Source organism: Acinetobacter sp. C26M, from assembly GCF_023702675.1.
GTDB lineage: Bacteria > Pseudomonadota > Gammaproteobacteria > Pseudomonadales > Moraxellaceae > Acinetobacter.
Window position 1 is genome coordinate 2,304,704 of record NZ_CP098478.1, and the last position, 461,373, is coordinate 2,766,076.

420 protein-coding genes, 11 tRNA genes, 1 other RNA gene and 8 pseudogenes (2 of these 440 only partly in view) are annotated in these 461,373 nt (G+C 39.4%); 165 read left to right on the forward strand and 275 right to left on the reverse strand.

From position 1 onward, the window contains the following. The 4 genes from NDN11_RS10555 to NDN11_RS10570 form a co-directional block, all read right to left on the reverse strand. Positions 1 to 123, reverse strand: the 5' portion of a protein-coding gene (locus NDN11_RS10555; protein ID WP_004807774.1) for a cold-shock protein. It extends 90 nt beyond the left edge of the window; only the first 123 of its 213 coding nucleotides appear in the window; the start codon lies at positions 121 to 123; its stop codon lies off the left edge, out of view. A 460-nt stretch (positions 124 to 583) separates the two neighbouring features. Next, positions 584 to 793, reverse strand: coding sequence for a cold-shock protein (locus NDN11_RS10560; protein ID WP_004653101.1), 210 nt, complete (start codon positions 791 to 793; stop codon positions 584 to 586). A gap of 110 nt (positions 794 to 903) precedes the next feature. Further along, positions 904 to 1,137: a hypothetical protein gene (locus tag NDN11_RS10565; RefSeq protein WP_004807776.1), complete on the reverse strand. Its 234-nt coding sequence runs from the start codon at positions 1,135 to 1,137 to the stop codon at positions 904 to 906. Positions 1,138 to 1,318: 181 nt separating this feature from the next. Continuing rightward, positions 1,319 to 1,395 (reverse strand) — tRNA-Met (locus NDN11_RS10570). A 297-nt stretch (positions 1,396 to 1,692) separates the two neighbouring features. Between NDN11_RS10570 and ruvC the strand changes: the two genes are divergently transcribed. Beyond that, a complete protein-coding gene (gene ruvC, locus NDN11_RS10575) occupies positions 1,693 to 2,238 on the forward strand; it encodes a crossover junction endodeoxyribonuclease RuvC (RefSeq protein WP_167247642.1) in 546 nt (181 codons plus the stop codon). On the opposite strand, the gene NDN11_RS10580 is transcribed toward ruvC, so the two are convergent. Beyond that, positions 2,235 to 3,728 (reverse strand): NAD(P)H-hydrate dehydratase, encoded by a 1,494-nt coding sequence (locus NDN11_RS10580; protein ID WP_251109591.1) that lies wholly within the window; start codon positions 3,726 to 3,728, stop codon positions 2,235 to 2,237. The genes ruvC and NDN11_RS10580 overlap by 4 nt on opposite strands. A gap of 24 nt (positions 3,729 to 3,752) precedes the next feature. Here NDN11_RS10580 and queG point away from each other — a divergent pair, with 24 nt between their 5' ends. Together queG and bioB (NDN11_RS10590) are read left to right on the forward strand one after the other, a co-directional pair. Beyond that, positions 3,753 to 4,877 carry a tRNA epoxyqueuosine(34) reductase QueG gene (gene queG / locus NDN11_RS10585; RefSeq protein ID WP_167247646.1) on the forward strand — a complete coding sequence of 375 codons (1,125 nt, stop codon included), beginning with the start codon at positions 3,753 to 3,755 and terminating at the stop codon, positions 4,875 to 4,877. Positions 4,878 to 4,968: 91 nt separating this feature from the next. Continuing rightward, on the forward strand, positions 4,969 to 5,958 hold the full coding sequence (bioB, locus tag NDN11_RS10590; protein ID WP_251109592.1) for a biotin synthase BioB: 990 nt from the start codon (positions 4,969 to 4,971) through the stop codon (positions 5,956 to 5,958). Between the two features lie 44 nt (positions 5,959 to 6,002). Here the strand turns inward: bioB (NDN11_RS10590) and NDN11_RS10595 are convergent, their stop codons facing one another. Both NDN11_RS10595 and NDN11_RS10600 read right to left on the reverse strand, forming a co-directional pair. Beyond that, on the reverse strand, positions 6,003 to 6,215 hold the full coding sequence (locus NDN11_RS10595; protein WP_167247650.1) for a hypothetical protein: 213 nt from the start codon (positions 6,213 to 6,215) through the stop codon (positions 6,003 to 6,005). 132 nt (positions 6,216 to 6,347) lie between these two features. Then, entirely contained in the window at positions 6,348 to 6,695 is a 348-nt protein-coding gene (locus NDN11_RS10600) for a hypothetical protein (protein WP_167247652.1), read from the reverse strand. A 489-nt stretch (positions 6,696 to 7,184) separates the two neighbouring features. On the opposite strand from NDN11_RS10600, the gene NDN11_RS10605 reads away from it, so the two are divergent. From NDN11_RS10605 to NDN11_RS10645, 9 genes are all read left to right on the forward strand, one after another. Beyond that, on the forward strand, positions 7,185 to 7,718 hold the full coding sequence (locus tag NDN11_RS10605; protein ID WP_251109593.1) for a fimbrial protein: 534 nt from the start codon (positions 7,185 to 7,187) through the stop codon (positions 7,716 to 7,718). Positions 7,719 to 7,798: 80 nt separating this feature from the next. Beyond that, the gene (locus tag NDN11_RS10610; RefSeq protein WP_167247656.1) at positions 7,799 to 8,530 is read left to right on the forward strand and encodes a fimbrial biogenesis chaperone; all 732 of its coding nucleotides are present in this window, start codon (positions 7,799 to 7,801) and stop codon (positions 8,528 to 8,530) included. A gap of 66 nt (positions 8,531 to 8,596) precedes the next feature. Further along, positions 8,597 to 11,170 carry a fimbria/pilus outer membrane usher protein gene (locus NDN11_RS10615; protein WP_502801319.1) on the forward strand — a complete coding sequence of 858 codons (2,574 nt, stop codon included), beginning with the start codon at positions 8,597 to 8,599 and terminating at the stop codon, positions 11,168 to 11,170. Beyond that, positions 11,167 to 12,195 (forward strand): fimbrial protein, encoded by a 1,029-nt coding sequence (locus NDN11_RS10620; RefSeq protein ID WP_251109594.1) that lies wholly within the window; start codon positions 11,167 to 11,169, stop codon positions 12,193 to 12,195. The genes NDN11_RS10615 and NDN11_RS10620 overlap by 4 nt, the downstream gene beginning before the upstream one ends. A gap of 136 nt (positions 12,196 to 12,331) precedes the next feature. Next, the gene (locus NDN11_RS10625; protein WP_251109595.1) at positions 12,332 to 13,312 is read left to right on the forward strand and encodes a DUF4882 family protein; all 981 of its coding nucleotides are present in this window, start codon (positions 12,332 to 12,334) and stop codon (positions 13,310 to 13,312) included. A gap of 358 nt (positions 13,313 to 13,670) precedes the next feature. After that, entirely contained in the window at positions 13,671 to 13,964 is a 294-nt protein-coding gene (locus tag NDN11_RS10630; RefSeq protein ID WP_167247662.1) for a type 1 fimbrial protein, read from the forward strand. Between the two features lie 292 nt (positions 13,965 to 14,256). Then, positions 14,257 to 17,283 carry a LodA/GoxA family CTQ-dependent oxidase gene (locus NDN11_RS10635; RefSeq protein ID WP_251109596.1) on the forward strand — a complete coding sequence of 1,009 codons (3,027 nt, stop codon included), beginning with the start codon at positions 14,257 to 14,259 and terminating at the stop codon, positions 17,281 to 17,283. Continuing rightward, positions 17,284 to 18,408: an FAD-dependent monooxygenase gene (locus NDN11_RS10640; RefSeq protein ID WP_251109597.1), complete on the forward strand. Its 1,125-nt coding sequence runs from the start codon at positions 17,284 to 17,286 to the stop codon at positions 18,406 to 18,408. A 100-nt stretch (positions 18,409 to 18,508) separates the two neighbouring features. Next, a complete protein-coding gene (locus NDN11_RS10645; RefSeq protein ID WP_251109598.1) occupies positions 18,509 to 19,660 on the forward strand; it encodes a catalase family protein in 1,152 nt (383 codons plus the stop codon). 26 nt (positions 19,661 to 19,686) lie between these two features. On the opposite strand, the gene NDN11_RS10650 is transcribed toward NDN11_RS10645, so the two are convergent. After that, positions 19,687 to 20,085, reverse strand: coding sequence for a hypothetical protein (locus NDN11_RS10650; protein ID WP_251111533.1), 399 nt, complete (start codon positions 20,083 to 20,085; stop codon positions 19,687 to 19,689). Positions 20,086 to 20,609: 524 nt separating this feature from the next. Between NDN11_RS10650 and NDN11_RS10655 the strand changes: the two genes are divergently transcribed. Both NDN11_RS10655 and NDN11_RS10660 read left to right on the forward strand, forming a co-directional pair. After that, a complete protein-coding gene (locus NDN11_RS10655) occupies positions 20,610 to 22,169 on the forward strand; it encodes a toxin-antitoxin system YwqK family antitoxin (RefSeq protein WP_251109599.1) in 1,560 nt (519 codons plus the stop codon). Further along, positions 22,162 to 22,875, forward strand: coding sequence for a hypothetical protein (locus tag NDN11_RS10660; protein WP_251109600.1), 714 nt, complete (start codon positions 22,162 to 22,164; stop codon positions 22,873 to 22,875). Before NDN11_RS10655 ends, NDN11_RS10660 begins: the two co-directional genes overlap by 8 nt. Before the next feature lie 257 nt (positions 22,876 to 23,132). On the opposite strand, the gene NDN11_RS10665 is transcribed toward NDN11_RS10660, so the two are convergent. After that, positions 23,133 to 23,209, reverse strand: a tRNA-Ile gene (locus tag NDN11_RS10665). Positions 23,210 to 23,370: 161 nt separating this feature from the next. Between NDN11_RS10665 and NDN11_RS10670 the strand changes: the two genes are divergently transcribed. Then, entirely contained in the window at positions 23,371 to 24,603 is a 1,233-nt protein-coding gene (locus NDN11_RS10670) for a site-specific integrase (protein WP_251109601.1), read from the forward strand. 79 nt (positions 24,604 to 24,682) lie between these two features. Here the strand turns inward: NDN11_RS10670 and NDN11_RS10675 are convergent, their stop codons facing one another. The 16 genes and pseudogenes from NDN11_RS10675 to NDN11_RS10745 form a co-directional block, all read right to left on the reverse strand. Then, a complete protein-coding gene (locus NDN11_RS10675; RefSeq protein ID WP_251109602.1) occupies positions 24,683 to 26,131 on the reverse strand; it encodes a hypothetical protein in 1,449 nt (482 codons plus the stop codon). After that, positions 26,070 to 26,303 (reverse strand): putative phage tail protein, encoded by a 234-nt coding sequence (locus tag NDN11_RS10680; protein ID WP_251109603.1) that lies wholly within the window; start codon positions 26,301 to 26,303, stop codon positions 26,070 to 26,072. Before NDN11_RS10680 ends, NDN11_RS10675 begins: the two co-directional genes overlap by 62 nt. Positions 26,304 to 26,807: 504 nt before the next feature. After that, complete coding sequence (locus NDN11_RS10685; RefSeq protein ID WP_251109604.1) at positions 26,808 to 28,508, reverse strand: putative phage tail protein; 1,701 nt, start codon at positions 28,506 to 28,508, stop codon at positions 26,808 to 26,810. A gap of 152 nt (positions 28,509 to 28,660) precedes the next feature. Then, a pseudogene (locus NDN11_RS10690) lies at positions 28,661 to 28,877 on the reverse strand (hypothetical protein); the annotation flags it as partial. Positions 28,878 to 28,946: 69 nt separating this feature from the next. Further along, positions 28,947 to 29,447 carry a DUF6714 family protein gene (locus tag NDN11_RS10695; RefSeq protein ID WP_251109605.1) on the reverse strand — a complete coding sequence of 167 codons (501 nt, stop codon included), beginning with the start codon at positions 29,445 to 29,447 and terminating at the stop codon, positions 28,947 to 28,949. Positions 29,448 to 29,490: 43 nt separating this feature from the next. Beyond that, complete coding sequence (locus tag NDN11_RS10700; RefSeq protein WP_251109606.1) at positions 29,491 to 30,495, reverse strand: hypothetical protein; 1,005 nt, start codon at positions 30,493 to 30,495, stop codon at positions 29,491 to 29,493. A gap of 369 nt (positions 30,496 to 30,864) precedes the next feature. Continuing rightward, complete coding sequence (locus tag NDN11_RS10705; RefSeq protein WP_251109607.1) at positions 30,865 to 31,368, reverse strand: hypothetical protein; 504 nt, start codon at positions 31,366 to 31,368, stop codon at positions 30,865 to 30,867. 551 nt (positions 31,369 to 31,919) lie between these two features. Then, positions 31,920 to 32,447, reverse strand: coding sequence for a hypothetical protein (locus NDN11_RS10710; protein ID WP_251109608.1), 528 nt, complete (start codon positions 32,445 to 32,447; stop codon positions 31,920 to 31,922). Between the two features lie 264 nt (positions 32,448 to 32,711). Next, positions 32,712 to 33,530, reverse strand: a complete 819-nt coding sequence (locus tag NDN11_RS10715) for a DUF4882 family protein (protein ID WP_251109609.1) — start codon at positions 33,528 to 33,530, stop codon at positions 32,712 to 32,714. Between the two features lie 170 nt (positions 33,531 to 33,700). Further along, entirely contained in the window at positions 33,701 to 33,811 is a 111-nt protein-coding gene (locus NDN11_RS18275) for a hypothetical protein (RefSeq protein WP_502801320.1), read from the reverse strand. Between the two features lie 479 nt (positions 33,812 to 34,290). After that, positions 34,291 to 34,452: pseudogene (locus tag NDN11_RS10720) on the reverse strand (major capsid protein); the annotation flags it as partial. After that, positions 34,426 to 34,788: pseudogene (locus NDN11_RS10725) on the reverse strand (hypothetical protein); the annotation flags it as partial. The pseudogenes NDN11_RS10725 and NDN11_RS10720, both read right to left, overlap by 27 nt. 149 nt (positions 34,789 to 34,937) lie before the next feature. Then, positions 34,938 to 35,483: a cysteine hydrolase family protein gene (locus tag NDN11_RS10730; RefSeq protein WP_251109610.1), complete on the reverse strand. Its 546-nt coding sequence runs from the start codon at positions 35,481 to 35,483 to the stop codon at positions 34,938 to 34,940. 426 nt (positions 35,484 to 35,909) lie between these two features. Continuing rightward, positions 35,910 to 36,359 carry an NUDIX domain-containing protein gene (locus tag NDN11_RS10735; protein ID WP_251109611.1) on the reverse strand — a complete coding sequence of 150 codons (450 nt, stop codon included), beginning with the start codon at positions 36,357 to 36,359 and terminating at the stop codon, positions 35,910 to 35,912. Positions 36,360 to 36,393: 34 nt separating this feature from the next. Beyond that, on the reverse strand, positions 36,394 to 37,155 hold the full coding sequence (locus NDN11_RS10740; protein WP_251109612.1) for a hypothetical protein: 762 nt from the start codon (positions 37,153 to 37,155) through the stop codon (positions 36,394 to 36,396). Positions 37,156 to 37,549: 394 nt separating this feature from the next. After that, a complete protein-coding gene (locus NDN11_RS10745) occupies positions 37,550 to 37,756 on the reverse strand; it encodes a hypothetical protein (protein WP_251109613.1) in 207 nt (68 codons plus the stop codon). 165 nt (positions 37,757 to 37,921) lie between these two features. Between NDN11_RS10745 and NDN11_RS10750 the strand changes: the two genes are divergently transcribed. Further along, positions 37,922 to 38,467 (forward strand): 1-acyl-sn-glycerol-3-phosphate acyltransferase, encoded by a 546-nt coding sequence (locus tag NDN11_RS10750; protein WP_502801321.1) that lies wholly within the window; start codon positions 37,922 to 37,924, stop codon positions 38,465 to 38,467. A gap of 141 nt (positions 38,468 to 38,608) precedes the next feature. Next, on the forward strand, positions 38,609 to 39,358 hold the full coding sequence (locus NDN11_RS10755; protein ID WP_167247796.1) for a YebC/PmpR family DNA-binding transcriptional regulator: 750 nt from the start codon (positions 38,609 to 38,611) through the stop codon (positions 39,356 to 39,358). A 43-nt stretch (positions 39,359 to 39,401) separates the two neighbouring features. On the opposite strand, the gene NDN11_RS10760 is transcribed toward NDN11_RS10755, so the two are convergent. Both NDN11_RS10760 and NDN11_RS10765 read right to left on the reverse strand, forming a co-directional pair. Continuing rightward, complete coding sequence (locus tag NDN11_RS10760; protein WP_004661600.1) at positions 39,402 to 39,872, reverse strand: Lrp/AsnC family transcriptional regulator; 471 nt, start codon at positions 39,870 to 39,872, stop codon at positions 39,402 to 39,404. 460 nt (positions 39,873 to 40,332) lie between these two features. Continuing rightward, complete coding sequence (locus tag NDN11_RS10765) at positions 40,333 to 41,103, reverse strand: glutathione S-transferase family protein (RefSeq protein WP_167247797.1); 771 nt, start codon at positions 41,101 to 41,103, stop codon at positions 40,333 to 40,335. A 359-nt stretch (positions 41,104 to 41,462) separates the two neighbouring features. Between NDN11_RS10765 and NDN11_RS10770 the strand changes: the two genes are divergently transcribed. From NDN11_RS10770 to ychF, 7 genes are all read left to right on the forward strand, one after another. Continuing rightward, entirely contained in the window at positions 41,463 to 42,674 is a 1,212-nt protein-coding gene (locus tag NDN11_RS10770) for an SfnB family sulfur acquisition oxidoreductase (RefSeq protein ID WP_251109614.1), read from the forward strand. 13 nt (positions 42,675 to 42,687) lie between these two features. Then, complete coding sequence (locus NDN11_RS10775; protein WP_251111535.1) at positions 42,688 to 43,911, forward strand: SfnB family sulfur acquisition oxidoreductase; 1,224 nt, start codon at positions 42,688 to 42,690, stop codon at positions 43,909 to 43,911. Next, entirely contained in the window at positions 43,911 to 45,323 is a 1,413-nt protein-coding gene (locus tag NDN11_RS10780; protein ID WP_167247799.1) for an LLM class flavin-dependent oxidoreductase, read from the forward strand. The genes NDN11_RS10775 and NDN11_RS10780 overlap by 1 nt, the downstream gene beginning before the upstream one ends. Positions 45,324 to 45,350: 27 nt before the next feature. Next, positions 45,351 to 46,181 carry a MetQ/NlpA family ABC transporter substrate-binding protein gene (locus NDN11_RS10785; RefSeq protein WP_251109615.1) on the forward strand — a complete coding sequence of 277 codons (831 nt, stop codon included), beginning with the start codon at positions 45,351 to 45,353 and terminating at the stop codon, positions 46,179 to 46,181. Between the two features lie 11 nt (positions 46,182 to 46,192). Beyond that, a complete protein-coding gene (locus NDN11_RS10790; RefSeq protein WP_251109616.1) occupies positions 46,193 to 47,263 on the forward strand; it encodes a methionine ABC transporter ATP-binding protein in 1,071 nt (356 codons plus the stop codon). After that, on the forward strand, positions 47,244 to 47,903 hold the full coding sequence (locus tag NDN11_RS10795) for a methionine ABC transporter permease (RefSeq protein ID WP_004962596.1): 660 nt from the start codon (positions 47,244 to 47,246) through the stop codon (positions 47,901 to 47,903). The genes NDN11_RS10790 and NDN11_RS10795 overlap by 20 nt, the downstream gene beginning before the upstream one ends. Positions 47,904 to 48,002: 99 nt before the next feature. Continuing rightward, positions 48,003 to 49,094: a redox-regulated ATPase YchF gene (gene ychF, locus NDN11_RS10800; protein ID WP_005189415.1), complete on the forward strand. Its 1,092-nt coding sequence runs from the start codon at positions 48,003 to 48,005 to the stop codon at positions 49,092 to 49,094. 51 nt (positions 49,095 to 49,145) lie between these two features. On the opposite strand, the gene NDN11_RS10805 is transcribed toward ychF, so the two are convergent. Next, complete coding sequence (locus NDN11_RS10805; protein ID WP_251109617.1) at positions 49,146 to 50,093, reverse strand: GlxA family transcriptional regulator; 948 nt, start codon at positions 50,091 to 50,093, stop codon at positions 49,146 to 49,148. A 102-nt stretch (positions 50,094 to 50,195) separates the two neighbouring features. Between NDN11_RS10805 and NDN11_RS10810 the strand changes: the two genes are divergently transcribed. Further along, complete coding sequence (locus NDN11_RS10810) at positions 50,196 to 50,975, forward strand: alpha/beta fold hydrolase (protein WP_251109618.1); 780 nt, start codon at positions 50,196 to 50,198, stop codon at positions 50,973 to 50,975. A gap of 102 nt (positions 50,976 to 51,077) precedes the next feature. On the opposite strand, the gene NDN11_RS10815 is transcribed toward NDN11_RS10810, so the two are convergent. Continuing rightward, a complete protein-coding gene (locus tag NDN11_RS10815) occupies positions 51,078 to 51,611 on the reverse strand; it encodes an Mpo1 family 2-hydroxy fatty acid dioxygenase (RefSeq protein WP_251109619.1) in 534 nt (177 codons plus the stop codon). Positions 51,612 to 51,718: 107 nt separating this feature from the next. Between NDN11_RS10815 and NDN11_RS10820 the strand changes: the two genes are divergently transcribed. Next, on the forward strand, positions 51,719 to 52,423 hold the full coding sequence (locus NDN11_RS10820) for a Crp/Fnr family transcriptional regulator (RefSeq protein WP_251109620.1): 705 nt from the start codon (positions 51,719 to 51,721) through the stop codon (positions 52,421 to 52,423). Between the two features lie 203 nt (positions 52,424 to 52,626). After that, positions 52,627 to 52,944 (forward strand): hypothetical protein, encoded by a 318-nt coding sequence (locus NDN11_RS10825; protein ID WP_101235898.1) that lies wholly within the window; start codon positions 52,627 to 52,629, stop codon positions 52,942 to 52,944. Positions 52,945 to 53,008: 64 nt separating this feature from the next. On the opposite strand, the gene NDN11_RS10830 is transcribed toward NDN11_RS10825, so the two are convergent. Beyond that, entirely contained in the window at positions 53,009 to 53,473 is a 465-nt protein-coding gene (locus tag NDN11_RS10830) for a hypothetical protein (RefSeq protein WP_251109621.1), read from the reverse strand. Positions 53,474 to 53,660: 187 nt separating this feature from the next. On the opposite strand from NDN11_RS10830, the gene NDN11_RS10835 reads away from it, so the two are divergent. The 4 genes from NDN11_RS10835 (at position 53,661) to dapC (ending at position 59,317) form a co-directional block, all read left to right on the forward strand. After that, on the forward strand, positions 53,661 to 54,050 hold the full coding sequence (locus NDN11_RS10835; protein WP_167247809.1) for a tautomerase family protein: 390 nt from the start codon (positions 53,661 to 53,663) through the stop codon (positions 54,048 to 54,050). Between the two features lie 120 nt (positions 54,051 to 54,170). Further along, positions 54,171 to 55,388, forward strand: coding sequence for a formate-dependent phosphoribosylglycinamide formyltransferase (purT, locus tag NDN11_RS10840; protein WP_251111536.1), 1,218 nt, complete (start codon positions 54,171 to 54,173; stop codon positions 55,386 to 55,388). A 70-nt stretch (positions 55,389 to 55,458) separates the two neighbouring features. Next, entirely contained in the window at positions 55,459 to 58,122 is a 2,664-nt protein-coding gene (gene glnD / locus NDN11_RS10845) for a [protein-PII] uridylyltransferase (RefSeq protein ID WP_167247811.1), read from the forward strand. A 25-nt stretch (positions 58,123 to 58,147) separates the two neighbouring features. Next, positions 58,148 to 59,317 (forward strand): succinyldiaminopimelate transaminase, encoded by a 1,170-nt coding sequence (gene dapC / locus NDN11_RS10850; protein ID WP_251109622.1) that lies wholly within the window; start codon positions 58,148 to 58,150, stop codon positions 59,315 to 59,317. 45 nt (positions 59,318 to 59,362) lie between these two features. On the opposite strand, the gene NDN11_RS10855 is transcribed toward dapC, so the two are convergent. Both NDN11_RS10855 and NDN11_RS10860 read right to left on the reverse strand, forming a co-directional pair. Further along, positions 59,363 to 61,582 (reverse strand): TonB-dependent receptor, encoded by a 2,220-nt coding sequence (locus NDN11_RS10855; RefSeq protein WP_251109623.1) that lies wholly within the window; start codon positions 61,580 to 61,582, stop codon positions 59,363 to 59,365. Between the two features lie 189 nt (positions 61,583 to 61,771). After that, complete coding sequence (locus tag NDN11_RS10860; RefSeq protein WP_251111537.1) at positions 61,772 to 62,389, reverse strand: LysE family translocator; 618 nt, start codon at positions 62,387 to 62,389, stop codon at positions 61,772 to 61,774. A gap of 152 nt (positions 62,390 to 62,541) precedes the next feature. Here NDN11_RS10860 and NDN11_RS10865 point away from each other — a divergent pair, with 152 nt between their 5' ends. From NDN11_RS10865 to NDN11_RS10875, 3 genes are all read left to right on the forward strand, one after another. Beyond that, on the forward strand, positions 62,542 to 62,994 hold the full coding sequence (locus tag NDN11_RS10865; RefSeq protein ID WP_004653055.1) for an Lrp/AsnC family transcriptional regulator: 453 nt from the start codon (positions 62,542 to 62,544) through the stop codon (positions 62,992 to 62,994). Positions 62,995 to 63,177: 183 nt separating this feature from the next. After that, positions 63,178 to 64,368 (forward strand): efflux RND transporter periplasmic adaptor subunit, encoded by a 1,191-nt coding sequence (locus NDN11_RS10870; protein WP_251109624.1) that lies wholly within the window; start codon positions 63,178 to 63,180, stop codon positions 64,366 to 64,368. Between the two features lies 1 nt (position 64,369). Then, positions 64,370 to 67,522, forward strand: a complete 3,153-nt coding sequence (locus NDN11_RS10875; RefSeq protein ID WP_251109625.1) for an efflux RND transporter permease subunit — start codon at positions 64,370 to 64,372, stop codon at positions 67,520 to 67,522. A 38-nt stretch (positions 67,523 to 67,560) separates the two neighbouring features. On the opposite strand, the gene NDN11_RS10880 is transcribed toward NDN11_RS10875, so the two are convergent. From NDN11_RS10880 to msrB, 4 genes are all read right to left on the reverse strand, one after another. Beyond that, complete coding sequence (locus NDN11_RS10880) at positions 67,561 to 68,184, reverse strand: LysE family translocator (RefSeq protein ID WP_251109626.1); 624 nt, start codon at positions 68,182 to 68,184, stop codon at positions 67,561 to 67,563. Positions 68,185 to 68,256: 72 nt separating this feature from the next. Beyond that, the gene (locus NDN11_RS10885) at positions 68,257 to 69,060 is read right to left on the reverse strand and encodes an AraC family transcriptional regulator (RefSeq protein ID WP_251109627.1); all 804 of its coding nucleotides are present in this window, start codon (positions 69,058 to 69,060) and stop codon (positions 68,257 to 68,259) included. 72 nt (positions 69,061 to 69,132) lie between these two features. Next, positions 69,133 to 69,618, reverse strand: a complete 486-nt coding sequence (locus tag NDN11_RS10890; RefSeq protein ID WP_167247818.1) for a glutathione peroxidase — start codon at positions 69,616 to 69,618, stop codon at positions 69,133 to 69,135. Next, the gene (msrB, locus tag NDN11_RS10895) at positions 69,615 to 70,034 is read right to left on the reverse strand and encodes a peptide-methionine (R)-S-oxide reductase MsrB (RefSeq protein WP_167247871.1); all 420 of its coding nucleotides are present in this window, start codon (positions 70,032 to 70,034) and stop codon (positions 69,615 to 69,617) included. Before msrB ends, NDN11_RS10890 begins: the two co-directional genes overlap by 4 nt. A gap of 240 nt (positions 70,035 to 70,274) precedes the next feature. Here msrB and NDN11_RS10900 point away from each other — a divergent pair, with 240 nt between their 5' ends. Beyond that, on the forward strand, positions 70,275 to 71,705 hold the full coding sequence (locus tag NDN11_RS10900) for a pyridoxal phosphate-dependent aminotransferase (RefSeq protein ID WP_167247819.1): 1,431 nt from the start codon (positions 70,275 to 70,277) through the stop codon (positions 71,703 to 71,705). A gap of 37 nt (positions 71,706 to 71,742) precedes the next feature. On the opposite strand, the gene NDN11_RS10905 is transcribed toward NDN11_RS10900, so the two are convergent. Then, positions 71,743 to 72,639: a tetratricopeptide repeat protein gene (locus NDN11_RS10905; protein WP_251109628.1), complete on the reverse strand. Its 897-nt coding sequence runs from the start codon at positions 72,637 to 72,639 to the stop codon at positions 71,743 to 71,745. Positions 72,640 to 72,854: 215 nt separating this feature from the next. Here NDN11_RS10905 and dnaE point away from each other — a divergent pair, with 215 nt between their 5' ends. From dnaE to NDN11_RS10930, 5 genes are all read left to right on the forward strand, one after another. Continuing rightward, positions 72,855 to 76,418: a DNA polymerase III subunit alpha gene (gene dnaE, locus NDN11_RS10910; RefSeq protein ID WP_251109629.1), complete on the forward strand. Its 3,564-nt coding sequence runs from the start codon at positions 72,855 to 72,857 to the stop codon at positions 76,416 to 76,418. A 13-nt stretch (positions 76,419 to 76,431) separates the two neighbouring features. Next, positions 76,432 to 77,271 (forward strand): RNA methyltransferase, encoded by an 840-nt coding sequence (locus tag NDN11_RS10915; RefSeq protein WP_251109630.1) that lies wholly within the window; start codon positions 76,432 to 76,434, stop codon positions 77,269 to 77,271. After that, the gene (gene cysE / locus NDN11_RS10920) at positions 77,264 to 78,076 is read left to right on the forward strand and encodes a serine O-acetyltransferase (protein ID WP_251109631.1); all 813 of its coding nucleotides are present in this window, start codon (positions 77,264 to 77,266) and stop codon (positions 78,074 to 78,076) included. The genes NDN11_RS10915 and cysE overlap by 8 nt, the downstream gene beginning before the upstream one ends. Before the next feature lie 113 nt (positions 78,077 to 78,189). After that, on the forward strand, positions 78,190 to 79,089 hold the full coding sequence (locus tag NDN11_RS10925; protein WP_167247823.1) for an ABUW_2363 family tetratricopeptide repeat lipoprotein: 900 nt from the start codon (positions 78,190 to 78,192) through the stop codon (positions 79,087 to 79,089). 124 nt (positions 79,090 to 79,213) lie between these two features. Beyond that, positions 79,214 to 81,232, forward strand: a complete 2,019-nt coding sequence (locus NDN11_RS10930) for an alpha/beta fold hydrolase (RefSeq protein WP_167247824.1) — start codon at positions 79,214 to 79,216, stop codon at positions 81,230 to 81,232. A 49-nt stretch (positions 81,233 to 81,281) separates the two neighbouring features. Here the strand turns inward: NDN11_RS10930 and ahpF are convergent, their stop codons facing one another. The 18 genes from ahpF to NDN11_RS11020 form a co-directional block, all read right to left on the reverse strand. After that, on the reverse strand, positions 81,282 to 82,847 hold the full coding sequence (ahpF, locus tag NDN11_RS10935) for an alkyl hydroperoxide reductase subunit F (RefSeq protein ID WP_251109632.1): 1,566 nt from the start codon (positions 82,845 to 82,847) through the stop codon (positions 81,282 to 81,284). Between the two features lie 127 nt (positions 82,848 to 82,974). Further along, positions 82,975 to 83,892, reverse strand: a complete 918-nt coding sequence (locus NDN11_RS10940; RefSeq protein ID WP_251109633.1) for a hypothetical protein — start codon at positions 83,890 to 83,892, stop codon at positions 82,975 to 82,977. 28 nt (positions 83,893 to 83,920) lie between these two features. Then, on the reverse strand, positions 83,921 to 85,051 hold the full coding sequence (locus NDN11_RS10945) for a toxic anion resistance protein (protein ID WP_251109634.1): 1,131 nt from the start codon (positions 85,049 to 85,051) through the stop codon (positions 83,921 to 83,923). A 12-nt stretch (positions 85,052 to 85,063) separates the two neighbouring features. Continuing rightward, positions 85,064 to 85,840 carry a tellurium resistance protein gene (locus tag NDN11_RS10950; protein WP_167249502.1) on the reverse strand — a complete coding sequence of 259 codons (777 nt, stop codon included), beginning with the start codon at positions 85,838 to 85,840 and terminating at the stop codon, positions 85,064 to 85,066. 171 nt (positions 85,841 to 86,011) lie between these two features. Further along, on the reverse strand, positions 86,012 to 87,004 hold the full coding sequence (locus tag NDN11_RS10955) for a putative solute-binding protein (RefSeq protein ID WP_167249500.1): 993 nt from the start codon (positions 87,002 to 87,004) through the stop codon (positions 86,012 to 86,014). A gap of 158 nt (positions 87,005 to 87,162) precedes the next feature. Further along, entirely contained in the window at positions 87,163 to 87,594 is a 432-nt protein-coding gene (locus tag NDN11_RS10960) for a PaaI family thioesterase (RefSeq protein WP_251109635.1), read from the reverse strand. Between the two features lie 63 nt (positions 87,595 to 87,657). Next, positions 87,658 to 88,641, reverse strand: a complete 984-nt coding sequence (locus tag NDN11_RS10965) for a fatty acid desaturase family protein (protein WP_251109636.1) — start codon at positions 88,639 to 88,641, stop codon at positions 87,658 to 87,660. Between the two features lie 122 nt (positions 88,642 to 88,763). Beyond that, positions 88,764 to 89,561, reverse strand: coding sequence for a PaaX family transcriptional regulator C-terminal domain-containing protein (locus NDN11_RS10970; protein ID WP_251109637.1), 798 nt, complete (start codon positions 89,559 to 89,561; stop codon positions 88,764 to 88,766). Between the two features lie 102 nt (positions 89,562 to 89,663). Further along, complete coding sequence (locus NDN11_RS10975; protein ID WP_167249492.1) at positions 89,664 to 90,464, reverse strand: undecaprenyl-diphosphate phosphatase; 801 nt, start codon at positions 90,462 to 90,464, stop codon at positions 89,664 to 89,666. Between the two features lie 129 nt (positions 90,465 to 90,593). Next, positions 90,594 to 92,483, reverse strand: a complete 1,890-nt coding sequence (locus tag NDN11_RS10980; protein ID WP_251109638.1) for a M48 family metalloprotease — start codon at positions 92,481 to 92,483, stop codon at positions 90,594 to 90,596. Between the two features lie 102 nt (positions 92,484 to 92,585). Next, positions 92,586 to 94,124 (reverse strand): amidophosphoribosyltransferase, encoded by a 1,539-nt coding sequence (purF, locus tag NDN11_RS10985; RefSeq protein WP_167249488.1) that lies wholly within the window; start codon positions 94,122 to 94,124, stop codon positions 92,586 to 92,588. Between the two features lie 24 nt (positions 94,125 to 94,148). Continuing rightward, entirely contained in the window at positions 94,149 to 94,742 is a 594-nt protein-coding gene (locus NDN11_RS10990) for a CvpA family protein (protein ID WP_251109639.1), read from the reverse strand. Between the two features lies 1 nt (position 94,743). Further along, positions 94,744 to 95,751 carry a quinone-dependent dihydroorotate dehydrogenase gene (locus NDN11_RS10995; protein ID WP_251111538.1) on the reverse strand — a complete coding sequence of 336 codons (1,008 nt, stop codon included), beginning with the start codon at positions 95,749 to 95,751 and terminating at the stop codon, positions 94,744 to 94,746. Positions 95,752 to 95,841: 90 nt separating this feature from the next. After that, a complete protein-coding gene (locus tag NDN11_RS11000; RefSeq protein WP_251109640.1) occupies positions 95,842 to 96,321 on the reverse strand; it encodes a type II secretion system protein M in 480 nt (159 codons plus the stop codon). Further along, positions 96,321 to 97,460 carry a type II secretion system protein GspL gene (gene gspL, locus NDN11_RS11005; protein WP_251109641.1) on the reverse strand — a complete coding sequence of 380 codons (1,140 nt, stop codon included), beginning with the start codon at positions 97,458 to 97,460 and terminating at the stop codon, positions 96,321 to 96,323. Before gspL ends, NDN11_RS11000 begins: the two co-directional genes overlap by 1 nt. Positions 97,461 to 97,500: 40 nt before the next feature. After that, complete coding sequence (locus NDN11_RS11010; protein ID WP_016163358.1) at positions 97,501 to 97,956, reverse strand: SixA phosphatase family protein; 456 nt, start codon at positions 97,954 to 97,956, stop codon at positions 97,501 to 97,503. A 57-nt stretch (positions 97,957 to 98,013) separates the two neighbouring features. Then, complete coding sequence (locus NDN11_RS11015) at positions 98,014 to 99,087, reverse strand: NAD(P)H-dependent glycerol-3-phosphate dehydrogenase (protein WP_016163357.1); 1,074 nt, start codon at positions 99,085 to 99,087, stop codon at positions 98,014 to 98,016. Between the two features lie 47 nt (positions 99,088 to 99,134). Continuing rightward, on the reverse strand, positions 99,135 to 99,713 hold the full coding sequence (locus NDN11_RS11020; protein ID WP_251109642.1) for a nitroreductase family protein: 579 nt from the start codon (positions 99,711 to 99,713) through the stop codon (positions 99,135 to 99,137). Between the two features lie 254 nt (positions 99,714 to 99,967). Here NDN11_RS11020 and NDN11_RS11025 point away from each other — a divergent pair, with 254 nt between their 5' ends. Then, positions 99,968 to 100,351: a hypothetical protein gene (locus NDN11_RS11025; protein ID WP_005189541.1), complete on the forward strand. Its 384-nt coding sequence runs from the start codon at positions 99,968 to 99,970 to the stop codon at positions 100,349 to 100,351. A 48-nt stretch (positions 100,352 to 100,399) separates the two neighbouring features. Here NDN11_RS11025 and NDN11_RS11030 read toward each other — a convergent pair whose 3' ends face one another. Together NDN11_RS11030 and NDN11_RS11035 are read right to left on the reverse strand one after the other, a co-directional pair. Then, positions 100,400 to 100,645, reverse strand: a complete 246-nt coding sequence (locus tag NDN11_RS11030) for a hypothetical protein (RefSeq protein ID WP_251109643.1) — start codon at positions 100,643 to 100,645, stop codon at positions 100,400 to 100,402. Positions 100,646 to 100,800: 155 nt separating this feature from the next. Then, positions 100,801 to 101,988, reverse strand: a complete 1,188-nt coding sequence (locus NDN11_RS11035; protein ID WP_251109644.1) for a phosphoglycerate kinase — start codon at positions 101,986 to 101,988, stop codon at positions 100,801 to 100,803. Positions 101,989 to 102,127: 139 nt separating this feature from the next. Between NDN11_RS11035 and NDN11_RS11040 the strand changes: the two genes are divergently transcribed. Continuing rightward, positions 102,128 to 102,511, forward strand: coding sequence for a DUF2237 family protein (locus tag NDN11_RS11040; protein WP_004653014.1), 384 nt, complete (start codon positions 102,128 to 102,130; stop codon positions 102,509 to 102,511). Next, on the forward strand, positions 102,511 to 103,104 hold the full coding sequence (locus NDN11_RS11045; protein WP_251109645.1) for a Maf family protein: 594 nt from the start codon (positions 102,511 to 102,513) through the stop codon (positions 103,102 to 103,104). Before NDN11_RS11040 ends, NDN11_RS11045 begins: the two co-directional genes overlap by 1 nt. A gap of 97 nt (positions 103,105 to 103,201) precedes the next feature. Here the strand turns inward: NDN11_RS11045 and NDN11_RS11050 are convergent, their stop codons facing one another. Both NDN11_RS11050 and NDN11_RS11055 read right to left on the reverse strand, forming a co-directional pair. Then, positions 103,202 to 103,630: a hypothetical protein gene (locus NDN11_RS11050; RefSeq protein WP_251109646.1), complete on the reverse strand. Its 429-nt coding sequence runs from the start codon at positions 103,628 to 103,630 to the stop codon at positions 103,202 to 103,204. Positions 103,631 to 103,798: 168 nt separating this feature from the next. Next, positions 103,799 to 105,289, reverse strand: coding sequence for an MFS transporter (locus tag NDN11_RS11055; RefSeq protein ID WP_251109647.1), 1,491 nt, complete (start codon positions 105,287 to 105,289; stop codon positions 103,799 to 103,801). Between the two features lie 126 nt (positions 105,290 to 105,415). On the opposite strand from NDN11_RS11055, the gene NDN11_RS11060 reads away from it, so the two are divergent. Together NDN11_RS11060 and NDN11_RS11065 are read left to right on the forward strand one after the other, a co-directional pair. Beyond that, positions 105,416 to 106,006 (forward strand): TetR family transcriptional regulator, encoded by a 591-nt coding sequence (locus NDN11_RS11060; protein WP_251109648.1) that lies wholly within the window; start codon positions 105,416 to 105,418, stop codon positions 106,004 to 106,006. A 7-nt stretch (positions 106,007 to 106,013) separates the two neighbouring features. Then, a complete protein-coding gene (locus tag NDN11_RS11065) occupies positions 106,014 to 106,532 on the forward strand; it encodes a GNAT family N-acetyltransferase (RefSeq protein ID WP_251109649.1) in 519 nt (172 codons plus the stop codon). Here the strand turns inward: NDN11_RS11065 and NDN11_RS11070 are convergent. The 3 genes from NDN11_RS11070 to NDN11_RS11080 form a co-directional block, all read right to left on the reverse strand. After that, on the reverse strand, positions 106,529 to 107,782 hold the full coding sequence (locus NDN11_RS11070; RefSeq protein ID WP_251109650.1) for a serine hydrolase domain-containing protein: 1,254 nt from the start codon (positions 107,780 to 107,782) through the stop codon (positions 106,529 to 106,531). The two genes, NDN11_RS11065 and NDN11_RS11070, sit on opposite strands and share 4 nt — an antisense overlap. Positions 107,783 to 107,864: 82 nt before the next feature. Beyond that, a complete protein-coding gene (locus NDN11_RS11075) occupies positions 107,865 to 108,719 on the reverse strand; it encodes a MaoC family dehydratase (RefSeq protein ID WP_251109651.1) in 855 nt (284 codons plus the stop codon). A 158-nt stretch (positions 108,720 to 108,877) separates the two neighbouring features. Then, positions 108,878 to 110,269 (reverse strand): 3-oxoacyl-ACP reductase, encoded by a 1,392-nt coding sequence (locus NDN11_RS11080; RefSeq protein ID WP_241288046.1) that lies wholly within the window; start codon positions 110,267 to 110,269, stop codon positions 108,878 to 108,880. Positions 110,270 to 110,492: 223 nt separating this feature from the next. Between NDN11_RS11080 and NDN11_RS11085 the strand changes: the two genes are divergently transcribed. Then, entirely contained in the window at positions 110,493 to 112,028 is a 1,536-nt protein-coding gene (locus tag NDN11_RS11085; RefSeq protein WP_167249462.1) for an acetyl-CoA C-acetyltransferase, read from the forward strand. Between the two features lie 88 nt (positions 112,029 to 112,116). Here NDN11_RS11085 and NDN11_RS11090 read toward each other — a convergent pair whose 3' ends face one another. From NDN11_RS11090 to NDN11_RS11105, 4 genes are all read right to left on the reverse strand, one after another. Next, a complete protein-coding gene (locus tag NDN11_RS11090; protein WP_251109652.1) occupies positions 112,117 to 112,470 on the reverse strand; it encodes a hypothetical protein in 354 nt (117 codons plus the stop codon). A 120-nt stretch (positions 112,471 to 112,590) separates the two neighbouring features. Further along, a complete protein-coding gene (locus NDN11_RS11095) occupies positions 112,591 to 113,379 on the reverse strand; it encodes a glutathione S-transferase N-terminal domain-containing protein (RefSeq protein ID WP_251109653.1) in 789 nt (262 codons plus the stop codon). Between the two features lie 12 nt (positions 113,380 to 113,391). Next, complete coding sequence (rraA, locus tag NDN11_RS11100; RefSeq protein WP_251109654.1) at positions 113,392 to 113,904, reverse strand: ribonuclease E activity regulator RraA; 513 nt, start codon at positions 113,902 to 113,904, stop codon at positions 113,392 to 113,394. Between the two features lie 12 nt (positions 113,905 to 113,916). Beyond that, positions 113,917 to 114,582 carry a Rossmann-fold NAD(P)-binding domain-containing protein gene (locus tag NDN11_RS11105; RefSeq protein WP_167249453.1) on the reverse strand — a complete coding sequence of 222 codons (666 nt, stop codon included), beginning with the start codon at positions 114,580 to 114,582 and terminating at the stop codon, positions 113,917 to 113,919. Positions 114,583 to 114,795: 213 nt separating this feature from the next. Between NDN11_RS11105 and rpsT the strand changes: the two genes are divergently transcribed. Beyond that, on the forward strand, positions 114,796 to 115,062 hold the full coding sequence (gene rpsT, locus NDN11_RS11110; RefSeq protein WP_004807943.1) for a 30S ribosomal protein S20: 267 nt from the start codon (positions 114,796 to 114,798) through the stop codon (positions 115,060 to 115,062). Between the two features lie 48 nt (positions 115,063 to 115,110). On the opposite strand, the gene NDN11_RS11115 is transcribed toward rpsT, so the two are convergent. The 4 genes from NDN11_RS11115 to NDN11_RS11130 form a co-directional block, all read right to left on the reverse strand. Further along, entirely contained in the window at positions 115,111 to 116,379 is a 1,269-nt protein-coding gene (locus NDN11_RS11115; protein WP_251109655.1) for a hypothetical protein, read from the reverse strand. A gap of 184 nt (positions 116,380 to 116,563) precedes the next feature. Beyond that, positions 116,564 to 119,434: a M66 family metalloprotease gene (locus NDN11_RS11120; protein ID WP_251109656.1), complete on the reverse strand. Its 2,871-nt coding sequence runs from the start codon at positions 119,432 to 119,434 to the stop codon at positions 116,564 to 116,566. Positions 119,435 to 119,632: 198 nt separating this feature from the next. Beyond that, complete coding sequence (locus NDN11_RS11125; protein ID WP_167249447.1) at positions 119,633 to 120,364, reverse strand: histidine phosphatase family protein; 732 nt, start codon at positions 120,362 to 120,364, stop codon at positions 119,633 to 119,635. A 51-nt stretch (positions 120,365 to 120,415) separates the two neighbouring features. Further along, positions 120,416 to 121,273, reverse strand: coding sequence for a 3'(2'),5'-bisphosphate nucleotidase CysQ family protein (locus tag NDN11_RS11130; protein ID WP_251109657.1), 858 nt, complete (start codon positions 121,271 to 121,273; stop codon positions 120,416 to 120,418). Positions 121,274 to 121,284: 11 nt separating this feature from the next. On the opposite strand from NDN11_RS11130, the gene NDN11_RS11135 reads away from it, so the two are divergent. The 4 genes from NDN11_RS11135 to NDN11_RS11150 all read left to right on the forward strand — a co-directional run bounded on the left by NDN11_RS11135 (position 121,285) and on the right by NDN11_RS11150 (position 124,143). Then, positions 121,285 to 121,986: an HAD-IA family hydrolase gene (locus NDN11_RS11135; protein WP_251109658.1), complete on the forward strand. Its 702-nt coding sequence runs from the start codon at positions 121,285 to 121,287 to the stop codon at positions 121,984 to 121,986. Then, a complete protein-coding gene (locus NDN11_RS11140) occupies positions 121,970 to 122,398 on the forward strand; it encodes an RNA-binding S4 domain-containing protein (protein WP_167249441.1) in 429 nt (142 codons plus the stop codon). The genes NDN11_RS11135 and NDN11_RS11140 overlap by 17 nt, the downstream gene beginning before the upstream one ends. A gap of 169 nt (positions 122,399 to 122,567) precedes the next feature. Next, positions 122,568 to 123,614, forward strand: coding sequence for a recombinase RecA (gene recA / locus NDN11_RS11145; RefSeq protein ID WP_167249439.1), 1,047 nt, complete (start codon positions 122,568 to 122,570; stop codon positions 123,612 to 123,614). Positions 123,615 to 123,660: 46 nt separating this feature from the next. Continuing rightward, the gene (locus tag NDN11_RS11150) at positions 123,661 to 124,143 is read left to right on the forward strand and encodes a regulatory protein RecX (RefSeq protein ID WP_167249437.1); all 483 of its coding nucleotides are present in this window, start codon (positions 123,661 to 123,663) and stop codon (positions 124,141 to 124,143) included. A 10-nt stretch (positions 124,144 to 124,153) separates the two neighbouring features. Here NDN11_RS11150 and ffs read toward each other — a convergent pair. Further along, positions 124,154 to 124,250: signal recognition particle sRNA small type (gene ffs, locus NDN11_RS11155), an RNA gene on the reverse strand. Positions 124,251 to 124,573: 323 nt separating this feature from the next. On the opposite strand from ffs, the gene NDN11_RS11160 reads away from it, so the two are divergent. After that, complete coding sequence (locus NDN11_RS11160; RefSeq protein WP_251109659.1) at positions 124,574 to 125,437, forward strand: YbgF trimerization domain-containing protein; 864 nt, start codon at positions 124,574 to 124,576, stop codon at positions 125,435 to 125,437. A gap of 61 nt (positions 125,438 to 125,498) precedes the next feature. On the opposite strand, the gene NDN11_RS11165 is transcribed toward NDN11_RS11160, so the two are convergent. The 3 genes from NDN11_RS11165 to NDN11_RS11175 all read right to left on the reverse strand — a co-directional run bounded on the left by NDN11_RS11165 (position 125,499) and on the right by NDN11_RS11175 (position 128,406). Next, the gene (locus tag NDN11_RS11165; RefSeq protein WP_167249433.1) at positions 125,499 to 127,370 is read right to left on the reverse strand and encodes a SurA N-terminal domain-containing protein; all 1,872 of its coding nucleotides are present in this window, start codon (positions 127,368 to 127,370) and stop codon (positions 125,499 to 125,501) included. Positions 127,371 to 127,509: 139 nt separating this feature from the next. Continuing rightward, the gene (hbs, locus tag NDN11_RS11170) at positions 127,510 to 127,782 is read right to left on the reverse strand and encodes a non-specific DNA-binding protein Hbs (protein ID WP_004639426.1); all 273 of its coding nucleotides are present in this window, start codon (positions 127,780 to 127,782) and stop codon (positions 127,510 to 127,512) included. Between the two features lie 168 nt (positions 127,783 to 127,950). Beyond that, positions 127,951 to 128,406 (reverse strand): phasin family protein, encoded by a 456-nt coding sequence (locus tag NDN11_RS11175; RefSeq protein WP_004807968.1) that lies wholly within the window; start codon positions 128,404 to 128,406, stop codon positions 127,951 to 127,953. A gap of 208 nt (positions 128,407 to 128,614) precedes the next feature. On the opposite strand from NDN11_RS11175, the gene NDN11_RS11180 reads away from it, so the two are divergent. The 8 genes from NDN11_RS11180 to fdx all read left to right on the forward strand — a co-directional run bounded on the left by NDN11_RS11180 (position 128,615) and on the right by fdx (position 134,734). After that, the gene (locus tag NDN11_RS11180) at positions 128,615 to 129,262 is read left to right on the forward strand and encodes a hypothetical protein (protein ID WP_251109660.1); all 648 of its coding nucleotides are present in this window, start codon (positions 128,615 to 128,617) and stop codon (positions 129,260 to 129,262) included. A 107-nt stretch (positions 129,263 to 129,369) separates the two neighbouring features. Then, positions 129,370 to 129,843 carry an Rrf2 family transcriptional regulator gene (locus NDN11_RS11185; protein ID WP_004807972.1) on the forward strand — a complete coding sequence of 158 codons (474 nt, stop codon included), beginning with the start codon at positions 129,370 to 129,372 and terminating at the stop codon, positions 129,841 to 129,843. Between the two features lies 1 nt (position 129,844). Continuing rightward, positions 129,845 to 131,062, forward strand: a complete 1,218-nt coding sequence (locus NDN11_RS11190) for an IscS subfamily cysteine desulfurase (RefSeq protein ID WP_167249429.1) — start codon at positions 129,845 to 129,847, stop codon at positions 131,060 to 131,062. A 79-nt stretch (positions 131,063 to 131,141) separates the two neighbouring features. After that, complete coding sequence (gene iscU, locus NDN11_RS11195) at positions 131,142 to 131,528, forward strand: Fe-S cluster assembly scaffold IscU (protein ID WP_004652980.1); 387 nt, start codon at positions 131,142 to 131,144, stop codon at positions 131,526 to 131,528. A 29-nt stretch (positions 131,529 to 131,557) separates the two neighbouring features. Then, positions 131,558 to 131,878, forward strand: coding sequence for an iron-sulfur cluster assembly protein IscA (gene iscA, locus NDN11_RS11200; RefSeq protein WP_004807977.1), 321 nt, complete (start codon positions 131,558 to 131,560; stop codon positions 131,876 to 131,878). An 83-nt stretch (positions 131,879 to 131,961) separates the two neighbouring features. Further along, the gene (hscB, locus tag NDN11_RS11205; RefSeq protein ID WP_005202854.1) at positions 131,962 to 132,480 is read left to right on the forward strand and encodes a Fe-S protein assembly co-chaperone HscB; all 519 of its coding nucleotides are present in this window, start codon (positions 131,962 to 131,964) and stop codon (positions 132,478 to 132,480) included. Positions 132,481 to 132,518: 38 nt separating this feature from the next. Continuing rightward, positions 132,519 to 134,378 carry a Fe-S protein assembly chaperone HscA gene (hscA, locus tag NDN11_RS11210; protein WP_251109661.1) on the forward strand — a complete coding sequence of 620 codons (1,860 nt, stop codon included), beginning with the start codon at positions 132,519 to 132,521 and terminating at the stop codon, positions 134,376 to 134,378. 17 nt (positions 134,379 to 134,395) lie between these two features. Next, positions 134,396 to 134,734 carry an ISC system 2Fe-2S type ferredoxin gene (gene fdx / locus NDN11_RS11215; protein ID WP_005152126.1) on the forward strand — a complete coding sequence of 113 codons (339 nt, stop codon included), beginning with the start codon at positions 134,396 to 134,398 and terminating at the stop codon, positions 134,732 to 134,734. A 36-nt stretch (positions 134,735 to 134,770) separates the two neighbouring features. Here the strand turns inward: fdx and NDN11_RS11220 are convergent, their stop codons facing one another. From NDN11_RS11220 to aceI, 6 genes are all read right to left on the reverse strand, one after another. Continuing rightward, positions 134,771 to 135,613: a hypothetical protein gene (locus NDN11_RS11220; protein WP_251109662.1), complete on the reverse strand. Its 843-nt coding sequence runs from the start codon at positions 135,611 to 135,613 to the stop codon at positions 134,771 to 134,773. Positions 135,614 to 135,738: 125 nt separating this feature from the next. After that, positions 135,739 to 137,175, reverse strand: coding sequence for an adenylate/guanylate cyclase domain-containing protein (locus NDN11_RS11225; RefSeq protein ID WP_251109663.1), 1,437 nt, complete (start codon positions 137,173 to 137,175; stop codon positions 135,739 to 135,741). A gap of 51 nt (positions 137,176 to 137,226) precedes the next feature. Further along, positions 137,227 to 137,661 carry an HIT domain-containing protein gene (locus tag NDN11_RS11230; RefSeq protein ID WP_032857985.1) on the reverse strand — a complete coding sequence of 145 codons (435 nt, stop codon included), beginning with the start codon at positions 137,659 to 137,661 and terminating at the stop codon, positions 137,227 to 137,229. Between the two features lie 198 nt (positions 137,662 to 137,859). Next, positions 137,860 to 141,318 (reverse strand): transcription-repair coupling factor, encoded by a 3,459-nt coding sequence (gene mfd / locus NDN11_RS11235; RefSeq protein ID WP_251109664.1) that lies wholly within the window; start codon positions 141,316 to 141,318, stop codon positions 137,860 to 137,862. Between the two features lie 166 nt (positions 141,319 to 141,484). Continuing rightward, the gene (locus NDN11_RS11240; protein ID WP_167249420.1) at positions 141,485 to 141,880 is read right to left on the reverse strand and encodes a tautomerase family protein; all 396 of its coding nucleotides are present in this window, start codon (positions 141,878 to 141,880) and stop codon (positions 141,485 to 141,487) included. 198 nt (positions 141,881 to 142,078) lie between these two features. Then, positions 142,079 to 142,507, reverse strand: coding sequence for a chlorhexidine efflux PACE transporter AceI (aceI, locus tag NDN11_RS11245; RefSeq protein WP_251109665.1), 429 nt, complete (start codon positions 142,505 to 142,507; stop codon positions 142,079 to 142,081). Between the two features lie 88 nt (positions 142,508 to 142,595). Between aceI and aceR the strand changes: the two genes are divergently transcribed. The 4 genes from aceR to NDN11_RS11265 all read left to right on the forward strand — a co-directional run bounded on the left by aceR (position 142,596) and on the right by NDN11_RS11265 (position 146,600). Next, a complete protein-coding gene (gene aceR / locus NDN11_RS11250) occupies positions 142,596 to 143,486 on the forward strand; it encodes an HTH-type transcriptional regulator AceR (RefSeq protein WP_167249417.1) in 891 nt (296 codons plus the stop codon). Positions 143,487 to 143,600: 114 nt separating this feature from the next. Then, positions 143,601 to 144,590 (forward strand): transaldolase, encoded by a 990-nt coding sequence (tal, locus tag NDN11_RS11255; RefSeq protein ID WP_251109666.1) that lies wholly within the window; start codon positions 143,601 to 143,603, stop codon positions 144,588 to 144,590. A 72-nt stretch (positions 144,591 to 144,662) separates the two neighbouring features. Beyond that, entirely contained in the window at positions 144,663 to 145,313 is a 651-nt protein-coding gene (gene leuE, locus NDN11_RS11260) for a leucine efflux protein LeuE (protein ID WP_167249413.1), read from the forward strand. Positions 145,314 to 145,421: 108 nt separating this feature from the next. Beyond that, complete coding sequence (locus NDN11_RS11265; protein WP_251109667.1) at positions 145,422 to 146,600, forward strand: benzoate/H(+) symporter BenE family transporter; 1,179 nt, start codon at positions 145,422 to 145,424, stop codon at positions 146,598 to 146,600. A 43-nt stretch (positions 146,601 to 146,643) separates the two neighbouring features. Here the strand turns inward: NDN11_RS11265 and NDN11_RS11270 are convergent, their stop codons facing one another. The 6 genes from NDN11_RS11270 to pepN form a co-directional block, all read right to left on the reverse strand. Then, positions 146,644 to 148,476, reverse strand: coding sequence for a monovalent cation:proton antiporter-2 (CPA2) family protein (locus tag NDN11_RS11270; protein ID WP_251109668.1), 1,833 nt, complete (start codon positions 148,474 to 148,476; stop codon positions 146,644 to 146,646). A gap of 114 nt (positions 148,477 to 148,590) precedes the next feature. Next, the gene (locus NDN11_RS11275) at positions 148,591 to 149,310 is read right to left on the reverse strand and encodes an MgtC/SapB family protein (protein WP_167249407.1); all 720 of its coding nucleotides are present in this window, start codon (positions 149,308 to 149,310) and stop codon (positions 148,591 to 148,593) included. A gap of 56 nt (positions 149,311 to 149,366) precedes the next feature. Beyond that, positions 149,367 to 150,062 carry a PA4824 family protein gene (locus NDN11_RS11280; RefSeq protein WP_251109669.1) on the reverse strand — a complete coding sequence of 232 codons (696 nt, stop codon included), beginning with the start codon at positions 150,060 to 150,062 and terminating at the stop codon, positions 149,367 to 149,369. Positions 150,063 to 150,371: 309 nt separating this feature from the next. After that, on the reverse strand, positions 150,372 to 150,809 hold the full coding sequence (locus NDN11_RS11285) for an RDD family protein (protein ID WP_251109670.1): 438 nt from the start codon (positions 150,807 to 150,809) through the stop codon (positions 150,372 to 150,374). A 66-nt stretch (positions 150,810 to 150,875) separates the two neighbouring features. Next, positions 150,876 to 151,562 (reverse strand): dienelactone hydrolase family protein, encoded by a 687-nt coding sequence (locus NDN11_RS11290; protein WP_251109671.1) that lies wholly within the window; start codon positions 151,560 to 151,562, stop codon positions 150,876 to 150,878. Between the two features lie 110 nt (positions 151,563 to 151,672). Further along, positions 151,673 to 154,279 (reverse strand): aminopeptidase N, encoded by a 2,607-nt coding sequence (gene pepN, locus NDN11_RS11295; protein WP_251109672.1) that lies wholly within the window; start codon positions 154,277 to 154,279, stop codon positions 151,673 to 151,675. A gap of 346 nt (positions 154,280 to 154,625) precedes the next feature. Between pepN and NDN11_RS11300 the strand changes: the two genes are divergently transcribed. Then, on the forward strand, positions 154,626 to 154,883 hold the full coding sequence (locus tag NDN11_RS11300) for a hypothetical protein (RefSeq protein ID WP_167249397.1): 258 nt from the start codon (positions 154,626 to 154,628) through the stop codon (positions 154,881 to 154,883). 61 nt (positions 154,884 to 154,944) lie between these two features. On the opposite strand, the gene NDN11_RS11305 is transcribed toward NDN11_RS11300, so the two are convergent. From NDN11_RS11305 to NDN11_RS11315, 3 genes are all read right to left on the reverse strand, one after another. After that, complete coding sequence (locus tag NDN11_RS11305) at positions 154,945 to 155,418, reverse strand: DUF2147 domain-containing protein (RefSeq protein ID WP_251109673.1); 474 nt, start codon at positions 155,416 to 155,418, stop codon at positions 154,945 to 154,947. A gap of 217 nt (positions 155,419 to 155,635) precedes the next feature. Continuing rightward, positions 155,636 to 156,112: a DUF2147 domain-containing protein gene (locus NDN11_RS11310; protein ID WP_167249393.1), complete on the reverse strand. Its 477-nt coding sequence runs from the start codon at positions 156,110 to 156,112 to the stop codon at positions 155,636 to 155,638. A 143-nt stretch (positions 156,113 to 156,255) separates the two neighbouring features. Next, complete coding sequence (locus tag NDN11_RS11315) at positions 156,256 to 156,729, reverse strand: DUF2147 domain-containing protein (protein WP_251109674.1); 474 nt, start codon at positions 156,727 to 156,729, stop codon at positions 156,256 to 156,258. 230 nt (positions 156,730 to 156,959) lie between these two features. Here NDN11_RS11315 and NDN11_RS11320 point away from each other — a divergent pair, with 230 nt between their 5' ends. Then, positions 156,960 to 158,120: a hypothetical protein gene (locus NDN11_RS11320; protein ID WP_251109675.1), complete on the forward strand. Its 1,161-nt coding sequence runs from the start codon at positions 156,960 to 156,962 to the stop codon at positions 158,118 to 158,120. A gap of 23 nt (positions 158,121 to 158,143) precedes the next feature. Then, a complete protein-coding gene (gene thiM, locus NDN11_RS11325) occupies positions 158,144 to 158,959 on the forward strand; it encodes a hydroxyethylthiazole kinase (RefSeq protein ID WP_251109676.1) in 816 nt (271 codons plus the stop codon). 90 nt (positions 158,960 to 159,049) lie between these two features. On the opposite strand, the gene NDN11_RS11330 is transcribed toward thiM, so the two are convergent. Genes NDN11_RS11330 through NDN11_RS11340 form a run of 3 tightly spaced genes read right to left on the reverse strand, consistent with a single transcriptional unit; the run spans position 159,050 to position 161,392 of the window. Beyond that, positions 159,050 to 160,219, reverse strand: coding sequence for a cyanate transporter (locus NDN11_RS11330; RefSeq protein ID WP_251111539.1), 1,170 nt, complete (start codon positions 160,217 to 160,219; stop codon positions 159,050 to 159,052). A 23-nt stretch (positions 160,220 to 160,242) separates the two neighbouring features. Continuing rightward, positions 160,243 to 160,704 (reverse strand): nucleoside deaminase, encoded by a 462-nt coding sequence (locus tag NDN11_RS11335; RefSeq protein ID WP_251109677.1) that lies wholly within the window; start codon positions 160,702 to 160,704, stop codon positions 160,243 to 160,245. A gap of 1 nt (position 160,705) precedes the next feature. Continuing rightward, positions 160,706 to 161,392, reverse strand: coding sequence for an ankyrin repeat domain-containing protein (locus NDN11_RS11340; protein WP_251109678.1), 687 nt, complete (start codon positions 161,390 to 161,392; stop codon positions 160,706 to 160,708). A 177-nt stretch (positions 161,393 to 161,569) separates the two neighbouring features. On the opposite strand from NDN11_RS11340, the gene NDN11_RS11345 reads away from it, so the two are divergent. Beyond that, the gene (locus NDN11_RS11345; RefSeq protein WP_251109679.1) at positions 161,570 to 162,433 is read left to right on the forward strand and encodes a LysR family transcriptional regulator; all 864 of its coding nucleotides are present in this window, start codon (positions 161,570 to 161,572) and stop codon (positions 162,431 to 162,433) included. Positions 162,434 to 162,472: 39 nt separating this feature from the next. On the opposite strand, the gene NDN11_RS11350 is transcribed toward NDN11_RS11345, so the two are convergent. The 14 genes from NDN11_RS11350 to NDN11_RS11415 all read right to left on the reverse strand — a co-directional run bounded on the left by NDN11_RS11350 (position 162,473) and on the right by NDN11_RS11415 (position 175,956). Next, positions 162,473 to 163,666, reverse strand: coding sequence for a hypothetical protein (locus NDN11_RS11350; RefSeq protein WP_251109680.1), 1,194 nt, complete (start codon positions 163,664 to 163,666; stop codon positions 162,473 to 162,475). Positions 163,667 to 163,813: 147 nt separating this feature from the next. Next, positions 163,814 to 165,454, reverse strand: a complete 1,641-nt coding sequence (locus tag NDN11_RS11355) for a thiamine pyrophosphate-binding protein (RefSeq protein WP_251109681.1) — start codon at positions 165,452 to 165,454, stop codon at positions 163,814 to 163,816. A 38-nt stretch (positions 165,455 to 165,492) separates the two neighbouring features. Next, on the reverse strand, positions 165,493 to 166,959 hold the full coding sequence (locus NDN11_RS11360; protein ID WP_005295293.1) for an aldehyde dehydrogenase: 1,467 nt from the start codon (positions 166,957 to 166,959) through the stop codon (positions 165,493 to 165,495). Between the two features lie 12 nt (positions 166,960 to 166,971). Continuing rightward, positions 166,972 to 167,763 (reverse strand): aspartate dehydrogenase, encoded by a 792-nt coding sequence (locus NDN11_RS11365; RefSeq protein ID WP_251109682.1) that lies wholly within the window; start codon positions 167,761 to 167,763, stop codon positions 166,972 to 166,974. A 9-nt stretch (positions 167,764 to 167,772) separates the two neighbouring features. Further along, entirely contained in the window at positions 167,773 to 168,567 is a 795-nt protein-coding gene (locus NDN11_RS11370; RefSeq protein ID WP_167249365.1) for an SDR family oxidoreductase, read from the reverse strand. A gap of 22 nt (positions 168,568 to 168,589) precedes the next feature. Further along, positions 168,590 to 169,405 carry an alpha/beta fold hydrolase gene (locus NDN11_RS11375; protein ID WP_251109683.1) on the reverse strand — a complete coding sequence of 272 codons (816 nt, stop codon included), beginning with the start codon at positions 169,403 to 169,405 and terminating at the stop codon, positions 168,590 to 168,592. A gap of 33 nt (positions 169,406 to 169,438) precedes the next feature. Beyond that, positions 169,439 to 169,960: a cupin domain-containing protein gene (locus NDN11_RS11380; protein ID WP_004652930.1), complete on the reverse strand. Its 522-nt coding sequence runs from the start codon at positions 169,958 to 169,960 to the stop codon at positions 169,439 to 169,441. Positions 169,961 to 169,994: 34 nt separating this feature from the next. Then, positions 169,995 to 171,218, reverse strand: coding sequence for an MFS transporter (locus NDN11_RS11385; protein WP_251109684.1), 1,224 nt, complete (start codon positions 171,216 to 171,218; stop codon positions 169,995 to 169,997). 83 nt (positions 171,219 to 171,301) lie between these two features. After that, positions 171,302 to 172,513, reverse strand: coding sequence for an NAD(P)/FAD-dependent oxidoreductase (locus NDN11_RS11390; RefSeq protein WP_251109685.1), 1,212 nt, complete (start codon positions 172,511 to 172,513; stop codon positions 171,302 to 171,304). Between the two features lie 26 nt (positions 172,514 to 172,539). Continuing rightward, positions 172,540 to 173,472: a VOC family protein gene (locus NDN11_RS11395; protein ID WP_251109686.1), complete on the reverse strand. Its 933-nt coding sequence runs from the start codon at positions 173,470 to 173,472 to the stop codon at positions 172,540 to 172,542. 11 nt (positions 173,473 to 173,483) lie between these two features. Next, on the reverse strand, positions 173,484 to 174,248 hold the full coding sequence (locus tag NDN11_RS11400) for an SDR family oxidoreductase (protein ID WP_251109687.1): 765 nt from the start codon (positions 174,246 to 174,248) through the stop codon (positions 173,484 to 173,486). After that, positions 174,241 to 175,308 (reverse strand): Rieske 2Fe-2S domain-containing protein, encoded by a 1,068-nt coding sequence (locus NDN11_RS11405; RefSeq protein WP_167249353.1) that lies wholly within the window; start codon positions 175,306 to 175,308, stop codon positions 174,241 to 174,243. Before NDN11_RS11405 ends, NDN11_RS11400 begins: the two co-directional genes overlap by 8 nt. A gap of 17 nt (positions 175,309 to 175,325) precedes the next feature. Further along, complete coding sequence (locus NDN11_RS11410) at positions 175,326 to 175,625, reverse strand: recombinase-like helix-turn-helix domain-containing protein (RefSeq protein ID WP_167249351.1); 300 nt, start codon at positions 175,623 to 175,625, stop codon at positions 175,326 to 175,328. A gap of 25 nt (positions 175,626 to 175,650) precedes the next feature. Further along, positions 175,651 to 175,956 (reverse strand): non-heme iron oxygenase ferredoxin subunit, encoded by a 306-nt coding sequence (locus NDN11_RS11415; protein ID WP_167249349.1) that lies wholly within the window; start codon positions 175,954 to 175,956, stop codon positions 175,651 to 175,653. Between the two features lie 266 nt (positions 175,957 to 176,222). On the opposite strand from NDN11_RS11415, the gene NDN11_RS11420 reads away from it, so the two are divergent. Further along, positions 176,223 to 177,035: an IclR family transcriptional regulator gene (locus NDN11_RS11420; protein ID WP_167249347.1), complete on the forward strand. Its 813-nt coding sequence runs from the start codon at positions 176,223 to 176,225 to the stop codon at positions 177,033 to 177,035. A 54-nt stretch (positions 177,036 to 177,089) separates the two neighbouring features. On the opposite strand, the gene NDN11_RS11425 is transcribed toward NDN11_RS11420, so the two are convergent. Together NDN11_RS11425 and NDN11_RS11430 are read right to left on the reverse strand one after the other, a co-directional pair. Further along, complete coding sequence (locus NDN11_RS11425) at positions 177,090 to 177,899, reverse strand: SDR family NAD(P)-dependent oxidoreductase (protein WP_251109688.1); 810 nt, start codon at positions 177,897 to 177,899, stop codon at positions 177,090 to 177,092. Positions 177,900 to 178,502: 603 nt separating this feature from the next. After that, on the reverse strand, positions 178,503 to 178,778 hold the full coding sequence (locus NDN11_RS11430) for a hypothetical protein (protein ID WP_167249343.1): 276 nt from the start codon (positions 178,776 to 178,778) through the stop codon (positions 178,503 to 178,505). Positions 178,779 to 179,136: 358 nt separating this feature from the next. On the opposite strand from NDN11_RS11430, the pseudogene NDN11_RS11435 reads away from it, so the two are divergent. Continuing rightward, a pseudogene (locus tag NDN11_RS11435) lies at positions 179,137 to 179,409 on the forward strand (MocR-like pyridoxine biosynthesis transcription factor PdxR); the annotation flags it as partial. A gap of 99 nt (positions 179,410 to 179,508) precedes the next feature. On the opposite strand, the gene NDN11_RS11440 reads toward NDN11_RS11435, so the two are convergent. Beyond that, the gene (locus NDN11_RS11440; protein ID WP_251109689.1) at positions 179,509 to 179,976 is read right to left on the reverse strand and encodes an Lrp/AsnC family transcriptional regulator; all 468 of its coding nucleotides are present in this window, start codon (positions 179,974 to 179,976) and stop codon (positions 179,509 to 179,511) included. Positions 179,977 to 180,096: 120 nt separating this feature from the next. Here NDN11_RS11440 and NDN11_RS11445 point away from each other — a divergent pair, with 120 nt between their 5' ends. Then, entirely contained in the window at positions 180,097 to 180,957 is an 861-nt protein-coding gene (locus NDN11_RS11445; RefSeq protein WP_251109690.1) for an EamA family transporter, read from the forward strand. 190 nt (positions 180,958 to 181,147) lie between these two features. Here the strand turns inward: NDN11_RS11445 and NDN11_RS11450 are convergent, their stop codons facing one another. The 6 genes from NDN11_RS11450 to NDN11_RS11475 form a co-directional block, all read right to left on the reverse strand. Next, on the reverse strand, positions 181,148 to 182,515 hold the full coding sequence (locus tag NDN11_RS11450) for an MFS transporter (protein ID WP_251109691.1): 1,368 nt from the start codon (positions 182,513 to 182,515) through the stop codon (positions 181,148 to 181,150). Between the two features lie 90 nt (positions 182,516 to 182,605). Further along, positions 182,606 to 183,892 carry a DcaP family trimeric outer membrane transporter gene (locus NDN11_RS11455; protein ID WP_251109692.1) on the reverse strand — a complete coding sequence of 429 codons (1,287 nt, stop codon included), beginning with the start codon at positions 183,890 to 183,892 and terminating at the stop codon, positions 182,606 to 182,608. A gap of 250 nt (positions 183,893 to 184,142) precedes the next feature. After that, positions 184,143 to 184,883, reverse strand: coding sequence for a class I SAM-dependent methyltransferase (locus tag NDN11_RS11460; protein WP_251109693.1), 741 nt, complete (start codon positions 184,881 to 184,883; stop codon positions 184,143 to 184,145). A gap of 21 nt (positions 184,884 to 184,904) precedes the next feature. After that, entirely contained in the window at positions 184,905 to 185,897 is a 993-nt protein-coding gene (gene bioB / locus NDN11_RS11465) for a biotin synthase BioB (protein WP_251109694.1), read from the reverse strand. 84 nt (positions 185,898 to 185,981) lie between these two features. After that, positions 185,982 to 187,676 (reverse strand): AMP-binding protein, encoded by a 1,695-nt coding sequence (locus tag NDN11_RS11470; protein WP_251109695.1) that lies wholly within the window; start codon positions 187,674 to 187,676, stop codon positions 185,982 to 185,984. Between the two features lie 113 nt (positions 187,677 to 187,789). After that, a complete protein-coding gene (locus NDN11_RS11475; protein WP_251109696.1) occupies positions 187,790 to 188,407 on the reverse strand; it encodes a TetR/AcrR family transcriptional regulator in 618 nt (205 codons plus the stop codon). A 148-nt stretch (positions 188,408 to 188,555) separates the two neighbouring features. Between NDN11_RS11475 and NDN11_RS11480 the strand changes: the two genes are divergently transcribed. The 5 genes and pseudogenes from NDN11_RS11480 (at position 188,556) to NDN11_RS11500 (ending at position 195,070) form a co-directional block, all read left to right on the forward strand. Then, on the forward strand, positions 188,556 to 189,728 hold the full coding sequence (locus NDN11_RS11480) for an isovaleryl-CoA dehydrogenase (protein WP_016163257.1): 1,173 nt from the start codon (positions 188,556 to 188,558) through the stop codon (positions 189,726 to 189,728). Between the two features lie 24 nt (positions 189,729 to 189,752). Then, positions 189,753 to 191,354: a carboxyl transferase domain-containing protein gene (locus tag NDN11_RS11485; RefSeq protein WP_251109697.1), complete on the forward strand. Its 1,602-nt coding sequence runs from the start codon at positions 189,753 to 189,755 to the stop codon at positions 191,352 to 191,354. Positions 191,355 to 191,363: 9 nt separating this feature from the next. Next, positions 191,364 to 192,198: pseudogene (locus NDN11_RS11490) on the forward strand (enoyl-CoA hydratase/isomerase family protein). After that, a complete protein-coding gene (locus tag NDN11_RS11495; RefSeq protein WP_251109699.1) occupies positions 192,180 to 194,171 on the forward strand; it encodes an acetyl/propionyl/methylcrotonyl-CoA carboxylase subunit alpha in 1,992 nt (663 codons plus the stop codon). Before NDN11_RS11490 ends, NDN11_RS11495 begins: the two are co-directional and overlap by 19 nt. Next, positions 194,168 to 195,070 (forward strand): hydroxymethylglutaryl-CoA lyase, encoded by a 903-nt coding sequence (locus NDN11_RS11500; protein WP_251109700.1) that lies wholly within the window; start codon positions 194,168 to 194,170, stop codon positions 195,068 to 195,070. Before NDN11_RS11495 ends, NDN11_RS11500 begins: the two co-directional genes overlap by 4 nt. 430 nt (positions 195,071 to 195,500) lie before the next feature. Here NDN11_RS11500 and NDN11_RS11505 read toward each other — a convergent pair whose 3' ends face one another. After that, entirely contained in the window at positions 195,501 to 196,442 is a 942-nt protein-coding gene (locus NDN11_RS11505) for a LysR family transcriptional regulator (RefSeq protein WP_251111540.1), read from the reverse strand. 202 nt (positions 196,443 to 196,644) lie between these two features. On the opposite strand from NDN11_RS11505, the gene NDN11_RS11510 reads away from it, so the two are divergent. After that, a complete protein-coding gene (locus tag NDN11_RS11510) occupies positions 196,645 to 200,112 on the forward strand; it encodes an indolepyruvate ferredoxin oxidoreductase family protein (RefSeq protein ID WP_251109701.1) in 3,468 nt (1,155 codons plus the stop codon). Between the two features lie 57 nt (positions 200,113 to 200,169). Here the strand turns inward: NDN11_RS11510 and NDN11_RS11515 are convergent, their stop codons facing one another. Together NDN11_RS11515 and NDN11_RS11520 are read right to left on the reverse strand one after the other, a co-directional pair. Next, on the reverse strand, positions 200,170 to 201,318 hold the full coding sequence (locus NDN11_RS11515; protein WP_251109702.1) for a winged helix-turn-helix domain-containing protein: 1,149 nt from the start codon (positions 201,316 to 201,318) through the stop codon (positions 200,170 to 200,172). A gap of 99 nt (positions 201,319 to 201,417) precedes the next feature. Continuing rightward, positions 201,418 to 202,194: an AraC family transcriptional regulator gene (locus tag NDN11_RS11520; RefSeq protein ID WP_251109703.1), complete on the reverse strand. Its 777-nt coding sequence runs from the start codon at positions 202,192 to 202,194 to the stop codon at positions 201,418 to 201,420. A gap of 150 nt (positions 202,195 to 202,344) precedes the next feature. Between NDN11_RS11520 and NDN11_RS11525 the strand changes: the two genes are divergently transcribed. The 5 genes from NDN11_RS11525 (at position 202,345) to NDN11_RS11545 (ending at position 206,812) form a co-directional block, all read left to right on the forward strand. Continuing rightward, positions 202,345 to 203,568, forward strand: a complete 1,224-nt coding sequence (locus NDN11_RS11525) for an MFS transporter (RefSeq protein WP_251109704.1) — start codon at positions 202,345 to 202,347, stop codon at positions 203,566 to 203,568. 313 nt (positions 203,569 to 203,881) lie between these two features. Beyond that, positions 203,882 to 205,069 carry a TCR/Tet family MFS transporter gene (locus NDN11_RS11530; RefSeq protein ID WP_251109705.1) on the forward strand — a complete coding sequence of 396 codons (1,188 nt, stop codon included), beginning with the start codon at positions 203,882 to 203,884 and terminating at the stop codon, positions 205,067 to 205,069. 118 nt (positions 205,070 to 205,187) lie between these two features. After that, complete coding sequence (locus NDN11_RS11535; protein ID WP_251109706.1) at positions 205,188 to 205,562, forward strand: copper resistance CopC family protein; 375 nt, start codon at positions 205,188 to 205,190, stop codon at positions 205,560 to 205,562. Positions 205,563 to 205,639: 77 nt separating this feature from the next. Next, positions 205,640 to 206,518: a CopD family protein gene (locus tag NDN11_RS11540; protein ID WP_251109707.1), complete on the forward strand. Its 879-nt coding sequence runs from the start codon at positions 205,640 to 205,642 to the stop codon at positions 206,516 to 206,518. Positions 206,519 to 206,530: 12 nt separating this feature from the next. Continuing rightward, entirely contained in the window at positions 206,531 to 206,812 is a 282-nt protein-coding gene (locus tag NDN11_RS11545; protein ID WP_167249304.1) for a hypothetical protein, read from the forward strand. 49 nt (positions 206,813 to 206,861) lie between these two features. Here the strand turns inward: NDN11_RS11545 and NDN11_RS11550 are convergent, their stop codons facing one another. Continuing rightward, positions 206,862 to 208,085 (reverse strand): MFS transporter, encoded by a 1,224-nt coding sequence (locus NDN11_RS11550; protein WP_251109708.1) that lies wholly within the window; start codon positions 208,083 to 208,085, stop codon positions 206,862 to 206,864. A 97-nt stretch (positions 208,086 to 208,182) separates the two neighbouring features. On the opposite strand from NDN11_RS11550, the gene NDN11_RS11555 reads away from it, so the two are divergent. Further along, the gene (locus NDN11_RS11555) at positions 208,183 to 208,632 is read left to right on the forward strand and encodes a winged helix-turn-helix transcriptional regulator (RefSeq protein ID WP_251109709.1); all 450 of its coding nucleotides are present in this window, start codon (positions 208,183 to 208,185) and stop codon (positions 208,630 to 208,632) included. A 126-nt stretch (positions 208,633 to 208,758) separates the two neighbouring features. Then, positions 208,759 to 209,538 (forward strand): TorF family putative porin, encoded by a 780-nt coding sequence (locus tag NDN11_RS11560; protein ID WP_251109710.1) that lies wholly within the window; start codon positions 208,759 to 208,761, stop codon positions 209,536 to 209,538. Between the two features lie 96 nt (positions 209,539 to 209,634). Here NDN11_RS11560 and NDN11_RS11565 read toward each other — a convergent pair whose 3' ends face one another. The 10 genes from NDN11_RS11565 to NDN11_RS11605 all read right to left on the reverse strand — a co-directional run bounded on the left by NDN11_RS11565 (position 209,635) and on the right by NDN11_RS11605 (position 216,786). Continuing rightward, positions 209,635 to 210,081 (reverse strand): VOC family protein, encoded by a 447-nt coding sequence (locus tag NDN11_RS11565; protein ID WP_251109711.1) that lies wholly within the window; start codon positions 210,079 to 210,081, stop codon positions 209,635 to 209,637. Positions 210,082 to 210,222: 141 nt separating this feature from the next. Next, positions 210,223 to 211,089, reverse strand: a complete 867-nt coding sequence (locus NDN11_RS11570; RefSeq protein WP_251109712.1) for a cysteine ABC transporter substrate-binding protein — start codon at positions 211,087 to 211,089, stop codon at positions 210,223 to 210,225. Positions 211,090 to 211,121: 32 nt separating this feature from the next. Then, positions 211,122 to 211,973 carry a transporter substrate-binding domain-containing protein gene (locus NDN11_RS11575; protein ID WP_502801374.1) on the reverse strand — a complete coding sequence of 284 codons (852 nt, stop codon included), beginning with the start codon at positions 211,971 to 211,973 and terminating at the stop codon, positions 211,122 to 211,124. Positions 211,974 to 212,042: 69 nt separating this feature from the next. Further along, a complete protein-coding gene (locus NDN11_RS11580; protein WP_251109714.1) occupies positions 212,043 to 212,774 on the reverse strand; it encodes an amino acid ABC transporter ATP-binding protein in 732 nt (243 codons plus the stop codon). Beyond that, positions 212,771 to 213,442, reverse strand: coding sequence for an amino acid ABC transporter permease (locus tag NDN11_RS11585; protein ID WP_251109715.1), 672 nt, complete (start codon positions 213,440 to 213,442; stop codon positions 212,771 to 212,773). The genes NDN11_RS11580 and NDN11_RS11585 overlap by 4 nt, the downstream gene beginning before the upstream one ends. Then, the gene (locus tag NDN11_RS11590; RefSeq protein WP_216076277.1) at positions 213,432 to 214,091 is read right to left on the reverse strand and encodes an amino acid ABC transporter permease; all 660 of its coding nucleotides are present in this window, start codon (positions 214,089 to 214,091) and stop codon (positions 213,432 to 213,434) included. The genes NDN11_RS11585 and NDN11_RS11590 overlap by 11 nt, the downstream gene beginning before the upstream one ends. Positions 214,092 to 214,295: 204 nt before the next feature. Then, a complete protein-coding gene (locus NDN11_RS11595; RefSeq protein WP_251109716.1) occupies positions 214,296 to 215,018 on the reverse strand; it encodes a hypothetical protein in 723 nt (240 codons plus the stop codon). A gap of 173 nt (positions 215,019 to 215,191) precedes the next feature. Beyond that, on the reverse strand, positions 215,192 to 215,320 hold the full coding sequence (locus tag NDN11_RS18215; protein WP_285292125.1) for a hypothetical protein: 129 nt from the start codon (positions 215,318 to 215,320) through the stop codon (positions 215,192 to 215,194). 268 nt (positions 215,321 to 215,588) lie between these two features. After that, complete coding sequence (locus NDN11_RS11600; RefSeq protein WP_251109717.1) at positions 215,589 to 215,933, reverse strand: DUF192 domain-containing protein; 345 nt, start codon at positions 215,931 to 215,933, stop codon at positions 215,589 to 215,591. Continuing rightward, complete coding sequence (locus tag NDN11_RS11605; protein WP_251109718.1) at positions 215,920 to 216,786, reverse strand: type II secretion system F family protein; 867 nt, start codon at positions 216,784 to 216,786, stop codon at positions 215,920 to 215,922. The genes NDN11_RS11600 and NDN11_RS11605 overlap by 14 nt, the downstream gene beginning before the upstream one ends. Before the next feature lie 93 nt (positions 216,787 to 216,879). Between NDN11_RS11605 and NDN11_RS11610 the strand changes: the two genes are divergently transcribed. From NDN11_RS11610 to xseB, 4 genes are all read left to right on the forward strand, one after another. Next, positions 216,880 to 217,026, forward strand: coding sequence for a hypothetical protein (locus NDN11_RS11610; RefSeq protein WP_251109719.1), 147 nt, complete (start codon positions 216,880 to 216,882; stop codon positions 217,024 to 217,026). Positions 217,027 to 217,211: 185 nt separating this feature from the next. Continuing rightward, a complete protein-coding gene (locus NDN11_RS11615; RefSeq protein WP_251109720.1) occupies positions 217,212 to 218,570 on the forward strand; it encodes an amino acid permease in 1,359 nt (452 codons plus the stop codon). Between the two features lie 155 nt (positions 218,571 to 218,725). Continuing rightward, positions 218,726 to 219,985 (forward strand): exodeoxyribonuclease VII large subunit, encoded by a 1,260-nt coding sequence (xseA, locus tag NDN11_RS11620; RefSeq protein ID WP_251109721.1) that lies wholly within the window; start codon positions 218,726 to 218,728, stop codon positions 219,983 to 219,985. Continuing rightward, on the forward strand, positions 219,978 to 220,175 hold the full coding sequence (gene xseB, locus NDN11_RS11625; RefSeq protein ID WP_167249282.1) for an exodeoxyribonuclease VII small subunit: 198 nt from the start codon (positions 219,978 to 219,980) through the stop codon (positions 220,173 to 220,175). Before xseA ends, xseB begins: the two co-directional genes overlap by 8 nt. 212 nt (positions 220,176 to 220,387) lie before the next feature. Here xseB and NDN11_RS11630 read toward each other — a convergent pair whose 3' ends face one another. The 5 genes from NDN11_RS11630 to NDN11_RS11650 all read right to left on the reverse strand — a co-directional run bounded on the left by NDN11_RS11630 (position 220,388) and on the right by NDN11_RS11650 (position 226,296). Further along, entirely contained in the window at positions 220,388 to 221,008 is a 621-nt protein-coding gene (locus NDN11_RS11630; protein WP_251109722.1) for a thiol:disulfide interchange protein DsbA/DsbL, read from the reverse strand. 245 nt (positions 221,009 to 221,253) lie between these two features. Continuing rightward, positions 221,254 to 222,915 (reverse strand): phosphoethanolamine transferase, encoded by a 1,662-nt coding sequence (locus tag NDN11_RS11635; RefSeq protein ID WP_251109723.1) that lies wholly within the window; start codon positions 222,913 to 222,915, stop codon positions 221,254 to 221,256. Between the two features lie 541 nt (positions 222,916 to 223,456). Beyond that, positions 223,457 to 225,334, reverse strand: a complete 1,878-nt coding sequence (locus NDN11_RS11640; RefSeq protein WP_251109724.1) for a potassium transporter Kup — start codon at positions 225,332 to 225,334, stop codon at positions 223,457 to 223,459. Between the two features lie 38 nt (positions 225,335 to 225,372). Continuing rightward, positions 225,373 to 225,582, reverse strand: coding sequence for a hypothetical protein (locus NDN11_RS11645; RefSeq protein WP_023270098.1), 210 nt, complete (start codon positions 225,580 to 225,582; stop codon positions 225,373 to 225,375). 159 nt (positions 225,583 to 225,741) lie between these two features. Beyond that, entirely contained in the window at positions 225,742 to 226,296 is a 555-nt protein-coding gene (locus NDN11_RS11650) for a TetR/AcrR family transcriptional regulator (protein WP_251109725.1), read from the reverse strand. 101 nt (positions 226,297 to 226,397) lie between these two features. Here NDN11_RS11650 and NDN11_RS11655 point away from each other — a divergent pair, with 101 nt between their 5' ends. Continuing rightward, complete coding sequence (locus tag NDN11_RS11655) at positions 226,398 to 226,928, forward strand: dihydrofolate reductase family protein (RefSeq protein WP_251109726.1); 531 nt, start codon at positions 226,398 to 226,400, stop codon at positions 226,926 to 226,928. 260 nt (positions 226,929 to 227,188) lie between these two features. Here NDN11_RS11655 and fliP read toward each other — a convergent pair whose 3' ends face one another. Genes fliP through NDN11_RS11775 form a run of 24 tightly spaced genes read right to left on the reverse strand, consistent with a single transcriptional unit; the run spans position 227,189 to position 244,826 of the window. Then, on the reverse strand, positions 227,189 to 227,920 hold the full coding sequence (gene fliP / locus NDN11_RS11660; protein ID WP_251109727.1) for a flagellar type III secretion system pore protein FliP: 732 nt from the start codon (positions 227,918 to 227,920) through the stop codon (positions 227,189 to 227,191). After that, positions 227,910 to 228,230, reverse strand: a complete 321-nt coding sequence (locus NDN11_RS11665; RefSeq protein WP_251109728.1) for a hypothetical protein — start codon at positions 228,228 to 228,230, stop codon at positions 227,910 to 227,912. Before NDN11_RS11665 ends, fliP begins: the two co-directional genes overlap by 11 nt. Before the next feature lie 3 nt (positions 228,231 to 228,233). Then, positions 228,234 to 228,548 carry a FliM/FliN family flagellar motor switch protein gene (locus NDN11_RS11670; RefSeq protein WP_251109729.1) on the reverse strand — a complete coding sequence of 105 codons (315 nt, stop codon included), beginning with the start codon at positions 228,546 to 228,548 and terminating at the stop codon, positions 228,234 to 228,236. Next, on the reverse strand, positions 228,545 to 229,288 hold the full coding sequence (locus tag NDN11_RS11675) for a FliM/FliN family flagellar motor C-terminal domain-containing protein (RefSeq protein ID WP_251109730.1): 744 nt from the start codon (positions 229,286 to 229,288) through the stop codon (positions 228,545 to 228,547). Before NDN11_RS11675 ends, NDN11_RS11670 begins: the two co-directional genes overlap by 4 nt. A gap of 3 nt (positions 229,289 to 229,291) precedes the next feature. Then, positions 229,292 to 230,446 carry a flagellar hook-basal body complex protein gene (locus tag NDN11_RS11680; protein WP_251109731.1) on the reverse strand — a complete coding sequence of 385 codons (1,155 nt, stop codon included), beginning with the start codon at positions 230,444 to 230,446 and terminating at the stop codon, positions 229,292 to 229,294. A 5-nt stretch (positions 230,447 to 230,451) separates the two neighbouring features. Beyond that, positions 230,452 to 230,865 (reverse strand): flagellar hook capping FlgD N-terminal domain-containing protein, encoded by a 414-nt coding sequence (locus tag NDN11_RS11685; RefSeq protein ID WP_005187082.1) that lies wholly within the window; start codon positions 230,863 to 230,865, stop codon positions 230,452 to 230,454. A gap of 10 nt (positions 230,866 to 230,875) precedes the next feature. Next, complete coding sequence (locus NDN11_RS11690; protein ID WP_251109732.1) at positions 230,876 to 231,523, reverse strand: hypothetical protein; 648 nt, start codon at positions 231,521 to 231,523, stop codon at positions 230,876 to 230,878. 6 nt (positions 231,524 to 231,529) lie between these two features. Next, positions 231,530 to 231,934, reverse strand: a complete 405-nt coding sequence (locus NDN11_RS11695; protein WP_005187077.1) for a hypothetical protein — start codon at positions 231,932 to 231,934, stop codon at positions 231,530 to 231,532. Positions 231,935 to 231,936: 2 nt separating this feature from the next. Continuing rightward, complete coding sequence (locus tag NDN11_RS11700) at positions 231,937 to 233,283, reverse strand: FliI/YscN family ATPase (RefSeq protein ID WP_251109733.1); 1,347 nt, start codon at positions 233,281 to 233,283, stop codon at positions 231,937 to 231,939. Beyond that, complete coding sequence (locus NDN11_RS11705; RefSeq protein WP_251109734.1) at positions 233,276 to 233,989, reverse strand: FliH/SctL family protein; 714 nt, start codon at positions 233,987 to 233,989, stop codon at positions 233,276 to 233,278. The genes NDN11_RS11700 and NDN11_RS11705 overlap by 8 nt, the downstream gene beginning before the upstream one ends. Continuing rightward, positions 233,973 to 234,407: a hypothetical protein gene (locus NDN11_RS11710; RefSeq protein WP_251109735.1), complete on the reverse strand. Its 435-nt coding sequence runs from the start codon at positions 234,405 to 234,407 to the stop codon at positions 233,973 to 233,975. The genes NDN11_RS11705 and NDN11_RS11710 overlap by 17 nt, the downstream gene beginning before the upstream one ends. Beyond that, on the reverse strand, positions 234,394 to 235,743 hold the full coding sequence (gene fliF / locus NDN11_RS11715) for a flagellar basal-body MS-ring/collar protein FliF (protein ID WP_251109736.1): 1,350 nt from the start codon (positions 235,741 to 235,743) through the stop codon (positions 234,394 to 234,396). The genes NDN11_RS11710 and fliF overlap by 14 nt, the downstream gene beginning before the upstream one ends. A gap of 25 nt (positions 235,744 to 235,768) precedes the next feature. Then, entirely contained in the window at positions 235,769 to 236,065 is a 297-nt protein-coding gene (fliE, locus tag NDN11_RS11720) for a flagellar hook-basal body complex protein FliE (protein ID WP_005187054.1), read from the reverse strand. Positions 236,066 to 236,069: 4 nt separating this feature from the next. Beyond that, the gene (locus tag NDN11_RS11725) at positions 236,070 to 236,471 is read right to left on the reverse strand and encodes a flagellar basal body rod protein FlgC (protein ID WP_005187051.1); all 402 of its coding nucleotides are present in this window, start codon (positions 236,469 to 236,471) and stop codon (positions 236,070 to 236,072) included. Then, the gene (locus NDN11_RS11730; RefSeq protein WP_251109737.1) at positions 236,471 to 236,815 is read right to left on the reverse strand and encodes a flagellar basal body protein; all 345 of its coding nucleotides are present in this window, start codon (positions 236,813 to 236,815) and stop codon (positions 236,471 to 236,473) included. The genes NDN11_RS11725 and NDN11_RS11730 overlap by 1 nt, the downstream gene beginning before the upstream one ends. A gap of 12 nt (positions 236,816 to 236,827) precedes the next feature. After that, positions 236,828 to 237,931, reverse strand: a complete 1,104-nt coding sequence (locus NDN11_RS11735; protein ID WP_251109738.1) for a flagellar basal body P-ring protein FlgI — start codon at positions 237,929 to 237,931, stop codon at positions 236,828 to 236,830. Further along, positions 237,928 to 238,500: a flagellar basal body L-ring protein FlgH gene (locus tag NDN11_RS11740; RefSeq protein WP_251109739.1), complete on the reverse strand. Its 573-nt coding sequence runs from the start codon at positions 238,498 to 238,500 to the stop codon at positions 237,928 to 237,930. Before NDN11_RS11740 ends, NDN11_RS11735 begins: the two co-directional genes overlap by 4 nt. Further along, entirely contained in the window at positions 238,493 to 239,176 is a 684-nt protein-coding gene (locus NDN11_RS11745; RefSeq protein ID WP_251109740.1) for a flagella basal body P-ring formation protein FlgA, read from the reverse strand. The genes NDN11_RS11740 and NDN11_RS11745 overlap by 8 nt, the downstream gene beginning before the upstream one ends. A 1-nt stretch (position 239,177) precedes the next feature. Beyond that, complete coding sequence (locus tag NDN11_RS11750) at positions 239,178 to 239,933, reverse strand: flagellar hook-basal body protein (RefSeq protein WP_251109741.1); 756 nt, start codon at positions 239,931 to 239,933, stop codon at positions 239,178 to 239,180. 1 nt (position 239,934) lies between these two features. Beyond that, positions 239,935 to 240,657 (reverse strand): flagellar hook-basal body complex protein, encoded by a 723-nt coding sequence (locus tag NDN11_RS11755; protein WP_251109742.1) that lies wholly within the window; start codon positions 240,655 to 240,657, stop codon positions 239,935 to 239,937. Further along, positions 240,654 to 242,729, reverse strand: coding sequence for a flagellar biosynthesis protein FlhA (locus NDN11_RS11760; RefSeq protein ID WP_251109743.1), 2,076 nt, complete (start codon positions 242,727 to 242,729; stop codon positions 240,654 to 240,656). Before NDN11_RS11760 ends, NDN11_RS11755 begins: the two co-directional genes overlap by 4 nt. A 3-nt stretch (positions 242,730 to 242,732) precedes the next feature. Beyond that, positions 242,733 to 243,806: an EscU/YscU/HrcU family type III secretion system export apparatus switch protein gene (locus NDN11_RS11765; RefSeq protein WP_251109744.1), complete on the reverse strand. Its 1,074-nt coding sequence runs from the start codon at positions 243,804 to 243,806 to the stop codon at positions 242,733 to 242,735. A gap of 18 nt (positions 243,807 to 243,824) precedes the next feature. Further along, positions 243,825 to 244,556, reverse strand: a complete 732-nt coding sequence (locus tag NDN11_RS11770; protein ID WP_005187023.1) for a flagellar biosynthetic protein FliR — start codon at positions 244,554 to 244,556, stop codon at positions 243,825 to 243,827. Between the two features lie 6 nt (positions 244,557 to 244,562). Continuing rightward, the gene (locus NDN11_RS11775; protein ID WP_005187020.1) at positions 244,563 to 244,826 is read right to left on the reverse strand and encodes a flagellar biosynthetic protein FliQ; all 264 of its coding nucleotides are present in this window, start codon (positions 244,824 to 244,826) and stop codon (positions 244,563 to 244,565) included. 137 nt (positions 244,827 to 244,963) lie between these two features. Here NDN11_RS11775 and NDN11_RS11780 point away from each other — a divergent pair, with 137 nt between their 5' ends. Both NDN11_RS11780 and NDN11_RS11785 read left to right on the forward strand, forming a co-directional pair. Continuing rightward, on the forward strand, positions 244,964 to 246,151 hold the full coding sequence (locus NDN11_RS11780) for a tetratricopeptide repeat protein (RefSeq protein WP_251109745.1): 1,188 nt from the start codon (positions 244,964 to 244,966) through the stop codon (positions 246,149 to 246,151). Between the two features lie 13 nt (positions 246,152 to 246,164). Beyond that, complete coding sequence (locus tag NDN11_RS11785) at positions 246,165 to 246,821, forward strand: tetratricopeptide repeat protein (protein WP_251109746.1); 657 nt, start codon at positions 246,165 to 246,167, stop codon at positions 246,819 to 246,821. Between the two features lie 146 nt (positions 246,822 to 246,967). Here the strand turns inward: NDN11_RS11785 and NDN11_RS11790 are convergent, their stop codons facing one another. The 5 genes from NDN11_RS11790 to NDN11_RS11810 all read right to left on the reverse strand — a co-directional run bounded on the left by NDN11_RS11790 (position 246,968) and on the right by NDN11_RS11810 (position 266,812). After that, positions 246,968 to 247,504 carry an SMI1/KNR4 family protein gene (locus NDN11_RS11790; RefSeq protein ID WP_251109747.1) on the reverse strand — a complete coding sequence of 179 codons (537 nt, stop codon included), beginning with the start codon at positions 247,502 to 247,504 and terminating at the stop codon, positions 246,968 to 246,970. Continuing rightward, complete coding sequence (locus tag NDN11_RS11795; RefSeq protein WP_251109748.1) at positions 247,501 to 263,082, reverse strand: DNA/RNA non-specific endonuclease; 15,582 nt, start codon at positions 263,080 to 263,082, stop codon at positions 247,501 to 247,503. The genes NDN11_RS11790 and NDN11_RS11795 overlap by 4 nt, the downstream gene beginning before the upstream one ends. 294 nt (positions 263,083 to 263,376) lie before the next feature. After that, positions 263,377 to 263,466: transfer RNA gene (locus NDN11_RS11800), tRNA-Ser, on the reverse strand. Between the two features lie 85 nt (positions 263,467 to 263,551). Continuing rightward, positions 263,552 to 265,582, reverse strand: coding sequence for an NADPH-dependent 2,4-dienoyl-CoA reductase (locus tag NDN11_RS11805; protein WP_167249232.1), 2,031 nt, complete (start codon positions 265,580 to 265,582; stop codon positions 263,552 to 263,554). Between the two features lie 312 nt (positions 265,583 to 265,894). After that, positions 265,895 to 266,812 carry a DMT family transporter gene (locus tag NDN11_RS11810; RefSeq protein WP_251109749.1) on the reverse strand — a complete coding sequence of 306 codons (918 nt, stop codon included), beginning with the start codon at positions 266,810 to 266,812 and terminating at the stop codon, positions 265,895 to 265,897. 165 nt (positions 266,813 to 266,977) lie between these two features. Between NDN11_RS11810 and NDN11_RS11815 the strand changes: the two genes are divergently transcribed. Further along, entirely contained in the window at positions 266,978 to 267,829 is an 852-nt protein-coding gene (locus NDN11_RS11815) for a LysR family transcriptional regulator (protein WP_251109750.1), read from the forward strand. Positions 267,830 to 267,842: 13 nt separating this feature from the next. On the opposite strand, the gene NDN11_RS11820 is transcribed toward NDN11_RS11815, so the two are convergent. Further along, positions 267,843 to 268,190, reverse strand: a complete 348-nt coding sequence (locus NDN11_RS11820; protein WP_251109751.1) for a hypothetical protein — start codon at positions 268,188 to 268,190, stop codon at positions 267,843 to 267,845. A gap of 220 nt (positions 268,191 to 268,410) precedes the next feature. Between NDN11_RS11820 and argG the strand changes: the two genes are divergently transcribed. Beyond that, complete coding sequence (argG, locus tag NDN11_RS11825) at positions 268,411 to 269,754, forward strand: argininosuccinate synthase (RefSeq protein WP_005295454.1); 1,344 nt, start codon at positions 268,411 to 268,413, stop codon at positions 269,752 to 269,754. A gap of 194 nt (positions 269,755 to 269,948) precedes the next feature. Continuing rightward, entirely contained in the window at positions 269,949 to 270,632 is a 684-nt protein-coding gene (locus tag NDN11_RS11830; protein ID WP_251109752.1) for a pirin family protein, read from the forward strand. 46 nt (positions 270,633 to 270,678) lie between these two features. Here the strand turns inward: NDN11_RS11830 and NDN11_RS11835 are convergent, their stop codons facing one another. From NDN11_RS11835 to efp, 11 genes are all read right to left on the reverse strand, one after another. Beyond that, positions 270,679 to 270,912 carry a hypothetical protein gene (locus NDN11_RS11835; protein ID WP_251109753.1) on the reverse strand — a complete coding sequence of 78 codons (234 nt, stop codon included), beginning with the start codon at positions 270,910 to 270,912 and terminating at the stop codon, positions 270,679 to 270,681. Between the two features lie 323 nt (positions 270,913 to 271,235). Continuing rightward, positions 271,236 to 273,017: a hypothetical protein gene (locus NDN11_RS11840; protein WP_251109754.1), complete on the reverse strand. Its 1,782-nt coding sequence runs from the start codon at positions 273,015 to 273,017 to the stop codon at positions 271,236 to 271,238. A gap of 57 nt (positions 273,018 to 273,074) precedes the next feature. Further along, positions 273,075 to 274,814, reverse strand: coding sequence for a putative phage tail protein (locus NDN11_RS11845; protein ID WP_251109755.1), 1,740 nt, complete (start codon positions 274,812 to 274,814; stop codon positions 273,075 to 273,077). Positions 274,815 to 274,974: 160 nt separating this feature from the next. Further along, complete coding sequence (locus tag NDN11_RS11850) at positions 274,975 to 276,630, reverse strand: hypothetical protein (protein WP_251109756.1); 1,656 nt, start codon at positions 276,628 to 276,630, stop codon at positions 274,975 to 274,977. Positions 276,631 to 276,826: 196 nt separating this feature from the next. After that, positions 276,827 to 276,903, reverse strand: a tRNA-Val gene (locus tag NDN11_RS11855). Positions 276,904 to 276,938: 35 nt separating this feature from the next. Continuing rightward, on the reverse strand, positions 276,939 to 278,924 hold the full coding sequence (locus tag NDN11_RS11860) for a transglutaminase TgpA family protein (protein WP_251109757.1): 1,986 nt from the start codon (positions 278,922 to 278,924) through the stop codon (positions 276,939 to 276,941). 2 nt (positions 278,925 to 278,926) lie between these two features. Further along, positions 278,927 to 279,844, reverse strand: a complete 918-nt coding sequence (locus NDN11_RS11865) for a DUF58 domain-containing protein (RefSeq protein ID WP_251109758.1) — start codon at positions 279,842 to 279,844, stop codon at positions 278,927 to 278,929. A gap of 13 nt (positions 279,845 to 279,857) precedes the next feature. After that, positions 279,858 to 280,817, reverse strand: a complete 960-nt coding sequence (locus NDN11_RS11870; protein ID WP_251109759.1) for an AAA family ATPase — start codon at positions 280,815 to 280,817, stop codon at positions 279,858 to 279,860. Positions 280,818 to 280,895: 78 nt separating this feature from the next. After that, positions 280,896 to 281,198 carry a YbdD/YjiX family protein gene (locus tag NDN11_RS11875; protein ID WP_004770453.1) on the reverse strand — a complete coding sequence of 101 codons (303 nt, stop codon included), beginning with the start codon at positions 281,196 to 281,198 and terminating at the stop codon, positions 280,896 to 280,898. Positions 281,199 to 281,200: 2 nt separating this feature from the next. Then, complete coding sequence (locus tag NDN11_RS11880; RefSeq protein WP_167249215.1) at positions 281,201 to 283,303, reverse strand: carbon starvation CstA family protein; 2,103 nt, start codon at positions 283,301 to 283,303, stop codon at positions 281,201 to 281,203. A gap of 358 nt (positions 283,304 to 283,661) precedes the next feature. Continuing rightward, positions 283,662 to 284,231: an elongation factor P gene (efp, locus tag NDN11_RS11885; RefSeq protein WP_004808248.1), complete on the reverse strand. Its 570-nt coding sequence runs from the start codon at positions 284,229 to 284,231 to the stop codon at positions 283,662 to 283,664. Positions 284,232 to 284,320: 89 nt separating this feature from the next. Between efp and epmB the strand changes: the two genes are divergently transcribed. The 3 genes from epmB to NDN11_RS11900 are packed head-to-tail and all read left to right on the forward strand — an operon-like array spanning position 284,321 to position 289,180. Then, on the forward strand, positions 284,321 to 285,337 hold the full coding sequence (epmB, locus tag NDN11_RS11890; protein WP_167249213.1) for an EF-P beta-lysylation protein EpmB: 1,017 nt from the start codon (positions 284,321 to 284,323) through the stop codon (positions 285,335 to 285,337). 13 nt (positions 285,338 to 285,350) lie between these two features. Continuing rightward, complete coding sequence (locus tag NDN11_RS11895; RefSeq protein WP_167249211.1) at positions 285,351 to 287,105, forward strand: cyclic-di-GMP receptor FimW-related protein; 1,755 nt, start codon at positions 285,351 to 285,353, stop codon at positions 287,103 to 287,105. Then, positions 287,087 to 289,180, forward strand: a complete 2,094-nt coding sequence (locus tag NDN11_RS11900; protein ID WP_251109760.1) for an EAL domain-containing protein — start codon at positions 287,087 to 287,089, stop codon at positions 289,178 to 289,180. Before NDN11_RS11895 ends, NDN11_RS11900 begins: the two co-directional genes overlap by 19 nt. 89 nt (positions 289,181 to 289,269) lie before the next feature. On the opposite strand, the gene rpmE is transcribed toward NDN11_RS11900, so the two are convergent. From rpmE to NDN11_RS11920, 4 genes are all read right to left on the reverse strand, one after another. After that, positions 289,270 to 289,494 carry a 50S ribosomal protein L31 gene (gene rpmE, locus NDN11_RS11905; RefSeq protein WP_004808257.1) on the reverse strand — a complete coding sequence of 75 codons (225 nt, stop codon included), beginning with the start codon at positions 289,492 to 289,494 and terminating at the stop codon, positions 289,270 to 289,272. A gap of 199 nt (positions 289,495 to 289,693) precedes the next feature. Next, positions 289,694 to 290,662: a bile acid:sodium symporter family protein gene (locus tag NDN11_RS11910; protein WP_251109761.1), complete on the reverse strand. Its 969-nt coding sequence runs from the start codon at positions 290,660 to 290,662 to the stop codon at positions 289,694 to 289,696. A gap of 136 nt (positions 290,663 to 290,798) precedes the next feature. Then, complete coding sequence (gene gloA, locus NDN11_RS11915; RefSeq protein WP_167249205.1) at positions 290,799 to 291,200, reverse strand: lactoylglutathione lyase; 402 nt, start codon at positions 291,198 to 291,200, stop codon at positions 290,799 to 290,801. Between the two features lie 2 nt (positions 291,201 to 291,202). Then, positions 291,203 to 293,377, reverse strand: coding sequence for an AmpG family muropeptide MFS transporter (locus NDN11_RS11920; protein ID WP_251109762.1), 2,175 nt, complete (start codon positions 293,375 to 293,377; stop codon positions 291,203 to 291,205). 186 nt (positions 293,378 to 293,563) lie between these two features. Between NDN11_RS11920 and NDN11_RS11925 the strand changes: the two genes are divergently transcribed. Continuing rightward, positions 293,564 to 296,194 (forward strand): Lon protease family protein, encoded by a 2,631-nt coding sequence (locus NDN11_RS11925; protein WP_251109763.1) that lies wholly within the window; start codon positions 293,564 to 293,566, stop codon positions 296,192 to 296,194. 42 nt (positions 296,195 to 296,236) lie between these two features. On the opposite strand, the gene NDN11_RS11930 is transcribed toward NDN11_RS11925, so the two are convergent. The 3 genes from NDN11_RS11930 to surE all read right to left on the reverse strand — a co-directional run bounded on the left by NDN11_RS11930 (position 296,237) and on the right by surE (position 299,018). Then, positions 296,237 to 297,166: a LysR family transcriptional regulator gene (locus NDN11_RS11930; protein WP_004808267.1), complete on the reverse strand. Its 930-nt coding sequence runs from the start codon at positions 297,164 to 297,166 to the stop codon at positions 296,237 to 296,239. Positions 297,167 to 297,303: 137 nt separating this feature from the next. Further along, the gene (locus tag NDN11_RS11935; RefSeq protein ID WP_167249199.1) at positions 297,304 to 298,128 is read right to left on the reverse strand and encodes a peptidoglycan DD-metalloendopeptidase family protein; all 825 of its coding nucleotides are present in this window, start codon (positions 298,126 to 298,128) and stop codon (positions 297,304 to 297,306) included. 119 nt (positions 298,129 to 298,247) lie between these two features. After that, positions 298,248 to 299,018 (reverse strand): 5'/3'-nucleotidase SurE, encoded by a 771-nt coding sequence (gene surE, locus NDN11_RS11940; protein ID WP_167249197.1) that lies wholly within the window; start codon positions 299,016 to 299,018, stop codon positions 298,248 to 298,250. Between the two features lie 317 nt (positions 299,019 to 299,335). Here surE and NDN11_RS11945 point away from each other — a divergent pair, with 317 nt between their 5' ends. Further along, positions 299,336 to 299,710, forward strand: a complete 375-nt coding sequence (locus NDN11_RS11945; protein ID WP_251109764.1) for an MCR_0457 family protein — start codon at positions 299,336 to 299,338, stop codon at positions 299,708 to 299,710. Positions 299,711 to 299,802: 92 nt separating this feature from the next. On the opposite strand, the gene NDN11_RS11950 is transcribed toward NDN11_RS11945, so the two are convergent. After that, on the reverse strand, positions 299,803 to 300,009 hold the full coding sequence (locus NDN11_RS11950; RefSeq protein WP_251111572.1) for a hypothetical protein: 207 nt from the start codon (positions 300,007 to 300,009) through the stop codon (positions 299,803 to 299,805). A 254-nt stretch (positions 300,010 to 300,263) separates the two neighbouring features. On the opposite strand from NDN11_RS11950, the gene NDN11_RS11955 reads away from it, so the two are divergent. The 8 genes from NDN11_RS11955 to purB all read left to right on the forward strand — a co-directional run bounded on the left by NDN11_RS11955 (position 300,264) and on the right by purB (position 307,318). Continuing rightward, entirely contained in the window at positions 300,264 to 300,668 is a 405-nt protein-coding gene (locus NDN11_RS11955) for an MCR_0457 family protein (protein WP_167249193.1), read from the forward strand. Positions 300,669 to 300,795: 127 nt separating this feature from the next. Next, positions 300,796 to 301,944, forward strand: coding sequence for a D-alanyl-D-alanine carboxypeptidase PBP5/6 (dacC, locus tag NDN11_RS11960; protein WP_167249191.1), 1,149 nt, complete (start codon positions 300,796 to 300,798; stop codon positions 301,942 to 301,944). 93 nt (positions 301,945 to 302,037) lie between these two features. After that, a complete protein-coding gene (locus tag NDN11_RS11965; protein ID WP_251109765.1) occupies positions 302,038 to 302,580 on the forward strand; it encodes a gamma carbonic anhydrase family protein in 543 nt (180 codons plus the stop codon). Between the two features lie 61 nt (positions 302,581 to 302,641). Further along, positions 302,642 to 303,412, forward strand: coding sequence for a DUF4262 domain-containing protein (locus NDN11_RS11970; protein ID WP_251109766.1), 771 nt, complete (start codon positions 302,642 to 302,644; stop codon positions 303,410 to 303,412). Between the two features lie 85 nt (positions 303,413 to 303,497). Further along, a complete protein-coding gene (locus NDN11_RS11975; RefSeq protein ID WP_032865053.1) occupies positions 303,498 to 303,986 on the forward strand; it encodes an NUDIX hydrolase in 489 nt (162 codons plus the stop codon). A 4-nt stretch (positions 303,987 to 303,990) separates the two neighbouring features. Then, a complete protein-coding gene (mnmA, locus tag NDN11_RS11980) occupies positions 303,991 to 305,124 on the forward strand; it encodes a tRNA 2-thiouridine(34) synthase MnmA (RefSeq protein WP_251109767.1) in 1,134 nt (377 codons plus the stop codon). Between the two features lie 18 nt (positions 305,125 to 305,142). Then, positions 305,143 to 305,874 (forward strand): high frequency lysogenization protein HflD, encoded by a 732-nt coding sequence (gene hflD / locus NDN11_RS11985; RefSeq protein ID WP_167249178.1) that lies wholly within the window; start codon positions 305,143 to 305,145, stop codon positions 305,872 to 305,874. Positions 305,875 to 305,929: 55 nt separating this feature from the next. Further along, positions 305,930 to 307,318, forward strand: coding sequence for an adenylosuccinate lyase (gene purB / locus NDN11_RS11990; RefSeq protein ID WP_251109768.1), 1,389 nt, complete (start codon positions 305,930 to 305,932; stop codon positions 307,316 to 307,318). A 65-nt stretch (positions 307,319 to 307,383) separates the two neighbouring features. Here purB and NDN11_RS11995 read toward each other — a convergent pair whose 3' ends face one another. The 13 genes and pseudogenes from NDN11_RS11995 to NDN11_RS12055 form a co-directional block, all read right to left on the reverse strand. Then, the gene (locus tag NDN11_RS11995; RefSeq protein ID WP_251109769.1) at positions 307,384 to 308,202 is read right to left on the reverse strand and encodes a DUF7738 domain-containing protein; all 819 of its coding nucleotides are present in this window, start codon (positions 308,200 to 308,202) and stop codon (positions 307,384 to 307,386) included. 70 nt (positions 308,203 to 308,272) lie between these two features. Continuing rightward, positions 308,273 to 309,091, reverse strand: a complete 819-nt coding sequence (locus NDN11_RS12000; protein WP_251109770.1) for a DUF7738 domain-containing protein — start codon at positions 309,089 to 309,091, stop codon at positions 308,273 to 308,275. 16 nt (positions 309,092 to 309,107) lie between these two features. After that, positions 309,108 to 309,878, reverse strand: a complete 771-nt coding sequence (locus NDN11_RS12005) for a DUF7738 domain-containing protein (RefSeq protein ID WP_251109771.1) — start codon at positions 309,876 to 309,878, stop codon at positions 309,108 to 309,110. Continuing rightward, positions 309,875 to 311,788 carry an HET-C-related protein gene (locus NDN11_RS12010; protein WP_502801375.1) on the reverse strand — a complete coding sequence of 638 codons (1,914 nt, stop codon included), beginning with the start codon at positions 311,786 to 311,788 and terminating at the stop codon, positions 309,875 to 309,877. Before NDN11_RS12010 ends, NDN11_RS12005 begins: the two co-directional genes overlap by 4 nt. A 737-nt stretch (positions 311,789 to 312,525) precedes the next feature. Further along, positions 312,526 to 315,073: pseudogene (locus NDN11_RS12015) on the reverse strand (type VI secretion system Vgr family protein); the annotation flags it as partial. Between the two features lie 245 nt (positions 315,074 to 315,318). Beyond that, positions 315,319 to 316,770 (reverse strand): amino acid permease, encoded by a 1,452-nt coding sequence (locus NDN11_RS12020; protein ID WP_251109772.1) that lies wholly within the window; start codon positions 316,768 to 316,770, stop codon positions 315,319 to 315,321. A 451-nt stretch (positions 316,771 to 317,221) separates the two neighbouring features. Continuing rightward, a complete protein-coding gene (astA, locus tag NDN11_RS12025) occupies positions 317,222 to 318,265 on the reverse strand; it encodes an arginine N-succinyltransferase (protein WP_251109773.1) in 1,044 nt (347 codons plus the stop codon). 571 nt (positions 318,266 to 318,836) lie between these two features. Then, positions 318,837 to 318,910, reverse strand: a tRNA-Trp gene (locus tag NDN11_RS12030). Between the two features lie 67 nt (positions 318,911 to 318,977). Next, positions 318,978 to 319,062: transfer RNA gene (locus NDN11_RS12035), tRNA-Leu, on the reverse strand. Positions 319,063 to 319,209: 147 nt separating this feature from the next. Beyond that, positions 319,210 to 319,283: transfer RNA gene (locus NDN11_RS12040), tRNA-Trp, on the reverse strand. A gap of 68 nt (positions 319,284 to 319,351) precedes the next feature. Continuing rightward, a tRNA-Leu gene (locus tag NDN11_RS12045) sits at positions 319,352 to 319,436 on the reverse strand. A gap of 106 nt (positions 319,437 to 319,542) precedes the next feature. Continuing rightward, positions 319,543 to 320,361, reverse strand: a complete 819-nt coding sequence (locus NDN11_RS12050) for a protein kinase domain-containing protein (protein ID WP_251109774.1) — start codon at positions 320,359 to 320,361, stop codon at positions 319,543 to 319,545. Then, on the reverse strand, positions 320,336 to 321,844 hold the full coding sequence (locus NDN11_RS12055) for a DUF3336 domain-containing protein (protein WP_251109775.1): 1,509 nt from the start codon (positions 321,842 to 321,844) through the stop codon (positions 320,336 to 320,338). Before NDN11_RS12055 ends, NDN11_RS12050 begins: the two co-directional genes overlap by 26 nt. 174 nt (positions 321,845 to 322,018) lie before the next feature. On the opposite strand from NDN11_RS12055, the gene NDN11_RS12060 reads away from it, so the two are divergent. Both NDN11_RS12060 and NDN11_RS12065 read left to right on the forward strand, forming a co-directional pair. Then, positions 322,019 to 322,909, forward strand: a complete 891-nt coding sequence (locus tag NDN11_RS12060; protein ID WP_004808306.1) for an ATP-binding protein — start codon at positions 322,019 to 322,021, stop codon at positions 322,907 to 322,909. A 101-nt stretch (positions 322,910 to 323,010) separates the two neighbouring features. Continuing rightward, positions 323,011 to 324,111 (forward strand): DUF6670 family protein, encoded by a 1,101-nt coding sequence (locus NDN11_RS12065; protein WP_251109776.1) that lies wholly within the window; start codon positions 323,011 to 323,013, stop codon positions 324,109 to 324,111. A gap of 72 nt (positions 324,112 to 324,183) precedes the next feature. Here NDN11_RS12065 and NDN11_RS12070 read toward each other — a convergent pair whose 3' ends face one another. Then, complete coding sequence (locus NDN11_RS12070; RefSeq protein ID WP_167249155.1) at positions 324,184 to 324,744, reverse strand: TetR/AcrR family transcriptional regulator; 561 nt, start codon at positions 324,742 to 324,744, stop codon at positions 324,184 to 324,186. A gap of 91 nt (positions 324,745 to 324,835) precedes the next feature. Here NDN11_RS12070 and NDN11_RS12075 point away from each other — a divergent pair, with 91 nt between their 5' ends. From NDN11_RS12075 to NDN11_RS12090, 4 genes are all read left to right on the forward strand, one after another. Further along, positions 324,836 to 325,378 carry an HPP family protein gene (locus NDN11_RS12075; protein WP_251109777.1) on the forward strand — a complete coding sequence of 181 codons (543 nt, stop codon included), beginning with the start codon at positions 324,836 to 324,838 and terminating at the stop codon, positions 325,376 to 325,378. 144 nt (positions 325,379 to 325,522) lie between these two features. After that, positions 325,523 to 326,101, forward strand: a complete 579-nt coding sequence (locus tag NDN11_RS12080) for a TetR/AcrR family transcriptional regulator (protein ID WP_251109778.1) — start codon at positions 325,523 to 325,525, stop codon at positions 326,099 to 326,101. After that, complete coding sequence (locus NDN11_RS12085; RefSeq protein WP_251109779.1) at positions 326,098 to 327,015, forward strand: DMT family transporter; 918 nt, start codon at positions 326,098 to 326,100, stop codon at positions 327,013 to 327,015. Before NDN11_RS12080 ends, NDN11_RS12085 begins: the two co-directional genes overlap by 4 nt. A gap of 24 nt (positions 327,016 to 327,039) precedes the next feature. Further along, positions 327,040 to 327,447 (forward strand): hypothetical protein, encoded by a 408-nt coding sequence (locus NDN11_RS12090; protein WP_167249146.1) that lies wholly within the window; start codon positions 327,040 to 327,042, stop codon positions 327,445 to 327,447. A gap of 113 nt (positions 327,448 to 327,560) precedes the next feature. Here the strand turns inward: NDN11_RS12090 and NDN11_RS12095 are convergent, their stop codons facing one another. Genes NDN11_RS12095 through tsaD form a run of 4 tightly spaced genes read right to left on the reverse strand, consistent with a single transcriptional unit; the run spans position 327,561 to position 330,320 of the window. After that, positions 327,561 to 328,064, reverse strand: coding sequence for a hypothetical protein (locus NDN11_RS12095; protein ID WP_171551984.1), 504 nt, complete (start codon positions 328,062 to 328,064; stop codon positions 327,561 to 327,563). Positions 328,065 to 328,085: 21 nt separating this feature from the next. After that, positions 328,086 to 328,859, reverse strand: coding sequence for a tRNA(His) guanylyltransferase Thg1 family protein (locus NDN11_RS12100; RefSeq protein WP_251109780.1), 774 nt, complete (start codon positions 328,857 to 328,859; stop codon positions 328,086 to 328,088). Beyond that, positions 328,859 to 329,311, reverse strand: coding sequence for an AAA family ATPase (locus NDN11_RS12105; RefSeq protein WP_167249141.1), 453 nt, complete (start codon positions 329,309 to 329,311; stop codon positions 328,859 to 328,861). The genes NDN11_RS12100 and NDN11_RS12105 overlap by 1 nt, the downstream gene beginning before the upstream one ends. 1 nt (position 329,312) lies before the next feature. Continuing rightward, a complete protein-coding gene (tsaD, locus tag NDN11_RS12110; RefSeq protein WP_251109781.1) occupies positions 329,313 to 330,320 on the reverse strand; it encodes a tRNA (adenosine(37)-N6)-threonylcarbamoyltransferase complex transferase subunit TsaD in 1,008 nt (335 codons plus the stop codon). Positions 330,321 to 330,465: 145 nt separating this feature from the next. Here tsaD and rpsU point away from each other — a divergent pair, with 145 nt between their 5' ends. Then, positions 330,466 to 330,681, forward strand: coding sequence for a 30S ribosomal protein S21 (rpsU, locus tag NDN11_RS12115; protein ID WP_004652785.1), 216 nt, complete (start codon positions 330,466 to 330,468; stop codon positions 330,679 to 330,681). A 29-nt stretch (positions 330,682 to 330,710) separates the two neighbouring features. Continuing rightward, positions 330,711 to 331,157, forward strand: coding sequence for a GatB/YqeY domain-containing protein (locus NDN11_RS12120; protein WP_004808327.1), 447 nt, complete (start codon positions 330,711 to 330,713; stop codon positions 331,155 to 331,157). Between the two features lie 74 nt (positions 331,158 to 331,231). On the opposite strand, the gene NDN11_RS12125 is transcribed toward NDN11_RS12120, so the two are convergent. The 7 genes from NDN11_RS12125 to NDN11_RS12155 form a co-directional block, all read right to left on the reverse strand. Then, positions 331,232 to 331,591 carry a hypothetical protein gene (locus NDN11_RS12125; protein ID WP_251109782.1) on the reverse strand — a complete coding sequence of 120 codons (360 nt, stop codon included), beginning with the start codon at positions 331,589 to 331,591 and terminating at the stop codon, positions 331,232 to 331,234. A 39-nt stretch (positions 331,592 to 331,630) separates the two neighbouring features. Then, positions 331,631 to 331,996 carry a GFA family protein gene (locus NDN11_RS12130; RefSeq protein ID WP_167249133.1) on the reverse strand — a complete coding sequence of 122 codons (366 nt, stop codon included), beginning with the start codon at positions 331,994 to 331,996 and terminating at the stop codon, positions 331,631 to 331,633. 62 nt (positions 331,997 to 332,058) lie between these two features. Beyond that, positions 332,059 to 332,553, reverse strand: coding sequence for a GNAT family N-acetyltransferase (locus NDN11_RS12135; protein WP_167249131.1), 495 nt, complete (start codon positions 332,551 to 332,553; stop codon positions 332,059 to 332,061). Between the two features lie 60 nt (positions 332,554 to 332,613). Further along, a complete protein-coding gene (locus NDN11_RS12140; RefSeq protein WP_502801377.1) occupies positions 332,614 to 334,026 on the reverse strand; it encodes a M48 family metalloprotease in 1,413 nt (470 codons plus the stop codon). Positions 334,027 to 334,181: 155 nt separating this feature from the next. Then, positions 334,182 to 334,769, reverse strand: a complete 588-nt coding sequence (locus NDN11_RS12145) for a 1-acyl-sn-glycerol-3-phosphate acyltransferase (protein WP_167249127.1) — start codon at positions 334,767 to 334,769, stop codon at positions 334,182 to 334,184. Between the two features lie 111 nt (positions 334,770 to 334,880). After that, positions 334,881 to 335,846 carry a 2-hydroxyacid dehydrogenase gene (locus NDN11_RS12150; protein ID WP_251109784.1) on the reverse strand — a complete coding sequence of 322 codons (966 nt, stop codon included), beginning with the start codon at positions 335,844 to 335,846 and terminating at the stop codon, positions 334,881 to 334,883. A gap of 16 nt (positions 335,847 to 335,862) precedes the next feature. Further along, positions 335,863 to 336,510 carry a hypothetical protein gene (locus NDN11_RS12155; RefSeq protein ID WP_251109785.1) on the reverse strand — a complete coding sequence of 216 codons (648 nt, stop codon included), beginning with the start codon at positions 336,508 to 336,510 and terminating at the stop codon, positions 335,863 to 335,865. Positions 336,511 to 336,791: 281 nt separating this feature from the next. Between NDN11_RS12155 and NDN11_RS12160 the strand changes: the two genes are divergently transcribed. Both NDN11_RS12160 and NDN11_RS12165 read left to right on the forward strand, forming a co-directional pair. Further along, on the forward strand, positions 336,792 to 337,892 hold the full coding sequence (locus NDN11_RS12160; protein WP_251109786.1) for an MBL fold metallo-hydrolase: 1,101 nt from the start codon (positions 336,792 to 336,794) through the stop codon (positions 337,890 to 337,892). A gap of 224 nt (positions 337,893 to 338,116) precedes the next feature. Then, positions 338,117 to 338,752, forward strand: a complete 636-nt coding sequence (locus NDN11_RS12165; RefSeq protein WP_251109787.1) for an SDR family oxidoreductase — start codon at positions 338,117 to 338,119, stop codon at positions 338,750 to 338,752. Between the two features lie 74 nt (positions 338,753 to 338,826). Here NDN11_RS12165 and NDN11_RS12170 read toward each other — a convergent pair whose 3' ends face one another. Continuing rightward, positions 338,827 to 339,423 (reverse strand): FMN-dependent NADH-azoreductase, encoded by a 597-nt coding sequence (locus NDN11_RS12170; RefSeq protein WP_251109788.1) that lies wholly within the window; start codon positions 339,421 to 339,423, stop codon positions 338,827 to 338,829. A gap of 98 nt (positions 339,424 to 339,521) precedes the next feature. Here NDN11_RS12170 and NDN11_RS12175 point away from each other — a divergent pair, with 98 nt between their 5' ends. Continuing rightward, positions 339,522 to 340,442 (forward strand): LysR family transcriptional regulator, encoded by a 921-nt coding sequence (locus NDN11_RS12175; protein ID WP_251109789.1) that lies wholly within the window; start codon positions 339,522 to 339,524, stop codon positions 340,440 to 340,442. A 63-nt stretch (positions 340,443 to 340,505) separates the two neighbouring features. On the opposite strand, the gene NDN11_RS12180 is transcribed toward NDN11_RS12175, so the two are convergent. The 9 genes from NDN11_RS12180 to NDN11_RS12220 form a co-directional block, all read right to left on the reverse strand. Further along, positions 340,506 to 341,258 carry an SDR family NAD(P)-dependent oxidoreductase gene (locus tag NDN11_RS12180; RefSeq protein WP_251109790.1) on the reverse strand — a complete coding sequence of 251 codons (753 nt, stop codon included), beginning with the start codon at positions 341,256 to 341,258 and terminating at the stop codon, positions 340,506 to 340,508. Between the two features lie 20 nt (positions 341,259 to 341,278). Beyond that, positions 341,279 to 342,109, reverse strand: coding sequence for an SDR family NAD(P)-dependent oxidoreductase (locus NDN11_RS12185; protein ID WP_251109791.1), 831 nt, complete (start codon positions 342,107 to 342,109; stop codon positions 341,279 to 341,281). A gap of 76 nt (positions 342,110 to 342,185) precedes the next feature. Continuing rightward, positions 342,186 to 343,103, reverse strand: a complete 918-nt coding sequence (locus NDN11_RS12190; protein ID WP_251109792.1) for an alpha/beta hydrolase — start codon at positions 343,101 to 343,103, stop codon at positions 342,186 to 342,188. A gap of 39 nt (positions 343,104 to 343,142) precedes the next feature. Then, positions 343,143 to 344,069: an alpha/beta hydrolase gene (locus NDN11_RS12195; RefSeq protein ID WP_251109793.1), complete on the reverse strand. Its 927-nt coding sequence runs from the start codon at positions 344,067 to 344,069 to the stop codon at positions 343,143 to 343,145. Between the two features lie 243 nt (positions 344,070 to 344,312). Then, positions 344,313 to 345,209: an AraC family transcriptional regulator gene (locus NDN11_RS12200; RefSeq protein ID WP_251109794.1), complete on the reverse strand. Its 897-nt coding sequence runs from the start codon at positions 345,207 to 345,209 to the stop codon at positions 344,313 to 344,315. Positions 345,210 to 345,242: 33 nt separating this feature from the next. After that, positions 345,243 to 346,391 carry an NADH-dependent flavin oxidoreductase gene (locus tag NDN11_RS12205; RefSeq protein ID WP_251109795.1) on the reverse strand — a complete coding sequence of 383 codons (1,149 nt, stop codon included), beginning with the start codon at positions 346,389 to 346,391 and terminating at the stop codon, positions 345,243 to 345,245. Between the two features lie 117 nt (positions 346,392 to 346,508). Then, the gene (locus NDN11_RS12210; RefSeq protein ID WP_251109796.1) at positions 346,509 to 347,417 is read right to left on the reverse strand and encodes an AraC family transcriptional regulator; all 909 of its coding nucleotides are present in this window, start codon (positions 347,415 to 347,417) and stop codon (positions 346,509 to 346,511) included. Between the two features lie 177 nt (positions 347,418 to 347,594). After that, entirely contained in the window at positions 347,595 to 348,893 is a 1,299-nt protein-coding gene (locus NDN11_RS12215; RefSeq protein WP_251109797.1) for a Y-family DNA polymerase, read from the reverse strand. Positions 348,894 to 348,897: 4 nt separating this feature from the next. After that, positions 348,898 to 349,509 (reverse strand): LexA family protein, encoded by a 612-nt coding sequence (locus tag NDN11_RS12220; RefSeq protein WP_167249097.1) that lies wholly within the window; start codon positions 349,507 to 349,509, stop codon positions 348,898 to 348,900. 291 nt (positions 349,510 to 349,800) lie between these two features. Between NDN11_RS12220 and NDN11_RS12225 the strand changes: the two genes are divergently transcribed. After that, positions 349,801 to 350,031, forward strand: coding sequence for a hypothetical protein (locus NDN11_RS12225; RefSeq protein WP_167249095.1), 231 nt, complete (start codon positions 349,801 to 349,803; stop codon positions 350,029 to 350,031). Between the two features lie 197 nt (positions 350,032 to 350,228). On the opposite strand, the gene NDN11_RS12230 is transcribed toward NDN11_RS12225, so the two are convergent. Further along, positions 350,229 to 350,456: a hypothetical protein gene (locus NDN11_RS12230; RefSeq protein ID WP_167249093.1), complete on the reverse strand. Its 228-nt coding sequence runs from the start codon at positions 350,454 to 350,456 to the stop codon at positions 350,229 to 350,231. A 285-nt stretch (positions 350,457 to 350,741) separates the two neighbouring features. Beyond that, a complete protein-coding gene (locus NDN11_RS12235) occupies positions 350,742 to 351,068 on the reverse strand; it encodes a hypothetical protein (protein ID WP_167249091.1) in 327 nt (108 codons plus the stop codon). A 348-nt stretch (positions 351,069 to 351,416) separates the two neighbouring features. Between NDN11_RS12235 and NDN11_RS18280 the strand changes: the two are divergent. Further along, a pseudogene (locus tag NDN11_RS18280) lies at positions 351,417 to 351,561 on the forward strand (LysR family transcriptional regulator); the annotation flags it as partial. A gap of 165 nt (positions 351,562 to 351,726) precedes the next feature. Here the strand turns inward: NDN11_RS18280 and NDN11_RS12240 are convergent. Then, on the reverse strand, positions 351,727 to 352,014 hold the full coding sequence (locus NDN11_RS12240) for a hypothetical protein (RefSeq protein WP_167249089.1): 288 nt from the start codon (positions 352,012 to 352,014) through the stop codon (positions 351,727 to 351,729). Positions 352,015 to 352,296: 282 nt separating this feature from the next. On the opposite strand from NDN11_RS12240, the gene NDN11_RS12245 reads away from it, so the two are divergent. Next, on the forward strand, positions 352,297 to 353,442 hold the full coding sequence (locus NDN11_RS12245) for an acetyltransferase domain-containing protein (RefSeq protein WP_251109798.1): 1,146 nt from the start codon (positions 352,297 to 352,299) through the stop codon (positions 353,440 to 353,442). Positions 353,443 to 353,541: 99 nt separating this feature from the next. Here the strand turns inward: NDN11_RS12245 and NDN11_RS12250 are convergent, their stop codons facing one another. The 10 genes from NDN11_RS12250 to NDN11_RS12295 form a co-directional block, all read right to left on the reverse strand. Continuing rightward, positions 353,542 to 355,878, reverse strand: coding sequence for a TonB-dependent hemoglobin/transferrin/lactoferrin family receptor (locus NDN11_RS12250; protein WP_251109799.1), 2,337 nt, complete (start codon positions 355,876 to 355,878; stop codon positions 353,542 to 353,544). Between the two features lie 551 nt (positions 355,879 to 356,429). Beyond that, positions 356,430 to 357,446: an AraC family transcriptional regulator gene (locus NDN11_RS12255; RefSeq protein ID WP_167249083.1), complete on the reverse strand. Its 1,017-nt coding sequence runs from the start codon at positions 357,444 to 357,446 to the stop codon at positions 356,430 to 356,432. 1,272 nt (positions 357,447 to 358,718) lie between these two features. Next, on the reverse strand, positions 358,719 to 360,440 hold the full coding sequence (locus NDN11_RS12260) for an acetyl/propionyl/methylcrotonyl-CoA carboxylase subunit alpha (RefSeq protein WP_251111542.1): 1,722 nt from the start codon (positions 360,438 to 360,440) through the stop codon (positions 358,719 to 358,721). Continuing rightward, the gene (locus NDN11_RS12265; RefSeq protein ID WP_251109800.1) at positions 360,440 to 362,023 is read right to left on the reverse strand and encodes a 5-oxoprolinase subunit B/C family protein; all 1,584 of its coding nucleotides are present in this window, start codon (positions 362,021 to 362,023) and stop codon (positions 360,440 to 360,442) included. Before NDN11_RS12265 ends, NDN11_RS12260 begins: the two co-directional genes overlap by 1 nt. Before the next feature lie 33 nt (positions 362,024 to 362,056). Beyond that, the gene (locus NDN11_RS12270; RefSeq protein ID WP_251109801.1) at positions 362,057 to 362,872 is read right to left on the reverse strand and encodes a putative hydro-lyase; all 816 of its coding nucleotides are present in this window, start codon (positions 362,870 to 362,872) and stop codon (positions 362,057 to 362,059) included. Positions 362,873 to 362,874: 2 nt separating this feature from the next. Next, positions 362,875 to 363,639, reverse strand: coding sequence for a LamB/YcsF family protein (locus NDN11_RS12275; RefSeq protein ID WP_251109802.1), 765 nt, complete (start codon positions 363,637 to 363,639; stop codon positions 362,875 to 362,877). 35 nt (positions 363,640 to 363,674) lie between these two features. Next, on the reverse strand, positions 363,675 to 364,928 hold the full coding sequence (locus NDN11_RS12280; RefSeq protein ID WP_251109803.1) for an NRAMP family divalent metal transporter: 1,254 nt from the start codon (positions 364,926 to 364,928) through the stop codon (positions 363,675 to 363,677). A 344-nt stretch (positions 364,929 to 365,272) separates the two neighbouring features. Then, entirely contained in the window at positions 365,273 to 366,184 is a 912-nt protein-coding gene (mumR, locus tag NDN11_RS12285; RefSeq protein WP_005183446.1) for a LysR family transcriptional regulator MumR, read from the reverse strand. A gap of 107 nt (positions 366,185 to 366,291) precedes the next feature. Next, the gene (locus NDN11_RS12290; RefSeq protein ID WP_251109804.1) at positions 366,292 to 367,236 is read right to left on the reverse strand and encodes a DUF4424 family protein; all 945 of its coding nucleotides are present in this window, start codon (positions 367,234 to 367,236) and stop codon (positions 366,292 to 366,294) included. A 198-nt stretch (positions 367,237 to 367,434) separates the two neighbouring features. Next, positions 367,435 to 368,961 carry a TerC family protein gene (locus NDN11_RS12295; RefSeq protein WP_251109805.1) on the reverse strand — a complete coding sequence of 509 codons (1,527 nt, stop codon included), beginning with the start codon at positions 368,959 to 368,961 and terminating at the stop codon, positions 367,435 to 367,437. Between the two features lie 669 nt (positions 368,962 to 369,630). On the opposite strand from NDN11_RS12295, the gene mutS reads away from it, so the two are divergent. The 5 genes from mutS (at position 369,631) to NDN11_RS12320 (ending at position 375,243) form a co-directional block, all read left to right on the forward strand. After that, complete coding sequence (gene mutS, locus NDN11_RS12300; protein ID WP_251109806.1) at positions 369,631 to 372,270, forward strand: DNA mismatch repair protein MutS; 2,640 nt, start codon at positions 369,631 to 369,633, stop codon at positions 372,268 to 372,270. A gap of 134 nt (positions 372,271 to 372,404) precedes the next feature. Continuing rightward, positions 372,405 to 372,941 (forward strand): GNAT family N-acetyltransferase, encoded by a 537-nt coding sequence (locus tag NDN11_RS12305; protein ID WP_251111543.1) that lies wholly within the window; start codon positions 372,405 to 372,407, stop codon positions 372,939 to 372,941. 328 nt (positions 372,942 to 373,269) lie between these two features. Beyond that, a complete protein-coding gene (fdxA, locus tag NDN11_RS12310; protein WP_004652744.1) occupies positions 373,270 to 373,599 on the forward strand; it encodes a ferredoxin FdxA in 330 nt (109 codons plus the stop codon). A gap of 124 nt (positions 373,600 to 373,723) precedes the next feature. After that, the gene (locus NDN11_RS12315; protein ID WP_216076276.1) at positions 373,724 to 374,437 is read left to right on the forward strand and encodes a D-Ala-D-Ala carboxypeptidase family metallohydrolase; all 714 of its coding nucleotides are present in this window, start codon (positions 373,724 to 373,726) and stop codon (positions 374,435 to 374,437) included. Between the two features lie 137 nt (positions 374,438 to 374,574). Beyond that, positions 374,575 to 375,243 (forward strand): O-methyltransferase, encoded by a 669-nt coding sequence (locus NDN11_RS12320; RefSeq protein ID WP_005183472.1) that lies wholly within the window; start codon positions 374,575 to 374,577, stop codon positions 375,241 to 375,243. A 119-nt stretch (positions 375,244 to 375,362) separates the two neighbouring features. Here NDN11_RS12320 and NDN11_RS12325 read toward each other — a convergent pair whose 3' ends face one another. From NDN11_RS12325 to NDN11_RS12380, 12 genes are all read right to left on the reverse strand, one after another. Further along, entirely contained in the window at positions 375,363 to 376,205 is an 843-nt protein-coding gene (locus NDN11_RS12325) for a universal stress protein (RefSeq protein ID WP_167249065.1), read from the reverse strand. A 106-nt stretch (positions 376,206 to 376,311) separates the two neighbouring features. Then, positions 376,312 to 376,929, reverse strand: coding sequence for an acyltransferase (locus NDN11_RS12330; protein ID WP_251109807.1), 618 nt, complete (start codon positions 376,927 to 376,929; stop codon positions 376,312 to 376,314). Next, positions 376,919 to 377,521 (reverse strand): IMPACT family protein, encoded by a 603-nt coding sequence (locus NDN11_RS12335; protein ID WP_167249061.1) that lies wholly within the window; start codon positions 377,519 to 377,521, stop codon positions 376,919 to 376,921. The genes NDN11_RS12330 and NDN11_RS12335 overlap by 11 nt, the downstream gene beginning before the upstream one ends. A gap of 92 nt (positions 377,522 to 377,613) precedes the next feature. Further along, the gene (locus tag NDN11_RS12340; RefSeq protein ID WP_167249059.1) at positions 377,614 to 378,804 is read right to left on the reverse strand and encodes an HlyD family type I secretion periplasmic adaptor subunit; all 1,191 of its coding nucleotides are present in this window, start codon (positions 378,802 to 378,804) and stop codon (positions 377,614 to 377,616) included. 17 nt (positions 378,805 to 378,821) lie between these two features. Further along, positions 378,822 to 380,945: a type I secretion system permease/ATPase gene (locus NDN11_RS12345; protein WP_167249515.1), complete on the reverse strand. Its 2,124-nt coding sequence runs from the start codon at positions 380,943 to 380,945 to the stop codon at positions 378,822 to 378,824. Further along, the gene (locus tag NDN11_RS12350) at positions 380,945 to 382,435 is read right to left on the reverse strand and encodes a TolC family protein (protein ID WP_251109808.1); all 1,491 of its coding nucleotides are present in this window, start codon (positions 382,433 to 382,435) and stop codon (positions 380,945 to 380,947) included. The genes NDN11_RS12345 and NDN11_RS12350 overlap by 1 nt, the downstream gene beginning before the upstream one ends. A gap of 334 nt (positions 382,436 to 382,769) precedes the next feature. After that, positions 382,770 to 383,516, reverse strand: coding sequence for an LPS export ABC transporter ATP-binding protein (gene lptB / locus NDN11_RS12355; protein ID WP_167249055.1), 747 nt, complete (start codon positions 383,514 to 383,516; stop codon positions 382,770 to 382,772). Next, positions 383,516 to 384,064 (reverse strand): lipopolysaccharide transport periplasmic protein LptA, encoded by a 549-nt coding sequence (gene lptA / locus NDN11_RS12360; RefSeq protein WP_251109809.1) that lies wholly within the window; start codon positions 384,062 to 384,064, stop codon positions 383,516 to 383,518. Before lptA ends, lptB begins: the two co-directional genes overlap by 1 nt. Further along, the gene (lptC, locus tag NDN11_RS12365; protein ID WP_167249051.1) at positions 384,048 to 384,599 is read right to left on the reverse strand and encodes an LPS export ABC transporter periplasmic protein LptC; all 552 of its coding nucleotides are present in this window, start codon (positions 384,597 to 384,599) and stop codon (positions 384,048 to 384,050) included. Before lptC ends, lptA begins: the two co-directional genes overlap by 17 nt. Positions 384,600 to 384,638: 39 nt before the next feature. Next, positions 384,639 to 385,178: a KdsC family phosphatase gene (locus NDN11_RS12370; RefSeq protein WP_016163100.1), complete on the reverse strand. Its 540-nt coding sequence runs from the start codon at positions 385,176 to 385,178 to the stop codon at positions 384,639 to 384,641. Positions 385,179 to 385,181: 3 nt separating this feature from the next. After that, entirely contained in the window at positions 385,182 to 386,159 is a 978-nt protein-coding gene (locus NDN11_RS12375) for a KpsF/GutQ family sugar-phosphate isomerase (protein ID WP_167249050.1), read from the reverse strand. Between the two features lie 223 nt (positions 386,160 to 386,382). Beyond that, positions 386,383 to 387,030: a hypothetical protein gene (locus tag NDN11_RS12380; RefSeq protein ID WP_251109810.1), complete on the reverse strand. Its 648-nt coding sequence runs from the start codon at positions 387,028 to 387,030 to the stop codon at positions 386,383 to 386,385. Positions 387,031 to 387,302: 272 nt separating this feature from the next. Here NDN11_RS12380 and cysS point away from each other — a divergent pair, with 272 nt between their 5' ends. From cysS to NDN11_RS12400, 4 genes are all read left to right on the forward strand, one after another. Further along, on the forward strand, positions 387,303 to 388,724 hold the full coding sequence (gene cysS / locus NDN11_RS12385) for a cysteine--tRNA ligase (protein WP_251109811.1): 1,422 nt from the start codon (positions 387,303 to 387,305) through the stop codon (positions 388,722 to 388,724). A gap of 62 nt (positions 388,725 to 388,786) precedes the next feature. After that, a tRNA-Gly gene (locus tag NDN11_RS12390) sits at positions 388,787 to 388,862 on the forward strand. Between the two features lie 131 nt (positions 388,863 to 388,993). Then, a complete protein-coding gene (gene ykgO / locus NDN11_RS12395; RefSeq protein WP_005183685.1) occupies positions 388,994 to 389,119 on the forward strand; it encodes a type B 50S ribosomal protein L36 in 126 nt (41 codons plus the stop codon). A 108-nt stretch (positions 389,120 to 389,227) separates the two neighbouring features. Beyond that, positions 389,228 to 389,704 (forward strand): copper resistance protein NlpE, encoded by a 477-nt coding sequence (locus NDN11_RS12400; RefSeq protein WP_251109812.1) that lies wholly within the window; start codon positions 389,228 to 389,230, stop codon positions 389,702 to 389,704. A 95-nt stretch (positions 389,705 to 389,799) separates the two neighbouring features. On the opposite strand, the gene tsf is transcribed toward NDN11_RS12400, so the two are convergent. Continuing rightward, positions 389,800 to 390,675, reverse strand: a complete 876-nt coding sequence (tsf, locus tag NDN11_RS12405; RefSeq protein ID WP_167249042.1) for a translation elongation factor Ts — start codon at positions 390,673 to 390,675, stop codon at positions 389,800 to 389,802. A 138-nt stretch (positions 390,676 to 390,813) separates the two neighbouring features. Continuing rightward, a complete protein-coding gene (gene rpsB / locus NDN11_RS12410) occupies positions 390,814 to 391,566 on the reverse strand; it encodes a 30S ribosomal protein S2 (protein WP_004652723.1) in 753 nt (250 codons plus the stop codon). A 214-nt stretch (positions 391,567 to 391,780) separates the two neighbouring features. Here rpsB and map point away from each other — a divergent pair, with 214 nt between their 5' ends. The 4 genes from map (at position 391,781) to NDN11_RS12430 (ending at position 396,879) form a co-directional block, all read left to right on the forward strand. Next, on the forward strand, positions 391,781 to 392,605 hold the full coding sequence (gene map / locus NDN11_RS12415) for a type I methionyl aminopeptidase (RefSeq protein WP_005202497.1): 825 nt from the start codon (positions 391,781 to 391,783) through the stop codon (positions 392,603 to 392,605). 205 nt (positions 392,606 to 392,810) lie between these two features. Next, the gene (locus NDN11_RS12420) at positions 392,811 to 393,932 is read left to right on the forward strand and encodes an OmpW/AlkL family protein (protein WP_251109813.1); all 1,122 of its coding nucleotides are present in this window, start codon (positions 392,811 to 392,813) and stop codon (positions 393,930 to 393,932) included. Positions 393,933 to 394,313: 381 nt separating this feature from the next. Continuing rightward, complete coding sequence (locus NDN11_RS12425) at positions 394,314 to 395,660, forward strand: MFS transporter (RefSeq protein WP_251109814.1); 1,347 nt, start codon at positions 394,314 to 394,316, stop codon at positions 395,658 to 395,660. 82 nt (positions 395,661 to 395,742) lie between these two features. Beyond that, positions 395,743 to 396,879: a porin gene (locus NDN11_RS12430; RefSeq protein WP_251109815.1), complete on the forward strand. Its 1,137-nt coding sequence runs from the start codon at positions 395,743 to 395,745 to the stop codon at positions 396,877 to 396,879. A 92-nt stretch (positions 396,880 to 396,971) separates the two neighbouring features. Here NDN11_RS12430 and NDN11_RS12435 read toward each other — a convergent pair whose 3' ends face one another. Then, a complete protein-coding gene (locus NDN11_RS12435) occupies positions 396,972 to 397,565 on the reverse strand; it encodes a TetR/AcrR family transcriptional regulator (RefSeq protein WP_167249034.1) in 594 nt (197 codons plus the stop codon). A gap of 175 nt (positions 397,566 to 397,740) precedes the next feature. Between NDN11_RS12435 and NDN11_RS12440 the strand changes: the two genes are divergently transcribed. Beyond that, positions 397,741 to 398,955, forward strand: coding sequence for an MFS transporter (locus NDN11_RS12440; protein WP_251109816.1), 1,215 nt, complete (start codon positions 397,741 to 397,743; stop codon positions 398,953 to 398,955). 329 nt (positions 398,956 to 399,284) lie between these two features. On the opposite strand, the gene NDN11_RS12445 is transcribed toward NDN11_RS12440, so the two are convergent. Further along, entirely contained in the window at positions 399,285 to 400,469 is a 1,185-nt protein-coding gene (locus NDN11_RS12445) for a trypsin-like peptidase domain-containing protein (protein ID WP_251109817.1), read from the reverse strand. Positions 400,470 to 400,656: 187 nt separating this feature from the next. On the opposite strand from NDN11_RS12445, the gene NDN11_RS12450 reads away from it, so the two are divergent. From NDN11_RS12450 to sodB, 3 genes are all read left to right on the forward strand, one after another. After that, a complete protein-coding gene (locus NDN11_RS12450; protein ID WP_251109818.1) occupies positions 400,657 to 401,415 on the forward strand; it encodes a Nif3-like dinuclear metal center hexameric protein in 759 nt (252 codons plus the stop codon). Between the two features lie 350 nt (positions 401,416 to 401,765). Beyond that, positions 401,766 to 402,389 carry a superoxide dismutase gene (locus tag NDN11_RS12455; protein WP_167249019.1) on the forward strand — a complete coding sequence of 208 codons (624 nt, stop codon included), beginning with the start codon at positions 401,766 to 401,768 and terminating at the stop codon, positions 402,387 to 402,389. A 227-nt stretch (positions 402,390 to 402,616) separates the two neighbouring features. Continuing rightward, positions 402,617 to 403,243, forward strand: coding sequence for a superoxide dismutase SodB (sodB, locus tag NDN11_RS12460; protein ID WP_004652711.1), 627 nt, complete (start codon positions 402,617 to 402,619; stop codon positions 403,241 to 403,243). Positions 403,244 to 403,557: 314 nt separating this feature from the next. Here the strand turns inward: sodB and NDN11_RS12465 are convergent, their stop codons facing one another. Further along, positions 403,558 to 405,162 carry an isocitrate lyase gene (locus tag NDN11_RS12465; RefSeq protein WP_251109819.1) on the reverse strand — a complete coding sequence of 535 codons (1,605 nt, stop codon included), beginning with the start codon at positions 405,160 to 405,162 and terminating at the stop codon, positions 403,558 to 403,560. A 530-nt stretch (positions 405,163 to 405,692) separates the two neighbouring features. Between NDN11_RS12465 and NDN11_RS12470 the strand changes: the two genes are divergently transcribed. Both NDN11_RS12470 and paeA read left to right on the forward strand, forming a co-directional pair. Next, positions 405,693 to 406,694 (forward strand): LysR family transcriptional regulator, encoded by a 1,002-nt coding sequence (locus NDN11_RS12470; RefSeq protein WP_004808464.1) that lies wholly within the window; start codon positions 405,693 to 405,695, stop codon positions 406,692 to 406,694. A gap of 201 nt (positions 406,695 to 406,895) precedes the next feature. Beyond that, positions 406,896 to 408,224 (forward strand): polyamine export protein PaeA, encoded by a 1,329-nt coding sequence (gene paeA / locus NDN11_RS12475; protein WP_167249015.1) that lies wholly within the window; start codon positions 406,896 to 406,898, stop codon positions 408,222 to 408,224. A gap of 37 nt (positions 408,225 to 408,261) precedes the next feature. On the opposite strand, the gene NDN11_RS12480 is transcribed toward paeA, so the two are convergent. Both NDN11_RS12480 and NDN11_RS12485 read right to left on the reverse strand, forming a co-directional pair. Then, complete coding sequence (locus NDN11_RS12480) at positions 408,262 to 408,525, reverse strand: ribosomal protein L7/L12 (RefSeq protein ID WP_251109820.1); 264 nt, start codon at positions 408,523 to 408,525, stop codon at positions 408,262 to 408,264. Positions 408,526 to 408,591: 66 nt separating this feature from the next. Then, positions 408,592 to 409,107: a hypothetical protein gene (locus NDN11_RS12485; RefSeq protein WP_251109821.1), complete on the reverse strand. Its 516-nt coding sequence runs from the start codon at positions 409,105 to 409,107 to the stop codon at positions 408,592 to 408,594. A 205-nt stretch (positions 409,108 to 409,312) separates the two neighbouring features. Here NDN11_RS12485 and NDN11_RS12490 point away from each other — a divergent pair, with 205 nt between their 5' ends. Together NDN11_RS12490 and NDN11_RS12495 are read left to right on the forward strand one after the other, a co-directional pair. After that, positions 409,313 to 409,870: a DUF2239 family protein gene (locus NDN11_RS12490; protein WP_251109822.1), complete on the forward strand. Its 558-nt coding sequence runs from the start codon at positions 409,313 to 409,315 to the stop codon at positions 409,868 to 409,870. 146 nt (positions 409,871 to 410,016) lie between these two features. After that, positions 410,017 to 410,916, forward strand: a complete 900-nt coding sequence (locus NDN11_RS12495) for a DMT family transporter (RefSeq protein ID WP_251109823.1) — start codon at positions 410,017 to 410,019, stop codon at positions 410,914 to 410,916. A gap of 174 nt (positions 410,917 to 411,090) precedes the next feature. Here NDN11_RS12495 and cysN read toward each other — a convergent pair whose 3' ends face one another. From cysN to NDN11_RS12510, 3 genes are all read right to left on the reverse strand, one after another. After that, a complete protein-coding gene (gene cysN / locus NDN11_RS12500) occupies positions 411,091 to 412,704 on the reverse strand; it encodes a sulfate adenylyltransferase subunit CysN (protein WP_251109824.1) in 1,614 nt (537 codons plus the stop codon). Between the two features lie 83 nt (positions 412,705 to 412,787). Further along, positions 412,788 to 413,696, reverse strand: a complete 909-nt coding sequence (cysD, locus tag NDN11_RS12505) for a sulfate adenylyltransferase subunit CysD (protein ID WP_167249003.1) — start codon at positions 413,694 to 413,696, stop codon at positions 412,788 to 412,790. 325 nt (positions 413,697 to 414,021) lie between these two features. After that, positions 414,022 to 415,467, reverse strand: coding sequence for a capsule assembly Wzi family protein (locus NDN11_RS12510; protein ID WP_251109825.1), 1,446 nt, complete (start codon positions 415,465 to 415,467; stop codon positions 414,022 to 414,024). Between the two features lie 167 nt (positions 415,468 to 415,634). On the opposite strand from NDN11_RS12510, the gene NDN11_RS12515 reads away from it, so the two are divergent. Next, positions 415,635 to 416,129, forward strand: coding sequence for a DUF2059 domain-containing protein (locus NDN11_RS12515; protein ID WP_251109826.1), 495 nt, complete (start codon positions 415,635 to 415,637; stop codon positions 416,127 to 416,129). 55 nt (positions 416,130 to 416,184) lie between these two features. On the opposite strand, the gene lysS is transcribed toward NDN11_RS12515, so the two are convergent. Both lysS and NDN11_RS12525 read right to left on the reverse strand, forming a co-directional pair. Continuing rightward, positions 416,185 to 417,711 (reverse strand): lysine--tRNA ligase, encoded by a 1,527-nt coding sequence (gene lysS, locus NDN11_RS12520; RefSeq protein WP_005183758.1) that lies wholly within the window; start codon positions 417,709 to 417,711, stop codon positions 416,185 to 416,187. Between the two features lie 159 nt (positions 417,712 to 417,870). After that, positions 417,871 to 418,308, reverse strand: coding sequence for an SRPBCC family protein (locus tag NDN11_RS12525; protein ID WP_167248997.1), 438 nt, complete (start codon positions 418,306 to 418,308; stop codon positions 417,871 to 417,873). 348 nt (positions 418,309 to 418,656) lie between these two features. Between NDN11_RS12525 and rubA the strand changes: the two genes are divergently transcribed. The 4 genes from rubA to oxyR all read left to right on the forward strand — a co-directional run bounded on the left by rubA (position 418,657) and on the right by oxyR (position 422,027). Beyond that, positions 418,657 to 418,821, forward strand: coding sequence for a rubredoxin RubA (rubA, locus tag NDN11_RS12530; protein ID WP_000760495.1), 165 nt, complete (start codon positions 418,657 to 418,659; stop codon positions 418,819 to 418,821). An 83-nt stretch (positions 418,822 to 418,904) separates the two neighbouring features. Then, complete coding sequence (gene rubB / locus NDN11_RS12535) at positions 418,905 to 420,086, forward strand: rubredoxin reductase RubB (protein ID WP_167248994.1); 1,182 nt, start codon at positions 418,905 to 418,907, stop codon at positions 420,084 to 420,086. An 84-nt stretch (positions 420,087 to 420,170) separates the two neighbouring features. After that, complete coding sequence (gene estB, locus NDN11_RS12540) at positions 420,171 to 421,115, forward strand: esterase EstB (RefSeq protein WP_167248992.1); 945 nt, start codon at positions 420,171 to 420,173, stop codon at positions 421,113 to 421,115. A gap of 6 nt (positions 421,116 to 421,121) precedes the next feature. Next, a complete protein-coding gene (gene oxyR / locus NDN11_RS12545; RefSeq protein WP_167248990.1) occupies positions 421,122 to 422,027 on the forward strand; it encodes a LysR family transcriptional regulator OxyR in 906 nt (301 codons plus the stop codon). Between the two features lie 59 nt (positions 422,028 to 422,086). Here the strand turns inward: oxyR and dusB are convergent, their stop codons facing one another. Continuing rightward, a complete protein-coding gene (gene dusB / locus NDN11_RS12550) occupies positions 422,087 to 423,109 on the reverse strand; it encodes a tRNA dihydrouridine synthase DusB (RefSeq protein WP_005202464.1) in 1,023 nt (340 codons plus the stop codon). A gap of 82 nt (positions 423,110 to 423,191) precedes the next feature. On the opposite strand from dusB, the gene NDN11_RS12555 reads away from it, so the two are divergent. Together NDN11_RS12555 and NDN11_RS12560 are read left to right on the forward strand one after the other, a co-directional pair. Next, complete coding sequence (locus NDN11_RS12555; RefSeq protein ID WP_005213508.1) at positions 423,192 to 424,400, forward strand: DUF1615 family protein; 1,209 nt, start codon at positions 423,192 to 423,194, stop codon at positions 424,398 to 424,400. Further along, complete coding sequence (locus tag NDN11_RS12560; RefSeq protein WP_251109827.1) at positions 424,367 to 425,041, forward strand: HAD-IB family hydrolase; 675 nt, start codon at positions 424,367 to 424,369, stop codon at positions 425,039 to 425,041. The genes NDN11_RS12555 and NDN11_RS12560 overlap by 34 nt, the downstream gene beginning before the upstream one ends. A 26-nt stretch (positions 425,042 to 425,067) precedes the next feature. Here the strand turns inward: NDN11_RS12560 and proB are convergent, their stop codons facing one another. Beyond that, on the reverse strand, positions 425,068 to 426,201 hold the full coding sequence (gene proB, locus NDN11_RS12565; RefSeq protein WP_005145416.1) for a glutamate 5-kinase: 1,134 nt from the start codon (positions 426,199 to 426,201) through the stop codon (positions 425,068 to 425,070). Between the two features lie 15 nt (positions 426,202 to 426,216). Continuing rightward, a complete protein-coding gene (cgtA, locus tag NDN11_RS12570; RefSeq protein WP_251109828.1) occupies positions 426,217 to 427,434 on the reverse strand; it encodes an Obg family GTPase CgtA in 1,218 nt (405 codons plus the stop codon). Between the two features lie 183 nt (positions 427,435 to 427,617). Here cgtA and NDN11_RS12575 point away from each other — a divergent pair, with 183 nt between their 5' ends. After that, positions 427,618 to 428,709 carry a hypothetical protein gene (locus NDN11_RS12575; RefSeq protein WP_251109829.1) on the forward strand — a complete coding sequence of 364 codons (1,092 nt, stop codon included), beginning with the start codon at positions 427,618 to 427,620 and terminating at the stop codon, positions 428,707 to 428,709. Between the two features lie 46 nt (positions 428,710 to 428,755). Here the strand turns inward: NDN11_RS12575 and NDN11_RS12580 are convergent, their stop codons facing one another. From NDN11_RS12580 to NDN11_RS12590, 3 genes are all read right to left on the reverse strand, one after another. Beyond that, entirely contained in the window at positions 428,756 to 429,436 is a 681-nt protein-coding gene (locus tag NDN11_RS12580; RefSeq protein WP_251109830.1) for a hypothetical protein, read from the reverse strand. Next, on the reverse strand, positions 429,436 to 430,179 hold the full coding sequence (locus NDN11_RS12585; RefSeq protein WP_251109831.1) for an MFS transporter: 744 nt from the start codon (positions 430,177 to 430,179) through the stop codon (positions 429,436 to 429,438). Before NDN11_RS12585 ends, NDN11_RS12580 begins: the two co-directional genes overlap by 1 nt. Before the next feature lie 135 nt (positions 430,180 to 430,314). After that, positions 430,315 to 431,772 (reverse strand): glyceraldehyde-3-phosphate dehydrogenase, encoded by a 1,458-nt coding sequence (locus tag NDN11_RS12590; protein ID WP_004808502.1) that lies wholly within the window; start codon positions 431,770 to 431,772, stop codon positions 430,315 to 430,317. Between the two features lie 404 nt (positions 431,773 to 432,176). Between NDN11_RS12590 and NDN11_RS12595 the strand changes: the two genes are divergently transcribed. Further along, positions 432,177 to 432,422, forward strand: coding sequence for a hypothetical protein (locus tag NDN11_RS12595; RefSeq protein ID WP_251119279.1), 246 nt, complete (start codon positions 432,177 to 432,179; stop codon positions 432,420 to 432,422). 19 nt (positions 432,423 to 432,441) lie between these two features. On the opposite strand, the gene rarD is transcribed toward NDN11_RS12595, so the two are convergent. The 3 genes from rarD to uvrB form a co-directional block, all read right to left on the reverse strand. After that, a complete protein-coding gene (rarD, locus tag NDN11_RS12600; RefSeq protein WP_251109832.1) occupies positions 432,442 to 433,386 on the reverse strand; it encodes an EamA family transporter RarD in 945 nt (314 codons plus the stop codon). 106 nt (positions 433,387 to 433,492) lie between these two features. After that, complete coding sequence (locus NDN11_RS12605; protein ID WP_251109833.1) at positions 433,493 to 434,077, reverse strand: lipocalin family protein; 585 nt, start codon at positions 434,075 to 434,077, stop codon at positions 433,493 to 433,495. A 121-nt stretch (positions 434,078 to 434,198) separates the two neighbouring features. After that, a complete protein-coding gene (uvrB, locus tag NDN11_RS12610) occupies positions 434,199 to 436,223 on the reverse strand; it encodes an excinuclease ABC subunit UvrB (protein WP_167248974.1) in 2,025 nt (674 codons plus the stop codon). 435 nt (positions 436,224 to 436,658) lie between these two features. Here uvrB and NDN11_RS12615 point away from each other — a divergent pair, with 435 nt between their 5' ends. Continuing rightward, entirely contained in the window at positions 436,659 to 437,453 is a 795-nt protein-coding gene (locus tag NDN11_RS12615; RefSeq protein ID WP_251109834.1) for an A1S_2505 family phage non-structural protein, read from the forward strand. 36 nt (positions 437,454 to 437,489) lie between these two features. Here NDN11_RS12615 and NDN11_RS12620 read toward each other — a convergent pair whose 3' ends face one another. Next, positions 437,490 to 437,669, reverse strand: a complete 180-nt coding sequence (locus tag NDN11_RS12620; protein WP_004652676.1) for a hypothetical protein — start codon at positions 437,667 to 437,669, stop codon at positions 437,490 to 437,492. Positions 437,670 to 437,883: 214 nt separating this feature from the next. On the opposite strand from NDN11_RS12620, the gene NDN11_RS12625 reads away from it, so the two are divergent. Further along, entirely contained in the window at positions 437,884 to 439,119 is a 1,236-nt protein-coding gene (locus tag NDN11_RS12625; protein ID WP_251109835.1) for a pyridoxal phosphate-dependent aminotransferase, read from the forward strand. A gap of 95 nt (positions 439,120 to 439,214) precedes the next feature. Here NDN11_RS12625 and NDN11_RS12630 read toward each other — a convergent pair whose 3' ends face one another. Continuing rightward, on the reverse strand, positions 439,215 to 439,634 hold the full coding sequence (locus tag NDN11_RS12630) for a GFA family protein (protein ID WP_005202438.1): 420 nt from the start codon (positions 439,632 to 439,634) through the stop codon (positions 439,215 to 439,217). 183 nt (positions 439,635 to 439,817) lie between these two features. Here NDN11_RS12630 and NDN11_RS12635 point away from each other — a divergent pair, with 183 nt between their 5' ends. Next, entirely contained in the window at positions 439,818 to 440,255 is a 438-nt protein-coding gene (locus NDN11_RS12635; protein ID WP_251109836.1) for a PaaI family thioesterase, read from the forward strand. 36 nt (positions 440,256 to 440,291) lie between these two features. Here the strand turns inward: NDN11_RS12635 and NDN11_RS12640 are convergent, their stop codons facing one another. Beyond that, complete coding sequence (locus tag NDN11_RS12640; RefSeq protein ID WP_251109837.1) at positions 440,292 to 440,723, reverse strand: hypothetical protein; 432 nt, start codon at positions 440,721 to 440,723, stop codon at positions 440,292 to 440,294. 236 nt (positions 440,724 to 440,959) lie between these two features. Between NDN11_RS12640 and NDN11_RS12645 the strand changes: the two genes are divergently transcribed. The 3 genes from NDN11_RS12645 (at position 440,960) to NDN11_RS12655 (ending at position 441,791) form a co-directional block, all read left to right on the forward strand. Beyond that, a tRNA-Asn gene (locus NDN11_RS12645) sits at positions 440,960 to 441,035 on the forward strand. A 181-nt stretch (positions 441,036 to 441,216) separates the two neighbouring features. Then, positions 441,217 to 441,292, forward strand: a tRNA-Asn gene (locus NDN11_RS12650). 58 nt (positions 441,293 to 441,350) lie between these two features. Then, positions 441,351 to 441,791, forward strand: coding sequence for a DUF2726 domain-containing protein (locus tag NDN11_RS12655; protein ID WP_251109838.1), 441 nt, complete (start codon positions 441,351 to 441,353; stop codon positions 441,789 to 441,791). Positions 441,792 to 441,810: 19 nt separating this feature from the next. On the opposite strand, the gene NDN11_RS12660 is transcribed toward NDN11_RS12655, so the two are convergent. The 5 genes from NDN11_RS12660 to glnA all read right to left on the reverse strand — a co-directional run bounded on the left by NDN11_RS12660 (position 441,811) and on the right by glnA (position 446,739). Next, positions 441,811 to 442,017 (reverse strand): hypothetical protein, encoded by a 207-nt coding sequence (locus NDN11_RS12660; RefSeq protein ID WP_251109839.1) that lies wholly within the window; start codon positions 442,015 to 442,017, stop codon positions 441,811 to 441,813. A gap of 111 nt (positions 442,018 to 442,128) precedes the next feature. Next, positions 442,129 to 443,433, reverse strand: a complete 1,305-nt coding sequence (locus NDN11_RS12665; RefSeq protein ID WP_167248959.1) for an alpha/beta hydrolase — start codon at positions 443,431 to 443,433, stop codon at positions 442,129 to 442,131. Positions 443,434 to 443,542: 109 nt separating this feature from the next. After that, on the reverse strand, positions 443,543 to 444,424 hold the full coding sequence (gene ubiA / locus NDN11_RS12670; RefSeq protein ID WP_251109840.1) for a 4-hydroxybenzoate octaprenyltransferase: 882 nt from the start codon (positions 444,422 to 444,424) through the stop codon (positions 443,543 to 443,545). A gap of 15 nt (positions 444,425 to 444,439) precedes the next feature. Beyond that, on the reverse strand, positions 444,440 to 444,931 hold the full coding sequence (locus NDN11_RS12675) for a chorismate--pyruvate lyase family protein (RefSeq protein WP_167248955.1): 492 nt from the start codon (positions 444,929 to 444,931) through the stop codon (positions 444,440 to 444,442). A 392-nt stretch (positions 444,932 to 445,323) separates the two neighbouring features. After that, a complete protein-coding gene (gene glnA, locus NDN11_RS12680; protein ID WP_171057879.1) occupies positions 445,324 to 446,739 on the reverse strand; it encodes a type I glutamate--ammonia ligase in 1,416 nt (471 codons plus the stop codon). A gap of 624 nt (positions 446,740 to 447,363) precedes the next feature. Between glnA and NDN11_RS12685 the strand changes: the two genes are divergently transcribed. Both NDN11_RS12685 and NDN11_RS12690 read left to right on the forward strand, forming a co-directional pair. Then, positions 447,364 to 447,948, forward strand: coding sequence for an anthranilate synthase component II (locus NDN11_RS12685; protein ID WP_251109841.1), 585 nt, complete (start codon positions 447,364 to 447,366; stop codon positions 447,946 to 447,948). A gap of 353 nt (positions 447,949 to 448,301) precedes the next feature. After that, a complete protein-coding gene (locus NDN11_RS12690) occupies positions 448,302 to 449,666 on the forward strand; it encodes an L-cystine transporter (protein WP_251109842.1) in 1,365 nt (454 codons plus the stop codon). A gap of 58 nt (positions 449,667 to 449,724) precedes the next feature. Here the strand turns inward: NDN11_RS12690 and NDN11_RS12695 are convergent. Further along, positions 449,725 to 452,497: pseudogene (locus NDN11_RS12695) on the reverse strand (M1 family metallopeptidase). Between the two features lie 7 nt (positions 452,498 to 452,504). Next, the gene (locus tag NDN11_RS12700) at positions 452,505 to 455,237 is read right to left on the reverse strand and encodes a TonB-dependent receptor plug domain-containing protein (protein ID WP_251109843.1); all 2,733 of its coding nucleotides are present in this window, start codon (positions 455,235 to 455,237) and stop codon (positions 452,505 to 452,507) included. Between the two features lie 369 nt (positions 455,238 to 455,606). Here NDN11_RS12700 and trpD point away from each other — a divergent pair, with 369 nt between their 5' ends. From trpD to NDN11_RS12730, 6 genes are all read left to right on the forward strand, one after another. Beyond that, the gene (gene trpD / locus NDN11_RS12705; protein ID WP_251111544.1) at positions 455,607 to 456,656 is read left to right on the forward strand and encodes an anthranilate phosphoribosyltransferase; all 1,050 of its coding nucleotides are present in this window, start codon (positions 455,607 to 455,609) and stop codon (positions 456,654 to 456,656) included. Positions 456,657 to 456,665: 9 nt separating this feature from the next. Next, positions 456,666 to 457,472 (forward strand): indole-3-glycerol phosphate synthase TrpC, encoded by an 807-nt coding sequence (trpC, locus tag NDN11_RS12710; protein ID WP_251109844.1) that lies wholly within the window; start codon positions 456,666 to 456,668, stop codon positions 457,470 to 457,472. A gap of 146 nt (positions 457,473 to 457,618) precedes the next feature. Further along, positions 457,619 to 458,101 carry a hypothetical protein gene (locus NDN11_RS12715; RefSeq protein WP_251109845.1) on the forward strand — a complete coding sequence of 161 codons (483 nt, stop codon included), beginning with the start codon at positions 457,619 to 457,621 and terminating at the stop codon, positions 458,099 to 458,101. Positions 458,102 to 458,247: 146 nt separating this feature from the next. After that, positions 458,248 to 458,937, forward strand: coding sequence for a Smr/MutS family protein (locus NDN11_RS12720; RefSeq protein WP_251109846.1), 690 nt, complete (start codon positions 458,248 to 458,250; stop codon positions 458,935 to 458,937). A 91-nt stretch (positions 458,938 to 459,028) separates the two neighbouring features. Next, the gene (gene folE, locus NDN11_RS12725) at positions 459,029 to 459,577 is read left to right on the forward strand and encodes a GTP cyclohydrolase I FolE (RefSeq protein ID WP_005202404.1); all 549 of its coding nucleotides are present in this window, start codon (positions 459,029 to 459,031) and stop codon (positions 459,575 to 459,577) included. Positions 459,578 to 459,592: 15 nt separating this feature from the next. Next, positions 459,593 to 459,955: a cupin domain-containing protein gene (locus NDN11_RS12730; RefSeq protein WP_251109847.1), complete on the forward strand. Its 363-nt coding sequence runs from the start codon at positions 459,593 to 459,595 to the stop codon at positions 459,953 to 459,955. Between the two features lie 43 nt (positions 459,956 to 459,998). On the opposite strand, the gene NDN11_RS12735 is transcribed toward NDN11_RS12730, so the two are convergent. Next, on the reverse strand, positions 459,999 to 461,373 hold the 3' portion of the coding sequence (locus NDN11_RS12735) for an Lnb N-terminal periplasmic domain-containing protein (RefSeq protein WP_251109848.1). 506 nt of this gene lie beyond the right edge of the window; only the last 1,375 of its 1,881 coding nucleotides appear in the window; its start codon lies beyond the right edge, outside the window — the gene reads right to left on this strand; its stop codon occupies positions 459,999 to 460,001.

Sequence of the window (461,373 nt, forward strand, 5' to 3'; positions counted from 1 at the left end):
GAAACCACTGCTTTGGATTTCGCTGAAATGAGCAAAAACGTCTTGTCCAGAGTCTGCATGAATAAAGCCAAAACCCTTAGTTTCGTTGAACCACTTAACTGTACCAGTCACAGTATTAGACATATATTTAAACCTATTTTAAAAAATTTGGGGCGCTTAACAGCGAGCAACTTGGAATCATAAACTCTGAGAGGAAATCTGATAAAACGAAAGGTTTATCAACAACTATATGAGATGCAAGATTTTCTGAATCAACAGCGTTATTCTTCTAGTTAGCTTTCACTATACACGACTTTACATTTTTCACGCAATCTCTATCTATCGATCCGACTTCCTACTTCTTTTTTCCACATGTTATTTTGGATCAAGAACAAATAGAAAATAAAAAAATTTAATTATTTTCAAATACTTAAAATTAAATATTCTCATCTAAATTCTAAATTATGATTTTTATATAAATTTTTAACATATTATTTCATTTCCTTTTGCTCACAAATATTCGCCATCCCTCTAAGTTCCGATTATTATTAGTCACAAAAAAAAGCCCACTGTTGTGAGCTTTTTTTTCACTGGTCTAAAGTAATTAGATAACAGTAATTAGAGTTGCTTGTGGTCCTTTTTTACCTTGACCAAGAACAAACGAAACGCGTTGGCCTTCATTCAATACTTTGAAGCCCTTGCTTTGGATTTCGCTGAAATGAGCAAAAACATCTTCGCCAGAGTCAGCTTGAATGAAACCAAAACCCTTAGTTTCGTTGAACCACTTAACAGTACCAGTAACTGTATCAGACATACCTTTAAACCTTTTAAACTTTGTTCATTTATGAATTAAATCAAAATTTTTACATCGTGATTTAATACAATCTATCCTTATTGAATAGATACTACAAGTATGTGAACCATTTATGTCAATCGATAAAGTTGATTAACATCTGTATAAAAGCTTTTCCCGTCCAAATTAAAGTCAATTTCTTGACCTGATTCCAACAGGATCTTCTTTCCTACTTCTACCCACTTAAAGCCATTCAGCGTGTTTTGCTGACGCTTTAAAGGGATGATTCTCACACAAATTTCATTGCCATTGCTGGCTTTGGCTACACGCCATTCATTAATAATTTTCAACACAAAATCACTCATTTCTGAGCTCAAGTGATCGATTTTGATTTACTATAACACTAGACAGATGAGAGAGGATAGCTACATTTCTAGAATCTAATAATTTTTAGCTTTACTTTGGGTTATTTCAGCTAACTGAATTGTTACTTATTCTTTCTAAGCAACAATCTTAAATACATCACAGAGCATAATTAAATTTGATTGGTAGCGGGGGCTGGATTTGAACCAACGACCTTCGGGTTATGAGCCCGACGAGCTACCAGACTGCTCCACCCCGCATCAATGGAGTGACTTTATACGCCCATCTCCCCAACAATGCAAATGTTTTTTAGAAAAAACCCTGATTTTGCTTACCAATGCCTAAATTAAGTACAAAATGATCTTTTTTACAGCTATTCACTCATCTTCAACGGATCACTCCTAGCTCGTTTAAAACTTTTAAATATTTAAAAGCAATGTTCCTGATTGTTCAACAAATAAACTATTTTCTTATAATTCAAAATACTACAAAAAAATTATGCAGTAAAAATCCTGATATGTAACAATATTGACTGTCTTTTATTTTTATAGTGCTTCATGTCATTAATTATTGGTATTGATCCTGGCTCACGCTTAACAGGTTACGGAATTATCGAAAAAGATGGCAACAAATTGCGTTTTGTTGATGCAGGGACAATTCGTACTGAAACACAAGGCATGCCTGAACGCTTAAAGCGAATTTTTGCTGGTGTCGAACGTATTGTTAAATTTCATGGCCCAACGGAAGCGGCTGTGGAACAAGTATTTATGGCACAGAACCCAGACTCTGCATTAAAACTTGGTCAAGCCCGTGGTGCAGCGATTGCAGCATTGGTGAATCAGGATTTACAAGTCGCTGAATATACTGCCCGTCAGATTAAACAGTCTGTCGTTGGTTATGGCGCTGCAGATAAAGAACAAGTTCAAATGATGGTGATGCGTTTACTCAATTTGACTATTAAGCCACAAGCCGATGCTGCTGATGCGCTTGCAGCAGCAATTTGTCATGCCCATGCTTCAGGTAGTATGAGCAAAATGGCTGTCTTAAATGCTTTAGGTGGTATGGCGCGTGGGCGTAGTCGTTCAAGCACCAGACGCCGTTAGGTTGAGTGATTTACTACGGTATAAATCATTTTCCCCATTTCATAGGCCTGTAAACCTCTAGTCCCTTTTTCAGCAAGCAAATCACCCGCCTGAGCATGTAGGCTGACAATCTCATGCAAAGCTATCTGTTGATGAAATTGAGCTTTTAGACTGGCAATCATACCTGCCAACACATCCCCCATACCGCCTGTGCCCATTCCAGCATTACCCTGCGCACAGATAAATAATTGTGTTTCTAAAATTAGACTACCTGCACCTTTTAATACCCATTGCCCTGCATATTTTTGTTGTAACTGTTGAATGGCAGCAATTCGGTCTTGTTCAATATCCGCGGCAGTGCACCCTAACAATGTTGCTGCCTCGCCTGGGTGAGGTGTTGCATAGAGATGTTGGTTTAATTGTTGTGGATATTTAGCCAGAAACCAAAGTGCATCTGCATCAAGTACAACGTCTAAATGTGGGATTTGGTTGAGTAAACTGAACCATTGCAAATATATCTGCTCTGACCATTCATCTCGCCCTAGACCCATCCCAATACAAACTGTATCCACTTGTGCTAATAGCTGTTGAATCGCTTCTTGGTCTAAGCTATTAATATCACGCACCATAATATTAGGTGCACGCGCCAAAATGGCTTGATGATGTTTACCATGACAGATCACACTGACTTTTCCAGCACCTGCATAAAATGCCGCTTCAGCAGACATGATCACTGCGCCTCCCATATCTGCATGGCCACCAACGACTAATACATGCCCATAGCTACCCTTATGTCCAAATGCTTGCCGTTTTGGTAATACAATTTTTTCAGGTGACAAATATGCAAGTGGTTTTAATTCTGCATCAGTCGGGATCAGGCTAACTAAATGTAGCTTCCCCACATATTCTTTGCCTTGACCTGTAAACAAACCTGCTTTATAGCCTAAAATCGTAAAGGTCAGATCAGCTTGTACTGCACAGGGCAAAGTTTGTCCTGTATTGGCCTGTAACCCACTGGGGATATCGATTGCTACTTTTAAGCCCGTTTGTAGATTATAAAGCTGAATAATTTCCTGCCATTTTGAGTCTAGCGCTCGGTTTAAGCCAATACCAAATAAGGCATCAATATGACAGTCGAAAGTTGGAATTTCTTGGTGAACTGCCTTTTCTGACAATAAATAATCAATCGTTTGAATATCGACTTGATGGGACTGTGCATAATCAAATGCTTGTTGTAAGTCGGGTGATTGACCAAGCTCTGTCGCAAATACAGTGATGCTAAATCCTTGTTGCTTTAAAAAAGCAGCAACATAGTATCCATCCCCAGCGTTATTACCTTGCCCGCACCAAACTGCGATCTTTTGAATTTTATTTTGCTGAAATTGTTGATGTAACTGTTGTGTGATTGTCCAAGCGGCTTGCTGCATAAGCCCTAAAGATGAATTTTGCTGAGCAAACCAACGTTGCTCCCATGCTTGTATACTCTGGCTATGGTAAACTACAGCTTGCATGATTTTCCCCTTTATTATTGGTTTATGGCTTCAAGCACATTATCTCAAATACAGTCGCAGAAAATGCCTGATAAAATCGAGCTACAACAGCTTGATCCGCAAGCACTGAAAGACTGGATCAAAGCACAGGCTTTAGACTTAGGCTTTGCTGATTGTGTCATTGCCAAACCAGATGCTCAAGATCAAATGCCACGTTTTAAGGAATATTTAGAACGCGGTTATCATGCAGATATGCACTATTTAGAAGAAAACCTTGAAAAGCGTGCTGATCCAACATTGCTCGTTCCAGGTACAAAAAGCATTATATGTGTGCGTATGAACTATCTTGTGGCATCACCCAAGCCCCGTTATGTACCATTTGAACCAAATTCTGCCATTATTGCGCGCTATGCCCGAGGCCGTGACTACCATAAAGTCATGCGTGGGCGTCTAAAAACGTTAGCGACTCGTATTAAAGAAAAAGTTGGTGATTTTGAATCACGTCCCTTTGCCGACTCTGCCCCAATTTTTGAAAAATCGCTGGCAGAAAGTGCCGGTATGGGATGGACAGGTAAACATACTTTACTTATTCACAAAAAATCAGGTTCTTTTTTTGTTTTGGGTGAACTGTTTACGTCACTTGAACTCCCCTTTGATCAACCTGCCAGCGCACATTGCGGCTCATGTACAGCTTGTATCGACATTTGTCCAACACAAGCGATTGTTGAACCTTATATGCTGGATGCCAGAAAGTGTATTGCGTATTTAACTATTGAATATAAAGGGATCATTCCTGAAGAATTACGCTCGGGTATCGGCAACCGAATTTTTGGCTGTGATGACTGCCAGTTGATTTGCCCTTGGAATAGCTTTGCTAAAAAAGCGTCTATTCCAGACTTTGACCCAAGACATAGCTTAGATGACATCAGCTTGTTAGAGATTTGGCAATGGGATGAAGCAACTTTCTTAGCAAATACCGAAGGCAGCCCAATCCGCCGTACAGGCTATCAATCATTTAAACGCAATATTGCAATCGGTCTGGGAAATGCTCCATACTCGGCTGAGATCGTGACGCAATTGCAAGATGCAAAAACTGCGCACGATGAGGTCGTCAATGTACATATTGATTGGGCAATTCAACAGCAATTGCTGCAGATAAACGTACACTAAATAGAAAAATGATGTTTTTTGCCCTTTGGCTTTGGCACGATTTCTGTATGATGAATCTCAATGTCTGTAATCAATCATCATGGATATAACAATGACTTTACGTAATGACTGGACTCGTGATGAAATCCAAGCTTTATATGACCAACCTTTTTTAGACTTAGTATTTGAAGCACAAGGCGTTCATCGTCAGCATTTCCAAGCAAATAGCATTCAGGTGAGTACCCTACTTTCAATTAAAACAGGTAAATGCCCAGAAGACTGTAAATATTGCTCACAATCTGCTCGTTACGATTCTAAGTTAGAAGCAGAAAAGCGTATTGCCGTTGATAAAGTCATTCGTGAAGCACTTGCAGCAAAAGAATCTGGTTCTTCACGTTTCTGTATGGGTGCTGCTTGGCGTAACCCACATGAACGTGATATGCCTTATGTCCTTGAAATGGTTCGTGAAGTCAAAGCCCTAGGCTTAGAAACTTGTATGACTTTGGGTATGCTCAACCAATCTCAAGCAGAACGCTTAAAAGATGCAGGTCTAGACTATTACAACCACAACCTAGACACTTCACGTGAATACTATTCGCATATCATTAGTACACGTACTTTTGACGACCGTCTGGATACGCTCGATCATGTTCGTCAAGCAGGTATGAAAGTTTGTAGTGGCGGTATTGTTGGCTTAGGTGAAAGCCGTAATGACCGTATTGGTCTATTACATGAGCTTGCGACCATGCCAGTACATCCAGAATCCGTGCCAATTAACATGCTGGTTCCAATTGAAGGCACACCTTTGGCTAATGTTGAAAAACTTGATGTTACTGAGTGGATCCGTACCATTGCTGTAGCACGTATCATCATGCCGCATAGTTATATTCGCCTTTCAGCTGGTCGTGAATCATTAAGTGATTCTGACCAAGCGCTTGCATTTATGGCCGGTGCAAACTCACTCTTCTCTGGGGAAAAACTACTTACAACACCGAATGCGGGTGAAGGTAAAGATCAAGTTCTATTTGCTAAATTAGGTTTAACCGCAGAAAAACCTAAGCCAAGCATTGCCGAACTATCAGTAGATGCCATGAGTGCATAAACAAAAAAAGCCTTGTCATTTGACAAGGCTTTTTTTAGATATGATTAAATTGATGTCACCAAAATGCCATATTTAGCATTTAAAAACATTCCAACACGGATGATGTCAACACCTGCTGCATGCGTGACTGACAATTCTTGACTATGCACATCAAAATGAAATGAATCAAAAATATCTTGATGTTGCATTAACCATGCAATCGTATCAGCAATACGCTCATCAACAGTATATGTTTCTGATTTAAAGTCCTTATTCATAGCACTATGTTATATCTTCACTTGATCTTTCAATCATAGCGGATAGATCAGGTTCGTGCAGCTTGTTAAAAAAACACTTAGTAAAGGACATTACTCACTAAGTGTATTAACTTGAAATACGTTTTTAATTACTTAAGCCGCTTGTGGACTCAAAATACTTTGACCTGCCTTTAAGCTTGCTACAGCTTTGGCATTAAATTCTAAAGTCAATACATGGTTATCTAGATGGACATGATAAGACTGAATCAATGACTGCTGCCCCTCATCTGTTTCAAGCACATATTCATCTGCAATATTTAAAATACCTTCTAAATTGGTTGTACTAGAGGCACGATCATGGCTGAATAAATCATAGATCGTCTGCAGATTAAAGCTTGTTTGCTGTTCCGTAGCATGGCTTTTTAAATAACTTTCTAGGAATAAAACAAACTTGTGAGCGAAGAAATAGTAGTTTGGTTTGTGGGTATAAAGCATGTTCATTGAAAGCTCCTTTACGGTGTTTTTTTCATCTAATCATGACTAAAAAACTAAGGATTAAACCTTAAAAGATTCTTAAAAGAACTTTGAGCTTTTTGTTAATAAACTTAATAATCACTCTAAAAACTTGATTATTCATCTAAATTATTTTTTTATTTTTGCAATACAGATCACAAAAAAATCTAGATTCCTTCATTTTTTGATCAAAAAATGACCAAATAGACCTTTTTTATGAAAGGAAAAAACAATCAGTCTTAAGCAATATTAAACAAACAAGCTAAAAAAGCTGTTTTTACTAAAAATAAAAATACCTTATATCAACAACTTATTTATGATCGGAATTTTAGATCATAGCACACCATAAAAATGTGATGCAGTTTGCATTTCAAAAACCTAGTGATATATATTTCGCACATTACTTGTTCAGCGCAAAAATCCAACTGAGAAGTAATTTTAATTCAAACTTTTAGCCGATGTGTTCGAGAAATTATTATGAAAAAACTTGCTTTGATCGCTGCTCTTTCAGTTGTAGGTATTGCTAATGCTCAAGCTGCTGACGGAACGATTACAATTAATGGTCTAGTAACAGACAAAACTTGTGACATCGTGACTCCAGCTGGTAAAGACTTTACAGTAACACTTCCAACTGTTTCTAAACAAACTCTTGCTAACGCAGGTGATGTTGCTGGTCGTACTCCATTCCAAATCAAACTAGCAAACTGTTCAGAAGGTAAAGTTGCAACTTACTTCGAACCAGGTGCTACTGTTGATTTCAATACTGGCCGTTTACTTAATCAAAACGCTGGTGGTGCTAAAAACGTTGATGTTCAATTGTTAGGTAGCAACAACCAATTTATTCCAGTACGTTCAGCAGGTAGCAACGGTGCTCAATCTAACTCTCAATGGGTAGACGTTGTAGATGGCGGTACTGCTGACCTTAACTACTATGCTGAATACTACGCAACTGGCGCATCTACTGCTGGTGAAGTAAACACTTCTATTCAGTACACTATTATTTATCAATAATCCATTGATAAACTATGCGAATTTCTAGGCTTCTAGAAATTCGCAGTTGTACACTTCACGCAATCATAGAGAAAATTTAAATGGCACTGAACGGTTACAATTTTTTGCTAGGTTTAACGATGTCGTCGGCTTTAATCGCAAGTCATACTCATGCGGAAATTATTTTGCATGGTACTCGCGTTATTTATCCATCTGATGCTCGTGAAGTGACTTTGCAAGTCAGTAACAATGGTTCTAAGCCTTCGCTTGTTCAAGCGTGGATTGATGAAGGTGATGCTAAAAGTACACCCGACCAGTCTAAAGTTCCATTTATGATTACGCCACCTATTTCGCGTGTTGACCCAACGAAGAGCCAATCTCTCCGTATTACTGCATTACCCAATGCAGCTCAATTAAATCAAAAACAAGAAACTGTTTTTTGGTTGAATGTTTTGGATATTCCGCCAAGACCAACTGCAAACAGTAAAGATGCTATTCCTGATAATTTTTTACAACTTGCAATCCGTTCACGTATTAAGTTTTTCTATCGTCCAGCCAGCATTAAAGCTGATGCGAATCTCGCTGGTGAAAAATTACAATGGGCAAAAAGCGGACAAACTCTAATTGTAAAAAACCCTACGCCATTTTACGTCACTATGACTGCGGTGTACCAACAAAATGCAGGAAAGCCAGTTGACCTTCTATCGAAAGGTCTAATGCTCTCACCTTTTTCAGAGGACAAAATCCAATTGAAAACTGGGGGTACTGAAAAGCTTAGCTATGTGAGCATAAACGATTACGGTGGTCGTATCGAACATCAGATCAAGCTTTAATAACAAACAAATTTATTTCCAATCAATAAATGATTTTGTACCTATCATTGAATAGGCGAACCGATTATGTCAAAGAAAAATGCAACAGCTAAATTCTTGAAGCGTCGTATCTGTTATTACCTTACATCTGGGGTAGTAACAATCACGATGCCTATGGCTGTTTACGCAGTAGAACAGACAGCAGAAAAAGCTGCACCTATGGAAGCAGAATTCGACTCTGTTTTTTTAATCGGTGACGCACAAAAAGTAGATATCTCTCGTTTTAAATATGGGAACCCCGTTTTGCCTGGGGAATATAACGTTGACGTTTATATCAATGGCAACTGGTTTGGCAAAAGGAGAATGATGTTTCGTTCAGCAGAACAAAACCAAAATGCCTTTACCTGTTTCACCTCAAGCTCATTACTTGAATATGGCGTAAAACAAGAAGTTCTAATTAATCGCACAGAATCTGCTGCACCGAATAGTTGTTACAAAATCGAAGAATGGATCGAAAATGCATTTTATGATTTCGATACCTCACGCCTGCGTGTCGATATTTCGATTCCACAAATTGCATTACAAAAAAATGCCCAAGGCTATGTTGATCCAAGTATTTGGGATCGTGGTGTCAATGCTGGATTTTTATCATATAGCGGTAGTGCCTATAAAACCTTTAACAGCTTAAATGACAATAAAGAAACTACCAATGCCTTTATGGCAATTACTGCTGGTGCAAACATTGCAGGCTGGCAACTGCGTCACAACGGTCAGTGGCAATGGCAAGATGGTGTTCAAAGCGAGCTAAACCCGAATAACAAAAAGAAATCGAGCTACGAGTCTACAAGTACTTACTTACAGCGTGCTTTTCCTCAGTATCGCGGAGTTTTGACCTTAGGTGATAGCTTTACCAACGGTGAGTTATTTGACTCATTCGGTTACCGTGGTTTAGATTTTTCTAGCGATGACCGCATGCTACCAAATAGTATGCTCGGCTATGCACCACGTATTCGCGGTAATGCAAAAACCAATGCTAAAGTAGAAGTTCGTCAACAAGGTCAGTTGATTTATCAAACTACAGTTGCACCAGGTAGCTTTGAAATTAATGATCTCTACCCTACAGGTTTTGGTGGAGAGCTTGAAGTTTCGATTATTGAATCAAATGGTGAAATTCAGAAGCTTGCTGTTCCTTATGCATCTGTTGTGCAAATGCTACGTCCTGGACTCAGCCGTTACTCAGTCACAGCTGGTGAATTTCGCGACCGTGATATTGATTTAACACCTTGGGTAACGCAAGGTAAATACCAACGCGGTCTGAATAACTATTTGACGGGTTATACAGGTTTTCAATTGGCTGAAGACTACAGTGCCTTGTTACTAGGTGCTGCTGTTGCAACACCTATTGGTGCCGTATCATTCGATATTACCCAATCAAATACTGACTTTGATAAGCAAGGTTCACAGTCTGGACAAAGTTTCCGTCTAAGTTATAGCAAACTGATTTCACCGACTAATACCAACTTAACTTTAGCAGCATACCGTTATTCGACTGAAAATTATTATAGATTACGTGATGCCCTGCTCATTCGTGATCTTGAAGATAAAGGTGTAAATACCTTTGCTGTAGGCAAGCAACGTAGTGAATTCCAAATTACCTTGAACCAAGGTTTACCTGAAGGTTGGGGTAATATTTATATGGTGGGTTCTTGGAACGATTACTGGAATCGTAATGAGACCAGTCGTCAATACCAAGTGGGTTATAGCAATAACTATCATGGCTTAACCTATGGTCTTTCTGCAACCAATCGTCAGATCGAATACGGTTCAAGCAACCAGACACGCGATACTGAATATTTGATGACACTTTCTTTCCCAATGAATTTCAGAAAGAGCTCTGTCAATGTTAATGCTACCGCTTCTGAAAACAGTCGCACCGTTGGTATGAGTGGTATGGTAGGTGATCGTTTCAACTACGGTGCTTCGGTATCTCATCAAGATAGACAGAACCCAAGCTTTAACGTTAACAGCCGTTATCGTACAAACTTTGCCACAGTTGGTGGTTCTTATAGTATCGCTGATTCCTATCAACAAGCGATGCTTAGTGTCAGCGGTAGCGTTGTTGCTCATTCAGAAGGCATTTTGTTTGGCCCAGAACAAGGGCAAACTATGGTACTGGTGTATGCACCAGATGCGGCAGGTGCCAAAGTCAACAACACCGTTGGCCTCAGTGTGAATAAGTCTGGTTATGCTGTGATTCCTTATGTAACACCATACCGTTTAAATGACATCACACTTGACCCGCAAGAAATGTCGACCAATGTTGAATTGGAAGAAACCAGCCAACGTATTGCGCCTTTTGCTGGTGCGATTGCAAAAGTTGATTTCTCGACCAAGAAAGGTTATGCCATCTACATCAACACCAAAACAGCAACAGGTGAAAGCTTACCATTTGCTGCACAAGTCTTTAATACTAAGGATGAATCTGTTGGTATCGTGGCGCAAGGCAGCATGGTGTATTTACGTACTCAAGAGCCAAAAGGTGATTTGTATGTAAAATGGGGAGATGAAGCCAATGAACAGTGCCACTTCAGTTATGATGTTACAGCACAAATTTCTAACGACCAGCAAAGCATGATCATGTCTGAGGCAGTATGCAAATGAAAAAATTACTCTTAAACAGTGTTTTGCTTACCGCAGGTCTCGGTGTTTATAGTGAAGCCAATGCAGCTTGTACCCCAGACACAAGTAATGGTAAAGAATTTAAAACAGTCGATATCTCAATGGCTGTAGGTCGTGTTGTTGTGAGACCAAGCGATGAGGTAGGTAAAATTTTGCGTAAAGCAACATTCCCTATTACACCTAATCGTTCAACTTATTGGTGTGATAGAAATGGAGGAACTTTAGAAGCAAATCTTTCTCAAAGTTATGCTCTGAGCCCTTTGAGGAATAATATCTATTCAACTAATATTGAAGGCATTGGGATTCGTCTGTACCGTGAAGCTGAAAATGCAACAAATTTCTCTGGCTACTATCCATACCGAGCGGCCACACAAAGAAGTACAAGTTATACTCTAGCAAATGGTTACTTTGTCGTTGAAATTGTTAAAACTGCAAACCAAACTGGATCTGGTGCTCTAGTACCTGGTCGGTATAGTGCCTATCATGCTAGCGGTTATGGAGTTATTCCTTGGCTAACTAGTACCGTGTATGGTAATGCAATTACTATTGCTTCTTCTTCTTGTGAATTACAAGGTAATATTAATAAAGTTGTTCAACTTCCTACTGTGATGAAATCAGGCTTTAGTGGTGTTGGTTCAACACAAGGGGAACAGGCTTTCGACTTAAATATCTTATGCAATGGTGGTAAAAACCCAACGGGATATGAGGAAAAGAACCAAGTCAGTTTAGATTTTGATTTTCCGCAAGATGGTACCAACAACCAAGTAATGTCCAATACAGCACCAAACTCAACCAAAGCCAATGGTGTTGGTGTACAACTGCTTTGGAAATATCAAAATAAAAATCAGGTGATCCGTAAAGGCGACAAGTTGAATGTTGGTTCAGTTAGCTCAAATCAAACAGTACAATATAATATTCCGTTGTCTGCTCGTTATTATCAAACAGCGACCAATGTCACTGCGGGTACTGTTCGTGCAATGGCAACCGTAACAATCCAATACGATTAAACTTTTTATAGGGCCTCTTCCCAAACGAGAGGTCTTTTTTTTATATAACGCAAAACAGAATAATTACAAGATATTGATTTTTAAAATTTTTTATTTTCAACAAGAAACCGTGAACAATAAACCAGAGGAACAATTAATGCAAAAACTTAGCATATTTGCACTTAGCCTAGCCTTGCTCGGCTGTGGTGAAAATCAGGATAATCCACAAAACAATACCAGTACTCAACCCTCAGCAGCAGCGGCCACCAGCTTTAGCTTACGTAGTTTTAGCCAACCACAAACGTGCCAATATAACTTCGATGCAACACAGCAAGATTATGATGCTTTATGGAACAATCAAAATTCAGACTATCTCGTCAATTTATTTCCTACAATCAATGGACAAAAGTTTAGCTTAACTGTTGCCCCTCCATATTCTTCAAATAGCGATCCTGAATACGGTACTTTTAATTACTTACAGTATTTAGCTACCAGTAAAGCAAAACTATATTCAGCAAAAGATTCTCCATATTTTCCACACTTGCAAGATGGTTTAGGAGATTTTAACTTACCAAAAACAGGAATTCTTGCACTGGAAATGCAGCTCGATATTCCTGCTGCTCCACTTAACGGCGGCTATTATGGAGAACCTGGTTCATCTTATATCTCAGATATTAATTTTAATGGAATAACAGAAAATGGCTATATCGTAAAATCTCTCTATTCTTTTGCAGCAGGTAGTGCTGATCCAGATTTTGGTGAAAATCCTCCATTTGTATTATTTAACCTCAGTTACCAAAAAAGCGACTATACAGAGTATAGTTCAGCAGCTTATTACTACAATAAATTGACAGAGTATCAAAGCAAATATCATCGATTAGGTATTTATATCAATCAAAATACCAAACAGGTCGGTTTTATTGTCAATGGGGTTGATCAGGGATATCAAGGAACGCTACCTGCCCCATTAAAAAATATAGGTTTTGATATACGCAGTTGGGTTGGTTCAGATCAAGATGGTACTTTCTCAGACAAACTCGAAGGACTAGAATTCTCTTCAGAACTGATCACTGACCGAAACTCTCTACAGTTCAACTATCCACAAGGTACAACAGACATCTGTGGTAATGCCATTTAGTCCATTCAAAACCCAAAAAGCCTAATCGTCGATTAGGCTTTTTGTTTGACAAAATTAGCAATAACATAATTTTCCCACAGTGGCACTAGATCTAAGTTCCATATTTGAATTTTGAAATATGCTGCAGTGATCACATAATGTATACCAGACAGGTTAGTTTTTTTAAATTCGCATTAAAATAAAAATATGTGACACAATTAACAAATTCAAATAAACACATTAATTATCAATTTAAAATCAAAATTTTAAATACATCACACTTTGAATAAGTATTTAATCAATCTTTAATTTTAATATTGCCTTAATAATAATATTTATGTTAATTAATACTTAATACATCATATAAAAGGCAATAAACATGTATAAAAATATCTATAAATCTGCCCTACTTTTATCATTAATGGCGTTTGCTTCGGTCAGTTATGCTGCAAGCACAATCCAATTGAATGGAAGTATTGTAGAGGATACTTGCTCACAGCAGCATAACAATAGTGACTGTCAGCAATTGAATCAAATCAGAGATAAGATTGATTCTCAATCAATTTCTTTCAGTGACTTAAGCCCTCATACACAAAAGAATACAACCGCTGACATTAGCTTCGAACAACTACCAGATAAAAAGAATGCCGTCATTATTGCAAGTTACTACTAGTTAATAAATTACACATTAATATGTGAACTAATTAGCATTTATTTATTGGTTCACATTGTTCCAATTATAAAAACACCTAATAAATCCTCAATTTTGTTTAGTTTTTATTAAAAAAATTCTTTACCCCTGCCATTTAGTTTTTATAATATATTTTTATAAGAAGAACTTAATTAAAAATAGATAATGAAATTATTTTATTTATTACTTTGCACACATATTGACCACCCTCGATATTTTCTATAATTTCATAATCGATGAAAATAAAAACACTTTAAAATAATAAGGACAAAAAATGGATCATTTAAAATCCGACTCACCAAACAATACGCCATGTGTTGATTGTACAAAAGACCCTATTGAATCTCTTAAAGCTATGTTTGTGGACATGGTACAAGCTGGAAGAATTCGCATAGGTCAATGCCCTGCCATGCGCCCCGTATTTCTTAAACCACACGGAATAGCAGCAGCTGAATTCATTATCCGTGATGATTTACCAGAAAAGCTCCGTGTCGGCTTGTTTTCAAATTTAGGTAAAAGTTACCCAACTTGGGTTCGCTTTTCATCCGACACCACACCAACAAATACAGACTTCAAATCTACCCTTGGTATCGGAATCAAGCTATTTGATGTTGAGGGGGCAAAAATACTCGGCAATCCTGATGCGAATACCTTTGATTTTCTGATGCAAAATTTTGATGCATTTTTTGTCGATACCGCACAAGATATGTGTGAATTTACCAAAGCTGGTGTAGTCGATGGCAATTATGATCCTTATCTAAAAGCTCATCCGAAAACCTCAGAATTGCTGGATGCAATGGCAAAACCCGTTGCCAGTGTTTTAGCTTCTGCATACTGGAGTGGCTTACCCTTTCAATTTGGTCAGAATGAATATGTAAAATATAAATTAGAACCCGCTTTTTATCTTGACCCACCGACTCAATCACCTAATGACCCCTCTTATCTGGCAAATGACTTAATCTCAAGATTAAAAAGCTCAGAAGCACGTTTTCGTTTCATGATCCAACTCAGAACAGATCCTGAGCGTATGCCGCTAGATGCAGCAACTGTCGTCTGGCCAGAAGATTTAAGCCCTCCAATTCATGTCGCAGACATTGTAATACCGATTCAAGATATTACTGCTCGAGGACAAGCCGAATACGGTGAAAACTTAGCAATGAATATTTGGCGCGTCACCGCTGAACACGCACCGGTCGGTTCTATCGCAGATGCTAGACGTGTTGTTTACGCGGCTTCAGCAGAGTTACGCCGTAATGTAAATGGTGTGCCTCTAGGTGAACCTGACACGCCTCGCCCTGTTATTTCACCTGCAGCATGTATTGATACCCGAATTGTCCGTGCAGCAATCCATCCAGCAATTGGGGTCGCTCGTGTAGGTGATAGTGAAAATGAGTTTTTTATTGGACCAGAGCTTGTCGATGCCCCTGCTGATCTCACCCAGCAACCTAATAGTTATCGTGACAAGACTGGTGCAATCAAGAGGCAAGCAGCGCGGTTCCGTCTCTATGGTTACAATGCTGCTGGTGACGTAGTTCGTGAGCTGAATCCTGACAATGCAGATATTGTCTGGACCGTTCATGTTGCCAACCGTAAAGCCGAATGGTTTCAGTTCCAATATGCTTTGGATATTCCAGAAGCTGTCAATGCTCCTGACAATGCGTTCACACTACGCAATCCCAAAGTCAAACCAGCCAATCGACATAAATTAGCCATTGATCCAGGTCCACGCAGTATTTTTGGTCGTAATGTTTCGGGTGGTGCTGAGCATCGTTTTGATACTGGAACATTCCAAGCAGCAGCAGATCAAGCTGTGACGGTGCCTTTAGGTGAAATTCAAACAGATGAAAATGGGCATTTATTATTTTTAGGTGGGCATGGTAAATCAGCATCTCCAACCCATGCACCTGTTTATGATCCAGAGAATCCACCAAGCTTTAATAATGCTGATGATTGGTATGATGACACATCCGATGGTCCAGTGACTGCAACAGTATCCATAAATGGAATAGAGATACCCGTTGAATCTGCGTGGGTTGTTGTTGCTCCCCCCAACTACGCACCAGATGTTGTGAGCTGGCGGACCATGTATGACCTTATGTGCGATGTCTACGTCAATGCAGGTTGGATGGTGATGCCTGAAAAGCCATCCTTTACTAAGGACATTTGGCCACTCCTGAAACGTCTAGGCGGTTTACAATGGGTAAATAAAGGTTTCGCAGCCTACTTTGGCAAAGGCTGCCCAATGGATTTTAATAACCCTGCACTGCTGGCTAAACTTTCATTCCAATCCAAAAATACAAATTTACCTGATCCATATAGTGAATTACGCCGTGCCATATTCCATAATTTCAGACCTTCCAAACCCAGTGTAGCTGAACCAGTACAATGGCCGCACGTCTGGCCTTGGATTTATGGCGATGCATTCGGAAGCTTTTCAGAAAATGGACCCGGCAATATGCTGACTATGACGGGTTTACAAGAAGGTTTACTCCGAAACTGGGTAGATGGAAATTTTATCGATGATTGGACGAATGAAGAAATTAAACTTCCTTCATCTCTCGATCAAGTTCCATTACAAGATCAACCTCATACATTAGATCAGGCGGCCTTGCATTATTGTCTGGCAGATACCTTCCACCCTGGTTGTGAAATGACATGGCCGATGCGTCATGCCAGCATGTATAGTTCGCCATTTAGAATCCGACTACGTTCAAGCACAAATCCTGAACCAGATTATGGCTCAACAATGACACCGATTAAAGTTCAGCAAGTTGATGGGCCCTTATATGCCCAAGTCGCAGGCAGCATTACCCGTTGGATGGCAGTTCCATGGCAAGGCGATACCGCATTTTGTCGCTCTGGATACGATCCAGATTTCGACCCATATTTACCAACATTTTGGGCAGCCCGTGTTCCAAACCACGTTCTCACAGAGCAAGACTATCAAAAAGTTATAGATCCTGATCTGTCTAGAGAAGAACGTATTGCCGCCTTCAATCAACGTCGAAGTTGGCTACGTGCTATCCAAAATGCTGATACTGCCGAAGTGATGAAGCGAATGATTGCCCAATTCAATGAGCTTGGCATTATTGAAGTTCGTGCAGGGGTAAAAGATGATCCTGATATTCCTGAATATATTTATGTTGAAACACTGATTGCGGGTCAATTAAAAACGGCTGCCGAACATGCAACTACTCTGTTAGATAGTAAAGTTGAGCCACTAACTGACTTAGAAAAAGCAGGTTGGGCAAGCCATGAGCAGTTATTAGCGTTCCGCTCTGTTCGTGTACAAAAACGCTAAATGGACAACTTAACTGTAGATGTATGTATAGCAGGTCGTGGACCTGCTGGCATCATAGCTGCAAGACAACTTGCTCTTGCTGGGTTATCTGTGATCATCATTGATAGCCCAAACCATAAAATACATAAATTTGGTGAAACACTGCCTGGATCAGCAATTCGTTTATTAACCAAACTCGGTCTTCAATCAATCATTGAGCGCTTACAAACAGAACAAGATACTTATGGCAACTATTCACCTCGTGTCGGTGGAAACATGTCTTTTTGGGGCAGCGAGTCCCCCATAATTTCTGATGCTCTACATGATCCCTATGGTTTTGGGCTTCGTATTGATCGGCAAAGATTCGATATGCTTTTAGCACAATATGCTCATGTTGAAGGAACAGTACAATTCAGTACAAATATTTTGGATTTAAAAAAAGATCGTAATATATGGAACATCCAGTTGGAATGTGGCAAATCCATTGCTGCTAAATGGATTGTTGATGCAACAGGCCGCAGCGCCAAAATCATACGTCTACTCGGCATACAGCGCCATCGTGGTGTACCATTAGTTGCGCTATATCGAACATTTAAACCTGCGAAAAGTATTTCTCTCAGTAAAACCATCATTTCATCACATAAAAATGGATGGTTATATGCAGGGAAAATTTCAGAACATAAATGGGTTCTTGGTTATCACACGATTCCTAAAACCGCAGCAGTACTTCACAACAGCCCTATTCACTGGAACGAAATCATTAAAACCAATACAGTAATACCAACGCTTTTTGGAGAATTAGAGTTTGAAAAAAATGTCTTTTGTCATGATGTTCGAAGTATTTGGTTAAAACAGAGTTTGGGGGATGGCTGGATTGCTTGCGGTGATGCATTATTGGCATTTGATCCTATTGCGGGGCAAGGTTTGTTTAATGCGATTTATACAGCAATAAAAGCCGCAGAAACGATTGTGCAATATGATCAAAATAAGGATGTCCATCAACACTATTTAACTGAAACTCATCAAATTATTAAAATCTATGAAAATCGGAGATATTCATTATATAAACAAGAACAAAGATGGCTAAATAGCCCTTTCTGGAAAGCGCATCAGATGAACACTGACCCAAATAGACCAAACAATTAACATACGCATAAAAACTGATGAGATCCACATATTTATCCTACTCAAGATCTTCTAATTCATAGCAATGTTGCTAAACTGATTGATGTTAAGGAGCAAATATATGTTAGGTCTGATGCCTGTAGTCCGTTTTGGTTTATTTTTCGCAATCAGCCCTATACTGATCAGTATTAGTGGATGCTCTTCTCATCCCCAAAAAACAAACACTCTAGGGAATACACATAGGATCCCTTCTCCAAGCATTGATACAGCATTAGGTGAAAAGTTACAGCCAAATGAAAGCATTTTGGCTGAACAAATATCTGAGCAAATTGGACAAAGTATCCGTAAACAATACACTGCAGGTCATGTGCTACGAGACGCACACCCTAAAGCTCATGGTTGTGTTCGAGCAGAATTCCATGTCTCAAAATCATTACCATCAAACTTAGCGAAGGGAATTTTTATTCCTGATAAAACATATTCAGCCTGGATTCGGTTCTCTAATGCTTCAGGGGATGCCACCCAAGCTGACAATAAAAAAGATGCTCGCGGAATGGCAATTAAAATCCTAGGTGTTACTGGGAAAAAGATCATGGAAAGTGATGATCAAGCAATGACTCAAGATTTTATTATGATTAACCATCCTGTGTTTTTTGTAGATAAACCTGATCGCTATTTATCCTTTATACAAAATATAAATAGCGGAAGTACGATCAAAAAATTGCGGATCCCTTTTGTGCTCGGTTTTCAGGGAACGATGAATGCTATTAAAGCGAGTAATTCAAATATTTCCAATCCAATTCAAACCAGATACTGGTCAATGGTGCCCTATCAATTGGGATTAGGCGCTGACCGTCAAGTTGTGAAATATTCAGCAAGACTATGTTCCCAAAACTTAACGGTAATACCAGACCAGCCAAGTCATGACTTCTTAAGAGAAGCACTTCGAAATAGCTTACAACAAGGTGATGCATGTATGGAGTTTCTGGTCCAACCGAGAACATCAAATAAAATGCTGGTAGAAGATTCAATGACAGAATGGAAAGAAGCTCAAGCCCCATTTTATCCAGTTGCAACGATTCATATACCACAACAGATTTTTGATACACCCGAGCAAAATAGGTTTTGCGAAAATCTTTCGTTTACCCCATGGCATTCACTGCCTGAGCATAGACCCTTAGGCGCTATCAATAGATTACGTAAAGTTATTTACGAGAATATTAGTACAATCCGGCATGAAATGAACGCTGTACCAAAACAAGAACCTCAATGAACTATTCTATTCAGATACGGTTTCACCTACTCAAAAATATTTACTTGCGTCTGCCCATCTATTGAGAATATACATTTACCTTTGAATTCTTGTGCATTCCCCAATTCATTTTCGGCGCAGAACTCTAAGTAAATATACACATCTCCACTTTTTTGGTTTATGTAGTAATTACCGCGTAAATTATCATTAAAACTGACCGTCTTTTTCTTTGTTACATTAGAAAGCACAAGTTTTTTGCACTTTTCAATCATTTCTTCCTTATTTAAGTTCATTTCAGACTTTCGGATATAAGCAGAGCTTTTACTCAAATCTCTTATATTTTTTCGATTATCATTCTCAATCATATAAGAATCAAATTCTGTAACAATATTAGAGTCTTTACTCTTATAGTCTTCAAAACTTTCACATCCTAATAAACTAAACATGATGATGAAAGCTAAGATATTTTTCACTTTAATAATCTATAAAATCAAAAAGTATAATATAGCAAAAATAATGAAATATGACAAAAAATTAATCTATCGTACTTTTCATATTTATAGACCAAACAAAAGTATAACAAACCTTATTTCCCACCTTAAATTAACACAATAAAAATTAAAAAAGTATTTTAATAAATCTATAGTTAAATTATAAAAATTTAAATTAATTCACTTCAATTTAAAATATGAACATACATAAAAGCAACTTAAAGGTCAAAATAGTATTTCTCTCTAATTTCAGCATAAACCTTAAATAAATTATATTGAAAATTCTAATAAAATAGTTAGCTTATAAAAATTATTAAATAAAGAATAAATTCCAAAATAAACGTCTTTTCTTATATTTTTTATAAGTCAATTTCTTTAAAATCACTAAGTAGATGTAAAATTTGTGCTATCCTTTATCAAATTAAAAAAACGTCATAAATTTTTCTTTAATACTTAATCAAAAAGCTTACGGAGGGCTTATGAATATCAATCAAATATCATTGTTGGCTGGATTTCTATTGATAATTACTATAGTTATTTTGGTAATTTGGTTCTATTACAATTCAAAACAAAAAGAAAAGCTTAGAGAAGAACTTTGGGAGAATGGAGCTATAAAGCATAAATATTTTTTCAGAAATGAAATAGGAAAATATGGAAAAGAAATATTCTTCTATCGTAATGGTAAAATAAACAAAAAAAGTCAATGGAAGAAAAATGAACTAAATGGCCTTACACTTGTTTTTTATAGTACAGGAGAAAAATATATAAAAACCAATTATAAGGATGGTAAACTTGAAGGAAAATATACGGTTTTCTATAAGAATGGGCAGATACTTAGAGAATACCTATACAAAAATGGCGTAAAAATATCAGAGGTAAACAACTCAAGAAAATTAGAGCCAAAATCTAAATTATCTCCAATTGAAGAATCATCTTTAGAAGCCAATGATATTAATGAAATATTTAAGCAAGCAAAATCTCATTATGAATCTATAAAGACGTTAGAAGAAACTAAAGATAATGATAAAAATGAAGCAGGTTTTTTATCGGGATTAAAGAAAGTAAGTAAAGTTGCAACAGGTATTCAGGGGTATCAAGATAGAGAAAGCACAAAGAATATTAAAGAATGCTGTGAACTGTATTATGAATCAGCACGAGAAGTCACTGAAAATAAAAGAAAAAAACTCAATTTGAATATTGAGGCGTTTGGGGAAAATCGCGTTGTAACTTTACATAAAACGATTGGCAGATTTTTAGGGTTACTTAAGGATATGCAACAAGAAAATAAAATAAAAGAATATGAAGTTTTAGGCGAAATTGGATTAGATGCTCAATCCATAGAAAAAATGGAAAAAATTGATATGGCTGCATCAAAAGCACTTAAAAGCACTGCAACTGTAGGAGCTTTAGGTACTGCAGCAGCAATGGGAACGCCAGCATTAGTAACAAGTGCAGTAACTGCTTTTGCCACAGCCTCGACTGGAACAGCAATTAGTTCTTTGAGTGGAGTAGCAGCAACGAATGCAACATTAGCTTGGTTAGGAGGAGGTTCAATAGCTGCAGGTGGTGGTGGTATGGCAGCAGGAGCTACCGTGTTAACGAGTATAACGGCTGGCGCGACGGCTGGTGTTGGATTATTAGCTGCTGGTCTTTTAGCTTCTACCCATTACTCACGAAAGCTCACTGAAGCAAAGGAATATCAAGCTTCTATAGAAGCAGAGATTGCTAATATAGAAAAGTTATGGGTGTTACTCGAAGGTATTAATAAGAGAACAACTGAGCTTAACTTTGTTACCTCTAAGCTAGAGGAAGTAATACTTTATCAGTTAGACTTTATGGAACCATTAACTATTAACTATGATATTTCTGATAGGTATTATAATAGTATTTTTCAAGAGTCGGGTTTATTAATTAAGTCAATGAGTGAGCTTGCAAATACACCTCTACTTGATGAAGATGGCTGTGCTTCAAGCGAGAGCGCTAAAATAATAGCTAATACATATAGAATACTAAATAAGGAGTTAACTAATAATGGCTAAAACAAAAGATTTTTTAGATGAACTTATATCTAACTTCAAGCAAAAGTCCAAAGAAACTTTGAATGAACTTTTAGAACAAAGTAAAGATACCGTAAAAACAACCACAAATAATTTAGTTGAAGAGAGCACAAAAAAATTTAAAGATGTCGCAAGCGAAAAACTTAGCGATGTAGCAAATAATTTTGTACGCAAAGATAATTCAGAAAAGGAAAACAACCTAGCTTTGGAAGAGATGAAAGCCATAAGTCCACAAAGTTTGAAAGATAATGGTGAAAAATTTGAAAAAAATCTGCATAAGGGATTACTCGGAGTTGCACAAGGTTTAGCAACTGCAAATCCTAAAGAAGCCTTAGAAGCAGTGAATAATTTTGTTTCTATAGCTGGTGAAGTTGCTAAATTTACTGAAGTACAAAAAACAGCAAGGAAACAAATCGAAGCTGAAAGAGACATTGCTGTAAAAAAAATTCAGGATCAAAAAGATATTATTTTGCATTATCTTGAGAAGTCTTTTGACGAAAGAAAGAAAAACTTTGAAAAATTATTTTGTATTGTAGATGAAGCAATTGCTAAAAATAATATGGAAGAATTGGCATTAGGTTTAAATAGTATAAACCAACTTGCTACATCCTCACCTTTTAAAGATCTGACTAGTGTAGAAGCTACGCAAGCAGCATTGGCTGACAAGAATCATACTTGGGATTTCTAATACGAGTATTTTATGAAGTACAATCTAGCCTTCAACATGTTATCTTCTATTTTACGCCTATATTATTGAAAATCCATTTTCATCATATATCGAGTTGAAGACATAAGTGATTGAAAGCGTAAAATATGAATAGCTTGAAATAGGTCCATCGGATTTTTGAACTGATGGACCTTAAAATAGACCGTTGGTCTAAACTGTTTTTCTTATTTTTCCCATTGAAAAACCCTCTAAACTCATGGTTTAGAGGGTTTGATATATGGTGGGCCCAGACAGACTTGAACTGTCGACCAACGGATTATGAGTCCGCTGCTCTAACCAACTGAGCTATAGGCCCTAAACTTTATAACTGCTTGTATTCTCTACAATTCAGCTTGATTCCAATATTAGCGAAAATCATTTTTAATTACAAGTTTTTTCTTGAGTAGACCTATAGTAGACCGCAGATAATATTGTAATATGATGCTAAATGTCGTGAAACCTAGCGGATTCTAGCTCATGTCTGCAAACAGAGTAAAGCTCACTAAGTCATTTATTGATCAACTCGAATTAATTCCTGCGATTTATCGTGATAGTGAATTAATTGGCTTTGCTGTGCGTGTTAACACCTCTTACAAAACTTATATCGTTGAGAAAAAGGTTAATGGCAGGTCTACTCGGTCTACTCTGGGTATACATGGTCAAATAACTCTGACTCAGGCAAGAGTATTGGCTCAAGAAGCCCTTTTAGACATGACAATGGGTATAAAGCCTATTGATAAGAAAAAAAAGAAGATTGCAGATGCTAAATTAATTTTTGATATTGAAAAATCACAACCTACTTTAAATGATGCTTATCTTGTCTATATCGGAGAACGCACTCTAAAGCCACGTACGCTAGATGATTATAGTGATGTGGTTAATGGCTATCTAAAAGACTGGAAGGACACGAAGCTCAAAGACATTACAAGAACCATGGTCCAAGAAAAACATAAGGATCTATCGGTTAACAGTAAAGCTCAGGCTAATATGTGTATGCGCGTCTTTAGAGCTATTTATAACTTTTCGATCGAGCACTATCTTGATGATGATGAACAACCTATCATCCCCCCCCTCAACCCTGTTAAAACTTTAACAGCTAAAAAATCATGGAATAAGATTCGCAGACGTAGCTCATATATAAATGAAGATAAATTGCCACATTGGATCAATGCTGTATTAAATTTTGAAGATCGTGGACAGCAACTTGAGACCAACAAAGACTTTCTCATCACGTTAATACTGACTGGCTTTAGACGAGAGGAATGTGAGTCTCTTGCTTGGTCAACTGTAGATTTAAAGTATGGGTACATCACCTCAATAGATCCAAAGAACAATGAACCCCATACCCTCCCTATGGGTGATTTCCTTTGGGAAATAATGAAGAAGCGTAGAAAGCAAGTTACATCAGAGTGGGTTTTCCCTTCTGCTAAATCTCAATCTGGCCACATTACCAATCTTTCTAAAGTTAGGGCCAAAATCAATAAAACCTGCGGCATACAGTTCACTTTCCACGATCTACGCCGTACTTATGGATCTATTGCCGAAAGCCTGGACTATGGGAAATATACAATTAAAAAGCTTCTGAATCATAAGAACGAAGACCAAAATGATGTCACTGCAGGTTATGTGCAAATTAGTGATAAGAAGCTTCGAGCAGCTATGAATGAGGTTGAAGATATTGTTTTAGGATCAAATAAAACTTTAAAATGATTTCGCTACAACTTTGAAACCAATGCTAGGGAATCCATTAATAGTTGCATTTCAGAGATGTTATTTACGTGATTTTTTATCAGTAGATACTTATAAAATTCTCAGCAGAACCAAACAAGTAGGTATCATAACATTCTATGGTAAATGATAAATTTCCTGCGCTAGAGCAGTTTGAAAATACGTTACCATTTGCAGAAATATCAAGACTGAGTGTTAATGTTTCAGATGTTGATAAAGATGTTATATTAGCAACCTTACTATAACTGCCTGAAAAAATAATATTGAACTTGCTGTTAATTGTTCCACTTGCTGTCTTTACATTAACTGTAAGTAATAATGAAATGCTTGATGTTGTGAATAATTTAAACAATCCTTGATATGCTTGAGCTGCAAAAGTTTGCTTTTTAATTATTCCTTCTTTTGTCTGATACACATCTTGAGCAGTGTAGACACGATCACTAACACCGCTATTTATAGAACGTAATGCGTTATTACCAAAAGCCTTTTTCGATCCATTTGATACAGGCTGCGTGTTGTTATAGGTGATAATACCTGCTTCGCCTAGAATCTCAGCATACATATTACCAACACCAACGATATCATTTAGATTTCCATTGCTTAGTGTTAATGTACCTTGCAACACTTCAAAAAAACCAACTTCCGACGTGAAATCACCGCCATAAATTGTGGCTGTCTTTAATCCATGAAACTCGACGTTTGAAAACTCAGATTTAACAATACACCCTCTGTTGTTTTCAGCACCAACCGCAGAAAATTCTATAGACTTGCAGTTGTAGAACTTGTAGCCAATTATAGCTGCCCCATCTGCTCGTGTACCATTATCTACGGCAATATTTGAACCAAACGTATACCAAAGTTGGTATAAATCAAAACCCTTAACCGGTTGATTATACGATGTATTAAATAAAACCCAACTATTTGAAAAATCAATGGATGTTCCTGTCATATTACCAGAACCATCAGATAACCATCTAAAGCCATAACACGAACCGATGACTTTAACACCCACCACAGAATTAAAACCATCATACACCTGAACCCCTGTACCAAAACCAAAGACTTTGTTTGTAAAGTTACAGAAGTAAAAGCGAGGTGCATAAACAGCAATACTGTCAGCAGATGGATTTCTTGCAGATAAGTTAATGTCTAGTTTGACATTAGTTGTGTATGCATTATTTGTATGCGTAAGAATCACGCAAGCGTCAACAGCATAAGAGTCTGTTATATTATTGCGACTTGGTGCCAAATTGCCACCAACACCCTTTTTATTTGTTGTTTTCACAATAACGCTATTTTCATTTGCTTTGAGTAGTGATTGATCTGTTTTTAAGTATATAACATCTGATACGGCACAATTTCCAGTGATTACACAATAATTCAATGCTGCAAGTGATCTATTCACTGCTTGAATATTATCTGTTCCAATTTTAGTATCAAAGCTATAATCACAAACACCACCAAAAATCTTCAACAGTGTAGTTTTCTTTGAAAGCTCTATTCCAACCATTTACAATTAAGCCATAATCGTTTTTCGTTGCATCAGCAGAGTAGTATGTAAATAACCCACCGCCAACACTTTTACTCACTATGTATGATTTCACGTACACTGTCTGCCCATTTACTGGTGTTTGGATTTCTGTTAACTCTACAATACTCTCTACTGTTGTTATAGCACCCATAATATTTCCTAATAATTGAATAAATGATCGTTATACTGACTCTTTTAATTTTTAACATTAGATTCTTGTGAAATAAATAATATTTAAATAGAACAATAAGTTTAGTTATTATTTAAAATATTTATTAGAAATTTAGATGATAAATTACGGCTAAACACACTGCTAGCAAACACTGATTGAGACATTAGTTTTAATCATATGCTCTGGGCTACAAAGTAAAAACAAAAAATGCAGGTATTAATAACCAATGAAATCACTGAGCGTCTGCATCGGTGGATTAATTTTTACTTTCCTTTAGATAATAAAAAAGCCCCTAGAAGGTCTTGGTTTGTTTTAAGTCATCTACCTACTGGTAATCACTCTTTTTTACATCATAAAAAGTTATTAATAACAATATTATGATATGTAGCAAATAAACTAAATTCATGTTCAGAAAGAACAAAACTGATGCTAAAAATGAAAATCATGAAATAAAAGAACCCTCCTATCATGGAGGGTTCTTACTTATGAAATTTGGTTTACTGTTGCACCTATCTTTTTGAAAAGATGCGTGGAAAAAGCTTGTGCATTTAAGTCGTTTGCAGTCCTAGTAATTAGATAATTAGGCACAAATTTAACAGTACCAGATCCCGCATTAAAGAAGACTGGTATCTCTCGACCAAATGGAACTTCCAATAAATTCAGAATGGTAGAAGCAGCTATATTTGAGCGTAATCCCCGCTGTGGGTGGACTTCGGCCATATTTATATTCACAGAGCCTGAAAAATCATGCCAATCTGTCTGATTTTCAGAAACAATACATGCCTCATTGAAGAACTTAAAAATTCTGTCATCTAAGTCGTATGTATTGCCAGCTGCCTTAAAACCAGATGGAATATAGGTAAACTGCAAATAACCATTGGTTTTTTTAACTGTATCTGCATCTTTAGCTATTGTACATCCAACTAGGCTCCCTACATTTATTGCTAGTCCGAAGAAATCAAGAGTATCTTGTTTCCTAAAATGAAGTAGACATTCTGTGCTGATATCAAGATGGTCAGCTACAATAGTTGGGGTTCTGGAATCTAGTTCAGTATAATTCCCACCAATTATTTTATTCCGGCTACGAGATCCAACAGATTTTAAAAACTTAATTCCTCCCTTGCTCACATCATCACTAGGATTAATCATATCGCAAAGTTTAAGATTAGATACCGTACAGCTAAAGTCCATAAAAAATGGGATGTTAGCAATACTTTTTCCTGTTAAATTCATTAGAACTTGGCTTGGAATTGGCACAAAAGTACAATTATTAAAGTTGACCCATTTTCCTTTTGATCTTATACACTCTACATCTGTATATCTATATTCGTTCTCTAGGCCTAGAGCATTATTATAATAACCAACTTCAAAATGGCAATGATCAAAATGTACTTGCCAAGCGACATCTGTATTTATAAGGTAGTTGGCATTTTCAAACCGGCAACCATGAAAATACACATAATTTGCATCAGCATCAAAGTGCAAAGAAGGGTTATCCGGTGTATTCTTGGATCTAACACAAGTTATATTATAAAAATGAATGTCTTGATTGTACCCTAACGACAGATTTCTACCTTTAAAATTATCACAAGTAATATTACTAACTGATGCATTCCATCCAATGTTATGAATCCTTAATCCAAAACCAGTTGCATCACCTAATAGCGTGAAATTAGAAATATTAAGACCAAATCGATAAGCTGTAGGAGATATTTTTATTGCATAATCATTTACTACGGAGGAGTTAATTACACAACCTCCATGTCTGTCACCTGTGTAATTTGCTGCCGAATAGCCAAAACCACCATCCCCGCTCATAACAATTGGAAAATCAATTAACCATTGTCGGGTTAATTTAAGCTTGCTATCGCCAAGATAAATAGCACGATTATTTTCTTTTGCATAAGCAGTAAGTAAATCAAGCCCGTTATTATCTGAGTCCACCCCATTTGCTATGCAACCAAACCATTCAGGACGTAATGATTGCTCAATAGATACTCGACACCACCCATTTATGACAACACCACCATCATTAATATTTGATTTCGATCCATCATATGTAAACAATCCACCACCAACATTTTTACTCAAAATGTATGATTTTACATGCACGGTCCGTCCATTAACTGGACTTTGAATTTGTTTTAATTCGGCAATACTTTCTACTGTTGTTATAGTACTCATAATTATTCCTAACAATTAAATTAATGGTCATTTTAATGACTCCTTTATTTTTAACACTAGTTTTTTGTGAAATATAGAGCGTTGAAATCAAATAATATATTTAGAATATGATAGAAAATTAAATCTGAACAAAACCATCCGAAAGCGGCTATTTATAGATTGCGATGTCTAACTATCTTTATCTTTTTCTTTTCTTGCTCAGAACTACCGAAGTAGAAACCAAAGGCCGTTGTCATTGCTCCAGCAATAAAACCTGATGCTGTATTGATCAAGTTGCTATTCTCACGTGGCATATCGACAAAAAATAATGCAATTACCAGGACAAACATTAGCCCCAGCAGCAAAGGCTAAATAAGCCCATGTCTGTTCATAAAAAAGCGCCTAAAGGCGCGGTAAATTCTTGGTGTGAAAAAAGCCCCTCGGGTCTTTTCTTTTGAGTTAACTATTTGCTCTTGAAAACTCTTTAATAAATTGTTTTTGATCATCACTGAAAACATGATTATCTTCGTCCCATCGTGTTTGTAATCTAAAAACAAAGCTATCCAGAAAAGCTTTATTTTCATCTGTTGTTAGATAGTGATAAATAGCAGCAGGTAAAAAAAATTTAAACCCGTTAGAGTCTAAGAAACTACATGAATCGCTAAAGTAATATAGATATTCATAACTAACATCTTCCCATGTTTTAATACCTTCTTCGGGCCTACTACGCGAACGAGCCGCTTCTAATCCAGCTTTTACGTAAAAAGTAGGCCAATCAAAACCAAATTCAAGGATTAGATCTTCTGCCGACATTTCTATTGCAGATAAATAATCATCATCAATTTGGTCAAAATATCTATAATGAGTATCATAAAAATCACATTCCAATAATAAATAAGAGCCATCCATATTATAAAGAGGAAATGTTTTTTTAAGATATTCCAGTGTGATTTTATTCATTATTAATTCTAGCAACATCTTTACCTTTTTATGATAATTTAAATTAGATACCCCTAATTAACTTAAGATTATCTAATGCCTTATTGAATTCTTCATTTCCAATATTAGATTGTTCAGCATAAAGTAAAAATTCCTTTAGTATTAAAACTTGATCTTTACTAAAACATTGCAATAACTCTGTAACATTCTCAGATGTATCGGCCCAAATTAAACGATTAAGCCATGATGTGAAACTGTTTGAATAAAATATCTCAGTATCACTTAAAAAGTATTTCATAATAGTAGGTGTGTAGAATAAATATGCCTGAGGTTTTAAATAGCTATACCCTGTCGAATAACAATTTAGATATAGAACGGGTATGTCTAAAGGATTGCTAAATCTGTTAGCCATCTTCCTTTTTTCTTTGATCGCTTGAATCGCTTCTTCCTGATCTACTGAAAGCCATCCACATGTTTCAAAAAAACGAATTTCCTGTTTCGCCCATTCTTCTTCAGTTAAATTAGAGTCTGGTTGAGTTTCATCAAAATACCAATAACTTGTATCAGCATAGTCTTCTTCAGCAAGAGTATAGTTATTGCCTAAAGTGATGTTTTTGAATTTTACCTCTATCTGCTCTAATAAAGTTTCTGCATTTATATGCTCTAACAGTTTAAGCCAATTCGTAGGCAAGAGCTGCTCATCTTTTTCTTCTACTATACCTGAAGTTTTAATACTCATATTCTCAGCAATCAAAATCAGTTCTATTGAAGGATCATTAAAAGTGAAAATGAACTTAAACTCTTCATTTCCAAAATCTTTTACAATACAATCAACAATATAAAATTGCCCACCACTCAAGTCGTTTGTAATACTAAATTTATGAATTGATGCTTTTTCAAAAACAACTAATGCTTTCTCCAATGAATACTTTTCATCTTCAAAAGTTGAAAAAATATGAACATAAAGGAGAACATTCAAACTGAATGTCTGTGGATCTACATCCAATAAGAAGCCATACAACCTAGCATCGTGTAAATTCCCTAATAAATGATAAACTTTCTTATCCATGGTTTGAACTAATCCCCATTATTTTCAAATAGTTTATTTTACTTTTTAGTGAAAAACTAGAAATTAAGCGGAATTCCCCCGAAAGGTGGCCTTGATTGGATTAAGTTTAATTTATGAATTGCTATCTACTTCGGCTCGGTAATGATCTTCCTACTCCACAAGAAACGTCAAGATTATTACAAGAAGCGGTATTGATGACATAGATGCTGTCAAAAATGATCTAATTATCCTTAGTAACCCTAAAGTAAGTGTTGTGGTTGAACCTCCTCACACTTCTGACTTAGGTGAGAAAAATACTGTTGAGTTTGAATATAGGAAGAATGACAAGAAATAAAAAATCCTCTAGGGCTTTTTTATTTGATTTCTAAATTAGGTGTTTAGTAATTTGTCTGTAATGGTATCCAGTGACTCAAAACCTTTAGATAACAAGTATTCGTCCAGATTCTCTATTACATTCCCTAAAGGATCAAAGAAATCTGTTCCACTTCTGTTTGACTCATTGTAATAACAAAGCTCACCATGAATATCAAACCATGACATTTTTGAGTAATAAGAATCATCCGAAGTTTCATAATTTGAAGAATTAATCTGCTTAAATTCACCACCATCTAGGCGGTGAAAATCTTGAGTACCTTTACTGGTTTCAGATCGAAAATATTCACGATAAGCAACAAGTTCATAATTCTCTCCTGCAAAAAGACAAGTACTCTGCACACCATTATTGAAAAGTTGAATCTCTTCAATCCTTTCAAAAATGAATTTCCCATCTTTGTTAAAAAAAGATGTTCTAAAGCAGTTACCTGTCGAATCTGAGAAATGCACCTTTTTTATAGGGTCATAATCTGTTGCTTCATTAATCGTTACGTCAATCATTTCTTTATCCTTTTGGAAGTGGTTGTATTGGAGGTTTCGCCACAGACTATTTCCTAACATAAGTTGATACATTAGCCCCTTCAATAACGGCTTGAGTTGCCAAAGTTTTAAGCTTGTCCTGAACTATATTGTACTGCTTAATATGACCATCCCAAGAGCCATAACTCCAATGTGCATTCTTAATACTTCTACAATTACTATATAAGTCATGCCGGTCTAATAATAGGTCGTTTTGCTTATCAATTTTATGTTCTCGGACACATGAGGAACATGAACCAATCCTGCTTGATCTGATAAGATCAACAATCCACTCTCTAAATAATCCCATTCCTCTTTATGATATAATTTTGAGTATTGAGAGTCTTCAACAATTATAACTATCACTCCTGTCATGTCCCCACTTAGTTCAACATAATCACCAAGTTCGATCATTTCCCCAGTTTGGTAATTCATAGCTAATTAGCTCTCTATATAAGTGGTTTAATTTTTTCTAAGCCACCTTTTTGGCGCCAAATTAGGTGGCAAAAAGCCTCAATGGGCTTTTTATTAAGTTAAGTTTTTTCTTTAATGATTTTCTTTAGATATTCATTTCTAATTTCAATATACTCTCTGGGTTTATAAGCTTGTAAGAAATCGTATAGTTCATCGTAATCAACCACTTCACCATTTGGCTTAACATATCTAAAATCAAATTTATCACTTGTTTCAAGTGTATAAACCAACTCACCAAAGTTGTTATGCCATTTCTGTTTCATATAATTATTATCTTCATTGATAATTTCAAAAAATATGCTATTCAACTTTTTAAGTTGCCCATCGATCATTTCAAAATCTTCAGCTCCGATTATCTTACCTGACGAATCTTTCAAATAATTTTTATAAGCTATTATTTCATAATAGGAATTAAATAAAGTTTCACTAGCAATTTGCTGTGAATCTGAGAATTCTTTTAACTCATCTAAAACTAATTTTTCCCCAAGGAAGTTGGCAACCCGAAAGCACCAGCCTTGTTCATCTGAAAAGTATATTGTCTTAATTGGTTGACCTTTGGACGGTTCAATAACTTCTAATTTAATCACGATAATTATCCTAGAGAATGTACGTCTGGCATCGGAGGTGGAGATTTTGCTTTCCACCGCCTAGCTCTTGGAGTTTCAGGACATGCCGCAAAAACCGCATTAAAATTGCTAATAAAATTAGTTTATTCATTTATTCCCCCTTACTTTCAAATATTTTATTTTACTTTTTCGTGAAAAACTAGAAATTTAAGGGAATAAAAAAGCGTCCTAAGATGCTCTTCTATCAAATAATTTGAAATTTTAAAAACACAATATGAGGATCAATTACCTAAGTCTATTCCCACAAATATCCTTTGTAGTTACAGGGTAGAAATACTTGAGCTGTGTTTTATCAGTTACTAAGCCACCAGAAATAGTTTTACCAATAGTGCCATCAATACTGTTTCCACCATTACTTTCACCTTGTAAGATGATACCTAAAGAGTCAATTTTACTGGTTAAAGTTCTTAGATACCCCTTATTTACTCCATTAAAAATTAAACCTATTTGTTTAGTATCCTGATTGAAGTACAAGCCATATCTAAAATTCGTTAGCTCATAAGGGAAGTTATAAACAAAGGGATAGTAAGTTGATGCTTCCTTATCAATAATCTCAATCTTAAATTGAAACCCTGTTGATGGTGATGCATTTGATAAAGTTGTAATAATGTGAACACTTTTGCGATTGTTAGAAGTTCCAACAATCATAGATCCTAAACTTAATTTAGAGTTTGAACTCAAGGTTGAATAAGGAAAACTGTTAATTTTATATTCAAATGCATACACGCCGCTATCTTGCAATACAACATCCCCTTGAAGGTCAGCTTCTTTTGAATTGTCTGCATTATTCCAAGCAACGATATCATTTATAAATTTTGAACTTCCAGCAACATATAATTTAGAATCATTTGAAGTATTGTTTCTAGCTAAAACTTTATAGCCATAACTCTGGCCATCTAATATTGGAAATTTTTCAGGAACTCTGCCCCCAAGAATATAGTTAGAAATTTCTGAAGGCGTAGCATCTAAATTATAAGCACAAAGTGGAAATGCACTTGTTAATGTAGGAATACTAAATAATGCCCCTAAAATTAGCTTTTTCACGTTATTTTCCTTTTTTATAATTGAGCATCCATTATAAACTTTTTTAAATAAAATTGTGTGAAATCAGATAAGTAAGGGTTAAAAAGCCTTAGTTATTTAAATATTTCTTGTATGAATTAAAGAAATCAAAAAACCACCCGAAGATAGCAAGTAAGAACTAATCATTAAAGTTAAGGATTAATAAAATAGAAATACAAAATAAGCGTGGCTAGCAAAAGGCTCGCAAGTGCTAGATAAGATCCTACTGTATTAAAGCTCTTAACAAATTTAACTACTTCCATATTTTTCAACCTTTTGGAATTTACAAGAATTGTCAGTTAATCTAAAAAATATGTGAACCACATCACGATAAAAGTACTATTTTGCCCGACCAACAGCATTTTTAGTCTTTAACTTTTTATAGGCTTCATCGATGAACAAATCATCCAAAGCAAAGATACAATCATTAAAGATATGTGGACAGGCGGATCATTATGCTTGGCATAAACGTTAATACTCTGCTGATCATCGATAACGGCATACCCTGTTCATATCGTCTAGATCTGCAAATCGTACTAAAAGCCAGTAAGATTGATTCAGCCGCATAGGAAGATTCAGGCGGCTCTTGAATTTAACCACCTAAGAATTTGATTTGTTCGATTTCGTGCGGCGATTTCGATGCGTACGTTTTTTGGTACTTGTAGAGTTCAATGACTTTCCCAGGATAATGGCCTTATCTTTATCTGCATCCTCTTGGATCTTCTGAGCTTCGGTTTTAATGAATATCCTGTCCCGCTGCAATGTTATTCACGGTTAAAGCCTGACTATCTAATAGGACTTCAGACTCACCGTCTAAGTCATTTCAGAATGGAATATTCACAGTAGAGCCGCCTTGGGTACCGAATGCCACCTCGACATCCAGTTCACCAACAATAGATGATTCGTTCCTGATAACGGTATAGCCCTTTTCCCAAGCCTGATCATATTTATCCAGGCTCCATGCGTTGAAAGCCAATTTGCCTTTACGACCACTAGACCACGGTCCACCAGAAATCTCTATTAAGATCCTTTGCTCAATAAGGTGAAAGTCATAACGCCAGTGTTTTGTAGATTTATACTGGAACAACTTTTCGTACTTAATCTCAAAGATCTGTAGAGCACGTTCCACAGCTTCAAAAGTGTCTAGGTAGGCTTAATTGGCTTTAGGCTACGGCGTATTTCTTGGCTTTGATTTATACTCACGCTTTCTTGTGAGTTCGAAATATTTTGGGGTGTCCATCAATCTCACCCATTAAAAAAACCACCGAGATGGTTTTTTTTATTTATTAGTAATCGTAAAAACTAGTATGTTAGCGGGGCTTTTATATATCGAATTAAACCCGGCTAACAAAGAACTTAATGAAATTCGTAATTTTATTTTGATCAAATTTAAGTTGCGTATTCCACTAGTGTTTTAACTTTAGCAAATGCATTTCTTAAAACTTGGTTATGATGACTGATCATTTGTTGTGCATTTAAAGATTCTGAATCAAATGTAGTATGTCCGTCAGAGACTAAAACCACATTATATCCATACTCTGAAGCAGCCCTAACAGTAGTATCAATACAATACTCAGTTTTCATTCCAGTAATTATGACTTCATTAACATCAAGTTTGTCTAATAATTCTTTTAAAAAAGTACCTTTAAAACAACTAGGATACTTTTTATCTATGACTAGATCCTTATGCGGATCTAAGTGCAATTCTTCGATCAATTGTGTATTTATACCATCTGGATCTAATGGTGTATCGCGTTCCCCAACATGACGTATGAAAATAATAGGCATTCCATTTGAGCGTTGATATTCAATAAGTTTAAGAATGTTAGAAAGTACGATTTGAGCATTGTGCGGAATGGACTGCCCTCTAAATAATCCATTTTGCATATCTATTACTAGTAATGCTGATTTTGATCTATAACTTTGTTTTTCCATAATCTTTCTCTTAGCATGCAATAATCAGCCGAGAAAAAATTAACCCAGCCGATATTGACTGGGTTTGGTTATCTTATTAAGTCACATCAATAAAAAATCACACACAGCCTTCTTTTGAGGTTGTGGTGGTGGTAATGTTAGTTTTACTTAATAAACTGCACATTAATTTTCACTTGATCATAACTTAAACAGATTTAAACCTATCATAGCTTTGTACAATAAACAAAGTTTTTTTAACTTTAGAAACCTGAATTCTATGTAGAAAGTCCTTCATTAATTCATGTGCGATTACCATTCACTCAAATTTCTTTATATTAGCCCTTTATTGGTTCAGGTGACGAACTACGCGCTACTCCACTCAGTTGTGTACATAAAAAACCAATCATTGGCAGGGTGAAACAAAACCTCCCGAAGGAGGTTTATTACTTATTGAGGATCAATTCTATCTTTTGCTGCAGTCAATCCTAATTTAAACCAGTCTGTATTGAACTTTGCACAGAAATTTTCATTTTCCCATGAATTTTTCGATATCAAGCTCAATAAGCTTTCAAAAGGCTCATCGTATGGATTAGTCACATCCGGTCTTTCAAAATCATCTACAAGAGTTTCAACACTATCAACATTAGCTATATAAAAATTGATTGTAAAACCAGAATCACTAATTTGAATTGCCTCCTCCTCTATTTGAGACTTGTTTAAATCAATACCTGTTTCTTCTTTCAGTTCCCGAATAACAGCATTAATAGGGTCAGTTTCAAATGAACCGCCAGGTAGATGATAACCCTGACGCTCCACTTTCTTAGAGCCCGACTTTCCACCTTGTCCTATGAGGATATTCTTCCCATCATAAACAATAAGATATGCTTTATTTGGCATAGATTTTCTCTTTTATTTATTAAATTATTAGGAGTTAAAGAGAAGTGACGTTTTTAGTAAATACGTCAAAGTTTTCATATCCAATTGTAGGCACAAATTCTACTTCTTTAATAGCGAGCGTTTCAAATTCAGCCAAAGCTCCCAATACAGGTTTTTTAGATGGGTTAAAAACATAATATAATTCTTGGCATTTCTTTATCACACCTGCCGCATCGATATCTTTATTTTCTGCCCTTACCGTATCTTGATAAACTGAAATAAAGTCGTTCAAAGATACTTTGCTCATATCCACTATAGATCTATAAAGTACAAAAGCACTAACCTTATCGCATTTTGATTTTATTGCTGATGCACTTACTGAACGAGACCAGCCAGCAAAATCTAGTCGAATCATTGAAACGCCTTCTAGAATCGCACAATACCTAAGAATTTTTTGCTCAGCTCCCACAGAAGATCCGAATAAAGTATTTACAAAGCCTGAAACTAGTGTGTTTACTGCTGATTTATTGTTCCCATCTATAAATCCATTAATAGATTCATTAATGACATTACTAATATTTTTAGCATCATCTGATGTATATGCTTTGGTCTGATAAATGAAGGATTGTATTGTTGATATAGGGAATGTTTTATCAGTACCTACACCCGCACCTAATAAATCAGTTTTTATTTTTTCTGAAAAATACTCAGCTTTGGCATCTGCAAGAGCCATTAAAGAATCCAAATGTGCACTACATTCTTCCTTTAACTGTCCTGAGATATCTTCCCCAATAATTGCTTTAGTTATTGCTGCCATTTTTATTATCCTCAATGATTTTTAGTAATTTTATTTGTCATTTTCGACTTATATAAAATTGCTTATTAAAAGCTAAATTACAAATCATTAATTGTATCTCAATATACAACCACCACTCACTTTATTAGAATTAATGAGTCACACCACACACTTTAAATATTTTGTCACCATTATATTAATCTTTTTTATAACTCAACGATAAATATCCCAATCAAAATAAATTTAAAGGATCTAATCATATAAATTAAAACAACTAATAGTTAATATTATTTATATATTTTATTTTAAATTGCTAAATAATAATTTACATTTAAAAATAAAATTGCTTTTAAGTTTTCCTTTAATTAAAATTACCCTGCAGGAGCAAGGACTTCCCGATGGTTGTATTTATACTTCACAGGGTTCCTGCCGTTGGGTCAGTAGTTTTACTCCCATTGACAGAATCAGGTAAATCGTAGACCTTACCCACATACTCAATATTCTTGTCGCATATATGCCATACAGCACCAATCATTGCTGCTAGATCTGCAACCTGCTTATAAGCCAAAGCATAGCCATCTGCAACATCACTTGCATCAAAAGTTTTATCTGGGGTTTTCATGATTAATCCATATCATATGTAGTGCAAGATTACGGATATTTGATTCATCACTCTGACTACGTAACTTCAACGTTTCAAGAAAGGTAACCGAATCATTAAAATGGATATGTATTTTCCTGAAAACTCGTATTACACTTCTGCCACTCAATGCCTATGATGATAAACATGAAAAAATTTTTAGGAAAATCTATTTTTAAAGCAACGGGTTGGGAATATAACGTTGACCCAAGTATTTTAGAAAAAAAACAAGTCATTATTGGCTTCGAGCATACCTCCAACTTAGATACCATTCTTTCTCTCGCTTTATTTGAAATTTTAGAGTTAAAGATTCATACCTTGATCAAGAAAGAATTATTCAAAGGTCCCTTAAAGCCAATCTTAGAACGCTTAGGTGGTATTCCTGTCGACCGTAAAGCCAACAAAGATATCGTGACACAAATGGTTGAGCTGTTTAATCAGAATGACAGCTTTAATCTCGTGATTGCGCCTGAAGCAACGCGTGCCAAGGATGGTGAAGAACGCAAACCCATTCGCACTGGTTTTTGGCATATCGCCAAAGCAGCCGATGTGCCAATCATTTTGATGTATGCCAATGCACGTACCAAGCAAGGCGGCATTCTAGGGAAAATTTATCCAAGCGATTTACAATCAGATCTGGAAAAGATCAAAGCGCTTTATGCGGAATACGACATAGACGTAAAAATTAGCTAATTGATCCCACCTATTTGGTCAATCTTTGACGCTTGATCAAGATTTTAAAGTTTGAATATGAGCGATGCTAGTTTTCAACAAAACCATCGCTATGCTAATATTCCAGCACTTTTTTTAAGTTTTATTTTTGGAGTTACTTCCATGGCGGGTCATTCTAAATGGGCCAATATTAAGCATCGTAAAGCTAAACAAGATGCAAGTCGCGGTAAAGTTTTTACTAAATACATCCGTGAGATCGTAACCGCAGCAAGATTAGGCGGTCCAGACGCAGCAAGTAACCCTCGTTTACGTGCTGTTGTTGAAAAAGCACTTTCAGTGAATATGACGCGCGATACCATCAACCGTGCAATCCAACGTGGTGCTGGTGGCGAAGACAATGATGATTTAAAAGAAGTAACCTACGAAGGTTATGGTGTTGGTGGTGTTGCAGTTATCGTTGAAACTATGACTGACAACTTAAACCGTACTGTTCCAGATGTTCGTCATTGCTTCTCTAAAACCAATGGTAACTTGGGGACCAATGGTTCAGTTGCATACTTGTTTACCAAGCGTGGCGAAATTTCTTTTGAGGATGTTTCTTTAGAAGACAAGGTGATGGATGTTGCTTTGGAAGCAGGTGCTGACGACATCGAGATAGATGAAGATAGTATCTTAGTCATTACCAGCCCTGAAAGCTTTGGTGATGTTCAAGATGCACTTACAGCAGCAGGTTTAAAATCTGACAATGCTGAAGTTGTAATGAGCCCATCAACTAAAGCTGAAATCACTGATATCGATCAGGCTAAACAAATCATGAAAATGATTGATATGCTTGAAGATCTTGATGATGTTCAAAACGTTTATACCAACGTTGAATTCTCTGAAGAAGTTTTAGCTCAGCTTGATGCTTAATTCTTTAAGATAATAAAAAAATGCATCTTTTAGATGCATTTTTTTATAGCTTATTCAAAAGTTTATAGCAGTTAAATACGTTATATTCTTTGATCACGAAGCTGGAATGAAGCGCAACCACGCTATCAATCTTACCAATACGGCGTAATAGAATTTCACTATAGTCATCCATATTACGTGCCACCAATTCCAAAATAAAATCTGCACTCTGCCCTGTCACTAAAAAGGCATTGGTCACTTCTGGAATATCTTCAATTTCTTGTAGGAATTTATCAAAAGTTTCACTGTCGTGTTTGCTCAAGGAAACCTGCAAAAGAATATGTAAGCTAAAACCGAGTTTATTAAAATTAATTTCTCGTTTGAGCTGTCCCATCACTTGGGATTCGATTAAGTTTTTTATCCTACGATGCACTGAACTGACCGAAAGATTTATGCGCTCTGATAATTCATTCAGATTGACATCTTCATGGGTCAAAATCTCAAGTATTTGCTTATCAAAACGATCCAATTCCATTCTACAGTTCTCACTCTTCGTCTACGTTGTTATCGGAACTGCTCACTCAGTAATTTTTAAGGGTCAAGGGAAAACATTCGTTTAACTTTTGACAATGCTGCATGGATAACGCAAACATGATTCCGATAAACTTTTGATTTATCTCTGTCTCAAAGCCGAAACAAGACCTTTTGAGCAACTGTTCAACTGATCTCCCAATAGTTAAACAACTCGTTTCGATCCCCATCACACCCTGAAACATAAGATAACAAAGCCTTTTTATAATTATTTCCCTCTTTTCAGTTTTTTTAAAGTAAATTTGGCAATAATTTCTAATATTTTCTGCTTAAAACGAATTTTCTTTTAAAAATTAATTTTATTTACCGATAATTTTTTACTTTCTTGGCTATTTTTCTCTTTTCTTTCCCATAAAAAAAGCCCCGATTATAATCAATCAGGGCTTTTCCACAAAAAAACTGATTTATAAACCACGCCAATCGACACGAGCATTACGCTCAGTGGCATAAATACGCTGAACGTATTGCCCAATCGGCAGATCTGATAAATAGTCATAATATTGCTTCAGTTCACCATCAAACTGTTCAATATCATCATTCTCGAGTTCCCAAGGCGTGCCTTTGATCACCAATAATGGTGCAAGAATAGAACAGACTGAAATATCCGCTAAACCAAGACGATCGCCAACCATATAACGTCCTTGATTATCAACCAAACGCTGATTCAGATCGCTAATCAACTCGGTCATACGCAACTTGGATTGAGCAACTTTTTCTGGGCTCAATTTATAGTTCGTCGAAACCAGACTTTTTAGTATTGGTTTAGAAATCTTCTCAAACTGACGTAAATAGCCTTGTTCACCCATCATGATTTCAAGCGGATGATCACCCACTGACAGTGCATGTGCCAATGACCAGCGACGAACATGTACACCAAGTTCATCAGTCAATTTGTCGATTTCTAAAGCTTGCTCACGTAACTGCTCATCACGTCTCAATAACGCATGTTCAGGATATGTCGTATCAAGATATAAAGCGATTTGTGTTGAATCAGCAACCCACCGCTTATCATCTTTCAGCATTGGCAATAAATATTGCCCAGACTTTAGATAAGTAAACGCACGATGGAAACCTGGAATTAAATTATGTGCCACATAGTCCAATTCCTTATGATCTAACAACCAGCGAGCTTTTTCACAATAGTGAGACAAAGGAAATTGGTATAAAACCCGCATAAACTCTCCAAATTTATTTTTCTATTCGATCAAACATAAGGTTTTCCCTACTTTAGAAGTAAAAGCTAATGAATACAATGTCCTTTTCGTTCGATCTTTTTTTAATTTTGGCGAAGTCGCTTTATAAATTTTCGTGGTGAGAATATTCCTTTCATTCATAGAAAATGAGTTTTTAGACTGTTTAATAAATTACCAATAACCACAAACCACTGTTTTATCTAAATATTTAATATTAATTTTTCTGTTATTTTTCTCATAAAAAATGCTTAGGAATTATTGTGATATATAAGCCATAACTGATGGTTTAGTTGAAAAGTAAAACTTTTGTAAAGTGTCTCTTATCTATTAGAGGTGCTCACATGTCCAGTAATCAATCAGTGATTCAAGTTCAAACACAACTGATTTCAAATGATCAGCAGGCCATCAATGCTGCCTATCAAGTTGCTGACTTTGCATTAGAAGATCGAAATAATCGAGATCAAAACCGTGTTTTACCCACCGAACAAATCATTCAGTTTAGCCAAAAAGGTCTGGGCGGAATCCGTGTACCACAACAATATGGTGGTGCTTTTGTCTCCAATAAAACCTTGGCCCATGTGTTTCGTATTCTAAGTAAAGCCGATGCCAATGTTGGACAAATTCCACAAAACCAATTCGGTCTTTTAAATTTTATTAATATCACCGGTTCAGATGCACAAAAGCAGTTTATCTACACTGAAATTCTTGCAGGTAAACGCATTGCCAATGGTGGACCTGAAAAAAATTCTAAAGACACCAAAGCCATTCTAACTGCTTTAAGATTGGAAAATGGGCAATACTTTTTAAATGGGGAAAAGTTTTACTCGACTGGAACTAGCTTTGCAGATTGGTTAGCGATTCGTGCCTTACACCCAGATGGCTATACCGTATTGGCGATCGTTGATCGACATGCGGCTGGTGTTGAAGTGATTAATGACTGGAATGGGTTTGGGCAACGTACTACAGCAAGTGGAACGGTAAGACTACACAACGTTGTCGTTGATCCTGCACTTTTTTTTGATGAGCGCATTATTGCTGACATCCCAAATGTTCGCGGTGCTTATTCTCAACTTTTACAAGTTGCGATTGATGTTGGCATTGCCGAAGCTGCTTTTGATGACACCTTATCCAGTATTCGTAAAGCACGTCCAATTGTTGATTCAGGCGTAGAAAAAGCCAGTGAAGAACATTACACCTTACAAGAAGTTGGCAAGCTCAATATCCTGCTGGATGCAGCCATTTTATTGCTGGATGATGCTGCCGAATATCTAGATGAACTGGATCAAATCGCTGAGATTTCTGCCGAGCAAGCTGCTCGTGCTTCTATTTTAGTGGCGGAAGCAAAGATCTATGCCAACGATGCTGCCCTGCATATCTCAGAAAAACTGCTCGAACTTGGTGGCAGCCGTGCCAGCCTGAGCCAGCATAATCTTGATCAGCATTGGCGTAATGCCCGTGTGCACACCCTACACGATCCTGTGCGTTGGAAATTCCATGCCATTGGTGAGTATTACCTCAATGGTACGCACCCTGCCCGCCATGCTTGGATTTAAGGAGCAAATCATTATGACCTCTTATCAAGAATTACAAGGTTTTGCCAAAACCAATTTTAAAGCAGCCCATATTATCCAAAGTGATGCCGAAGCCCTAGAAATTGCGACCCAGCTCAGTCAACAGTTTAAGCAAGCGGCAGTTGAACGCGATGCCAATCGAAACTTGCCATTTACTGAAATAGAAACCTACAGTCAGTCAGGTTTATGGGCGATTACTGTACCTAAGCAGTATGGTGGCGCAGAAGTTTCCAGCTTAACTGTTGCCAAAGTGATTGCGCTGTTTAGTGGTGCAGATGGTTCAATCGGTCAGATTCCACAAAACCATTTTTTTGCATTGGAGGTATTGCGCAATACAGGCACGGAAGCGCAAAAGAAACGCCTCTATCAAGAAGTGTTACAAGGTGCGCGTTTTGGTAATGCGCTGGCTGAATTTAAAACCCGCACTTCTGCACATAAACAAACTACCTTAATCCCAAGTGAAAACGGTTATCTGATTCAGGGAGAAAAGTTTTATTGCACAGGTAGCCTGTTTGCACATCGCATTCCAACCCTAGTGGTTGATGAAGAAGGTAATGAGTTTCTGGCTTTTGTACAAAGAGACAGTCAAGGTTTAGAACTGATTGATGACTGGTCTGGCTTTGGGCAACGTATCACGGGCAGCGGGACAGTCAAATTTAATCAGGTCTTTGTTGCCAAGGATGATGTGATTCCTTTTGATACTGCCTTCAAGCAGCTATCTTTGGTGGGACCATTTGCGCAAATCATGCATGCAGCGATTGAAGTCGGCATTGCCCGTGCAGCCTTTGAAGAAACCCTAGAGCGTGTACGTGTTGCCCGCCCTTGGATTGATGCCAATATTGATTCCGCCACACAGGACCCTTTAACTCTGTCTGAGCTCGGTCGTGTGGCAACCGATGTCAAAGCCAGCGAACTTTTACTTAAACAGGCAGCTCGATCTGTCGATGCTGCTAAACAGGATCTGAATGCGGAGAGCTTAGCCAAAGCCTCAATTGATGTCGCCAAAGTTCGTGCACATAGTACTGAAACAGCATTAAAGGCATCATCAAAACTGATTGAATTGGCGGGTAGTCGTGGCAGTCAACGTACAGATGGTCTTGATCGTCATTGGCGTAATGCGCGTGTACACACCTTGCATGATGCTGCACGCTGGAAATATTACTTCATCGGTAATTATGTGTTGAATGGCATTCTGCCTCCACGACGGGGGACTTTGTAATGAGTCAAACGTTTGCTAAAAAAATCTTGTTAAATGCCTTTGATATGAATTGTGTCGGTCATATCAATCATGGTTTATGGACGCATCCGCGGGATCAATCACATCGCTTTAATGAATTGAGCTATTGGACTGAACTGGCACAAACGTTAGAACAAGGTTTGTTTGATGGTTTATTTTTAGCTGATATTACAGGTGTTTATGATGTCTATCAAAATGGGATCGAGCTGACTTTAAAAGAATCAATTCAACTGCCGAGCCATGACCCTTCTACCCTGATTTCGGCAATGGCTTTGGTGACACAGAACTTAAGCTTTGGCGTGACCGTCAATCTCAGCTATGAGCAGCCCTACCAATTTGCACGGCGCTTTGCCAGTCTCGATCATTTAACTCAAGGTCGTTTGGGCTGGAATATTGTCACAGGCTATCTGGATAGTGCCGAACGCCTAATTGGGCAAAAAGGCTTAAAAGATCATGATGCACGTTATGATCAGGCCGAGGAATTTTTACAGCTTTGTTATAAATATTGGGAAGGTTCTTGGGAAAATGATGCCTTAAAGAAAGATAAACAACAGCGCGTTTTTACTGATCCAAATAAAGTCCACTCGATCAATCATCAAGGGCAATATTACCAAAGCCAAGGGGTATTTCAGGTTGCGCCTTCGGTTCAACGTACGCCAACACTCTTCCAAGCAGGTGCATCACCGAAAGGACTACAGTTTGCCACGCGTCATGCGGAATGTATTTTTATCGGTGGTGATCAACCTGAGAAGATTCGTCAGCAAGTTAATAAAATACGACTACAAGCAACACAGCAAGGTCGTGATGAAGATGCGATTAAAATCTTTGTCGGGATTACCGTTGTAGTCGCAGAAACACATGAACTTGCCCAGCAAAAACTGGCTGAATATCGTCAATATGCCAGCCCTGAAGCAGGTCTAGCGCATTATGCCAGTTCAGTCGGAATTGATCTTTCTAAGTTTGCAGATGATGAAGCGATTCCTTATCAAAAGAGCAATAGCATCGCTTCCGTCAATGAAAAGTTTAAAGAACAGCGTATCAGCAAAAATGACTTAAAAGCCCAACATGTGCTGGGTGGACGTTATCCCCTGATTGTAGGGAGTGGTATTGAAGTTGCAGAATATCTCATTGAACTACTTGATCAAACGGGTATTGATGGTTTTAACCTGACCCGTACGGTTGCACCTGAATCACACCATGATTTCATTCGACTGGTGATTCCTGAATTACAGCAACGTGGACGTTATAAAACTGAATATGCAACGGGTTCACTGCGAAACAAACTTTTTGCCCAAGGCGATCATTTAGCCGCAAGTCATCCTGCTAATCAGTTCCGATGTAGAACACATGACAACACAGATGATCTAAAAATAATTGAAGAAATTAGTGCTTAACATTTAAGAAAAGAATTGGAGAAATATATGGCTCAAACAGCCTCTAAAAAATGGCTCGGTATTGGCCTTGTCGTCGTCGTTGCGATTATTGCCTTATTGATCTGGAATAAACAAAGACAGAACCATAGCAGTGAACTGGTGATTGGAATTAGCCCCTCTTTTGCCCATCCACTGCAAGTCGCAGCCGATGAAGCCAAACAACAGGGTTTAAATGTCAAATTGGTCGAGTTTTCTGACTGGAATACGCCTAACATTACCTTAAATCATGGGGACATTGATGCGAACTTTTTCCAGCATCAACCTTTTTTGGATAATGCCATTAAAGAAACTGGCTTTAAATTAAAGTCCTTTGCTGCGGGTGCGGCTTCGCATGTTGGACTGTATTCAAAAAAATATAAAAGTTTTGATGCACTACCAAATGGTGCAACTGTTGCGATTCCGAATGATCCTGTCAATCAAGGGCGTGCTTTATTGCTATTGCAACAAGCCAAGTTGATTGAGCTGAAAGACAGTAACAATCATCTTTCTGCATTGAAAGACATTACAGCGAATCCGAAGAATCTGAAATTTACTGAAGTTGAAGGCCCTCAAACTGCACGTGCGATTGATGATGTTGATCTCGCTTTTGGTTATCCACATTACTTACGTTTAGCCAAAACGGCTGATCCTGAAAGTGCCTTATTGTTTGATGACAACACAAATAAACGTTATGCGATTTTATTTGTAGTGCGTGATGATTATCAGGACAAAGACAATAAACTGCAGAAATTTGTCGAGATTTATCAAAACTCACCTAAAGTCAAAGCTGCATTGGATAGCGATTTCGGTCCAACGTTGTGGTTCCCAGGTTGGAAATAAGGAGAACAATCATGGTGAGTTTTGGTTCACAGGTCGATTTTTCAGTCCCACATCTAAAAATACGTGGTTTAAATAAGTTTTATGATGTACAGGACCAACGCTTACATGCCTTAAAAGACATTAATATCGATATTCCCAAAGCACAAATTGTTGGGATTATCGGGAAAAGTGGCGCTGGTAAATCATCCCTACTCCGTACCTTAAACGGCTTAGAGTCGATTGATACAGGTAGTATTCTGATTCATCAACAAAATATCGCAGAATTGAGCCATGCCGAGTTGATTAAAACTCGGCAAAAAATCGGCATGATTTTTCAGCATTTTAATTTAATGTCAGCGAAAACTGTGTGGGAAAACGTGGCTTTACCGCTACGTATCGCAGATTATGACAAGGCTGAAATTGAGCAGCGTGTCAGTGATGTACTGACGCTGGTGGGATTAGAGGCAAAGCGAAATGATTACCCTGCTCAACTGTCTGGTGGGCAAAAACAACGTGTAGGAATCGCACGTGCCTTGGTTTCTCAGCCTGAAATCCTGCTCTGTGATGAAGCAACTTCCGCACTGGATCCTGAAAGTACCGCCAATATTCTGTCTCTATTAAAGCAAATCAACCAAGAGCTCGGTTTAACCATTGTTTTGATCACCCATGAAATGCAGGTCATACAAGAGATTTGCGATCAGGTGATTGTAATTGATCAAGGTGAAATTGTTGAAGCTGGGCAAGTCTGGTCGGTATTTTCCAATCCGCAACAACAGATCACACAGGAATTACTCAACTTTGAACAGGTGAATCTGCCCTTTGAGTTGAGCCAAACCATTCTGCCCCAAAGTACACATCAGATTTTAAAATTGAAATATGTCAGTGAATCGAAATCGGTGCCTGATTTATATGAAATACTGGATGGCTTTAATAGTCCAGTTCAGGTTTATCACAGTCAGATAGATACTATTCAGCAGCGTACCATCGGCTCATTAATCATCGGGATTCGCAATCTCGAGTTTGATCTAAACCACTCACAATCTGAAAAACATCCTGCAATAACACAACTTGAGGTGATCGGTTATGTACAATCAACTCATTGACCTATTACTAACAGGAACCACCGATACTTTAATTATGGTCGGTGTTTCCGCAATTCTTGCCTTCCTGATTGGTCTGCCGATTGCTTTAATTTTAGTGAGTACTGCTGATTTTGGTATTTATCCCTCCAAGAAAATCAATCAATCATTAGGTTGGATCATTAACATTACCCGATCTGTACCCTTCTTGATTTTAATGGTGGCTTTGATTCCATTTACCCGTTGGATTGTCGGGACCAGTTATGGCGTCTTGGCTGCAATTGTACCCTTAACCATCGCCGCTATTCCGTTCTTTGCCCGTATTGCAGAGGTCAGTCTACGTGAAGTCGATCAAGGGTTGATTGAAGCAGCACAAGCAATGGGCTGTAACCGCAAGCAGATTCTTTGGCATGTATTGCTTCCTGAAGCTTTGCCAGGGATTGTTGCAGGCTTTACCGTGACTATTGTGACCATGATCAGTTCTTCTGCCATTGCAGGTGCGATTGGTGCAGGTGGTTTGGGCGATATCGCCTATCGTTATGGCTATCAACGTTTTGATATGCAAGTGATGTTGGCGGTGATTTTAGTCCTGATTGTTTTGGTCATGCTGGTACAAACGACAGGCGATAATATTGCCAAACAGCTTGATAAACGCAAAGTTTAAGCTTGAAATAAAAATCCGCACTCGCCATGACCTGACTTTGTCATGGCTTTCATGTAAAATCAGCAGCAATTTTTAAATAACACATTTGTGAGTGGTTTCATGGGTTTTAATTGCGGTATTGTTGGTCTGCCAAACGTAGGTAAATCTACATTGTTCAATGCATTAACAAAGGCAGCGATTGCAGCTGAAAACTTTCCGTTCTGTACCATTGAACCGAATACAGGTATTGTCCCTGTTCCAGATCCACGCCTAGACAAACTTACAACGATTGTTAAACCGCAACGTGTTATTCCGACCACAATGGAATTTGTTGATATCGCAGGTTTAGTTGCGGGTGCATCAAAAGGTGAAGGCTTGGGTAACCAATTCCTTGCCAATATCCGTGAAACAGATGCGATTGCACACGTGGTGCGTTGTTTTGAAGATGAAAACGTGATTCATGTAAATGGTAAAATTGACCCATTAGATGACATCGCAACCATCAATACTGAACTTGCACTTGCTGACCTTGATACCGTTGCAAAAGCTTTGTTACGTTTAACTAAAGCAGCAAAAGGTGGCGATAAAGAAGCACTTGCAACTAAAGCAGTTTTAGAAAAAATTCAGCCTTTACTTGATGAAGGCAAACCAGCACGTGCGGCTGACCTTTCTGATGATGAACGTAAAGCAGTTCGCGGTTTCGGTTTAATGACACTGAAACCAACCATGTATATTGCCAACGTGGCAGAAGACGGTTTTGAAAACAACCCGCACCTTGAAGCAGTAAAAAAACTTGCTGCTGAAGAGAATGCCATTGTTGTACCACTTTGCAACCAGATCGAAGCTGAAATTTCATTATTAGAAGATGAAGATCGCGCTGAATTCTTGGAAGCGATGGGCATGGAAGAACCAGGCTTAAACGTGGTAATTCGTGCAGGTTATAGCTTACTTGGCTTACAAACTTACTTCACTGCTGGTGTACAAGAAGTTCGTGCTTGGACGGTTAAAGTCGGTGCGACTGCGCCACAAGCAGCTGGTGTGATTCACACTGACTTTGAAAAAGGCTTTATCCGTGCTGAATGTGTGGCTTATGATGATTTCATTCAATATAACGGTGAAAATGGCGCCAAAGAAGCAGGAAAATGGCGTTTAGAAGGTAAAACTTATGTTGTTCAAGACGGTGATGTATTACACTTCCGCTTTAACGTATAAATCAGTTTTTTGATTTCCAAACCGCCAGTAATGACCTTATTGGCGGTTTTTTTATTTAAGCCATTGGCTTGGGGTACAACCTGTTATTTTCTTAAATACACGAATAAAGAAACTGACATTTTCATAGCCCACCGCATAGGCGATCTGCTGTACATTCATCTCCGTGGTTAATAATAGTTTCTTGGCCTTATCTACTCTCACCTGCTGTAAATATTGATTGGGTGAAATCTGTGTCGCTAATTGAAAACGCCGTTTTAAATTCCGTTCACTAAAATTAAATTGCTTAGCCAAATCAGCAATACGATTTTCCTGAGGAAAGTTGATATCAAGCCAATCTTGCACCTGCAACACGGCTTCATCACGATGATTTCGAGAATCTGGCAGTACAGGATTCAGTTCTTGTGGAGCGTGCATTAATAAATGACTGGCACAGAGTTGTGCAAAATAATCCCCTTTCTGTTGCGCCACAATGCCAAGCAAAGCATCAAACGTTCCAAGCAATGTACCTGTCGTATAAATCTGCTCATTTTGCAAATAATTTCGATTGGCAGTAAAAGAGCTTAGAGGAAACAATCGTTTTAGTTCTCGTAGAAATGCCCAATGGGTCGCAAGCAGGACATGCTGCAATTGTTGAGTGGCCGCCAAAAAGTAAGCAGCTGTTGTGAGCGCTAGAATTGGTGTTTGTTGCTGTATTTGACTTTTAAGCCAGTCGATCAAGTCATCATTTTCTTCTTGGATCTGAATAAGCAGATTCCCTTCAAAACTGGGAAGAATGACTAAATCATAAGTTGTCTCCCTTCTAACTTTGTCATCGACTTCGATGCTTGGACCACTGGCACTTAGTTTGGCTAAACCATCTAAACTAAATATGTCAACTTGATAGCTTTCGGCTTGACCTTGTCGGATTGATAGTAAATTAACGACATGAAAGAAATCTTTCAACATCATCACACTCATGGCCCAGCACCCATCATAGACAATAATGGCGATTTTTTTCATTTTAATGGCACGATCAGACTATCCTTGTTCACGATTATAGCTATATCAGATCGTTAGTTTTTTATTATTCTTTGATCAATTCAGACACTTGGCCTCGCTTCAATGTCACTTTTACATATCACAGAACAAATACTTGCGATAAAGCATGCACATGTCTTTCTAAAAATATGGCAGCCACAATACACGGATAATAAAATTCCAATCCTGTTACTGCATGATTCGCTTGGCAGTGTGCAACTCTGGCGGGATTTCCCAGAACGACTCGCGGTCGCAACCCATCGAACCGTGATTGCCTATGATCGTTTGGGCTTTGGCAAATCTGATCCAATTCCCTCTAAGCTATCTCATCATTTTATTCAACAAGAAGCCCATGTGGTTACTGAACTTTTAAATCAACTTGAAATATCACAAGTGATTGCGATTGGTCATAGCGTCGGTGGTGGTATGGCGGTCAGTTTTGCAGCACAAAAACCTTCACGATGTACAGCAGTCATCACACTTGCAGCACAAGCCTATGTTGAACAGGAAACATTGGATGGTATTGCTTCAGCCAAACAAATGTTTCAACAACCTGAACAGATGCACCGCCTAGAAAAATATCATGCTGAAAAAGCGCAATGGGTTTTAGATGCTTGGACAGAGACATGGCTTTCAGCTGAGTTTCGAGATTGGTCGTTACAATCAGATTTACAGGCAGTCTCCGCTAAAATGCTGATCATACATGGCGAGCATGATGAATATGGTAGTGTAGAACAACCCAAACGATTGGCTGAATATACCCACGCTGAAACGAATATCCTCCCCCAGTGTGGACACTTCCCTCACCGAGAACATCCCGAATTAGTCATCGAAACGATTCAGAAATTTATTGCTCAACTTTAATCGTTTTCAAAAGCGTACTTATATCACTCGCTATAAGTGCTCTTTCATCCAAATAAAAAAGCCGACTCATCTTGATATCGGCTTTTACATCAAGCTAACAACTTAAGACACCGTCTGCGGCTTCATATCCATTTCAGCACGTTTGATTTGTGCTTCCTTTAAAATGCGCTGATGTAAGGGCTTGCGGAAACCCAGTAAGAAAACAAATTCAGCCAAAACAAATAAAGGTCCGATAGCTAAACCAATCAGATCATCAACAAAGGCTGGTTTTTTCTTTTCAAAATAATGGCCCACGAATTGGAATACCCAACCCACCACAAAGATACCAATGCTCGCACCTAGCCAACTCCACATTGCTAAAGCCGCAATTTTCACAGCCAATGGATAAGCCAAGACAAATAAAATCAGCATCAAAATACCAAATAACTTATCCAATGAAATATAATAAATCGTACTTAGGACAATAAGCAGCATGGCTAAAGTAATTGAAAAGCCAGAAATTTCTATACCAGCACGCGCTGTTAAGCACAGAATAGAAAATACAATTAAAGGAATACCCACAAAATGGGTCACAACATTATTTCGATCTAAGTGATAAGCCGCATATTGACTAAGTAGACGTTCCAAATTTGTCATTTCTCATTCCTCATATAATTCGTTTATGCTGTTAATCTATAAGAAATATTGCAGCGAAGTTGTCATGTAGCTGACAAATGGATTTATTTTTCACACAGGACCCCGCCGTGCTAGATTCGATTTACATCCAACATTTACAGCAAAACTCATGGTTTAGCCACTTAGCGGAGCCTTTTCAAAATTTTATTATTGAACATGGCAAGAAGCATATCATCGAGAAAAATGCAGCTGTTTTTAGTGCGCAAGATCAATTTGATGGGGTGTATGGCGTATTGGAAGGCTCAATTAGCTTGGGTTATATCGATGTCAATGGCAATGAAGCGATTGCTGCAATTGCGGAACCGATCATGTGGTTTGGCGAAATTTCCCTCATCGATCAGCAACCCCGCTCGCATGATGCCATTGCATTGAAGAAAAGCGTGGTGCTGCAAATACCAGCACAACCACTCAATGATTTCTTGCTGCAAAATCCGTATTACTGGTACTACTTTGCCCTGCTGACCAGTCAAAAACTACGCTATGTATTTTTAGAGCAAATTGCGATTCAAACCCAAAGCATTACCCAGCGCCTGGCGCAACGCTTGCTGTTCATTTTAGAGGGTTATGGCAATCGTTCGTTTATTCAGGATTTTAGTATTCAAATTTCACAAGACCAGTTAGCCAATATGTTGACGGTATCTCGGCAGACTGTAAATCAAGAGCTGAACCTGTTCGAAAAGCAAAGCGTCATTCAACTTGGTTTTAAGAAAATCGAAGTCATTGATTTAGATCGGCTTAGAAAATTGGCAACAGTCGGTCACCTAAAAACGTAAGTATACTATCTTGTATTTTAAATGGATAAGCACAGCATTTTTTGCAATATGCTTTGAAGCTTAAACATAAATTAAAAGATAAACTCTCACTATAAAATACTACTGATGCCCTAAAATATTTCACAAAATCAGTCTGCTTTCTTGTCTTCAACACGCATACATTAAAGCTAAGCACTATCGCTTACCCGATGCAGATGACAATCATGAGAAAAATTGCAACGATTTTAACAGCAGGCCTATTTACAGTACTCAGCGCTAGCGCATTTGCCTGCCCGAAAGGAACTCAAATCCAAGGTGGTACAGGACCAAATCACAAAGGTGGCAAATGTGTTGCAACAAGTGTGGTAAAAACCAAGAAAGAAGCAACCAAAACAACAGATACTGCAAAGCATGACATGACGAAAATGAAAGATACTGCCAAACACGATGCAATGAAAGCAACAACAGATACGAAAAAAGCGGCTAATACCACAGCAACCAAAGCTAAACAGGAAGCAGCAAAAACGGTCAAAACCTCATAAGCGTTTGATGACTTTAACCATAAAAAAGCGAGATAAAACATCTCGCTTTTTTATTTGTATTTGCTTACTTAGGTGAAGTATTACCTAGCGCAGGATTATCAATTGCATCCTTACATTGTGCTTTATCACGCTCATAATCAGCCTGCTTTTGAGTCGATGCACTGGCATTATCTTTTACATCGCGTGCCCACGTATCCAAACTGGTCAATGCCTTGCGACACAATGCATATTTACCTTCAGTCACGGAATCGGTCATTTTGACATTGATACGCCAATCTGTACTGAGCTGACGCAATGGTTTTCTGACTTTTTCTTCAATCTCACCAACTTGTTTATTATAAACAATCGGATCGATGTCATTAATCAACTTCCATGCTGTATTGGCATAGGTGGTGGCATCGTTGTTAAGTTTCGGCGCAGGTTTGATTTCTACCTTTTCTTTTGGCTCATTATTTGAGTTTCCGCAAGCAGCCAATAAAAATGCACTACACAACAGGATTGCGGTTACACGAGAGTTTGGATTAGACATAGCAAATCGCCGATGAAACATTTGGACATTATGCTAGTCAATTTGGGAATAATTCTCAATGCTTGTTACTTATTTACCCAGCAGAATGCTTTTTATTCTAAGCAATTGATTTTATGCTTTTGTTCAGCATACTGTCAGACTTGTCCATCTATAAAAAATTAAAACGTCAACAAGGAAGAAATCAACAATGTCACAAATCAAGATTTATGCCCTACAAACCACCATCGAGCAATTTAGGAGTCAACTTTCTGATGCCGTACATCAAGCGCTAATTGAAAGTTTAAACTATCCTATCGAAAAGAAATTTCAGCGTTTTATTGCGCTAACGGAAGAAGACTTTATCTATCCCAATGATCGTAGCCAGCATTATCTAATTATAGAAATTTCGATGTTTGAAGGCAGAAGCACTGAAGCAAAAAAACGTTTGATTCAAAGTATTTTCACTTATATTCAGCAACAATGTGGGATTTCAACACAAGATATTGAAATTACAATTTTTGAAACACCAAAATGCAATTGGGGAATCCGTGGTCAACATGCAGATGAATTACAACTGAATTATCAGGTGGATGTTTAAGCAGCCAAATCGCAGATGAAGTGCAATTTTCTGTCTAACAAAAAGCAGGTTTTTTGTGTCAGATTAGCTTAATTCCGTAAAAAGTTCTGCTATGCTTAAACGCAAATTACTCAGGATAGGATTATTCGCATGAGCGTCACTCTTGGAACTCCACTTCAATCTTCTGCATTTAAGGTTTTACTGTTAGGTTCTGGAGAGCTAGGTAAAGAAGTTGTGATTTCTTTACAACGCTTAGGTGTCGAAGTTCATGCTGCAGATCGTTATGATCACGCGCCAGCCATGCAAGTCGCACATTATGCTTATACCCTGAATATGGCTGATCCAGCCGAATTAAAACAACTGATTGAAAAGATCAAACCCAATTTAATTGTTCCTGAAATTGAAGCCATTGCCACAGAAGTTTTGGTTGAAATTGAACAAAGCCAAACTGCAACCGTGATTCCATCTGCAAAAGCAGTTAACCTCACCATGAATCGTGAAGGAATTCGTCGTCTAGCTGCTGAAGAACTCGGTCTGCCAACTTCTGCTTATCGCTTTGCCAATACCTTAGAAAGCTTCCGTGCTGCATGTGATGACATTGGTTATCCAAACTTTGTAAAACCTGTCATGTCTTCTTCAGGTAAAGGTCAGTCTCGTGTGAAGAGTTTTGATGAAGTGGATGCCGCTTGGGATTATGCAATGCAAGGCGGCCGCGTCAATCAAGGCACCGTGATTATTGAATCGCAAATCGACTTTGATTTTGAAATCACCCTGCTTACTGTTCGTGCTAAAAATCCAGAAACAGGCGAAATCGAAACACATTTCTGTGATCCAATCGGACACCGTCAAGATGCTGGTGACTATGTTGAAAGCTGGCAGCCTCAAGCCATGACACCTGCTGCGCTGGAAGAAGCAAAACGCATTGCCAATAAAGTCATTGTTGCTTTAGGCGGTTGTGGTATCTTCGGTGTAGAGCTGTTTATTAAAGGCGATAAAGTTTGGTTTAGTGAAGTTTCACCCCGCCCACATGATACAGGTCTGGTTACGTTAGCTTCACAATTCCAGAGTGAATTTGAATTACATGCCCGTGCCATTCTCGGTCTACCTGTCAATACAGCACGCCATAGTGTGGCTGCAAGTGCAGTGATTTATGCAGGTGTTGATGCTAAAAACTTGAGTTTCACTGGCTTGAATCTTGCTTTAGCAAATCCAAACACCGACTTACGTCTATTTGGCAAACCTGAGGGCTTTAAACGTCGCCGTATGGGCGTTGCAACTGCCCGTGCTGAAACAACGGATCTTGCACGTGAATTGGCACAGCACGCCGCAGACCAAGTGAGTGTACAAACCAACGCTTAAGATGATCTTAGGTGATTATCATCACAACTTCCCCTCTTTTTAGAGGGGCTTTGATAGAAGACCCAGCTTTATGATCAAGACCTCTCCTTTGTTGAACTACGTCACCAGTATTCATGATATTCAAGCCATTAACCAATGGCGTACGGATGTAGAAAAGCAATTACAGGAGAGCTATGAAAATGGTCAACCCATTCGTGAAGTGATTGGAGCGCGCTCAGACTCTATTGATGAAGCCCTGATCTTTCTTTGGAATCATGCAGGCTTAGATCAAACAGAATTGGGCTTATTTGCAGTAGGTGGTTATGGTCGCCATGAAATGCTGCCCTATTCAGATACTGATATCATGATTTTGTCTGAGGATGAAATTAGTGAAGAACAAGAAAAACTAATCTCGACCTTTATTTCATCTTTATGGGATGTCGGTAATTTCAAACCGGGTATCAGCGTTCGCACCATTCAAAACTGTGTTGAACAAGCCATTAATGATTTAACTGTTGCGACCACGTTGATTGAAGCTCGCCTCATTACAGGCAATCAGCAACTGGCAAAATGGCCACGCCGTATCGTTGCGCAAACATGGACAGATCAAACCTTCTATGATGCCAAAATGGCTGAACAAGCTAAACGCTATGCACAACACAACAATACCGAGAGTAATTTAGAACCTGATATTAAAAATGCCCCAGGTGGTATTCGCGATATCAACCAGATTGGCTGGATTGCCAAACGTCACTTCCGTGTCAATCGTATTTATGATTTGGTGCATTTGGGTTTTATCACTGAATTTGAACTGGGTGTACTCGAAGAGGCTGAAAGCTTTTTATGGGAAATCCGAACCCATTTACACCGTTTAGCCAAACGTGATGAAAACCGCTTATTGTTTGAATATCAACGTGATATCGCAGCAAAATTTGGCTATGTGCGTGAAGAAGGTCAGCCTGTTAATTTTGCTGTTGAACAGTTTATGAAGCGCTACTATCGTACCGCACAGCAAGTTTCAACCCTGAATGAAATGCTACTCGCCTATTTCAATGAATCGGTGATTACCCCACGTCTACCTGATTACGAACGCCACATTATTGATATTAATGAACGTTTTAAAATTGTCGATGGGAAATTGGCTGTTCAACATCACAAAGTATTTTCAGAAGAACCGATTGCCATCTTAGAATTGTTCTATCTATTGGCAAATCGCCCTGAAATTACCGGTATTCGTGCCCGTACCTTACGCCTACTGGTGCTTGCTGCAAAACGGATTGATCAGCGTTTCCGTGATAATCCAGAACATCAAGCCTTGTTTATGTCGATCATTCGCTCACCGCATTTATATGACACCATGGTGGCGATGAAGCGTTACGGTGTATTGGGCAATTACATTCCCGCTTTTGGACAGATTACAGGCTTGATGCAGTACGATCTGTTCCATATTTATACGGTCGATGCACATACCCTGTTATTACTTCGCAATTTAAGTCGCTTTAAAGAACCTGAATTTGCCAAAGAATTCCCTGTGGTCAGCTCTGTGTTCCAGCGTATTGCCCGCCATGACATCGTGTATATGGCTGCAATTTTCCATGATATTGCCAAAGGTCGTGGCGGTGATCATAGTGAGCTTGGGGCACTGGATGCGATTGAATTTTGCCGCACCCATGGCTTTACCGAGCGTGAGTGCAAACTGGTTGCGTGGCTGATTAACAATCACCTATTAATGTCCCTCACTGCACAGAAAAAAGATATTTCTGACCCCGATGAAGTCAAAGACTTTGCTGAAAAAGTCGGTGATATGGAGCATCTCGATTATCTCTACACCCTGACGGTTGCTGATATTAACGCAACCAATCCGAAGCTGTGGAATACTTGGCGTGCATCTTTGATGCGTCAGCTCTACACCTATGCACGTGATGTAATACGCTCTGGCTTAGGTCGTCCAGTTGACTATCAAATGCTGATTGAGGACACCAAGTTTGCTGCCAGTGAACTCTTGGTTAATGACTTCTCTTTGGCTGAAGTTGAGAAAGTCTGGCAAGAGTTGGGTGATGAATACTTTGTGAAAGAGTCAGCCAATGAAATTGCTTGGCATACCCAAGCAATTTTACAACACGGCGATAATCCAGAACCATTGGTTTTATTACGGGCACATCGTAATGCTGCTGATGATGCAGTTCAGATCTTTATCTATACGCGTGATCAACCGAACCTATTTGCAACAACGGTTGCCGTATTAGATCGTATGAATCTTGATGTTCAAGATGCACGAATTATTACAGCATCAACCTCGTTCAGTTTGGATACCTACTTGGTACTGGATCGCTTCGGTACATTACTAACCGATCCAGACCGCGAGCGTAAAGTGAAAGCTGCTTTAGTTGATGCATTGAGCCATTCGGATCAATATCCGGGGATCATGCAACGCCGTATTCCACGTCATTTACGTCATTTTGATGTGCAAAATACTGTCGATATTGTCTTAAACCCTACACTGCAGCAGCACATGGTTGAAATCTCAACCCTCGACCATCCAGGCCTGTTGGCGCGTATTGGTGGTTTGTTCATGTTGCAAGGTTTGGATATCCATTCTGCAAGAATTGCCACACTGGGCGAACGTGCGGAAGATATTTTCTTTGTCACTAAGAAAAATGGTGTCTTGCTCACCGATGAAGAAGTGAAAACTTTTGCGGAAAGCTTAAAAGCCGCATTAGATGAAGCATCGAATCAAATTTGTAATCCATCTTAAATTTATTGTTTGGTAACTGTTTAAAATGAACTCTAGCTTGTCGTTATTGCATCCCTATCCTTTTGAAAAGTTAAATCAACTTTTTAAAGATGTGCAACCTGCCAATTTACCGTTGATTCCTTTATCAATTGGTGAGCCTAAACATCCTGCACCAGAGTTCGTTAAACAAGCGATTATTGATAATTTTGCCCATCTATCGACCTACCCGAACAGTAAAGGTCTGCCTGAGTTGCGCCAAAGTATTGCACAATGGCTGACCAATCGCTTCAAGTTGAATCATATTAGTGCAGAAGATCATATCCTGCCTGTTTCTGGTACACGTGAGGGTATTTTCTCTTTTGTACAAGCTTTGATTAAGCGTGAAGATGCACCGTATGTGGTGATGCCAAATCCGTTTTATCAGATTTATGAAGGTGCAGCCCTACTTGCAGGTGCAAAACCTTATTTTATTAACTGTACTGAAGAAAATGGCTACTTAGGTGACTTCGATGCCGTCCCTGCGGAAGTATGGGAAAAAACCGCCTTACTGTTTGTGTGCACACCAGGTAATCCAACAGGAACGGTTCTATCAAAAGAACAGTTTAAAAAGTTAATTGCCCTGTCTGATCAATATGGTTTCGTGATTGCATCGGATGAATGTTATTCAGAACTTTGGTTTGATCAAGCGCCAATCGGTCTGTTAGAAGTTTGTGCCGAAATGGGTCGTGATGATTATAAAAATTGCATCGTGTTCCATTCACTTTCTAAACGTTCAAACTTACCGGGTATGCGTTCTGGTTTTGTTGCAGGTGATGCGGCTTTATTGAAACCTTATTTGCAATACCGTACTTATCACGGCGCTGCAATGCCTGTACAAAATCAATTGGCATCTATTGCCGCGTGGAATGATGAAGCACATGTTGAAGAAAACCGTCAGCAGTATCGTGCTAAGTTTGATTTATTCCAGTCTGAACTCGGTCATTTATTGCCTTTACAAAAACCAGATGCGGGCTTTTATTACTGGTTAAAAGTGGATAATGATGAAACTTTTGCCAAGATGTTAATGGAAAAAGCGCATATCAAGGTTTTACCTGGCCGTTATCTGTCTCGTGACACAGAACAAGGCAATCCTGGTGAAGGTCATGTCAGAATGGCACTGGTTGCAGATTTAGCGCAGTGTGAAGAAGTGGTCAAACGACTGAAAGCTGTTTTATAAATAAAAAAATCCCCGAATATTCGGGGATTTTTTTAAACCAATATATTAGAAATCAAAGCTTGCACTCATCATAAAGGTACGTGGCTGACCAGCATTTAAATAACCTGCATCATCATAGCCACCAACTGACCCCCAATAATTTTTATCAAATACATTATTGATTGTTAGGTTGAATACCGTTGGAACTTGATTAAGTTGAGTTTTATAACTCGCACCCAGATCAAAGCGAGTCCAATCATTTACTTTTAACGTATTTGCATTATTGGCATAGCTAGAACCTGTGTAAATTACGCGACCATTTACAGAAATATCTTGCTCGATCGGTAACTGCCAGTCTGCGCCAAGATTGGCTTGGAATTGAGGAACTCCAATCACGTCATTATTGTTATATAACCCATTTTCTGTATCTTTCTGTTTTGCATCTAACCATGTCACACCTCCCAATACTTTAAATGTATCAGTCAACTGGCCATAGGTTTGCAGTTCAACACCTTGATGTCGATTTTCACCTTGATTAGTAAAGGTATAGGTTTCATCAGCATTTTTAACAAGCATACCTCGTTGGCGGTTGGTATTGAAATAACTTAATGCCGCCCCTAGCTTTTCACCTTCATACTTTAATCCAACTTCTTTTTGCTTAGAGATATAAGGTGACAAAGCTTCACCAGTGTTCGTAATGATCGTTCCAGAACTAGACGTTGCTGATGAACCCTGTGAAAGCGCTTCAACATAATTAGCATATACAGCTAATTCAGGCATCAGCTTATAACTTAAACCTAACGCTGGTGTAACCTTATGATCATCATAAGCAGATTTAATGGCTTGAGTATCATAATTGTAATTTTCTTGTTTTAGCTGTTGATAACGCAATCCGAGCATAACTGATAAGCGCTCATCAAATGCTTTTAAATTATCACCAACAGCAATACTTCTTAAACGAGTACGTGCCGTTAGAGTAGGTTGATCTAACTGACCACCAGTTAGTGCTGAAGAAGAAATGGTAGGTTTATCATACTGCGTTGGTCTATAGATATTTCCAGCAAATGTATTTGAATAATCCATAACATAGGCATTTCGGCTATTCAGTTGGAAAGCTGAACCTGATAGTACAAGATTATGTTCAATCGCACCTGTATTCAACTTCGCACGTACACCGATTTCTCCAGTGTTGACCATATCTACACGTGCATTATCAAAACGATAGGAAGTGCCATCACCTGCTGCTGCATTGGTCAGTGTGAAATTAGCTAAACTATTATTTTCTTCACCATGACGAAAACCATAGGCTGCATAAGCCGTCACAGCATCACTTAAATCATATTCTGCACGGTAACTACCAAACACATCTTCTTCGTTGGAATAGGTCCACTTTTGCGCGTAATTACTTGAAGAGTCGATTGGCTTAGGTACATGACTTACACCACTTAAAGTAATATTTGGTCGTGTTGCATTTAAACGGTTATTGCTATATCCCATATCACCAGACAACCGTAAACGATCACCGCGATAATCCAATCCGATCGAGGCTAATCCTAACGATGCTTTTTCATCATCTATACTGGTATTACCACCACGATAAGCCGTATTTACACGTACCCCGAACTCTTGGTTTTCACCAAAACGACGAGAGATATCATTTGCAATCTGTCCCCCATTAAAATCTGTTCCCACAGTGACTCTGTTTAATGGTTCATTACCAGCACGCTTTGGTAATAGATTAATTGCACCACCAATACCACCACTACTTGGTGTTGCACCATTTAAAAATGCAGATGCCCCTTTAAGCAACTCAACACGTTCAAATAATTCTGTAGGGATATATTGACGAGGCAGAATCGAGTACAAACCATTATAGGCTGTATCATCCGAACCTAAAATAAAACCACGAATATAGTAAGATTCTTGGAAATTACCAAACCCTCTCGCGACTCTCACACTTGGGTCAGCTTGTAGAACATCCCCTACACTTTTAGCTTGTTTAGATTGTATATAGTCATTGGTATAGCTGGTCAGATTAAAAGGTGTATCCAGATTTTTTTGATTACCAAAAATCCCAACTCGACCACCGCTGGCAACTTGTCCACCAGCAAAAGCTTCCATTAGACCATCAGCCGAAGCATCCGCACTTGCAGTAATACGAATGGTATTTAATGTCACGGTTGCATCCGCTGTTTGCCCCTGTTGCACTTCATCAGCAAAAACAGCTGTTGTTCCCATTGAAGCACATGCCATCATCAGCACTAATGGTTTAAGTTGTCTACCCATGATCTTTATCAGCCGACTTAAAAAACCGCATAATAAATGAGAATTGATACGTTTTACACTATTTTTTACCTATATGTGCCACTGTACAATTTTATGATTTCTCAAACTCAAACCGTATTAAAATTAAGATCCTGAATTCAATAATGATAAATTTAAAGCTATATAAATAGGCAGAATGGAACATTTATTTTAAATTTGCCCAATAAATAGGATTGCTGCAATGAGCATCATCAGTCCGCCCGAAATACGGCTGACTGCTTTTACTGCACGCGGTCTGCTTCTAAGCAATTTCTTGGCTGCGATCCCCACAAGCATATACACCACAGCACAACTGATTAAGTGAATGAGCCCCAGCAAAATAATTTGTGCGGTTGGCGAAAATGCCATTTGCGGATGAATAAACGGTGGTAACAAGGCAAAAAATAACAGCAAAACTTTCGGGTTTAAGCCACTAATCCCCACGCCTTTAATCAACCATGAACCTGCTGAATCAAGTGATTGCGTTGTATCAGTCTCAGTTGAAATGCTCGCTGGATGTATAAATAGATTGATACCCATCCATAACAAATAACAAGCACCCATGATCGTCATCGCAGTGAGTAAAATCGGATAGTGTTGCACCAAAGCCCCCACACCTGCTGCAACACAGAGGATCGCCATGAAATGCCCAAGCACCAAGCCTGTGACTGCATTCAGGATAAATTTACCTTTGACTCCTGCAAGAATGGCATAAGCCCAATCTGCACCAGGCGTTAATACGAACAAGATCGAAACGCACCAAAAAGCAAAAATGACACTGAGTTCCATAAGCAAAGCCCTTCCCACATCGACAATACGATCTTTAATCGTTTTCTTTTTCACCATTTGGTGAAGATTGTTGAGAAAGGATATGCTTTAATGGTGAAAATGTTATTCCAAATACTTCTATATCTTCAAAGCCTGAAGGGAGATTCTTCTAAATGGATCGCATTGATAAGAAAATTATTGCTGAACTACAAGCAAATGGGCGATTATCTATCACAGAACTGGCAGAAAGAATCGGTTTAAGTCTGTCGCCTTGCCATCGTCGTGTTAAAGCATTGGAAGAAAGTGGTGTGATCAAAGGTTATCACGCTGATCTAGAAGCCTCAAAAATCGGCCTGAATTTCTCAGCGATTATCTTTGTCACTTTAAAAGATGGAGATAAAAAAGCACTTTCTAGCTTTGAAGAAAAAGTCATTGAAATTGGCAATGTGATTCAGGCACAACGTTTATTTGGAAATCCAGATTATTTACTGCATGTCGTTGCTAAAGACTTGGCCAGCTTCCAGAAACTCTATGACGACAGCTTGTCGGCCTTGCCCAATGTACAGCGTTTGACCTCAACCATTGTCATGAAAAATGTGGTCTCCAATCGCTTACTGCCACTCTAAAACAGTAATTCACCTTTTAGGCAGGATAAAAAGTGCGGAATTGATGCAATTCACACTTTTCCTCAGCTGAAAAGTCATAAACATAAGCGACTTTATTAATTTTTTTATCTGTCTATGGGCTATTGACCAACTGTTGAAATCTTCGTCTATACTTAGCCATCAAAACTTGATGACTATGGAAAGATGACTTCTCAAACTCCCAATAAAATAAAGAAAAAGGGTTGGCTCATTTTAGCAATTGCGATTGTACTTTTAATCATTGCAGTTGTGGTTTGGCAGAGTGGAACTGCTAAGAAATCAGTGAATCCTGAAAAAGCGAAAAATACGAATACTACCGAACAAAAAGCTGCACTGACCGTTACTGTTGTCTCTCCACAACAACAAAACTGGAAGCAGACTTTCACCGCAAATGGCAATATTGCTGCATGGCAAGAAGTGGTCATTGGTAGTGAGCTTTCAGGACAACGTCTCACCCGAGTGAATGTCAATGTCGGTGATGAAGTGCGTCGTGGTCAGGTCTTAGCTGAGATTAATAGCGAAACCATCCGTGCCGATTTGGCAGCAGCCAAAGCCAGTTATGCCGAAGCACAAGCAGTACTGGCAGATGCGATTACCAACAATAAACGTATCCAGCAACTAAAAAATACAGGTGCAATTTCAGCGCAAGAGTCTACTCAGTATCAAACCTCTCAAGCGACCGCTCAAGCGCGTCTAGACGCTGCCAAGGCACAAATTGAAAGTAACCAATTACGCTTAGCGCAGACTCAAGTGGTTTCACCTGACAATGGTGTGATTTCAGCCCGTACAGCAACAGTCGGATCTCTTGCACAAACAGGTCAAGAGCTGTTCCGCTTGATTCGAGACCATCGTTTAGAATGGCGCGCTGAAGTGACCACATCGGATCTATACAAGCTCAAACAAGGCATGACCGCACATATTGTTTCACCTGACCCTGCGCAACCTGCAGTAACTGGTAAAGTTAGAATGATTGCACCTGTGATTGATCCACAAACCCGCTATGGCTTGGTTTATGTGGATATTCCGACAACTCAGGCTGTGCGTATGGGCATGTTTGTAAAAGGTGAATTTGATTTAGGTCAGAAACTCGCATTGACGGTTCCTCAAACTGCCCTGCTATTACGTGATGGTTTTTCCTATGTCTTTATTGTCAATGACAAGAATCGTGTCACCCAACAGAAAGTAAATATTGGTCGTCGTTTGGGAGATCGTGTCGAGCTGTTAGATTTACCTGCAAACGTTAAAGTGGTTTCTTCGGGTACAGGTTTCTTGACTGATGGCGATCTGGTCAGTATCGCCAAAGATATTCCAGAGACACCACTTAGCAAACAACTTGTGACCACACAGGAGAAATGATATGAATTTCTCCGCTTGGTCAATCCGAAACCCAATTCCTGGCATTCTGTTATTTATTATGCTGGGTTTGGCAGGATTGCTCTGTTTTAAATGGATGAAGATCCAGCAGTTCCCAGACATTGAACTACCAATGGTCACTGTCACAGCAGCATTACCCGGGGCTGCGCCACCTCAGCTTGAAACCGAAGTCGCACGTAAAATTGAAAACTCGATTGCAACTCTGCAAGGTTTGAGAAATCAATACACCAACATTCAAGATGGTGTTGTCACTGTCACAGCGGAGTTTCAACTAGAAAAACCACTACAAGAAGCTGTGGATGATGTGCGCAATGCCGTATCACAAGTTCGTTCTGATCTACCAGCTGATCTACGAGATCCAATTGTCAGTAAGATCAATCTTTCAGGTTCACCAATCCTGACTTATACCATCCAATCTCCAAAAATGGATGAAGAAGCGCTGTCATGGTTCGTAGATTATGATATCGCCCGCGCGATGTTACAGGTTAAAGGCGTTGGTGCTGTCGCTCGTGTTGGTGGTGTCACACGTCAGGTTGAAGTCGAACTTGATCCTGAAAAACTGTTGGCGCTGAATGCAACTGCAACCGATATTACCCGTCAACTACGTTTGATTCAGCAAGATGCTTCTGGCGGTCAAACCAAAATCGGTGGCAGTGAACAATCCATCCGTACCATTGCGACAGTAAAAACAGCTGATGAAATTGGCGCAATGGATATTGCGCTCAGTGATGGTCGACATATTCGTTTGGATCAGGTTGCAACTGTTCGTGATGGTATGGCTGAACGGCGTTCCGCGGCACTATTGAATGGTCAGCCTGTGATTGGCTTCGAAATCACACGAAGTAAAGGGGCCAGTGAAGTCGATGTGGAAAAAGGTGTCGTCGTCGCATTAGATAAACTCAAAGCGGCACATCCCGATATTAAAATCAACGAAGCCTTTAACTTTGTAAAGCCTGTTGAGGATAACTATAAAGGCTCAATGTCGCTTCTATATGAAGGTGCGATCTTAGCGATCTTGGTGGTGTGGCTATTCTTACGTGACTGGCGTGCCACCATCATTGCTGCAACGGCCCTACCATTATCAATTTTACCTGCCTTAATTGGTATGTATTTCTTTGGTTTTACCCTCAATACCGTTACGCTTTTAGCCATGTCATTGGTGGTGGGTATTCTGGTCGATGATGCCATTGTTGAGATTGAAAATATCATCCGGCATTTACGCATGGGAAAAACGCCCTATGAGGCAGCTATGGAAGCAGCCGATGAAATTGGTCTGGCAGTGATTGCCACTACTTTCACATTGATTGCCGTATTCCTACCTACTGCTTTTATGAGTGGTATCGCAGGTAAATTTTTCGTTCAGTTTGGTTGGACGGCTGCTCTTGCGATCTTTGCCTCACTGCTTGTTGCACGGTTACTCACCCCAATGATGTCCGCCTATATTCTGAAACCATGGGTTGGTAAAGTTGAACAACAAGATGAATCAACAACAGCACACACTATCACCGATCAAGGTACAAGTAGTCTAGCCAAAGACCGTGCTAAAGATGGCAAAGTCATGCGTGGCTATATGCGTTTGGTGACATGGTGTCTCAATCATCGCTGGCTCACTCTCAGCGGTGCAATTGCCTTTTTTGTCGGTTCAGTCTTACTGATTCCGTTACTACCTACAGGTTTTGTCCCACCACCTGATACAGGACAAACGCAAGTTCGTTTGGAGCTTACCCCAGGCTCACAGTTTGGTGATACGCTTAAGACTGCCGAATATGCACGTACGCTGATTAAAGACCATCCTGAGATTAAAAGCATCTATACCACCATTGGAGGCGGTGCTGCGGGAACAGATCCTTTTGCTGGTGGCGCATCAAGTGAACCACGCAAAGCGACGCTCACGATTCAAACCACTGAACGTTCTGATCGTAGCGCCAGTCTACAAGATATTGAAGATCAACTGCGCCAACGCCTTGCCCCACTTCCGGGTGCACGTATTCAAGTTGGATTGGCAGGTAACAACAGTCAATACCAACTGGCTTTATCAGGTGATGATCCAGAGGCCTTAATGGCAACGGCACGTAGCCTTGAGCGTGAATTACGTACCATTCCAAATGTAGGCAGTATCACCTCGAGTGCAGCCTTGATCCGTCCTGAGTTAGTGATTCGCCCTGATTTTGCCAAAGCAGCTGATTTAGGTGTGACCACTTACGATATTGCTGAGACTTTACGAATCGCGACTGCTGGTGACTTTGATCAAAACCTGGCAAAACTCAATCTGTCTCAACGGCAAGTGCCTGTAGTGATTAAATTGCCACTGGCTGCCCGTCAAGATCAAGAGCTCATGAAACGCTTGATGGTCAAAGGCAGTCGAGGTCCTGTGATGCTCGGTACCATTGCCGATGTTAATATCGAAAGTGGACCATCACAAATTGACCGTTTCAACCGTTTACGTAACATTAACTTCAATATTGAATTGAATAATCAACCCTTGGGAGATATTGCTGCCAAAGTTGATCAACTACCGACGATGAAGAATTTACCACCTACGGTGAAGCGTACCAATATTGGTGATGCTGAAGTGATGCAGGAACTGTTCTCTAGCTTCGGTCTAGCAATGCTCACAGGGGTACTGTGTATCTATGTAGTTCTGGTATTGTTATTTAAAGACTTTTTACAGCCAATTACCATTCTGGTGGCCTTACCTTTATCTCTCGGTGGTGCATTCGTGATGCTGCTTTTAGCCAAAAGCAGTTTCTCAATGCCGAGCTTAATCGGTCTGATTATGTTGATGGGGATTGCCAGTAAGAACTCGATTCTACTGGTCGATTACGCGATTATCGCAAGGAATGAAAAGCATTATTCTCGCTTCAATGCCCTACTCGATGCCTGCCATAAACGGGCACGTCCGATCATCATGACCACACTGGCCATGGGTGCAGGGATGTTGCCAATTGCGCTCGGGATTGGTACCGACCCAAGCTTCCGTGCACCAATGGCAATCTCGGTCATTGGTGGTTTGATTACCAGTACCTTCTTATCGTTATTGGTGATCCCTGTGGTATACACCTTTATCGATGATATTAATCGCAAGATCCATAGCTTTAGGAAGACACCACATCAACCTGTTGAACCCACTCAATAAGCTTGAATAAAAAGACGGTCAAATGACCGTCTTTTTATTTAATACATAATCAGGATCAGCATAAACAACAAAAAACTGAATCCTGCCAAATAATATAAATGCTGTAGATGTCGATTTAACCAAGACAGATAAATGCTCGAACCGATCAATTGAACAATAGTGAGATTCCAGATCAACACTAACCCAACCATCCAAAGACACAGCAAAGTATTTTGAACAAAATTATATTGCGGATAAATCAAAATCACCAAGACGCTATAGAACATCAAATTTTTCGGGTTCAACACACTGGAAAGCAATCCCGACAAAAATGCCTTGAGGTAAGCATTCTTGTGCGGTAGATGAACGCATTGCTCAGCAAGTCCATTGACCCTCTGTGCTGATTGAGCCAAACGAAAGCATTGAAAAGCCAGATATGCAAAATAAATAATACCCAACCACTTCATGAGGATGAATAATTCGGTATTCACTTGACCAATAATAAATAGACTCAAATAGATGCTGATCAGTATGAGGGCATTCCCAAGTGCAACGCCTGCACAGGTGAATCGCGCAGCCTTTTTCTGGCTCTCTAACAAAGTTTTTAAAATTAAAAAGAAATCTGCGCCTGGGGTCAGTAATGCAATAAAATGTGTAATCGCAATGGTCAGAAAAAGCTCCATAGATGCTCTCCAAATAAATCGGAGTCATCTTAAAAAGCTATAGGGCTCAATTCTTGTATAAAATTGCGTGGGCTAAGATTTTTTATAATATTGCTTGGGCGTTATGCCTGTATGTTGCTTAAAAACGCGATGGAAATGGCTCTGATCGGTAAAATCGAGTTCGTATGCCAATTGAGCTAAATCACATTTTTCTCTCAGGCGTTGTCGAGCTTGGTTTACCTTATAATTCAACTGGTAAGCGTGTGGTGTTAAGCCAAAGTAATGTTTAAATAATCGTATCAATGCATAACGGCTCATGTTCATCTTTTCAGAAATGACTTGCAGAGACAGATTCTCAATATTGTCTTCAAGGCATTCCAACAAGTCGGGAAGATGCTTCTGAAAATAGTGAGAAGAATGTATCTTTTCCCAATGAAAATTTGGTATCAACATCTCAGCTAAAATCTTAACTAAATATTGTTCTTTTTCGAGTACCGAAATCTGTTCGCTAAATAAAAGCCGATTTAATGCTGTAAATGTGTCATAAACTTTTACGTCATGGACAATAGTTGGTTTTAACTGAGGGAAATGTATTGCTTGTCGGCCAGTCTCTAAAGCAATATCTTGGTGCAGTTCTTCAATCAGGGTCGCTAACCAAGCAGCATCTAAATGCATCATCTGGTAGCTCCATGCCTGATCAGGTAAAGGATTACAGGAATGTTGTACGTGAGCAGGAATAACAACAACACTACCCGATTGAATTAGCTGGTCTTGTGCAAAACTACTGGAAAAATGACTCTGTCCCGCATCAATCGCACCAATTGAAAAAGTAGGATGACTGTGAGATTTATAACAAATTCGACTTTGACATGCCTTACGCGTTTCAACATAAGGCATATCTGGATGACTCCAAAAATCAACTGTTGAGTCCAAAATAATTTAAACCTCAACCTCTAGTCTTATCATTCCTTATTTGGCCAAAGCTTTTTCAATATCAGCTTCTAAAGCCTCTGGCTTGGTCGTTGGTGCATAACGCTCCAAAACTTCTCCATTACGACCCACTAAGAACTTAGTAAAGTTCCATTTGATATTTCTGCTACCTAAAAGGCCTTTTGCTTCACGGGTCAAATAGCGGAAAATTACATGTGCTTCAGGCCCTTTCACATCTACCTTGGCAAACATGGGAAAAGTCACCCCATAATTACGTTGGCAATATGCCCCAATTTCCTTATTTGTCCCCGGATCTTGTCCTCCAAACTGATTACATGGAAAACCTAAAACTTCTAATCCTTGAGCATTATATTTTTCATAAAGTTTCTCAAGTCCTGCAAATTGTGGAGTAAAGCCACACTTACTTGCAGTATTTACAATCAGCATGACCTTGCCTTTATAATCAGCGAGCGCTTTTGTTTCTCCCTCTAACAATTCAGCTTCAAACTGATAAATGTTACTCATGGATAAGTTTCCTCGTCATTCTTTTCTTCTGTTTTAAGTTGTAATGATGCCGAATTCACGCAGTAACGCAGTCCTGTCGGCTGTGGGCCATCCTCAAACACATGGCCCAAATGTGCATCGCAATCATGGCAGACAATTTCCGTTCTGACCATACCATGCGACAAATCTTCATGTTCTTCTACAGCAACACTGTCGACGGGTCTAAAAAAGCTTGGCCAGCCACAGCCACTATCATATTTAGTTTCAGAAGAAAATAATTCCGCACCGCAACAACGACAAACATAAGTGCCGTGCTGTTTATTGTTCCAATATTGTCCTGTAAATGCGGGTTCTGTGCCCTTTTGACGAGTTATGCGGTATTCTTCAGGTGATAATTCTCTTTGCCATTCCCGGTCTGTTTTATTCACTTTTCCCATAACCTGCACCTTTTATTCTGATGTTAGAACTATCTTAATGATCAGGTTTTATATTTACGCCATTCGAAAAAAAAACTCTAGTCTCAGATCGTACAATTTAGTGAAATTTAAGCACTTAAATCAAAAATAGCAAAAAGAAAGCAAATAAAATTGATGTGGTAAGCAAATTTTAACAATATTGCCTTTTGCGTAAGCAAATAAGGTGTTATTCTAATTTCGCACGGTTGTATAGGACAAAAAATGTCTCAGAAAAAAAGTGTGGTTTTCCAAAATTTATTACCAACTATCAGACAATATCAACAATCAGGCTTTACGCATGAAAAAATTGTTGAATTACTGAGAGATCAACACGATCTAAATTTGGTAAGCGTTGAAACCTTTAAAAGTTATTTATACCGATATGCAAAAGTGAATCCAGCTATGTCAAAAAATACTGTTGTTCCCCAGTCTACTCATTCAAGCAGAGAAATTAAAAAATCATCTAAGCTTGAGCATGTTTGTTACGACATTCGTGGACCAGTATTACGCGCCGCCAATGAAATGGAAGAGCAAGGACATAAGATCATCAAGCTCAATATCGGCAACCCTGCACCATTTGGTTTTGAAGCTCCACAAGAAATTATCAACGACGTTGCTTTAAACCTTCCCAATGCAATTGGCTATACCGACTCAAAAGGGATTTTCCCTGCTCGTAAAGCCATTTGTCAGTATTACCAACAAAAAGGCATCTTTGATATGCACGTCAATGATGTGTATGTCGGCAATGGTGTTTCAGAGCTCATTGTGATGGCCATGCAAGGTCTACTCGATGATGGCGACGAAATGCTAGTACCTATGCCTGACTATCCGTTATGGACTGCTGCCGTAAACCTTTCAGGCGGTACTGCGATTCACTATAAATGTGATTCTGAAAACTACTGGTATCCAGATATTGCAGACATGGAAAGTAAAATCACAGCAAATACTCGCGGTATTGTGATTATTAATCCAAATAACCCAACAGGTTCTGTATATCCTCGTCATGTGCTAGAGCAAATTGTTGCCCTAGCGAAGAAACATGACTTAATTTTATTTGCTGATGAAATCTATGACAAAATCGTCTATGACGGCATTGAGCATGTGGCCGTTGCAGCATTGGCTGGCGATCAACTGTGTATTTCATTTAATGGCTTATCAAAAGCTTATCGTATTGCTGGTTATCGCGCTGGATGGATGGCGATCACGGGTAATAAAGCGCGTGCCGCAGACTATATTGAAGGCTTAGATATGCTGGCTTCAATGCGTTTGTGTGCTAATCATCAAGCGCAATATGCAATTCAAACCGCTTTAGGTGGCTATCAGTCAATTAACGACCTAATTCGCCCAGGTGGTCGTTTATACGAACAGCGTAATATTGCGTGGGAAATGTTGAATGAAATTCCTGGTGTAAGTTGTGTTAAGCCAGATGGCGCAATGTATTGCTTCCCGAAACTCGATCCAACAGTTTATCCAATTGAAGATGATGAAAAACTGATGTTGGATTTATTAAGAGCTGAAAAAGTTCTCTTGGTTCAAGGCACAGGTTTTAACTGGCCAACACCAGATCATTTCCGTGTGGTGTTCTTACCAGCTGAAAATGAACTACGTGAAGCAATCAATCGCTTAAGTCGGTTCTTAGCCAAAATGCGTTAATAAAAAAGCCCCCATTAATTCATGGGGGCTTTTTTATTTAAGAATCAGAATCCTGTAACTCATCCCACTGCGCTTCATATTCTTTCGATTTTTTTAGGTTTTTAGTCAAACCATAGCCACCTTTTTCATATAAACGAGCTAAATCCAGCAAGGCTTCGTCTTCACCCTGTGCCACTGCGAGTTCATAAAACTCTGCTGCTTTTTTATAATTCTTTGCAACACCTTTGGCCTCTTCATGGATATAAGCAATATTAGAAGAACCCAAACCATTTCCTGCACCAGAAGCCAAACTAAATAAACGCAAAGCCTCTTTATAATCTTGCTTCAACCCAGCCTTACCCTCTAAGTAGAAAATACCCAAGTTATTAATTGCAGAAGGCTCCTCTTGTTTCGCAGCCAACTGATAATAATGCAGTGCTTTTTTGAGATCTTGTGCTACACCTTCCTCACCATCATTATATAAATGGCCGAGTTCTGCTTGCGCCATATCCAAACCAGCATCAGCCGACTTGGTCATCCACTCCACTCCTTTTTTGGTATTTACCCCTACACCTTCGTCACCATAAAGATATAAATAACCTAAATAGTATTGTGCATAGAGCTGACCCTTTTGCGCCGCTTGGGTGTACCATTTCAAAGCAGTTAGGTTATCTTCTTCTACACCTTCGCCATAATCATACATATAACCGACTGAAAAAATCGCATCTGCATTACCCTTTGCTGCCGCTTTTTTAAACCACTCCAATGCTTTACCAAAATCTTGATCAACCTCATTTCCATAATAATAAGCATCACCCAAATTGTTCTGTGCAGTGGCATCCCCCGCTTTCGCTTGTTGTACAAGTTCTTGACTAAAAGACACATCATCTGCATGACTTAAGGTAAATAGGCTACTGGTCAATAATATTGAAAACACGATATTTTTTAATTTCATTATTTCGCTCACATTGCTACATTTTTATTCGATTACATTCTATCGGTAAAACACTTTGTGTAAACAGATATTTATATCTAGTGAAAAATCAAAAACTAATTTTTAACATTTTATAAAAATAACAAAGCAAACACACGGTTTGCCAAAATATTAAGCATGTCATTTTCGGTTTGCATGCTAAACTATGCGTTGCTTTAAAAAAGGATAGTCCTTCTATGCGGTTTGTTCATCTCGGTATCCACACAGAATTTTCGATCACGGAATCGATTGTTCGCATACCTGATTTGGTCAAGGCTGCCGTAACAGATGAAATGCCCGCACTGGCATTGACTGACTTATCCAACCTTCATGCTGCAGTCAAATTTTATGAATCATGCTTAAAAAAAGGCATTAAGCCTATTTTAGGTAGTGTCATTCGCTTGAATGATGCTGAACACCGTGCAACTTTATTGGCCATGAGCAGTACAGGTTGGCGTAATCTGACTGAAATTGTTTCACGCGGCTTTATTGAGGGACAGCAACTCAGTCTCCCATGCGTTCATAAAGAATGGATACTTGAGCAATCCGAAGACCTGATTGTCCTGCTTGGGCAACATAGTGATGTCGGCAAAATGTTGAGCTCTTCCAATCCACAAAAAGCTGAACCTTTATTAGAAGCATGGATTGAAAAATTTGGTAATCGCGTATATCTGGCTTTAACACGTACTGAACGCGTTGGAGAAGAAGATTTTATTCAGCAAGCGGTAAAACTTGCTGCAAAATATCAAATTGGTGTGGTTGCGCATAACGATGTGCACTTTGTTAAGCAAGATGATTTTGAAGCACACGAGGCTCGTGTTTGTATTGCCGATGGCTATGTTTTAGGTGATGACAAGCGTCCTAAAAACTATAGTACAGAACAGTATTTCAAAACTGGTGAGCAAATGTCTGAGCTATTCTCAGATATTCCAAGTGCCATTGAAAACACCTACCATATTGCAAGACGTTGTAATGTCGCATTGCAACTCGGTACATATTTCCTACCAGATTTCCCGATTCCAGATGGCTATACCATCGACACCTATTTCGAGCATTTATCTCGTACAGGCTTGGAAGAACGTTTAAACCATCTTTATCCAATTGAAGAACGTGATGACGATTGGGCTGAAATTCGTAAACCGTATGATGAACGAATCAAATACGAAGTTGATATTATTCTAAAAATGGGGTTCCCAGGCTACTTTCTGATCGTTATGGACTTCATCCAATGGGCAAAAAATAATGGTGTGCCTGTTGGTCCAGGACGTGGTTCAGGTGCAGGGTCACTGGTTGCCTATAGTTTAAAAATTACCGATCTTGACCCATTACGTTACGACTTACTCTTCGAACGTTTCTTGAACCCAGAACGTGTCTCGATGCCCGACTTTGACGTCGATTTCTGTATCGCAGGTCGTGACCGTGTCATTGAATATGTTGCACAAAACTATGGTCGCCAAGCAGTATCACAGATCGCTACCTTCGGTACCATGGCCGCGAAAGGTGCCATCCGAGATGTAGCGCGTGTCTTAGGTAAGTCTTATGGTCTTGCTGACCGTATTTCAAAAATGATTCCAACCAAACCGCTGGGTGTCGATTTGGCCACAGCGATTGACATGGAGCCACAGCTCAAAGATATCGTTACCAACCCATCGAATCCTGACAATGATGATGCGGCTGAAATCTGGGAAATGGCGCTCAAACTTGAAGGAATTACCCGTAATACGGGTAAACATGCCGGTGGTGTGGTTATTGCGCCTGGTAAAATTACCGATTATTCAGCGGTACTTTGTGATGCTGATGGTACTAACCGTGTTGCACAATACGATAAAGATGATGTTGAAGCGGCAGGTCTGGTTAAATTTGACTTCTTGGGCCTACGTAACTTAACCGTCATTGAAGATGCAATTCAAAATATTAATAAACGCATCAAATCTGAAACTCCACTGAATATTTCCAACGTCCCACTCGACGATAAAGATGCCTATTTGGTCTTCGCCGAAGCAAATACCACAGCGGTATTCCAGTTTGAATCCGTCGGTATGAAGAAGATGCTTAAGGAAGCACGACCGAGTAAGTTTGAAGAAATTATTGCCTTCGTTTCCTTGTATCGTCCGGGTCCAATGGACCTGATTCCTGACTTTATCCATCGTATGCATGGAGGTGAGTTTGAATATCTGCATCCATTGCTTGAAGGTGTACTGGAACCAACCTACGGGATCATGGTTTACCAAGAACAGGTAATGCAAGCCGCACAATTCTGTGCTGGCTATACCCTCGGTGGTGCGGACTTACTGCGTCGTGCCATGGGTAAAAAGAAACCTGAAGAAATGGTCAAGCAACGCCAGATCTTTACTGAAGGTGCCGCGAAAAAAGATATTGATGAAGCCACAGCCAACCATATCTTCGACTATATGGAAAAATTCGCAGGCTATGGCTTTAACAAATCCCATGCCGCGGCCTATGCCTTAGTTGCCTATCATACGGCTTGGTTAAAAGCCCATTACCCTGCTGAATTTATGGCGGCCGTTTTATCATCGGAAATGCAAAATACTGACAGCATTGTATTCTTGATTGATGATTGTCGGAATAACAAACTCGAAGTACTACCACCTTCAGTGAATATGTCTTTGTATCATTTCCATGCCAGCGATGAACAAACCATTGTATATGGTCTAGGCGCGATCAAAGGTGTTGGTGAACAAGCGATGCAATCGGTGATTGATTCACGTATAAATGAAGGCCCATATAAAGATTTATTCGACTTCTGCCATCGTATTGATTTGAAAAAAATCAATAAACGAACCTTAGAAGCCTTGATTCGTGCGGGTGCCCTTGACTGCTTAGGTATTGAACGTTCAAGCTTAATGGCACAATTGCCTGAAGCAGTACAAGCGGCTGATCAAGCGCGTAGCAACCGTGAAACTGGCATCATGGACTTATTCGGTGAAGTCGAAGAAGTCCAACGTAAGCCAGCTAAACCGGTAAAACCATGGTCAGATGAAGTTCGCTTAAAAGGTGAAAAAGATACACTTGGCTTGTACCTCACAGGTCACCCGATTGATGTGTATCGTCCAGAATTAAAGTCTTTTGTTCCAGCCAAACTAAATGAACTTACTCCGACACGCCGTGGTGTCACCACTGTTTTTGCGGGTTTAGTGGTTGATATTGCCAACTTCCCGAACCGTATTATGATCACCTTAGATGATGGTACCGCTCGTGTAGAAATCAGCTGTAACCATGAACGCTTCCAACGCTATAAAGACATTGTTCGCCCTGAACAAGTTGTGGTGATTGAAGGTGAAATCTATGAGCGCGAAGGCTTTGATCGCCCAATGGCGCGCTTGAGCAAAGCATTTAGCTTAAATGAAATTCGTCAAAAACGTGCGCAAAGCATTCAAATTCGCCTACCGCAAGACTTAATGACAAAATCTTTGGCCAAAGATTTACAAGCAATACTTTTACCTTATTGTAATGTCGATATGTGCCAACATATTGGTTTACACATCCAGCTTGATCAAAGTTTTGCCACAGCAGAGCTACATCTTGGTGCACAATGGAAAGTTGCACCGCTGGATGAATTGCTTGGAAAGTTACGTGATTACTTTGGTAAAGAAGCCATCTTCATTGAATACCAAGTGAAGTCTAAAGCGGCAAAAGTTGCCGAAGCACCTAAAGTCAGTGTGGTTGCTCCGCCACCTGAAAATATGTCAATGGATGAAGCGCTTGATCTCTATCAGGCTGAAGCCTCTCAATATTCTTAATTTTGGATAATATATGAACCTGTTTGACTCAAATAACGTGTCCAAACATTTGGATCATGTGCGTATTGTTATGGTCAATACCACCCTGCCAGCCAACATCGGTAGTGCTTTACGTGCAATGAAAACGATGGGTTTATCAAAACTTGTATTGGTCGCGCCTAAGACCTATCCGCATCCAGATATTGATGCTTTGGCAGCAGGTGCACAAGATTTAATTGAACAAATTGAAATTGTTGAAACTTTGCAACAAGCGATTCAAGATTGCCATATGGTGTTTGGAACCAGCGCACGAAGTCGCACCATTCCTTGGCCATTACTTGATGTTCGTCCTGCTGCCAAAGAAGCATTACATGCAGCGACCAAACAACAAAATATTGCGATCGTGTTTGGCCGTGAAGATCGCGGTCTCACCAATGAAGAACTCGCTTTGGCCAATTACCATTTAACCATCCCAGTGAATCCAGAATATGGTGTTCTCAATGTTGCACAGGCCATTCAGGTGGTCTGTTATGAGTTGAGAATGGCTGCGCTTGAGCAAAATAGTCAAGCACAAGAAACGCCAGCCGATCATATGCAACTTAAACAACAGCAAAGTATGGAATGGGATGAGCCTCTGGTTACGCAACAGCAGATGGAAGAATTTTATCCTCATCTTGAAAAAATGCTAGCTGAAATTGAGTTTCTTGACCCGAATAACCCCCGTTTACTCCCATTACGCTTGCGTCGTCTGTTTGGAAGGATACAATTAGATCGTATGGAGTATCATTTATTACGTGGGATTTTCAGTCGCGTACAAGCTCTAGCCAATGGTTCATGGAAAAAAACGAATACGGAGGATCATAATCATGATTAAACAGCTGAAAGAAGATATCGAAGCTGTATTTGCGCGTGATCCTGCAGCCCGCAATACTTTAGAAGTCCTGACCACTTACCCTGGTATCCACGCCTTAATCATGCACCGTATGGCTCATGAGTTGTGGAAAAAAGAATATAAAGGCACTGCTCGCCTACTTTCTTCTTTTAGCCGCTTTGCAACTGGCATTGAGATTCATCCAGGTGCAAAAATCGGCAAACGTTTTTTTATCGATCACGGCATGGGTGTGGTGATTGGTGAAACAGCTGAGATCGGAGATGATGTCACGCTTTATCATAGCGTTACTTTAGGTGGCACCACATGGAATAAAGGCAAACGACATCCAACTCTTGAAGATGGGGTTGTGGTCGGTGCTGGGGCAAAAATATTGGGACCATTTACAGTACACAAAGGCGCTAAAGTCGGTTCAAATGCGGTTGTGACGAAAGAAGTTCCTGAAGGTGTCACTGCCGTTGGTAACCCTGCCCGCTATATTTTTAAAGATAAAACGCAAATAGAATCAGATGAAGCAAGCCGTCGTGACTATGCCGAAAGCATCGGTTTCCAACCGTATGCCACCACGCAGGATCAATCTGATCCAATCTTGGAAGGTATTCGTGTTTTATTAGATCGTATGCAAAAAAATGAAAAACAGATGAATGTACTCTGCAAGCGATTGTCTGAACTTGACCCAAGTTTCAAACCACAGAACTCAAAATCTCAACCGTTGAGTAAAGAAGAACTTAAAATCATTGAAGAAGTTAGACGTGAGTGCGAAGCGCAGAACAAAACTTCGGCAACCTAATCAAATATATAAAAAATGTAACACGCTTCTCATTGCAAGTTGGTTTTGCTTTTCCTAGACTGGTGAAACCAACAATCTACTTCTCATTTAACTAAAATTAATGGATGTAAAGCATGAATTTTAAGCCTTTGGCATTACTTGTACTTTCAACTTCTTTTTTGACGGCCTGTGGTATTGCCCCAGTTAAAAAAGACAAGGCTTCTGAACCCTTTGTGTTCAAGGAACCAGATCCAACTCCTGCATTTTATGCTTTAAATCCAATTAAATATGATGCTCCGCCTAGCTTTGAAGTTGCAATCAAAGATGCGGCTGCTCAGCCTGTCACAAAAATGGTTGTGTCATTACAGAGTGATCCTTCAAAATCGACAACATTGGATATCAATAAACTGATTATTCCAACAATCGACAGCAAACAACGCAGCATGAAATATGCAGTTCTCGCTGGCGACAATGAAGTTGATGTGACTGAAATCGATGATTTCTTACAACTAGTTGAAGGTAAAGCACGTCACTACCCACCTCGTTTCTCTGAACGTCAAGAACGTAAAGGTTATGAAGTGAAGCTGAAAGAAACCACTCAAAAATTAGATGCTTTAGCTGAAAAGCCAAATGCTTCTTTAGATATCTTGACTCGTGCTTTTAAAGCAAGCGTAATGGCACGTAATTTAGACTTGGGTACCTCATATACTTCAAAATCTTTGACTTATGCCCAACGTATTCTTGCTATCAACCCAAGCGATGCAGAAACCAATTTCTGGTTTGGTTTTGGCCTGTCTGAAGGTGGCGGTCAGCGTGAAGCGATTCCATATTTAGATAAAGCCATGAAAGGTGGTGTACAAGAAGCTTATCTTTCTGCTGCAAATAACTATCTTTGGTTAGAGCAAAAGAAAAATGCGATTCAAACCTTAAAGAACTATAAAGTGAGCTATCCAGATGAAGCGGAAGTAACCGATCGCTTAATCAAAGAAGTTGAAACTGGAAAACGCTGGAATATGTGGCAAGTTTTAAACTAATTGTTTGCAAATTTTGCTCTAGAAAATAGACTGTCGTGTACAGTCTATTTTTTTATCAGTCATTGAAAAAACATTCTATTTTCGTATTATAGCTACAATCTTCCAGCGAACTTGCTGACATATCATGCTAGCATTTACACCGAATAAGCGTTTATTTCTTATCTCTCTCCTTAGCACCCTAGTGATGAGTGGCTGCCAAGTTGTCAGTATCAAACAACAAGCTCTCAATGTGACGATTGCTAACGAACGTAATAGTATTCTCACGCAAAAGAAGCTCAGCGAAGCGAGCCTGAATGTATTATCTATGTCAGGCAAAGAAGCCAAAATATGTATGCAGACACCAAATGAGTGTATTGCTGACTTACATAAAATCCCACAGATACAAGATGAACAATTGCTATCAACAGCTAGTGAATTATATCTATCTAAAGCACTTGCTATTTCAGATACTTCTGAATGTAAGGTCAGTAAACTGACGAAACATAAGCCAGAGCAAGAACAACAAGCGATCCAGAAAACTTATGAGCAATGTTTAGACCAAGAACTTGAAGCTTTGGATAAAAGTATCCGCTATAGCTATGCTTATTTATTTAAGACGGCTCGACAGCCGCAAGAACGGATTTTTGATAATAGACAAGTTCAGATTCGAGACTTCTACAATCAAGCCTTAACCAAACTGGTAAATGTACATAGTCTTAGAAATCCATCCAAGACCATAACCCCAACCATTCAGATTGGTAAAAGCACGTATACAATTGATATTCAATCCTATCAACGACTTCAAAATATGAAACTGGAAAAATTTATTTCTAGTTATAACATGAACTTTTCAGGCTTAAGAGCAATCAACCGTCGTGATGGTTTCGGCTCAGATTTCGTTGCTGTCTTCCCCTCAACAGATGCCACCCATGGTGAAAATAAATATATTCTTGATCCATTAAGTTATAGCTACCCAAATGGACTTAACCCCAATATTCATAAAGCACGTTATTTAGCTGCAACCATTATTGCACAACCTAAGAATGCAGCAGCAACAGTCAATGATGTTTTAAATAACCCAAACTTTGAAGTAAAGGTTTATGACCCATATAGCGTAGAGAAAGTTAGTATTGCAGGTAAAGAATATTCGCTTGCAGCCAATTTCTCTGCACCTTATGGGCTCTGGCTAGCTGAAAACAATCTAGGTGCAGCAGCCTATTTAACTTTAATTGATCGTGATCAGCATCTCACCATGCCACATTTATACATGCTCGAACCGTATAATCCAAACAAGAAAGTGATTGTATTGGTACATGGTCTTGCCAGCAGCCCTGAGGCATGGATTGCAGTGACCAATGATATTATGGGTGATGCGGTACTGCGTGAACACTATCAAGTTTGGCAAGTGTTTTATTCAACCAATATGCCAATTCTAGAAAGCCGTTTCCAGATCTACGCACTCTTAAAACAAGCCTTTGGTTCACTCAATAATAAAGACGCTGCAGCACAAGATGCAGTTTTAATTGGTCATAGTATGGGTGGAATTATTAGCCGACTTTTAGTCAGTAATGCTGATATTTCTAAACAAGCCCTGACCATGATGAATAGTCGTCAGCAAACTCGTTTACGTAAACACCCAGTGATTGGTGAACGACTTAAAATGCAACCGATAACCAATTTTGATCGGGCTATTTTCTTGGCAGCGCCACATCGTGGGACAGATTTTGCGGATCGTTGGTTTACACTGGCGGCACGTAAAATCATCAAATTGCCTGCAACCTTCTTGACCACTTTGGCGGACACACTCACCAGTGATGACATGGATCTAAAAGATTTTGTCAAAACCTTGACCAATGATGTGATTCAAAATGGTCCAAGTGATTTGAGTAAAAAGTCAAAGTTCATGGAATTAACTGCCTCTATTCCGCCAGAAAAAGGACTGGTTTTTCACTCCATTATGGGGAATATCACCAAAAGCGACGATCCAAATGTCATTACAGACGGTATCGTTCCTTATAAAAGCGCACATCTAGATGGCGCTGTTTCTGAGAAGATTTTTACTGGTGGTCACTCGATCCAAGAGACCCCTGAAGCAGTTTTGGAATTGCGTCGGATTTTGCGTGAACACCTTGTCGATCATGGTTTATATAAACCAAAGAACTAAACACAATAAAAAAGCCCCAATAATTTGGGGCTTTTTTAGATCAATTCATTTATACACCAGAACGGATCATATAATCAAAAGCAGACAGTGATGCTTTCGCGCCTTCACCTGTGGCAATAATGATCTGCTTGTATGGCACAGTCGTACAGTCACCCGCAGCAAAGACACCTTTAACATTGGTTTCATTGCGATCATTAATCACGATCTCACCACGATTGCTGAGTTCAACCGCACTGTTCTTTAAGAAATCAGTGTTTGGTAATAAACCAATTTGCACAAAGATCCCTGCAAGTTCAACGCTATGCTCTACATCAGTGGCACGATCTTTGTATTTCAATGCCGTTACTTGCGCACCATCACCGACCACTTCTGTACTGAGTGCATTCAAGATCACTGTCGTGTTCGGCAAGCTATTTAATTTGTCTTGCAATACTTGGTCTGCACGAAGTTTGGTATCAAACTCAACCAGAGTCACATGCTCTACAATCCCTGCAAGGTCAATTGCAGCTTCGACACCCGAGTTACCACCACCAATCACAGCAACGCGTTTGCCTTTGAATAATGGGCCATCACAGTGTGGACAGTACGCTACACCACGGGTACGGTATTCCGCTTCACCTGGTACATTCATTTCTCTCCAACGTGCACCTGTAGACAGGATGATGGTTTTCGATTCAAGTTTGGCACCATTCTCTAGTTCCACTTCAACCAAACCATTGGCCGTTTGATCTGCACCTGTGATCTTGCTGACACGTTGTAAGTTCATGATGTCGACACCGTATTCACGAACATGTGCTTCCATGTCTTGAGCAAATTGAGGACCCACGGTTTTTTGAACTGTGGTGAAGTTCTCAATGTCCATGGTATCCATTACCTGACCACCAAAGCGTTCAGCCACGATACCGGTTTTAATACCTTTACGTGCTGCATAAATTGCCGCTGTACCACCCGCAGGACCACCACCAATCACCAATACATCAAATGCATCTTTGGCATTGATTGCTGCTGCATCTTTCTCAGCTGAATTGCTATCCAACTTGGCAACGATTTCTTCCAAAGTCATACGACCTTGACCAATATGCTGGTTGTCTTGGAACACCATTGGCACAGCCAAGATTTTGCGCTCTTCAACTTCATCTTGGAAGAAAGCACCATCAATCATAGTTGCTGTGGTATTTGGGTTGTTGATCGCAATCAAGTTCAAAGCTTGAACCACATCTGGACAGTTATGGCAGCTCAACGATACAAACACATCAAAGTTCGCGCTTAAGTTTAAGCCTTTGATCTGAGTGAGTACTTCATCAGATACTTTAGGTGCATAGCCAGACACTTGTAATAATGCCAAGATCAAAGAAGTAAACTCATGTCCCATCGGTAAGCCAGCAAAGAACACACGTGGTTGTTCACCTGTTTTAGCCACACCGAAACTAGGACGGCGAGCGTTTGAACCGTCAAAACGCGCCGTAACTTGGTCAGAAAGTTCAGCAATTTCAGTCACGAGTTCTTTGATTTTTGCAGCTTTGTCCGAGTCATCTAAAGCAGCAACCAACTCGATTGGACTTTCTAAACGTTCTAAGTAAGCTTTTAATTGAGTTTTAATATTTTGATCTAACATGTATTTCTCCAAACGCTAAGACTTTTAAATCAGCTAAATTCATTCAATGAAGCTATAGTACGCAAAAGTACTGAATAGGTAAAACAGTATGTTTTTATAGATTTGATCGGATAAACCGAATAAAGATTTACAAGACATCAAGCTTTTGGGTAATTCGAACACGACGATTTTTCAGATGTTTGGCGAGTACATATAAAATTGTGCTTAATGTAACCGCCAATACGATCAAACCCCATAAAATCACATTCACAATCTGAGAAATACGTTCTGCCTGCTGCGCACGTACATCTAAAGGCTGCGTGATTGAGGTGATACTTTTACCGTACAGTTGCTGCTGCATCACCCATAATTGCTCTGGCTTAAAATCGTAGCTTTTAAATTGGGCTGGATTCATTTTTTCTGCACTGATCAATTGATTCACGTAAGCATTAGCGGTCTTGCGGTCAATCGGTTGATGCAATAAAGCGACTTGTGCTAATACGTAAGCCTTTTCAGTCGAAGAAATATTGGCCTGCTGTAAATCTTGTGCAATCTGGCTTTCACTGATATTGCTTTGATAGCTCATCCACTGCTGATAAGCCTGCTTGGTTTCATCTTTCCAATCATATTGGATATAACTTAAGCCTGACCAAAGCAACATAAATGCAATCACCCAAGCCAAGATACGTTGCGACCATGCCTGAAAACGTTGTTGAAAAAACTTAAACTTTTTCACCCAACTGAGCAACAAGAAAGCCCCGAAAAATGAAACAAAGACTTTTAGGAACAACCAGCCAAACCATGACAGTAAATTAAAGAAATAATCGGTAGGTTGTTTAAATGGAATAAGATCTTGAACATGATAAGGCAGATCTAAAGTCTGAAGATGTATGGAAAGATCAAAGAAACGATAGATAAATTCTTTTTGCAAAACCAGAGATGCAATTGCGACAACGACCAAAGTGCTGGTCAAAACAAACCAAATCATCAGATGTCGCTGACGCTTTTTTAAAACATCTAAACGTTGGTCAATGGGTTGTACACTAAAATCGTCTATGGGTGACAATGATCTTTCCTTTATCGACTAAAAAATATCAAGATTTAGGTGGATTCTGCCCACTGTTCTCTAACACTAAATGATTCAAATTCTCTTGCAAAGCACGTAACCGCGTTGTTGCTTCGGCACGCTTTTGCATCCCTTCTTTCTGAATCTGAATCACATCATTTACTGTTTTAATGAGGGTGTTTTGTACATGTTCAAGGGTCTCAACATCAATCACAGAACGCTGATTGGCTTTTGCAGTATCAACAGAGTTTTGATGCAATAACTCAGCATTACGACGTAATAATTCATTGGTGGTGTCATCAATGGCTTTGGCTAGCTGCACACTGTTTTTTTGCTCTTGCAACGAAATTGCCAAACTAATTTGATTTTTCCAAGCTGGTAATGTGATGTTTTTAATCGCGTAAAACTTATCTACCAACATTAAATTATTCGACTGGATAATCCGAATCATCGGCAGTGTTTGCATTGCAGACTGTTGTAAAACATGAAGATCACTAACTCTTTTTTCAAGATTATTTGCAACATGATTGAGATCATAAATCTGCTGTGTGGTTTGTTGATCTTGTTCCTGACTTGTCAGAGTCGTGATTTGCTGTTGAATATCCTGCTGCTTTAACTGGCCCGCTGCAATATAAACCCCCAGTTGTTTATATTCATCCTGCACCGCATCAAACATTTTATCCAATGTCCCAACACGTGCTTTCAAGCCTGATTGTGAGCTTTCAATTTCTTTAACTAGAACATCAATCTGCTCTTTGGTGGTATTAAAGTGCTGATCGAAATTTTGTTTAGCGTTCTTAAACTTACTCAACAAGCCACCCAAAAAACCTGAGCTTTTTGATTTATTCAAAATACTGGAAGTATTTAACTGTTGCGCGACTTGCACCACTTCATTGAGTTTTTGCCCTGTAGCATCCAAGTCCTTATTCTGTACCAAACTCAATAATTCATCCGTATAGGTTGAAGTCTTATTGGCAATATTTTTACCGTATTCAGCGACAGCTGTGGTACTGATTTCAGCCAGTTCTTTATGCGCGTCCATCACTTCAGCATAGTCATGCGGTTGCAAACCGAGCTCTTTTAAATTTAATTGTTCAAAGCGCTGTTCTGGCTTCAACTCAGTTTCGTGTGATGATTTGATCAATTCTGAATCGGACATAATATTCCCCTCTTATTTCTGTAATGATTTTTTCAAGTTTTGGATTAAATCTTCGCGGCTCTTGTCTAGCTGCTCAATCGTCGCACTAGACTTTGATTCACGGCTTTGTTTTAAATGATATTGCCAAGCTGGAATCAATACCTGTTGAGCCTCTTTGAAACGATCTAAAAGACTAAAAGATAAATGCTGTGACAGTTGCATCTGTTTGATTGCAATATCATTACTGCTCTGTAAAGTCTGTAAAGTATTGATTTTTTTTGATAGTCGCTCAACAAAATGATCCAGCACTTGCTGCTTACTAAACTGAGGGTATTCCATCAAGAATTGATCAGCTGCCTGAATATACGCAGCCATCTGCTCTCTTAAACCCAATGCCTGTTGTAAACGTGATTGTGATTTTTGGATCTCAATCTGTAAGCGTTGACTCAAATGATTCGCTTCATTGATCAAATGATCTAAATCTTTCAGATATTTGACTTGCCCTGCATCATATTCAATATCAATGCCCAGCCACTTTTGCAATGCATTAAAACGACGTGTGCCTAAAAACTTTTTGGATAAAGACAATTGCTGAATAATCTGGGTGATCACTTCACTGAGTTGCTGATTCAACTTAGGATCAACACCATTCAGTAAAACACCTTGTGCCTGAACCAAATGGTCTGCGTAATGACTTAAACGATGCGGATCGTTCAACAAAGGTAATAAATCATTACGCTTGATCGCTAAAATATGTTCTTGATTTGACTCAATTTGCGATAAGGGTGTTAAGTCGAGCGGTAGCGTCATATCTGTAGAAAATCGTGAGCACAAATAAATTTGAACTGCTTAGTTGTAGCATGTTCTTTGACTTTGTCATATCTAAATGTTGTTATGTTTTTTAAAATAAATTGTCACTTTAGCAACTAAAAACCCTCTAAATTACAATCAATAAAGAGGGTTCATAAGTTAAATCAAACTTTACTCATCATTGAGAGCACACTCAAAGTTATTCGGATTTTGTTTACAACGAACTTTTTTCAAGAAATTCATCATTTTGGGATCGTAGATTCCCGCTTTAGTCAGTGAAATACGTGCTTCACGCATCATTTTCATATAATTAACCTGTTCTTCAGACGGGATAATCATCCAGTATTTGGCCGGAATTTCTTTTTCGTATTTTGAAATAATATTAAAGGTCCGACCGAGTTGTCCTGCAACCCATTCACGAGATTTCTGACCAAACCCTTCAGGAAACTTATCTTTTCGAATAATAAAGTTTGCTGAAATCTGGGTCAGGGGAAATTTAACAATACCACCTTTATCACCAAGCCCCTTGTAAAGTTCAAAAGGCTTATAGGCAACAATGGGGGCAGGTACGATATCAATTTGATGGTTGTTAAATTTCGCGCCTGCATTGGTCACATCAACCGAAACGGCTTGTGCGCCTATTTGCGCAACTAGTCTTGGTTGAGCTTCATCATAAGCAAATACACCCACTTTCTTACCTGCTGCTTTCGCCAAAGTATTAATACTGCGATCAGTAACAAATAGATAAGCTGGACCAATGGTTCCAAGACCCGCAATTTCATAAGGGCCATTGATCATACTTTTTGCAGCTTGAGGCTTAGAGAGCAATTGATAAGCGAGAATTGCCGTTTTCAAATCAGTTAAAGCGCCAACAGCATCAAGTGAACCGACATATTTATTGAATTGTCGACCACGCAATCCACTGATAATCGCACCATCACACTGTCCAACTTTTAAATCTTCTGCTGCAACACGCTCATCGACATAAGCACGTAGGTCTATATCTGCGCCCCACTTCTTGGCTTCAAGTGCATAATCCCTTGCCAATGCAAAAGCATCACCTGATTTACCTACAGGATCAAATACACAGACCGTTTGCTTCGCCTGTGTTGTTACAGCGAATCCAAATAATGCTAAAGCAATAAAACCATTTTTAATTATCATCTCGTTCTTCCCAGATAAGATTTATTATGTATTTATCTCACCTGATTTAGCCACATGATCCTATGACGTGATTTATTTTTTTAATGGATTTGTAGTCAACCTTCCTGACTAAAATAAGCATTTTCAAAATAGTTTTATCGAAAATTTTAAGCATTGTATCAATCTAATTTTGCAGAAGAACTGGGTGGAAGTGCATAGGTCCCAATTACATGCGCAACAGGCTCTTCATCATCAAGCGAATATAGCCATACCTCGCCCGTAACTAATGTTTTACCGACTTTAATCAGCTTACACACAGCCCGAATATCACGATTGCCATTTGGTTTACGGAAAAAATTAATCGTCATATTGGTTGTTACAGCCATCACAACTAACCCCAAATGTCCCATAATAGCAATGTATAGCACATAATCAGCAATCAGCATTAAAGTTGGGCCAGAAACTGTTTGACCTGGTCTGAGATCCCCTGCATCCACTTGATATAGCAGTTGTGCTCCTCTGGGAGTAATGTCTTCAATCACACTCTTCTTGAGTGCCTGTGGAAACTCTTGCGCCAGAAATCCCATGATTTCTTCTTTGGTTGCAGCCATGCTCTCTCCAATTATAGATGTTGTAATGGCTCTAATTCAAAACAGAAAGCCAAAATCTATTGCTTAATCTGCTTTGTCCGACAGCTCATTCAACACTTGCCAATACGTCGGTGGTTCAGCAACATGTCCACGTTCACGTAGCATCTGATGCATTCTTGGTAATTTAAAATAAGGTACAGCAGCCATCAAATGATGCTCTTTATGATAGTTAACATTGATCGGTGCAACCAAAGCTCGCGCAAGGTAGCCTGCTTTGGTCGTACGCGTATTGGTTAAGGCACTATGGCTGGTCTCCATTCCTGCATGTTCTGCCATTGAACGAACTCTGAGGAATAAAGGAAATGGCGTTAAATATGCCACGACCCACAATGCATAAAGTTTAGGATGCCCCGCTGCCCACAATGCTGAAAATAAGGCCGCATTGGTTGCAATCGCACCGCCACTATTTTTTAGGAATGCTTTAGGATAATCGCTCCAGTGTTTGCCTTCCTGAGAAATCCAGCGACGATCATTTGATACCGTCCACTCCATTTTTCCAATATCCATCAACACTCGACCGACTGCAAACTTGAATCCAGTTACACCCGAAAGATCACGTACAAACTTACGCAGCAATGATTTTTTAGTGGTTGGAAAGCCTGTTACAAGTGATAAGTCTGGATCAGCTGGCATTGAAGTTTTACTGTGGTGGCGCATATGATGGGCACGATATTTATGTAGATCATTCCAAATCGGGCGCGCGCATAACCAGTCTGTCAACGTATCATTCAACCATTTGGTTTTAAATAAACTTTGATGGGAGGCATCATGCATGATAATCGCAAGTGCTAATTGTCGGCCTGCCAAGATCACCAATGCCGCAATACACATAAGTAATTTCCCCCAGCTAGGCAAATATTCCCATGTACTGGCAACTGCAGCAAATGTTCCACCAATCACAGCCCAGGTCGAAAGCACAGCCCAACTGCCATGCAAGTCTGATTTTTCAGTAAGTTCAGTAATTTCTTCTCGCGTGAATAGCTCACTAATTGCAACACGTGTATTCATATCCCTATCCTGTATGTGCTCTATTCTTATAAAACTACACAATCTATATTTTTATTTTAAATTAAGTAATATTTCTGTCAATCTATTAAAATTAAATTTAATGTAATATTTGTAATTATTTTTTAGTCGATTTGCCCTTCATAGAATTTACGCCAAGACTCTAAGCCCGTCTGATCTAATTGCTGCACACTCTCAGCAAACTGCTCGCGCAGTTGCACATCTACAAAACTCTCAGGCAATAATGGGTCATTCATCAATAAGGAAATTGTTTGACGACCTAATAGTAGCGACTCACGAGCAGCATCCTCTAAACTTAATTGAGCTGCGGTGGATAGCCATTGTTGAATCATTTGGCTATATTTTTGGTAATTCTGATTAAGTGTTTGTGTAGACCAAAGCTCGGCAATCGTAGTCAAAGTTTTGGCATCAAAATGGCTAATTTGGCAGATTTTTGCATTATTTTCTAAACCCGAAGCTTTTAATTCCGTAATCAATTGATCAAAACCTATCACTAAATTATCTGGGCGAATATAGATCCCCTGTTCTAATTCTTTAAAGCCAAAATGTTTCAAGGCTCTTTCACGACGATTCAAAGCAGTACGATCAACTCGCCCAAGTTCACCAGTAAAAACTGCCAGATATTGCTGATTCCATACTTTGGTTTGTTTAATGCCATGCTTACGATTCAGCATGACATTTGCCCATTCGTGCGATTGGACACTAAATTGGTACACGCCACGCTCAATCGCTTCGATCACGCCATCACTGGATAAACGCGTCACAGCAACACGAATGCTATTTTCACTAATATCAAAAAGTCGAGCTGCAATAATGATTTGTTTAATTGAAATCGCTCGACCTTGAAGTCCTAATAGCAAATCAATAATTAAGTCTCGAGCATTCATTTTCGCTATTGTCATTGTGCTATTAAACCAGATCTGAAGGATTTAAATTAAAGAAGAGGAATTTTAACTGAGAATCTCCCTTTTCGCAGTTGCCAAAAGGGAGATGTTTTTTATTTTTTATAGGAAGACAAATAATAGAATAATACCTAGCACAATACGGTACCAAGCAAATACGCGTAAGGTATGACGTTCCACAAACTTAACCAATGCACTCACAACCAATAAAGCAGAAATAAAAGCGGCTACAAAGCCAACAGCAATATTCAGCATATTATCTTGCGTTAACACATCTGCATTACGTGCTAAATCAAATACAGCTGCTCCTAACATGGTTGGCATTGCCAAGAAGAAAGAAAATTCTGTAGCAGCCTTACGAGACAAACCTGCAAACATCCCGCCTACAATCGTCGCACCTGAACGTGATGTCCCAGGAATCATGGCGACACACTGCGCGCAACCCACCAAGAATGCTTGTTTATAGGTAATCTTGGTCGCATCTGTCGTTTTATGATCAAAGTTCTTTGACTCAACCCAGAAGATAATCAGACCACCAACAATTAAAGCAACCGCAACCACTAGCGGGCTAAACAAGACGCTCTTAATGAAATCAACCGCGAAAATACCAATAACCACTGCTGGGATAAAAGCGAGTAAGACACTAAAAGCAAAGTGCCGTGCTTCCGCATCACCACTAAAGAAACCTTTGACCAAGTCAAAAATCTTTTGACGATATAACCAACACACAGCCAAAATCGCACCGAGCTGAATCACAACTTCAAAAACACGACCATCATCAGAGTGAAAGTCGATCATATGACCAAATAAAATCAAATGACCTGTACTTGAAATGGGTAGGAATTCGGTAAGACCCTCAATAAAGCCTAAAAATAAGGCTTTTAAAATTTCAATATGTTCCATAACTTACTCAAAAGCACGTAATACAAGAATAAAAATAAATGGCAAGCTTACCCTGAAATGTAAGCACTTTATGTGATTGTCACGTAACGGTTTAGCAAAAAAGATTCGGACAAAATTCCTGAATTTGTATTAAATAATCATCAGACTATTTTTCTTTTGCATCTGTTCAATTACTTCATGTGTATCAAAGCCCAAACGCCAGTATAAAAGCCCAAGAACATCTAATTCATCTTGGGTAATGATACGATCATTCCACAAACATCTTTCTGCAATCGACAAAATATTAAGGCGATCACGTAGCAACAAACCTGAGACATCATTTAAGATTTCCGCTAAATCCAGTGGCTCATCTGAAATATCGGCATAAATTTGCATTTCATCTTCAGTCAACAACATTTGTAAAATGCGCTCACGTACTTCAAGCTGATTTGGGCTATTGATCTGCTGTACATGTAGCAAGGCATCAATCAAATGTACAATCTGTGATTTCACATCTTCAAAAGCCGTAGGCAAATGTGCAGGCATTAAATTGAGCTCATGTTTCACACGCTCCAATAGCAATGCATCAAGCAAACCGACTTCACCGTCTTCTTGAATAATACATGCCAGCTTGGTTAAAAATTGACGTGCAATACTTGTTGGCATATGCCCAATATTTTTACAGGCATCATGGAAAATCTGCACATGAATACGTCCATCCAAATTCAATAAAGCATCGACAATCGCATGGCTCACTGGCGCTTCTTGTGGGATAAATTCACGGTACTGACGAATCATCAAAATCGCGACCATCACCTCACGTGAACCAGTCGCAGTTTGCATTGCCCGTTGAATTAATTCTGGACGTTTCTTATTCTTACGCACTTCTGGATTAAGTGGTTTGATTGCATCATTCAGTGCAAAACTAATTGGTGATAAACGCAATAAAGGCAATGGCTGTGGAGAACTCCACGGCATGGTTAGCTCTGCACTTTCTTCTTCTAAAGAACGGAACAAGCTGAACAAGGGACGATTACGCAGCTTTCTTAAATTTTCTAATTGTAGATCTTGCAACAAAGTTGGATTTAATTCATAAATTCGTTCTTTAATGCTTGGATGGATATTCATCCAACTCTGAGGGCTCAGCGAGTTAGCAAAACACATATGCGAAATCGACTCAGAATAGGCACTATGGATCTGCGAACCAGAGTGATGCACGTAAATCCGCAACAAGGTCTGAATATTGGCATTATTGTTCATCAAGCGCATGGTCTTGAGATCATTACGGAAAGTACGACCACTCAATGTCAAATATTTAATACAACGGGTAATTAGGATACCGAGGCTACCGATGAGCCAAATGACCCCACCAATCGCAACGAAAATAGTTTCAAACTTATTTCGATAAGTCGTTGCATAAGGGTTATAACCCGCCTGAGCTAGCTTACTCCCCCACTGGCTAAAAGTAGTTAAACCGCTATACAGAATTTTTAGCTTGGTATTTTCAACTGCTTCGCCAGATAAAATCTGATTAAATTCGTAACTGAGTAAACCATAAAGTTCAAGTTCATCCAGATTTTGTAATGCACCCCAAGTCAAAATGATCACGATATCCTGTGATCTAAACCCTGCGGTTAAAGCATTCACCCCAACTTCATCGGGGAGCACATAAACGGCTGGCGTATCGATATCAAAACTTTTTGCGACCTGCTCAACGACCTTTAATGCCGTACTTTCTTCTGGCGTACTTTCATCAAAAACCAAACGACGCGCTTTTAGCTGTTTTGCTAGCGAGTGACCACCTTCGCGCAGCACATAAAGTTCAGCACCTACCGACCAAAACAAGACTAAAATAAGTAAGCAGATAAAGTATGGGCTAAGAACATGCCACCAAATCGGCTGGGTATAATCAAAGAAATGAACGACCAAACCCAAAATTAAATTGAGAATAAAGACCGTCAGTAACATTGCAAGAAGACAGAAACTGACTGACCATGCAATATTCTTATTTTCAATTAAATAATGGCTCATTTCTTTCAATGTAAGTTTTCCTGATTACATTGTTTCAGTTAGGGTTTCCGTACCCACTATCATAAAATAAAAAAGCGGGAAATTCCCGCTTTTCTATAGATTAAGATGAGATTACTCTTCTTTAATCCCAGTTAAATCAACTGATGCTGCATCAATATTTACATCGATATAGCCATCTGATTTACTTTTTGCAGCGTCACTACGTTTTTGCTCAAGTGCATCAAGATATGCCTTATCAATACCACCAGCGACATAAACGCCATCAAACACAGAACAATCAAACTCAGTTAAATCTGGAACTTTGCTGGTACGCACTGCATTTTTCAAATCTTCCAAATCTTGAAAAATTAAACGGTCTGCACCAATATTTTCACGGATTTCTTCGACTGTACGACCTGATGCAATCAACTCTGCCTTGGCTGGCATATCAATACCATACACATTTGGATACTTCACCATTGGTGCAGCAGAAGCGAAGAATACTTTTTTCGCGCCTGAATCACGTGCCATCTGAATGATTTCATTACAGGTAGTACCGCGAACAATTGAGTCATCTACTAACAGAACGTTCTTATCTTTGAACTCAAGTTCAACAGGGTTTAACTTTTGACGTACTGATTTTTTACGTTGCTGCTGACCTGGCATAATAAAGGTACGTCCGATATAACGGTTTTTCATAAAACCTTCACGGAATTTCACACCTAAAATATTTGCCAGTTCTAATGCAGAAGTACGACTGGTATCTGGAATTGGGATCACCACATCAATATCGTGCTGCTCACCCCATTCTTTCAAAATCTTATAAGCCAGCTTCTCACCCATTTTTAAACGAGCTTTGTACACTGAAATCCCATCGATTGTTGCATCTGGACGCGCAAAGTAAACATATTCGAAAATACATGGACGATATTCAGGATTGGCCGCGCATTGCTTCGTAAACAATTGACCATTAGCATCAATAAAAATTGCTTCACCTGGTGCAATATCACGTTCAACTTTAAAACCAAGTGCCGTAATCGCCACGGATTCAGAAGCAATGATATATTCAACACCCTGTTCTGTTTCGCGAGAACCATAAACCAAAGGACGAATACCATTTGGATCACGGAAACCAACCAAACCATGGCCTGTGATCATTGCCACAACGCCATAAGCACCTTTGCAACGCTCATGTACACGAGATACGGTGTGGAAAATATCATCTGCGGTTGGATTTAAAGTACCGATCTTTTGTAACTCATGCGCAAATACGTTGAGCAAAACTTCAGAATCAGAATCAGTATTCATGTGACGTAAATCTGTCTTGAACAGGTCATCATGAATTTCAGCAGCGTTGGTCAAGTTACCATTGTGAGCAAGGGTAATACCATACGGTGAGTTCACATAAAACGGTTGCGCTTCAGCACTGCTTGATGAACCTGCAGTTGGGTAGCGAACATGTCCAATCCCGTAGTTCCCAAGCAATGCACGCATGTGACGCGTATGGAATACATCGCGTACCATACCGTTATCTTTGCGGAGGAATAAACGCCCTTGATGGCAGGTTACGATTCCTGCAGCATCTTGTCCTCGATGTTGCAGCATCGTTAAGGCATCAAATAACATTTGGTTCACTGGTGATTTACCGGCTATCCCAACAACTCCACACATAGCAACCTCGCGACAAGCTAGCGATTAATAAAAAGGATTTTTCGTCGAATGATCAGAACGCTCATTCACTGAAGCACGTTCTGATTCGTCCATTTCTGATGAAGGGCGATGTAATAACGCACCTTCAGATGTCATTTGATGTAAAGCTTGATTTGCCGCATCCTTGGATAATTCAGTAGCCAAAGGTGCGTAAGGTAATAAAATTTGTACGAATTTCGACTGTTTCCAGTGCGGTGAACTCTCAACCCAAGGTCCTAAACCTTGCATAGCAATCAGTACAATTAAGAGTCCTTTCAAAGAACCAAATGCACCACCCGCTAAACGATTTAATGGGCCCAATTTTAAACTTTTCAAGAGCCCATTCAGTAATGCAGACACTATCCACGTACACACCACTATGATCAATACGATAAAAGCAAAAGCTGCAATTTTTTGCACGACAGGATCTTGGCTTAGACTACTCATCGCAGGTGCCAAGATTACCGCATATTTTGCCCCAACGATCAATGCGAATATCCATCCGATCAAGTTCGCAAAGGCTTTGATAAATCCTTGTCGCAAACCGTTCAGCCCTCCAATGAGCAAAATGACCAGAATGATGATATCAAGTGTGTTCATTTCACACAGTCATCGCATTAACACAATCTTTCACAAGTGTTGGACCGGTATAAATAAGCCCACTATAAACTTGTACCAAGCTCGCTCCAGCTTGCTGTTTGGCAACTGCTTGTTCGCCAGACAAAATACCGCCCACACCAATCAGTGGAATTTGACCCGCCAACACTTTGGCAAATTGGCGTAGACATTCGGTACTCTTTTCAAATACGGGCGCACCTGACAAACCACCTGCCTCATTTCCATTTGGCAAGTTTTCAACACCTTCACGCCCAAGCGTGGTATTGGTCACGATCAAACCATCAATTTTGAATTGTAATAATTGTGCAGCAATAAATTGAATATCTTCTGGAGTTAAATCTGGTGCAACTTTAAGAACCAGAGGAACATAATGATTATATTGATCTGCCAGTTCAAGTTGACGATCTTTTAAGGTTTGCAATAATTCGGTAAGCGCATCACCACTTTGTAAACTACGTAAATTTTTGGTATTTGGCGATGAAATATTAACAGTAATATAAGAAGCGTAATTATAAACTTTTTCTAGGCAAATCAGATAATCAGATACTGCATCTTCAACAGGCGTATCTGCATTTTTGCCGATATTGATTCCCAAAACACCCTTAAACTTTGCAGCTTTTACATTTTCAATCAGTTTATCCACGCCATCATTATTAAACCCCATGCGGTTAATAATCGCTTTTGCCTGAGGAATACGGAATAAACGTGGTAGAGGATTACCAGCTTGTGGTCGTGGTGTAATGGTTCCAATTTCGATAAACCCGAAGCCCAGTGCAGCTAAAGCATCAATATGCGCACCATTTTTATCTAAACCAGCGGCAAGACCCACGGGATTTGGAAATTCAATTCCCATACATGTCACAGGTTTTGCTGCAACTTTCTGATGCATAAAGCCAATTTTGTGGGCTTTATCTAGCATAGAGAGCGTAAGTTCATGTGCACGCTCTGGCGCTAAAGTAAACAACAAAGGGCGAGCCAATGAATATAACATACCAATCACAGTCTACTGATTTTCAAGTAGCCGTATTATAGGCATAGGCTTAACAAAACACCATGCCTGACATAGGGTTATTTTTAGCGCTTATTGTACTGTTGCGGTTAATTTAATCTGATTATTATTTGAAACCATATCCATTTTTTGGATGCTGAGACCCATTTGAGACAACTGCATCAAAAAGTTAGCCAGTACAGCATAATTCTGATGTTCGGCCACCAGCTGAATCTGTTCTCCATTTTGCTGTGAAGAAACTGCCAAGCCTTGTTGCTGAGCTGTACGTTGGATTTTATCTGCAGCAGTTAAGCCAGGATCATTAGCGGGCTTCATCGTTGCAGCATTGCTCTGCATCCATACCGTGAGATCTTTCAAATCATTTAAACGCTTTTGTTGCTGCTCTGCCAAGGCGTGCATTTTCCACAAAGAAAATCCAATGACAGTCACTATCACAAAGATGGTCGTAAAAATCACCATTACACGTTCACGCACAGACAAACTTTGTAGATATTCATTAAGTGCTTCAATTTTTTGATCAAAGCTGTTTTGTAATTGAGTTAATGCTTTCATTATTTTATTTTCACCACCCCAATTGCTCCAACACTATCGGCTTGCACATTGCCTAACTCTGCTTGAAAACCTTGTTGATTTAATTGTTGTGCTAAGCCTTGTAAATCATCGGCAGATTTTGCTTTGAGAGACATTGCCAAAGTAGAGGCATCATAACTCACTTGTTGGGCAACAATTTGTTTTTGCATCAAAATTGGTCCAACGCGACTTAATAATGAAAGTGCTTGTGTATCGCCAAGTTGACTCATACGCAATTGACCTTCAAATGAGCTTTTAAGATTTTGCTCAGTCACTCGCCCACCTTCACCAAACCAAGATTTATACTGATCAATCGCTTGACTCGCAGTTTGATCAGCAACTTTTTTCAGCTTTGCCCAGCGCAAAGCATCATAACCAAGTTGCACGATAATTACTGCCAATAATACTGCTGCTGCCGCTTTCCAATAACCAGACCACTGTACTTCTGCATTTTTTGATTTTGGCAAAACATTAAATGGATGTTGTTTGGGTCTTAATAATTGTTCAAATTGATAACCAAATTCAGTCCGCTGATCTTTACTTGATGCAGTCGCGAGGCTATCCAATTGGTCGGCATTCAGATTGGCAAATTTATACTGTGTTTCTGCCGTCTGAAACTCCAAAAACAGTCCCAAATCATCAACAGAGTTACCTGTCCATGCATTTTCTCTCACCAATAAATGATCATACAGGTTGAGCAACACCACTTGATTCGGTTCTGGTTCAGGTAAAATCAAAAAGTCTGGTAAAAATGCTGCTATCTGGATCGGTAAAAGACTCAGCGCATGTTGCCATGTTTCAATTGAATATTGCGCGACACCTAAGATATTGAGCTGATCGTTGTGAAAGTGATGAACCACTTTCATTTGATCAATAGGTAAGGTCACAAACTCTTCCAAGAGGTATTTAACACCCTCTTGCCCCAATTGTTTGTAATGTGCTTTGGTCATTGGCTGTTGTAATAATTGCGCATTTCGACTTGGAAAATAAACCACAGCCTCTTTTCCATGATGCTCTTGCAAGTCCTGAATCAACTGTTCAAGACTCTGTGCCTGCAACCAATTTTCCCCTGCCGACCAATACCATGTTCCATTGGTTTCGGGCATCCATATATACAGCATCGGTGTTCAGTACCCTTATCCTATTGCGGATATATAAAAATTATAATGTTGGTGTAAAACGATTCTTTTGTGTCGACAAACCATTCGCGATCACAGCTTGATCATAAATACGTGCTTCTGCCAATGCAAATGGATTAAAGCCTTCATGTGTCAATTGTTCTTCAATATGTGCCACCACATTCATATGACACACCACTGCTATCGACTCATAAGGTAATTTGGATAACCACTCAATCGCATCCTTGGCATCATCATCTGGTTTAATCTTATCGCAAATTAACACAGGAATGCCGTGAAAATGCGCCTTGATATGGGCTAAAGTTTCTTGAGCACGTAATAAAGGACTCACCACAAAAATTTCAGGCTGAATCACATCTTTTAAGAAATGTCCTGTTTGTTCAGCTTGTTGATGCCCACGTGTTGTGAGTGGGCGTTGAATATCATTTCCATTGATGGCTGGAGATGCTTCACCGTGACGAACTAAAGTTAACTGCATAAAACGACCTTATTTTTTATAGCTGCATCATAACGCGAATAGATGACAGTTTTTTGATTAGACTTCATGATGAGGTAAAACAAATTCCACATCACTACGATGACCATTCTTCATTAAAGACAACGCAATGGTCATTGGTGGTGCACCTTCAAAAATCACTTCATATAGTGCGTTAGTAATTGGCATATATACATCCAACTCTTCTGCTTTGGTTCGCACCTGAACAATGGTATTAATCCCCTCCGCAGTCTGCCCCAGTTCCTTAGTCGCTTGATCTAATGTTTTCCCAGAACCTAATGCGAAACCAATTTGATAGTTACGACTTAATGGACTGTTACAAGTGGCGAATAAATCCCCGACACCAGACAATCCCAAAAAGGTTAATGGATTTGCACCCTGTTTCACTGCAAAACGGCTCATCTCTGCCAACGCACGCGTTAGAATCATACTTTTGGTATTTTCACCAATTTTATAAGCCCCACCCATACCCATCGCAACTGCATAAATATTTTTTAACGCACCACCCAATTCAACACCATGCACATCGTCGCTACCAAACACGCGGAATAAAGCACTATGTAAAGCGTGTTGCACCGCATAACGAACCAACTCTGACTCACTGGCAATTACAGTCCCAGATGGCATACCCGCCATGATTTCTTTGGCAAGATTTGGGCCAGATAGAACACCATACGGTACTTCTGGCAATTCTGTGCGAATAATATCGCTCATAAAACTAAAGGTTTTTGCTTCAATGCCTTTGGTCAATGAAACCACAGCCTGAGAAGTAATAAACGGCGCAATCTGTTTGAGTACGTCACGGAATGAATGACTTGGAATAGCCACCAAAATAATGTCACGATCCCGTACAGCAAGCTCTAGATCAGCCACTGCACGCAAAGCAGGTTCCAATGGATAATCAGGTAAATAGCGTTTATTGATATGCGTTTGATTAATTTCTTCAGCAACAGCAGCATCACGAATCCAAATCATGGTATCGCAACCATTTCTAGTGGCTAAATTTGCCATCGCTGTGCCAAAACTACCACCGCCCAATACCGTAATTCTTAATGCCGTTTTCTGATCTACGGCAACTGGCTCAACTAAATCACTAAAATTTAACTCTGTCATTTTTTATCCTGAAACGAATTTCTTTCTTTAATCATGCAAAACAAAGCTTAGGTTACTTGCCATACTTTTACAAAATCTTGACTGTCTATTTCTGCTCTTGGCGCAATCGCTTTCGCTGCTGTTCCGATATAAATAATTCCAGAAATGAGATCTTGTTGTTTTAATCCTAATTGCTGTTTCAACCAATTCGACTCAACCACTGCCCCAGAACGCCACATGGTTGCAAAGCCTTGCGCTTGTAATGACAACAAGAAGTTTTGAATCGCAGCACCTGTACTTAAAATCTGTTCAAAGTGCGGAACTTTAGGATGATCTTGAATCGTGGTTAAGGCTAAAACCAACAAAGGCGCACGAAACGGATGCTGTTTCACTCGATCAAGTTGTGCAGAATCAGTTTCACCTAAATCGGCTAAAGCTTTAGCTAAATTCTCACCGAATGCCGCACGTAGTTCAGGAGTCACAATCACAAAACGAGTTGGTTTTAAACGATGGTGATCAGGTGCAGTAAGTGCTGCTTGCACTGCTTTTTCGAGTTGTTCTGTATTTGGTGCAGGCTCAATCAGTTGCCCAATAGATTGACGTTGATGAATATTTTGATGAATTGTCTCTATATTTGAGTCCGTCATTGAAATGAATCTAACTAACACAAGGATGGCGCTAGATTAGCATAATCTGCATGATTTCCACTATGCTTAATTCATGCTTGTCACATACATCCACATTGAATTTCGTGAGTAAATAACCAATATCATCATCGCTAAACTCATCATTCATTTGAGAAAATTAACAGAGTCCCTGCATAAACTGTACAGAACCTGCAAAAGCAATCAGAAATTCTATGTTCAAATAATACAATTAAGCCGTAACTTGAGAACAAGCAATGAAAAAAACGTTAATCATGAGTTTAGTTGGTGGTTTAGCACTCGGTCTAACTGCATGTGCATCGACACCAACCAATACTTTGGCAATTCAAAAAGAAAATAATCAATACGAAGTAACAGGCATTGGTAAAACTAACCTGATTGCAAAAAACAATGCTGTAACTGCCGCTCAAAAAACTTGTACTCGTAATACAGCCCCAGTTGTTGTTGACGAAAAAACCGCATACCAAGGTGTACTAAAAGGTGTTGTCGATGAACAAACAGGCAAAATGGTCGAAGCTGCCGCTGGTGTAATCGGAACAATTACAGGTAAAAATGCTTCTCTTGCACGTGATGACGATTATCAGACCACGCTTACCTTCTACTGCAAAGCTAATTCATAAATACAAAAAAGCCGATGTTAAAACATCGGCTTTTATTTTCTAAATCACTTAGTGCGCTTCGCTCGCAGCAACCTCTGAAGCAGCAGCATGTTCTGCAACATCAGTATTATTTTCATCTAAATTTGGCTTATCAATCGCATCAATTGCGGCTTGTTGCTCTGGGGTTGTCTGTGTTGATACAGCAGAAGCTGCTTGATCTTGCTGTTCAGCATTTTTCGCTTCATCTTTCTTTGCACATGCAGTCAGCATGATTGGAGCAATAATTAGAGCGGCAAGGGTTAATTTAAATTTCATCACGGCTTTCCACAGTTACTTGGTTAAGTTGTGACAAGGATATTTCAGATATGTGACATTTTGATGACGACAACGTTGTGCAAAAGTAAAAAAGAGCCGATTTAAATCGACTCTTTTTTACTAATCTTCTTATAAATTAAAAGAATAAATTCAACTTAAGCGCGCTCAAGCAATACCGCAACCGCTGGTAAAGTTTTGCCTTCTACGAACTCTAAGAATGCACCGCCACCTGTTGAGATATAGCCAATTTGATCAGCAACTTGATATTTATCAATCGCAGCCAATGTGTCACCACCACCCGCAATCGAGAAACCAGCAGATTCAGCAATCGCCAATGAAAGTGTTTTGGTTCCTTCACCAAATTGATCTACTTCAAACACACCCACTGGGCCATTCCAAAGAATTGTTTTTGAAGATTTTAAGATGTCCGCAAATGCTTTAGCAGTTTCAGGACCAACATCCAAAATCATATCATTATCAGTTACATCAGCAACGTTCTTCACAACGGCTTGTGCACTTGCCAATGAACCAAGGAAATCTTCAAAGTTGATTTGGCTTGCATCTGCAACCACAACATCTGTAGGTAATGGAACACTGACTTTTGCAGCAATTTGTTTTGCAGTTTCAACTAAATCTGCTTCGTAAAGTGATTTACCCACATTAAAACCAGCTGCAGCCAAGAATGTATTGGCAATACCACCACCCACGATCAATTGATCACAGATTGTAGACAATGAAGTCAACACATCAAGTTTAGTTGATACTTTAGAGCCTGCAACAATTGCAACCATTGGTTTTTCTGGGGTTTGCATTGCACGGCCAAGTGCATCTAACTCTGCTGCCAATAAAGGACCCGCAGCTGCGATTGGTGCAAAACGTGCTGCACCTTCAGTTGATGCTTCTGCGCGGTGCGCTGTACCGAATGCATCCATAACAAATACATCGCATAATGCAGCGTATTTCTTCGCAAGTTCTTGGTTATTTTTCTTTTCGCCGTGGTTGAAACGAACGTTTTCAAGTAACACAACTTGACCCGCAGCCACTTCAACGCCATCTAAATAATCTGTGAATAATTTAACATCTTGACCCAAAGCTTTACTTAAATAAGCAGCAACCGGTGCAAGCGATTGTTCTGGTTTTGGCTCACCCTCTACAGGACGACCAAGATGAGAAAACACCATCACTGCTGCGCCTTTTTCTAAAGCAGCTTTAATTGTTGGCAATGCAGCACGTAAACGTGCATCACTGGTAATTTCCCCATTTTTTACAGGAACGTTTAAGTCTTCACGAATAAGGACACGTTTACCTGTTAAATCAAGATCAGTCATGCGCTGAAAATTCATGGATGGCTCTCTAGTTGATTTTAAAAACGGCATAATTTTAAATGATTCTCTGAAATAAAGGTGAGTTTTTTTGCAGAAAAGCTGCCGAAAGCTTCAGTTTTGATTATGATAATCACCGTCACTAAATCTTTCTATTATTATGTCAATTCATCCAGATCCAAAAATTAATCGTTTAAACGTGCTTGGCGAACCTTTAGCCAGTTGTTGTTATGACCCAATCACTGGGTATTTTCGTAATGGCTTTTGCCACACAGCGGTCACCGATTTAGGTCAGCATACGATGTGTGCACAAATGACTTCTGAGTTTCTAAATTTCTCACAAAAAGTCGGCAATGACCTCATTACACCATTGCCTGAAGTGGGCTTCCCAGGTCTTAAACCAGGTGACTTCTGGTGTATCTGTGTGACACGTTGGGTTGAAGCTTATCAAGCAGGACAAGCACCACCGATTAAGTTGAATGCTTGCCACAATGCCGTTCTGCATTATGTTCCCTTGAATATCCTTGTGGAATACGCGGTGTAATGAACCAACATGAATTGATTTTGGCATCCAGCAGTCAAACCCGTAAAGATCTGATGGATCGTTTAAGCTTGGATTATCGCTGTATCTCCCCTGATATTGATGAATCCGCATCAGGTGAACTACATGCCGATGATCTGGCTAAACGACTGGCGTATGAAAAAGCCCGTGTCATTGCGGAACAACATCCAGATGCGATTGTGATTGGTTCCGATCAAGTGGCTTGGCGTGAACATGCTCCGTATGACTTTATTGGTAAACCATTGAGCACTGAAAATGCCATTCAACAATTGCAGGCAAACTCAGGTCAGACTGTCTTTTTCAGTACCGCGCTCAGTGTTCAACATTTGCAATCTGGCTTTGAAACGACACTGGTTGAACATTACCAAGTTAAATTTCGCCAGCTGACATTGGCAGAAATTGAGCGTTATATTGCAATTGACCAACCCTTACATTGTGCGGGTAGTTTTAAATGTGAAAGCTTGGGGATTAGCTTATTTGAAAAAATGGTGGGTGATGATCAAACCACATTGATGGGTTTACCCATGATTCAACTGTGTAAGATCTTACGTCAGTTTGGAATAAGTGTGCCTTGATTATTTCATCAAAGATACTTATCTGATCCAAATTTTGCTTATGAAAGTTAACTTTTTGTAGTCTTTGAGAAATGATTAAGCATTAATATTACAAAGCTCAACCTTTGATTAACTCCCCCTTAAATAAGGGATTAACAAATGCCACCCCCTGACAAAGTATTGTATTGGTCTCAACAACAAGACTAGAAAATGTTTGCAATATATACTTTTTAGAGCTGATATCTTCTTCTAAAAACATATACCCCATAAACTCTACTGGTAAAACCTTTAAAAGTAAGTCAGCCAAGAACTTAGGGGCTTTAATTAATATCTCCTGTAAATTTAAATATCCTGTTTGTTGTAAAATTAAAGGCCATCCTTTTAAATCCTCAACAAATCCTTCATCTTGAGATTCATTATCAATAAACTCTTGATAAAATTTACTAAAGTTAATAATCACATCACTAAAGCTAAACTTTACTTCATATGCTATTGCATGCGATTCATTTACCACCCGACCAAATGAATGAGTATCAACACCTATCATTGAACAATCAATAATACTATTATTAATTTTACAGATTCTCATTTATTACTTATTCCAATATTTTTTTACTACTAGAATATACACTTAATCATGCAAAAAATTATAACAATTCAAGCGGAGTCTACCTAAAAAAACTCATCCAAACTCAGTTTGGATGAGGATAAAGCATTACTCCTCAACCACTGTGACTCGCTTTGGTAAAGCAAACCAAATAAAAATCGACAAGATCAAGAATAAGAGCGCTGCCACATTCAGCACTGAACGATGCGATTGGCTAAAGGCCTGTTTCGCAGCTGTGATGATATGTTCAGCAATTGCAGGTTGTAATTGCTTGGCAGCTTGAACCGCCTCTCCAATTGAACTGCTCACCTGTTCAATGATGTTAGACGGCACATCAGTTGGTATCACAATCGAGTTGGCATAGAACCATGACAACATCAGACCGAAAAAGGCAATGCCTAAACCAGCTCCCAACTCATACGCCATCCCCTCAATTGCCCCTGCTGCTGTCGCCTTACTTGGCGGTACTGAAGACATAATGGCAGAGGTTGAAGCCAATAAAGCAATTTCCACACTTAGGCCTAAAACAACCATCCAGCTCCAGACCTGCATCTTCGACTGCATAAAGTCAGTATTTGCTAAGCCCCATAAACTTAAAGCACTCATCAACATACCAAGCGATGCAACTGAGCGTAGACCGAAACGGTTGACCAGCATACTGGCAATTGGGCCACCTAAACTGATCGCAATCATAAATGGTAAAATAAATGCCCCAGCAGCCAATGGTGAAAGTTGGTAAACAAATTGCAACTCCTGAGAAATCAGTAACTCGAATCCGACCAAAGCCATCATTGATACAATTGCCATCACCACACCTGTTGCAATGACAGGATGTTTAAACAACTGGATATCAATCATAGGTGAGTTTGAAGTTAACTGCTTACGAATAAAGCCAACCAATAAACTGAAACCAACTGCGAATATCAAAACTGACCAGATACTAAAACCGTGCATCACAGTCTTAACCGCATAGATCATGCTCAGGATGGCAACCACCAATACAATGGCCTGTAACAAGTTAAGATTCTGCTTAGGTTGCCCTGCCTGCTTTGGAATCACAAAGACAGTTAAAGCAAGTACAGCAATCATAATCGGAACATTGATCAGGAACACTGAGCCCCAATGAAAGTGCTCGAGTAAGAAACCACCAAGCAAAGGGCCAAATGCAGCACCACCACCACCGACAGTTGCCCAAACACCTAAAGCAAAGTTGCGCTGTTTTTCATCAAGAAAAGTATTACGAACCGCAGATAAAGTAGCAGGCAAAATCATGGCAGCACCAACGGCCAATAAAGCGCGAGAACCAATTAATGCATATGCTGTAGAAGAAAAAGCAGCGGCCAATGATGCAAGGCCAAATAAGATACCACCGATGATCATGAGCTTTTTAAAGCCAATACGATCACCCAAGGCACCCATTGGCAAGATCAAACCTGCCATGACCAAGGAATAAATATCAATAATCCACAGCAACTCATTTGCAGATAATGAAAGTGACTCACTCAACGTCGGTGTCGCCACATGTAAAACGGTTGCATCAATTGATACAGGAAGATAAATCAGTACAACGATTGCAAGAATTAACCACTTGCGTGACATAAATGCCTCTAAATTGGACAATTGTTCAAGTTGGCGTTATTATAACCAAAATTGAACACTTGTCCAACTTTTAAAGTTGAGTTAATTTGTCTCTGATTTGTATGTACTCATAGGTGCTAAAAAAGAATGGCTTATTTAAACCGCGAACAACGTCGTGAAATGATTTTACAAGCTGCGATGCAGGTCGCATTAAACGAAGGTTTTTCTGCAATGACAGTTCGTCGTATCGCCATTGAAGCCCAAACATCTACAGGACAAGTACACCACCACTTTGCTTCCAGCTCGCATTTAAAAGCAGAAGCCTTTATCAAATTGATGCAACAACTAGACGAAATTGAAAATCAGGTCAGCACAGCCAACGCTTTGCAACGTCTTTCCCTGTTACTCGGTTGCGAAAATATTGAGCAAATCCAGCCTTATTTAAGATTATGGAATGAGGCTGAAGTTTTAATTGATCAAGATGAAGAAATAAAACGAGCCTATAATATAGCCATGCAAGACTGGCATCGTTCAATTGTACGGATGATTGATGAAGGCCAAACATTAGGTGAATTTCATTTTGAGACCAATAGCGATGACATCGCATGGCGACTAATTGCATTTGTCTGTGGTCTAGAAGGGATTTACAAACTGGGGTTGATTGGCTTAAATGAAAACGATTTTAAACGCCACACCGAAGCCATTATTCAAGCAGAACTATTTAAAAAATCAAAATGAGTAAACAATGAAACGAGCATTATTACAAACAGCAAGACTCGATTTATTTGTATTTCAAATGGATGATCTTGCTGATATCTATCCTTGTGTAACAACAACATTAACCCGTTATATGGCTTGGGAACCTGCTCAAAGCTTCACTGAGCAAGAAAAAATTGGTCAACAATGGTTATTGGCAGAAGCAAAAAATACCGACCGACATTTTGTGTTACGTCGTAAACAAGATCAGGCGTTTATTGGTCTTATCGGTGTGCATCGAATGCAGACCGCAACACCCGAACTAGGACTATGGATTCGGGAAGATTACCACAATCAAGGCTTTGCCAAAGAAGCGATTTTAGAAGTATTCCGTTGGGCTTCTACACATCTCTCTACCCAATATTTCTTATACCCTGTTGCAGTGGATAATCAGCCAAGTCGTAAACTGGCTGAATTTCTAGGTGGGACAGTGGCTGCGTATAAAACTGAAAGGAAATACGAGGCGGTGATTTACCACGTTCCACCCTATCAAACAAAGGCGAATTAAAACCAGCCTTTTCGACCTGTTCGTATTTCATCTGCACAGCGTAGCGTTTCTTGGCTTAAACCCCACAAACGATAATCCCCTGTTGCCGAAGTCACATTAAAATTATGGGTATAAGCAAAACTGAGTTCACGCTCAAAATCACACCATGCTCCTGAGCCATTAAAGCCGACATGTCCAAAACCATGCGGTGCACGTTTGCCCATAGTTAAAATACGGTGATAACCCAAACGCCAATGCATTGGAATCGGCATCACGCGATCACGTGCCTTGCTTTGTACCGTACTGAGTTGCTTAAACACTTCTGGACGAATCAATTGCTGACCCTGCCATTGGCCTTGATTGGCTAGCATTGCATAGACTTTGGCCAAACTATCGGCAGTAAATACCCCATTGGCTGCTGGAATTACCGCCTGTAATCCTTCATCACTATAGAAACTAAAATGACGCATGCCTTTTGGAATCATGGCATCTTGGAAATCTTGTGGATTTTGCCCAGAGAACTCCAATAAGCGTTCTGATAAGGATGCTTTACGTGGTTGACTGCTTTTCTTTTGCTGCGGTTTAGCTTGAGATGCCGTTTTCGGCTGTTCCAACAAACGCGCAACACGATTTAATTCCGATGTTGGTGTCCCAAAATACGCGCCATCCAATTCAAGCGGTTGTACTAGGTAACGCTGCATAAGCCAACTTAACGGCTGTTTAGCTGCTTTCTCAAGCACACCACCCAAAATCCACCCATAGGTCAAAGGCTGATAGGCAAAACTTTGTCCAGCAGCAAAACGTGGTGTCGCTGCTGCCATCACATCCAGCATATGCGACCAATCCAGCATTTCAGTCGCTGTTTCAATGGTATTGCGAATATCAAATAGACCACTTTGATGTGATAAAACATGACGTAACGTAATATTGGCTTTGCCATTCTGAGCAAATTCTGGCCAGTAATGTGCAATCGGTTGCTCGTAATCCAGCACCCCTTCACTCACCAAAATGTGCGCAAGTGTCGCGAGAATGCCTTTCCCTGTTGAATAGCACATGGCTAAAGTATTAGATTGCCAATCTTCTTCTTGAGATTTCTTCCCCGTATAAATATCAACAACTTTTTGACCTTGGAAATACACCACCAGTGCTGCACCGCCTTGCTGGCTACGTGCATCTTGTAGACGACTAAATTGGCTCGCCAAGTCAATGAAACGTTCATCAACACTACCGTGATAATTATGCGTATCGGCAAATAGAATTTCTTTAAACAAAGCTCAATTCCTTATGATATTTATGTTTCTTATAATATCCCTGTTGCGAACAACAGGGAGCATTTACACGACATGATCGTGATTAGAGTGCTTTCACTGTACCTGCGACATGCGGCTTTTTAGATTTCACATTACGAATCAAGAAATCTGTTTGTTTTGGCTCGGCTGCAGTTAAAAACTCCACCGTAGATGGTAAGAACATCGGTAGTTTAAACCAAACATCTGCCTCATAAGCCGCAGGTAATTCAATGCTAGCTAAGGCTTTTGCCTTGCTCCACATACCATGTGCAATCGCCTGTTTAAAGCCAAAAGCTTTTGCAGTTACAGCATGGATATGAATCAAGTTAAAATCACCCGAAATCACGGCATAACGACGACCTGTGTTTTCAGAAATATTCCATTCTGCTTTTGGCTGATAAGCAGGTTCTTTCACTTCTTTTGCTTTTTCAGTCACTTTTTTCTCAGTTTTTTGGCGTGATAAATAAGTGGTTAAACTTTCCATCACCACTTCACCACCGACTTTCGCAGTCGTGATGAAATCAAACTGTAAACCTTTGTCATGCGGTTTTAGCTCGCCAAACTTGCACGATAAAGTGATTTGCTCATTCACAGCAATTTTGCGAGTTTGCTTGATTTGGTTACGAATATGCACCAAGCCTAAGATTGGGAATGGAAATGCTTCACTGGTCATCATGTGCATTTGCAAACTTTGCGACAAAACTGCCAAATAGATTGCTGGCACGAAACCATCATTTTTAAAACCACAAATCTCGTTATAGCTTTCTAAATGTTTGCTATCAATCTTAAGTGTATCCACCACATACTCAACTTGTGGCAGAACCTTCTCACCTTTTGGCTTTTTAAAAATCAGACCTTGAATGACTTTTGGATAAGCTAAATAAGGTTTTGGCAACTGACTAAAATGACGTGTATTCATAATAAACCTTTTATATTTTAGGAATCCTCCTCAACCCTCCTTTCATAAAGGAGGGAGCTTCCACAAATTATATAGGTTTTAATTTTTAGGAATTCCCCTCTTTTTAAAGAGGGTGAGGAGTATTCGCTCCGCAAGGGAGATTTTATAGCTTGAAGTTCTTAAGCACCTAACAAGCTTTGACCGCAGACGCGAACAACGTTACCTGTTACTCCTGTTGAACCAGTTGATGCATACCATGCAATTGCTTCAGCCACATCTACAGGTAAACCACCTTGGTTCATCGAGTTCATACGACGACCTGCTTCACGAATCGCAAATGGAATTGCAGCAGTCATTTGCGTTTCAATGAAACCTGGTGCAACCGCATTAATGGTAATACCATTCTTTAATGTCGGTGCAGTAAATTTCACCAAACCAATCACACCTGCTTTTGACACAGCATAGTTGGTTTGACCGAGGTTACCCGCGATTCCACTGATTGATGATACACAAACGATACGACCATTTGCATTTAAACCATCATGAGAAAGTAAGTAATCGTTAACACGCTCGATTGCTGACAAGTTGATGTTGATGACTAGATCCCAAAGCTCTGGCTTCATGTTTGCCAAAGTTTTGTCACGGGTAATCCCTGCATTATGCACAATCACATCTAGACCACCTTGTTTTACAGCAGCCGTCTTGATTTTCTCGCCCGCATCAGCAGCAGTAATGTCGATTGCCAATACTGAACCACCGATTGAACCCGCAACACGCTCTAAATCAGCTTGTTGTTGTGGAACATCTAAGCAAATCACATGCGCACCATCACGCGCCAATACATGTGCAATCGCTTCACCAATACCACGACTCGCACCTGTGACCAACGCGGTTTTACCAGCAAGTGGTTTTGCCCAGTCCAAATCAACAACATCTGCTTTAGACACACGGATCACTTGACCAGATACATAAGCAGAACGTGGTGAAATCAAGAAACGTAAAGTTGATTCAAGGTTTGCTTCTGCGCCTTGGTCCACATAGACCACTTGTGCAGTAATACCCTTTTTGAATTCTTTACCAACAGACTTGATAAAACCTTCAAGTGCACGTTGTGCAATCGCTTGTTTTACTGTTTTCGCTGTTTCAGGTGTGGTACCAATCACGATCACACGTCCTGAACTTGAAATTTGACGCGCAATTGGATTGAAGAAGTCGTATAACGCTTTTAATTGTTCTGAATCTTGAATACCAGACGCATCAAATACAACGGCTTTAAACTTAGATTCTTTGTCATCTGCATTAAGAGGACGAAGGTTTAAACCTACTTTTGCAGCAGTTTGTTGTAATTCAACATTATTGCCCACATAGCTATCTGCATGAATATTGCTAAGAACTTGAGCAATCGCAGCAGAAATCGTGCTTGATGGTGCCGCGCCAAGCAATACTGCACCATTTACAACTGGTTGAGCACTTTCAAAACGATCTAGCGCAACTGGTGATGGTAAACCTAGATTTTTTACGACAAACTTACCTAAAGGTGATTGTGTAAATGCTTGGTACTGATCAGTCATGGTTATTATCTCTCATACAAATGAATTTGTTACAAACACATGAATCATGTTGGGATATGGCATGAAATCAATGTCTGATTGACTCATAGCAAATCATACTTGAGTTCATGTCTGGATGTCTTGACCTGAATGTGGTCTCAAGCGTCATTCTAGTCAATACAGCAGTATTAGAAATATGGTATGTTTGTAGCAAGAATATCGCAATTATGCTTGGAAAAGCCTTATGAGCAAAACAACTCAAGAAAATCCAGCAGTCGAGACTTCCGCTCAAGAGACTGTGTCAAATACATCAAAAGCAGCTTCAACTTCACGTAAAACTGCAAGCACAACATCTAAAGCGGCAACGACGACACCAAAAACTACGCGTGCCCGCTCTACAACACGTAGTGCAAGTACGACAAAAAGCACTGCTGCGTCTACAGCGACGAAGGCAGCTGCAGCTAAAACGACCAAACCTTCTGTTCAACAGGATAAAACCATGAGCCAAAACACTGTGCGCCGTGTTGCCATTATCGGCGGTAACCGTATTCCTTTCGCTCGCTCTAACGGCGCTTATTTCACAGCTTCCAACATCGACATGTTTACAGCTGCGTTAAACGGTTTGGTTGAGCGTTTCAACCTACAAGGTCAACGCCTAGGTGAAGTGGTTGCGGGTGCAGTATTAAAGCACAGCCGTGATTTCAACATGACTCGTGAGTGTGTTTTAAATACTCAACTTGCACCTGAAACTCCTGCATATGACATTCAACAAGCATGTGGCACTGGTCTACAAGCAGCATTTTTAGTTGCAAACAAAATTGCTTTAGGTCAAATCGAAGTAGGTATCGCAGGTGGTGTTGATACCACTTCTGATGCACCAATCGCTTTCGGTGACGGCTTACGTAAAGCCCTGCTTGAGCTTAACATTGCTAAAACAGGTAAAGACCGTTTAAAAGCTTTAGCAAAAATTAATGTTAAAGATCTTATGGATGCACCTAAAAATGGTGAGCCACGTACTGGTTTATCTATGGGTGACCATCAAGCAATCACTGCACTTGAGTGGGGTATTCCACGCGAAGAGCAAGATGCCTTAGCTGCTTCTTCTCACCAGAAAATGGCAAAAGCATACGAAGAAGGTTTCTTCGATGATTTAATTACGCCATTCTTGGGTTTAAGTCGTGACAACAACTTACGCGCTGACTCAACTGCTGAGAAATTAGCAAAATTGAAACCAGTCTTTGGTAAAGGCGAAGCTGCAACCATGACAGCGGGTAACTCTACCCCGTTGACTGATGGTGCTTCATGTGTACTTTTAGCGTCTGAAGAATGGGCTAAAGCAAATGGTCACGAAGTACTTGCTTACCTAACTTTCTCTGAAACTGCTGCAGTTGATTTCGTTGGTAAGAAAGAAGGCTTATTGATGGCACCTGCTTATGCAGTTCCACGTATGCTTGAGCGTGCTGGCCTTAAACTTCAAGATTTCGACTACTACGAAATCCATGAAGCATTTGCATCACAAGTTCTTTCTACTTTGAAAGCTTGGGAAGATGAAAAATTCTGTAAAGAGCGTTTAGGTTTAGATGCACCTTTAGGTTCAATTGATCGTAGCAAGCTAAACATCAAGGGTTCTTCTTTAGCTGCGGGTCACCCATTCGCTGCAACAGGTGGTCGTATCATCGCGACTGCTGCGAAAATCTTAAATGAAAAAGGTTCAGGTCGTATCCTCGTTTCGATCTGTGCTGCTGGCGGTCAAGGTGTAACAGCGATTATTGAAAAATAATAGTTCGTCTAAGCTACAGAAAAAGCTGAATCAAATGATTCAGCTTTTTTTATTTTTAATGCTTCTTCTAGTTAAACAACAGACGCATTTATCTCGCCCGTTTAAACTGCACATAATAGTCGTTTAACACTTTAATCGCTTGCTTCAATTCTTTTAGATTCTTTTCTGTATTTCCTAATCGCTCAACAAAACGTTGTGAATACAATTCCAAGTCAATCTTTTCATTGATTTGTGGTGCAATCCGAAATAGCTTTTCTAAATCATCAAATCGATCTAATTTTCGATTAGAAAAATATTCCAAACGAACGCTCAAGCCATTCAACACCACGCCATTTAGAATCGCACCGCGCTCTGCATCAAAGGCTAAAGCATGTTCTTTTAAAAATAACTGCTCAGGTGTCTCTTTAGAACTTTTGAATAGGTTGCTCAGCTGGCTTAACATCGATCAATCACATCACTCTACTTTTCACTGGTATTAAACCGCTAAAACGACCAATCAAGCAACACTCACATCACAGCCACCTATAAAAAAAGCATCTTCTGCAAGATGCTTTCTCAACATTTATTTTCCGTACTGCGTTTTTAAATATTCCACAATCTTGGCAGATTCAAACATTTTTACGCCTGTGTTCGGATCAACCAAATACGGAACTTGAATATCTCTCCCCATCACCTCTACAACCTTTTCACGTTTGCCATTAGGCAATGGAATATATTTTCCAGGTTTTAACCGTAAAGCTGCTGGCCCCATGTCCTGCCAACGTTCTTTTGAGACATTATGCAAAATATAAGGCAGTTCTAACTCAGTCAAAACCTCGCGTACCAAACGCGTATAAGGACTGGCCTCAAAGCTCCACAGCTCTAATAATTGCACTGGCGCAGGACGATCAACAATCTGCTGGTTAATCCAGACACCACGCGCTGCATTAGCAACCGTTGCTAAAGTAGAGACATAAGGGAGTTTTGGGTAATGACTAAATTTCTTCGGTGTCTGCCCCGTTTTACCATAATGCTTAAATAGATGATGAATAATCTGCTGTGACTCATATAACTGGTCACCTGTATTTTCATCAATCAAGAATGGAAATTGGCGTTTCCCACCCTTTGCTTTGACGATTTGGCGATACTTTTGACCGCCTTTAGGACATGGATAAATTTCTACGTCCAAATTCAACAAGGTGATCACTTCGCGGACACGGCGACAAAATGGAGAACCTTCAAATTCATAGAGCTTGAGTGCTTTTGCAGGTTGATTTGGAAATGGTGTGCCAGAGACGCCTCGCCCACCCTCAATTACACTTGCAAGCACAGATTGTAAAACCTTGAATTGATGATTCACCATTTTCAACATAACGCTATCCTTTTAGCAGTCGGCTAATTTTTCTTTTGCAATCACAATACCGTTGTTATCTGCATAAAGATAATCACCAGAATTGATCGTCACACTGCCAAAATACAATGTGATATCAACTTCACCTATGCCTTTACGATTACTTTTTTGCGGAATTGCAGCCAATGCATGTACGCCTAAATCCAATTCTGCAATCGCATCGACATCACGTACACAACCATAGATCACCACACCATTCCAATGATGCTTTACTGCAGATTCAGCAATCAAATCTCCCATCAAAGCACAACGCATTGAAGCGCCACCATCAACAACTAAGACTTTGCCAGTGCCATCAGTTGCCAACAGCTCTTTCACACGAGAGTTATCTTCAAAACACTTTACAGTGACCACTTGCCCACCAAAGGTCTTCCGTGCACCATAACTTTTAAAGAATTTACCATCGAGAGAAGGTATTACGACTTGTAGATCTTTTTCAGGATTATCATCTAACAAATCACAAGTTACGAAAGGGATCGTTGTCACTGAAATTCTCCATTATTTGCTTTGTTGTATGCTTAAATTGTCATAGAGTTTGAATGCAGCTGTCTGCGTTTGTGCTGCAAACAACATAGTATGCGCCAATTGCTCAGCCGTTACAGGTTTAAGTTTAAACGGTCTGGTCCATGCTTTTTCCACCAGCTTAAATGCCGTCTGTGCCAGATCTTCGAGCAAGCGCACGTCACTTCGTTTACCAATTAATAATGACGGTTGGAAGATCGATAGCTTATAAATTGACAGACTTTTAAGATAATTTTCTAGCTCACCTTTTACTTTATTATAGAAAACTGGTGAATTAGCATTCGCTCCCAACGCGCTCACGACTAATAAATGAATATTTTTGTCCTGAACTAAATCAGCAAAATGGGCATTAATTTCATAATCAATCGCATAAAATGCTTCTTTCGATCCTGCCTGTTTTATGGTGCTTCCCAAGCAGCTGAAAGCATGTGTATAAGTACTGACATCCTCATCATTGAGTAATAAGAAATCCTCTAAAACAAGCTGATTAACTTTACTGTAAGTTTTTAATGTATCTGAATTTTTTCTGACAACGACGGTAATCGCATTGAAGTCATCCGAATGTTGTAACTCATCAATGAGTGCTTGACCAACCAAACCCGTAGCACCGATGACGATTGCCTTTTTATCACCTATTTTCATTTTTATTTGTTCCAATCAATGACTAAGGCTAATGTAACGTTTTCTTGCACAGTTTTCACCTGTTAAATGTACTTAAAACTATCACAAGACTTGACTTCGCGGCTTAGTTTCCTCAAAATATGGCACTTGTTTACGGGCTGGTGAATGTTGCTAATGTTTTATTGGTTTTAACTTCAGCCCGCCCAGACCAACTTATTTTCAAGGAGTGCACGAGTGGCAAACTCTGCTCAAGCTAAAAAACGTGCTCGTCAAAACGTTAAAGCACGTAAACACAACGCAAGCTTACGTTCTATGGTTCGTACTTACATCAAACGTACTGTAAATGCGATCGCTGCTGGTGATTATGCTGTTGCTACAGAAGCTTACAAAACAGCTGTACCTGTAATCGACCGTATGGCTGATAAAGGCATCATCCACAAAAATAAAGCTGCTCGTCATAAGAGCCGCTTGAACGCTCAAGTTAAAGCATTAGCTAACTAATTTGATGCAAATAAAAAAGCCCGAATTTTTCGGGCTTTTTTATTGCCTTTAATTTTTCACATAAGGCTGTAAGCCTGTTCCTGCCTCTATCACGATCTTGAGCAGCTTCTGACATAATGTATAACTCTCCTCCAACAAGCCCAAATCGCTCGCTCGGGCATTGCTCTGCATCAACAAAGCCTTATGCTGTTGATAACGTTCTTGCAAATATAACTGATCTTGGCTTAATGCAATCATCATCAACTCAAAACGGAAATCTAAATCAATTTTAAGATCTACTGGCATATCACCATAAGCCCAAGCCTGTAATACCTCTAATCGACTTTGCCCCAAATTTGAAAAAATGAAATTGATATATGCATCTAAATTGGTAAAAAAATTCTGAATATCTGTTTGTGTATCCCAACGCCCCATCAACGCAAAACTCGGCTCTACATTATTTTTTTGCCCTGTATTTTTATGTACATCCATCGAACGCAGACGAAAAATCAAGCGTTCAGGCAAATGCTCTTGCAATTGATCAGGAATAAAACGATCAGTAAAATCCATCGCAAAAGACAGCATTGGACTAACTGTTAATTTCCTAAGCACCATTTTCAACTGATAGAAAATACCAAGCTGCTTTTGTGTTAGTAAAAAACAGCGATAGCCTGTATCCAACGCCAACTCTGGTCGGCCGATATTGCCCCAATTCGAAATAAAGTCATGCGCAACATTAAATACATCAAGCTTCAGATTTTGGGTATAACACTGTTGCTCAAACCAATGGCTAATCAATTGTTCCGCTTCAGGCATACTCTGCGGGATTTGAAAACTATTCCCGAGTTTCGGTAGCTCAGGCTCAGGTATCGACAACACCTGTTTAATTTGCAAAGGCTCTAACAAGTATGGCTGTAGCATATTGGAAACGGCATTTTCAGGCGACTGCAACTCCCCAATAGCCCAAACATTATAATTTGGCTCATAGAAGCCGATCCCTGTTTCATGCACTGCTTCATAAAAAACCCGGTATACCGCATCATTCTGTGCTTCATGTGCTAGCACATCAAGTTGCACACTGGCATACAAACCTTGAGAAAACCTCTCCCTAATCCCCTGTAACCACTGTTGCGTCTGTTCAGAAAAATAGGACTGATATTGTGGATCACAAATCTTATTGGAAAATAAATCCAACCATGCCTGCAAGGTTCTACCATGACTTGCAATGTTGCGATATTGTTGATGCAGCTCAAAGGCAACTTGATGTGAATCATCTTCTGAAGGGACTTTACCTGTAAAAACTTCAGGCTCCCATAAGTAAATCGTGTTTAATAACATCTTTTTATCCAATTATGCGTCAAGTTTCGCTTTTTATTTTCATATCATGACGAAAATTCATACATTTTAAAAGTACACTTTTATTATTTTTCCAACTTTCTAAGAATTTTTGCATCAAAAAATATGAAGTCCCAAAGGACTTCATATCATCAATTTATGACTTTGAGATAAAACACTCAAATCATTAAGGACTAGATTGTAAAACCTTACTCGCCAATACCAGATTCTTCGCAGACAAACCAGCAAGCACCAAGCTATTATTCATCACTGGAATGCTCCATTTTTGATTCGCACCACTGGTACAACGATAGCGAATTAAACGTGCACGATTATTGGTTAAATAGCCACCTTCCAAATCAAAACACTGATTAGATTGCTTAATCGCTTGTGCAGTAGCATCAAGCTCCCACACTTGACTACTTGCACTGCTACAAGGTGTCAGGTTGATAACATTGCCAGCTGTAGTCGTTAAGCACTGATCTATATATTGCTTATTATGGATTTTACCCAATGCATCATAAATCCATTTCTCGGAATCATCACCGACACAACCTGCTGAACCACTAATAAATGCATTTAAATCACCATTCGCCAACTTTTCAGCTTTTAAACAATTGGTTCTGTTTAATAAACTGGTACTTGATGCAAAATTCAAATCACCTTTAAGCTCTAACTTTTCAACAAAAGTACGGAATGCAGTTAATGCATCGGCATTTAAATTGGTCAAGTCCGAACGATATACATTAATCCAGCGATTGAGTCGATAAAGCTTAATTTGCTGCTGGGTATAACGCACCATTTCATTCTGAGCATCAGGCGATAGTTGATCTTTAAAGGTCCTATAAGAATCAAATAATAACTTTGCATCCGTCGAAAGATTTACAACTGGCTTGTTTTTATTCTCGACTAAAGCCTGCTCTAATTGAGGCAACTCAATCGCTCTAAGGGCTGAATATTCAGCCTCTTTCCCAATTTCAACTGCAGGTGTTAGAACCACTGTACTCGCAGGAATAGATGTACTTGAAAGTAGTACTGCCGCTTGATTGGCTTTTTTACAATACAAGTTCACTTGCTGCGGTGCCTCACTTTGCGCAAGGTTGACATGGAACTTATTGGCGTTACTATTTGAATTCATGCGCTGTGGCGCTAAAGCGATATTTTGACTCGTACTGGCAAACTGCACATTCAGCCAACAACTTGCGGTTACTGCACTTGGATTGGCTTGCGGTAGATCAAATACATTACCCCAGTTGCCCTTCGCAGCAGGATAAACTAAGCCAACCTGCGCTTCTGGATCATATCCACCCAAGATCGTATAGACTGGCACACCAAACATTTTTGGTTTCAAGTAATTACCATCCGCACGGTTATACCAAACATTACTTGAGTTTGGTGTTTTAGGCTGGGCAACTTCCATCATCCGAGTTGTGGCATTCCATTTTTTATAACCCGTTGGGGAAGTTGCATCCCAAACATAACGATCAAATGCAGGTTGAATTTTTAAATACGTACTATAACCAGTGTAATGGGTATATTTAGAAATGCTACTTGCCGTTGCACCACCAGACATTGCATCCCAGCCATAGGCATATTTATTCAAGAAGTTCGGTACACCATTTGCACCATCTCCTAAATTGGTCGTCGTCCAATTGAGATTACCGCGCATTTTATTTCTAAATGCGATATAGCCCCAACCACTATCTGCATGGTGTGCTGCCCAGAACATGTTATCCCCAACAGAACCTGGATAATGCCCCAACCCATAATGATGACCAATCTCATGACTAAACTCATTACCTACAGAGTCAATCAAAGTCAGCATACCATTACCGCCACTTAAGCCATGAGTTGCCTCACCGTTGCTATATTTACCGCGTGCATAATGCGCCACCACACTTTGCGTAATTTGCGGCTGTTCTTGGCTTGCCATTGAAGCACTGGTGATCCCCCAGTTGGCTAAATTAATCCCCACACCAAAGGTTGATTTAGCTGTATTTTCACGCATATCACCATTATAAACATCACCAGTGGTTGCACTTGCCGCATCATAGATTACGCCACTTGCGACCATGACTTTATTGAGCTTTAAATCCTCATATTTGGTCACGATCATACGTGCAGCAGGAATGGTCTGAAAATAATCTGTCCCCGCCTTTGCAGGTTCAAGCAACATATAGTGACCAGTTGACTTTGGTGGATCCGTTAACAAACCTAAACGGATATTTTGTACCACCAATTCCCCTGGTGCAGCCAAATCAATATTGTCCGCAGTTAAATCACCACTACGATTATTCAACAGATCTACCACGCGAAGATGCAGCCCGGCACGAATCTCACTCCATTTCAAAGCAACCGTCCACGCTCTTTTTGAGTAACTCACAGGTGGGCGTCCATCACTATTCGACTGGTCTGAGGCTGCAATTCTTGATGGCTCTTTCAATTTAACCGTTCTGAGTAGTTGATTGCCTTGATAAATCTCAACTTGTAGTTTCTGTAGATCCCCCATTTCGGCAAGTGGTGTCACCAATAACAATGCATCTTTTTCTGTCGTTAGACGTGGCATTGAGTCTTTTTCATTATTTTTAGGATTGACCACATGACTTTGAGCAAATTGCAGCATAGCAGCAAAATTTCCATTTAAATCATTACGTAATAGCCGTGGCAATCCAAGTTTATCGTAATCATAAAAACCCAGTACCGATTCATCTATTACGTTTTTACGAGGCTCTGGATACTTTTCCACTACCGGTGGAATAGACGGTGTTTCTGTATTCCCGCCTCCGCCTTGACTCGGAGTTTCTGTTGCCGTGTTGCCATTATTTGGTGTTTCAGGTTTTGCATTTCCCGAACCATTATTTGGAGTCTCTGGCGTTCCATCACCCGGTAACTCGTTGGTTCCATCGCCTGGTGTAGGATTAGCTCCACCTCCAGCACCATGATCATTTTTTGGCGGTTCAGTATTATTTGTTGTACCCGAATCAGCCCCACCACCGCCACATGCGACAAGCATGATCGACAGCAGGCAAACCGTTAAATGCTTAAGTTGTAATTGCATCACACTTCCCCAAGAAAAACTTGATAAATTATCGTTAATGAAAAATTAAGTTAATTGGTTAAAATTAATATAAATCATGCATTTATATATACTAACAGCTAAAGTAATTAAGGGGGATTAATTTTTTAAAAATAAAAAAAGAACTGCAACTTAGATAAAAAGTTCAGTTTATCTGCAAAAAATAGTTTATTTTTTATTCTATGTGTTTTTAAAATCTTGAATAGTCAATTCTTCGCGCTTACCACGCCAAATCCATTTTAACTTACTACTGTTAAAGTCCTCACCCTCAAACCATACAAACAAACCTTCCATCATGTCAGGCCAATCTGTTTGTTCAATTTGGTTTTTACCCGAGATCACCGCAACAATTGCAGCAAGAATCGTGTCATGACTCACAGCTAAACTTAAACCATTTTGTTGGGTCGGATGGGTATGATAAAGCAATTCCAATACATCAAATACACCCGTAATTGGATGTTTCATCCCAGGTAAAGCATTATTTACAAAGCTATTAATAAAACCTAATGCACCCTGTTTACGAAAATAAGGGGCTGCCTGCTGTATATCCAGAACAAAGCTGCCTGGTTCAACCAATAAACGCTGTTCAACAATTTCTATTTGGTGAGTATTAACAACTTTGCGCGTTTCATCAGCCCCTTCAATCATTAAAGCAGCAGTATCCACACAGCGCTGAATCGGGCTAGAAATACAATGCTGAATCGCTCGATCCGTATTTTGAATTAAATATTGCCCCCAAGCATAAGCCAGATCCCGCCCTTGTTCAGTCAATTGCAAATCATAGCCAGCCAAACCCTGACCATTTACCAATTCGCGCAAAGAATGACGTGTAAATAAGGTTACAGGTGTAGAAGCATCTGGAAGTAAATCAATTGCTTCAAACATGCTTTTGGGCAATAAATGTAGAGTCATATTCACATACAAGCTTTAATTTAACTCACTATAGCATGAGCCATATAACTCTCAATCTAAAATGCCAGAACGACTAAGCGCATCATATGCAATATTTTTGCAATGCTGATCTCGATAAGCGATAAAGCCACCATTTAAGACCGTTTCACGCTGATTATATAGAAATGGTTTTTGATCCAAGGTCATCAACCCACCACCAATGCTTTCAAGCAAAGCTTGCCCAGAACTAGTATCCCATTCTGATGTTGGGTGGAAACGCGGATAAATGTCAATTTCACCCTCAAGCATCATACAGAACTTATAAGCACTACCAGCTTCACGACGCTCAACTTCCCGATGCTGCAAAATTGGTTCTATAAAATTTTTATATTTAGGGTTTTTACTGTTATGGCTTAAACCAATTTGAAGTGGTGATGCCACATCATGTTCTTCGATCTGGTATTGAAACCATTCTTGTCGACTAAAGTTATATTTATAAGGCAATTTAGAGGTATAACCAATGTACATCACCTGCTCGCATGGCACTGCAATAATGGCGAAGGTTGTTTCATGACCATCAATCAAGCTCAAATTAATCGTAAATTCATCACGCTCATGGATAAACTCTTTAGTGCCATCAAGTGGATCAAGCATCCAACAACGCTGCCATTCAGCTCTCGCAGAATAATCACTCTCTTCTGACAATACTGGTAATTGCGGTGTCACGCTCGCTAAGTGCTTTAATAAAAAGTGATTTACTTTTAAGTCCGCCTGCGTTACAGGTGAATCATCACTTTTTTCCTGAATATTAAACTCGCAACCAGCACAATAACTTTGGTATTCTTCCAACAATATTTGACTTGCCTGTGCCATGATCGGAACAAGTTGTGAAATTAACTGATCTTGTGGGGCAAGCGTTTTAATAAACATAGACCAACCTTATGTCATATTCAGATTTACAGCAGCCAATCGCCATGTTTGACATGGATGGTACCTTACTCGATTTAGCCTTTGATGATTTTATTTGGAATCATTGTTTGCCTGAACGACACGCTCAAGTACATCAACGTACGCTGGAGCAAAGTAAACAAACATTGTTTCAATTCTACCAACAACATAAGCATACACTATCTTGGTATTCTTCGGCGTACTGGACGGCTAAAGTAGGTGTTGATGTTTTACAACTGCAATACGAACATCGTGAAAAAATTCGTGCACGTATCGGCTGCCACCAACTCTTACAGCAATTAACAGCTAGAGGTTATCGTTGCTGGTTACTGACCAATGCCGATCGCGCTGGTCTACAACTGAAACTTGAAAATGTTGAACTCAGCCCCTACTTTGAACTTATGGTCAGTAGTGAAGAGTTAGGGCATGCCAAAGAGGAAGTCGCTTTTTGGCAAAAGTTACAACAGTCACACCCATTCGATCCCGCACAAGCGGTATTTATCGATGATACGATTGCAGTACTTAAAGGTGCTGAAGATTTTGGTATTACCCAATTATTCAGCATCTTGCAGCCTTCCAGTAATAAACCAGCAAAAGCTGCAACCGAACTGCCATATCCTGCACTTGACCATTTAACCGAACTTTTTGATTATCTTGAAACCAACCAACAGGTAACAGATGCCAAAACAGCATGAAACAGACAGCATGGATGCCATGCGTATTGATAAATGGCTTTGGGCAGCACGTTTTTTTAAAACACGCTCGATAGCCAAAACCGCGATTGAAGGTGGCAAAGTTCATCACAACAATGATCGGGTGAAAGTGTCTAGAGATGTGCGTATTGGAATGGAATTGACCATTCAACAAGGTTTCGAGAAAAAAACCGTGGTTGTGAAAGCACTTTCTTCTGTACGTGGTGGTGCACCAGCCGCTCAACTGCTTTATGAAGAAACAACGGAAAGTATTGCGCGTAGAGAGTTGCATGCATCGCAACGAAAATTGCATAATCTAGCCCGACCAGATCATCGACCAAGTAAAAAAGATCGTCGTGATATCAATCGTTTTAAACAAGAAAATGTTCAGTCTTGGTCTTATCATGATGAATAGATTGGGTGGATTTTTTCTCATTTTGGATACGTCATCTTGTGTCGCACAGTCACAGATCAGATGTAGAATTAACAACTAGAATCTGCCACTATACTCAAGTCCCAACAAGTTGAGATTCAATACATCCACTTGGGTTAGTCGTTAAGAAATAAAGTTTTGAGGTTTTGAGATGGATGATAATAAAAGTAAGGCGTTACAAGCTGCATTAAGTCAAATTGAAAAGCAATTTGGCAAAAATACAGTGATGCGCTTAGGTGATAACACTGTACAAGCAGTTGAAGCTGTATCTACAGGTTCTTTAACACTTGATATCGCATTAGGGATTGGCGGATTACCTAAAGGCCGTATCATCGAAATTTACGGTCCTGAATCTTCAGGTAAAACGACCATGACACTGCAAGCAATTGCGCAATGTCAAAAAAATGGCGGTACATGTGCCTTTATCGATGCCGAACATGCATTAGATCCAGAATACGCACGTAAACTCGGTGTTGATATTGACAATCTATTGGTGTCACAACCAGATCACGGTGAACAAGCGCTCGAAATCGCTGACATGTTGGTTCGCTCAGGTGCAATTGATCTGATCGTTGTCGACTCTGTTGCAGCATTGACCCCGAAAGCCGAAATTGAAGGCGAAATGGGTGACTCACATATGGGCTTACAAGCACGATTAATGAGTCAGGCACTTCGTAAAATTACCGGTAATGCTAAGCGTTCAAACTGTATGGTGATCTTCATTAACCAAATCCGTATGAAGATTGGTGTGATGTTTGGTAGCCCTGAAACCACAACGGGTGGTAACGCACTTAAATTCTACGCTTCAGTACGTTTAGATATTCGTCGTATTGGTCAAGTAAAAGAAGGCGACGAAATCACAGGTAACGAAACGCGCGTTAAAGTTGTAAAAAACAAAATGGCGCCTCCGTTCAAAGAAGCTGTGTTCCAAATCATGTATGGTAAAGGGACTAACCAGCTCGGTGAATTGGTTGATCTCGCAGTTCAACAAGATATCGTACAAAAAGCAGGTGCTTGGTATTCATATCAAGGCAATAAAATTGGTCAAGGTAAGAATAACGTGATTCGTCACTTTGAAGAGAATTCACAAATGGCTCAGGAAATTGAAAAGCTGATTCGTGAACAACTTCTCACCAAGAACAAACCAGCCGAAAGTACAGACATTGAAGAAGAAGAACCAGATTTCTTAGAAAGCTAAGCTGAAACGCCCTTCGGGGCGTTTTTCTTTAATGAGGAAATAAAACGTGTTTAATTCTGAAAAAGCAGAAAAACCTAAAACTCTTACAGGCTCGAGATTACGCTCATATGCCTTTGCCCTACTGACCCGTCGTGACTATTCACAAGCTGAGTTAATCACCAAGCTCAATCTCTATGCAATCAATCCAGAAGAAGTTGCAAAGCTAGTTGAAGAATTAGCACAACACAATTATCAAAGTGACCAACGTGTGGCAGAACTAACGTTAGCCAGCCAGTTGAGAAAAGGCAAAGGCTTACAACGCATTAAACAAGCTTTGAAAGCGAAGCAGTTAGATACAGAACTAATTACTGAAGAGCTTCAAGAAGTAGATTGGCTCGAGCAAGCCTATCAGCTCAAACTGAAAAAATTTGGACAAGAAGTCGTGACTGATCCAAAAATCAAAGCAAAACAGATTCGATTTTTACAATATCGTGGTTTTGATATGGGGGTAATTATGAAAGCGATTGCTCGAACGAGCGAAGAGGAATAAATGGTGGCAGCCCCACCAGCATGACTTCGGCACATCATAGTTCTACTACCGTTGCTACCTTCCGGTCCTGGCGGGGTTCGTAGAGTACAATTGCGAAGCTACCAGCAGGGCTACCATTGCCTGACAAAGTATAGAGATTTTTACCTGAGTTGCAAGACTTGTTACTGTTTTTCAGTGAGTTTTTAATTCAACTGCCTAATTCATCATCAACTGCTATATATTTGTTATCTATTTATTTTCAACATGCACAAACATTAAACAACACCCCCGCATTTCTCTTCAAAAATGCTTGAAGATTGTAAATGCTTATTGCATTTAAATGAGTTGCTGTTTTAATGGCTAGATCAAAAATCTATATCTCGTGTGTTACAAGTAAAAGTGAAGACTTGTTCGACCACAGCTTTATTTTTCAACTTATGGATGAATTTTTATGCTAAAAAAGCATTCCGTACTTTTTATTGCCCTGCTCAGTAGTGCGCATTTATATGCCAATGTTCCAATTGAATCGCGCTCTTTAAGCCAACAGCAAGCCAATAACGTTGTTGCAGGCTCTCCAAGTCTAAACTGGGAAATCATGCAAAAGAACCAGAAGCTTGAAGAAGAAATTCGTAAGTTACGTGGTCAACTTGAAGAACATGATAATTCGATCGAACAATTGAAAAAAGAACTCACCAATCGCTATACTGATCTTGATCAGCGCTTAGAGTTACTTTCACAAAAAATTGATCCACCAGAAGATAACCCTGAAGCCCAAGATGCAACCGCTGCAACTGCAACAAACAATATAGAAGCCGCTGCACCTGCAATCGCACCAACGGCTCCAGTACAGCAACAACAAACAGCACCAGCAGCTAAAGCACAACAACCATCTGCTGTTCAACCACCAGCGAATACAGCAACAACAAGCAATACCACCAACCAAATCGAGTTAGAAAAAGCAGCCTATACCGTTGCGCTTGACGCCTATAAACAAGGTGGTGCAAAAAAAGCAATCCAACCAATGCAAAACTTCATTAAAAACCACCCCAATGGTATCTATGTTGGCAATGCATATTTTTGGTTAGCTGAATTTTATTTGGCTGTTGAGCCAGTAGACTATAAAGCAGCCAAGCAAAACTATAATATTGTAGCCACACGCTACCCTAATTCAGCTAAAGCATCACGTGCGGTTTATCAGCTATATAGTATTGCCAAAGAGGTAGATAAAAATACTGCTTTAGCAAATCAATATAGAAGCAAACTGCTCAGCCAATACCCACAATCTGAAGAAGCCAAATTTATTCAGAAAAAATAATTACAGCAGCCAATAAAAAAGCCGGTTGATATCAACTGGCTTTTTTATGCTTAGAACAAACTTATTTGATCTTTGCTTGTGATTTCAAGTATTCAGTATAGTCTTCCAAGACTTGCTGACCACGGAACTGCTGATAAAGCTTATTCAGCTCTTGCAACTGCTCTGCTGGCAAAGTGCTTGCAACACTGCTATTTACGTTTGATACCGCAACGATCACCAATTCGTTTGGTAATTTCGCTGTAGTTGCAGACCACAAACCTTCTTTGCTTGGTGCTGGGATACTAAATGCTGCACGTTCAATTGGACGTTTTAAACCTTGTGAACGGGCGAATGTGCCTGCATTTTCAAAAGTAACTTGAGATTTAGCAACCACCTGAGCAGCTGGCTGAGTTTTAAAGTCAGCAAGGATTGTTGCTATTTTCGCTTGAGCCGCTTTATACGCTTTTGCTTCAACTACTTTCGCTTTCACATCAGCAGTTGCTTCGTTTAACGGCTTTACGCCTGCTGCGTGATAATTGCGTACTTTAATCCAGATTGTATCGCCATTTGCCATTTGAATATTTGAAGATGCATTACGATCACCATTTTTCACATCATCATTAAACAATTTTGCTTTAACACTCAAATCACTTAAATATGGATTATCAGTTGTTAAAGTTACAGCATTAGCAGATTCGATACGCGCACCCTTCACTTCTTGCGCAACAACATCAAGTGAATCACCACCGACGACCATTTCATTTAAGTTATTCACTGTATCGCTGAATAAATTCGCAGCTTTCGATTTTTCAACCTCAGCCGTTAAACGTGCTTTTTCAGTCTCAAATGAAGGAATATTGGCAGCTGGTGCATTTGCTTCAATGATGTGATAACCATATTGAGTTTTTACAGGTTTAGAAATCTGACCATTTTTCAATGCAGTGACCGCATTATCAAAATCAGCTGAGAATACACCAGGTGCATAGGCTTCAACCAAACCACCATTCGCTTTAGAGCTTGGGTCTTCAGAGTACTGAGCTGCCGCTTGAGCAAATGATTCACCTGCTTGAATTTTTGCATAAACTTCATTTGCAAGCTTTTGCGCAGCTGCATCATCACGAGCATCCGTGGTAATTAAGATATGCTTAACTTCACGCTTTACATCTTTCTGCTGCTTATCAACAAATGCCGTATAAGCCTGCTGTAAATCAGCCTCTGTCACAGCAAGGTTAGCTTTAGGTAATAATGCTGGTGTGAGTACCACATAATCAACATCGACACTGGCAACTTGCTTAAACTCGTTTTTATGCTTGTTGTAGTAATCTGCAATTTCTTGATTCGATACTGTCACGCCTTTTTTATAATCATCTAACTTGATACTCGCAAGATGCAAAGTGCGTTGTTCAGTTTGTAGATTCGCTAACTGCTGTACATCAGATTTACTCACCAATGCATAATCCATCAATGAAGTTGAAATCATCTTCAATGCATGGTCTTGGCGTAAACTTGCAATCAATGCTTGGTTGGTCATCCCCACAGAACGTAAATAGTTTTCATATAATTTCTGCGAAAACTGTCCATTTTCTTGGAAGCTAGGCTGCTGAGCCAACATTTGCTCAAGTTGTACATCACTTAGGGTCATGCCTAATTTTTCAGCTTGTTGCTGCAATAAGCTACGTGCAATCAATGCATCTAATGCTTTTTCTTGAATAACAGGTAAATTTAAAAGTGATTCATCACCTTTGACCAAAGATAAATATTGGTCTTTATAATTTTTGGTTGCACTTTCTAATTCTTTATTAGAAATATCTTGACCGTTTACCGATTTCGCAACGTCTGCTTTATTGCTACCACTAAAATACCCTTCAATACCTACAAGTGCTAAAGGGGTCAAAAACAAAACGAGCAGGACTTTACCCAACCAACCCTTAATGAGAGTACGAAACGATTCCATAAGAATTCCAATATTTTATTTCGGGGCAATTTTAACTGAAAAACAAAGACGAATGAATGGAGAATAAAGATCAAATTAACTTTTTCATTCAATAAATAAAAAACGCACCCTAAATGGTGCGTTTATTGATTTAAAAAGATTACGCAACCGAATCTTTTAAACCCTTACCAGCTTTGAAGCTAGGTACTTTGCTTGCTTTGATTTGAAGCTCTTCACCAGTTTTAGGGTTACGACCTGTACGAGCAGCACGTTCTTTAACGCTGAAAGTACCGAAACCAACTAAAGTAACCGTATCACCTTTTTTAAGTGCTTCAGTGATTGACGCGATTGTCGCATCGAGTGCTTTACCAGCATCCGATTTAGACACTCCCCCTTTTTCAGCAATCGCATCAATTAATTCTGATTTATTCATGATAAAAAATATCCTCTTAATATCGTTTGTTAAGATCCAAGGCTATAGTTTAAAAGGCCATGACGCCTTTATAGCAATGCTTTGGGGGAGAACGCAATACTAGAAAGACCTTTTAATTAAAATAAATACTGAAATACGACATAAACAGACGAGTTACCTGCAATTTTTTTACTTTTTATTCAATTTGGCCTTCAGTTGATTATTTTCTTCGATCAAAGCATCCACTTTAATATGAAGCTGAACAAGGAGCTGTTCGATGTGCTGAAGATCCTTCGGCGTAACTAAGCCAATACGATTCAATGAATGATTCACACCCGTATCTAAAATTTTTTCAACCTTGTCTTTAGTATCCGTTACGGACTCTTTGGCTTTCTCTGTCACCTTACCTACAGTATTATCTGCGAAATCGACCGTTTTAGACTCCAGCTCTTCACCGACCTTGACCAGTGAGTCAAACAATTTATTCCCTTCTTCTTCTGCACGTGAAAAAGCACCCAAACCAGCAAGCCAGATTTGTTGTGTATATTTTTTGAAATCCAGTGCAGATTTTTTAGAACTCTTTGATTTTGGCTTAGTTTTTACTTCAGCTTCTTCGTTAGGATTTTCTATGTTTGAGTTATCCATTGACCATTACTCCTAAGCTCTTTACAAACAGTATGTCGTATTTAACCATAAAAATGTTTTTATAATATCAAAGTTAAGACTTGATCGTTTTAAAAAACTGTTCTACAAAGCAATAAAGTCATGTAAATTATTTTTAACAATTGAGTAAGGATACTCAAAGTTTACAGATTTTATTGTTTTAACGTTATTGGTAAGGAAAAAGAGATCTATGAGTGATACGCAACAAAGACATAAACATCCCCATTTGTTGCTAAACATTGTCATCATTGTTTTAGAAACTTTTTTCTCCTTCATCCTTACACACGATGCTGGCTTACGCTTGCAAGCACAAAAGCTAATCGATAAAAAAATTACGATCCGAATCAACAGCTACATTCCATTCTTTAACTTTTACATCCAATTTACCGAGAAAGGTCTTTTGTTCGATATGAAAGCCTTGGATCGCAACATCGATTTAGAGATTAATAGCACACTGATCGATCTAATTAAGATTTTTGTGTTTAACAATCAACGAAGCATTAGCAATATGCGAATTTTAGGAGATGCGACGCTTGCTGAAGAGTTTTTAGATTTACTCCCGCACCTCACTCTCTCTAACATTTTAGCGAACTGGAAACAGTGGCTAAATATCTTTAACGATGAAGCTGAAGCAGTTGCATCACAGCAACGCATTGCTCCCCTACTCGACAAAATCGACCAACAGCGTTCTGAAATCAACACCTTGCTGGTTGAAGTAAAGCAATATCAAAACCGTATTCATCGCCTGCAAAAACGCCAGCGCTTGATCAATATTAGCTTCGCGCTATTAAGCTTTATTTTTATAGCCTTTTTTGTTTATAATACGTGGATACAATAATTCCAATATATTTTACTTTTCACACTGATAATGACAATTTAAAACTTGACTATTTTAGTCGGAATTCATAAAATTTACACATCTAGTCTAACCATGTGTACCGAATCATGCGTCTTACAACTCGCGGTCGTTACGCAGTGACTGCTCTACTTGATTTAGCTTTGCAGCCAACTGAACAAACGATCACGCTTGCGGAAATAGCAGCACGCCAATCCATTTCAGTCGCTTATTTAGAACAGTTATTCGCAAAACTTAAACGTCATGGGTTAGTTTCAAGCGTTCGTGGTGCAAATGGTGGCTATCACCTTGCCCGCACTGCAAGTGAAATCACTGTGCTAGAAATTATCGAAGCTGTAAATGAAACTGTCGATGCAACCCGTTGTGACCATAAAGGCAACTGCCAAAATGGTGCAATGTGTCTAACACACGACTTATGGCAAGAACTCTCCCACCATATTGCCGATTATCTCGCAAAAATCACCCTTGCTGATTTAATTGCGCGTGACAACGTTCAAACTGTTGCTCTACGCCAAAATTCACCAAGCTTAGATTCAGCCCTTCTATCGGTTACAGGTATTTGACATGAAACGTCCAATTTATCTTGATTACGCAGCAACGACTCCTGTACTGCCTGAAGTTGCAGAACGCATGATGGAATGTTTAACGTTCGAAGGGACATTTGGTAACCCTGCGTCACGTTCACATGCCTATGGTTGGCAAGCAGAAGAAAAAGCCGAATATGCACGTGAGCAAGTTGCAAACCTCATCAAAGCAGATCCTCGTGAAATCGTTTGGACTTCAGGTGCGACTGAATCTGACAACTTAGCATTAAAAGGGATTGCTCAGTTCTACGGCTCGAAAGGCAAGCACATCATTACAAGTAAAATCGAACACAAAGCTGTGTTAGACCCTTGTCGTGAACTTGAAGAACAAGGTTTCGAAATTACATATTTAGAACCAGAACCACGTACAGGTTTAATTACACCTGAGATGGTTAAAGCCGCTTTACGTCCAGATACTATTCTTGTGTCACTGATGATGGTGAACAACGAAATTGGTACAGTGACAGATGTTGCTGCAATTGGTGAATTAACACGCGCCAACAAGACATTCTTCCATGTCGATGCTGCACAAGCTGCGGGTAAAGTTGAGATTGATCTTTCAACCATGAAAGTCGACTTAATGAGTTTCTCTGGTCATAAAGTTTATGGTCCTAAAGGCATTGGCGCACTTTTCGTTCGTCGTAGCCCACGTGTTCGCTTAAAAGCTCAAATGCACGGTGGTGGTCATGAGCGTGGTATGCGTTCTGGTACTTTAGCGACACATCAAATTGTTGGTATGGGTGAAGCTTTTGAAATTGCTGGCAAAACTATGCAAGCAGAGCAAGAGCGTATCCGTAAATTACGCGACAAGCTTTGGAATGGTTTACAAGACCTTGAACAAGTGTTCTTGAATGGCCACCCAACGCAAAACGTTGCAAACTATCTAAATGTCAGCTTCAACTTTGTTGAAGGTGAATCACTGATGATGGCACTGAAAGATGTTGCTGTTTCAAGCGGTTCAGCATGTACATCTGCAACTTTAGAGCCTTCATACGTTTTACGTGCTTTAGGTTTATCTGATGAGTTAGCGCACAGTTCAATCCGTTTCAGTTTTGGCAAATACACAACTGAAGCAGATATTGATCACGTGTTAACAATTACCAAAGCTGCAGTTGAGAAATTGCGTGAACTTTCTCCGCTTTGGGATATGTACAAAGAAGGTATCGACCTTTCAACAGTTGAATGGGCTGAACACTAATTCATTGAACCCTCAATTGAAAAACGTGTTTTTACCCTCATATTAATATTAGGCTGACCCCGAGGTTTGGAGAAGCAACATGGCTTATAGCGAAAAAGTAATTGATCATTACGAAAACCCTCGTAATGTTGGTGTTTTAGACAAAAATGCAGAAAACGTAGGTACAGGTATGGTCGGCGCACCAGCTTGTGGCGACGTGATGCGTTTACAGATTCAAGTCGATGACAATGGCGTAATTGAAGAAGCTCGCTTCAAAACTTACGGCTGTGGTTCTGCAATTGCATCAAGCTCTCTTGTAACCGAATGGTTAAAAGGTAAAACGCTTGATGAAGCTCAATCAATCAAGAATATTGATATCGCGACTGAGCTTGCACTTCCACCAGTGAAAGTACACTGCTCTGTATTGGCTGAAGATGCAATTAAAGCTGCGATTGAAGATTATCGCGGTAAAAAAGCGAAAGCTTAATTGATCACCGAAATAACATTGGAGTTTTCATGATCCATTTAACTGAAAATGCTGCGAGTCACATCAGCAATTACCTGCAAAATCGAGGTAAGGGTGAAGGCATTCGTATTGGTGTGAAAACTTCGGGTTGTTCTGGGTTGGCTTATGTACTTGAGTTTGTCGATGATGTCGACACCCATGACCAAGTATTTGAACAACTTGGTGTTAAAGTTTTTGTTGACCCTAAAAGCTTGGTTTATCTCAATGGTTTAGAGATGGACTATGTCAAAAATGGTCTTAACGAAGGCTTTGAATTTAACAACCCAAATCAAAAAGGTGAATGTGGTTGCGGTGAATCATTTACCGTTTAACTGGCAACACCCTCTTTCTTTTCGTCAAAACAGTGTGTTCCGCACTGTTTTAACGTATTTATCAATAGCGGAATTCATCTCCCATGAATCATTTTGAGTTGTTCCAATTACCCGAAGCACTCGATATAGATTTAGCAGCTTTAAAAAAACAGTTTTTAAGTTTGCAACAGCAATATCACCCAGATAAAGCCACTGACAAAGATCAAGCCTTGATCAAGTCAAGCGAAATCAACCAAGCATATAAAGTACTTTCACAAGTTGATAGTCGTGCTGCGTATCTGCTTGCCTTAAAAAAACAAGATCATCATCTGGATCAATCCATTAGTGATTTTGAATTTTTGCAATCTGCACTCGAAATGCGTGAACAACTAGATGAAGCAACATCTACAGAGCAATTAAATACTTTAAAAGTTGAAATTCAGCAATGGATCGATGGTCTAGTTCGCGAATTTAAAATTGATTTTGCTGACGAAGACTGGGCAGAAGCACGTGATACTGTTCGTAAATTACGTTTTTTCCAACGTGTTATGAATGATATTGATAAAGCTGAAGATCGCATGTTGGACGAAGAAGAAAGCTTCGACCTCGATGATGATTTTTAATCCGCTGTTACCGATTATTTTCAAGGGATACCGCACGCATGGCGCTTTTGCAAATTGCTGAACCAGGTCAAGCTACTGCCCCGCATCAACATCGTATTGCGATCGGCATTGACTTGGGGACAACCCACTCTCTAGTGGCGACAGTGCTATCGGGAAAACCGAAAGTTCTACAAGATGACAAAGACCGAGTGCTACTCCCGTCTATTGTTCATTATGCAAAGGATTCAACAACGTTTGGCTATGAAGCTAAACCGTTTATGCTGAGTGATCCTAAAAATACAGTTGTTTCAGTAAAACGCTTTATGGGGCGTTCGCAAGCAGATATCAAATTCCAACATCCATACACACTTGTGGGTGCAGAAAATGAAATGCCTGCATTTGAAACTGCGGCTGGTCGTAAAACCCCTGTTGAAATTTCTGCTGAAATTTTAAAACAGTTAAAAGATCGGGCTGAAGCAAGTCTGAGTAACCCTGTAAATGGTGCAGTGATTACCGTCCCTGCCTATTTTGATGAAGCACAACGTCAAGCCACACGCGATGCCGCTCAGCTTGCAGGCTTAAATGTTTTACGTTTACTGAATGAACCTACAGCGGCAGCTGTTGCTTATGGATTGGATCAAGACACCAATCTCAGCACAGACCGTAACTATGTGATTTACGACTTAGGGGGCGGTACATTTGACGTCTCTATCTTACGTTTTTCACAAGGTGTATTTGAAGTTCTTGCGACTGGTGGACACACGGCTCTTGGTGGCGATGACCTTGATCGATTAATCGTAAAATGGGCGAAAAAACAGCTCAACATCGATACGTTAAGTGATGAAGAATACGCTGTTTTCATCATGGCTGCACGTCAAGCCAAAGAGCATTTAACAGACCATGATTCTGCTGAATTAAAACTATTGGATGATCGTCTAACTTTAGATCGTTCAACTTTTGAATCAATTATTCAAGTTGCACTCGATAAAACCATGAGTGTCTGCAAACGTGTATTACGTGATGCTAAGCTTGAACTTGATGAAATTGAACATGTCGTTCTTGTTGGCGGTTCTACGCGCTCTTATGCAGTACAAAAAGCAGTTCGTGAATTATTCGAACGTGAACCACTTTGCACCATCAACCCAGATGAAGTGGTTGCGATTGGCGCATCAATTACTGCAAACCAGTTGATTAGTAATAGCCAAGATGGCTCATTATTACTTGATGTGACCCCACTCTCTCTTGGTCTTGAAACCATGGGTGGTTTGGTTGAACGTTTGATTTCACGCAATACAGCAATTCCTGTTGCACGCCGTCAAGAATTCACTACTTACCAAGATGGCCAAACCGCCATGTTGATTCATGTGGTTCAGGGTGAGCGTGATTTGGTTGAACATTGCCGTTCATTGGGTCGCTTTGTTTTACATGGCATTCCTCCAATGACTGCAGGTCAAGCACGTATTGAAGTAACGTTCCAAGTTGATGCTGATGGCTTACTCACAGTATCGGCTAAAGAAACAACTTCTGGTGTTCAAGCGCAAATCGATATTAAGCCATCTTACGGTCTATCATCAGCAGATACTGAACGCTTATTGGTTGAAGGTTTCCAATATGCTGAGGAAGATAAACATCTCCGTCACTTGCAAGAAACCAAAGTTGAAGCACAACGTGAGTTAGAAGCTTTAGAACAAGCTTTAAAAGCAGATACTGATTTACTCTCTCAGCAACAAGCACGTGACTTAATTCTTGCTGCTGAAGCGTTAAAAGCCCGTCTTAAAACAGACGAGCTGGCAGCGATTGAGCATGCTGTTCAACAGCTTAAAATTCATAGTGATGCCTTTGCTGCGCTTCGTATGAACCGACATATTGACCATGCCTTAAAAGGTACGAAACTTGAAGATTGGTCAAACTCAAACTAAAGGTATAGGTGATCAATATGCCACGTATTAAAGTTCTTCCTCATGCACAAATTTGCCCTGAAGGCGCAGAATTTGAAGTCGAACAAAACGCCAATTTATGCCAAAGTTTATTAAAACAAGGCATTAAAATTGAACATGCTTGTGACATGTCAGCGGCATGTACGACCTGCCATGTGGTTGTGCGTAAAGGTTTTGACAGCCTTGAAGAAATGAATGATGTAGAAGCAGACTTGCTTGACCGTGCTTGGGGCTTAGAGCCTGATTCTCGCCTGTCTTGCCAAGTAGAGATTGTTGATGAAGATTTAGAAATCGAAATTCCTAAATACACCATCAACCATGCTTCGGAAAATCATTAATTTTTCTAAAAAACTCCTCGTTAACGAGGAGTTTTTTTATATAAAAAGAAAAAATAGCCCCATTAAGATCGCTACACTAAAGAGCATAAAAAACCAGCTAAATTTAATTTTTGATGCCTGTTTAGTAGTGGGTTCTTGAATTAGAGGTGTTTGTTTCTCAAAAATCTGAGCCAATTGAGGTCGAAGTAAAATTTCTTCTAAATATTCATTATTTATAATCTTATTTAACACATCCTTTTCCACATCATACAAACCGCCACCATTACTATGCGCAGCCAAATCCAGCCATTTATCTTTAAAGAAATTATTTGGCCAAAAATAGGATGGTAAAAACATAATATAATTTGGGTTTTGTTCTGACACAATGATTGGAAAAACCTTCATTGCAAGAAGCCCACCTGGTAAATGCCGATACTCAAACCACATTGAAGACATCTTTAACGGTAAAGCCGCTAAACTTTGCGGAAAGGGATAATTAAATACTCGTGTAAATTCATTGGTCAAATGCGCAGCATAATTCTTTTGATCTAAGAAATCTGGAGTAGTTCCTTTTAAGGAAAATAACTGCTCTGCCGCTTCCACAAGTTGAACTGGTTGCATTTCCCCCGATGGATCAAATACAACCTCTCCAGCACACGATATCCACTCAGGTTCGAATAAATTCCTATTCGCTTGCACTAATGATGCCCAGACAATCTTGCCAGTCGTATATAACGTAGGCATTGCTTTGATTTGACCATAAAGTGGATCATCATACATCCACATAGATGGTGCTACCTGTAAATAAGGTCTTAATGGCTTTGGTAATTTTAAGATTAAATCCTTAATATCCAAATCATCCAGCATCGCCGTATTCAGGCTTTCTATCACTTGCTGCATTTTTATTTATTCTCTTTATTAGAATTAAGATATCGATAAAACTTTGATGCAATTCTTTTCAAGAAACCATACAACGGTTGTTTTAATAGAAATAACCGCCTGAATTAAAAAATCTAAGCCAAGGATTATCTGACTTCATCATCCAAAGTCAGTTTTGGGATACCCTGTGCATTGGTAATTTTTTGCTGGGTCTTGATCCGCTGAACCATATTTTCCAATATCTCTACCAGTTCAGGATATTCATAGTTCTGTACTTCTTCCAGATTTAAGACCAGATGGAAGCCTTTATAATCGAAATCGAACCATTTCTGCGTATCTGATTTCTTACCTGTGAATTTCTCCATCACTTGCCAAGTTTTAACAGGACCTTGAATACCTTTTAAATAAATTGGCACTTTAGGCACACATAAAAACTCATTCTTAATCAGCTGATGTGTGTCATCGGCAATCAGGATTTCATCAACTTCAGCCGCAGACTGCAAACGTGCCGCCAAATTTACATCACGACCAACAATGGTATAGGCCATACGATGAGAAGCACCATAGTTACCCACGTGGCAATAACCTGTACTGATGCCCATACGGATATGCAAAGCGGGATAACCCATTTTCTTCCAACGTTCACGTAACAATTTCATCTGTTGACGCATCGCAATTGCCATTTCTACGCAAGATTTTGCATCTTGCTCAACGCCTTGCGAGTTTGGATCACCAAAGAAAATAAGAATCGCATCACCCATAAACTTGTCGACTGTTGCTTCATACTGTTTTGCAATTTCAGTCATATGACTCAAATAATCATTCAGCAAGAAGGCTAAATCGTCTGGGATTAGGGTTTCAGAAAGCTCAGTAAAACCTTGAATATCCGAGAAGAAAATGGTTAGTTTTTTACGTTTATATTCAATTTTCGCCTCTGCCTCACCACGCATAATTGACTGCCATAACTGCAGTGGCGCATAACGGCTAAGCTGATTTGCAAAAGCGATATAACGCGTCATTTGATTATGGTAGTGCTGGCGTTGTTGGCCAAGAATATTCAAGCGACGATGCTGATAATAGTTACCAATCACAATAAACATCATCAAACCAAGCAAACTAACGACTGTTAATTCAGGATTGGTTGGTTCGAAATATTCTTCCGCGCCAAAAATCACAAAAGTACTGAAATAGAAAACAATGACGCCAATCAAACCAATTAAACAAGAGACTGGCAGAGAAATTTTGTTGTTCAATCCTACATAAAGCAATCCGAATAGAATCGTAAAGGTGGGAACTAAACTGAGATGCAATGCAGCGAGAATCAGCGCAATAATTACTGCCTCATTGCCAAAAAGAACATTTTTTTCTATTTTTTTATCAAATTTATATTGCAGCCATTTTTCTAAACGGGGACAAAGCAGAAAATAAATAAGTAATAAAGGTAGAAGATAGAGTTGATAGCTAGCACTAGTTGAGGTAAATGTATAAATTACCAAAATTAGTGACAGAATCGAATATCCCATCAAACGATGAAAATAAGCAAACTGTCTAGGTTCTTTATCAATCAACCTATCTAGTGGCACTCTATCCTCCTATTCTTATTATAGAATACTGTATTTATTCTATTTTCTGGATCAGTCCATACGCCAATCAAATGGCATATCACCCTGTCCACGCAATGCCAGCATTAACGTTTGACGCATATGTGCAAGTACTTCATTGCTATATGGTACAGCTGGTGTTCCCCACACTGGCTTAGGCCATGCAACATCATTTTGATAACGTACCACATGATGAAAATGAAGCTGAGGAACAACATTTCCTAAAGCAGCAACATTCATCTTGTCTGCACGGAACACACGCGAAAGTTGACTAGATAACCAGCTAGACTCACGTAAAAACTGTTCTTGGTCAGCTTGGCTTAATTCATATAATTCTGTTACGCCTGGTACACGTGGTACAAGGATCAACCAAGGAAATTGCATATCATTCATTAAACGACATGTTGAAAGCGGGAAGTCGCCTACAAAAAATGTATCTTGAGCAAGTTGTGGATGCAAACTAAACATATCTTTATAAATGATGCAGAATAATGATGATCAATACTATCACATCAGTTTTGATGTGAATATTATTAGTAACCTGTTTGATTACAAATAACAATGATTTTCCTCATTTATTGCGTGAACATCTGATCAAAAACATCAGTGCATCTCGCTAAAAACAGAACTTGCTCAATTAACAATCAAACCGAGATTATCAAAGGCTCAGTTCAACTCGCTTAATAGCTTATTTAATAAGTCGACAATGAACTGAATCCGTTTATCGTATTCAGCTAATTGCACCATGACTTTCAGACGTTGCCCACCTTCCATTCGATAGTAGGTTGGATTCTTCTGCATCAATTGAATGATACTGATGGCTTGAACAGGTGTATCTGGGGCAAATTCGATATAACCTCCATTACTATTGATGTCAATTTTGGTAATTCCCAATTGCTCTGCACGCAAGCGTAACTGATGCACACTAAATAATTGCTTCACAGGCTGTGGCGGAATACCAAAACGATCAATCAACTCCATACGAATATTGTCGAGCTTTTCTTGGCTATCTGTATTACTAATGCGCTTATAAAATAACAAACGTTGATGCACATCACCCAAGTACTCATCTGGGATCAGGGCTGGCATATGCAAGTTAATTTCGGCAGTTAATGATAATGGTGCATCAAAATTAGGAGTTTTACCTTTTTGAATGGCTTTGGTCGCTTTCTCAAGCATTTCCATATACAGACTATAACCAATCGCCTGCATTGAGCCACTTTGCTGCTCACCGAGTAGCTCACCAGCCCCACGAATCTCCAAATCTTCGGTTGCAAGCATGAAACCTGCACCAAGTGTTGAAGCGCGTTGAATGGCATCTAAACGTTTTTCCGCATCACCTTTGAGATGTTTAAGTGATGGAACCAGTAGATAGGCATAAGCTTGATGATGCGAACGCCCGACACGACCACGTAATTGATGCAGTTGTGCAAGTCCTAATTTATCGGCACGTTCGATGATGATTGTATTGGCATTAGGAACATCAATACCCGTTTCGATAATGGTTGAACACACCAGTACGTTATATTCTTTGTGATAGAACTGCTGCATCACCTGCTCAAGCTCACGTTCACGCATTTGCCCGTGTGCCACAGCCACCCGTGCTTCAGGGACTAAATTACGAATCGTTTCAGCGGCACGTTCAATGGTATCTACCTCATTGTGCAACAAGTACACCTGACCACCACGTAATAACTCACGCAGAATCGCTTCTTTGACCGAATCATCGGTATGTTCTTGTACAAAGGTTTTAACGGCTAAACGACGTGCTGGTGGTGTTGCAATAATTGATAGATCGCGCATCCCTGAGAATGCCATATTTAAAGTACGTGGAATTGGGGTCGCTGTTAAAGTCAACATATCGACATCGGCACGTAATGCCTTGATCCGTTCTTTATCACGAACACCAAAGCGATGTTCCTCATCGACAATCATTAATCCAAGATTCTTAAACTGGATATTTTCTTGCAGAATTTTATGCGTTCCAACCACAATATCGACTTTGCCTTCAGCAAGATCTTCAATGGTTTTTAAGTGGGTTTTATTACTGCCAAAGCGAGACAATACTTCAATGCGTACCGCGGTATCGGCAAAGCGATCTTTAAATGATTCATAATGCTGCTGTGCCAACAATGTCGTTGGCACCAGCACCGCTACTTGTTTGTTGTTTTGTACAGCAACAAATGCAGCACGCATTGCCACTTCAGTTTTACCAAAGCCAACATCACCACAAACCAAGCGGTCCATCGGTTTGGCAAGCTGCATATCATGGATAGTAGCTTCAATCGCATTGGCTTGGTCTAAAGTCTCTTCATAGGCAAAGCCACTGGAGAATTGCATATATCCAGTATGATCCAGTTCGAAAGCAAAACCAGGTTTGGATTGACGACGGGCCTGAATATGCAATAACTCTGCAGCAACATCATGGATTTGCTCCAAAGCTTTGCGTTTGGCTTTGCTCCAAGTATCTGTACCCAGTTTATGCAATGGTGCTAAATCTGGATCGCCGCCACTATAACGACTGATCAGATGTAAATTGGTTACAGGAACATATACTTTAGCGCCATCAGCATAATCGAGCTGTAAGAATTCATGATCCTGCTCATCAATTTCTAAGGTAATCAAACCCGCATAACGTCCAACACCATGATCGATATGCACTACAGGTGCACCTATACTTAACTCGGTTAAACTACGAACCAAGAACTCTTCAGATACTTCTTGCTGTCGCTTACGACGGCGCTGTACGACCCGATGCTCATAGAGCTGGTTTTCTGAAATAACCGAAAGTTGATTAGTCAGCAACAAACCGCGATCTAGCGGTGCACTGGTAATCGCAACCTGTAGCTGATCTTTTTGGAATTGGGTAAAACTCTCTACATTTTGGATTTCACCCAAAACGCCACGCAATGCATCTTTTAGCGTTTCACGACGCCCTGCACTTTCAGCAACCAACAAAACCGGATGCTTGGCTTGGTCGATATAATGCTTTACCGCTTCGAAAGGCTGTTCTTTTTTCGAATCAACTGCCAGCTTAGGCGGTTGTTCAGCTGCAATATTGAGTACACCTGCTTTGCTCTCGAAAACTTCTGCTGAAGCCAAAATTCGTGGGAATTGATTTAATGCCTGTAATACATGATTAGGCATTAAAAAAAGTTCTTCAGGTGCAAGAATTGGTTGATCAATGTTGTGGCGTCGGTCTTCATAACGACGTATTACTTCTTTCCAGAAGTTAATTAAATCATCTTCAATTTCATTATTTGTAATTACAACACAATTACTTGGTAAGTATGTCGTCAGCATACTCTGCGCTTCCATTACCTTCTTATCAAAGAATAATGGTAAATAAAACTCTAAACCTGGAGTTGCAATTCCTTCAAGTACATCTTGATAAATTGGATTTTTTTTAGGATTTGCAGTTGGGAAGCTTTCTGCATAACGATCTCTAAAGGTTGAACGCCCCTCTTTCAATGGGAATTCTTTTGCTGGTAATACCGTAAAGTTTTTTAAAGATTCTGTAGTCCTTTGTGTTTCAGGATCAAAGAATTTTAAGCTTTCAATTTCATCATCAAATAAATCAATTCGAATCGGTTCATCTTGCCCTGAAGCATAAATATCCATGATGCTACCGCGAACAGCAAATTCGCCATGATCATAAACCGTGTCAACTAAACGATAGCCTGCTTGAACCAATTGTTTTTTTTGTGCTTCTAAATCGAGTTTTTGACCAACCTTAATATCAAAATGTTCACCCACAACCCACGAATACGGTGCAACGCGCTGCGCCAAAGTACTGGCAGAAACCAGTAAAATGCCCTTTTGTGGCATATTAGATAAGATTGCCAAACGCTCAGAGACGATATCTTGATGTGGAGATAAACGGTCATAAGGCAAGATTTCCCAATCGGGGAAAATTACAGGTTTGATTCCGTAGAATTCCAGTTCGCTTTCCAACTGAGCAAGATGCTGATTATTTCTTGCAACAATGACGTATAGATTTGAACTTTGAGTGGCAATTTCTTTGAATAATAGTGCCGCTGACGATCCCAGTAAGGAACCGATCCAGCGTTTTTCACCCGCTTTGAATTGTTGTAGGTTTAATTGAGAAATTTCTTGTTGAAACATAGAGAAAATCATGCAATCTAAAAAGATAAGTTCCCTATTTTAGCATGATGTTTTTTAGATAAAGAAGAAATTCGCCCTTTGATCAATATGATTTAGTTTACTTAGGCTATTTTCCTATTTAAAGAAAAGAAAGCCCTGATAGAGCTTTCCTTTTTAAAACCTTGTTCTAAACATCAATTTTAAAACCTAAATTAACATCACAAGCCGCTTGCCCACCGCGTACACCAAAGTTTTCCGAAGGAAGCTCTCGCAGCATAATTTTAACATGGTCTTTGGGTATGCCAATTGGTTCAAGATTGTTCACGATCATTTTATATAGCTGTCGTTTTGCATCTAAGGAACGTCCAAGGAAAGCATCAATACTGATCAAGGTATAACATTCAGGTTTTGCTTTTTCTGGCGGACATTGAAAACGATGTGCTTGATGCACAATTAAACGTACATTTCGATCACTTGCCATGATTTTAAAAGCATCTCTGAGTGCGGAATGCACTGCCTCCATAATCTCTAGTTCTTCATCTATTGTGTATTGTTGCCTGACCTCTATAAGTACACTCGGCATGTTTTTATTCTCCTACGATCTAGCGTGATGAAATATTTGTATTTTCACTTTTATTTTTTCAAAACTTGCACTTCCGATATTAAATAAACTTCATCGTGCTGACTTTATAGATACTGTAATTAAATTGTGCTTATTTTATTAGCTCAATAAAAAAGCATTCTTCAGAATCCGCTGAAGAATGCTTTTGAACAACCTTGCTTAAAATGCAAGTTTTGCATTTGGGAAGTAACGCTCTTCCACCATGTCATAACACCACTGGAAGATAAAGGTATACACCAAAATACATAGCGTTAAGCCAATATCTAAAATAAATGCTTCAATAATTGTCATATTCATCATATATGCAATCATTGGTACAGTCGCAATGAGCAAACCACCTTCGAATCCAATCGCATGTAAAATACGTACAGGAATCGTTCTTTCCCAATTAAATTTACCTTCGATCTTTTCAAAATAATTATTAAAAACCATATTCCAGACGACAGAAACAGCAGCCATAAATACACCTAGAGTACCAGTCACTTCCATCGGCATACTAAAAATAAAACTTAATGCAATTGCGATGATGACCAATAAAATCACTTCATATACGATTGCATGAATGAGTCTTCTTTTGGAAATCAACATTTCTATAACACTCTCTTGTTTGGATATGCACCATTTTATTTTTATAATACTGATCAATCCAATTAGATTCTTTCAGTTTTTTTGACAGATGAATATTAACCAAGAACAACTCATCATGTTTCAAACCGTGATTGAAACAGGCTCCTTCTCTGCCGCAGCACGAAAATTGGGAAAAGTCCCCTCTGCTGTAAGTATGTCCATTGCCAATTTAGAAATCGACCTCAATCTCAATCTATTTGAGCGCATTGGCCGTGAGCCCGTTCCAACTGATGAAGCCAGAGCGCTCTATGAAAAGACGCAGCAGCTATTGATTGAAATGAATCAATGGAAGCAACATGCGCATGCATTGAGTACAGGTTTAGAATCAACTTTAAATATTGTGGTGGTTTCTGAACTGTTGCATACCAACTGGACAGACTACATCACCCTGCTAGAGCAACGTTTTCCGAGTCTCGCTATAAATATTTTTTCTGCACCACAAGAAGATGCTCTACAGATGTTGCTGGATCAATCTGCACAGCTTGCCTTGATGTTTGAGCGTGAGCAATTGGATAGCCGTGAACAATTTGTTGAACTCAAACGGGAAGCCCTCGTCCCTGTTATTGCGAAAAATCACCCCCTAGCAGCGCTTGATCAAGTGTCATTTGAGCAAATGGTGCAGACACGGCAAATTGTTGTAGCCAGTCGTGATCATACCATCAAACCTGAACTGCTTTATTCCAAAGACTATTGGCGAACAGATAATCATCACTCTGCAAGTATGATGATTGTTCGCAATTTGGGTTGGGGGGTATTGCCCTTACAAATGTTTAATGAAAACCCTGAACTTAAAAAGAAACTTAAGATTTTGGATCTTTATGATTTCACGCCTAAATTTGAGTACTACGTTGATTTGGTTTGGAGCCGAGAAAGTGACTTGGGTGCTGCGGCAAGGTTCTTAATAGAACACATCAGGAAACAACGTCAGCAAAATGAGTGAGCACAATTGACTTGATCGAATCATCTGTGAATAAAAAGCGGTACTTTGCTTTCACACAGATTGTGTTATAACAGAAGTTACCAATAATATTGTCTATGTAAGAACACGATATAAATGACTCAGACCGCATTACACCAATTAAAAAATTTAACAACTGTTGTTGCAGATAGTAGTGATCTGGAAGCGATTGAAAAATTCCGTCCATTAGATGCAACCACAAACCCCTCACTCATCACTGCTGCGGCTGAACAACCAGAAAGCAGAGAGCTGATTGAAGATGCTTATACCCAAGCTAAACAGGAAGGGTATCAAAGTGATGAACTAATTGAGCGCACAATCGATATTCTAACAGTGAAGTTTGGCGTCGAAATTTTAAAATTGATCAATGGCCGTATTTCGACAGAAGTTGATGCGTCTTTGTCCTATGATACTGAAGCAACCATTGCCAAAGCACGTGAGTTGTCTAAACTTTATCAGGGTTATGGCATTGAACAATCCCGTATCCTGATTAAGATCGCGTCGACTTGGGAAGGCATTCAAGCAGCAAAAGTGCTTGAAGCTGAAGGTATTCCATGTAATCTCACTTTATTATTTGGTCTACATCAAGCTCAGGCTTGTGCTGATGCAAAAATCACTCTTATCTCACCTTTCGTCGGTCGTATCTTAGATTGGTACAAAAAAGCTGAAGGTGTAGAGCAGTATCCGATTGCAAAAGATCCAGGCGTACTCTCTGTGAAAAAGATTTATAACTACTACAAGCAAAATGGCATCGCAACACAAGTGATGGGCGCAAGCTTCCGTAGTACAGCACAAGTGCTTGGTCTGGCGGGTTGTGACTTACTCACCATTGCCCCAAATCTATTGGCCCAGTTGGAACAAGATCAACAAGTTGTTGAAGCTCAACTCAGTGTTGAATCAGCCCAACAAGCTGAAAAAATAGAACGCTCTGCACAAACCAAAGAAAGTTTTAAAGCTGAACTTGAGCAAGATTTGATGGCTTTCCAATTATTGCAAGGCGGTATTGATGGTTTTATCAAGGCACGTGATCAACTCAGCTTATTGCTGCGCCAGTCTTTTGGAATTGATGCTGAAATCAAACCATAATTAGTCGATTTTTCACCTATAAAAACCGATTTTTGCTATATTAGCGAAAATCGGTTTTTTAATGAGTTCATCGTGTTCGGCATAACAGATTTAACCACATATATTATTGGTACAATCTTAATTGTGTTATTACCCGGTCCGAACTCGTTATATGTAATGTCCGTGGCATCACGTTATGGTATCCGTACGGGTTATGCCGCAGCTTGTGGGGTATTTACTGGGGATTCGATTTTAATTCTCTGTACAGTACTAGGTGCAGCTTCTTTACTCAAAGCTTTCCCAATCCTGTTTATTATTCTTAAATTAACAGGTGCTTGTTATCTCGCTTATTTGGGCTTTAAGTTATTACAAGGCGCTTACCAAACATGGAATAAACCACCTCACCATGCCGAACTAGCTGACCTACCTAAACTTGATCAAGTCCATCCATACCGTACTGCGCTCAGTATCAGCTTACTTAACCCTAAAGCAATCTTATTTTTCCTGTCTTTCTTTGTACAGTTTGTTGAACCTGACTACGCCTACCCAGCAATTAGCTTTTTAATGTTAGCGCTGATTGTCCAGATTGTAAGTTTTAGCTATTTAACCGCCCTTATTTTTTCGGGAGTGAAACTTGCTGGCTTCTTTAAACATAATTATAAATTGGCAGCGACGGGTATTTGTCTTGTTGGAATATTATTCTTTGGTTTCGGTTTAAGGCTAGCAACTTCAACGTTAAGCTAATTCAGTTTTTGATTGAACGATCAATTTATTCAATCATTTTAGAACTACGATTTCAGGCGCATTAACGATATACTTTTCAACAAATTTTAATCAAGTATAGATGCATAGATGCAACGTCTCATCCAAGATTTCTCGATTCCTGCCGTTTTTGCTGGCTTTATTACTTTCTTAATCGGAATTAGTGTTTCCGCCATCCTTGTCATCCAAGGTGCACAGTCTTTAGGTGCCAATACCGCGCAAATCAGTTCTTGGTTTTGGGCATTGGGACTTGCGATTGGTCTCTCGGGCTTGATTCTATCTTGGAAATATAAATATCCCGTTGCTACCGCATGGTCGACTCCGGGGATTGCACTGATCATTGCCTCGACAGGCCATTATGATTTGTATGAAGCGATTGGTGCCTTCCTTATTTGTGGTATTGCTATTGCCATTGTTGGCTTTTCAGGTATTTTCCAGAAGTTATTGGCACATATTCCACAAAGTTTAACCTGTGCCATGCTGGCAGGCATTTTATTAAAATTTGGTATTCAGATTTTTAGCAGCTTAGAAAGCCATCTTGGTTTTATCTTGAGTATGCTGGTGATCTATTTGGTTTCAAAACGCTTATTTCCACGATACAGCATTGTGCTGACCGTGATTTTAGGTGCAGCGATCTGCCCTTTGTTTATTGACTTTAAACTACAGGCAATTACATGGTCACTGACTCGACCGATCTGGATGCAACCCTCTTTTTCTTGGTCTGCTATTTTAGGTCTAGCTTTGCCACTGTTTGTCATCAATATGACTTCGCAGAACTTACCAGGGATTGCCATGATTAAAAGCTATGGCTATCACCCACATGTCAATCAATTGGTCGGCTGGACAGGTGTTGCTCATGCTGTTTTTGCGCCTTTCGGCTGTTTCTCAATAAACTTGGCTGCGATTAGTGCGGCAGTCAGCTTAGATGATCAAGTTCATCCTGACCCAAGCAAACGTTATATTGCAGGTATTAGCTGTGGTCTGTTCTATATTCTCATGGGACTTTTCGCAGCAACACTTGTCAGCTTGCTGATGTCATTCCCACAAATCTTTATTGTGGCACTTGCTGGAATCGCTTTATTTGCAACAATTAGCCATAACATTGCAGTTGCTTTTTCTAATGTTGAAGAACGTGAAGCTGCGCTACTCACCTTTTTATGTAGTGCTTCTGGTGTTCAATTTTGGGGAATTGGTTCAGCATTTTGGGGCCTGCTATTGGGTATCTTCGTGCTGATCTTATTTAGATTTAAAGCAAAAAATAAGCCTTAGTTAAACTAAGGCTTATTTGAATCTTCCGGAATAGAATTAGTTGTTACTTTTCTTCTAGGTCTTTCTGTGCATCCTCGTCATTTAAAATTCGACCAACCTGTTTAGGTCGAATCAATGGTGCCGTTGGGCGTGGATGAGCATGGGTATACTGCAAACCCACACCTGCATAGACATCATCCGCAGCGATCTCTGTTTCAAAACGCTCCTCATCACGCTCTCGAATCTCATCGCTAATAAGCCGTACATCATCTTCATCAACACCCAACTCTTGCAGAATCACCTCACCAAACTTGATCGCAGATTCGAAGGTTTCCCGAATCATATAATCCACTTTTTGTTTGACGAGGTAGAGCGAATGCTCACGGTCATATGAACGAACCAAAAGTTTTGCCAATGGGAATTCATGCGTAACCAATTCGACAATACGATTCGTGGTCTCTTTGCTATCCACACAAACCACAATGGCTTGAGCCGAAGATGCACCTGAAGCATGCAGAATGTCTAAACGACCACCGTCACCATAGTAGATTTTAAAACCAAACTTTTCCGCGTTTTGAATCATGTCGATGTCATTATCAATAATCGTAACATCAACACCTCGCGCCAGTAACAATTGACTGGTTACCTGCCCAAAACGACCAAAACCAATCATCAGCACACTACCACTCAAGCCTTCAGCAATATTGACATTTTCCAAGCTGATTTGATCTTTGCTTTCAGTAAAGCGTTTAAAAATGATACCCAGAATTGGGGTGAGTACCATCGATAGAACCACAATCGCAGTTAAATTCGACTTAATTGAATTATCAATCACTTGCGCACTAACTGCGGCTGCAAACAGTACAAAAGCGAACTCGCCACCTTGAGCCATCAGCAATGCCCGATCCAGAGCTTCAGTATGCGAACTTTTGGTGACACGTGCCACGATATAAATCAGCAAGGCCTTGGCAAACATCATTGCCAAAACCCCACTGATAATCAGTTGCCAGTTTTGTGCGACCACCGATAAATCCAATGACATTCCGACACCAAGGAAGAATAGCCCCAACAGTAATCCGCGGAATGGTTCAATATCGGCTTCGATTTGATGTCTAAAGGTTGATTCAGATAGCAATACACCTGCGAGGAAAGCACCCATCGCCATGGATAAACCACTGACCTGCATCAACAATGCTGCACCTAACACGACCAAAAGTGCAGCAGCCGTCATGACTTCTCTGGCTTTTGCCGCAGCGAGCAATCTAAATAACGGATTCAGTAACCAATACCCTGCTGCAATTAATCCAGCAATCGCAATTAAACCAAGGCCAATACTTTCTAAACGGGTAGAAGTTGTCTCTACCACATGGTTAGGTGCCATGAAAGCAACAATTGCCAATAACGGAACAATCAGCAGATCTTCAAACAATAAAATTGAGACAATCTTTTGTCCCTGTGGTTGAGCAATATCACCACGATCACCAAGTAGTTGCATGACAATCGCTGTTGAGGTCAATACAAAACCTGCCGCACCAATAAACGCAACTTGCCATGTAAATCCAAAGAGTAAACCAACTCCAGTCAGTGCTAAAGCACACGCAATAATTTGTAAAGTACCGAGTCCAAAGATTTCACGCCTCAAACTCCATAAATGTGAAGGTTGCATTTCCAAACCAATCACAAATAAGTACATCACAATCCCTAATTCAGCAATATGCAGAATCGAAGCAGAGTCATGAAAGAAGGCCAAACCAAAAGGGCCAATAATGAGACCCGCAATTAGATAGCCAAGTACTGAGCCCAAGCCAATACGTTTAAAAATTGGAACGGCAATTACAGCAGCAGCAAGCAAGACCACTGGCGCAATTAAACTGATTGAATGTGCTTCTGAACTCATACTGTTCTCATTGTTATCAAGCTGGCTTCATTTTATGTGAAACAATCGACATTTTATATATCATTAATAGGACAATGTATCCCAACTCCATGATATAGAAAATATTTCTAAGGTTTAATTTATCGCATTTTTGTCCCAAAATGCTTGCCGGATTTGTGGCATGGCATTTAAATGATTGATAATGTGTTGTGCTTCTTCTGCGTCGATGGACGTGGCAATCAAGGTCACCTCAATTTCTACCTCTTTTTCACCAAACGGTGTCACATCAATATCTTTAGCAGGATAATTATGATGCTTTAGAGTTAAATTAAGTTCATCCATCACCGCCTTACTCTGGCTGCGATCGCAAATAATATAGATAACATGTAAAACCTCAGTATCATCATCAATCGGACGACGATCAATTGCATGTACAATCGGTCTGAGCAAAGTATTCGCAGCTAGAATAAAAGCTGTCGCTAACACAGCTTCAATAATTAAGTCTGAACCAGCAGATGCTCCCACGGCGGCTGAACACCATAAAGTGGCAGCCGTGTTTAAACCATGAATATTACCTTCTTGGCGCATAATCACACCCGCACCCAAGAAACCAATGCCTGAAACCACATAAGCAATCACGCGAACTGCCCCTTCTGCACCGGTTAAATTGGTGGCAATATCGACAAAAATCGCAGCGCCAACGGCAACTAAAACATTGGTTCTTAATCCCGCTGTTCGCTGCCGATACTGACGTTCAAATCCAATCAATGCACCTAAAATAAATGCTGCCGAAAGACTGATCAATGTATCAGCGATATTTGATAAATCAATATTTTGTAAAAACTTTAATTGCATCTTACACCTATTTATTTTCAATCATTTTAATGGTGGCTAAAGTGAATTTAAGGCAATTATGATGATGGTGTAAAACTGAGCCCTACTCCAAACCAATGCTGTTTCAAGGAACTTAAACGGTCACCAAATGAGGCTTCTAAGGTCAAAACATTTGGGATAACACTGTACTGTACAGCGGTTTGAAAGAAAGGTGTATGACGATCTTGATTATAGGTTTCAAGCGTCAACCCTAAGCGTTCAGTCATGGCATAGGTAGATGCAACCCCCCAACGCAGCAAACGTTCATCTGCATGTTGATAACCGATATTACTATCCAGTTGTAAACGCTGTTCTAAAAAATGAAAGCTTACAGGCACATTTAAAAACCAGTCCAGATCACGACCATGATGTTTTACATCATCTCGTGATAGCAATAAACTACTGGCAACACCCCAATTATTTTCCATTGGCTTTAAAATGGTTTTGGCTTGAGCTGAAAAGCCATGAATCTGATCTTGATCTTTACTTGAATGATAACCTAACGATACTTCTAAATTTTGATTGAGGTTACATGCTGGAACAACTTGATAAGACCAAGTTCCGTCTTTGTTATAGCTATAAGTACTTTCTAGCTGACACTGTTGTGCCGCTGTAATAGAGACATCATCGGTGTTGATGAGTGGACCCGCCTTAGCCTTTTGGGTCAGTATTAATCCAGATAACACAAAGATGTTAAGAACAGCAAACCATTGAATGGAAGCGTGAAAAAACATAGGCTTCTCCCCATTTTTGGTGAGAAACTAAACAGGATGCAGTCAATATAATAAATTTTGTGGATACAGCAAAATTTTATAGGAGGGTTTAGATCATTTTAGCAAAGCTATCTCATTGCAAGATAGCCGACCTAAATGGCACGCTTGCTCAGTATTCGCTTTGGCTTAATCCTTTATTAAACCCGAACCTCGAACAACTTCCCATTTAGGATCTCCGTGAATAAACTCACGGGCATTATAGGACATGCGAATTGATTCACAAGCCCTATCGTATGAATTTTTTATTACATGATAAAATTTCGCTCTAAATTAAAGCTCTCTCACCACAACAGTTTTTGCCATTTTGTCGTGCCAGCCTTGCTTTTTAGAATCAAAAGCCACCCAGATTAAACCAATAAAAAATACTAATGTTGCTGGGATATAGCCAATGTAGCGAATGATAGCTTGCCCGACAGTCACATTTTCACCCGTTTTTTCATCCAACACTTTTAATCGAAGTAGACGTTTACCTGGTGTCCCTGCAAATTTAATCCAGCAGAAAATATAAAATACTGCGGCTAGAATTTGCCAAATCCAATCTGCCGTAGACATAAATTGGAATGATGAAAAACCATCAGAGGCAACTGTGGTATTGCCACCACCAAAAATCATGGTTAATGGAATCATGGCAACCATCACAATGATTGAATCAATAATCGCGGCACCGAAACGTATCCAGAAGCCCGCATATTCATATTGTTGAGACATATTTCCCCTCGCTTTTTTATTTCTATAAATGAATCTTGGTCAATAATACCTTGTTGTTCCAATGATTTATATTGTGTTTTGTTTTAATTCTCGCTCAAAAAAATCAACAGTCCGCTGCCACACGACTTGGGCTTCAGGCAAACCCCGACTAACACTGCGGAAACCATGCGGCATATTATAGGTATAAGCTTCAACCCGATCCCCCAATTGCTGAATCAGTTTATTACGCTTGGTCGCTGGGCAAAATGGATCTACGGTAGACCAATGTCCTTGTAGAATACGAACGTCATCCAGAGACTCTTTGTTTGGAACACCCGCACCTTGAATCCCCAGAGAATGATGATAAACCACAGGCGCTAGCATATCTTCGCGCTTGGCCATCTGAATCACATAACCACCCGTTAAGCACTGCCCTAACATACCTAAACGACCATTCGAGCGAGGATCTGCCTTTAAGGCATCTAACAAGACATGAATTTCTTGATTAACTTCACTGTCCGCTGCATTGATACGTCCTGCTTTGCTCACCATGGCACGAATACAGTACTTCACTGCGCCACCACTAAATAAATTAGGCACATAAACCAAATAGCCACGATCAGCCAAATCTTGTGCATCTTCTCGATAGACATCGAGGATACCAAATAGCTCGTGTAGCAATAATATAGCTGGTGCTTTTTCAGAGTTATGTTTAGGTGCATACACTTCAACTTCTATTTGACGTGTCGGTAATGTGATTGTTTTTATTTCCATTGCAGTCATCCGTTACATTCGAATGATTTCCATACTATTTCTGACAATACTAATTGTCAAATAAAAAAGGATGTCTGACGACATCCTTTTTTATTCACTAAATTTGTAGATTAAATACTGAGTAAACTGTTCAATGTTTCAGCTACATTTTTAGATTTTACTTTAGGTTGCAATGCCTTAAGTGCTTGTTGAACCTGACTACGCTGTGGTTCAGCTAAGGTGTACCAACGTGATAGCACTTGTAATAAACGCGAACCTAAAATTGGGTTTTTCTCATCCAGATAAGCTGCAAGCTCAATAAAATGATCAACACCAAAGCTCCACGTATTGACTGGATTTGCAGCCAGACCACCACTCACAGCACGGATACGGTTTGGTGTACCCAAATCATAATCCGCATGTTTGGTAAGATACTGAATGGTTTCCGCTGTCGCACATGGATTCGAAGCTTGGATGCTAAACCATTGATCTAAAGACAAGGCTTCATCTTTAAAGCGGTTATAGAAATCAGCCAATGCTGCTTGGGCTTGTGGTGCATCATTCCAGACCAAAACACGTAAGGCCCCTAAACGTTCAGACATATTACCTGTTTGTTGATATTGGCTATAAGCCAGATCAAAGACAGACTCATCACCTTGACGTGCCAACATATTCAAGGTGATATTTTTCAATGAACGCACGCCCATTGCCAAAGAAAACTCTTTTTGCTGGTCAGGATCTAAGGCTAAATAGGTCTCTTTCCAGAATGAACCTAGGTCACGCGCTAAACGATCCAGCACCGCTTCACGCTTTTCACGAATCAGTTCAGGTTCATAATCTTGATCAATACGGCTACCTAAATAGTTTTCGCTTGGTACATCAAATAAACGCGATGCCAATAACGGATCTTTATTCACTAAGTCTGGCAAGGTATTTTTAATTGCCTGAATATAGGTGTCCACCTTATGGTCTTCTAAAAGAATACGTTCCAATAAAGTTTGTGTCGCTTGCCATTGGTTAAAGCCATTGGTTTCGTGCTGAATCAAGAAGGCAAGATCATCATTGGAATAATCAAAAACTAAATTCACAGGGGCAGAAAAATTACGCAATAACGAAGCCACAGGTTGCTCTGTCACCCCTGTAAATTCAATTGTTGCTTCATCTTGATCAAATAAATACACACCATCTTTGACCTCATTCACAAACAGATCAGTACTGTGCAAGGTATATTGTTCACCGGTATTGGCATTAAATAATGCGAGAGCCACAGGAATTGGTACGGCTTTGAGGTTTGGATATTTTGGATGTGCTTTCAAGCTTTGTTTGAAGCTTAAACGATAAGTCTGTGCAGCAGCATCATATTCACCCGTAGCTTCTAACTTTGGTGTACCAGGTTGGTTATACCAAGTGAGGAAGTTAGAGAGATCAACACCTGAACCTGCGCTCAATGCCGCAACCCAATCTTCAACTGTGACCGCTTGCCCATCATGGCGTAGGAAATATTCATCAGTCCCTTGACGGTATTTTTCTTTACCTAATAACGTTGCCATCATGCGATTGATTTCAGCACCCTTCTCATACACTGTCGCGGTATAGAAGTTGTTGATTTCGACAAAATGGTCTGGACGTGGCGGATGAGACAATGGACCAGCATCTTCAGGGAATTGATGCGATTTCAATACCGCTACATCATCAATTCGTTGTACAGCTGCTGATTGTAAATCTTCAGAGAAAGATTGATCACGGAAAACCGTTAAGCCCTCTTTTAGACACAATTGGAACCAGTCACGACAGGTAATTCGGTTGCCTGTCCAGTTATGGAAATATTCATGAGCAATGACTGACTGTACTCGCATGATCGCAGCATCAGTGGTGTATTCCTCATCGGCAAGCACACAAGACGTATTAAAGATATTTAAACCTTTATTTTCCATTGCCCCCATGTTGAACTGACTGACCGCGACAATCATGTAGTTATCGAGATCGTAAGGACGACCATAGTGTTCTTCGTCCCAACGCATTGAATGCTTTAACGCCTCCATTGCGATGTGACATTTCGGAATATCTTTCTCGATTGCATAAATTTCTAAAGCAACATCACGACCTTCAGAAGTAGTATAACGATCCTTAAGTACCGCCAAATCACCAATCACACAGGCAAATAAATAGCTTGGTTTTTTGGTCGGATCTTGCCAGATCGCAAAATGACGACCTTCACCAGCCTCGCCTGTTTCCAATAAATTACCATTAGCAAGTAGAACAGGATATTTTTTATCGGCTTCGACACGCGTGGTAAATTCAGCCAATACATCAGGACGGTCAGGATAGAAGGTAATTTTACGGAAACCTTCGGGCTCATTCTGAGTTACGAATAAATCACCCGCCTTGTATAAACCTTCAAGCTGCGTATTTGACTCAGGGTGAATCACCACTTGAATTTGCAAAATGACCTGATCTGGTGCATCTGTGATCAGCAATTGCTCATCGTTTAAATCATATTGCGCTGCACTCAGGATTTGCCCATTCAGTTGAATCGACTTTAATTCAAGATCGCGCCCCAAAAGTACCAAAGCACTAGTCGTTTGACGTTTCATCACTAAGGTTGAGTCAACAATCGTATGATCATCATAGACTTGAATATCTAAGTTAATTGATTCAACCAAGAATGCTGGCTTTTGGTAGTCTTTTAAATAAATCGTTTGATCTGCTTGTACAGGGGGCTGAGCCGCAATATTCATCGGTATTCCTTATCTTTCATCATGTCGTTTAGATGGTCTTGTTGGCAAGACTTCTTGATTAGTCGATCATACGCCAACTTACAAAACCTGTCTTTAGAGCCACATACCAGTTTTAAGAATTTTATTGGGTTTACTTTTCACGTTTTCAAATTTATTTAGCAAATGGCATGCCGTTTAGACAAAATTACAACATAGTTTTCCATTCTTAAATAAATGCTACAGAATCGAATGGGTTTTATCGCTCAACTTACATTTTTTTCCCGAGTTTTACATTTTGTGCACGGTTATTGCTTAACCTAATATGCCAATGTAAGTAAATACAATAAAACACACGAGGGTAAAGACGATGGAATTAAAAGCACACCTATATCGTTTAGAAAATATCAAAGCGATCCATGACCTCGCTAAAGCTGGCGTGGATCATCATGTAATTTCAGTTTTTTTAACAGCAGAGGGAATTGAACTGACAACTTTAGAAGTGACCAATATTGTCAATACATACGATGCGCTTGGTAAAGAAAAGCTACCAAGCAAGAAAGTACAAGCACTTATTAATGCAAAAAAAATCGGTCAGGAGGACGAAAACTTGCCATGCCCTGTTTAACACTCACTTTAACCATAAAAAAACCTCGAAGCGAATTCGAGGTTTTTTTATAAATATTCGATTATGGTGTTGCGTTATCAGTACGTAGCCAAACGACAGTACGACCCAGTGCTGAAACGCCCATATAGCCGCGCATGCGTAAACGTTTACCTTCGCCAGTGACGACACCTTTACCTTTGTAGATACGACCTGAAGTTGGTTCTAATACACGCCCATCGATATAAGAGTCAGGTTTATTTGGATCTTCTTTAAAGCCTGATAAAATTTCTAGCCCAAGAATTGGCTTATTGGTATTCGGTGCTGCACATTTGGTGCAATTGGTGAGCGCAATACCATGTGAGTTTGGATAGCGATAAACAATCTTCCCATGATAACGGCCGTCATTTCCTTTACGGATTTCTACGATTGAGAGTTGTTCACCAGTACGCTCTTCGATACTTTTCCAGTAGCCTTCAATAGAAGCTGCGAAAGTCGTTGCGCTTGCACAAGCAATAGTGAGCCCCATGATTCCGTTCATGAGCATACGATTTAGCATATTAACCCCGTCTTAAAAAAGTAACCTATTCATCTTTATAGGTTTAATGCACGGAAATTATCACACTTTTACCCAAGTTACACTGTACGCTAGCGTTCATTTGTATAAGAAGTAGCTAATCTAGCTGCTTGATTTCACAGCATCTTGTACATTCTTTAGCTTAAATAAAAAAGCCCAAACGAGTCGTTTAGGCTTTCTTAAAAAAAACAACAACTATTTAAGGATTCGCACTGTCGGTACGAATCCAAACTTGGGTGCGTCCCAATGCAGAAATTCCCATATAACCACGCATACGCAGACGCTTTCCATCCGAACTCAGTTGCGCTTTTCCTTTATAGATATTACCTGTTTTAGGCTCTAGTACCCGACCATCAATATATTGATTTGGATTCTTAGGGTCTTCTTTCAATCCCCACGCAATTTGTAGCCCTTGAATCGGTTTATTTTTAAAAGGTTCAGGACATTTCACACAGTTGGTGAGTACCGTCCCGCCACCTAAAACGGGATAACGATAAACAATCGTTCCCGTATAGGTATTATCTGGTTTTTTCTTAATTTCTACGATTGAAAGCTGCTCGCCAGTACGATCATCAATACTTTTCCAAAATCCTTCAGGCGTAGAGGCAAAACTAAGCGTTGTGAATACAGTCAAAGAAATGCCCATGATTCCTTTCATGAGTGTGTTTTTTTGCATAATAAGCTCCGTAATGCAAAATCGATCCATCTATCCCTTCATTTTTATGCGAATGTATAGAAACAGTCAACACAAGCAAAAGATATTTAATTGTTTAAAATCAAATAAAATTTTAATCAATTCACACAATTAAAAATAAATGATTAAGGATTGGCACTGTCCTTGCGAATCCACACCACAGTCCGACCTAAAGCAGAAATTCCCACATAACCACGCATATGCAAACGTTTACCATCGGCCGTCAAACGTGCTTTACCTTTATACACTTTGCCAGTTTTGCTTTCGACTATTCGGCCATTGATAAAGCTATCGGGCTTTTTAGGGTCTTCAACCAGCCCTGTTAACACTTCTAAGCCCAGTCGTGGCTTTCCAGTATAGGGCGGCGGGCAATTCACACAATGTGTCACCACGGTACCTTGCGCATTAGGATAAATATAAACAATTTTGCCACGATAGGTATTGTCAGGGGCTTTTCTTATTTCAATGATGGTCAGTTGTTCTCCAGTTCGATCATCAATACTACGCCAATACCCTTCGATTGGATCTGCGTATGTGAAAATACTGCTCAAACACATCATTATGCCAATAACAGATTGTATCCAAATCCGATTATTCATGTTTTCCCCTTTGCTTTTACTTTGTTCAATTCATATTGAGTTATGCTTCTAATTGGCGCAGAAATTTACCATATTTTAAAAAACAGCAAAGTTATAGGATTATCTTTTATATAAAATTCAGTCAATTAAGTCTCATTTTGTTCTTAATTTTTATCTATATATAATCTTTGCATCACTCCTAGGATTGAGCATGTATAATTCTCTATTTAACGGTTATAGGCTTAATATCAATGGATTTACAGATTCTACAAAAACAGTTAGATGAAAGTAGCCATTGCCCCCTATGCCAAGCCTCTATGTTTTGGGTTGAGGCTGAACAATACAACCAAGAGTTTCAATTTCACGAATGCAGCCACTGCCAGCATCGTGTCTTTAAAAGTGATATCAAACTGAATTGTCACTGCGCCCAATGTACAGCCTTGCGGAAAAAACAGACCCAACAAACAATTTTGCAAGAGCAACGCAAATATAAAATCAAAGACGAAGTGATTTATAGCCTGAATCAACTTAGTTTTTTGCATAAATTATTCTTACTCAGCTTGCTAGACAGCTATGCACGTGAGGATGTACAACATGATGAGCTGATTCATTGGCAGAATATTAAATATCGAGAATTTACCCCCAACTACTTATTTCAGAACCATTTAGTTCAAGAATTACTTAAATTGGGAGTATTTAAGCCAAAAGATACGGCTTTGGAAACGGAACATTATTATTTGAATATCCGTCTGGATGGTTATTCAGACCCTAGCTTGTTTAGCATAACTCAGCAATTACGCCATTGGTTCTATGAAAACCTGAGTCAAGGTATTCCATTTAAAAGCACCGATGAAGTCAAAGATGCACTTTACCTTGTGCTCTATCAAGAAATTGTGCAGTTTATGCAGTTCTATTGTCGGACTTGGGGCATTCAAATTGCGGGCAATCGGCCATTTCAAGCCTTTTGCTACCGTTTAATGGAAGGTTTGGCTGTAGGTCAAATTTTTTATTTGATTCAAACCGCTTTAGAATATTTACATAAACAAAATGCTTTGCAGCCAAGAAATGATAAGTTTATCAATACCAACTTATTAAAAAAGACCTTGGAACAATATCGTGAGCGTGCTTTAGCTGAGCGATGGGAAACCACCACCTTACCAAGACCTTATACCATTCCATTCAGTAAAATGAGTGAAGTCCTGCTGTTTAAATTTTTGGGTTATGACGAAAGTATATTTATTCAGCCAGTTTGGAAATCTTGGCGAAAAATCGAACCTCGCTTAAGTTTCTACTCGGTTAAACGTTGTATGTACTGCGGCTCAAATGATTTGATCGTGGATTATGATGCGACAGATTATGTGTCATTGATTTGTCGCAGATGCAAGCATCAAGATCATTATTTCACTCGCTAAGATATCGATATTAAGGATGTGCCATGTCACACAAACAACAACTGATTGATCAAGTCATCGACGCTTGGCGTGCCTTACAACAACAAACACCGTTAGTGCAATGCATGACCAATAGCGTTGCCAACAATTATGTGGCGAATATCTTACTTGCAGCAGGCGCCTCGCCAGCCATGATTGATAACCCATTTGAAGCTGAAGACTTCACCAAAATCAGTGCTGCCTTAAGTATCAATATTGGAACACCGACGACAGAACAAACTCAAGCCATGTTAATTTCGGCTCAAACTGCCCAACAACATCTGGTACCTTGGGTACTCGACCCTGTCGGTTATGGTGCAGTGTTAAAGTGGCGTAGTGAAACGGTCAATCAACTATTAAAGTTTCAACCCAATATTATTCGTGGCAATGCTTCTGAAATCAGTACTTTAGCAGGCAGTCAGATTCAGTCTAAAGGCGTGGATAGTACTTTGAATAGCCATGATGTCTATACGCAAGCAAAAAGCCTATTGCAGCATACTGAATGCGTTGCTATTTCTGGTGAATCAGACTTTATCATCTCCAAACAACTCGACACTATAATTAAAGTCAATGGTGGCTGTTATTTACAACCAAAAATTACCGCAACAGGTTGTGCTTTAGGTGCATTAACCGCTGCCTATCATGCTGTCAGCAATCCGAGCATTGCTGCACTTGCCTCACATATCCATTTTGCCATAGCAGGTAAGCTTGCCTATGAGCATGCGCAAACGGTGGGGAGCTTTAATGTGGCATTTCTTGATTATGTGCATATGCTGGATGACAATTTAATCCAGCAATATGTGGATATTGAAATCCTTTAAGCTGCAATTCTGCAAAATAAAAAACACATCAAAAGATGTGTTTTTTATGATCAAACTCAATGACTACAATTTTCTTATTATTCTGTTCCACTAAGAATGGAGCACTTTATGATAATGCTGCGGATTGAGTCGAATCATCAATCCAGCAACAATCACCACCATAGTTAAATGCCAAATCCATCCTGCATTATAAGTTCCCGTTATGTCATGCAATACTGCAACCCACCAAGGTGCAATCGCAGCCAATAGAAATCCCCCACCCTGCATTAAGGCTGAAAGTTGTCCCGCATGTGCAGGATCAGGCAAATGGTCGAGTACCACGATCATCAACAAAGCAAAGCATCCGCCTAAACCCGCTCCTACGGTAATTGCCCAAAGGTAAGGCAAAGCATCTGCAAAAAAAGCCAAGCCTGAAAAACCAATCAGTTGCAAAATTAGAGTTAATCCCATCCAGATTCGACGATCTTTGTTTTTACGCGATAAATACGGTAAAACGAGCGCAGCACTGGCCTGACTAAGTGTTAGCGCAGCCATCAAATTCCCACTCGCAGTGGCAGTCCAACCATGTACTTGAAATGCAGGTGCAAGCCACGCAACAATCGAGCTATAGCCTCCATTAATCAAACCAAAACAGCAGATCAGCAACCATGTTCTTGGCTGTTTTAATAACAATATCACCGACGGCATTTTTTTATGCGGAGATACAGATTTGGTCAGGAAACAACTTGCGAATAACAACGCAAGGAATGCAGGTAACACAAAAATAGAAAGACCAACTTTCCAATCACCACTAATACTGGTCACCATCGGGGCAAGCACGGCTCCCAGTGCCCCACCACCCATCAGCATGGCTGAGTACAGCCCCATCATTGGGCTGAGATGATCACGAAACTCTCTTTTAATCAAACTTGGAAAAACCGCTTGAACAACAGCGACACCAAAACCAATGATGGCAGCGGTTAAAATTAGAACCCATCCATTTACAGCAACAAAACGTAAGCCACACCCCAAGCCAATCAGGATCAATGCCCCAACAATGGCACGACGTTCGCCAAGCAGCTTTTGTAGAACTGGACCAACAAAGGCAACGAGCCCCATAAGCAGCATCGGCACTAAAGTTAATAATGCAATACCTTGCAAACTCAAACCCGTACTTGTCCGAATTTGACTAGCAACAGGTCCAACACTGGTCATAAATGGACGAAGGTTCAATCCAACCAAGGCAACCGTTGTCACCAAAAATATTCGGTTATTTTGCATATTCATCTTTTCTATCACACTGCTTAGGTCATGGATTTCCAGTAAGCATATAAATCTGGTTTTTCTTCTATTCGGACTGGAATATAGCGAATATTCATCGACTGCTCTGCAAAGGGTTTAGCAAGATCAGCATAAATCGCTGCTGTTGATAACCCAAACGGTTCACCATCTTCATTCGAATGTGCATAGCTCACCGCCTGAATCCCAGCTAAACGCATGGCTGCCATACACATCGGACAAGGCTGCCCACTGGCAAATATGACACAGCCTTCAAGATTGGCTGTACCCAAACGTTGGCTTGCAGCACGGATTGCCAGTAACTCAGCATGTGCTGTAGGATCGTTGCTTTTTAAAATCTCATTCACACCTGTGGCAATAACTGTTCCATCTTTCACGACAACCGCAGCAAAAGGACGACCTCCTTGCTGACAATTTTGATAGGCCAATTCTATGGTCTGACGTAGAAAATCTGTTGCTTGTTCCATCTTAATGTTCCATAAATCTTGGTTTCGCACCTGCAGCTAATAATGCTTTCTCAATATGTGTATAGCCACGAGCATGTGCATGTTCAAGCGGTGTAATTCCATCACCATCAGCAATATTGACATTGGCTCCCGCTGCAATCAGTAAATCGACAATCTGCTGATACGGTTGAGTACCATTACCTAAAATGATCGCTTCCAATAGAGCCGTCCAGCCTAAGTTATTGATGTGATCAACATCGATACCCGCTGCGATCAGCCTACGTACAGTATCCACATGACCTCGTTCGGCGGCTGGAATCAACGCTGTACCACCATAGCGGTTGGTACTTTTTAGATCAGCGCCATGCTGCAAAGTCATATTCAATATTTTTAAATAGCCACGCGCGCCAGCATAAAGATAAGGACTGTCTTGAATGCGATCTTTGGCATTGACATCCGCACCTGCATCAATCAGAAATTGTGCAGCGTGAACATTGTTAGCACGTGTTGCGATCATTAAAGCGGTTGAGCCTGAAGCATCACGTGCATCAATCTGAATATTTTTAGCGATTAATTGTTGAATCTGTGCCACATCATTGCGCGCAGCAGCAGTATGTAAGGCATCTTCTTGCATAGGATCTCCCGAAGTTGCATGACTACATGCCGTCACCGCTAGTGTAAATACAGCTGACATTAATGATTTGTGCATATACAAACTCCAAGAATTCGTCCTGACAAATGAAAATGGATTGAATGAATAATTGCGCTTAGGATAATGAGATTTATTGATATTTAAAAATTAAATTAATTAATCAAATGTATTAAGATAATGAATAGTTAACTGATTCAAATCGCTTACCACACGTGTGTTCAAGGGTTGCTTTCTATGTTCGATCCACGCTTACTCCGAGCCTTCGTCACTATTTTCGAAGCTGGTAGCTTTACCTTAGCTGCTGAACGCTTGCATATGACCCAATCCACGGTCAGTCAGCAACTCGCCAGATTAGAAGAGTGTGTGGGCAAACAATTGATTGATCGAAATGCACGCCCCCTACAACTCACAAGCTCAGGTGAATATTTAATTAGTTATGCACGGCGGATTTTGGCCTTACAACAAGAGGCTGAAAATATTCTAGGTGATCCAGCAGGTACCATTCCGATTCGAATCGGCTTGCCAGAAGATATAATGAATACCGACATGGCTTTGGCGTTGAGCGCATTTAGTAAGGAAAATCGTACCGTCCGACTAGATGTGACAGCTGGATTAAGCCGTGATCTTATGGAACGCTATCGCAGTGGGCAGTTTGATATTGTGGTTGTCAAAGAAATGGCTGCAAGCTCTGACCACCATGCAACATTTCCAGAAGAAATCGCATGGTTTGAAAGCATCGATCACAGCAAACAATGGTCTGAACCGATCCCATTGGTGACCTTCCCACAAGGAGGACTGTACCGTGAGGAAATGTTTGAACGTATTGAGCGCGAACGCAAACATTGGTATATCGCATTTACCAGTAATAGCTTGGCAAGTGTATTGGTTGGTGTCCAAACAGGTTTAGGTTTATCGCTATTGCCTGTAGCAACAACTAAAGGTCATCGGGTTCGTGAATACCTTCCTTTAGGCAAGGCACCCAGCATGACTGTTTCAATCTATGCATGGGACAAAGAGGGTCTCATCTCAAAATTACTGCAACGTATGACTGCTGTACTGCAACAGCGTTTTGATCTGTCACAAACCGAGTCAAGTTAGCAGCGTTCAGCATGACAAAGATGAACGCTGTTGTGAAATTTAGAAACTAAAGCCAATATTTAAATTAATGCGGTATAACCATTGATCGCTATAGGGTGAAACCGTTGAGGTATAACCTGTCGCATTGGAAGCCCCGCCAATAATATTGGAGTTTTTACCCCAGGTATAATCAGCCCACACCATAAACGGCGAAGCAATAAACATCATCCCTGTGGTATTCATTTGTGAAGCCGACCAGTCATCACGTTTCTTGTCCATATAACTATAATCATTATAAAAACGGATGGCTTTGAGTTTGCCCATGTCCTGCACAGGCAAGGTATAAGCGAGGTTTAAACTGGCAACTGTGGCTTCCGAAGCAATGAAATAAGCAGGTGTAAAGCCATTATTCCCCATCAAGGTAACATCATTGCTGACACCCTCAGGGTTTTTAGCATCATATTGATAATGAATCACTGAGCTTTGTAGATTAAAGCGTTTGTAATTATTATCACTGTGCAAACCGACTGCATAATATTGGCCATTTTTATCGGTGGTTTTATTATGCAATTGTGCAATAGCTCCTGACACACCAAATTCTTGCTTACCAAAATCAGTTTCTAACTTACGTACAATACGTGTGTTAAATTGATGACGCTTTTCATTTTGATAGGCTTTTTGGGTGGGAAACGCATTATCGGCCAAATCATCATAGGTGGCACTTTCAGGTGAGTAACGCAGACTGGTATCTAGCATTTGCGGATAATAACCCAGTTTAATATCCCAATCCTTGTTATTAAAATTCCAGTTCAAACCTGGCGCAATGTTGTTGCCGTAGCCCAAGAAAAAAGGAATATGATAGGTCCAGCCATTTTGTGGATAAGGATAAATTGCAAAAGGTTTATACACCAGACCAGCTTCGATACTATTATTTTGATCAAGCTTATAGCCGACATAAGCTTTCTCAATCGAGCGTTTCTCTTGATCCTGAAACAGATAACTGGCATTAAAATAAGCGTCGTCAAATTTACCTTTTAGATCTACCCTGAAAATATCAAAATAAAGTTTACCAAAACCGCCATTGGGCCCTTCCCAATTTTCATAACGTTGGTTGAGTCGCACCACGCCACCGAGTTTTACCGAATCCGTTCCGTCTTCACTTTTCCATTCTAGTGCTGAGCTTTGTGCAAAAACATGGGATGTGGTACCCAAATAAAATACAGCAAGCATCGCGACCATTGATGTCTTTTTCATATTTACTTCCTTTGCTTTCATTCCAACGATCCTGTTGGCTAGTTTTTTGTTTTACCTATAAAACATAGTTTTTATCGTTTTATGAGCAAAAAAATTTGCTCATAAAACGGTCTTCACATCAGCACGGACTGCCAATGCTCAGGGGGATTAGTACAATTTTTTCTGTGGTGGACCAGCAAAGTTTAATGGCCCAATTGAATGCATATCCAGCTCGATCACACTTGGCCCTTGAAAATCAACAGCTTCTTGAATCACGGTCTTGAATTCATCGGCACTGCCCACTTTCCAACTTTTCACACCCATTGCTTCACCTAGAACCTTATAGTCGGGGGTATGCAATTCATTGAAATACTGGCGACCACCGAAGTAATTCTTTTGAATGCCACGCATCACGCCATAGCCACCGTCATTCATGATCATCAGCACCATATTGGTATTTTCCTGTGCCATGGTTGCGATTTCACCAATGCCTAACATCAAACCGCCATCACCGACCAAGCCAATGACTTTCTTGTCTGGATTGGCAATCGATGCACCAATCGCCGTTGCCAGACCTAGACCAATTGCACCTGCTAGAGAATGAATATTCTGGTTTGGTGCCTGTACTGGGAATAAACGGCTGCCCCATGTACTGCCAGACATAGTAATGTCGCGTACAAAAATACCGTCTTGTGGTAATGCGGCACGTAAGTGATCGCAGATTAAAGCGTATTGATCCAACTGGATACGAAGCGCATCAATCGCAGCCTGTTTTGCCTTCACCATCGCTGCATCATATTCCGTATCGACTTTTGAGATACCTTGCAAGCCCGTCAATACGCGTTGCAACACATCTTTGGCATCACCACAAATAAAGTTACGAACTTTGTAATTACGTTGTTGTGCTACAGGATTGGCATCAATCTGGATAATATTGTCAGGGAACTGCACTGAATAGGTCTTGGTTTCATTACTACGTAAACGCGAACCCACCACTACCAATAGATCAGCCTCTTTAAGTAACTGCTCAACGCCAGCCGAGTTATGGAATGCACCTAAACTACGAGGATGATCATCTGCCAACACGCCACGTGCATGTGTTGATGACACTACAGGAATCCCAAGATCAGCAATGGCTTTGACTTCCGCAACGCTATTCAAGGTACCGCCACCAATCCAGAATACAGGACGTTTGGCTTTCTTCAGTTCTTCAACGATTAAGTCGACTTCGACCTGTTCAGCTTGTGGTAATTCAAGGGCTTTTACTGGACCTAAGTTCAGCGGCAAATCGATTTCGGCTGCTTGCACATCAATCGGTAACTCAACACTGACTGGTCCCATCGGTACTGTAGTGGCTACACGAATCGCTTCACGAATCACACCCACTGCATTGTCAGGGCTGGTAATACGAAATGCTGCCTTGCTTGATGCACGTAAGAAGGTGAGCTGATCTTTGGTTTCATGAATAAAACTGGCATCACGATCCAAGTATTCACGCTCCACCTGTCCAGTTAAATGCAACACTGGACTGCCTGCATTCATTGCCTCGATCAGTGAACCGACTGCATTACCTGAACCCGCGCCAGTACTGGTAAGCGCCACACCGAGTCCTTTAAAGCGTGAGTGACCATCTGCCATCGTGACCGCGCCCGCTTCACCGCGTGCCGCTACAAAACGGATTTTTTCACGGCGACCCACTGCATCGGCAATTGGTAAGTTATGGATTGAGATCACCCCATACATACTGTCTACTTGATGTGCTTCTAAAACACGGGCGATGGCTTCGCCGACATTTACACGTTCTGTCATTTGTATATTCCTCAAAAACTGTTCATTCCATGAATGTATTAATTCGCCCAAGGATTTGGCTGCTCGCTTAATCCCATATAGATGCTTTTTTGTTGCATATAAGACAAAATGCCTAATCGACCTTTTTCACGCCCGATCCCACTTTCTTTAAAACCACCAAATGGTGCTGAAATAGAGAACTTCTTATAGGTATTGATCCAGACCGTACCGACTTCTAAAGCACGGGCGATTTGCCATGCCTTACGATAGTTTTCAGTCCAGATGCCTGCCGCAAGACCAAAACAACTGTCATTGGCTTGTGCAAGCAAGTCTTGTTCATCGTCATATTTCATCACCACCAGCACAGGGCCAAAAATCTCTTCCTGACAGGTTTGTGCTGAATTACTTAAACCCGTGATAATGGTTGGCAAGTAATAACTCCCTTTGGCAAACTCACCTTCGGTTAAAGCATGACCACCCACAAGGACTTGTCCACCTTCTTGTTTCGCGAGCTGTACATAGTCATCTACAGAAGCCAAATGCTTCGGGTTAATCAAAGAACCGAGATGTACACCCGCAGTTTCAGGATGTCCAACACGCAAGCCTTTGGTGATCTCAACCAAACGACTTAGAAATTGATCATAGATGCTGCTGTGCACGAATAGACGTGAGCCTGCAATACAGGCTTGTCCAGCCGAACTAAAGATGCCGTAAGCCACACCTTTCGCTGCCAATTCGATATCTGCATCTGGCAACACAATCGTTGGAGACTTTCCACCAAGCTCTAAAGATGTGGTGATCAGTTTGTCAGCTGCTAAATGTGCCAGATGACGACCAGTGGTCGTCCCACCCGTAAATGAAATCTTACGCACCAGAGGATGCTTCACGATCGCATCACCAATCACCGAACCTCGTCCGACCAATACACTGAGCAAACCTTTCGGTAGGCCTGCTTCTTCAAAGATTTTTGCAAGTTCCAACGCAATCAAAGAAGTGACTTCTGCTGGTTTTAGAATCACCGCATTACCACCCGCAAGTGCAGGTGCTAATTTCTGTACCTCACTGGCAATCGGTGAATTCCACGGGGTAATTGCAGCCACCACACCCACAGGTTCATGCACACTCATGGTCATAAAATCTGCGGCACGCTGCGTGGTCAACTCATCATTCAAGGTTTCACACGCTGCTGCCACATAGCGCGCTGTTGCTGCTGCACTCATGGTCAAGGCACGGGTTTCAGCCAACGGCTTGCCATTATCACGGGTTTGCAGCTTTGAAAGCTCATCCACACGCGCTTCAATAATGTCGGCCACTTTATATAAAATACGGGCACGTTCATGTGGCATGCTGTTGCGCCACTCCGCCTTACGCCAAGCCGCATCTGCCTTTTCAATGGCTTCATTGACATCGTCTAAACTCGCCGTTGAAATTTCCGCATTCACCGATTGATCTGCTGGAAATAAACTTTGAATCGTAGCACCTTTGCCTAATCGCCATTCACCAGCGATATAAATTTCCTTTACCATGATCAAATCCTTTTAAATCTGAATTGCTTCAACACTATTGCGGCAAGCGCGAATCACACTTAATGCAGCCAAGGTTGAGGTTTTCGGGTTACTCGCCAATGGCACACCCACCAACTCGATTGTCATTTCACCGAATACACCTTCTGCCACAATGGTGTGCTTGTTTTTGTTGATGCTCGGATCAACCGTCAGCTCAACCATGGTGTCATCCATACCCAATCCTGCCAGTGCAATCGTGGCTGCTACATTGGCATTGGCTGGAAACTTCAAAGCTGCTTCTCTGGCTGTACCACGGAAAAAAACCGTAGCTTCGCTAACCTGATCAAGGTCAACCAATTGTTCCGCATAACTGCCACGCCAGCTTTTTGGACTTTTGCAGCCCTTATAAGTAACCTTTTCCAGACCACCTTCTTTGGCCGCAGAGATACCATCAATCCCTGCAATTGCACCCGCTAAAAGGTGCAAATGCGCATCGTGTTGTTCTGCGGTTGATTTCAGTTGAATTAAAAATTCGTTATCCGCCAACGTGCCCACTGAAATCAGGCCAATGGTCCAGCCTTTTTCGAGAACTTTTTGCGCGTGTTCTTTCACCGCAGCCTGGCCTGCCACTTCAATCACGTAGTCAGGTGTCCCCTGACATTCATCAATTGAAGAAATCACCTGTACATCAGCAGCAACCTGCGCCTGTACTTTTTCGATACTGCGAGCAGGTACCACAATCCATTTAAGTTGCAGGTCTTGAGGCATGTGGGCATACACTTCTGCCGCCATCGCACCGAAACCAATCATCATCAACTGTTTCATGTGAACACCTTATAAATGTTTGTTAAATCCACCAGAGACATCGAGTGTCGAAGCTGTGGTATACGAAGCTAAAGGTGATGCCAAGAACACCAAGGCACGTGCTGGTTCTTCTGGCTTGCCTAGACGTTGCATTGGAATGCCACGGTTTTTGGCGATATTGCCTGTCCACTGTTCCCATGTTGCATTTGGATCAGAACGGGTTTCAAAACGGCGTTTCCATTGTGCTGATTCCACCATGCCCAAAAGAATTGAATTGACACGAACACCGTACTGGGTAAATTCATGTGCCAGTGAATGGGTTAGATTCAGCAATGCTGCACGTGCAGATGAAGTTGCGATCATGTGTGGTTCAGGTTGCAGTGCCAGCAAAGAATTGACATTGGTAATCGACCCGCATGCCGAATGTTTTAAATCGTTTAAAAATGCCCGTACTGGATGTAATACACTGAAATACTTCAGTTCAATTTCTTTCATCCAGTCTTCATCTTGGGTATTTTCAAAATTAGACACACGCCCCTGACCTGCGTTATTGATCAGCATGTCGACATTGCCCAGATTTTGGTTTACCTGTTGTGCAAAGCGTTTTACATCTTCTTTATCCAAAACATTGCAGATACTGGTGAAGATATTGGCATGCGGATATTTTTCTAAAATATATAGTTTTGATGAAGCTAGACGTTGCTCATCTCGACCGCACCATGCCACCTTGGCACCTTCTGCAACTAAAATTTCGACTGCAGCCAAACCAATGCCTGACGAGCCACCTGTGACAACTGCTACTTTTCCTTCAACTTGGAAGCTCATATCCATATCTCTCGTTTAAGTCTTAATGTGCCGATAGAACAATGTCGTTAAACTGTTCAGGTTGATCGACATAACTCAAATGACCTGCATCTGTAATGAGATGACATCGGCTCAATTGCATTTCTACAGCAAGCTCCTTGATCGCTTGTGCAGGTGTAATTCCATCCTTGTTACCCGCAATCACCACACACGGAACAGTCAGTTCTGTTAAATAATTTCGAATTTCGTCATAGGCCAACACATAAGATGCTCGGGTAAAACCATCTAATGTTAGTTGCCCCATCACCTCACTGACCAAAGCCAGTGCCTGAGGGTCTTGTTTATAAATCAAATGCGGTCCACGGCTGGCAGCCATGCCTGCATTGCCTAAGCTTTTCAACATATCTGGGCGTTTTTGATAGACCTGTGCTTTGGTATCTTCATCGGAACGTTGGTAGCCTTGTGCTACGTTGGCAAGCACTAAAGTCTGTACCCGTTCAGGATAAAGATGGGCAACCGCACTGGCCTGTAAGGCACCCAATGAATGACCAATTACAACGGCTTTTGCAATGTTCAATGCATCCATCAATCCCAATACTCGCTCCGCATAATCGGCTGCATTGGGTTGATCTGTGTTTAAACCATCGGATAAGCCATAACCAGGTGCATCCCAAGCAATCACATGGAAATGCTGACCAAGTGTCTCTAGCTGATTGATCCAAGAAGCAGAACCCGAGCTAATCCCATGCAATAAAATCAGCGGTTGGCCTTGACCTGCCTCACGATAGGCTTGCATCTGACCATTTACTGCAATAGTTTTGACTGGGTATATGGCTAAGCGCTCAATCAGTGTCATCATTTCATTCCTTTTATTTGGCTTAAATCATTCGAATTAACGTTTGATTTGCGACAATGGATGCTCAGGCGGATAGTTCGGAATAGTCGGTTTTCCTGCACCCAACATCACACACATCAAGGCATCTTCCTGACCTGGATTAAATAAGCCACGATAAATACCCGGTGGAATCGAAATCAGATCACGCTCTTTCAGTCTGGTCTCGAACTTTTCACCGTTATGTTCAATGAACAGGTCAATCTCGCCACGTAACATGAAAAACACTTCTTCTACATCGTGATGAATATGCAAAGGTCCTTCACACTGTGCAGGTAAAACCATGGTTGAGAAGGTAAAGTTTTCTGCTGGAACCGTATTACCATCATTGACTACACCAGTCGCACCAGTACCCATATAACGCATTTGTGCACGACGATATTTCGGGTCGTAGTCCGCTTGGAACTTCAAAGCATCGAAATCATATTTACGTGTTTCAAAGCGTGCGATTCGTGTATTCAACCAGTCTTGTAAATTTGTACCTTCAGGTTGTGTCCATGATTCGAATTGTTGAGTAGTCATGTTTTAACTCCTAGGCTTTTGTTCAATAGTTTGATTAATAACGTTTCAATAAAGGAAGCAAGAAGAACGATCCAATCACAGCGATGGCTGCCAGGAAGGTAATTCCTAAATTAAAACTATGTGTTTGCATCACGATATAACCGATCAGAACAGGTGCAATTGCACTGGCAAAATTCCCCATCCCGTTGAAAATTCCACCCGCAGTTGCACCAACATCGGCAGTTGTTACACGGGCAAGTAAAGCGAATACTGCTGCGACACCAAAGCCCCAAGCCATTGCGCTTAAAGACATTGCCGCGATCACGAGAATCGGGTCAGTCATAATGACCATGACATACATAAAGATGCCTGCCACCAATAAGCCACTGAAGACCTGAATCGCACGGCGACCTAACTTGTCCGAAAGGAAAGCACCAATCACTTCACCAATCAGCATGGCAATGAATGGCAAGCTGGAATAAACACCGAACTCTTTCAGGTTAAAGCCCTTGTCCTGAATCAAATAAGAAGGTACCCAGCTATTTAAACCCCATAGATAGGTCATCAAGGCAATATTGAAAATACACACCAACCAAAATGCGCGGTTCTGTAGTAGTACCTTGGTGTTATGAATGTGCCCTTTGAAATTGACGCGTTTGCTGGTCGATTCCAATTCAATGGTTTTCTTAAGTTGTAAATGACGTAAACCAAATGCAATCGCAAGTAATGCAATGACTGTTAAACCTGCCATCACAAAGAATGTGGTATGCCAATCATGCTTTGCCAAGACTGCTGCGGTAATTGGAAAACCAAGGAATGCACCGATCGGGGTTCCTAATAAGAACATGGTCGAAGCTCGTGCTTGCTGGTGGTCGGTATAGGTTTGCTTCACAATGGCATAGGCCAGTGCAAACAATGGTCCCTCAGCCAGACCAAGCAAAACGCGCAAGATCAACATGCCTGTATAGTTGGTGGTAAAACCCATACAAAACATGAGCAAACCCCATGATGCGACGCTCCAAAACAGCATTTTCTTCGGGTTAAAAATATCGCCCAAGAAGCTCAAAAATACCGAAGAGAAACCATAAGCCAACAAGAAGCTGGTCATCAGCCATCCGAGTTTTGCCTTGTCTTCCGCAATTCCCATGGCACCTTGGAAGTGCGGGTCAGCAAATAACACTGCGATACTAATTTTGTCGAAGAATGCCAGAACGACACATACCATCAGGACGAAAGCAGGAACCCAATGCTTTAATCCACTTTTCTCTTCATTACTCATACTTCATTCCTTCGATTGAGTCATGAACCGGATCTAGGGTCTGTTGACATTTCATAGATACTTGAGACAACAGACCCTAAGGTTTATGGTTTTAATTTCATTACATTAAATTCAGGGTCTGCTAATAGTTTTGGGTCTAACTCGGTATTGGACTGCATCCAACGCTTTGCCAGCTTGACCAGTTTTGAATCATTAATAGCAATCATGTTGAGTAAACGGTTTTGATCATCTAAGTACAAATAACTGCATTGATCATCTGCGCTTTTACGAACCACGATCTGCTCGGTTTTTTCAGCTTGATAGGTGCCTAATATCTGAATATTAAAGTGATACTGATCTGACCATAACCAAGGAATATCGGTATATTCGGTTTCAATACCTAACATCGATTTTGCTGCGGCGATCGCCTGATTCTGTGCATTGGCCCATGACTGGATGCAATAGCCAAGCCCGGGATGAATTGCAACATCACCTGCGGCATAAATATCCTGATCAGAAGTTTGACCAAAACCATTCACCACAATGCCATCCTTGACGTCCAAGCCCGCATTAACACCAAGCTCTTTGGCAATATCAGCACCAGCCCCAACCACGACACAGTCAAATAACTCACTCACATTGGGGTGATTGACCACTTCAACTTTTTGCTGACCCGCTTCAATCAAATGCAGATTCTTACTGTCCAAATGAATTTGGGTACCCTGCTGCTCATGCATGCTTTTTAGAAAAGCAGATACGTCAGGACTGACGCTACGTGCACATAGGCGATCACCATATTCAAAAACATGAACCTCTTTGCCTTGTTTACGTGCCGTCGCCGCAATTTCCAAACCAATCCAACCACCACCAATCACTGCTAACTTTTGCGAATGCTGTAAGATTTCCGCTAAACGCTCACAGTCCTGAACATTACGTAAAGTCACCACATTGGGAATAAACTGCCACGTATTCACAGGAACACGGGCGCGGCTACCTGTTGCGATCAACAATTTGTCATACGGTAAAACCTGACCACCTTCCAAAACTACCTGCTTCTGCTGGCGATCAACCTGAGTAGCAACTGCTGGCTTGTACCATTGGATATTAAAATCCTGCACCTGCTCTGGAGAAAACAGATGTAGGCTTTCATAAGTGGCTTCTTTTGAAAGCACTTGTTTTGACAAGGGTGGGCGTTCGTAAAACACACGATCTTCATTGGAGATCACATGAATTTCACCTAAATATCCATTTTGGCGCAAAGTACTGACTGCCCAACCCGCTGCTTGTCCTGCACCAACAATTACGATTCTGTCCATAGCTTATTCTCCCTGCTGATCTGTACTTATGCAGGTTTGACTTGACGACGAGTATGATCATCTAAACCACCTTCAATCGCCCATTCTGTAAAGAGTTCCAGACGATGTTCTTCGATGCGTGGCTGCCATTCTTCGGTGAGATAATCATCATTGGTGTAATACTCAAACGCACCACCGAGCGGTGAATTGACATACCAGAAGTAAGCTGAAGAAATCGGATGACGCCCTGGACCAATAAAGGTTGACCAATCAGAACGGTTCATATGCAATCCACCACCAATCACCTCATGGATATCACGCACCACGAATGCCACGTGATTGAGCCCAGCAGGTTTATTGGGTACTGAAAGCAAGAACAGGTCATGATGAAAGCCTTTACCACGACAGCGTAAGAATGCTCCACGATTGCGATAAGCATCAGATAAGAAGAAACCCAGTTTTTCGATATAGAACTGTTCCGTCTTTGCTAAATCTGGGGTAAAAAACACCACATGACCAATCGCAACAGGTTGTCCTTTTTCATATACAGGACTTGCTGCATTGACTCGTTGCACATTGCCGTATTGATTAATGCCTTCGGTTTGCAAAGCCGGCAGCTCTTGCGTAAAACTCTTTTGAAAACGGATGGTCATACCATTCGGATCTATGCACTGCACCATATCCGTAGTGGCTTGATAACCCTCTACATCATTCAGACGGAGTGCTAAATTTTCCAAATCTTGTGCCGCATCATCTAGCCCCCAAGTCACTTCACGTAGCGTTGAACCTGACTCGATTGCTTTAGGTAAGCGAACATCATCGCAATCAAATAAATAGATCTTGCTGCCATTTTGTGTCTGGTAAAGATCAGTCCCTTCAATATCCGACTGGCTTTGCTTGAGACCAAAATCTGCCAAGAACTTATTCGAAGCAGCTCTGTCTTCAACACCAAACTTTAAAATCTCAATCCCTGTAATCATGAGATCACTCCTTAATTAAAGACAAAACCACCATTTACTGGGATATTTTGTCCTGTCACAAACGAGGACAAATCCGACAATAAATAAAGGGCTGTTCCGTTCAAATCCTGTGGTAATTGCTGACGTTGAATCGCACGACCATTCACATATAAATCATGGCGTTCTTGTGGCACATAAGCAGTTGCTTCAACCAAAGTTAATCCTGGTGACAACGTGTTAATACAGATATTGAATGGCCCAAGTTCCCTTGCCATCGAACGCGTCATTGCAGTCAACGCGCCTTTGCTTGCCACATAGGCGATAAGATTCGGTGCACCCCATAAGGCGGTATCTGAAGCGACGTTGATGATCTTGCCTGTATGCGACTCCTTGAGATAAGGTACACATGCCTTGGTCACCAACCACGTGCCTTTCACATTAATGTTCATGACGCGATCCCACAGCTCCTCGTCATAATCCATCATGCTTTTACCACCCACATTGGTTGCAAGTGCAGCACAATTCACTAACCCATCGATCCCACCTAAATGCTCAGCAGCCTGTTGAACCGCCTGTTCAATTGAGTTCGCATTTGCAAGGTCAATGGTTACTGCATCAACTTTTAAGCCTTGTGCCTGTAAGGTAGTTGCCTCTTTTTGCACCAAATCAGACAAAATATCAGCCATCACCACATGCGCACCTGATTCTGCAATAGCCTGAGCAAAGTCTCGTCCCAAGCCTCTTGCCGCACCTGTGACAAGGACTTTTTTACCCTGCAACAATGCGACATTAACCATGAACTTCTTCCTGCATTTCAATACGGTTTGAGCTATTGAGTGCTGCAATTTTCTTTAACTGTTTTTCCGCTTCTTTTTTCATTAAGCGGCGTAAACGAGATAGACCGACATCATGCTGATAGAGGAATTCGTGTTGACGTGCGTTTGGTGCAAGATGTTCTAAAATAATCCGATCTTGCTCCAACACATCCCAGTGCAATTTTTCTAAATGGTTACGGTAAAGGAAACGCCAAACATTACGTTGCCAGCCACTAACTTTACGACAGCGCCAGAAGAACACACGGGTATTTTTCTCATCAATTGGCGTTGCATAACCAACAATCCAGAACTCGCCACCTGGGCCAAAATCCTTACGATACGGAATCGAAAGACGTAGCCAGCTTGCACCTGTATTGGCATATTCAACCCAGTCAAAATTGACACCGACTTGACCTTCTTTTTCAAAAATAAAGCCATTTGAAGTTGAACGGTGTTTCATTTCCGCAGTACGATCACCCTCTGCCATTGAGTGTGATGTGCAATGCAAATAACTACCGTGCATCGGGTCCATCACATTATCGATTGCGTACTGATGATTTACTTTCCAGTCCGCCTGACATAAAAATGAGCTCCACTCTTCACTTGCCAATTGTTCTGGAAAGTCAAGAGGTTTAGGTGTTTCATTGGCATCAATGCCAAACCACATAAAAATCGCACCATGTTGCTCAATCACTGGATAACTTTTTACACATGAGCTGCCTTTCATTGGACAATCATGTACCGCAGGCACATCTTCCACCACGCCATCATGACGGACTTCGACACCGTGATACCAGCAAGCCACACGATTGCCCAGATTCCAACCTAAAGAAAGACGTGCGCCACGATGCGGGCAGCGATCTTCTAAAGCATGCACCTGACCTTCCGCATCACGCCAAACCACGATATTTTCACCTAAACGGGTAATACCGACTGGATTCGCCGCGACTTCCCAGCTTGCTAACACTGGATGCCACTGATCACGTAAACCTAAATCTAAATATTCTTCTACACTCGGTGCCACTGATACTGCTGCGTTCATCACTATTCTTCCTTGAATTAATAACCTAAACGTTGCATTTCTTCTGAAAAAGTTTCAGAAGTCCAAAGCTCACCAGATTCACAACGGAAGCCTTGTTGATTTAAAGACTGCACTAAATCACCAAGTTCTGTTACACCTGCTGCAAAGGCTTTAATTAAGTACTGAACAAAATCTTGCTCATAGACCGTTGGCGCTTTATACCGTGTCTGCCAAACCAGAAGCTCAGCTTGACCTGGTATCTGAATATTGTTAATCCCTGCTTCAGTCGCTGGCGTGGCATGAATCCAGTTCGCTAGCTTCTTATTAAATGTTTCCATGAGATTCCATCCTTATAAATAAGACTTATAGTTGAATTTGAACGTCCTGCCCTTCAACACGTACTGGATAGGTACATAGGTCACGACATCCTGGTCCACTTTTCAACTCACCTGTTTGAATATCAAAAATGGCCTCATGTAACGGACATTCCACGGTTTGATCTTCAATAAAGCCTTCTGTTAATAAGGCAAAGGCATGTGGGCAAACATTCTCGATGGCAAAGTAATTATCATCGATGAAAAATACGCCAATTTTCTTACCATCGACTTCTATGGCTTTCGGCTCGTCTTCGGTAACGTCGTCTTGCTGACAAACTGAGATCCAACTCATCCTTGCATCCTCATTTGTTTTATATATAAAACAATATTTGATATAACAAACTTTAATAAAGAATACTCCTATGCTGTTTTTTATGTCAAACACTATATTTTGTTTAAATTCATATATTTGATATTTATTACACATTCTTTTACGTTTTACTTGGGAAATTTTGTTTTATATATAAAACTATCTTTTCATTATGCTTTACAGTTAGAATAGAATCCTAAGAAAATTAAATTTTTATGATTTGCGTTTTTTGTAGGAAAATTAAACTGATGAATTCAAGCATTGAAACAGACTCTCAAGAATCTGAACTCACAAAAAATGATGATCGCTATTTAGTCCCTGGCTTAGTGCGTGGCTTGGCAATTTTGCAAGCCTTTAATCAACAAACCCAAGAAATGACCATTACCGAGATTGCCGAAGTTCTCGATGTCAACCGGTCTAGTGCATTTCGACTTATCTATACTTTGGAGTCTTGTGGTTTTCTACGTAAAGCTTCACAAAAGACCTATGCACTCGATTCAAAAGTGATGGAACTTGGCTTTAATAGTTTGTCGAAACAGTCCTTATTAGATTTAGCCACACCATTGATGAAAGAACTGCGTGATCAAACCCAACTGGCGGTGCATTTATCCATCTTGGAAGGCACGTATATTGTCTTTATCAACAACATTCAATCGAATGGCACATTTACCAGCAATATTGGTTTAGGCACACGTTGGCCTGCACACGCCACCGTGATTGGACAAATGATGTTGGCCGATCTCAGCGAAACTGAAATTCGTGACCGTTATAAAAACTTTAATCAATGGGATACATTCTCAGAACTTACACCTAAAAACCTCAAGGAGCTGTTACAACGCCTCAGTTTTGTCAAAACACAACGCTCTATGGTCAGTTGGGGGCATTACAATCATGATATGGCGGCATGTGCTGCACCAATTTTTAAACAATCTACTCATAAAATGGCAGCTGTGTTATCTGTGAGTTGTCCTTTAGGCAGTTATGATGAACATTATTTTAGAAATGAAATTGCAGATACAGTGATTCAAAGTGCAGATAAGATTTCTCAATTTATCTATTAAGGGATAACAAAAAAGCAGCTTTTGCTGCTTTTTTAGATTTTCAGACTTCAATCATCAGGCTTGATCTGTCTTTAATTTATTTTTTAAACGTTTATCCATCGCATCAAACAAAGGACGTGACAAATTCATCATCCATGTGGGTACGGTATTCAATACAGCATTGGCAACCAAACCTGTTTTACTGCTGACACGATAGGATTTTTCTTGAATCGCTTTTACAATCCAACCTGCAGCAGCAGGTGTATCCAACATTTTCATGTGTTTGTAGATTGCGGTCTTGGATGACATTGGTGTTCTGACCATTGGAAAATACACAATACTGACGTCAATGCCTTTGCCTTTGAGTTCCATGGATAATGAACGGGAAAAGGACTCGAGTGCAGATTTACTGGCCAGATAAGCCGAGAACAACGGAATTGGCACTTGAGTAGACATGGTCGAGATATTGACAATATGCCCTGCACCATTGGCTAAGAAATGTGGCAATAAACCCAGCGTCAAATTCACTGCTGCAAAATAATTAATCTGCATGGTACGCGTATAGTCATGCAGACGATCAATCGATTCAAGAATCGGACGGCGAATGGAACGGGCTGCATTATTGACTAAAACATCCACTCGCTTATGATCTGATAAAATCTGAGTGATACAGCTTTGCGCTTGATCTAGCTGGGTCAAATCAGCTGGATAAATAGAAACTCGCCCACCTTGTGCCTGAATGCTACTTTGAATGCGTTGCAGCTCATCTAGCCGACGTGCAATGAGGCAAACTATAGCACCTGCTTGCGCCAGTTGTATGGCAGCTTGTTCTCCGATCCCACTTGAAGCACCTGTAATAATGATGGTTTTATCCTTTAAATCCATTGTTTTCTTCCTAAAATATTCTGTTTTGATCATCTAACCATTTTTAGACAACACAGTGGCTTAGTACCTTTTTTACGATTTTTTGAATAGCCAAATGACCTTGAATGCCCCTATTTGGCAGGCTTCAATCTGAACTTGATTCATAACTGTTGTAATAATCAGCCCACATTTTACTAGCATATGGAACTGTATGAATGTTATTTCTGTAAGCTTGGCTATTGAGCATTACAGTCAAAGGTGTACGGTAAATGTCTACGAGTATCAATTTTTCTGAGTGAAGCCTTCCTCAATAGTAACAGTGAGTAAGATTTTGAGAATTTTATATGCGACACCCTCTATCAAATAGATTTTATTTTTCTATTGAATATAGCTTAAACGAAAAAACTTAAATATTAATTAAATTAAAGATCATAATTTTCCAACTATGATTACAACCACTTTAAAGTGCACCATTACTTATTAAGATAAATATTATTAGTTTTTATTTTTATAAAATAATGAATTAATCTCAAAACAAATATAGACCACCAACAATATTTTTTATTTTAATTTTTATAAATTTTCACAATTACAACCCAACCAAAACTCCATTACATTAAACAATTAGCACTCACAAACCCCAAACATATTATACACAAAATACACTGGCGCATCTTCCGGATAAACATCAGTATCTTTAACTGTAAATAAAAGACCATTACTTAGTATCATCAGGACATCATCATTTCGGCTTACAACTGAACCCTTATATATTATTTCAGTTACTTTACCCATATTATCAGCTTCCTTTTGTATAAAGAAAACTTTCCGACCTAATTTAATATTGCTTGGAACAATTCGCTTATACAAACCACATTTCTTGCAAACCCACTTCTTCACTATCAACTCTCAAAACAAAAGAGTTATTATATTAAAAACTCAACCAACTGAGTGAACACAAAAAACCTAATAAATTAACAATATAGTCTTTATTCATATATCAAAAACGCTCCAAACTCCAAACCAAAATTAAGATGTGAACACACAAAGACAATCCATCAAATATAAAAATATCATATAGATTAAAATTTAATTATAAAAAATTAGTAGACATAATCAGGCCTAAATAAAAACCTCATAAACTATAATAATATCCCACCCATAACATCCTCAAGAATTTCAATAAAAACAATGTAAGTACTAAATTAAAAAAGCATCCGCACTATTTACTCCATTTTGCCGTTATATCCGAGATCTGTTTTTATATGAGTTTAATCATGATACTGGGCTGCATCTGGTGCTTAAATTAGCTGATCATGCCAATAGTGTTGCAATCTCTGCACTCGCACTTTCTCGCAGGGATCAATGTTCACCCATTGTCACAATATTATTCAGGTGTCGATACCCCCATTCAATCGGGTATATTGCTAGGATTTGCCTGTGTTCAAGAACAGGACATGACTTTTGCTTTTAGTATTTTAGGTCAATGCTCGATTGAAAATGATGTTTAGCTTTTCCCCAGAGCCGTTGATTGCAGTAGAACAGCACTTGGTTTAGAAGGTCTAGGCAACACCCCTTGTATGGATTCACACCTCAACCAAGTGAAACTGAATCAGCAGTTCAATCCGAATTAAAAACAAAGATCTAAACTGACTTTGACCCGATCTAAAACAATTAAAGTCCGATAGGTTTTTACATCCTGATTATCTGCAAAATGCTTTCTTACTGAAGCTTCAAAGTGAGATAAGTTATTGGAGATCATAATCATGATAAAAGACACACCACCATTGACGAAATAGCATTGCTGGATTTCTTCAACTGCCGCAAAGTATTGCTTTGCTCGATCCATTACGATTGAGCGATCTTCACTTAAACGGACCTCAATAATTGATGTCACTTTTTCCCCAAAACGCTTTGGATTCAGTACCGCACAATTTTTTTCAATGATCGACTCCTGTTCCATTCGAACAATACGCCGTTGTACCGATGCCTGAGACAATCCAATTTGTTCAGAAATCTGACGATGTGAGGTCTTATTGTCCTGCTGCAATATTCTTAAAATTGCATAGTCAAAATGATCGAGTGAAATTTCTGCCATGAATTAATTCCTCATCTTTCTTCGATAATAGAGTGAATTACTCATCCACTTCAATCAATAAGCACTATTTAATCATCATTCTAGAACTAAAATCTCATGATCAATCCATTGGTCACCAACATGATTCATTCTGTACACAATAAGCAAGAATTTGCCTTAGCCGCAGCATGCCTATCGCTTGCCTCGGTACAAATTGGGGCAGCGATTGCCAAAACTCTATTTCCGATCTTTGGTGCCGAAGGGGTTGCATTGATTCGTTTAAGTTTCTCAGCCTTATTGTTATGGATGATTTTCAAACCTTGGCGCAACGTCAACAGCCAGATGGATTGGAAAAATCTGATCATTTATGGACTGATTCTGAGTTTAATGAATCTTTTGATCTATAAGGCTTTTTCCCATTTATCGATTGGTATTGCTATTTCAATTGAAGTCTTGGGTCCACTCACCGTTGCCATTTTGATGTCAAAGCAGAGGCAGGATTTACTATGGGGTGCTTTGTCGTTTGTGGGGCTAATGCTGTTACCGCTAGGCAATGCCAATCAGAATTTTAGTTATATCGGCATGTTTTATGCGCTTGCCGCAGCATTCTGTTGGGGCATGTATATCATTTACGGTACGAAAGTCGCAAAAGGCGGCAGCAATACAGTGGCAATTGGCATGTTGGTCGCAACTTTATTTGCGCTGCCCTTTGGCATTTCTGATCTGAATCAGCTATTTCATTCTTATTGGATTTTACTGCTCTGTGTTTTAGTGTCGCTACTTTCCAGTACCATTCCATTCTTGTTAGATATTTTTGCAATGAAAAAACTAGAACCCAAAGTGTTTGGAATTTTACTAAGTGCCTCTCCTGCCGTCAGTGCCCTTGCAGGTTGGCTGATCTTGAATGAGCATCTTAATCCTTATCAAATTCTGGGTATTGCCATCATTATGCTCTCGTGTGCAGGTTGCTCCTATTTCTCTTATAAAAACAATAAGGACTAACCGTCAAAGCATAGCTCTTATCATGATATTGGATAAGTTTAGATGGAGCATTACTGCTCGATTACTTTTCTTGTTTCGGGTGACGATCAGTCCACAAAGCATCACCGTGAAGGTTGTACTCGAAGATAAAGTGGTTTCAAAGTCGATGAACTAGGCCCATCGACTTTGTTTTATAATTAATGATGTATTGCTATGCTTCGCCTGTTTCAGCGATATCTGTTGCTGGATTGACCGTACTCCTACTGCCACTATCCGACTCATGCCGTTTCAGCACCAACACCGCAAAAATCGCAATAATCGCTGGGATGGCAATCATGACAAAGTTCAACTTATGCGGTAAGCCTAAGGTCAGTAGCATCCCTGTTAAAATCGGTCCAACGATGGCACCAATTCTTCCAACCGCAGACGCACAACCAATGCCTGTCGAGCGCACACTCAATGGATAGTATTGCGCCACATAACTATAAAGTAAGATAGATGTACCAATGGTTGCAGCCCCTGCAATCGTCACCAAACCATATAAAATATAGGCTGGGGAGTTATAGCCTAGCCCGACCAAGGCAAATACCCCTGCTACAAACATAGTTAAAATCACAGGCTTTAAGTGGAATTTATCTGAAAGTATGCCACCAAAAATTGCCCCAATCATGGCCCCAACATTCAGTGCCAGCAAGAATAAAATACTTTTACCCAATGAATAGCCTGCTGCCAGCATCAATTTTGGCAACCAACTACTCAATGCATAGACCATCAACAAACACATAAAGAATAATAGCCAGAACATCAAGGTACTTAATGCACGACCGTGTTGAAATAAGGCTTTGGCAGAACTGCCTGTATCCAGATGATCCTCATTCAAGCATAAACGCGTCTCACTGCTGAATACCTGTTCTGGTGCAATTTTCTGAATAATGGCATGGGCTTGCTCGGTCTTGCCGCTTTTCACCAAAAAGGTCAATGACTCAGGTAAGAACTTCCATAAAATCGGTAGCAACAACAATGGAATACCGGCAATCAAGAACATGATTTGCCAACCTTGGCTTTCGACTAAATAACTGCCCAACAATGCCGAAATAATTCCACCAATGGCATAGCCACTAAACATACTGCCAACTAAAGTGCTGCGTATCCGTTTCGGTGCATATTCAGAGGTCAAAGCTACCAGATTCGGCATCACCCCACCAATGCCTAAACCCGCTAAAAACCGTAAAATACCAAACTCAAAAGGCGTCGATGCAAAAGCGCCCCAGAAAGTAAAACCGCTAAAAAAAGTCACGCAGATCAAGATCACTTTTTTGCGACCAATTTTATCTGCCAAAGCCCCGAATAGCATGGCACCAAACATCATGCCACATAAGGCAGTACTGGCCAGCATACCTGCCTGCACCGCAGTGAGTGACCACTCCTGCATCAATACAGGTAAAACCACACCATAAATAACTAGGTCATAACCGTCAAAAATAATAATCAGTAAGCACCAAAGCAAAATGCTCCAGTGAAAAGGGGTAAATTTTGCTTGGTCAATAATTGCATTGACATTCAACGTCGATGTTGCCATTTAATCATCTCCTCTATGAGATAAATTCTTGTTCATTTTTAAAACGACATACTGCACCCTAAAGAAAAAACAGATTATTCAAGGTCTTGATTAAAAATCGTAACTCGCCATCATATTGAAGCGGTTATCAATCCCGTTACGTCCATCAAAGGTTTCGCGCTCGCCATAGACATATTCCACCCCCAAGGTAATTGGTTTATACGGGTTGTACATGGCATTGATCCAGCCCTGCCAAAGCTCCTTGTTTTGAGTCGCATTATTTTTTTGAATTTCAGCGAAAGTATTTTCATCCTTGGCTTTCATATAACCATAACCCAAGGTGGAACGAAGCTTCGAATTAAACTGATGGGTCAAGCCTGCGGAAATGGTATCGAACTCATTGCTCTGAATATGATTTTTATCATCAATTACATAGCTATTATTGGTCCAAAGCAGGAAGCGACCATCACCTTTGACATGGTAATAGTCAGCTTTTAAGAAGGTTTGTGGCGTTAACTGATATTTACCACCGAATCCTACACCCCATGCCCATTCTTCGTCATTGCTGGTCTTTTTCTCGGCCATAAAAGTACGACCTGATAACAGTGAACCATTGGCAAATTTATGGTTCAATCTCCCAACTAAAGCAGGCAAACGCATTTCATTATCAGGGTCAGAGGTTGCGGTATATTTAGGGTCTTCAATCGCGACAGCAAAACTGGTGTTGGCTGATAAATTATCGCTATATCGAACCAGCGGAGAGCGTTGTAATGCACCACCCACATAGGTTCCAGCATCAATGGTTTCTGGATAATATTCAGGCGCAATAAAAGTGGACCAAGTCTGACCAATCAACCATTTATCAAAGGTTAAATAGGCATGACGAATACGGAATTGATCGCGTGTACTGCCACCAAAGAAATCCATTTCTAGCTTGCCGCCAACATCGCCTGCTGCCGTCGGTGTTTTAAAATTCAAACCTAAACGGGTGACGTTGACGGTTGAATGCAAGCGGTCTTTTTGCTGAGCTTCCTCGGCAGTATGTTCTAGTGGTACGCCACTGATATTGTTATACATGGTCGATGCACCTTTGGCCTGATACGAGGCATCAGCACGGATATAACCATATAAATTCACTTCAGCCCCACCTTTGCTGATGTTCAATTTTGGGGCTTGTGTTTCAGTTACTTGTGGCGAAGCAGCAACCGCGACTTGAGCCGTCGATTGAGAAGAAACAGGTTGCTTTACATATTGTTGCAGCATGGCGCGCAATTCTTGTACTTCTTGTCTAAGCTGTGCAATTTCAGCACTCTCAGTTCCCGAATAAGCAGAGGACATAGCCGTTAAAACTGCCGCAGCCAGCATGCTTTTTTGTACCGTTAAAATAAGCTTTTTCATTAGAATCAATTTCCTTTTCGACTGATCTTAAAACCCGTTTTAAGATCATTCTTTGTTTGTGTTGTTCCTTTGTCGTACCGATGTACCACATCACATTTTTTATTCTAAAAACTTCAAAGCATTGATTTATTTACTTTTCACCTCCTATTTAAATCACTAGCCACTATTTTTAAAGACAGCAGAAGCTAGCAGCGGCAATTTCAACCACTGTTAAAGACTTCCGTTAAAAGCTAAAAATTAAGTTGCAGTTTTAATGTTGAATTCCTTGTTGAGTGAAAACTGCCTTACCAGAATGTTCCGAGGTCAAGATATCCTCTTGTTTTTTCTGAGCAATCAGTCCTTGATAAGTTAAAACTTGGCTAAAGCAACGCGCCTGTTCAAAACCTGTGCACTGAAGTAGTTGCTGATAAGCGTCAAAAGAGAGCGTGAAAAAATCTTGCTCTAAACGTTCCATCATGGCTTGGCTCTGCTCGACACTCAGGCCATTGTTCTGACACAGCAGTGGCAAAGCTTTGAATTGTTGAGGAGCTTCACAGGCCATCAGGTCGTAGGTCATGAGCAATCCATCCACTTTTAATCGCTGCGATATTTCAGCAAAGAAACTCGGTTTAAGCGCATGCGGCACAAAATGCGCAACTAAAATTGACAAGGCCGCATCAAATTTTGGCTGTGTAGGTAATGCTGCTGTTTCGCCATGAACAAATTGCACCCGCTCGGACTGACCCAGTCCCTGAATCAAGGCTTGTGCTTTCTGCAACATACTCAAAGAAGGATCAACAGCCGTAAAGCACCAAGTTGGATGTCTGTTCAGTAGATATTCAAGCTCATAGCCTGTGCCACAACCGACAATTAAAATCTCTGCGTCTGCACTTAAAGCTGACTGTAAAATCGCATCGACTTGTTGATGCATCAGCTCATAACCTGGAATCAGACGACGAATATGATCGTCATAGCGTTCCACCACTTTTTGACTGTTAAAATCTTTCGCCATTTGATCCTCTACTTTTAAGTCTTAAACAGTCAGCATTGCATCAACAGATAACTGCTTTATAGAAGGTTTACTCGCTTCAATACTCAAACCCAATTTTTGAAATAAAGCGTGATCACGATTTTCGCCCGCATTGGCAGTGGTCAACAGTTTTTCACCCGAAAAAATAGAATTGGCACCTGCCATAAATGCTAGAGCTTGATCTGAATCGGTTAATGCTTCACGGCCTGCGGAGAGTCGAATATAACTTTTGGGCATAATTAATCGTGCCACAGCAATAGTCCGAATCCACTCAACAACATCCAGTTTTTCGACTTGAGCCAACGGTGTTCCTTCAATCGGTACCAGCATATTGATCGGTACAGACTCAGGATGTAGTGGCAACGTCGCTAACTCGTGTAAAAGACCAATCCGATCCTCGCGACTTTCACCTAAACCGACAATCCCACCACTACAGACTTTCAAGCCTGCCTGACGAACATGGTCTAAGGTATCCAGTCGATCATCAAAGGTTCGGGTACTAATAATGTGGGAATAATATTCCCGCGAGGTATCCAGATTATGGTTGTAATAATCCAGACCAGCATCTTTTAAACGCTCAGCCTGAGAAGCATTCAGCATGCCCAAAGTCATACAAGTTTCCAGTCCTAAAGCTTTAACCTCACGTACCATGTCCAGTACATAAGGCATATCGCGTTCATGTGGATTGCGCCATGCGGCACCCATACAAAAACGAGATGCACCTGAGGCTTTAGACTTTTGTGCCTCTTGAATGACTTTCTCGACGGCAATGCGTTTTTCTGCTTCCAGTTTTGAATCATAACGTGCCGATTGCGAACAATACTTACAATCTTCTGGGCATTTCCCAGTCTTAATAGAGAGCAAAGTACTAACCTGAATCGTATTCGCAGCAAAATACTGTCGGTGTAACTGTTGTGCCTGAAACAGCAAATCTAATAAAGGCTGCTCATATAAAGCCTGTATTTCTGCACGTGACCAATCATTTCTAATCTTCATTTATTGATCCTGACATCCTATATTTAGACAACCACGACATCAAAGCTCCTCCTCAGTCTCAATACACTGAGGAGGAATACAGTTTTAATCAAAAATTTCAGTAGTCAAATTCAGTTCTACCCGCATGATTTCCTGCAATTTAAATTTCTGTGCTTTGCCTGATGCGGTCATTGGGAACTCATCAAAAAACTTAACGTAACGTGGCACTTTATTATGTGAAATATGCTCTTTGCAGAAGCTGCGGATAGTGTCTTCATTGCTTTGATGATGTTCATGCAAAATAATGCAGGCGCAGAGTTCCTCACCATAACGCATGTCGGGTAGACCAATCACTTGCACATCACAGACATCGGGATGGGTATATAAAAAGTCTTCGATTTCTTTAGGAAACAGGTTTTCACCGCCGCGAATGACGACATCTTTAATCCGACCTTTGATTTTGACAAAGCCTTCACTGTCCATTTCAGCGATATCCCCAGTATGCATCCAGCCTGCTGTGTCGATGACTTCTTTGGTTTTTTCAGGCTCATCCCAATACCCCGCCATTACGGAATAACCACGTACACAAAGTTCACCCAGTGTTCCTTGTGGCACAATTTCGCCTTCTAAATCGACAATTTTAACTTCTAAATGTGGATGAACATGTCCCACTGTGCTAACGCGTTTATCAATTGAATCATCAATATAACTCTGCACACTGACTGGAGAGGTTTCGGTCATACCATAACAGATGGTGATTTCTGACATATGCATACGGTCAATCACACGCTGCATGATTTCTCTCGGACATGGACTACCTGCCATAATGCCCGTACGTAAACTGCTCAAATCAAATTCAGCAAATTGCTCATGTTCCAAAATGGCAATAAACATGGTCGGCACACCATAAGCTGCCGTACATTTTTCCTGCTCAATGGTTTTTAAGGTTTCCAATGGATTAAATACAGAAGCAGGATAAACCATGGTTGTACCATGCGTGATACAAGCCAGATTGCCCATCACCATGCCAAAACAATGGAATAAAGGGACTGAGATACAGACTCGATCTTGGGGGGTTAATCCAATCCCTTCACCGACAAAATAACCATTATTCAAAATATTATGATGCGTCAACATGGTCCCTTTCGGATTGCCTGTTGTGCCTGAGGTAAATTGGATGTTAATGGTTTCATCAAACTGCAACTGCTTGGCTAAGCGTTGTAACTCATCAAGCTGAGATTGATTCGGGGTTTCAAGTAAATCGCTAAAACGATGAATGCCTGTATGCTGCTGCTCATCAATTTTAATGACATATTTTAAATGCGGTAACCGAGCTGCGTTCAATACTTTATCAGGACTAGATGCCAGCTCTGGCGCAATCTTGCTCAGTAATTCTTGATAATCTGTGGTCTTGAATTGTGAGGCGATAACCAAGCCTTTGCAGGAGACTTTATTTAACACATATTCCAGTTCATGACTTTTATAGGCGGTATTTAAGTTCACCAAAATGATGCCTGCTTTAAATGCGGCAAATTGGGTCACGGTCCATTCCACGCAGTTGGGCGACCAGATCGCCAATCGATCCCCTTTTTTCAAACCCAGCTTGAGCAGACTACAGGCAAATGCATTCACTTCATGCTGTAGCGCTTTATAGCTTAAGCGTCGGTTCTGATGTGAACTGACAATCGCCTCTTGCTCAGCATATTGCTGGCAGACTTGATCAAATTTATCTCCAATCGTCATCCCCAACAGGGGCTGCGAACTGGTTCCAGAGGCATAGCTTAACCGTACATATTGCATTGAATCATTCTCCTTGATTCTTTTTTAATTCTGTTCTTACCTGATCTAATTGTTGTAACTGCAACTACTTTTCAAACTGCCTGTTATTGTGATGTTAAACCGTTTCGTCTGCCCTACTTTTTCTGTACTGCATCCACACAAAAGTCAGCAATCTGTTTGGAAAAATAGTCTTTATGCGCATGATCAAACTTGGTATTTTGCGCTGGATCCAACGGTTCGACCACCACATAGGTCATCGCCCCAACCACACACATGGCTGCTGTGTTTAAGTCATCCAAAACAAATTCACCACTTGCATTTCCATCCGCAAGGATTTTTTTAATACTTTGTTTAATCAACTGCTTTACCCGAAAACGCTCATGTTCAACAGTTGAATCCACTGGTTCAAACATAAGTGCATATGCCAGCTGCGGACTATTCAAGGCCCGTTTTACAAAGGTCGCGACTGCCTTATGCAATTTTTGTTGTGCTGTCAGATCACTTTCTGTGATGGCATCAATCACCAACAGCTCGGTATTGATGGCTTCTGACAAGACTTCAATTAACACCTGACTTTTATTGTCAAAGTAGCGATAAACCAGACCACTTGAGACCCCTGCTTGCTCAGCAATGGTTTGTATCTGTGCGTCTTTGAACCCTCCCTCTGAAATTAATTTTCTGGCTGAACTCAAAATCGATTTACGATTTTGCTCCATCCGCTCCTGCATTAAAGTTGATCGTTTATAGCTCATAAATTTTATTCTCTAACAAATAAAGTGAATTGTAAATCATTTTATGAATCACTATTCACTTTTTTAAAAATTCATTGTAAGGTAGTTCCTAAGCACACACAACAACGCTTAATGGAACAACAAATATAATCACTGGGATGACAACATAATGAACCTACGTAGCTTGAACTTTGGTCTGGATGAAACGTTAATTGCTCTACAAGATTCAGTTGCTGCATTTTGTGCAAAGGAAATTGCACCAATCGCTCAACAAGTCGATCAGGACAATGTCTTCCCTGCTCATCTTTGGAAAAAATTTGGTGACATGGGGCTGATGGGCTTAACCGTTTCTGAGGAATATGGTGGCACCAATCTAGGCTATCTGGCACATATCATCGTGTTGCAAGAAATTTCGCGCGCATCCGCATCTATTGGTCTTTCCTACGGTGCACATTCTAACTTGTGTATTAACCAGATCAACCGTAACGGCAGTGAGCAACAAAAGCAGAAATATTTACCCAAGCTGATTTCAGGTGACTTTGTCGGTGCCTTAGCGATGTCTGAACCCAATGCTGGTTCGGATGTGGTCAGTATGAAACTCCGTGCTGAACAAAAAGGCGATCATTTTGTTCTCAATGGTTCAAAAATGTGGATCACCAATGGCGGTGATGCTGATGTACTGGTTGTTTATGCCAAAACTGATCCACATGCGGGTGCCAAAGGCATGACTGCCTTCCTGATTGAAAAAGACATGCCCGGCTTTAGTCATGGTAAGCATTTAGACAAACTCGGGATGCGTGGCTCTAATACCTATCCGCTATTTTTTGACAATGTTGAAGTGCCTGCTGAAAACGTACTCGGTGGTGTTGGCAACGGTGCCAAAGTACTAATGAGTGGTCTGGACTATGAACGTGCGGTTTTAAGTGCTGGCCCTTTAGGCATTATGGATGCTTGTCTGGATGTGGTGATTCCCTACCTGCATGAACGTGAACAATTCGGTCAGGCCTTGGGTGAATTTCAATTGATGCAAGGCAAACTGGCGGATATGTATTCCACTTGGCTGGCTTGTAAAGCCTTGGTTTATGCGGTTGGTGCAGCCTGTGACAAAGCCGACCATGACCGTAGCTTACGTAAAGATGCAGCCAGTGCAATTTTATATGCAGCAGAAAAAGCCACTTGGATGGCAGGTGAAACCATTCAAACGCTCGGTGGTAATGGTTATATCAATGAATTTTCAGCTGGTCGTTTATGGCGTGACGCCAAACTTTATGAAATTGGTGCAGGAACTTCGGAAATTCGCCGCATGCTGATTGGCCGCGAACTGTTTAATGAAACCAAATAATAACCATAATTCAGGATGCAGCTTATGAACCAATTACACAGCAAAATTAATGTTCGAAGTGAAGACTTCAAAACCAATCAACACGCCATGCAAACATTGGTCAGCGATCTGAAACAAGTGGCACAAAAAGTCGCACTTGGTGGTGGTGAAAATGCGCGCCAAAAACATTTGGCCAGAGGCAAACTTTTACCACGCGACCGTATTGATCAACTGATTGACGTCGGCACTGCTTTTTTAGAAATTGGTCAATTGGCTGCTTACAAGGTGTATGAAGATGACATTCCTGCTGCGGGAGTGATTGCAGGGATTGGCCAAGTCAATGGTGTAACCTGCATGATCGTCGCCAATGATGCAACCGTCAAAGGTGGCACCTATTATCCATTGACAGTGAAAAAGCATTTACGTGCGCAGGAAATTGCTGAGCAAAATCACTTGCCGTGTATTTATCTCGTCGATTCAGGCGGTGCATTCTTGCCGATGCAAGATGAGGTGTTTCCTGATCGAGATCATTTCGGTCGTATTTTCTATAATCAGGCACGTATGTCGAGCCAAGGTATCGCCCAAATTGCGGTAGTGATGGGCAGCTGTACCGCTGGTGGTGCTTATGTCCCTGCCATGTCAGATGAAACGATTATTGTACGCAACCAAGGTACGATTTTCCTCGGTGGCCCGCCACTGGTCAAAGCCGCGACAGGCGAAGTGGTCAGCAGTGAAGATTTGGGTGGTGGTGATGTACATACCCGCCTGTCAGGGGTTGCCGATCATTTGGCGGAAAATGATGAACACGCGCTTGCGATTGCCCGTAACATTGTTGCCAATTTGAATAAGAAGCCCAACGAATTAAACAAACAGATTGATGAACCCCTGTTTGATGCCAACGAACTTTATGGGGTTGTGCCCAGTGATGCGCGTAAACCTTTCGATGTCCGTGAAGTGATTGCACGTATTGTCGATGGTTCACGTTTTGATGAGTTTAAAGCACGTTTTGGTTCAACCCTCATTACAGGTTTTGCATCACTTTACGGCATGCCTGTTGGCATCATAGCCAATAATGGGATTCTATTTTCCGAGTCAGCACAAAAAGGTGCACATTTTATCGAGCTGTGCACTCAGCGCAATATCCCATTGCTATTTATCCAAAACATCACTGGCTTTATGGTCGGTCGCCAATATGAAAATGAAGGCATTGCCAAAAATGGTGCCAAGTTGGTGATGGCAGTTGCCACAGCCAATGTACCGAAACTGACCCTGATTATTGGGGGTTCTTTTGGTGCTGGCAACTATGGTATGTGTGGCCGTGCTTACTCACCACGCTTTTTATGGACATGGCCGAACTCACGTATTTCTGTAATGGGTGGTGAACAGGCTGCCAGCGTATTATCAACCTTGAAGCGTGATCAGATTGAGCAAAAAGGTGCGCAGTGGACAGCACAAGAGGAAGATCAATTTAAACAACCGATTCGTGAACAATATGAGCACCAAGGGCATCCTTATTATGCTTCTGCCCGCCTCTGGGATGACGGTGTGATTGACCCTGCTCAAACCCGTCATGTGCTGGGGCTGAGTCTTGCTGCTGCGCTGAATGCACCAATTCAACCGACCAAGTTCGGCGTGTTCCGCATGTAAGAGGTGTCTATGAGCTATCAATTTTTACAACTGGAGCAACACGGTCAAGTGGCTTATGTATGGCTAAACCGACCTGAACTGCACAATGCCTTTAATACTACGGTGATTGAAGAATTACATGCCTGCTTTAACAGCTTAAATCAGCGTGATGATGTGCGTGTAGTGGTCTTGGCAGGACGTGGCAAAAGCTTCTCAGCAGGTGCCGACCTGAACTGGATGAAACAAGCTGGTCAAGCCTCTTCAACTGAAAACGAAGCCGATGCTTTAAAACTGGCACAGATGCTCAATGCACTCGCGACATTAAAGCAACCAACACTTGCGCGTGTGCATGGTATTGCCTTTGGTGGTGGCATGGGTTTGGCATCTGCCTGTGATATTTGTATTGCCAGTACTGACGCCAAATTTGCCACTTCGGAAGTTCGACTCGGTCTTGCGCCATCCACCATCAGTCCCTATGTAATTCGTGCCATTGGTGCTCGGCAGGCTTCTCGTTACTTCTTAACAGCTGAACGCATTTCAGCACCGAAAGCCAAACAGATTGGCTTGGCTCATGAAGTCGCAGATGCAGAAGACTTAGACCAAAAAGTTCAAGAGATTATCGATGCACTGTTACTCGGTGGACCACAGGCACAGGCTGCATCGAAACAGTTGATTCAGATGGTCAGCCACCAAACGATGAGTGATGATTTGCTCAAGCAAACAGCACAACATATTGCTCAAGTTCGTCAAGGCAGCGAAGCCAAAAAAGGACTGAATGCCTTTTTAAATAAACAACAACCTGCGTGGACTTCCACCTCCCAATAACAACAATTCAGGACGATCACAATGTTTGAAAAGATTTTAATTGCGAACCGTGGCGAGATTGCCTGCCGTGTGATTCGCACTGCAAAAAAACTCGGTATCGCAACGGTTGCGGTGTATTCAGATGCAGATGCCAATGCACAGCACGTTAAATTGGCGGATGAAGCGATTTATATTGGGCAATCCCCTGCCACACAAAGTTATTTACAGGTGGATCGTATTATTCAAGCAGCGATTGATACTGGCAGCCAAGCGATTCACCCTGGTTATGGTTTCTTGTCCGAAAATGATCAATTTGCCCTAGCTTGCCAGCAACACAATATTTGCTTTATTGGGCCACCTGTCGATGCGATTTTAGCCATGGGTCTCAAAGCCACCTCTAAAGCACTGATGGAAAAAGCAGGTGTGCCATTAACACCGGGTTATCACGGCACCAATCAAGAGGCTGAGTTTTTAAAACAGCAAGCCGATGCAATTGGCTATCCAGTACTGATCAAAGCCAGTGCTGGCGGTGGTGGTAAAGGCATGAGCTTGGTCGAACGTAGCGAGGATTTCTTGCAATCCTTAGCCTCATGTAAACGTGAAGCTAAATCCAGCTTTGGCAATGATGATGTCCTGATTGAACGTTATGTGATTCAACCGCGTCATATTGAAGTGCAAGTCTTTGGTGATACGCATGGCAATTATGTACACCTTTTTGAACGGGACTGTTCAGTACAACGTCGTCATCAAAAAGTACTGGAAGAAGCCCCTGCACCACAGATGCCAGCTGAGAAACTCGAAGCCATGCGTCAAGCGGCAATTGATGCTGCCCGTGCTGTGGATTATGTCGGTGCGGGTACAGTGGAGTTTATTGTAGAACAGGATGGTACAGCCTACTTCATGGAAATGAATACCCGTCTGCAAGTTGAACATCCAGTTACGGAAATGATTACCGGTGAAGATCTGGTGGAGTGGCAATTGCGTGTTGCAGATGGTGAGCCATTACCAAAGCTACAACATCAATTGCAGATTCAAGGTCATGCCCTTGAAGCACGAATTTATGCAGAAGAACCCGAAAAAGGCTTCTTACCTGCGATTGGCAAAATCGACTATCTACACTACCCAACGCAAAACCAATCTGTTCGTGTTGATAGTGGCATTGTTGAAGGTGATGAAATCACCACCTATTATGACCCAATGATTGCCAAATTGATCGTATGGGGCAAAAACCGTGAAGCGGCTTTGATTCAAATGCAACATGCACTCAGTCAATTCCATGTCGATGGCTTAGGGAACAACATTGCCTTTCTTGAAAAAATTGTACGCTGTGATTCATTTAAACAGGCCAAACTGGATACCAACCTAATTCAGCGTGAACATGATTTTTTGTTCTCTCCTGAACAGATTAAGCCTGAGTTGGTGGTCACGACTGCCTTTATCGAGTTTTTAAGCAAACTCGGCAATAATCACTCTAGCCAAAAACTGTTATGGCAAGCACAACCACTATGGCGTTTAAATATTGCCTTTAAACAAACCATCAAACTGAACTATCTAGATCAGAATATTCAAATCAAGATCAGTTCGGCAGAACACGGTTTTAATGCGGAATATAACGGCGGAAGTTATCAGATTTCTGGACAATTATTGGATGCACACACAGCGGTGATTCATCTCAATGGTACCCAGCAAAAACTGTCTTTCAACCAGAGTCCGCAAGGCATTACCCTGTTCCATACGGGACAAAGCCATAAATTTGCCTATATTCGCCAAGATTATCATCAAGACGATAGCCAAGCAGATCAAGGCCACCTCAAAGCACCCATGCCGGGTGTGGTAACACAGGTTCTGGTCGGTGCTAATCATAGTGTCAAAAAAGACGATATCCTGATGACACTTGAAGCCATGAAAATGGAATACACTATCCGTGCACCACAAGATGGCGTGATTGTTGATGCCTATTTCCAAGTCGGTGATCAGGTGAAAGCTGGCGATGAACTGGTGGAATTTCAGCCTTTACAGGAGGAAGTTGCATGAGTGAGTTTGTCAAAATCGTGGAAGTTGGACCCCGAGATGGTCTGCAAAACGAAAAACAGGCGTTGACCGTCGAACAACGGCTAAACTTCATTCATGATCTGATAAATGCAGGACTAAAATCAATTGAAGTCGGTTCCTGTGTCTCTGCTAAATGGGTACCGCAAATGGCACAAAGCGATGAGCTGTTTAAGCAGCTGCCACAAGGTACTGATCTGAATTTAAGCCTGCTCACCCCCAATATCAAAGGTTTTGAGGCTGCGCAAGCGGTAGGATGCAAGGAGGTTGCGGTATTTACCGCAGCTTCTGAAAGCTTTACCCGTAAAAATATTAACTGTTCAATTGATGAAAGCTTTGAAAAATTCGCTGATGTGCTACGTGCAGCCAAAGCGCAGCATATACGTGTCCGTGGTTATGTCTCTTGTATCGTGGATTGTCCTTATGAAGGTGCGATTGCACCTGAGCAAGTGCTAAAGGTGGTTAAACGACTCTATGACATGGGTTGCTATGAAGTCTCTTTGGGTGAGACCATCGGTACCGCCACACCTGATCGGGTTAAAAAAGTTTGGCAAGCCTGTCTGGCAGAAATTGATAGCAAGGTTTTGGCAGGTCATTTCCACAATACCTACGGCATGGCGATTGCCAATATTTATCAGTCCTTACAACAAGGCATTCGTGTGTTTGATTCATCACTTGCTGGACTGGGTGGCTGCCCTTATGCCAAAGGCGCTTCAGGCAATGTCTCGACCGAAGATCTGTTCTATTTGCTATCGCATATGGGCTTTGAAACAGGCATTAATTTAGAAAAACTGATGCAGGCCAGCCAAAATATTAGCCATGTCTTAAACCGAAAAAGCTTATCCAATTACAGCAATGCCTACTGGCAAACAAAGTGTGCTTAGTGATATCTAGATTCCGATTCACTTATCATTTGGCAACAAGCTTAATCAATGAAGCTTGCTCAGCTGATTAGGTCTCACCTTTTTCTCGTTCCATGTAGATATTGGGACGAGACTCGTCTATGCGATTTATTTCAATATGATAGAGCTCTTTCAATAGTCAAAAATAATCAATAATTGGTGTTGAAAGTCCCTTCTCCATTGGTGTTGGTGATGAGGACTATAAGTCCGCAAGAGGATGAGGGGGATTCTTATAAACCCTCTCCCTAGCCCTCTCCTTTAAAAAGGAGAGGGAACTTTCATTGCGAATTCAATACAGCTCAAAAATGACTTATACAAGAACTCTAATAATTATCTCTGTACAAAATGCCTCCTTTTAAAGAAGCATTTTTTATTTTAATCCTTGTTATTCTTTTTCTAACGCTCTCTCAGATTAGTTATAAAAATAATCCGTATCTTGCTGTATTTTTGGCGAAATATGCTGCTCGACCCACTCCAGCCATGCCCGTGTTTTTGCATCCACAAAATGACGCGATGGCAATAAGGTATAGACCCCGATATCAGGTGATCGCCAAGCAGGTAAAATACGACGCAGTCGCCCTGCCCGAATCGCATCAATCGATGAGAAGGTCGGTAATAAGGCAATGCCCATATCCTGCTGTACCACATCCAGCAACAATTCAGGGGTATCAGCAATCAACGGTCCATTAATATCAATCTGATAAGAGCAGCTGTTTTCACTGACCAAATGCCATTGTGGGGTAATTGAGGGATTGACCAAGCGTAAGCAGGCATGCTTTTGCAAATCATCCAAGGATTGAGGTTCCCCATATTTTTCTAAATATGCAGGTGATGCACATAGCACCGAAAAGATGGTACCAATTCGACGTGCCACAAACCGTGAATCTGCCAATGACTCGGTGAGATATAGACTGACATCAATGCCCTTACCTAACAAATCAGGCACATTTTGCGAAGTCCGATATTCAACCGTCAGGTCGGGATAGGTTTGACAGAAATCTGCCATCATTGGCGCCAGATAATGATGGCCAAAACTGGCCATACTCAACACCCGCAATCGCCCTTGTGGTCTAGCGGCCATGCCCATGGCTTGTGCTTCAGATTCCTCCACCATCGCCAGTACTTGGCGACACTGCTCGGCATAGGTTTCACCGATCTCGGTCAAGGCATGCTGGCGGGTTGATCGTTGTAGTAGTTTTGTACCTAAACGCCCTTCTAATTCGCTAATTAATCGCGAAACTTGCGCAGTTGTCAGTTCCATCTGTTCAGCGGCAGCCGTGAAACTCCCGCTATCAATCACTTTCAGGAAGGCATGCATTGCATGTAACAGTCCACCATCAAGATTTTTGCGCATAACGTAAATATCTTTTTCTAAATTACGCATTGTTGCACCAGTCTGGATCAACCACAATGACAAATATGTACATTGATTGAGCAGTTTTTTTTAGCGAACGCCGCTGATCAATCTTTTTAAAATATGTACTTACTCCAAATATTCAACCGGATGTTGAAAAAAGAAAGTAGTCAAAACTACACACAATTCTAAGGAGACATAAATGAATATAGCGACAAGAGTTACTCCAAAAATGATCGCTACTAAAGATGTATCACTGGACGATAAATATATCAGTGATCACGGTTCGGCCTATATGACAGGCATTCAGGCACTGGTTCGGTTACCTCTAGCACAGACTCGCCGTGATGAATTGAACGGGTTGCATACTGCCGGCTTCATTTCAGGTTATCGCGGTTCCCCTGTCGGGAATTATGATAATTTCCTTTGGCAAATTGGAGGCATACTTAAAGATCACCATGTCGTCTTTCAACCTGGTATCAATGAAGATCTTGCAGCGACTGCCATTTGGGGCACGCAACAAGCCAACCTTGCAGGTCAGGGTAAATATGATGGTGTGAGCGCATGGTGGTATGGTAAAGGCCCAGGTGTAGACCGCTCAGGCGATGTGCTCCGCCATGCCAACCTTGCAGGAACGGCCAAACACAGTGGCGTGGTTGCCCTGTTTGGTGATGACCATTCCTGTAAATCATCCACCGTTCCCCACCAATCCGAACATGTGATGATGGGTTGTGGTATTCCAATTTTCTATCCAACTTCGGTGCAACATATTCTCGATTTGGGCGTCCATGCGATTGCCATGTCACGTTTTGCTGGGGTTTGGACCTCAATGAAACTGGTCAGTGAAATTGTTGAAACCTCGGCTTCAGTCATTGTCGACCTAGATCGTGTCACACCTGTTTTACCTGAAATCGAGTTGCCTACCGACGGCATCCATATCCGCTGGCCAGATCATGGCATCCAACAAGAACAACGACTCTATCAATATCGCTTACCCGCGGTATTGGCCTATGCGCGTGCCAATCAACTGAATCAAATCACATGGCCATGTGAGCATGCCCGTATTGGCATTGCAGCCAGTGGTAAAGGCTATCTGGATACCATTGAAGCCTTGCGCATTCTCGGAATTGAAAATGAAACAGCGCAACAACTTGGTCTGCGGGTCTATCAAGTCGGTTTAATCTGGCCTTTGGAACCACAAGGTCTGCGTGAATTTGCTAATGGTTTACAAGAGCTGATTGTGGTTGAGGAAAAACGTCCAATTCTAGAAGCACAAATTAAAGATGAATTGTATTCCTTGCCTGATGAGCAACGTCCACATGTGATCGGCAAAGCGATCCATGGTAAAGGTGAATGGAGTACCTCATTTGAAGAAGCACCATTGATTGGGCATTACGAGTTCCAACCAGAACCGATTGCCAAAATGCTGGCAGCACGATTTTTACAGTTGGATTTGCCTGAAAGCTTAAGACAGCAAATCCAGAGTCGTGTCGATTTACTGCATAAAGCTGAGCAAGAATCACGCCGCGTACTGGATTTGGCCGAGCGTAAACCGTATTTCTGTAGCGGTTGTCCACACAATACCTCAACCGTCGTGCCAGAAGGCAGTCGTGCACTGGGCGGCATCGGTTGTCACTATATTGCAGTGTCACTGGATCGCGGCACCGAAACCTTCTCACAAATGGGCGGTGAAGGTGTGAGTTGGGCGGGTGCCTCGCACTTTACCAATGAAAAGCATATTTTTGCCAATCTTGGTGATGGTACCTATTTCCACTCAGGCTATTTGGCGATTCGACAAGCCATTGCTGCCAATATCAATATCACCTATAAAATCCTCTATAACGATGCGGTTGCCATGACCGGTGGTCAGCATGTCGATGGACATTTGAGTGTCGCACAACTTACCCGCCAGCTGGATGCAGAAGGCATTCAAAAACAGGTCATCGTAACGGATGAGCCAGAGTTGATTCATGCAGAAGAGCATCTTGCACCGCATGTCGAAATCCGTCATCGCAATGACCTCGATGCCGTGCAACGTGAGTTACGTGATATTTCTGGTGTGACCGCTTTAATCTATGTGCAAACCTGCGCCAGCGAAAAACGTCGTCGCCGTAAACGTGATGCTTACCCAGATCCTGCTGAACGCCTCTATATCAATAGTGATATCTGTGAAAGTTGTGGTGATTGTTCTAAAAAATCAAATTGCCTGTCGATTGAGCCTGTAGAAACCGCTTTGGGCACCAAACGTCAGATTAACCAAAGCAGCTGTAATAAAGATTTCACCTGTGTTGAAGGTTTCTGCCCAAGCTTTGTAACGGTACATACCCGTGATATGAAACGTCCCGCAAAATTTGAAGGTTTTGCGACAGGTTGGCCTGAACGTCCTTTGATTCCTCAACTGATTGATACACCAAATCGTATTATGGTCGGTGGCGTTGGCGGTACAGGTGTGGTCACCGTTGGGGCTTTACTGGGGATGGCTGCACATCTGGAAGGTAAAGCAACCCGTGTGATGGACATGGCTGGACTGGCGCAAAAAGGCGGTACGGTTTATTCCTATATTCAAATTGCCGCAGACGATGCACAAATTTCATCGACCAAAATCCCTGAACATCAATGTGACCTATTAATTGGTGCCGATGCAATTGTCGCGGGTAGCAACGCTGCGCTATCACGCTTAAAACAAGATGCGATGGTCATTGTCAATGAAGATGGTTCACCCACCTCTGACTTTATTAACAAACGTGACTGGTATGCACCGATTCATGATTTAATTGGTCGTCTGCGTGGTCGTGTTCACAAAGAAAATCTGCTCTCCTTACCTGCTGCTCGAATCGCAACACAGGTTTTAGGCGATGCCATCTATGCCAATCAATTGCTCTTAGGAATGGCATGGCAATCAGGACAAATTCCTCTATTACGTGAAAGTATTGAAAAAGCGATTCAACTGAATGGTACGGCAATTGATAAAAACCTTGAAGCCTTCCGTATTGGATGTCACCTTGCCAGTGATCCGAGCCTAATTACCCGTTTACTCGACAGCTTGCCAAAAAGTAATGCACCGCAAACACTGGCTGAACTGATCCATGATCGCACGATACGTTTGCAAGACTATTGGAATGAAGCCTATGCCAATCAATATCGTATGTTGTTGGAACAGGTTGCTAAATTACTACCTGAAGCACTGGCAAAAACCATAGCCACTCAACTGTATCGTGTTATGGCATATAAAGATGAATATGAAGTTGCACGTTTACTGACAGGCGCAAACTTTAAGAAGTCCATTGAATCGCAATTTGGTCGTGGTGTACGTTTATCCTATCATCTCGCTCCACCGACACTGGGGACCAATGTACGTAAACGTATCTTCGGTTATTGGATGCGTTTTCCGATGATGTTACTTGCTCGTTTACAATGGCTGCGCGAAAGTTTCTTTGATCCATTTGCACGTCAACAAGAACGTCAACATGAGCATGCATGGCGTGATCGCTACATCGCCTTTGTTGAAACCCTGATCTCATCACCGAACAGCTATAATCTGGCTGTTGCTGAACAGATAGCTGAACTACCTGCTGAAGTCCGTGGCTTTGGGCATATCAAAATGCAAGCCATGCAAGGCGCAAACCAACGCTGGGATGAACTTTCAAGCAAGCTTATCAATAAACCTTAATGATTCATTCAACCGCTGACTGAGCCGATCCAATACAAACGATCGCTCAGTCAGAGCTCATCCCAATTTGTTTCTATCCCAATCGAGTACCGTGCTTTGATTAAATTGAGCGAAACGATGCAATTCAAGCTCTAATGCCTGCAAAAATTCATCGCGATCCTGCATATTGGGATCTTCTAAATGCAAACTGATCACTTCTAATCTTTTTTCGCTGCGATGCACTTTACAATCGATGCGGCCCACCAAACGATCAGCATAAAGCAGTGGTAAGCAAAAATAACCATATTGCCGTTTCGCGGCTGGTACATAACATTCAATGCGGTAATCAAATCCAAACAAGCTACTTAAGCGCTCTCGGTGAATGACCAAATTATCGAATGGAGACAATATTTTTACCTCAGCAGCAATCGCTGGTTCATCCTCCAACACCGCACTGGCAACATAAACAGTTTGTCCATTCTCAAGTTTGAAAACTTGGAGCACACCAGCATCAATCTGCTCATCGAGTAATTTACGCATGATTTCACGTAAATCCTTATTGGTTTTCAAATGCAGCAGTTGCTTCCAGGTAAATACACCGTGCGCGCGTATAGTGGTCTTTAATAAATACTGCGCATATTCCTGTAATGTTGGCGTGCTTAAATCAATGCCCTGCGGTATGCAACGTTCAGTTAGATCATAAACTTTTTCCATACCATTACGTTCACAGATCATTAAATCGCCTTGCATAAACAACTGCTCAAGCGCCTTGCGACTTGGTCCAGCGTTCCACCAACCTGCTGATCCTTCCCGCTTACCTTTCTCCATATGTCTGAGCCGTATGCTGCCCTCTGCTTTCACCTGCACCAGAATCTCATCCATCAGTTTCTGATCACCCCTGAAATAACGGCTTTCTCCATTACGAATTGCATTCATTAATGGCATGGCATAGCGATAATCTTGCATTGGTAAATAAGAGGCTGCATGTGCCCAGTGTTCAAAAATCTGTTTCTCTTTTACCAGTTGATTTAGATGAGACAATTGATAATCCGGTACCCGACTCCACAGCACATGATGATGGGCACGCTCCACAACGGAAATGGTATCAATTTGCACATAACCGAGATGCTCAATGGCCTTCTGGGTTCCAGATATACCCCCACCAAAGCTATTATTTTTTTCTAAACCTTGCTGCGATAAAGCTAAGCGTTTTAATAATGAAATCATAATCTTATCATGTCTATTGTTTGCAGCCATCGAGATAAATCGATGCAGAATAAAAATTGTTAATACAGCTAAATTAGCACAGGAGTGTGGGTTTCTTAATTATTTTCCTTGTAAATAAAAACGTGGCGCAGCGCCCAAAGAACGTCTAAAAGCAGCAGTAAAAGCACTACTGCTGCTATAACCCAGTTCCATCGCTACACTGGTAATAGATTGCCCCAATTCCATTCGAGTCAACGCATTGAGTAAGCAGGCCTGTTGTCGCCAATTGCTAAAACTCATCCCCGTTTGTTGCCTAAAAATTCGGGTGAAATTACGACGACTCATCCCGACCTGTGCTGCAATTTTATCCAGATCAAAATCTAAGCTCGGTGCTTTTAATAATTGCAGGCATAGCGCAGCTAAACGAGGCTCTTGAGGTAAGGGGGCATTTAATGGCAGCTCTGGCATGAGTGCAATTTCTTCAATGATTAATCGCATTAAATAATCATCTCTTCCTCCAAAGTCATATTCAACGGGGAGATCAACTGCTGTCGACAATAGTTCATGTAATAAGGGTGAGACATTGATCACTGCGCAGTGCATCGGTAAATCTGCCTGCATTGCCGCTTCTGGAAGAATATAGGCACTGCGTGTTTTAGTGATTCCACCCATATGCACTTCATGGTCAATCCCAGCTGGAATCCAAAGCGCGCGTTTCGGTGGAACCACCCAGCTTCCCGTATGGGTGATCACCGTAAGTACGCCTGTAATGGCATATAGACATTGACCTCTGTTATGGCGATGACTCGGCAACAGATGACCATCTGGATAGTCATTGCCTGTTGCCATCACATTACGCGGTACATCCTGAAAATCATTGACCTGAATATTGCGCATTGCCCTCATCCCTGAAAATGGCCTGAACTCGATACTATCTGTCCCAAATATGATTGTGGGCCGATTTCTGTTCAGTTTAGGATAAACGCACTGAAAAACAAACCTCTTTCAGCATCACCATTTAAGCTGATACAACGTGTTGGAGCAATCATGGCAAGCAATACAGGCACTCTTGAAAATGCATTTCCACAAGCGCAATTCCCACCAAATGATCAACCCCAAAAGTTCGTATTACGCGTTGTCGGCGCAGTTGCGTTTGCCCATCTGCTAAATGATTCGATTCAAGCTGTGGTGACTGCAAGTTATCCAATGCTAAAAGCCGAGTTTTCATTAAGTTTTGCTGAAATTGGCTGGATTGCCTTGGTTTATCAGATTACGGCATCCTTGTTACAACCATGGATTGGTCTCTATACCGATAAACATCCAAAGCCCTATTTGCTGCCCGCAGGCATGGTTGCGACACTCATCGGTATAGGATTAATGGCACTTGCAGGTAGTTTTCAAAGTTTACTCTTTGCTGCCGCGTTGATTGGGGTTGGCTCATCGACCTTCCATCCTGAAGCCTCTCGTATCGCTCGTACAGCCTCAGGTGGGCGTTTTGGTACAGCCCAATCCATGTTTCAGGTTGGTGGTAATACGGGTTCTGCGATCGGTCCATTAATGGCTGCGGCTGTCATTATTCCCAATGGACAAGGGGCAATAGGCTTATTTGTTTTGGTTGCTGCCTTAGCCATATTTGTTTTATTACGTGTCACCAAATGGTTAGTCAAACAAGCACCTGTACAACGCGCTGCCAGTCAAAAGGCGATATCGAGCTTGACCCGTAAACAAGTGATTCAGGCCATGGCCGTGATCTGTGTTTTAATGTTTGCCAAATTTATCTATATCGCTGCCATTACCAATTATTTTACTTTCTATCTAATCGAACGCTTTAATGTTTCCATTCAAACCTCTCAGCTGTATCTATTTATATTTTTAGGTGCAGTAGCACTGGGTACTTTTGCTGGAGGTCCAGTTGGAGACCGGATTGGACGTAAAGCAGTTATTTGGGTGTCATTCTTGGGCATTGCCCCATTTGCGCTGATGTTGCCTTATGTCGGCTTAACTGGCACAGCAATATTGGTCATTATTATTGGTTTAGTGATGTCTTCAGCATTTTCTGCCTTGGTGGTCTATGCACAAGAAGCAGTACCTGGCCGTGTCGGAATGGTTGCTGGTCTGATGTTTGGTCTGATGTTTGGTATTGGTGGAATTGGCGCAGCAGGTCTTGGTCATTTAGCCGATACGCATGGGATTGTCTGGGTATATAAACTCTGCTCTTTCCTACCATTATTAGGTTTTATGACTGCATTTTTACCAAATACCAAAAAATAATTATTTCCTCAGCAGATATGCGATGTACAACTGCCAAAGCGTATCTGCTCAATATTTACACGATCTTGTACCCTTGCTATTTTTAGTGCTAAAATTTTCAACAAATGAGTGGATTGTTAAATCCATTCATTTCCATTGTTACGATAAAAAAACCGCGAAAAATTGATGTCTTTTTTGATTTATAAAAGAATGCATCAACACATATCCCTATCTTTAAGATTCGGTCAGCGTTCATCAGGGCTTGAGTTGTTATCAGGCATCGTTAACAGGTTCTCACAGTATTTCTGTGCCTGCTTTTTCGATAGGACGCTTTATGAATCGCTCTCTATTTATTATTTTTTCGACCATTGCTTTAGACGCAATCGGAATCGGGCTTATTTTTCCAATTTTACCCGCCTTACTTCAAGATATTACCCATAATCACCAAACTGCGCTGTACATCGGTCTGCTCGGTAGTCTCTATGCCGCTATGCAATTTATCTTTTCCCCCATTCTCGGTGCATTAAGTGATAAGTTTGGACGGCGCCCAATTCTGCTGCTATCACTGGCAGGTTCAGCCGTGAATTATCTGTTATTGACCTTTTCACATAGCATCATACTGCTATTGATCGGGCGAATCATTGCTGGCATGAGCAGTGCCAATATGTCTGTTGCTTCTGCTTATCTGGTAGATATCTCAAAACCTGAGCAACGCGCAAAATACTTTGGCTTAATCAGTGCGATGTTCGGTGCTGGTTTTATCATTGGGCCAGTCCTAGGTGGTTTGCTTGGTGAATATTGGCTCAGACTTCCCTTCCTCGTTGCAGCCATACTGACAGCACTTAATTTTTTAGTGGCTTACTGGGTCTTAGTTGAATCGAAAACAGCAGATCTCTCTAAAAAGTCTGTAGCAACACTCAATCCATTTAAAATCTTTGCTTCGCTTCGGTCGATCCCAAATGTGCTGCCCTTAATTGCCACCTTTTTTATCTTCAGTGCCACAGGTGAAGCATATTCAGTTTGCTGGGCTTTATGGGGACATGCCGCCTTTCAATGGAATGGCGTTTGGATTGGCCTTTCTTTGGGAATGTTTGGTTTATGCCAAATGTTGGTTCAGGCTTTTATTCCTCAACATGCCTCAAAATACTTCGGTAATCGAAATACGATCTTGATTGGTATCAGCTGTAGTTGTATCGCATTAGGGGTTATGGCCTTTGCTCAACAAGCTTGGATGATTTTTGCCATCATGCCAATTTTTGCCCTCGGCAGTATTGGTACACCCTCTTTACAAGCCTTAGCTTCACAAAAAGTATCGCCTGAACAGCAAGGCCAATTTCAAGGCATTATTACATCGACTATTAGTTTAGCTTCAATGTTTGCACCGTTATTGTTCTCAACCTTGTATTTACAATTCCAGTCCGACTGGCCAGGTGCAATCTGGTTAAGCGTGGTTATGATTTACATCGTATCCCTACCTATCGTGCTTCGTAGCATAAAGCTAAGTCTTTCAGCATCTAAATGACAAAAACGTAATTTGGTTGTCGCTCAGATGTCTCGATATATCTTTGATAATAAACGATGAAACCTGATGCTGCCTTGCACATCATCTCTAATACATCATGCTTCAAAGAGGACAAGAAATGCGTTTTTTCCAAGACAGTAAAACTGCTCTACGCAATATTCTAATCGGCACGACGATGGTAATTGCGACAACCACCACAGCCTTTGCTCACGTTAGTTTAATTAGTGCTACACCCGCAGCAAATACGACTGTTTCAACACAACCCAAAAAACTAAGTCTTAATTTTGGTGAAGAGGTCATGTTAATGAAAATTCAAGTTTTAGATGAACAGCGTCGAGAACTTCCATTGAATTACAAGGTTAGTCATGACCTGAAGAAAACATTTGATGTTGCTCTACCGACATTGAAACAAGGCAAATATAGCGTGTTATGGAGCACCATGGGTAAAGATGGACATAACATGAATGGTGAATATAGCTTCACCATGAAATAAACCTCAACTCATTAAAATAGATGAATAAATTGCCAACATAATCCGTTGGCAATTTATTTAGATAAGGAATAAAAATAATGTCTGAATATTGGATGTTTGCCGCTTGGTTCAACAAAATCAGTCTCTATCTAGGTACTGCCATGGTCATTGGCGGAGCCTTCTGTCACTTCCTATTAGCCCGTTATAACGCACTCAAAAGCAGCTTAATCCAATATATGACATTGGGTGCAGTTTTAGGATTGCTTTCAAGCGTATTGGCCTTTTTACTTTTAATTGGTAGCTTTTCTAATACAGGTCTACTGGGCATGTTTAATTGGACCTATATCAATATTATAATTAATACTGCTACAGGGCATACTCACTTCATTCGAATCTTCAGCTTTGCACTGATTCTGTTATTACTCATTTTTAAGCTCAATCAAAAAAACATTCGAGTTAATATCTTTGAAAAGATCTTTTGGGTGATTTCTATATTCCTAATCACTTATAGTTTTTCTCAATTGGGTCATGTCACGAACCTGACCTTTTTTGCTCAGATTTTATTGACAGTGCATGTCCTGTTAATGTCTGTTTGGATGGGATCTTTGTACCCATTATGGAGAACTAGCCACAGCATAAGTGGACTACCGTTAAAAGAGTCTATGCATTTATTTGGACGCATTGCGGCCTTTGTTGTGGCGATTTTAATTGCATGTGGTGTAAGCATTGCCTTACTCCTGTTTAAGGATATCAATGTTTTAATCGCTACACCCTACGGACAAGGTTTTATCATTAAACTTTTATTCGTTGTCAGTATTTTACTACTGGCTGCATTCAATAAATGGTACTTTACCCCTCGCTTGCAACAACCTAAATTTTCGAAACAGTTAGGTTATGCCATCCTGTTTGAAATGACACTCGGCTTGATGATTTTAATAACAACTGCCTACATTACGACAGTCGTTGGAATCGAGTAAGGGACAAAATATATGAAATATCATTTAGTATTTTGGTTCTTTGCTAGTCCACTACTTTGGGCCGTTGAACCCAATAATTACCAAAAAATGCATCGTTTAAATGAGCTAGAACTACGTAACATCACAGACCATCAACACGATCAAAAAGGGACTGCTAACCTTGCAAATCATCATGCCAAAACCAAACAACAGACCAAAGCGGACAGCACACAAAATAAAGCTTTAGCTCAACTGATCTTGCCCAGTCATCCACAATACAAATCTTCATTGATCCAACAAAATCGTTTTAAATAATCACCAAACACCATCAGTAAGAATAGATTGTGCCGAGTCACACTCTATTCTATTTAAGATTTCTCGTTCGCCACCAAAACAAGAATGCGATGAGACTTCCACAGGCACCCAGCAGGCAAACGCCATACCATCCTGCTTTGGCATAAACCATAGTGGTACTGATCGCCCCCAATCCACTGCCTGCGGCATAGAACAACATATACAGTCCAATTAAGCGGCTTTGATTGTCATGTCCAGTTTGTAAGATCATACTTTGATTGGTGACGTGTAATGCTTGTCCACCTAGATCAAGTAATAAAATACCGATGATTAATGCCACAATTGAATATTCAATTTGAGTGAATGCCAACCAAGATAACAAGATGACAACCAGCGCAAAAGCACTGGTTCTTTGCGCAAAGCCTTGATCTGCCCATTGACCAGCTTTTGTAGCCATTAATGCACCCAGTACACCAACCAAACCAAATGCACCAATCGCTGTATGGGAATATTGATAAGGAGGTGAACTCAACAATAATGCCAATGCACTCCAAAAAATATTAAATACTGCAAACATTAGCAATGCCAATATTCCGCGTATTTGTAATAGCTTATTTTGATAAAGCAAAGTCAACATCGACAAAATTAAGTGAGGATAACCCAGCGTATTTAGTGTATTGGATCGTACTGGTAGGGATTTCCAAAGTGGTAATGCAATCATTAACATCAGTGCTGCAGCACAAAAATATACACTCCTCCATCCCGCTAAATCGCTTATGCCCCCCGCAAAAACACGTGCTAACAGCAATCCAATAAACACGCCGCTTTGTGCAGTACCTACCACATAACCTCGTTCATGGGATTCAGCAACACTTGCAGCATAAGCAATCAATCCCTGCGTCATGGCAGTCCCTAACATACCAACAGCAAACATACTTGCAAATAATCCCAGAGTAGTTTGAGTGATACTCACAGCAGTTAATGCAAGCGCCAGTCCAAATAGCTGTAATAGCATTAAACCTCTGCGATCGACTCGATCCCCCAATGGAACTAACAACAATAAAGCGATCGCACAGCCAATTTGAGTTATGAGAATGACACTGCCAACAGCGGCATAACTGATTGCCAAATCCGTTGCAATAGCATCAAGCAATGGTTGTGCATAATAAACATTGGCGACACTAAGCCCACTCGCAATTGCAAACAACCACACCAAACTGATCGGTAATTTTTTTGACTGCATTAAAAGATGCTTTTCATTTTTGGATAAAGAGGACGCACAGGGAATATTCATATACGAATCCAAACTAGTTTCAAATTAAAACTAGTTGAACCATAAGCGATCTAGTTTTAAAATGCAACTAGTCTGATCTACCTGTTCCGAGAATGCGATGCCACAAGATAAAATTTCCCATTATGAGCCTTGCCCTGTTGCACGTTGTGTAGATGTAATCGGAGATCGTTGGTCACTACTGATTGTGAGAGATATTATGGATGGGAAACATCGCTTTGGTGATCTGCAACGTAGCCTAAACGTTGCGCGTAATATTTTGTCCAACAGACTACATAAATTAATTGATGCTGAAATTCTGGAATTGCAAGGTGCTTCAGATGGCACGGCCTATCAAGAATATATTTTGACAGATCAAGGTAAACAGTTGTTCCCTGTGATAGTTGCACTACGCCAATGGGGTGAACAACATCTATTTGGGAAACAAGAACCGCATTCAATTCTGATTGAAAAATCTACTCAAAAACCTGTGCCATTAATGAGACTCACCTCAAGCGAAGGAGATAGCTTAGACGCTGATACAACAGAAGTATTAAAAGTGAATCTATAGCGGCTATAAAATATGTGTTAAAAATTTATGCTTTGTTTACGCATAATTTACGATATTTTTATTATTTATCAATAAATTAAACCTAATATACATCACATCAAATTTAACTCATATGCTGAGGATGTTATGAAAGGTTTGCATCGATTATTGGTTTTGATTACAGCGTGCTCGTCAAATTATGCATTGGCATCAGATCAACCCACTACACCAAATTTCAATCTTAGTGTAAATGTCGCTTTGGCCAGTGAGTACCGCTGGCGTGGGCAAACCCAAACCAAAAACGATGCAGCGTTCCAAGGAAACTTTCTTTTAAACCATTCCTCTGGATTTTATGTCGCGGCTTTTGCATCAAATGTTGATTTTGGCGATGCAGCACACTTAGAACTCGATCCTTTTATTGGCTATACGACTCCGATTAGCTTAGGGAACTTCCGACCTACACTTGATATCGGTATGCTGCGTTATAATTATGTCGGCAAAAGTGACCTAAATTATAACGAATACTATCTCAAAATGATCATAAACAATATTTTAAGTGATAGTGATATCTTTAGCCCAAGTATTAGCTATACCGATCAATATGGCGGAAAAGCAACACGCCAGAACATCGGTCAAGATGTCAATAATTGGTATTTTAATCTTTTATACACCACACCGATTGCTCAAACTCACTTTGGGGCAGTTGCAAGCTTAGGCTACTCAAAAGCAAGCCAAGCAATATATGGTGGAGAGGTCAAAGATCATTTTATCGACTGGAAAATCGGAGCGAATTATAATTACAAACCGATGAACTTAGTTGCTGAGTTAGCTGCAATCGGAACAGATCTTGGTACTACAGGTTATTCGGAGACAAATAAAAAAGGCGTTAAAACAGCAGCCGTATTAAGCCTGACCAAGTCTTTTTAGAGTGAAAAATTTTTAGATGAAAAAATAGACAGTAAGCATCAATAAATATTGCGGCTTGCTGTCTAAGATTTTGGTTCTATTTTTGGCTCATTTATTCTAATTAGATTTACGCTGAAAGCCTTGTTGCTCCAATAATTGAGCCCGTGTTTCATAATCTACGACTTCAACGACTTGATGCAATAACCACATGTATCCAAACGGATCTTTAAACATGGCATTTTTAATGCCCATTTTAGGCATATCTTGCACCGCTTGAATCACCGCAGCACCTGCATCAACTGCTTGCGCTAAGGTTTGCTCGATATCAGTGACCGTAATATTAAACCAAATCGGAATATAGCTTTCTTGGGTAGGTGCAAGTAATTGGAAATCTGGGTTTTCATCCAGCATATGAAAATGAACGCCATGAATACTCATAATCACACTATTTTGTCCAAGCACAAAATCACCGACTTCAATTCTTTCGACCTCAAAAACCCGCTCATAAAACGCCAATGCAGTCATGGTGTCTTTCACAATAAAATCTATTTCTGTACTTTGCATCTGCTTTTTCTCTGTGTTTTTTTCATTCTAATCGGCAGTTTTTTTGACCACTGTCTATACTTTGTAATACACATCGGTTTATAGCTATAAAAAAGCCAAGCAAGATTCAACCTCGCTTGGCTCTTAGATCATAGAAAATGATTATTCAATAATTAAATCTTTAGCAGGAATACCATCACCATAAACAGGTTTTAAAGTCTTTTCATAAGCCTGATGGATCACGCCTTGTTTGGCTAATTTCTCTAGATCTTGATTTAACCAATCCAATAATTCTTTATTGCCCTTCTGTACCGCTGGTGCAATTAAATCCTGCTCGCCAAGATTGGTAATGCCAACGGTATAGTTTGGATTCTCTTTTGCCCAAGCTAAGACTAGAAGATTATCATGTGCCAACGCTACACCACGACCATCTTTTAAGGCATCAAACGTTTCAGTATTTTGCTCATACTTTTGCAGTTTAATTTCTGGATGTTGCTTACTAAAGAATGAGTCGGCTGTCGTACCCTTATTCACCAATAGAATTTGATCCTTTAATTGGGCAATATCAGTAATCGGCTTGTCTTTAGGAGACACCACACCCAACGCGACTTTTAAATACGGTTTAGCAAAATCCACCACTTGTTCACGTTCAGGTGTCACCGTGAAATTGGCAAAAATAATATCGACTTTATTGGCTTTGAGATATTCAACTCGATTGGCAGCTTCAGTCAGTACGAACTGAACTTTGTTTTCATCGCCCAATAAATCTTTGGCCACATGTTTGGCAATCTCAACATCAAAGCCCTGATTTTTACCTTGTGCATCCAGATAACCAAACGGTGGCTTGTCACTAAATACACCAATACGTACCACACCGTTTTTCTTGATCTGCTCAATACTGGAAACTTGCGTTGAGGGCTCAGCCGATTTCTCTGCTGACTGTGGATTTTTATTACACGCTGTCAGCCCTAAACTGATTATAGAAGCCAGCAGTAATTTTTGAATATTTGACAATGTTATTGTTTGCATACGTTCACCTTTTTTAGTGTTTTAAAAATCTGTTATTGCTTGGTGCTATCAACATCCAAAAAGATATTGGGATTCACTTTTTCACCATAAATCGGCTTCAAAGTTTGGTCATAAATATTCTGAACTTCACCTGTCGCCCTAAGCTGTTTGATTTCATCATTGAGCCAGTGCAGTAATTGGGTATTGCCCTTCTTCACGCCCGCTGCAATAAAATCTTGATTACCAATTTGTGGAATCCCCGCCACATAATTCGGATTCTTGGCTGCCCATGCCAGTGCGTAAGTGCTGTCTTGCGAAATGGCATCACCCCGACCATCGATCAATGCATTGAAAGCATCGGTATTTTGTCCAAATTTCAATAAATTAATTTTCGGATAGTTTTTACTGAAATAGATCTCCGAGCTTGAGCCCTTATTCACAATTAAAGTTTTGCCTTCGAGACTTTTAACATCGGTAATGGCTTTGGCTTTCGGTGAGACAATCCCTAAGGAGGCTTTTAAATAAGGCTCTGAAAAATCGACCACCTGTTGCCGTTCTGGCGTCACCGAAAAGCTGGCAAAAACCACATCAACTTTATCTGACTTTAAAAACTCAACCCGATTGGCAGCTTCTGCCACCACAAACTGAATTTTATTTTCATCACCCAGTAAATCTTGAGTGACACGCTTTGCCAAGGCCACATCAAAGCCCTGATTTTTGCCTGCGCTATCGACATAACCAAATGGTGGATTGTCTGCAAATACGCCAACCCGCAATACACCATTTTTCCGAATTTGTTCCAATGAAGTATCTTGTGCCGTAGCTTTGGCTTCAGTGGAAGCTGGTTGATTACAGCCCGTCAACACGCCTGCCATCAGTACACAGGTGATGCCCAGACCAAACATTTTTGTTTTTGAAGAATCGTGATGTTGCCTAATTGCTAAATTCAATTTCATAAACTCCTCATTTTCATTTTAATAATTCAAAATATTTAAAAAAGTTCTCGCACGTTCAGTCTGTGGATGCTGAAAAAATGCTTCAGGTGAGCTTTGTTCAATGATCTTGCCTTTATCCATAAAGATAATGCGATCCGCCACTTTGCGCGCGAAGCCCATTTCATGGGTCACAATCAGCATGGTCATGCCTTCCTGCGCCAGTTTCAGCACCACATCTAGGACTTCTCTTACCATTTCAGGGTCAAGGGCCGCAGTAATTTCATCCAGTAAAATCACTTTTGGTTGCATCACCAAAGCACGGACGATGGCAATCCGCTGCTTCTGACCGCCTGATAAATTGGAGGGATAGTCATATTTACGATCAAGTAAACCCACGCGCTGCAACAACTGATCTGCCAGTTGTTCCACTTCTGTGCGTTGGCGTTTTTGTGCTTTTAGAGGACCTAGCAAGATGTTATCAATCACATTCATATGCTTGAATAACTCATAGTTCTGGAACACCATCCCGATCTGTTGACGTACGCTATCCCATGACAAATCCTGCCCCAATACACCAACATCTTTCAGGTGAATCTCCCCCTCTTGGATGGGTTCTAACCCATTAATACAGCGCAACAAGGTACTTTTCCCACAACCTGATGGCCCTAAAATCACCACAACTTCGCCTTGTTGTACGTCCAAATCAATGCCATGCAAAATATGACTTTGTTTATAAAACTTATGTAAATGCTGTATCGATAACAAAGTCATGCGTTCTCCCACACTTTTTCTAAATGCGCTGCTAAAAGCGATAATGGATAACAAATCAGGAAATAAAGAATAAAGATGAAACCGTAAATCCACAGCGATGCGCTGGGTACAGTCAATAATGAGTTTTCAATAATCTGCTGCCCCACTTTCAGAACTTCTACCATCCCGATCAGTACGGCTAATGAACTGGTTTTAATCATGCGGGTAAACAGATTCAATGCACCGGGGGTCACTCGTTTTAAGCTTTGTGGGAAAATCACATAAGTTAAAGCTTGTAGATGATTCAAGCCCACTGCATAAGCTGAATCTCGTTGGTGCTGATCAATTGAGGTGATCGAAGCACGTACCAGATCACCCATTTCCGCAGTTCCCCATAAGGTAAATACAAAAATACAGACCCAAAATGATGACAACTGCCAGTTAAACCACGTTGCGAAACCAAAATAGAAAACAAACAATAAGACGAGGATTGGCACAATGCGTATAGTTTCCAAATAGAAACGGCACAGGATTTTAATCAGCATATTTTTTGAGGTCATGATCACCCCAAAAATTGTCCCCAAAATGGCGGATAAAAATACGGACAAAAATGCAATTTCGATGGTTTGCAACAAGCCATACAGTAAACGTTCGATATGGCTCGGTTGAAATAAATATTCAAGTCCCATGGCTCACCTTCCGACTGCGGTATTCCAAATAACTCGTTAAAGCTGATACAGGTAACAAGATAATCAGATAGGCCATGATTAATAGAAATAAAGCCTCTGTGGTTTTGTAATCCATCCCAATCAGGTCTTTGGTCACAAACAGGAGTTCCACCACTGCAATAGCACTCAAGATGGAGCTTTCTTTAATCAGAAATAAGCAGTTCGCACCAATGGCTGGGATAGACAGCGACAATGCCTGTGGAAATACCACATATTGAAAGACTTGCACGGCGTTTAAACCCACACTTCGAGCGGAATCAATCTGCCCTTGAGCAACTGACTGCAAGCCTGCACGAAAGGCTTCTGCCATATAGCTGCCACCTAAAAAAGTCAGACCAATCACGCCACAAGTAAATCCATCGAGTTTGATCCCGATCTTGGGCAAGCCGTAGTAGAGAAAGAATAGCTGAATGAGCAAGGGTGTATTGCGTGAAACCTCGATATAGACTTTGACAATTTTATTGAGTACTCGAACCTGATAAGTGCTAATCACACTACAGAGCAACCCTAATAAAATAGATAACACGATACCGATAGAGGAGATTTTTAAGGTCATGAGGGTTGCCGCATAGAACTGCGGCAGCACACTCTGTATATACTGCCAATCCAAAGAAAACATCCAAATGTAAAATTGATTCTTTTGATAAATACGTTGTTGTTATTTATCTTTGGATGAGTCTATGCTGATTGAAATTTCACATGAAATATTATTATTTGCTAAGCTTTGCTGAAATTTGGATGACGGGTTTTATCGCAACTCAGTTTATAAAAAATTCTGGGAATTTTCCCAGAATTAACAGATTTAACCATTAAATTAAAAACACAAATAGAACAAAAACATAAATAGACCACCTAATACCATTGCAATCCAAGATAACATCCTAGAGATAATCCTCTCTTGTTTTAAAAAAAATGGAGCCACCCATTTATCAACATCTATTTTTTGTAACCATGTGATATATCGGGGAAAAGTTAGCGTAAATATAAGTGAACTAATCACCACAATAACGAAATTTGGCCTTTTATAGAAATCAGAAATATTTACCTTAAAAAATAAAATCCAAAATATAATTTCCACTATGCAAAGCACGACACATAAATACACATTAAACTTAACTTTTGAATTAGACAAAAATAATGGTGTTAGTATCCAAAAAGGATATATAAAGCCCAGCATAAGTCTAAAACCATATAAGCCATGCTCAATATCAAAAAAATAATATCGAAAAAATATTAAAAAATAATAAGCAGCCAACAAAAAGTAAATTAAAACTCTAACTTTATCAAAATAAATATTATCTTTATTACGGATATACACTTGCTTCAATATACAAAAACCAAGTAAATATGCGATATAAAAATATGTTATATACCAAACAGCTAGAGCAACATTATCTATATTAAGCCCAGTATAGCTATATAATTCAATAGAAAGTCCTAAATAAAAACCAGAAAAAACAAAGATTAGCCCAAAAGTTGAAAAACCTTTTAAAATAATAGTGAAAGGAGAATGTTTTTCATTTAAATTCAAGTTCACAACAAAATCTCCTCACCATTAAATAAAACATAATTTCACAAGCATATTATATTATTTTTCTACAAATTATTTCCCAAATTACCAACCTAAAACTCCTTACCAATAAAAATTAAAATAAATATAACTTAATCAAGTCATAAATAATGCAGATTCAATTTCTCAGTCTCATCGACTTACCACCATACTGCTTTCTCTTTAACCATCATTTCTTCATCCACAGCACAGCTTTCTCCCCCTTCAGGAGAAGCATTATGTTCAGTGCTTAATTCATCACACTGATTTGGGCAACTATATGTTGCCATACTAACGTCACCTGCTACATATTTCACACTGCATTGCTGATCACCTTTAGATTTTCCCAGTATCCCAAACCAAGCTCAGTTACTTGATCAACCTCAGCATACGCAGCAGTGCGAATAAATAATAGGAATAAGCTGATTGCTATTAGCCTTTTTAATCCTGACCTCACATCAAATTGAACTGAATATCTATTTTTAAACTAGTGTTATCTAGTTTTATTACACTTTCACAATACAAAAAAATATAAAATATTTTATTTTAATCAGTTTATTAAAATCTGAATAATGACCTATTTCCATCAAGATCAAACTGACCTAAAGTTCCACCTAAAAATTCAACCACAGAACAAGCTTTTGCTGAGGCTGAAACCACTTTAAACGGTTTAACATCATAGTAAATATCAGTAATATAACCAAAGGCATCTATAAATATAATATCAATACTATAACGCATACCAATTGTATGAATTGATCGACAAGGTGTTATTAATAAACATTGTCTAGACATCAATTTTTTTCTAAATAAAAGACCACCAGCTCTAGCAAGAAAACTTTTAGCAACTAGAATTTCAAATTTTTCACTGCTCTGATTTAAATACATATTAGCCAAACGCATCCTTCATCATGATATAAAGTGGGAAACCAATAACAATAAATGTACATGGGAAAATAAAAGCGACTAACGGAAAAAGCATTTTTACAGGAGCTTCTAATGCCAATTTCTCGGCACGTAGGAAACGTTCAATTCGCCTCTGCTCTGCTTGACTGCGTAGGATTGGTCCAAGATTCATCCCCATATTTTCGGCTTGAATAATAGCCGATACCAAGTTTTGTATAGAGGGTTGATCTACACGCTGTGTCATATTTCGTAGAGCATCATTTTTTGGAATACCCTTACGTATATCAGCAAGTACTCTTGAAAATTCATTACGTGTTGGACTTTTAACTGCCTTAGTAACAGCTTGATCCAAAGCATTAACGAGAGTAAGCCCAGCTTCTACACATAAAACAATAAGATCTAAAAAAAATGGTATTTCTTTAAGAATAAGATTTTCTCTTTTTTTCTTTTGGCTTTTTAACCAAAGTACAGGATAAATCAATCCATAAAGTCCAAATGCAGCACTATATATGAGTTCTACACCAGAAAAATATAATATAACTAATGAGAGTAGTGTAAATACAAAACTAAAAACAATCTGTGAAGCTATAATTTCACTTGGTTTAAAGACATAATCATAACCAGCATAAATAATTTTTTTGCTCAGACTGTCTTCCATTTTTTTTGATATAAATGGCTTAATATAGAATGAGACGGCTTTTATCCCCCCCCATAGAATATAAAAAAGAAATGGAGGCTTATCCAAATATTCCCAGATCAGTGGGATGATAAGACAACCATACCAAACGTCCTCTACGTCAAATTCTCCCCAGATACAGTCATTGATGGAAACACCTTTACCCTTACTCATAAAAATGACCAAGCCTATGCCATCGTTTTAGACCACTCCCCACGAGTACGGATTACCAACAATACATTTAATGGTTTTAAAGTCCCAATTCTGATGGATCAATGGAGTTCAATCGTTGATGAAAAAGGTAATGAAATTAAACCTCAACAATTCACTGGTTATGGAAACGTTATCAACCCAAATAAATATGCTGGTGAAGTAACCATGAATCGAAAAGGTGAAATTATCATGGCAAAATGAATAAGATTTATGTTTGTCTATAACAAAAAAGCTATCTTAAAAACAACGCTTATCGCGATAAGGAAACAGTTAATGATTAGAGTAAATTCTGTACTTCATAAATCATACCCTAATCCTCTTTCCAAACTAGTCGATCTCCTCGCGATCCATTACAATCACTTCTTTTTTGTTCAGCGCAGCGTATTTTGAGTAATTCCTCTCCCCAATTAAAACGTGGACTAAAAAACCGCCATATCCAATTGATTGCGATGGGTGGTGCTGTGGGTACAGGTCTGTTTTTAGGCTCAGCTCAGGCAATCCAGTCCGCAGGCCCTTCGATTATTTTAGGCTATGCCATTGTCGGTTTGATCGCATTCCTTATCATGCGACAAATGGGTGAAATGATTGTAGAAGAACCTGTCGCGGGTTCGTTCAGCTATTTCTCACAAAAGTATTGGGGAAACTTTGCTGGCTTCTTATCGGGTTGGAATTACTGGGTGGTTTATATTTTAGTGGCAATGACTGAGCTGACAGCGATTGCCAAATATATCCACTATTGGTGGCCACATATACCTGCATGGATCTCGACTTTGTTCTTCTTCATTGTCGTCACCTGCTTAAATCTGGGTAATGTGAAGTTTTATGGTGAATCCGAATTCTGGTTAGCCATTATCAAAGTGGTTGCCGTTATTTCCATGATTGCCTTCGGTTTGTACCTATTACTGACTGCTGGTACTGATTCAACCGCAAGCTTTACCAATTTATGGCTACACGGCGGATTTTTTCCGCATGGCTTCTCAGGCTTATTTTATATGTTAGCCTTTTTAATGTTTGCCTTTGGCGGCATTGAATTGATTGGGATGACTGCCGCTGAAGCAGAGAATCCAGAAAAAAGTATTCCACAAGCCATTAATCAGGTGATTTTCCGAATTTTGGTTTTTTATGTGGCATCACTGGCGATCATCATGTCATTGATTCCTTGGAATCAACTTGATCTGGGTGGTTTGGACAAAAGCCCTTTCGTCATGATTTTCAGTCAATTGGGTATAAATTGGGCTGCACATTTACTTAATTTTATTATTTTGACCGCTGCACTCTCTGTTTATAACAGCGGAATGTATGCCAATAGTCGTATGCTGTTTGGACTTGCAGTACAAGGTAATGCACCTAAAATTTTTGCAAAAGTCACAAAACAAGGCGTACCTATGCCCGCAGTGATTTTTTCTTCAGTTTTGATTTTTGGCTGTGTATTACTGAACTATTTTGTTCCAGAACAAGCATTAAGCCACCTCATGTATATGGCTGTAGCAGCATTGGTTTTAAACTGGGCGATCATTAGTTTTACTCATTTAAAATTTAAACGCGCTGTTCTGCAAGAAGGCAAAACAGTCAAATTCCCAGCAATGTTTTCACCCTTCAGTAACTATTTGGTTCTCGCATTTATCGTGATGATTTTATATATCATGTGGACACAAGGCTTTAAGGAATCTGTGATTCTGATTCCTGTCTGGATCATGTTTATGTTCGGACTATTTAAAGTTTTGAAATGGAATAAATCACTTTAATATCTGAACCACTACACGCATCTACAGTAATCTGTAAAAATAAACTGTGGATGCGTATCACTCAGCACAAAATAAATAAAAACAATATAGGCCTGATTTGTTATCAGGTTGATCCATTTGCTACTATAGCAAGATCACTTTCATCATCTGATCCAATGTCTGAATCTCAACTTTCTCTAAGCGACTACCTCGCAACAGTACAGGAAATCATTCGCCTGACGTTTGATGAACCTGTATGGGTGAAAGCTGAGATTCGAAACCTCAATATCAAAGGTGGGCATTACTATCTAGAACTTGCTGAAAAAGAACAAGATACCGATAAAGTGATCGCAAGCTGTAAAGCCACAATTTGGAAATTCACTGCGGCTAAAATGGTGCTTAAATTTGAGCGCGAAAGTGGTATTGAACTATCAAAAGATTTAAATGTACTGATTAAAATCAGGGCGCGCTTTGACCCTCAATATGGTTTTTCGGTCAATATTGAAGATATAGATTCAAGCTTTACCTTGGGCGATATTGCGAAGCGCTATCAACAGATTCTTGCTCGATTAAGCAGTGAAGGATTGGTTCAGCTTAATAAACAACTCCCCACACCATTTGATATTGAAAATGTGTTGGTGATTGCACCAGAAAATGCAGCAGGTTTAGGTGATTTCAAAAAAGATGCCGATGCCTTACATCAAGCAGGCGTCTGCCATTTTGTTTATCACACCGCGACTTTCCAAGGTAATACCGCTGCACATAGTATTATGGAGTCTTTAAGCTCAGGTCTACGCCAATGGGCAAAAGATTATACGCGACCACCAGATCTAATTGTGATTATTCGCGGCGGTGGTGCAGTCAATGATTTAGCTTATTTAAATGATTATGATCTGGCTACCCTGCTATGTAAACGTAAAGTCCCGATTTGGGTCGGTATTGGTCATGAAAAAGACCGAACTATTTTGGATGAGATTGCACATCGTTCCTTTGATACACCCAGTAAAGTCATTGCAGGAATTCGGAATCTGATTGCAGAACGCTCGCAAGATGTTATAAGTCATCTTCAAACCATCAAACTATTATCCCAACATCAGATTACGGCCTATCAAAGTCAAAATGATCAGTTGATAAATATCATCAAAACACTGGCACAAAATCAAATCATGACCAGTCACATGCATCTTGATACCGTTAAATCAACGCTACAATATTTTGCAAAACAGCAGCTTAAAACGGCCTCGACCCAAATCGAAGCCTTACTGCGGGAAACATTACTGCAAAATCCAAAGCATGTTTTAGCCAAAGGCTATGCCATTGTGCGTAGTGAAAATAAAGCGATTCGTTCAGTCCAGCAAGTGGCAGCGACGGTCTCAATCGAAATGCAAGATGGTTATATCCATGCCAATGTAAGTGAGGTTACACATCATGAGTAAAAAAGAGTTAAGCTTTCAGGAAGGTTATCAACTGTTAAAAAAGAATGCGGAACTGTTAGAAGCACAAGACGAGCCTGATATTGATAATCTTATGAAGATTGTTGAAGAATCAATGAATGCATACAAAGCATGTAAATCACGTGTAGATGCCGTGCAACAAGCATTGAATGAAACCTTTAAAGAGAGTTAATTTTTAGTATAAAGAAGTCAGTTTGATCATGAATCGTATAAAACCATGACAAGACCGAAAAACGATGCTGCGCTGACTCAGCCTCTTTATTTTAATTTTTGAACAATCTCATTAACGAACAAGTGCTGTAGCAACAATACTGACAGCACCTTCATATGTTCTTGATTTATGAAACAGACTTTAAAGGTCTGCCATAGGTTTAAATACCAAAATCACTGCGCTTTACGTTCTTTATTCACCAAATATTCAACAACTTGAACAACTTTATTGTCTCCACCTTGAACAATATACTTGCCATTTACTACAACTGCTGGAACACCCGTAAGTTGATATTTTTGCGCCAATTGGTTTGATTCTGCAATTTTTGCTGTGATCGGAAAAGAATCATACGTGCTGTTAAATTTTGCCTCAGAAACGCCATATTGCGTAAAAAACTTGGCAAAGGCCTCTTTTTGTAAAACCTTTTCCTTGCCTGAGAAATTGATATGGAATAACGGTAGATGGGTACGTTTACGTACACCTAAAGCCTCACTCACATAATATGCACGCGCACCTTGTTCCCACATCGGGTTCATTGCCGCTGGCGTACGCAGAAAATAAACATCTTTAGGGATACTTTTCAACCAAGTTTGCATATGGGGTTCTAATTTAAAACAATAAGAGCATCCATACCAAAAAAACTCTCTCACTTCGATTGTATTGGCAGGTGCCGATGTTTTTACTGGATTTTGAACCACGGTATAATCTTTACCAGCAACAAAATCTGCAGCCATACTATGTGTTGAACATACAGCAAAAATTGCAGCCGCACCGGTTAAAATAAAAATTTTCATTAAATTTATAGCTCTTACAGTCACTTATAATCCAGTTAATATACGCATCAAAACAAATATTTTAATCAGAAATTAACCCGGATTTAATAATTACTCATTTAAAAAATCCCAAACACTTTTCAAAGTGAATGGGATAACGATATAAATATTTCACTGGAGGAATGTATATCGTGAAGCTGATATTTTTATCATAAAATCCATATCAAAATAAATACTACATCACAAAAATATACATATTCACCAGTTTAATTAACCTTACTCACAATATTCGAACAAGTCGCCAGCATATCCGTTTCAACATCAATAACTTTTGTTTTTATATCTAACAAACTCAACATGGTTGGAAATAAATTATCCTGACTCAATTCATTATTATTTTGTTTCGACAAACATTTTATCTGCTCAGGATTGGACTGTTTCCAGCGTGCAGAAAACCACATGATCATCGGAATATGCGTCTGCTGTTGAGGTGCTATCAGATAAGGTGCGCCATGTAAATACATACCACTTTCACCTGTGGACTCCCCATGATCAGACAAATACCATAAGCCAGTTTCATACTGTGTATTCTGTTTTAGCGTTTCAACCAGTTGGCTCAAGATATAATCGGTATATAACAAAGTATTGTCATAGGTATTTTGCAAAGCTTCACGGCTACATCCTTGAATGGCATTGGTATCACATGTGGGTCTAAAGACTTTAAATTGGGCTGGTACTCGCTTGTAATAGGCTGGGCCATGACTCCCTAATTGATGTAATACAAGCAAACGAGGTTGTGTATCCCCTTGAGGAATAGATTGTAGATAGGATTTCAAACTATCAATTAGGATCTCATCAAAACATTCCCCGCCTTTACACCACTTTTTCTGAATCGGTTCTGCAATCTTATACGTCTCAACCCGATCACAAACGCCCTTACAACCAGAATTATTTTCAATCCAAGTGACCTGATAACCAGCACGTTGCGCAATATCAAGCAAGCCCTCTCTACGGATGGCTAAGCGCTCATCATAGGATTTACGTGGCATTCCCGAAAACATACATGGAACAGAAACAGCCGTTGCCGTTCCGCACGAACTCACTTTAGAAAAATTCAATATGTCCTGTTGAGCCATTTCAGGATTGGTGAGTTTGTTGTATCCATTTAAAGAGAAATTTTCCGCTCTGGCTGTTTCACCCACAACAAGTACCATTAGCTTGGGTAATGCATTTTCACGCTGTAAAATCCTCGCATCTTCACCATAACTGATCAAAGCTTGATTCTTTTTGGGTGCCTTCTTTTTGTAATATGAAATAAAAGAGCTAATCATGTTTTGTGGCGAAATCATTCCTTTTAAACTACGATTTTCACGGAAAATTGCTGCAAAATCGACATAGAAAATAAACAGCATAACGATGACAATGGATAAAGAAACAACAGCAGTTAGAATTTTTTTGGTAAATTGAAATATAAATTGCTTAGTTTCAGGTCTAATCTTAACCATCGCAACAACAAAAATGGGGAGAATAATCAACCCAAATATCCAGACCAAAAGATACCAAGACCAAAGGTCTCGTGCTTCTGTAAAGTTAGTTTGCATCAAATTTTGGATTTGATCAGAGGTAATCCACACACCAAGTGAAGTCACGGTATAAGATGAAAATCCACCAATTAAAATAAGACAAATCGCAATGGGTTTTGCTGTCCAACGCCAATTAAAAATTTGAAATACAAAATTATATGTAAAAATCACCACCAATATAGAAGCAATTAGAAATAAAAAGCGTTCAAAACCTGAATAAGGGGTTAGGTCTTGAATTTTCATAAAGAATGAAAAATTTAAAAAAAGACCTAACCAGATTGCCAGTATAAAATTAAACCTTAATAGTGAAATATCTCTTCCAAATATTTTTTTAAGCCAAAGCATTTTAAAATCCCAAAAATAAGACCCCCACCCTTTAAAAAAACGAATAAGAATTAAAAACTAAAAACACATTAATCTACTTAAAAAATTATATCTCAAATTCAATCTATTTTTAGAATATGACAAAAATGTAATTTACGCGTCATAATAAGTTTAATTCAAACTTAACTTTTTAGAATGAATAAAAATTTTTATATCTCAATCAAGTTAACCATGATGAATAAATGTATGCAGAGCTGTATAAAAAGTCTAGACAGCAAAAATTGGCATAAAAAAACCACATCTGAGGATGTGGTAAAAGGTGTAGCTATGCTTGTACGGCTTTACTGTTCTTTTAGAGTAGAACGGTTTGCTTAAATGAAACTGAAATGAAAGCATCATTCTTGGACATTCTCATATTGAATATCATGCTATTCCGTTAGACCAGTTTTAGCCCCCATGATGATTGGAAAACGCAAGCAAGAAAAAGCCCTTGTCATCACAAGGGCTTTTTCCGTTTGGTTAAATTAATCACAATTAAACTAGAAGCTGAGAATACAATTTTTTAGATTTCGATCTGGCTACCCAGTTCCACCACTCGATTGGTCGGGATTTGATAAAAATCACTGACTGGGCTGGTATTACGTTGCATTGAAATAAATAAATGCTCCCGCCAAGGGGCCATGCCATCCCCCACACTATGCATAATACGTTCACGTGAGATAAAGAAGCTAATCTGCATCAAATCATATTCAAACTCAAGTTGCTCATAGGCTTGAGCCAATGCACGAGGTACATTCGGCTCATCTTTAAAACCATAGAAAATTTTAATACGATAAAACTGCTGATCTAGAGTTTCAACATGAATGCGTTCTTCTTGCGGGACAAAAGGAACATCTTCAATCACCACAGTCACCAAAATATTACGCTCATGTAAAACTTTATTGTGCTTAATATTGTGCAACATGGCATGTGGAACCACATTTGGCGTACCTGTCAGGAATATGGCATCTCCTGGTACACGATATACACTATCACCGATACTTTTTAAGAATAAATCAAGTGATAATGTGTCATGTTCAAGCTTAGCGAATGTGAGCTCACGACCCCGCTTCCAAGTCATGAGGATAACGATTGCAACAGCACCAATTAATAATGGCACCCAACCACCTGCGAATATTTTTAAAGATGCAGCAGCAACTAAAACAGACTCGAGAATGAAAAATGGAATGATGAGTAAAAATACCTTTGGTAAGCTCCATTTCCAAGCATAGTAAATAAAGACAGCAACCAAAATCGTATCGCACAGCATGGTTAATGTCACAGCTAGACCATAAGCACTGGCAAGGTTTGAACTGGTTTGAAAAATTAAAATCAGAATTAAAATTGCAATCAGCAACAACCAGTTTAAAAAAGGTACATAAATCTGACCTTCTTCTGAGTCAGAGGTATGTTTAATACTTAATCGTGGTAAATAGCCCAATTGAATTGCTTGGCGTGCCAAGGAAAACACCCCAGAAATAACCGCTTGTGAAGCAATCACCGCTGCCATCGTTGCCAAGATAATCATCGGGTATAACGCCCAACTTGGCACCAATAAATAAAATGGATTTTCAATCGCTGCTGGATTTCGCAGTAATAAAGCCCCTTGGCCTGCATAGTTTAAAACCAAGCAAGGTAACACCACACTAAACCATCCAAACCGAATTGGACGTGGGCCAAAGTGCCCCATGTCTGCATACAGTGCTTCTCCCCCAGTAACCGTTAACACCACGGCACCCATAATAAAGAAAGACTGAACTGGATGAGTAAAAATAAACTGTATTGCCCAATGTGGACTCACCATCCCCAGTACAACAGGTGTCTGTATCACACTGGCAATACCTAAAATGCCGAGTGACAAAAACCAGACTAAAGTTATTGGTCCAAAAAACTTACCAACAAAGGCTGTACCATGTTTCTGCATCAAAAACAGCGTGATCACAATCACGATCGCAATTGGCACAATGAAGGGATCAAGCACATTGGTGGCAATGGATAAGCCTTCAACTGCGGAAAGAACAGATATGGCTGGGGTGATAATGCCATCTCCAAAGAATAAAGATGCCCCGATAAAACCAATCGCAATGAGATAGATCTTTTTTGTATCTGATAATTTCGCTTTACGTAGGTTCAAGGCCAATAAAGCCATGATCCCACCTTCACCATTATTGTCTGCACGCATAACGATCGCGATGTATTTAATACTGATGATCAGCATTAAGCACCAGAAGATAATCGACAAAATGCCTAATACATTTTCAGGTTGAATTCCTAAACCATGAGCGGCATGGAAGGATTCCTTTAACGCATAGAGAGGACTTGTTCCGATATCTCCAAAGACCACCCCAAGCGCTGCCAACGCTGTGGCAGGCAATGCTGCTTTTTTTGTAGTATTTTGCATAATGAGCTTTCTTTAACTGTTATAGGGCAAGACTTTGGTCATTTATTTTCTTTAAGCATATGCTCTATTTCTCGCGAAGAATACCCTCTCTCTTTAAGAATCTGAACAATAATCTGCTGTATTTCTTTCGATGCACCGACATATTTCTCAACCAGCACATCTACGCTATATCCCATCAGTATGTCTTTTTTATTAAGCAGCAGGTTATGAACATGATTGTCTTGATCAGATGTATTAAAGAAACCCATTAACCTATCCATAAGAATGATTGCAAAGTGTATTTTAATAAACTAAAAAAAATGGCCGCGTAAAATTTGCGTAAATTTTTAAGCTATGTCATCTCAATTCAAAATGGTTCAGCTCTGATCAAAGTCAACTATAAAGAGATCAATCAGGCTCTATAAAATTCAAATTAAAATTTTACAGATCAATGAAAGCGGTCCTTTGATATCGTCTATCAATAAAGGCTGTTTTGATTGATTACATTTCATTGCCAAAGCAAATCCATGCAAATAGTCAACCAGTAAATTCAAACTTTGCACCTTGGCCTCGTCATCTAAATTTAGGCCCGAAATAATTTTTAAGTAGCGATTTTGAAAAACGATAGCAGGACCAGTGCTTGTCATTCCTAATAGCGTTTCTAATAGACCTGAATATTGTTTTAATAAATTTAGGTAACTCAAACAGAGTTGCTCTAGTTCGCCTTGCCAGCAACTGCTATTTGACGGACGATAAATGTCACTGATTAAAGATATTGTTACAGCTTCAAGTAAATCCTCTTTATTTTTAAAATAATGATACATTGCCATGGCATCGACCTTGAGAAGCGATGCCAATTGCCGAATAGTGGGTATTTTACCTGTATCCAGCATCAATACTTTGGCTGTGTTTATAATCACCTCTTTATCCAAGCCCCCTTGATCTCTGGTTGGCCGACCTCTTTTTTTATCCTTGACATCCATTCTAAATCCTCAATAAACTAGATAGATAAATTCTACAATGTAGAATTATTCTATTCGTTTTCAGCTACTTTGGCAATAGACGATGCAATAAGGAAAAAATTATGAGTAATATCGTATATATAGCAACAAGCTTAGATGGCTATATTGCTGATAAGAATCATCAACTTGATTGGTTGCATGAGGCCGCAGCAGCAGATCAATCAGATTTTGGTTTTTCAGAATTTTTACAAAGAATTGATGCAATGATTATGGGTAGGAAGACATTAGAGACTATTTTAGGTTTTAATTGTAAATGGCCTTATCAAAAACCCGTCTTTGTTTTAAGTCACACCTTAACAAATGTTCCCCCTACCCTACAGGACAAAGTTTTTCTTGAAAAAGGTAAGCCCCAAGACATTGTCGATCGCTTAAATAAAAATGGATATCACAATCTCTATATTGATGGAGGCATCACAATTCAAAACTTTCTGAAAGAGGACATGATCGATGAACTGATCATTTCAACAATACCCACTTTACTTGGCGGTGGCACTCCACTGTTCTGTGATTTAATAACTCCGTTAAAATTCAAATATTTAAAAACAGAAGTTTACCTTGATGCTATCGTTAAAAATTATTATGTACGCAACTAGATAACACAAATTCAATCTATGTTGAGCCTCAGACTTTGTCATCATGTGCTAATGCTCAAGAAGCATTACTCGGAGTGAATTAAATCATTTAGGAATAAATCACTAAAATTCAGAATAGAGCCAAAGTTATGACAAAGAAAAAGGGAATCAGACTATGCATCTGATTCCCTTTAAGATATTTAGCAGAAGCGGTGATACTCTAATAATATTCACATTTGCATCATAAAAAAATTATAATCAGTAATTAAGGGTTTGTAAAATCAGTTAGCACTTCTTATTAATACCTCAAACAATAAGCTCCATCCATCAATTAAAAGGAATAGTAATAATTTTATTGGTAAGGATATCGTTATTGGTGGAACCATGATCATGCCTAAAGACATCAAAATAGAAGCAACAATAATATCGATTACTAAAAAAGGAAGTAAGATAACGAAACCAATTTGAAAAGCTATTTTTAATTCACTTAACATGAAAGCTGGTATTAATTTAATTGGTGTAATACTAGCACTATCAACAGGCAAAGATGTCTTTGATAACTCATAAATCAACTTGATATCAGATTGATGTGTCTGAGTAATCATAAAATTTTTCAGAGGTTCCCAAGCCTTAATAAAAAAATCTTGTATTGTAATTTTATTCTCTAAATATGGCTGAAATGCAACCTGATTAATGACTTCAAATGTGGGCCCCATAACAATCATTACTAAAAAAAAAGAAAGTAAAATAAGTACAATATTTGGTGGAGTCTGTTGTAGGCCTAATGCTTGTCGCATAATTGACAAGACTATTACATTTCTAACAAATGTCGTCGTTGCTATCAAAATTAACGGTATTAGACTTAATACCGTTAAAGAAACAAATGTTGACGTTGGATTCAACATACTCATGATATTGCTTTGTTGTGGCTGCTCTATTGCTGCAAAGCAATTAAAGCTAATACTTACGCTAAACAAAGCGATCAAGATTTTAATGAATGTTTTATGGCTCATTACAACTTTGCCTATCACTAGATAGTTCACTACCATTACACTTCGGTATATGTGTAACGGAAACATTCTGACTTGACTCAACTACAACTAGGTCATAATCATTTTTATCAATAATATATAAAGTAACTTTAGAGGACAGCCTAATTATTTTATATTCCTCAACATTTTTTAGTTGTCGAGAAAATTTAGAAATAAGATTCTTTTTAAAAAAAAATAATATAAAATAAGCCGCTATCAATAAAACTACAGTGATACCTAAAGTATAAAAAATATACCCAGAAGAAATTAACTCATCTTGCTTAAAATTCATTTTTTAAGCACTATGTTGATTTAATTGTGTAATTTGGAATCCAAGTACATCATCCACAGCGACTAATTTACCATATCCAACTAAATGATCTTTTAAGTACAATTTTAAAGGTTCATCAATAGATTGATCCAACTTAACTAGACTACCTTGTTTTAAACTTAATAACTCACCAATTGTTAGTTTTGCTGAACCGACCTCCACTATAAGCTCAACTTCAACTTGTTCTACAACTGCTAGCTTATCAATTAAATTGGGAGAATTGCTATCAATAGCTTCCCGCAAACTTGGTAAATTAATTTCATTGATTTGAGTAGTCACTTTTTAATCTCATGATTCGATGTTAATAGAATTGCTCGGTGATTTTCTGTTTGACCCAAAGCGGCTAAAGCAATTTGATTATCCCTACAAAATACGCTAAAAGGTTGAGCAATACGATGATTTGATTTAATAACGTCACCAACTTGTATATCAACAAAATCTGAAACAGATAATTTATCTAATATAAATTTAGTTTGTATGACTACAACTTCACTATCAAAAGATTTTTGAGATAAAGAAGTTTTGGATAAGCTTATTTCATCCTTATTATTCAGAAACCCAGAATCCAATAATAATTTAAAGCTTTTTGTACCTAATCGAACATAAGCAATAATTGGAGTACCGCAAAAGACAACATCATTCATCGCAACTAGATTACTACCAAATTCTTTTAAACCACTATTAGTATAAAACTTAGCAAGTAAATCTCTTTTAGCCCTCTCGATTAAGAATGCAGTTACACTATCATTAGGAACTATATTCTTAATATTTTCAAACAATATATTAATCCAGATATCATTATCATTTTTTAGAAAACCGACAATAGGTTTATTATCATCTAAACAATAAAAATCAAAATTTAATAACTCATGAGAAGCATCAGAGCATTCCTCAAGCTGTATATCTGGTACAATATCTGAACTTATCCATTCCTCATACCACTTAATCATTGATCGACTAATAATTGCTATTAGTTGGCTTTTTTCTTTTTTCGTAAGAAAACCTAAACCATATTTCATCAACTATCCACCGCGAGAAGAATTATAAAGTTGTTCTAACATTTCATTCGCAACATTCATAACCCGTGAACTCGCTTGGTAGCCCCTTTGAATGATCAGAATATTACCAAATTCTTGGGCTAAGTCGATATTCGCAAGCTCAATATACCCACCTTGTATTTTTCCAAAATATCCAGAATCAGGCTTACTATAACTAACTTTGACACTTTCTGGTTTATGTAATAAGGCATTTTGATCTTGACTGAGTTTTGTCTCATCAGAAAAACTTGCTAAACCAACAGCCTGAGTTGTTTTTTTCTTTTGACCATTGTTATAACTTATTTCTAAAATACCGTCTTCGCCAAAACTATAACCGACAATCCCCGCTCTTGGACCACCATCAGTTGCATTGGCTTGTATGCTACTACTTCCTGCGGAAACAACACTAATTCCCCCTATATCAAGCTTTAAATTTTGCTTACCTTCATCAAAATTTAATTCGATATCGAGGAACTGGTCGAGTACCGTACCCGCTAAAGTAAAATTAATTACGCCAGTATTTAGTGTTTTATTTTTTTCATCAATAATTGTATAAGACCATTTACTGCCTACCGCTGAATTATTTGATTGTTTTTCAAAATTGATCGATAACTTACGCAATGTTCCTGTAGCATCATAAATATTTACATTACTTAACTTATAAGGTGCTGTTTCAGCTGAACTCAGAGTACCGTTTATGTCTAGTGTAGTTGTTTGTGTAGGCGGCAAAGACTGATAATTCTTTATGTTTATCACTTCCAGTTTGTTACCATTAAACCCCATAACATTATACATACCAGATTGATCGACTAAATCACCTTTCTCATCAAATTTAAATTGGCCAGCACGCGTATAGAAAATTTCTTGTTTAGAATCCTTTAATATAAAATAGCCTTTACCATTAATATATAAGTCAGTTTGATTACCGGTTTGTTTTGAATCACCATTTTTTGTACGTGTTCCAGTACCTTGATAACTGACTCCAAGACCATTACCATTATTACTTTCAACATCTTTTAAAAAACTATCTTTCCCCTTATAGCCTGGGGTGTTCATATTACTAATATTTTGCGAAACATTATTCAGCTGAGTAGAAAATGCAATTAAACCACTTACACCATTAAAATGTGCCTGTGTCATTTTTATTACCTTACTGTTTTAATTTGAGATAATTTAATATTAGTCAGAAAGCTACCATCAGCTTGCTTTATATTTATTAAAGAACCATCTGGAGAAAAATTAACTGCAGACACTGTACCTGTCACATTCGTGCCGCTATCAGTTACAATTTCTACTTGCTTTCCAATAATTCCCAGTGACTGCAAAGTGGCATTAATAGAAACCAAATTACTAATGTTTTCGTTTGTGAGCCTAGCTTGTTCTAAATTGGTAAATTGAGCCATTTGAGCAAGGAACTCTCTATTATTGATCGGTTCTAATGGATCCTGAAATGTTAACTCCGTCATAAATAGCTTAATAAAATCATTTTGGCTTAAATTACTTCTGCTCACTTCACTAGCAGCAGAACCTAAACTATTCCCGAGAGCATCTATAGCCATGTGAATTCCACTAAGTTTTGGACCAGACCATTTTACCATTCAACCATATTCTATCAATACTATCGGGCAATTGTCTTTTAATATTTTCCAACAAATCATGCTGATTGCCATGAAAATCTCTAACAAATAGTTCTGATTTAGTAATTAATATATGTTTTTTTAAAACTTCAGATGGAATACATGTGAGCACTCTAGACTCTGTCGGCAAGTCTATTGAAAAATTCTGATCAATTTTAGAATTACTTTTAGGAAAAAAGTCAAAATATTGCTTATTGTTTTCTATTTTTCCATCTTTGGTGATCAGTTGTTCTGCTTTGTTTTCTAAAGTTACTCCATAATTTTTCAGACATTCGATTGTCAATAAGTAATCTGGCACCTCAAACTGAATATTTCTTACATGATCCAAATAGGATAAATGATTTGTAGCAATGCTTTTCAATTCATACAATTCGACAAAATCATTCATTTTTGAACTCTGATGTTTAAAATCCTTTTTTATCAATACATTTTTTCCATCAATTTCTTTGATATCTTTTTGTTTTATATCATTTAAAAAACTTCCCCCAGTATTGGACTCTTGCTTTTTAAACTTATTCTCAAGTTCTTCTTTATTATCGTAAACAGTCCTAGCAAGATGATCTACTTTGATGTTTTCCATGTCAGTTTACTCACCTAAATTATTCTGAAGTTCAAAAAAATGATGCTCCTTGATAATATCATTCAAATGATCAATCTTTCTTTTCTGCAATACTAATAGATGCATTTTTTCGTGAAGCTCTTTTTTGAGCTCCTCACTAATATTTTGATTTGATATAAATTCATTATATTTCACATCAATTACAATCAGACCATCATCATATGTTTTGTTCCCTAACGAAAAGCCAAAAGAACTCTGTAGTTCAGAAATATCTTTTACTACGGACAAATATTCTTTCCTACTTTTTTCGGCCGAATCTTCAGCTTTCTGGCTTTTCACTTTTAAAATATTTACTTCATTCTGTAAAACCATATATTGAAACTTAAAGTAGCTCGCTACTGATTTTTTTTTCTTTAAAAAATCAATTACCATGTTTATTCATCCACAGTATCAATTTCACCTATAATATTTTTTGCACTTACCCAAATATTTTCACTCATCATAATTTCACTTTCGAATTGAACTAGCATAGCATCGATTTTTGGCTTATTTTTTATAATACTATCTAACAATCTATTTTGCCCAGTTTGATAAGCTCCAAGCTGAATCATATCAGAGAACTCTTCATATACAGCCAAATACTGTTTAAGTTGGCTAATTACATTTTTCTGTTCCTTGGTGTGTAATACATTTGAAAGACGACTAATACTTTTTAATACATTTATAGAAGGAAAATGTCCTTTATCCGCTAAAGCACGATCTAGCATAATGTGTCCATCTAATATCGATCGCATATGATCTGATATGGGTTCATTATAGTCATCACCTTCAACAAGGATGGTATAAATCGCCGTAATGGCACCTTGCCCTATCAATGCTCCTCCTCTCTCAACTAATGGCGGAAGCTGCGAAAAGACTGAAGCAGGATATCCTCTTAAGCCTGTTGGCTCTGAAGCAGCTAAACCAATTTCTCGTTGTGCATAAGCAAATCTTGTAATCGAATCCATAACCAATAAGACATTAAAGCCTTTAGCTCTATACCAATCAGCCACTGTTGTAGCTGTATATGCGATGAATCTTCGAAAAACAGCTGGCTGCTCTGCTGTAGCAACATAAACAATGGATCTTTTTAATCCCTTTTCTCCCAAAACATTTGAAAGAAAATCTGTTACTTCACGCCCTCTTTCTCCAATTAGAGCAACAACAATGACATCAGCAGTGGCATACTTACATAACATACCTAATAAAGTACTTTTACCAACACCACTACCAGCAAAAATTCCAATACGTTGCCCAATCCCAATCGGCGTAAATAAATCTATTGCTTTTATACCAGTATTTAATTTTTGTGTGATAGGTGTACGTTGCAATGGATTAATTGGTGTTAGGTTTTTTGACAAATATTCAATAGATTCTGGTAGCTTTTTCCCATCAATAGGTTGACCTAACGCATCAAAAACTCTTCCACGAAGATCTAGACTCACCGGAATTTGAATAGATTTAGCAGAAGAGACAACTTTGCAATCTAAGCTAAGTCCATGAATATCACCAAAAGGCATTAATGTAAAGAAGCTATCATTTACAGAAATCACTTCAGCAAACATCTCAACAGAATTGTCATTACTAATAATAAGAACAACCTCGCCGATACTTACATTTAAACCAGTTGCCTCAATACTTACACCACTAATTTCCTTAATTCTACCAATAAGCTGGCTAAAGGAAGATACTTCGAGTTTTTTCAAAATTGAACTAACAATATCATCCACATGACTAGTCATTTAATAATTGCCTAACACTATTAATTTGTTGACTAAAGCTAATATCAACAATAGAACTATTTAGCTCAATAAGAACTTGACCTACATTCAAACTGCTATCCTTAGAAACTTGAACAGAATAATCATTTAAAACATCATTCTCATCAACAATTCTTTTGATCATGTCAAAATCTGTTAAAGATACTTTTAAAGTAAACCCTTGATCTAAACGATGCTGATAAATCGCTTTTTTTATAAGTTCAATAATAACCTGCTCATGCCCAGATAAACTAAAAACCATTTTCTCCAGGATACTATCTATAACTTTTATCGAAATTTTTTCAATTGAAGTATTTATTTTTTTTAGACTTCGATCAAACTCAGTTATACAATTATTTAAAGTATCTATCTTTTCTTTGAACCGATTTTCTAATAATTCTAGTTGTTGATCATGGAGCCTTTTTAACTTCAATTTCTCAACTTCGAGTGATTTTTTATATTCAAGCTCATACTGCTCTCTTAAATAAGCCACATCCTTTTCAATCAAACTATCTTTTTTACTTTCTTTAGATAAGTTCTCTTGTACATGGTCAGTATTTAGTAAAGTAGAAGACTGCTCTTGTTCAGATAGGATATTCTCTGCTGACACATATCCTAACGTAACAGTATCTGCACTCTTATGTATTGCCCTTAATAATCCAGAAGATTCTTTATTTTTCATACTCATGAACAACCCTCTCATAGAAATACATATCTAAAGTGGCCTGCATTTGGGGTGCCAATACAGCATCTTTGAGATCTTTTCTATAACGGACAAACTCTTCAAAATAAGCAGGCTTTTTAGCTAAAGAGACATCAGACAATAATTTATTGCTAACTAAAACATACCAGAATGGAGATATATTACCTACTAGTCTATCTAGGAGCTCCAAAGATAAATCCTTACTCTTCAAATCATAATCCACTACTTCATCGATAATGACTGAGTTTATCCCAAGACCAAGTGCATCAATCTGGACCAGTAATTCATCCAATCTTTGTCTTTCAGACATAGATAAGCTTGTCTTAATTTTTTCCTGTTCGTGCCTACTTAAGCTATAAAACTTTAGTACCCAACTTCGTAAAGTTGATTCATTTAAATCCATCTTTACCTAACCAATATTTTAAATTTACGATAACCTGCTCGCGTTCTTCTTCAGATAAAGAAATTTGATCAATCTCTGGTCTTAAATTTTTTTTCCTTCCAATTACTTTAAAGCTTATGAATATAAGGATCAAAAACAAAGAAACGATCAAAGCAATATAAAAAGGACTCAAAAACGAAGAATTAGGCGGTGCAACAATATTATTTGGAACATCAGTTGGCTGTATCTGCTCAGGTTTAAGCTCTGTAGGTTCAGGTTCAAGCATACTACTTACAAGTACGAGGTTGTCACCACGCTTTTTATCAATACCCAACCCAACTTCTAGTACTTGTTGAATATTTTGCAGCTGCACAAAACTTAATGTGCTAGGCACAACAATGCCAACACTTATCTTACTAATTTTACCAGCAGCATATTCGATCTCAGAAGTTTCCTTCCCTACAGCATACTCATTATCTTTGCTATTATCTTTCTGCGAAGTACTAACATTTCCGCCATTTAAAGTAGTAGAAGATGACTCTTTTTTATTTAAAAATAGAATTCCAGCATCAGAAAGTATTGGCTTTTCACTAGTAACTTTTCTCTTATCAAAATTCACTTGTACATTGGCAGAAACGCTGACTTTACTAATATTAAAAGATTGAAATAATATACTTCTCACTTTAGCTTCAATTTTTGACTCTACATCTTCAGATCGCTTAAATGCACTAGCGGAATTGTTTAAATTATTACTGACAATTTCTCCACTGCCATTCAATAACACTACGCTTTTAGATTCTAAGCCACTCACTGCTGAGGAAACTAAATTTTGAATGCCTTCAACAGTATCTTTATTCAATTGATAGCTATTTTTGGTTTCAATAACAACAGATGCTTTAGCCGTTGCTTTATCTACTTCATATATCGTATCTTTTTCAGGCGTGAGATGCACACGTGCATACTTTATACCTTCCATAGACATAATAGATCTAGCTAGCTCTCCTTCCAATGCGCGCTGAAAATTAATTTTCTGTGCAAAATCTGACATCCCATAATCAGTCTCATTAAAGAGCTCAAATCCAACTGTCTCAGGGTTACTTAAGCCACCTTTATCTAGTGCAATCTTTGCATCGCCAACTTTACCTTCCTCGACTTCAACAATATTGTTCTTAATTGAGTAAGGAATATTCGAAGCATCTAATATATTGATTACACTTGCTTGAATATCCTTATTTTCCTGTTGTAGCAAAGGTACATAAGTTGGCTTTAAAAACCACCAACATGCGCCAATGAATCCAAGAATTACAATAATAATTCCACTTATAAAAAAAGCAGACTTTCTACCCCAAAAATTCATTCTTTCTCTTACTCTAACTAGCTGCTTAGATTTGCATACGTGTAATTTCTTGATAACTCTCAACTAGCTTATTTCTAACTTGAACAGCGAATTGAAATGACAACTTTGCATTTTGCATGGATACCATGACATCATGTACAGGTATATTTTCTCCAGCAGCATACTTCATCGCTTTCTCAGTTGCACTTTTATACAACTCATCATTACGATTAAGCATGTCTAAAAAACTGATGTCTTTTGTTGCTGTTGATAGATTTGATTTAGTATCTAACTTTGGCAACTTTATAGTCGGGTCAAAATTTATTGCATCTAGAGTGTGCATCTAGTTATTTTCCAATTTCATAAGCCTTAGCTGTCATATCTTTAATACTATTAAAAATACGAATATTGGCATCATATGCTCTGCTCGCAGAAACTAATGTTGCCATCTCTGTTGCTGTATTAATTTCAGGATAAAATACCATTCCCTTACTATCTGCTAATGGGTGGTTAGGCTCATAAGCACTTCTCGTTTTAAAATTTGCCACATTATCCAAATACACATTGTTCTTTATATCATTAAGAAAATTGGGATGTGTCTTAACTTGTAGAACAGAGCTCGCATCTTTATGAGGTAAAGCCACATTTGCAATAGCAATATTATAACTTGCTGCTTCTACTCTAGCCTTTTCATGTTTTAAACCAAAAGCAATTACATCTTGAATCGACATATTCGTTGAAAGTTGCATTAGAACTCTTTCCCCTGTATAGCTAATTGCATCAAGCCATAACTCCTGTTGAGCATTTCTGCAATCCCTTGATAACGACCGCTCGCAGTAACTGCTTCAAATGTCTGTTCATCAAGTTTGATTGAACTCAGAGGAATATTACTTTGGTATTTGCTCATGCTAATTTGATTATAAGCTAAGTTTTGTAAGGATACATCTTTCATCAAATGCTTATAATCAAAAAACACCCCTTTACTGCCAGGTACATTAAGATTTGCTACATTCATAGATGCGACTTTTACACGCATGTCTTGTATATTCATCGCATTTACAAGAGTTTGACTAATACTTACAATATCATTCATGGAACATATTTCCTATTGAATTACTAAGTCAGCATTTAAAGCACCTGCATCTTTAATTGCTTGAATAATGGTGATGATATCTCTTGTACTTAAACGAATTTTTTGTAATGTCTGAACTAAACTTGCAACTGTTGCACCTTTAGGTAGCGATACAAAGTTTGCAGTATTTTCAGTCACTTTCAAATCAGTTTGAGGAACTACTTCTGTTGAAATATTATTATTGTAATTACGACCAATAAACGTAGGTTGTGAAACTAGATACTCAGTATCCACTTTTACATTTAAATTTCCTTGTGAAATATTAACTTCACTAATTCGTACATTTGCTCCTGCCACAATCGTCCCGGTTTTTTCATTAATCACAATTTTTGCAATCTGATCAGGTTCCACCTCGAGACGCTCAATACTTGCAATCAAATTAGGAATTTGTACATATGGACTAACAGAAATCTCTACTTTACCTGCATGTATAACTCGAACATTTGCACCTTGTTTAGAAATTACTTGGGCAATCCGATTTGCAGTCGTGTAATCTGGTTGGTTTAAAACAAGTACTAATTTATCTTGTGGAATATTACTCTCAACAGCTTTTTCCAAATATGCACCTTTAGGAATACGCCCCACTGTAGAATGATTTTTCTGGGCTGCATTTCCGTTTACTTCAAATGAATATCCTCCCACAACCAGTGGACCTTGTGCTAAAGCATATAATTTATTATCTGGCCCATAAAGAGGGGTTAAAATTAAAGTTCCACCTAGTAAACTTCTCGCATCACCAATCGAAGAAACCTCAACGTCAAATTTATCTCCAACCTCACTAAATGGAGGCATTTTTGCAGTGATCATGACTGCTGCTGTATTTCTAGAATTAAGATCTCTCTCATTTATATTCACATTGAAATGCTTTAAGGTATTTACTAAAGCTTGTCTCGTCGTACTATTCCGATCTGAATCACCACTGCGAGACAAACCAACAACAAGCCCATAACCAATTAACGCATGCTCTCGGTCATCTTGAATACGAACTAAGTCTTTCAATCTCACCATATTTCCTGCCGCAATAGCAGATGGATTTAAAAAAAGTAAACCTATTAATCCAATCAATAGTTTTTTCATATTATTCTTAACCAATGAAAAAGCTTATAAAAAATACTAAGTTTTTGAGCGTCATCAGCAACACCTTTACCATTTATTTTAATCTTTGCATCAGCTAAACGATATGAGTAAACAGTATTATCATAACTAATATCATCTGGTCTAATAAAACCACTTATTTGAATAAGTTGCTTATCGTTATTAATAATGGCTTCTTGACTCCCCTCAACCCTCAAATACCCGTTAGGAAGCTTTTCTTTGACTTGTACGGAAACAACAGTTTTCAATTGACCTTGTCTAGATGTATTACCTTCTCCACTCGCACCACCTTCTAGACCTAAACCAGCATCTGCTTTAGCAGTCAAGGTACTTGCTGAAAAAGATAAATTCGTTTTATTCTTTGCATTCGTTCCAACAGATGATTTTGCGGATGTAGACTCCGCCACTAAAATAGTCAAGATATCGCCAATATTTACTGCTCGTCTATCACTCGTTAAAGCTTGATAATTATCAGTATTAATCAAACTAGTTTGAGCTAATGTATGACTCGTCAATAAAACGCATACAATTAAAAGAGTTTTATTAATCAATTCTAACCGTTCCTTTTTTAATAACAGTAGTTCTTACAAGTTGATTATTACTCAGTAAGCGTACATTAACTTTATCTAAATATTGCCCGAATTGTTGAGCAACCCCAATCGTTTCGATCGTAATTCCATCTGAAACAGCCAAAACCCGAACCTGCTGATCTTTATAGATCCAAGGAGTTTCTTTCAAATGTCGCTTTAAAACAGGCTCATTTAACTTTACAGATTGGGTTAACCAAAAATTTTCATTAAATGGACCTACGGCAAGCGCAGTATTATTAACTCTTTCTTTGATAACATCAATCTCTTGATATTCAACTAAAACACTATCAAGAGACTGATTACGGCTCGCATTTTGTTTAAAAACCCAAGCCATTTTCTTAATTTCAGGTCGAAACCACATAACCTTAATTTTATTACCCATTGTTAATGGATCACAATCTAAAACTTCAAAACCAACTCTAGGCTGATAAATAGAAGAGACTAACTTCAATTTCGAATACCGATGATCTGAAGCAGCAAATAAAGGAAATAATCTAGAAGTACTTTCTTTTTCAAGCTGCTCCTGTACTAAATTATTTGCCATATCAACAAACTGCTGGTGAGTCAGGCCTTCACATGCGTTAACTTGTATTTGCACTAATGGCACAATACATATCATCAATACTATTAAACGCATATTAGCGTCTTAAGTTATTAATCGTTTCCATAATCTGATCTCCAGCTTGCAACACTCTTGCATTTAACTGGTATGCCCTTTGTGCCATGATTAGATTTGATATTTCACTGACCAAATCTACATTTGACATTTCTAAATGTCCTTGTAGAACAACACCCATTCCATCTTTACGCAACTCACCATATTCTGGTTCGCCACTAGACTGAGAAGCGGCATATAAACCATTACCAAGTTTTTTCAATTGGCTATCATTTTCAAAGCGAACGAGTTCTATTTTACCCAATTCTATTTCTTCACCAGTACCAATGACTTTTCCATTTAATGTACCATCAGCAGCTAAAACAATTCGCTCAACATCTGGCGGTATGCGGATATCAGCAGTTAAAGCTTGCCCACCCGCCAACGCAAGTTGCCCATCTGCATTAACATGAAACTGTCCAACTCTTGTATATGCTAAACTTCCATCAGCCTGCTCAATCTCAAAAAACCCCTTACCTTGGATTGCAAAATCATATGGCTGGTTTGTTGTTTGCACATCACCATTTTTAAAATCAGTATAAGTCTGTGCCAAGGACACACCAATACCTTGTTCTGAAAGAGTATTATTACTATTATTAATCGCAACAAGATTGGCAAACTGTGCAGTTTCTTTTTTATAGCCCATTGTCTGCATATTCGAAATATTACTAGAGATTGTGTCTAACCACTTTTGCTGAGCAAGCAAACCTGAGTTTGCAATACTAATTGCATCAATCATTTTATTTCCCCAATTGATTTATGCCGTTATCCAATAAATTATCATATGTGTTTACTGCCCGTTGTAAACTCTCAATATGTCTGGATAATTCCATAATTTTAACCATATCCTGACTCATAACAGCATTAGATTGTTCCAATTTACCTTGAAAAATCTGATACTGGCTTTGATCAGCTTGTTTTACTGCTGATGCTGAATATAATGCATTTCCTTCAGCTTTAACATCATCACTTTCTGCATAAACAACTAAAATTTGATTTATAGCAGAATCATTTTCAGCATTATGAATATAACCATTTGAATCAACTTTTAAAGTTTCCAAATTCTTTTCAGCAATAACTATTGGTTTTGCACCTTCACCTAAAACTGATAACCCTTGACGTGTAAGCAAAGAACCATTCTTATCAACATGAAAATGTCCATCTCGAGTAAGTGAAAAGCCATCATTTGTCGCAACGACAAACCAACCTTTACCTGACAAAGCAAAATCAAGCTCTCTATTTGTATCTACAAATGAACCATTATTTGAATTTAGGTAAGATGTTGTTTGCCTTTGCCCTAAATCAGAAAATGTTTTTGTAGGTGATGATGATGTAAGCGTACTAAAGACATTCTCACTTCTATATCCAACTGTATTGATATTCGCAGTATTCTGCGAAATTGTTTTTAATGCATTGAATTCCTGCTGAATCACATGCGCAAGCTGCATAATTGGATCGGTCATACAGTCGCCTCCATTGAATGAAAGTCTTGAACTGAGATAATGCCTGCTGAAGAGACTTGAATAAACTGCCCCAACTCAGCAATTGATAAAACTTCAACATGAGGAATAGCTCGAGAAATCATCGCTCTAAGAGGCCGTCTAAGCGCAGGCGAGCATAATAAAACAGGTTGTACATTATTGGCGAGTTGTTTCTCTGTTTCTTGTACGACACTTCTTAAAAACTTATCGATATATTGTGGTGGTAACATGCTTTCATTATTCACTCTCACCATCGCGAGCATATGGCTTTCTAACTCAGGTGCAATCGTCATGACTTGCAATGTCCCCTCAGTGTCAAGAAAACGCTCATAAATAATCGATCCTAAGCGCTCTCTTACTTTTTCAGCTAATTCTTCTGGAACTTTATTTACACGACCAAAATCAACCAATACCTCAAGAATTTTCTCTATATTTTTTATACTGATTTGTTCTTTAAGCAATAATTGCAAAACTCTTTGAATATCTGAATAGGTTAAAACTGCTGGAATCAGTTCATCCAATAAAGTTCCCATACTATCTTTATGCAATTGAATTAACTTTTCAGTTTCAGCTCGCGTTAAAAATTCACTGAGATAGCGTTTAATATTTTCAGATAAATGAGTCACGATTACCGTTTCAGGATCTACAATTGTGAAACCCAATGCTTTTGCTTGTTGCTTTTGGTTTTCTTCAATCCATAAAGCTGGTAAACCATAAGTCGGTTCTTTTGTTTCCTCTCCCACTATACTATCCATGGCAGCATTACCAGAGTTTATTGCGAGTACCTTTAGATAATTTACACTTCCTCTTGCAACAACAGCACTATAGATCAAAATTTGATAATGATTTTCTTGTAATTTTTTATCCACAACAATAGATAGCTTCGGTAAGAAAATACCTAGATCTTGCGAGAGTTGCTTTTGTAAACCATTGTATCGTTGATAAAGAGATTTTGACTCACCTAATAAATAAGACTCTAAATTTGAGCTAATTTTTAACTCAAATGCTGATGGCTTCAGGTCATTTGACTTTTTAGACTCTTGATTAGACTCATCAAGATTTTCATCCTCAGTATTCGACATAGAATCTTTGGCATTTTTCTTATATTTAATTGAATACCAAACGGCTGCTGAAAGAATGAGTAATAAAATTAAAATAGGAATAACTGGCAAACCAGGTAAAAACAACATTATCATCAGGGTTAAGCCCACGATCATAATCGTTTGTGGATAGGCAAAAAACTGATTTCCCAAAGCTTCGCCCAAACGAGTATCTGTTGCAGCTCTTGTGATGATAATACCAGCCGCAACTGAAATTATTAAAGATGGGATCTGGGTTACAATGCCATCACCTATCGTCAGTAGCGAATAATGTTGTAAAGCCTCTGACCAGCCCATACCACGTTGCCATATTCCAATGGATAGCCCTCCGATGATGTTAATAACAATAATAACAACACCAGCAATCGCATCGCCTTTTACAAATTTTGAAGCACCGTCCATAGCACCATAAAAGTTAGATTCCTGTTCCAACTGATGTCTACGACGTTTTGCTTCTTCAGAATCAATTAATCCCATATTTAGGTCAGCATCAATACTCATTTGCTTTCCTGGCAACGAGTCTAATGTAAAACGAGCAGCGACCTCAGCAACACGTTGTGCACCATTGGTAATCACAATATATTGAACGACAACGAGAATAAAGAAAACAACAAAGCCAACAACTAAATTGCCTGCCACCATATAGTGACCAACAGCAGCAATAACTTTCCCTGCATCAGCATGATCTAAAATAAGGCGGGTTGATGAAATATTTAAAGCCAAACGGAATAATGTAGTAATTAATAATAAAGAAGGAAAAGTAGAAAAACTTAAAGGCTTCTCTGTATCTAAAGCCAATAATAAAATAAGCAATGCTGCCGCAAAATTTGTAAGCAATAAAAAATCTAGAAGCCACGTAGGTATAGGTGTAAATAGCACCAATAAGATGCCAATAACCCCGATTACTAATGCTAGATTGTAAAATTCAAATTTTAGTTTCTTTTTATCTATCATCTTTTACAGCTTCAACTTTGAGTTTGGTAGTGCAATCACCCAACGATAAATATCCACAACATCATTATGCATTTCTGTCGGTATCGGTTGATTAATCGCACAGTTCGCATAGATATATCTAGCAACAATTGGACGATGTAATATTGGAACCTGATGTTTCCGAGCAACACGCCTAATCATGTGCGCAAGCATACCTGTTCCTGTAGCTAAAACAATAGGGGTTTGCATTTTTTCTGGCTGATAAATTAATGCAACCGCATAATGAGTTGGATTAATAATCACAACATCTGCTTTCTTTACTTGAGAAATCGCTTTTACTTTAGAAAAAAATTCTTGTTGATTACGACGACGCTTCGATTTTAACTCTGGACTGCCCTCTCGATGGCGATATTCATCTTTAACCTCTTTCTGACTCATACGCATTTGACGAGAAAACTCCCGCTTGGCATACCACATATCAAAAATTGCAAAAGCCGCCATTACTGCAACCAAACTCAACATCAAAGTAATTGTCGCCTGACTGAATGCCAAGCCAATTGCTTGTGGTGTTCTAGATAGATGACTCGTCAATTGTTGAATAATATGAAGAATCGCAAAATATGTAACTACAAAGAAAAGTAATCCTTTAATTACCACTCTTAGAACTTCAACAAATATCCTTTTAGAAAATATCTTTTTTAGACCTTTAACTGGGTTTAACCGATTCAAGTCAGGTTTTAATGCGGTAAATGAAAAAACAAAACCGCTATAAAAAAGGCTGATGGCTATGGCTGCAACAATAAGCATAAAAATTAGAGGAAAAATTACACTTATTATCTTAGATAAACTTTTCCCACCTAAATATGCAGCATTGGATAAATTATTCTGAACCAACATATCTGCATGACTTAACCACCAAGTAGTCTGCCGAACCAGTTCTAAGGCTATCTTGCCTGATAAAATGGCAAATCCCGCAATAAAAGTCGCAATAATCACAAAGGATAATAAATCCATACTTTTTGCAACATTGCCCTTTTTTTTCGCTTGTTCTAACTTATAGGGCGTTGCCTGTTCAGTTTTTTCTTGTTGATCATCCATTGTTTATCCTCCCTCAGCTTAAGACAAAATAAGCTTCAAGGGTTGTTCAAAAAGTCGAGGAATATTTTGAACAATCATTGGCATACTGAACATGAGCAGCATTAGTCCTACAACAAATTTAACAGGGAGCGCCAAGAAGTAAATATTGGCTTGTGGCATTGATCTAGACATGACTGCAAAAGCCAAATCAACTAACCAAACACCGAGTATGACAGGAAGTAAGATAATGAATGCGAAAATGAACTGCGCCCCCATGACAGAAATCAATTTCTTTATATTAAGCAAATGAAAATCAAATGTACCTAAAGGCACTATTTTGAATAATGCAACCAAACCTTGTAACAAGGTATAATGCAAATCGAGTATAAAAAATAAAACGCAGGCAATTGCAATTAAGAGATCAGAAATAACGCCTCCTAAATGGCTCGAAGAGGGGTTAAAGATACCAGCCGTATTGATCCCGATTTGTAAATCTAGCAATTTCCCAACCAAATCCAAGCTTGCAAATGCAGTGTGAAAGCTAAAAGCAATGACAACACCTAATAAAAATTCACTTAAAACCAATGAAATTGTTAAAATTTTCACATCAATTGGCACTAAACCAGCCATGATAATTGCAAGCGCTAATACAATGATTAACCTAAAAAGTAAGGGGGCTTTGCTAAATACATTTATCGGCATAACCACAAAAAGAGGTAACAAGCGTAAGGACAATAACAAGACCGTTGTAAATTCTAAAAAGCCAAACATAAGCATTTAAAAATTAGCTGCTTTAAGAAACATCTCTATTGCAAAGGCGCGTAAATGATTGATCATCCAACTTCCTAGAACTAACAGCACAACCACAGAAACAATTAATTTAGGAATAAAGGTTAAGGTCATTTCTTGAATTTGTGTCGCAACTTGCAGAATACTGACAATAAGCCCAATGATCATAATTGCCAATAACACAGGCGCAGCAACCAAAGCTGTTGTTAATAATGTTTCTTTTAATAAATATAAGAGTTGGTCTTGATTCATTGCATACGCTCCAAACAGCGCTTATTTTAACGAAATCATGCAAACAAACAAATATATTTTAACGAATATTATTTCTTCTCAAACTCATATATATATCTTATGCTATTGCTATAAAAATACAGGCATTCTTTCGTATTATGACAGCAATTACTCCATCAGATTCTTCGAGTCAACTTCAAAGATGGCTTGGTTTTTTAGAACAAGATCCTAAAAACACTCATTTAATTACATCAATTCTTGAACTAAGTTTGGCCGAAAATCAGGTTGATACGCTCAAGCGAATGTTAGTGCATATTCAAACTCAAAATATTCATGAGCCTCAAGTAAGTAGTCTAGCCAGCTTGGTTTGTTTACAACTAGGTAAATTTCAGGATGCTATTATTTTTGGGGAGCATGCGCTAGAGACTGGATCCGCAAATGCAACCGTTGTTCACAATCTTGCATATGCTCAGCTTTACTTAGGCGAATACAAAAAAGCTCAACAGCTCTTAGAGCCATTAATCGCAACCGCGACAACACTCAATGCCGATACTTATGTTCTCTACGCAAAAGTGATGCATCATTTAGAACAACCAGAAGACGCAATTTCAGCACTTCAAAAAGCAATTGCATTAAACCCACTACATGCAGAAGCATTAGGAAATCTGGCTTTACTCCAATACGAAATAGATCATAATCTTTCCGACTATTCAGAAGCCAAAGAAACAGCACAAAAGGCGCTCACTATTGCACCCTTTCAGCTTGAAGCATTATTAGCTTTGGCTGAAATTCAATTGAATGACCGTAACATCTCCGATGCTCACAATAATTTTAATTTGATTTTAGAGCATCACCCTCAATCAGGGCGGGCATGGTCTGGTTTAGGCCAACTTGAGTTCTATGAAACCAATATTGATCAGGCTGAAAAATACCTACTTAAAGCTGTTGAATATATGAAAGATCACGTCGGTACGTGGCAAGTCTTGGGTTGGTGTTATGTTCTCAAAAATAATATTGAGCAAGCAGCTTGGGCATTTGAAATTGCATTACCTCTCAATACCGAATTTGCAGATAGTTATGGTGGCATCGCTGTTGTTGAAGCCATGCGCCATAATACGGTAGCAGCAAAACAATGGATCAAAAAAGCTTTTGAGCTAGATGAACATAGTATGGCAGCAACATTCGCTGAATATGTTTTACTGAATAATCAGGGATCATCTGAAGCTGCTCAACAAAAGATGAATAGTATCTTGATCAGAAGAGCACCAAGTAGTGATCGCTCTGGACAAACGCTTGTCAATGAATGGCTAGCTCAGCATTCTGATTTTCCAAAACACTTAAATTAAAAAGAAGATGTCCATGAATGAATTTTTATCCCCTTTCGATGCAGATGAAACACTCAAGCTTGCTATTCATGCCAGTGAACATGGAGATGCTCACTCTGCAATTCGTTATTTAACTGAATTATTAAATGTTCAACCAGAACATGGCGCTGCTTGTTATTTTCTAGCCATGCAATATGCAGAAATTGGGTTATTTGAACGTGCAATTACCACCCTACAACATGCAATAAAAATCAATCCAACTTTTGATATTGCTCAGTTCCAACTTGGTCTATTGCATCTACAAACCCAACAGACGCTGCAAGCAGAGCAACTTTTTAGCAGTTTGTCATTGAGTTCACACGATCCCGCGCTTGCAGCTTTTTCTCTTGGTTATTTAGCCCTGTTTAAAGAGCAAACTAGTGACGCAATTCATCATTTCCAAGAAGGGATTGCAGTTTGTTCTAATGATGCACTGAACAATGATATTAAACGTGTCATTGCACAAGTTGAGCATGCAGCTGCTAGCGCACCGCTCGTTGCACCTACAACGAATGCTACAGAGACTCCACAGGCAAATAACTTCACTCAAACTAAAGCTGAATCTACGAATGCACCAACCGAGCAGAAAAAGCTCACTGGCTTTTTAGGTGCGTACCTAGATACGATTGATGATGAAAATGGGCCACATTAATTTATTTTCATTTAATAAAGGAAGAAATTAAGCTAGCTTCTTCCTTGAACTTTTGGACCATCTTAATTCATTAAGATAAAAACCTAATTAGATAAACTTAAATAGGTCTGTGAATATTTAGTTATACTCTTCAGCATTATTATTTACTAAAATTGTTCAAAACTAGGTTCTTTACTCGGAAAAGTGGAAGGGAAAAAATTACAAACTACTTTTCGCTGCAAAATCCCGAGTAGAAAATCAGTCATAGATATTTTTAATACATCCCAATTGGATGAACGAGCTTCATTTATAATAACATTCCATTCTTTTGGAAGATCATTTACTTGCCAAAAAAGCACATCCCCATTATCAGTCATACCAAATGGTAAAATACCATTTTTTAAAGGGAAGAAATCATAAGGAACCTCCTCTCCATATGATTTTAGATCTTTATAAACTTCTGATTGAACATACAATTGATCAATTAGATTAATATTTATATTCTCTGAAAATGGATTAAAAATTGTTAAAAAACTATCAATGGAACCAGACCCATAAATCTGTATAAATTCCTTATAGTCATTTGGTATTACTAATCCTAACTTACTCTCTATCGTATCCCATAATTGATTATTAAGGTTATTAGGAACCTCTGATGGTTCCTTTGGCGGTAGCATTTCTTTTACAAGATCATCAATACTCATTTAGCATACCCTATTGGATTTAATATTGAAATATCAAGGTAATATCCTTTATTCCCTTTAGCTGACAAGGTTACAGCTGTCGGAATTACGTTTTCTCCATTATAAATTGGTTTAACAGAATATTGCACTACTTCTCCTGCTTCAACCGCTTTTCTTACTTGACCCTCAAACCCACGCATAGCAGGACTATTAGTCCAATTCTGTTGTAGTGTTACCAAGTTTTCTGCAATATCTCCACTTCCTCCTAGTTGATTCCCAATTAAGTGCCCCCTTGCCTGATTGAATTTTATACCATTCCCAGCCCAACCAGGTGGACTAATTCTAGAATTAGCAGGAGTTCCCGTTTTTAACATATCTGGTGTAATACTTGCATAAGCTCCAGTAGGTCTATTTAAATGATCAAGCCCCTCATATAATATCGATCCACTCCCTTTTTCCACTAGAATATCTGAAGTTAGTTTGCTTGAAGCTATTTCAGAAATAGGGCTCCACTCCATTTCCGCAAAATTAGGAACTGAACTATTTTCACCCACTTTAACTATTGGATTTCTCAACTCAATAGGCAATCCACTATTCAATCGACCAGCACTAGTATCAAAATATAAAGGTGATTGTATATGAGGACTCGTATCAAACCGTGAAATTAACTTTGTTCCGCCACTTAATCCAGCGCCATAAAGCCCTACAAAACCATCCTCAAGCTTCTCATTCCATGAAGTATTATTCCAATAATTTGAAGCACCTGTTGCAGTATTATCAATCGGATGCTCAGCAAAGGTCTTAATTCCTGACCATGCTGTTGCTCTTGAATTTGGGTCTGTTCCTAGCTCAACTAAACCAGCAGCTCCATTAACCGCTCCTTGTAGCATACGCAAAAATGGACGAGAAACTGCTGCACCAACGACCATTCCTGCAGAATTACCATGATCTCGTACATCCGTAATATCAGCTACTCGATTGTTCATAAAGGTTTGAACTGATCTCGCAGCATTTGCAACAAGTGGAATATCCTGTTGAACCAAACCTAATGGCGTAAATTTACTCGCATATTTAAAGAAGCTACCAACCCCTTCTAGAGCATTTTCAATATTAGCATCACCTATCCAACTACCTCTAGGCGTCACATTAATAGTTGGCAATATAGTTTGCAACACCAAAACCGTATCTGAAACTGTTCCACTTTTATAACTTGCATCTGCCAATAAAGGTCTAGTTTTTGAACGCTCCCTTTCTAGACGTAGAAATTCATCTTCGTTAAAATTTTTAACCATATCATTACTATTACTGGTATCAAACCACCCTTCAGCATTTTCCCCAAACTGTCTACCCACTGTATTTGCTATCGCTGCCATTGAAACATTTAAATAATCTGGTCTTGCTCCACCAAACCATTTATCATCTATCGTGGCTGCCGTAGTCGCACCTACTAAAGAGTAAGCATAAGGCCTAGCCGCTTCACCTAAACCATCAAATACCCCTCTTGCCCCCATACCAGATGCAGCTACAGAAGCAACAACTGAAGAACCCAAAGCATTCCAACTAAAACTTTGGTTATTGCCAAACACTTGATTAGCAATATAATTCGAACCATAGTTGATTGTGCCGTACACAGCTCCTTTAACAGCCCAATTTGCATTTTTGACTGTTGCCGCGGCTTTAGTCACCCAACTGGCCTGATTTGCAGTTTGTGCTGCTGACCCTGCCGCCGAAATTACCCCTCCCACTCCCGCTGTCACACCTGCTGTTAATGCGGATATCCCGACTTGCGACCATGAGAAACTATCCACGACTCCCATTGCTTTACCAGCCAACTGCGAAGCTGCACTACCTACTGCTGCACCTATCATCGATGCACCAACAGCATATCCTAGTGTCATGCCAGTTCCCGATAAAGCAGCTAAGCCTGTACCAAATGCACTTAAACCAAATGCACTCCCCGTTGTTGTGATTGCTCCCATCAAACCTGCCGCAGCCCCCGCAGTATAAATCGTTGCAACCACTGCCACGACAATCATCACAATCTGGGCAATACCACCACACTTCTTCTTCGGTTTCGGTGGTGGTGGCGGACTTGGGACGGTCGGTTGGGTATCCCCAATCGCTTCACCCGGATTATACGGTCTAAAGGTTTCACTGTTGTTGTGGATATTGGTGACTTTGTTCGGAATCGAGAGTACCTGACCTGCTGTCAATTTATCCGATGGACTTAAGCCATTCAGATCCGCAATCATGTACCACATCGAAGCATCACCCCATACCGACAAAGCGATGCTTTGCAGGGTATCTCCGTTGTTCACCACATAGTTAGTTGGAGCACTCGATGGATACTGCGCGTTGATCGGCTCAAAGTTCTGATCAAAATCTGCTGATGAAATCGGTTTAAAATCTTTGGCTTGAGTTGGCGTTGCTCGACTGTTTTGGATACTTTGAACGTAGTCTTCACGTGATGGACCATCATTACTTAAATCACCAACGCGCTGCCCATTAACATAATAGAAATTACGGTAGCGATTCATTGAGTTGTTAATTAACTCATTACGTTGCAACACCATACCTTGCGAGTTATTGATATATGTAGCGAAACGTTTACTCTGACCGTTTTGGTTATCTAAAAAAGCACGAATATGCCCATTTTCATCATAATAAAAATCAGTCGTACCTGTCAGAGGATTGTTATTGACATTGGTCGTCGTGGTTATTTTTTGCTGCTTCGCTGAATCCCACCATTCATATTCATATTTGGTGGTTTGCACCGACCCTGTGCTTGGCTCCATAACCGTGCTGTCTAGCGTTACTTTGTCAGCATAATAGTTGTAAGTCGTTAGCCCAGCATTACTACCCGTCTTGGTTTGCTTACTGACTTGGTTGTCGTTGTTATAATCCGTGATCGTCGTTTGATAAGCCTCAGTATTGCTGTTTTCTTTATTCTCTACATATTTTTTAACACGGCCCAATTCATCTGCATAACGAGTAGAGAGGATGTATTTCGCTCCTAAAACAACACCAGCACTGTCATAGTCCTGATTTTCTACTTTTTCTAGATAACCATCCGTCGTGTAGGTATAGCTTTCTTTATGGGCTTTGCTTGAGTTTAGGGCATTTTTTCCATAGTCCGCTGACAGGCGTTGTCCTAATTTGTCGTATTCAATCTTAACTCCTGTATCACCACGTTCGACTTGCTTGCTCGTACTATTCAATTTCCCCATACTGACAGTAAATCGATTCATACTGTCATAGCTATACCAGAAGTCTTGGGTTTTTGGTCCTGTGTTGATAACATCACGATAGTTTGCCAACATGTGAAGAATGTTACCATTAGCATCATAGTCATAGTGAATACTGAAGGATTGGTCTTGTACACTGATCTTGCGATTAAGTGAATCGTAGCCAATCAACGCATTTTGGAAGACGCGTGGCTCACCTACTGTTGTATTAAGATCTTGGTAACGCTCTTCAATACGATTGCCATTGTCGTCATAACGATATGTCGTTAAAACACTTAAACTATTATCTTTTATTTCTTTTACATAACCATTTGAATAATAAGTATAATCAATATTTTGACCTTGAGTATTGATTTGTTTGGTCAGCCAACCGCCTGCATTAAAAGTATAACTAAAGACATGTCCACCTTTATCGGTATGTTTGACATTGCGTCCATAGTAGTCCTGTTCATCAATAATCGTTTTACCCAAGACATCGGTTTCAGTACGTGTAATTCCACCTTTGGTGCCATTGATATTCAGAATATTAGCATCATAAGCATAGTCAACATTGGTTACTACGCCTTCAGCAGTTTTTGTTTGAACTACTCGACCTAAGGCATCATATTCAGTTGTAACTACATTACCCAATGCATTGGTGACAGTAATTCGATTACCTAATTCATCATAACCAAAGGTATCGGTTAGCGCTTTTTGTACTCCCGATATCGTGATTAATTCCGCACCAGCACTGCCTGCTGTACGTGCTGCTTTGGTCATTTGGGTAAGGTTACCACTGATATCATAGTAGTAATCTATTTTAACCCCATTTTCATTGGTTCGAGCTTTCAGATTGCCGAAGGTATCATAGCCATTAATCACCTGACCAGCATCAGCATGGGTTTCCGTGGCCACCAGCCAATCACCTGTTTCGAGGTTACGACCATTGATGTAGCTTTGTTTATTAATATTGCCATTGGCATCTTTAGTGACCAAAAGTCTTCCAGCCAGGTCATAGCCATATTCAAGCGTAGGATTACCTTGGACAACCGTACCATCTGCTTTACGAATATCAACAGTTGGTAATTTCTTTTCAATTAATTTTCCAAGCGTGTTATAGCTTGAAATTGTAGTATTTCCGTTGCCATCGGTCTCACTAATAATTTCACCAAAGGCATTGTAGTTTTGGCTACGAATAATTTGGTTTTCTTCATTACCTGACCCATTGATAGTCCATTTCTTTTGCTGGATATCACCATTACCTTTATTGTCAATTGTAATTTTACCTGGAACAAAAGCAATGACTTCGCCACTCACATCATAAAGTTGATAAAAGTATTCATAACTACTGTTAGTTAATAGATTATTAATATCCCACCGATATATTCCATTTTGTGGGATTAGAGTAACTGTATCGAATTGAGGCTTGTTTTCTGAGACTAGATCAATAGGATTTGATATAAAATCTCCATTAGCATCAACCTCACGTTTACGATAGTAAACTTCCATTTTGACGCCATTATTTTGCGCTGGTTGTAGATCAATCCAACGATCTGTTAATCCACTATTATGTAAATTATTTCCACCATCCAATCCTACACTTACAAAACCATTTGCTCGATTAATCACTTTTCCTGAAGCGTCGAGTGTTTCATAGCTATAATAAATAGATGTTTTACCCACTAAGTTTTTAGTTATCACATCTGAGACATCTAGAGTTGCTGTTCCATTTGAGCTGATGGTTAATGTATCAGTATATTCTAAATTATTTGGATCAAAACCATATTTAACCGTTATTTTATTACTGCCTGTTGGTTGGCCTGACAATACAATTTTATTACTTGCATATTCCTGAGAAACATAAGATTTTAGATTAAGTTTACTTATTGAATTCGAGGCTTCTCTACCAGTAACCGTAAATCCACCTATGACTGAATTCACTTCAACATCCTGACCAAGCTCATTTTTACTTATAGACCTCAACCTAAATGTATATTCACCTGCATTACGAGCAACATCACTCCCATTCCATGAACAATAAAGTAGTCCAGGAGTATCTCCTGAAGAGAATGAATACCTTGACCCTCCAAGATTATAAGGATCATACTCATTAAAAACCTCTAAAACAGCCGAAGAAGCAATATATTTACTATTTTTTTGATTAAAAAAATAAAAATATGGCGTTTTGCTTTTAGTAGTCGGAGATACTGGATATCTCAGACCAACATATCGATTGTAAGCATCATAAATATCATTATAAGCCGTAATTAAAAAACCATTCCCTTCTATATTAACAGGGGTAGCTATAACACCAGATGAAGAAGAATTTGAAAAAATAATTTTTTGCCTATTGACCACATTACCGTTTATATCTAATGCAATATATTCACCACTATTTAATGGAATCGGTGCTGTTGGCGAACCAAAAACTATTTGTAATTTTGTTAAATCTATATCAAACTGACCATTAATGACTGTATTCTTCTCCATAAAGATAGCAAATCCATCCACAACCAAAATAACGTCACTAGTATTTTGCTTTTGATTTTTTAACTTCAGTTTATTATTTTCGATAACAGCAATATCATTTATAGAGCTCGCAATAGAAGCTTTAGAGCTCAGGTAGAGATTTTCATTAGTAGATAATTTTGAATGACTTGTAACAATTGGTGTTGAAGATCCATCTATATAAGTATAACTTCCTGTGCCACCAACTACCTTTTTCCCAGTTCCATCAAATCCAAAATATTGGAATTCATATTTCTCACCAACTAAGCCTTTCCCTACATAAGCTGCATACCCATTTCCATCAATAAATGGACGTATTGCACTCTGAGAAAAATCATACCAATCAGCTTTACCTGGGTATTTTATATAAAATGTAAATTGAGTAACATTTGGGGGGAAATTATTAAAAACAAGCGTACTATATTTACTACGAATAGCATTAATAGAAGAAATCTGTGCTGTTTTAATATTTTTGTAATATTTCCCATCTTTTAATTGAAAATTATTTAAAAATAAATTCGACGATGGAGTATTTGCATCTTCGACTTGATTGAAAGTTTCTACGGCTTTCCATGTAAAATTATAGTTTGCTAATTCCAGCTCTTTATCATTATGTTTTTTTGTAACTTGAATTGTAATTTTTTGCCCAGATACAAAACTATTAATTCCATCAATAATAGCAACTGTAGCATTACTAGAAAAAGTTTTTACAATCTCTGTAGCCCCAATCTTAATTTTAACAACGAAGTTTCCATTATAACTATTAAGCTCTGGCAACTTTATAGTCAAACTATTAATATAATCCTCTTTTGAACCAACCCATGTTTTTTGTGTGCCATTCACTACCTGCTGCGATATAGTTACTACCTCAGTTAAACTATAGGTAGTTTCTAAAGTAGCCTCAACTGAATTGGTACTCATTGTTGCAATTGGAGTACTCGTTGCTGTATTAGGTAAATTCATGGACTGAGCTGATACACTTCCACCTGAGAACATATCAACAACGTTCACTGAGCGTTTAATCGTCCCTGTACTACTCTCTAAAACCGTTCCCTTTGCATCAGTACTACTGTAACTAAAGTTAAAATTAGCATTCGCTTTTATCGCTGAAATACCTAGTACAAAAGCACCAGCTGTTGCACCTGCCTGCATGTCAATCGCTAACGTATTATCTACGGTTGCTGTACTACCCGTTGGCCAGTATTTGATCACCAAGCGTTTGGCTTGTGCATTCGCCTGAATACTCAACTTTTGTGTATCGGCATTAAAACTCAGCTTATTTGCGCTACTACTATTATCTGTTAAAGCAACCGTCGACTTCTCTATAGTTCGCGAAATGGTCTGACTAAACAGGTTTAAAGTCGTATCTAAACTGTCTTGACTGAACTTAGGTTGGCGGACTGCAACTACTTGGTTATGTTTGTCATAGACTGTCTCTGTATAGGTAACACCTGTCAGATTTTTAAGTTGATCCGGTGTTTTTGCTGCGATTGTGCTTGAACCTGTGGTGTCCAACTGTAAGGTCGCATTGCCATTTTTGTCATATAGGTAATAACGTGTCACCCCATTATTGGCATTGCTCTTCCATACCTTACCTTGGTTATTGTATTCCGTGACTTCTTGCCACGAATCTGTCATTTTAGTCGTACTATTTGGATTGACTAAACGTTTTCCAGTGATTTCCCCAAAGACGTTATAGCGTGTTTCACGTTGCTCTAGCGTCTTCCATGCAACGGCTGTACCACTTGGGGATGGACGTGATCCTTCATTCACGCGTCGAACCGTTTCTTTGCCTAATTGATTATATTCAATTAAGGTTTCATCTGTTTTAAAAACCGTTGAGTTGGTCTTACGATCCGTACTCACCCAAGTTTGGTTACCCGCTAAATCATAGGCATAGTTTACGCTATGGCCAATATTACCATTAGTCTCTTTAATGAGACGACCCAGCTTGTCATAACCGTACTGGGTCACACGGTCATCGGTCGTAACTGCATCATTGGCGCCCAACACCGAACTACTCGAGAGTAGCCCTAAACCATTATAAACACTGGCAATACGTTGTTTCACCGCAACATTATTACTATCTTTATATTCCCCAAAGGTGCGTAAGGTTTCTCGACCCAACTTGTCATAGTCGGTTCTCACCGTACCAGTAATGTCTGTCTTGGTTAGAACCTGATCTAAACCATTATAAGTAAAACTGGTGCCACTATTCCCCACCTTGGTGGTCGTGCCGTCGGTATATTTGACATTAAATAGTTCAGTTTTACTGACGCGTCCTTTACGATCAAATGTCGTTAGGGTCTTACGATCATTGTTCGTATCTACAATTAGCAGTGCTTTTACTTGATTGAATTGTAAAGATTTGAGGTCTGATGAAAGCCCTTTCGCATACTTGATTTCAGTTAAGGTATTTACCTGATTGGTGACATCATAATCATAGGTCCATTGTGTGGCAAAGCCACCCGCATTAACGGTGAATACCTTGCGACCTATCGCATCATAATAATAGTAAGTGATCCCCCCTTTCGCATCTTCAACACGGATAAGATTGCCATTACCATCATAGTAACTCTTTTCAATCGCATCTTGCTTAAGCAAACCACCTTTTCCATCTACATCATAATCATAGGTATAAACATCTGGAGTCTTCACCTGAATTTGACGACCTACTTTATCGTAGCCATACTCTACAACACGGATATTACCCGCTGGTGCAACAGGCAATGTTTCACCCGCTAGAGCAGGTAATGAAACAGCCGTTTCATAAGATTTTAATTTAGTGACTTGACCATCGGCATTATATTCCCATTGCGTCAGTTGACCCACTGGGCTAATTTCAAATATTTTGCGGCCATTGTTATCATAGTAGCTAAAGATTTTAGCACCATTCGCATCCGTCTTTAAAATCTGATTGCCATAGCCATCATATTGATAGCTTTCTCGCGGAATTACACCTGTCGTAATCACTTTGTTTTTAAGATCAGGTTTGTTTGGATCTAATGCTTTTAACTGAACAACATCAACTGCTTCACCTACTTTGGTGGTTAAACGATTTAACGCATCATATTGATAGACCGAAACACGTTGTTCTGTTAAACCCTTCGCTTCAGTCAATTTGGTTCTATTACCAAAAGCATCATATTCATAGGTATTGATAACAGTAGAGTTTGCTGATTTTTCTGGTAATGTTTCTTGAATCAAACGACCTAAACGATCATAGACATAGCTATACACCCCACCCAACTTATTCCGGTAAGTTGCAGGTTGGGCTAAACCATTATTATATGTGTATTCTTCATAGTTCCCTAGTACATCAGTGATTTTAATCTTGCGATTTAACTTATCATATTGGTACGTATTCGTAAGCGTATATAGAGTACCGTAATTCAGGTAAGGTTGTGTTGTCGGAGCTGCTTCTGTACTGGTTGGAACCACCTTTACTGCATTCCACAGACCATTCGCACCTTCAATCTTATCTAAGCCACTCACAGGTGTTAAATATTTTCCTTCATACAACTGATTCCCAAACGCATCATAGGAGTAGAAGGTGTAATATCCAGCAGCATCAATTTTAGCTGTATTTCTATTCAGGGCATCATAATAGAAATAGCCCTTATTCCCCAGCTTGTCTTTGACCCAAATGGTATTCCCAAACGCATCATAGCCTGTTTCAACCGAGAAGCCTTCGGCATCGGTCTCTTTGATCTTGCGGTTTAAGGCATCATAACCATATTGAATCAGGGTATGGGCAGGCAACGTCGTGGCCGTTTTAAAGGCAACATCCAGCTGCGCTAAAGTACTGCTGCGACTTAAGGTCGTTGCAGCTTTAAAGCGAATTGTACTGATTACATTATCATAAGCATCATAGCTATAACGGGTCACATAGTCCATTGCATCAATACTGTAATTGAGGCGACCATCCTTATCATAATAGGAATAGCTCTCTTTATAATTTGCAATCGGAACTAGCTTAAAGGCTTTTTCTAGATTATCCGCATTGAGCTCAGGACGGGGTGTAGTGAAATTGCCACTGGCATCTTTAGTTCTGAGTAAATCTAAAATGCTATTTGCCGTGAGATTTGATTGTTTACTTGAAATCAACTGACCAAGGACATCATAACGATAATTATTGACATAGCCCAAAGCATTGATGTCATAAGTTAAACGCCCAACCTTGTCGTAATAGTATTGGGTTTCTCTTAATTGTGCTGCTGGGACTAATAAAATCGCCTGATTAATGTTTGCCAATGTGGTTGCAGGTCTTGGTGTCAGAACACCATTGGCATCTTTGGTTCTTAAAAGGTCTAACAACTCCCCTACATTCAAGGGCGATTCTTTTTTAGCAATCACGTTCCCTAGTGCGTCATAGCTATAATAAGTAAAAAAGGTCATTTCATTGAACTCTAGAACTTTACGACCAGTCACACTATAGATCGTACCCGTTACAGTATAAGGTGGTGCTGTTGAAGCTAGATAAACTGTATTTAACTGTTCTAAAGTACTGCTGCGACTTAAACTGGTCGCATCATAATACTTCACGGTATTCACTACATTGTTTAAGGCATTGTGATTAAATCGGGTCACATAACCCAATGCATCAATAATGTACTTAACACGACCCAACTTATCATAATAATAGTTCGTCTCTCTATATTGAGCATCCGTTAATAATTTTAACCCCGCATCATAATTCTCTGGTGTTGATGCGGGTCGATCTGAAGTAAAAATTCCATTGGCATCTTTGGTTCTTAATAAATCAAGTAAAGCAACATAGCTAATAGCTGTTTCTTTCTTATTGACTAGGTTTCCAAACTCATCATAGCTATAACGGGTGAGTATCGAGTTTGCTTTGAGATCATAAATCTTGCGCCCTAACTTATCGTAATATTGGACTGTTCTCAAATTAGCTGGGACAGTAGATACACCATAAACCGCACTTAATTGAGCTAATGTACTTGCACGACTCAGGGTTGTTGCTGAATTAAATTTTGCAATATAAGTAATATTATTCAGTGCATTATAATCATTTCTTGTAATATAACCTGCGGCATCAATCGTATAGACAACTCGACCCAACGCATCATAATAATACGATTCTGTTCTAGAACCTGCACTTGCTGTCTGTAATGCGGCTCTAACGGCCTCTTGTGTGAGGCTTTCACCAGAAACAGTAATCGCTTTATCATATGAAATGATCTGCGTGACTTTACCCAACTCATTGTATTGTTTCTCAACAACACTGCCCTCAGCATCGACACTAAAGATTTCCAATCCATCTTTGTTATAAACAAAGCGGGTTGATGTTCTTGCATCCACGCTACTTACTGTAATATCAGTTGTGATAGCTATATCTTTGACTAACCATGTACTGACATTTTGCAAGACCGTATAACGGTATTGTGCAATCACCCGATCATTCACATCGTAAACTGAACCGACTGTCTCACCTAAACTATTCACCGTATAACTCAAACGGTTCATATTGTCGTAGATATACCAGCTACTATTGCCTGCCTGATCAATCTTACGGGTAAGATTGCCATTCAGGTCATAACGATATTCAGTTTTTAAGGCTTCCCCTGTTGGATCCTTGATTTCAGAAAGGCGACGGCCCAAAGCATCATAGCTATAAACCGTAGTAACGCCTTTATCCACCACACGAATCTCACGCCCTGTCTCATCGTAGGCATAGGTGGTGGTTGCTTTAATCCCCGTGGCATCTTGTACAACTGAGGTCAAACGCCCTGCTTTATCGTAGTTGTATTGAGTCGAGCGTTGGTTTACTGTGCCATACGCCTCGATCACTTCTAAGCGTTGTCCCTGACCATCATAACGATATTGGGTTTCAACCTTCTCTGTCGCTGAGATGGTTACAATCTGCGATTGAACCCGATTGGCATCGTCATAAATGTATTCGGTTTTAAGTCCTAGCGCATTGGTGCTCTCTTTTAATAATCCAGTATTTTTATCATAAACATAACTGGTCGATGCACTTGCAGCATTGGTTTCTTTGGTCTTCTTACCGTCTTTATTATATAAATAGGTGGTTTTACCGTTATTGGCTGCGGTAATCTCAATCACATCACCGAATTCATTATAACGTGTAATGGTTTGTAAGCCTTCTGGGCGCTTCACCGTTAATGTTCTGGCTTTATCGTCATAGCTATAGCTACTGATATTGTTATTGCTATTCACCGTGAGCACACGGTTCCAGGCATCATAAGTGGTTTTAGTGAGGCTGTTATTTGCAGATGTAACCTGAATGCTTCGTCCTTGATCTGCAAAATAGTCATAACTGGTGATGTTGCCTTTAGCATCAGTTTCTTTGGTGACTCGACCGAAGGCATCGTATTCTTTACTCGTGCTCTGGTTTAGACCACCTTTATCCGTAATGACACTCTTTAGCTCACCTCGTTTACTATAGGTGTAAGCCGTCTGTACGGGCTTTTTAACCCCATTGAGGGTGACTTGGCGTGTTTCAGTGTCTAGTTCACCGTATTGGTTATAAAGGAAATCAACGCTATTTGATTCAGCATCTGTTTTTTTACTGATATTCCCCAGTTTATCGTATTCAAATTTCGCAACATTATCTTTGCTTGCATTTTTAATCGCCGCAACCAAATTGCTTAGCGTGGTAGTGAGTTCACCACCTTTTAAGCGTTTACCCACCCCAACTGCATTGCTAAATGCCGCTGGAATCGCAGCCCCAGCTAAGTCGGTGACTTTCTCATCGGTTTTTGACAGGCTATTCACATATTGTGTAGTGGTTTTTACCTCACCAAACAGCGTGTAGCTGGTCTCAACCACATTACCTTCTGCATTAATGCTATGCGTCAACCGACCTGATTTATCATAGTAAAAGGTGGTGAGTTGACCTGCAGCATTCAATACCTGAGTCTTGCGCCCAGCGGCATCGTAATATGACTTAATCGCATATTGTTCATAGACTTGATCAACTTGTGCAGCAGTCATACCCGACTTGATGTCAAGTGCAACTTCACCCGCCAACACATGGGTCACATCATCAAAGGCATTGTAACGGGTAAAAATACGTCTTTCATTTGCACTGCCTGTTGCCAAGATTTCCGTAATTACTCGACCAGCGTTATCATAACCATAAGTGGTAATGCCCTGACGTGTATCACTTACCTTGCTTAAACGCCCTTGATTATCATAGTACTTAATCGACTCTTGGTAGCTATTCGTCGCTGGAATCGCTGCAATAAAATCAGCCCAGACCGTATTCATATTCGCTGTAGTGGTAGCTGCTGCTGAATATTGACGCGTCGTAACCGTGTTATTTTTTTCATCGTAAATATAGGCTGTAATAAAGTTCTTTTCATCAATCGAACCAACCAGCTTATTTTGGGCATTGTAGAAAAACAGCGTACTACGCATCCCTATTGGCTTCAATTGTGCCAAAGTCCCTGTTGCCCGCAGACTTTCGGTGGTAAGTTTACTGTAGCGATTGACTTGAACTTTTTGCCCTACCGTATTATAAATCGTTTCAACCAGATACCCTTCGGCATCTAATACACCAACCTGCTGATTGTCTTTATTATAAAAATAGCGGCTAATCCGATCGCCTGTTTTTGTTTGAATAACATTACCAAAGTTGTCATAACTATATTCCGTCAAGGTCCCATTGGCTTGCTTAATGCTCTTCAGTTGGCTACTGCTGTCATAACTCTTCTCAATCACTCGATCAAAGCTATTTACCGCTGGACGAATCTCTTCAATCCGTTTCTTGGCGACACTATTATTCACCAACCAGCCAGTAGAATTCACTGCATTGGCATAACGAATTTCTTTGGTCTGTAAATCATTTTTATTATAGACATATTCAATCAATAGCCCTGAGCTATCTGCAACCCCAACCAACCGACCTTTTTTATCATAGAAGTTGAATTGTTCATTGCCAGTCGGCTGTTTACTATAAACCAAACGACCTGCTTCATCATAAGTATAGCTTGTGGTTCTGCTCGGCTGATTCGTGGCAGACTGTACTATATTCAATAAACGCCCATAGCTATCAAAGCTTTGGGTCGTGACTAGATTCGCTGCATTAATGACTGTAATTTTACCCGCAGCATAACTATAAGAGGTTGTCCCCGCTGCACTCACCTCAGTTAAAATTCGACCTAGGCCATCATAAGTGAAGGATTGAATCGCTTGTGCTGCTGTCGCTGCTGCAGTTTGTCGGTCTGCACCATGACGAATGATCTTCTGCAACAACAACCCTTTCGGATCATAGACATAGTCGATCAGTTGCGTTGCATCTTCAAAGACACCTTGATTACTCGTTAATCCTGTTGCAGCATCAATCCCTTTATTAATCGAGCTATAGTTGATTTCTCTTTTTAGATTACCTAAAACATCATATTCATAACTGCTGAGTTGGTTTCTAGTGCTATTTTTAGACCAAGCTTCGGTTTTAAAATATTCAATTCCACCAGCAAGTGTATATCGGTTTTGGTAATTCGCCTTAGCAATCAGCTGACCTTGACTATTATAACTATATTCAACAACACCACCTTCAGCACTAATCACGAAACGTAAACGCATTGTACTATCGTAAACAGAGTTAGTATTGCTTGAATCACCTGTCGGTAAAATCCAGTTGCCATTGGCATCTTTAACGGCTAGAGCATTAAATTCGGTAATTGTAGCGAGTTGAGAATTATTGATATAACTGTATTTCACAGCTTTACCGAGATGATTATATTCTTCTATTAAATTGCCATTACTATCATAACGATAAGTCAGCTTATTGCCTTCGTTATCGACTATGCTGGTCACATTGCCTTGACCGTCATAACTAAAAGAGGACACCTCAGCATTGGCATTTTTAATGCTAGTCAGTTGCTGATTCGCATCATAGCTGTATTCCCAGATTTCTTTTAAGCTATTTTCAACTGTAGTTTTATTGGCAGCGTAAGTAAAAGTGGTTAAACCCTGACTATCTCTGACTGTTTTTACCCGATAGCTATTGGTTACACTATCAAGCTCATAACTAAATTGAACTGATGTACCATCACTTTGTGTGATCGATGCAATTCGACTCGAATTTAATTCATAGCTATAACTGGTGCTATAGACTTTCTGGTCGGCAATACTATTATCATTTGGGGTAAGATCAGTAATGACTTTAGATAAGCGATTTAAACTGTCATACTCATAATAAACATTTTGGTTGGTAATACCATTGGCTTTGGTATCAATCCGTTTAATACGATTAGTAGTCCCATCATAGTTATAAATCAATTCATTTAAACTGGTACTATTTAAATCTTTAATGGAGATTAAACGATCAAGCGCATCATAACTATAAGCCAGATTAGTCCCATTACTATCTTTAACTGCAACTAAGCGGCCTGTTTTTAAGCTTGGGTTATATTCATACACCTCTGTTGCTAAGGTTTTTCCATCGGTAATGGTCCATGTATTACCATTCATGCTTAACTTATCGTAAGCACCATCACCTTCTGTAGAAATATAAGCATTAGCCGAACTATAGTTAAAAGTAATTTGATGACCATCTTCTGCAGTAATCAGGATTTTACTGCCTGCAGTATTAAGATCACCGACTAAAGAAAGACGTCGACTCCATTCACTACCCCATTGAGTATCTCCGCTGAGAACCCCCTTAGAGTTATAGGTTTGAATGGATTGAATATCTTTACCAATTGCAGAAAGATTCTGATCTAATTGGCGAATAATCAGATTACCATCGGCAATATTAACGTAATTTTGAAGTTGAGCCTGCCCAAAGTTGGCGTTGCCCTGTAGTCCTTTTTTGCCTAGGTTATTAAATGAGCTATTGAATAAACCCAAGCCATTTCCAGATACAATACCAACCATGACACAACCTCTTTTTTATTTTTTACGTAAATTGGCTCGCCTGAAATTATATGTTTAAGTTTTTTTTATAATTTAAACTTAGTATCTAGATCTCAACGCTCTACCAACCCCATACAGACGCCTCAGTCTAATATTTTTTATTTACTTTTTAAATGCTTTATAAAAGAATAATTCTGATCATGTTTTTATAAATACATGCTTTATCCGATTTATAATTAAAAATACTGTAAGTAATATAAACTCATTATCTTGATCAATAAAAAAGCCCTTGTTTTCACAAGGGCTTTTTGAATTTGGCGGAAGCGGTGAGATTCGAACTCACGGAGGACTCACACCCTCGTCGGTTTTCAAGACCGGTGCATTAAACCGCTCTGCCACGCTTCCATGTGCGTAAGAATACAAAGCTTGCCCTCGTTATACAAGAGAAATTTAACTGCAATGTATTCAAATGCATATTGTTTCATCAATTTTAGAGTTTTGCGGCTAATTCAGCACCATCACGGATCGCACGTTTGGCATCAAGCTCGGCAGCCAACTTCGCACCACCAATAATGTGGTAGTTTGCCGAAGTACTTTCGCCCTCTTTTGGCATTAAATCTTTCACTGATTCTTGCCCTGCACACACCACAATCGTATCAACACGCAATAATTGATCATGACCATTATGTTCGACCCATAAACCCTCATCAGTTACAGCTTTATATTGCACACCACGTAACATGCGCACTGCATGTTTTTTCAGTTGCGCACGATGTACCCAACCAGAGGTTTTCCCTAGACCTATACCCAATGGTGTAGTTTTACGTTGCAATAAATAGATCTGACGCACAGGAATTTCAACTTCTGGACGCTGCATGCCACCTTCAGAGATGTAATCAGGATTTGGATCAACACCCCACTCACGTTGCCAATCTGCCAAGGGTTGTGGCTGCGGCTGATGTGGCGGTTTTAATAAAAATTCTGATACATCAAAACCAATACCACCTGCTCCAATCACTGCAACCTTATGACCCACTTCTGCGCCACGTAATACTTCGGCATATGACAATACTTGAGGTGCGGTGCTGCCCTGAATCTTCAATGCACGTGGTACAACACCTGTAGCCACAACCACTTCATCAAAACCTTCACGTTCTAACTGTTCACGGTTTACACGAGTATTTAAACGGACATCTACACCCGTTTGTTTCAACTGCACTTTAAAGTAACGAATGGTCTCATGGAACTCTTCTTTTCCAGGCACCACTTTTGCCAAATTAAACTGACCGCCAACATCATTATTGGCTTCAAATAATGTCACAGCATGACCACGGCTGGCAGCAACTGTTGCAGCAGACATACCTGCAACACCACCACCGACAACCGCAATACGCTTAGGTTTTTTGGTTTTGATATAAACCAGTTCTGTCTCATGGCACGCTTGTGGATTGACTAGACAGCTTACACGCTCATTTTTAAAGGCATGGTCTAAGCAAGCTTGGTTACATGCGATACAAGTATTAATTTCATCAACACGATTGGTTGCTGTTTTATTTACCCAATATGGATCGGCCAAGAATGGACGTGCCATTTGCACCATATCGGCTTTACCCGAAGCAATAATTTCTTCGGCAGTATCTGGCATATTAATACGATTTGATGCAATCACTGGAACTGAAACATGCTGTTTTACCGCAGCGGTATAATCCACAAATGCTGCACGCGGCACAGAGGTTACAATCGTTGGTACACGCGCTTCATGCCAGCCAATCCCTGTGTTTAATAACGTAATGCCAGCTTTCTCTAATGCTTTAGCAACCACGATCACTTCTTGCATGGTATTGCCATCATGTACTAAATCAAGCAAAGACAAACGGAATGCAATAATGAATTTTTCACCCACTTTTGCACGGATTGCTTTGACGATCTCTACAGGGAAACGCATACGATTATCGATATCACCGCCCCAACGGTCAGTACGCTTATTCACATGGCTACTAAGGAACTGGTTAATTAAATAACCTTCTGAACCCATGATTTCTACGCCATCATAACCCGCTTTTTTCGCTAAGCTCGCGCAACGTGCATAATCCTCAATGGTTGCAAGAATCTGAGCATCCGACATTTGACGTGGCTTAAATGGATTAATCGGTGCTTGAATCGGTGATGATGAAACTGAAAATGGATGATAACCATAACGACCAGAATGCAAGATTTGCATCAAAATTTTTGCGCCATGCTTATGTACAGCATGGGTAACTAAACGATGATGAGGAATATCCGCCAAGCTATTCATCGTTCCGCCAGCAGGGAGCAACCAGCCCTGACGGTTTGGAGAAATTCCTCCAGTAATGATGAGACCTACGCCACCTTTTGCTCGCTCGCCAAAATAAGCTGCTAGCTTAGGATAGTTAAAGAAACGATCTTCTAAACCGGAATGCATTGAACCCATTACGACACGGTTTTTAATGGTGGTAAAACCCAAATGTAATGGTTTTAAGATATTTGCATAGCTAGTCATGGTATTCCTTCTATAATTTTGGCTTTGCAACTTGTTGCATAGTACTTTAATACTTTTTTATTTATTTGGGATGACTATTTATAAAATTTTCGGTGTTGAAAGAGTCAATCCAACCTTATCCTGTGAATCTTTATGATCTAAATAAACCACAATACAAATAACTCAGCTGACAGCCTCCCCCCAAATTGATCTAAAAAATAAAAAATCAGCCATATAGAACATGGCTGATTTTGTTTGAGTAAAATATTAAGCTAATGTTATTGATTACAATTTATCTCTAAGGCTTTGTAGCGAACTGTGTATATCCATCATTTAACGCTGTTGATTGCCTGAATAAGCTAAGTGATTTTTCTGTACTTTCATTTTCAAAGAACTCATTACAATGCCTAAGCAGATCAGTGCTGCACCAATTAAAATATTGAGCGTCAAAGCTTCATGCCAAATCAACGAACCAAAAAACAGACTAAGTATTGGGATACACATAATCGAAATTGAAGCCACAAAGGTATCCACCTGACTCACAATCCAGTTCCAAAGCACAAAGGCAAAACCTGTTCCAACCACCGCAATATAAAATAATGCAGACTCATTTAAAGGATTTAACCAAACTTGCGCATCGACAGGTTCAAAAAATAAAGCCATGCCAAACATTAAACTTCCACCTAATAGCAGTTGCCAAATGGTCAGTTTTATTTTGTCATACGTGGCAAAATTCTTTTTAATATAGACTGTAGATAATGCCCAGAAGAAACCTGAACCAATCAATAAGACTTGTCCAAGCAATGACATATTCATATGCACATGATGTAGTTGAGGCCATAAAATTGCGACGAGCCCTAAGGTCCCTAAAATGAGACCCAAGATTTTCTGCGTATTCAACCTTTCATTTAAAAAATAATGCGCTAACACAGCAATAAAAATCGGCATGGTAAACACCAGCACAGCTGATAAACCTGAACCAACAAATTGCATTGCAAAGGTTTGTGTTGCATAAAAACCAAAACAGATCAATAAACTTAAAATGATCAAAGGCTTCCACTCATGATGTTGCGGAAGAATAGATTTCTTTAAAATCCGTTGTACTAGCATTAATGTCAATGCAGCTAAAATCAACCGTGTAGAGATAAATAAAAATGGTGGAAACACTTGCAGGCTATGTTTAACCAAGCCCCATAAAGATCCCCACACCAAGCATAGCAACGCGATTGCACTCATGACTCGAATATTCACGTGTTGTACCCAACCGATAAAAAGTAAGCTTAGTGTATAAAATAAATGACATCATGAATAATGCTATGTTTTAATAGATACATCATTTTTTTTGATGTCTAATTCAACTTATCTGTTTTGATAGCATCTTTTGCATTGAATAATTTGAAATATTGAGGACTAGTCGTGAATATTGATATTAGTGATATCCGATCATTTGTCACTGTGGCCGAGCTGAAGAGCATTACCGCCGCGGCAAATAAGCTCAATTATTTACAGTCCAATATGACTGCGAAAATTAAAAAGATTGAAAATCACTATAAACGCCAACTGTTTATTCGTAAGCCCAAAGGTGTCGAACTGACTGAGTCAGGTATGAATTTGTATGCTCAATATAAAAAGATGATTTTCACTTGGGAAGAAACTGAAAATAAAATCTATCAACAAGAAAGCGTTTTGCGCTTTGGAACCAATACCAGTCTAGGCGGGATGCGTTTCTACCCCTCTTTTAGTCAGCTCTATGAAGCCTACCCTGACCTTTCCATCACGATGAAAACAGGCCCAACAGGTTATCTCGAGGATGAGATTTTAGCAGGTAATTTAGATATTGCTTATGCCCTAGGACATCCTAAACACAAAAATCTGCAATACATTCAAAAGGCTGATGACCAACTGGTAATTATTGGTAAAAACATGATCAACCATGACAGCCTAGAAGAGTGCCTAAATCATCAAAATATTTTGTTGGCTTCTGAACAATGTTGCTATGCCACAACTTTAGACAGCATCTACACGGACTACAATCTTAAAAAAGGTGAGCTTACCCATATTTATGATCATGAGGCCCTAATACACTTTACCCAGTTAGGTATGGGTATTTCGATGATTGCCAAGTCATTAATCGACAAATACAAGATCCAATATTATCGAGAAACGCCTGAACAATATCGGGATATCGGTCTTTATCTCATTGCGCGCAATGATCATGTCTTTACCCCGATTGAGAAACAATTTATTGGGCTAAATGATTCGCTTTGAGCATATTTAAGAATTAATTCTTCGGGATTACAGTTGGCAATTGAAACGTTGAGGTTTTTTCCCATTTAAATATAGAGAAAAACAACATCACTGCTGCAATAACAGTTCCTACAGGGAACATATTGAGCATAAAGGCCGTCATTACAATTGAACCAATACGACTGCTTGTACTTCCAGTCTTAACACTTTTCGCGCATAGGAAATGAACAGCAATTAATGCAACACGCCCCAGAAGACCGCCAACAAAGTATTTGGGCATGTGCATATATAGGTTATAAATCGCATAGACGAGATCTGAAATTAAGATAAACGCAACAATGCGATGCAAGGTCGATAGAATTTGGTTTTTCTCTGCAAACATCGTTTTCTGCTCCCCATTTATATGATTTTAATTAAATCGCTATGCTTATCGCAAAACTTTATATTTTTCCGATGTTAATCTATTTTTTAAATGAAAAAAAAAGAATTCCTTTCCTAACACAAAAAAAATCGATTTGAAAAGTGATATAGTACTGAGCGTATAAATTCTCTTTGGTCACCGATGTATTAGGGTGCCTATTTCGAAATAGTTAGGACTAGCAATGACTGATAATGCAACGATCTTGCAGCATGTACCAGTAGGTAAAAAAGTTGGGATTGCCTTCTCTGGTGGTTTAGACACTTCAGCAGCTTTATTATGGATGAAACAGAAAGGCGCAGAGCCTTATGCATATACTGCAAATCTGGGTCAACCTGATGAAGATGACTATGATGCTATTCCAAAGAAAGCTGAACAGTACGGTGCAGTCAAAGCTCGATTAATCGATTGTCGTTTACAACTTGCACTTGAAGGTATTGCTGCGATTCAATGTGGTGCATTCCACATCAGCACTGGCGGTGTTCCTTACTTCAACACCACACCTTTAGGTCGTGCAGTGACAGGTACGATGCTTGTCACAGCGATGAAAGAAGATGACGTCAACATTTGGGGTGACGGTTCAACTTATAAAGGCAACGATATTGAACGTTTCTATCGTTATGGTTTATTGACCAACCCTGCGCTAAAAATCTATAAGCCTTGGCTAGACCAAACCTTTATTGATGAGTTAGGCGGCCGTGCCGAAATGTCGCAATTCTTAATCGACAACGGTTTTGACTATAAAATGTCAAAAGAAAAGGCGTATTCAACTGACTCAAACATGTTAGGTGCAACGCACGAAGCCAAAGATTTAGAATACTTGAATGCTGGTATTAAAATCGTAGACCCAATCATGGGTGTTGCGTTCTGGAAAGATGACGTTGAAATCCAACCTGAAGAAGTAAGCATTACTTTTGAAGAAGGTATGCCAGTTGCATTGAATGGTCAACGTATCGAAGATCCAGTTGAATTCATTCTTGAAGCGAACCGTATCGGTGGTCGTCATGGTCTAGGTATGTCTGACCAAATTGAAAACCGTATCATCGAAGCGAAATCTCGTGGCATCTATGAAGCACCGGGTATGGCTTTATTACATATCGCTTATGAGCGTTTAGTAACTGGTATTCATAACGAAGATACGATTGAACAATATCGCATTAACGGTTTACGTTTAGGTCGCCTACTTTACCAAGGTCGCTGGTTCGACTCACAAGCATTAATGCTTCGTGAAACATCACAACGTTGGGTTGCTAAAGCGATTACGGGTACAGTAACTTTAGAATTACGCCGTGGTAATGACTACACCATTATGAACACTGAATCTCCAAACCTCACTTATGAAGCTGAGCGTTTGACCATGGAAAAAGGTGATTCAATGTTTACGCCAATGGATCGTATCGGTCAGTTAACTATGCGTAACCTCGACATTACCGATACCCGTGCAAAACTGGGTATCTATACTGAAACAGGTCTGCTTGCAGTTGGCCAAGGCTCTGCAATTCCTCAATTGGAAAACAAATCTAAATAAAAGATTGGTAAATTTATTTACCCATTTGAAAAGGCTGAATATTTTTATTCAGCCTTTTTTATTTGAGCCAAGAAAATACACACTATTTAATCATTGCATTTATAGAACAATATGTCGCAATTAAAGACTATTTATCTCCATTATGAATCGATAATATAAGCATCAAGCAAAACATAATAATTGGGAGATGAAAGATGAATGCTTATCTACATCGTAGTGAAAACCGTGGTCATGTAAAAGCAGGTTGGTTAGACACTTATCATAGCTTTTCATTTGGTAGCTGGTACAACCCGAAGTACATGGGTGTCAGTGCACTCCGCGTGATTAATGATGACACAGTTGCTGCTCATAATGGTTTCGGTACCCATCCCCATGACAACATGGAAATTCTAACCTGTGTACTTGATGGCACCATTTCCCATAAAGACAGTATGGGCAATGAAGGTCAGATCAATGCGGGCGAATGGCAGTTGATGAGTGCTGGAACTGGGGTCACCCACAGTGAAATGAATAAGCATGATAAAGCGGTGCATCTATTACAGATCTGGATTCAACCGAATGTACAAGATGCTGAACCAACTTATCAGCAAATTCAACTCAATCCGAAAGATCATCCAAACCAATGGCATTTGATTACTGGTGATGAATCTGCGCCAATGTCGATCCGTCAAAATGCCGAAGTGAAAACAGCAGTCATTGAGAAAGATCAACATTTAGAGATTACAGCACGGAAAAAAGTAAACTATGTGCATGTTATTTCAGGTGAAGTGATGATTGCGGATCATTTGGTTAAAGCAGGTGATGCTTTACTTTTTGATGAGACTGCAACCGTTACGGCATTGCAAGATAGTCAAATGATCTGGTTTGACTTACCTTAAACTCGGTTTAACTTGTACCTCTTACCCTCAAGGGGTACAAGTTTTTTTAATCATTATTGCTATTACTATCGCAACTACTTGAATCAGAGTTTGACTCGGCATTAGAACTACAATTATCTATACCTTTATCATCGTTATCTTGAAAAGAATCACAACTTGATGTCGTTGAAGGATATGGATGACTAAAGTCTGAAGTATTCTGTGTAGAATCTGTTTTCTTTGCAAAAAAGATGAATAAAAATAGGCCAATCACAATGACCAAAATAATAAACATCAGCATCACAATCCCCCTATTGCTCCACCAATCTTTATTTCACACTATAGCCTAGATTTGCTTTAAAAATAATCGACATTAAAAAAGCCCGATTAACGGGCTTTTCTACAACCTTGAACATTTTTAAAAACGATCTAAACCGTTTCGTTCGTTGTTAGCTGTGTGTTCAGGTTGTCATATCTTTGTTCATTTAGGCAAGATTTCTCTTAAATCCCAAATAGTATATGACTTCCTTATTGATTAAATTAGCACCAATAGTCGATTAAGTCAATATATAAATGCGATGAAAGCAACATATCTTCTTTCAATAAGAAGCTTTAAGAACTCATTCAAAAAGTTATAAACGTACCATAAGATGAAAAAATACGTCGAAGGCCATTTGATTTATATTCACAGGTAATCGAAGCCATATTACTATTAGATTTATGAAGTTTTCCACATTGAACATATAGCCCGTCTCCAATTTGGTTACTATTTAAGTTAGCATCCAACGAAAAAGACATAATTCGTCCATTTGTTTTCCCTCCTAAATCATAAATACGAGATTGAATAGATCCCCCATCATCTGGATTCACTTTTGGCTTAAAAATAATGTTGTTAATTAATTCATCTGTATTATACCAACCACGATATTCAAGATTAGAATACCCACCGATATTCACATCATTTTCAAAAACAAATCCTCTATTCTTATACTCAACCAAACAATCCTTAGGGATCGGCAAATCAATATATTTTAGAACCTTTTTGGATAAATCCACTGAATCACCAAGCTGAACAGAATCATAACTCTGATGTAATTCAATTGATTTTATATTTAAACCGCCACTGAAAGCTGCATTTACCGTTGTCGTATTTTTAAAACCAAAAACTAAAGGATTCATTGAGTCCTTTATACACAAACTATCTATCGACAAATGCACCTTAGCTAAAGCAGAGTAAAATGAAATAGGAGCCACTATCCCCCATGCTCCACCAATACCACTCATCATCACTTTCTCAAAGCTTACCCCCCCACTTGACTTATAATCTTTTTCTGCCTCTTCACCTTGATAACTTAGAAACCAAATAGGAAATGAGCAATAACCTGGTGCTTCAGCTAAAAAAGTTGTAGTACCCGTGAAAGAAACATCTACTTCTCTACTCCCATAAATAAATGAAATAACACCATAATTACTCGAGTTTTTTATAGTAGCGTTATGAATTTTTACATCTTTTAGATGCATCAATTTTCCACCGTTATAAGAAGCATCCTCTTCGGGTTCAATATCGATACCAGCAATAGGTGCTATGCGATCAACCTTATCAACAAGCAAGTTATTTATTTTTAATCCATTAGCCCCACATAAGCTAACACCATTTCTACTTGAGTTATAAACTTGTGCATTATCTATTACAATATTTGTTGGTACAGCTACATCAATATGATAGGAATTCGCCCAATGTGCATAACCAATATACAGGCCATCACCCCAGGAATCTCTACAAATTAAATTCCGGATATATCCATTTCTTGATGGATGAATTGCAAGCATCATATGTTGTTCACCAGTATTTGATAAATGTTCGGATTTATCACCTATTAATTCTGGTTCAAAAATCAAATAATTTTCCACATCAAAAATGCAAAGAATTCTTGACCAATCTTGATTATTTGGGACAAGCTTTAACTTCCCAACACCCTTCTTAAATATTAAGCACGAATTACTTAAAACTCTAATAGCATAATGTAATGAATCATTGGTCTTAGGATTTAATGACGGATAAGAAGTCTTCGTTTTTCTGGTTGTAGATTCTACATAATATGCCCCATCAATAATAAAGGGTCTATTTTTGGAGGTAGCATATTGATAACCTAATTCAATATTTAAAGTTTGAGGCTTACTTTTATTATCAATAGAATCTTTTTCACAAAACCAAGAAGCGTAGTATGCCTCTTGAATTTGCATTTCCCATTTATCAATAACCGTCACACCATTGCTACTAGTTTTTAAACCCTGATTATAGGTATAAAACTTACCTAAACTTTCAATATATACAGTTTGTCCATCTGTAGGAGATTGCACAGCGGTCAATTGTGAAACATTATCTAATTTTATGATATAATTCATAATTATACTCATTGAAAAAATTAATTTTGAAATTTATTTATATTTACGAAACAGGCATTACCAATCTGTATTAATCACTACTCCTCTGATAAATCCTCTATAATGCTGCCAGTTATTAGAATTAATTAGTTCAAAAACAACCTTGCCCCAAGATTTTTCAGAGTTTATATTTGCGTTAACAACTTGATTACCATTAATATTGGTATCATATCTGATAACACTGGAATATCCACCATCACTACAAGACCGAATATATAGATAACCATTGATTATTGATGTTGGACTAAATACTTCAATATAAACTCTTAAATTTTTTTCAAAACCAATATCTGTAACTAATCTTCCTGCCCCCCCTTTGAAACCAATGCCGCTAACGTAATTACCAGTACTAATTAGCATACTGGTTCTATCTGTATCAATGGAACCGTTTTTCAAGACAATTGGATAGGCACCACTACCAATAAATGAGTCATTAGAATCTAAATCTTTTTTAATAATTTTATTAATAATTTCTTCAATACCCCAATCAGATTGAGCAGTCGAAATTCCACCAAATTTATAGGTTTCTGTCTTCAATTCCAATTTTGCTTGTTTAGATAAATCAATGGCTAACTGTTGAAATTTAGGATTATCACGTACCGCTGTTGTTATCTGTATATCAGCTTCGCCATCCCAGACAAAAGCAGCATAATTGCCCTGAGCAACTTTTCCAAAGACTTTACTCGCTGCTACAATCTGATCAGTATCAGCAGCAAAAAAATTAGCATTATCAGTGAATCCAAACATAGATACACATGGGATAACCTTTACACCTACCTGTGATTTAATCGTCCCATAATCTAACCTAAATTTACTTAGATCATTCTTAACCCGTTGTTGCATATCTCCTTGTGAATATCGCATGCTATATGAGTTAATCAAAACCAAATCATAATTCTTAGAATATTTTTGCTCAAAAGGACTATTCATCCAATCTACAGTAAATAGTGTTTTTCTTGTTAAACCTCTCATTTCAGCAATTTTTTCATCTTGTTGAAGAACAGTCCTTTCTCTAGATACTGGTTCATCTATAACACTATATGCCCATAATGCAGGGTAATGATCAACCGATGCCACCCAAGTTGCTAAATTTGCAATGGCATTTGGATCTTGCTCAATGCCTAAAGAAACTTTTAAACCAGCACTCATTGCATTATTTAAAACATCAAATACATTGCCATCTCTATCCCATCCCATGACTGACATTCCAACATAATGATGTATCATATTAAAACCGAGTTCCTTTATTGCTAAAAACTCTGATAAATCCCAAGCAGATGAAACATATAACATCCTAATATTATTAGAAGTATCCAAACCATCAATATTTGTTTTAACCACTTTACTCCATGTTCCACTTCTACTAGTTGCCTTGGTAGAATCAATTTTCCAACCCCCAATTAATTTTTGTCCTTTCGTCCTTAGACTTTTTTTCACCTTATAAGAATCAGAAGATTTTCCATAGATATCAAGACCTGTACTAAACACTAAATTTAAGATATCAGCATTATCAAATGAGCTATCATTTGGTTTGGCACCAGCCATATCTGGTGTTACTTTATCAAAATTTTGGCGTGTCCATCCATTAAAAACAAAAACACCATCATTAACTCCAGATTTATTAGAATCATAAATAAAAAAACCACCACCTCTATTTAATCCTTCATGATAGGATTCCATATAAACCAACTGTCCATTTACAGGCAACTTAATGGACTTTAATTGTGATAAACTTAAAACGCTTTTTACTTCATTCATATTTATACCTTTTTTTAAAAATATTAGTCAAAACCACTAAAAGATTAAAAACTATATTAACTATCAGAATTAAAACTCCGACTTTTCATTTAATTTTTATAAAAACCAACTTCAATTAACTTAATTTCTACTACTCACCTACCTAAAAAGCATAACGACATCAGATTTCTACATAAAGCTTAGTAAAATCAAAGAAATATGGAATATTCCCTCCTTCAACTATAACAATATCCTTCATTGTAAAAGTAACATCTGAATTCCGCTTGCCAGAAAAAGTTAAAACAAATGACATATTCTTCTTATCCAGTATTGATATAAATGTCATAACATTATTTTTCCCGATTTCATAATCTAGTACAGGCTTTCCTTGACCACATAAGTGCATGCTCATTTTCAACCCATTATTTTCACTTATAAATTTATAACTAAATAAAGCTGAAACTCTATCCCCTTTAAACCCAACTGTTGTTTTAAATGGTACAGTAAGATAATAAATACTTGACCCAGAAGGTATTGTTACATTTAAATCATTCTCATATGGAACAAAAGCACAGCCAACCACAGGATTATTAACAAGTTGGATTCCATTGTTTTCAAAAATATAAGATCGTTTTACCAACACACTAGGAAATCTAGTTATTTTCCTACCTTCAACCAAATTAAATTGCCCACTATCTTGTATTTTTGCATTCGATCCTGAATTACCAAATATAAAATTTGATGATGTTGTAGAATCTTCAACATTCAGACCATAATCTACATTTACATTTTTAAAATAATTTCTATTTGCACCAAGTCTAAACTCAACCCATTTATTGTTTATTGTTGGTTGATATTCTATAAAAATAATACCATCAAAAACATTATCTACTGAACCATTCCCTAGTGTGACACCATTGCCTTGAAGACCTGTCATATAAAAATTTGAAAATTTATTTCTTATAAATGCACCATCAAATACATACAATGTACTTTGAGAAAAATTAAGACTAGGCGCTCCAGAACCCAAAGTCCATGACTCACCAGTAAAAAAGGAAAACTCATTGCCATAAATAGTTCCATTATTAGGATTCACAAAAATATGAGTTTCATCTGTAGTTTTTGTAAAAATACGATCAAATTTTAGACCAAATATACTACGATTAGGGCTAGCAATTAATGCAATAGGAAAACCATCTTTATCATTTACATCTCCGCTCGTTAATTGACAATTTGTAATTGTCCCATCAGTAATATTCCCCCTACTAATATTAGAATTAGTTATAAATTTGATACCGGCTGAGCGAACAGACCAAATATGATCAATTTCTATATTTTCTACATCCCCTGAATTTGGGTGTGTTGGATTGACCAATATAGCGGCATTAAGACAAGCTGTTGCTTGAATTTTTTTAAAAATTGAATTCCGACATCCTCCAACATGTATACCATTCATTTTTTTATGATAAATACCGTTTAAATAAAAATTTTCAATATAATATTCATCCTGCCCTTCATGATCTGTAGATAATAAATCCACCCCATTAAATTCGTCTAAAGCAATAAGATAAGGCTGTGATAAACCAATAAATCTAATTTTTGCTGGGACATTAATTGTTTTGCCAATAAAGTAAAATGCAAATGGAGCTAAAACATCCTTTCTATTCTCATAAGCATAATTTAAAGCTTCTTGAATATAATTAGAAACATCGCCAACAAGTATCTTTGAACGATTATAATCACTGATGTTTACATAATATTCTTCAGGTATAAAATCAAAAAGTGATATAAAACCATTTTTATTTACAAAAAAATCATTAGCTTTATTTAAACTCATAAAAAACCTATTACATTTATAATTTTTTTAAATTATCATATTTTTTTTGTGAAATAAAAATTCAACTTATACTGATTCTATATATTTTATATTCTTTTAATTCTTACACCGAACTACATTTTTGCTTGAATGGATATTAAAAAATAAAAACCCACCTATTAAGGTGGGTTGTAAATCGCTGATAAAGCGTAATTTTTGGTAGGTATATCCAGACTCGAACTGGAGACCTCTACGATGTCAACGTAGCGCTCTAACCAACTGAGCTATACACCTAGAATGAGAAGCATCATATTCATTTTTTATCAGCTTCACAAGTTTTTTTGAGATTGTTTCAGTGCAATTGCGCAGTCTTTAAGCAAGCGCTTAAAATCTTGAGTATTTGCGCTATCCTGCTGCTCTAAAAAAACAATTTGTTGATATAACACAATCGCTTGCTCAAATACCCGTTTGTCTTCAACTTGAGCTGCCAAACGCCGCATCCACACTTGAAAAGTTTCTGCTGCTTGCTTATGTAAAGCCTTTGGCAACTGCATTTGCAACTTATTAATTGCTCTTTGAGTATTGGTCTGCTGTCTTGTTTGCTTCCACCAATAGATACCCGCATAAACCAGCAAAATAGCGATTACACCAATAATCAAAACAATCGCATATGCATAACTTGAATCCAGCCCTAAGCGAGACAGCCAGTTTTTCTGCTTTTCTGCATCGTAACCAACGACTTTACTTTGCCATTGATAACTTAAATAATCACTCCAAATCCGCATATTTTTTAGAAACTTAAATTGTTGCAAACGCCAAGCTTTACTTTCATCCCCCCATACAGTTTGATCTTGTGCCAAATAATCCTGCATGCCCGTATCAATTCGTTGCGGTGCAATCATGGCTGTCGGATCAATTCTTTTCCATTTTCCATCTAGATAGACCTCACTCCAAGCGTGCGCATCAAGTTGTCGAACCTCCCAACTTTGCCCATCAGGCGCCAGTTGACCGCCTTGATAGCCAGTCACTACACGTGCTGGAATTCCAACATAACGCATTAGCATGACAAAACTAGACGCATAATGCTCGCAAAAGCCCTTGCGGCTGGAAAACAAGAACTGATCAATACGATCGCCACCTAAAGTCCCTGGTGTTAAGGTATAAACAAAACCATTTTTTCGGTACCATGACAGCACAGATTGTAGATATAGTTCAGGTTGCTTCTGACTTTTTTCAAACAGCCCATGCGCCAATTGCTGCGCTTTAAGATCCCGCCCCTCATCAAAATTAAGATTTAACTCAAGCTGTCGCTGCGACAAGGAAACCCTTTCAGCCGACATCCTTCCGAGCCAACGCATTTGTATCGGTACATTACGCTTAACTAATTTAGTTGGACGAATACTATTGTCTTGATACAACTGCAAATAGCGTTCTTGAGGAATCGAATATTCCAAGCCCATGATCCAACTGGCTTGCTCGTCAGCTGCCAAATATTGATAAAACACGCTCCGTGGTGTGGACTGTTCACTTTTGATTTGCTGATTAAAAAAACTGCTGGTCCATGTGGTTCCATCATATTGATCTAAAACCAAGGCTCGCCAATATAGTTCTGACCGATTTGGAAATTGCGACATATTTGCCACTACTCGAAAGGCCAAAGCCGAGGACTGCGATAATTGTGCAATATCCCCAGGTGACATACGATCACTAATCCCGGTAGTGGCCTGATTACTCTGAATTGGAACTGCCCACAATGGCGGTAAGCGCGGAAAGAAAATAAATAAGATCAGAAAGAAAGGAATTGCAATGCCTACAAATTTAAAAATTTGCTTCACATCTTGTTTAAATTGATTGGATGATAATTTCGTCTGACTAAATAATCCTGTCTGTATGCGATAAAGACCGACTAAACACATTACAAAGGCTGTAAATACAATTAGTGCCATCCAAAAAGCTTGGCTATGTAACAATAGGCTGGCACTGACAAATAGAGCAAAATTAAAGACAATCAATAAATCACGGGTGTTTTTGGCTTCTAAACATTTGGCAAATAAACAGGTACTTAAAAAGGCGACGCCCGCTTCTACCCCTAGGATGGTTTGATAATTGATATAAACAATACCCAAGGACAATAGAATAAAAATCACCAAAAACCATTTTGGAAAAGGCAGCCAGCTCTGTTTACGATATCTCCGAACCAATAACAACCAAACCACCGCCCATAATCCCGTTAAAGCAGCAGGTGCAAAAGCGATTTGCCCAAGTAATACGAAAGCCAAGACAGCTAAAACACAGAAATAGATTTGTTTAGTCATCATTATGCCTGCGCTAATAAAAGTTTTGCTCTAATTAACTGAGATTTTCCCTGCCCGCTTTCCAAGCGTGTATGCGGCAAAATAAGTGCGTAATCATCACCTAACTGTTCACATTGCTCGACCAACCCCATCATAAAACTTAATTTATCTTCATGGCTTTGAGCTGGGATCTGCTGATAGTCAATTTCCAAATGCTGGTGATTGGCCTGAGCTTCAAATATTTTGATCAGAAATCCCTGTCCACGTGCGACCTGTTTCCATGCCACATTTTGATAAGAATCACCGTATTGAAAGCCACGCAACTCTTTAAATTCATCTAAGCTATCTTGGGCTGAAGTCGGCTTATTTTTGTGCTCTTTCTGCCAGTCATAGCCCTTTGGGGCAACCCAGACTTTATGTTTTGGATATAAATAAGTCCATGCGCGGACTAATCCTAATGGATAAGTAGAATAAATTTTAACGGCACCAAATTCATAGAGTCCGCGTTTATCTGGCATAACGGCAAGCTCAACACTGTGTTGTGTCTGATCGGTATAAATCAATTGCTCTTGCGTTTGCCACTGAACTCTTAGATAACGTGCTGCCCCTACGGGTTGTTTCAACACTAATTTTAAGAAAAGTGTCTGATCAACCTGCCCAACCTCAGGCATCACAACATCAATTTGTAAATCATGTAATTGCTTAAAAGTCAGATAAAAACTAATACACAGAATGGCGCTGATTAAAAAACAAAATCCTAAAATCAGGTTATTGGCATAGTTAATGCCGGCAATAAAGGTAATTAGAATCAGGACCAGATATAGAAAACCTTGTTTATAGATAAAAACCAAAACATCCTTTTGTCGTAGGGTTTTACTACGATCCACTTGGAAACGTTTTGCGATCCATTGATTGACCTGTTGTTTAAGTCCTGTTTGCATAGTCTATACTCACCTACAATGCATCAACAGACTGCAACAGTTGTTTTACCTCCATCTCCCCCAAACTTAAACGATGTGCAACCACAGCAACAAATACCGTCTGTACATCATCCGTGGTCACGAAGCTACGCCCTTCAACCAACGCATAAGCTTGTGCTGCAGCTTTCAGTGCCAATACTCCACGTGTAGACAGGCCATGGCGTTGTTTACGTGTTTCCGCAGCTAAGTCTAAAATATAATTAAGTACGGTGTCACTCAGGAAGATCTGTTTGGCCAATTCACGTAAATGTAAAATATCGGCTTGGTTAAATACGGCATCTAATTGATGAATCAGGACTTGGCGTGAGCTTTGTTGTAACAGTAATTTTTCTGCTTGACGAGAGGGATAACCCAATGACAATCGCATCAAAAAACGGTCTAGTTGAGACTCTGGCAATGCATAAGTTCCACTTTGAAAGAGTGGGTTTTGCGTAGCGAGTACCCAAAAAGGTTGTGGCAATTCATAATGCACGCCATCTACAGTGACAGCCCCTTCTTCCATCGCTTCCAACAAAGCACTTTGAGTTTTGGGGCTACAGCGGTTAATTTCATCTGCGAGGAGGATTTGAGTAAAAACAGGGCCTTGCTTAAACTCAAATACATGTTCTTTCTGGTTAAAAATATTGATGCCAATCACATCACTGGCCAACATATCATTGGTGAATTGAATTCGCTGAAAATGTAATCCAGCCAAACGAGCCAAAGCACTGGCTAAAGTTGTTTTGCCGAGTCCTGGTAAATCTTCAAATAATACATGACCGCCTGCCAGTAAACAGGTCAGAGCCAGTTTGGTTTGTTGTGGCTTATCCAAAATAAGCTGATTAACTTCAATTAAAAAGTGCTCAACCTTTTGACCGAAGCTTTTAATATCTTGTTCTAATGCTTGGTTTTGTCGTTTTTTGTCTTGAATTGAAGCCTGATCCGCGCCCCACATAATTTTATCCCCAAAATAAAACAGTGCATGTTTCAACATACACTGTTTTGGTTTTTTTTCAACGAAATCAATTGATTTCTAGCAAGGGCATTTTTTCATATTGCCACCCGCAGAAGGATAACGTGCATCGATACAATGTCGATAAAAAGTCTTTGCATCCATCGGGGTTAGATCAGGATGATGCGCTTTCATATGCTGCACATAAGTTTCATAATCTGGCACACCGACCATCAACCGAAAACTCTGCTGCAAACGCTGCCATAACACAGCAATACGCGACCAATTTTTCGGTGATAAAAGCAAATGTTTTTGCGACATGATAGTGAATTTAATAATCTTCACAATCACCGCACTGCCTTGTCGAGCAATTTTAAAATCCATTGCTACTCTCCTTTGATGCTATTCGCAGTCATCGGGGTTTCTGAATAAACTGCTGGTGCCTCGTTCACTGTTGGTGTTGGACTCGCCAATGCTCTGCGTACAATACCAATCGAAGCAATGATCATCACAATCGCAACAATCATAAAGAAGCCACACAGTGCAGCATTGATCTGATTCGACATCACAATGGTTTGCATTTCAGCAATGGTCTTGGCTGGTGCAAGCACCTCACCACGCGCAATTGCATCCGAGAAACGATTCGCTTGTGCAAGGAAGCCAATTTTTGGATTTTCATGAAAAATCTTTTGCCAGCCTGCTGTCATTGAAGTAATGAACAAGAAAATCGTCGGGACAATGGTGACCCAAACATACTTCTCTTTCTTCATCTTGAATAGAATGACTGTACCCAAGATCAAAGCCATAGATGCCAAGATTTGGTTACCAATACCAAATAACGGCCACAAGGAGTTAATCCCACCTAATGGGTCAACCACACCTTGATAGACGAAGAATCCCCAACCTGCCACCGCGACAAAGGTCCCAACCAAGTTCCCAAAGAATGAACTTGATTGTTTAATCGCTGGAACCACGATACCCACTGTATCTTGCACCATGAAACGGCAAGCGCGTGTACCCGCATCTACTGCAGTTAAAATAAATAATGCTTCAAACAGAATCGCAAAGTGATACCAAAATGCCATCATTGAGCGGTTGTTAAAAATCTCTGAAATGATATGTGCCATACCAATTGCAAATGTAGGCGCACCACCTGTACGAGACAGGATTGAACTCTCACCGACTTCCTGAGCCAATAAGGTCAACATTTCTGGACTCACCACGAAACCGAGATTACGCACGGCTTCCGCAGCAGTCTCTACCGAGGTCCCTAAAACTGCTGCTGGCGCATTAATTGCGAAGTAAATGCCTGGATCGAGTACTGTTGCACAGATCATTGCCATGATACCGACGAATGATTCCATCAACATACCGCCATAACCGATCATACGAATATTGACTTCGTTATCGACCAATTTCGGTGTCGTACCTGATGCAACCAAGGCATGGAAGCCTGAAATCGCACCACAGGCAATGGTGATAAATAAGAAAGGAAATAAACTACCCGCAAATACTGGGCCCGTACCATCAACAAAATGGGTTATTGCAGGCATTTTCAAATCAGGCATCGCAAAGATAATACCGATAGCCAAACCTGCAATCACACCAATTTTAAGGAAAGTTGATAAGTAGTCACGCGGTGCTAATAACAACCAAACAGGTAAAACTGAGGCGATAAAACCATAAATAATTAAGGCCCATGTCAATTGAGTACCACTGAGGGTAAATAGCTGCCCCCAATATGGATCTTTTGCAACGTCCCCACCATATACAATTGCCGCCATCATCAGCACAAAGCCAATAATCGATACTTCAGCAATTTTCCCTGGACGTAGATAACGCATATACACGCCCATGAATAAGGCGATTGGAATTGTTGCAGCAATACTGAACACACCCCATGGACTATGCGCTAATGCTTTGACGACGACCAATGCGAGTACTGCAAGGATAATGATCATCACACCCAACGTACCGAGCATGACAATCACACCGGCAAAAGTACCGAGTTCTTGTTTGGCCATTTCGCCTAGAGAGCGACCATCACGACGTGTGGAGATAAATAAAACCAGAAAATCTTGTACAGCACCTGCAATCACCACACCGACTAAAAGCCAGATAGTTCCAGGTAAGTAGCCCATTTGCGCTGCGAGAATTGGACCAACTAACGGCCCTGCACCAGCAATCGCGGCAAAGTGATGACCGAATAGAACAAATTTATTGGTAGGAACATAATCCAGACCATCTGCGAGACGATGAGCTGGGGTTAACCGTTTAGGATTTAATTCAAAAACTTTGTTTGCAATAAATAAACTATAGAACCGATATGCAATGCTATATACACAGACCGCGGCAAGAACTAACCAGACCGCATTAACATGCTCACCACGACTAACCGCCAATATCCCAAATGAAATTGCCCCAACAATGGCAACCAAACTCCATAGGAGTTTCGAGGGAAGTGTTGACTTTGCTTGTGTTGTCTCCATTCAAAACCTCTCAAATACATAAAGCGTGGTTAGGGTCTGTTGACATCTCACTTTACGAGCTATAGCTCTCATTGCGACAGAGAACATTTTTAGAGGACACAAAGCAGTCTTATGCAATTTAGCTATTCTAAATAATGAGTAGCGATTACAGCTACGCAAGATAATGCAGTGGCAACAAAAAATGTCAGCAAACCCTATTAGATTTCCCTTTCCATATTTTCTGTAGAAGAAATATCTTTGTAAGTTTACCTTCTAGCTTCAATTATTTATCTAATACTTTGGCATATAAAAAGGGATGATTGTTTAATCATCCCTTCGATAATTGTATATCTTGAGTAGCTTAGCCACTCATTTACAATTATGCACGCTCTAGGTAGTCACCTGTACGCGTGTCTACACGAACACTTTCTTCTTGCTGTACGAATAATGGAACACGTACCACAGCACCTGTTTCAAGCTTCGCTGGTTTACCGCCACCACCAGAAGTATCACCACGTACGCCTGGATCAGTTTCAATAATTTTCAACACAACGAAGTTTGGTGGGTTTACGTTCAAAGGTACGCCATTGAATAACATGATCGTACATTTTTCATTAGAATCGTCTTTTAACCATTTCGCAGCATCGCCCATTGCTGTTTTGTCAGCAGCGATTTGCTCGAAAGATACAGGATCCATGAAGTTCCACATTTCGCCATCGTTGTAGAGGTAATCCATTTCAACTTCTACAATATCAGCTGCTTCTAAAGAGTCACCTGATTTAAATGTTTTTTCTAATACTTTACCAGAGCGAAGGTTACGTAGTTTCACACGGTTAAACGCTTGACCTTTACCTGGTTTTACATATTCATTTTCCATGATTGAACATGGGTTGCCATCAAGCATAACCTTAAGGCCTGCTTTAAAATCATTTGTAGAATAATAGGCCATGAAAGGCGCACTCCAAACTTAAAACTCAAATCTATTAATGCTAGACTACACGCACAGGTGTGACACTAACACTATTTTTAACGTATGGCATGATAAACTATTTACATCAAGAGCAAAACTGGCAATCGCAACTCAGTGACCTAATTACTGATCCCTTAGAGCTGTTAAATCTGCTTGAGTTATCTACCGATCAGCTATTATCAGGGGCAATCCTCGCTTCTGAACAGTTTAAATTGCGCGTTCCACGTGCATTCGTCGGAAAAATGAACATTGGTGATCCGTTAGATCCGCTATTGCTCCAAGTCCTACCACATCACCTAGAATTGGAAGAACATCCTGAATTTGTCACTGACCCCTTAGGTGAAGAAGCCGCTAATCAAATGGCAGGTGTATTACATAAATATCAATCACGGTTTTTATTGACCTTAACGGGTGCATGCGCGATTCACTGTCGCTATTGTTTCCGTCGTCATTTTCCGTATCAAGAGAATCTCCCGAAGAATGACGACTGGATCAATATAAAACAGTATATTGAGCAAAACCCACAAATCAATGAAGTGATTTTAAGTGGCGGTGATCCACTCACTTTAAATAATCGAAAAATTTCTTTATGGCTAGAACGTCTAGCATCTCTCCCTCAGATTAAGATATTGAGAATTCATTCACGTGTTCCGATTGTAATCCCCAACCGGATTGACGATGAGCTGATTTCTATATTAAAAAACAGTAGGCTACGCATTGTAGTAGTGGTACACTCAAACCACGCAGCTGAACTCGATGATTTCACCTGCTCGAAGTTGCTACAGTTATCGCTCCACCATATAACCGTCCTCAATCAGGCAGTTTTACTCAAAGGTGTGAACGATTCTGCAGAAACTTTAAATGAATTGAGTAGCCGTTTATTTGAAGCAAGAGTAATGCCCTATTACCTTCATGTTTTAGATAAAGTCAAAGGTGCTCAGCATTTTGATATAAGATCTTCAGAGATAGATCAAATATACAGTGATGTATTAGCGAGTTTGCCAGGATACCTCGTCCCAAAACTCGTTAGGGAAATTGCGGGCGAAAAAAATAAAACACCGCTTTTTGGGATTCAAACGTTCTGAGATTGATAACACAATGATGAATAATGCTTTTTCGGATATTTTCCAAATTCCAACGGTCTTAACAAGAGACAAACTGAGTTTTTGTGATACCAATTCAAAAAGTTTGAATGAATGGATCTCAAACCTATCAATTATGCAGTTGGGTGATACTTCTAAAGCATTGTTTGCTGCCCTATTAGAATTGAGTGAATTAGAGTGCTCTGAAACTTTAAGATTTGATTTAGTTCAAGTATTACATCCGACGATTGAAAACGTTTTAGGTAGTTTAGAGAAAAACTTTTTCAATCAAGGTGTGATTAGCTCAGATCGGAATGAACATATTATTGAACTCGCAATGTTATTACGTTGTTACTTTGCGGCAATCTATATCAATATCGTACGCCGTAGTAATGACCAACTTGATCAACAGAAGTTTTCAATTTTCGCACTTAATCAAAAAAAGAATCTGCAAACTGCCAGAACCTTAGCGACATTCCAGTCATTACAACAACTGACTCAATTACTGTATCAACAACACATGCTGTATAGCGAACCCGTTGCTGGACAATGGTTAATTGCTCATCAACTCTATGATGCAGCAGTCATGCATAAATATCAGCATAACAACTTGGATCAGACTCAAGGCAAACCAAGTTCTATCAGCAATATTACCCAAGCTTACGCACAATTGATTTTGATGGATATTTTTAATACCAATCAAATCCGTCAATCTGAAATTCAAGCTTTATTCCAGTGTAGTTTTGATTGGGCCAAAATGGTTCAAATTTTATCGAAAGAAACTGATTTAACTAAGTACGTAGTCGATACCACTAAAGATCATCCACCGATTTATAATAAGAAACAAAGCTCTGGCTTTAACCCAAATATTTTTATCAGTACACATAGCCTACTTGATCATGTTACGGCAACGTTGCATAAAAATGCTGAATACATTTCTAAGAACGAAAAAATATATTTAACGCCAGCACTGAAATTTCATGTGCAGACCATTTTAGGGACAACTGCTGAACGTCGTCATGAGCGTTATGAATACTCAGCTCAGTTGCATATTTGCTTTGGTTTACTGACTGCCCATTTTTATCTATCAAAAGCTAAGAATTTCGCAGAGACTTTATTGCTCGACCATAGTTATGGTCTGCAAAACGAATCAAAGTTTATGTCTGCCTGGGACAAAAAGAGTGCTTCCGACAACCAAGAATCGGCAATTCAGCGGTTAAGCCGTGAAAGCAAAGCAGTTTATCAAGCTGATATTTTAGATATCAGTGTGAACGGCTATCGTATTAAGTGGTCTGGAGAAGCACCCAAAAACTTGAGAACTGGCGAATATATTTTAGTCAAAGAAACATCACATGGGCATTGGCGTGGAGGTGTAATTCGTTGGCTCAAACAATCGAGCGAGAAAAGTCTGGAGCTCGGCTTAGAAGTATTAGCACAAGAGATTTTCCCTTGTGCTGTTCGCATACAGGCTGACCGACATGTAAGCAACTATCATCCAACACTTTTATTAAAAAACCAAAATTTGGATGAAACAAAAACAACGTTAATTTTACCAGGTTCACAAATTTTTAGAGAACACCAAGCTGTTCATTTAAGATTGGGGAAAGAGGAAGTCAAAGTGTATTTATTAAACGCACAATTAATTACCCAGAGTTTTGTTCAATTTGAATTTGAACTGCTAAATGATGAGGAACATCCTGTTCTTCAAAAATATATGGCACAAAAAAATATGGACACAATTGATCAAGATTTATGGGAAGCATTGAAGTGAGAAATTCTTTACTGTCTAAGAAACTCAAACGGACAGAAACCCGTTTACTAATTATTGACGACAATCAACTTCGTTATAATCAAATTGCCGCGATCTTTAAGGCACAAGATCATCAAATTCACGCCACTTTATTAGATGACCTTAAAACATTTGAAAAGCAGCTGAATCTGCCATGGGATATCGTCGTTTTTGGTCGCGCTTATGATCTAAAAATAGAACAAACTCTTTCTTTAATTCAGGCTTCATCACAACCAAGCTTGCCTGTATTATTCTTAGAACCTGATGACTATAACAAAGATCAATATCAGACCTATATTCATAAAGGCATTTATGATGTATTGAATCTTAAAGTTCCTGAAACATTCTATATCAGCATGATCCGAGCACTATCTTATAGTCGTTTGGTACAAGCTGAACATCGCCTTTTGAATGAATTAGAAGCAGCGCAGTCTCAAGCACAGTCACTCGTTGCAGAAACCCATAAAGCGGTTGCTATTTTACAAGAAGGTATTCATCTGAGTGTGAATACTGAATATGCCAATCTCTTTGGTTTTAGTAGTGAAGATGAGTTAGTTGGTTTACCCATTCTTGATGTTTTGCAACCTGAAGACTTAAGTCAGTTTAAACTGCGTTTTAAAAAGATTTCTCAAGGTCAATTCGAACAAGGACGGTTTGAGCTTCGTACGCAAAATCCAACCGTGAAGAATAACCCATTACATATTGAGTTTTTACCTTCAGGTAATGAAGATGAAATCCAACTGAATATTGAATGTGGAACATCAACACCGGCAACCATAACAACAGCAACAGCGATTACTACAACCGAAAAAGCTTCAAGCCTAAACAGCACCGTACAACAGATTAATCGACAACTCACCAATCATCCAGCCAATGCCAATGCGGTTGTGCTGTTTAGTTTAAGTAGTTGCCCAAATGAAGTTTTCCAAACTGATTGGCAGACTACAAAAGCGTATTTTGCCAACATTCAGAACTTCATCAAAGAACAAGTGAATGTGCCTGTCTATTCAATTGACAGCACCCTATATGTCGCTTTATTCCAAGCTGAGTCAAACAGTGTTTTAAATTCACTATTGATCGGTTTAAACAGCTTACAGAAACCACAACTTTTAACAACAGCTCAGCACACCTTCCCTTTGCATCTTAAATTGGGTTATTGCGAACTTGCAAAAGCCATTCCAGACGAAGCGGTTTTTGAGCAAGTTTTGAGTAAAGCATTCACTGCAGCTTTACCAGTATTCAACAGCCCAAAAATTGATACCGATATTGGTTTAACAACTGAACATATTCCAACAAAAGTTCAGTTAAGCCTACTGCAAGAGCTTAAACAAAAACTGGATACTGGTGATATTCATCTTAAATATCAGCAACTCTATGATAAACAGGATCAACATACACATACTTATGAGGTTTCTGGTGGATTCATCCACAACAATCAATGGCAAGATTTAAGTGATTTTGCTGATCTTAAAGATGATGTCGAGCTCTCTGTTCAACTTGATCGCTGGATTTTGGTAGAAGCCTGCAAGCAATTACATAACTTCATCACGCAATATCCAAAAGCCAAACTGATTGTTAATTTGAACCATCACGTCTTATTGAACGATAAAAAACTACCAGAACTGGTTGCTAAATTACTCACCATTATTGGTAGCAAACAAGCACACCCATTAATATTGCAATTCTCTGAACAAGCACTACAACAAAATCTGTCGCAAGCACAACCACAGATTGCCTTACTCCGCCAACATGGTGCAGAAGTTTCAATTCGTGGTTTCGGTGATTCACTCTATAGTGACTCTATGTTGCAACAGATTGATGCTCAATATTTGAGTCTTCACGGCAAATTAACCAAAATGCTTGCCTCTGAAAAAGATATGGCAAACTTACAAGAAAAAATCCTGCATTTTATTGGTCAAAAGCCTGTAGAAATCTTCTTGATGGAACTAAATGACATGAACTTGTTTGCAAATGCATGGAATGTTGAAGCCCGCTTCTTACAAGGTAACTATTTCCAGAAAAAACTCGATCGTTTAACCGATGTACAGGACCAATAAGGTCTTGTACATCGCAGCCTACATACCTCTTAGATAAAAGTGTAGGCACAAAAAAACGGGCATATAGCCCGTTTTTTTCTTTCTTGATATTAACGTTTAACAGAACGTGACATACCAGAGAAACGTTGTTTAAATTTGTCGATACGGCCGCCTGTATCCACATTCTTTTGTTTACCAGTATAGAATGGGTGGCAAGCTGAACATACGTCAAGGTAAATAGTTTCTTTACCAAGAGCAGAACGAGTTTCGATTACGTTACCACATGAACAAGTAGCAACTAAGTTTTCGTATTTAGGGTGAATATCGGCGCGCATGGTCGATGCTCCTATTTAGTAAGAAAGGCTTAAGCTGTTATCGCAATTGATCACTCTCAATTTGAGGAAAGCAAAGTGTTTTCACACTTGCAGATCAACACCACAACAGACCATTTCTTTTGACTCACCGAGACTCCAACGGTCAGAGCAAAGCCAACAAGTGCGGAAGATTATACGCCAAAAAATTAAATTTTGCGAACTATTCCTGATTTGATTTTGACCAACGATTCGCAATCATGCCGCAGACCATTAACTGAATTTGATGAAAAATCATAATCGGCAGTACGATCATGCCCAAAGGCTGTCCAATAAAGAGAATTTGTGCCATCGGTACCCCGCTCGCAAGAGTTTTCTTTGAGCTACAAAAGAAAATCGTCACTTGATCAGCATGATTAAAACCCAACCACTTAGGGATATACAAAGCAAGCAACATCACAATGGTCAATAAAACTGAACATGCAAGCACTAAATACAGCAAAGTTAATCCACTGACCTGATGCCATAAACCTGCCACCACAGCACCACTAAATGCACCATAGACCACCATTAAGATCGATCCCTGATCGAAAGCTTTAACGATACTTGGTACTTTGACCATATAAGGGAAAACATAAGGACGTAATAATTGTCCTAAAATAAAAGGTACCAGTAGTAACAAGGTGATTTGAATAATCGATGTGGTCGGATCAAAACCATGTTGACTTTGTCCTAAAATAAAATAGCTCACCAAAATCGGAGTAATAAACATCCCGATAATATTGGAGAAAGATGCGCTACACACAGCAGCAGCAACATTGCCCTTTGCCATCGAAGTAAATGCAATTGAAGATTGCACTGTCGATGGCAAGAAGCACATAAACAGAAAACCCCAATACAACTGCTGTCCGAGTAATGGTTCCAATACAGGTTTAGCCAGCAATCCAATCGCAGGGAAAATCACAAAAGTAAAAGCAAATACCAGAGCATGCATTTTCCAATGCAGCATGCCTTCAACGACAGCTTCACGTGATAACTTAGCCCCATGCAAAAAGAACAGTACTGCAATTGCGACCGTGGTTAGAATATTAAAATAATGTGCAATCTGACCTGAGACTGGTAAAAAAGTCGCCAGTAACACCATTGCAATTAATAATATTGTAAAGCGGTCCACTGCCAGTTGCTTCAACATAACTTATCCCTATCTACTCACTTAAATTATAAAGCCCAATATGATGTTGTTGATCATTTGATCGCATCATCATACTGGGCTCTATAAATAAAGCTAGGGCTTTAGCTTAGAAATCTTGGACTAACTAGACCAAAGATTAGTTATTACGTGCGTGTTGATCTTGTTGAATCAACTCAACTTTATAACCATCTGGATCTTCAACAAAAGCAATTACCGTTACACCACCCTTCATTGGACCAGCTTCACGTACTACTTTTCCACCACGTGCTTTGATTTCTTCACATGCTTTATAGGCATCGTCAACACCAATTGCGATATGACCATAGGCATTACCTAAATCATAGCTAGCTGTATCCCAGTTATGGGTAAGCTCAAGCACGGTGTTGTTTTCTTCATCACCGTAGCCAACAAAAGCCAAAGTAAAACGCCCTTCTTCATAATCACGTTGGCGTAGCAATTTCATACCAAGTACCTCAGTGTAGAACTTCAAAGATTGTTCTAAATTACCTACTCGTAGCATCGTATGTAACATGCGCATAGTTATTCACCTGTCTGTTGAGTTGTTTGGTTTTCATGATCGCGTAACAGTTTCGCGACCCATACCACTAAAACTAAAATTGGGATACCAATTAAAGTCGTCATTAAAAAGAAATTTGGATAACCGATATTGCTGACAATTGTTCCTGAATAACCACCCAATAATTTTGGCGTTAAAGTCATCAATGAACTGAAAATCGCATATTGAACTGCGGTAAATGATACGCTGGTTAAACTTGATAAGAAGGCAATAAATGCCGCACCAGCTAAACCAGAAGCCAAATTGTCTACAATAATGGCCAAATATAACCATAACGAACTATAACTTTTAATCACTTTACCAGACAATTCAACTGTACCTTGTTGAGCTGGGTCAACCACAGCAATCGGTTGAATATCCACATTTAAATCTGTCTCAGCATGAGATGCAGTATCGACACGATATTGTCGGGTTGCCAACAATTCACTGCCCGTATTGCTGTTTAAATTGGCCAAAGCCGTAATGGTCTTGGTCGGTGATGCCTGCAAAATTTTGCCATCTATCACACCCGTGAATAAGCCATTTTGATCAACTTTCGCCACAAACTCCTGTCCGTCTAAGGTTAAAACAACTGGGCGTTCTGCATTCAACTCTTCAGCTTTTACCCCCGCTAATTGACCTTTGATTACCAGACTTTGTTTTAGCTCTTTCGGTGTGAGTTGATCATTACCACTCATTGGTAGCAATTGAATCTGAGCTTGCTGAATGCCTACCAAATAAGGAACTTCTAATTGAACCCTAGTGTCAGCTTGGTTTTGATACTGGGTACTCACCTGAATTGTGTGTGCTTTGGCTAAGGCTTCATTTGGGACTTGTAACTTCCAATATCCCACCTCATCAGTTTGAACCTGATAATGCTGAGCACCCACTTGGACTTCAACTTGATCCAATGGTTTGCCAGACTTCACCAACCCAATAAAGATCAAATTGGTTGAGCTTGCTAATACTGCACCCACGAACATAAGTTTCATAATGTTCATGCGTTGTGCCAATAGACCACCTAAGAAGCCACCAATCAAACTGAATAAAACACCATAAATTTTGACTGCTTCAGCAATCTGCTCTTTACTAAAATTTAGATCTTGATAAAACACATTTGAAATTACCCCTGCAATAATGTCAGAGATACGGAAGAAGCCAATTAACAGCAATAAAACGAGAGCCAGTTTCACCCCATAGCGTTTAAAGAAATCTAGAATCGGTGCGACCCATGTTTCTTTCGCCATTTGCTGATTCACCACACCTATTTTAACCAGCGCAAAACCGATCAATAAGGCAGATGCAGTTGCAGTTAAAAAGCGCAGCGCTTCTAAACCAAATAATGCAGCTGTGTCTTTAATTGCTGCTGCCTTGGCAATGGCTTCTGTCACATTACCCGAATAGATATAGCTCACCACAAAAGTTGCGACCGCGATAAAGAATACAAATACCAAACGGTAGTAATCCGTGGTTTTATAATGTTTATAAACGCGATTCACTTGCGGTTCACGAACACATAAAGTGGTAATAATACCCACCACCATCACTGCGGCCATGCTTAAATAAGTATATTTCCAAGCTTCATAAATGTAGTTGCCTTTAGCTGTGCCTAAATAGGCCGCTAAGAATAATGCACCCGCACCTGCAACAATCATCCCGATGCGGTAGCCCGCATTGTATGTTGAAGCCAATACTGTTTGCATTTCAGTTTCAGCCAACTCAATACGATAGGCATCGATCACAATATCTTGTGTTGCAGCTGAGAAGCCCAGTAAAACTGCACCAAAGGCCATTTGGATTAAATAGCTTTGTCCAAGCGCTGGATCTGAAAAAGCCATGATACAAATTGCACAGATAATTAAACATTGTGCAATCAGCAACCAAGCACGGCGACGACCTAAGCTTTTGGTTAAAAAAGGCACAGGTAATTCATCAATTAACGGTGCCCAAACGAATTTAAAGGAATAACCTAACGCGGCCCAACTAAAAAAAGTGACCGCACTTTTATCAATACCAGCCTCGCCTAGCCATAACGATAAGCTAGAAAAAATCAATAAAATTGGAATCCCCGCAGAGAAACCAAGAAATAACATAATCAGAGCACGGCGATCTAAAAATGCTTTAAATGCCGAAGCCCAACCAGAGGCTTGAGTTGTCATTGGTTATTATTTTCCATGAACATGCGTGAATGTGCTTATTCAATCGTTTCTTGCCCTTGCTTGCAAGTTGCTTTATGCAATCATTCTTTTGTTTTGTCGATAAAAAACACAAGTTCGCTTGATCTTTAGGGCTAAAACTGTATACCTTTAATTACTCAACTTTAGTTTATTTGTTGGATAGCAACAGTGACCCAAAAACTCGATCAAATGACTGCAACAACTTTATCATTAACACCAACAAACACTATCACCGCAAATATAAACTCTTTACCAAGCGCATTTGAACAGACGGACATACAAGCAACACTGATTAAAACCGCACTACGTGCAGACCAACTCACTCATATTCCAGACTTAGCTGAAATACCAAGTTCGACCAAACGCATCAAACCGCTCAATAATTTTTTAGGGCAAGACCGTGCACGTGCCTCTGTTGAAGCAGGTATTTCACTCCCTTACTCAGGCTATAATATTTTTGCTGTTGGTACGGCTGGGCTGGGTAAACGTACAATGATCAAGCGTTTGCTACAGCAACACGCCAAAACCATGCCAACGCCTCACGATTGGGTCTATGTTAATAATTTCAAAAATCCAAGACAGCCAATCGCGCTGCACTTTCCTGCGGGCCAAGGCACCAAATTCCAAAACGCATTGCAACAAGCATGGCAAATCATTTTAAAACAGTTAGAACGCCGTTTTAGTGCAGAAAGCTATCACAACCGTATCGAACGTATTCGCCAAGATACAGGAGATGTACAGCAGCAAGCTTTGGTTGAACTTACCAAAGAAGGTGAAGAACTTGATTTAAAATTAGTTTCTCGCAATGACAAACATGTCTTTATAGCAATGCAATTGCGCAATGATGAATATCATGAATTAACACAAAATGAACTCAATGCACTCCCAACCAAAGAGCGTACAGAAATTAATTCCAATATTCGCTATATGGAGAAAAAGCTAGAGCGCCTAGGTTTACACTTAGGTGATTTAGAAGATGATGCACGCGACCAAGTTTCGAACCTCAATCGAGATATTGCCACTCAAGTCGTTATGCCACGCATTGAGTCAATCCTAAATAAGAATAAAGAGGTAAAAGGCTTAGATTTGTTCCTAAAACATTATGCCGAAGACATTATTGATAATGTTGAGTTGATTTTAGAGCAAGAAGAAGATGACTTTACCCCTGCCTTATTTAACCGTGTTCCTTCACGCTATCAGGCCAATGTAATTGTTGCCAATAAACCTAATAGCGGTGCGCCAGTTATTTTTGAGGACTTTCCAACTCACTATAACTTATTGGGTCACGTTGAGCAGTTAACGCATAATGGTACGATTACCACCGATTTCACCTTGATTCGCCCAGGGTCATTACATCAAGCCAATGGTGGCTTTCTCATGCTTGAGGCTGAACAGTTACTTGAGCAGCCATATGCATGGCAAGGTTTAAAACGTGCCTTAAAATCAGGACAACTTAAGCTCTCATCTCTAGAACACATGCTAACCTTAACAGGAAGTATTTCTATTGAGCCTGCTTCTGTTCCGCTTGATATTAAAGTCATTTTATTGGCTGAACCTGAAATTTATTATGAAATTTTAGAGCTTGAGCCAGAGTTAGGCAGTGTCTTTAAAATCCGTGCAGACTTTACCGACACATTACAACGTAATGACAGTAATGAACAAGCGTATATGCAGTTGATTGCAGATTATGTGCAAGCAGATAAACTTCTTCCATTTGATCGCTCTGCGCTCGCGGCTTTACTTACTGATTCAAGTCGCCAAGCGGAAGATCAAAGTTCGCTATCATTACATGCCTCGACATTAGGTGATTTAATTCGCGAGGCGCATCATCATGCATTTAAAGCGGATGATAAGATCGTCACAGACCAACATGTCAATCAAGCCTTACATCATCGTCAATATCGCTTAGGCTATTTACGTGAACTATATTGGCAGGATCTGTCTCGTGGAACACAGCTTATTGAGACATCAGGACACCGTCTTGGTCAAATCAATGCCCTATCCGTGATTCACTATGCAGATGTCGAATTTGGATTACCATCTCGCCTTACTGCTTCAGTCTATCAAGGTGGTGGAGATATCCTTGATATTGAGCGTAGCGTAGAACTTGGTGGTTCTCTGCACGCTAAAGGCGTATTGCTCATGTCGAGTTTCTTGAAAGCACATTTTGGTCGTGAGCAAATTCTACACTTCTCTGCTGCTTTAGCGTTTGAACAAAGTTATGGTCAAGTCGATGGTGATAGTGCCACGGTAGCAGAACTTTCAGCGCTTATCTCAGCGATTTGTCAAATCCCAATTGACCAATCTTGGGCAATTACAGGATCGATGAACCAGTTAGGTCAAGTACAGCCGATTGGTGGTGTCAATGCAAAAATTGAAGGCTTCTATGACGCTTGTAAACTACAGGGCTTAACTGGCAAACAAGGTGTCATCATCCCACGTCAAAATATGCAGCACTTGATGTTACGTCAGGATGTAAGCGATGCTGTACAAGCAGGACAATTCCATGTTCATGCGATTGATACCATTGATCAAGCCTTAGAAATTTTAATGGCGCGTCCAGTCGGAACACTCGACAAAAAAGGTCGCTATAGCAAAAACTCAATCTATGCTGCGGTGATGGAGCAACTTGAATATTGGCAAGCAATTGAAGACGGTGAAGCAGTTGAAGATGATGAGCCAAAGAAAAAGAAAAAACGTAAAAAGACCAAAAAGGATGAAGTTACATCGAAAACCGCTGAAGAAACAGCGGTTGAAGCGAAGAGCTTAAAGCCACTTGGCAAAAAGAAGCGAAAATAGAGCAACGAAAAAAGCCATGTTCTTCGGAACATGGCTTTTTAATTAGGCTACGCCCTGTAAGGAGCGCCCACCAGGAAGTTGAGCAAAATATTGTTTCAGCGCATCAATACAGCGATGCACTTTCATTGGATATTGTTCACGCTTAGATGTCAAAGCATGCAAGGTATACGCAGGTAATTGCCAATCTGGTAACACTTCAACTAAAGAACCATTAATCAATTCTTTTTGAATATCCATATATAAAATACGTGCTACGCCATGCCCTTGTTGGCATAGTGATTTTGCGACAAAGACATTATTGGTACCTAAACGTGATTTCATATCCACATTGACGACCTCGCCACTGGTGCCATGACGAAATGCAAAATGCTGATAACCTTGCATTAACGTGATTGGAAGTAATTCATGGTGACGTAAATCTTCTGGACGTGTAATTGGCTGAGCTTGGTTGAGATAGCTTGGCGAAGCCACCAACACCTGATCGACACGAGCTAAAGGTACAGCTGCTAATTGATGATCATCAACTTTCAGACTCATACGAATTGCAATATCAATACGCTCTTCAATTAAATCAATATAACGGTGATCGGCCTCAAAATGGATTGCCAAGCCTTTGTGCGCTGACATCCAATGCGAAAGTGCAGGAATAACATGTAATGCCCCCAACTCTGGTGTAGTAGCAATACGTAAATCCCCGACAAGGTCATCCCGTAATTCATTGATGCGGATTTTGCCGCGTTCAGCTGCAGCCAACATTTCTTGGCAACTTAAAAAGAATGCCTGTCCTGCTTCAGTGAGACTGAGTTTTCGAGTTGAACGATGGAGTAATGTGACATCCATTTCTTGTTCTAAAGAACGGATTTGTTGACTGACTGCACTGGTTGTAATTCCTAAGTCTCTTGCTGCTCCACTAAAAGAGCTTTTTTCCACAACACAGGCAAAGACCCCCATTGCACGCAATTGATCTAGCATAGACTTCCCTCTTACCTTAATTTATTAATATGCTTATTGTTCTAATGAAAGCAATCTAATTTCAGTATACAAGGAAGTCTATTTACGCACTAGGGGATTATTAATAAATAATTGAAATATTGTTAATAATCTTAAGGTTAATTTGGTAAAACTGTGACTGGATTCACAGGTTTTCCATCTAAGCGGACTTGGAACTCCATCATGACACGTGAAGCACCCGATGAACCCATTTCTGCAATTTTTTGTCCCGCAGTCACAGTATCACCACTCTTCACTAACATTTTGCTGTTATGTGCATAAGCCGTGATATAACCATCGATATGTTTGACTAAAACAAGGTTACCGTACTCTTTTAGACCATCTGCCGCATAGACTACTTGCCCATTTGCTGCTGCGAAGATTGGATCCCCTTCATTACCGCCATAACGTGTTCCTTTTACATTACTCGCCATATTGTAGCTTTGAATAATTGGTCCATTCGATGGTTTCACCCAACGTAAACTCGATGCCAAGGTCGTAGATGGATTCACAGGTACAACTGGAACAACAGGTCTCGGCACGACAGGTTGTGTTTTTGGGGCAACAGGCTGCTGAGTCGGCAGGTTAATACTTTGACGTTGAATTGGTGTAGTTTGTGTCATTGCTTGAGTAGAGGTTGTACGCTGAGCTACAGAACCTTTTAGACGTAAAGACTGATTGACGTAAATTCGATAAGGTGCCGCAATACCATTCAGCGCTGCAACATCCAAGTAATTTAACCCGTAACGATTCGAAATCGCACTTAAAGTATCACCAGAGCGAACCGTATAATAGTTTGGTGCTTGCACATAACGCGTCCCACCATTGACTTGCGGTTTAGATGCACAACCCGTCATAACTGCCACTGTTGCAACCGCCATAGACAAAACGATTGTTTTAATCATTTTCTGTGATAGAAAAACTGAGACATGGTTTAAGTGCATCTTCGCCCTCATCGAAAAAAACCTTAATTCATTATTACATTTGCGCCTAAGAGTACCAAAAAAGTGAGAAAAAACGAGTTCTCACTTTCTATATTCACAAAGTTATAACATTCATACGGCTAACCATTTACATGAGCATGTAAATTTTCAAGCACGGCATAATTGGTTGCATCCATCTGGATTGGTGTAATGCTGACATAACCATTCGAAACAGCAAAGAAGTCAGATTGAATCTCACTCGACATTGCCTGCGGTTCTGTAATTGCCTCACCCGCCAACCCTATCCAGTAGACTTGACGACCTCGCGGATCAACATGGCTACTAATTGGCTTCGATTGTGCACGGCGTCCTTGGTAGGTCACCTGCGCCCCTTTAATCTGTTCGACATCTGGAATGTTGATATTAAAGATATGACGAGGCGGCAAAACAGGAAGTCCTTTCGCGATAAAATCATGCACCCATTGCGCTGCCACTGCATAATGCTGTGGGTGTTCATAAGCACGTACGTTTGATCCAGCTAAAGAAACTGCAATCGCAGGATGCTTCATCAAGCGCCCTTCAAAAGCTGCGCCCACTGTACCTGAATATAAAACGTCATCACCAAGATTTGCACCACTATTGATACCGCTGACCACTAAATCAAATTCGAAATCAAATAGCCCATTCATAGATAAATAGACGCAGTCCGCAGGCGTTCCATTGACTGCCCAGACATCTTCAGAAATTTGTATAGGACGCAAAGGGCGATCAAGTGTCAAAGCACTCGAATAACCACTTCGCTCACTTTCTGGCGCCACTACAACCACTCGACCTAAAGGTCTTAACGCTTGCGCTAAAGCTTGTAGTCCAGGTGCAAATACACCATCATCATTTGCGATCAAAATATTCACTAGAATCTATTCTCTATTAGGACTGTAGGTATTTTCGGCCATAGCATCTATTAAATAAAGGCTAAAATACTTCAAATTAAGGCATGAAACTTAGGCAGTGGTGACACACCTGTCAAGTTTAACCTTAACCGAGTGAGTACAAAACACAGAATTCATTCTATATAGATCAAAAAATCAGGGGCGAGTCGCACATAATTTATACTCTAAGCATCAGTGACCATGTCAATAAAGCGAGATTACTCAACAGTTTTTCCATTTGAATTATTCCTTAAATTATATATATTTATGACTTCATCGTATTAGAAATTTATACAACCATGAGACATTTATCTAATTTCATTCGAATTTTTGGGGTGAGTTTCACACTTTTAGCAGCACCCAATGTTTTTGCTGATGAAGCGGTTTCTGTAAAAGAAGCAGATGCATTGATTAAAGATGATATCGCCAATGCACAAGTGCTTGTCGAAATGTGTCCTAACTTGATTGGTAAAAATGCTAAATTTGACCAAAACATCAAAAAAATGATCGGTTCATATTTAAGTAATTATTCTGACAAATCTGCTTCTTTAGACAGCTTACAGAAAGATGCTGAATTTAAATCTTTGCTAAAAGATGCACGTGAAGCAGCATCAGAAGTGGATAAAGCTGAACAAAAATCAGTATGTGATGAAGTCCTTAACTTTGAAGGTTAATCACTGGTAAAATCCAATGTGGTTTTAAATATCAAGTCGTTTAAAACCACATCCTACTTAAACCTACCCATAAAACGCCTTTCAAAGCATAGCTACCAAGCATCGAGCTCACGCACCATATGGATGATATTGGCTGGACTACGAATCCCCCAAAATCCTTCTGATAAAGGCTCAATTGCATCACAACGAACCACACCTGCTACGTTCAAATCTTCAGCAGCTTCTGAGAAATTACGGGTTATTGCTTCTGCGCTTATAGATATTTTATGTTTTCTCGCATTGTTATTTATGCTGCTCATTCAGAATACTGCTCTTGCAGCTTCATCTATTCTTATCGTAATACTAAAATTAGATTGATCTATTTTAAATCTTTTAGCTACAAGACCACATTCAAGTGAGGCATAATTTCATTAAAGCACTGTGGTGTTTCATATTCTGAAAATTTAAAGCCACACTTTCTCCACTGTTCCTACAGCAAACATACATTTTTTAACATGCTTTTATGCTATAAGTTATTCAAATTCTTTAAGTCTTGTTCTGAGTTTGATTTATTATGCAGAAAAATGTTTTTAAAACACTAGGTTTATCATTTCTCATTGCTTCTAGCGCTTTAGCTCCTACAGCATTTGCGGCAGATAAAAAATCTACGGAAGCAGAAAAGATTGAGGTGACCCCAACTTCAGATAGCGTAACTAAACAAGAACTTGCTGCAATCTATGTTCTTTCTGAAATTTGCCCAAGTTTAATTGGCAAGGATTTAAAATTTAATAAAGCCTATGACAACCTCGTTAAAGCATATTTAAATAATGAATCTAATGCCGTTGAAAGCCTCAATAAACGCGTCAAAGGCAAAGACTTTCAAGAAGCATTAAAAGAAGCACGCGCTGATGCAAAAGCAGCTTCTGATGATGATAACCGTCAGATTTGCGATGATGTTCGTAATTATTATTCAAAATAATCCGATCAATTAAGCTTCAGGTTACAATACTGTATGAAAAAGCCGATTTCCCCCGTAGAAGTCGGCTTTGCTTTATCCTAAAATGCTAGGCTCGTCTGCTTCATACAAGATATTGGAACCACCTAGAATGACTCAAAAAAGCGCTCTTGCTGCATTACTCCTTTTGCCAAGCTTTTCATATGCAGCAACTGTCCTATCAGCTCCACCAGAATTAAATAATAAATCCTATGTATTGATGGATTACGAGACTGGACAGATTCTCGCTGCTAAAAACGAAAATGAAAAACTTGCACCTGCCTCAATGACAAAAATGATGACAAGCTACATCATTGAGCAGAAACTATTAAAGGGTGAATTGACTGAAAACGAACAAGTACGCATGAACGAATCTGCGTGGTGTCGTGGTAGCAGTTCTGAATCATGTATGTATGTTCCATTAAATGGCACAGCAACAGTTTTAGAAATGTTACGTGGTATTATTATCCAATCAGGTAATGATGCTTCTAAAGCAATGGCTGAGCATATCGCGGGCAATGAAGGTACCTTCGCCCACATGATGAACCAAGAAGCAAAACGTGTTGGTATGGTGAATACACATTTCATTAACTCAACAGGGATGCCAGCTGAAGGTCATTACTCAACTGCAAAAGATATGGCCGTACTGGCACAGCATATTATTAAAGATAGTTCTAAATACTATCCAATTTATTCAGAAAAAGAGTTTTCTTTTAACGGCATTAAGCAAGGTAACCGTAATGCCCTACTTTATACTGATCCAAGCGTAGATGGCTTAAAAACGGGCCATACTGACGAAGCTGGTTTCTGTCTGACTACATCAAGTAAACGTGGACCAATGCGTTTGATCTCGGTGATCTTCGGCACACCAAGTATGAATGAACGTGCCAATCAAACACGTACATTATTGGCTTGGGGCTTTGCAAACTTTGAAACTGCAAACGTGCAACCTGCTAATCAAGTTCTTGCTAAAGCAAAAGTATGGTTTGGTAAACAAGATGAAGTTCAAATCGGTTTAGCTGAAAACTTCAATGTCACCATGCCTAAAGGTCAAGCAGACAAAATCAAAACTCAGCTTGTGGTTCAACCGAAACTCAATGCACCTTTAGCAAAAGGTCAAGTGGTTGGTAAATTAGTGGCAAGTCTTGACGGTAAAGTGATCGCTGAAAAACCACTAGTTGCTTTAAAACCTGTTGAAGAAGCTGGTTTCTTTGCTCGTATGATTGATCATATCAAAATGTTCTTTAGCAACTTATTCTAATTTTTAGACATCAGTTGATTAAGCATTCATGCTCTTGGGTATGAATGCTTTTTTATTTTATAATTACTCTAAATTTTCCAATCGAAAACCACTATGCCAAAGAACATTCGCCCCTATTTAGACCAGAAACCTGATGTTGATTCAAGCTGCTACGTGGATGAAATGTCAGTTGTAGTTGGTGATGTCAAATTAGCAGAGAATGTTTCAGTTTGGCCTTTTGCTGTCATTCGCGGTGATGTAAATTCAATTCAGATTGGCAAAAATAGTAATGTACAAGATCACTGTATGTTGCATGTCAGTCATAAGAATCAATCTAAACCGAATGGCTCTCCACTGCTCATTGGTGAAGATGTGACCGTTGGGCATCATGTGACTTTGCATGGTTGTACCATTGGAAATCGCGTCTTGATCGGGATCAATACCGTTGTTTTAGATGACGTGATCATTGAAGATGATGTGATGATTGGCGCAGGTAGTCTTGTTCCACCACGTAAGGTTTTAAAAAGCGGTTATCTCTATGTCGGCAGCCCAGTACAGCAAGTTCGTGCACTGACTGAAAAAGAAATGGAGTTTCTACCTTACTCGGCACGTCACTATGTGAAAGTAAAGGATAATTATAAGAATAGCGAAGCCTAGCTTCGTTATTATTTTTCAATCCTTTATGCATAAAAAAATAATAAACTTTTAGAGATATCTAATGAACACTGATCATCCACATGATTGCCCTACTCAGGATGCACTCATTAATACAACTAAGCTCAATATTGAAAAGCACGGACTGCAAATTATAGGAATTAATGCAACAGACTATTTACCTTCTTTTAGTTATAGTATCGGTTTATATGAAAGCTATCAGCATCCTGAAATTATATGCTTTGGGTTACCAACGGACTTGGCACATACCATCATCAATGATGTCGCCAATCTGATCAAAAATGGAGAAACAATTGCTCTCAATCAAGAGTATGGCGATCAAATTTTTAAAGAAACTCGTGCTCAATTTTTGCATGTAGATGTTAAAAATATTGAAGATTATTTTGGTGCTGCTTTAAATTACTATCAACACGACAATTTTTCCGCCTTGCAATTAGTTTGGGCAGATCGTAATAATAAATTGCCTTGGGAAGATGGATTTGAGGAAAAACTCATTTATGATCAACCACTCTTAGACCGAAATGCTGATTTTAAGTTCAGAGAGGCGAAAAACCTTGGTATTTTTACCACTCGGCAATGGTTAGAGCATAATCAAGCAATCTTACGTGTTGTTCATGAAACCGATGGAGATTGGCAGTTTTTAACTGGTGATCAAGAACCCGATGATATTCGTCTCGTTGCTTTGGAACAAATGGTATTAAGAGATCCAACTCTGAATGAGGTATTCGATCTGGACTACAATCAAGCAGCAGAAAGAGACGTTAAGGGTGGTAAATGGAAAATATCAAATCTTGAAGATTATAAAGATATATAAGGCAATTATTTTGTCTAGAAATCTGACCATAGCCAAAAACTCTCAAATTTTGTAGAATACGTTTTTTAAAACCATGGTGCTTTCTATGACCGCTTGGACACCTCATGTCACTGTCGCCACTGTTGTCGAAAAAGACGGACGTTTTCTGTTTGTTGAAGAACACAGCGAAGGCTTTGTACATACCGTGTTTAATCAACCTGCGGGACATGTAGAATGCGATGAGACAATCATTCAAGCAGCCATCCGTGAGACCTTAGAAGAAACAGGTCATCACGTTGAAATTGATCATTTGCTCGGTATCTATACCTATACCCCACCGATGTTTCCTGACCGCACTTATTACCGTTTTTGCTTCTTGGCACATGTGACGGCAGTTGAAGAAAATGCGCAGCTGGATACAGGTATTGTTGGTGCAGTATGGATGAACTTGGATGAGCTACAAGAAACAGCACGTGCGCGTAGCCCACTGGTTTTAAAAGCTGTTGAAGATGCCCTTGCTGGCAAAAAATATCCCTTATCGCTTATATATGAGCACCCTTTTTCTCCCTCATTAACTTCTCATTTGGACGCTTAATTAGATGCAACAACGTGTCATCGTCGGTATGTCTGGTGGTGTAGACTCCTCTGTTTCTGCCGCATTATTACTTCAACAAGGATATCAAGTTGAAGGTCTTTTCATGAAAAACTGGGAAGAAGATGATGGTACGGAATATTGCACAGCACTGGAAGACTTGGCAGATGCACAAGCCGTTGCGGATAAAATTGGCATCAAGCTACACACTGCCAACTTTGCAATGGAATATTGGGATCGTGTATTTGAGCACTTCTTGGCTGAATATGCTGCAGGTCGTACCCCAAACCCAGATATTCTGTGTAATAAAGAAATTAAATTCCGCGCCTTCCTCGATCACGCGATGACCTTGGGTGCAGACTTTATTGCCACAGGTCACTATGCACGTCGTGGTGCGAGCACACAAAACTCGCGTGGCGAGACTTATGCCCCATTGCTCCGTGGTGTTGATAATAATAAAGACCAAACCTATTTTCTACATGCGGTACATGGTCGTGAAATTAACAAAACCCTGTTCCCTGTGGGGGAAATTGAAAAGCCAGAAGTTCGTCGTATTGCAGAACAACTTGATTTAGCAACAGCGAAGAAAAAAGACTCAACTGGTATTTGTTTTATTGGTGAACGTCGCTTTACCGATTTCCTTAAACAATACTTACCTGCACAAGCTGGAAAAATTGTTTTGGAATCTGGTAAAGAAGTTGGTGAACATCATGGCTTGATGTACTATACGCTGGGTCAACGCGGTGGTATTGGTATTGGTGGTATGAAAGGTGTACAAGAAGGTGCATGGTTCGTATTACATAAAGATATTGTCAATAACCGACTGGTGATTGGTCAAGGACATGAACATCCATTGATGCAAAGTACACAACTTTGGAGCGAGTCAATTGATTGGGTAGCAGGCGAACAAGACATTCCATCGGCTGGATTCCGCTGCACAGCGAAAACTCGTTATCGTCAGCCCGATCAAGCGTGTACAATCTATCGCGATGAACAGACTGAAAATGGAATTCGTGTTGAGTTTGACGAGCCACAGAGAGCTGTGACTCCAGGACAAAGTGTGGTGTTATATTCCGGAGAGGTCTGCTTAGGTGGTGGTGTCATTCATCATACCAATGCACCTGAACCAGATTTTATTTAAGGAAATTGGAAGCGAAGCATGGTCGAGTTACCCTTTCAGCACACTCAAGCGTTGAATGTTAGACAGAACCGTGCTCTAGCATTGGCTGCAGTCTTTCAGGCAACACAGCTGACACATATGACCGCAATGGCGGGACAGCAAAGCATTGGCGATAGTGGTAATTTCTATTTTGAGTTATTGATTAAAGCCAGCCTGAATATACGTCCTAGCGCCAACAATGCCACTCAAACCTTAGATTTTTTTAATCAACTTGCAGACATTTCACTCGGTTTAAAAACACTAGAAGGCTGTATTACCCAGCCTTTTAATACTGCACCTAAATCCCGTGTTCCGAAGATGTCCACTGCCAAACTGCCAATGTCCTATGCAATGGCCTTATTGCAGTTGGAAAAGAAAGTCTACAGCAACCCCGAATACGTCAAAATCATAGAAAGCTCACAACAAAAAATCTTAAAACAGCTTTCCTTTTTCGATAATAACTATTTACACCCAAGCATCATTGCCAACCTCGCACAAACCTATGTCGAAACCGCAGGACAAATCAATCCGCGTATTCTGGTTCGTGGTAATGCCGAAGCATTTAAAGACATCAATCATACCAACCGTATTCGTGCATGCTTATTTACGGGTTTACAGCTTGCACATTTATGGAAGCAGCTCGGTGGTAGCTCTTGGAGTATGATCTTTAGTAAACGCAAATTATTGCAAGATATTCAAGCTCTCGCTCGTTTGCAGTATCAGGTGGTATAGACCGATGCGACAAACGAATTTATTTTTATGTTTATTCCAAAATTAAGGAATCTGTATGAATGCTTTAACCGCACTCTCACCACTTGATGGTCGTTACGCTAGCAAATGCGATGCCCTACGTCCTTTTTTGTCTGAGTTTGGTTTAATCCACGCTCGTGTCACGGTTGAAGTGCGTTGGTTACAAGCACTTGCAAATCGTGCAGAAATCATCGAAGTTGCGCCGTTTTCAAATGAAACCAATGCCGCTTTAGATGCAATCGTTTCAAACTTCTCTGAAGAAGATGCTAACCGCATTAAAGAAATCGAACGCACTACAAACCACGATGTAAAAGCGGTTGAATATTTCCTTAAAGAAAAAATTGCCAACATTGATGAATTACAAAATGCAGGTGAATTCATTCACTTTGCTTGTACTTCTGAAGACATCAATAACTTGTCTCATGCGCTTATGCTGAAAAATGGCCGTGAAGTTTTAGTTTCAAGTATGAAACAACTTCTTAATGCGATTTCAGCTTTGGCGGCAACGCATGCTGAACAACCGATGTTGTCTCGTACACACGGTCAAACTGCAAGCCCAACTACCTTGGGTAAAGAGATGGCAAACGTTGCGTATCGTCTAGCACGTCAAATCAAGCAATTTGAAAATGTTGAGTTACTCGGCAAAATCAATGGTGCTGTAGGTAACTATAACGCTCACCTTTCTGCATACCCAGAAATTGATTGGGCTGCACATGCACAAGCATTTGTTGAATCTTTAGGCCTAAGCTTCAACCCATACACTACACAAATCGAGCCACATGATTATATGGCTGAATTGTTTGATGCTTTACGTCGTTACAACACCATCTTGATTGACTTTAACCGTGACGTTTGGGGTTATATCTCGCTTGGTTACTTCAAACAAAAGTTAAAAGATGGCGAAGTTGGTTCTTCGACTATGCCACACAAAGTAAACCCGATTGACTTCGAAAACTCAGAAGGTAACTTAGGTATTGCCAATGCTGTTTTAGGTCACTTAGGTGAAAAACTTCCAGTTTCTCGTTGGCAGCGTGACTTAACTGACTCAACTGTATTACGTAATATGGGTGTTGGTTTTGCGCAAAGCTTAATTGCTTTTGATGCTTGCTTAAAAGGTGTTGGTAAACTTGAACTCAATGCTGCTCGTTTAAATGAAGATTTAAACCAAGCACAAGAAGTTCTTGCAGAGCCAATCCAGACTGTTATGCGTCGTTATAACGTTGAAAAGCCATACGAGAAATTAAAAGCACTTACTCGTGGTCAAGCAATGACACGTGAAATGATGGTGAACTTCGTCAATGGTGATGAACTTGCACAAGTGCCAGCAGACGAACGTGCTCGTCTAGCTGAGTTAACACCTGCAACTTATACTGGTAATGCAGCTGAACAAGCAAAACAAATCAATGATTTGATCAGCAAGATCTAAAACTGATTGGCTTAAAAAAGCAGAGCTTCGGCTCTGCTTTTATTTGTAATTTTTTGATTCCAATATTACTTCCGTTGAATTGTTCTCTTTTCCTCCTCTAACTCCTCTGGCGTACAGTAACTTGGAACAATTTTCATAGTTTTTACATCCATATAATCACCACAAATTTCTCTACCATTTTCATCAGTTCTACGTCCTAATGCCTTTTTTTGCTCTTCGGTCATCGAATCTAAATAATTATAAAAATACATATGATCAATCACTTCGGGATTATTAAAACTGGTACTTAACTCAATTCCAAATGCTTCACCTTTTTGATTTTCATTACAATCTGCCGTAAGGTTGTAGCTCACCCGTGTTTTTGAATGGAATTTACTTCTAATTTCATCATGCATCGGATAAGCACCGACAAGTACACCATCTACATCAATCGCATCTTTAAATATACTTCGCACTTGTTCCGTATCAGGTTTCTTCAACTCTTCTTCTATTTCTGCATCTGTTTCTCTCTTTATATCGTGCTCTGGTCGTTCTAAACGGAAACGAAAACTATCAATTTGCTTATCATTTTTTCTCTCAACCAATCGCACCCCTATATCATCATAGATATATAAATTGGTTAAATTAGCCCCATCTGTACTATCCACTTTTCTATAATTTTTTCCTAATACCTTAATCCAAGGTTCAACACCAGAATTCATATAAAGATCTGTACCATTATAATTAATTGCGCAACCATGAACCTTAAACTGATGTTGTGGATTTAATTTCTTCATAAACCCTTCAGTATCTGCATTAGCCTGGGCTGCTGACTGACCATTACTACAACTGATACATAAGATAATAGGTAAAAAACTGCATAGAATTTTTTTAGAGTAACTCATAACTTTTATTGCCAAATACGTTTGCTGTATTGCTCACTCTCCTTTACACAAATAATTTATTGAGAAAGGGCTATTTATTAGCATTTTGCCTTTCCTCTTCTAACTCCTTTTCTGTACAGTATCTTGGGACAACCTTCATAGCTTTTACATCAAAATATTCGTCACATACCTCCTTACCAGTTTCATCTTTGCTTCTATATAATTGTTTTTTTTGCTCTTCACTCATCGAATCTAAGTAATTATAAAAATACATATGATCAATCACTTCGGGATCATTAAAACTGGTACTTAACTCAATTCCAAATGACTCACCTTTTTGATTTTCATTACAATCTGCCGTAAGGTTGTAGCTCACCCGTGTTTTTGAATGGAATTTACTTCTAATTTCATCATGCATTGGATAAGCACCGACAAGTACACCATCTACATCGATCGCATCTTTAAATGTACTTCGCACTTGTTCCGTATCAGGTTTCTTTAGCTCTTCTTCTATTTCTGCATCTGTTTCTTTCTTTATATCGTGCTCTGGTCGTTCTAAACGGAAACGAAAACTATCTATTTGCTTATCATTTTTTCTCTCAACCAATCGAACCCCTATATCATCATAAATATATAAATTGGTTAAATTAGCCCCATCCGTACTATCCACTTTTCTATAGTTTTTACCCAAGGCTTTGATCCAAGGTTCAACAGTCGAGTTCATATAAAGATCTGTACCGTTATAATTAATTGCACAGCCATGAACCTTAAACTGATGTTGTGGATTTAATTTCTTCACAAACCCTTCACCTTCAGTATCTGCATTAGCCTGTGCAGCTGACTGACCATTACTACAACTGATACATAAAAAGCTGATGAACAGAATTCCAAAAATATTAAAGTTATTCATATTCAATACATTACAGTTATTTTTTCACGGGATAGTCTTCACAACCTCCTCCTAAAATAGGATGATCTCGATCAGGGCCTTCACAAAACTCTTTACGTTGTCTCGCTTTCTCTTCATCACTGATAGAATCAAAATAATTATAAAAATACATATGATCAATCACTTCAGGGTCATTAAAACTGGTGCTTAACTCAATTCCAAATGGCTTACCCTTTTGATCATTTTCACAGCTAATAGTTAGGTTATAGTTAACCCGTGTTTTTGAATGAAATTTATTTCTAACTTCATCATGCATTGGATAAGCACCGACTAGTACACCATCTACATCAATCGCGTCTTTAAATATACTTCTCACTTGTTCCGTATCAGGTTTCTTCAACTCTTCTTCTATTTCTGCATCTGTTTCTTTCTTTATATCGTGCTCTGGTCGTTCTAAACGGAAACGAAAACTATCGATTTGCTTATCATTTTTTCTCTCAACTAATCGCACCCCTATATCATCATAGATATATAAATTGGTTAAATTAATTCCATCAGTACTGTCCACTTTTCTATAGTTTTTCCCCAAGGCTTTAATCCAAGGTTCAACAGTCGAGTCCATATAGAGATCTGTACCATTATAATTAATTGCACAGCCATGAACCTTAAACTGATGTTGTGGATTTAATTTCTTCACAAATCCTTCAGTATCTGCATTAGCCTGTGCTGCTGACTGACCATTACTGCAACTCATACATAAAATAACGGGTAAAAAGCCTAGTAAAACCTTTTTAGAATAATTCATCATTTTTTACCACCAAATACTTTGTCTAAACCCTCTTGCACGGATTTACTCGCATCATTGTACGCACCTTGCACCGCTTTGCCTCCCTTATATACGCCCTGTTTAGTTCCATCCCATGCTTTCTGCCCAATACCATCACTTGCTTGGCTAATTTTATCACCATTCTTTCTAGCCCATTGTTTGATTGTTTCATCCATCCAATTACATCGACTTGGATGTCTAAAATAACTTTTAGCGGTGTCTAGAACAGCTTGACGATTGACTGCGGTTGGATGTTTAAACCAATCACGCCATTTAATCCCAACATCTCTCACCGCGATAATCGCCAAATTAGCAGCTAGCATATGTAAAGAACTACCGCGCTCATCCTTTCCAACTTGAGTATGACTAGGGTTATCACCATGAATAACAGGATTAACACCCTGTTTTACAGAAACAATTTCATGGGCATGATTGAAGACAGAACTTGCGCCCCATTTTAATAAAAAGCTTAATAAGGGCTTAATTACAGCTTGTACCAAATTGGTTTGTTTCCTGAATTCTAAGAATGTTTTTGTTGCTTTTACTGCAAGATCAGCATAACCAGCTTCATATAAACTACTCACCTCATCTCTCAACTCTAAATATCTGAACCAGATATTAGTAAAATATTTATCTTTCGAAGGTGCATCAATTGCAAATATAAACTCCTGAATAATAAGATCAGCAAGGGTCCGCTCCCCTGAAACCATCCCTTCGTATTCACTCCATTTCTTAACAGGATCGATTAGCTCACCTATGTGTCCACCAACACTCGCAAAAGTATCCCAAGAGTCAAAAGTACCTGTAACTAAAGGAATCTTTGCATAATCATTAAAGTCATTTTTCCTGAGTACCCAATGTCTAACATTCGCATGACCATTTTTAATCAATGCAATTTCGACGAAATTACTATGTGAGAAAAAATCTTCTAAAACATGAAAGGCATTTCCTAAATGCCTTAAAGGAACATCCGAATTACTATTTTTTTCCATACTCTTACTTAATTGCTCCAACATATACTCTAAAGCTGTTGGAAATGCAGAATCAGTTTTGTCATTTGGCGTATTATCTGCAATATAGTTTTTTAAATTATATTGTGCAGATTTTGTATCACTATTCGTTTGGAAGGTTTTATCATTTGATTTAGGATTTAACGACCTATCTGTAGATGTATAGACATCTGCACCGAAAGGATTATCAATGTGTTCTTCAAATCGATAAACACCTAAAATATTTACACCATTACTCCCAACTAAATCACGATATAAACGATGGGGTAAAGAGCTTTCTGGTAAATATGCTTTAAGTGCTAATGCTTTATAACGTCTTTGATTTTTTTCACTCAATTTATCATAACTAGCTTTTTTCAATATATTCTTCATAGCAGAGCGAAGCTTTGAAGAAATATTATCGTTCTTTTCATTTTTATTAGTTCTAATAAGATCTTCAGCAACATTTTCATCAAAAAAATGATCATAAGCCAATATTGCTAGAATATTTGTAATTAACTTTCGTGTTGGTTTAATCGACGTCACTTTACCATTACGGTCAACAGCTACATCAATTTTCATATTTAGAATAGCACCACACACTAGCTGTGAGTGATCTCGCAACCAGTTACCCACATAAATTCCATTAACCGTATTAGGTGTAAAAATTGCCCCTCTTGGGTTATCTTCACCAATTGCTTCTTTCTCAATAGACTGGTGTCCATGCTCTACACGTACGCCTTTATTGTCAGCTTTCTTTATATATTTACCAGTTTTAGGGTCCAATGTTCCTCTATTGGCAATCATTCTAGTTTCATTGGCAAATTTGCCTTCTCCTGCACCAAAATACTCATATTGTGCGTCAACTGTTTCATCTAATTGCGCTTGGAAATCTGCATGCATTTTTGCAGCATTTTTACCTGAGATGAATGTTATCTTTAAATCTCCTGAATATTTTTTAGATGTAATCTGAGCAAAAATAAACTCTGTATTCCCACCTAAATTTTTACCCTCACTTAGTTGCCCAAAATTGTATGCATAGACAGCACCTTCGTCATTTGGCGCATCCAGAGATAGGGATTCAATTTTAGTTGGAATTTTTAAAACATCACCAATATAAATCACATTTGGATCTTCGATTGAGTTCAGCGAGCAAATCTCATCTACGGTTATTTCAAATTTCTCGGCGATAGCAGCTAGTGTATTTCCTTTATTAATTACATATAAATTATAGCTATTTAATATTGGATATTTGCCACTTTTTCTTATGAGATCATCAATGAAATGGCCATATTCATGTAACAGCACGATATACAATCGATCTAAATTGCTATCATTTTCGATTGCAGAAGTTACTGTATCTGCTGCTAAATATATTTTCTTATCAACATGATTAAACCCAGCAGCGCGCCCATTGATGCTTTTAGCAACAACAAGATGCTCTGGTGGGCTAACACTACCTTTCTCTATATCTTCTTTTAATTTCAGATAGATACTGTCTGGTATATCAAAGCCAAAAATCGGAGCGACCAAACTGACAAAACTCTCATCAGAGAATGTTCTTGCAATAAAAACTAGTTGCTCGTGGGCATAGGTGCTTTTTAACGTAGGTAGTGGTTCTTTTTCGGGTAAACTTATAATTGGCAATAAAGGTAAAACGGGACTGACTTTCATTCCTGCTGTAAGGAAATGCTGTCCCGCCTTCACCTCAAACTTGCCACTGGTCACAGGGAAAATCCCCGACCCATTGAGCTTAATTTGAGAGCCTCCCGCAGTAATCACAATCTCTTTCGGACTGGTAATTTCAATACGATCTTCAGTCGAAATAATCTGAATCCCTTGCTTGGCAAGTAAATCCATACCATCCGACTGAGCATGCGCTTCAAATTTACCTTTAGCAGCCACCTGTTTAATCCCATTCTGCGCTGCAAACACACTGATTCTGTTTTGCGCATGCGTAATCAGATTTTTCTGTGTGCTTAGATTGATACTGTCGCTCGCAAACTGGTTAATCTGTCCATCTGCAGAAACATGAATATCTTCACTGGTACTTAGACCGATCCCTACAGGTGAGCTTAATAGCAATAAGGCTTTATTAAATTTAGCAATTTTTGCTTCAATCTGCTCTGCAAATGCTTTTAGTTGCTCAACGGATTCAATCTCATCAGTCTGCTGGTTCTTAGCCACTTCGCTCAGTGCCTTGGCATTGCTTTGATTACCCTCAAGCTGTTGCTTGGCAACTTGAGCATCGAGGTGTTCACCTTGCGCTTGATCCTGTTTGTGCGTTGAAAGTAATAAACCTTCACCTGCCCGCACGGCACCCCATTGATCAGTCCGCAGCTCAAACCCTTCACCTCGATCTTCACTTTCGGCTTTGTCTTTGGGATGACTGAGTTTACCTAAGTTGAGTTGACTGGCTGCATGGCTGCTTTGCAACTGGGCACTGATCTGCCCTGTGGTGTCATCAAAACGCAGTTGGTTAAAGCCTTCGCCTTGATATTCCTTGGACTTGATCCCTGCCAGTTTCTTGGTGTCAGGCAGCTTGCCTGCATTATCGAATTTGGTTGGGCTGCGTTGTGCTTCGTGAATGCGTCCCACTACAAACGGACGGTCAATATTGCCATCAAAGAAGTCGATCACTACGATTTCATCGATACGTGGCAAGAAGCGTGCACCATAGCCTTCACCAGCCCAAGGTGTCAGTACATCGACCCAAGCAGAATCAGTGTCATTGTCATTAGCACCCGCACCACCATCATGGCTGTGATCGTCATTGCGAGTAAACAGGAAGCGAACTTTGATCCGCCCCCATTCATCCACATGGATTTCTTCTCCACTTGGTCCAACCACTTTGGCACGTTGTGGTGAAGCTGCCGGGCGGTGTTGTAATGGGTTAAATTCAGGAACGGTTTTGATATTGCGGCGTTGCAGCGTCAGCTGGTTGGCTTGGCGTTCTTCTGTGTTGCTTTGTTGGGTAGGCTGCCAATTGCTTTGTGCTAAGAGTTGATGGATCTGTTGATGTAGATCTTTAGGCAAATTATTTTGGTTATAGAAGTTTTTACCTGTGATCAGGAATTCTTTGTCTGCGCCATCGTGTTGATCAATTTCAGGATGTTCGGCTAGTTCAAACCAGTAACCGACATGGGTGTCTCGCACCGTAGTATTGGCTGTAAATTGCTTTGATTGCAGATCATAGTATTGACCGAGATTCTGATTCAGTTTTTCTATCTGTGCATTGCCTGACTGGGTAGCACCGTCTTCACCATTTAAATCTTGCATCCACGCAGGTGAAAAGTGCCATGCCTGTTCTAATCCTAGACTGGCATTGTCATACTGATCACTATGTTTGTGTGTGCTCTGCACACTGCCTGCACCATCTTCCTGTTCTAGTGCATCGGCTTGCCAGCGTTGTACATGGACCGCACTCGGTTGCAATGAGCGTTGCCCTACCAGACTGGTCATGCTGTCGTATTGTTCTATGGCACTGCTACGGTGGTAGCGAATATGGCGATGGTCTAAGGCTTGATACTGGCTATTGTCATCAATTAAACGAAGTTTTTGTGCTTGGATAGCAGCACTGCTGAGAGGAACTGTGCGCTCAGATTCGTCGATAAGCCAATTCATCCCTTCACTTCTCATCAAGCGGGTGAGAAAGTCATAATCGCTTTCATTGGCTTGCATAATGAATGGGCGAACATCATAGTCTTGACTGAGTCCACTTAAATCTAAACTTAAGCTTGATGCAAAGAGTGGGCTTTTGCTCTGCCACTCTTTGAAGATGATTTCTACCACATCTCGTACACTTTTATTCATGAAGACGCGGCTGTTACGGCGTTGTTTCCACAGTGCGGTGGGATCTTCTAAGGTGAGCTTATAGACAGTCAGGCTACCGTCTGATTGTCCTTGTAAGGCTTGAGTGATAATGCCTGTGACACGGGTCAATTGACCTTGATCAGTCACCGTATCAATTGCCACTTGGCTACCAATAAATTGTTTGAGTGGAATCGCCGCATTGGTCGACAGGCAAATCAGTTCTGCCTTAAATCCATCATTCAGTTGATGCTGACCATCAATACGCTGTAGGAAGACTTGAGTATTTAAGTTTTGATTGGAAAATTGAATATGAATAGCACGTTTTTGTGCGCTAAGGCCGAGACTTTCTAAGGCTTGAAAGATGTTGTTCAACATTTTTATAGATTTTTTTGCTTAAATTTATGGCATTTTAGCGATAGCAATACACCTCTGTCTATACAGTATTGTCTGTTTATGACATTTTTCGTCACCATTATTTCTTGGTTTAAAATAATACTTTTTATATTCATAGATATAAAACATTCTTCAAATGCTCTAACTCTAAAAATAATGTAAAAAAGCAAAGCCGAAGCTCTGCTTTATTTAATATGAGTCAGAATGTAGTAGTAAATTAATTCCACTTAAACATAATCCGCTCTAGTTGCCTTTAAAATATTCAGTTCTAACATCTTTTTCTTTTTATAACGATAAGCGATCAACAAACCAATAAACCACACTGGTGAAAGCCCCAATGCAATAAGGGTATCGTGATCTAAAGCAAGGATCACAATTGTAAATACCAAAAATAGCATCGTCAGCCATGCCATGACCAAACCGCCAGGCATTTTAAACTTAGACTGTAAATGTAACTCTGGAAATTTTTTACGATAGCCAATATACGACAGGATAATCAGCATAAAGGTAAATACACATAGAATTGAAGTCAGTGCTGAGATAATCGTAAACGCTGTCATGACATTCGGCACAATAAATAAAATAGAAGTCCCGATGGTAACGCAGGTCATAGAAAAGATAAGGCCTCGAATAGGTACCTTTTTCTTCGATAATTTACTAAAACTCTTTGGTGCATCATTATCCAACGCCAAACCATAGAGCATACGACTGGTCGCAAAGATGCCACTATTTGCAGAAGATAAGGCAGAAGTTGCAACGACAAAATTAACCAGCCCAGCAGCAATCGGCAAACCAATCAGTGTGAACATTTCAACAAATGGACTTTTTTCAGGTGAAATTTTTGCCCAAGACGTGACCGCGATAATGCATATCAACGCGCCAACATAGAACAGTAAAATACGTAATGGGATCGAATTGATGGCTTTAGGCAGAGATTTATGCGGATCTTTAGTTTCAGCAGCTGTGGTTCCGACCAATTCAATTCCCACAAAGGCAAAAATCGCAATTTGGAAACCCGCTAAAAAGCCTGTGACGCCATAAGGAAACATCGATTGAGTTTCAAATACATGGCTCATAGATGCCTTAACGCCATTGGGTGAGGTAAAGCCAGTACTGATTAAATAAATACCCGCAAGGATAAACAGAATGATGGCGGAGATCTTAATTAACGAAAACCAAAACTCCAGCTCACCAAACATTCGAACAGCAACAAAGTTCAGTATGGTCAGAATAGCCAACGAGGTAAATGCAGGTATCCAGACTGGAATATCAGGATACCAGAACTGCATATATCCCCCAATCACAATGACATCGGCTATCGCAGTAATAATCCAGTTACACCAATAAGACCAACCGAGGAAAAAACCTGCCCAAGGACCGATATAAGCCGTCGCAAAATCAGCAAATGTTTTGAAGTTGGTATTTGCCAGCAGCAGCTCACCCATTGCCCGCATAACAAAGAAAAAGAAAAAACCAATAATTAAATAAGTTAAAACAATTGAGGTACCTGAAATACTTAGGGTTTTACCTGAACCCATAAATAGACCTGTACCAATTGCACCGCCAATTGCAATCATTTGAATATGACGATTGGTCAGCGAGCGTTGTAATTTTTCTTCATCTTGCGAACTTTCCTGCAAATCTTCATCCAGAAGTTGCTTTCCTTTATTCTGACTCATGTCATCCTTACTCCAGTTTGCAGCAACCGTTATAAATGCTTAATAAAAATAAAATATTTTTAAAATGCTTTAATTTAAAAGTTCCATTTTTATAAAATTATTTTGAAATTAATAATTTAATTAATCCACCTCACTTGTAAATGGTTCGTATTAGATCCCTTTTCTAGGCACTAAAACCTGTTGTTATTGATCAAAAGTATCTTAGCCGCAAGCATCATATCTCATCCCCAAACGAGTTAAAGATGATGCTTTTCATTTTCGCCTAATTAATACCCAATTAACATGAAATATACTCTATTATCACAATCTCATTCCATCTTAGAAAAATATGAATATCGAGGATAGTAAAAAATTATGCATCGATATAAATAAAGAATATGGCTAAAAAACACAGTATAAACGCTGTGAATTAACATCTAAATCTGTGAATTTTCTACTTATACATAGCCCATCAACGCTTGTTCTGATTTGCAATATTAATATTGAGCAAACGTACCGATGCATCCTCTTTCACATGTAATTGATGGGCTTGTTCTACACTCAACGTCACTTGGTTTGAGTCTGGCTGGCTATAGGTCAAAATGGCGCGATAATTTTCATAATCATCATTGGCGACAATATAAGGTTCATCACCGAGCATAATCAGATCAGATTGTTCAATATGAACAGTCAACACATGACTGTCTTTGATGGCTCTTAGATTTTCGATATCAGCCTGTAAGGTTGCACCCGCGTCAAAGATATCGACATAACCCTTATAACGTAGCCCTTCTTCAATCAAAAGGTTATACGCGGGTTCGGTATTAGGATGAACGGCTCCAATCACCGCCTTCGCTTCATCAGGCAACATATCGACATAAAGTGGATGCCGTGGCATGAGTTCCGCAATAAAGGCTTTTTTGCCTGTACCACTTAGATAATCTGCTTTGGTAAATTCCATATCAAAGAATTTATGACCGACCGCATCCCAAAATGGTGAACGGCCATTTTCATCAGAAAAGCCCCGCATTTCAGCCACAATAGTTTCTTCAAAATACTGCCTGAAGGCTGATAAGAACAAAAACCGAACCTTAGATAAAAACTTACCATTTTTATTTAAACGGTAATCGGGATCTAAAAATAAGGTACATAACTCGCTACAGTTGGTGTGGTTATTACTCAGATACAAGGTCGGTAATGATTTATAAACATTCAAGGGTTCAGAAGAATGAACTTGTGTGCCGATATGGAAATTATACCAAGGTTCTTTTAAGCCTAAGGCAACCTCTATTCCACAGACACCAACCACTTTATGCAGTGAGGTATCTTCCAGTACAAATAAATAGCCCTGCTCCGACTTATCCAGTTTGCCTTCAACCGTTTTAATCGCCCGATCAATCCGCGCAGCCAGTATTTCCATATCTGGTTGCAAAGAGGTTAAACCAAAGCCTGCTTTCTGTGCTAAGTGGTAAAGATCATGAATATCTTTTTGTTTGATATAACGAATCATCATCATGTCTATTTCCCCTTATTCTCAATCAGAACAAACGAGACACAGGCTCCGCTGATTGTGCTCTTGAGTAAGACATCCAATTCATTTTTTCTATGCTGAACCGCGCACAATCCCGACATTTGCTATTCCTTAATTCTTAAATTTTTCCCTAGTCTCAGCTCATTAATGACCGAGCTGGCTTTATTTATGTAAGTCTTTTTTATGACTTCTTTCATTAAGCTGAAATCTAACTTGAATAATCTAAATCGATAAACAGCTCTGCTGATTACTCTATTATTCAAAAACTAATTGGCACAAAAAATTTTAAATTAAGCAAAAAATGAGCTGTTTTTTAGCATTTTATTTATTGACAGTGACAATATGAAAATTATTTTTCACTTTTGGAATGAATTAAAATTTAAATCGTATCTCAAAGGTTTGAAATCAAAAAACAAGACACCAAGTTCAAACCAAAGTTTACTCGCACGCTAAGCAATAAAAAAATATAAGGAATCGTTCGAAAAATAGATCTTATCTAAGATAAATTGCAGAGCATAAAAAAGCCCTTGTTTTCACAAGGGCTTTTTTATTTATTTGGCAGAGGATCAAGGACTCGAACCTTGACGAACGGTTTTGGAGACCGTCATGCTACCATTACACCAATCCTCTAAACTGCATGATTAAATCATATTTGACTTAATCATAAGAAAATAAGAAATACTTACCTTCTTAAATATGGTGGGGGCGAAGAGACTCGAACTCTTACACCTTGCGGCGCTGGAACCTAAATCCAGTGCGTCTACCAATTTCGCCACGCCCCCGATGGGTGTGTATATTAGAGATAAACCTTTCTACTGACAAGCCCTTTTTATAAAAAAACTATGTTTATGAAAGCTAATGCTTTTTTAATATACAGATAGAAATAGCAGACACAAAAAAAGGAACTTTAAATAAAGTTCCTTTGAATTTGGCAGAGGATCAAGGACTCGAACCTTGACGAACGGTTTTGGAGACCGTCATGCTACCATTACACCAATCCTCTATAACCACATGATTAAACTCTGTTTCGTTTAATCATAAAAAAAGCAAGATACTCTTGCTTTTTAAATATGGTGGGGGCGAAGAGACTCGAACTCTTACACCTTGCGGCGCTGGAACCTAAATCCAGTGCGTCTACCAATTTCGCCACGCCCCCGATGGGTATGCATATTAGTGAGAAACATACTTTCTGACAAGTCTTTCTATTAAAAAAACCATTCAAATGAACAGATAATATTCAAATCACACATTTATGTTTACTTTTACAACGTTTCTAGTCGTTTTAGGCAATCTTTTGCCTCTAAAACTGAATTAAAGCGTTGTTTAATATGCTTTTGCTGGAGGCCGTTAAGTAAAGGATAAAAACCTTCAAAGCCATTTGGAAGTTGAATGTGTAGTTGCTGGCAATGCAATACTGCCCAATCGTGATAAGTACTCGCCTTTAATCGAGATTGAGTCAGCCATTCATACACAATAATCCCCAAGGCATACAAATCACTTTGAATACTTTTCCCAACCCCCTGAAAAAGCTCTGGCGCCATATAATGTGGTGTTGCATCTAGAGTGTGAATCGGATGCCCCATCTGAAAAGATTGCTCAAAATCAATCAGCCGACATGAGTTTTCATAGAAACGAAAATGTTCTGCTTTCAAATCGCCATGTACCCACCCGACTTGATGTAATGCATCCAGCGCATCTAAGGCCAAAAATATCTTTTGTTTGATTTGTTCAATATTCTCAAAAATAGGAGCATCAGCAAAAAAATCATGCGCATCAACTGTGATCAGCCCTATTCCATCCTGATCTAATTCATTTACAAAATGACGTAATGGAATCATTTGGAATGGTAATAAAAACTGTTGTTCTGATTGCTGACAGTGCTGATAAAAAGCTAACTCTCTTTGGAAAGCCTGTGCCAAAACAGGCTGATCATTGGTCGCATGAAATTTCAGCCAATACAGTTGTTGATCAACTTGGAAGGTATAGACACGTCGCCCAAAGGCATAACTTTGCGCTTTGATCACTAAGTTTAGATCGTTAAGTTGAATCTTTGGATTAGAGGTCCACGTAGTAAAACTCATTCTGCTGCTTTTCTTCCTGCTTCCGCAACGATATTAGACAATGCTCAATGGTTTTTCCAATTCGTGCATGTATTTCAATAGAAGCAATTTTCGGCCATGTGGCACGCTCACCTTCTTGCTGCAAGATTTTAAACAATTTTGGCCGTGGGTTTTTCAGCATATAGCTATAATGTCTGAGTCCATATTTGGCAATAATATTGACGTCGCCATAATACCGTTGCCCCAAAATGCCATAACCATGATCCAATACCCGACGAATCGGAAAGAAGCCCCCCATATGGCTGCGTGTTAAATCCATGACTTCCATTGCAATGGCTTTACCTTGACGACGCACAATCCGTTCAGGCCAACTGAGTACATCTCTGCGGAAACGTTCGGTATCACTTTGCATAAACGGCACGATATGCGGATTGACCTGACTGGCAATGGTGTAATTAATATTATAGAGCCGAGCCATCTTTTCCTGCGGAAAATCACTGCGCATACTACCATCCACCCATTTGGTATTGGCGAGATATGGCGTATGTTGCCCATCATAACGCTTACTGGTCAGATGCACAGGTGGAAATAACACAGGCACCGCACAAGAAGCCAAGACTGCACTCCACACCAATACATTCGGTGCAGTCAGTGCATTCATAATACGCGGATTTTGCGCTGTGTTATATGGTGCAATCACGATATTAATATGACGTTTGGATTGCTGGTAAGCTTCTGCAAAAGTGACATCGCCCAAGTTCTGCATCAGGAATTGTTTCAAATACATCACATCGGCAATACCACCATTCACCTTCAATAGCTCAGTAACTTTCCTAAATTTAAATGCATCACTAAAAAAATGTTCTCCTTGCAACAATTCAGGAACTTTATCTGGTGTAGAAACACCTAACATTCCCGTCATGATTGCCCCTGCACTCGAGCCTGATAAAACCTGCGGCATGAGATCTTGTTCGATTAATGCTTTACACACCCCTGTATGAAATAAACCTAGCGTTGCGCCTCCAGAAAACATCACCGCAGGTTGACCATAGGCCTTTTGACATTCTTCAAAAAACTGGATTTTTTCTTTTAGTTGAAAGGTAATACATTCACTCGAAGCCAAGTAACGTAAGCAATCACTCATTTCCTCAACATAGTTTTCAATGATTTTTTTAGTGCCTATATAGGTCTGTGCAAATAACATCGGATGCCCAATATTGGCAAAGTCATAAGACAGCCCTTCTCGTAATACATAAATCAAATCGAGGGTCCGATGTTGCATACGATATTTTTTTAATAAGTTATAGCGTTTAGATAAAATTTCCGCATCATAATAAGGCGATTCATTGTCATATTTCCATGCTTCATGACCTGATTCTTCATCCAGTTTAAGTGCAATTTCTTTCCATTCGGTATAAGAACTGGCATGTCTTAAGCGTTCTTGCAACACATCAACTCTATGTGTCTGATATGTATTCTTTTTCTCTTGAACTCTATTGAACATTCGCGATCCTGATTTTCAGCTTATTTTTTATCTTCTTGCACCTATACAATGCAAAAAGCAGCCACAACAATCAAGGGTAAAATCGATTTATTTCGATATTTCTGATGATATTTTCTTTATTTCGGTAATAGCAGTGATAGTATCCCTATTCATCATTGAGTTTGGTTTATATGTATGGCTATCCTTGATTTACCCGAATCTATTCTTCAATCGCTATCGAGTGTTTTAACACAGCTTCAGCAAGTTCTCCCTGCACCAAAGCAACCCACTGACTTTTCAGCAATCGCATTCCGTTGGGAAAATCAGCAACTGGTCGCCATACAACAACCTAAAAAAATGCATTTGGAAGATTTAAAAGGCATTGAGCGCCAAAAAGACAAGATCATCCAAAACACCTTACAGTTCCTGAATGGCCTGCCTGCCAATGATGTTTTACTGACAGGTTCTCGTGGTACTGGAAAATCATCGATTGTACGTGCGCTCCTCACCGAGTATTCCACTCAAGGCTTACGTTTGATTGAAATTGAGCGTGATGATTTATCTGATTTACCCAAAATTCAAAAGCTGATTGAACATCGTCCTGAAAAATTCATCGTTTATTGTGATGATCTGGCCTTCAATGCCGAAGATGAAAATTATCGTAGTCTAAAAAGCGTTTTAGATGGTTCACTACAATCTGGCTCAAGCAATTTTATTATCTATGCAACCAGTAACCGTCGTCATTTACTGCCTGAGTTTATGCACGAAAACACACCAGTACGTAAGGTTGATGTACCGCAATACACCGAATTACATCCACAAGAAGCGATTGAAGAAAAAATTTCGCTCTCGGATCGATTTGGAATGTGGCTCTCCTTCTATCCCATGGATCAGCAGTTGTATTTACAAATTGTAGAGCACTACATTGTGAAAGCAGGCCTGGACTATAACGATCTGGTTCGTGGTGAAAGTCTGAAGTGGTGTCAAGCACGTGGTCAGCGTTCTGGACGCGCAGCCTATCAGTTCTCAAAGCACTGGATTGGCTCTCAAAATCTAGAAAAATTGTCGAACAAAGCCTCTGCATAAATGTCCTGAAAAGCCGTAGCTTTGTCCTTATTTCCGCTTAGCATAGGCAATTGTTTCTCATAATCTAGCTGTCACAGCATGGATTGAGTTTAGGAAACAAGATGATGAAACAATTGCCACCGACATCCCTGACCAGCAAAATTTTGGGTAAAAGCCTGTTATTGGCACAAGGTACGCTTGATAAAGCCGTAAAATATTCAACAACACCATTTTCAGAACCAGACATCATTCGCCCACGCACTGATGGGAATTTTTATACCTGGACACATTATGGAATCTTCTTTCCTCTGCTGCCTGAGCCTCATCGTTATTTAAATATTATGATCTTACTGGGTACACCAGGGGCGCTTGCGTTTGACCATGATGATATTACCTTAGGTGACCCAAGAAAGACTGCAACGTTTTTCTCTAGTACTGCGGCGCTAGATGAACATCTACTCAAAGCCTATATCATTCCAGAACAGACCAATATTCAAGACAATGGAACAACCATTGAGCTCGGTGAAGAAGTTTCTATCCAAGGAACTCTACCAAATATTCATCTCAAAGGTGCCTACCATGGGCTCAGCTTTGAATTTGATTTAGATGTCACCGATAAAATCTCATGGTTTATTAAAACCCCGATTTATGATCATTTTAGTTTATTGGCAAACTTCAAAGGTCAGCTTGAATATCAAGGGAAAGTCACGCCTGCCGAAGGCTTATGTACCTATGAATATGCCCGCGCTACAGGTGCACATGGCGTGGTGAAAAAGCTGTTACCTGAACCGTATAAATTACCACTCGATTTCTTTACCTATCAAATTATCAACTTAACCGATACCACCCAATTATTACTCACAAAAGCTGATATTTTGGGTCAACCAGCAGCCTATACCTTGCATGTTCGACATACCGATAAGCCTGCTGAAGTCTATACCAATGTCGAATTCAAGGTGATTGCACATCAAGTTGATGATTATGTTTCACCAAGTGGTAAGAAAATGCGCTTACCGCAATTGTTCTCTTGGTCTGTCAAAGACGATGCTGATCAGAAAATTTTAGATATCACTGCAGAAATTGATAGTCCTTTCCGTTATGGTCATGGCATTGGCTATGCCAGTGCTTATACCTTCACAGGTGAATATTTAAATGCCCCTGTTCAAGGTCGAGGTTATATCGAATATGTGGATGTAGAAGATCAAAGCGCATTTAAACAGTAAATAAGAACAGTAAGCCTTTGTAATCGATCAAAGGCTTACTCACATACGATAGAACAGTTTCCCGACTAACCTTTAAAGTGCTGCTGGATCAAATACATCAATCATTTGATTGACTGAATATTTAATCTCCGCTGCCACTTTTGCATCATAACCTTCGACCAAAAAACGGCTAATGAGTCCTTCAATTAGCGTATAAGTCACTTCAACCAACATCTCTGCCTTTGAATAAGATTGCAAATATTCTGTGATCAAGTTTCTAATCCAAACTTTATGTTCTTTAGATACGGAGATGATGTCTTGATCACCCAAATGCGACTCAGCCACAGCTCTGACGAATAAACATCCTTTAAAGTTATCTTCTTGAAACCATAATAAGTGCCAATCGATCAACCTGTTCAATGCCTCTCGCCCTGTTGCCTCCGCCACATAATCCAATAAACGCTGCCTAAACTTTTCATCCCGTGCTTCCAAGACCGACTTCACCAATTGATTTTTATTTTTGAAATAGGTGTACATCGTAGTTTTTGAACAGCCAGATTCATCTCGAATAAGGTCAACCCCGACCCCAACAAAACTATTTTCATAAAATAATTTTTCTGCGGTATGCAAAATTTTATCAGCAGACTTTGACATAAAAATTTACTCATTATAAATAGTACAGATCTGTACTATTTATAATTTTAGTTCTATTATCGCCATAAAGCAACCTAGTCGTGAGATCACCATGTTATCTTTATTCAACGGTAGAGAACATCTTGCTCCCTTACCTCAATCCATTGATATTATAAGAAGTTTAATTGGTGGCACATTAAGCATATTGATCTTAATCCTGCTTAGTAAATTCACCCACAATCTATTTATCATGGCGCCTTTTGGTGCAACCTGTGTCATCTTGTACGCCGTATCACAATCACCTTTGGCTCAACCTCGTAATGTAATTTTGGGACATTTTGTCTCGGCTTTTATTGGCTTACTGTTTCTTAAAGTTTTTGGTACGTCTGCTTTGAGCATTGCGCTTTCTGTCGGTTGTGCCATCGCAGCCATGCAACTTTTACGTTGTGTTCATCCCCCCGCTGGGGCAAATCCATTAGTAATTTTGCTAACAGCCAATACCATTCAATACCACTGGAGTTTCTTATTTTTCCCCGTGCTATTAGGTTCAATTGCTTTGGTGCTGGTCGCATGGCTGGTCAATAACCTTAAATCAGAAAAGAAATGGCCTGTGTATGGATTGGCTTTTATCCACAGTAAGAAAAATATCGAATAATCCATCTATCGATTAAAGCGCAATTTCAGCGTTTTAATCGATGCCCCCTCTTAATCAAGTTTCAATGAAATTCCAATTTCTCCTTGCAAATAATTTACTTTTCAATAAAATTAGGTAGGTCGGTATATATAAATATATTTTCTTATGAGCTCGAAATCAGCAAAACAAAAAATCTTGGATGCAGCTTCGACATTGTTTTATAACGATGGTATTAGCAATACAGGCATCAATAGCATTACAGAGAAAGCCAATGTGGCAAAAATGTCGCTGTACAATAACTTTGCCACCAAATCAGATCTAATCACCTGCTATATCGAAGCACGCCATCAAGAATGGCTGGATTTATACGAAAAGAGAAAAGTTCAAATCCAAACCCCAATCGATGGTATTTTGGCGGTTTTTGATGCTTATCAAGATCATGCCGAATTTGCTTATGAAAAAGGTTTTCGTGGTTGTGGCCTACTCAATGCAGCCGCAGAATTCCCTGCACATAGCCCTGAACGCTTGGCGGTTAAACAGCATAAAGATGAAATTGAAACGATTTTAGCGAATCATCTACAGCAACTTAGCATCAACCCTCAACGAGTTAAAGAACTGGCGCTGATGCTTTCATTTATCTTGGAAGGCTCGATTGCCCGTGCAGGTTTAGAAAGTTCAAGCGATAAAGTATTTGCTGCAAAACAAATGGTTCAAAACCTATTGGAACAAGAGGTTTCGAAGTGAGTACCACCTCTTCTAGCCTCAGTGCTCATTCTGGTTTTATTGCTGTTTTAGTTGCCTCTATTTTATGGGGTACTACAGGCACAGCCGCCTCTTATGCCCCAAATCTAAGTCCTTTAGCGATTGGTGCAATCGCAATGGGTGGCGGTGGCTTATTACAAGCCCTCTTGGCGCATAAAAATATCCGTAGTCATTTACCACAAATTCGCTCTTACTACTCATTACTGTTGATTGGCATGGTCTCTGTTGCGATTTATCCATTGGCTTTCTATTCGTCAATGCGTATGGCGGGGATCACCATTGGTACGGTCGTCTCAATTGGCTCAGCCCCTTTATTTACTGCACTACTGGAAAAGTTCTTTGATAAAAAAGCACTCTCTGGAAAATGGTTTATCAGTTTTGTCTTTGGTGTCGCTGGTGTCTTATTGTTATCGATTGGCGAATCACATTCCCAAGCATCTGCACGCACTATTGCGACAGATCAAAAAACTATTGGCATTATTCTCGGGCTGATCGCAGCACTCACTTATTCTTTATATTCTTGGGCTGCTAAGAAAATGATTGATCGTGGGGTAGACTCAAAGGCTTCAATGGGATTAATTTTTGGCTTCGGTGCTTTAATCTTATTACCAACATTATTTTTTACTGGCTCAAATCTTTTTGATGAGCCTGTGAATTTGTATGTTGTCGGTTATATGATGCTAATCCCAATGTTTCTCGGTTATCTGTTATTTGGCTATGCCTTAAAGACCATTTCAGCTAGTACCGCGACCACGCTAACGTTATTTGAACCTTTGGTTGCAGCTTTGTTTGCCGTTTTGCTGGTTGGCGAGCAATTAGCACCCATTGGTTGGGTTGGTATGGTGCTGATTTTTGTTTGTCTAGCTGTACTCTCTAAAACCGATAAAGCAAATTAATTTTGTGAAACTAAGTGGGCTAAAATGTGTGAATGTCAAAATGTAAAATCTTTTTTTGCATGTCCCGATGAATTTACCAATCTTTTTAGTTTTGATTTTGAAGCAAGCAACAACTTTCCACACTACTTCAGAGAGGAAAGTCCTACATATGAGACTACTCCTTCTTTTGACTACTCTAGAACTTGCTATCAATGTTCAGAATGTCAACAATGGTGGTATTTTGAGTGCTCGCCTACTGAGGATGCTTGCCCAATTCTAGGCATAAAATTAAATGCTGCTAATCATCTCTTATCAGAACAAGAGGTTAAAGCAGTAAAACAATTCCTAGCAGTTCTTAGCCATGCAGGATTTTCAGCAGAAAAATGTATTCGTCATGGATGCACAAACTTATCGCTTAAAAAGATTAAGTTATGCGTCAACCATTTTATTTAATACAACAAAGATGCCGTCCTATTTTCTGCAAAATACAACCTAGGCACTGGATACAGACTTTTTATAGATGCAGAGAAATAGATTTTCTCTGCATCGCTTCTAGAGCTTAAATATCAATACTCTTTTGCTAACTTCTCTAAGGTCGTGAGCATTTTTCTCACTACGCTTCTTTTATGATGCAACATGTTTTTAATGTTACTTGGATTAAAACCAGTCAACTTTGCAATACCACGACTAGTCATGTATTCACCAGTTTTCGCAAAGTGCTTTTCACTTAATTCGGTTTTCGCATTTGAAAATCGAACGGCTAGCTTATAATCATTAAACTCAGACCATGCACCTGTTTTATATTCGTCTGCATCAAAGCTGCTCTTCTGCTGAGTAGGTTTTTCTCGAAGAATATTACTTAAGCGGTTAATGACAATTTTTTCTTCACTTTTCTCAATTATTTGATAAAGTTCAGTTTCTTCAAAAGGACGTCCTAAAGCGATGTCTTTTCTATATTGTTCAACGACCTTTTCTTTTGACTCGACCTTTTTCTCACCTTGTTGAGTGAGGCAAAGAATCTTAAATAAAGACTCTAATCGACCACATGTAAAAATATAAGAAATTTTCAACTTACAACTCCATTATGAACGTTAGTTCATAAAAATATTTTCAAAAAAATTTTGACCTATAAATTCACTATAGAATTCATTTAAAGGCAAATCAAAATCAGCAACTAACTGCCTTCTTGTCGTTTGTGTAATTTCACCAGTTTTCGGATTCAGACCTGTTTTTTCAACGTCTTTCCAATAAACACCTGTACCACGTTTTTGCCATGCAGGAAGTTCATTAAAATTAATCTGCTGTGAAAAGAGTAAATCATGCTTTTCTTGACGATTTAATCCTTTCACTTGTTCCGTTGCTTCACCTACTGCATGCCCCAATTTTCTTAACATCCAATAGCAGTGTGCATTTAATGCATTTCGATGCGCATCCTCTTGTCTCCAACGGAAGTAGTCATCTACTAATTGCGAATTGGGTAAAACACAAACTCGAGCATCAAAAGTAGCAATTTGACCATGCATAACAGAGAATTTTGCACTGGCTTCACCTGCTAAAATAGAAAGAATTTTACGTTCCTTACGGTTGAAACTTTCATCGCGGTAATGGAATAAAAGAGAAATTTCATCGCTTTGGGTATAACCATAGACGATATTAAAGCCACACTGTAATAAATGGGTTGTGGTTTCTACCATTAAATCTCTAAAATGTACATCAAATGGCGCTTCGAATTGCCAGATTTCTTTGGTTAACCGTGTAAACCCACGACCATCCAACCTTACGACAATATAATTTTCAGGCGGAATACAGAAATCGTAAGCCGTCTCATATTTTCTTAATCTTGTATCTAAATCTTCAAATCTCATTATTGTTCTCTTTGATACAGCAAGCTCACATTAAAATCATTTTCTTGATCAATTGAAACGCGGTAAACTTCATCAAAGCCTTCATTAAGCTCAGGGATTTCTAACTTTTTAAACGTAGAAATCACACCAACTCTAGGAATTTTCGCCTTACCTTCTCGTTGTTCATTCCGCAAAAGAGCATCATCCAGACCACTATCAAAATAGTAAGCGATCACCTTAAAGTGAGCATTTTTTGCGTCTTGAACATATATCTTTCGATCTAGTTTACTCGGATTGGTATTATCAACAACAACCTTCTGTTTTGCGTCCAAACAAGCCTGAAACAATATTTTCTCACGATGTCTGGTTTTCAACATATCAAGATTGAGACGAATATGCGTATCAGAGAAATATTGCTTAAAGAATGTTGATTTACCTGAAGCTTGCCCACCTACAAAAATGATCAGCTCCATTTTAGGTCGGCTGTAACTCAGTCATTGGCCATCTTGGTGTGGTTGTCACCGCCAATCCATCATGTTGCCCAGCTTTTAAACGCTGATATCCAGCAAAGGCAATCATGGCGCCATTATCTGTACATAAAGCAGGTTCGGCGTAATACACTTGTGCCTTAATCTTTGCCAATGACGTTTCTAATTGCTCTCGCAATCTTAAATTGGCACTGACACCACCCGCAATCACCAAACGTTTTAAACCTGTTTGTTTTAAAGCTTTTACTGATTTTTTAGCGAGCGTATCGACAACAGCCTCTTGGAAAGATGCAGCCACATCCGCATCACGATTTTCATCGCCTAACTTTTTCAGTTGTACTGAAACCGCAGTTTTAAGACCGCTAAAAGAAAAATCCAAACCTTGATGCAATATTGGTCGCGGGAATTCAAAAGCTTTGGCATCGCCCTGTAACGCCAATTTCGCAATATTGGGACCACCCGGATAAGGCAGTTTCATCATTTTTGCGACTTTATCAAAGGCTTCACCCGCTGCATCGTCAATTGACTCACCAAGCAATTCGTATTGACCAATTCCATAGGCTGCCATTAATTGAGTATGACCGCCTGAAACCAATAAAGCTACAAACGGAAATTCCGGTGGAGTTTCTGAAAGTAATGGGGCAAGCATATGACCTTCCATATGATGCACACCAATTGCAGGCTTATTAAAAGCAAAAGCCAAGGCACGACCGAATAAGGCACCTGTCATCAATGCTCCCATCAGCCCTGGACCACGAGTATAAGCAACCGCATCAATCTCTTGTTTTTTGACACCACTTTGCTCAAGCAGCTGATTAATCAAAGGAATCATCTTGCGAACATGGTCACGAGAAGCTAATTCGGGAACGACACCACCATATTCTGCATGCAATTTGATTTGGCTATATAGAACCTGTCCACGTAAGCCGAGCTCGCTATCATAGAGTGCTAACCCAGTTTCATCACACGAAGTTTCTAAGCCCAAAACAATCATTAAACTGCCTTTACAACGATCAAAAATAATAACAGAGCTATTATAGACTTGTGATCTGAGTTGTAAATGAGTAAAATACTGACCTTCACTTGCGATCTAGTGCAATAGTGCGTTAGATCTTATCCATCATCTTAGAGGATTTTACATGCCACAAGTTAAGTTGAAAGAAGGCGAACCAGTAGACGTAGCTATCCGTCGTTTCAAACGTTCATGCGAAAAAGCGGGTGTTTTAGCTGACGTTCGTAAGCGCGAATTCTATGAGAAACCAACTCAAGAACGTAAGCGCAAAAAAGCTGCTGCAGTTAAGCGTTATCAAAAGAAATTGACTCGCGAATCTGTACGTACTACTCGCCTTTACTAATTAATTTGTGATTGACTGCTGAAAATACTATGAATACTTTAAAAAACCAAATTACTGACGTGTTAAAAAACTCAATGCGTGCCAAAGATATGGCAACAGTAACGGTTATTCGTGGTGTACAGGCAGCAATTAAGCAAATCGAAGTCGATGAGCGCATTGAGCTTGACGATGCTCAGGTTCTTGCGGTCATTGAAAAGCAAATTAAACAACGTAAAGAATCGATCAAGGCCTTTTCTGGCGCTGGTCGAGATGATTTAGCTAGTAAGGAACAAGCCGAAGTTGAGGTTATTTCTCAATTTCTACCAGCAGCTATGACTGAGGAAGAACTTGATTCCATCATTGAGCAAACGATTGCTGCTCAAGAAGCTACTAGCATGAAAGATATGGGTAAGGTGATGAATTCTCTACGTCCGATCATAGCCGGGCGTGCCGATCCTGCACAAGTATCTGCTAAAATTAAAGCAAAATTAAGCTAATCTGCTTAACCCCTTTTATATTCCCCCTATTTTTAAATTGGATTCATTTTAACAATGAACCCAAGGTCTTTTTATTATCTAAATTCACACTGAACATTATATTTTGCCAGCATTTGCATCTCTTTTGATTCAACCACTTGCTTGATTAAATCTTGCTTGGTCATACTCGCGTATTGCGCTGGTAATGATGAGCGATTTTGTTCAATCGCCTCTGACATATCCTGAATATAACGCTGATTAATCTGACAATATTTTGCTTGTTGCTCAGGGGTAAATTGTGATGTTTGTGGATTCAGACTCCGTAAAAAACTGCGAATATCCTGTGCATACACACCACGAATTTTATCGACTGAGTTTGCATACTGCTCAATCGATGCTGCTGAGCTGATCCCCACACTACTGATCGCAAAAATAAAAACTAAAATTTTGTTCATAATGTTCTAACTTCTTAGCGATTGCTTACGCACGTCATCTTATCTTAGTTCAATAAATTTTGGTTTATGCTCTAGAAAAAATTCTTCCTTTGGCACTGGTATCTCTCCTGCTGTTACCGTACCGAGACGTAAACGAATAATATTGGGTAAATCCATACGATAGGAATAAAGTGGACTGGCACAGTTTTGACAAAATACCCGTGCCTTATTTGGTGTATGAAAATATTCTTTCAGTTGCTCACGCCCAGAAATCAGCTCGAATTTGTTTCGCTCAATTGGACTATTCCAACCCGCGATAGAACCTTGTGCCTGCTGGCAATCAGTGCAGTAACATAGAATACTATTTTCAATTTCCCCATGATATTGATACTGCACAGCACCACACAAACATTGTCCTTGAATCATAACAGCCTCCCCCTCAGTTTTATAAATATAAGTCGTCTTTAAGTTTTATAGTTTGATTGAAGTTAAATAAGGCTTTGCTTTAGCTCAAGTATTTCACCAGCAAGCCCATCATAATCTTTGAACTCTGTATGAACGAATCCCTGACTTGTTAAAATTTTACGTGATGCGATATTCTGAGGATCAATAATCGCAAAGATTCTATGAATTGAATTTTGTTTTTTTGCATCACTCAGTAGCTGTTGACTAACTTTTCGCGCTATACCCTTACCCCAATAACTTGGTAAAAGCATATAACCCAACTCAACCTCACTGTCATTCAAGTTTTTGATTTCTAATTTCGCTAAGCCTATATATTCATTAGTATTCACATCTAATATTTTAAAATGACCAAAGTTAGGGTGTAATTGGTTATTTATTATAAGCAACTGGAAATCTTTCTTCGCCTCTTCTTCAGGAATCGCTCTTTCTGTAATCATCGCCATAACTTTTTCATTTCCAACCAGTTGGTAATACAAATTAAAGTCATGCATATGAAATTTTTCTAGCTTAATTTCCATATCGTTATTGCTCTTTCTAAACTTAATAGGTTCCAAATAAATACCAACTAAAAAGTCTGATTACAGCCTCATACGGCGTTCATCTTGCATCTGTTTTAAACGTGCGTCAATTTTTGCGGTCATGGCTAGATTTCCTTTCGCAAGGCGTTGCGCATGTAACATAGACTTAATCGCATTTTCTTCATAGCCCGACCAATATTCTGCCTCTGCACGATAACCTAATACATTAACTGCTTGTAATGGCGAACTCTTATCTAAATTGGTGGCTTGCTGCAGCAATTGCCAACCTTCAATATCACGTTGGTTTTTATGAATAAAACGTTGTACCAACGCTTGTGCCTGTGCAACTTGACCTTGTCGAATCAGCACTTCTGCTAACTTATAAGATAAGGCTCGATTCTCAGGCATGGTTTTCTGAATTGGATTGATACTACTATAGGCCTGTTCAAACTTATTTTGCCCCATGTAAATATCTGCTTGGATCAGTGGCACAAGCACATGATTTTTAAGTTTAGGCTTCACCAAATCTAAATTGGCTTGCGCTTGCGCATAATCACCCTGCTCCAGATAAAACTTACTTAGTGCCAATTGTGCTGCAGTATTTTTCTGATTTGCCAGTGATTGTAATTGAATTTCAGTCGCCTGATTAGACACCACTAAGGTATACAGTTTTAAAATCTCAAAATCGAGATCGTAAATTTTAGACTTCACTTTCGGTAATTGATTGGCACGTAAGCGTGCTTCACTCATCCGCTCAGTGGTTAAAGGATGGGTAAACCAGAAGTCTGGTAAAAAGCTGACACGACTAGTAGCACGATGCATGGTTTCAAAATAGTCTGCCATACTCTGCGGATTATAACCTGCCGCATACATAAACTGCATGCCGATACGATCCGCTTCACGCTCTTGATTACGACTATAACTCAACTGCTTATCCATCAATGCCGCTTGAGTACCCATCATGACAGCAGCACCCGCATTGCCATCAGCTTGAGATGCTATAGCAGCCCCGACAAGAATCCCTGCCAATGCAAGCAAGCCCTGTCCCTTAAATGCTTCTTGAGAACGGCTATAGTGACGCTGTGATACGTGTGCAATCTCATGCGCCATAACCCCTGCAATCTCATCTATATTTTTCGCTGAAGTGATCAGCCCCGTATTCAAAGCAAATAAACCACCAGGAACAGCAAAGGCATTAATTTGCGGATCTTTAATAATGACTAAGCCAATGGGTTGACCCAGTTGAGTCTGGCTGAGAATACCTGAAAAAACTTGTAAAAATTGATCTTCCAACCATGCATCTTGCACTGTTGGCATTTGGCGATGAACTTCACGATAAACTTTTTCACCGATAAATTTTTCTTTTTGTTGATCGAGTAAACCTATACCACTGCCAATTTCAGGCACTTCTGTTTGCCCAGCCGTATGGGAAGGTAAAAAGACCTCAGTGTGACTCAATTGAGTTGTGGCCAATAAGCCACATGCGAGCAGCAACGATCTCAAGTGGTTTCTCTATGATTTTAATAAAGAAATTCACTATAGCATTGAAAATAGGAGAAATTTGCAACAAAGTGTTATAAAAGGCAGAGAAATCCTGCCTTATCTTATGATTTTTGAAGTCAGCCGAATTACTCTGCCGCGACGTAACGTTGATCTACACTAAACTTTTCCGGGAATTTGGCATTGATGTTTGCATAAAAAGACATAATTTCAGTCATATCTTTTTCGTAATCCCCTGTAGGGTAAACAATTTTCCCTACACCCGTTTTTTTCTTGGCATAGTCCATATACGCAAGTGCAATCGGTACACCTGCTGTTATTGCAACATGATAAAAACCTGTTTTCCATTGCTCTTGTTTAGCACGCGTCCCTTCTGGAGTCACAAGCATGACTAACTTAGGATGCGTTTTAAACAAGTCACTCATCAGCTGGACCATACTTGGTCGCGCTTGCCCTTCTTGTTTGACAGTACGATCAATTCCGATGCCGCCCATTGCACGAACAAATGGTCCAAATGGAAATTTCATATAGCTATCTTTGATGGTCAGGCGCACATTAACACCCAACGCTTTTAACGCCAAACGCGCATATAAAGCATCCCAGTTGCTGGTATGCGGGGCAGCAATCATGACACATTGGTCAATGTTTAAATCCCAATGATTGTCAATTTCCCAACCCATTAAGCCCAAACTTTGTTCAGCTAATTTCTCAAACACCAGACGCCCCAAGACGAAGTCACAAAGGGCGCAAGTGTACCAATATTAATCAACTTAAAAAGATGGAGCCGCACAATAATGCAGCAATTAAATGATCAGCATTGTAAGCAATTATTCGAATTTCGGATTCACCAAATAGCGAGGTGTACGATCTTGCAATGCATCAATTAAATTCTGATAAGCCAGATCTACCATTTTCTGACGTGTTTCTGCTGTTGCAGAACCCAGATGCGGTACAGTCACTGCATTTGGTAATTCAAATAAAGGAGAGCTTTGTAAAGGTTCTTTGGTATAAACATCTAGCCCAGCTGCAAAGATTTTGTTTTGCTGTAAGGCTCCAATCAGTGCATCTTCATCCACCACCGAACCGCGAGCAATATTCACAAACACTGCATGTTTCTGCATTAAATCAAACTGTTCTACACCAATCAATGCTTTAGACTCAGTATTTAAATCAACCGCAACCACAATGAAATCTGACTGTTGTAACAACTGATCTAGATCACGATATTGCGCATTAAAAGCTTGTGCTACTTCAATTTTTTCACGGCGATTATGGTACAAAATATTCATATTGAAACCATAGAAACCACGACGAGCAATGGCAGCTCCAATATTACCCAATCCAATAATGCCTAAAGTTTTCCCAAAAACATCGACACCAAATTGTTCAGTTGAAACGGTTCGTTTCCATTGGCCCTGCTTGGTCCATGCATCTAAAGATGGAATTTTACGTGCCGCACTGAGCAACAATGTAAATGCGAGATCAGCGGTCGTTTCTGTCAGTACATGTGGGGTATTGGCAAGCCAGATTTTCTTTTGATTGAGATAACCAACATCGTAGTTATCATAACCAACCGAAACAGTAGAAATGACTTTGAGTTTTTGTGCGGGAGCTAAATTGCTTTCATTCAGTAAACGCCCTGCGCCAATCATGGCATCGGCATCAACTACTTCGGTTCGAATCTGCTCATTGATATCACCAAGTTTCGGGTTCAACACCACCACCTGATAATCTTGCTGTAACTGCGCTAAAACATCCTGATCTATTTGGCTGAATACAACGACTTTCTTCATTATTAAATTCCGATCTTTATTGCATAAGTTGCCACAACCGTTTTTTCAATACAGGTTGAGCAATCATTTCTTCTAAACTCGCTAAATGTAATATATTAGAATGCTGGATAAAGTCCAGTTGACCTAAGCATAATATCTTTTTATTGGTCGCGTTGGCATCGATAAAACCTTGAATATACGAAGACAGCCCTCTGCTTTCCTGAAAAGCAGCCAAAGGAAATGGCCATTTCAGCTCTGCGTATTGACCCAATCTTGCCTTTTGAATATTTTGCCAGAGTTGGCGTTGTGTATCACTAAGCTGACTACTTTCCAATAAAATGGCGCAATTCTCTAAAACATACATTTGCAATTCAAATGCTTGAATTTGAGCCGTAATAACAAGCTGTTCTTTTTCAACAACAGCTTCTTTCACAGCAGGTTTTGCAATAATTTCTATAGGCTGAGGAATTTGTTTTTCGACGACTGGTAATGTTTGTACAGGCGTAACAGGAATATCTTGAACAATCGGTGCTGAATCAAATGCAAGCGCTGTCGATTGCGAAACCTCATCAACTATTTGATCTCGCCATAAGCTCGGTGCAGTATTTTTTTGACATACCACTTCTCTAGGAATCCAAACATCGATTCCCAAAGTTGCCAATATGTTTCTCTGCTGCCCGATCATCTTACCTACTCATTCCCATTACTCACAGTCATTTGCAATACTGTAACATCACATAGTCTAGCATAAACCAAGTCCCCCTAAATGACTTCCTTTTGCTCAATCACTTCTATATAAATCCAATTGCATGATCAGAAATGCATTTCTCGTTAGTTTAGGCAAATATTCAATAACAATAGGCAAGTTTTCATTCGTCGACTTTTAGACAATATTTCATCATTTTGTCGCTTTTACTTTTTATTACTGTTGTATCGAATGCTCAAATGAAAAGGTTGACGCTCTCTATGCTTATTCTTTTTGCTATCGCTGTCGTTCTGCTCATTGCTGGCAGTGCCATGTATGCCCAACAACCCCTATTTGGTAAAATCCCTTCTGGTGAACGACTACAAACCATTGAAAGTTCTCCCAACTATCGCCAAGGCCAATTTCGAAACTTAATTGAAAAATCAGGCATGAGCGAAGGCTCAAATATTGCGGTAGAACTCTACAAAACCTTTATCAAAACTATTCCAAATCGTAACCCCATCGACCCAATTCCTTCCATTAAAACCAATCTACTCGCTCTTGATCCCAAACAGGATGTCATTATTTGGTTTGGTCACTCATCGGTCTTTATGCAACTGCATGGTAAAACATTCTTGATCGACCCTGTCATGAGTGGCAAAGCTTCCCCTTTCCCTTGGGGCACTCGTGCTTATAAAGGGACAGATATTTATAAGGTTGAAGATTTACCAGACATTGATTATTTGCTGATTTCACATGATCACTATGATCATCTGGATTACGAAACCACGCTTAAACTTAAAGACAAAGTCAAATATGTAATTACAGGTCTAGGTGTTGGTGAACATTTTGAATATTGGGGTTATCCCAAAGAGAAACTGATTGAAAGAGATTGGGGTGACAGAATTGAGTTTGATGATGGGATTACCATTATCACTGAAACTACTCATCATGACTCTCGCCGCGCTTTAGATGGCGGTAAAAATCTTTGGGTCTCCTTTGTCATTCAGTCCCCACATAAAAAGATTTTCTATACAGGTGATGGCGGCTATGGAAAACACTTTGTCGAGATTGGACAGAAATACGGTCCCTTTGATTGGGCCTTGATGGAAAATGGTCAATACGATGCTGCTTGGCGTTCAGTGCATTGCCATCCTGATGAAGTAGCTCAAGCTACGGAAGAACTGAATGCACGTAATATGATTCCCGTACATCATTCAAAATTCAGTTTGGCTAAACATGCTTGGTATGAGCCAATTACCCGCATTGTTGAATACTCGCAAAGCAGGAAATATCGTCTTGCTACACCAATGATCGGTGAGTTGGTTGAACTGGATAATGATCGCCAATCCTTTAAACAGTGGTGGAAGAATATTCGTTAATCAAACAATCCCTTTCAATTAAGAGCCTCATTCACATATGAGGCTTTTTTTATTGAGCACATTGAAAGAATGAAAAATAAAGCTGATCAAATTAGGCAAACAACTGAGCATTTCAGGTCAATCAATGTCGTATTTTTAGGCTTAAATAGAAACATCGAAGATCAAGAAAATGACATCTACAGGTCTTTTCTTAAATGATGAATCTTAAACAAAGGTCGTTAAAAATGAAAAATGTATTAGTGCTTGGTGCATCAGGTCAAATTGCTCAATGGGTCATTGAGATGCTGGCAAATGAACCTAACTTGACTCAAACGTTATTGGTACGTGATACAAAAAAATTAGGTGCCGATTTGCCAGCCAATGCAAAAGTCATCGAAGCTGATGTTTTGAATCTGGAGCAATTAAAGCAGGCCGTACAAGGACAAGATATTGTCTACGCCAACCTTGCTGGTGAATTAGAGCAACAAACACAAAATATTATTTCAGCCATGCACAGCGCAGGTGTTCAGCGGATTATTATGATTAATTCACTCGGCATCTATGATGAAGTCAAAGGTAACTTTGGCGAATGGAACCGAAAAGAAATTGGTGCGTATCTTGGTCCATATCGTAAAGCAGCCGATTTATTAGAAGCGTCAGATCTGGATTACAGTATTTTGCGTGCGGCTTGGCTCATGGATGAAGATGAAATTGATTATGAGACAACAGAACGTGATCAAGATTTTAAAGGCACGGTTATTTCACGTAAAAGTGTCGCAGCCTTCGTCGTTAAAATTATCCAAACCCCAGAATTTTCCTCTCGAAAAAATTTAGGGCTTAATAAACCGAACTCAGATGCTGATCAACCTTATTTTATGTAATGATAAAAAAATCGGACAATCAGGCACCTGATTGTCCGACTCTGCCAATGTCGGCAGTAAGGGGTCGCAGATTGTTAAATAGCAATCTGTTGTGCTTTTAGGTGCGCCTGTTTTAACGCATCAACTTTTAAAGCAGACATGTCTAAACCTTCTGCATATACAAATTTAACGTCATGAATTCCCATCAAACCTAAAACAGACTGAAGATAAGGCGTAACTGCATCCGTCACCTGCCCAAGATGAATACCGCCACGACTGCTCATTACGATTGCCTTTACGCCTTCAACTAAGCCTTGTGGATAGGTTTCGGTATATCGAAAGGTATGACGGGCACGCGCCACCAAATCAAACCAGTTCTTCAACTGTGTTGGCACATTCAGGTTGTACATTGGTGCGCCAATCAGCAATAAATCTGTTGCTTTAAGCTCTGCAATCAACTCATCTGATAACTGAATAATTTTTTGAATCGGTGCTGAAACATGTGCTGCGCCACGCAATGCATGGAAAATTTTCGCATCCAATACAGGCAAGTTAAGTGTTGTTAAATCACGGATGATTACCTCATCCTGTAAGCCTTTTTCAGCACGTTGTTTTAAAAATGCATCGATCAAACGGCTGGTCTGTGATTGATCACCCATAATGCTTGATTTCAACACCAACACTTTCGCCATGTTTGTTCTCCATATCTTGATGGAGCCATGTTACTACTACAACCAAATCACCAGTAGTGATAATATTTCTATTCATTGATTCCTAAAAATCTACAATCATGCAAACTGAACTGAGTACGATTTCAATCTTTGTGACAGTGGTCGAGGCAGGTAACTTTAGTAATGCCGCAGAGCAGCTGCATCTAACCCGCTCAGCTGTCAGTAAAAGTATTGCGCGTTTAGAGCAACGCTTAGGTGTCGCTTTATTTAAACGCACCACCCGAACCCTGAACTTAACAGCGGAAGGTACGCTATTCTATGAACACAGTCAGCGTGCGATTGCTGAAATCCATAGTGCTGAGAGCTTACTAGAGCAAGGTAAAATCAGTGCAACTGGCTTATTAAGAATTTCGGCACCAGTTCTGTTTGGTCAACTCTATATCGCCCCACTAATCGTTGAACTCGCACAACAGCATGCTGCTTTGCAGGTAGAACTTTCATTAAATGATCGAACTGTCGATTTGGTCGAAGATGGTTTTGATTTAGCGATTCGTATCGGCACTTTGCCTGATAGCCATCATTTAATTGCGAGAAAGCTAGGCGATCATCGGATGTTACTCTGTGCTACACCTGAATATATCCAGAAATCAGGTCCAGTAAATCATTTAGATGAACTGCAACAACACACCACGATTGCCTTTCCCTATTCAGGGCATTTGCCAAAATGGCAGCTACAAGATGAGAACAAGCAGCTTTATGCAATCAAGCCCAAAGCAAAATTGATGTTGAATGATATGCTGGCGATTAAAAATACAGTGTTGTCACATCATGGCATTGCGTGGCTCCCTGACTGGCTTATTCATAAAGAGTTACAAGATGGTTGCTTGGTTCAAGTCTTAGCCGAATTTTCCAGTGTCGACTTTCCGATTCATGTAGTCTGGCCGAGTTTGCCTTATATGCCATTAAAAACCCGTTTGGCGATTGATCAACTCATTCAGCACTTACCACCCGCTCTATCAAACAATCAAAATGTGGTTTAAGAAAAAATAAAGGCTAAATAAATTTAGCCTTTGCTTCATATCAATACCGAGATCTATTTCTACTTACAACAAAGCAACCTGTGGGAAAATTGCATCTTTGAGTTCGAACTCATTGTTAGGATTGACCATCCCTACGGTTTTATCACTTAAATAAAGTTGATAAGCACTTTCAGCAAGTTGTTCTGCTGTCATTAAAACTGCACCGTTATACAATTCATTGATATCGATCCCACTACCATCTGCGGCAACGTTATGAAACTCACTTTGCGTTCCAGCAGGAGCAAGTACTTTAGCTCGTAATTTTTTCCCTTGGGTGCGCAGGCTAAAATCGACACCCTCTGTGAATGAAGAGACATAGAATTTAGTGGCACAATAAGGAATCGCTACATCAACTTCAGCGTATCCTCCTACAGATGATACATTGATTAATACCGCATCTTCATCAACATAGTCTTTGATATAACGCAAAGATAAATCCGTCAGCGCACGAACATTCAAATCCACCATATTCATCACTTTGCTTAGATCTGCATCCCAAGCTAAGTCATAGTCACCAAAGCCTGCATTATTTATCAGTACATCAATATGGTGTGGTTTGACTGCTTCATAAAGCTGGGCTGCTTGACCTGTCACTGCCAAATCAAACATCTGATTTTCAACTCGGATTGAATAACGACTTTCTAAATCCTGCTTGATCTGTTCCAGTGCCTCTTGTCTACGAGCAACCAAAATTAGATTAAAGCCTTGTTGAGCGAATTGATAAGCAAGTGCTTTACCAATACCCGCACTTGCACCTGTAATTAAAGCTGTTTTCATTTTAAGTCTTACCTATTGAATTAATAATCAGTACTTCGAGTTAAAGCTTCGTGCTGCTTAATTTCATCTAAATGAGACGTCAAGGTTGGCATCACATAGTCAATTGCATCATTGCCAATCAATAGCTGTTTCGGTGGATTGTCCATTGCAGCCACTTGCATCACCACTTGTGCCAATTTGGGAGGACTGCCTTGTTGCTGCCCATCCGCAGCCGACATCAAGGCCTTGGTATTACCCAATGCTTCATAATCGTCATGTAACTGCGTCCCATATTGTGTTGAACTTTCACTTAAAAATTCAGTACGGAAAAAGCCTGGCTCAATCGCAGTAACCTTAATTCCAAATGGTGCAACCTCATCTAATAAAGCCAAACTAATCGCTTCGACTGCGAACTTTGAAGCTGAATAAAACACCGCATTGGCAACTGCTTTTACTCCAGCAATTGAAGACGTATTGATGATATGACCTGAACGTTGCTGGCGCATGATCGGCAAGACTGTACGGAGTACGTTGGATGTGCCAAAAACATTGGTGGCAAATTGCTGTTCAATTTGTGCTGCGGTTACTTCTTCAAAACGTCCCAATAACGGATAACCAGCGTTATTGACTAAGACATCTATACGACCAAAACGCTTTAATCCAATCTCTACAGCGGTTTTAACCTGCTGTTCATCACGAATATCAAGTTCAACCAACTCAATCTGATCGCTAGGTAAATTTGAATAAAGCGCCTTGAGTTTGCTTAAACTTCTCCCTGTCGCAATAACTGAGTCCCCTTGCTGAATCGCTGCTTTAACAATTTCAACACCCATTCCGCGTGTTGTACCTGTCACAAACCAAATACGTTTCATTGTGCTACTCCAACATCTCGAAAAAAAAACAGGCCACTTTAAAGTGACCTGTTGAGTTACTTTAAGTACAGTGTGATTAAAGTTTTGTGCTAAAGAATGGAACCAATTGGCCTACCGCTTCATCAACAAAATTTAGTTTGTCGTAGAAAGACATATGGTTGGCTCCGACTACAACATAAAGTTGTTTATCGGTACTTGCTGCACGATTAATCAAGTCCTCACTCATCCACTTACTGCCTGCTACACTGCCTGCAATCGCCAATAAGGGCTGAGTAAAAAATGCTTCAGCTTTGTTATAGGCATCGTAAGTAATGATTTGAGTTAAACTGCGTGCAGTAGCAAAACCTGGTGCATTTGGATGTTCCGCACGTGGGGTATGGTAATACTCCCATGCTTCACGCAATTCTTCATTTGGTGCATCTTCTTCTCTTAATGGTGCAAGTGGAATTGTTGCAATCTCGGCACCACTGGCATCTGAAGTTCGAGCATCTGTACCTGCTTGGATATAAGGGATCGCATCTGCATCTTTGACATTGTTCTCCCAGCCATTACGGAACATTTGACCAATGTTAACTGCACTGACCATACCCACCGCTTTAATACGGCGATCATTGATGGCTGCATTTGCGGTATAACCTGCACCTGCACAAATCCCCATCGTACCAATACGGTTATTGTCGACATAAGGCAAGGTAGTTAAATAATCAATCACAGCACTGACATCTTCAGTACGGATATACGGGTTTTCTAACTGACGTGGTAAACCTGTACTTGCACCTTGATATGAAGCATCGTAGGCAATTGTTACAAAGCCATGCTCAGCGAGCTTACGCGCATATAAACCAGCCGTTTGCTCTTTGACGCCACCACCTGGATGGCTCACCACCACCGCAGGATAGGTTTTGCTCTCATCAAAACCTTCAGGGAAGTTAATTACTGCTGCAAGGGTAATCCCCTGACCATTATGATTTTGGATACTGATTTCTTTTGACATTTGGATTTCCTTTTAATTCAATTTTCTTAAATGCAATGATTAAAGATGTTCTTTAAAAAATGGGATTGCTCTCGCCAATGCTTTAGCAACAGGTTCAGGCTGATCGTACAGCTCGTAATGTGACGTATTTTCTAAAACAAGCAGCTCTTTTTGTTTCGATGCGGCACGACGTACAATCTCATGGCCATCACGATAAGCACCGAATGCACCTGGCTTGTCACCAATAACGACTAAGATCGGTTGCGTTAATAAGACTTCAGCCAAGTGAAATGCATCCCAACCCAAAGCCACACTCATACGAGAGAATAAAGCACTGGTTGCACCATTCGGTTGTTGACCACGCGCAGTTTTATAGTAGTCAGTCGCTTCGAGTGGATCGATATCGGTAATTCCCGCTTTTTTACCTTCCTCTACTGATGGTGGTAGTAAATTATTCACCAACAATTCAGCACCACGTGCTTCAGCAGTACGTTGCTGTGCAATTGCTTCAAGCCCTTCGATCAAAGCTGCACCTGTTCCACCGTAACCTTCACGGGTCATACGACCAAAGTTCACACCCGTAATTGAAGTCACGGCTTTAATCCGTTTCTCCGTCATTGCTGTGTTGAGTACATAAGCACCACCACCACAGACGCCTAAAGCACCAATACGATTTTCATCAACAAAATCTTGGGTGACCAAATAATCAACGGCATAACGAATATCTTCTACACGGTGATATGGATTTTCTATAAAACGTGGTTCACCACCACTTTCACCTTGGAATGATGCATCAATGACCAGCACCACAAAGCCTGCGTCAGCCAATGCTTGACCATAAATATTGCCTGAAGTCTGTTCTTTACAGCTCCCAATTGGATGAACGCTGACGATGGCTGGATACTTTTTACTTTTATCAAAATCATTTGGGAATAAGATATTAGCTGCTGATTCCCATGCTAGGTTTTTATATTTAACAGTTTGCATATTGAGTACCTCACTCTTAAATTATGCGTAACAACAATCCGTTTTAGATTGAATCTCTTTCTTTCTATGTATTCAGTATAGGATTATAAAACGTGATTGAATTGCCTATTTCAACAGGATTTTTGCCTATTTTGTTAGTCTTGTTTTACTTCTAATTTATATATATTTTTCAACAATATGAAATAAAAAAACCCATCATCCTGAAGAGAATCTGGGTTTGTTTTTTATTTGTAAAGATCTTGATTAAACCAGTTGTAAATCCTGAATATCACGTTGTGGTGCATTTCCAAATAAGCGCGAATATTCACGACTAAATTGTGATGCACTCTCATAACCAACCAGCCCAGCGGCATGGCCTACATCAAAGTGTTGATTCAGCATTAAATGTCGAGCTTCCTGTAAACGCAGCTGCTTTTGGTACTGCAACGGACTCATACCTGTAATTTCCCGAAAATGTTGCCTAAAGGTTGAGGGACTCATATAAACCTGCTCAGCCAAATCATCCATACGAATCACCTGAACGAAATTGTGCTTTAACCAAGCGACAGCTTTAGCAATTTTTTGACTGACTGAACCGGTTTTAATCAACTGACGCAGATACACCCCATTGGGGCCAGTCAATAAACGAATCATGATCTCTTGTTGCAAGATTGGCGCAAGCTGCGGCAATAACACGGGCTCATCCAGTAAATTCACCAAGCGGCTAATCGCCTCGATCAACACATAGTCAACAGGCTGCACCCCGAATGAAGGTTGAGTTTTTTCTTTCAAGTTTAGCTGCCCCATCTCACTAACCATTTGAGTGACCATCGGGATATCCAACAATAGCATCAAACCAAGGAAAGGCTGATGCTTAGGAGCAGTACGCGTATGACTGATCACAGGTAGATCAATGGTAGTTAACATGGTTTGCCCTGCTGTGTAGGTCAGCATTTGATCACCCACCATTACTTGTTTTTCACCCTGTAACACCACACCTAAACCCAAATTATAAATACAATGAGTGGCACTGGCGGTTGAGCGGCGATGCAGAGATAAAGATGGGATTGCAGTATCATGATCACCATCTGTTCGAATCAGATGATCAACTGTCTGTGCCAATGATGCAATCACTTGTTGGGTATCTTCATATTCAATCATTGCAATCCCTCTTTAATCATTACAGCAAATGAATTAAACACTTTCAGCTTGTTTAACAGGGAACCAACCTGCTGTTGCCTGAATAACATCTTGCAGCTTGTGAGGAATACTGAGCTCGGAAGCCTGTTCGAGATCTAGCTGTAAATTGATTTCATCACCACGACCACTCTGGGCTAACTCAACCCAATTTGGATTCATAATCAATGCTTGGCCAATGGCAACAGATGTCAAACCTAAATCTAAAGCCTGCTGAGCTTGTTCGGGTGTCTTGATCTGTCCTGCCGCAATCACAGGCACACGTTGTGCGACATACTCAGCCACAACTTTTGCAATAACCCCAAGCTCTGGATCATTTACTGGAGTGGCATTCAAGACATTGCTTAATGACACATGCAGATAGTCAATCTGCTCATCAATCAAACGATCAATCAATTGCAAACTGTCCATAATACGCAGACCAGCGGCATCATATTCTTCCACTGAAATACGGTAACCCAATAAAAATGGACCTTTTGCATGTGCTTGGATTACGCGTTTAACTTCTTTCACGACAGCTAATGGAAATTGCATGCGTTTTTCGAGTGAACCGCCCCACTGATCATTGCGCTGATTAAATAAAGGCGAGAAGAAGTTCTGAATTAAGAAGCCATGCGCACCATGTAACTCAATGCCATCAAACCCAGCCTCAATTGCACGACGTGTGGTTTCTCCAAAGGCACGAATCGTTTCCAAGATTTCCTCATGGGAGAGTGCACGACTTTGTAATTGTCCGTCATTAAATGGCCCCGCAGGTGCCTTTAACTCACTTGCACTGACCAGATCTGCGTGTGGAATCAAACTGGGAACAGCTTTATTACCTGCATGAAAGATTTGTAGAATTGCAGGGGCACCACCACTTTTTGCAGCCTTCGCAAGTTTTGCCAAACTATCGGTAAAACGGTCATCATAGGCTGCAAATTCATGGCTAAAACCAATACCGTTTTCTTGTACATGCGTACATCCCGTAATGACCAGCCCAACAGCTTGTGCACGATGGCGTATATAGTCCAACTCTTGTGTTGAAACAGTGTAGTCGTCATTACTCGACCAAGTGGTCATGGGAGCCATAATCACTCGATTTCGTAAGTGAATGCCTTGAGCCAATTGGAATGATTGAAATAACGCAACATTTGTCTTAGACATGGAAACATCCCACAAAATAAACTTCTCTTCTCATAAAAAGTATATGGGATGCACTTTTTCTCAGTTGCCTAAACTAAGCACTTATTTGCCTATTTTGCTGTTTCTCTTACTCAGAATTTATAAACTTTGTCGCATGCGCTGAACATCACGTTGTGGGGATTCACCAAACAAACGGCTATATTCTCGACTAAACTGTGATGCACTTTCATATCCAACTAAACCCGCTGCTCGCCCAGCATCAACATTCTGATTGAACATCAAATGACGGGCCTCCTGTAAACGCAACTGCTTTTGATATTGTAGAGGGCTCATCCCCGTCACAGCACGGAAATGCTGTCTAAATGTCGATGGGCTCATAAAGGCTTTTTCTGCTAAATCATCCATACGAATCGGTTGTACATAATTATGTTTTAACCAGTTCACCACTTGATGGATCTTTTGATTGGTCGACCCCGATTTCACCAACTGACGTAAATATGCACCATGAGGGCCATTGAGAACCCTTACGATAATTTCTTTTTGAATTAAAGGGGCCAAATGAGTAAGCATCATTGGTTCATCCAATACTTTGACCAGCCTCAAAAAAGCATCAATCAAAGGCGTATCAACCGATTCCACACTAAATGAATGCTGTGGTAAATCTGCTGTAGGTGAGTCTACAACAGGCATATCGGCAACTACCTGATTTACCATCTGCAAATCAAGCAACAGCAAAACAGCTAAAAAGGGTTTCTGCGTGGAAGCATGGACAATATGAGACGTTACAGGTAGATCAATTGTGGTCAACATGCTCTGTCCAGCATGACAATGGTAGACTTGATCCCCAATAACAACTTGTTTTTGCCCCTGTAAAATCATGCCAATACCCAAATTATAGATACAGTGGGTACTATCTGTCGGGCTCATTCGACTGTGAAACGAAAGTTGTGGCAGTACTGAACAATGATCTCCCTGCACTTCAGCAAATCGTGAAACGATATGCGTGAGTTGATCAATATTTAATGTTCTTTCAACAGGACTTGCCATAAATGATTTCTTTATTCCAATAAAAAATTAAATTCACATACCACCATCAATCTTTCAATGCCTTAAAAAAATCGATATGGTGTTGCATAAACGCTTATTCTATCTCCAAGATTTATCACGCGATCCTTTATCAGTAAATAAAGGTTTGGTAATCAATTTAAATAGATCTCTATCATCTTAAATAACTTTTAACACCTCATCCCATTTGGTGAGGTAACTCGGTGATTTATGATTTTGCGTCATCTGCCATGCACGTCCATGCGGACTAATCAAACGCCCTAGCGTCATGGTATCACGCCCAAACTTTTCATTAATACCATCAAAAGCCATAGACAGATTACGTCGGGCAATCAGCTCATCTGTATTATGGAATAAATCCACAGCATGACGATGCTGCGGAATAATATCCAACAAAATCACTTCCGCTTTTTTATAACGATGTCCCGCTTGAAAAATGCGATCAAGCCCCTGCTGTACTGCTTTGATAATTTCTAAACGATCGTCACTGTAGTCAGATAAATACACCACTGTATAAGGGCGATAATATTGATCTTTATTAAAGCGATTAGTACGGATGCTTACTCCAATGGCTTTACACAGTAATTTTTGCTGTCTCAAGCGTTCAACCGCACGTAAGCAAAATTCAGTCAATGCACCGCTTAAATCACTTTTATCTTGAATGGGTTGCCCAAATGAACGACTACTCAATACCTGTTGGCGGTCCGTTACTACATCCTCAAGTTCTAAACAAGCCATACCTTGCAACTCTTTGACTGTATTCTCCATCAGCACTGAAAAATACTTTCCCATCATTTTGGCATCCGCTTGCAGCAAATCCATCACAGAGTAGATATTCATTTTTTCCAAGCGTTGTCGAATCTTACGACCAACGCCCCACACTTCTCCCACAGGCATATGCTGCAACAAATCTTCAATCATGCAGGGATCTTCAGCAACGATATTACACACGCTATTAAAACAAGTATGAGTCTTGGCTAAATGATTGGCGAGTTTTGCCTGAGTTTTGGAATAACCAATGCCGATACAGCATGGCAAGCCTAACCAGTTTTTGACGGTATCTAAAATCTGATGCGCATACGCAGTCAAATCATAACTTTGGTGGTAGGCGGTTAGCTCTAAAAAACACTCATCTATCGAATACACTTCCTGCTCACAGGGATCGACAAAACTCCCCAATATATTCATAAAGCGACGTGACATTTCCGCATACAGAGCATAATTACTGGAAAAGACCTCGACGTGATGCTGCCGAATAATTTCCTCAATTTGAAAAAAAGGCACCGCCATCCGAATACCAAGCTGTTTCGCCTCATAGGAACGTGAAACCACACAACCATCATTATTTGACAAGACCACCACAGGACGATTTTCCAGCTTTGGATTAAACACGCGCTCACAACTGACATAGCAGTTATTCACGTCAATCAAAGCAAAAATACGTTGTGGCAGGTTCATGGGCTTATCTCATTGGTTTTAGGTTATAAGTCACAACACCCCAGATCAGTAACTCTTGTCCCTCAGTAATATAAATATTTTGGAAGTCAGGATTCTCAGCTTTTAACCATACTTTAGGTGGGCTAAAATGGTGATCAACCATCAACCGCTTTACCGTAAAATCGTTATCAATCAAAGCAATAACGATATCTCCTGACTTGGCTGAAAGACTACGATCCACCACCAACGGATCATCGATATCAATGCCAGCATCTAACATCGACAAAGAATTAGCTTTCACAATGAAAGTAGAATTTTCGTTACGAATTAAAAATTCATTTAAATCTAAAGCTTGTTCAACATGGTCTTGGGCAGGCGACGGAAAACCTGCAGCAACACGTTCCGTTGCCAGTGGAATGTGATAAAGTCGATCATTCTTAGCTTGGACATTCTGTATTTTCATTGATGTTGTCAAATCAGTTTGAGTGCCAGTTTTGACATTATTCAGTAACCAACTTTTGATGAAATCAACTTGGGATTCAGGAACACGGATGACTTTGGTCGGCTCACTAAATTGTGCCTTCCGTCCTGCATTGGTTCTTGCACCACCATGCTCAAATTCAATTTTTTTGGACATAATTTCCCCCTACCCAAGCTTAAAATACTTTCAATTAATTTAACTTGAAAAAGTTACAAATTCAAGTTGACGTACAATAAATTTTGCATAACAATAAATTCCATAGATCAGATTTTAGCTTGTTTAACTTAGACAAGGATGTGAAACAAACTAAAATTAATGTTTTAAATGAATAACTTATGAATTTTTAAATAAACATTGAAATATTAAGTTATTGATCTAATTCACTAATATTTTTGATTTTCGGCAGTTAGGTTTTATTCAAATATTTTTGATGTGGAGACATGAAAAATGAACAATCGACGTGATGCTATTCTTGGTTATGCTGACGAACAACATGCTTTCTTTATTCGCCTTATAGAGAACAATACCGTTCTAGGTGAAAGCTATGGATTATTTTGTGAAAATCAAAATAGTGAAGCCGCAGAAAGTATTATGACCACACTTTTTTTAAAGAAATCTTTTTGGCTCAATGGTTCAGAGTTTAATGACATTGTGAAAGGGCTTAACCCAATCCACTGATAAAAGGCATACCCCTCTTATGCGAGACGGATACTCAAAGAGCTTGTACAAACAGATCTAACATACAAGCTCTTTTCTCGTCACTCTAGCCTTACCCTTATATCGTTTTTCCAAAAGCGTTTGCATATCTCAAAGAAAACCCACCTATTTGAACATCCTAAGTGGGCCTTTTGTATAACAGTGTAATTGCTTTAATTTTAAATAAACCTTTTGTCGTTAACAGGTGCAACCAGTCGATAAATTTTTCCATCAGGTTCACTTTCAAACAGCAGATCCATATTTGGAAAAATAATATTACCTTCAACCTCAATATGCTCTACACGTTTAAAGAAAGGAATATTGTTATCTTCCAAGTCATTTAACTGTGCTACTACAACTGACTCATTCTCTTCTTGATCTTTAATAATTACTGTAATCTTATCCATAATAATTCTCCCAATAATATCGTTCATAGCACTATGGGAATTTTTTTTAAGCTTGTCGACTAAATGGTTGTAACAAGAGTTATAAGTATTATATTTTTATTAATTAGGGAATTAAGTACTTGAAATTATCGCCAAATTGACAAATTTCATTAATATTTAATTAACTAAACAGTTACAGTGATACCAAAAACGTTTCAAAATAATTCATCACTTGCTTCTTGTATCTTTCAAAAACTAATACATTACCAACGATCATATCAATTAGCATCATAAATCAAAGGTCATCTATTTAGTTGTTATATCAACAGATACTGGTTTGGGTGCTTGGTTCTTTTCTAAAGATTTATCACTACTTTTTTCGACTTCATTTTTTAATTCAAGATATTGCCTTGCATCTTCCCGACGATGAATTCCGCCTAGTTTTAAAGCCTGCGTATCAACCTCATCATTGATGTCTGCTTGTTTAGTTGATTGGCGAATGAGTGACTCTTTTGTTTTCTCTATTAACAGCGGAGCAGATGTTTTTTCTACTTCCTTCACTGTAGCGATTTCAGTTGCTCCAATAAACGTCGATACAACCCCAATAGACATCAAACATAGTGCTCGCCTCATTCTCTATCTCTTCCCTATTTTTAATTTTGATACATCACTTTAACATGTTAGCTTAAGTAGATTGATTTAAATTTTATCCAACACGTTTCAGTACTAATCAGATCTATCCAGACATAAATAGTCTAGCGTAAGTTGATACTTATATTTAAAAATACCATTTCCTTACAATTCTATAGAAATAATTTACTTCGTCGCTGTTCCTATGACTGGCTTGTTTGAACCAGATTCAGAACCTGTTGATGAAATCGGCAATGTAATCACGCAGTACAATCTGATCTATACGAGTTGCAGATAGATAGTGACCGACAGCAATAATGCAACCTTTATGCATAAATACCCAAAATATGAATCATCAATACATCAGATCACCATATTGATTTGAATTAGTACTCAAATAGGTTTAGTTTTTCGAATTTCTTCCAAACTGCTCAATATTTCCAGTTTAACTATACGACCAAGCTGCAACTTACCTATGGTTCAGCTTGTTGGTCAATTTATAGAAATATTTGAATGAAATACTTAATGCGCTCTTCCCCATGTACTAATCAATGCTCTCATTCCATACGGTAAAATATTTTATTGACCACTAAATTTTTATATTTTTCAATATCTTTCTTAGGATAAAATTAGAATATTAATCACTCCTCAGTAGATTTTTTTAATGCTTATAAAAAGAACAGCAACAGACACCAAACATATTGTAAATAAATTTAGCAGGCGCATCTATAGGATATACATCTTGATCTCTTAAATAAAAAATTTCTCCATTATTCAATATTTTCAAAATATTATTCTTCCTTTTTAGTACTACACCTTCTCTTATTATTTTATAGACTTCTTCTGCATCAATTTCAAATTGATAAAAGAAAACAACATCACCCTCCTTAAAATCTTTCGATTCAAACCTCTTATATTTCCTACAACTTAAACAAATCCATTTTTTCATTATAACTGCTCTAAAAAGCAAAACCCATTATATAAAAGACCCCTGTTTAAAAATTAACAGCAAAGTATTAAAAAATTATCATTTAGTGAAAAATAAAATAATTTGTTGATTTTTATAATTATTTATAAAAATTCAATATGCTTAAAATATCGAAAGTGTTTTGAGAAAAAATACATCATTTAGATTTCATGCGATGACAAGCCCCCTGATTGAACTTTGACTCTAACACAAATTGATATATTATAACATTACAATTAATTTCTTTTGTACAACCTTAGACTCATGCAAATTCCCCCTCAACGCTTACAAGCAATCGATGCTTTAAGAGGTTTAGTTATCCTCATTATGATGGTGGATCATGTTCGAGAAACCTTCTACCTTCACCATCAAGTGCCCGACCCCATGCTCATTACGCATACTGATGAATCACTGTTCTTGAGTCGAGTCTTTGCTCATTTATGTGCACCAGTGTTTGTCCTGTTAACAGGCTTATCCGCGTACCTCTATCAAGCCAAGAATAATATTGCGATGACACGCGATTTTTTGCTCAAGCGTGGGTTATTTCTGATTTTTCTTGAACTGGTTGTGATCAACTTTGCTTGGACGGGAAGCTTCCCACCCGATGTGATTTATTTACAGGTTATTTGGGCCATTGGTTTGAGTATGCTGGCTTTGGCAGCGCTAGTTGGCTTACCACGGCAAGCTTTATGGGCAGTCAGTCTTATTATTATTTTTGGACATAACCTGCTCGATCAGGTCTCGTTTGAAAATATCCCTATCCTACAAAATCTATGGATGGTTTTGCATGAACGAGGCTGGATTGAATTTGGAGAATTTATTCGATTTAGAACATCATATCCAGTTTTACCTTGGATTGGTGTGATCACACTTGGTTATTGTATTGGTACGATCGCATTTAAAGAAAATCGAGATACAAAACAAAGGAATCTGATATTACTCAACTTTGGTTTATGTAGTATTGGCTTATTTCTGGTCTTAAGATGGATCAATGTGTATGGTGATCAAGCATGGATTGTAATGCCAACAATTACCGAAACAACCATGAGCTTTATCAATTTAACCAAATACCCTCCATCTCTGCTCTTCATTCTATGGAATGTTGGTATAGGACTGCTGCTATTAGTGTTATTACAAAAATTTGAAGCTAAGCAATGGGTCAAACCATTAATTGTCTTTGGCTCAGTACCGATGTTTTTCTATATTGTTCACCTATATGTACTGAAGGCTTTATACCTGATTGCCGTCAATATATTTGGAACAAATCAAGGAGAATACTTTGGTGTAAATCATGTTGCATCGCTTTGGTTGATTGCAATCTTGCTCAGTATCCTACTTTATCCATTGGTCCTTAAATTTTCAGACTTTAAGCATAGAAATAAGCATATTGCTTTGCTTAAATATTTTTAGAGCCCAAAGAAATGTTAAATCCGTACAGTTGTTGAAAATAAACCTAACATCTGTACAGATTTAACAGGCCCAAAGCTTAGCTACAGCACAATGCTATAACTAGAATTTTTGAGAAATACTAAATTTATAGTCGCGACCAGTACCCGTCATATATTCCCCTAAGTACATTTTATATTCACGATTAAACAGATTGTCGATTGAGAAATTTAATGTTGGTCCTTTTTCACCTACAGGCTGCCAGTCAGCATAAACTCCATGTAGTGAATAGCCTTTTGTCTTTGGTAAGGAAAAAGAAGAAGCTGCTATCGATTTATCATTATCAGACAAACTTCGATCTTGTGCCGCCACAAAGATTCCCCTCCAGCCCATAGTTAAGTGATGCTCTGGCACATTTACACCCAAAGTCGCTGTGGCTTTTTTAGGAGGAATATCAGTCATCCATGTTTTTTGGTCAAGCCAAGGATTCACAGGTGAATTATCACGCTGCCCACGAATATATGAATAGGTTAAGCCTGTAAACCAAGTCGGTTGATTATAGAACACCTCAGCTTCATAGGCCTTGATCGTATAATCATTTACATTGCGATAAAAACCATGATGATAGTTACCATTACAGTCATTAATGCTGCCATTTCCACCATTGGCATTATTTTCTGCTTGCACCTTACAAAAGGTTGAAAGGTTGCGAAAAATTTCATCGGCCCCACGATTGTGATGATAAGTCAGACGAACTTGTAAATGATCTTGAGATGCAAAGACATCATCAAAATTCATTTCATTACCCAAACGGATCGCGAGCATCTTTTCAGGGTGTAAATAACGACTAGTCGCAGGCACTGATGTCACCGCTGATTGCACATAATACTGCTCGTCTACACGCGGGGCACGCCATGTCTTACTGATATTGGCAAACCAAGTCAGATAATCAGCCTGCTTCCACGCCAAGGCTAAACGTGGCGACCAACCTGTATAGGTTTTACTTGAATAATCATGTCCAGCACTAGGATCATTATAACGTGGCGCTCGGTTCGGATTACCTGTATTGGTAATATGATCGTAGCGAAGTGATGGCGTAATGGTAAAGTTATTGATCTGATATTGGTCTTCAACAAATGCACTCAGCATCTGCTGGTCCCCAGAGGGCATATAATAGGGTTCATAATAACCAAAGTTATAATCAGGCTTTTTGGCATTGCTCTTATCGTAAATGAGCGAGTTCTGCTCCATCTTTTGATATTGCGCCCCTACTTTTAATTTATGCGTCCCATAATCAGTTGTAATATCACTAATATTACTGAGTTTTAAAGCAGTATTGGTATAGGTCACCCAGCTTTCATTGCCCAAGGTTGCTGCAGAACCACTAACACTAGGTAATCGTTGATCGTGCTGATCCGTTTTTGAATATGAAGCGGTTGCTTTAAAATTCAAATAAGGATTAGATTCTGGATTAAACTCATATGCAAGTGAATAACTACTATCGTTTTGATCACGATAAACTAAGCGACGCTTCCAAGCTTCTTCATATCCATATTTCTTGATATCAGCTTCAGTTGGCACTGCATCTTGGTCACGCATAGCAGCGAATGGTTCCCACCCTTTATGCCCACTTTGCATCGCATTCAAACTGATTTTCTGGCTTTCTGTCGGGTGAAAGTTCAACTTCGCTAAATAGGTATCTTGTTGTTGTGCGGAATATAAAAATTTACTGCCATCGGGGCGTTTAACATCACCGCTGTCACGATTGGTATAATACAGCATTGCATCTGCTAAGCCGTTATCCGTCTTACCATATACGGCCCCTGTATAGGTATTTTGTGTATTATTGGAAAAGCGTGAGTATTTAGCAAAAGCACCGACTTTTTTGTCACCAACCAATAAGTCCGTTGCATCTTTAGTTTCTAAGGTGACTTTACCACCAAAGCCCCCATTACCAACTTCAACATTATGTGGACCTTTATCAACGGTAATCTTTTTTAAAATTTCTGGCTCAATGAAAACCGAACCTTGACGGTATTTATCAAAACTTTTGACAGAATCATCTAAGCTGATCGGAACATCCTCAACTCCCCCCATACCAAGGATATTAATCGTTTGTCCACCAGGTCTTGGCGATCCTGCAGAACCAACACTTGGCATGTTATCGAGCAATTGTGCCACGTTGTTTGCTTGATAACGATCAATTGCTTTTTGATTTAAGACACTCTGCCCAAACTGAATCGTGTCTTCTTTTTCAGCTTGTACCGTAATCGGTGTCATTTGATAAATTTGGTTCAAAGCATTCGCGTTCGCTGCACTTGCAGGCGTTTTTACCACTACTTTGGCTGGTGTTACGCTGCTATCTGCAAATGCCTGTGACATAAGCCCCATAGATAGAGCAATTGCGACTGCCAATACATGTGGTTTGATAATCATTTGAGATGAGAGAGATCTGGACATAATGTTCACTAAAAATTAAAACGAACCATGAGCCTAACTAGGCGCTAAAAAGAATAGAAATCTAAGCAATACAATGTCATTCGTAAACAAATATGCAATGTACGCGGATTCACCGTGAAAGTTTGCTTAAACTACGTATACAGCCCTATCACGATGAGGAAGGAACAAGTTTTGAGTCAATAACATTACAGAGAGTATAAATGGTGCATCGATCATTCAACAAAACAACACAAATAATAGTAATTATCATTTACATTTGAGAATTTGTAAATGGATTGTTACAGATTTTTCAAACCGCTCAAGAACTCAAGCTGCATTCAATCTTAGATCGCCCAATTCCTCTGAGTGAATAAGCTGAGTAATACCATGCTTTGAGTCCCAAGATTTATTTTTATAAATAGCAGTAGAAATGAATTCAGATCAATTTTAATAGATACTTTAGACATAGGACTTAGTTTTAAAGATATAAAAATAAGCCCGAATTGATCAAAAATAATAGTAAAAAAGGACATTTTAAAACTAAGATTTTATAAATAAGTATCCCATTAAAGTTAAGAACGCTGATTTAAAATCCTTTTCTTTCGATACTGCAAAGGACTCATCCCCGTCCAACTTTTGAATGCACGAATAAATGATGTTTGCTCTTGGTATGCTAACAACATCGATATGTCTAGAATACTCAAATTAAGGTCTGCAAGATAATCAAAAGCTAAATCTCGACGAACTTGATTCAGTCTTTCTTTAAATGTATATCCTTGTTGTTTTAATTTCAGTTGAAATATACGGGATGGTAAGCCTAACTTGTTGGCAACATAATCCACACTGATATTTCCTTTATGTACAGCCTGAATAATTGTTTTTTGGATGAGCTCATCAAAAACATCAAGCTTAGGTCGTTTTGAGAGTAGTAAATTTGCTTGTTTAATTAAAATATCATTCAATACCGGGTCAGCATTCGATACGGTCAGATCAAGACTAGTCATCGGAATATATATTTCAACATCTTCGCCTTCAAACTCAACTGGACAGCCGAAAAAACTTTCATAATTACCAAGAAATTTTGTTTTTTCTGAGCTAAAGATAATTTTATATACTTCAATTTTATCAGGATGTACCAGTTTTCCTAAAAATGTATAAAGTACCCCCATCAATAATTCATCTACCAACTGATTATTTTTAAGATAAGGATCTCCGCCCCAACTAATCACAATAAATTGATCAGAAATAGACATCTTCGCTGGTTTTGTTTCACAAAAAAGCCGTTGATATTTTATAAAAAGATTTAACACCTCTAATATATTTTCACAAGAAGAAGCAATATAACCCAAAATACCGAGATGTTTAGGTTGAGTATAACTTGATATTTCCAACCCAAGTGCTGGTTTAGGTTTTTTCTGATTAATTTCTTCCAATAATTCTATCCACTCCCCAACTGGAATTAACTCATTTGTTTTATAATCACTCAAATATTTTGCATTTTTAAGGTTATTTTTTACACAAAAATAAATCAATAAATTAAGCATCGAACTAGACACTAATTTCACTTGATTAGGATTACTCAGAACCATTTCTACCCACTCATATCATATCCAAAACCGTACATCAGAGAAGGAATCAAAAAACTAGCAGTGCAAGTACATTATTTAATCAATCTTAAAAGTTAACGATAATCTAGTTTTCCATTTTTCTTACTAATACGGCAAAAAAATCCATTTTTTGTGATATTAATCACAGATAATGCTAAAAATCTACTTTAAAATTTAAGAAAAAAATTATCATTTGTATAAAAAAACTTATCATTTCAAGGAAAGTTTTAAGATTGTGAAAGTGTCTGCACAAAAGAAGTGCTTAAAAGTGATTTTTATTCTATATTCAAAGCCTTAAACACAATTATATCGCTGTATAATTTTTAATTATTTTTTCCTGCTACTATCATCAATCTCAGCCATTTCAATAGACAAAAGCGATCATAAAAGAGGTTTTTTCGCAGATTCATCATTTGCGTCATATAAGATCACACTGCCAAGCTTTATGAATAAAATAATCAAATAGGGCTGAGAAACATTTAAACATCTTTATATTAAATATCTTTTAATTGATAAGTTTAAATAAAATTATATGAAAAACAGCTCCAACAAAAATAGGAAGATAAATAATATTAAAATAATAACAAGACTAAAAACGATAGAAAAAACAACGAAAATATATAAATCAACCATTTTTAAAAAAATAAAATATATGAAATATATAAATAAAGAAACGTAAGCTATATTTATCCTACCCAGATACATCAGCAGTAAAAACAGCTCATTTCTTATATAGATATTTTTTGATCCAACCTGACTTTTTCCACTTATTTTTTGAAAACTGGATAATAGTTTCTTTTTATATACCACTTTTATACCTTGGTTATATAATATGAAACGAAAAGTACCCCCTTTGAATATAAAATAATTAGCATTTAATTCATAAAAATTATCTTTTTCTACATGATACGAAGCATTCTGTCTAATATCCAAGAACAATGACTTATCAAAAAAATATATAGATTCATTCTTTATGCTGATTTTTTCTTCTTTTTTAAGATGGATATACAATCAAAAAACCATAGATGTAAAAGAAAATTTATTAAAAAATGAAACATTCATGATACCCACCAACTTTCACAACATAAATTGGTTTCATTTTTATTCTATCACTATGAAATATTTATCTATTTTATTGCCAATCAGAAATAGCTCCAAATATTTTTGAAAAATTTCATCAAGACCAAAGATTGCCTGATCAAAAGGGTTATTCAGGAAAGTTTGATCTTGATCGTTAAGAGAAATATTTAGTTTTTAAACAATCTTAGCAATACTTGTTTCTGCCTGACACGTTATGCCTTGCTCGACGAGGATTTTAAGCGTTCCACTTCTATGTGCAAGCACAGGCACTTCCATTTTCATGGCTTCCATAATCGCGACAATCTGTCCTTCAGTCACTTGCTCATCCTGAGTGACTTTCCATGAACTAATTACACCATTGATCGGAGCCAACAAGTGCTCTGCACTTACTTCTAGTTCAGCAGATTGTTGCGTTTGGACAGTAACTGCTGGGTTGTGTGCAAACATGCCCACAGGTAAACCTAAACGATGTAATTTCCCATCAATTTCAATGTAGCTGAGCAGCATCGGTTGTTGATGATTAGGAATGCTTCGTTTAATTGGCTTTAACTCTTGTTTGAAATCATTTTCAATCCAACGAGTATGTACATTAAATTCATCGCTAAAGTCAGGTTCATTGAGTACTGCACGATGAAAATCTAGAACTGATGCGATACCTTCAATTTTAAATTGCTTTAACGCACGTTTAGCACGCGCAATAGCAACTTCACGGGTTGGACCAGTCACAATCAGTTTTGCCATCAGTGAGTCGAAATGACTCGACACCAATGACCCAGTTCGAACCCCAGTATCAACACGCACACCGTTGCCAAACGGCGCTTCAAATAAGCTCAACACACCAAATGCTGGAATAAAACCACGTGCTGGATCTTCGGCATTAATACGAAACTCAATGGCATGACCTTGTGCTTTTGGCGTTTCTTGAATCGACAATATATGGCCTTGTGCGACACGGATTTGTTCTACCACCAAATCGACTTTTGCTGTTTCCTCAGTGACAGGATGTTCAACTTGCAAACGAGTGTTCACTTCTAAAAATGAAAGCTTTTCATCTCGACTCAATAAATATTCAACCGTCCCTGCACCAACATAATTGGCGGCCTGACAGATATTTTTTGCTGAACTCAAGATTTGTTGATAGATCTCATTACTGATAAACGGTGCTGGCGCTTCTTCAACTAACTTCTGGTTTCGACGTTGCAAAGAACAATCACGTGTTCCGAGTACTACAATATTTCCATGTTGATCGGCAATGACTTGTGCTTCGACATGACGTGGTTGATCTAGATATTGCTCGACAAAACATTCACCCCGTCCAAATGCAGCCTTGGCTTCTCGCACAGCGGATTCATACAGTTCTTTTACTTCTTCAAGCTTCCATGCCACTTTTAAGCCACGACCACCGCCACCAAATGCCGCCTTAATCGCAATCGGCAAACCAAATTGTTTGGCAAATGCTAAAGCTTCATCAGCATTATTCAACGGGTCTTGGGTTCCTTGTACCAAGGGTGCACCCACCGACGCTGCAATTTTGCGGGCTTCAATCTTATCGCCTAGTTTTTCAATGGCACTCGGTGATGGCCCGACCCATTTTAAGCCTGCATCAATCACTGCTTGGGCAAATTCAGAGCGTTCAGATAAGAAGCCATAACCTGGGTGTACCATTGTGGCTTTAGATTTCTTTGCAACTTCGATAATAGCTGGAATATTTAAATAGGTCTCACTGGCAGTCGCACCAGCCAAGCCCCATGCTTCATCTGCAAGCTCGACATGCATGCTGCCCATATCGTCATCTGCATAGAGTGCGACCGATGCAATTCCCATATCACGGCAAGCATGGATAATTCGAACGGCAATTTCACCACGATTCGCAATCAATAATTTTTCAGTATTCATCATTTATTCTCAAAATCTGTAAATTCGGCAATTTTTTTAAATTTTATGCGGCAATCCGCGGGAATCTGTGCAACCAAATCCCAATGGTGTTTCGCAACAGCAGCAATGACAGGATATCCACCCGTTAAAGGGTGATCATTCATAAACAGAACAGGCTGACCGCTCGGTGGAATTTGTAAAGCACCAATACACGTGCCTTCACTTTCCAGTTCATGGCTAATTTTTCGGGTTAAAGGTTGCGCACCTGACAATCTGAGCCCAACGCGATTGCTTTCATTGGTCACCAACCATTCTTGCTGACAGAGCAGTTCAATACTGTCGTGTTCAAACCAATCAGTACGTGGACCCATCACAATATCTAGTTCAACCACCTCGCCAGCTTTGGGCAAATCGGTTTTGCCCACTTCATTGACACTAATGTTAGCCGCCTTCACTTGCCCTTGATAAAGGGTATCCCCAAGCTTTAAAGGTTCTGGTCCTAACATCGCTAAGCTGTCAAACGAGGTACTATTCAGTACAGGCTGAATATCGATACCACCACGAACGGCAACATAGTTTCGTAAGCCTGCCGTTGGTGGCTGAATTTGAAACTCATCGCCTAAGTCCAGATCAATCGGTTGATAGCTTGCAAAGTCTGCGGTTTGACCGTCGGCAAATTTCACACGAATATTTGAAATAGCTCCAGCCACTGCAATAACGCCAGCATGTTGCATTTTGGCCTTTAAGCCACCATTTAAAACTTCAATGACGGAGGTATCGATTGGATTTCCCACAATACGGTTAGCACTGTGCATGGCAGATAAATCCATTGCACCCGCCACTCCAACGCCAATATTGGTCTGATTGAATCGCCCTTCATCTTGAATCAGCATTTGTAAACTTGGCGCAATAATCGTAAACAGCGGCACCGATTGTTTCGGTTCAACAGTACGCGTGATCTGCTGCGGTACAGTCACTGTGGTTGGACGATGCGTCACATCTTCAAAATGTACGGTCATGCCCGGTAACAAGAGTGCTGGATTTTCCCGCTCTAAATCCCACATTTTTTCCGATGTTGTGCCAATCAACTGCCAACCACCCGGACTGTCTTTTGGGTAAATACCAGAGTATTTTCCAGCTAAGCCTAAAGCGCCTGAGGGAATTTTTTTTCGCGGAACTGTTAAGCGCGGAATATCAGTAAAAGGTTGATCGGGACTGCTCATATAAGCAAAGCCTGGTGCAAACCCAATAAAAGCCACATTCCAGACGCTTTGCTGATGTTTTCTAATCACATCAACTACAGACAAGCCTTGTAACTCTGCAACTTGAGCAAGGTCTTCGCCATCGTAACGAATCGGCACAACTACTTCTTGGCTACTACGCTCAAATCCAGAATCTACTTTTAGTCCCTGAATTGAAGTAAGCAGCGTTTTAAAGTTGGTTTCGATCTCGTTAAAAAAAACCAAAATTGTTTTTGCAGCGGGGACTAAGTCTTTAATTCCATTCAATTGCGTATGTTGCAATTTATTGTACAACGCCAATGTTTCTTCGAGGCTCGCAAGCTCAATCAGAAAACAATCGGCGTTTACCGATAAAAAACGCATTTATTTATCCTTTTTAATTATTCTTTAGTCCAATTAGCCCATCCATGCGCGATCAGGAATGTCGGTAATCAACATATGACCCGGTGCATGACTAATCGCAAAAGGAATTTTCGAGTTCATGACTGCCGCTTGCGGGGTGACTCCACATGCCCAAAACACGGGAATTTCACCCGCTTCAATACGAGAAGCATCGCCAAAGTCAGGCTTATTTACATCTAAAATTCCTAGGCTTTCAGGATGACCAATATGTACAGGTGCGCCATGTACACTTGGCATCCGTGCTGTAATTTTTACCGCTTCACTAATTTGATGCGATGGAATTGGTCGCATTGAAACCACCATATTCCCTGAAATACGCCCTGCTGGCTGGCACTGAATATTGCTTAGATACATCGGCACATTGGTGTTGTCATGAATATGGCGAACTTCAATCCCTGCTTCTTGCAAAGCGGTTTCAAAAGAAAAACTGCAACCAATCAAGAAAGTCACCAAATCAGGGTGAGCGTTATAAATCTCACTGGCATCGGTCACTTCCTCAACCATTTCTCCATCTTTCCAAATGCGATAGCGTGGAAAGTCGGTGCGGATATCTGAATCTGCCGCAAGCTGAGTTACATAGATGCCTTCTTCGAGCACATCAAGCACCGGACAGCTTTGCGGGTTACGATGCGCATAGAGTAAAAAATCATATGCCCACGCTTTTGGCACCGAAATCATATTCACCTGCGTCATGCCTGCTGCCATTCCTGCTGTTGGCTGGTCAAAGCCTGCACGGATTTTTAAACGCGCATCTAAAGCAGCGTTAAGCTGAGCTGAGTCGACTTTAATATCCTTATACATGATGCTCATCCTTATGCTTTATTTACAAATGGGCGAATTTCAATCTTGTTTTTTACAAGCTCGGCTTTAATGGCTGCCGACATTTCTAATGCACCGTCGGTGTCGCCATGTAGGCAAATGGTATCGGCTTGAATTGGGGTAAACACACCATCAATTGACTCGACTCCACCATGTTTAAGCATAGACACCACACGACTCGCAACAAATGCCGAATCATGTAAAACAGCACCGTCTAGACGACGCGAAACCAGTGAACCATCACGGTTATAAGCACGGTCTGCAAATGCTTCAGACACCACGTTTAAACCAGCAGCACGCGCCTGCACGACCAAGCTTGACTCCGCCAAAGCCACTAAAACCAGTTCAGGGTTGTACATCTTAATCGCATCAATCACTGCGGCTGCCTGAGCTTGGTCATGAGCAATGGTGTTATACAGTGCGCCATGTGGTTTTACATATTGCACTTTTGAGCCTGCCACTTTTGCCAAACCATCCAGTGCAGAAATTTGATACAGCACATCAGCAATCAGTTCGTCACGTGATAGATCCATGTTACGGCGGCCAAAACCAACCAGATCTGGATAAGACACATGCGCCCCAATCGTGACGCCTAATTCAACAGCTTTACGAACTGTTTTTAAAATACCAAGTGGATCACCTGCATGAAAGCCACATGCGATATTGGCACTGGTCACCACAGGTAAAATCTGGTCATCATTGCCCATTTTCCATGAGCCAAAGCTTTCGCCCAAATCACTGTTTAAATCTACAAACATGGCATCATTCCTTTTTCGCTGTACGATTATCTGGCTTAAAGTTTGGTCAAATAGTTAAACACGGTCGTAAATGACATATAGCCCATCCACCACGTCAATACACAGGTGACTGCACCTAGAACAATTAACCATTTTGGATAATTATAATTGCCCATCAAGTCTCTACGGCAAGCCGCAACATAGACAAAAATGGTAAGGCCAATCGGCAACACTAAACCGTTAAAACCACCGACAAAAATGAGTAGACCTGCTGGCGTTGCACCCAATACCACATAGAGTAATAAGGCTAAGGCAATAAAAGTGATGGTGGTATAGTTGCTTTGTTTTGGGGTTAAATTCTTTTTAAATGCACTAAAGAATGAAACCGAGGTATAGGCTGCACCAATGGTGCTACTAATACCCGCTGCCCAAAAGATCAGGCCAAATAATTTATAACCAAATGTGCCCGCGGCATACTGGAATGCTTGTGCCGCTGGATTGGCATTATGACTAGCAAGATCGATGCTTGCACCACTCACCACCACACCCAAGAATGCTAAAAATAAGACATAGCGCATGATCCCAACCACAACAATACCTTTGGTGGCTGCTTTTGCAACTTCATCAATATTTTCAGGACCAACCGCACCTTTATCGAGTAAGCGGTGTGCGCCTGCATAGCAGATATAGCCCCCCACCGTGCCACCAACAATGGTGGTAATAATGGCAAAGTCGATCTGATCTGGCGCAAAGGTTTGCTGTACCGCCTGCCCAACAGGAGGCATCACAATCACAGCCACAATGATGATCAGGATAATTTTCAGCAATCCCAATACGATCATGCTTTTATCCATCGCAAGCGTGGCTTTTCTTGAAGCGAAAATCAAAATCGCCAATGTACCACTGAGGATACCGCCCCATTTGGTATCCAGACCAAATAGCGCATTCAGCCCCAATGCAGCACCTGCAATATTTCCGATGCTAAAGAAGAAACCACCTAAAATCACCAGAAATGCAAGTAAATAACCACTGCCTGGTAAAGCCTTATTGGCAATATCGGATGCACGCATTTGCGTGAGCGTCACTACACGCCAAATATTCTGCTGCACCACATAATCAATCAAAATTGACACTAAAATGGCAAAACCAAATGCAGCACCTAGTTTTACTGTAAATACAGCAGTTTGGGTTAGAAACCCGGGTCCCATGGCAGAGGTTGCCATCATAAAGATCGAGGCGACAATGGCCCATTGGCGATCTGATAGCAAAGAAGATTTCAGTAAAGACATATTGATGCGTTCCTCATCCATTTGAGCTCAATAACGCTATTTTTGACTTGATCCAAGAGCATCATTTTATTGACAAACGATCTTCTTTAATCCTTTTTAAATCACAAAGATTCCCTGTTCTCCCACTCAGCGATGGGTAATCAAATCTTCTCGTTCAAATAAAAACATATGCAAGCCAACTGAACAATACGACTTTTTAGATATAAAATTAAAACCAATGCATTGAATTTAATTACTTTTTATTTATGATTAGTTCGAATATAAATTTTACTTATCACTCCTGATAAGCTGCTTTTATAATTTTTTAACTCAGCAGCTGTTGGACTCCACATACACGGCTCTTACAGAAGCTTGCTTTAACCAGCTCAAATTTTTATTTTCTCATTCAAGCTTTTCATCGCGCTTTCAGAAACCATCACAGCGACATCGGTTAATTTTTCTTTCAATGCAGCATCATTGCCTTGAATATAAATCGAGGTAAAGTGGAAGGTCTTTAACTTAATTGGCGTATTTAATATTTCTAATCGACCATCGGTAATTTCTTTTAAAGCAGTTAAGGTCGGCACCACAGCGATCCCCAAGCCTTGCTCGGCAAGACGTAATAATGTCGCCAAGGAATAACTGGTGATCGAAAGCGGCTCATCCAGCCCCTGTTCCTTCATTTTGGCTTTCAGCTCTTTATAAGGATAGGTAATTTTTGGATAGGTTAAAATAGTATGTGACATTAAGGTCTTAAATGACATTTGAGCAATCCCCCCTTTAAATGAAGGTGAAGCCAAGAAGCTGAGTTCAAAATCACACAATGCCTGTTCAATACATTCAAAAGCCAGCGTTGGTCCAAGTAAAAAGGCCATATCCAGATCACCTGTGCGTACACCTTCTTGTAAATTAGGAGTCAAATCAACCACGATTTCTACAGAAACTTTAGGGAATTCCTGTTGAACTTTCTCGATATATTCCACCAACCATGTGTAGACAATGGTTTCCGAAACGCCCAAACGAATTGTGCCAGTCAAATGCTGATTTTCAGTTAACTCTGCGATGAGTTCAGTTTCTAAACGCATCAACTTTTCAGCATATTTAAATAAGGTCATCCCCTTATGCGTGGGTTTCAGTTGACGAAAACTTCGATCTAAAACTTTAAATCCTAAGTCATTTTCAATAGCAGTGATTTTCTGTGATACCGCAGGCTGGGTGGTTTGTAATTTTGTCGCTGCCTTATTAAAACTATTCAGCGTCACCACCCAGTAAAATGCTTCCAGATTCTTTAAATTCACGTTCAATCCTGAGTTAAATGTCCCTTTCTAACTCGATAGTATGAGAGTGAAAAGCCTGATTAAGCTACTCATTTATTGATTTTTGTTGCAGTCATTTGCAAATTGGCTCATTTCACTCTCACAAAAATGATATCCAAATCCTGTTTGGGAACGAAGTTACGTTTGGTCATCTGAAATTGAGTTGGACTGATTTTTTCGACTTTGCCATTCCAGCAAAATGAAACCAATTCATTCTTATCACGCTCAATCGTCAATTTAAAATTTTCAATCGGTTTAGCCCAATTTGCTCCCGTGGTCAGAATATAGCTTAAAGCATTAAACGGTGAATTCTCTGCTTTGGCTCTTTTTAAGCCCTGCTTAAATTGTGCATCCATACAAAAGTTCTGATTATATTCATCTGGATATAGGGCAACCGCACCACCCACTAAAGGTTGATATTGATGCTGAATTTTGGTCAACGCATTGGCTTTAAAGGTTTGCTTCCAACTGTAAATTACTTGAGATGACCATGGAATTTCATCATCTTTTTTAAAGTTCGCTAATATTTTCTGTATTTGTGGCTGCTTACATTGCTTTAATTTATCGACAAAATAGCTATAGTCATCATTGTTGCGCATCCAAGGATTAAGCATCTCTGTTTGGCTAAAACCACATTGTTTAAATACATCTGTTGCATCAATTAACGGTGACTTTTCATCCCTTTGAATAAAAGTACGTACATGCATTTCTGGCTGAATATTTTTACCATCAACAATAATTTTAAAGCTTTTTAGCAGTGCTTCGGTATGGGCAAAATCCGAATCAAAGAAGTTATCAATACGTGGTAAGGGAAACAAAACGGTTTCCGTCACATCTTTATTGCTTAAATTTTTATAAAGGTAATCCACTTTAATCAGCTTCTTGCTAATAAATAAGTCTTCACTTTGCATCGCAACATGCGCATTTTTAAGATAGGATACTCCCCCAGTACCCACATAACCCGTTGAATCATTGGCTAGGCTATAAGCGGGTATTTGCATCAAAATAGAAAATGCCAAGATGATTTTTTTCATTTTTAAGCGTCCAATTTAAGATTGTCATTATCAGAATCAATCATAGCGGCTCGAAGACGTAGATGTTCACTTTTTTACTTATTGCACATATTTAAAAAAAGAGCAGCCTGTTGATCACAAACTACTCCCCTGATTCAGACTTTTACATTCAAGTTCAAAACTTTATCAAACCATGAACGCTACTTTTTGCAAGATGATTTACTTTAATCGAATCATCACCGTTTTAATCCGATTGCTCTCCATCTCCACCACCTCAAATTGTAAGTCTTGATAGTCCAGCATTGAGCCGACTTCTACTTGGCCGTTACTTTTGTCGAGGATAAGTCCCGACACGGTAATATAAGCTGTCTCTTCATCGACTAAATCAACACCTAACTGCAATTCAAGTTGATACAAATCTAATGTGCCTGTAGCTTTCCAAGTGCTTTCATCGACTTGGATCAAATCAAGCTGTTCATCGGCATCTGGAAACTCACCCGCAATCGCTTCAAAAACGTCTAAAGGCGAAATTACACCCTGCACATTTCCAAACTCGTCATTGACGAGCACCAATGAACCTTTGGAAGTCCGCAATGTATTGATCACATCAATCACTTTCATTTTCTCAAAAATAAAAATCGGACGTTGTGCTTTGATCAAAGATTTTAATTGCGTTTCATCATCCAGCACATCCAGAATTTCCTTGGCGCGAACTACACTCAGAACTTTATCTAAGCTGCCTCGACAGACTGGAAATAAACTATGCGGTACGGATAAAACCTGCTCTCGAATTTTCTCTGGCGTTTCATCAATGTTAATCCACGAAATTTGACTGCGTGGCGTCATGATTGATGCGACAGATCGTTCTGCCAGCATTAATACACCACCAATCATATAACGTTCTTGATCATCAAAGGTCTCTTGCGCTTGCAAATGTTGCAGCGGATTTGTCGCTGTGGTTTCTGCTTTGCCACCCATAAGCTTTAAAATCGTATCTGCTGTTCGATTCCGTAACGGGATCTTCGACTCATGTTTAGACCTGTTCCGCTGCGTGAACTGATTGAATGCCTCAATCACAATTGCAACACCAATACCCGAATAGATATAACCTTTAGGAATATGGAAACCAAAGCCTTCGGCAATCAAGCTAATACCAATTAACAGTAAGAAGCTTAAGCAAAGAATGATGACGGTTGGGTGTCGATTCACAAACTCAGTTAATGGTTTAGAAGCAAGTAGCATCACCAGCATGGCCACAACCATCGCCACCATCATGACGTAGATATTATCCACCATACCAATTGCGGTAATGACCGAGTCTAATGAGAATACGGCATCTAATACGACAATTTGGGCTACAACTGCTGTGAAGCTCGCATACACGACATTAGTGGTAATTTTGACTTCGGCTTTACCTTCCATCCGTTCATGCAATTCACTTACCGCTTTATAGAGTAAGAATAAACCCCCGAATAAAAGAATCAGATCTCGACCCGAAAAAGACCAATCAAAAATGAAAATAAGCGGTTTGGTTAAAGTGACTAACCAAGAAATGGCGAACAATAAGCCCAAACGCATGATCAATGCGAGAGACAAACCAATGATTCTGGCTTTATCGCGTTGGGAAGGAGGAAGTTTATCTGCCAAAATGGCAATAAAGACGAGATTATCAATCCCTAAAACAATCTCTAAAACGATCAGAGTAAGCAAACCTACCCAAATCCCTGGATCTAATAAAAATTCCATTACTTACTCCTTAAACAAAAACAAGGAGTCATGAAATTGTATTTTAAATTTGTACCCGGCGAGGGATCCATTTATGTTGACCTTTTTGACAATAGTTGCTCTGATTATGCCTAATCTTTCAGGATTGAGTTTATTTTTTTAAAAAACATATATAAGCTTAGCAAATCAATACAAATATATGAAATATCAATATATTACCCACAGTAAAAGTTTATTATTTAATTCAATTTTGAATAATTTGTTACACATTTTAAAAGCGCGATAATCACAACATAGCGCTATTAACAAAACAATTCAGGACATTATTTTCAGATTTAAAAGAAATCTACACAAACAATCTAAGCTCTTTTTACTTACCAGTTTTAATGCTATGCCGACGCTTGGCTGATTACACAAGCAAATCAAATAATTTTCTTTTTGCTGTTTATTTCCGCATACATCTTAGGATTCCTTTTTGTGAATCTTTCTCAATTTGTTAAGATGACTATACCGAGGAAGTCATTCAATTTCTCATACACTGTTGACTCAATTTTGACAGAAAAGAAGTCCTTAGAAAGGTATACTTCCTTCGCTATTAAGTCGAATTTTACAGTGGTTGTTAGAATTGGCGAGACAGCCAAACGTTCAAATTAAACTTATTTATTATTTAAATTTAAGGATTTAACATACATGAATAGCGCTGAAATCATGGCTGACCTTTCATCTCATACGCCGATGATGCAGCAGTATCTCAAAGTCAAAACGGATTATCAGCATGCATTGCTGTTCTACCGTATGGGTGACTTTTACGAGCTATTCTTTGAAGATGCACACTTAGCAGCCAAACTTTTAGGGATTACCCTGACCCATCGTGGTAAAGCCAGCGGTCAACCTATTCCTATGGCTGGCGTTCCTTATCATGCAGCTGAAGGTTATCTCGCGCGTTTAGTCAAAGCTGGGCGTACTGTCGCGATCTGCGAACAAGTCGGTGAAGTTACAGGCAAAGGTCCTGTAGAACGTAAAGTTGTGCGTATTTTAACACCGGGAACCTTAACCGATGATGCGTTGCTCGGTAGTTACCAATCCTCAAATCTGGTTGCACTGTGTATTCAACAAAATCAGATTGGTTTTGCTTTGCTCGACTTGAGTGCAGGTATTTTTAAAGTTCAGCAACAAGACTATAAACCTGAACAGCTCCCAATCGAACTGGCTCGTTTAATGCCAAGCGAAATTTTGATCGATGAAGATCTAGTGGATCAAAATATTATTGAACAGATTAAGAAAAATCTGGACTGCCCTATTACCAAACGTCCAAACGTTGATTTTAATTTAAATAATGCACAAAAAACCTTATGTGATCAGTTTAGTGTTTCAACTTTATCTGGGTTTGGGCTAGATCCAATTCCCCTCGCGAAAGCAGCGGCAGCAGCGTTAATTCACTATGCAAAAGAAACCCAAAAAACAGCCTTGCCGCATATTCGTTCAATTCAAATTGAGCAAAGTACAGACTTCATTGCACTTGATCCAATCACACGTCGCAATTTAGAAATTATCGAACCGTTGTTTGATCATGGTACTTCGCTGTTCCAATTGATTAATGATTGCCAAACAGCGATGGGCGGACGCTTACTGAGCCGCACGTTAATGCAGCCTATTCGTGACACTGCTGTTTTAGATGCACGTCTTGATGCAACCGAGCAATTGTTAAAAGGCTACCATGAATCACCGCTTCGCTTAGTTTTAAAAGAAATTGGCGATATTGAACGTGTACTGAGTCGTGTTGCGCTCGGCAGCGCTCGTCCACGAGATTTGGTGCAACTACGTCAAGCTTGTGCACAGATCCCTTTCCTACGCCACGCCTTAGATCCTGTTTTAAAAACCCAAAAATCTAAGCTATTAATTCAATTAGATGAAGAACTTGGCGACTTTAAGAGTCTGCATCAACATCTGATGGCTGCAATTGTTGAAAGTCCGCCGGTATTGTTACGTGATGGCAATGTAATTGCAGAAGGTTATGATGATGAACTGGATGAGTTACGTAAAATTCGTGATCATGCTGGACAATTCTTGATTGACTTGGAAATTAAAGAGCGCGAACGTACGGGGATCAATACCCTGAAAATCGGCTATAACCGTGTTAGTGGTTATTATATTGAACTGACCCGTGCGCAGGCAGAACAAGCTCCAGCTGACTATATTCGTCGTCAGACTCTCAAAAATGCAGAGCGTTATATCACACCTGAACTCAAAGGTTTTGAAGATAAGGTCCTTTCTAGCGAGTCTCGTGCCCTCTCCCGTGAAAAGCTTTTGTTTGAATCATTATTAGATGAATTACGTCAAAACATTGCGCATTTACAAATGATGAGTGCTGCGATTGCCTATATTGATGTGCTTGCAAACTTTGCACATCAAGCTCGACTCAACAATTGGGCAAGACCCGAATATACCCCTGAAACCAGTATCAAAATTCAGGCTGGCCGCCATCCTGTGGTTGAAGCTTTAAATAAGGCACCTTTCACACCGAATGATACTTTCCTAGATGCACAGCATCGTATGGCAATTATTACAGGGCCAAACATGGGGGGTAAATCGACCTTTATGCGTCAGACTGCATTGATCAGTTTGCTCGCCTATTGCGGTAGTTTTGTACCTGCCAAGGCGGCAAAACTGGGATCAATTGACCGTATCTTTACTCGCATTGGTTCTGCAGATGATTTATCGACAGGCAAATCAACCTTTATGGTAGAGATGACTGAAACCTCACAAATTTTGCATCATGCAACCAGTCAATCTTTAGTGCTGATGGATGAAGTGGGTCGTGGCACCAGTACCTATGATGGTCTTTCTTTAGCTTGGGCCTGTGTGGTTGATTTAACCAAACGGGTGAAATGCCTCTGCCTATTTGCAACACATTACTTTGAGTTAACCGAATTGGGCGGTGAAGCTGGTATTGATAACTATCATGTTACCGCCCAAGAACTGAACGGCAATTTAATTTTGCTGCATAAAGTTCAACATGGCCCTGCCAGCCAAAGTCATGGTTTACAAGTTGCCAAGTTAGCAGGTATTCCAGCTAACGTGATTAAAGAGGCGCAAAAACGCTTAAAGATTCTGGAAAAGCAGCAACATCAACACTTACAGAGTAGTGTGCAGAATGATCTATTTAGTTCAGTTGAGCACGAGATCGAAACTCAAGTCGTTGAGAAAGTGATTGAGGTTGAAAAACCATCACCTGCTTTGGAGTTATTACACCAAATTGATGTTGATGATTTAACGCCACGTCAGGCATTAGAGCAACTCTATTCTCTAAAAGCCGCACTGAAATCTTAAATACACTTTTTGGAACAAGTTGCTCATTTCAGCTTGTTCCAAAACTATTTTCCTGTCTATTTTTGACTTAAATTAATCAAGTTAAAAAGACTAAATAGCTTCCTACTCAGTATCTAACTTAAGGGAAAAACACAATTAATATTCGGTTTAAGGTATTAGAACACTCAGAAATTGATCTGATCTGGCAACAGATTAGTCGACGTGAACTGATCACTCAAATGTATGTACAACAAAGCTCAGGTTTACAATTAATTGATTGTTTTTATGATGAGCAAAACTGGGATACCTATCATCTGGAAAATGACCCACCTTTGCTCAAAAAGTTGCATCAACAAGGAGCATTATGCGTAGGTGGATTTGATTCAGACAATCAACTCATTGCTGTACAGGTCGTTTCCAATCAGCATATTGCGGACTATCCTGAAGCCAAATTACTGCAATATTTTTATGTAGATGCCGATCATCAAGGTTTAGGTATCGGTACTCAGTTGATGCAGTCTGCTATCACATCAGCAAAGCAACTCAATGCGAAACAACTCTATATTTCTGCCACGCCAAGTAAACGCACTGTAGACTTTTACTTTAAGCAAGGGGCTCAGCTTTTAATACAACCTGATCTAGAATTATTCGAAAAAGAGCCTGAAGATATCCATCTACTCTATACACTTTAGTGTCTCTTGCATCAGGGTACCTGAGATTAACACCAATTGAATGCTAAAAGTTATGAATGAAACCATTTTCAGTGCCTTAATTGCATGTTTTAACTGAAAATAAAAATGAGATTCTGTCTCAATGATTGACCTAATCAAGCAGATAATCACATTTTTTTTAGCAAAAAACAGATACACCCTCTGAACATCTTATTTATTATCAATACATTAACTTATTTTTCATATGTATAAATAAACAATATCAATAAAAGCAATTGTTTGTTTACCCCTTTTTTGCCTACAATACCCCATTCCAAACAAAAAACCGTATTTTTAGGTAGCTGTCGCCATGACCTTTGTTGTCACTGAAAATTGTATTAAATGTAAATATCAAGATTGTGTTGAAGTTTGCCCAGTAGACTGTTTCTATGAAGGTCCAAACTTCCTTGTTATCAATCCAGATGAATGTATCGACTGTGCTCTATGTGAACCAGAATGCCCAGCAAATGCAATTTTCTCTGAAGATGAGTTACCAGAAGGTCAAGAAGTCTTTATCGAGCTCAACGCTGAATTATCAGAAAAATGGGCAGGAAATAACATCACGCAGATTGGTGAACAACCAGCCGACCGTGAAGAGTGGAATGGTAAGCCAGACAAGCTACAATATTTAGAAAAATAATTGAAAAGACCAGTTTTACTGGTCTTTTTTATACCTGAACCACACATTTCTTTGCAATTACATCATTATTCATGCGCTATTTTGCATTAAAATAGTACGCCTACAGATTTTGAACTGCCTTTTTATGATGCGAAATAAATTACAGGGTCTATTATCATTATTTATCATCCCTGTGATGATGGTGGGCTGTAGTAGCTCAACGACAAAAGTAAATCAAAACCAAGGTAAAAGAATTTACATTCCGCAAGAACAAGTTACTTTTACACGTCCGATTCCAAATAAAGTTGAACCTTCTTCATATCGCCAATGGCTAAATCAAGGTGAAAACTATGCTCGTGTGCGGGAATATGAACAATTTCTAACCCGCAACAATGTCGCACACATCATTCCAAGTTTTGAATTATTACGTACCGCACGTGACTGGCAAAAATGTGGTCGCTCTGAATATATGGTACCAAACCGTGAGTTATGGGGTAACTCCCTCTCAACACTCCGCGTATTTAAATATTTAATTGCAGCCAAAATCTTGACCGATTTTGAAGTGACTTCTGTCTATCGTGACTTACCGCTTAACCAATGTGCTGGTGGTGCTGGTTCATCAAAACATTTATTCAATTCGGCCATCGACTTCCGTATTGGGCCTGAATACCCGCAACCACAAGACTACGCCTATATTGAACAGACCAAGTTTAAGCTATGTCAGTTTTGGGCACAGCACGGTCAAAGTCTAGATTTAGGTATTGGTTTATATAGCTCTGGTCAGATCCATATTGATACCCAAGGCTATCGTACTTGGGGACCCGATCTTACCCGCAATAGTTCAATGTGTAATTTCTAAGCGAAATATCGCAATAAAAAGAGATCAAAATGATCTCTTTTTTGTTTCAATCATCCAGATTCATTCAGCAATAAAATTGCACTCTGAGCATAAATGTTTAAAATGCAGAGCTAACAAATTGGTAGGTAAACTTGATTATGCAACAGATGTGGACCGAGATTGATGACTATATCAATTCACATTTAATTCCCACAGACCCAAGACTTCAACATGCATTAGATAATACTGATACTCAGGGCTTCTCTAATCATTTGGCTGTTGCGCCTAATCAAGGCATGTTTTTGCAAATGCTGATTCAGATGAATCAATGCAAACGTGTATTAGAACTCGGTACATTCGGTGCATATAGCACCATTTGGCTTGCCAAGGCCCTACCTGAAGATGGTTATCTACTGACGGTTGAAGGACGTGATACGCACGTCATCATTGCGCAGGAAAATATTGATTATGCCAATATGCCGACCAACATCGAACTCAAAAAAGGTCGTGGTGCAGATATCATGAATCAGCTGATTGCTGAAGGCAGTGAAGCATTTGATTTGATATTTATTGATGCCGACAAGCAGAGCTACCGAGAATATTTTGAACTCAGTCTAAAACTGTCTCATCCAGGCACAATCATTGTATTAGACAATGTGATCCGTGCAGGTGCGATCATTGATGAAAATAACAAGAAACCAAGTATTGAAGGAATCCGTGAAGCATTCACCGCTTTGAAAGATCATCCTCAGTTGCTTTCTTGCACGGCTTTGCAAACGGTTGGTTCAAAAGGCCATGATGGTTTTGCCATTGCAATCGTAAAATAGAGATTAAAAAACAACCTATTTAATTTAGTTGTGTAATATCAACAAATTATATTTATCTCCAGTGCTTTTCCATACAGTTATCCACAGGAATTGCGGATAACTATATGGAATAAAATGAATCACTTAGCAACTAATAGTGGAACATTGGCATTACGGAAGATCGTCGTCGTGATACTACCTAAGAAGAATTGGTGAATTTTACTGTGGCTAAATGCACCTAATACAATCAATTGAATATCATGTTCTCGTTGATATTCAAGAATATTTTGTGCTACATCACCATAACGATAAACTGAGACCACATCCAAACCAGCATCAGTCAGATACTTTTCAGGTTCAGTCAACATTTCTGGGTGATCACCCACATAGAGCAAATGGCATTGCAATGTTTTCAACAAGTCACTTTGAGCAATGCGTTGCAACATCTTTTGGCAGGTCGGTGAATATTCATAAGCAAAGATAAAGCGTTTCGGTGGCTGGAAATGCTCCCCAACGGTAATCACCGTACAATTTGCACCACGGATAAAGTTTTCAACATTACTTCCAATCGGCTTGTTCTTCTCAGCAGCGCGCTCACCCACTCGACCGATAATCACCACATCATTTTCGTTGAGAAGATTAAAGCTTTGTTCTAGGAAGTCGCCTTTTTCCTGAATTTTGGTACTGCTTAGACCGTATTGTTTTTCGATCAACTCAGAAATGTGTTTGAGTAAATTATTACTATAATCGAGCGCTAACTCACTTTGTTTCTGTTCCAATTCTGCAAGTTCTTTGAGCAGCATGGCATTACTTTCAAAGCCAATCACGCCACTGATTTCACCTAAATGATAACTAGCTGGGTAATAGTCCAAGATTTGCAACAGTACCAACTCTCTTTGCGTTTGTTTCGCAACCCATACTGCTGCTTCCGCAACAGCGTCAATGCAGGGTGAAGAATCAATACATGCAATTACACGGTTCATTTTCGCCTCTCTCTAGGTATGTACCTTAGGTCTTCTACTTATTTTTAACTTAGCATAGATAAAAGCATGGTGGGTTAAATTTATGTATCGAATCTCATACGCTTTTTTAATCGCTTCGATAACGAATTAATTTTGCGGGGTTCCCAGCAACCACTGCATAATCCTCAACATTTTTGGTCACCATACTGTTCATTCCAACTACAGCATGATCGCCAATTTTGATTCCATCTTTAATTCCGACATGCGCTCCTAGCCAAACATCACGCCCAATCTCAATGCCTTTAGAAGTAACAGGTTGTTGATAGATCGCACGATCCATTTCCATGCCATGATCAAACGCATATAGATGACTATAAGCCGCAATTCGAACTTGATCATGTAACTTGATCCCGCTACGTCCCCCATCCAAAATGCAATGATGGTTAATTGCAACTTCATTGCCAATTTCTAAAGGACCATGCAAAGTACAATCAGCAGCAATAAAGGTATTATCTCCAATACTGATCTTGCGACCACGTTCAGCAAAGATATGAGCCAAGGGTGAAATAAAGCAGTTTTGACCAATTTCTACCGTTTCCATTTCCATCAGATAGGCTTGGTACTCGGCTTGCCATGCTTCAGCCCATTCGCGATGTTTGGGTTTTAAAGTCCAATATAACCACGGCATATAATTCAAACGCTGTTTATGCTGCTCTCGGTATTTTAATAAAGGATCATGCGTCATGTTCTTGTGCCTCTATGACTTTAAGCAATTCCCGTCCTCGACTCACATCCTGTAATTTCAACCTTAACGGTTCAATTTGATGCACTTGTAGTCGTGCTTCAATGATGACACCTGTTTCAGTATATTGTTCCTGATACTCGATCTGCTGCTGCATCAGCTCATATTGCATAATCGCCCATTCATTGAATAAACATGCAAAACGAATTTCCTTCTTTTCAATCAATTCAACTTTTTCAGCCAAGAGCAAACATTGTCCTGCGCAACCACCGTAGGCACGCACCAAACCACCTGTACCCAGTTTAATTCCACCATACCAACGATTCACCAATACAATCACATTGGTTAGATCATTACCTTCAATGGTGGCAAGTATTGGCCGCCCTGCTGTTCCTGAAGGCTCACCATCATCATTAAAACGAACGTGATGGCCTATCTTCCATGCCCAACATTGATGCGTCGTAGATAAGTCTTTATTGTCTTCTAAAAAAGTTTTCACTTGTTGTTCATTTTCAACAACTGCTGCAATCGCTTGGAAACGACTTTTTTTAATGTCTTCTTCAAAAGTTACCGAGCTGGCAAGGGTAAATGGCATAAAGCATAAATAAAAATTTAAAACGCGATTATAGCTTTTTACAGCACAAATAAAAAACCTCGCTTGATGCGAGGTTTTTTATTAACAGAAAATTAGCGTTCGCGTAAAGCTTCTTTGGCTTTATTAAACGGTTTCAGCAAGTAGTCCATAATGGTCTTTTGTCCAGTACGAATATCAACGGTTGCTACCATACCCGGTGTAATGCTAAATGCCTTACCGGCCTTATTATATAAACGATCAGAATCGGTACGAATATATACACGGTAATAGAACTGATCTTGCTTCACCTCATCACGAATAGTATCGGGTGAAATCACCGTCACTTTACCATCCAAACCACCATAGATTGAGTAATCATAAGCCGTGATTTTGACTAAAGCTTCTTGTCCAGGGCGAATGAAAGCGATATCACGCGGTGAAATACGTGCTTCAATCAGCAATTTATCCTCTAAAGGAACAATAGTCATCAACTTACCATTTTGGGGAATAACGCCCCCTAAAGTTGTGACATCAATTTCTTTCACCACCCCGCGTACAGGTGCTTTAAATACGGCACGTTCTAAACTGTCATTTCGACCATTCACCACTTGTTGCTGTGTCTGAATATCGGTATTCGCCTTAGACAATTCTTCACGTGCTTTCACATAATATTGATTTCGCGTGTCATTGATTTTATTGTTTAAATCATTGGCCTCACGTTTTAAACGCAGTACTTCAACTTCACTAGCCGCACCTTTTGCGACCAAAGGCTCTGTCATTGCCAATTCTTGCCGTACCAGTTTTGCTGCTTGCTCATATCCTTGGATTGACTGTTCCAGATTTTCACGGCGTGACAAATATAGAGCTGTTTCTTCTTGTACAAGTTTAGGACTCTTTTGCACTTCTTCAGGGAAGCTTAATGGAGAACCTGTCACTTCAGCACGTAAACGTGCGGCAGTCGCCTGTGCTGAAATCAATAATGACTTCGACTCCCCGACATTTGATGCAAGACGTGTTGGATCAAGTTGTGCAAGGATTTGCCCTTTTTCAACGACATCCCCTTCATTCACATCCAGTTTTGTCAAAATTCCACCTTCAAGCGATTGAATAATTTGCTCTTTCGAAGATGGAATGACTTTCCCCGTACCCGTTGAAACTTCTTCTAAATTAAATAGCCATGCCCAGATTAAGAGTGAAAGTAAACCAATCCCAATCATCCAAACAACGAGTGTCGAACGAGGTAACTTTGGCTCCTTATAAGTTACATTCATAGGACGACTGCTGCTTTGTTGTTGTTCACTCATAAATTTTCCTCAAAGTATTAAACTATTTTTTGTTTTATCGTTGATTGTTGTAAAACTTGTTCTACTGGACCATCCATGACGATTTTGCCTTCATTCATGACAATAATTCGGTCAACTAGCTCCAAAACGGCACGTCGATGTGTTGCAACAACTAAAGTCCGATAGCCTAACCAAGTTCTTAAATGATCAATCAATTGTTTTTCAGCCACATCATCAATCGCAGCTGTCGGTTCATCTAATAGCAAAATATTTGGCTGACGAATTAACAATCGCGCCAATAATAAGGCTTGTCGCTGACCACCAGAGAAACCAACGCCCCCTTCTAAAATTAAATGGTCTAGACCTTCTTTTTTCTCATGAACAAAACTAAGCGCTCCTGTGACTTTCAATGCCTTTAAAATATCTTCGTCACGAGCTAAGGGCGCACCCAGTGTTAAATTTTCGCGGATGGTGCCATAAAACAGATGTGAGTTCTGATTCAGCAACCCCATATCACGACGTACATCAGCTGGGTCAATTAGACTGATATCCAAATCATCTAAATGTACTGAACCTGCATTTGGAAATTGCATTGCCGATAAAATTTGTAAGAGTGTTGATTTACCTGCACCATTACGCCCTAAAATCGCAATCCGCTCGCCAGCACGAATTTTAAGATGAGGAATCGCAAGACTAGGTCGTGAATCATCTTCAGTATATTGGAAGGAAACATTTTTCAGCTCATAGTCACCATGTAATACTTCCTTATGCACCAAGTGCGCATGATCTGCCTGATCCACAGGTTTTTTCATCAGCTCATCAAGACCTTTTTTCGCCACCTTCGCTTGTTGTAAACGGCCTAAGATACCTGTGATCTGTGAAATTGGTGCTAGCATCCGTGAAGATAAAATCGAACAGGCCACCAAGGCACCTGTGGTCATCTCACCTTTCATTACGGCAAAACATCCAACCAGAATAACCGCTGCATAGGTTAAACCCTGAATTTTCTGTGTCCATGCCGTGAGTACACCTACAATCTTACGTTGTTGCATACTGATATCAGCAGACACTTCATTCATATGGTTCCACTGGTTTTGGAAACGAGATTCAGCGCGTAATAATTTAATATCCTCAATACCTTGTACTGCTTCGACTAAAATTGCATTACGAATCGAAGATTCACGCATCCCTTCTTGCGCCAGCTGTGCCAATTTTTTTTGCGCTAAAATCGCAGGCAAGATCATTAGAGGCACGACCAACAACATCACCCAAAATAAATTACCGCCAATAATTGCAAAGATAATCAGGAATAAAAAGAAGAACGGTAGATCTGCAATCGCCCCCATCGTTGTTGAGGTTACTAACTCACGAACACCTTCTAATTCACGAACTTGGGAAATAAAAGTTCCTGTTGATTTAGAGCGTTCGCTATTCTTAATTCGCAGCGCATGCCCAAACACCCGATCAGAAATACGTAAATCTGCACGTTTACCTATAATATCCGAGATATAAACCCGAGAAAGTCTTAACACAAATTCAAAAATAGCAGCAATCAGTACACCACCTGCCAATACCCAAAGCGTAGGAATAGACTGCGATGGAACCACTCGGTCATAAACTTGCATTGAAAAAATAATCGTCGCCAGAGCCAAAATATTGGCAATCATCGAGGCCAACATGATATCGATATAGCGTTTCCAGTCTTGTAATACAATTGACCAGAACCAACTTGGCTCATAAGGTTTTATATACTCATCAATACGTGCATCGGGGACAGACTGCTCGGGGCGAAGCACATATACATTTTTAATAATATGCTTTAGGGCCCCAACAGCAAATTTTTGAGATAAGCCTTGATCACCACTCAATTGAACACTGACATGACCTACACCATCTGCCTTATCAATAACGCCTACTTGACCATCTGCCAACTCTACAAGAACAGGCAATCGCCAAGGGTTAATCACTTCATTGGTAAAAGCAACCTTTCTGAGATTTAAACCAATCTGTCGGCTGATGAGCACCAAGACTTCATCCAAATTTTGGTTCTGGTTCCAGTCAAGTTGTAAACGAATTCGTTCCTCAGAGGGCTCAATTCGATAATGCTTGGCAATGGTTAAAATTGCTTGTAACCAAGGCTGATAGTTTATTTTTGTTGTAATCATGGCTGTACCTCAAATCCTTGGATTTTTATATTATTGAGGTCATAGGCTTGGCGAGAACGTCCTGTCGCAGCAATGTATTGAGCAATACTGCTGTAAATGTCATAACGTGCTGTTTCTGCCTCTGAATTCGCACTATGAATCGCCTGTTCTGCATTTAACAGATCGACCAGAGTTCGTGTTCCCAACTTATATTGTTCTTGATAAAGTTCTCGGGTTCGTATTGTTGTTGCTTGTTGTCCTGCCAAAACCTGCATTTGGCGTTGTTTATTTTCAATTTGTTCTCGGCTGGTTCGTATCTGATCCAACACCTTTAAATAAACCGCATTAACTTGTGCTTTTGCTGCCTCTTCAGCGAAACTCGCTGCCCTAGTTTTTGAAGATGTTGCTCCGCCTTGATAGAACTGGCTAGTTGCTTCAAACATTATGGCACTATCAAAGCCACCCTCTTTGTCATTGCCAGGGTTCCTACCGTGCAAAGCTTGACTCAGTTCTCCTTTTACAGATAGTGTCGGATAATTACTGATCTGTGTCTGTAACTTTTGATTACGTGCAACTTCAATTCCAGCCTGAGCAGCAATCATTTGCGGAATAGTATTGAATTGCGGTGCGGCATATAAATCAGACTGTTTCACGAAATCATCTGAAATTGCCCATTGTACATTTCGAGTATCAAACCCCAACAAAGTATACAAATGTTGCTGATATTGGCTGAGTAAGGATTGTTGAGCAATCATCGCTGATTGAGCAGATTGTAAATAGGATTGAGCCTGTATCGGGTCAGCCTGACTACTAATTCCCGCATTGGCACGCAGATTTGCCATCTCTTGGATACGCTTAATTCCTGCAATCTGCTGATTCGCAATTTGAATAAGCTTTTGATAACGCTGAATATTAACAATTGTTTGTGCAACATCTAATGAAATATCATCAATTTTCACTAACACATTGGCTTGTCCAACCACTACTTTAGCTTTTTCGACATCAACACCCGATTTAACTTTACCAAAATCATAAAGCATCTGTGCAGCACTTAAAGTGAGTAACTGTTGGCCCCGCGTACTTTTCTTGCCTAGATCGCCAGTACTAACGCCACCGCCAATTTGAGGATAATAGCCCGATTTAGCGACATCAATATTGGCATTTTGCGAAGCCAGAGCTGCAATCCCTTGAGAGATTTCAGGATTACGCTGTACCGCAATCTGTACTGCATCTTTGAGTACTTTCCTCTGATTCTGCCAGAAAGCGCTTGGAACTGTATCTACTTGAGGGCGGCCTGATCCAACTACAGGCAAATCACTACCAAGTGAGGCATCGACAGAAAAATTACTCAATTTCTGCATTTGTGCCACTTTAAATTCATCACTGCTTTGGGGTACAAAGAGCTTAGAAATATTGTTCTTTAAAGTGTGATACTGTTCACTCGGTGTTGTTGCATGTGTCATTGGTACAGACAGTGTTGCTACATAAAGTAACCACTTAAAATCCATACTTTTTTTCCATGATCCATTATTCACTTTTATATCGTTGTTCAAGTTCATATTTTTTTCGTATTGTTATCATTCAGCACTTTCATTTTAAGCATTTTTTTATCAAAAACACTACGTTCCACATACAATTTAGTCGCTAGATATGTGTGTATTTTTGTAAATCAGTTCACACTTTTATAGATTATGCCAAGATAATCAAACTTATAAAATATTTATCTATCAATATGTTATTTAAAAACCAACTTATTCCCATTTATATAATTTAAGATTTTTAAAATTTTGCCATAAAAAAAGAACCTGACGGTTCTCCTTTTAAAAGTGACAATCGGTTGATTTAAACGACGAAATCATCACCTAAATACACTTTACGCACTTGCTCATTATCTAAAATTTCTTGTGGCGTTCCTTCTGCAATCACTGAACCTTCACTCACAATATAAGCTTTTTCACAAATTGCTAAAGTCTCACGTACATTATGATCGGTGATCAGAACGCCAATGCCACGATCTTTAAGCGTTTGAATAATTTCTTTAATATCACCAACAGAAATTGGATCAACACCCGCAAATGGCTCATCCAGAAGCATAAACTTAGGATCGGCAGCCAAAGCACGTGCAATCTCGGCACGACGACGCTCACCACCAGATACACTCATACCAAGCGAATCTTTGATATGGTTGATTTTAAAGTCATTTAACAACTCGTTTAGACGCTGCTGACGTTGTTGTTTATTCAAATCTTTACGAGTTTCCAAAATTGCCATGATATTTTCAGCAATTGTCAGCTTTCTAAAGATTGATGCTTCCTGTGGTAAATAGCCAATCCCCTTACGTGCACGCTCATGCATCGCAAGGTCAGACAAATCAAGACTATCTAAATGAATCTCGCCTTTGTCCATTCGCACTAAACCAACCACCATATAGAAGCTTGTCGTTTTACCTGCACCATTTGGTCCAAGTAGCCCCACGATCTGCCCACTTTGCATGGTAAAAGAAACATCTTTTACCACCCAACGTTTACTATAGTTTTTAGCCAAGTGTTTGATACAAAGCGTCTGTGGCTGCTGCACTGATTGTTCCATTAATCACGCGCCCCTGGAAAAGTTTTTGAACTTGAAGGCGGAATAATAATTTGCACACGATTTGTTGAAGATCCTTGTGCCTCTACATCACCTTTATTCATACTGTATTTTAAGCTATTGCCACGAATGCTTGAGCCATCCTGATAAAGATATGCTTTACCTGTTAAGGTAAGAATACCTGTGTCTGCATTGTACACGATGGTCTGTGCTTCACCTCGGGCTAAGCCTTTGTTCGTGTCCATTTGCTGCTGAAACTTTGCTGGCTGGCCTTTGGCTGTAATGATCTGAATCTCTTTTTTGCTATTTAAATTTGCAACAAGTGAATCAGCTTGAAGCTTCATTGTGCCTTGTTCGATTACAACATTACCAGTATAGGTCGTAATACCTGTTTTATCGTTATAGGTTGCACGATCCGCAACCAATGAAAGCTGTTGGTTACGATCCGATGGCAAAGCAAAACTGGCCGCAGAAGAAAGTGTAACTACAGCAACACAGCTTAGTTGTTTAAGGAAAGTAGAACGAGATTTGAAATTAAGAACTTGGCGCATACTTTCCTCGAATTTTATAAAACTCATATTGACCATTATTTAAATTAGCCTTGAGACCCTGACTCACAAATTCAGCAGATGGTGATTGAACGATCACTTGGTGTTGTGTTTCAAGCTCTCTTGTTTTTGGATAACCTGTAAGTTCATCTGTATGAAACTCTAATTTGTTACCCTGATCGGACAGTTTCGTTGCAACAACATCTCCAAGCAAAATGACTTTACTATTATCATCATAGCCATTTGCTTGTTTTGCATAGAATGTTGCATCAGGTTTGCCCTGTTTGTACATAACCGCATTCAGCTGCTCAAGCATTGACGTTTTTTGTTGCATATCCTGCTGTAGCTGTTTAACTTCAGCTCGCATATACAAATTGCCCTGCTCGTCAGTTTGGGTTAAATGAACACCTTGCGCTGAATAGGTCATATTCTTTGCTGAATCAACATCCAATTTTTTTGCTTTGCCACTAAAATAATAATAGCCACCACTGATCGAAGCGACTACCACAGCAACAACATATAAAACTTTGGTATCCATAAACAGGGTTACCTAACCTTTGAGCCAATCAACACTCTATTAATGTGGTACAGCAAGATATTTTTCAAGAAGTTCTTGGTAAACACCTTTTGCCATCAACAACATATCGCATACTTCTCGTACAGCACCACGACCACCCATCGCTTGGGTCACTAAATTAGCACGACGACGTACTTCTTCATGTCCATTCGGCACAGTGACTTTCATACCAGCAATAGCAAACGCAGACAGATCAGGCCAATCATCACCCATATAAATACAATCTTCAGGTAATAAATTTAACTGAGCACACGCTTCACGCAATGCTAGCCCTTTGTCCTCGCGCCCTTGAAAGACGAGATCAACACCAAGATCAGACATCCGTTTTTCAACAATCTGACTTTTTCGACCTGTGATAATAATCACTTTCATACCCGCTTGTTGAACCAGCTTCATTCCCAAGCCATCTCGGATATCAAATGATTTAATCTCATCGCCTGAATTGGTTAATGTAACAAAGCCATCGCTTAAAATCCCATCCACATCAAGTACCAGTGCTTTTAAATGACGTGCTTGTTCTTGTAAAGCATAAGATGCCATGGCTTAATTTACTCCTGCCTGAATGAGGTCATGCATACTAATCACACCAATGACTTTATTGGTATCATCAACAACTACAAATTGATTCACTTTTCTCTCATGCATTTTTTCTAATGCTTTTACTGCACGAGCTTCTTGAGAAATCGTTAGTGGATTTTTAGTCATTACTTCAGAAACAGCCAGATTCACATTAAAACCTTGTTGCTGGTCAATCATACGACGTAAATCACCATCGGTAAAAATACCCAATAAGGTATCATTTTCATCAACAATCGTGGTTAAACCCAGACGTTTATCCGAAATTTCATATAACACTTTATTCATTGGTGTATCAGGTCGAACTTTAGGTAGTTCATCACCTGTATGCATTAGATGCTTAACATGCAAAAGCAAACGTTTACCTAATGCTCCTGCAGGATGTGAACGTGCAAAATCATCTGCGGTAAATCCACGTGCTTCCAATAGTGCAACAGCTAGAGCATCACCCAAAACTAAAGTTGCAGTTGTACTTGAGGTTGGTGCCAAACCAAGAGGGCACGCTTCATCTGCCTCGCCTAAGGTCAGGGCAACATCTGCATTTTGTGGCATCGGCCCTTTATCATCGCGACTAATGGTAATTAATGGCACTTCTAAATGTTTGATTAATGGCATCAACATCATAATTTCATCACTCTTCCCCGAGTTAGAAATTGCAATCAATACATCACCACGTACCAACATCCCAAGATCACCATGCCCAGCTTCGCCAGGATGCATAAAGAATGATGGAGTACCTGTCGAAGCAAAGGTAGCAGCCATTTTACGGCCAATATGACCAGATTTTCCCATACCCGTAATCACAACACGCCCTTTGCATTGTAAAAGTATCTCGCATGCAGCATCAAAACGTTCATCAATTTGTGCAGCAAGAACATCTATGGCTTGTTGTTCGACACGCAATGTTTCTAATGCGCTTTTCTGGAAATCTATGGCTTGTGACATATGAGTTTGACTCAAAATAATACTCTATCCACCTGATGGTAGATGATTTTAATCAAAAGAATGTTGCAGATTCTAGCATATTTGCACATCCTACACGTTTCTAAATGTATAAGTTTTCTTAGAAAATGAAGGAAAATAACGATTTCTTTTAGGTTCGCCTAGCCAACAAAAACACTATATTCGAGTAAAAAATAGATTCCACAATTTTATTTCATAACTTTAATCACCAACTTACTTTGACACTTCGGATTTCTTTATCTGAATATGCAATCACATTTGCCTGACCTGAGTTTTCAGAAATAGAAATACTGGAAACATAGTACTGAAACCCATTTCCCAGTTGTTGCCTAGCTAATTCTTTAGCTTTCTTTTCTGACTCTCCACTTCCTATTAAGATAAACATCCCAAGCATAAAGATGAATAGAAAAGCACTCGATAAAAAAGCTGATATTGGCTTCCCTGTTGGATAGCCAGACTGAGCGAATAACCTCAATACTTCTGGTGTAGAAAGCTGACGATAAACCCAAATAAGCAATAAGAAAAAAATAACAATGAACAGAAATGTGCCTAATGCAGACCAAACATTGAGTTTTAATTTAAGGAGCAACAAGTCAAAAGGCATTAATAGGCTTACCCCTACAACAATCCCAATTAACATAATAGAAAAAAATACACTAAACCATCTTGCTATACGTGCAGTTTTTATACTCCCCTTGATCAGAAAAATTCCAATAATCACAGAAAAAATATTAAAACTTGATGAATATGCAATTTTATTTATTATGCAATAGAGCATCAAAATGATATCAAGAATACCGATCACAAATAATACAATACCGACCTTCTTAAAAGGATTTTGTGTAGAATGCATATAATTCTTAATCACTACAAATTTTATAAGCATCTTGATTTATAGCAGATTGATTTTCAAATTAAATTTTTACTCTGTTTACGATGTTTCACTCAAATTGCTTAATTTTACTTATCCTTTTCAAAGTCCCACAATGATTTCAGACAAACTACACTCATCATAGACACGAAAAAACTATCTTATGCCTCATCTTTTTTCTACTGATAACTTTATGAAATATGGTGCATACGTTATGATGAATAACGATTTTTGTAGAGTGTTTGAAAACCCTTATGCAACCTTTTGTTCTATATAATTCTGAGCAACGTAAAAAAGTTGAATTTGTCCCACGCAAAGAAGGTCAAATCGATATGTATGTCTGTGGTATGACAGTTTATGACTACTGTCATATCGGGCACGCTCGAGTTATGGTTGCATTTGACTACATCATTCGCTTCTTACGTAGCCAAGGCTGGAAAGTTCGCTATATTCGTAACATTACCGACATTGATGACAAGATCATTGCGCGTGCAAATGAAAATGGTGAAAGCATTCAACAGCTCACTGCACGCTTTATTGATGCAATGAACGAAGATGCAGCTAATTTAGGCTGTGCCGAACCTGATGAAGCGCCTAAAGCGACTGAATATATTGATCAAATGCAAAATATGATCGGCACATTAGTCGATAAAGGTGCTGCTTACCCTGCTGCTAATGGTGATGTCTATTTTGAAGTAACAAAATTCGATAAATATGGTCGTTTATCAGGCCGCAAACTTGATGACATGCAAGCAGGTGCATCTGAGCGTGTCGATGTAGAAGTACAAAAGAAACATCCTTTTGACTTTGTACTATGGAAACATGCCAAAGAAAATGAACCTGCTTGGGTATCACCTTGGGGCAATGGCCGTCCAGGTTGGCATATTGAATGTTCTGCAATGTCAACCTGCTGCCTAGGCAATCATTTTGATATTCATGGTGGTGGTTCAGATCTGATGTTCCCGCACCATGAAAATGAAATCGCACAAAGTGAGGCATCGACTGGCGAACAATATGTAAACTATTGGATGCATGTTGGTTTCATCAATGTAGATGGCGAGAAAATGTCTAAGTCTTTAGGCAATTTCTTTACCATTCGCGATGTCATGGAGAAATTCCATCCAGAAGTGATTCGCTACTTCATCGTGTCTTCACATTATCGTAGTCCAGTCAACTTCTCCGATGTGGCCCTAAAAGAAGCTAAAACCGCTCTGAGCCGTTTTTATCATTCATTTAAAGCATATCAACAGGTATATGGTCAAACAACTGTTGGTACCTTAGAGCAGGGCTTTGTTGAACGTTTTAACAATGCCATGTGTGATGACTTCAATACAGCTGAAGCAATGGCTGTACTTTTTGAACTGAATAAAGAACTAAACCGTGCGGTGAAAGATGAACAAGCTGAACAAGCCAAGCTGCTTTACTCTACCCTACGCCATTTAACTGACATTCTTGGCTTGGTTCAGCATGATGTAGATGAATTCCTTAAATCAGATATTGGTCAGGAAGCACTTACCCTGTCCGATGCTGAAATTGAAAATTTTATTCAACAGCGTGTTGATGCGAAAAAAGCCAAAGACTTTGCTCAAGCCGATGGCATTCGCCAGTCATTATTGGATCAAGGTGTGGTTTTAGAAGATACGCGTCAAGGTACAATCTGGCGACGTGCTGATTAATTAAACACTTAGCATTATAAAGAGTTGACACTTGAATGAAACTCTCTATAATGCGTCCTATTGCGGGAATAGCTCAGTTGGTAGAGCATAACCTTGCCAAGGTTGGGGTCGGGAGTTCGAGTCTCCTTTCCCGCTCCAGATTCAAAAAAGCCCTTATCGAAAGATGAGGGCTTTTTTCTTATGTGCATTACCCACCCAAAAGTAAGACAAACTTTACACATCTAATTTAATGTAATACTATAACATAACATTAAATATGGAAACTCAACATGAAAGTTTGCTCATCCCTTAAAAGCGCAAAGCACCGTAGCCCTGATTGCCAGATTGTAAAACGTCGCGGCAAGTTATTTGTCATCTGCAAATCCAATCCTCGCTTCAAAGCAAGACAAGGTTAACTTGTCTTGCTTTACCAAAGGTTAAACAACCCTTACATTCCCTTACTACCATTTCTCCTTTAAATTTCATAACTTAGATATTACTGTTTTCACGAGGTTATATCTAAGATGAAAAAATCACTAATCGCAATTTCTTTGGCATCTATTTTTCTAGTTGCATGTAACAAAGCAGAAACCCCTAAAACAGATGAACAAACCCCTCCTGCAACCACAACAGAAGCAACATCTGAAGTCGTTGCTGATAGTGCACATACAGCAGAAAACTCACTAGACTGGAATGGCACATACAAAGGTGTTCTGCCTTGCGCAGATTGTGAAGGGATCAAAACTGAGCTTGAACTCAACCAAGACAAAACTTATGAGTTAAAAGAAACTTATTTAGGCAAAGGTAATGGTAAAGCATTTGAAAGCAAAGGTAGTTTTAGCTTTGATAGCACCAACACCTCTATCATTGAGTTAGACAAAGCTGGTGATGGCCGTAAGTACTTCGTTGCTGAGGGTTACTTGAAAGCCTTAGATATGGAAGGCAAAGAAGTTACTGGTGAATTAGCCGACAAATACGAACTTAAAAAAGAAGCTGAATAATCAGTGACGCCTTAAAAATCCATGAGTCAAAATGAGATTTTAGCAGGCAATAAAAAACCCAGTCATCATGACTGGGTTTTTTTAGAAGATACGAATTACTTCGCAGCAGCTTGAGCAGCAGCAACTTCTTCTGCAAAGCTCATTTCAGCTTTCTTCTCAATACCTTCACCCACTTCGAAACGAGTGAATTGAGCTACAACAGTACCAGTTGCTTTTAATACATCAGCAACTTTCTTGTCGTTATCAATAACATACATTTGACGATCAAGAGCAACTTCGTTCAAGTATTTGTCAACTGAACCAGTTACCATTTTCTCAACGATGTTTGCAGGCTTACCAGATTCTAAAGCTTTCGCTTCAGCAATTTCTTTCTCTTTAGCGATCAAGTCAGCTGGAACAGCTTCAGCATTTACAGCAACTGGGTTGAACGCAGCAACGTGCATTGCAATACCTTTACCAGTGTCAGCATCACCTGTGTAAGAAACAACAACACCGATTTTTAAACCGTGCTTGTAAACAGCCAAGTTTTCGCCTTCAACGATTTGAGCGCGACGAACTTGAATGTTTTCACCAATTTTTTGAACAAGTGCAACACGAGCTTCTTCTACAGTCGCACCGTCTTCAAGCTTAAGTTCAGCAATTTTCGCAGCATCAGTTTCGCCAGCAGCAAGCGCAGCAGCAGCAACTTTATCAGAGAAGTTTTTGAAGTTTTCGTCTTTAGCAACGAAGTCAGTTTGACAGTTAACTTCAACAAGAATTGCTTTGTTACCGTTTTGAATAATAGTGATCGCGCCATCAGCAGCAATGTTACCTGCTTTTTTAGCAGCTTTTGCTTGACCTGATTTACGAAGGTTATCAATCGCAAGTTCGATGTCACCGCCTGCTTCTGTTAATGCTTTTTTGCATTCCATCATTGCAAGACCAGTACGGTCACGTAATTCTTTTACCATGCTCGCAGTAACTGCAGTCATGTTGATCTCCTAAAATCGGTAGAAAATAAATCTGTTCAACAAAAACGGCCCAAAGAATCTCTGGGCCGTTTGCAATCTCGACGCTTTAATTTGCCACCATTACATGTCGCAAAAATGACAAGCTTGCGTCAAAACGCATTAAGCCTCAGAAGCGTCTTTAGCAGCGTCGTCGCCTTTAGCTTGTGCATTTGCTTGTGATTGAGCATATTCTTTACCAGCAAGAATCGCATCAGCCATAGCAGAAGCATATAAAGTAACTGCACGGATCGCATCGTCGTTACCCGGAATAACGTAATCAACGTTGTCTGGGTTAGAGTTTGTATCAACGATACCGATTACAGGAATACCTAAGTTTTTCGCTTCTTTGATTGCAATCGCTTCGTGATCAACGTCGATTACAAATAATGCGTCAGGTAAACCACCCATGTTCTTAACGCCGCCTAAAGCACGTTCAAGTTTTTCCATCTCACGAGTACGCTCTAAAGCTTCACGTTTAGTAAGCTTAGCAAAAGTACCATCTTGAGATTGAGTTTGAAGATCTTTTAAACGGTTGATAGATTGGCGAAGTGTTTTCCAGTTCGTCAACATACCACCTAACCAACGGTGATCTACATATGGTTGACCAGCGCGTTGAGCTTGTTCACGGATGATGTTAGAAGCAGCTCGTTTTGTACCAACGAACAATACTTTGTTCTTTTTGCTCGCCAAGTTGTTAACGAAGTTCAAAGCATCATTTAACGCAGGAACAGTGTGCTCAAGGTTGATGATGTGAATTTTGTTACGCGCGCCAAAAATGTATTGACGCATTTTTGGGTTCCAGAAACGAGTTTGGTGACCAAAGTGTGCGCCTGCTTGAAGAAGGTCGCGCATGCTTACGTTGTAATCTGCCATTTTCTTTACCTTAAAGTTTGGGTTAGGCCTCCATATATCCGCATTCTCCACCTATTGCTAGGCACCCAGAGTAATGTGTCGATATATGTGCGGATTTTTTTACGACTATTGTTATCAAATATCTTCGTAAAATATATTCACGAAAAGCATTTGATAAAATAGGCGGCTATTTATACCATAGACGCTTGCAAATTACCAAAAGTTTTTAGAGATCATGAATACAACTTATACGGCCCCTCGTCGATTAATCAAAACACCTGAAGAAATTGAAAAGATGCGTGTTGCAGGGAAATTGGCGGCTGAAGTTCTAGACATGATTAAACCGCATATTAAAGCGGGTGTGAGCACACTAGAACTCGATACAATCTGTCGCAATCATATTGAAAATGTTCAACACGCGATTCCTGCATGTGTGGGCTATGGTGCTGCACCAGGCCGCCCTGCATTCCAACATTCTATTTGTACTTCGGTTAACCATGTGGTTTGTCATGGTATTCCATCTGAAAATAAAACCTTAAAGAACGGCGATATTCTTAACATTGATGTAACAGTCATTAAAGATGGTTATCACGGCGACACCAACATGATGTATATCGTGGGTGGTGAAACTTCAATTCTAGCCAATCGTTTATGTTCAGTGGCTCAGGAAGCGATGTATCGGGGTATGGCAACGGTTAAAGATGGTTCATATCTGGGTGATGTCGGCTATGCAATTCAACAATATGTAGAATCTGAACGCTTTAGTGTTGTGCGTGAATATTGTGGGCATGGGATCGGCAATGTATTCCATGATGAGCCACAAGTTCTGCACTATGGCCAAAAAGGTACGGGTATGCGTCTAGAGGCTGGCATGACCTTTACGATTGAACCAATGGTCAACGCAGGTGTTTGGCAGACTAAACTTTTAGGTGATAAGTGGACGGTTGTCACAAAAGATCACAAGTTATCTGCTCAATACGAACATACCATTTTGGTAACACAAACAGGAATCGAAGTTTTAACTGCTCGCCCTGAAGAAGATCTATCACGTTTTATGTAATTCATAATTCTTGAATTATTTTTAAAAAGTCACTTCGGTGGCTTTTTTTATCTCTTCACAATTCCTTCATCAATTTATTTAAAGCAAACAATTTTTTTCATAAGAATAACAATTATAAAATTTAACTAAACAAAGCCTGTCGAAAAATAGCGTTATGGTGAGCGCAAGAAAAATCCTAAAAACGTTTTGGACATGGAGTCCCACGATGATGAAGAAATCATTCGCTTGCCTGATTACAGGCATATGTGCCCTACCGACACTTACTTTCGCAGACTCACCTTATTTTAGTCTGAAAGATGGTGATGGGTTTAAACGCTTTTCAGTTTCTGCTGGTTGGTTACATGCCATGCCACAAGGATCTGCAAATCCAGTCAATATCAATACGAGTGTGGCGGAAGGAACTAAATCTAAAGTTGGTTCGGTAACAGCAGACTCTGTATTAAATGCAATTGATCGTTCTACCGAAGAAGGTCAAACCAAATACAATACTTTATCAACGTTACTTAACACACCTATTGTTTCAAATGTTATTTCAGAGAAGATAGATGGTGTTACCTATCTAAGAAGTAATATTTCTGGTGAAGCTACTATTAATGGACTATCTAACTGGCAAGCTCAAGGAACGGGCTTAGAAGCCGATAATGTGGACACTGTTGGCATTATGGCTAACTACCATTTTACCGATAATCTTTCTTTAGAAGTAAAAGCTGGTATCCCGCCGAAAGTTGATATTAAAGGAAAAGGTCAAATTTATGCACCGTTATCAGGTGTAGATAAACCATCAGGTATAGGTTCTATTCTAGGTGATATTCCTTTGAAACAGGACATCCATATCACAGATTTAACCCAAGGCGATAAAGCTGCAACTGCACGTGCTTGGCTACCTGCTGTTGAGCTCCACTACCAGTTTGGTAAATCTGGGGTGAATAAGTTCCGACCTTATGTCGGTGCGGGTGTCATGTATGCCTATTTTAATGATTTAAAAATCAACTCAGGGATTGAATCGGATCTCATTAAAGCAGGTCATATGATCCAGAATATTCATGATGGCAAAGCAGGTGCAGCCTTAGATGGTAAAACATCATCAGCAGACCCTGTAGTTAAACTCAAAGCAACAGACACCTTTGCCCCAATTGTAACCGTAGGTGCAACTTATGACTTTAACCCAAACTGGTTTGCTGTCGGGTCTGTTTCTTATTCAAAAATGAACAATGAGGCTAAAATCTCTGTGACAGACCGCAACACTGGTAAAGAGTTGATTCGTGCCAATACTAAAATTGATATTGATCCACTGATTACCTATGTCGGGGTGGGCTACCGTTTCTAGATTTCAATTGATAAAAAAGCAGCGAGTGCTGCTTTTTTATTGTGCTGCCTTTCAAAGCATCGTGATCAAAAATCACGCACTACGAGAACGCAATTTTCACAAGATTGTCTGACATAGAAACCTTTTACTTACTCCCCCACATTGATAACAATGTTCTTATTCAGCTTAATCCTCTTATAAATACCTTGATGATTAACATTTTAAATTATTCATTTGGTTAATTTATTTTTCTGGCATGGCACTTGCTATATATCAAGCACATTGAATCAACGATGATTCATAAACCAATTTGATGACGGCCAACGGCGTCCGTTCTGTTCGATTTGCTTAAGCAGCGTAATGACTAAGCAAAATAAATGACGTGCAGTTCAGGAGAAAGTTATGTCTTCACCAATGAATATTGATGCAAAAAAAGCCACTGAAATAAAATTATTTAGCTTTTCCACACCTGCCATGCGTGCCTTCCATATGACATGGCTGGCATTCTTCGTATGTTTCTTCGCATGGTTTGCCTGCGCTCCCCTCATGCCTGTTATCAAAGGCGAGTTCAATTTAACCAAAGACCAAATCGCTAATATCAACATTGCAGCCGTTGCGATTACCATCTTAATTCGACTCATTGTTGGCCCACTTTGTGATAAATACGGCCCACGCAAGACTTATACCGCTCTTTTATTGCTCGGCAGTATTCCCGTTTTTGGTGTTGCAGCCGCCAATACCTATGAATCATTCCTGTTCTTTCGCCTACTCATTGGAGCAATTGGCGCGAGCTTTGTGATTACTCAATACCATACCAGTGTGATGTTTGCACCAAATGTAGTGGGTACTGCCAATGCTGCTTCTGCGGGTTGGGGAAATGCGGGTGGTGGTGCAACTCAAGCCATCATGCCTTTAATTCTTGGTGCTATCGTCATGTTTGGTGTAGAACAAGCAATGGGGTGGAGAATCGCATTACTTGTACCAGGCATCATGATGTTAATTGTGGGTGTTCTGTATTGGAAACTTACTCAAGATTGCCCACAAGGAAACTTTAAAGAATTGCGTGAGCAAGGTATCGATGTTGGGAACGGTAAAAAAGGTGGTGTTGCCATTCTAATGCAAGCTGCACGTAATTACCGTGTTTGGATTCTATTTGTGTCTTATGCTGCATGTTTTGGTATTGAGATTTTTATTCATAACATCGCTGCAATGTACTATGTCGATCACTTCAACATGGGACTCAAAGAAGCAGGTCTAACTGCAGGTATTTTCGGTCTGCTCGCCTTGTTCGCCCGCGCACTTGGTGGTTATCTTTCAGATAAGGTTGCAATTTCTAATGGCTTGGATGGTCGAACTAAAGTCTTGTTTATCCTGATTTTATGTGAGGGTTTATTCCTGATTTTATTCTCACAAATGAATACCTTAGCACTTGCCATTATCAGCATGACCGTTTTTGCTTTATTTACCCATATGTCTTGTGGTGCAACCTATGCCCTTGTTCCTTTCATTGATCGTAATGCTTTAGGTGGTGTCGCAGGTATCATTGGTGCAGGTGGTAATGTTGGGGCTGTTGCGGCAGGCTTTTTGCTCAAAGGCTTACTGGACATACAAACCTGCTTAATGATTTTAGGTACTCTAGTGACTGTAGCTGCATTCAGTGTCATCTTGATCCGCTTCTCAGTCGAGCATAAAGCCAAAGAACAACAACTGTTTGAACAGGCCGTACTCGAACGCAATTCTCTTGCTTAATTATATCAACCTCAGTGTGGGATAACTTATCCCACACGCACTTTAAATTAAATACTGATTACTATTTTTAAGGGGTCTCAATATGAAATTGAATCTTCTTGGCTTTGCCATGCTCGGATGTTTAGCCAATACTACTTTTGCAGCACCAACACTTTATGGCGAAATTGATGCCAGTTTAGATTACTTGCCAGAGAAAAATGCCCACAGTTCGAACAAGGACGTCTGGGAAATCAGCTCAAATAGTTCGTATCTCGGTGTCAAAGGAGATGAAAAACTGACTGAGCGTCTAAGCGCAGTTTATGCGATTGAATGGGGAGTGAGTGCTGATGGGGATGGAACAGACTGGACGCAACGAAACCGTTTTGTCGGCTTAAAGGACAGTCAACTCGGTACCATCAAAGTGGGTAAATATGATACGCCCGTCAAACAGCTTTCAAGCACAGTCGATATTTTCAATAACTATGTAGCAAATAAAGCGGATATCGGTGGCATCTTTACTGGAGAAAACCGCATCGACAATGTTGTTGTGTATGAATCTCCTGCAATCAATCTACTGAATGGTTCAGTAAAACTTAATGCTCTGCTTGCAAGTGGAGAATCCTCTGGCATCAAGACATCCAGTGGCGGTGCCAAAGTCGCTGGTCGAGGCTTAGGAGATGCGTGGTCGGCGAGTCTGGTCTATGAACACCCCCTTTTTGTTGCAGGTTTTGGCTACGATAAAGCCATTCCAAGTACTTTTTCTGGTCGAGGCTTTCTCAATGTTGCCACTGGGCAAGCTTATACAGCCGACACACAAGCTTTTACCGCAGCAAATACAATTCGAGCTATTGGTCGTTTAAATCCAATTGAAGGTTTAGCAATTAAAACCTTGTACCAACGTTCCGAGGTGGAAGAAACCACCTATGCTGACCCAGCTGATGCAACTAAATGGATAACTAAAGCCAATAATATTGATGATGCCAAAGGCTGGTTAGTCGGTGCAGAATACACGCTTCCCAATGCAAAAAAATGGTTAATCAAAGCCCAATATAGCCAAAATGATACCCGCTTTAAAAATAACGTTGCCGACTTTAAAGCTAAACAGATCATGGCTGGCGCTGACTATGCCTTCAATAAACAAGTAAAAAGCTACGGCTATGCTGGCTATTTAACCCTTGAGCAAGCCGATAAAAAAGATAAACAACCCGTGGCTGGATTAGGCCTAGAATTTAAATTTTAGCAACTCAATTAGTCAAGGTACCAAAAAACAGGAGTAGCTGGACGCTATTTCTGTTTTTTTGACTTCCTAATTATTGCTTACCTATTTCAGCCTTACACTTTATATTGCTCAAATAAATGCTGCTTAACAGTATCTAATATTTTTAATGCTAATTCATGGTCTACTGAGCGAGCGAGTGTGAGCGCGCCTGATAACAGACTCAACTGGATAACCGCATTCTCAGATATCCGTTCTTGATCTTTTGGGTTCAATGAATCAAGTGAACTCAAAATCGAAAGCAATGATTCCACACCTTGATGAAATGACTGTTTTACTGGTTTTTCACTAGACTCCCTTGCAACATCGCCACTTAAGGACGATAGAGGGCAACTTGCTCCAGGATTTTCCAAATTTCGCTCAGATAAATAACCATTAAAAATATCATGCAGTGCTGTTTTCTCATTATCGGATGCATCTATGATGGCTTCCCACTTTCCCACCGATTGCTGAAAAATATCTTTGCAAGCGATATCAATCAATTCATCCTTATTTTGAAAATGTTTGTAAAATCCACCGTGTGTTAAGCCTGCAGCTTTCATTAAATCTGCAACACTTATAGCAAAGCCCTTTTCTCGTATCAATCGCGATGTCGTATGTTCAATATTCTTTCTATTTTCTATCGCTAACTTTTTAGACACACGTGGCATAAGCAAACCTTCTTAACTCAATAAAAATAAAGAATCAGCAATTCATCATCTATAGATAGAAAGTATTTTAGCATTCCCAATACATATTATTATAGATTATAGTTGTAATCTATTTTAATATCGTTCAATCATCATCTGAAAGCCCCCTACAGCAAAGGATAAATACGGACAGTGTATGAACAACAACCAAGATTCAAATTTCTCTAAAACTTTGATTATGATGCTGATTGGGAGTGCGCTGATTCTTGCCCTTTCATTGGGTGTACGTCATGGTTTTGGGCTATACCTTGTTCCAATGAGTGAAAGTTTTGGCTGGGGCCACCATATCTTCAGTTTTGCTATTGCCATGCAAAATCTGATTTGGGGAGCAGCGCAACCATTTACGGGCGCAATCGCAGATAAATACGGTACTAAAAAAGTGGTTATAGCGGGTGGCTTACTCTATGCCATCGGCTTAGTTCTTATGGCTTTTAGCTCGACAGGTCTTTTACTAAATCTCAGCTTAGGTCTCGTTATTGGACTTGCTTTATCAGCCACATCTTTTACTGTATTACTTTCTGCCGTAGGTCGCGCTGCACCACCAGAAAAACGCAGTATGGTGATGGGAATTGCCAGTGCAGCAGGTTCATTTGGACAGTTTATTATGCTGCCATCAACGTTACTTTTACTTAAAAGTATCGGCTGGTCATCTGCATTGCTGGTCAGTGCTTTTGCTATTGCATTCATTGTCCCCTTGGCTTGGTTATTGAAATCCCCTTCTTCTACACCACCTAAAGCGCTAAATCAGCCAAGTTTAAGCTTTAAACAGGTTTTACACATTGCAAGAAAACACAAACCTTTTTGGTGGTTATCGCTCGGCTTTCTAGTCTGTGGTTTCCAAGTCGTATTTTTAGGGGTACACCTGCCTGGTTATTTAATAGATCATGGCTTTGATGCCACAACAGGTACGATATTCCTAGCACTAGTCGGCCTATTTAATATTATAGGAACTTATGGTGCAGGCTGGTTGGGTGATCGTTATTCGAAACCAAAGCTACTCATGTTGCTCTATGGATTACGCGGTATTGCAATTATTGCTTTTCTCTTGCTCCCTCTCAGCACATTGACCGTTTATAGTTTTGGGATCATCATGGGTCTACTCTGGCTTTCAACTGTTCCGCTCACCAACGGAATTGTGGCCAATATGTTTGGGGTCAAATATTTATCTATGCTCAGTGGTATAGTCTTCTTTACCCATCAAATCGGGTCTTTTTTCGGTGGCTGGCTTGGCGGGGTGAATCACGATATTGCAGGCAACTACAATATGATTTGGTTAGCCTGTTTAGTACTGAGTGCTTTTGGTGTTGTTATCCATCTTTTCGTGAATGAAGAGGCTGTGATTCATGACTAATATAGAGCGTCATTTTAAATTGGTGTTGTTTGTCACGCTTCTGTGCTTGATGAGTCTTTCGATCTTGATCTGGTTTCAAACCCCTGATTTATTTGAGTACTTTAATCAAGCATTTTGTGCACATTAAAGCAGATAGCTCATGCTTAATCTTTGTCATATAAACATCAAAGCTCTGTCATCAAACCATCAAATTTCGATGCTTTAATGAAAAATAAAAACGTCGATAAAATGCAAAAAGCGTGTTGATCAGTCGATCAACACGCTTTTTTTATGACTTCAAATAAATAAAGGCTGCTCATCAGCAGCCCCTATTTATCATCAAAGCGATGCTACTGTTGACGCTTAGGCAATGGAATATATTGCGATTGTGCATTTTGCTGCACTTTACGCTCTCCAACCTTAACCTGTAAGGTTTGTTGTTTACCTTCACGCTCAATCACCACATCAATTAAACTTTCTGGTGCTTGTAACGCAACATAATTGATCAGATGTGATGCAGATGAAATTTGCTCATTATTCACTTGAATAATCTTATCGCCACGCTTGATGCCTGCGGTATCAGATGGTCCGCCACGTAATACATCCGCAACAGTCACACCAATCGGCTTAGCTGCCAAAACATCTTCATCGATGTTATTTGGAATTAAGCTAATGCCCAACCAACCACGCACTACACGACCATCTTTCAAAATCGAGTTTAGTACTTGCTGACAAACCTTCGCAGGAATTGCAAAACCAATCCCTAACGAACCACCAGATTGCGAGAAGATTGCCGTGTTCACACCGATCAGATTTCCTGCAACATCAATCAATGCACCGCCAGAGTTACCCGGGTTAATTGCCGCATCGGTTTGAATAAAGTCTTCATAGGTATTAATACCTAAATCAGAGCGACCAGTTGCTGAGATAATCCCTTGTGTCACGGTTTGACCCACACCAAATGGATTACCAATCGCGAGCACAACATCGCCCACTTCATTACCACTTAATTTAAATGGCAGTACAGGTAATTTGTCTAATTCAATCTTAATGACTGCTAAATCAGTATCTGGATCTGTACCAATCACTTGTGCTTCAGCACGACGACCATCTTGTAAAGCCACCACAATATGCTCAGCTTGTGCAATGACATGATTATTCGTCAAGATATAACCATCTGCACGTACAATCACCCCCGAACCCAAACTGTTTTCGTTTTGAGGTTGCTGTGGCATTTGATTGCCAAAAAACTCACGAAACACAGGATCATTCAACAATGGATGATTCATCTGCTTTACTTTCTGCGTGGTAAAAATATTCACCACAGCCGGTGCTGCCACTTTTACCGCGGCACTATACGAAACCACTCCACCCGTACGTGTCGTATCAATCAGTGGTTCAACCTTCTCTGCCGGCATTTTTACGCCATCAGCAGCCACCGTTGGCTTCGGTTGATGTGATTTCTGCCAAGCCAGAAAACTAAATATAACAAGAATGAGTAATACCCAAGGTAACCATGTAAATGCACGGCGCACGTCTATTATCCTCTAGGCGAAATTATGTTATTAACCTAATTAATTGAAGAACTGGAAGTTTCCACCATTGTAAAGTAAATTGCTTAAAATCAATGCAAAAGTTAAAAAAGTTTTGTCTAGCTTTAGTTACATTTAAAAATATGTTTTTATGGTTACTTAGAAAAGATGTAAAACTTTGAGGAATCGCATGGCAAATTTGCATGATATTGTGCAATGGTGTAACCAAACTTTAAAAACAAATGAATTTAAAGATTACGCACCAAATGGCTTACAGATTGAAGGCAAGCCTGAAGTCAATAAAATTGTATGTGCTGTGACTGCGTCGGAAGCTGCCATTGATGCAGCGATTGCTCAACAAGCCGATGCCTTACTGGTCCATCATGGCTATTTCTGGAAAGGTGAACCCTACCCAATTACAGGCATGCGCGGCAATCGCATCAAGAAACTCATTCAAAATAATATTTCCCTGGTCGCCTACCATTTACCTTTGGATGCACATCCAACTTTGGGCAATAACATCGCCATTGCCGATTTGATCGGTTTACACGACCTCGAAGCTTTGGATCCAAGCGAAAAGCATCCAATTGGCAACATTGCCTATTTAGGCGATTCACTTAGCCCTGAACAATTTAAAGCAAAATTACAAAGCATTTTTGACTTTAACGTGCTTCATTTGCCGAGTGATAAAACTGCAATTAAAAAAGTAGGCTTCTGCACAGGCGGTGCGCAAGATTTTATTTCCAAAGCAGCTCAAGCAGATTGTGATGCTTATATATCTGGTGAAGTCAGCGAACGTACTTTTTATGAAGCGAAGGAACTCGGCGTACATTATTTTGCATGTGGACATCATGCGACTGAGCGTTATGGTGTACAACGTTTGGCGCAAGCAATTGCACATCAGTTTTCAATCAAAACGGAATATTTCGAACTCAACAATCCGATCTAGTTCGAGTCAACCATATGAAGGAGTGGAATTATTTGCACTCCTTCTCTTCATAATATTTAAATGAATCCATTTTCAACTTAAAATTCACCCTAGCATCGCCATCAATGCAACCTCCTTGCTGTATCTTCGAGCTTATAAAACTAAACTCAGAACAAATTCCCCTTCTTTCGTTAGCAAATCAATTCCAGACCGAAAAAAACAAATGATAAATAAAATTTATTTTTCCTTTAGTTTTACCAAGATTAAAGTAAATGATAAACATATTGATTATCATTTACTTTTAAATGAATAATGAAAGCGCTTAAATTCATCGCAATAAAACCACATTGATTACAAAAGGAATCAAACCCATGGCTTATTCTTTACCTGCGCTTCCCTATGCTTATGATGCACTTGAACCTAACATTGATACCAAAACCATGGAAATTCATCATAGCAAACACCATCAGACGTATATCAATAATATTAATGGCGCAATTGAAGGCACAGAATGGGAAAAACTTCCTGTCGAGGAACTGGTCGCCAAAGTAAATGAAGTCCCTACTGAGCTGAAAAATATGGTGATAAATAATGGTGGCGGACATGCTAACCATTCACTTTTCTGGACAGTCATGAGCCCACAAGGTGGTGGTGAACCTACAGGTGATATTGCTGAAGCAATTGATCAGCAGCTTGGTGGCTTTGATGCATTTAAAGATGCATTCACCAAAGCAGCGATTAGTCGTTTTGGTAGTGGCTGGGCATGGCTAAGTGTGACACCCGAACGCAAATTAGTGGTTGAAAGCAGTGGTAACCAGGACTCACCTCTTATGCATGGCAATACACCTATTTTAGGTTTGGATGTATGGGAGCATGCATATTATTTAAAGTATCAAAACCGTCGTCCTGAATATATTGCTGCATTTTATAATGTGGTGGATTGGAATGAAGTCAATCGTCGTTATCACCAAGCATTGCAAGCTAAAGCTCAGTAATTTTCGCGTCAGCTAAACCTAGCTCAGCATCTCTAGAAAAAACGGGTTAGAGTCTTTTAGAACGTTCACTAAACGAGCTAAAAACTCTAATCATTGTTGTATGGTATATGTCTCATAACGAAATTTTTTGCATATTTTGTGTATTAAAAGACTGCCCTATTGTCTATAGAATCATTTACAATAAAGGCACTTAATGTAAAACCCAGCAAATTTGCAAGGAATGAAACATGACAACCATTACTTTACCTGCACTTCCATATGGCTATGATGATTTAGCGCCACACATCACTCGCGAAACTTTAGAATACCATCACGACAAACACCACAATACTTATGTTGTTAACTTAAACAACTTAATCAAAGGTACTGACCTTGAAGGTAAAACTTTAGAAGAAATCATTAAAGCGTCTGCTGGTGATGCATCTAAAGCGGGTATCTTTAACAATGCTGCACAAGTATGGAACCACACGTTCTACTGGAACAGCATGAAGCCAAATGGTGGTGGTAAACCTACAGGCGCGATTGCAGCGAAAATTGAAGAAGCTTTTGGTAGTTACGAAAAGTTTGCAGAGGAATTTACTGCTGCTGCAACAACTCAATTCGGTTCAGGTTGGGCTTGGTTAGTTGCTGATGAAGTAAACGGTAAATTATCTATTACTAAAACTGCCAATGCAGACACTCCACTTGCACATGGTCAAGTTGCTGTATTAACAATCGACGTATGGGAACACGCTTACTACATCGACTTCCGCAACTTACGTCCTAAGTACATCGCAACTTTCTTAGAAAGCTTAGTGAACTGGGACTATGCAAATGCAAAACTTGCAGGTCAACCAGCGGGTGTTGAGAAATAATTTATTATTTCCCAAACTAAAAAACTGCTCTTTATGAGCAGTTTTTTTATGCTTATATTTTGATGGAATCATTCAACTCAGCCATTCAATTCACTTGCTCTTTTTAAATAAAGTCTCTTTTACATCGCTCTTAAATTAATAAAGATAGACCTACTCTCATTGAATAATTTTTTTCAATAGAAAGCGTCTCATCACTAATAATCAGAAAGGCCATAATTAGTTTTCTTGAAACAAAGATTCAGTCTTAACGCCGTATGTTAAAGCAATAAAAAAACCCTGCTTTCGCAGGGTTTTCTTTTGAATTAGTTCAGTGCTTAGTGAGCAGCGAATTGGTTCATTGTGTTTTTAGCATCATCGTGTGCTTTAAGAGCGTTGTCACCAGAGAAGATTTCTTTGTGATCATCACCGATGTCAGAACCCGCCATTGCTTGGTGTTTAACACAAGCAATACCACCACGGATTTCTTTACGTTGTACGCCAGCAACATAAGCCAACATACCTTCAGAACCGAAGTAACCTTGTGCAAGCTCATGAGTAGAAAGAGCAGCAGTGTGGTAAGTCGGAAGTGTGATCAAGTGATGGAATACACCAGCTTCACGAGCAGCATCTGCTTGGAATGTACGGATCTTAGCGTCTGCATCAGCAGCTAATTCAGTAGCATCGTACTCAGCGCTCATTAATTTAGTACGGTCGTAAGCAGAAACGTCTTTACCTTCAGCAACCCAACGGTCGTAAGCTTGTTGACGGAAGTTTAAAGTCCAGTTGAATGATGGGCTGTTGTTATAAACAAGCTTCGCATTTGGAACAGTTTCACGTACACGGTTAACCATGTGAGCGATTTCTTCTACGTTTGGAGTCGCAGTTTCGATCCAAAGAAGGTCAGCACCATTTTGAAGGCTAGATACACAGTCAAGTACAACACGATCAATTTGAGTGTCAGCACGGAACTGATATAAACCAGAAGCTAAACGCTTAGGACGGTGTAATTTACCATTACGTTTGATCAAGATTTCATCTTCTTGAGCATCAGCGATGTCAATTTCAGTTGTGTCTAAGTAGCTAATGTATTGAGAAGCGATGTCGCCTGGCTCTTTAACCACTGGGATTTTTTGAGTCAAGTCAGCGCCTTCAGAGTCAGTACGCGCAACGATGATACCGTCATCAAGACCCATTTCTAAGAATGCATAACGTAATGCATGGATTTTAGCGATGAAGTCTTCGTGTGGAACTGTTACTTTACCAGCTTGGTGACCACATTGTTTCGCGTCAGATACTTGGTTTTCGATTTGAAGTGCACAAGCACCCGCTTCGATCATCTTACGTGCAAGTAAGTAAGTCGCTTCTTCGTTACCGAAACCAGCGTCGATGTCCGCAATAATTGGCACAACGTGAGTTTGGAAACCGTCGATTTGAGCAGTGATTTCAGCAGCTTTAGCAGTATCACCAGCTTCGTTTGCTTTTTTAAGCGCACGGAATAAATCGTTAAGTTCTTTCGCATCAGCTTGACGTAAGAAAGTGTAGATTTCTTCGATCAAAGCAGGTACAGAAGTTTTTTCATGCATAGATTGGTCAGGAAGTGGACCAAATTCTGAACGAAGTGCAGCAACCATCCAACCAGAAAGGTAGATATAGCGACGTTCAGTTGTACCGAAATATTTTTTGTTCGCAATCATTTTTTGTTGCGCGATAAAACCGTGCCAGCAACCTAATGATTGAGTATATTTGCTAGAATCAGCATCATAAGCAGCCATATCACGACGCATAATCGCAGCTGTATATTTAGCAATATCTAAACCAGTTTTGAATTGGTTTTGCATTTGCATACGCGCAGCATCTTCTGGGCTAATATCGCGCCAAGTGTTGCCGAATTTTGCTTTTAGTTCGCGGATTGCATCAATCGCTGTTTGATATGTAGACATGATATATTCCTTTTGCGGATTGGCATCGAATGATTGCTAATAAATCCTGATTTTAATTAGTCTAGATTTAAAGCACCTCATCAACATGTATCACAGCTTAGTCTTTGGCAAGTGTTTTATCCAATATTCTGGCTTAATCTTCAGTATTTTCTAAAAAAATATATGTATAACCATTTTTCAAAAATACAAAAAACACAATGCAAACAACTGTTTTTATTAATCTTATAAAATACACAACTAGAGCCAACCATCAAATTTCAGACTCATTTTCTAGACTCATCAGTTCAGAAAAAGCTAAATTTAGGTTGTCTAAACTACAGAAAATGACAATTTTCAGGTCTGTTTTGCCTCAATTTGAATAAAAAATTACGCCATAAAAAGCCGCTAAAATTAAAGAATTCGACAAAATGTGCCAAGTTGAAACATAAGCATTGAAGCTGTTGCTTTTATGTAGGATTAAGTTACACAAATCCCTTTGGATATGGCATAATTCAAGGCAATTCAAGGATTTTATTTTCGGTATTTTTTTTATGAATCTGGAGCGCGTCGATCTCAATTTATTAATTTATCTTGACGTACTTCTTCGTGAAAAAAATGTCACTCGCGCTGCAGAGCAATTGGGTGTCACTCAACCCGCGATGAGTAATATTTTACGTCGTTTACGTAATCTGTTTAACGACCCTTTACTTATTCGCTCTTCAGAGGGTATGACCCCAACTGAACGTGCATTAGAATTACAGCCACGTATTCGAGATGCGTTAGCTGATCTTTCAATGATCCTTGAGCCACGTACTGAATTCCGCCCTTATACCAGTAATCGTGTATTCCGGATTATGACATCCGATTATGCCGAGGCAACACTCGTTCCACGTCTGGTTAAGGCATTACGTTCAGAAGCACCAAATGTTGTCTTGGATTTCTTGACCCCAAGTGACGTGTCTTATCGTGATATGGAGCAAGGTAAAGTTGATTTAGCGATTAATCGCTTCAACGAAATTCCACAAAGTTTCCATCAGGTTTTGGTCTGGCGTGATAGCTTTAGCTGTATTTTAAATGATAAACACCCTGCAGTGACGCACCTCAATTTAAAAAGCTATTTAGATGCACAACATATTTGGGTATCTAAAACAGGTATGGGTGTTGGCTTTGGTGTCAATCCAGAAAAACAAGCTGGGTTAGGTTGGATTGATCAGGCTTTAGAGCGTATCGGTCAACGCCGTAAGATCTCTGTTTTTACTCGCCACTATCAAATGCCAGCGCTATTAGCTCAAAATGTAGATTTAATCGCGACTCTACCAACTCGTATGGCGCGTTTACAAACACAGAATCCACGACTGGTTATAAAGGATCCTCCTTTCTATATTCCAGAATTTGAACTAAAAATGGCTTGGTGTCCGTTATTACATCATCATCCTGCACATCGTTGGCTCAGACAATTAATCCTGTTTGTCGCACGTCAAATGATTGAGGAAGAAAATCGTGAGTATTTGTTGAATAATGGCAATTCGCAATTACCACATAGTTTTTTCTAAACAGATACATTAACAAGATGAAATTTCAGCCATATCTTATGTGTGGCTGATTGTTTTAATAATAATATCAATAAAAACTTATTTCTTTTACTTATTGATAGATTATATTCTCTTACAGAATAAGCGAGTGAAATAATGCGTAACAAACAATTATTTGCATAAGCGAACTTATAGGCTGTGTCCTATCAACATAGGTGATGTATGGATATTTTCCAAAGCATGATGATTCTAGTCCTTCTAGTCGCATGTTCATTCTTTTTATCCTTATCTGAAATCGCGATTGCTGGATCACGAAAACTCAAACTCAAACTCATTGCCGAAAGCGGTGAGGAAAGAGCAAATAAAGTCATTGAGTTACAAGAAAACTCAGCAGACTTTTTTGCATCAACCCAAGTCGGTGTGAATGCTGTCGCGATCTTAGGTGGTATTGTCGGTGAATCATCATTACGTCCCTACTTCCAGAACTTAGCGACTGAGCTTTATCCAGGACCTTGGGCAGATACCATCGGCTTTAGCTTATCTTTTTTAACAGTTACTTCCTTATTTATCTTGTTTGCTGACTTAATGCCAAAACGTCTGGCCATGATCTTTCCAGAAAAATTAGCAATTAAAGTCATCAATCCAATTATTATCTTTATTAAAATATGCCGACCTTTAGCGTGGGTCATTAATATCATTGCCAATTCAATTTTTAGAATTTTTAAAATTGATACCAAACGTGATGATAGTATGACCTTTGATGATATTTCTGCCATCGTAAATGCAGGTGCCCAAGCTGGTGTCCTACAAAAACAAGAACATCATTTTATTGAAAATGTATTCGAGCTTGAGGAGCGTACCGTCCCATCAAGCATGACCGCACGAGAAAATATTGTTTATTTCACCTTGGATGAAGCTGAAAAAAGTATTCGTCAAAAACTGGCTGATCATCCTTATTCAAAATTTTTAGTGTGCAGCGAGCATATTGATCAAGTGATTGGCTATGTTGATGCAAAAGATATTCTGGTGCGTATTTTACATAACCAATCTTTTACACAACTCAATGAATCAATCATTCGTAATGTACTCATCATTCCAGATACGCTGACTTTGTCTGAATTGTTAGACCGTTTCCGCTCAACCAAAGAAAAGTTTGCAGTTGTAATCAATGAGTATGCACTGGTCGTCGGTGTGATCACACTCAGTGATATTATGATTACGGTTATGGGTGACTGGGTAACACCAATGGATGAAGAGCAGCAGATTATTAAGCGTGATAATCATTCTTGGCTGATTGATGGCAGTACACCAATTGAAGATGTGAAACACGCCTTAGCCATTGAAGAATTCCCAGATAATGAAAATTATGAAACGATTGCTGGTTTTATCATGTATCGTTTACGCAAAATTCCGCGCCCTGCCGATGCGGTTGAATATGCGGGTTTCAAATTTGAAGTTGTTGATATTGACCACTATAAAATTGACCAGTTACTGGTCACTCAAATCTTACCAACATTAGAAAATGATGCTCCAGCGCCACAAAACGATTGATTTTGATAATTAAAAAAAGCCCATAAATGGGCTTTTTTTATTTCACAACAAACCAAATCACGGTAGCAAATATCAATAGGATCAAAATAAAGACTTTAATCCCTCCACGACTACGCTGTGCCAATTGCTCTTGGATCTGTGCCTGTTCTTGTGGATGATCTTGAAGATACTGATCAATAAGATCTTTAGACTCTTTGAGACCTAAACCTGTTTTTTCTCGCGTGATCTTAATCGCATCAATCAACTGCCCTGCACGCAGCATATCTAAAGCTTCAGCAGGAATCGTCGGTGGTAGATTCATAAAATTAACAATCCGTGTTATTTTCTATTGGCAACCGCATTGACCAGAGCAAGATTTTAGAGTGGCTTAATTTCCACCATACAATGAAATCAGTTCATCCAGCACCGCTTGATAGTGGATAGCAATGTCTTCTGCTAAGATTTTATAAGCATTATCAAACTGAACCATTGGCCAGCCTTCTTTCCAGAATGGAAAGATATTATGTAAATCGTGCGTTACAGTTGCATCTTCACGACCAATTGCTTGTACAACCTGAGCCAAGACCTGTGCTGTTTCAGCGCCATCGATTGCAAGATAATCAATACCACGCACTTTTAAAATACGAATACGGTCTTTCTTGTAACGAATTTTTTTTGCTTGGCCTGAGTTCAAGCCCAATGCCAATGTAACCGCTTCTACAAACTTTTCTTCAAAGCTCTCACCCAACACGACTAAAGCTTGTTTATGTGCTTCTTGACGCCCAGCTTTACCCCCATTACGGATAATCTCATTTGCTTCCGTATCCAGCTTATCTTTTTTCATAGACTGTAAAATGTCTAAAATTTCGATATCGCTTAAAGATTCAGGAGATTGCTCAATCATGGGAGTCCTAATACACAAAAATAAAAAAACATTGTCTCATAAAAGGCTATTTAAAACAGAATAAAAATTCAAAATGCTTGGCGATCTTCATTATTTTTATTTCGCTAATCCAACAAGCGATATGATGGACAACACACTTTACTTGCTTATTTAGTTGCCAAATTATTTTTACCCTGATAATATTATTTTACCCAGATAAAAATATGTGATTAAAATGAATATTCAGACAACCTATACTGCTTTCACTGGCAGTAACTTAATTGCAAGTGGCACCCCTACTGATCTTGCATTGCAACTTAAGCTGATTCCTTCAACAGTGGAAAACATCTTGTTTTTTAATGATCAAACTGGCCAACAAATAGATTTTGACTTGTCTGGTTCAGAACAAGAGATTCAGCAGCGTTATAGCGAACCTGAGCCAGCTAAAAGAGTCGGAAGACCTAAACTTGGTGTCATTTCTCGTGAGATTACCTTACAAAAAAAACATTGGGACTGGTTAGATCAACAGAGTGCCAGTGCATCTGCAGTGATTCGTAAATTAATTGATAAAGAACTGAATGATCCAACCTCTGAGAGCAATATTATGCTCGCCAAGCAAGCCACTGACCGCTTTATGTCTGCCATGTTAGGCAATATGCCGAATTACGAAGAAGCAACACGTGCTTTATATCAAGGTGATCGAGACGTATTTTTGAAGATGATTCAAGATTATCCGAAAGATATAAAAGAATATTTAGCCTTAAAAACACGTCATATTTTTTAAATGCATTCTTTTTATCATTTGTTAAAATAACTTGCTCTACCCCACTTAGGCGGTAGAGCATTTTTATAGCCATTTCATGGCGATGTCAGTTTTTCCGTCATAAAAAAATGATATTCAAATAACGATATAAAAATTGGATAAGTAAGATGATCAAACCTAAGAATGAGAGTTTCCTTTATATTAGTCTATTTGTTTTACTCTGGGGAAGTGCTGCCATTTTTACCAAATGGGGGCTTCATCATGGTAACGCAATCCCTTTTCTGTTTTTCCGTTTTTTAATTGCTACAGCATTAATTTTATTCTTCTGTGTAATTTCAAAACAGCCTTTTTACCCGCAGAATACCTCTTTTAAATATGTCATCTTTACGGGTTGCTTTTTAATCACAGGCTATACACTGTTTTATTTTTTATCCCTTGAATTTGGAATTTCCCCAGGTCTCCTTTCCACCATCCTTGCATTACAGCCCATTCTGACTTTTTTTCTTACTGAGAAAAGTTTCTCCAAAGTTAAGCTTACTGGACTACTGCTTAGTTTTTTTGGCATTATTTGTTTGGTTTATAACAATATGTTTGTCAATAAATTATCGTTGTGGGCAACGCTTGCCTCCGTTATATGCTTAGCATGCATTACGACTGGTGTAATTCTACAAAGGAAAATTTCTGAAAAACCGTGGCATGTTTTACCACTACAATATGCAATTTCTTTGATTTTTATTCTCTTAATCATCCCTTTTCAATCATTTAGTTTCGAGATGAATTTAGACTTTTGGATTCCAGTCTTATATCAAGGCATCATTGTTTCCGTGATCGCCCAACTGATTTTTTATAAACTATTACAGTCAGGAAATCTGGTGAATACAACAAGCCTATTCTATCTTGTTCCCCTTGTGACTTTAATACTCGACTTCATAATTTTTAATACCCAACTTTCTACTTTTGACTATATTGGAATTGCAGCGATCTTGAGTGGCGTTTATTTAGTGTATAGAAAAGCTACCAAAACAAATCGTTCTCAAGCCTTGGACCATACGAAAGATACCTTATAGTACTAGTCGAGAAGAGTACCGCAATACTTCATTTCAAATCATAAATGAAGATGACAAGATCAAAGACATTGACATTACTGATCTTAATAAACCTATTTAATACACCAATATCATCATTGTTTTTAAAATAAAAAAACCCGCTTACGCGGGTTCTTACAAAATCAATTCAGTTGATTAAAGACGAACTAATTCCACCACTTTTTCAGCAGCTTCTTCAACCGTTTCAGCAGCAATCTCGGTATCTGTACCTTCAACAGCCGTTGTGATAACCACAACACCTGTTTCACGTAATAATGCAATTTGCTCAGCAGTTAAATCTGCTTTCGCAATTGCAACTACACCTTGCTGGATCAATAAGCTTTCTAAAGCTTGCGCTTTTTCGATCAACAATGCAGAAACAGCAATCACAGCAGGCTTCTGACCTAAACGAGCTGCACGATCTTCCGCAGTCACAGGATTGCTATGTGCAGTCCATTCAACCGCAGCCTCGACCATCCCTGCTCCCACGGTAACGTTGCTTAGACGGTCAATAAAGATAAATGAACCTGTGTAACGGCTGTCTTGATATTGATCAAACACTACTGGCGCATCAAACTCAACTACAACATCTGCAATTGCATTCAACTCAAGTTCTTCAACTTGCGTATGTTCCAACGTGTTCACATTGACACGGAAATTAATTGCAGTGACTTTAGCTGGAACAGTTTGAGTCCCAATTTTTACGTTGTACAGTTTGCCTTTTACCAGCGGGTGCTCATTCATCCAGACCACTGATGCACGTACACTACGTGAAATCAAAGGTTGCTCGCCTGCACGGACCAAAACGTTACCACGAGAAATATCAATTTCATCGTTTAAAGTTAAAGTGACAGCTTGACCTGCAACGGCCTGCTCTAGGTTGCCATCAAAAGTTACGATTTCTTTAACTGTTGATTTTTTACCAGATGGCAAGGCAATAATTTCATCACCAACATACACTTGACCAAGCGCAATCGTACCTGCGAAACCACGGAAATCGAGGTTTGGACGATTCACATATTGAACAGGGAAACGGAATTCACGCTTATTTGATTCACGTTTAATTTCCACTGATTCAAGAAGGCTCATCAAGGTTTGACCCTTGTACCATGGCGTACTTGCAGATGGATTAACAACGTTGTCACCATTCAATGCCGAAATCGGTACGAACACAATATTTTCAGGACGACGATCACCAAGTTGACTCACGAAGGCATCATATTCAACTTGGATTTCATTGAAACGTGCTTCCGAGAACTCAACCAAGTCCATCTTGTTAATCGCAACAACGATATTTTTAATACCCAATAGACTTGCGATAAATGAATGACGACGAGTTTGAGTTTGCACACCATAACGTGCATCAATCAAAATAATCGCAAGATCGGCAGTGGATGCACCCGTCGCCATGTTACGCGTGTATTGTTCATGTCCAGGGGTATCGGCAATGATGAACTTACGTTTTTCTGTTGAGAAATAGCGATAAGCCACATCAATCGTAATACCCTGCTCACGTTCAGCCTGTAAGCCATCAACCAGTAAAGCAAGATCAGGTGCATCACCTGTAGTACCCACTTTCTTACTGTCACGAGTCACCGCTTGCAATTGATCTTCATAAATCAATTTTGAATCATAAAGTAAGCGACCAATTAAGGTGCTTTTACCATCATCGACGTTACCGCACGTTAAAAAGCGCAATAAATCTTTTTGTTCATGCTGTTTTAAATATCCCAAGATGTCTTGGCTAATAAGATCTGATTGATGAGACATTGCTCAAAACTCCACATATTCTTTAGAAATCAGTTTTAATCTCCCTAAATCCCTCTTTAAAAAGAGGGACTTGCTTAAGGAAATTAGAAATAACCTTCCTGCTTTTTCTTTTCCATCGAGCCAGCTTCATCATGGTCAATCATACGACCCTGACGCTCTGAGCTTGTTGCTAAAAGCATTTCTTGGATAATTTCAGGCAAGGTATCTGCTTCAGACTCAACTGCACCAGTTAACGGGTAACAACCAAGTGTACGGAAACGTACCGATTTCATTTGTGGAACTTCACCTTCTTTTAAGCGCATACGTTCATCATCCACCATGATCAACGTACCACTCCGTTCAACCACAGGTCGAACTGCAGAGAAATAGAGCGGAACAAGTTGAATATTTTCCAAATAGATATATTGCCAGATATCTAACTCAGTCCAGTTCGACAATGGGAATACACGAATACTTTCGCCTTTGTTCACTTTACCGTTATAAAGATTCCAAAGTTCTGGGCGTTGGTTCTTAGGGTCCCAACGATGTTTATTATCACGGAATGAATACACACGCTCTTTGGCACGCGACTTTTCTTCGTCACGGCGCGCACCACCAAAAGCAGCATCGAACTGATACTTATCCAAAGCTTGTTTTAAACCTTGGGTTTTCATAATGTCAGTATATTTTGAACTGCCGTGATCAAACGGATTAATTCCAGCATCACGACCTTCTACATTTTGATGTACGATCAGATCGAAGCCATGGGTTTTTGCCATGTTGTCACGGAAAGCAATCATATCTTTAAACTTCCAACCCGTATCTACATGCAGTAGCGGGAATGGGAGTTTCGCTGGATAGAATGCTTTTAATGCCAAATGCAACATTACTGCTGAATCTTTACCAATCGAGTAAAGCATCACAGGATTTTCAAATTCAGCTGCAACTTCACGAATAATATGAATACTTTCTGCCTCAAGTTGCTTGAGGTGAGTCAATCTATTTTCAGTCATGTACAATTTCCTCCTTATCCATGCTATCCATAAAATCTATAAGCGGTATTAAACCACCACTTTGAAGACTGTGTGGAGGAACGAGTGCCATAACAACTCCAATTTTTCATGATATCGATATTCTTACTTGCAGTAGAATTTGCTGCTGAGTAAAGGTTATTCATTATAATAATTTAGATTCAGTTCTTTAGCTTGTTTTTTCATATCAATATGCAAAATTATGATATGAAAATAAGATTCAGGAATAACAATACATTTATTTTCACATGAATAAAATTAAAAAAAGAAGCCTAAAAAGACTTCTTTTTACTAGAAAACATTTAGCTTAGAAACGGAACATATTGCGTTCTAATGGGATCTCAACCCCCACTGAAACACCGCCATCACTTCCATTTAAATCAGAGTCACTGACCCAACCATTCACTTTTAATGGAATTGTTGGTTTTAAATAATGCGTCCAAGTTAAATCAAGACCTTTTACGGTATCTTGTTTTGGAAATGCTGCATTAACTACCAAGTCAGATTGATTCACTTTGGCATAAATCACACGTCCATTTAAACGATTCATCACATCAAAACGAATATCGCCACCCACAGAGTACATCTGACCATCACCACCTATCGCATGTCCTAGGGGAAAACCATGTTGGTAATAACCATCTTTATAAATCGTGTGGGTATAAGAAATTTTTCTTACTTCACCATTGGTACGCGTGTCCGCCCATTCAGCATAAAGCTGGTATGGCATATTTCTATAACTTGATGAAAAATCAGCACCACCAAGGTACATATATTTTGCAGGTAAGCCGCCTGCTTCGTCCTCACCAACAAACTGCCCATATAAACTCACAGGCACATTAAATAATGGTTGTAAGAACAATCGACCATCAAAACCTGCAATCTGGTTAGATGGATCAGCTTTTCCTGTACCGCCATTATCTTTGGTTCCAGTGAAGGCATCCCAAAGTGAGCTTAGACTTTCTGGTCGTCCGTCACCACCCCATTGAATTGCACGTGAAGCACCAACCTCTAAAGCTGGGAATGGACGAGCTGTTAAGCGCAAACCAATTAATTTAGCGTCTGGCACCGCTTTATAGTCATCTAGTTGCCCAGCAAAAGCTTGATATTGCCAAGGACCAATCCAAGAGAGCCATTTTGTTTCAAATGCATTTTGCACTGCACGTTGTGCGGTCACACCATAGACTGGACGACTTGTATCACCACGGATCAAACTGCCATCATGTCCAGGTCCCCAATAAGTAGGAATCTGACCCGCAATCACCCACTGATTCCAAAGCTTGCCTGCAATATATGAACCTTCAACATTTGCATCATGCCCATTATCAATCAATGGATCTTTTTCGCCATTCACACGCAGTTTAGCATCCCAATTTTCGCCCCCTGCATTCAACTCAACTGCAGCTTGGTATTGAGATTTCTGATTATCACCAAATGCTTGAGGGACAGTCTTTAGATCTGTTCCAGCATGCAAGCCAACTTTCACAGTTGCATTGTCTGCTTGTAAGGCATTTACAATAGAATTCACAACTTTTTGCTGCGTATTATTACTAATCTTTGCTTGAGACAATGCACGTTGAATTTCATCACCGCTCATTGGCCAAGTTGAAGTACTGATCTGAATCACGCCTTGTTGGTTGAGCCAATTCAGATCAGTTCTTAAATTTTCATCATTGAGCACAAGACCCTGTGCAAATACTGGGAAAGAAAGAGAAGCGAATAATGCGATATAAAGCGATTTTTTTAAAAACATATCCAAACTGTTCTCAAATTTATTTATGGTCACATGATCGTTGGTTTATGAGTAGTTTTCAATCGTCAAACGAAACAATTACATTTTTTAACATGCACGATAAATTGACAATAATTGATGCCAGTCAGTAACATTTAATTCATCGACAACACCACTGAAATCAAATAATGAAAGAAATTATTGCGATATTTATCATGATGGCAATTTCCATCCCTGCTTTTGCTCAACCTGCATCAAAAGAATCTGTCAAAGAATTATTAAAGATTACCAAGTCAGAACAACTTCTTGGCCAAAGAAGCCAGCAGATAAATACTCTGATGCATTCAAGTATAGAAAAAATCACTCAAGGGAGAAAATTAACAACCAAACAGGAGCTTGCAGTTGTTAACTACACTCAGGAACTCAGCAAAATTATGCAAGAAGAATTAACCTGGGCAAAATTAGAACCTGAAATGATTAAAATCTATGCTGAAGAGTTTAACCAAGAAGAAATCGACGGTATGATTAAATTTTATAAAACGCCTGTAGGACAATCGACTATTGATAAAATGCCAATTGTCATGCAAAAAAGTATGCAAGTGGGCTACAAACAAATGGATGCCATTACACCTAAAATTATGCAAGCTGCTGATAAATTAGAAAAAGATATGCAAGCAGAATAATCAGTCAACATAAAAAAAGCCACTTTTAAAGTGGCTTTTTTTATTAATCAAAGAATTAATCTTTACGGCGCATATGAGGGAATAACAATACATCACGAATACTTGCTGCATTCGCGAATAGCATCACCAAACGATCAATACCGATGCCCTGACCTGCTGTCGGTGGTAAACCGTATTCCAACGCTTCGATAAAGTCAGCGTCGTAATGCATTGCTTCATCATCACCAGCATCTTTTTCTGCAACCTGTGCTTGGAAACGCTCAGCCTGATCAATCGGGTCATTTAACTCAGAGAAACCATTTGCCAACTCACGACCACCGATAAAGAACTCGAAACGATCGGTAATATGTGGATTATCATCATTACGACGAGCAAGTGGTGAAGTTTCAGCTGGATATTCAGTAATGAACGTCGGCTGACGCAGTTTAGTTTCTACGGTTTCTTCAAATACGATGGTTTGTAATTTGCCTAAACCAAAACCTGGTTTCACCTGCTCTTTTAAAACGTCTTTGGTAAATTTCGCCAAGAATTCGCGATCATTGACATTTTCAGGTGTGAAGTCTGGATTATTCTCAAGAATTGCATCAAACATTGAGATTTTCTTGAACGGGCCTTTGAAGCTATAGACTTCGTCACCATAAGGCACATCAGTAGAACCCAAGATATCAACTGCCAATTTTTCAAGCATGTTTTCAGTCAATACCATCAAGTCTTTATAATCAGCATAGGCTTGATAGAATTCAATCATAGTGAATTCAGGGTTGTGACGTGTTGAAACCCCTTCATTACGGAAGTTACGGTTAATTTCAAACACACGCTCAAAACCACCCACAACAAGACGTTTTAAATAGAGTTCTGGTGCAACACGTAAATAAAGCTCCATGTCCAAAGCATTATGATGCGTTACGAATGGCTTGGCAGATGCACCACCAGGAATCACATGCATCATTGGTGTTTCAACTTCCATGAAACGCTCGTTGGTCAAGAAAGCACGAATACCTGCAACCACTTGGGCACGAATTTCAAAGGTTTTACGTGTTTCTTCATTTACGATCAAATCTAAATAACGTTTACGATATTTAGCTTCTGTATCGGTTAAACCATGGAATTTATCTGGAAGTGGACGAAGTGATTTGGTCAGTAATTCAAAACCTTCAAGGTGTACATATAAATCGCCCTTACCCGAACGTCCAATATAACCTTCAGCAGCGATGATATCGCCAAGGTCTAAACTTTTAATGGTTTCTAAAATATCAGCTGGCAAACCTTTACGGTCAACATAAAGTTGGATACGACCTGTCATATCTTGGATCACCATAAATGATCCACGGTTCAACATCACTCGGCCAGCAACTTTTACATAAACTTTTTCAGCGCCTTCTATTTGCGCCTTATCTTGATCTTTAAACTGTTCTTGCAAATCAGCTGCATAGTGCTCACGTTTAAACGTGTTTGGCCACGGGCTCTTACCCGTTTGTTTTGCAGTCTCTTGAATTTGCTTTAATTTGGCATGACGCTGTGCGATTAAATCGTTTTCGGAAAGTGTTTGTTCAGAAGTCGATTGAGCGTTTTGTTGCGTCATCTCTGCCTCGATTAAGTAAAAAATGAAGTGACATAGAATAGCAGATCACAACTCATTTTCGTATTGTTTCAACCAGACAATTCAAAAAAATCAAGATTGATCCATTTTTGAATCGAGATAACGCAGCAATTGTCCGCTAAAGAATCGTTTCGCAATAACTTATTTCTCAGCTAAATGCTTCACCATAGCAAGTCCCTGATCGAAGCCTTTATTCATAAACTCTACATGCTCTGGTTGAATATCGACCTCCACATGTAATTGCGTTTCACCATTAAAATCAAACAGCATATATTTTTCCAAAGCACCTGCCCAAGACTTTACAGCCTCACTTTCTAGATCCTCCTTGCCGTTCTCAATCATCCCAAGATGCTTAAAAACAATCTCTTTGGGTTCATCTATGCTTTCAATGGTAGAGATCATGCCATTGCCTTTGCCATCTCCGAAATAGGTTTTACCACCCACTTTCCAATCCGTGGTCATAGTCGAATCGCAGGCAAAGAATTTTGTCCATGCTTGATAGCTTTCTGGTGTCCACAGAACTTCCCAAACTTTCTCAGGGGTTGCATAAATTTTTATATTATAAGATAAGGTTTCCATGTTTTATTCTCCTTGATCATTGTTTTCATCATCATATCTTGATTCTGAATGTTTGTTTTTTATACACACTATATTTATACATTTCGGCTTTTTTTAATTGTATAAGCGTTATATTTTTACAAAAAATTAGAGTAATTGCTCAAATAACAATACTTTCAGATAGAATTGCCATATCACTTTTTGAATAAATGATTAAACTCTTGCATTTACTTTACTTAAATGTCGTTCTGCGTAAAAATCTAACTCCCGATTAGCATAAGTTAGTTCCTATTGCAGCGATCATAGCGACATTACGGAATAGTTTTACTGAAAGGCAACTTGAACATACCTATCAGTTTGGAGAGTCACATGAAAAAATATCAATGTATCGTTTGTGGTTGGATTTACGACGAAGCAGAAGGTTGGCCACAAGACGGCATTGCAGCAGGGACCAAATGGGAAGACATCCCAGATGATTGGACTTGCCCAGATTGCGGCGTTTCAAAAGCTGATTTTGAAATGATTGAAATCTAAATAGATCGAGAAGGCCGTGACAATGATCATGGTCTTTTTTTTGCTATTGTTTGTTTTTAAATAAGAAAATACTGGAGAATAGAATGCATCCTATCGTTATCATCGGATCGGGCATGGCAGGTTACACCGTAGCACGAGAGTTTCGTAAACTAAGTCCTGAACAAGAACTGGTTATGATCTGTGCAGATGATGCGGTAAATTATGCAAAACCAACATTATCTAATGCCTTTGCAGGGAATAAAGCACCAGAACAAATCGCTTTAGGCGATGCGACAAAGATGGCAACTCAATTGAATATGCGCATTGATGCAGACACATGGGTGAAAGCAATCAATGCCGAAAGCCATGAGCTTACATTAGAAAAAAATGGGCAAACAATTACTCAACCTTATTCAAAGTTAGTATTGGCTGTCGGTGCAAACCCTATCCGTTTAGCGATTGCTGGTGATGGTAGTGATGACATTCATGTCGTGAACTCATTGGTCGACTATCGTATCTTCCGTGAAAATCTTGCCAAGCGTAAAGACAAACGCGTGGTTATTCTTGGTGCAGGTCTGATTGGCTGTGAATTTGCCAATGACTTATTGCATAGCCAATATGACGTTACTGTGATTGACTTAGCCCCTCAGCCACTCGGTCGCTTATTGCCAAACCATGTCGCTGAAGCCTTTAAGACTAATTTAGAACAAGCAGGCATTAAATTTGCACTCTCCACCACCGTGGAAAAAGTAACCAAGATTAATAATGGTGAAGACTACGAAGTCACCTTAGCTAATGGTAAAACACTGGTCGCTGATATTGTGCTTTCTGCAATTGGCTTACAACCGAATATTTCTTTAGCAAAAGCAGCAGACATTCAAACCAGTCGTGGCATTATTACCAACACCCTTTTAGAAACCAATCAAGCGGATATCTATGCCGTCGGTGACTGCGCAGAAGTGAATGGCACTTTATTGCCATATGTGATGCCAATTATGCAGCAAGCACGCGCTTTAGCAAAAACGCTCAGTGGTCAAAGCACAGCGGTACACTACCCTGCTATGCCAGTTGCAGTAAAAACACCTGCTGCGCCATTGACGGTTTTACCTGCACCGCTTAATGTGGATGTGAACTGGGAAACTGAAGAGTTTGATGACGGTATGCTTGCCAAAGCGGCTGATGGTGAAGGAACCTTGAGAGGTTTTGTACTGTTAGGCGCAACTGCAGGAAAACAACGTTTAACGCTCACCAAGCTGGTTCCAGACTTGATTCCAGCGCAAGTTTAAGGTTTAAATACGAGAGTTTGTTGAGAAAAGAATTTCCTCCAAACTCTCTACGCAATAAGAAGAATTCAATTTGGAACGAAGATCATGAACAGTGCCCTCCAATTTAACGTGTCACCATATGCTTCTTTTATGCAGGAAACCAAAGTTACTTTGGGCAATGGCATTGAACTACATGTTGAAATGGGCGGGAATCCTGAGCATCCAACCATCTTATTGATCATGGGTTTAGGTGCACAAATGCTGTTTTGGCCTGATTTTTTCTGTAAGGCATTAATCGATCAAGGTTTCCGTGTAGTTCGCTTTGATAATCGTGATATTGGTTTATCTTCAAAAATTCGGAATAAAGGCAAACGGCTCAATACCATGAAACTAATGAGCCGCTTCATGTTCGGTCTTCGCAATGAAGGTGCACCTTATACCTTATATGATATGGCCGATGACGTGGCGATGCTGATTGATCAATTAGGTATTGAGAAAGCCTATATTATTGGTGCCTCAATGGGCGGAATGATTTCACAGATTGTTGCTGCGAAATATCCAGAAAAAGTAGAAAAAATCGGTTTGCTATTTACGAGTAACAATCAACCGTTTTTACCTCCGCCTTTTCCAAAGCAGCTTTTCAGTTTATTAGGTAAACCTGAAGGGCATGATGAAGAAACAATTATTAATCACAGTTTAAATGTTTTCCGTATTATCGGTTCGCCTGGTTATGTCAATCCAGTCGAATCAATTCAAACCATCCGCAAATTATATCGACGTAGTTTTTATCCAGCGGGTGTACTTCAACAATTTTTAGCAATATTATGTACAGGTTCTTTGTTACCATTGAACAAGACGATTACTCAGCCGACTTTGGTTGTACACGGTTCAAAAGATCGCCTGTTACCACCGAGTCACGGGAAAGCTGTTGCAAAAGCAATTTCTGGTGCTAAGTTTGAATTAATTCAAGGAATGGGGCATGATATTCCTGCACATTTCATTCCACAACTTAGTGGTTTGTTCGCTCACCACTTTAGATCATCACACTAGGACTCTATGGCTGCATTACCCTCATTAAGACAGCTATCATATTTAGTTACGTTGTCAGAAACTTTACATTTTACTGAAGCAGCGCGTCGTTCCTTTGTCACCCAGTCAACATTGTCTGGTGGCATCATGGAATTAGAGCGTTTATTAGGTGGCGTCTTAGTTGAGCGTGATCGTCAAAACGTCCGTTTAACCCCATTAGGTGAGCAAGTGGTGGCGCGAGCACGAGTGTTGCTTGCTGATGCACAAGACCTGATGCGTTTAAGTCGAGAGATGAGTGAACCATTAACAGGTGATTTACATCTCGGTATTATTCCAACAATTGCACCTTTCATTCTGACTCAACTCTTAGATGAAGTTCATCAGCAATTGCCAAAAATCCAACTACATTTACATGAAGCGCAAAGCGAAAAGATTGTAGAGAAGTTGGAACATGGTAATTTAGACATGATTGTACTTGCGCTTCCGTTTGATACGCGCAGTCTAAAAGTTTCAGAAATTGCCAAAGAGAACCTCTTCCTTGTTTATAACAAGAAAGATACCAATGCTGCCAATGCCAACTCATTAGATGATTTAGATTTATCTCGTTTAATGTTACTCGAGGAAGGACATTGCTTACGTGACCATGCTTTAAGCGCCTGCCCTGTGGGTGAGCGTAAAAATGATCATCGCTTAAAAGCAAGTTCATTACCAACGCTGGTTGAAATGGTATCGTCTGATTTAGGCTTTACTCTTTTACCTGAGATCGCGCTTAAAAATAGCATGATTCATTTCAATGAAGATATTGATGTAAAAGCAATTGAAGCTGCACCAAGCCGCACACTGGCTTTAGTGACCCGTAAAAGCACACCATTACAAAGCGAGTTTGATGTGATCTTGCAAATTCTGCAAAAAATCACAGCTCATTTATCGTAATAAAAAAGCCTGTAATTCGATTTGAATTACAGGCTTTTTCAATGCAATTAAAATAATTATTAAATATCCAATAAATTCACTTGTTCAACTTGTACATCACTCATACGTAGTCCTTGATCAAGTAATTCATCGAAATATGATTCCACCACTTTGGCTTGATCAGCCGTATTTTCAACTTTATACATATTCTGACGAAACTCATTACTTGAACGTAAGCCTTTGGTATACCAAGCAATATGTTTACGGGCAATACGACAGCCTGAGTATTCACCATAAAAATCATATAACTCAGCCAGATGCCCCAATAATACGGCTTTAACTTCAGCAATATCAGGCGCAGCGAGATGCTCACCCGTTTTTAAGTAATGCGCAATTTCTCGGAATATCCAAGGTCGGCCTTGGGCTGCACGCCCAATCATAATGGCATCTGCACCAGTATAATCCAGTACATATTTGGCTTTTTCAGGACTATCAATATCACCGTTGGCAATCAATGGGATATCAATCAATTCTTTAACCTGCTTAATCAACTCATAGCGTGCAGTATTCAAATACATATCTTCACGGGTACGACCATGTAGCGCTAATGCTGCAATTCCAGATTCTTCGGCGCGTTTAGCCACACGTAAAATATTCTCATGGCCATTTAAAAAACCTAATCGGGTTTTTAAAGTGACTGGCACATCCACTGCAGAAACTACGGCATCGAGAATACGCGCCACAAGATCTTCGTCTTGCAATAAAGCCGAACCCGCGAGTTTGTTACATACTTTCTTGGCTGGGCAACCCATATTGATATCAACAATCTGCGCACCATTTGCCACTTGATAGCGTGCAGCTTCTGCCAGTTGCTCAGGATCAGAACCTGCGATTTGAGCAGAGATTGGTGCAAGCTCACCATCAAAATTGGCCCGATATAAGCTCTTTTTGCTCATACGAAGTGTCTTATCTGCAGTCATCATTTCACTGACTGCATGCCCAGCACCAAAGTATTTGCACAGTGTTCTAAAAGGACGGTCAGTAACGCCTGCCATCGGAGCAACGATCAAATTATTTGACAGTTGATATGAACCAATATACATATATTTTCTTACAATTTCTGATCAACATAGTATACTTCATTCGCCCGTTCGGCTCATCTTTTTGTGCGGTGTTGTCTTCATTATGAACCAATCGTTTTCGACTCGTCCTCTATTCAAAACATTTAGCCTCTTGGCAATCAGCATAAGCTTAGTGGCTTGTGGTGATAATGCTTGGTGGTCAAATAATAAAGAACCCGAAATGAAGGCAGAACAAATTACAAAAGTGCTGCCGCCACGTGTGAATGATCGTCAGTCTTGGTCGCAAGATATCTTTGATATTATGCAACAACTGAGCATTCCTAAAACCAAACAAAATGTATGCAGCATTGTGGCAGTGGTCGATCAAGAGTCCAACTTTGTCGCTGATCCTGCTGTGCCTGGCTTAGGTGAAAAAGCAGTTCAGGAAATCAATACGCGCCTCAAAGAGAAGTTTGAAGCTAAATTAGGTGAAACCATTGGAGGTACTGTAGCGGGTTATTTTGAGGATGTACTCAAAAACCAACCGTCACCAGAAAATAACTACATGAGTCAAATGCGCAAAGTAAGAACAGAGCGCGAACTCGATTTGCTTTATCGTGAAATTTTTGACTATATGTCGAAGCATTATCATGTCAGTGCCCTGACAGGTGCTGCAAAATTGGTTGGACAAGATATTGGCGAGAAAATGAACCCGATTACTACATTGGGTTCTATGCAAGTGCATATTAATTATGCCAAAGAACATAAACGTCAAAGCGGAAATATTGCTGAACTACGTAATGACCTCTATACCCAATATGGTGGTCTATATTATGGCATCCATCGTTTGATGGAATATTCTGCTGATTATGACAAAGCCATCTATCGATTTGCCGACTACAATTCTGGCATGTATTCAAGCCGTAATGCAGCTTTTCAAAAGATGCTTGAAGTCATACAAGGTAAAGACCTTGATTTAGATGGCGACCTGTTACTTTATAATAAAGATGGGAATGTACAATCAGCACTGAGCCAATCTGAAAAAGAAGTGATCTCAGCGTTTACCAACAATAAAATTCTGGTTACTCCGCGTCAAATTCGTGCGGACTTGAAGAAAGAAAAAGAGAAGAAATTCGAAGATACGCAAACTTATTTAGCTGTTCAAAAGCTGTATCAAAGTAAAACCAATAAAGAACCTATTTATGCAATTATGCCTGAAGTCGTTATTTCAGGCCCTAAACTGAGTCGTGACTATAATACCAATTGGTTTGCCAGTCGCGTTAATGGACGATATGAAACATGCATGCAAAGAGCGAAACGCATAAAACTCTAAATCTTGCTTTATTTGATTTTGATGGAACACTTTATCCGAGAGATAGTTTTACAGGGTTTATTTTCTTTGCATTATCAAAACGCCATATTGTCAAAAGAGGCTTGAAAGTCCTACCTTGGATTCAAGCCTACTATTTACGACTCTACCCTGCGCATGCCATGCGACCACGTTTATTCCAAAGTATGTTTAAAGACATTTCTGTAGATTTTGTTGAGCAACTCGCCCAAGAATATGCGCAGAAACTGATTAAAAAATTAGATCCAGATTTATTCCAGCAACTTCAACTGCATCAACAACGTGGCGATCATGTTGTCCTTGTTTCAGCATCGGTTGATCTATATTTAGACCCAATTTGTGAAGTTCTCAATATTGAATTATTGTGCACTCAAACTGAGCGTAAAGATGGGCTTTTAACGGGTCGCTATCGTTCGGAAGATTGTAGTAGCGAGCAAAAGAAATTACGTATTTTGCAAACATATAATTTAGAAAATTATCAAACGATTTACGCCTATGGCAATAGCGAAGAAGATTTAGAGATGCTCTCTTTAGCAGACTATCCTTATATGATGGGAGAAGAGCAAGCACTTCCCACCTTAGAGCTAAAACAATTAAATCAAGCAGAAATAAAAAAGCCCGCTTAATGCGAGCTTTTTTTATTTCAAACAGTTTAGTAGATTGCCATATGATCACGATGGATCATTTCTAGCGATCGTGCTTCACCTAAAACTTGGTAGACTTTTTCTGATGATAAACCTTTGATCATTTCGGCAGAACGTGAACTAAAATTCACACGACCTACTGCGATACGACCACCGTTCTTATCAACACATTCAACCACATCACCACGATCAAAATGTCCTTCAATTGCTCTGACTCCGACAGGCAATAAACTACGATGCTTGAGCTTAATCGCTTCAACAGCACCATCATCAATCACTAAACGACCCGCGGTTTGCAAATGTGCAGCCAACCATTGCTGATGTGCAGTCACACGATCATTGTCTGTGGTGAATAAGGTACCCAACATCTCACCCGCCATTAAGCGTGCTAATACGTTGTCACTTTCACCACTCGCGATCAACGTCGGACAACCCGACTTTGCCGCTAAGCGCGCAGCACGAACTTTGGTGACCATACCACCGCGACCAAGCACGCCACCGCCACCCGCCATTTCAAACAAACGATCATCGAGTGCTCGAACAGCAGAGAACAATTTTGCATTTGGATTGCTACGTGGATCTGAGTCAAACATACCCTGTTGATCCGTTAAGATAATCAACAATTCTGCTTGTACTTGACCCGCAACCATTGCCGCCAAAGTATCGTTATCACCAAACCGAATTTCGTCAGTAGAGACGGTGTCATTTTCATTAATCACTGGAATGACATGCCAATCAATCAAGTTCTGCAAAGCATCACAAGAGTTGAGATAACGACGACGATCAGCGAGATCATCATGCGTGAGTAAGACTTGTGCAGTTTGGATCCCATGTTGATCCAGTACGCTTGACCATGTATGGATTAAACCCATTTGGCCAATAGCAGCACAAGCTTGTAAACTGGGTAGATCAGTGGGTCGACTCGCAAGTTTCATGCGCACCATCCCTTCTGCAACTGCACCTGAAGACACCAGAATAATCTCATGTCCAGCATTGTGTAGATCTGCAATTTGTTTCGCCCAGTGCGAAATTGCATTTAGATCTAAACCCTGCCCATTTGCAGTGAGTAAAGATGATCCGATTTTAACAACGATTCGTTTACACGCATTGAGCTGACGTTGCCCATCGACCACTTCTATCATTTTTCCCTCGGTTTACTAGTCACGAATGTAGACACTTTCTACATCGCCTTCGTCTTCATCGTCATCAAAGTCTTCATCATCGTCCAAACCAGCTTCACGCTGTGCTTTACGCATGGCACGATATGCTTCTTTCGCTGCGATGGTTTGTTCACGTGTCTCAGCTTCAAGCTGCTCACGGAATGCTTTCACTTCTGCTGCATACTCAGGATCTTCAACTTCGCGCTCACGTTGTTGCTCAATTTGATCCATTAAGTAATACACAACTTCTTTGGTTCCTTCCGACATAAGACCAGAAGTTTTAAATACAGGACCTTCCCATTGCAATTCATCGAGAATGTGCTGACACCATTCTTCTCTTGATTCTTCTGCAATTTGATCCAGTTTATTTAATACCAAGACCACTGGCAGTTTTGCCAATGTTGGAGAGAATTTTTCTAACTCACCTAAAATCGCTCTTGCATTATGTGCTGGGTCAGAACCATCAATTGGTTGAACATCAACAATATGCAAAAGAATACGCGTACGCGCCAAATGCTTAAGGAAACGAATTCCTAGACCAGCACCTTCAGCAGCCCCTTCGATTAATCCTGGAATATCTGCCATTACAAATGAACGATGACGATCCGCATCGACCACACCGAGGTTTGGTACCATCGTGGTAAATGGATAATCTGCAACTTTTGGTTTTGCTGCGCTGACTGCACGAATGAACGTTGATTTACCCGCATTTGGCATACCCAGTAAGCCAACATCTGCAAGTACTTTCAACTCTAAACGGACTTCTCGATATTCACCTTTGATACCGTGCGTACACTTACGTGGCGAACGGTTGGTTGATGATTTAAAGTGAGTATTACCTAAACCACCATCACCACCATGAGCAACTTTTACGCGCTGACCATCAGCGACCAAGTCACCAATAATGTCACCAGATTCGGTATCGACAATGGTTGTACCGACTGGCACTTTCAAAATAACGTCTTCACCACCACGACCAGAACAGTTCGCACCCGAACCATTTTTACCACGTTCTGCACGATAGCGACGCGTATAACGGTAATCTACCAGTGTGCTGGTATCATCATCGGCTTGAATAAATACACTTCCGCCACGTCCCCCATCACCGCCATCTGGGCCACCAAAAGGGACAAATTTTTCACGGCGAAAACTGGCTACGCCATTGCCACCGTCGCCAGCCTCTACGATAATGACTGCTTCATCAACAAAGCGCATGTGCCAATCCTCAAATTCTTAAAAGCGGACTATTTTGCCACATTTTAAGAAAATTCTCGAATAGAAAATTGAATGTAACAACAGTTTTTATTTCAATCTTAACCACATTAAGCAAAAATTTTCGTATTCCATTAATTTTATGAGTATAATTAATCACTTAAAAAAATTACAGGATAAAAATAAGTGTCATCATTATTTTATATTTGGGATGCGAAACAACATCATCCTGAGGTCACAATTGACTCGTTGGCACAAGCAGAATATTACGCAACCAATTCTCAATGTACAGGATTTACAGAAAAGTTTAAAAATTGGCTGCTTAATGTAGAGAATATCGTCACCAATCCTGAGCTTGCCACAAATTTTGATGAAGAAATTATTGGTTCTTTTACCAATGTAACACGTTACTTTGATGCTGCTGACAATGTCTTTAAGATTGAACAAGGTTTATTGGTTAAAAGTAAATATCTCTATAAAATCTTGATTGAGACTTTACGCCAACATGACCTAGTTGCCTTTGATGCAAGGTCTTATCTCTTTTTTAGTCAGGAACAAATTTTCCCAGACCAACACAATATTGAAAGAATGCTGGATGCGGTGAGTCCTGTAACTCAAGAGCAACTAGAGCAATTTAAGGCTATTCCACCAAATGGAGATAAATTGGTGACCTTTGCAAAACAATGGTTGGAGTTAAATAAAGATACTATACATTTTATTGAGCAGAAAAAGAAAAATCAGTATAACGATGGTCTTAGGTTGTACAGAAATTTTCATGAAAAAGTATATGAAGATATTTTAATTATAACTTCATCGAATCCACTCGGATATACATGTATTGCAGTAACGAGTTTTGTACAGGTTACACCAGATATAGCAATTAATATTCTTAGACAGCATCATATTAATGGTTATACTTTTCAATACATCCCAACTATACATGGTATAGAGGGAAATTTTTCATCTATTACCAATCCAAAACAATTAAAAATGATTTTCCAGCAAATTTATGATTTTCTTATTTATGACGCAGAAAAGCACCAAGATATAGAAACATTAAACCAATGGCTCAATCATGGTGATGAAAAAGAATATATTACAGGCTTAGGTGCAATATCACGACTTGTACTGGCGAAATATGTAAACGATCCTTTATATAATCAATTGGTGGCAGAAGCTCTACCTTATGTTAATAGAAATAGATTCTTCAAAAATATGACAGTAGAAAAATTCCATGAAAGACTGGAGCAGGAAATAGAAAATATTCTAGAAAACTAAACTATCTCAAGTCCCCTTCCTCATTATCATTCGACCTTGATCTATCTCAAGGTCTTACATTCTTCAAAGGCAATTCCATTTGCATATCTAGATTAGCTTTGGTCTGTTGCACCGAGTTATACATGATTGCATCAAAAGAAGAAATCTTACTCATATTAATCGCATCATTCATATAAAAGCTTGGCTTAAATTGATGCTTCACAGGCAAATCAACCGACTCATCAAAAGCAAAATAAACGGGCCCATCAAAAACAATTTTTACAGGAACGGTATAAGTACGTTTCAATTGAAATGGAATATCCAGCTTTACTGGAATATCCAAGCTTAAAGGAAATTTGGGTAATAATTTATTTTGATAGATCAAATCTGTGCTGGTTTCAATCGGTACGATTTCATCTACTTTCAGCGTGGTTTCATAATTGATATCAACCGTAATCGGTGTTTCAACTTCAAAGCTTAAATCAGCCAAATATTTCCCTTTTAATGGCAATTTTAGCGTCCGATCAATGTTCAGTACCGTATTCAGCTGACCTTCCGATTTCACTCTTAAATGATCACCCACTTGAATCTTGGTTCCCAAGGATTCAGGCAAACGAATATCCGCCTGTTGCGCAGAAACAATCAAAGATGCCTGAATATTCAAATAGAACCAAAATAAAATCGCCACCAGAGTTGTGACAATCACAAAACTGATGAGTAGGCTTTTAAGTGTTTTGGGCATCTCCATTACTCACCTGCTTTGATAGCATTTTGAGCTGTCGGCTCATCTATAGGCTGAGCTTTGACACGATCCAAATACATCGTGGATAACGGAATCTTTAATTCGCCCTGTGCAATTTTGACAGGTAAGGTATTTTTAACATCGACAGTAGCATTGAGCTCAGAAGTGATCGGTACATTCAAATTACCTTGAATTGGAATGTTTGCATTCAGCTGTGCTTTCAAAGGAATATGCAAGTTTTCCTTAAGTTCAGTGCGAACTGGTGCATCAAATTTCAAATGTACTTTTTGCTGTAGCGGCACTTGGATATCAATCGGTACATCCAGTTGTAAAGGAATCGACCCTTTCAATGGTAAGGTGACGTCCTTACCTAAAATTTTGACCTGCACTTTGGTATCAATCGGTAGACTTTGATTGACCTTAATCGTTTCCTTTACCGGAATCGTGGTACTGATTGGCACTAAATTATCAAAATAAACCCGTGGTGTGAGCGTTTGAGTCAGTGGAACATTGAGTTGCTCATTAATTGGAATCCTAGCATCAACACGTCCATTCACATCGACATTCAGTGCATCTTTAACCTTTACCCGCACCTGTAACGGCTCTTGCAAGTCGATGGCAACATCTTGGTTCTTTAATGGGATATAAATATTAAAATGCTTAAACACCCACATCGCGATATACACACCACACAAGTTGGCAACCACAATTAAAGCAAATACCACGAACAAACGTCTGAACTGCAACAATGAACGATTCCTTATTAATTATTTCCCTTTTCCACCATTCTCATCGATTTTTATGTTTTATTCAGCATATATTCTGTACAGTCAATAAAAAAGCCCAGTTAAAAAACTGGGCTTTTTTATCACTCTGCGAACAAATTATGCATTTGTTTCAGCAGGGATTTTTGTATAGCTTACGCCACACATTTGTTCAGCGATACGTAATACTTGGCAGCTATAGCCTACTTCGTTATCGTACCAAACATAAGCAGTTAAGCGCGTACCTGAAGCAATTGTTGCTTGTGCATCAAATACACCAGCAGTACGTGAACCAATAAAGTCACTTGATACAACTTCAGTTGAGTTGGTATAACCAATTTGACCTTGTAAGCTAGAGTTGATTGAGATTTGACGAATGTATTCGTTCACTTCTTCACGATCAACTTCTTTCTCTAAGTTAAGGTTCAAGATTGCAAGAGATACGTTTGGTGTTGGTACACGTACAGAGTTACCTGTCAACTTACCTTTAAGACCTGGTAACGCTTTTGCAACTGCTTTTGCAGCACCAGTTTCAGTAATTACCATGTTCAATGTTGCAGCACGGCCACGACGATCCGCTTTATGATAGTTATCAATTAAGTTTTGGTCGTTTGTGAACGAGTGAACTGTTTCAACATGACCATTCAATACTTTGTATTTGTCATCTAAAACTTTTAATACAGGTGTAATTGCGTTGGTTGTACAGCTTGCAGCAGAGATGATTTTGTCTTCATCTAAGATGTCAGAGTTGTTCACACCAAATACAACGTTCTTCATCTCACCTTTACTTGGTGCAGTTAATACCACACGTGCAACACCTGCACATTTCAAGTGTTGGCTCAGGCCTTCAGCATCACGCCATTTACCTGTGTTGTCGATAAGAAGTGCATTTTCAATACCATAAGCAGTGTAATCCACTTCGCTTGGGCTTGATGCATAAATCACTTTAATGAATTGACCATTTGCAATGATTGCTTCGTTTTCTTCATCTACAGAAATCGTACCGTCAAAAGTACCGTGAATAGAGTCACGACGTAATAGAGAAGCACGTTTCGCCAAGTCGCCATCAGATGATTTACGAACAACAATAGCTTTAAGGCTTAAACCACGACCTAAACCAGATTGGCTGATGATTAAACGCGCTAGGATACGACCAATACGACCAAAACCATAAAGAACAACATCTTTAGGCGCAGCAGCAGTCACATTACCTTGAATTGGAGCAACTGCTTGAGCAACGAAAGCATCTACATCGCCGCCTTGGTTTTTATATTCAACAGCAAGTTTACCGATATCAACTTCAGCTGAACCGATGTTTTCAACTTTCATTAACGCTTCCAAAATTGGGAAGGTATTTACAACAGAAAGTTCAACATCAAGCATACGTGTACGACGATGCGTTTTTAAAATTTGAATAACTGAACGGTTAATTAAAGAACGGCCGTAAACAGAAACAACAATATTTTTCTCACGGTACAATTGACCAATTAAAGTAATCATACGTTCCGCGATTTCTTCACGGTTTTTCCAACGACCTTGGTGTTCTGCGTGTAGGGCAATGATAGTGTCTTTGCTCACTGATACGTCCTCTAATTTATATATACTGGGCGTGAATTTTTAAAACGCCATAATTGTAATAGAATTATCATCAAGATTGAATCAAAAGCTGCTAAACGAGCTAAGATTTTGTCCTAATTGACTATAAATTCATAAAATACCTATAATTATTTTTGTGAATTTTGGTGAAGATTGATTTTTATCATCAAAATAAATGCCAATTTCAAAACACTACTAACAGTTTTACTGATAATAAGGATAATTTTGTTCTTAACCTTAACAATGATATAAATCTCAATCTCTGTCAAAACTGCTAAGCAATTGCACTAAAAACTTGACATTTATCTCTAATACATTGAAATAAAAATAAATAACACGTATCAATTTAAATTAAAGAAAGCACTGCTCAAAACATGAAGGTAAAAATGAATTTTAAAGTATGGCTATTACTTATCAGCATTCCTCTTGCTTGCGAAATCTCTATGGGCTTGGTTGGAATGATCGGGCTTGTAATGACAAATATCGTTTACTTGCCAATCTCTTGGATTGGAGAGCCCTTTTTCAACTGCAATAGCGAGGTAGGCTGTCTTCCCAAAGAATATGGACGTATTTTAATGTTTCTTATCATTAACCTAACTTATTACTTATATACCAAGATTAAAGGTGTTTAATTTTTAAATTAGACTCGCATCAATCTAACTTATTATCCTTCACCCATTGCAAATATTGTTTTACGTTCAATTCTAGATGTTGCTTGCGCTTCCTCTGTTGGTATAAATGCATTGTCCCTTCAATCACCAGTACCAACACAGCCAGCCAAATCGGAATATAGGTTAACCATTCATCTGCCCCGATTTTTTCTCCAATCAGCAAAGAGACCAAGGCCAACAAAACAGGTTCTAAATAACCCAGTAAACCGAAAATAATTAAAGGTAAATAGCGACTCGCAAGAATATAACTACCCAGACCAATGGCACTGAGCAAACCTAGCCCTATCACCACCAAGATCAGACTCGGATATTCTAAAAACTTGAGATAAGGTGTATCCCCTGTTTGGGTAAAGAAAATCGCAACTGGAAGAATCAGTAAAAGATCCCACCAAAACCCACCTAAATTATCAGTTTGAATTTTTTTGCGAAGAATAAAATAAGCTGCATAGCCCAAAGCAACAAAGGCAGTTTCCCAAGCAATGCTGCCCAAGCGCCATACCTCATGCCCTACACCAAATGCAGCAAACAATACCGCAACGTACTGCAACTTTGAAAGCTTTTCACCGTATAGGATACTTCCAGCCAATACCAAAACCAGAGGTAATAGGAAATAACCCAATGACACTTGTAGTCCACGACCATGCATTGGTGCCCACAAAAACAACCATAACTGCGCAGATGTCAGCACCGAGGTGGTAATTAAAAGTAATAATAATGAGGGCTGTGCGAGGATTCTTTTAAATATGTGTTTGATATGACTTAAGTCACCACTGAACCACATAAATAGTGTTAAAACAGGCAAGGTCGCTATGATGCGCCAACCAAAGGTTTGTTCGCTATCAAATGCACCAAGCAATTGAGTATAAAAATACAAAACCCCAAAAGTAACTGAAGCCAAAACTGAATAAGCAATTCCTTTAAACATTTTAGGCCTCTAATTTTGGGAAGTTTTCCAAAATACGTGATTTATCCACTATTTGGAATTAAAAAAACCATGCAAGCATGGTTCCTGTTCAGTATATCGTATTTATTTAATGATGTTCAGGGTAAATCACATCATCAATATCATAACCTAATGATTTTGCGTAATTTAAATATTCATGAATAATTTCTTTTTTGGGATTAGGTATCCGTGAAAGTACCCATAAATATTTACGGCGCGGTTCTCCGACCAGTACAGTTTGATAATCAGCATCGAGTTTTAAAATCCAATAATCACCACGGATCACAGGGACCCAACGCACGACCTCAGGCAAAAAACTCACCCGTAATTTAGTATTAAACGGTGCATTGGCAACAAAAGCTTCACCCACACTTTGTTGTACGTTGCCATCACTGTCATAACATTTGTTATCAACAACAATATTGCCATTTTCATTTAAGGTATAAGTCGCGGTGACGTTATAAGCGCACTTACGCTCAAAAAACATCGGTTTTCGTGCGACTTCGTACCAAACTCCCAAATACTTATCGAGTTCAACTTTATCGACTGTCGGTAACGGTTTTGCTTGTGCATAAGCAATCGTTCCAACAGCCAACCCAGTTAAGACAGCCCCACCAATCGCAATCTTTGCAAGGCGCCAACTCGCTTTCGGGAAATTTTTAATAAAAGGCATGAGAAATCCTCAAAACAGTAATTTGTTATCAATAGTCATATAGTTAGCCAAATTAAAATAGCTTACTTTGTGAACAAAAACTGTTGCGATATGTATCCCTCTTAAGGATTTCTCTGACCGATTATGACTGCAACATATGCGCTTTAAGACGGACAATCTCATCACGTAATCTTGCAGCCTGTTCAAACTGGAGCTCTTTCGACGCTTTCAGCATTTCTTTTTCAAGTTTGGTAATATGCTTAGCGAACAATTTTGGATCAGATAATAAATGCTGTTCATCTGCACTGATACTCTGTGCTTGTTCAAGTACCTTTTCATCAATCTCATCATCAGTCAGCACTTCACCAGTATCGATTTCTTTAATTGCTTGGCGTACAGCACTACGTGGTGTAATACCGTGCAATTCATTAAATTCAATCTGTTTATTACGACGGCGATCTGTTTCATCCATCGCTTTACGCATCGAATCAGTAATACGATCGGCATATAAAATCGCTTTACCTTTGACATTACGTGCCGCACGACCAATGGTTTGAATCAACGAACGTTCTGAACGCAAGAAACCTTCTTTATCCGCATCCAAGATTGCAACCAAAGATACTTCTGGCATATCCAAACCTTCACGCAGCAAGTTAATCCCGACCAATACATCATGTACGCCAGTACGTAGTTCGTGAATAATTTTGACACGCTCAACCGTATCAATATCCGAGTGCAGATAGGCCACTTTAACGCCATACTCTTTAAGATATGAAGTTAAATCCTCAGCCATACGTTTAGTTAAGGTCGTAACTAATACTCGCTCGTTGAGTTGCTTACGAATATTGATTTCAGAGAGCACGTCATCCACTTGAGTTAATACTGGGCGCACTTCAATTTCGGGGTCAATCAAACCTGTTGGACGTACCACCTGCTCAACAATTTGCTCTGACTTTTCCAATTCATAATGTGCAGGCGTTGCACTGACGAAGACTGTAGTTGGAACAATCCTCTCCCATTCCTCAAATTTCATTGGGCGGTTATCCAAAGCACTTGGTAAGCGGAAACCATAATTCACCAAGTTTTCTTTACGTGAACGGTCACCTTTATACATCGCACCAATTTGCGGAACTGTCACATGTGATTCATCAATAATCAGCAAGGCATCTTCAGGGATATAATCAAATAATGTCGGTGGTGCTTCACCAGCCCCACGACCAGAAAGATGGCGTGAGTAGTTTTCAATACCATTGGTATAACCCAATTGCTGCATCATCTCTAGGTCATAACGTGTACGCTGTTCAATCCGCTGAGCTTCTAATAACTTGTCATGCTCTTTAAAGAATTTAAGCTGATCTTTCAACTCATCTCTAATGGTATCAATAGCACGGGTTAAATGATCTTTCGGGGTCACATAATGACTCTTTGGATAAATGGTCACACGCGGCACTTTACGTACCAATTTTCCAGTCAACGGATCAAACCAACGAATCGAATCGACTTCATCATCAAATAGCTCAACACGTATCGCATCTTTATCAGATTCCGCAGGGAAAATATCAATAATTTCTCCACGGATACGATAAGTACCGCGTAAGAACTCCAGTTCATTACGGGTATATTGCATCTCTACTAAACGACGAATGATCTCATCGCGACTAACACGATCACCTTGTACGATATGCAATAGCATCTGCATATAAGCATTTGGATCACCCAAACCATAAATCGCAGAAACAGAAGCGACAATAATCGCATCACGACGTTCTAACAACGCACGTGTTGCCGAAAGACGCATTTGGTCAATATGGTCGTTGATGGCCGAATCTTTTTCAATAAAGGTATCTGACGAAGGCACATACGCTTCTGGTTGGTAGTAATCGTAATAACTGACGAAATACTCAACTGCATTATTCGGGAAAAAAGCTTTAAACTCACCATAAAGCTGTGCCGCAAGTGTCTTGTTATGTGCCATGACAATCGTTGGACGTTGCGTCTGAGCAATCACATTGGCCATGGTATAGGTTTTACCCGACCCTGTTACCCCAAGCAGTAATTGATTACGAAAACCTTGATCGATACCACTGACCAATTTTTCAATCGCCTGAGGTTGATCTCCCGCGGGTTGATAATTGGTGACTAACTCAAAAGGTTGGTTTTCGCTCATATAGAGATACTCAACTGATTGGATGGCTATTTTCACTTTCTAATGGGGGCAACAAACTGCTTTTTAAAGTCTAAAGATACTTTTGAATTGTTATGCAATTTCCAACACAGTCAAATCAAGAGATTGCCATAGTCTTTAAAAAAGCGCGCAATTTATACTTATAAACCCAAAAAACTTAACAGAATGGGGTGAAATTTCAATCTAGTTTTGATATCAATTGTTAACTATAACGCCTAGACAACACATCACAATATCAAAGACTCTATCAAGGATAGCCATGATATATATTTTAGTGCTTAGTAATACTTGAATCTCATCGTCATTAGATTATCACCCCTCAGAAACATGCCTTGAATAAATTAATCTCAAGCAAGACTTGACCCGCTACGCAATCAACTGCAACATGGACTTATACTCAATTTCAATGATAAGAATATGACTTACCAATATCACGATGAAACAATCGTAACGGAACTCCCAGAAGATACGGTCTTTGTTTTTGGTAGTAATTTAGCGGGTATCCATGACAGCGGTGCGGCCCGTGTCGCAGCACAACACTTTGCGGCAGTCAAAGGTGTTGGTCGTGGTTGGGCAGGACAAACCTTCGCAATTCCAACACTGAACGAACACTTACAACAAATGCCATTGGCTCAGATAGAGCATTATGTAGAAGACTTTAAAGTCTACGCAAAACACCACTCTAAAATGAAATACTTTTTAACGGCCTTGGGCTGTGGTATTGCTGGTTATAAAGTATCTGAAATTGCCCCATTATTTAAAGGCATTCACTCCAATGTGATTTTTCCAGAATCCTTTCGTCCCTATATCGAAGAAGATGCAGTTTCGCAATTTCCTGACCTAACTGCTGATGCGGTACATGCTTTTATTTCAGACAAGGTCATTTTCTATTTTGACCATGGCTATGAATCTTTCGAAGAAGCACTTGATCAGACTCAGTTAACCGCAGCTGAAAAAGCCATTGCTTTGATTGTTTTAAATGAAGAGTTGTACCCACGTGATCGCTATGGTCGCGGTCGTGAACATGAAATCAACGATATTTTAGGCAAGCTCAATGGCAAAATTTTCAATTTCCATAACAACGCTGAAGGTGCAATGACCTTTGTGAGTGTGATTATTGCCTTGATGGAACTGTATGATATTGATGAGTACGATTTTCTTAAACTTTGGCGTGGCGAGCTGCAAATACAACATCCATTAAACCGCCATTAATAATAAAAAAGCCAATCAGTGAGATTGGCTTTTTTATTAACGCTTACCCATCGAACGACGTGTACCGCGTGGTGGCATCCAAGTACGATCAGCATATTGTTCAGGTTTTGGACGCACCTGATTATGCGTTGCATCCTCAGCGTCATCCTGTGCAGATGGCATAGGGAAAGGCAATTTCACCAAAGCTTTTTTGGCTTTAGGTTGTTGGGTACTCATTGGAATTCTCTCGAAATCTAGATTTCTAGCCGCACATTGTAATAGATTTTTGCGCTTTTGATAAAAATAAAATATGTAAAAAAACACAATGATTCTAATGCTTAAAATTTAGTAACTTTTTATGCGATTCTGGCAAGTTTCAGCCACAAAGAAGTCTATTTAGGCTAAGATAACCTGCTTTTTATTTTTTAATCCCATAAGAAGGAATAATGCCGTGGACGTACGTCTCTCTGATCGTGTCAATGCCATCAAACCGTCCCCTACACTTGCAGTGACCAATAAAGCCGCTGAGCTTAAAGCTGCTGGTAAAAACGTGATTGGTTTAGGTGCAGGCGAACCAGACTTTGATACCCCTCAACACATCAAAGATGCTGCAATTGAAGCGATTAATAAAGGCTTTACAAAATATACAGCTGTAGACGGTACTCCAAGCTTAAAAAAAGCAATTATTGCGAAATTCAAACGCGATAATAATTTAGATTATCAAGCCAACCAGATTCTCGTGTCTTGTGGCGGTAAGCAAAGTTTCTTTAACTTGGCACTGGCTTTGTTAAATAAAGGTGACGAAGTGATCATCCCTGCACCTTTCTGGGTAAGCTATCCAGATATGGTGATTATTGCTGAAGGCACACCAGTCATCGTGAAATGTGGTGAAGACCAGCGTTTCAAAATTACACCTGAACAATTAGAAGCGGCAATCACACCAAATACACGTCTAGTAGTATTAAACAGCCCTTCAAACCCAACAGGTATGATCTACACCAAAGCTGAATTAGAAGCTTTGGCAGAAGTGTTACGTCGTCACCCACAAGTATTTGTTGCTTCTGATGACATGTATGAACCAATTCGTTGGGAAGATGAGTTCTACAACATTGCAACTGTTGCACCAGACTTATATGACCGTACCATTGTTTTAAATGGCGTATCTAAAGCTTATGCAATGACAGGCTGGCGTATTGGTTATGCAGCTGGACCTGCAAAAATCATTGGTGCGATGAAAAAGATCCAGTCACAATCCACTTCAAACCCAACTTCGATTTCGCAAGTTGCAGCTGAAGCCGCATTGAATGGCCCACAAGACGTATTACAGCCAATGATTGAAGCATTCAAACGCCGTCATGACTTAGTGGTTAACGGCTTAAATGACATCAAAGGGATTTCTTGCTTGCCTGCTGATGGCGCATTCTATGCGTATGCCAATATCCGCCCGTTAATTCGTGCCAAAGGTTTAAAATCTTGCACAGAGTTCTCTGAATGGTTACTTGAAGAAACTGGCGTTGCTGTTGTTCCTGGTGATGCATTTGGCTTAGGCGGATTCATGCGTATTTCTTACGCAACTGCTGACGAAGTATTAGTTGATGCTTTAGCGCGTATCAAAAAAGCTGCTGATTCAATTGAAGGCGTTGATGCCGCAATTGCATCGATTGCAGCAGAAAAAGCTGCAAAATAATTTTTCTGCAATAAAAAAGAAGCTTCTCAATGAAGCTTCTTTTTTTTGTCTTAAATTGATCTCTTTAATACAGTTAGACTTTCATAAAAACTATTCTATTCCGCAGATTCACCACTAAAAAGTGCAACCACCTCCGCTTCAGTCATTTTTTTGGTCGAGTTTTGAAAAGCATAGAACTCAGGTTTACAATCAATATAAATCTCCAAATCAAGATTTAGATCTTTGGGTGACTCATTCAATGCAAATGCGTTGATATTGCAATAATTCTGATCTTTAGTCCGCCAAAATAAATTGGTACCACAGGCATTACAAAAGCCTCGCTCGCCCCAAGCCGATGAGTTATAAACAGACAGGTGATCTTGTTTTAAAAATTTTAAACTTCCCTGTTTGACATCAATCGTCATAATCACACCACTGGTCTGTCGACGACAAATCGAACAGTGACAGGCATGTACATCATGATTACTTAATTCAACTTCAAATGTGGTTTCACCACAAACGCATTGTCCCTTCATTATCATTTACCTTTTATTCAGAATTGTTATGCATGATTTTTCAAATAGCATAAAACAATCCGAATCTTTAGCAACGAACAATTTGTAAAACAGCCCCTGAGCACCTGTAATACTTGACACTTTCGGCTGCAAAGTCTACTTTATATACGAGTTCTATTTTAGAACTATGAAAGGATAAATAAGATGAAACACCCGAAAGAAATGAACGGACTTGAATTTTTAACAGCGATGTGTGAAGGCAAAATTCCACCTGCTAGCATTAGTGAAACTATTCCCATGCAGCCAATAGAAGTTGCAGAAGGTTTTATCAAATTTGAGGTTCAAGCAGATCAACGCCACCTCAACCCACTAGGAGGTGTTCATGGTGGTTTTGCTGCAACTGTACTCGATTCAGTCACAGGTTGTGCTGTTCATACACTTTTAGAAGCAGGTGTCGGGTATGGCACTATTGATCTAAATATTAAAATGTGTCGCCCTATTCCTAAGAATCAAAAACTCACCGCGATAGGTAGCATGATCAATATCAGTAAAAACTTAGGTATTTCTGAGGGTAAGATTGTCGATGCAGATGGCAAACTTTATGCCCATGCAACCGCAACCTGCATGATCATTCGCCCATAAGCACAGATTAAGCAAATGGGCTATTTCATCATAGCCCTATGCAATGGCCTTATTCGCTTGAAAGTTTTTTGGTCGAAGACATAAATGACTGAATACTGCGTATTGCCAAATGCTTTTCACTTGTACTGAAACAACCTTTTGCTCTGCAACAGACCAAGCTAAAGCAGTGTTTGCACCTAAAAATAATTCACCACCAAGTTGAAATAAATATAAAGGTGCGTGTACATCAACAGCTGATGTATTTTTTTGTGTGAGCAGATCTTTAGTCGTTTGAATTTTCCACTTATTGCCAAACCACAATTGCAATAAATCACCCAGATACAAGGCTTGTTGTTTAAATGGAAAAGTATTTATAAATGCATGTTCAACTGGCGTGTAATACTGCACAGGATCTTGAATAATTTCGAGATAGCGCTCTTGATAAAAAGACAAATTTGAAAAAATAGATTGAATATTAAGAATAGTCATTTCGACCTCCGGTTTAGCCATTTTAGTGCTGGCAAGTAGGGTTAAATCCACACTGTTTAGATGAATATCTAAACGCTCTTTCTAATTCGAATCTAGCAATAGCCTGTTCAAAGTTCAAGTTATTTTTCCTACTTTATCTCAATTGTGCAAATAAAAAGCATACGATGCAAAAATGAAAGAAACATGACACTTTTATCTTGACCAATTTTAAAAGCTGCCTATAATGGCACTCAGATTCTCCCATAGCTCAGTCGGTAGAGCGACGGACTGTTAATCCGCAGGTCCCTGGTTCGAGCCCAGGTGGGAGAGCCAAGATTCTAAAAAGCCCATATCATTGATATGGGCTTTTTATTTTTCTATTGGAAAATTCTCCAATTTTAGACATTAGAACGGTAGAAATGCTGATAAAAAGTACAGTTAAATCAATATTTAATTTTTTTCTTATGAATTGCTTGACCACTGCCTCCTTCATGCATAGAATGCATATCCAGATTCTCCCATAGCTCAGTCGGTAGAGCGACGGACTGTTAATCCGCAGGTCCCTGGTTCGAGCCCAGGTGGGAGAGCCAAGATTCTAAAAACCCACTCTTAATTGAGTGGGTTTTTTATTTGCTCTTTGATAAATACATGTTTGAATCGAATCACTTCTTATTTCTAACTATTGGTTTTATTAGTACAGCTATATTACTCTTTAGCTGCATACGCCCTTTCTTTCCCAAACAAAAGTTCTTTGCTCGACCTGTTATCACATCATTTGAATCTAGAATGTTTGTACGTTTACAACAAGCCTTTCCACAGCATCATGTACTTGCGCAGGTTGCCTTTAGTGCATTGATTACCAGTGATCACTACAAGATCCGCAGCAAGTTTAATCGCAAGGTGACAGATTTCGTAGTGCTAGATCAGCAGATGAATGTTTTGGCGATTATTGAGCTAGACGACCCAAGTCATTTAGGAAAGGAATTAGAAGATAAAAAGCGCGATCAGATGTTGCAAGAAGCAGGCTATCAAGTACAGCGTTATACGGAAATTCCATCCATAAGACAGCTACAGATGGATCTCCGATAGTCAGCTAATTTAAGAAAGACTATTCCACCTTTGTCGCTTGTTCAGCATTTTTCTGCTGTTCAAATTTCTTTGCCATTTCAGCGCGTTGCTGGTCATATTTTTTCTTGGTTTGTGCATCACTTTTGGCTGCAACAAAGGCCATACCGACAATAAAAATTGGAATCAACAACCCCAAACTCATTAATAACCAAGGAACTGACTTTTTTTCAACAGGCGGCTGGCTCATAAGTGATTTAAACTCAAATTGCATGGCTTTAAACAGTGCAACAATATAACAAAAAAGAGCCTCTATAAAGAGACTCTTTTTAAAAGCTAATTTTAAATGAACAAAGAAATTTTAGAATTTACCAGTACAGTGAGGGCTCTTGCTTGCATCCTTCTGTGCATCTGTTAATACAATGCCTGTACCCGCTGACATATTAGCTTGGATAAAGCCATAAGCATCCGCATTTTTACATACAATTGCTTGAGTATGACTCGCCCCAACAACTGGCAAGAAGGTTACCTTTGTACCAAGTGCCTCTAATCCTTTTTGCAAGGAATCTGTCACTGGATAAGGCACTGCCATATCTAATGTCCCCTGAATAATCATCACGGGACTGTTTATTTTCTTAGTCGCGGGTTGATTATCTGTTAGGAATTTTTTCACTGTTGGATTTTCTTGGAAGTTACCCGCTAAGCCTGGATAGTCCAAAACAGTTTTCGTGCTATCTTTGCTGATAAAGTCACGAATATCTGCTGCAAACTTATTATGCAAATCATCTAAACATACGCCATTTTCACCTGTAGTACCTTCAGCAAATTCAGCAATTGAACGAGAACGTTCCTGAAAAATTTCTCGATAATTAAATTTAGGATCATAAGCAGTAATACCTACAGTCGTATATGCAGCATAAGCAAGCAGCTCTGCATAGACTTCAACAGCTGTGCCTACTGGTGCAAGACCAGCCTGCTCTTGCTTAAGAATATTTGCAATTGCCTGTGGTGCAACAACAGAGATGATATAGCCAAGGCTAGATGCTGGTGCGCCAGCAACGGCCCCTTTATAATTCGCATCATTATTTGCAAATTCAGCAGTACCCAATGAACCATGACCACCTTGAGACTGACCAATTGACATCCATTGTCCGTTGAGTTTTGCTCCATAATGATCTTTTGCTGCTTTAACTGCTGCAATCGCAGATTTAGCTTCACTACCCAAGTTTAAATATGGATGAATTCCTGGAGTTCCCAAGCCCTCATAATCTGGTGCAATCACCACATAACCTGCCGCCAACAAAGTGTCAGCGAGGATTTTAAAGCGAGGATTCACAGTATTATTACTTGGGGCACAGCTATCTCCTACCCCAACTGTACCATGCTCCCATACGACGACTCGGTAACCATCAGCAGGCTGAGCAACTTTAGGAAACATCACCAATGCAGTTGCTTTGGCAGTACGACCTTGTACATTCACCATGTTATAAGTCATTACCTTGAGTGATTCGGCATTATCCACTTTATCCTTGGAATAAGTCGTTTCAGACAGATAAGTTTTATTCGAATCCACCCCAGTGTAATCATCATCATTGTCATTACATGCGGTTAAAAATAATGCAGAAATAGAGAATGTCATTGCCAATGCAATTTTAGACCGTTTCATAAAATATCCTTTTAGTCCTTGTTTTATTTTAAGCATGAAACTACATGCCACATTATTAAGGCATAAAAAAAGTGCCCTGCATAGAACACTTTTCAACTATTCAGTCAGTTTAAAATATTAATTCTAAAAAAATTCCAATGAAAATAATCAACCCCACCCAACGATTGTGACGGAATGCCCAAAAACAAATTTGCGGATCACGATCTTTAGTTTTGAATGCTTGATAAGCAAAATCAGCAGCAACGATCAACAATGCCGCCAATCCGAATGGCAATAACAGATTTTCCAAATATAAAGCCCCACCGATGAGGAGCAAACTTAAAATTTGAAGTAAGCCAATAATCTGTATATCGTAACGACCAAATAAAATCGCTGTAGATTTCACCCCAATTTTTAAATCATACTCTCGGTCGGTAATCGCATACTGAGTGTCATAAGCCACGGTCCATGCCAAATTACCAAAATATAAAAGCCAGCAAGTTAAATCTAAAGGCTTGCCCATTGCGGTAAAAGACATAGGGATTCCCCATGAAAATGCCATGCCTAAAACCACTTGTGGCAAATGTGTATAACGCTTCATAAAAGGATAAATGAATGCCAACACCAAACCGGCTAAGGCACAATAAAACGTTGCAATTGGGAGGAAAAATAAAGTACATGCACTTGCTACAACCAACCCCAAAAAAACATAAACCGCTTCGCGTGGGCGAATGACACCTGTCGCCAATGGACGAGTCTTGGTACGCTCTACATGAGCATCCACTTTACGATCAGCAAAGTCATTGATCGCGCAACCCGCTGCACGCATAAAAATGGTACCCAAGACCATCGCAATGAGAATCTGCAAGGGAGGTAAACCTCCAGCAGCAATCCATAGTGCCCACATGGTTGGCCAAAAGACCAGTTCTGTGCCTACAGGCTTATCAAAACGGCATAAATAATAATAGGCTTCTAAGCGTTGCCGCCATGTTGTGTGTTGCACTGTTTCCATGATGAATCCTTAGAGTCAATGCTGTCGAATAAACTGTTCAAATGCAGGGAGAAAAGTCTCTTGCACGATAAATTTGCAACCATGCCAAGTATAACAACTTTGTCTGGTCCACCCTTCTTCCAGATAAATCACTCGTCTTTCACAGGCAGGATTGGTTCGTTGAAATAGGAACCAGCCAATTGGCTTATTACGGATATGCCGAAATAATCGCGCTTTCTTGTGTAGACTTAAAATTGGAAAAATACTTTTTGCTTTGACCCAAGCTTCTGTTTCACTACCATAAAGATTGGTTTCTCGCACCCATGCAATATGGTGTGCTGGCATTTTCATCCACTGGCTATCGTTAAAGGTGAGTCGTTGAAAATGTTCTGTAAGACGTTCGACATGAAATTCCCCCTCACCCAGATCAGTCAATTGCTGAGTAAGAGAACCAGATGCATACAACCATTTTTTCATTTCAGTTGGGATCTCTCGTCCCTTAATTCTGTTTGGTCGTAAATTTCGCATGCTTGGCTCACTAAAAACATCATTAGGGTCTGCTGATACTTCAGCCATGCATTGCGTTATAGGCTAAAACCACACAAACAAGGCATGGAACGTAGACAATGGCGAGACCCTTGTCAAGTTTCATAACGAAGTTTGGGGAAGTTTTAGACATAACCCTTCGGGACAGGGTTATTTTTTGATATTACTACGTTAGCTCGTATTCATTTAGAGGCACTAAATTTCATACGACCCGCCTTGTAACATCTAAAAAATATCCTCTGTCGCAAGCATCTGTGAAGTGCCAGCAGACCCTATGAGTGTACATGAATTTCTTTGGAAAAAGCGCATGACTTTCAATTGAATCAAAAACATAAAAAAAGCCCGCCGAAGCGAGCTTTTTCAATCTATATATATTACAGGCTGTAGTACATATCAAATTCAACTGGGTGAGTCGTCGTGTTAAGACGGCGTACATCTTCAGTTTTAAGTTCGATATATGCATCAAGCATTTCTTTAGTGAATACACCACCTTTCAACAGGAACTCATGATCCGCTTCAAGTGCAGCAATCGCCATTTCTAAGTTGTGCGCAACTGTTGGGATTTTTGCTTCTTCTTCAGGAGGAAGATCATACAAGTTTTTGTCAGCAGCTTCACCTGGGTGGATCTTGTTTTGGATACCGTCAAGACCAGCCATTAACAATGCAGCAAAACCTAAGTATGGGTTCATTAATGGATCAGGGAAACGTGCTTCGATACGTTTGCCTTTAGGGCTAGAAACGTAAGGAATACGGATAGAAGCAGAACGGTTACGTGCTGAGTAAGCAAGCATAATTGGTGCTTCGTAGTGTGGAACCAAACGCTTATAAGAGTTTGTACCTGGGTTAGTAATCGCATTCAACGCACGCGCGTGTTTGATTACACCACCGATGAAGAACAATGCCATTTCTGATAAACCAGCATATTCATCACCAGCAAACAAGTTCTTGCCATCTTTAGAGATTGACATATGAACGTGCATACCAGAACCGTTATCACCAACCATTGGCTTAGGCATGAATGTCGCTGTTTTACCATATTGGTGTGCAACGTTCCAAACTGCATATTTGAACTGTTGAACTTCGTCCGCTTTACGAACTAAGGTATTGAAGCTCACACCAATTTCTAATTGGCAAGAAGCAACTTCGTGGTGATGTACTTCTACACGACCAGGACCCATGATGTCTTCGATACGTGCACACATTTCAGCACGCATGTCTTGATGAGAGTCAACTGGAGGAACTGGGAAGTAACCACCTTTAACACGTGGACGGTGACCTGAGTTACCTGCTTCGTAGTCTTTACCTGTAGACCAAGCAGCTTCTTCAGCGATTAATGTGTGGCGCGCGCCAGACATGTCGATGTCCCATTTTACTTCGTCAAAAACGAAGAATTCTGGTTCTGGACCAAAGAATGCTGTATCACCGATACCTGTAGATTTTAAATATTCTTCAGCACGACGAGCAATCGAACGTGGGTCACGCTCGTAACCTTGACCAGTTGAAGGCTCGATAACGTCACAAGTCACAACAACTGTAGGTTCAGCAAAGAACGGGTCAAGGAAACCAGTTTCAGCATCTGGACGTAAGATCATGTCAGAAGCTTCAATGCCTTTCCAACCTGCGATTGAAGAACCATCAAACATTTTACCGTCTTCAAATGTATCTTCATCAATCGTGTCAGCTGGGTAAGTTACGTGCTGCTCTTTACCCTTAGTATCAGTAAAGCGAAAATCGACCCATTTTGCGCCACTTTCTTTGATGAGTTGAAGGACCTTGTTCGCCATGCTCATTTGCTCCAATGAAATTTCTATGCACCTGTTAAGTGCGTGTTAGTTGTTGATATCTAATTAGCAATTATCATACCAACAATTTTAAAGCATACCTAAAACATTGAAATTCTTTGCAGAAAAAATGCTTTAAGCTCCATGTCCTATGTCTACTATAATGCTTATATCCAAAAACGCACCATATTCAAACATTCCTATTTTAGTGCGTCCCTAAAAAAGACAAAATGAACCAAAATAGTGCAATACATATAACAAAGAACCAATGTAGTGCCAATTACGCTATTATTCTTAGCATAAATTGGCTTTTTATATCATTCTTTTCAAGATCATTCCAATCAATTCATTTAGACTTTAGATTCACTTTCTTGTTTTTTCACCAAGCCTTTCAATTACAAAAATTTATTCTCGATTAAGAGCGCATTTTAAACCAAGAATATCGAGCAGCTTCCAACCTACGCCTTGCTTCAAAATTTTCCACATTAATGATCTGTTTTGTTATGATGATTTCCCGTTATCGCTAGAATAATCTTTTCTCTAATTAAAGATAGATGAAAAAGCACAGCGTTCAAATCGGTTCATCGAATTCAATAGCACAATTAAATGCTTATTTTTCAAAAGGTTATGATCATGCTTCTAATGATTGACAATTATGACTCATTTACTTACAACATCGTTCAATACTTTGGCGAGTTGAATCAAGAAGTAAAAGTTGTTCGTAATGATCAAGTGACATTAGAGGATATTGAGCGTTGGCAGCCTAAATATCTGGTGATTGGTCCTGGTCCATGCTCTCCGAGTGAGGCAGGTATTTCAATTCCAGCCATCAATCACTTTGCTGGGAAAATCCCTTTGCTGGGTGTTTGCTTAGGTCATCAAGCGATTGGACAAGCTTTTGGTGGAAATATTATCCGTGCTAAAACAGTGATGCATGGTCGCCTATCCGATATGCACCATAGTGACAAAGGGATTTTTAGCAACTTACCATCACCTTTTGCAGCGACACGTTACCATTCATTGGTGATTGAACAGGAAACTTTGCCTGAATGCTTAGAAGTCACCTGTTGGACCAATCAAATAGATGGCACGATTGAAGAAATAATGGGTGTCAAACATAAAACACTGCCTGTGGAAGGTGTGCAATTCCATCCTGAATCCATTTTGAGCGAACATGGTCATCAAATTTTCAAAAACTTCTTGGATATTTATGCTTAAGCTCAAGATTTAACAATACTAAGCACCTAAACAGCCTATTTTTTAAATAGGCTGTTTTTATTTTGAACATATAAAAACAATAAACAACTCATACATACTGCATAAATTTTCAGCATTAAAATTAGTCTGAAAACTTACACTTAAAAACAAGTCATTCTTTTTCAATAATTAATCCACTTTTCACACGTTATAAAAAGTAAGTTCAGTCCTTGATTTCTGTTTTACCTGATTGCATTTTACTTTTTTAGATTAACTATAGTCATAGGAATGATTAAGTTTCAGGGCGGCTGGATGATAGAATCTAAGTCATTGTTCTTAGCATTCCCCTGAATGATCTATCAGGATAACCTATTGTGAATACCTTGGTTTTATTGAATATTATTGTTTTCGTCCTGCTCATGGCAGGATTGTTTTTTAGCTATCGTAAAGATTGGAGTCTCTCCAAAAAAGTTCTGATCGGTATGATCGTAGGTATCTTTTTTGGTTTAGCCCTTAAAGCGATCTATGCTGACAGCCCTGTTATTGAGCATTCAATTGCATGGATTAACCTTGTTGGTAATGGTTATGTACAACTATTACAGATGGTGATCATGCCTCTGATTTTTATTTCAATTTTAAGTGCAGTGGTGAAGTTACACCAAACCACTTCTCTTGGAAAAATCAGTGTACTCGTGATTGGTATCTTGTTAGTCACCACAGCAATTGCCGCACTTGTAGGTGCAGGCATCACCAATTTATTTGGCTTAACAGCTGAGGGGCTGGTACAAGGCACCAAAGAAGCAGCGCGTCTAGCGACCATCCAAAGTCAATATATTGGACAAGTGACCGATTTAGATGTTCCTAAGCTCCTGCTTTCTTTATTCCCTCAAAACCCATTTGCCGATTTAACCGGTGTTCGCCCAACCGCAATCATTAGTGTGGTGATTTTCTCTGCATTTTTAGGTGTAGCAGCACTTAAACTGATGGATAAAGATACCGTCAATGGCGAAAGAATCAGACACGGGATTGAAGCACTGCAAGCCTTGGTGATTAGTCTTGTCCGTTTAGTGATGCAATTTACACCTTATGGTGTATTGGCATTGATGACCAAAATGGTAGCAACGGCAAATGTTGCTGACATTATCAAATTAGGTGAGTTCCTCGTTGCATCTTATCTTGGACTTGCAATCATGTTCCTCGTACATGCACTGATTTTGCTGTTTGTACGCGTCAATCCAATCGACTTTTTCAAGAAAGTTTTCCCTGTTTTAACTTTTGCTTTTACCAGTCGTTCAAGTGCGGCCAGTATTCCACTCAATATCGAAGCACAAACCAAACAATTGGGTGTGCCTGAAGGAATTGCCAGCTTCTCTGCTTCATTTGGTGCAACCATTGGTCAAAATGGTTGCGCTGGTTTATATCCAGCCATGTTGGCAGTCATGGTTGCGCCAACAGTCGGTATCAACCCACTTGATCCGTTATGGATTGCTCAGTTGGTTGTGGTCGTGACCCTCAGTTCGATTGGTGTTGCTGGTGTTGGTGGCGGTGCAACCTTCGCTGCTTTAATTGTCCTCCCAGCCATGGGCTTACCGATTACTTTAGTCGCGTTACTGATTTCAATTGAGCCACTCATTGACATGGGGCGTACGGCTTTAAACGTCAACGGTTCGATGACTGCAGGCACAGCGACCAGCCAATTACTCGGTGTCAGAAATCCACAGCCCGATAATGATGCTTAAGCCAGATTATAATAAAAAAGCCAACGCATAATCGTTGGCTTTTTTATAACTGAATAAATTATAACTTCAATTGTTGCACAATCGAACCATCTTGTTTCGCAACTAAGGACTCACAGAGTTGGATACGTTCCTTGGTTTGATTTAAACCACGCTCAACCCCCACCAGCTCTTTGGTTCTCGGTGCAAAGAAGGCATTCAACTGCGTCGCTTCTTGTTGTGTACATGCTGCACCACTAAACAATGCAGGGAAACGTCCTGCAGAAGACTTGCCTAAGCGATCAAACACAGCATCGTGATTTGTCTTAAACCATGACCAGAGTTCACCTTGTTCGCCACTATAGCTATTGATTGAGTTAATCACGGTACGTACTTCACCAACTTTCACACGTGGGTCTAAAACTAACTGACGTGCCTGCTGCCGTGTTTCCACCTGATTGGCTGAACCTAAGGCTGTGAGAATCGCCAAACGTTGCGTCGGTTGCGTGATGCGTTGTAACTCGCCCACTAAACGGTCAAAGGTAGGCTGCCCTTTTTCTTGGACACGTACTGCCAGAATCGTTGGCAATAATTCTGGGGTGAGCTGAGCAAAGTTCAGTTGCGTCTGTTCAAATAAAGCGTCAGATTGCTTTAACAGTTTTTGGCGGACTTCTGGCACCTGAATTTCCAATGCAAGAAATTGGGCTAACTCACTCCGCCACAAGCTATCCTCAGCAGACTCACCTGCTTTGCTCGCATAACCCAATTGATTCAATTTAGGTAGATACAAATTTGCGAGCACTTTTCTAAAATGTTCACGTTCTGCCGCTGTCTTCAACACATGACGCTGGATTGTGCTGAGCTGCTGAAACAATGCCGTACTAATTTGGCGGCTATTCGAGTTGGCAAATATCTTGGCAACATCCACCACCGCCAACAGGTTAATATCACCATGGTTAAATGCCGCTGAAACAGCATAGGCATAGGCCAATTGTTCAGTATTAGAGAGTTTTTCCGTAGCGGCGGTCAGACGAGCAAGTTCTTGTTCAGGCAAACTAAATTGGTAATAGCCTGCTGCATCCGCATTTGGAATATACCAACTGTTAATACGTGCACCTTTGAGTTCAATTTTGGCTTCGGCTTGGTCAACCAGTTCACATTGGACTTTACTCGCTGCATTTGGAACTTCGTAACGTACGCATAATGGTACCCCCCAAAGACTGTTGGCATCGCCTTTAGAACCAACAGGTAAATAACGCGTTTGTTTTACATTTAAAAAGACTTTATTGCCTTGTTGCTGTAATGAGGTATTCAACAAAGGTACACCCGGTTGATCAATAAAACTTTTCACGGCTTTGCTAAAACGCTCAGCTTGACCAGACTGTTCTGCGAGGGAGCTAATTAAATCATTAGCGGTAGCACTGCCATATTGATGCTTGTTAATGTAATTACGCACGCCTTGTTTGAATTTTTCTTCACCTAAATAGCTTTCAAACATATTTAAAACAGCTGCGCCTTTTTGATAGGTAATGCCATCAAAAGCGGTTTGAATATCTGCATTACTTAAAATTGGCTGACGGATACGGCGTACACTGACCAAGCTATCGCTTTTCATCGCGCCTGCAGTATCAACGACGCGTTCAAGATCAGCATTAAATTCAGGATGTAATTGTTGGGTAATTTTACTTTGCATCCACGTAGCAAAAGATTCATTCAACCACAGATCATCCCACCACGGCATGGTCACCACATCCCCAAACCATTGATGTGCCAATTCATGCGCATTGACATTAAATGAACTCTGCACAAAAGACACGGGAGAGTCTTTATCCAATAGCATTAGATAATCTCTGAATGTGATCAGGCCTGGATTTTCCATCGCACCCGCTGCAAAGTCAGGTGCAGCAAGCAAATCCAGCTTATCGAATGGATATCCGAATGCAAAATAATCTTCTAATGTTTTTAAAATTGCAGGAGTTTCAGACAAGGCATGCTGCATTTTTTCAGCCTTAGCATCGGGTGCAAGACCTCGTAATTTGATCGCCTGTTTACGCCACTCAGTCGCACCAATATCAGGACCTTGTTGTACTTGCCAAGGACCAACCGCCAATGCCAGTAGATAGGTTGGTAGTGGTTTGGTCGGGGCAAAGCTTAAAGTTTTCCAACCCGATTTTTCGGTCTGTTCAGAGACTTGATTTGTATTGGCAAAACCTGAATATTTACTTGGTATGGTTAATCGAATATTAAAGGGTGTTTTAAAACGTGGCTCATCAAATGATGGAAAGGATTGACGTGCACTGATCGCCTCCATTTGAGTCATGACATAAGGTTTACCCTCAAACTCAATTTTATAAATACCATCCAATTGCTGATCATAATCTGCGTTAAAATCCAATACTAAGCGGTATTGCCCTGCGGATAGTGTCTTGGCAAATTTAATCAGACTAACACCATCGACTTCCGAAGCTTGCTCATATTTGGCCGTGGTTTTCTGTCCAGCTGCGGATAAGATGTTCGCATCTTTTACCGATAAAGATTTGCCATGAATCCAAACATGATCGGTTGCTTGGGTCAGTTTTAAATGAATGGTGGTTTTACCGGTATAACTTTTTTGTGCAGGATCAATTTTAAAATCTAAATCATAAGATTCGGGTATGGCCCATTCAGGCAATTTGCCGATTGGAATTTGTTCATTGCTATTTGATGCAAAAATCTGGGTTGCAGATAATGAAAGTAATGTTGTCAGTAGCAATTGTTTTTTAAATGAAGGTTTGACCAACATAGGAGATCTGTCCTCTGTAGTTTTTAAAATAAAAAGACGCAGCAAATGGTGTACCACTTTGCTGCATCCACACATCATTGTTAGAATTTATAATTAAACTCCAACCAACCCTGACGGCCGATTGGTGAATATGATCCTACTGGATAATATGGCCATCCGCCTGTGTCATCGTGTTTTACTTTGTCAAATAGGTTATTCACAATGATTGATGCAGAAGCCTTAGGTGAAATTTTATAAGTTCCACTCCAATTGACCAAATAAGTCGGGCTTAAGTATGCCGTTTGATTACCGTTTGGAATCTTGCCATAGCGATTGACTAATACAGTTGATGCCCAATCACCGAGACTCCAACTGAGACTGGTATTAAAGCGGTCTCGCCAATCTGGAATGGTTAAGTCTTTTAAATAGTTATCTTTCTCGCCATCTTTTGATTGTTGATATTCACGTTCAAGCACACGACTATAATTCACCGCCCATAGGAAGTTACCCATATTTTCAGTTTTCCAGCGCCATTTGCTGGTGAAATCAATCCCGCGAGTATGATCTGAGGCAGCATTGATCGGTACAATATTGATATTGTTGATCACATTTGGATCAACCACTGCATTTGTAGGGTTGCGCTCTACACGTGCCAACGCATCAACACATTGTGTCGAATTGATATCTTGTGCACCCAAACGACAATCAGCTTCTAAGCGTAAAATCTTATCTGGACTGAGATTGGTCACCAGATTATCAATTTTGATATCCCAGTAGTCGACGGAAATATCAAACTTATTACTCGGAGACCACACAAAGCCTGCACCATAAGATTTACCTTCTTCGGGTTTTAAATCTTTGTTGCCTGTTAAGGTGTAGTTTGCACCAGGCGAATAATCTTTAAAGCTACATTTATCTAATGCTTGCCCCGTTTGGCTACAACGTAAATAATCAGTGGTACTTGGGAAATACCCTCTTTGTTTATTTAAAAACAGATAGTTCATATCTGGTGCACGGAAACTGGTAGCGTAGTTCCCTCGCACCAATAAGGTTGGATGTGGTCTAAATTCTAAGCCTGAACCAAAGGTAAATTTATCAATACTGCTATCGGATAAGGCATAGCGGTCATAGCGCCCAGATAAGGTTAAATTGAGTGGCTTGGCTAAAGGTAAAAATAATTCCGTACCCAATGCCTGACGGGTACGTGCCCCACCATATTCACCACTGGAAGTGGCATTATAGAAATCACCATTTTCTACCGCCTTATCGGGTTTGATTTTAAAACCTTGGCGTCCAATTTCTGCCACTGCAGCAAGCTTGGCCGTTCCTGCAGGCAATTCAAACACATCACCATTTGCACTCAAAGTTAAACTCTGTGCCCAAGACTTGTCGTTTTCCTCAGTTGTGCCTGAAATGCTTCTAAACTCACTAGTGGTCAGTGGCCGACTGATACGATCTAAATGCGGGGAATAAATTGGAATACCATCTTGATCTGTCCCCAATTGCCGACCTAAGAAATATTCATCAACATTCGAACGTACTAGCCCTTGTTTACGCAATTGACTGGTATAAATCGAGCCATTATAGGCTGCTTCATAACGCCAGCTACTGTCCCCAATATCGCCACGGATACCAAAGTTCAAATTGGAGGAGAGTTCTTTCCATTTTTTATTGGCTTGCTCGACACCACCGAGTTCTTCTGGTGCAAAACGTCGTGTCCAGATTTCATAATTTCCTGTGTCTTGATTGAGGAAATAGCCACTACTTGCGCCTAAAGAAGTCCATGTCGGGCCACGAGTATTGTTTTCAATTTGATTGGCACCAATCAAAACATCTGCGAAGAGTTGGGTTTTCTCATTCAGCTCATAATCTAAACCGAGATAACCATTTTGGCTGCGATTCTTGGTTTGAACCGTCCAATAGGTCGGTCGGGCCAGACCACTGGCACAATTATCTGCCCCTGCTTTGCCAATATTTGTTACTGAGCCTTTAAATAGATCATCAAATGCATCACAGCCATTAATTGAAAGATACTGGCCTGTCTTGGCATTTTTACGTCCAACGATCGTGTCTGGCTTTTCCCCTCGAAGCGTTCGGCTCGACATAAAATCTCGGTCAGCCGCCCAAATCGGTTCGCGCCCACTCAGTTCAACACCATAAACTAGATTGAGCTTGTCCAATGTTTTACTGCCACTCAATTGTAGACGTAAATTTTCACCGCCCTCTTTAGTGCCACCTGCCTTGATATTGAATTGTGTCCCATCAGTTTTCTTTTTCAGGATGATATTGACCACACCTGCAATCGCATCTGAACCATAAATCGCGGAAGCTCCCCCATTTAAGATTTCAATGCGGTCAATAATCGCAGTCGGAATATTGGCTAAATTGACAAAATTCACAGCGCCGTCATAAGGCACTGGATAATCTGCAACTCGGTGTCCATTAATTAAGGTTAAAGTATGGTTCGGCCCTAAACCACGCAAACTGATGGCATTGGCTGCGGGCGTAAAGGTATTGCCATAATCCGCACCTTGTACAAAACCTGTGTTTTGCGTCAGGTTATTCAAGGCATCAAAGGCATTACTAAAACCGTGTTTCTCGATATCGGCTGCAGTAATGACCGTTACACTGGTTGGGCCATCTTTCTGGGCTTTGGAGATACGTGAACCTGTCACCGCAACATGCACCACTTTATCCGATGTTGTCGTTGTTTGTGGCTGTTCTACATTTGTCTCCGCATGGGTCTCTAATGGATGAAGACATGCAATAAAGACAAAAACAAAACAACCTTTGTTTTTAACAGCCCCAAGATATTTCAAGTAATTTAGATACATATTTATGAATGAGTAAAATGAAGACCGCCCTAATATATCCACTTTTATTTAGTTGATTTATACACATTTTTTATAGGAATATGTGTGAATAAGATATACCAAATGGTTGATTATTTATCATAAAAACTAAAATGACTCCCCCATAAAATAAAACCTTTTTCATTCAATTACTCCCAGTCACAAATTTACCAATGCGCCTAAACGGGTTAAATTTTAAAAACTCTCTAGCCACAACCCAAATCTTGAGTTATTTTCTGCTAACATAGCCCTTTAGCGGGTGGGACACACGCCACATAAAGCTGAGCTATCCTTCATCATCAACCACTTTCATCCAAATTTTTTAATCATTAAATGCTGTAACTCATGACTATGAATATCCAACAGGCACTCAATAACATTACTAAAAACATCCATCTGACCCAGCCACAAATGGAAGATGTCATGCGCAGTATCATGCAAGGTGAAGCCACTGATGCTCAAATCGGTGCGCTAATGATGGGCTTGCGTATGAAGGGCGAAAGTATTGATGAAATTACAGCTGCTGCACGTATCATGCGTGAATTCGCGATTAAAATTGATGTCAGTGATATTCCTCATCTGGTAGATATCGTGGGTACAGGTGGTGATGGTCAAAACTTATTTAATATTTCAACCGCTTCAAGTTTTGTGATCGCTGCTGCTGGAGCAACCATTGCGAAACATGGTAACCGCGGTGTATCAAGTAAATCGGGTTCTTCGGACGTGCTTGAACAGATTGGCATTCAACTTGATTTAGACATGCAGCAAACAGAACGTTGTATCCGTGAAATGGGCGTTGGTTTCCTGTTTGCGCCAAATCATCATAAAGCCATGAAATATGCGGTGGCACCGCGTCGTGAATTGGGTATTCGCAGTATTTTTAACTTACTTGGTCCACTCACCAACCCTGCTGGCGTAAATCGTTTTGTGATTGGCGTATTCTCAGATGAATTGTGCCGTCCCATTGCCGAAGTATTAAAACAACTCGGTGCAGTGCATGTACTGGTGGTACATTCTAAAGATGGCCTAGATGAGATCAGTCTGGCTGCGCCAACTGCTGTGGCTGAACTTAAAGATGGCGAAGTTACCGAATGGACGCTGAACCCTGAAGACGTTGGTATTGACTCTCAAACTCTGACTGGTTTAGTCGTCAATAGTTCTGAAGAGAGCCTAAAGCTAATCAAAGATGCTTTGAGTCGTGACAAATCAGACGTTGGCGAAAAAGCAGCAAATATGATTGCACTGAATGCAGGCGCAGGTATTTATGTCGCTGGCCTTACCAAAACCTATAAACAAGCAGTTGAGCTGGCTCAAGATATTCTTTACGGCGGACAGGCTTTAGAAAAAATGAGCATCTTGGCTGAATTTACCAAGACATTGAAACAATATCAGGCAGACTAAGGACTTCTCATGATCGATATTCAAAATACCATTTTAGGTAAAATTGTTGACCGCAAACATGAGGAACTTGCAGCACGTTTAAAACAACGTCGCTTGCATGATGTCGAGCAATGGGCCAAAGAAGCAACGCCTGTGCGTGGTTTTGCCAACGCCTTACAGCACAAGCGCCCAGCTGTGATTGCTGAAATTAAGAAAGCTTCTCCGTCTAAGGGTGTAATTCGTGCAGATTTTAATCCTGCGGAGATTGCACAGCAATATGAACAGGCTGGTGCTGCTTGTTTATCGGTATTGACTGATGTGGATTTTTTCCAAGGTGCAGACGAAAATATCGCAATCGCGCGTCAGCATTGTGCCCTACCTGCTTTGCGTAAGGATTTCTTGATTGATCCTTATAATGTAGTGGAAGCACGTGCGCTACATGCCGATTGTATTTTATTGATCGTGGCATGTTTATCAGATCAACAACTGGAAGAAATGTCGAAAACGGCATTTGAACAGCAGTTGGATGTTCTGGTTGAAGTTCATGATGAATATGAATTAGAACGTGCGCTAAAACTTTCTGAGCAATGTATTTTGGGTGTGAACAACCGTAATCTTAAAACCTTTGATGTGGATTTAAATACCTCATTGCGTTTAAAGAAATTATTGCCTGCTTCTCGTGTTTTAGTCACTGAAAGTGGTATTGCCACACCTGCTGATGTAGAAATGATGCAAGCCAATGATATTCATACTTTCCTTGTGGGTGAAAGCTTTATGAAACAGCCACGTCCTGATCAAGCATTTAATGCGTTGTTTGGACAGCCTGAGCAGATCTAAGCAAATCAGGTTCAAGGTAAAATTCTGCCTTGGGCTTCACTACTACCAACTAAAAATAGTTAGAAATTAAATAGTACTATAACTATTGTATTAACTTTGATCCAATAGTTATATTTTATCCAATCTTTAAAAAGTTCTTAAATAAAATGAAAACTGAAATAATTAATAGTATAACTCTACTAGCTAACATTTTCACCATTTTAGGTTTTATTATTGCCTTTATAACTTTTCTCTATTTTCTTAAAGACTACTTAAGTAAATTAGAATACGAAATTAGAAAAAACTTTATAGATAAAGAAAATTGGACAAATGAAGGAGATACATCCTACCAAAATTCAATTAATTTTGAATTAAACATAAGCAATTCAGATAGTTATATATTTTCAGGAAAAATAAACCTATCAAACCACCCAGAGCAATTAACTTTTTATTTTCAAAAATCTTTTGGAAAGTCTTTTACAATTAGAATTCACAAAAATATTGGATACCGTGATTTTGATCTTGCAATAGCTAAGTTAAAGATTATTAACCCCGATTTGATTCAAATTACTTTTATTAAAAGCTTTGAAGAGGATAATAATCAACCAAACCTCCCGTATAAAACTTTTATTTGGCCATTTAAACCATAAATTTAAAATACTTTAAATTATTCAAATAGTCTGAAAAAATTTAAATTAAACTTCAGATTACCACCATGAATGCAATTCAGTTCAAATCATCACAGTTTCGGACTATAATTTTACATCTCTGGTATCTTGCCTATTTTTCTAAACTTATGAGTAAACACGATTCATCGCTTTCTAAAGACCAGTTTAACTTACTGAAAGCCTTTAAAAAGCAAATCTCTAATCCTCAAGCGAGTGCTATTGCAAAGCAAGCAGAGTCACAAAAAACTCCAGCCGTTGCAGAAGAGTTGGAAGATACTGAGCTTTTTAAAAAGGCCCTGCTTGGGGTAAAACCAATCGACAATCAAAATATTGCCGATACCAGAGTTGCACGCAGTAAAAAAGTCGATGCTCAAACCTTGGCAAAACGTGCTGCAGCAGAAGGTGGCGCAGAGCAAGAGCTCACCGAGATTTCAGATACTCAAGCGATCTTAAATCCTGTTGCCAGCCAAGCAACTTTAAGCTATCGCATTGCGACTTTACAGCACAAAGTATTTGAAGACTTAAAAGCAGGCAAAATTCGCTGGTTCGAGGCGGTTGACCTACATGGTTGTACCGTTGAACAAGCACGTGCTGCGGTTTTACAAGTACTTCAAATGGCAAAAGATGAAAATCAAAATGTCGTTAAAATTGTTCACGGTAAAGGCCCTGAAGCAATTTTAAAAACCTATGTCAATGGTTGGCTCAGACAGCATCGTGATGTACTTGCTTTCGTTAGTGCGCCAGAAAATCAAGGCGGTACAGGAGCGGTTTTAGTCCTGCTCAAACGTGCCGAAAAGAACCCTAAGTACAAACAGTAATCGGCATTTTTATCAAAATTAAGATTTCTAATCGTTTTCTGATACAATTGCCGTTTTTGTTCAACCTACCTAAGTGAACATTGTTATGTCTATGCAGCAATCGTACGCAAATATCTTAACTGCCGTTGGTGAAGACCTAAATCGCCCGGGCTTAAAAGATACGCCAATGCGTGCGGCTAAAGCTTTCTCTTTTTTAACTTCTGGCTATAGCAAAACGCTTGAAGAAGTTACAAATAGTGCGCTCTTCCCTTCCGATAACCATGAAATGGTATTGGTCAAAAATATTGAATTTTATTCACTTTGTGAACATCACCTACTGCCATTCTATGGTCGTGTGCACATTGCATATTTACCTGAAGGTCAAGTTTTAGGTTTATCAAAATTTGCGCGTATTACAGAAATGTTTGCACGTCGTCTACAAGTTCAAGAGAATTTGACACAGCAAATTGCAGAAGCAGTTGCAGAAGTAACTCAAGCACGTGGTGTTGCAGTTGTAATTGACTCTGCGCATATGTGCATGATGATGCGTGGTGTAGGTAAACAAGAGTCGACTACACGTACGGTTTCTTTTGTTGGTGATTTTAAAACCGACAAAGATGTACGTCGTGAATTCTTAAGTGCTGTTCCTGAAAACTATTAAGCTGAGCAGCCTAGAATGTCATCAGTTCAGTTAGCAGGTTTCGGCGATTTAATCGCAAATGACGCAACTATTGATTATCCTCGTCCCGATCGTTTGGTTCGAGGTAATCCTGAACGTTTAACCTATAGTTTATATGAACATCCACATATGGACTGTGGCATTTGGCAATGTGAAGTCGGTGCTTGGAATATTCAGTTTGCTGAAAACAAACAAGAGTTCTTTCAGGTCATGGAAGGAATTGTGCGTATCCACGATGCACAAACTAATTCTTTTATTGAAGTGACTGCTGGAAATGCAGGAATTATCCCACCCGCATTTGTCGGTACATTTGAAGTTATTGAAGCAGTTAAAAAATACTATGTGATTGTTGAAGTTTGAACTGCCTGGCCAACTCTGATCAAACTTTCATAATATTTAACCGCTAAAAAAAGTGTACATAGCCCACGCCGACTTTATTCCCATCTTTATGATTCTGCTGTTCAAAATCCCAGTTTAAACGTAAAGTATGATTTGTATTCAGACTATATTGAAGCTGTGTACCGACTCTTAAATTCCATTGACTTAGATCTTGCCAATACGGTAATTCGATCTGTACCACGCTGTTGATATTATCAGACCATACATTCATACAACCTACAGTTGGCCCAGCTCCAATGCGCCAACCTTTATCTAAATTTTTCCCACCTTGAATATGGCTTTGCAATTGGGCATAGCACAGATGTCGACGATCATAATCAGCCACACTATAACCGACTTGCATATTCAGATTCATCACACCATGTTGCGCATCTTCACTAAATAGTCCTTTTTCAATAGCCTCCTGCTTCCAACCAAAATTAAAACCCCAAGTGATTGGCGCTTTAAATGGCTGAATCGGGTTATAGGAATTCACTGATAATAGATCTATATGTTCGAGCTTGAGCTTGTCCTCACGGTATTGCAAACTGCCATCTAAAAATAAGAGTTGCGTCCCTGTTCGATAGCCACCTTGTGGATCAATCAAATCGTGATAGGCCTGACGATGCCCAAGTTCAATAAACTTCTGCCCTTGTACTTCACCCACATTTACCGACAAGTTACGCGCATGATGTCCTTCTACAGGCTGCTTTTTCGGGCGTATCGGTTCTTGACGTTGTTTATCAACCTTGATTTGACTACGCTGCGCAAGTAACTGACGTAATTGAGGTTGGGCAAAATCCGCATCTACCTTATGGCTAATATATTGTAGATATAAATCGTCATAAGCCATTTCTAAAATCTTGGCCTGATCTTGTGGCTGATATGCTTTTAAAATGGGTTGAGCCTGATCTGTCTCGGTAACGGCAATCTGATGAGCGACTTTGGCTAAAGCTGTGCCATGTTGTTTGGCTTGTGCAAGTAACTGCGTTTCTAAAGCTGGTCGATACACAACTTCTTTCACTAAGTCTTGTTGATCGACAGCCTTCAATGTTTCAATTGGAATGGCAGCATAGTTAAACTGCTGTTTTAAATTTAAATTTGGACGTACTAAATCAATTAAGCCCAATAACCGATAAGCACAATTATCACTAACAAAATAATAAGGGAAACTCACATGCTGCATTTCCCAAATATGCTCAACTAAAAACCGTGTTTCTTCTGGTGTGAGATTGAGCTCATATTCCCATAAATCACGGCTTTCAAAATCACCATATTCTTTTACCTTACGGTAATACGGCATTAGAGAATATTCGCCAGGATACTGTCCAGTTAAGCCCTTCCATGCATAGGACCAGTTATCATCACCTTTCACTGTGGCTGCATAGTTCACTGCATAG

Bases quoted from the DNA above. Each gene is read 5' to 3' on its own strand.
- NDN11_RS10560 (WP_004653101.1), bottom strand. From the start codon at position 793: ATGTCTGATACAGTTACTGGTACTGTTAAGTGGTTCAACGAAACTAAG.
- NDN11_RS10565 (WP_004807776.1), bottom strand. From the start codon at position 1,137: ATGAGTGATTTTGTGTTGAAAATTATTAATGAATGGCGTGTAGCCAAA.
- ruvC (WP_167247642.1), top strand. From the start codon at position 1,693: ATGTCATTAATTATTGGTATTGATCCTGGCTCACGCTTAACAGGTTAC.
- NDN11_RS10580 (WP_251109591.1), bottom strand. From the start codon at position 3,728: ATGCAAGCTGTAGTTTACCATAGCCAGAGTATACAAGCATGGGAGCAA.
- queG (WP_167247646.1), top strand. From the start codon at position 3,753: ATGGCTTCAAGCACATTATCTCAAATACAGTCGCAGAAAATGCCTGAT.
- bioB (WP_251109592.1), top strand. From the start codon at position 4,969: ATGACTTTACGTAATGACTGGACTCGTGATGAAATCCAAGCTTTATAT.
- NDN11_RS10595 (WP_167247650.1), bottom strand. From the start codon at position 6,215: ATGAATAAGGACTTTAAATCAGAAACATATACTGTTGATGAGCGTATT.
- NDN11_RS10600 (WP_167247652.1), bottom strand. From the start codon at position 6,695: ATGAACATGCTTTATACCCACAAACCAAACTACTATTTCTTCGCTCAC.
- NDN11_RS10605 (WP_251109593.1), top strand. From the start codon at position 7,185: ATGAAAAAACTTGCTTTGATCGCTGCTCTTTCAGTTGTAGGTATTGCT.
- NDN11_RS10610 (WP_167247656.1), top strand. From the start codon at position 7,799: ATGGCACTGAACGGTTACAATTTTTTGCTAGGTTTAACGATGTCGTCG.
- NDN11_RS10615 (WP_502801319.1), top strand. From the start codon at position 8,597: ATGTCAAAGAAAAATGCAACAGCTAAATTCTTGAAGCGTCGTATCTGT.
- NDN11_RS10620 (WP_251109594.1), top strand. From the start codon at position 11,167: ATGAAAAAATTACTCTTAAACAGTGTTTTGCTTACCGCAGGTCTCGGT.
- NDN11_RS10625 (WP_251109595.1), top strand. From the start codon at position 12,332: ATGCAAAAACTTAGCATATTTGCACTTAGCCTAGCCTTGCTCGGCTGT.
- NDN11_RS10630 (WP_167247662.1), top strand. From the start codon at position 13,671: ATGTATAAAAATATCTATAAATCTGCCCTACTTTTATCATTAATGGCG.
- NDN11_RS10635 (WP_251109596.1), top strand. From the start codon at position 14,257: ATGGATCATTTAAAATCCGACTCACCAAACAATACGCCATGTGTTGAT.
- NDN11_RS10640 (WP_251109597.1), top strand. From the start codon at position 17,284: ATGGACAACTTAACTGTAGATGTATGTATAGCAGGTCGTGGACCTGCT.
- NDN11_RS10645 (WP_251109598.1), top strand. From the start codon at position 18,509: ATGTTAGGTCTGATGCCTGTAGTCCGTTTTGGTTTATTTTTCGCAATC.
- NDN11_RS10650 (WP_251111533.1), bottom strand. From the start codon at position 20,085: ATGTTTAGTTTATTAGGATGTGAAAGTTTTGAAGACTATAAGAGTAAA.
- NDN11_RS10655 (WP_251109599.1), top strand. From the start codon at position 20,610: ATGAATATCAATCAAATATCATTGTTGGCTGGATTTCTATTGATAATT.
- NDN11_RS10660 (WP_251109600.1), top strand. From the start codon at position 22,162: ATGGCTAAAACAAAAGATTTTTTAGATGAACTTATATCTAACTTCAAG.
- NDN11_RS10670 (WP_251109601.1), top strand. From the start codon at position 23,371: ATGTCTGCAAACAGAGTAAAGCTCACTAAGTCATTTATTGATCAACTC.
- NDN11_RS10675 (WP_251109602.1), bottom strand. From the start codon at position 26,131: ATGGTTGGAATAGAGCTTTCAAAGAAAACTACACTGTTGAAGATTTTT.
- NDN11_RS10680 (WP_251109603.1), bottom strand. From the start codon at position 26,303: ATGGGTGCTATAACAACAGTAGAGAGTATTGTAGAGTTAACAGAAATC.
- NDN11_RS10685 (WP_251109604.1), bottom strand. From the start codon at position 28,508: ATGAGTACTATAACAACAGTAGAAAGTATTGCCGAATTAAAACAAATT.
- NDN11_RS10695 (WP_251109605.1), bottom strand. From the start codon at position 29,447: ATGAATAAAATCACACTGGAATATCTTAAAAAAACATTTCCTCTTTAT.
- NDN11_RS10700 (WP_251109606.1), bottom strand. From the start codon at position 30,495: ATGGATAAGAAAGTTTATCATTTATTAGGGAATTTACACGATGCTAGG.
- NDN11_RS10705 (WP_251109607.1), bottom strand. From the start codon at position 31,368: ATGATTGACGTAACGATTAATGAAGCAACAGATTATGACCCTATAAAA.
- NDN11_RS18275 (WP_502801320.1), bottom strand. From the start codon at position 33,811: ATGGAAGTAGTTAAATTTGTTAAGAGCTTTAATACAGTAGGATCTTAT.
- NDN11_RS10730 (WP_251109610.1), bottom strand. From the start codon at position 35,483: ATGGAAAAACAAAGTTATAGATCAAAATCAGCATTACTAGTAATAGAT.
- NDN11_RS10735 (WP_251109611.1), bottom strand. From the start codon at position 36,359: ATGCCAAATAAAGCATATCTTATTGTTTATGATGGGAAGAATATCCTC.
- NDN11_RS10740 (WP_251109612.1), bottom strand. From the start codon at position 37,155: ATGGCAGCAATAACTAAAGCAATTATTGGGGAAGATATCTCAGGACAG.
- NDN11_RS10745 (WP_251109613.1), bottom strand. From the start codon at position 37,756: ATGAAAACCCCAGATAAAACTTTTGATGCAAGTGATGTTGCAGATGGC.
- NDN11_RS10750 (WP_502801321.1), top strand. From the start codon at position 37,922: ATGAAAAAATTTTTAGGAAAATCTATTTTTAAAGCAACGGGTTGGGAA.
- NDN11_RS10755 (WP_167247796.1), top strand. From the start codon at position 38,609: ATGGCGGGTCATTCTAAATGGGCCAATATTAAGCATCGTAAAGCTAAA.
- NDN11_RS10760 (WP_004661600.1), bottom strand. From the start codon at position 39,872: ATGGAATTGGATCGTTTTGATAAGCAAATACTTGAGATTTTGACCCAT.
- NDN11_RS10765 (WP_167247797.1), bottom strand. From the start codon at position 41,103: ATGCGGGTTTTATACCAATTTCCTTTGTCTCACTATTGTGAAAAAGCT.
- NDN11_RS10770 (WP_251109614.1), top strand. From the start codon at position 41,463: ATGTCCAGTAATCAATCAGTGATTCAAGTTCAAACACAACTGATTTCA.
- NDN11_RS10775 (WP_251111535.1), top strand. From the start codon at position 42,688: ATGACCTCTTATCAAGAATTACAAGGTTTTGCCAAAACCAATTTTAAA.
- NDN11_RS10780 (WP_167247799.1), top strand. From the start codon at position 43,911: ATGAGTCAAACGTTTGCTAAAAAAATCTTGTTAAATGCCTTTGATATG.
- NDN11_RS10785 (WP_251109615.1), top strand. From the start codon at position 45,351: ATGGCTCAAACAGCCTCTAAAAAATGGCTCGGTATTGGCCTTGTCGTC.
- NDN11_RS10790 (WP_251109616.1), top strand. From the start codon at position 46,193: ATGGTGAGTTTTGGTTCACAGGTCGATTTTTCAGTCCCACATCTAAAA.
- NDN11_RS10795 (WP_004962596.1), top strand. From the start codon at position 47,244: ATGTACAATCAACTCATTGACCTATTACTAACAGGAACCACCGATACT.
- ychF (WP_005189415.1), top strand. From the start codon at position 48,003: ATGGGTTTTAATTGCGGTATTGTTGGTCTGCCAAACGTAGGTAAATCT.
- NDN11_RS10805 (WP_251109617.1), bottom strand. From the start codon at position 50,093: ATGAAAAAAATCGCCATTATTGTCTATGATGGGTGCTGGGCCATGAGT.
- NDN11_RS10810 (WP_251109618.1), top strand. From the start codon at position 50,196: ATGTCACTTTTACATATCACAGAACAAATACTTGCGATAAAGCATGCA.
- NDN11_RS10815 (WP_251109619.1), bottom strand. From the start codon at position 51,611: ATGACAAATTTGGAACGTCTACTTAGTCAATATGCGGCTTATCACTTA.
- NDN11_RS10825 (WP_101235898.1), top strand. From the start codon at position 52,627: ATGAGAAAAATTGCAACGATTTTAACAGCAGGCCTATTTACAGTACTC.
- NDN11_RS10830 (WP_251109621.1), bottom strand. From the start codon at position 53,473: ATGTCTAATCCAAACTCTCGTGTAACCGCAATCCTGTTGTGTAGTGCA.
- NDN11_RS10835 (WP_167247809.1), top strand. From the start codon at position 53,661: ATGTCACAAATCAAGATTTATGCCCTACAAACCACCATCGAGCAATTT.
- glnD (WP_167247811.1), top strand. From the start codon at position 55,459: ATGATCAAGACCTCTCCTTTGTTGAACTACGTCACCAGTATTCATGAT.
- dapC (WP_251109622.1), top strand. From the start codon at position 58,148: ATGAACTCTAGCTTGTCGTTATTGCATCCCTATCCTTTTGAAAAGTTA.
- NDN11_RS10855 (WP_251109623.1), bottom strand. From the start codon at position 61,582: ATGGGTAGACAACTTAAACCATTAGTGCTGATGATGGCATGTGCTTCA.
- NDN11_RS10860 (WP_251111537.1), bottom strand. From the start codon at position 62,389: ATGGAACTCAGTGTCATTTTTGCTTTTTGGTGCGTTTCGATCTTGTTC.
- NDN11_RS10865 (WP_004653055.1), top strand. From the start codon at position 62,542: ATGGATCGCATTGATAAGAAAATTATTGCTGAACTACAAGCAAATGGG.
- NDN11_RS10870 (WP_251109624.1), top strand. From the start codon at position 63,178: ATGACTTCTCAAACTCCCAATAAAATAAAGAAAAAGGGTTGGCTCATT.
- NDN11_RS10875 (WP_251109625.1), top strand. From the start codon at position 64,370: ATGAATTTCTCCGCTTGGTCAATCCGAAACCCAATTCCTGGCATTCTG.
- NDN11_RS10880 (WP_251109626.1), bottom strand. From the start codon at position 68,184: ATGGAGCTTTTTCTGACCATTGCGATTACACATTTTATTGCATTACTG.
- NDN11_RS10885 (WP_251109627.1), bottom strand. From the start codon at position 69,060: ATGCCTTATGTTGAAACGCGTAAGGCATGTCAAAGTCGAATTTGTTAT.
- NDN11_RS10890 (WP_167247818.1), bottom strand. From the start codon at position 69,618: ATGAGTAACATTTATCAGTTTGAAGCTGAATTGTTAGAGGGAGAAACA.
- msrB (WP_167247871.1), bottom strand. From the start codon at position 70,034: ATGGGAAAAGTGAATAAAACAGACCGGGAATGGCAAAGAGAATTATCA.
- NDN11_RS10900 (WP_167247819.1), top strand. From the start codon at position 70,275: ATGTCTCAGAAAAAAAGTGTGGTTTTCCAAAATTTATTACCAACTATC.
- NDN11_RS10905 (WP_251109628.1), bottom strand. From the start codon at position 72,639: ATGAAATTAAAAAATATCGTGTTTTCAATATTATTGACCAGTAGCCTA.
- dnaE (WP_251109629.1), top strand. From the start codon at position 72,855: ATGCGGTTTGTTCATCTCGGTATCCACACAGAATTTTCGATCACGGAA.
- NDN11_RS10915 (WP_251109630.1), top strand. From the start codon at position 76,432: ATGAACCTGTTTGACTCAAATAACGTGTCCAAACATTTGGATCATGTG.
- cysE (WP_251109631.1), top strand. From the start codon at position 77,264: ATGATTAAACAGCTGAAAGAAGATATCGAAGCTGTATTTGCGCGTGAT.
- NDN11_RS10925 (WP_167247823.1), top strand. From the start codon at position 78,190: ATGAATTTTAAGCCTTTGGCATTACTTGTACTTTCAACTTCTTTTTTG.
- NDN11_RS10930 (WP_167247824.1), top strand. From the start codon at position 79,214: ATGCTAGCATTTACACCGAATAAGCGTTTATTTCTTATCTCTCTCCTT.
- ahpF (WP_251109632.1), bottom strand. From the start codon at position 82,847: ATGTTAGATCAAAATATTAAAACTCAATTAAAAGCTTACTTAGAACGT.
- NDN11_RS10945 (WP_251109634.1), bottom strand. From the start codon at position 85,051: ATGTCCGATTCAGAATTGATCAAATCATCACACGAAACTGAGTTGAAG.
- NDN11_RS10950 (WP_167249502.1), bottom strand. From the start codon at position 85,840: ATGACGCTACCGCTCGACTTAACACCCTTATCGCAAATTGAGTCAAAT.
- NDN11_RS10955 (WP_167249500.1), bottom strand. From the start codon at position 87,004: ATGATAATTAAAAATGGTTTTATTGCTTTAGCATTATTTGGATTCGCT.
- NDN11_RS10960 (WP_251109635.1), bottom strand. From the start codon at position 87,594: ATGGCTGCAACCAAAGAAGAAATCATGGGATTTCTGGCGCAAGAGTTT.
- NDN11_RS10965 (WP_251109636.1), bottom strand. From the start codon at position 88,641: ATGAATACACGTGTTGCAATTAGTGAGCTATTCACGCGAGAAGAAATT.
- NDN11_RS10970 (WP_251109637.1), bottom strand. From the start codon at position 89,561: ATGACAATAGCGAAAATGAATGCTCGAGACTTAATTATTGATTTGCTA.
- NDN11_RS10975 (WP_167249492.1), bottom strand. From the start codon at position 90,464: ATGGAACATATTGAAATTTTAAAAGCCTTATTTTTAGGCTTTATTGAG.
- purF (WP_167249488.1), bottom strand. From the start codon at position 94,124: ATGTGTGGAGTTGTTGGGATAGCCGGTAAATCACCAGTGAACCAAATG.
- NDN11_RS10990 (WP_251109639.1), bottom strand. From the start codon at position 94,742: ATGAACACACTTGATATCATCATTCTGGTCATTTTGCTCATTGGAGGG.
- NDN11_RS10995 (WP_251111538.1), bottom strand. From the start codon at position 95,751: ATGTTATATTCATTGGCTCGCCCTTTGTTGTTTACTTTAGCGCCAGAG.
- NDN11_RS11000 (WP_251109640.1), bottom strand. From the start codon at position 96,321: ATGAAAGCATTAACTCAATTACAAAACAGCTTTGATCAAAAAATTGAA.
- gspL (WP_251109641.1), bottom strand. From the start codon at position 97,460: ATGCTGTATATATGGATGCCCGAAACCAATGGAACATGGTATTGGTCG.
- NDN11_RS11010 (WP_016163358.1), bottom strand. From the start codon at position 97,956: ATGCAGTTAACTTTAGTTCGTCACGGTGAAGCATCTCCAGCCATCAAT.
- NDN11_RS11015 (WP_016163357.1), bottom strand. From the start codon at position 99,087: ATGACAGAGTTAAATTTTAGTGATTTAGTTGAGCCAGTTGCCGTAGAT.
- NDN11_RS11020 (WP_251109642.1), bottom strand. From the start codon at position 99,713: ATGACGGACTCAAATATAGAGACAATTCATCAAAATATTCATCAACGT.
- NDN11_RS11025 (WP_005189541.1), top strand. From the start codon at position 99,968: ATGAAAAAAACGTTAATCATGAGTTTAGTTGGTGGTTTAGCACTCGGT.
- NDN11_RS11030 (WP_251109643.1), bottom strand. From the start codon at position 100,645: ATGAAATTTAAATTAACCCTTGCCGCTCTAATTATTGCTCCAATCATG.
- NDN11_RS11035 (WP_251109644.1), bottom strand. From the start codon at position 101,988: ATGAATTTTCAGCGCATGACTGATCTTGATTTAACAGGTAAACGTGTC.
- NDN11_RS11040 (WP_004653014.1), top strand. From the start codon at position 102,128: ATGTCAATTCATCCAGATCCAAAAATTAATCGTTTAAACGTGCTTGGC.
- NDN11_RS11045 (WP_251109645.1), top strand. From the start codon at position 102,511: ATGAACCAACATGAATTGATTTTGGCATCCAGCAGTCAAACCCGTAAA.
- NDN11_RS11050 (WP_251109646.1), bottom strand. From the start codon at position 103,630: ATGATAGGTGTTGATACTCATTCATTTGGTCGGGTGGTAAATGAATCG.
- NDN11_RS11055 (WP_251109647.1), bottom strand. From the start codon at position 105,289: ATGTCACGCAAGTGGTTAATTCTTGCAATCGTTGTACTGATTTATCTT.
- NDN11_RS11060 (WP_251109648.1), top strand. From the start codon at position 105,416: ATGGCTTATTTAAACCGCGAACAACGTCGTGAAATGATTTTACAAGCT.
- NDN11_RS11065 (WP_251109649.1), top strand. From the start codon at position 106,014: ATGAAACGAGCATTATTACAAACAGCAAGACTCGATTTATTTGTATTT.
- NDN11_RS11075 (WP_251109651.1), bottom strand. From the start codon at position 108,719: ATGAATACACGTCATTTTAGTCAGTTGCCAAAACCTTATTTAGCTTAT.
- NDN11_RS11080 (WP_241288046.1), bottom strand. From the start codon at position 110,269: ATGACTGATCAGTACCAAGCATTTACACAATCACCTTTAGGTAAGTTT.
- NDN11_RS11085 (WP_167249462.1), top strand. From the start codon at position 110,493: ATGAGCAAAACAACTCAAGAAAATCCAGCAGTCGAGACTTCCGCTCAA.
- NDN11_RS11090 (WP_251109652.1), bottom strand. From the start codon at position 112,470: ATGTTAAGCCAGCTGAGCAACCTATTCAAAAGTTCTAAAGAGACACCT.
- NDN11_RS11095 (WP_251109653.1), bottom strand. From the start codon at position 113,379: ATGTTGAAAATGGTGAATCATCAATTCAAGGTTTTACAATCTGTGCTT.
- NDN11_RS11105 (WP_167249453.1), bottom strand. From the start codon at position 114,582: ATGAAAATAGGTGATAAAAAGGCAATCGTCATCGGTGCTACGGGTTTG.
- NDN11_RS11115 (WP_251109655.1), bottom strand. From the start codon at position 116,379: ATGTTATTAAACACGATTTACTTATGGGAGCCTGAAGTTTTTACAGGT.
- NDN11_RS11120 (WP_251109656.1), bottom strand. From the start codon at position 119,434: ATGCAATTACAACTTAAGCATTTAACGGTTTGCCTGCTGTCGATCATG.
- NDN11_RS11125 (WP_167249447.1), bottom strand. From the start codon at position 120,364: ATGACTCTACATTTATTGCCCAAAAGCATGTTTGAAGCAATTGATTTA.
- NDN11_RS11130 (WP_251109657.1), bottom strand. From the start codon at position 121,273: ATGTTTATTAAAACGCTTGCCCCACAAGATCAGTTAATTTCACAACTT.
- NDN11_RS11135 (WP_251109658.1), top strand. From the start codon at position 121,285: ATGTCATATTCAGATTTACAGCAGCCAATCGCCATGTTTGACATGGAT.
- NDN11_RS11140 (WP_167249441.1), top strand. From the start codon at position 121,970: ATGCCAAAACAGCATGAAACAGACAGCATGGATGCCATGCGTATTGAT.
- recA (WP_167249439.1), top strand. From the start codon at position 122,568: ATGGATGATAATAAAAGTAAGGCGTTACAAGCTGCATTAAGTCAAATT.
- NDN11_RS11160 (WP_251109659.1), top strand. From the start codon at position 124,574: ATGCTAAAAAAGCATTCCGTACTTTTTATTGCCCTGCTCAGTAGTGCG.
- NDN11_RS11165 (WP_167249433.1), bottom strand. From the start codon at position 127,370: ATGGAATCGTTTCGTACTCTCATTAAGGGTTGGTTGGGTAAAGTCCTG.
- hbs (WP_004639426.1), bottom strand. From the start codon at position 127,782: ATGAATAAATCAGAATTAATTGATGCGATTGCTGAAAAAGGGGGAGTG.
- NDN11_RS11175 (WP_004807968.1), bottom strand. From the start codon at position 128,406: ATGGATAACTCAAACATAGAAAATCCTAACGAAGAAGCTGAAGTAAAA.
- NDN11_RS11180 (WP_251109660.1), top strand. From the start codon at position 128,615: ATGAGTGATACGCAACAAAGACATAAACATCCCCATTTGTTGCTAAAC.
- NDN11_RS11185 (WP_004807972.1), top strand. From the start codon at position 129,370: ATGCGTCTTACAACTCGCGGTCGTTACGCAGTGACTGCTCTACTTGAT.
- NDN11_RS11190 (WP_167249429.1), top strand. From the start codon at position 129,845: ATGAAACGTCCAATTTATCTTGATTACGCAGCAACGACTCCTGTACTG.
- iscU (WP_004652980.1), top strand. From the start codon at position 131,142: ATGGCTTATAGCGAAAAAGTAATTGATCATTACGAAAACCCTCGTAAT.
- iscA (WP_004807977.1), top strand. From the start codon at position 131,558: ATGATCCATTTAACTGAAAATGCTGCGAGTCACATCAGCAATTACCTG.
- hscB (WP_005202854.1), top strand. From the start codon at position 131,962: ATGAATCATTTTGAGTTGTTCCAATTACCCGAAGCACTCGATATAGAT.
- hscA (WP_251109661.1), top strand. From the start codon at position 132,519: ATGGCGCTTTTGCAAATTGCTGAACCAGGTCAAGCTACTGCCCCGCAT.
- fdx (WP_005152126.1), top strand. From the start codon at position 134,396: ATGCCACGTATTAAAGTTCTTCCTCATGCACAAATTTGCCCTGAAGGC.
- NDN11_RS11220 (WP_251109662.1), bottom strand. From the start codon at position 135,613: ATGCAGCAAGTGATAGAAAGCCTGAATACGGCGATGCTGGATGATTTG.
- NDN11_RS11230 (WP_032857985.1), bottom strand. From the start codon at position 137,661: ATGTTTAGTTTGCATCCACAACTTGCTCAAGATACATTTTTTGTAGGC.
- mfd (WP_251109664.1), bottom strand. From the start codon at position 141,318: ATGTTTCAACAAGAAATTTCTCAATTAAACCTACAACAATTCAAAGCG.
- NDN11_RS11240 (WP_167249420.1), bottom strand. From the start codon at position 141,880: ATGCCGAGTGTACTTATAGAGGTCAGGCAACAATACACAATAGATGAA.
- aceI (WP_251109665.1), bottom strand. From the start codon at position 142,507: ATGTTGATTTCCAAAAGAAGACTCATTCATGCAATCGTATATGAAGTG.
- aceR (WP_167249417.1), top strand. From the start codon at position 142,596: ATGAATATTAACCAAGAACAACTCATCATGTTTCAAACCGTGATTGAA.
- tal (WP_251109666.1), top strand. From the start codon at position 143,601: ATGACTCAGACCGCATTACACCAATTAAAAAATTTAACAACTGTTGTT.
- NDN11_RS11265 (WP_251109667.1), top strand. From the start codon at position 145,422: ATGCAACGTCTCATCCAAGATTTCTCGATTCCTGCCGTTTTTGCTGGC.
- NDN11_RS11270 (WP_251109668.1), bottom strand. From the start codon at position 148,476: ATGAGTTCAGAAGCACATTCAATCAGTTTAATTGCGCCAGTGGTCTTG.
- NDN11_RS11275 (WP_167249407.1), bottom strand. From the start codon at position 149,310: ATGCAATTAAAGTTTTTACAAAATATTGATTTATCAAATATCGCTGAT.
- NDN11_RS11280 (WP_251109669.1), bottom strand. From the start codon at position 150,062: ATGTTTTTTCACGCTTCCATTCAATGGTTTGCTGTTCTTAACATCTTT.
- NDN11_RS11285 (WP_251109670.1), bottom strand. From the start codon at position 150,809: ATGTCTCAACAATATGAATATGCGGGCTTCTGGATACGTTTCGGTGCC.
- NDN11_RS11290 (WP_251109671.1), bottom strand. From the start codon at position 151,562: ATGGAAATAAAAACAATCACATTACCGACACGTCAAATAGAAGTTGAA.
- pepN (WP_251109672.1), bottom strand. From the start codon at position 154,279: ATGAATATTGCGGCTCAGCCCCCTGTACAAGCAGATCAAACGATTTAT.
- NDN11_RS11300 (WP_167249397.1), top strand. From the start codon at position 154,626: ATGGAATTAAAAGCACACCTATATCGTTTAGAAAATATCAAAGCGATC.
- NDN11_RS11305 (WP_251109673.1), bottom strand. From the start codon at position 155,418: ATGCTAAATCGTATGCTCATGAACGGAATCATGGGGCTCACTATTGCT.
- NDN11_RS11310 (WP_167249393.1), bottom strand. From the start codon at position 156,112: ATGCAAAAAAACACACTCATGAAAGGAATCATGGGCATTTCTTTGACT.
- NDN11_RS11315 (WP_251109674.1), bottom strand. From the start codon at position 156,729: ATGAATAATCGGATTTGGATACAATCTGTTATTGGCATAATGATGTGT.
- NDN11_RS11320 (WP_251109675.1), top strand. From the start codon at position 156,960: ATGGATTTACAGATTCTACAAAAACAGTTAGATGAAAGTAGCCATTGC.
- thiM (WP_251109676.1), top strand. From the start codon at position 158,144: ATGTCACACAAACAACAACTGATTGATCAAGTCATCGACGCTTGGCGT.
- NDN11_RS11330 (WP_251111539.1), bottom strand. From the start codon at position 160,219: ATGCAAAATAACCGAATATTTTTGGTGACAACGGTTGCCTTGGTTGGA.
- NDN11_RS11335 (WP_251109677.1), bottom strand. From the start codon at position 160,704: ATGGAACAAGCAACAGATTTTCTACGTCAGACCATAGAATTGGCCTAT.
- NDN11_RS11340 (WP_251109678.1), bottom strand. From the start codon at position 161,392: ATGCACAAATCATTAATGTCAGCTGTATTTACACTAGCGGTGACGGCA.
- NDN11_RS11345 (WP_251109679.1), top strand. From the start codon at position 161,570: ATGTTCGATCCACGCTTACTCCGAGCCTTCGTCACTATTTTCGAAGCT.
- NDN11_RS11350 (WP_251109680.1), bottom strand. From the start codon at position 163,666: ATGAAAAAGACATCAATGGTCGCGATGCTTGCTGTATTTTATTTGGGT.
- NDN11_RS11355 (WP_251109681.1), bottom strand. From the start codon at position 165,454: ATGACAGAACGTGTAAATGTCGGCGAAGCCATCGCCCGTGTTTTAGAA.
- NDN11_RS11360 (WP_005295293.1), bottom strand. From the start codon at position 166,959: ATGGTAAAGGAAATTTATATCGCTGGTGAATGGCGATTAGGCAAAGGT.
- NDN11_RS11365 (WP_251109682.1), bottom strand. From the start codon at position 167,763: ATGAAACAGTTGATGATGATTGGTTTCGGTGCGATGGCGGCAGAAGTG.
- NDN11_RS11370 (WP_167249365.1), bottom strand. From the start codon at position 168,567: ATGAGCTTCCAAGTTGAAGGAAAAGTAGCAGTTGTCACAGGTGGCTCG.
- NDN11_RS11375 (WP_251109683.1), bottom strand. From the start codon at position 169,405: ATGATGACACTGATTGAGCGCTTAGCCATATACCCAGTCAAAACTATT.
- NDN11_RS11380 (WP_004652930.1), bottom strand. From the start codon at position 169,960: ATGACTACTCAACAATTCGAATCATGGACACAACCTGAAGGTACAAAT.
- NDN11_RS11385 (WP_251109684.1), bottom strand. From the start codon at position 171,218: ATGAGTAATGAAGAGAAAAGTGGATTAAAGCATTGGGTTCCTGCTTTC.
- NDN11_RS11390 (WP_251109685.1), bottom strand. From the start codon at position 172,513: ATGGACAGAATCGTAATTGTTGGTGCAGGACAAGCAGCGGGTTGGGCA.
- NDN11_RS11395 (WP_251109686.1), bottom strand. From the start codon at position 173,472: ATGATTACAGGGATTGAGATTTTAAAGTTTGGTGTTGAAGACAGAGCT.
- NDN11_RS11400 (WP_251109687.1), bottom strand. From the start codon at position 174,248: ATGGTTAATGTCGCATTGTTGCAGGGTAAAAAAGTCCTTGTCACAGGT.
- NDN11_RS11405 (WP_167249353.1), bottom strand. From the start codon at position 175,308: ATGAACGCAGCAGTATCAGTGGCACCGAGTGTAGAAGAATATTTAGAT.
- NDN11_RS11410 (WP_167249351.1), bottom strand. From the start codon at position 175,625: ATGGAAACATTTAATAAGAAGCTAGCGAACTGGATTCATGCCACGCCA.
- NDN11_RS11415 (WP_167249349.1), bottom strand. From the start codon at position 175,956: ATGAGTTGGATCTCAGTTTGTCAGCAAGACGACGTTACCGAAGACGAG.
- NDN11_RS11420 (WP_167249347.1), top strand. From the start codon at position 176,223: ATGAATTCAAGCATTGAAACAGACTCTCAAGAATCTGAACTCACAAAA.
- NDN11_RS11425 (WP_251109688.1), bottom strand. From the start codon at position 177,899: ATGGATTTAAAGGATAAAACCATCATTATTACAGGTGCTTCAAGTGGG.
- NDN11_RS11440 (WP_251109689.1), bottom strand. From the start codon at position 179,976: ATGGCAGAAATTTCACTCGATCATTTTGACTATGCAATTTTAAGAATA.
- NDN11_RS11445 (WP_251109690.1), top strand. From the start codon at position 180,097: ATGATTCATTCTGTACACAATAAGCAAGAATTTGCCTTAGCCGCAGCA.
- NDN11_RS11450 (WP_251109691.1), bottom strand. From the start codon at position 182,515: ATGGCAACATCGACGTTGAATGTCAATGCAATTATTGACCAAGCAAAA.
- NDN11_RS11455 (WP_251109692.1), bottom strand. From the start codon at position 183,892: ATGAAAAAGCTTATTTTAACGGTACAAAAAAGCATGCTGGCTGCGGCA.
- NDN11_RS11460 (WP_251109693.1), bottom strand. From the start codon at position 184,883: ATGGCGAAAGATTTTAACAGTCAAAAAGTGGTGGAACGCTATGACGAT.
- bioB (WP_251109694.1), bottom strand. From the start codon at position 185,897: ATGAAGATTAGAAATGATTGGTCACGTGCAGAAATACAGGCTTTATAT.
- NDN11_RS11470 (WP_251109695.1), bottom strand. From the start codon at position 187,676: ATGCAATATGTACGGTTAAGCTATGCCTCTGGAACCAGTTCGCAGCCC.
- NDN11_RS11475 (WP_251109696.1), bottom strand. From the start codon at position 188,407: ATGAGCTATAAACGATCAACTTTAATGCAGGAGCGGATGGAGCAAAAT.
- NDN11_RS11480 (WP_016163257.1), top strand. From the start codon at position 188,556: ATGAACCTACGTAGCTTGAACTTTGGTCTGGATGAAACGTTAATTGCT.
- NDN11_RS11485 (WP_251109697.1), top strand. From the start codon at position 189,753: ATGAACCAATTACACAGCAAAATTAATGTTCGAAGTGAAGACTTCAAA.
- NDN11_RS11495 (WP_251109699.1), top strand. From the start codon at position 192,180: ATGTTTGAAAAGATTTTAATTGCGAACCGTGGCGAGATTGCCTGCCGT.
- NDN11_RS11500 (WP_251109700.1), top strand. From the start codon at position 194,168: ATGAGTGAGTTTGTCAAAATCGTGGAAGTTGGACCCCGAGATGGTCTG.
- NDN11_RS11505 (WP_251111540.1), bottom strand. From the start codon at position 196,442: ATGCGCAAAAATCTTGATGGTGGACTGTTACATGCAATGCATGCCTTC.
- NDN11_RS11510 (WP_251109701.1), top strand. From the start codon at position 196,645: ATGAATATAGCGACAAGAGTTACTCCAAAAATGATCGCTACTAAAGAT.
- NDN11_RS11515 (WP_251109702.1), bottom strand. From the start codon at position 201,318: ATGATTTCATTATTAAAACGCTTAGCTTTATCGCAGCAAGGTTTAGAA.
- NDN11_RS11520 (WP_251109703.1), bottom strand. From the start codon at position 202,194: ATGCGCAATATTCAGGTCAATGATTTTCAGGATGTACCGCGTAATGTG.
- NDN11_RS11525 (WP_251109704.1), top strand. From the start codon at position 202,345: ATGGCAAGCAATACAGGCACTCTTGAAAATGCATTTCCACAAGCGCAA.
- NDN11_RS11530 (WP_251109705.1), top strand. From the start codon at position 203,882: ATGAATCGCTCTCTATTTATTATTTTTTCGACCATTGCTTTAGACGCA.
- NDN11_RS11535 (WP_251109706.1), top strand. From the start codon at position 205,188: ATGCGTTTTTTCCAAGACAGTAAAACTGCTCTACGCAATATTCTAATC.
- NDN11_RS11540 (WP_251109707.1), top strand. From the start codon at position 205,640: ATGTCTGAATATTGGATGTTTGCCGCTTGGTTCAACAAAATCAGTCTC.
- NDN11_RS11545 (WP_167249304.1), top strand. From the start codon at position 206,531: ATGAAATATCATTTAGTATTTTGGTTCTTTGCTAGTCCACTACTTTGG.
- NDN11_RS11550 (WP_251109708.1), bottom strand. From the start codon at position 208,085: ATGAATATTCCCTGTGCGTCCTCTTTATCCAAAAATGAAAAGCATCTT.
- NDN11_RS11555 (WP_251109709.1), top strand. From the start codon at position 208,183: ATGCCACAAGATAAAATTTCCCATTATGAGCCTTGCCCTGTTGCACGT.
- NDN11_RS11560 (WP_251109710.1), top strand. From the start codon at position 208,759: ATGAAAGGTTTGCATCGATTATTGGTTTTGATTACAGCGTGCTCGTCA.
- NDN11_RS11565 (WP_251109711.1), bottom strand. From the start codon at position 210,081: ATGCAAAGTACAGAAATAGATTTTATTGTGAAAGACACCATGACTGCA.
- NDN11_RS11570 (WP_251109712.1), bottom strand. From the start codon at position 211,089: ATGCAAACAATAACATTGTCAAATATTCAAAAATTACTGCTGGCTTCT.
- NDN11_RS11575 (WP_502801374.1), bottom strand. From the start codon at position 211,973: ATGTTTGGTCTGGGCATCACCTGTGTACTGATGGCAGGCGTGTTGACG.
- NDN11_RS11580 (WP_251109714.1), bottom strand. From the start codon at position 212,774: ATGACTTTGTTATCGATACAGCATTTACATAAGTTTTATAAACAAAGT.
- NDN11_RS11585 (WP_251109715.1), bottom strand. From the start codon at position 213,442: ATGGGACTTGAATATTTATTTCAACCGAGCCATATCGAACGTTTACTG.
- NDN11_RS18215 (WP_285292125.1), bottom strand. From the start codon at position 215,320: ATGGCAACATATAGTTGCCCAAATCAGTGTGATGAATTAAGCACTGAA.
- NDN11_RS11600 (WP_251109717.1), bottom strand. From the start codon at position 215,933: ATGCGTTTGGCTAATATGTATTTAAATCAGAGCAGTGAAAAATTTGAA.
- NDN11_RS11605 (WP_251109718.1), bottom strand. From the start codon at position 216,786: ATGAGTAAGGGTAAAGGTGTTTCCATCAATGACTGTATCTGGGGAGAA.
- NDN11_RS11610 (WP_251109719.1), top strand. From the start codon at position 216,880: ATGGATCAATGGAGTTCAATCGTTGATGAAAAAGGTAATGAAATTAAA.
- xseA (WP_251109721.1), top strand. From the start codon at position 218,726: ATGTCTGAATCTCAACTTTCTCTAAGCGACTACCTCGCAACAGTACAG.
- xseB (WP_167249282.1), top strand. From the start codon at position 219,978: ATGAGTAAAAAAGAGTTAAGCTTTCAGGAAGGTTATCAACTGTTAAAA.
- NDN11_RS11630 (WP_251109722.1), bottom strand. From the start codon at position 221,008: ATGAAAATTTTTATTTTAACCGGTGCGGCTGCAATTTTTGCTGTATGT.
- NDN11_RS11635 (WP_251109723.1), bottom strand. From the start codon at position 222,915: ATGCTTTGGCTTAAAAAAATATTTGGAAGAGATATTTCACTATTAAGG.
- NDN11_RS11640 (WP_251109724.1), bottom strand. From the start codon at position 225,334: ATGCAAAATACTACAAAAAAAGCAGCATTGCCTGCCACAGCGTTGGCA.
- NDN11_RS11645 (WP_023270098.1), bottom strand. From the start codon at position 225,582: ATGGGTTTCTTTAATACATCTGATCAAGACAATCATGTTCATAACCTG.
- NDN11_RS11650 (WP_251109725.1), bottom strand. From the start codon at position 226,296: ATGGATGTCAAGGATAAAAAAAGAGGTCGGCCAACCAGAGATCAAGGG.
- NDN11_RS11655 (WP_251109726.1), top strand. From the start codon at position 226,398: ATGAGTAATATCGTATATATAGCAACAAGCTTAGATGGCTATATTGCT.
- fliP (WP_251109727.1), bottom strand. From the start codon at position 227,920: ATGAGCCATAAAACATTCATTAAAATCTTGATCGCTTTGTTTAGCGTA.
- NDN11_RS11665 (WP_251109728.1), bottom strand. From the start codon at position 228,230: ATGAATTTTAAGCAAGATGAGTTAATTTCTTCTGGGTATATTTTTTAT.
- NDN11_RS11675 (WP_251109730.1), bottom strand. From the start codon at position 229,288: ATGAAATATGGTTTAGGTTTTCTTACGAAAAAAGAAAAAAGCCAACTA.
- NDN11_RS11680 (WP_251109731.1), bottom strand. From the start codon at position 230,446: ATGACACAGGCACATTTTAATGGTGTAAGTGGTTTAATTGCATTTTCT.
- NDN11_RS11685 (WP_005187082.1), bottom strand. From the start codon at position 230,865: ATGGCTATAGATGCTCTCGGGAATAGTTTAGGTTCTGCTGCTAGTGAA.
- NDN11_RS11690 (WP_251109732.1), bottom strand. From the start codon at position 231,523: ATGGAAAACATCAAAGTAGATCATCTTGCTAGGACTGTTTACGATAAT.
- NDN11_RS11695 (WP_005187077.1), bottom strand. From the start codon at position 231,934: ATGGTAATTGATTTTTTAAAGAAAAAAAAATCAGTAGCGAGCTACTTT.
- NDN11_RS11700 (WP_251109733.1), bottom strand. From the start codon at position 233,283: ATGACTAGTCATGTGGATGATATTGTTAGTTCAATTTTGAAAAAACTC.
- NDN11_RS11705 (WP_251109734.1), bottom strand. From the start codon at position 233,989: ATGAGTATGAAAAATAAAGAATCTTCTGGATTATTAAGGGCAATACAT.
- NDN11_RS11710 (WP_251109735.1), bottom strand. From the start codon at position 234,407: ATGGATTTAAATGAATCAACTTTACGAAGTTGGGTACTAAAGTTTTAT.
- fliF (WP_251109736.1), bottom strand. From the start codon at position 235,743: ATGAATTTTTGGGGTAGAAAGTCTGCTTTTTTTATAAGTGGAATTATT.
- fliE (WP_005187054.1), bottom strand. From the start codon at position 236,065: ATGCACACTCTAGATGCAATAAATTTTGACCCGACTATAAAGTTGCCA.
- NDN11_RS11725 (WP_005187051.1), bottom strand. From the start codon at position 236,471: ATGCAACTTTCAACGAATATGTCGATTCAAGATGTAATTGCTTTTGGT.
- NDN11_RS11730 (WP_251109737.1), bottom strand. From the start codon at position 236,815: ATGAATGATATTGTAAGTATTAGTCAAACTCTTGTAAATGCGATGAAT.
- NDN11_RS11735 (WP_251109738.1), bottom strand. From the start codon at position 237,931: ATGAAAAAACTATTGATTGGATTAATAGGTTTACTTTTTTTAAATCCA.
- NDN11_RS11745 (WP_251109740.1), bottom strand. From the start codon at position 239,176: ATGCGTTTAATAGTATTGATGATATGTATTGTGCCATTAGTGCAAATA.
- NDN11_RS11750 (WP_251109741.1), bottom strand. From the start codon at position 239,933: ATGATTGATGCAATTAGTATTGCAAACTCAGGTTTGCTTGCTCAGCAA.
- NDN11_RS11755 (WP_251109742.1), bottom strand. From the start codon at position 240,657: ATGACCGATCCAATTATGCAGCTTGCGCATGTGATTCAGCAGGAATTC.
- NDN11_RS11760 (WP_251109743.1), bottom strand. From the start codon at position 242,729: ATGATAGATAAAAAGAAACTAAAATTTGAATTTTACAATCTAGCATTA.
- NDN11_RS11765 (WP_251109744.1), bottom strand. From the start codon at position 243,806: ATGGATGATCAACAAGAAAAAACTGAACAGGCAACGCCCTATAAGTTA.
- NDN11_RS11770 (WP_005187023.1), bottom strand. From the start codon at position 244,556: ATGTTTGGCTTTTTAGAATTTACAACGGTCTTGTTATTGTCCTTACGC.
- NDN11_RS11775 (WP_005187020.1), bottom strand. From the start codon at position 244,826: ATGAATCAAGACCAACTCTTATATTTATTAAAAGAAACATTATTAACA.
- NDN11_RS11780 (WP_251109745.1), top strand. From the start codon at position 244,964: ATGACAGCAATTACTCCATCAGATTCTTCGAGTCAACTTCAAAGATGG.
- NDN11_RS11785 (WP_251109746.1), top strand. From the start codon at position 246,165: ATGAATGAATTTTTATCCCCTTTCGATGCAGATGAAACACTCAAGCTT.
- NDN11_RS11790 (WP_251109747.1), bottom strand. From the start codon at position 247,504: ATGAGTATTGATGATCTTGTAAAAGAAATGCTACCGCCAAAGGAACCA.
- NDN11_RS11795 (WP_251109748.1), bottom strand. From the start codon at position 263,082: ATGGTTGGTATTGTATCTGGAAATGGCTTGGGTTTATTCAATAGCTCA.
- NDN11_RS11805 (WP_167249232.1), bottom strand. From the start codon at position 265,582: ATGACTAGCTATGCAAATATCTTAAAACCATTACATTTGGGTTTTACC.
- NDN11_RS11820 (WP_251109751.1), bottom strand. From the start codon at position 268,190: ATGTTTGCAGAGAAAAACCAAATTCTATCGACCTTGCATCGCATTGTT.
- argG (WP_005295454.1), top strand. From the start codon at position 268,411: ATGACTGATAATGCAACGATCTTGCAGCATGTACCAGTAGGTAAAAAA.
- NDN11_RS11830 (WP_251109752.1), top strand. From the start codon at position 269,949: ATGAATGCTTATCTACATCGTAGTGAAAACCGTGGTCATGTAAAAGCA.
- NDN11_RS11835 (WP_251109753.1), bottom strand. From the start codon at position 270,912: ATGCTGATGTTTATTATTTTGGTCATTGTGATTGGCCTATTTTTATTC.
- NDN11_RS11840 (WP_251109754.1), bottom strand. From the start codon at position 273,017: ATGAATTATATCATAAAATTAGATAATGTTTCACAATTGACCGCTGTG.
- NDN11_RS11845 (WP_251109755.1), bottom strand. From the start codon at position 274,814: ATGAATGAAGTAAAAAGCGTTTTAAGTTTATCACAATTAAAGTCCATT.
- NDN11_RS11850 (WP_251109756.1), bottom strand. From the start codon at position 276,630: ATGAGTTTAAATAAAGCTAATGATTTTTTTGTAAATAAAAATGGTTTT.
- NDN11_RS11860 (WP_251109757.1), bottom strand. From the start codon at position 278,924: ATGACTAAACAAATCTATTTCTGTGTTTTAGCTGTCTTGGCTTTCGTA.
- NDN11_RS11865 (WP_251109758.1), bottom strand. From the start codon at position 279,844: ATGCAAACAGGACTTAAACAACAGGTCAATCAATGGATCGCAAAACGT.
- NDN11_RS11870 (WP_251109759.1), bottom strand. From the start codon at position 280,817: ATGTGGGGCGCGGATCAGGCTTCAATTCAAGACAAAAAACGACAAAAC.
- NDN11_RS11875 (WP_004770453.1), bottom strand. From the start codon at position 281,198: ATGGATTTTAAAATTGCTCGACAAGGCAGTGCGGTGATTGTGAAGATT.
- NDN11_RS11880 (WP_167249215.1), bottom strand. From the start codon at position 283,303: ATGGAGACAACACAAGCAAAGTCAACACTTCCCTCGAAACTCCTATGG.
- efp (WP_004808248.1), bottom strand. From the start codon at position 284,231: ATGGCCTATTATTCTACAAATGATTTTAAAGCAGGCCTTAAGGTTATG.
- epmB (WP_167249213.1), top strand. From the start codon at position 284,321: ATGATAAACTATTTACATCAAGAGCAAAACTGGCAATCGCAACTCAGT.
- NDN11_RS11895 (WP_167249211.1), top strand. From the start codon at position 285,351: ATGATGAATAATGCTTTTTCGGATATTTTCCAAATTCCAACGGTCTTA.
- NDN11_RS11900 (WP_251109760.1), top strand. From the start codon at position 287,087: ATGGGAAGCATTGAAGTGAGAAATTCTTTACTGTCTAAGAAACTCAAA.
- rpmE (WP_004808257.1), bottom strand. From the start codon at position 289,494: ATGCGCGCCGATATTCACCCTAAATACGAAAACTTAGTTGCTACTTGT.
- NDN11_RS11910 (WP_251109761.1), bottom strand. From the start codon at position 290,662: ATGTTGAAGCAACTGGCAGTGGACCGCTTTACAATATTATTAATTGCA.
- gloA (WP_167249205.1), bottom strand. From the start codon at position 291,200: ATGCGCATGTTACATACGATGCTACGAGTAGGTAATTTAGAACAATCT.
- NDN11_RS11920 (WP_251109762.1), bottom strand. From the start codon at position 293,377: ATGACAACTCAAGCCTCTGGTTGGGCTTCGGCATTTAAAGCATTTTTA.
- NDN11_RS11930 (WP_004808267.1), bottom strand. From the start codon at position 297,166: ATGCTAGATCAATTGCGTGCAATGGGGGTCTTTGCCTGTGTTGTGGAA.
- NDN11_RS11935 (WP_167249199.1), bottom strand. From the start codon at position 298,128: ATGCACTTAAACCATGTCTCAGTTTTTCTATCACAGAAAATGATTAAA.
- NDN11_RS11945 (WP_251109764.1), top strand. From the start codon at position 299,336: ATGAGACATTTATCTAATTTCATTCGAATTTTTGGGGTGAGTTTCACA.
- NDN11_RS11950 (WP_251111572.1), bottom strand. From the start codon at position 300,009: ATGAGCAGCATAAATAACAATGCGAGAAAACATAAAATATCTATAAGC.
- NDN11_RS11955 (WP_167249193.1), top strand. From the start codon at position 300,264: ATGCAGAAAAATGTTTTTAAAACACTAGGTTTATCATTTCTCATTGCT.
- dacC (WP_167249191.1), top strand. From the start codon at position 300,796: ATGACTCAAAAAAGCGCTCTTGCTGCATTACTCCTTTTGCCAAGCTTT.
- NDN11_RS11965 (WP_251109765.1), top strand. From the start codon at position 302,038: ATGCCAAAGAACATTCGCCCCTATTTAGACCAGAAACCTGATGTTGAT.
- NDN11_RS11970 (WP_251109766.1), top strand. From the start codon at position 302,642: ATGAACACTGATCATCCACATGATTGCCCTACTCAGGATGCACTCATT.
- NDN11_RS11975 (WP_032865053.1), top strand. From the start codon at position 303,498: ATGACCGCTTGGACACCTCATGTCACTGTCGCCACTGTTGTCGAAAAA.
- mnmA (WP_251109767.1), top strand. From the start codon at position 303,991: ATGCAACAACGTGTCATCGTCGGTATGTCTGGTGGTGTAGACTCCTCT.
- hflD (WP_167249178.1), top strand. From the start codon at position 305,143: ATGGTCGAGTTACCCTTTCAGCACACTCAAGCGTTGAATGTTAGACAG.
- purB (WP_251109768.1), top strand. From the start codon at position 305,930: ATGAATGCTTTAACCGCACTCTCACCACTTGATGGTCGTTACGCTAGC.
- NDN11_RS11995 (WP_251109769.1), bottom strand. From the start codon at position 308,202: ATGAGTTACTCTAAAAAAATTCTATGCAGTTTTTTACCTATTATCTTA.
- NDN11_RS12000 (WP_251109770.1), bottom strand. From the start codon at position 309,091: ATGAATAACTTTAATATTTTTGGAATTCTGTTCATCAGCTTTTTATGT.
- NDN11_RS12005 (WP_251109771.1), bottom strand. From the start codon at position 309,878: ATGATGAATTATTCTAAAAAGGTTTTACTAGGCTTTTTACCCGTTATT.
- NDN11_RS12010 (WP_502801375.1), bottom strand. From the start codon at position 311,788: ATGCATGCAGATTTCCAAGCGCAATTAGATGAAACAGTTGACGCACAA.
- NDN11_RS12020 (WP_251109772.1), bottom strand. From the start codon at position 316,770: ATGAGTCAGAATAAAGGAAAGCAACTTCTGGATGAAGATTTGCAGGAA.
- astA (WP_251109773.1), bottom strand. From the start codon at position 318,265: ATGATGATGATTCGTTATATCAAACAAAAAGATATTCATGATCTTTAC.
- NDN11_RS12050 (WP_251109774.1), bottom strand. From the start codon at position 320,361: ATGAGTTTTACTACGTGGACCTCTAATCCAAAGATTCAACTTAACGAT.
- NDN11_RS12055 (WP_251109775.1), bottom strand. From the start codon at position 321,844: ATGTTCAATAGAGTTCAAGAGAAAAAGAATACATATCAGACACATAGA.
- NDN11_RS12060 (WP_004808306.1), top strand. From the start codon at position 322,019: ATGGCTATCCTTGATTTACCCGAATCTATTCTTCAATCGCTATCGAGT.
- NDN11_RS12065 (WP_251109776.1), top strand. From the start codon at position 323,011: ATGATGAAACAATTGCCACCGACATCCCTGACCAGCAAAATTTTGGGT.
- NDN11_RS12070 (WP_167249155.1), bottom strand. From the start codon at position 324,744: ATGTCAAAGTCTGCTGATAAAATTTTGCATACCGCAGAAAAATTATTT.
- NDN11_RS12075 (WP_251109777.1), top strand. From the start codon at position 324,836: ATGTTATCTTTATTCAACGGTAGAGAACATCTTGCTCCCTTACCTCAA.
- NDN11_RS12080 (WP_251109778.1), top strand. From the start codon at position 325,523: ATGAGCTCGAAATCAGCAAAACAAAAAATCTTGGATGCAGCTTCGACA.
- NDN11_RS12090 (WP_167249146.1), top strand. From the start codon at position 327,040: ATGTGTGAATGTCAAAATGTAAAATCTTTTTTTGCATGTCCCGATGAA.
- NDN11_RS12100 (WP_251109780.1), bottom strand. From the start codon at position 328,859: ATGAGATTTGAAGATTTAGATACAAGATTAAGAAAATATGAGACGGCT.
- NDN11_RS12105 (WP_167249141.1), bottom strand. From the start codon at position 329,311: ATGGAGCTGATCATTTTTGTAGGTGGGCAAGCTTCAGGTAAATCAACA.
- tsaD (WP_251109781.1), bottom strand. From the start codon at position 330,320: ATGATTGTTTTGGGCTTAGAAACTTCGTGTGATGAAACTGGGTTAGCA.
- rpsU (WP_004652785.1), top strand. From the start codon at position 330,466: ATGCCACAAGTTAAGTTGAAAGAAGGCGAACCAGTAGACGTAGCTATC.
- NDN11_RS12120 (WP_004808327.1), top strand. From the start codon at position 330,711: ATGAATACTTTAAAAAACCAAATTACTGACGTGTTAAAAAACTCAATG.
- NDN11_RS12125 (WP_251109782.1), bottom strand. From the start codon at position 331,591: ATGAACAAAATTTTAGTTTTTATTTTTGCGATCAGTAGTGTGGGGATC.
- NDN11_RS12130 (WP_167249133.1), bottom strand. From the start codon at position 331,996: ATGATTCAAGGACAATGTTTGTGTGGTGCTGTGCAGTATCAATATCAT.
- NDN11_RS12135 (WP_167249131.1), bottom strand. From the start codon at position 332,553: ATGGAAATTAAGCTAGAAAAATTTCATATGCATGACTTTAATTTGTAT.
- NDN11_RS12150 (WP_251109784.1), bottom strand. From the start codon at position 335,846: ATGAAGAAAGTCGTTGTATTCAGCCAAATAGATCAGGATGTTTTAGCG.
- NDN11_RS12155 (WP_251109785.1), bottom strand. From the start codon at position 336,510: ATGATCGGGCAGCAGAGAAACATATTGGCAACTTTGGGAATCGATGTT.
- NDN11_RS12160 (WP_251109786.1), top strand. From the start codon at position 336,792: ATGCTTATTCTTTTTGCTATCGCTGTCGTTCTGCTCATTGCTGGCAGT.
- NDN11_RS12165 (WP_251109787.1), top strand. From the start codon at position 338,117: ATGAAAAATGTATTAGTGCTTGGTGCATCAGGTCAAATTGCTCAATGG.
- NDN11_RS12170 (WP_251109788.1), bottom strand. From the start codon at position 339,423: ATGGCGAAAGTGTTGGTGTTGAAATCAAGCATTATGGGTGATCAATCA.
- NDN11_RS12175 (WP_251109789.1), top strand. From the start codon at position 339,522: ATGCAAACTGAACTGAGTACGATTTCAATCTTTGTGACAGTGGTCGAG.
- NDN11_RS12180 (WP_251109790.1), bottom strand. From the start codon at position 341,258: ATGAAAACAGCTTTAATTACAGGTGCAAGTGCGGGTATTGGTAAAGCA.
- NDN11_RS12185 (WP_251109791.1), bottom strand. From the start codon at position 342,109: ATGAAACGTATTTGGTTTGTGACAGGTACAACACGCGGAATGGGTGTT.
- NDN11_RS12190 (WP_251109792.1), bottom strand. From the start codon at position 343,103: ATGTCAAAAGAAATCAGTATCCAAAATCATAATGGTCAGGGGATTACC.
- NDN11_RS12195 (WP_251109793.1), bottom strand. From the start codon at position 344,069: ATGCAAACTGTTAAATATAAAAACCTAGCATGGGAATCAGCAGCTAAT.
- NDN11_RS12200 (WP_251109794.1), bottom strand. From the start codon at position 345,209: ATGATTGAATATGAAGATACCCAACAAGTGATTGCATCATTGGCACAG.
- NDN11_RS12205 (WP_251109795.1), bottom strand. From the start codon at position 346,391: ATGTCTAAGACAAATGTTGCGTTATTTCAATCATTCCAATTGGCTCAA.
- NDN11_RS12210 (WP_251109796.1), bottom strand. From the start codon at position 347,417: ATGGCAAGTCCTGTTGAAAGAACATTAAATATTGATCAACTCACGCAT.
- NDN11_RS12215 (WP_251109797.1), bottom strand. From the start codon at position 348,893: ATGAACCTGCCACAACGTATTTTTGCTTTGATTGACGTGAATAACTGC.
- NDN11_RS12220 (WP_167249097.1), bottom strand. From the start codon at position 349,509: ATGTCCAAAAAAATTGAATTTGAGCATGGTGGTGCAAGAACCAATGCA.
- NDN11_RS12225 (WP_167249095.1), top strand. From the start codon at position 349,801: ATGAACAATCGACGTGATGCTATTCTTGGTTATGCTGACGAACAACAT.
- NDN11_RS12230 (WP_167249093.1), bottom strand. From the start codon at position 350,456: ATGGATAAGATTACAGTAATTATTAAAGATCAAGAAGAGAATGAGTCA.
- NDN11_RS12235 (WP_167249091.1), bottom strand. From the start codon at position 351,068: ATGAGGCGAGCACTATGTTTGATGTCTATTGGGGTTGTATCGACGTTT.
- NDN11_RS12240 (WP_167249089.1), bottom strand. From the start codon at position 352,014: ATGAAAAAATGGATTTGTTTAAGTTGTAGGAAATATAAGAGGTTTGAA.
- NDN11_RS12245 (WP_251109798.1), top strand. From the start codon at position 352,297: ATGCAAATTCCCCCTCAACGCTTACAAGCAATCGATGCTTTAAGAGGT.
- NDN11_RS12250 (WP_251109799.1), bottom strand. From the start codon at position 355,878: ATGTCCAGATCTCTCTCATCTCAAATGATTATCAAACCACATGTATTG.
- NDN11_RS12255 (WP_167249083.1), bottom strand. From the start codon at position 357,446: ATGGTTCTGAGTAATCCTAATCAAGTGAAATTAGTGTCTAGTTCGATG.
- NDN11_RS12260 (WP_251111542.1), bottom strand. From the start codon at position 360,440: ATGAATACTGAAAAATTATTGATTGCGAATCGTGGTGAAATTGCCGTT.
- NDN11_RS12265 (WP_251109800.1), bottom strand. From the start codon at position 362,023: ATGCGTTTTTTATCGGTAAACGCCGATTGTTTTCTGATTGAGCTTGCG.
- NDN11_RS12270 (WP_251109801.1), bottom strand. From the start codon at position 362,872: ATGAGCATCATGTATAAGGATATTAAAGTCGACTCAGCTCAGCTTAAC.
- NDN11_RS12275 (WP_251109802.1), bottom strand. From the start codon at position 363,639: ATGTTTGTAGATTTAAACAGTGATTTGGGCGAAAGCTTTGGCTCATGG.
- NDN11_RS12280 (WP_251109803.1), bottom strand. From the start codon at position 364,928: ATGGATGAGGAACGCATCAATATGTCTTTACTGAAATCTTCTTTGCTA.
- NDN11_RS12290 (WP_251109804.1), bottom strand. From the start codon at position 367,236: ATGAAAAAAATCATCTTGGCATTTTCTATTTTGATGCAAATACCCGCT.
- NDN11_RS12295 (WP_251109805.1), bottom strand. From the start codon at position 368,961: ATGGAATTTTTATTAGATCCAGGGATTTGGGTAGGTTTGCTTACTCTG.
- mutS (WP_251109806.1), top strand. From the start codon at position 369,631: ATGAATAGCGCTGAAATCATGGCTGACCTTTCATCTCATACGCCGATG.
- fdxA (WP_004652744.1), top strand. From the start codon at position 373,270: ATGACCTTTGTTGTCACTGAAAATTGTATTAAATGTAAATATCAAGAT.
- NDN11_RS12315 (WP_216076276.1), top strand. From the start codon at position 373,724: ATGATGCGAAATAAATTACAGGGTCTATTATCATTATTTATCATCCCT.
- NDN11_RS12320 (WP_005183472.1), top strand. From the start codon at position 374,575: ATGCAACAGATGTGGACCGAGATTGATGACTATATCAATTCACATTTA.
- NDN11_RS12325 (WP_167249065.1), bottom strand. From the start codon at position 376,205: ATGAACCGTGTAATTGCATGTATTGATTCTTCACCCTGCATTGACGCT.
- NDN11_RS12330 (WP_251109807.1), bottom strand. From the start codon at position 376,929: ATGACGCATGATCCTTTATTAAAATACCGAGAGCAGCATAAACAGCGT.
- NDN11_RS12335 (WP_167249061.1), bottom strand. From the start codon at position 377,521: ATGCCATTTACCCTTGCCAGCTCGGTAACTTTTGAAGAAGACATTAAA.
- NDN11_RS12340 (WP_167249059.1), bottom strand. From the start codon at position 378,804: ATGAGTGAACAACAACAAAGCAGCAGTCGTCCTATGAATGTAACTTAT.
- NDN11_RS12350 (WP_251109808.1), bottom strand. From the start codon at position 382,435: ATGGATTTTAAGTGGTTACTTTATGTAGCAACACTGTCTGTACCAATG.
- lptB (WP_167249055.1), bottom strand. From the start codon at position 383,516: ATGGAACAATCAGTGCAGCAGCCACAGACGCTTTGTATCAAACACTTG.
- lptA (WP_251109809.1), bottom strand. From the start codon at position 384,064: ATGCGCCAAGTTCTTAATTTCAAATCTCGTTCTACTTTCCTTAAACAA.
- lptC (WP_167249051.1), bottom strand. From the start codon at position 384,599: ATGGATACCAAAGTTTTATATGTTGTTGCTGTGGTAGTCGCTTCGATC.
- NDN11_RS12370 (WP_016163100.1), bottom strand. From the start codon at position 385,178: ATGGCATCTTATGCTTTACAAGAACAAGCACGTCATTTAAAAGCACTG.
- NDN11_RS12375 (WP_167249050.1), bottom strand. From the start codon at position 386,159: ATGTCACAAGCCATAGATTTCCAGAAAAGCGCATTAGAAACATTGCGT.
- NDN11_RS12380 (WP_251109810.1), bottom strand. From the start codon at position 387,030: ATGCATTCTACACAAAATCCTTTTAAGAAGGTCGGTATTGTATTATTT.
- cysS (WP_251109811.1), top strand. From the start codon at position 387,303: ATGCAACCTTTTGTTCTATATAATTCTGAGCAACGTAAAAAAGTTGAA.
- ykgO (WP_005183685.1), top strand. From the start codon at position 388,994: ATGAAAGTTTGCTCATCCCTTAAAAGCGCAAAGCACCGTAGCCCTGAT.
- NDN11_RS12400 (WP_251109812.1), top strand. From the start codon at position 389,228: ATGAAAAAATCACTAATCGCAATTTCTTTGGCATCTATTTTTCTAGTT.
- tsf (WP_167249042.1), bottom strand. From the start codon at position 390,675: ATGACTGCAGTTACTGCGAGCATGGTAAAAGAATTACGTGACCGTACT.
- rpsB (WP_004652723.1), bottom strand. From the start codon at position 391,566: ATGGCAGATTACAACGTAAGCATGCGCGACCTTCTTCAAGCAGGCGCA.
- map (WP_005202497.1), top strand. From the start codon at position 391,781: ATGAATACAACTTATACGGCCCCTCGTCGATTAATCAAAACACCTGAA.
- NDN11_RS12420 (WP_251109813.1), top strand. From the start codon at position 392,811: ATGATGAAGAAATCATTCGCTTGCCTGATTACAGGCATATGTGCCCTA.
- NDN11_RS12425 (WP_251109814.1), top strand. From the start codon at position 394,314: ATGTCTTCACCAATGAATATTGATGCAAAAAAAGCCACTGAAATAAAA.
- NDN11_RS12430 (WP_251109815.1), top strand. From the start codon at position 395,743: ATGAAATTGAATCTTCTTGGCTTTGCCATGCTCGGATGTTTAGCCAAT.
- NDN11_RS12435 (WP_167249034.1), bottom strand. From the start codon at position 397,565: ATGCCACGTGTGTCTAAAAAGTTAGCGATAGAAAATAGAAAGAATATT.
- NDN11_RS12440 (WP_251109816.1), top strand. From the start codon at position 397,741: ATGAACAACAACCAAGATTCAAATTTCTCTAAAACTTTGATTATGATG.
- NDN11_RS12450 (WP_251109818.1), top strand. From the start codon at position 400,657: ATGGCAAATTTGCATGATATTGTGCAATGGTGTAACCAAACTTTAAAA.
- NDN11_RS12455 (WP_167249019.1), top strand. From the start codon at position 401,766: ATGGCTTATTCTTTACCTGCGCTTCCCTATGCTTATGATGCACTTGAA.
- sodB (WP_004652711.1), top strand. From the start codon at position 402,617: ATGACAACCATTACTTTACCTGCACTTCCATATGGCTATGATGATTTA.
- NDN11_RS12465 (WP_251109819.1), bottom strand. From the start codon at position 405,162: ATGTCTACATATCAAACAGCGATTGATGCAATCCGCGAACTAAAAGCA.
- NDN11_RS12470 (WP_004808464.1), top strand. From the start codon at position 405,693: ATGAATCTGGAGCGCGTCGATCTCAATTTATTAATTTATCTTGACGTA.
- paeA (WP_167249015.1), top strand. From the start codon at position 406,896: ATGGATATTTTCCAAAGCATGATGATTCTAGTCCTTCTAGTCGCATGT.
- NDN11_RS12480 (WP_251109820.1), bottom strand. From the start codon at position 408,525: ATGAATCTACCACCGACGATTCCTGCTGAAGCTTTAGATATGCTGCGT.
- NDN11_RS12485 (WP_251109821.1), bottom strand. From the start codon at position 409,107: ATGATTGAGCAATCTCCTGAATCTTTAAGCGATATCGAAATTTTAGAC.
- NDN11_RS12495 (WP_251109823.1), top strand. From the start codon at position 410,017: ATGATCAAACCTAAGAATGAGAGTTTCCTTTATATTAGTCTATTTGTT.
- cysN (WP_251109824.1), bottom strand. From the start codon at position 412,704: ATGTCTCATCAATCAGATCTTATTAGCCAAGACATCTTGGGATATTTA.
- cysD (WP_167249003.1), bottom strand. From the start codon at position 413,696: ATGACTGAAAATAGATTGACTCACCTCAAGCAACTTGAGGCAGAAAGT.
- NDN11_RS12510 (WP_251109825.1), bottom strand. From the start codon at position 415,467: ATGTTTTTAAAAAAATCGCTTTATATCGCATTATTCGCTTCTCTTTCT.
- NDN11_RS12515 (WP_251109826.1), top strand. From the start codon at position 415,635: ATGAAAGAAATTATTGCGATATTTATCATGATGGCAATTTCCATCCCT.
- lysS (WP_005183758.1), bottom strand. From the start codon at position 417,711: ATGACGCAACAAAACGCTCAATCGACTTCTGAACAAACACTTTCCGAA.
- NDN11_RS12525 (WP_167248997.1), bottom strand. From the start codon at position 418,308: ATGGAAACCTTATCTTATAATATAAAAATTTATGCAACCCCTGAGAAA.
- rubA (WP_000760495.1), top strand. From the start codon at position 418,657: ATGAAAAAATATCAATGTATCGTTTGTGGTTGGATTTACGACGAAGCA.
- rubB (WP_167248994.1), top strand. From the start codon at position 418,905: ATGCATCCTATCGTTATCATCGGATCGGGCATGGCAGGTTACACCGTA.
- estB (WP_167248992.1), top strand. From the start codon at position 420,171: ATGAACAGTGCCCTCCAATTTAACGTGTCACCATATGCTTCTTTTATG.
- oxyR (WP_167248990.1), top strand. From the start codon at position 421,122: ATGGCTGCATTACCCTCATTAAGACAGCTATCATATTTAGTTACGTTG.
- dusB (WP_005202464.1), bottom strand. From the start codon at position 423,109: ATGTATATTGGTTCATATCAACTGTCAAATAATTTGATCGTTGCTCCG.
- NDN11_RS12555 (WP_005213508.1), top strand. From the start codon at position 423,192: ATGAACCAATCGTTTTCGACTCGTCCTCTATTCAAAACATTTAGCCTC.
- NDN11_RS12560 (WP_251109827.1), top strand. From the start codon at position 424,367: ATGCATGCAAAGAGCGAAACGCATAAAACTCTAAATCTTGCTTTATTT.
- proB (WP_005145416.1), bottom strand. From the start codon at position 426,201: ATGATAGAAGTGGTCGATGGGCAACGTCAGCTCAATGCGTGTAAACGA.
- cgtA (WP_251109828.1), bottom strand. From the start codon at position 427,434: ATGCGCTTTGTTGATGAAGCAGTCATTATCGTAGAGGCTGGCGACGGT.
- NDN11_RS12580 (WP_251109830.1), bottom strand. From the start codon at position 429,436: ATGGAGATGCCCAAAACACTTAAAAGCCTACTCATCAGTTTTGTGATT.
- NDN11_RS12595 (WP_251119279.1), top strand. From the start codon at position 432,177: ATGAATTTTAAAGTATGGCTATTACTTATCAGCATTCCTCTTGCTTGC.
- rarD (WP_251109832.1), bottom strand. From the start codon at position 433,386: ATGTTTAAAGGAATTGCTTATTCAGTTTTGGCTTCAGTTACTTTTGGG.
- NDN11_RS12605 (WP_251109833.1), bottom strand. From the start codon at position 434,077: ATGCCTTTTATTAAAAATTTCCCGAAAGCGAGTTGGCGCCTTGCAAAG.
- uvrB (WP_167248974.1), bottom strand. From the start codon at position 436,223: ATGAGCGAAAACCAACCTTTTGAGTTAGTCACCAATTATCAACCCGCG.
- NDN11_RS12615 (WP_251109834.1), top strand. From the start codon at position 436,659: ATGACTTACCAATATCACGATGAAACAATCGTAACGGAACTCCCAGAA.
- NDN11_RS12620 (WP_004652676.1), bottom strand. From the start codon at position 437,669: ATGAGTACCCAACAACCTAAAGCCAAAAAAGCTTTGGTGAAATTGCCT.
- NDN11_RS12630 (WP_005202438.1), bottom strand. From the start codon at position 439,634: ATGAAGGGACAATGCGTTTGTGGTGAAACCACATTTGAAGTTGAATTA.
- NDN11_RS12635 (WP_251109836.1), top strand. From the start codon at position 439,818: ATGAAACACCCGAAAGAAATGAACGGACTTGAATTTTTAACAGCGATG.
- NDN11_RS12640 (WP_251109837.1), bottom strand. From the start codon at position 440,723: ATGACTATTCTTAATATTCAATCTATTTTTTCAAATTTGTCTTTTTAT.
- NDN11_RS12655 (WP_251109838.1), top strand. From the start codon at position 441,351: ATGTTTGAATCGAATCACTTCTTATTTCTAACTATTGGTTTTATTAGT.
- NDN11_RS12660 (WP_251109839.1), bottom strand. From the start codon at position 442,017: ATGAGCCAGCCGCCTGTTGAAAAAAAGTCAGTTCCTTGGTTATTAATG.
- NDN11_RS12665 (WP_167248959.1), bottom strand. From the start codon at position 443,433: ATGAAACGGTCTAAAATTGCATTGGCAATGACATTCTCTATTTCTGCA.
- ubiA (WP_251109840.1), bottom strand. From the start codon at position 444,424: ATGGAAACAGTGCAACACACAACATGGCGGCAACGCTTAGAAGCCTAT.
- NDN11_RS12675 (WP_167248955.1), bottom strand. From the start codon at position 444,931: ATGCGAAATTTACGACCAAACAGAATTAAGGGACGAGAGATCCCAACT.
- glnA (WP_171057879.1), bottom strand. From the start codon at position 446,739: ATGAGCATGGCGAACAAGGTCCTTCAACTCATCAAAGAAAGTGGCGCA.
- NDN11_RS12685 (WP_251109841.1), top strand. From the start codon at position 447,364: ATGCTTCTAATGATTGACAATTATGACTCATTTACTTACAACATCGTT.
- NDN11_RS12700 (WP_251109843.1), bottom strand. From the start codon at position 455,237: ATGTATCTAAATTACTTGAAATATCTTGGGGCTGTTAAAAACAAAGGT.
- trpD (WP_251111544.1), top strand. From the start codon at position 455,607: ATGAATATCCAACAGGCACTCAATAACATTACTAAAAACATCCATCTG.
- trpC (WP_251109844.1), top strand. From the start codon at position 456,666: ATGATCGATATTCAAAATACCATTTTAGGTAAAATTGTTGACCGCAAA.
- NDN11_RS12715 (WP_251109845.1), top strand. From the start codon at position 457,619: ATGAAAACTGAAATAATTAATAGTATAACTCTACTAGCTAACATTTTC.
- NDN11_RS12720 (WP_251109846.1), top strand. From the start codon at position 458,248: ATGAGTAAACACGATTCATCGCTTTCTAAAGACCAGTTTAACTTACTG.
- folE (WP_005202404.1), top strand. From the start codon at position 459,029: ATGCAGCAATCGTACGCAAATATCTTAACTGCCGTTGGTGAAGACCTA.
- NDN11_RS12730 (WP_251109847.1), top strand. From the start codon at position 459,593: ATGTCATCAGTTCAGTTAGCAGGTTTCGGCGATTTAATCGCAAATGAC.